The sequence below is a fragment of the Leptospiraceae bacterium genome, assembly GCA_024233835.1.
In the GTDB taxonomy this organism is placed as follows: domain Bacteria; phylum Spirochaetota; class Leptospiria; order Leptospirales; family Leptospiraceae; genus JACKPC01.
Genome location: JACKPC010000001.1, coordinates 1,557,130 through 2,018,502, shown reverse-complemented (window position 1 = coordinate 2,018,502; position 461,373 = coordinate 1,557,130). Strand labels below are relative to the sequence as shown.

Annotated in this window: 422 protein-coding genes, 2 tRNA genes, 1 rRNA gene, 2 pseudogenes and 1 riboswitch (2 of these 428 cut by a window edge); of the genes and pseudogenes, 209 read left to right on the top strand and 218 right to left on the bottom strand. The window is 36.5% G+C overall.

The genetic code is table 11. From position 1 onward, the window contains the following. A protein-coding gene (locus H7A25_09140; GenBank protein ID MCP5500054.1) for a hypothetical protein crosses the window boundary here: on the top strand, positions 1–451 show its final stretch. The gene continues 839 nt to the left of window position 1, outside the view; only the last 451 of its 1,290 coding nucleotides appear in the window; its start codon lies off the left edge, out of view; the stop codon is at positions 449–451. A gap of 75 nt (positions 452–526) precedes the next feature. Then, positions 527–1,435 carry an MBL fold metallo-hydrolase gene (locus H7A25_09135; protein ID MCP5500053.1) on the top strand — a complete coding sequence of 303 codons (909 nt, stop codon included), beginning with the start codon at positions 527–529 and terminating at the stop codon, positions 1,433–1,435. Positions 1,436–1,439: 4 nt separating this feature from the next. Here H7A25_09135 and H7A25_09130 read toward each other — a convergent pair whose 3' ends face one another. The 3 genes from H7A25_09130 to H7A25_09120 all read right to left on the bottom strand — a co-directional run bounded on the left by H7A25_09130 (position 1,440) and on the right by H7A25_09120 (position 4,829). Beyond that, the gene (locus H7A25_09130) at positions 1,440–2,549 is read right to left on the bottom strand and encodes a 5-(carboxyamino)imidazole ribonucleotide synthase (protein MCP5500052.1); all 1,110 of its coding nucleotides are present in this window, start codon (positions 2,547–2,549) and stop codon (positions 1,440–1,442) included. Beyond that, entirely contained in the window at positions 2,546–3,013 is a 468-nt protein-coding gene (gene purE, locus H7A25_09125) for a 5-(carboxyamino)imidazole ribonucleotide mutase (GenBank protein MCP5500051.1), read from the bottom strand. The genes H7A25_09130 and purE overlap by 4 nt, the downstream gene beginning before the upstream one ends. 82 nt (positions 3,014–3,095) lie before the next feature. After that, complete coding sequence (locus H7A25_09120) at positions 3,096–4,829, bottom strand: AAA family ATPase (GenBank protein MCP5500050.1); 1,734 nt, start codon at positions 4,827–4,829, stop codon at positions 3,096–3,098. A gap of 132 nt (positions 4,830–4,961) precedes the next feature. On the opposite strand from H7A25_09120, the gene H7A25_09115 reads away from it, so the two are divergent. Together H7A25_09115 and H7A25_09110 are read left to right on the top strand one after the other, a co-directional pair. Further along, positions 4,962–5,753 (top strand): hypothetical protein, encoded by a 792-nt coding sequence (locus H7A25_09115; protein MCP5500049.1) that lies wholly within the window; start codon positions 4,962–4,964, stop codon positions 5,751–5,753. Positions 5,754–6,033: 280 nt separating this feature from the next. After that, positions 6,034–6,106, top strand: a tRNA-Gly gene (locus tag H7A25_09110). A gap of 44 nt (positions 6,107–6,150) precedes the next feature. On the opposite strand, the gene H7A25_09105 is transcribed toward H7A25_09110, so the two are convergent. Further along, on the bottom strand, positions 6,151–6,852 hold the full coding sequence (locus H7A25_09105; protein MCP5500048.1) for a hypothetical protein: 702 nt from the start codon (positions 6,850–6,852) through the stop codon (positions 6,151–6,153). A gap of 87 nt (positions 6,853–6,939) precedes the next feature. Next, positions 6,940–7,029, top strand: a riboswitch (TPP riboswitch). Between the two features lie 43 nt (positions 7,030–7,072). Between H7A25_09105 and thiC the strand changes: the two genes are divergently transcribed. The 3 genes from thiC (at position 7,073) to H7A25_09090 (ending at position 11,575) form a co-directional block, all read left to right on the top strand. After that, the gene (thiC, locus tag H7A25_09100) at positions 7,073–8,707 is read left to right on the top strand and encodes a phosphomethylpyrimidine synthase ThiC (GenBank protein ID MCP5500047.1); all 1,635 of its coding nucleotides are present in this window, start codon (positions 7,073–7,075) and stop codon (positions 8,705–8,707) included. Positions 8,708–8,782: 75 nt separating this feature from the next. Next, positions 8,783–9,886 carry a 1-acyl-sn-glycerol-3-phosphate acyltransferase gene (locus H7A25_09095; GenBank protein MCP5500046.1) on the top strand — a complete coding sequence of 368 codons (1,104 nt, stop codon included), beginning with the start codon at positions 8,783–8,785 and terminating at the stop codon, positions 9,884–9,886. Between the two features lie 54 nt (positions 9,887–9,940). Next, the gene (locus H7A25_09090) at positions 9,941–11,575 is read left to right on the top strand and encodes a long-chain fatty acid--CoA ligase (GenBank protein ID MCP5500045.1); all 1,635 of its coding nucleotides are present in this window, start codon (positions 9,941–9,943) and stop codon (positions 11,573–11,575) included. Positions 11,576–11,610: 35 nt separating this feature from the next. Here the strand turns inward: H7A25_09090 and H7A25_09085 are convergent, their stop codons facing one another. The 8 genes from H7A25_09085 to H7A25_09050 form a co-directional block, all read right to left on the bottom strand. Then, positions 11,611–12,552, bottom strand: a complete 942-nt coding sequence (locus tag H7A25_09085) for a hypothetical protein (GenBank protein MCP5500044.1) — start codon at positions 12,550–12,552, stop codon at positions 11,611–11,613. A gap of 3 nt (positions 12,553–12,555) precedes the next feature. Continuing rightward, positions 12,556–13,803: an aspartate aminotransferase family protein gene (locus H7A25_09080; GenBank protein MCP5500043.1), complete on the bottom strand. Its 1,248-nt coding sequence runs from the start codon at positions 13,801–13,803 to the stop codon at positions 12,556–12,558. A gap of 10 nt (positions 13,804–13,813) precedes the next feature. Next, positions 13,814–14,431: an RNA methyltransferase gene (locus H7A25_09075; protein MCP5500042.1), complete on the bottom strand. Its 618-nt coding sequence runs from the start codon at positions 14,429–14,431 to the stop codon at positions 13,814–13,816. Between the two features lie 227 nt (positions 14,432–14,658). Further along, positions 14,659–15,696 (bottom strand): hypothetical protein, encoded by a 1,038-nt coding sequence (locus tag H7A25_09070; protein MCP5500041.1) that lies wholly within the window; start codon positions 15,694–15,696, stop codon positions 14,659–14,661. Beyond that, positions 15,693–16,490, bottom strand: coding sequence for a hypothetical protein (locus tag H7A25_09065; protein MCP5500040.1), 798 nt, complete (start codon positions 16,488–16,490; stop codon positions 15,693–15,695). Before H7A25_09065 ends, H7A25_09070 begins: the two co-directional genes overlap by 4 nt. Positions 16,491–16,498: 8 nt before the next feature. Further along, positions 16,499–17,743: a di-heme enzyme gene (locus H7A25_09060; protein ID MCP5500039.1), complete on the bottom strand. Its 1,245-nt coding sequence runs from the start codon at positions 17,741–17,743 to the stop codon at positions 16,499–16,501. A gap of 9 nt (positions 17,744–17,752) precedes the next feature. Continuing rightward, on the bottom strand, positions 17,753–18,751 hold the full coding sequence (locus tag H7A25_09055) for a metallo-mystery pair system four-Cys motif protein (GenBank protein MCP5500038.1): 999 nt from the start codon (positions 18,749–18,751) through the stop codon (positions 17,753–17,755). A gap of 87 nt (positions 18,752–18,838) precedes the next feature. Continuing rightward, the gene (locus tag H7A25_09050) at positions 18,839–19,276 is read right to left on the bottom strand and encodes a hypothetical protein (GenBank protein ID MCP5500037.1); all 438 of its coding nucleotides are present in this window, start codon (positions 19,274–19,276) and stop codon (positions 18,839–18,841) included. A 176-nt stretch (positions 19,277–19,452) separates the two neighbouring features. On the opposite strand from H7A25_09050, the gene H7A25_09045 reads away from it, so the two are divergent. Beyond that, on the top strand, positions 19,453–19,914 hold the full coding sequence (locus H7A25_09045; GenBank protein MCP5500036.1) for a CBS domain-containing protein: 462 nt from the start codon (positions 19,453–19,455) through the stop codon (positions 19,912–19,914). A 49-nt stretch (positions 19,915–19,963) separates the two neighbouring features. Here H7A25_09045 and H7A25_09040 read toward each other — a convergent pair whose 3' ends face one another. From H7A25_09040 to H7A25_09005, 8 genes are read right to left on the bottom strand one after another with little or no spacing between them, the layout of a single operon-like run. Then, positions 19,964–20,950 carry a sterol desaturase family protein gene (locus tag H7A25_09040; protein ID MCP5500035.1) on the bottom strand — a complete coding sequence of 329 codons (987 nt, stop codon included), beginning with the start codon at positions 20,948–20,950 and terminating at the stop codon, positions 19,964–19,966. Between the two features lie 34 nt (positions 20,951–20,984). After that, positions 20,985–22,979, bottom strand: a complete 1,995-nt coding sequence (locus H7A25_09035; GenBank protein ID MCP5500034.1) for a DUF2723 domain-containing protein — start codon at positions 22,977–22,979, stop codon at positions 20,985–20,987. Between the two features lie 2 nt (positions 22,980–22,981). After that, on the bottom strand, positions 22,982–23,944 hold the full coding sequence (locus H7A25_09030) for an RluA family pseudouridine synthase (GenBank protein ID MCP5500033.1): 963 nt from the start codon (positions 23,942–23,944) through the stop codon (positions 22,982–22,984). A gap of 8 nt (positions 23,945–23,952) precedes the next feature. Further along, a complete protein-coding gene (locus H7A25_09025; GenBank protein ID MCP5500032.1) occupies positions 23,953–25,044 on the bottom strand; it encodes a PilZ domain-containing protein in 1,092 nt (363 codons plus the stop codon). Beyond that, entirely contained in the window at positions 25,028–27,289 is a 2,262-nt protein-coding gene (locus H7A25_09020; GenBank protein ID MCP5500031.1) for an alpha-hydroxy-acid oxidizing protein, read from the bottom strand. Before H7A25_09020 ends, H7A25_09025 begins: the two co-directional genes overlap by 17 nt. A 2-nt stretch (positions 27,290–27,291) precedes the next feature. Further along, positions 27,292–28,431, bottom strand: coding sequence for a tRNA 2-thiouridine(34) synthase MnmA (mnmA, locus tag H7A25_09015; GenBank protein MCP5500030.1), 1,140 nt, complete (start codon positions 28,429–28,431; stop codon positions 27,292–27,294). Between the two features lies 1 nt (position 28,432). Next, entirely contained in the window at positions 28,433–29,371 is a 939-nt protein-coding gene (locus H7A25_09010; GenBank protein MCP5500029.1) for a hypothetical protein, read from the bottom strand. Positions 29,372–29,410: 39 nt separating this feature from the next. Then, positions 29,411–30,481, bottom strand: a complete 1,071-nt coding sequence (locus H7A25_09005) for a sensor domain-containing diguanylate cyclase (GenBank protein ID MCP5500028.1) — start codon at positions 30,479–30,481, stop codon at positions 29,411–29,413. A 145-nt stretch (positions 30,482–30,626) separates the two neighbouring features. Between H7A25_09005 and H7A25_09000 the strand changes: the two genes are divergently transcribed. The 5 genes from H7A25_09000 to H7A25_08980 all read left to right on the top strand — a co-directional run bounded on the left by H7A25_09000 (position 30,627) and on the right by H7A25_08980 (position 32,986). Further along, a tRNA-Met gene (locus H7A25_09000) sits at positions 30,627–30,702 on the top strand. Between the two features lie 84 nt (positions 30,703–30,786). Further along, the gene (locus tag H7A25_08995) at positions 30,787–31,437 is read left to right on the top strand and encodes a sulfite exporter TauE/SafE family protein (protein MCP5500027.1); all 651 of its coding nucleotides are present in this window, start codon (positions 30,787–30,789) and stop codon (positions 31,435–31,437) included. Then, positions 31,437–31,904 (top strand): hypothetical protein, encoded by a 468-nt coding sequence (locus H7A25_08990; protein ID MCP5500026.1) that lies wholly within the window; start codon positions 31,437–31,439, stop codon positions 31,902–31,904. Before H7A25_08995 ends, H7A25_08990 begins: the two co-directional genes overlap by 1 nt. After that, complete coding sequence (locus H7A25_08985) at positions 31,901–32,497, top strand: SCO family protein (protein MCP5500025.1); 597 nt, start codon at positions 31,901–31,903, stop codon at positions 32,495–32,497. The genes H7A25_08990 and H7A25_08985 overlap by 4 nt, the downstream gene beginning before the upstream one ends. A 27-nt stretch (positions 32,498–32,524) precedes the next feature. Beyond that, positions 32,525–32,986, top strand: coding sequence for a copper chaperone PCu(A)C (locus H7A25_08980; protein MCP5500024.1), 462 nt, complete (start codon positions 32,525–32,527; stop codon positions 32,984–32,986). A gap of 7 nt (positions 32,987–32,993) precedes the next feature. Here the strand turns inward: H7A25_08980 and H7A25_08975 are convergent, their stop codons facing one another. Beyond that, positions 32,994–33,965, bottom strand: a complete 972-nt coding sequence (locus H7A25_08975; GenBank protein ID MCP5500023.1) for an OmpA family protein — start codon at positions 33,963–33,965, stop codon at positions 32,994–32,996. A gap of 182 nt (positions 33,966–34,147) precedes the next feature. Here H7A25_08975 and H7A25_08970 point away from each other — a divergent pair, with 182 nt between their 5' ends. Next, the gene (locus H7A25_08970; GenBank protein ID MCP5500022.1) at positions 34,148–34,942 is read left to right on the top strand and encodes a hypothetical protein; all 795 of its coding nucleotides are present in this window, start codon (positions 34,148–34,150) and stop codon (positions 34,940–34,942) included. On the opposite strand, the gene uvrC is transcribed toward H7A25_08970, so the two are convergent. Genes uvrC through H7A25_08940 form a run of 6 tightly spaced genes read right to left on the bottom strand, consistent with a single transcriptional unit; the run spans position 34,932 to position 43,328 of the window. Continuing rightward, complete coding sequence (gene uvrC / locus H7A25_08965; GenBank protein ID MCP5500021.1) at positions 34,932–36,782, bottom strand: excinuclease ABC subunit UvrC; 1,851 nt, start codon at positions 36,780–36,782, stop codon at positions 34,932–34,934. The two genes, H7A25_08970 and uvrC, sit on opposite strands and share 11 nt — an antisense overlap. Further along, on the bottom strand, positions 36,779–39,877 hold the full coding sequence (locus H7A25_08960; GenBank protein ID MCP5500020.1) for an SMC family ATPase: 3,099 nt from the start codon (positions 39,875–39,877) through the stop codon (positions 36,779–36,781). The genes uvrC and H7A25_08960 overlap by 4 nt, the downstream gene beginning before the upstream one ends. Continuing rightward, on the bottom strand, positions 39,874–41,088 hold the full coding sequence (gene sbcD / locus H7A25_08955; GenBank protein ID MCP5500019.1) for an exonuclease subunit SbcD: 1,215 nt from the start codon (positions 41,086–41,088) through the stop codon (positions 39,874–39,876). Before sbcD ends, H7A25_08960 begins: the two co-directional genes overlap by 4 nt. 13 nt (positions 41,089–41,101) lie before the next feature. After that, positions 41,102–41,950, bottom strand: coding sequence for an aminotransferase class IV (locus tag H7A25_08950; GenBank protein ID MCP5500018.1), 849 nt, complete (start codon positions 41,948–41,950; stop codon positions 41,102–41,104). Continuing rightward, positions 41,947–42,186, bottom strand: coding sequence for a hypothetical protein (locus H7A25_08945; GenBank protein MCP5500017.1), 240 nt, complete (start codon positions 42,184–42,186; stop codon positions 41,947–41,949). The genes H7A25_08950 and H7A25_08945 overlap by 4 nt, the downstream gene beginning before the upstream one ends. Further along, positions 42,180–43,328, bottom strand: a complete 1,149-nt coding sequence (locus H7A25_08940) for a deoxyguanosinetriphosphate triphosphohydrolase (GenBank protein ID MCP5500016.1) — start codon at positions 43,326–43,328, stop codon at positions 42,180–42,182. Before H7A25_08940 ends, H7A25_08945 begins: the two co-directional genes overlap by 7 nt. A gap of 198 nt (positions 43,329–43,526) precedes the next feature. Between H7A25_08940 and H7A25_08935 the strand changes: the two genes are divergently transcribed. Both H7A25_08935 and H7A25_08930 read left to right on the top strand, forming a co-directional pair. Further along, the gene (locus tag H7A25_08935) at positions 43,527–45,548 is read left to right on the top strand and encodes a hypothetical protein (GenBank protein MCP5500015.1); all 2,022 of its coding nucleotides are present in this window, start codon (positions 43,527–43,529) and stop codon (positions 45,546–45,548) included. Positions 45,549–45,561: 13 nt separating this feature from the next. Continuing rightward, positions 45,562–45,795, top strand: coding sequence for a hypothetical protein (locus H7A25_08930; protein MCP5500014.1), 234 nt, complete (start codon positions 45,562–45,564; stop codon positions 45,793–45,795). Here H7A25_08930 and H7A25_08925 read toward each other — a convergent pair. Further along, positions 45,765–46,325: a hypothetical protein gene (locus H7A25_08925; GenBank protein ID MCP5500013.1), complete on the bottom strand. Its 561-nt coding sequence runs from the start codon at positions 46,323–46,325 to the stop codon at positions 45,765–45,767. The two genes, H7A25_08930 and H7A25_08925, sit on opposite strands and share 31 nt — an antisense overlap. 108 nt (positions 46,326–46,433) lie before the next feature. Here H7A25_08925 and H7A25_08920 point away from each other — a divergent pair, with 108 nt between their 5' ends. Then, positions 46,434–48,203 (top strand): 4-alpha-glucanotransferase, encoded by a 1,770-nt coding sequence (locus tag H7A25_08920; protein ID MCP5500012.1) that lies wholly within the window; start codon positions 46,434–46,436, stop codon positions 48,201–48,203. Here H7A25_08920 and H7A25_08915 read toward each other — a convergent pair. The 5 genes from H7A25_08915 to H7A25_08895 are packed head-to-tail and all read right to left on the bottom strand — an operon-like array spanning position 48,160 to position 53,200. Next, positions 48,160–48,858 (bottom strand): TIGR02646 family protein, encoded by a 699-nt coding sequence (locus tag H7A25_08915; GenBank protein MCP5500011.1) that lies wholly within the window; start codon positions 48,856–48,858, stop codon positions 48,160–48,162. The two genes, H7A25_08920 and H7A25_08915, sit on opposite strands and share 44 nt — an antisense overlap. Then, on the bottom strand, positions 48,855–50,078 hold the full coding sequence (locus H7A25_08910; GenBank protein MCP5500010.1) for an AAA family ATPase: 1,224 nt from the start codon (positions 50,076–50,078) through the stop codon (positions 48,855–48,857). Before H7A25_08910 ends, H7A25_08915 begins: the two co-directional genes overlap by 4 nt. Further along, positions 50,078–51,049 carry a TonB-dependent receptor gene (locus H7A25_08905; protein MCP5500009.1) on the bottom strand — a complete coding sequence of 324 codons (972 nt, stop codon included), beginning with the start codon at positions 51,047–51,049 and terminating at the stop codon, positions 50,078–50,080. Before H7A25_08905 ends, H7A25_08910 begins: the two co-directional genes overlap by 1 nt. Continuing rightward, the gene (ruvB, locus tag H7A25_08900) at positions 51,024–52,067 is read right to left on the bottom strand and encodes a Holliday junction branch migration DNA helicase RuvB (GenBank protein MCP5500008.1); all 1,044 of its coding nucleotides are present in this window, start codon (positions 52,065–52,067) and stop codon (positions 51,024–51,026) included. Before ruvB ends, H7A25_08905 begins: the two co-directional genes overlap by 26 nt. A gap of 5 nt (positions 52,068–52,072) precedes the next feature. Next, positions 52,073–53,200, bottom strand: coding sequence for a trypsin-like peptidase domain-containing protein (locus H7A25_08895; protein MCP5500007.1), 1,128 nt, complete (start codon positions 53,198–53,200; stop codon positions 52,073–52,075). A gap of 192 nt (positions 53,201–53,392) precedes the next feature. On the opposite strand from H7A25_08895, the gene H7A25_08890 reads away from it, so the two are divergent. From H7A25_08890 to H7A25_08850, 9 genes are all read left to right on the top strand, one after another. Continuing rightward, entirely contained in the window at positions 53,393–56,272 is a 2,880-nt protein-coding gene (locus tag H7A25_08890; GenBank protein ID MCP5500006.1) for a PAS domain S-box protein, read from the top strand. A gap of 65 nt (positions 56,273–56,337) precedes the next feature. Continuing rightward, complete coding sequence (locus tag H7A25_08885; protein MCP5500005.1) at positions 56,338–58,494, top strand: hypothetical protein; 2,157 nt, start codon at positions 56,338–56,340, stop codon at positions 58,492–58,494. A gap of 4 nt (positions 58,495–58,498) precedes the next feature. Continuing rightward, on the top strand, positions 58,499–59,419 hold the full coding sequence (locus H7A25_08880) for a nitronate monooxygenase (protein MCP5500004.1): 921 nt from the start codon (positions 58,499–58,501) through the stop codon (positions 59,417–59,419). 83 nt (positions 59,420–59,502) lie between these two features. Continuing rightward, on the top strand, positions 59,503–61,611 hold the full coding sequence (gene pta / locus H7A25_08875) for a phosphate acetyltransferase (protein ID MCP5500003.1): 2,109 nt from the start codon (positions 59,503–59,505) through the stop codon (positions 61,609–61,611). Then, on the top strand, positions 61,608–62,801 hold the full coding sequence (locus tag H7A25_08870; protein MCP5500002.1) for an acetate kinase: 1,194 nt from the start codon (positions 61,608–61,610) through the stop codon (positions 62,799–62,801). Before pta ends, H7A25_08870 begins: the two co-directional genes overlap by 4 nt. A 13-nt stretch (positions 62,802–62,814) precedes the next feature. Continuing rightward, entirely contained in the window at positions 62,815–63,792 is a 978-nt protein-coding gene (locus H7A25_08865) for an NAD(P)H-quinone oxidoreductase (GenBank protein MCP5500001.1), read from the top strand. 1 nt (position 63,793) lies between these two features. Further along, positions 63,794–64,198 carry a hypothetical protein gene (locus H7A25_08860; protein MCP5500000.1) on the top strand — a complete coding sequence of 135 codons (405 nt, stop codon included), beginning with the start codon at positions 63,794–63,796 and terminating at the stop codon, positions 64,196–64,198. A gap of 27 nt (positions 64,199–64,225) precedes the next feature. Next, on the top strand, positions 64,226–64,999 hold the full coding sequence (locus H7A25_08855) for a hypothetical protein (protein ID MCP5499999.1): 774 nt from the start codon (positions 64,226–64,228) through the stop codon (positions 64,997–64,999). A gap of 45 nt (positions 65,000–65,044) precedes the next feature. After that, on the top strand, positions 65,045–65,992 hold the full coding sequence (locus tag H7A25_08850; protein ID MCP5499998.1) for a TIGR01777 family protein: 948 nt from the start codon (positions 65,045–65,047) through the stop codon (positions 65,990–65,992). A gap of 2 nt (positions 65,993–65,994) precedes the next feature. Here H7A25_08850 and H7A25_08845 read toward each other — a convergent pair whose 3' ends face one another. Genes H7A25_08845 through H7A25_08830 form a run of 4 tightly spaced genes read right to left on the bottom strand, consistent with a single transcriptional unit; the run spans position 65,995 to position 70,576 of the window. Further along, entirely contained in the window at positions 65,995–66,438 is a 444-nt protein-coding gene (locus H7A25_08845) for a chemotaxis protein CheW (protein MCP5499997.1), read from the bottom strand. A gap of 5 nt (positions 66,439–66,443) precedes the next feature. Next, on the bottom strand, positions 66,444–68,798 hold the full coding sequence (locus tag H7A25_08840) for a chemotaxis protein CheA (protein MCP5499996.1): 2,355 nt from the start codon (positions 68,796–68,798) through the stop codon (positions 66,444–66,446). 1 nt (position 68,799) lies between these two features. Then, positions 68,800–69,120: a hypothetical protein gene (locus H7A25_08835; GenBank protein MCP5499995.1), complete on the bottom strand. Its 321-nt coding sequence runs from the start codon at positions 69,118–69,120 to the stop codon at positions 68,800–68,802. A gap of 1 nt (position 69,121) precedes the next feature. Beyond that, on the bottom strand, positions 69,122–70,576 hold the full coding sequence (locus H7A25_08830) for a hypothetical protein (GenBank protein ID MCP5499994.1): 1,455 nt from the start codon (positions 70,574–70,576) through the stop codon (positions 69,122–69,124). A gap of 187 nt (positions 70,577–70,763) precedes the next feature. On the opposite strand from H7A25_08830, the gene H7A25_08825 reads away from it, so the two are divergent. Next, positions 70,764–72,008: a 3-deoxy-D-manno-octulosonic acid transferase gene (locus H7A25_08825; protein MCP5499993.1), complete on the top strand. Its 1,245-nt coding sequence runs from the start codon at positions 70,764–70,766 to the stop codon at positions 72,006–72,008. A 55-nt stretch (positions 72,009–72,063) separates the two neighbouring features. Beyond that, positions 72,064–73,086: a hypothetical protein gene (locus tag H7A25_08820; protein ID MCP5499992.1), complete on the top strand. Its 1,023-nt coding sequence runs from the start codon at positions 72,064–72,066 to the stop codon at positions 73,084–73,086. Between the two features lie 8 nt (positions 73,087–73,094). Here H7A25_08820 and H7A25_08815 read toward each other — a convergent pair whose 3' ends face one another. From H7A25_08815 to H7A25_08795, 5 genes are all read right to left on the bottom strand, one after another. Beyond that, positions 73,095–74,114, bottom strand: a complete 1,020-nt coding sequence (locus H7A25_08815; protein ID MCP5499991.1) for a hypothetical protein — start codon at positions 74,112–74,114, stop codon at positions 73,095–73,097. 122 nt (positions 74,115–74,236) lie between these two features. Next, positions 74,237–74,869 carry a rhomboid family intramembrane serine protease gene (locus H7A25_08810; protein ID MCP5499990.1) on the bottom strand — a complete coding sequence of 211 codons (633 nt, stop codon included), beginning with the start codon at positions 74,867–74,869 and terminating at the stop codon, positions 74,237–74,239. Positions 74,870–74,881: 12 nt separating this feature from the next. Further along, the gene (locus tag H7A25_08805) at positions 74,882–75,202 is read right to left on the bottom strand and encodes an HIT family hydrolase (GenBank protein ID MCP5499989.1); all 321 of its coding nucleotides are present in this window, start codon (positions 75,200–75,202) and stop codon (positions 74,882–74,884) included. A 70-nt stretch (positions 75,203–75,272) separates the two neighbouring features. Beyond that, positions 75,273–76,406: a hybrid sensor histidine kinase/response regulator gene (locus H7A25_08800; protein MCP5499988.1), complete on the bottom strand. Its 1,134-nt coding sequence runs from the start codon at positions 76,404–76,406 to the stop codon at positions 75,273–75,275. A gap of 17 nt (positions 76,407–76,423) precedes the next feature. Further along, the gene (locus H7A25_08795) at positions 76,424–80,680 is read right to left on the bottom strand and encodes a PAS domain S-box protein (protein MCP5499987.1); all 4,257 of its coding nucleotides are present in this window, start codon (positions 80,678–80,680) and stop codon (positions 76,424–76,426) included. A gap of 132 nt (positions 80,681–80,812) precedes the next feature. Between H7A25_08795 and H7A25_08790 the strand changes: the two genes are divergently transcribed. Together H7A25_08790 and H7A25_08785 are read left to right on the top strand one after the other, a co-directional pair. Continuing rightward, positions 80,813–82,945, top strand: coding sequence for a hypothetical protein (locus H7A25_08790; protein ID MCP5499986.1), 2,133 nt, complete (start codon positions 80,813–80,815; stop codon positions 82,943–82,945). Between the two features lie 42 nt (positions 82,946–82,987). Next, positions 82,988–83,407: a CBS domain-containing protein gene (locus H7A25_08785; protein MCP5499985.1), complete on the top strand. Its 420-nt coding sequence runs from the start codon at positions 82,988–82,990 to the stop codon at positions 83,405–83,407. A gap of 28 nt (positions 83,408–83,435) precedes the next feature. On the opposite strand, the gene H7A25_08780 is transcribed toward H7A25_08785, so the two are convergent. Next, entirely contained in the window at positions 83,436–85,547 is a 2,112-nt protein-coding gene (locus H7A25_08780) for a hypothetical protein (GenBank protein ID MCP5499984.1), read from the bottom strand. A gap of 205 nt (positions 85,548–85,752) precedes the next feature. Between H7A25_08780 and H7A25_08775 the strand changes: the two genes are divergently transcribed. Further along, complete coding sequence (locus H7A25_08775) at positions 85,753–86,538, top strand: SH3 domain-containing protein (GenBank protein MCP5499983.1); 786 nt, start codon at positions 85,753–85,755, stop codon at positions 86,536–86,538. 3 nt (positions 86,539–86,541) lie between these two features. On the opposite strand, the gene H7A25_08770 is transcribed toward H7A25_08775, so the two are convergent. Then, entirely contained in the window at positions 86,542–87,171 is a 630-nt protein-coding gene (locus tag H7A25_08770) for a TetR/AcrR family transcriptional regulator (GenBank protein MCP5499982.1), read from the bottom strand. A 122-nt stretch (positions 87,172–87,293) separates the two neighbouring features. On the opposite strand from H7A25_08770, the gene H7A25_08765 reads away from it, so the two are divergent. Together H7A25_08765 and H7A25_08760 are read left to right on the top strand one after the other, a co-directional pair. Beyond that, a complete protein-coding gene (locus tag H7A25_08765; GenBank protein ID MCP5499981.1) occupies positions 87,294–88,895 on the top strand; it encodes an NAD(P)/FAD-dependent oxidoreductase in 1,602 nt (533 codons plus the stop codon). 18 nt (positions 88,896–88,913) lie between these two features. Beyond that, positions 88,914–90,644 carry an acyl-CoA dehydrogenase family protein gene (locus H7A25_08760; GenBank protein MCP5499980.1) on the top strand — a complete coding sequence of 577 codons (1,731 nt, stop codon included), beginning with the start codon at positions 88,914–88,916 and terminating at the stop codon, positions 90,642–90,644. Between the two features lie 14 nt (positions 90,645–90,658). On the opposite strand, the gene H7A25_08755 is transcribed toward H7A25_08760, so the two are convergent. The 10 genes from H7A25_08755 to H7A25_08710 form a co-directional block, all read right to left on the bottom strand. Next, positions 90,659–92,203 (bottom strand): hypothetical protein, encoded by a 1,545-nt coding sequence (locus H7A25_08755; GenBank protein ID MCP5499979.1) that lies wholly within the window; start codon positions 92,201–92,203, stop codon positions 90,659–90,661. A 178-nt stretch (positions 92,204–92,381) separates the two neighbouring features. Then, positions 92,382–93,206, bottom strand: a complete 825-nt coding sequence (locus H7A25_08750) for a prohibitin family protein (protein ID MCP5499978.1) — start codon at positions 93,204–93,206, stop codon at positions 92,382–92,384. Between the two features lies 1 nt (position 93,207). Continuing rightward, positions 93,208–94,263 (bottom strand): M23 family metallopeptidase, encoded by a 1,056-nt coding sequence (locus H7A25_08745; GenBank protein MCP5499977.1) that lies wholly within the window; start codon positions 94,261–94,263, stop codon positions 93,208–93,210. Between the two features lie 94 nt (positions 94,264–94,357). Next, on the bottom strand, positions 94,358–94,621 hold the full coding sequence (gene csrA / locus H7A25_08740) for a carbon storage regulator CsrA (GenBank protein MCP5499976.1): 264 nt from the start codon (positions 94,619–94,621) through the stop codon (positions 94,358–94,360). Position 94,622: 1 nt separating this feature from the next. Further along, positions 94,623–95,078: a flagellar assembly protein FliW gene (fliW, locus tag H7A25_08735; GenBank protein ID MCP5499975.1), complete on the bottom strand. Its 456-nt coding sequence runs from the start codon at positions 95,076–95,078 to the stop codon at positions 94,623–94,625. A 12-nt stretch (positions 95,079–95,090) separates the two neighbouring features. Continuing rightward, positions 95,091–96,356 (bottom strand): flagellar hook-associated protein 3, encoded by a 1,266-nt coding sequence (locus H7A25_08730; protein ID MCP5499974.1) that lies wholly within the window; start codon positions 96,354–96,356, stop codon positions 95,091–95,093. A gap of 3 nt (positions 96,357–96,359) precedes the next feature. Continuing rightward, on the bottom strand, positions 96,360–98,270 hold the full coding sequence (gene flgK, locus H7A25_08725; GenBank protein MCP5499973.1) for a flagellar hook-associated protein FlgK: 1,911 nt from the start codon (positions 98,268–98,270) through the stop codon (positions 96,360–96,362). An 8-nt stretch (positions 98,271–98,278) separates the two neighbouring features. After that, complete coding sequence (locus H7A25_08720; GenBank protein ID MCP5499972.1) at positions 98,279–98,803, bottom strand: flagellar protein FlgN; 525 nt, start codon at positions 98,801–98,803, stop codon at positions 98,279–98,281. Between the two features lie 172 nt (positions 98,804–98,975). Beyond that, positions 98,976–99,995 carry an Rpn family recombination-promoting nuclease/putative transposase gene (locus H7A25_08715; protein ID MCP5499971.1) on the bottom strand — a complete coding sequence of 340 codons (1,020 nt, stop codon included), beginning with the start codon at positions 99,993–99,995 and terminating at the stop codon, positions 98,976–98,978. 172 nt (positions 99,996–100,167) lie between these two features. Continuing rightward, positions 100,168–101,415, bottom strand: a complete 1,248-nt coding sequence (locus H7A25_08710; GenBank protein MCP5499970.1) for a hypothetical protein — start codon at positions 101,413–101,415, stop codon at positions 100,168–100,170. A gap of 443 nt (positions 101,416–101,858) precedes the next feature. Here H7A25_08710 and H7A25_08705 point away from each other — a divergent pair, with 443 nt between their 5' ends. Further along, a complete protein-coding gene (locus tag H7A25_08705; protein MCP5499969.1) occupies positions 101,859–103,271 on the top strand; it encodes a PAS domain-containing protein in 1,413 nt (470 codons plus the stop codon). 1 nt (position 103,272) lies between these two features. After that, positions 103,273–103,653 carry a response regulator gene (locus H7A25_08700; GenBank protein MCP5499968.1) on the top strand — a complete coding sequence of 127 codons (381 nt, stop codon included), beginning with the start codon at positions 103,273–103,275 and terminating at the stop codon, positions 103,651–103,653. A 93-nt stretch (positions 103,654–103,746) separates the two neighbouring features. Here H7A25_08700 and H7A25_08695 read toward each other — a convergent pair whose 3' ends face one another. Continuing rightward, positions 103,747–104,043 carry a transposase gene (locus H7A25_08695; protein MCP5499967.1) on the bottom strand — a complete coding sequence of 99 codons (297 nt, stop codon included), beginning with the start codon at positions 104,041–104,043 and terminating at the stop codon, positions 103,747–103,749. 428 nt (positions 104,044–104,471) lie between these two features. On the opposite strand from H7A25_08695, the gene H7A25_08690 reads away from it, so the two are divergent. Then, entirely contained in the window at positions 104,472–105,338 is an 867-nt protein-coding gene (locus H7A25_08690; protein ID MCP5499966.1) for an N-acyl homoserine lactonase family protein, read from the top strand. Positions 105,339–105,608: 270 nt separating this feature from the next. Next, complete coding sequence (locus tag H7A25_08685) at positions 105,609–110,687, top strand: AAA family ATPase (GenBank protein ID MCP5499965.1); 5,079 nt, start codon at positions 105,609–105,611, stop codon at positions 110,685–110,687. Between the two features lie 116 nt (positions 110,688–110,803). Here H7A25_08685 and H7A25_08680 read toward each other — a convergent pair whose 3' ends face one another. The 7 genes from H7A25_08680 to H7A25_08650 are packed head-to-tail and all read right to left on the bottom strand — an operon-like array spanning position 110,804 to position 122,474. Continuing rightward, positions 110,804–111,982, bottom strand: coding sequence for a hypothetical protein (locus tag H7A25_08680; GenBank protein MCP5499964.1), 1,179 nt, complete (start codon positions 111,980–111,982; stop codon positions 110,804–110,806). Then, entirely contained in the window at positions 111,960–114,965 is a 3,006-nt protein-coding gene (locus tag H7A25_08675; protein ID MCP5499963.1) for a type I restriction endonuclease subunit R, read from the bottom strand. Before H7A25_08675 ends, H7A25_08680 begins: the two co-directional genes overlap by 23 nt. After that, positions 114,965–115,666 (bottom strand): TIGR02646 family protein, encoded by a 702-nt coding sequence (locus H7A25_08670; GenBank protein MCP5499962.1) that lies wholly within the window; start codon positions 115,664–115,666, stop codon positions 114,965–114,967. The genes H7A25_08675 and H7A25_08670 overlap by 1 nt, the downstream gene beginning before the upstream one ends. Before the next feature lies 1 nt (position 115,667). Continuing rightward, positions 115,668–117,212, bottom strand: coding sequence for an AAA family ATPase (locus H7A25_08665; protein MCP5499961.1), 1,545 nt, complete (start codon positions 117,210–117,212; stop codon positions 115,668–115,670). Continuing rightward, on the bottom strand, positions 117,209–118,435 hold the full coding sequence (locus H7A25_08660; protein MCP5499960.1) for a restriction endonuclease subunit S: 1,227 nt from the start codon (positions 118,433–118,435) through the stop codon (positions 117,209–117,211). Before H7A25_08660 ends, H7A25_08665 begins: the two co-directional genes overlap by 4 nt. A 2-nt stretch (positions 118,436–118,437) precedes the next feature. Continuing rightward, a complete protein-coding gene (locus H7A25_08655; GenBank protein MCP5499959.1) occupies positions 118,438–120,462 on the bottom strand; it encodes an ATP-binding protein in 2,025 nt (674 codons plus the stop codon). Between the two features lie 5 nt (positions 120,463–120,467). Continuing rightward, complete coding sequence (locus H7A25_08650) at positions 120,468–122,474, bottom strand: SAM-dependent DNA methyltransferase (protein ID MCP5499958.1); 2,007 nt, start codon at positions 122,472–122,474, stop codon at positions 120,468–120,470. A 670-nt stretch (positions 122,475–123,144) separates the two neighbouring features. On the opposite strand from H7A25_08650, the gene H7A25_08645 reads away from it, so the two are divergent. The 6 genes from H7A25_08645 to H7A25_08620 all read left to right on the top strand — a co-directional run bounded on the left by H7A25_08645 (position 123,145) and on the right by H7A25_08620 (position 130,188). After that, positions 123,145–123,480 carry a hypothetical protein gene (locus H7A25_08645; GenBank protein MCP5499957.1) on the top strand — a complete coding sequence of 112 codons (336 nt, stop codon included), beginning with the start codon at positions 123,145–123,147 and terminating at the stop codon, positions 123,478–123,480. After that, complete coding sequence (locus tag H7A25_08640; GenBank protein MCP5499956.1) at positions 123,470–123,982, top strand: hypothetical protein; 513 nt, start codon at positions 123,470–123,472, stop codon at positions 123,980–123,982. The genes H7A25_08645 and H7A25_08640 overlap by 11 nt, the downstream gene beginning before the upstream one ends. A 99-nt stretch (positions 123,983–124,081) precedes the next feature. Beyond that, positions 124,082–124,471 carry a DUF393 domain-containing protein gene (locus tag H7A25_08635; protein MCP5499955.1) on the top strand — a complete coding sequence of 130 codons (390 nt, stop codon included), beginning with the start codon at positions 124,082–124,084 and terminating at the stop codon, positions 124,469–124,471. Between the two features lie 142 nt (positions 124,472–124,613). Continuing rightward, a complete protein-coding gene (locus tag H7A25_08630; GenBank protein ID MCP5499954.1) occupies positions 124,614–125,111 on the top strand; it encodes an NUDIX domain-containing protein in 498 nt (165 codons plus the stop codon). A gap of 57 nt (positions 125,112–125,168) precedes the next feature. Beyond that, positions 125,169–127,868 (top strand): HAMP domain-containing protein, encoded by a 2,700-nt coding sequence (locus H7A25_08625; protein MCP5499953.1) that lies wholly within the window; start codon positions 125,169–125,171, stop codon positions 127,866–127,868. Between the two features lie 130 nt (positions 127,869–127,998). Then, complete coding sequence (locus tag H7A25_08620; GenBank protein MCP5499952.1) at positions 127,999–130,188, top strand: HAMP domain-containing protein; 2,190 nt, start codon at positions 127,999–128,001, stop codon at positions 130,186–130,188. 55 nt (positions 130,189–130,243) lie between these two features. On the opposite strand, the gene H7A25_08615 is transcribed toward H7A25_08620, so the two are convergent. Both H7A25_08615 and H7A25_08610 read right to left on the bottom strand, forming a co-directional pair. Continuing rightward, positions 130,244–131,011, bottom strand: a complete 768-nt coding sequence (locus H7A25_08615) for an SDR family oxidoreductase (protein MCP5499951.1) — start codon at positions 131,009–131,011, stop codon at positions 130,244–130,246. Between the two features lie 31 nt (positions 131,012–131,042). Beyond that, entirely contained in the window at positions 131,043–132,044 is a 1,002-nt protein-coding gene (locus tag H7A25_08610; protein MCP5499950.1) for an alpha/beta fold hydrolase, read from the bottom strand. Between the two features lie 142 nt (positions 132,045–132,186). On the opposite strand from H7A25_08610, the gene H7A25_08605 reads away from it, so the two are divergent. Beyond that, positions 132,187–132,990 carry an ABC-2 family transporter protein gene (locus H7A25_08605; GenBank protein ID MCP5499949.1) on the top strand — a complete coding sequence of 268 codons (804 nt, stop codon included), beginning with the start codon at positions 132,187–132,189 and terminating at the stop codon, positions 132,988–132,990. Here the strand turns inward: H7A25_08605 and H7A25_08600 are convergent, their stop codons facing one another. Together H7A25_08600 and H7A25_08595 are read right to left on the bottom strand one after the other, a co-directional pair. Further along, positions 132,991–133,656: a response regulator transcription factor gene (locus H7A25_08600; GenBank protein ID MCP5499948.1), complete on the bottom strand. Its 666-nt coding sequence runs from the start codon at positions 133,654–133,656 to the stop codon at positions 132,991–132,993. 122 nt (positions 133,657–133,778) lie between these two features. After that, a complete protein-coding gene (locus H7A25_08595) occupies positions 133,779–136,256 on the bottom strand; it encodes a DUF1566 domain-containing protein (GenBank protein ID MCP5499947.1) in 2,478 nt (825 codons plus the stop codon). A 122-nt stretch (positions 136,257–136,378) separates the two neighbouring features. Between H7A25_08595 and H7A25_08590 the strand changes: the two genes are divergently transcribed. The 5 genes from H7A25_08590 (at position 136,379) to H7A25_08570 (ending at position 142,648) form a co-directional block, all read left to right on the top strand. Then, positions 136,379–137,551, top strand: a complete 1,173-nt coding sequence (locus tag H7A25_08590; GenBank protein MCP5499946.1) for a hypothetical protein — start codon at positions 136,379–136,381, stop codon at positions 137,549–137,551. Between the two features lie 65 nt (positions 137,552–137,616). Then, positions 137,617–138,753: a hypothetical protein gene (locus tag H7A25_08585; GenBank protein MCP5499945.1), complete on the top strand. Its 1,137-nt coding sequence runs from the start codon at positions 137,617–137,619 to the stop codon at positions 138,751–138,753. 40 nt (positions 138,754–138,793) lie between these two features. After that, complete coding sequence (locus H7A25_08580; GenBank protein ID MCP5499944.1) at positions 138,794–141,055, top strand: sensor histidine kinase; 2,262 nt, start codon at positions 138,794–138,796, stop codon at positions 141,053–141,055. A gap of 114 nt (positions 141,056–141,169) precedes the next feature. Continuing rightward, positions 141,170–141,913 (top strand): hypothetical protein, encoded by a 744-nt coding sequence (locus H7A25_08575; protein ID MCP5499943.1) that lies wholly within the window; start codon positions 141,170–141,172, stop codon positions 141,911–141,913. 6 nt (positions 141,914–141,919) lie between these two features. Then, positions 141,920–142,648, top strand: a complete 729-nt coding sequence (locus H7A25_08570; protein ID MCP5499942.1) for a UDP-galactose-lipid carrier transferase — start codon at positions 141,920–141,922, stop codon at positions 142,646–142,648. On the opposite strand, the gene H7A25_08565 is transcribed toward H7A25_08570, so the two are convergent. Further along, a complete protein-coding gene (locus tag H7A25_08565; GenBank protein ID MCP5499941.1) occupies positions 142,645–142,902 on the bottom strand; it encodes a metal-sensitive transcriptional regulator in 258 nt (85 codons plus the stop codon). The genes H7A25_08570 and H7A25_08565 overlap by 4 nt on opposite strands. 110 nt (positions 142,903–143,012) lie before the next feature. Between H7A25_08565 and H7A25_08560 the strand changes: the two genes are divergently transcribed. Further along, the gene (locus H7A25_08560) at positions 143,013–143,210 is read left to right on the top strand and encodes a hypothetical protein (protein ID MCP5499940.1); all 198 of its coding nucleotides are present in this window, start codon (positions 143,013–143,015) and stop codon (positions 143,208–143,210) included. Positions 143,211–143,234: 24 nt separating this feature from the next. Here the strand turns inward: H7A25_08560 and H7A25_08555 are convergent, their stop codons facing one another. The 3 genes from H7A25_08555 to H7A25_08545 form a co-directional block, all read right to left on the bottom strand. After that, complete coding sequence (locus tag H7A25_08555) at positions 143,235–144,164, bottom strand: hypothetical protein (GenBank protein ID MCP5499939.1); 930 nt, start codon at positions 144,162–144,164, stop codon at positions 143,235–143,237. Positions 144,165–144,276: 112 nt separating this feature from the next. Then, complete coding sequence (locus H7A25_08550; protein ID MCP5499938.1) at positions 144,277–144,660, bottom strand: aspartate 1-decarboxylase; 384 nt, start codon at positions 144,658–144,660, stop codon at positions 144,277–144,279. 128 nt (positions 144,661–144,788) lie between these two features. Beyond that, positions 144,789–145,310 (bottom strand): DUF4065 domain-containing protein, encoded by a 522-nt coding sequence (locus tag H7A25_08545; protein ID MCP5499937.1) that lies wholly within the window; start codon positions 145,308–145,310, stop codon positions 144,789–144,791. A 126-nt stretch (positions 145,311–145,436) separates the two neighbouring features. Here H7A25_08545 and lipB point away from each other — a divergent pair, with 126 nt between their 5' ends. After that, positions 145,437–146,060, top strand: coding sequence for a lipoyl(octanoyl) transferase LipB (gene lipB, locus H7A25_08540; protein ID MCP5499936.1), 624 nt, complete (start codon positions 145,437–145,439; stop codon positions 146,058–146,060). Between the two features lie 68 nt (positions 146,061–146,128). On the opposite strand, the gene H7A25_08535 is transcribed toward lipB, so the two are convergent. The 6 genes from H7A25_08535 to H7A25_08510 form a co-directional block, all read right to left on the bottom strand. Beyond that, the gene (locus H7A25_08535) at positions 146,129–147,373 is read right to left on the bottom strand and encodes a serine hydroxymethyltransferase (GenBank protein ID MCP5499935.1); all 1,245 of its coding nucleotides are present in this window, start codon (positions 147,371–147,373) and stop codon (positions 146,129–146,131) included. A 5-nt stretch (positions 147,374–147,378) separates the two neighbouring features. Continuing rightward, the gene (locus tag H7A25_08530; GenBank protein MCP5499934.1) at positions 147,379–148,221 is read right to left on the bottom strand and encodes a lipoate--protein ligase family protein; all 843 of its coding nucleotides are present in this window, start codon (positions 148,219–148,221) and stop codon (positions 147,379–147,381) included. An 89-nt stretch (positions 148,222–148,310) separates the two neighbouring features. Continuing rightward, positions 148,311–150,611, bottom strand: a complete 2,301-nt coding sequence (locus tag H7A25_08525) for a hypothetical protein (GenBank protein ID MCP5499933.1) — start codon at positions 150,609–150,611, stop codon at positions 148,311–148,313. 191 nt (positions 150,612–150,802) lie between these two features. Further along, positions 150,803–151,342, bottom strand: coding sequence for a hypothetical protein (locus H7A25_08520; GenBank protein MCP5499932.1), 540 nt, complete (start codon positions 151,340–151,342; stop codon positions 150,803–150,805). Further along, the gene (locus H7A25_08515; protein MCP5499931.1) at positions 151,332–151,907 is read right to left on the bottom strand and encodes a sigma-70 family RNA polymerase sigma factor; all 576 of its coding nucleotides are present in this window, start codon (positions 151,905–151,907) and stop codon (positions 151,332–151,334) included. The genes H7A25_08520 and H7A25_08515 overlap by 11 nt, the downstream gene beginning before the upstream one ends. Before the next feature lie 208 nt (positions 151,908–152,115). Beyond that, positions 152,116–152,283: a hypothetical protein gene (locus H7A25_08510; GenBank protein MCP5499930.1), complete on the bottom strand. Its 168-nt coding sequence runs from the start codon at positions 152,281–152,283 to the stop codon at positions 152,116–152,118. Here H7A25_08510 and H7A25_08505 point away from each other — a divergent pair. From H7A25_08505 to H7A25_08470, 8 genes are all read left to right on the top strand, one after another. Next, positions 152,272–153,636, top strand: a complete 1,365-nt coding sequence (locus tag H7A25_08505; GenBank protein ID MCP5499929.1) for a DUF2079 domain-containing protein — start codon at positions 152,272–152,274, stop codon at positions 153,634–153,636. The genes H7A25_08510 and H7A25_08505 overlap by 12 nt on opposite strands. 32 nt (positions 153,637–153,668) lie before the next feature. Further along, positions 153,669–155,279: a methyl-accepting chemotaxis protein gene (locus H7A25_08500; protein MCP5499928.1), complete on the top strand. Its 1,611-nt coding sequence runs from the start codon at positions 153,669–153,671 to the stop codon at positions 155,277–155,279. A gap of 13 nt (positions 155,280–155,292) precedes the next feature. After that, entirely contained in the window at positions 155,293–156,855 is a 1,563-nt protein-coding gene (locus H7A25_08495; GenBank protein ID MCP5499927.1) for a hypothetical protein, read from the top strand. An 11-nt stretch (positions 156,856–156,866) separates the two neighbouring features. After that, positions 156,867–157,844: an alpha/beta hydrolase gene (locus H7A25_08490; GenBank protein ID MCP5499926.1), complete on the top strand. Its 978-nt coding sequence runs from the start codon at positions 156,867–156,869 to the stop codon at positions 157,842–157,844. 141 nt (positions 157,845–157,985) lie between these two features. Further along, on the top strand, positions 157,986–161,495 hold the full coding sequence (dnaE, locus tag H7A25_08485; GenBank protein MCP5499925.1) for a DNA polymerase III subunit alpha: 3,510 nt from the start codon (positions 157,986–157,988) through the stop codon (positions 161,493–161,495). 10 nt (positions 161,496–161,505) lie between these two features. Continuing rightward, entirely contained in the window at positions 161,506–162,510 is a 1,005-nt protein-coding gene (locus tag H7A25_08480) for an NAD(P)-dependent glycerol-3-phosphate dehydrogenase (GenBank protein MCP5499924.1), read from the top strand. A gap of 3 nt (positions 162,511–162,513) precedes the next feature. Beyond that, on the top strand, positions 162,514–163,353 hold the full coding sequence (locus H7A25_08475) for a hypothetical protein (GenBank protein ID MCP5499923.1): 840 nt from the start codon (positions 162,514–162,516) through the stop codon (positions 163,351–163,353). A 91-nt stretch (positions 163,354–163,444) separates the two neighbouring features. Next, positions 163,445–163,744 carry a hypothetical protein gene (locus tag H7A25_08470; GenBank protein ID MCP5499922.1) on the top strand — a complete coding sequence of 100 codons (300 nt, stop codon included), beginning with the start codon at positions 163,445–163,447 and terminating at the stop codon, positions 163,742–163,744. Between the two features lie 65 nt (positions 163,745–163,809). Here H7A25_08470 and H7A25_08465 read toward each other — a convergent pair whose 3' ends face one another. The 4 genes from H7A25_08465 to H7A25_08450 form a co-directional block, all read right to left on the bottom strand. Then, positions 163,810–164,538: a hypothetical protein gene (locus tag H7A25_08465; GenBank protein ID MCP5499921.1), complete on the bottom strand. Its 729-nt coding sequence runs from the start codon at positions 164,536–164,538 to the stop codon at positions 163,810–163,812. Then, positions 164,535–166,343, bottom strand: coding sequence for a CHAT domain-containing protein (locus H7A25_08460; protein MCP5499920.1), 1,809 nt, complete (start codon positions 166,341–166,343; stop codon positions 164,535–164,537). Before H7A25_08460 ends, H7A25_08465 begins: the two co-directional genes overlap by 4 nt. Before the next feature lie 13 nt (positions 166,344–166,356). Then, positions 166,357–167,121, bottom strand: a complete 765-nt coding sequence (locus H7A25_08455) for a hypothetical protein (GenBank protein MCP5499919.1) — start codon at positions 167,119–167,121, stop codon at positions 166,357–166,359. A gap of 72 nt (positions 167,122–167,193) precedes the next feature. Then, positions 167,194–168,084: a sigma-70 family RNA polymerase sigma factor gene (locus tag H7A25_08450; protein ID MCP5499918.1), complete on the bottom strand. Its 891-nt coding sequence runs from the start codon at positions 168,082–168,084 to the stop codon at positions 167,194–167,196. 78 nt (positions 168,085–168,162) lie between these two features. Between H7A25_08450 and H7A25_08445 the strand changes: the two genes are divergently transcribed. Genes H7A25_08445 through H7A25_08435 form a run of 3 tightly spaced genes read left to right on the top strand, consistent with a single transcriptional unit; the run spans position 168,163 to position 170,379 of the window. Next, complete coding sequence (locus H7A25_08445; GenBank protein MCP5499917.1) at positions 168,163–169,080, top strand: M23 family metallopeptidase; 918 nt, start codon at positions 168,163–168,165, stop codon at positions 169,078–169,080. Next, positions 169,077–169,577: a hypothetical protein gene (locus H7A25_08440; protein MCP5499916.1), complete on the top strand. Its 501-nt coding sequence runs from the start codon at positions 169,077–169,079 to the stop codon at positions 169,575–169,577. The genes H7A25_08445 and H7A25_08440 overlap by 4 nt, the downstream gene beginning before the upstream one ends. Positions 169,578–169,626: 49 nt before the next feature. Beyond that, the gene (locus H7A25_08435) at positions 169,627–170,379 is read left to right on the top strand and encodes a response regulator (protein MCP5499915.1); all 753 of its coding nucleotides are present in this window, start codon (positions 169,627–169,629) and stop codon (positions 170,377–170,379) included. On the opposite strand, the gene galT is transcribed toward H7A25_08435, so the two are convergent. Next, complete coding sequence (gene galT, locus H7A25_08430; GenBank protein MCP5499914.1) at positions 170,372–171,382, bottom strand: galactose-1-phosphate uridylyltransferase; 1,011 nt, start codon at positions 171,380–171,382, stop codon at positions 170,372–170,374. The two genes, H7A25_08435 and galT, sit on opposite strands and share 8 nt — an antisense overlap. Positions 171,383–171,513: 131 nt before the next feature. On the opposite strand from galT, the gene H7A25_08425 reads away from it, so the two are divergent. The 3 genes from H7A25_08425 (at position 171,514) to H7A25_08415 (ending at position 173,219) form a co-directional block, all read left to right on the top strand. Next, positions 171,514–171,909, top strand: coding sequence for an acyl-CoA thioesterase (locus tag H7A25_08425; GenBank protein ID MCP5499913.1), 396 nt, complete (start codon positions 171,514–171,516; stop codon positions 171,907–171,909). A 62-nt stretch (positions 171,910–171,971) separates the two neighbouring features. Further along, complete coding sequence (locus tag H7A25_08420) at positions 171,972–173,009, top strand: NADP(H)-dependent aldo-keto reductase (protein MCP5499912.1); 1,038 nt, start codon at positions 171,972–171,974, stop codon at positions 173,007–173,009. A 9-nt stretch (positions 173,010–173,018) separates the two neighbouring features. Beyond that, positions 173,019–173,219 (top strand): hypothetical protein, encoded by a 201-nt coding sequence (locus tag H7A25_08415; GenBank protein MCP5499911.1) that lies wholly within the window; start codon positions 173,019–173,021, stop codon positions 173,217–173,219. Between the two features lie 50 nt (positions 173,220–173,269). Here the strand turns inward: H7A25_08415 and H7A25_08410 are convergent, their stop codons facing one another. Beyond that, a complete protein-coding gene (locus H7A25_08410; protein ID MCP5499910.1) occupies positions 173,270–174,214 on the bottom strand; it encodes a diguanylate cyclase in 945 nt (314 codons plus the stop codon). Positions 174,215–174,364: 150 nt separating this feature from the next. Here H7A25_08410 and H7A25_08405 point away from each other — a divergent pair, with 150 nt between their 5' ends. Together H7A25_08405 and H7A25_08400 are read left to right on the top strand one after the other, a co-directional pair. Then, positions 174,365–175,216, top strand: coding sequence for an inositol monophosphatase (locus tag H7A25_08405; protein ID MCP5499909.1), 852 nt, complete (start codon positions 174,365–174,367; stop codon positions 175,214–175,216). 187 nt (positions 175,217–175,403) lie between these two features. After that, on the top strand, positions 175,404–176,294 hold the full coding sequence (locus H7A25_08400) for a hypothetical protein (GenBank protein ID MCP5499908.1): 891 nt from the start codon (positions 175,404–175,406) through the stop codon (positions 176,292–176,294). A 142-nt stretch (positions 176,295–176,436) separates the two neighbouring features. On the opposite strand, the gene H7A25_08395 is transcribed toward H7A25_08400, so the two are convergent. Further along, a complete protein-coding gene (locus H7A25_08395; protein MCP5499907.1) occupies positions 176,437–178,110 on the bottom strand; it encodes a choice-of-anchor D domain-containing protein in 1,674 nt (557 codons plus the stop codon). A gap of 150 nt (positions 178,111–178,260) precedes the next feature. Between H7A25_08395 and H7A25_08390 the strand changes: the two genes are divergently transcribed. The 8 genes from H7A25_08390 to H7A25_08355 all read left to right on the top strand — a co-directional run bounded on the left by H7A25_08390 (position 178,261) and on the right by H7A25_08355 (position 191,072). After that, on the top strand, positions 178,261–179,043 hold the full coding sequence (locus tag H7A25_08390; GenBank protein ID MCP5499906.1) for a hypothetical protein: 783 nt from the start codon (positions 178,261–178,263) through the stop codon (positions 179,041–179,043). A gap of 270 nt (positions 179,044–179,313) precedes the next feature. Continuing rightward, entirely contained in the window at positions 179,314–179,946 is a 633-nt protein-coding gene (locus H7A25_08385; GenBank protein ID MCP5499905.1) for a response regulator transcription factor, read from the top strand. Positions 179,947–179,950: 4 nt separating this feature from the next. After that, a complete protein-coding gene (locus H7A25_08380) occupies positions 179,951–180,580 on the top strand; it encodes a response regulator transcription factor (protein MCP5499904.1) in 630 nt (209 codons plus the stop codon). Between the two features lie 183 nt (positions 180,581–180,763). After that, positions 180,764–184,189, top strand: coding sequence for a hypothetical protein (locus tag H7A25_08375; GenBank protein MCP5499903.1), 3,426 nt, complete (start codon positions 180,764–180,766; stop codon positions 184,187–184,189). A gap of 3 nt (positions 184,190–184,192) precedes the next feature. Beyond that, complete coding sequence (locus tag H7A25_08370; GenBank protein MCP5499902.1) at positions 184,193–185,755, top strand: caspase family protein; 1,563 nt, start codon at positions 184,193–184,195, stop codon at positions 185,753–185,755. Continuing rightward, positions 185,715–187,550: a hypothetical protein gene (locus tag H7A25_08365; GenBank protein ID MCP5499901.1), complete on the top strand. Its 1,836-nt coding sequence runs from the start codon at positions 185,715–185,717 to the stop codon at positions 187,548–187,550. Before H7A25_08370 ends, H7A25_08365 begins: the two co-directional genes overlap by 41 nt. After that, positions 187,547–189,244 carry a hypothetical protein gene (locus tag H7A25_08360; protein ID MCP5499900.1) on the top strand — a complete coding sequence of 566 codons (1,698 nt, stop codon included), beginning with the start codon at positions 187,547–187,549 and terminating at the stop codon, positions 189,242–189,244. The genes H7A25_08365 and H7A25_08360 overlap by 4 nt, the downstream gene beginning before the upstream one ends. Positions 189,245–189,251: 7 nt before the next feature. Then, entirely contained in the window at positions 189,252–191,072 is a 1,821-nt protein-coding gene (locus tag H7A25_08355) for a hypothetical protein (GenBank protein MCP5499899.1), read from the top strand. Between the two features lie 55 nt (positions 191,073–191,127). On the opposite strand, the gene H7A25_08350 is transcribed toward H7A25_08355, so the two are convergent. Then, entirely contained in the window at positions 191,128–193,098 is a 1,971-nt protein-coding gene (locus H7A25_08350; GenBank protein MCP5499898.1) for a sulfatase-like hydrolase/transferase, read from the bottom strand. A gap of 128 nt (positions 193,099–193,226) precedes the next feature. Here H7A25_08350 and H7A25_08345 point away from each other — a divergent pair, with 128 nt between their 5' ends. Genes H7A25_08345 through H7A25_08335 form a run of 3 tightly spaced genes read left to right on the top strand, consistent with a single transcriptional unit; the run spans position 193,227 to position 196,077 of the window. After that, positions 193,227–193,853 (top strand): hypothetical protein, encoded by a 627-nt coding sequence (locus tag H7A25_08345; GenBank protein MCP5499897.1) that lies wholly within the window; start codon positions 193,227–193,229, stop codon positions 193,851–193,853. Further along, a complete protein-coding gene (locus H7A25_08340; protein MCP5499896.1) occupies positions 193,850–194,602 on the top strand; it encodes an MBL fold metallo-hydrolase in 753 nt (250 codons plus the stop codon). The genes H7A25_08345 and H7A25_08340 overlap by 4 nt, the downstream gene beginning before the upstream one ends. Next, positions 194,599–196,077 carry a sodium:solute symporter gene (locus H7A25_08335; GenBank protein ID MCP5499895.1) on the top strand — a complete coding sequence of 493 codons (1,479 nt, stop codon included), beginning with the start codon at positions 194,599–194,601 and terminating at the stop codon, positions 196,075–196,077. Before H7A25_08340 ends, H7A25_08335 begins: the two co-directional genes overlap by 4 nt. On the opposite strand, the gene H7A25_08330 is transcribed toward H7A25_08335, so the two are convergent. The 7 genes from H7A25_08330 to H7A25_08300 all read right to left on the bottom strand — a co-directional run bounded on the left by H7A25_08330 (position 196,074) and on the right by H7A25_08300 (position 203,479). Further along, positions 196,074–197,768: a glutamine--tRNA ligase/YqeY domain fusion protein gene (locus H7A25_08330; GenBank protein MCP5499894.1), complete on the bottom strand. Its 1,695-nt coding sequence runs from the start codon at positions 197,766–197,768 to the stop codon at positions 196,074–196,076. The two genes, H7A25_08335 and H7A25_08330, sit on opposite strands and share 4 nt — an antisense overlap. A 121-nt stretch (positions 197,769–197,889) precedes the next feature. Continuing rightward, positions 197,890–198,255 (bottom strand): response regulator, encoded by a 366-nt coding sequence (locus H7A25_08325; protein MCP5499893.1) that lies wholly within the window; start codon positions 198,253–198,255, stop codon positions 197,890–197,892. A gap of 13 nt (positions 198,256–198,268) precedes the next feature. Next, positions 198,269–199,531, bottom strand: coding sequence for an ATP-binding protein (locus tag H7A25_08320; protein MCP5499892.1), 1,263 nt, complete (start codon positions 199,529–199,531; stop codon positions 198,269–198,271). Next, positions 199,521–200,588 carry a chemotaxis response regulator protein-glutamate methylesterase gene (locus H7A25_08315; GenBank protein ID MCP5499891.1) on the bottom strand — a complete coding sequence of 356 codons (1,068 nt, stop codon included), beginning with the start codon at positions 200,586–200,588 and terminating at the stop codon, positions 199,521–199,523. Before H7A25_08315 ends, H7A25_08320 begins: the two co-directional genes overlap by 11 nt. Beyond that, on the bottom strand, positions 200,581–202,374 hold the full coding sequence (locus H7A25_08310; protein MCP5499890.1) for a chemotaxis protein CheA: 1,794 nt from the start codon (positions 202,372–202,374) through the stop codon (positions 200,581–200,583). Before H7A25_08310 ends, H7A25_08315 begins: the two co-directional genes overlap by 8 nt. Before the next feature lie 9 nt (positions 202,375–202,383). Next, the gene (locus H7A25_08305; protein MCP5499889.1) at positions 202,384–202,863 is read right to left on the bottom strand and encodes a purine-binding chemotaxis protein CheW; all 480 of its coding nucleotides are present in this window, start codon (positions 202,861–202,863) and stop codon (positions 202,384–202,386) included. 127 nt (positions 202,864–202,990) lie between these two features. Continuing rightward, positions 202,991–203,479 (bottom strand): hemerythrin domain-containing protein, encoded by a 489-nt coding sequence (locus H7A25_08300; protein MCP5499888.1) that lies wholly within the window; start codon positions 203,477–203,479, stop codon positions 202,991–202,993. A gap of 180 nt (positions 203,480–203,659) precedes the next feature. Here H7A25_08300 and H7A25_08295 point away from each other — a divergent pair, with 180 nt between their 5' ends. From H7A25_08295 to H7A25_08280, 4 genes are all read left to right on the top strand, one after another. Continuing rightward, positions 203,660–204,427, top strand: coding sequence for a M15 family metallopeptidase (locus H7A25_08295; protein MCP5499887.1), 768 nt, complete (start codon positions 203,660–203,662; stop codon positions 204,425–204,427). A 214-nt stretch (positions 204,428–204,641) separates the two neighbouring features. Then, positions 204,642–205,259 carry a TetR/AcrR family transcriptional regulator gene (locus tag H7A25_08290; protein MCP5499886.1) on the top strand — a complete coding sequence of 206 codons (618 nt, stop codon included), beginning with the start codon at positions 204,642–204,644 and terminating at the stop codon, positions 205,257–205,259. Between the two features lie 59 nt (positions 205,260–205,318). Beyond that, positions 205,319–206,476 carry a ferritin-like domain-containing protein gene (locus tag H7A25_08285; GenBank protein ID MCP5499885.1) on the top strand — a complete coding sequence of 386 codons (1,158 nt, stop codon included), beginning with the start codon at positions 205,319–205,321 and terminating at the stop codon, positions 206,474–206,476. Positions 206,477–206,575: 99 nt separating this feature from the next. Next, positions 206,576–207,637 carry an alpha/beta hydrolase gene (locus H7A25_08280; GenBank protein ID MCP5499884.1) on the top strand — a complete coding sequence of 354 codons (1,062 nt, stop codon included), beginning with the start codon at positions 206,576–206,578 and terminating at the stop codon, positions 207,635–207,637. Here the strand turns inward: H7A25_08280 and H7A25_08275 are convergent, their stop codons facing one another. The 5 genes from H7A25_08275 to H7A25_08255 all read right to left on the bottom strand — a co-directional run bounded on the left by H7A25_08275 (position 207,638) and on the right by H7A25_08255 (position 212,211). After that, complete coding sequence (locus H7A25_08275) at positions 207,638–208,774, bottom strand: hybrid sensor histidine kinase/response regulator (protein ID MCP5499883.1); 1,137 nt, start codon at positions 208,772–208,774, stop codon at positions 207,638–207,640. It lies immediately after the preceding gene. 33 nt (positions 208,775–208,807) lie between these two features. After that, the gene (locus H7A25_08270; GenBank protein MCP5499882.1) at positions 208,808–209,266 is read right to left on the bottom strand and encodes a response regulator; all 459 of its coding nucleotides are present in this window, start codon (positions 209,264–209,266) and stop codon (positions 208,808–208,810) included. Positions 209,267–209,279: 13 nt separating this feature from the next. Further along, positions 209,280–210,782, bottom strand: a complete 1,503-nt coding sequence (locus H7A25_08265; protein ID MCP5499881.1) for a PAS domain S-box protein — start codon at positions 210,780–210,782, stop codon at positions 209,280–209,282. Between the two features lie 63 nt (positions 210,783–210,845). Next, positions 210,846–211,277 carry a hypothetical protein gene (locus tag H7A25_08260; protein ID MCP5499880.1) on the bottom strand — a complete coding sequence of 144 codons (432 nt, stop codon included), beginning with the start codon at positions 211,275–211,277 and terminating at the stop codon, positions 210,846–210,848. Position 211,278: 1 nt separating this feature from the next. Then, positions 211,279–212,211, bottom strand: coding sequence for a 4-hydroxythreonine-4-phosphate dehydrogenase PdxA (locus H7A25_08255; protein ID MCP5499879.1), 933 nt, complete (start codon positions 212,209–212,211; stop codon positions 211,279–211,281). Positions 212,212–212,294: 83 nt separating this feature from the next. On the opposite strand from H7A25_08255, the gene H7A25_08250 reads away from it, so the two are divergent. Genes H7A25_08250 through H7A25_08235 form a run of 4 tightly spaced genes read left to right on the top strand, consistent with a single transcriptional unit; the run spans position 212,295 to position 219,633 of the window. Beyond that, positions 212,295–213,701 (top strand): extracellular solute-binding protein, encoded by a 1,407-nt coding sequence (locus tag H7A25_08250; GenBank protein MCP5499878.1) that lies wholly within the window; start codon positions 212,295–212,297, stop codon positions 213,699–213,701. Next, positions 213,701–215,896, top strand: coding sequence for a response regulator (locus tag H7A25_08245; GenBank protein ID MCP5499877.1), 2,196 nt, complete (start codon positions 213,701–213,703; stop codon positions 215,894–215,896). Before H7A25_08250 ends, H7A25_08245 begins: the two co-directional genes overlap by 1 nt. Continuing rightward, entirely contained in the window at positions 215,893–217,020 is a 1,128-nt protein-coding gene (locus H7A25_08240; GenBank protein ID MCP5499876.1) for a hybrid sensor histidine kinase/response regulator, read from the top strand. Before H7A25_08245 ends, H7A25_08240 begins: the two co-directional genes overlap by 4 nt. A 30-nt stretch (positions 217,021–217,050) precedes the next feature. Then, positions 217,051–219,633, top strand: coding sequence for a SpoIIE family protein phosphatase (locus tag H7A25_08235; GenBank protein MCP5499875.1), 2,583 nt, complete (start codon positions 217,051–217,053; stop codon positions 219,631–219,633). Here H7A25_08235 and H7A25_08230 read toward each other — a convergent pair. From H7A25_08230 to H7A25_08210, 5 genes are all read right to left on the bottom strand, one after another. Then, the gene (locus H7A25_08230) at positions 219,630–220,778 is read right to left on the bottom strand and encodes a DUF3298 domain-containing protein (protein ID MCP5499874.1); all 1,149 of its coding nucleotides are present in this window, start codon (positions 220,776–220,778) and stop codon (positions 219,630–219,632) included. The two genes, H7A25_08235 and H7A25_08230, sit on opposite strands and share 4 nt — an antisense overlap. 99 nt (positions 220,779–220,877) lie before the next feature. Continuing rightward, the gene (locus H7A25_08225) at positions 220,878–221,321 is read right to left on the bottom strand and encodes a hypothetical protein (protein MCP5499873.1); all 444 of its coding nucleotides are present in this window, start codon (positions 221,319–221,321) and stop codon (positions 220,878–220,880) included. Between the two features lie 4 nt (positions 221,322–221,325). Continuing rightward, complete coding sequence (locus tag H7A25_08220; protein ID MCP5499872.1) at positions 221,326–221,805, bottom strand: hypothetical protein; 480 nt, start codon at positions 221,803–221,805, stop codon at positions 221,326–221,328. Between the two features lie 169 nt (positions 221,806–221,974). After that, positions 221,975–222,742, bottom strand: coding sequence for a hypothetical protein (locus tag H7A25_08215; GenBank protein MCP5499871.1), 768 nt, complete (start codon positions 222,740–222,742; stop codon positions 221,975–221,977). Positions 222,743–222,814: 72 nt separating this feature from the next. Further along, positions 222,815–223,555, bottom strand: a complete 741-nt coding sequence (locus H7A25_08210; GenBank protein ID MCP5499870.1) for a VanW family protein — start codon at positions 223,553–223,555, stop codon at positions 222,815–222,817. Positions 223,556–223,662: 107 nt separating this feature from the next. Here H7A25_08210 and H7A25_08205 point away from each other — a divergent pair, with 107 nt between their 5' ends. Further along, a complete protein-coding gene (locus tag H7A25_08205; GenBank protein ID MCP5499869.1) occupies positions 223,663–224,664 on the top strand; it encodes a hypothetical protein in 1,002 nt (333 codons plus the stop codon). 24 nt (positions 224,665–224,688) lie between these two features. Beyond that, the gene (locus tag H7A25_08200) at positions 224,689–225,258 is read left to right on the top strand and encodes a Uma2 family endonuclease (GenBank protein ID MCP5499868.1); all 570 of its coding nucleotides are present in this window, start codon (positions 224,689–224,691) and stop codon (positions 225,256–225,258) included. A 32-nt stretch (positions 225,259–225,290) separates the two neighbouring features. On the opposite strand, the gene H7A25_08195 is transcribed toward H7A25_08200, so the two are convergent. Beyond that, positions 225,291–227,345, bottom strand: a complete 2,055-nt coding sequence (locus H7A25_08195; protein ID MCP5499867.1) for a fatty acid desaturase — start codon at positions 227,343–227,345, stop codon at positions 225,291–225,293. A 49-nt stretch (positions 227,346–227,394) separates the two neighbouring features. Here H7A25_08195 and H7A25_08190 point away from each other — a divergent pair, with 49 nt between their 5' ends. Both H7A25_08190 and H7A25_08185 read left to right on the top strand, forming a co-directional pair. Beyond that, positions 227,395–228,177, top strand: coding sequence for a dienelactone hydrolase family protein (locus H7A25_08190; GenBank protein ID MCP5499866.1), 783 nt, complete (start codon positions 227,395–227,397; stop codon positions 228,175–228,177). Next, complete coding sequence (locus H7A25_08185; protein ID MCP5499865.1) at positions 228,174–228,683, top strand: hypothetical protein; 510 nt, start codon at positions 228,174–228,176, stop codon at positions 228,681–228,683. The genes H7A25_08190 and H7A25_08185 overlap by 4 nt, the downstream gene beginning before the upstream one ends. Here H7A25_08185 and H7A25_08180 read toward each other — a convergent pair. The 10 genes from H7A25_08180 to H7A25_08135 form a co-directional block, all read right to left on the bottom strand. After that, a complete protein-coding gene (locus tag H7A25_08180) occupies positions 228,678–230,087 on the bottom strand; it encodes an alcohol dehydrogenase catalytic domain-containing protein (GenBank protein ID MCP5499864.1) in 1,410 nt (469 codons plus the stop codon). The two genes, H7A25_08185 and H7A25_08180, sit on opposite strands and share 6 nt — an antisense overlap. A 137-nt stretch (positions 230,088–230,224) precedes the next feature. Continuing rightward, the gene (locus H7A25_08175; GenBank protein ID MCP5499863.1) at positions 230,225–231,460 is read right to left on the bottom strand and encodes a hypothetical protein; all 1,236 of its coding nucleotides are present in this window, start codon (positions 231,458–231,460) and stop codon (positions 230,225–230,227) included. A 179-nt stretch (positions 231,461–231,639) separates the two neighbouring features. Further along, complete coding sequence (locus tag H7A25_08170; protein ID MCP5499862.1) at positions 231,640–233,427, bottom strand: alginate export family protein; 1,788 nt, start codon at positions 233,425–233,427, stop codon at positions 231,640–231,642. Between the two features lie 51 nt (positions 233,428–233,478). Further along, a complete protein-coding gene (locus H7A25_08165) occupies positions 233,479–234,255 on the bottom strand; it encodes an ion transporter (GenBank protein MCP5499861.1) in 777 nt (258 codons plus the stop codon). A 136-nt stretch (positions 234,256–234,391) separates the two neighbouring features. Continuing rightward, positions 234,392–234,880 (bottom strand): nitrate reductase cytochrome c-type subunit, encoded by a 489-nt coding sequence (locus H7A25_08160; protein MCP5499860.1) that lies wholly within the window; start codon positions 234,878–234,880, stop codon positions 234,392–234,394. Positions 234,881–234,890: 10 nt separating this feature from the next. After that, entirely contained in the window at positions 234,891–237,245 is a 2,355-nt protein-coding gene (locus H7A25_08155) for a molybdopterin-dependent oxidoreductase (GenBank protein MCP5499859.1), read from the bottom strand. After that, on the bottom strand, positions 237,238–237,501 hold the full coding sequence (locus tag H7A25_08150; protein ID MCP5499858.1) for a chaperone NapD: 264 nt from the start codon (positions 237,499–237,501) through the stop codon (positions 237,238–237,240). The genes H7A25_08155 and H7A25_08150 overlap by 8 nt, the downstream gene beginning before the upstream one ends. Positions 237,502–237,504: 3 nt before the next feature. Next, on the bottom strand, positions 237,505–238,983 hold the full coding sequence (locus H7A25_08145; protein MCP5499857.1) for a hydroxylamine oxidoreductase: 1,479 nt from the start codon (positions 238,981–238,983) through the stop codon (positions 237,505–237,507). Between the two features lie 78 nt (positions 238,984–239,061). Further along, on the bottom strand, positions 239,062–240,117 hold the full coding sequence (locus H7A25_08140; GenBank protein MCP5499856.1) for a cytochrome bc complex cytochrome b subunit: 1,056 nt from the start codon (positions 240,115–240,117) through the stop codon (positions 239,062–239,064). Continuing rightward, on the bottom strand, positions 240,114–240,590 hold the full coding sequence (locus H7A25_08135) for a Rieske (2Fe-2S) protein (GenBank protein MCP5499855.1): 477 nt from the start codon (positions 240,588–240,590) through the stop codon (positions 240,114–240,116). Before H7A25_08135 ends, H7A25_08140 begins: the two co-directional genes overlap by 4 nt. A 17-nt stretch (positions 240,591–240,607) precedes the next feature. Between H7A25_08135 and H7A25_08130 the strand changes: the two genes are divergently transcribed. Continuing rightward, positions 240,608–241,921 carry a transposase gene (locus H7A25_08130; GenBank protein MCP5499854.1) on the top strand — a complete coding sequence of 438 codons (1,314 nt, stop codon included), beginning with the start codon at positions 240,608–240,610 and terminating at the stop codon, positions 241,919–241,921. Between the two features lie 178 nt (positions 241,922–242,099). Here the strand turns inward: H7A25_08130 and H7A25_08125 are convergent, their stop codons facing one another. The 12 genes from H7A25_08125 to H7A25_08070 form a co-directional block, all read right to left on the bottom strand. Then, a complete protein-coding gene (locus tag H7A25_08125; GenBank protein MCP5499853.1) occupies positions 242,100–242,243 on the bottom strand; it encodes a hypothetical protein in 144 nt (47 codons plus the stop codon). A 201-nt stretch (positions 242,244–242,444) separates the two neighbouring features. After that, positions 242,445–245,510: an efflux RND transporter permease subunit gene (locus H7A25_08120; GenBank protein ID MCP5499852.1), complete on the bottom strand. Its 3,066-nt coding sequence runs from the start codon at positions 245,508–245,510 to the stop codon at positions 242,445–242,447. A gap of 115 nt (positions 245,511–245,625) precedes the next feature. Then, positions 245,626–246,129, bottom strand: a complete 504-nt coding sequence (locus H7A25_08115) for a hypothetical protein (protein ID MCP5499851.1) — start codon at positions 246,127–246,129, stop codon at positions 245,626–245,628. Between the two features lie 502 nt (positions 246,130–246,631). Then, positions 246,632–247,231, bottom strand: coding sequence for a mobile mystery protein B (locus H7A25_08110; GenBank protein MCP5499850.1), 600 nt, complete (start codon positions 247,229–247,231; stop codon positions 246,632–246,634). After that, on the bottom strand, positions 247,222–247,686 hold the full coding sequence (locus tag H7A25_08105; protein ID MCP5499849.1) for a mobile mystery protein A: 465 nt from the start codon (positions 247,684–247,686) through the stop codon (positions 247,222–247,224). The genes H7A25_08110 and H7A25_08105 overlap by 10 nt, the downstream gene beginning before the upstream one ends. A 261-nt stretch (positions 247,687–247,947) precedes the next feature. Further along, entirely contained in the window at positions 247,948–248,523 is a 576-nt protein-coding gene (locus H7A25_08100; protein ID MCP5499848.1) for a transposase zinc-binding domain-containing protein, read from the bottom strand. 420 nt (positions 248,524–248,943) lie between these two features. Next, positions 248,944–250,431 carry a chitobiase/beta-hexosaminidase C-terminal domain-containing protein gene (locus H7A25_08095; protein ID MCP5499847.1) on the bottom strand — a complete coding sequence of 496 codons (1,488 nt, stop codon included), beginning with the start codon at positions 250,429–250,431 and terminating at the stop codon, positions 248,944–248,946. A gap of 449 nt (positions 250,432–250,880) precedes the next feature. Continuing rightward, complete coding sequence (locus tag H7A25_08090) at positions 250,881–251,102, bottom strand: hypothetical protein (GenBank protein ID MCP5499846.1); 222 nt, start codon at positions 251,100–251,102, stop codon at positions 250,881–250,883. A gap of 130 nt (positions 251,103–251,232) precedes the next feature. Then, positions 251,233–251,643 (bottom strand): HEPN domain-containing protein, encoded by a 411-nt coding sequence (locus tag H7A25_08085; GenBank protein ID MCP5499845.1) that lies wholly within the window; start codon positions 251,641–251,643, stop codon positions 251,233–251,235. Then, complete coding sequence (locus H7A25_08080; protein ID MCP5499844.1) at positions 251,630–252,049, bottom strand: nucleotidyltransferase domain-containing protein; 420 nt, start codon at positions 252,047–252,049, stop codon at positions 251,630–251,632. Before H7A25_08080 ends, H7A25_08085 begins: the two co-directional genes overlap by 14 nt. A gap of 623 nt (positions 252,050–252,672) precedes the next feature. After that, positions 252,673–255,993, bottom strand: coding sequence for a response regulator (locus tag H7A25_08075; protein MCP5499843.1), 3,321 nt, complete (start codon positions 255,991–255,993; stop codon positions 252,673–252,675). Between the two features lie 17 nt (positions 255,994–256,010). Beyond that, entirely contained in the window at positions 256,011–257,621 is a 1,611-nt protein-coding gene (locus tag H7A25_08070) for a hypothetical protein (GenBank protein ID MCP5499842.1), read from the bottom strand. A 146-nt stretch (positions 257,622–257,767) separates the two neighbouring features. On the opposite strand from H7A25_08070, the gene H7A25_08065 reads away from it, so the two are divergent. Further along, on the top strand, positions 257,768–259,330 hold the full coding sequence (locus H7A25_08065) for an insulinase family protein (protein MCP5499841.1): 1,563 nt from the start codon (positions 257,768–257,770) through the stop codon (positions 259,328–259,330). Then, positions 259,327–260,742 carry an insulinase family protein gene (locus tag H7A25_08060; protein MCP5499840.1) on the top strand — a complete coding sequence of 472 codons (1,416 nt, stop codon included), beginning with the start codon at positions 259,327–259,329 and terminating at the stop codon, positions 260,740–260,742. The genes H7A25_08065 and H7A25_08060 overlap by 4 nt, the downstream gene beginning before the upstream one ends. Positions 260,743–260,784: 42 nt before the next feature. On the opposite strand, the gene H7A25_08055 is transcribed toward H7A25_08060, so the two are convergent. Next, positions 260,785–262,482 carry an acyl-CoA dehydrogenase gene (locus H7A25_08055; GenBank protein MCP5499839.1) on the bottom strand — a complete coding sequence of 566 codons (1,698 nt, stop codon included), beginning with the start codon at positions 262,480–262,482 and terminating at the stop codon, positions 260,785–260,787. Between the two features lie 211 nt (positions 262,483–262,693). On the opposite strand from H7A25_08055, the gene H7A25_08050 reads away from it, so the two are divergent. Further along, positions 262,694–264,646 carry a PAS domain S-box protein gene (locus H7A25_08050; protein MCP5499838.1) on the top strand — a complete coding sequence of 651 codons (1,953 nt, stop codon included), beginning with the start codon at positions 262,694–262,696 and terminating at the stop codon, positions 264,644–264,646. Here H7A25_08050 and H7A25_08045 read toward each other — a convergent pair whose 3' ends face one another. From H7A25_08045 to fliS, 4 genes are all read right to left on the bottom strand, one after another. Beyond that, positions 264,647–265,069, bottom strand: coding sequence for a hypothetical protein (locus tag H7A25_08045; GenBank protein MCP5499837.1), 423 nt, complete (start codon positions 265,067–265,069; stop codon positions 264,647–264,649). Between the two features lie 95 nt (positions 265,070–265,164). After that, a complete protein-coding gene (locus H7A25_08040; GenBank protein MCP5499836.1) occupies positions 265,165–265,641 on the bottom strand; it encodes a DnaJ domain-containing protein in 477 nt (158 codons plus the stop codon). A 22-nt stretch (positions 265,642–265,663) separates the two neighbouring features. Continuing rightward, complete coding sequence (locus tag H7A25_08035; GenBank protein MCP5499835.1) at positions 265,664–266,044, bottom strand: hypothetical protein; 381 nt, start codon at positions 266,042–266,044, stop codon at positions 265,664–265,666. Positions 266,045–266,047: 3 nt separating this feature from the next. Beyond that, a complete protein-coding gene (gene fliS, locus H7A25_08030; GenBank protein MCP5499834.1) occupies positions 266,048–266,500 on the bottom strand; it encodes a flagellar export chaperone FliS in 453 nt (150 codons plus the stop codon). Positions 266,501–266,610: 110 nt separating this feature from the next. On the opposite strand from fliS, the gene H7A25_08025 reads away from it, so the two are divergent. Both H7A25_08025 and H7A25_08020 read left to right on the top strand, forming a co-directional pair. Further along, the gene (locus tag H7A25_08025; protein MCP5499833.1) at positions 266,611–267,225 is read left to right on the top strand and encodes a phosphoribosylglycinamide formyltransferase; all 615 of its coding nucleotides are present in this window, start codon (positions 266,611–266,613) and stop codon (positions 267,223–267,225) included. A gap of 52 nt (positions 267,226–267,277) precedes the next feature. Next, positions 267,278–267,763 (top strand): hypothetical protein, encoded by a 486-nt coding sequence (locus tag H7A25_08020; GenBank protein MCP5499832.1) that lies wholly within the window; start codon positions 267,278–267,280, stop codon positions 267,761–267,763. Positions 267,764–267,801: 38 nt separating this feature from the next. Here the strand turns inward: H7A25_08020 and H7A25_08015 are convergent, their stop codons facing one another. Next, a complete protein-coding gene (locus H7A25_08015; GenBank protein ID MCP5499831.1) occupies positions 267,802–268,356 on the bottom strand; it encodes a Uma2 family endonuclease in 555 nt (184 codons plus the stop codon). 184 nt (positions 268,357–268,540) lie between these two features. On the opposite strand from H7A25_08015, the gene purH reads away from it, so the two are divergent. The 10 genes from purH to H7A25_07965 all read left to right on the top strand — a co-directional run bounded on the left by purH (position 268,541) and on the right by H7A25_07965 (position 278,781). Then, positions 268,541–270,082, top strand: coding sequence for a bifunctional phosphoribosylaminoimidazolecarboxamide formyltransferase/IMP cyclohydrolase (gene purH, locus H7A25_08010; protein MCP5499830.1), 1,542 nt, complete (start codon positions 268,541–268,543; stop codon positions 270,080–270,082). Positions 270,083–270,084: 2 nt separating this feature from the next. After that, positions 270,085–270,738, top strand: a complete 654-nt coding sequence (locus H7A25_08005; protein MCP5499829.1) for a hypothetical protein — start codon at positions 270,085–270,087, stop codon at positions 270,736–270,738. A 5-nt stretch (positions 270,739–270,743) separates the two neighbouring features. Then, positions 270,744–271,340 (top strand): molybdenum cofactor guanylyltransferase, encoded by a 597-nt coding sequence (locus tag H7A25_08000; GenBank protein ID MCP5499828.1) that lies wholly within the window; start codon positions 270,744–270,746, stop codon positions 271,338–271,340. Positions 271,341–271,453: 113 nt separating this feature from the next. After that, positions 271,454–273,619: a molybdopterin-dependent oxidoreductase gene (locus H7A25_07995; GenBank protein ID MCP5499827.1), complete on the top strand. Its 2,166-nt coding sequence runs from the start codon at positions 271,454–271,456 to the stop codon at positions 273,617–273,619. A 136-nt stretch (positions 273,620–273,755) separates the two neighbouring features. Beyond that, positions 273,756–274,715: a radical SAM protein gene (locus H7A25_07990; GenBank protein ID MCP5499826.1), complete on the top strand. Its 960-nt coding sequence runs from the start codon at positions 273,756–273,758 to the stop codon at positions 274,713–274,715. Positions 274,716–274,718: 3 nt separating this feature from the next. Beyond that, the gene (locus tag H7A25_07985; GenBank protein ID MCP5499825.1) at positions 274,719–274,961 is read left to right on the top strand and encodes a MoaD/ThiS family protein; all 243 of its coding nucleotides are present in this window, start codon (positions 274,719–274,721) and stop codon (positions 274,959–274,961) included. After that, complete coding sequence (locus tag H7A25_07980; GenBank protein ID MCP5499824.1) at positions 274,962–275,381, top strand: molybdenum cofactor biosynthesis protein MoaE; 420 nt, start codon at positions 274,962–274,964, stop codon at positions 275,379–275,381. A 55-nt stretch (positions 275,382–275,436) separates the two neighbouring features. Further along, on the top strand, positions 275,437–276,381 hold the full coding sequence (locus tag H7A25_07975; protein ID MCP5499823.1) for a bifunctional molybdenum cofactor biosynthesis protein MoaC/MoaB: 945 nt from the start codon (positions 275,437–275,439) through the stop codon (positions 276,379–276,381). Next, positions 276,378–277,574 carry a molybdopterin molybdotransferase MoeA gene (locus tag H7A25_07970; GenBank protein MCP5499822.1) on the top strand — a complete coding sequence of 399 codons (1,197 nt, stop codon included), beginning with the start codon at positions 276,378–276,380 and terminating at the stop codon, positions 277,572–277,574. The genes H7A25_07975 and H7A25_07970 overlap by 4 nt, the downstream gene beginning before the upstream one ends. Before the next feature lie 4 nt (positions 277,575–277,578). After that, positions 277,579–278,781, top strand: coding sequence for a hypothetical protein (locus tag H7A25_07965; protein ID MCP5499821.1), 1,203 nt, complete (start codon positions 277,579–277,581; stop codon positions 278,779–278,781). Here H7A25_07965 and H7A25_07960 read toward each other — a convergent pair. The 4 genes from H7A25_07960 to H7A25_07945 are packed head-to-tail and all read right to left on the bottom strand — an operon-like array spanning position 278,778 to position 281,735. Continuing rightward, positions 278,778–279,035, bottom strand: a complete 258-nt coding sequence (locus tag H7A25_07960) for a hypothetical protein (protein ID MCP5499820.1) — start codon at positions 279,033–279,035, stop codon at positions 278,778–278,780. The two genes, H7A25_07965 and H7A25_07960, sit on opposite strands and share 4 nt — an antisense overlap. Before the next feature lie 37 nt (positions 279,036–279,072). Beyond that, positions 279,073–280,158 carry a DNA polymerase IV gene (dinB, locus tag H7A25_07955; protein ID MCP5499819.1) on the bottom strand — a complete coding sequence of 362 codons (1,086 nt, stop codon included), beginning with the start codon at positions 280,156–280,158 and terminating at the stop codon, positions 279,073–279,075. 7 nt (positions 280,159–280,165) lie between these two features. Beyond that, positions 280,166–281,140 (bottom strand): SMI1/KNR4 family protein, encoded by a 975-nt coding sequence (locus H7A25_07950; GenBank protein ID MCP5499818.1) that lies wholly within the window; start codon positions 281,138–281,140, stop codon positions 280,166–280,168. A 7-nt stretch (positions 281,141–281,147) separates the two neighbouring features. Then, a complete protein-coding gene (locus tag H7A25_07945) occupies positions 281,148–281,735 on the bottom strand; it encodes a TetR/AcrR family transcriptional regulator (GenBank protein MCP5499817.1) in 588 nt (195 codons plus the stop codon). Between the two features lie 183 nt (positions 281,736–281,918). Here H7A25_07945 and H7A25_07940 point away from each other — a divergent pair, with 183 nt between their 5' ends. Beyond that, positions 281,919–283,322 carry a fatty acid desaturase gene (locus tag H7A25_07940; GenBank protein MCP5499816.1) on the top strand — a complete coding sequence of 468 codons (1,404 nt, stop codon included), beginning with the start codon at positions 281,919–281,921 and terminating at the stop codon, positions 283,320–283,322. Between the two features lie 98 nt (positions 283,323–283,420). Here H7A25_07940 and H7A25_07935 read toward each other — a convergent pair whose 3' ends face one another. Then, complete coding sequence (locus H7A25_07935) at positions 283,421–283,867, bottom strand: nuclear transport factor 2 family protein (GenBank protein ID MCP5499815.1); 447 nt, start codon at positions 283,865–283,867, stop codon at positions 283,421–283,423. Between the two features lie 475 nt (positions 283,868–284,342). On the opposite strand from H7A25_07935, the gene H7A25_07930 reads away from it, so the two are divergent. From H7A25_07930 to H7A25_07920, 3 genes are all read left to right on the top strand, one after another. Next, positions 284,343–284,696, top strand: a complete 354-nt coding sequence (locus tag H7A25_07930) for a hypothetical protein (GenBank protein ID MCP5499814.1) — start codon at positions 284,343–284,345, stop codon at positions 284,694–284,696. Between the two features lie 149 nt (positions 284,697–284,845). Then, the gene (locus tag H7A25_07925; GenBank protein MCP5499813.1) at positions 284,846–285,037 is read left to right on the top strand and encodes a DUF1566 domain-containing protein; all 192 of its coding nucleotides are present in this window, start codon (positions 284,846–284,848) and stop codon (positions 285,035–285,037) included. A gap of 354 nt (positions 285,038–285,391) precedes the next feature. Further along, on the top strand, positions 285,392–286,096 hold the full coding sequence (locus H7A25_07920) for a DUF4143 domain-containing protein (GenBank protein ID MCP5499812.1): 705 nt from the start codon (positions 285,392–285,394) through the stop codon (positions 286,094–286,096). A gap of 68 nt (positions 286,097–286,164) precedes the next feature. Here the strand turns inward: H7A25_07920 and H7A25_07915 are convergent, their stop codons facing one another. After that, positions 286,165–287,688 carry an ATP-binding protein gene (locus tag H7A25_07915; GenBank protein MCP5499811.1) on the bottom strand — a complete coding sequence of 508 codons (1,524 nt, stop codon included), beginning with the start codon at positions 287,686–287,688 and terminating at the stop codon, positions 286,165–286,167. 97 nt (positions 287,689–287,785) lie between these two features. Between H7A25_07915 and H7A25_07910 the strand changes: the two genes are divergently transcribed. Next, positions 287,786–287,998 (top strand): hypothetical protein, encoded by a 213-nt coding sequence (locus tag H7A25_07910; GenBank protein ID MCP5499810.1) that lies wholly within the window; start codon positions 287,786–287,788, stop codon positions 287,996–287,998. Positions 287,999–288,071: 73 nt separating this feature from the next. Here the strand turns inward: H7A25_07910 and H7A25_07905 are convergent, their stop codons facing one another. Continuing rightward, positions 288,072–288,830, bottom strand: coding sequence for a Uma2 family endonuclease (locus H7A25_07905; GenBank protein MCP5499809.1), 759 nt, complete (start codon positions 288,828–288,830; stop codon positions 288,072–288,074). 152 nt (positions 288,831–288,982) lie between these two features. On the opposite strand from H7A25_07905, the gene H7A25_07900 reads away from it, so the two are divergent. The 3 genes from H7A25_07900 (at position 288,983) to H7A25_07890 (ending at position 292,698) form a co-directional block, all read left to right on the top strand. After that, positions 288,983–291,064, top strand: coding sequence for an Ig-like domain-containing protein (locus H7A25_07900; GenBank protein MCP5499808.1), 2,082 nt, complete (start codon positions 288,983–288,985; stop codon positions 291,062–291,064). Between the two features lie 121 nt (positions 291,065–291,185). Then, the gene (locus tag H7A25_07895) at positions 291,186–292,352 is read left to right on the top strand and encodes an ATP-binding protein (protein MCP5499807.1); all 1,167 of its coding nucleotides are present in this window, start codon (positions 291,186–291,188) and stop codon (positions 292,350–292,352) included. A 178-nt stretch (positions 292,353–292,530) separates the two neighbouring features. Further along, positions 292,531–292,698 (top strand): hypothetical protein, encoded by a 168-nt coding sequence (locus H7A25_07890; protein MCP5499806.1) that lies wholly within the window; start codon positions 292,531–292,533, stop codon positions 292,696–292,698. A gap of 78 nt (positions 292,699–292,776) precedes the next feature. Here H7A25_07890 and H7A25_07885 read toward each other — a convergent pair whose 3' ends face one another. Continuing rightward, positions 292,777–293,535: a Uma2 family endonuclease gene (locus H7A25_07885; protein MCP5499805.1), complete on the bottom strand. Its 759-nt coding sequence runs from the start codon at positions 293,533–293,535 to the stop codon at positions 292,777–292,779. Between the two features lie 98 nt (positions 293,536–293,633). Between H7A25_07885 and H7A25_07880 the strand changes: the two genes are divergently transcribed. From H7A25_07880 to H7A25_07870, 3 genes are all read left to right on the top strand, one after another. Beyond that, positions 293,634–293,885, top strand: coding sequence for a hypothetical protein (locus H7A25_07880; protein ID MCP5499804.1), 252 nt, complete (start codon positions 293,634–293,636; stop codon positions 293,883–293,885). 114 nt (positions 293,886–293,999) lie between these two features. Continuing rightward, the gene (locus H7A25_07875; protein ID MCP5499803.1) at positions 294,000–295,994 is read left to right on the top strand and encodes an Ig-like domain-containing protein; all 1,995 of its coding nucleotides are present in this window, start codon (positions 294,000–294,002) and stop codon (positions 295,992–295,994) included. Positions 295,995–296,030: 36 nt separating this feature from the next. After that, on the top strand, positions 296,031–297,263 hold the full coding sequence (locus tag H7A25_07870; protein ID MCP5499802.1) for a hypothetical protein: 1,233 nt from the start codon (positions 296,031–296,033) through the stop codon (positions 297,261–297,263). Between the two features lie 131 nt (positions 297,264–297,394). Here H7A25_07870 and H7A25_07865 read toward each other — a convergent pair whose 3' ends face one another. From H7A25_07865 to H7A25_07845, 5 genes are read right to left on the bottom strand one after another with little or no spacing between them, the layout of a single operon-like run. Next, positions 297,395–297,991 carry an exonuclease domain-containing protein gene (locus H7A25_07865; GenBank protein MCP5499801.1) on the bottom strand — a complete coding sequence of 199 codons (597 nt, stop codon included), beginning with the start codon at positions 297,989–297,991 and terminating at the stop codon, positions 297,395–297,397. Between the two features lie 37 nt (positions 297,992–298,028). Further along, positions 298,029–298,505 (bottom strand): hypothetical protein, encoded by a 477-nt coding sequence (locus H7A25_07860; GenBank protein MCP5499800.1) that lies wholly within the window; start codon positions 298,503–298,505, stop codon positions 298,029–298,031. A gap of 26 nt (positions 298,506–298,531) precedes the next feature. Continuing rightward, entirely contained in the window at positions 298,532–298,759 is a 228-nt protein-coding gene (locus tag H7A25_07855) for a hypothetical protein (protein ID MCP5499799.1), read from the bottom strand. After that, positions 298,759–298,956, bottom strand: a complete 198-nt coding sequence (locus H7A25_07850) for a hypothetical protein (protein MCP5499798.1) — start codon at positions 298,954–298,956, stop codon at positions 298,759–298,761. Before H7A25_07850 ends, H7A25_07855 begins: the two co-directional genes overlap by 1 nt. Continuing rightward, positions 298,953–299,093 (bottom strand): hypothetical protein, encoded by a 141-nt coding sequence (locus tag H7A25_07845; protein ID MCP5499797.1) that lies wholly within the window; start codon positions 299,091–299,093, stop codon positions 298,953–298,955. Before H7A25_07845 ends, H7A25_07850 begins: the two co-directional genes overlap by 4 nt. Positions 299,094–299,347: 254 nt before the next feature. On the opposite strand from H7A25_07845, the gene H7A25_07840 reads away from it, so the two are divergent. The 4 genes from H7A25_07840 (at position 299,348) to H7A25_07825 (ending at position 303,767) form a co-directional block, all read left to right on the top strand. Further along, the gene (locus tag H7A25_07840; protein MCP5499796.1) at positions 299,348–299,968 is read left to right on the top strand and encodes a DUF5071 domain-containing protein; all 621 of its coding nucleotides are present in this window, start codon (positions 299,348–299,350) and stop codon (positions 299,966–299,968) included. Positions 299,969–300,172: 204 nt separating this feature from the next. Then, entirely contained in the window at positions 300,173–300,784 is a 612-nt protein-coding gene (locus tag H7A25_07835) for a hypothetical protein (protein MCP5499795.1), read from the top strand. Between the two features lie 12 nt (positions 300,785–300,796). After that, entirely contained in the window at positions 300,797–301,792 is a 996-nt protein-coding gene (locus H7A25_07830; GenBank protein MCP5499794.1) for an alpha/beta hydrolase, read from the top strand. Between the two features lie 79 nt (positions 301,793–301,871). Further along, positions 301,872–303,767 (top strand): tetratricopeptide repeat protein, encoded by a 1,896-nt coding sequence (locus tag H7A25_07825; protein ID MCP5499793.1) that lies wholly within the window; start codon positions 301,872–301,874, stop codon positions 303,765–303,767. Here the strand turns inward: H7A25_07825 and cas6 are convergent. Beyond that, the gene (gene cas6 / locus H7A25_07820; GenBank protein MCP5499792.1) at positions 303,764–304,714 is read right to left on the bottom strand and encodes a CRISPR system precrRNA processing endoribonuclease RAMP protein Cas6; all 951 of its coding nucleotides are present in this window, start codon (positions 304,712–304,714) and stop codon (positions 303,764–303,766) included. The genes H7A25_07825 and cas6 overlap by 4 nt on opposite strands. Before the next feature lie 155 nt (positions 304,715–304,869). Here cas6 and H7A25_07815 point away from each other — a divergent pair, with 155 nt between their 5' ends. Genes H7A25_07815 through H7A25_07805 form a run of 3 tightly spaced genes read left to right on the top strand, consistent with a single transcriptional unit; the run spans position 304,870 to position 309,187 of the window. Further along, positions 304,870–305,427, top strand: a complete 558-nt coding sequence (locus tag H7A25_07815) for a DJ-1/PfpI family protein (GenBank protein MCP5499791.1) — start codon at positions 304,870–304,872, stop codon at positions 305,425–305,427. After that, a complete protein-coding gene (locus tag H7A25_07810; GenBank protein ID MCP5499790.1) occupies positions 305,420–307,333 on the top strand; it encodes a hypothetical protein in 1,914 nt (637 codons plus the stop codon). Before H7A25_07815 ends, H7A25_07810 begins: the two co-directional genes overlap by 8 nt. 3 nt (positions 307,334–307,336) lie before the next feature. Further along, positions 307,337–309,187, top strand: coding sequence for a motility associated factor glycosyltransferase family protein (locus H7A25_07805; protein MCP5499789.1), 1,851 nt, complete (start codon positions 307,337–307,339; stop codon positions 309,185–309,187). 21 nt (positions 309,188–309,208) lie between these two features. Here H7A25_07805 and H7A25_07800 read toward each other — a convergent pair whose 3' ends face one another. After that, entirely contained in the window at positions 309,209–309,403 is a 195-nt protein-coding gene (locus tag H7A25_07800; GenBank protein ID MCP5499788.1) for a hypothetical protein, read from the bottom strand. A gap of 73 nt (positions 309,404–309,476) precedes the next feature. Then, entirely contained in the window at positions 309,477–310,055 is a 579-nt protein-coding gene (locus tag H7A25_07795) for a hypothetical protein (GenBank protein ID MCP5499787.1), read from the bottom strand. A gap of 114 nt (positions 310,056–310,169) precedes the next feature. Between H7A25_07795 and H7A25_07790 the strand changes: the two genes are divergently transcribed. The 4 genes from H7A25_07790 (at position 310,170) to H7A25_07775 (ending at position 314,335) form a co-directional block, all read left to right on the top strand. Continuing rightward, positions 310,170–311,336 carry a M23 family metallopeptidase gene (locus H7A25_07790; protein MCP5499786.1) on the top strand — a complete coding sequence of 389 codons (1,167 nt, stop codon included), beginning with the start codon at positions 310,170–310,172 and terminating at the stop codon, positions 311,334–311,336. A gap of 177 nt (positions 311,337–311,513) precedes the next feature. Then, entirely contained in the window at positions 311,514–311,930 is a 417-nt protein-coding gene (locus H7A25_07785; protein MCP5499785.1) for a hypothetical protein, read from the top strand. Between the two features lie 2 nt (positions 311,931–311,932). Then, complete coding sequence (locus tag H7A25_07780) at positions 311,933–313,057, top strand: hypothetical protein (protein ID MCP5499784.1); 1,125 nt, start codon at positions 311,933–311,935, stop codon at positions 313,055–313,057. 6 nt (positions 313,058–313,063) lie between these two features. Then, positions 313,064–314,335, top strand: coding sequence for a hypothetical protein (locus tag H7A25_07775; GenBank protein MCP5499783.1), 1,272 nt, complete (start codon positions 313,064–313,066; stop codon positions 314,333–314,335). A gap of 1 nt (position 314,336) precedes the next feature. On the opposite strand, the gene H7A25_07770 is transcribed toward H7A25_07775, so the two are convergent. Continuing rightward, positions 314,337–315,209 carry an endonuclease gene (locus H7A25_07770; GenBank protein ID MCP5499782.1) on the bottom strand — a complete coding sequence of 291 codons (873 nt, stop codon included), beginning with the start codon at positions 315,207–315,209 and terminating at the stop codon, positions 314,337–314,339. Between the two features lie 198 nt (positions 315,210–315,407). On the opposite strand from H7A25_07770, the gene H7A25_07765 reads away from it, so the two are divergent. Beyond that, positions 315,408–315,803 (top strand): hypothetical protein, encoded by a 396-nt coding sequence (locus H7A25_07765; protein ID MCP5499781.1) that lies wholly within the window; start codon positions 315,408–315,410, stop codon positions 315,801–315,803. 32 nt (positions 315,804–315,835) lie between these two features. Here H7A25_07765 and H7A25_07760 read toward each other — a convergent pair whose 3' ends face one another. From H7A25_07760 to H7A25_07735, 6 genes are all read right to left on the bottom strand, one after another. Then, positions 315,836–316,909: a hypothetical protein gene (locus H7A25_07760; GenBank protein ID MCP5499780.1), complete on the bottom strand. Its 1,074-nt coding sequence runs from the start codon at positions 316,907–316,909 to the stop codon at positions 315,836–315,838. Continuing rightward, positions 316,906–318,153: a nicotinamide-nucleotide amidohydrolase family protein gene (locus H7A25_07755; GenBank protein ID MCP5499779.1), complete on the bottom strand. Its 1,248-nt coding sequence runs from the start codon at positions 318,151–318,153 to the stop codon at positions 316,906–316,908. Before H7A25_07755 ends, H7A25_07760 begins: the two co-directional genes overlap by 4 nt. Position 318,154: 1 nt before the next feature. Continuing rightward, positions 318,155–319,915, bottom strand: a complete 1,761-nt coding sequence (locus tag H7A25_07750) for an arginine--tRNA ligase (protein ID MCP5499778.1) — start codon at positions 319,913–319,915, stop codon at positions 318,155–318,157. Next, positions 319,902–320,129, bottom strand: a complete 228-nt coding sequence (locus tag H7A25_07745) for a hypothetical protein (protein MCP5499777.1) — start codon at positions 320,127–320,129, stop codon at positions 319,902–319,904. The genes H7A25_07750 and H7A25_07745 overlap by 14 nt, the downstream gene beginning before the upstream one ends. Before the next feature lie 52 nt (positions 320,130–320,181). Further along, positions 320,182–320,946 (bottom strand): DNA repair protein RecO, encoded by a 765-nt coding sequence (gene recO / locus H7A25_07740; protein MCP5499776.1) that lies wholly within the window; start codon positions 320,944–320,946, stop codon positions 320,182–320,184. Positions 320,947–321,020: 74 nt separating this feature from the next. Next, the gene (locus H7A25_07735; protein ID MCP5499775.1) at positions 321,021–322,139 is read right to left on the bottom strand and encodes an alanine--glyoxylate aminotransferase family protein; all 1,119 of its coding nucleotides are present in this window, start codon (positions 322,137–322,139) and stop codon (positions 321,021–321,023) included. A 156-nt stretch (positions 322,140–322,295) separates the two neighbouring features. Here H7A25_07735 and H7A25_07730 point away from each other — a divergent pair, with 156 nt between their 5' ends. Genes H7A25_07730 through H7A25_07720 form a run of 3 tightly spaced genes read left to right on the top strand, consistent with a single transcriptional unit; the run spans position 322,296 to position 323,498 of the window. Beyond that, positions 322,296–322,673 carry a hypothetical protein gene (locus tag H7A25_07730; GenBank protein ID MCP5499774.1) on the top strand — a complete coding sequence of 126 codons (378 nt, stop codon included), beginning with the start codon at positions 322,296–322,298 and terminating at the stop codon, positions 322,671–322,673. Beyond that, complete coding sequence (locus tag H7A25_07725; protein ID MCP5499773.1) at positions 322,673–323,125, top strand: hypothetical protein; 453 nt, start codon at positions 322,673–322,675, stop codon at positions 323,123–323,125. The genes H7A25_07730 and H7A25_07725 overlap by 1 nt, the downstream gene beginning before the upstream one ends. Beyond that, positions 323,106–323,498 (top strand): hypothetical protein, encoded by a 393-nt coding sequence (locus H7A25_07720; protein MCP5499772.1) that lies wholly within the window; start codon positions 323,106–323,108, stop codon positions 323,496–323,498. The genes H7A25_07725 and H7A25_07720 overlap by 20 nt, the downstream gene beginning before the upstream one ends. 54 nt (positions 323,499–323,552) lie before the next feature. On the opposite strand, the gene H7A25_07715 is transcribed toward H7A25_07720, so the two are convergent. The 20 genes and pseudogenes from H7A25_07715 to H7A25_07620 all read right to left on the bottom strand — a co-directional run bounded on the left by H7A25_07715 (position 323,553) and on the right by H7A25_07620 (position 340,734). Next, entirely contained in the window at positions 323,553–324,665 is a 1,113-nt protein-coding gene (locus tag H7A25_07715; protein MCP5499771.1) for an alpha/beta hydrolase, read from the bottom strand. 17 nt (positions 324,666–324,682) lie between these two features. Next, a complete protein-coding gene (locus H7A25_07710) occupies positions 324,683–325,774 on the bottom strand; it encodes a peptidoglycan DD-metalloendopeptidase family protein (protein MCP5499770.1) in 1,092 nt (363 codons plus the stop codon). Between the two features lie 122 nt (positions 325,775–325,896). Continuing rightward, positions 325,897–326,382 (bottom strand): DUF3421 domain-containing protein, encoded by a 486-nt coding sequence (locus tag H7A25_07705; protein MCP5499769.1) that lies wholly within the window; start codon positions 326,380–326,382, stop codon positions 325,897–325,899. Then, positions 326,379–327,293, bottom strand: coding sequence for an alpha/beta fold hydrolase (locus H7A25_07700; protein ID MCP5499768.1), 915 nt, complete (start codon positions 327,291–327,293; stop codon positions 326,379–326,381). The genes H7A25_07705 and H7A25_07700 overlap by 4 nt, the downstream gene beginning before the upstream one ends. Next, positions 327,283–327,867, bottom strand: coding sequence for a lipoprotein signal peptidase (locus tag H7A25_07695; protein MCP5499767.1), 585 nt, complete (start codon positions 327,865–327,867; stop codon positions 327,283–327,285). The genes H7A25_07700 and H7A25_07695 overlap by 11 nt, the downstream gene beginning before the upstream one ends. A 66-nt stretch (positions 327,868–327,933) precedes the next feature. Beyond that, positions 327,934–329,643, bottom strand: coding sequence for an AarF/ABC1/UbiB kinase family protein (locus tag H7A25_07690; protein MCP5499766.1), 1,710 nt, complete (start codon positions 329,641–329,643; stop codon positions 327,934–327,936). A gap of 44 nt (positions 329,644–329,687) precedes the next feature. Next, on the bottom strand, positions 329,688–330,296 hold the full coding sequence (gene yqeK, locus H7A25_07685; GenBank protein ID MCP5499765.1) for a bis(5'-nucleosyl)-tetraphosphatase (symmetrical) YqeK: 609 nt from the start codon (positions 330,294–330,296) through the stop codon (positions 329,688–329,690). Continuing rightward, the gene (nadD, locus tag H7A25_07680) at positions 330,293–330,871 is read right to left on the bottom strand and encodes a nicotinate (nicotinamide) nucleotide adenylyltransferase (GenBank protein ID MCP5499764.1); all 579 of its coding nucleotides are present in this window, start codon (positions 330,869–330,871) and stop codon (positions 330,293–330,295) included. The genes yqeK and nadD overlap by 4 nt, the downstream gene beginning before the upstream one ends. Further along, positions 330,872–332,131, bottom strand: coding sequence for a glutamate-5-semialdehyde dehydrogenase (locus tag H7A25_07675; GenBank protein MCP5499763.1), 1,260 nt, complete (start codon positions 332,129–332,131; stop codon positions 330,872–330,874). It abuts the gene before it with no gap. A gap of 8 nt (positions 332,132–332,139) precedes the next feature. Next, positions 332,140–333,003, bottom strand: coding sequence for a glutamate 5-kinase (proB, locus tag H7A25_07670; GenBank protein MCP5499762.1), 864 nt, complete (start codon positions 333,001–333,003; stop codon positions 332,140–332,142). A 29-nt stretch (positions 333,004–333,032) separates the two neighbouring features. Then, positions 333,033–334,040 (bottom strand): GTPase ObgE, encoded by a 1,008-nt coding sequence (obgE, locus tag H7A25_07665; protein MCP5499761.1) that lies wholly within the window; start codon positions 334,038–334,040, stop codon positions 333,033–333,035. 1 nt (position 334,041) lies between these two features. Next, positions 334,042–334,404, bottom strand: a complete 363-nt coding sequence (gene rsfS / locus H7A25_07660) for a ribosome silencing factor (GenBank protein ID MCP5499760.1) — start codon at positions 334,402–334,404, stop codon at positions 334,042–334,044. Between the two features lie 19 nt (positions 334,405–334,423). Beyond that, entirely contained in the window at positions 334,424–335,488 is a 1,065-nt protein-coding gene (locus tag H7A25_07655; GenBank protein ID MCP5499759.1) for a LytR C-terminal domain-containing protein, read from the bottom strand. Positions 335,489–335,572: 84 nt separating this feature from the next. Next, a complete protein-coding gene (locus H7A25_07650) occupies positions 335,573–336,181 on the bottom strand; it encodes a ferritin family protein (protein MCP5499758.1) in 609 nt (202 codons plus the stop codon). Between the two features lie 152 nt (positions 336,182–336,333). Then, complete coding sequence (locus H7A25_07645; GenBank protein MCP5499757.1) at positions 336,334–337,092, bottom strand: Uma2 family endonuclease; 759 nt, start codon at positions 337,090–337,092, stop codon at positions 336,334–336,336. A gap of 99 nt (positions 337,093–337,191) precedes the next feature. Next, positions 337,192–337,959, bottom strand: a complete 768-nt coding sequence (locus tag H7A25_07640) for a Uma2 family endonuclease (GenBank protein ID MCP5499756.1) — start codon at positions 337,957–337,959, stop codon at positions 337,192–337,194. 421 nt (positions 337,960–338,380) lie between these two features. Beyond that, positions 338,381–338,590: a hypothetical protein gene (locus tag H7A25_07635; protein MCP5499755.1), complete on the bottom strand. Its 210-nt coding sequence runs from the start codon at positions 338,588–338,590 to the stop codon at positions 338,381–338,383. Positions 338,591–338,602: 12 nt separating this feature from the next. Then, entirely contained in the window at positions 338,603–338,824 is a 222-nt protein-coding gene (locus tag H7A25_07630) for a hypothetical protein (protein ID MCP5499754.1), read from the bottom strand. Between the two features lie 374 nt (positions 338,825–339,198). Then, a pseudogene (locus tag H7A25_07625) lies at positions 339,199–340,318 on the bottom strand (transposase). A 104-nt stretch (positions 340,319–340,422) separates the two neighbouring features. Further along, on the bottom strand, positions 340,423–340,734 hold the full coding sequence (locus H7A25_07620) for a hypothetical protein (GenBank protein ID MCP5499753.1): 312 nt from the start codon (positions 340,732–340,734) through the stop codon (positions 340,423–340,425). A gap of 499 nt (positions 340,735–341,233) precedes the next feature. Between H7A25_07620 and H7A25_07615 the strand changes: the two genes are divergently transcribed. From H7A25_07615 to H7A25_07605, 3 genes are all read left to right on the top strand, one after another. Continuing rightward, positions 341,234–341,803 carry a dihydrofolate reductase family protein gene (locus H7A25_07615; protein MCP5499752.1) on the top strand — a complete coding sequence of 190 codons (570 nt, stop codon included), beginning with the start codon at positions 341,234–341,236 and terminating at the stop codon, positions 341,801–341,803. 202 nt (positions 341,804–342,005) lie between these two features. Then, on the top strand, positions 342,006–342,710 hold the full coding sequence (locus H7A25_07610) for a hypothetical protein (GenBank protein ID MCP5499751.1): 705 nt from the start codon (positions 342,006–342,008) through the stop codon (positions 342,708–342,710). Between the two features lie 73 nt (positions 342,711–342,783). Further along, a complete protein-coding gene (locus H7A25_07605; GenBank protein MCP5499750.1) occupies positions 342,784–343,641 on the top strand; it encodes a hypothetical protein in 858 nt (285 codons plus the stop codon). A gap of 49 nt (positions 343,642–343,690) precedes the next feature. On the opposite strand, the gene H7A25_07600 is transcribed toward H7A25_07605, so the two are convergent. Next, positions 343,691–344,842 (bottom strand): ATP-binding protein, encoded by a 1,152-nt coding sequence (locus H7A25_07600; GenBank protein ID MCP5499749.1) that lies wholly within the window; start codon positions 344,840–344,842, stop codon positions 343,691–343,693. Between the two features lie 212 nt (positions 344,843–345,054). Here H7A25_07600 and H7A25_07595 point away from each other — a divergent pair, with 212 nt between their 5' ends. The 8 genes from H7A25_07595 (at position 345,055) to H7A25_07560 (ending at position 352,791) form a co-directional block, all read left to right on the top strand. After that, positions 345,055–345,261: a hypothetical protein gene (locus H7A25_07595; protein MCP5499748.1), complete on the top strand. Its 207-nt coding sequence runs from the start codon at positions 345,055–345,057 to the stop codon at positions 345,259–345,261. Next, the gene (locus tag H7A25_07590; GenBank protein MCP5499747.1) at positions 345,258–345,632 is read left to right on the top strand and encodes a DUF4143 domain-containing protein; all 375 of its coding nucleotides are present in this window, start codon (positions 345,258–345,260) and stop codon (positions 345,630–345,632) included. Before H7A25_07595 ends, H7A25_07590 begins: the two co-directional genes overlap by 4 nt. 155 nt (positions 345,633–345,787) lie before the next feature. Further along, positions 345,788–346,480, top strand: a complete 693-nt coding sequence (locus tag H7A25_07585; protein ID MCP5499746.1) for a hypothetical protein — start codon at positions 345,788–345,790, stop codon at positions 346,478–346,480. A 313-nt stretch (positions 346,481–346,793) separates the two neighbouring features. Further along, positions 346,794–347,117 (top strand): helix-turn-helix transcriptional regulator, encoded by a 324-nt coding sequence (locus H7A25_07580; GenBank protein ID MCP5499745.1) that lies wholly within the window; start codon positions 346,794–346,796, stop codon positions 347,115–347,117. Further along, on the top strand, positions 347,104–348,381 hold the full coding sequence (locus tag H7A25_07575; protein MCP5499744.1) for a HipA domain-containing protein: 1,278 nt from the start codon (positions 347,104–347,106) through the stop codon (positions 348,379–348,381). The genes H7A25_07580 and H7A25_07575 overlap by 14 nt, the downstream gene beginning before the upstream one ends. Positions 348,382–349,184: 803 nt before the next feature. After that, positions 349,185–351,620: a hypothetical protein gene (locus H7A25_07570; GenBank protein MCP5499743.1), complete on the top strand. Its 2,436-nt coding sequence runs from the start codon at positions 349,185–349,187 to the stop codon at positions 351,618–351,620. 131 nt (positions 351,621–351,751) lie between these two features. Next, entirely contained in the window at positions 351,752–352,339 is a 588-nt protein-coding gene (locus tag H7A25_07565) for a hypothetical protein (protein MCP5499742.1), read from the top strand. An 80-nt stretch (positions 352,340–352,419) separates the two neighbouring features. After that, the gene (locus H7A25_07560; GenBank protein ID MCP5499741.1) at positions 352,420–352,791 is read left to right on the top strand and encodes a rhodanese-like domain-containing protein; all 372 of its coding nucleotides are present in this window, start codon (positions 352,420–352,422) and stop codon (positions 352,789–352,791) included. 58 nt (positions 352,792–352,849) lie between these two features. On the opposite strand, the gene H7A25_07555 is transcribed toward H7A25_07560, so the two are convergent. Continuing rightward, positions 352,850–353,242, bottom strand: coding sequence for a hypothetical protein (locus H7A25_07555; GenBank protein MCP5499740.1), 393 nt, complete (start codon positions 353,240–353,242; stop codon positions 352,850–352,852). A gap of 173 nt (positions 353,243–353,415) precedes the next feature. On the opposite strand from H7A25_07555, the gene H7A25_07550 reads away from it, so the two are divergent. The 5 genes from H7A25_07550 to bioA all read left to right on the top strand — a co-directional run bounded on the left by H7A25_07550 (position 353,416) and on the right by bioA (position 360,726). Beyond that, positions 353,416–354,768 (top strand): hypothetical protein, encoded by a 1,353-nt coding sequence (locus tag H7A25_07550; protein ID MCP5499739.1) that lies wholly within the window; start codon positions 353,416–353,418, stop codon positions 354,766–354,768. A 75-nt stretch (positions 354,769–354,843) separates the two neighbouring features. Next, positions 354,844–355,425: a hypothetical protein gene (locus tag H7A25_07545; protein MCP5499738.1), complete on the top strand. Its 582-nt coding sequence runs from the start codon at positions 354,844–354,846 to the stop codon at positions 355,423–355,425. A 49-nt stretch (positions 355,426–355,474) separates the two neighbouring features. Then, on the top strand, positions 355,475–358,432 hold the full coding sequence (locus tag H7A25_07540) for a TonB-dependent receptor (GenBank protein MCP5499737.1): 2,958 nt from the start codon (positions 355,475–355,477) through the stop codon (positions 358,430–358,432). Positions 358,433–358,516: 84 nt separating this feature from the next. Continuing rightward, positions 358,517–359,443, top strand: coding sequence for a hypothetical protein (locus H7A25_07535; GenBank protein ID MCP5499736.1), 927 nt, complete (start codon positions 358,517–358,519; stop codon positions 359,441–359,443). Then, a complete protein-coding gene (bioA, locus tag H7A25_07530; protein MCP5499735.1) occupies positions 359,443–360,726 on the top strand; it encodes an adenosylmethionine--8-amino-7-oxononanoate transaminase in 1,284 nt (427 codons plus the stop codon). Before H7A25_07535 ends, bioA begins: the two co-directional genes overlap by 1 nt. Here the strand turns inward: bioA and H7A25_07525 are convergent. The 4 genes from H7A25_07525 to rrf form a co-directional block, all read right to left on the bottom strand. Continuing rightward, a complete protein-coding gene (locus H7A25_07525) occupies positions 360,712–362,307 on the bottom strand; it encodes a potassium transporter Trk (GenBank protein MCP5499734.1) in 1,596 nt (531 codons plus the stop codon). The two genes, bioA and H7A25_07525, sit on opposite strands and share 15 nt — an antisense overlap. A 1-nt stretch (position 362,308) precedes the next feature. After that, positions 362,309–362,851, bottom strand: coding sequence for a YceI family protein (locus tag H7A25_07520; GenBank protein MCP5499733.1), 543 nt, complete (start codon positions 362,849–362,851; stop codon positions 362,309–362,311). A gap of 15 nt (positions 362,852–362,866) precedes the next feature. Continuing rightward, positions 362,867–363,682 carry a hypothetical protein gene (locus H7A25_07515; GenBank protein MCP5499732.1) on the bottom strand — a complete coding sequence of 272 codons (816 nt, stop codon included), beginning with the start codon at positions 363,680–363,682 and terminating at the stop codon, positions 362,867–362,869. A gap of 132 nt (positions 363,683–363,814) precedes the next feature. Next, positions 363,815–363,931, bottom strand: a 5S ribosomal RNA gene (gene rrf / locus H7A25_07510). 165 nt (positions 363,932–364,096) lie between these two features. Here rrf and H7A25_07505 point away from each other — a divergent pair. Further along, positions 364,097–366,214 (top strand): adenylate/guanylate cyclase domain-containing protein, encoded by a 2,118-nt coding sequence (locus H7A25_07505; GenBank protein MCP5499731.1) that lies wholly within the window; start codon positions 364,097–364,099, stop codon positions 366,212–366,214. Positions 366,215–366,449: 235 nt separating this feature from the next. Here H7A25_07505 and H7A25_07500 read toward each other — a convergent pair whose 3' ends face one another. Together H7A25_07500 and H7A25_07495 are read right to left on the bottom strand one after the other, a co-directional pair. Continuing rightward, complete coding sequence (locus H7A25_07500; protein ID MCP5499730.1) at positions 366,450–367,670, bottom strand: TMEM43 family protein; 1,221 nt, start codon at positions 367,668–367,670, stop codon at positions 366,450–366,452. Between the two features lie 192 nt (positions 367,671–367,862). Continuing rightward, a complete protein-coding gene (locus tag H7A25_07495) occupies positions 367,863–369,086 on the bottom strand; it encodes a hypothetical protein (GenBank protein MCP5499729.1) in 1,224 nt (407 codons plus the stop codon). Between the two features lie 271 nt (positions 369,087–369,357). On the opposite strand from H7A25_07495, the gene H7A25_07490 reads away from it, so the two are divergent. The 8 genes from H7A25_07490 to fliE all read left to right on the top strand — a co-directional run bounded on the left by H7A25_07490 (position 369,358) and on the right by fliE (position 374,505). Next, positions 369,358–370,650 carry a hypothetical protein gene (locus tag H7A25_07490; protein ID MCP5499728.1) on the top strand — a complete coding sequence of 431 codons (1,293 nt, stop codon included), beginning with the start codon at positions 369,358–369,360 and terminating at the stop codon, positions 370,648–370,650. 8 nt (positions 370,651–370,658) lie between these two features. After that, complete coding sequence (locus tag H7A25_07485; GenBank protein ID MCP5499727.1) at positions 370,659–371,822, top strand: S1 RNA-binding domain-containing protein; 1,164 nt, start codon at positions 370,659–370,661, stop codon at positions 371,820–371,822. Next, positions 371,819–372,280, top strand: coding sequence for a tRNA (cytidine(34)-2'-O)-methyltransferase (locus H7A25_07480; GenBank protein ID MCP5499726.1), 462 nt, complete (start codon positions 371,819–371,821; stop codon positions 372,278–372,280). The genes H7A25_07485 and H7A25_07480 overlap by 4 nt, the downstream gene beginning before the upstream one ends. A 325-nt stretch (positions 372,281–372,605) precedes the next feature. After that, positions 372,606–372,896 carry a hypothetical protein gene (locus tag H7A25_07475; GenBank protein ID MCP5499725.1) on the top strand — a complete coding sequence of 97 codons (291 nt, stop codon included), beginning with the start codon at positions 372,606–372,608 and terminating at the stop codon, positions 372,894–372,896. A 93-nt stretch (positions 372,897–372,989) separates the two neighbouring features. Next, entirely contained in the window at positions 372,990–373,187 is a 198-nt protein-coding gene (locus H7A25_07470; GenBank protein ID MCP5499724.1) for a hypothetical protein, read from the top strand. Between the two features lie 58 nt (positions 373,188–373,245). Beyond that, on the top strand, positions 373,246–373,677 hold the full coding sequence (flgB, locus tag H7A25_07465; GenBank protein MCP5499723.1) for a flagellar basal body rod protein FlgB: 432 nt from the start codon (positions 373,246–373,248) through the stop codon (positions 373,675–373,677). Between the two features lie 11 nt (positions 373,678–373,688). Further along, the gene (gene flgC, locus H7A25_07460; protein MCP5499722.1) at positions 373,689–374,150 is read left to right on the top strand and encodes a flagellar basal body rod protein FlgC; all 462 of its coding nucleotides are present in this window, start codon (positions 373,689–373,691) and stop codon (positions 374,148–374,150) included. A gap of 10 nt (positions 374,151–374,160) precedes the next feature. After that, positions 374,161–374,505, top strand: a complete 345-nt coding sequence (fliE, locus tag H7A25_07455) for a flagellar hook-basal body complex protein FliE (protein MCP5499721.1) — start codon at positions 374,161–374,163, stop codon at positions 374,503–374,505. Between the two features lie 14 nt (positions 374,506–374,519). Here the strand turns inward: fliE and H7A25_07450 are convergent, their stop codons facing one another. Together H7A25_07450 and H7A25_07445 are read right to left on the bottom strand one after the other, a co-directional pair. Next, positions 374,520–375,215 (bottom strand): hypothetical protein, encoded by a 696-nt coding sequence (locus tag H7A25_07450; protein MCP5499720.1) that lies wholly within the window; start codon positions 375,213–375,215, stop codon positions 374,520–374,522. 41 nt (positions 375,216–375,256) lie between these two features. After that, a complete protein-coding gene (locus tag H7A25_07445; protein ID MCP5499719.1) occupies positions 375,257–375,913 on the bottom strand; it encodes a DUF2461 domain-containing protein in 657 nt (218 codons plus the stop codon). Positions 375,914–376,077: 164 nt separating this feature from the next. On the opposite strand from H7A25_07445, the gene H7A25_07440 reads away from it, so the two are divergent. From H7A25_07440 to H7A25_07400, 9 genes are all read left to right on the top strand, one after another. Then, positions 376,078–376,755 (top strand): hypothetical protein, encoded by a 678-nt coding sequence (locus H7A25_07440; protein ID MCP5499718.1) that lies wholly within the window; start codon positions 376,078–376,080, stop codon positions 376,753–376,755. Positions 376,756–376,902: 147 nt separating this feature from the next. Further along, a complete protein-coding gene (locus H7A25_07435) occupies positions 376,903–378,177 on the top strand; it encodes a transcriptional regulator (GenBank protein ID MCP5499717.1) in 1,275 nt (424 codons plus the stop codon). A gap of 85 nt (positions 378,178–378,262) precedes the next feature. Next, on the top strand, positions 378,263–379,699 hold the full coding sequence (gene rho, locus H7A25_07430; GenBank protein ID MCP5499716.1) for a transcription termination factor Rho: 1,437 nt from the start codon (positions 378,263–378,265) through the stop codon (positions 379,697–379,699). Positions 379,700–379,711: 12 nt separating this feature from the next. Continuing rightward, positions 379,712–379,912: a 50S ribosomal protein L31 gene (rpmE, locus tag H7A25_07425; protein ID MCP5499715.1), complete on the top strand. Its 201-nt coding sequence runs from the start codon at positions 379,712–379,714 to the stop codon at positions 379,910–379,912. A 132-nt stretch (positions 379,913–380,044) separates the two neighbouring features. Then, entirely contained in the window at positions 380,045–380,824 is a 780-nt protein-coding gene (locus H7A25_07420; protein ID MCP5499714.1) for an iron-sulfur cluster assembly scaffold protein, read from the top strand. 2 nt (positions 380,825–380,826) lie between these two features. Beyond that, entirely contained in the window at positions 380,827–381,015 is a 189-nt protein-coding gene (locus tag H7A25_07415; protein ID MCP5499713.1) for a hypothetical protein, read from the top strand. Between the two features lie 7 nt (positions 381,016–381,022). Continuing rightward, entirely contained in the window at positions 381,023–381,376 is a 354-nt protein-coding gene (locus H7A25_07410; protein MCP5499712.1) for an STAS domain-containing protein, read from the top strand. Then, positions 381,376–382,170, top strand: a complete 795-nt coding sequence (locus H7A25_07405; GenBank protein ID MCP5499711.1) for a hypothetical protein — start codon at positions 381,376–381,378, stop codon at positions 382,168–382,170. Before H7A25_07410 ends, H7A25_07405 begins: the two co-directional genes overlap by 1 nt. A 25-nt stretch (positions 382,171–382,195) precedes the next feature. Then, entirely contained in the window at positions 382,196–383,266 is a 1,071-nt protein-coding gene (locus tag H7A25_07400) for an AraC family transcriptional regulator (protein MCP5499710.1), read from the top strand. A 6-nt stretch (positions 383,267–383,272) separates the two neighbouring features. Here H7A25_07400 and typA read toward each other — a convergent pair whose 3' ends face one another. Beyond that, positions 383,273–385,078 (bottom strand): translational GTPase TypA, encoded by a 1,806-nt coding sequence (typA, locus tag H7A25_07395; protein MCP5499709.1) that lies wholly within the window; start codon positions 385,076–385,078, stop codon positions 383,273–383,275. 116 nt (positions 385,079–385,194) lie between these two features. Here typA and rplU point away from each other — a divergent pair, with 116 nt between their 5' ends. The 3 genes from rplU to rpmA are packed head-to-tail and all read left to right on the top strand — an operon-like array spanning position 385,195 to position 386,098. Then, positions 385,195–385,503 (top strand): 50S ribosomal protein L21, encoded by a 309-nt coding sequence (gene rplU / locus H7A25_07390; GenBank protein ID MCP5499708.1) that lies wholly within the window; start codon positions 385,195–385,197, stop codon positions 385,501–385,503. Then, a complete protein-coding gene (locus tag H7A25_07385) occupies positions 385,500–385,820 on the top strand; it encodes a ribosomal-processing cysteine protease Prp (protein ID MCP5499707.1) in 321 nt (106 codons plus the stop codon). The genes rplU and H7A25_07385 overlap by 4 nt, the downstream gene beginning before the upstream one ends. Before the next feature lie 11 nt (positions 385,821–385,831). Next, positions 385,832–386,098, top strand: a complete 267-nt coding sequence (rpmA, locus tag H7A25_07380; protein MCP5499706.1) for a 50S ribosomal protein L27 — start codon at positions 385,832–385,834, stop codon at positions 386,096–386,098. Positions 386,099–386,146: 48 nt separating this feature from the next. Here rpmA and H7A25_07375 read toward each other — a convergent pair whose 3' ends face one another. Continuing rightward, on the bottom strand, positions 386,147–386,371 hold the full coding sequence (locus H7A25_07375; protein ID MCP5499705.1) for a hypothetical protein: 225 nt from the start codon (positions 386,369–386,371) through the stop codon (positions 386,147–386,149). Between the two features lie 130 nt (positions 386,372–386,501). On the opposite strand from H7A25_07375, the gene H7A25_07370 reads away from it, so the two are divergent. Continuing rightward, positions 386,502–387,959: an adenosine deaminase gene (locus H7A25_07370; GenBank protein MCP5499704.1), complete on the top strand. Its 1,458-nt coding sequence runs from the start codon at positions 386,502–386,504 to the stop codon at positions 387,957–387,959. 59 nt (positions 387,960–388,018) lie between these two features. Here the strand turns inward: H7A25_07370 and H7A25_07365 are convergent, their stop codons facing one another. Next, the gene (locus H7A25_07365) at positions 388,019–388,450 is read right to left on the bottom strand and encodes a hypothetical protein (protein MCP5499703.1); all 432 of its coding nucleotides are present in this window, start codon (positions 388,448–388,450) and stop codon (positions 388,019–388,021) included. 27 nt (positions 388,451–388,477) lie between these two features. Here H7A25_07365 and H7A25_07360 point away from each other — a divergent pair, with 27 nt between their 5' ends. Beyond that, complete coding sequence (locus tag H7A25_07360; GenBank protein MCP5499702.1) at positions 388,478–389,227, top strand: hypothetical protein; 750 nt, start codon at positions 388,478–388,480, stop codon at positions 389,225–389,227. A gap of 2 nt (positions 389,228–389,229) precedes the next feature. Here the strand turns inward: H7A25_07360 and msrA are convergent, their stop codons facing one another. Further along, positions 389,230–389,757, bottom strand: a complete 528-nt coding sequence (msrA, locus tag H7A25_07355) for a peptide-methionine (S)-S-oxide reductase MsrA (protein MCP5499701.1) — start codon at positions 389,755–389,757, stop codon at positions 389,230–389,232. A gap of 71 nt (positions 389,758–389,828) precedes the next feature. Next, positions 389,829–390,266, bottom strand: a complete 438-nt coding sequence (locus tag H7A25_07350; protein MCP5499700.1) for a DUF2452 domain-containing protein — start codon at positions 390,264–390,266, stop codon at positions 389,829–389,831. Positions 390,267–390,414: 148 nt separating this feature from the next. Between H7A25_07350 and H7A25_07345 the strand changes: the two genes are divergently transcribed. The 10 genes from H7A25_07345 (at position 390,415) to H7A25_07300 (ending at position 399,902) form a co-directional block, all read left to right on the top strand. Next, entirely contained in the window at positions 390,415–391,959 is a 1,545-nt protein-coding gene (locus tag H7A25_07345) for an adenylate/guanylate cyclase domain-containing protein (protein ID MCP5499699.1), read from the top strand. Between the two features lie 84 nt (positions 391,960–392,043). Then, entirely contained in the window at positions 392,044–393,345 is a 1,302-nt protein-coding gene (gene asnS, locus H7A25_07340; protein MCP5499698.1) for an asparagine--tRNA ligase, read from the top strand. Positions 393,346–393,518: 173 nt separating this feature from the next. Further along, positions 393,519–395,357, top strand: a complete 1,839-nt coding sequence (locus H7A25_07335; protein ID MCP5499697.1) for an alpha/beta fold hydrolase — start codon at positions 393,519–393,521, stop codon at positions 395,355–395,357. A gap of 39 nt (positions 395,358–395,396) precedes the next feature. Continuing rightward, complete coding sequence (locus H7A25_07330) at positions 395,397–395,633, top strand: type II toxin-antitoxin system VapB family antitoxin (protein ID MCP5499696.1); 237 nt, start codon at positions 395,397–395,399, stop codon at positions 395,631–395,633. Next, positions 395,633–396,025: a PIN domain-containing protein gene (locus tag H7A25_07325; protein MCP5499695.1), complete on the top strand. Its 393-nt coding sequence runs from the start codon at positions 395,633–395,635 to the stop codon at positions 396,023–396,025. The genes H7A25_07330 and H7A25_07325 overlap by 1 nt, the downstream gene beginning before the upstream one ends. A gap of 4 nt (positions 396,026–396,029) precedes the next feature. Further along, entirely contained in the window at positions 396,030–396,872 is an 843-nt protein-coding gene (locus tag H7A25_07320; GenBank protein ID MCP5499694.1) for an acyl-[acyl-carrier-protein] thioesterase, read from the top strand. A 242-nt stretch (positions 396,873–397,114) separates the two neighbouring features. After that, a complete protein-coding gene (locus H7A25_07315; protein MCP5499693.1) occupies positions 397,115–398,482 on the top strand; it encodes a FliI/YscN family ATPase in 1,368 nt (455 codons plus the stop codon). 8 nt (positions 398,483–398,490) lie between these two features. Next, a complete protein-coding gene (locus tag H7A25_07310) occupies positions 398,491–399,084 on the top strand; it encodes a hypothetical protein (protein ID MCP5499692.1) in 594 nt (197 codons plus the stop codon). Next, positions 399,035–399,268: a hypothetical protein gene (locus H7A25_07305; GenBank protein MCP5499691.1), complete on the top strand. Its 234-nt coding sequence runs from the start codon at positions 399,035–399,037 to the stop codon at positions 399,266–399,268. Before H7A25_07310 ends, H7A25_07305 begins: the two co-directional genes overlap by 50 nt. A 1-nt stretch (position 399,269) precedes the next feature. Continuing rightward, positions 399,270–399,902 (top strand): flagellar protein FlbB, encoded by a 633-nt coding sequence (locus tag H7A25_07300; protein ID MCP5499690.1) that lies wholly within the window; start codon positions 399,270–399,272, stop codon positions 399,900–399,902. A gap of 111 nt (positions 399,903–400,013) precedes the next feature. On the opposite strand, the gene H7A25_07295 is transcribed toward H7A25_07300, so the two are convergent. Next, positions 400,014–400,838 (bottom strand): hypothetical protein, encoded by an 825-nt coding sequence (locus H7A25_07295; protein MCP5499689.1) that lies wholly within the window; start codon positions 400,836–400,838, stop codon positions 400,014–400,016. A 233-nt stretch (positions 400,839–401,071) separates the two neighbouring features. Here H7A25_07295 and H7A25_07290 point away from each other — a divergent pair, with 233 nt between their 5' ends. Beyond that, positions 401,072–402,031, top strand: coding sequence for a cellulase family glycosylhydrolase (locus tag H7A25_07290; GenBank protein MCP5499688.1), 960 nt, complete (start codon positions 401,072–401,074; stop codon positions 402,029–402,031). Here the strand turns inward: H7A25_07290 and H7A25_07285 are convergent. Next, the gene (locus H7A25_07285; protein ID MCP5499687.1) at positions 402,023–402,490 is read right to left on the bottom strand and encodes a hypothetical protein; all 468 of its coding nucleotides are present in this window, start codon (positions 402,488–402,490) and stop codon (positions 402,023–402,025) included. The two genes, H7A25_07290 and H7A25_07285, sit on opposite strands and share 9 nt — an antisense overlap. 43 nt (positions 402,491–402,533) lie before the next feature. Here H7A25_07285 and H7A25_07280 point away from each other — a divergent pair, with 43 nt between their 5' ends. Further along, positions 402,534–403,208 (top strand): NifU N-terminal domain-containing protein, encoded by a 675-nt coding sequence (locus H7A25_07280; protein MCP5499686.1) that lies wholly within the window; start codon positions 402,534–402,536, stop codon positions 403,206–403,208. On the opposite strand, the gene H7A25_07275 is transcribed toward H7A25_07280, so the two are convergent. From H7A25_07275 to H7A25_07265, 3 genes are read right to left on the bottom strand one after another with little or no spacing between them, the layout of a single operon-like run. Beyond that, complete coding sequence (locus H7A25_07275; GenBank protein MCP5499685.1) at positions 403,205–403,654, bottom strand: hypothetical protein; 450 nt, start codon at positions 403,652–403,654, stop codon at positions 403,205–403,207. The two genes, H7A25_07280 and H7A25_07275, sit on opposite strands and share 4 nt — an antisense overlap. 2 nt (positions 403,655–403,656) lie before the next feature. Next, positions 403,657–405,297 (bottom strand): hypothetical protein, encoded by a 1,641-nt coding sequence (locus H7A25_07270; GenBank protein ID MCP5499684.1) that lies wholly within the window; start codon positions 405,295–405,297, stop codon positions 403,657–403,659. Between the two features lie 17 nt (positions 405,298–405,314). Next, positions 405,315–405,938 (bottom strand): YbhB/YbcL family Raf kinase inhibitor-like protein, encoded by a 624-nt coding sequence (locus H7A25_07265; GenBank protein ID MCP5499683.1) that lies wholly within the window; start codon positions 405,936–405,938, stop codon positions 405,315–405,317. 148 nt (positions 405,939–406,086) lie between these two features. Between H7A25_07265 and H7A25_07260 the strand changes: the two genes are divergently transcribed. Beyond that, on the top strand, positions 406,087–408,474 hold the full coding sequence (locus H7A25_07260; GenBank protein ID MCP5499682.1) for a hypothetical protein: 2,388 nt from the start codon (positions 406,087–406,089) through the stop codon (positions 408,472–408,474). An 88-nt stretch (positions 408,475–408,562) separates the two neighbouring features. On the opposite strand, the gene H7A25_07255 is transcribed toward H7A25_07260, so the two are convergent. The 7 genes from H7A25_07255 to H7A25_07225 form a co-directional block, all read right to left on the bottom strand. Continuing rightward, on the bottom strand, positions 408,563–409,342 hold the full coding sequence (locus tag H7A25_07255; protein ID MCP5499681.1) for a hypothetical protein: 780 nt from the start codon (positions 409,340–409,342) through the stop codon (positions 408,563–408,565). A gap of 21 nt (positions 409,343–409,363) precedes the next feature. Next, entirely contained in the window at positions 409,364–409,774 is a 411-nt protein-coding gene (locus H7A25_07250) for a hemerythrin family protein (GenBank protein ID MCP5499680.1), read from the bottom strand. 23 nt (positions 409,775–409,797) lie between these two features. Further along, the gene (locus H7A25_07245) at positions 409,798–410,859 is read right to left on the bottom strand and encodes a hypothetical protein (protein MCP5499679.1); all 1,062 of its coding nucleotides are present in this window, start codon (positions 410,857–410,859) and stop codon (positions 409,798–409,800) included. 1 nt (position 410,860) lies between these two features. Next, positions 410,861–412,234 carry an ankyrin repeat domain-containing protein gene (locus H7A25_07240; protein ID MCP5499678.1) on the bottom strand — a complete coding sequence of 458 codons (1,374 nt, stop codon included), beginning with the start codon at positions 412,232–412,234 and terminating at the stop codon, positions 410,861–410,863. A gap of 69 nt (positions 412,235–412,303) precedes the next feature. Beyond that, the gene (locus H7A25_07235; protein MCP5499677.1) at positions 412,304–412,900 is read right to left on the bottom strand and encodes a hypothetical protein; all 597 of its coding nucleotides are present in this window, start codon (positions 412,898–412,900) and stop codon (positions 412,304–412,306) included. A gap of 53 nt (positions 412,901–412,953) precedes the next feature. Then, entirely contained in the window at positions 412,954–413,568 is a 615-nt protein-coding gene (locus H7A25_07230; GenBank protein MCP5499676.1) for a hypothetical protein, read from the bottom strand. Positions 413,569–413,618: 50 nt separating this feature from the next. Then, positions 413,619–414,074, bottom strand: a complete 456-nt coding sequence (locus tag H7A25_07225) for an ankyrin repeat domain-containing protein (protein MCP5499675.1) — start codon at positions 414,072–414,074, stop codon at positions 413,619–413,621. A 142-nt stretch (positions 414,075–414,216) separates the two neighbouring features. Between H7A25_07225 and H7A25_07220 the strand changes: the two genes are divergently transcribed. Further along, the gene (locus H7A25_07220; protein ID MCP5499674.1) at positions 414,217–414,828 is read left to right on the top strand and encodes a response regulator transcription factor; all 612 of its coding nucleotides are present in this window, start codon (positions 414,217–414,219) and stop codon (positions 414,826–414,828) included. A gap of 164 nt (positions 414,829–414,992) precedes the next feature. On the opposite strand, the gene H7A25_07215 is transcribed toward H7A25_07220, so the two are convergent. The 5 genes from H7A25_07215 to H7A25_07195 are packed head-to-tail and all read right to left on the bottom strand — an operon-like array spanning position 414,993 to position 424,352. Next, complete coding sequence (locus H7A25_07215) at positions 414,993–415,619, bottom strand: hypothetical protein (protein ID MCP5499673.1); 627 nt, start codon at positions 415,617–415,619, stop codon at positions 414,993–414,995. Positions 415,620–415,645: 26 nt separating this feature from the next. After that, on the bottom strand, positions 415,646–416,275 hold the full coding sequence (locus H7A25_07210; GenBank protein MCP5499672.1) for a hypothetical protein: 630 nt from the start codon (positions 416,273–416,275) through the stop codon (positions 415,646–415,648). 11 nt (positions 416,276–416,286) lie between these two features. After that, entirely contained in the window at positions 416,287–423,168 is a 6,882-nt protein-coding gene (locus H7A25_07205; GenBank protein ID MCP5499671.1) for a hypothetical protein, read from the bottom strand. Next, positions 423,165–423,605, bottom strand: coding sequence for a hypothetical protein (locus H7A25_07200; GenBank protein ID MCP5499670.1), 441 nt, complete (start codon positions 423,603–423,605; stop codon positions 423,165–423,167). The genes H7A25_07205 and H7A25_07200 overlap by 4 nt, the downstream gene beginning before the upstream one ends. A 9-nt stretch (positions 423,606–423,614) precedes the next feature. Then, entirely contained in the window at positions 423,615–424,352 is a 738-nt protein-coding gene (locus tag H7A25_07195; GenBank protein ID MCP5499669.1) for a hypothetical protein, read from the bottom strand. 381 nt (positions 424,353–424,733) lie between these two features. Here H7A25_07195 and H7A25_07190 point away from each other — a divergent pair, with 381 nt between their 5' ends. Genes H7A25_07190 through H7A25_07145 form a run of 10 tightly spaced genes read left to right on the top strand, consistent with a single transcriptional unit; the run spans position 424,734 to position 434,972 of the window. Further along, the gene (locus H7A25_07190) at positions 424,734–426,212 is read left to right on the top strand and encodes an SAM-dependent DNA methyltransferase (protein MCP5499668.1); all 1,479 of its coding nucleotides are present in this window, start codon (positions 424,734–424,736) and stop codon (positions 426,210–426,212) included. A gap of 12 nt (positions 426,213–426,224) precedes the next feature. Continuing rightward, positions 426,225–426,767: a nucleotidyl transferase AbiEii/AbiGii toxin family protein gene (locus H7A25_07185; GenBank protein ID MCP5499667.1), complete on the top strand. Its 543-nt coding sequence runs from the start codon at positions 426,225–426,227 to the stop codon at positions 426,765–426,767. After that, complete coding sequence (locus tag H7A25_07180; GenBank protein MCP5499666.1) at positions 426,760–427,011, top strand: hypothetical protein; 252 nt, start codon at positions 426,760–426,762, stop codon at positions 427,009–427,011. The genes H7A25_07185 and H7A25_07180 overlap by 8 nt, the downstream gene beginning before the upstream one ends. Before the next feature lie 12 nt (positions 427,012–427,023). Beyond that, a complete protein-coding gene (locus H7A25_07175) occupies positions 427,024–427,209 on the top strand; it encodes a hypothetical protein (protein MCP5499665.1) in 186 nt (61 codons plus the stop codon). After that, a complete protein-coding gene (locus H7A25_07170) occupies positions 427,202–427,645 on the top strand; it encodes a hypothetical protein (GenBank protein ID MCP5499664.1) in 444 nt (147 codons plus the stop codon). The genes H7A25_07175 and H7A25_07170 overlap by 8 nt, the downstream gene beginning before the upstream one ends. A gap of 28 nt (positions 427,646–427,673) precedes the next feature. Beyond that, positions 427,674–428,375, top strand: coding sequence for a transposase (locus tag H7A25_07165; GenBank protein MCP5499663.1), 702 nt, complete (start codon positions 427,674–427,676; stop codon positions 428,373–428,375). Positions 428,376–428,384: 9 nt separating this feature from the next. Beyond that, positions 428,385–428,552: a hypothetical protein gene (locus H7A25_07160; GenBank protein ID MCP5499662.1), complete on the top strand. Its 168-nt coding sequence runs from the start codon at positions 428,385–428,387 to the stop codon at positions 428,550–428,552. Further along, a complete protein-coding gene (locus tag H7A25_07155; GenBank protein MCP5499661.1) occupies positions 428,549–429,706 on the top strand; it encodes a restriction endonuclease subunit S in 1,158 nt (385 codons plus the stop codon). Before H7A25_07160 ends, H7A25_07155 begins: the two co-directional genes overlap by 4 nt. A 1-nt stretch (position 429,707) precedes the next feature. Beyond that, positions 429,708–433,154: a DEAD/DEAH box helicase family protein gene (locus tag H7A25_07150; GenBank protein MCP5499660.1), complete on the top strand. Its 3,447-nt coding sequence runs from the start codon at positions 429,708–429,710 to the stop codon at positions 433,152–433,154. Between the two features lie 36 nt (positions 433,155–433,190). Beyond that, complete coding sequence (locus H7A25_07145; protein MCP5499659.1) at positions 433,191–434,972, top strand: M48 family metalloprotease; 1,782 nt, start codon at positions 433,191–433,193, stop codon at positions 434,970–434,972. Between the two features lie 54 nt (positions 434,973–435,026). On the opposite strand, the gene H7A25_07140 is transcribed toward H7A25_07145, so the two are convergent. The 7 genes from H7A25_07140 to thiS are packed head-to-tail and all read right to left on the bottom strand — an operon-like array spanning position 435,027 to position 441,860. Further along, entirely contained in the window at positions 435,027–435,821 is a 795-nt protein-coding gene (locus H7A25_07140; protein MCP5499658.1) for an ABC transporter permease, read from the bottom strand. Continuing rightward, complete coding sequence (locus tag H7A25_07135) at positions 435,818–436,438, bottom strand: ATP-binding cassette domain-containing protein (protein ID MCP5499657.1); 621 nt, start codon at positions 436,436–436,438, stop codon at positions 435,818–435,820. Before H7A25_07135 ends, H7A25_07140 begins: the two co-directional genes overlap by 4 nt. Positions 436,439–436,445: 7 nt before the next feature. After that, entirely contained in the window at positions 436,446–437,003 is a 558-nt protein-coding gene (locus H7A25_07130) for a hypothetical protein (protein ID MCP5499656.1), read from the bottom strand. 17 nt (positions 437,004–437,020) lie between these two features. Then, complete coding sequence (locus tag H7A25_07125) at positions 437,021–438,424, bottom strand: outer membrane protein transport protein (protein ID MCP5499655.1); 1,404 nt, start codon at positions 438,422–438,424, stop codon at positions 437,021–437,023. Continuing rightward, positions 438,424–440,964, bottom strand: coding sequence for a SpoIIE family protein phosphatase (locus tag H7A25_07120; GenBank protein MCP5499654.1), 2,541 nt, complete (start codon positions 440,962–440,964; stop codon positions 438,424–438,426). The genes H7A25_07125 and H7A25_07120 overlap by 1 nt, the downstream gene beginning before the upstream one ends. A 54-nt stretch (positions 440,965–441,018) precedes the next feature. After that, positions 441,019–441,660 carry a thiamine phosphate synthase gene (locus H7A25_07115; GenBank protein MCP5499653.1) on the bottom strand — a complete coding sequence of 214 codons (642 nt, stop codon included), beginning with the start codon at positions 441,658–441,660 and terminating at the stop codon, positions 441,019–441,021. Next, entirely contained in the window at positions 441,660–441,860 is a 201-nt protein-coding gene (gene thiS, locus H7A25_07110; GenBank protein MCP5499652.1) for a sulfur carrier protein ThiS, read from the bottom strand. The genes H7A25_07115 and thiS overlap by 1 nt, the downstream gene beginning before the upstream one ends. 56 nt (positions 441,861–441,916) lie before the next feature. On the opposite strand from thiS, the gene H7A25_07105 reads away from it, so the two are divergent. Further along, positions 441,917–442,198, top strand: coding sequence for a hypothetical protein (locus H7A25_07105; protein MCP5499651.1), 282 nt, complete (start codon positions 441,917–441,919; stop codon positions 442,196–442,198). Between the two features lie 60 nt (positions 442,199–442,258). On the opposite strand, the gene H7A25_07100 is transcribed toward H7A25_07105, so the two are convergent. Continuing rightward, positions 442,259–443,485 carry a Na+/H+ antiporter NhaA gene (locus H7A25_07100; protein ID MCP5499650.1) on the bottom strand — a complete coding sequence of 409 codons (1,227 nt, stop codon included), beginning with the start codon at positions 443,483–443,485 and terminating at the stop codon, positions 442,259–442,261. A gap of 268 nt (positions 443,486–443,753) precedes the next feature. On the opposite strand from H7A25_07100, the gene H7A25_07095 reads away from it, so the two are divergent. Both H7A25_07095 and H7A25_07090 read left to right on the top strand, forming a co-directional pair. Then, positions 443,754–444,755 (top strand): hypothetical protein, encoded by a 1,002-nt coding sequence (locus H7A25_07095; GenBank protein MCP5499649.1) that lies wholly within the window; start codon positions 443,754–443,756, stop codon positions 444,753–444,755. After that, complete coding sequence (locus H7A25_07090; GenBank protein MCP5499648.1) at positions 444,752–444,967, top strand: hypothetical protein; 216 nt, start codon at positions 444,752–444,754, stop codon at positions 444,965–444,967. The genes H7A25_07095 and H7A25_07090 overlap by 4 nt, the downstream gene beginning before the upstream one ends. 42 nt (positions 444,968–445,009) lie before the next feature. Here H7A25_07090 and H7A25_07085 read toward each other — a convergent pair whose 3' ends face one another. Next, positions 445,010–446,092 carry a glycosyltransferase family 4 protein gene (locus tag H7A25_07085; protein MCP5499647.1) on the bottom strand — a complete coding sequence of 361 codons (1,083 nt, stop codon included), beginning with the start codon at positions 446,090–446,092 and terminating at the stop codon, positions 445,010–445,012. 160 nt (positions 446,093–446,252) lie between these two features. Here H7A25_07085 and H7A25_07080 point away from each other — a divergent pair, with 160 nt between their 5' ends. Beyond that, entirely contained in the window at positions 446,253–446,726 is a 474-nt protein-coding gene (locus tag H7A25_07080; GenBank protein ID MCP5499646.1) for a hypothetical protein, read from the top strand. Between the two features lie 5 nt (positions 446,727–446,731). Here H7A25_07080 and H7A25_07075 read toward each other — a convergent pair whose 3' ends face one another. From H7A25_07075 to H7A25_07060, 4 genes are all read right to left on the bottom strand, one after another. Beyond that, a complete protein-coding gene (locus H7A25_07075) occupies positions 446,732–448,543 on the bottom strand; it encodes a hypothetical protein (protein ID MCP5499645.1) in 1,812 nt (603 codons plus the stop codon). Positions 448,544–448,660: 117 nt separating this feature from the next. Continuing rightward, a complete protein-coding gene (gene flgE / locus H7A25_07070) occupies positions 448,661–450,055 on the bottom strand; it encodes a flagellar hook protein FlgE (protein MCP5499644.1) in 1,395 nt (464 codons plus the stop codon). Positions 450,056–450,082: 27 nt separating this feature from the next. Beyond that, on the bottom strand, positions 450,083–450,775 hold the full coding sequence (locus tag H7A25_07065; GenBank protein ID MCP5499643.1) for an endoflagellar hook capping protein: 693 nt from the start codon (positions 450,773–450,775) through the stop codon (positions 450,083–450,085). 2 nt (positions 450,776–450,777) lie between these two features. Beyond that, a complete protein-coding gene (locus H7A25_07060; protein ID MCP5499642.1) occupies positions 450,778–452,439 on the bottom strand; it encodes a flagellar hook-length control protein FliK in 1,662 nt (553 codons plus the stop codon). A gap of 208 nt (positions 452,440–452,647) precedes the next feature. Between H7A25_07060 and H7A25_07055 the strand changes: the two genes are divergently transcribed. The 10 genes and pseudogenes from H7A25_07055 to H7A25_07010 form a co-directional block, all read left to right on the top strand. Next, positions 452,648–453,142 carry a hypothetical protein gene (locus tag H7A25_07055; protein ID MCP5499641.1) on the top strand — a complete coding sequence of 165 codons (495 nt, stop codon included), beginning with the start codon at positions 452,648–452,650 and terminating at the stop codon, positions 453,140–453,142. Positions 453,143–453,151: 9 nt separating this feature from the next. Beyond that, positions 453,152–454,309: an AI-2E family transporter gene (locus tag H7A25_07050; protein MCP5499640.1), complete on the top strand. Its 1,158-nt coding sequence runs from the start codon at positions 453,152–453,154 to the stop codon at positions 454,307–454,309. A 2-nt stretch (positions 454,310–454,311) separates the two neighbouring features. Then, complete coding sequence (locus H7A25_07045) at positions 454,312–455,586, top strand: exodeoxyribonuclease VII large subunit (GenBank protein ID MCP5499639.1); 1,275 nt, start codon at positions 454,312–454,314, stop codon at positions 455,584–455,586. After that, positions 455,579–455,857, top strand: a complete 279-nt coding sequence (locus H7A25_07040; protein MCP5499638.1) for an exodeoxyribonuclease VII small subunit — start codon at positions 455,579–455,581, stop codon at positions 455,855–455,857. Before H7A25_07045 ends, H7A25_07040 begins: the two co-directional genes overlap by 8 nt. Before the next feature lie 3 nt (positions 455,858–455,860). Beyond that, positions 455,861–457,066, top strand: a complete 1,206-nt coding sequence (locus tag H7A25_07035) for an MFS transporter (GenBank protein ID MCP5499637.1) — start codon at positions 455,861–455,863, stop codon at positions 457,064–457,066. A gap of 486 nt (positions 457,067–457,552) precedes the next feature. Continuing rightward, complete coding sequence (locus H7A25_07030; protein MCP5499636.1) at positions 457,553–458,014, top strand: DUF4240 domain-containing protein; 462 nt, start codon at positions 457,553–457,555, stop codon at positions 458,012–458,014. A 4-nt stretch (positions 458,015–458,018) separates the two neighbouring features. Then, entirely contained in the window at positions 458,019–458,273 is a 255-nt protein-coding gene (locus tag H7A25_07025) for a hypothetical protein (GenBank protein ID MCP5499635.1), read from the top strand. 12 nt (positions 458,274–458,285) lie between these two features. Then, positions 458,286–458,532: pseudogene (locus H7A25_07020) on the top strand (DUF4160 domain-containing protein). Between the two features lie 9 nt (positions 458,533–458,541). Continuing rightward, complete coding sequence (locus H7A25_07015; protein MCP5499634.1) at positions 458,542–458,844, top strand: DUF2442 domain-containing protein; 303 nt, start codon at positions 458,542–458,544, stop codon at positions 458,842–458,844. 310 nt (positions 458,845–459,154) lie between these two features. After that, positions 459,155–461,373 carry the 5' portion of a DEAD/DEAH box helicase family protein gene (locus tag H7A25_07010; GenBank protein ID MCP5499633.1) on the top strand. 1,168 nt of this gene lie beyond the right edge of the window, so only the first 2,219 of its 3,387 coding nucleotides appear in the window; it begins with the start codon at positions 459,155–459,157; the stop codon falls past the right edge of the window.

Sequence of the window (461,373 nt, the reverse complement as noted above, 5' to 3'; positions counted from 1 at the left end):
AGATAAAGGTCGCGTAGTTCTTGAAAAAATGGACAATGATACCATTCTTTGTTTTAAATCTGTAGTTCGCTTTCCACATAATGCTTCTATTTTTCCAAATTGTGGAAGCAGCACAAAATACTATTCTTTAGCCTACAGTCAATTTTTAACTACCGAAAAAAAAGAGGCTACCGCCAAATTAAGTTTAATGGATAGTGCTATTGATAATACCAATGCACAACTTTGCGGATTAATAAGCAGAAACTACGGACTCTTTGAGAATAGTGGTTTCATTAATGATGAGGTTATACCTGCCTCTGTTCCGGCTACCTATCCGCAGGTTTCAAGGGTAGATAAACTCTTTGGAACTATCGGAACTACAGGTGCCGGAGTATGGGATGACCTGAGTAAAACTAAATTGGATAGTATTAATATACAATTTCAAAATAGTTTAACTGCTCCTTCTCTGTAATTTACCGGTAAAAAAAGTTTTTCATTTGACGAATATCCTCTCCAACATTTTACTAAGGAGAAAAGGGAGAAAAATATGAGAGTTATAGCCCTCGGTGTAAATAGTGCCTTTGCCACAGGCACTTATGATGAGAATGGTTTTTACAAACCCAAATGGCAGTCTAACTTCTTAATTGAGTTTGATGCCAGGGGAAAAATTCGAGAAGACGTTTATCGCTTTGTGATTGATTTTGGTTCAGATATACGCCATGCCCTCGCTTACCGGGGACTAAAGATGGGAGACATCGATGCCTGGTATTGCAGTCACCCTCACGCTGACCACATCGGTGGTGTTGAAGGAATTGCCCTGTCCACTGTGTTCAACCCTTTTTGGAATAAAGACAAAGTTGCCTGGTTAAAGAACTCCGATGGAAGTATGGACTCGGTAGCTGACAGACTTTTTGATGCAGAACCCATTCCGGATAACTGCAAGCCTTCCCTCTGGGGGCACAAGACTGTTCTCGATGAAGTCTGGCAGGCAGCAGCACCCGGCTTAAAAACTTTACAGGGAGTCCAAATTGTAAGCCTGGAAACTTACTTTGACGTTCAGGTGATGAAGAGTAACTTTAACTATACTTTTGAAGACGGAAATAGAACCTGGGAAGTGGATACGGTAATGAGTACCCACGTTTTGGCCGGAACAACTCTTATGCCTTCTTACGGTCTTCGCTTCCGTAGCTCCGATGGTAAAAACATCTTATTTCCAACTGACACCCTCTGGATGATGCCCCCGAATATGTCCGGCTTCTATAAGCGTGCAGACGTCATTTACCAGGATTGTGAAACCGGTTTTAAATCAGGAGTACATTCTCATATTGACGACATTCGTCTTGCAGATACAACTGTAAAAAAGAAATGCTACCTCTATCATTATCTCGAAGAACCCGAAGTGGAAGAGGGAGAATTTAAAGGTGTTTTACGAATGGGAGATGTTCATACCTATTAATTTTCTAATACGGGAAGGCTTCTCTGTAATTGAGCTTTCCCGTATAATTCCAATGCCCCATTTTCCTTCCTTTTCTGGCTTCTTCTTTTCCGTATAAATGAAGTGAGTAACCTGTTGTTTGAAAGTAATTTTGCATCGCCTTCGGCAACGTTTCCATATCTTCACCCATAATATTTTTCATGATGCAGGGACGGGAAACCAGTTCTTCCGGCATAGGTAGATTACATAAGGCCCTGAGTTGCAGATCAAATTGGGAAAGATTACAGGCATCCTGAGTAAAATGTCCGGAGTTATGGGGTCTCGGAGCAAATTCATTACAAAGCACTTCTTCACCGGAAAGAAAGAATTCAAGTCCCAGCACACCTACATAATGCAGGGAGTGTATAAGTTTTGTAGAATATTCAACACATTGCCTTTGAATGGAATTAGAAATTTTTGCCGGATTAATCGTAAAATCAAGAATATGATTTTTATGAATATTCTCAGAGGGTAGATAATAGTAAATTTCTCCTCCCTCAAAACCTGCAATAATAATAGAGAGTTCTTTTTCGAATTCTACCACTTCTTCAATAATAAGAGAGCTTCCTTTCATGGAACGGATCCATTCCTCGGCTTCTTCTACATTATGAATTTTTTTCTGACCTTTTCCATCATAACCAAATTGATTCACTTTAATAATCACCGGATATTGAATCTTATCTATAATTTCATAAAAATCTTCGATTCCACGGATGGGATAAAAGGCCGTAGTCGGCATACCGTGTTCATTAAAAAAAGCTTTTTCCCGGCTTCTATCCTGGGCAATTTCTATAGCTTCTGGAGAAGGACAAACCCGAAGTCCTTTATCACGAAACTTTTTAATGAGATTTAATGCAGTTTTTGGAATATTTTCAAACTCAAATGTGAGAGCATCGATTTCGGATAAGAATATACTTAAAGATTTTTCATCTTCATAGGAAGCTACATATTCTCTGGCTCCCATTTTAGAAGCTGGAGAGTTGGTTTCGGGGGAATAACAGGCAACCCTATAACCGTTCTGTTCTGCTACCTGGGTGAACATGCGGCCTAATTGTCCGCTTCCCATGAGACCGAGTCTCGCAGCAGGTAAAATCATAGTACAAGTTCTCCTTCCCGACTCAAGGCTTCGTCACAAAGTTGCTTCGCATAGGAACTTAGTTTTTCTGAAAGTACTACATTACTATTTGATAATATACGAACAGCTAAAAGACCGGCATTTTTAGCCCCGGCTGCTCCTATAGCCAGGGTTCCAACCGGAATTCCCCCGGGCATTTGGACAATAGAATAGAGGCTATCCTGACCGGATAAATGTTTTGAGGGAACCGGGACTCCGAGAACAGGAAGGGTACAAAGTGAGGCTACCATTCCGGGAAGATGGGCTGCTCCTCCTGCCCCGGCAATTATCACCTTAATGCCCTTTTCTCTTGCCCCTTTCGCAAAACTGTACATTAAATCTGGAGACCTGTGTGCTGAAACAATCTTCTTAACAAAACTTACACCAAATTCTTTTAAGATAAGGCAGGCCTCTTTCATCACCGGCCAATCGGAAGCCGAACCCATGATTACTGCAACGTCTGTAGTTTTATTTTCCATAGCTTAAAGACCAATTTATTTTTTTAGGAAAAGCTGGCAAGAGCCTTTATTAAAATCCGGCGACTTCGATTATTTCTACTTCCCTGCTGTGAAAAACCAGCATGGCTATAGAGCGAAGCTCTCGACCAAAGAGCTTGAAGTTAGCTTTATAAATCTCGTAGTTTTCTTTCGCCTGTGAAATGACTTCCTTTCTCTTATCTTCTATTTCTTTCTTACTATCGGTTTTTCGAATATACTTAAATTCTATAATAAAGTTATACTTTACATACTCATAATAGGCAGGATGAGCTTCGTAGAGAAGGTCGATTCGTTTTCTTCCCGGAAGTTCTCTCTCCGAGATAATATTATATATTTTACTCAAGGTAAAATAAGATACAAATAAAAACTTCACATGCTTTTCTGAAAGTCCGCTGTAGTCATAGTTAGATAGTTTATTCGAGAAAAATTCTATAGCCAGTTCCTTCAACGCTTCTGTCTTACCGACTTCCGCCATCTCACGAAGAGCTTTATTCAAGGGACCGAGTTCAAATTCGATACTCTGACTTTCTTCCAGAAAACGTCGTAAATACTCCCAATACAGGGTTCGAATCACCTGGTTCGGAATTACAAATTGGTTAAATCCATCTCCAAAAGTCAGAAGCCCAAGATAAAATAAAAGAGATTTTAACTCGTTATCACTAAATCGTTGTTCAAAATTAAATCGTTTCACAAGGCTCAATTCCAGAGTATTTTTTAAATTAATCTCTTCAAGGATAGTCTGAAGTTTCTCTTTACCCGATGCTCCTATAATCAGTCCCCGTAATTTATTGTAATCGGTTTTTACATTTTCATCGAGTAAGTCCTGAGGGTAGCCGGTTGCTGAAAATCGTTCCAAAAAATAAAGCACCATATCCGAGTTAAAGAGTCTTTCCTTTACTCCTTCACTAAATTTATATCCATCGTATAATACGATCAGATCGTTTAAGACTTCCTCTTTGGATTTTTGTTTAAACTTATCTATCTCGACTTTATCCAGCAGTCCCCTTACTTCCTCTCTTGTAAAACCTATCATTTCATTAAATCTTGAATCTGTACTCATATCGCTCGTGATATTAAAGCCACTCGAAAGCTCATCTAACATGATGGGAGAAACTCCCGTGATAAAAAATCTCTCAACCACTCCTTCTCCGCTTGCGATCTTTAGCTGTTCGTAAAATTCTCTTACAAAGCCCGCTTCTGCCATGATCGTTCGAATAAAAGATTCCCGTCCTTCCGCGGCTAACTTATTCGCAAAATGGTCATATTCATCTATGAAAACATAGATCCTCTCTTTTACACGGATAGATTCACCCTTAAGAAAGTTTACTACGTTGGCTGCTGTAAAATTTTTATCTTCTGTTTCCAATCGTTTATAAGCATCACCGTATATATTCCTGTAAACATAAAGAAAATCTTCCGCAGTTCTTCTTACTCGATAATCGAAATCCAGTCTAAGAGATTCTTCTGTTTTTGTATTAATCCCGGAAAAATCCAGCTTAAAGACAAGGTAAGAGTTTTTCAGTTCGGTAGGATTTTTCTGTATATAAAGACCGGAAAATAGAATATCAAATTGTTCTTTTTTGGCCAGGTCATAATAGGCCTGCAAGACACTTATCCAGAGGCTTTTTCCCATCCTTCGAGGACGTATAAAAAAAAACTTTTTGTTTCTTTCCACTATAGGAATAAAATGGGTTTTATCTACATAGATAGATCCATCCCTTCTTAAATTGTCAAAACTGGCTTCTCCGTAGGCTATTTTAAGCATGGGTTCAATAAACTATAACTATTCGGAATTTGTAAAGCGAGTTTTTGTATTGGAAAGAAGTCTATTTCGAAACGATAAAAGACTTTATGAAAAATCGCTTGCTTAAATTTTATAGGAGCATAATTTCTTCGTATGGCAGATAAAAAACAGCCCTTACTTCATGAAGTACTGGCAGTAGAACAGGATTTAAAAGGTAATTCAGAAAGAGCAAGAAACCAGCTCGTAGAAATGTTCCGTACAAAACAAAGTCACTTTACCGGGATGAAGCGAACCTTTCGACCTTTCGCGGTAGATGAAGAAAAAGGTGAAAGTGCGGGTGAAAGACTCGAAGCCCAGACTCAACTGGTTACTACCGTGCATGAAGAGTTAGAAAAAACTTTTTCAGAAATCAGTCGGGCCATTGATCTGTCCTATCAAATAGATGAGGCCAATACACTGGCCCGCGCAGATCTGATTGTTAAAGATGAACTTATTGCCAAAGAGGTTCCCGCCACATTCCTTCTTCAGTTAGAGAAACGTTTAAAAGAAATTCGGGCGGTTTATAGGGAAATTCCCTGCTTTGACCCGGTTCGAATCTGGAGTATAGATCCAGGTGCAGACAAGAAAAATGTTCTGAGAGCCGAACCGGTGATAACCATCCGTAAGCAAAAAACTCGAAAATATAAAGTGATGGTAGAAGCAACCAAAGAACATCCGGCGCAGGTAGACATTGTAGAAGTGGATGAACCGGTTGGAGAAATTCGTTCTTACGATTGGACCGGTATGCTTTCTTTAGGACAAAAAGCAGAATTACTTGAGCAAATTGATATACTCATAGAAGCTGTAAAACAGGCACGCTCGAGGGCCAACGAAGTAGCTGTAAACAAAGAGAAAAAAATTGCAGAAGGGCTCGTACGTTTTTTACTAAAACCAATAAAAGCTTGATAAAAGATAGATAAGTGTAATCATGAATCTTAAGGGTAAGAGGTTTATCTTTATCCTTATCTTCAGGTTGATATACGGGAGGTTCTGACAATGCTTCCCTTCAGGTTATTACCCGAAGGTTTATCACAGGGTTTTGTTTTGAAATGGACTATCTTTTTTTGAAGCCGCACGGAACTGGGAGTTCGAATCTTCCCCTGCACATAACAGGTAGTTCAAAGGTCGAACGCCGTGATCATTCCGGCTTCACGGCTAATGTCTGTTTGAAAGCTAATGGACCCATGTGGAGATAGCTCAGTAGGTAGAGTACCGGCCTGCCTCGCCGGGTGTCACAGGTTCGATTCCTGTTTTCCACCGGGCACAGTCCATGATGAGGATTGTGCCCACTTTTAATGCATTTTTAATAATTCGCATCTTCCGGAGATAATATGATTTGTTCATCCACTGTAATGACAGGTAAAAAACTCGATTTGCTTTCTACATTTTTTCTTAATAGCTTAGCTCTTTTTATTTTTATATAACAATCATCAAGAAAAAGCTGGTGGCCGCAACCAAGCAAATGATAACCTTCGTGAACGAGAGTTGATTCGGGGCTTGTAAAAAGAAGTTGAAGAAGAGATGAATATTTGGCTTTAATATATCCCCGAGTCTGGGTATAGCCTTCTACAGCACCATAGGTTTCAAATTTTAAACCACTAATAGCAAAAATTCCCAGAGTAAATACTTCAAAAGCTAAATCTCCATAGGTCCGTCCAACAAGATATATGTAGCGATGGCAAGTTTCATCAACTTTTGTAAGACCGGGTAGTTTCCCAAGAACCCCTCCTCCCCAGAAACTTAACCTTTCAAATCTCCTTACCCCGGAGATTTTTAACTCAATATTATAAAGTTTTAATTCTTCCTGCCAGGCCTGCTGAAGATCCTTAATATCCTCATCTGTAATTCCTTCTTCGGTAAGAAAGCAGACTTGCAAAATTTCCGGTTTTCCAAAATTTATTTTCTCAAGAACTCCTTTTCTATGAAAACCTACAGTAGTAAAACAGGATTGTAGGAAGGCAGTCAGAAAGAGAATCAGGGAATAGTGGGATAATAAATATTTCATAGCAATTTAAGAACGTATTTAATTACAAGTAAAGATAGGTAAAGCTAAAATTGCTATTGACCTTTATTTAGCGTTTTGTATGCTGAATTATGCCGTTGGGGGTGGGATTGACCCTGAGAAAGACCCCGATAACCTGATCTGGATAATGCCAGCGTAGGAAAACGGAACACTCAAATGTTCTTTATTTTTAACTCCCGGGGCAAGATACAAAGGAAGTATTATGCAAGAATCAACCAATAATAATTCATTTCAAATTGAAGAAACCCTGGCAGTCAGGAATATTTTGCAAGATAAATTCAGTATTGATGGACATACCATTCCCACAAGAAAAGTAAACCTAAGCGATGGAAGTTCTATTGAATTGTATGATACAAGAGGTCCGCAGGGTTTTGACCCGAGAGAAGGAATTCCAAAACGTAGAAAAGACTGGTTAGCCAAACGTTTGCAGAGTGGAATTCAAAATCCGACTCAACTGTATTACGCCAAAAAAGGAGAGCTAACAGAAGAAATGCAGTTTGTGGCTCTTCGCGAAGGTTTAAAGCCGGAATTTGTTCTTTCTGAAGTAGCAAGAGGTAGAGCTATCATTCCGGCTAACATAAATCATACAGAATTAGAACCTATGATCATCGGAAGAAATTTTCTTGTTAAAATAAATGCTAATATAGGAAATTCTATTATGGCATCCTCCATTGAAGAAGAGGTAGAGAAGCTTAGACTGGCCATTCATTACGGAGCTGACACCATAATGGATTTATCGACTGGAAAAAATATACACGAAACTCGGGAGTGGATAATACGAAATTCACCGGTCCCGGTTGGAACGGTTCCGATTTACCAGGCCCTCGAAAAAGTTCATGGCAAGGCAGAAGAGCTTACTTTTGACTTATTCATGGAGACCCTCGAAGAGCAAGCAAAACAGGGAGTTGACTATTTTACCATTCACGCAGGTGTTTTACTTCGCTATATTCCACTAACTTCTAAAAGACTTACCGGGATCGTTTCAAGGGGTGGCTCAATTCTTGCAAGGTGGTGCTTAGCTCATCATAAAGAAAACTTTCTTTATACAAATTTTCGTGAGATCTGTAAGCTTATGAAAAAATATGATATTTCCTTTTCACTCGGAGATGGTCTGCGACCGGGTTCTATTGCAGATGCTAATGATGAAGCCCAATTTGCAGAATTAGAAACCTTAGGAGAATTATCTAAAATTGCCTACGAAGAAGATGTACAGGTGATGATAGAGGGACCGGGACATGTTCCGATGCATCTCATTAAAGAAAATATGGATAAGCAGTTAGAAATTTGTAAGGAAGCTCCTTTTTATACACTCGGACCTCTTGTAACCGACATTGCCCCCGGATATGACCACATTACATCTGCAATAGGTGCTGCCATGATAGGCTGGTTTGGAACCGCCATGCTCTGCTACGTAACCCCGAAAGAACATCTAGGTCTTCCCGGAAAGAACGACGTAAAAGACGGAATTGTTACTTACAAAATAGCTGCTCATGCAGCAGACCTTGCCAAAGGTCATCCCGGAGCCAAAGAAAGAGATGACCTCTTGAGTAAGGCCAGGTTTGAGTTTCGATGGGAAGACCAGTTTAATCTGTCCTTAGACCCTGAAACAGCAAGAGAATTTCATGATGAAACTTTACCCGGTGAAAGAATGAAAGAAGCACATTTTTGTTCCATGTGCGGTCCGCATTTTTGTTCCATGAAGATTACCGGAGAAATCAGGGAATATGCCAAAAAGAAAGGCCTGGAGCTTAATTCAGCCATTGAGGAAGGAATGGAAGAGAAGTCGAAAGAGTTTTCCCAAAAAGGTAGTGAGTTATACGTGAAAAAAACAGGATAATACAAATAAAAAAAGGTGGTAGTTATATTACCACCTTTTTGTGGTTTGATAAGAATATACTACACAGGAAGATATATGCAGCCAGAATTTAGCAATCAGGTAGTCGAAAAAATCGAAAGGAACTCATTTGTTTACCATTTTACGTTATACTTTATTTCCTATTTTCATAGATTTATATTCCACAAAGTTGACTGTATTCTTCCTGCTGAACATAAATTCATAGAAGTGCCTTACCCCAGTAGTTGTATTGCGAATCATGTAACAGCTCATGATGTGCTTTCTTTAACTGTTGCCTATCGGAAAATTCATACCGAAGCCAGATTTACTTTCCCGGCCAGGCAGGATATACTCGAAGAAAATTTCTTAGTAAAATATTATAAAAAGAAGAATTGGAAAACAAGTATATTACAGATGATAGACAAAACCCAGCTGATTCCTTCTCTATTTCGTTATCTGGGTGCTGTACCTATAAAGCGTCCTTTCAGAGACGATGCAAGAAAACTTTTAAAAGAAGGACTTCTTCGTGATACGGTCAAAGAAAACTGGGATACTCTGCTAAAGAATATGCAGGGAGGAAGAACCCTATTCGCTTTTCCGGAAGGAAGATTTTCTTTTAATGGTTGGTTAAATCGTATACAAAAAGGAATTTTTTCACTTTATCAATCCGGTTTCAGACGCTATTTGTTTATAAATTTCACTTATGATTTCCTAAGTCATAAAAAGCCAAATTTATATATCCATTTAAGAAAACTGGAAGAATTTCCGGAAGGACTTGCAGAAAGAGAATTCTTAGAGCTTGTAAAAGAACGACTTGGCTCTCTTTTTGTAATCAACCCCTCTAATCTTTTTTCCTACTTACTGTTTACCGAACAGGTAAGAAAGGGAGTTCAAGAATTAGAGTTTTATGAATTATATCTAAGATTTTCCAAACAATTGCAAAGAGAATTTGTGGTAAGGGGATTTCAAGAGAAGATGGATAAACTTTTTGAACATTTTAAAAGTTCTGCAATAAAAACTTCTTTTTTAGAATTAAAAGATGGAATTTTAAGAGGAAGAGAAAAGTTATACCAGGACATATCTTCTCAAAACCAGTATTTACGTAAGAAAAATATCTATTTATTTCATGCAAATCAACTTTTTTCTTATGAAAGTCGTCTACAATCATTCTTGAAAGAGTAAACTGAACTTGACAGAAAAAAGCACATAACAACAGGTTAGATTAAGGAGAACAAAATGAATGGCTTAATGATGAATTATTCTTTAACCCTCGATAAGATGTTAACCAGAGCGAATACGGTATTCCCTTCACAGGAAATTGTAAGCCGTCTGGCTGATGGAAGCATACACCGTTATACATATAAGGATTTTTATAAAAGGGTACTCAGATTAATGAATGCCCTGAGAACTCTTGGAGTAAAACCCGGAGATCGAGTAGCAACTTTTGCCTGGAATAACTACAGGCACATGGAAATCTATTTTGCAGTTCCTGCCCTGGGTGCTGTTCTTCATACATTGAATATTAAATTATTTCCGGAATCTTTGACCTACATCGTAAACCATGCAGAAGATAAGTTCATCTTCGTAGATAAGTCTTTAGTTAAACCCTTAGCTGCTTTACAGGATACCTTCAAAACAGTTGAAAACTACATCATCATGGATGATAAAGCAGCAGAACCGGATATACAGTTTAAAACTTCTCTTGATTATGAAAATCTAATAAATCAGGCCGATGAAACAGAGTCCTTCATAGAACTCGATGAAAATACTGCAGCAGGTCTTTGCTACACTTCCGGTACAACCGGGGAACCGAAAGGAGCTTTATACTCCCACCGTTCTATGTTTTTACACGCAGTAGGAATTTGTATGACAGATACCCTGGGCATAGGTGCAAGAGATGCCGTTTTGCCGGTAGTTCCGATGTTTCACGTGAATGCCTGGGGTATTCCCTTTGCCTGCTGCCTTTCCGGGGCCAAACCTGTATTCCCCGGTCCCGGCCTTCTGGGCAAACCCATTGCCGAACTAATCGAACAGGAAAAAGTTACTATAGCTGCCGGTGTTCCGACCATCTGGAATTTATTATACCACCACCTCAAGAAAGAGAAGCACGATGTGTCAAGCTTAAAAAGTATTGTAGTAGGAGGTTCTGCTGTTCCTGAGGCCTTAATCCGTGGCTTTCAAAAAGATTTCGGTCTATCTATTTTACACGCCTGGGGCATGACAGAAACCTCACCTGTAGGCACGGTATGCAATCTACTTCCACAAATTGCTGCTCTTCCGGAAGAAGAACGATTCAGTTACAAAGCAAAACAGGGACTTCCGGCACCCATGGTGGAATTGAGAATAGTCGATGATAAGGGAAATGATGTTGTGAGAGATGGTAAAGCCAGCGGAGAACTTTTAATTCGCGGCCCCTGGGTAGTCAGTTCTTATTTCAATAATGATTCGGAAAGTGCCAGGCAAGCTTTTACAGAAGATGGCTGGTTTCGCACGGGTGATGTAGCTTCTATTGATCCTATGGGTTACATGCAAATAACAGACCGGGTGAAAGATTTAATTAAGACCCGAGGCGAGTGGTTATCCAGTGTAGAGATGGAAAATTTAGCGATGTCTCATCCTTCAGTCTTAGAGGCAACCGTAGTCGGTAGAGCAGATGATGTAAGGGGAGAAGCACCTGTATTGTTTGTGGTTGTGCAGGAGACGGAAAAAGGAAAGCTAAGTGCAAAAGAAGTTTACGATCATCTAAGTCCTCATTTTGCTCACTGGCAATTACCTAAAATATCTGACATTCACTTCATTGAGTCTATACCCAAAACCAGTGTTGGTAAATTTGATAAGAAAGTCTTGAGAAAACAGTTACAGGAAGGCTAAGAATTGCTTAAGTCCATAGAGAAAACCTATGGACTTTAACGTTTTATTTTACCCGGAAGTATGAAGTTATATTGTTTTCTTAAAATTTTCGTACTGATAAAACGATCCACTTTTCTAAAAAACAATAAGAATCCCCAGATGAATTTATCTTCTTTATAGTAATCGTGAACTTCTTTTTTTACAAGTGGAAGAACCTGAAAATTTGAGGGTAAGGAAAGGAAAAAATCATTACTCAAAGACAAAAGATTTGGAATTTTTTCTTGCAAACCTTCCTTATATAAATTTCCTAAAATATCAATTATGACCATGCGAAGATCATAATATCTGTCTAAAACATCCTGTAAGAAAAAATATTTGGCAGCTAAAGCAATTAAAGAGGGCATACTTTTTAAAAAAACTTCAACATTCAACTGTTCCTTATTATTTTTTCTATAGAGAGGAGTGCTGATATCAAAATACAGGGGCATAGAATTATCTTCCGGAAAATACCAGTTTGAGATTTGTCCATCCAGACCTAATTGAATCTGCTCTTCATGTAAGGAATTATACACATAAAGAGACTGAAGATTCTTTAAAAGCTTTTCATATACCACTTTAAGTTCATCATCACGTAAATTATGAAATAATGTATTACCAATTAATTCCAGTTTCAGTAAAGGTTGAACAATATATACTATCCATTCAGCATCTTTATTTTGAAAACTAATTAACTTATAGGGAAGTACTTTTACCCCGGCATTTCTTAAATGCTCACAATACTCGTTTATGCAGTTACAGTATGCTTCAATATCTGTCGAAGAAGAAAAAGGTGGCATCCGTTTACAGGCATAATTATCAATTCCTTCGATTTTGAAAGTACTGGAAATTTCTCCATAACCTAAAATTTTTACAGGAATACTACTTTTTTCCGGGAATGCCGGGTTTAGCTGGTTTTCAAATCTTAAAAGGAAAGCTGGATCTATTTTAAATTCTTCCATGGTTTAAACCCGATTATGAGATAAAAAATTACCCAAAAATTGTAAAGCAGAATCAAGACGCAGAAGAATTTCAGAAGCAATTTGTTTATCTATAATTAAAGGAGGTAAAAATTGAACCACCGAAGGATCATTTCCAGAGTAAATGCAGAGAAGTCCGGCTTCATAACAGGCTTTACTCATAAAAGGTCCGAGTTCAGGGCTTACCATTTTTAAACCCATCATCATTCCTTTTGCATGATAAGAAGGCATAAGCTTTGAATATTTTTGTATTAGATTCCTTAGACCTTTATGAAGAAACTCTGAAATACTTCTTACATTTTCTAAAAACACCAAGTCAGAAGACAATTCTAAAACCTTTTCAGCAACGATACAACCAATATCTGCACCACCGAAAGTAGAAATGTGAAGAAAAGGGTCTTCCTGAAAAACCCATTGAAGTCCTTCTCTGAGAATTGTAGCAGTAATGGGATAGATGCCACCACTTAAACCTTTACCTGTAACCAAAATATCAGGAACAATGCTGTCATATTCTACACACCAGAACTTTCCGGTTCTTCCAAGACCGGTTTGGACTTCATCGGCAATAAAAAGACTGTGATTGGCTTCACAGATTTCTTTCACTCCCTTAAGGTAAGTTTCCTCCGGAATCAAAATTCCCGCAGTAGCCGGTATGGGTTCTAAGATTACAGCCGCTACATCTTTACTGAATGCAGAATTCATAGCAGACAGAGAATTAAAAGGAACTGCTATAAAATCCTCAGAATCGGATAAAAAGGGTTTACTGAACTTTGGAGCACCGGCGGCAAGAGCTAAGCCTGTGTGGCCATGATATCCACCTTCTATGCAAATAATCTTTTTTCGCCCTGTTGCTTTTCTGGATATTTTTATAGCCAGGTCTATAGCTTCACCACCACTAACACCGAATATAACGTGGTTTAAGTCACCGGGACAGAGAGTTGCCAACTTTTCTGCCAGATTAGCCTTCTGTTGACTGACAAAATGATGGTTTCCAATATCCAATGTTTTAAGGGCTTCCTCAAGAGCAGAAATAACCAGAGGATTTCTATGACCCAGATTAAAAACCCCACCATTGGAATGGCAGTTTATAAGTGTCTTATTATCTTCCATATCCCAGATAAAAGCTCCCTCTCGCTTTCCAAATACAAAATCCAGACCGGATTGAAGAAAAAAACCGGCTTTAGCGGGAGAAATGCAGTTTGCATATTTATTAAATACTTCAGACTTTTTCATTACTTACCTCTTATCTATTTGACCAATCCTGCATATACTTTTGAATGCGTTCTTCAGACAGTTGAGGTTTATCATATAAACCTGCATTTTTTCTCTGTCGATATGCTTCAAATAAACTAACCGCGCAGGCAACAGAAATGTTTAAGCTTTTTACCATACCCACCTGAGGGATAATAAAATTTCCATCGGACAGAGTGTAGGCACTTTCCGATACACCCGTATGTTCATTACCAAAAACAAGAGCTATAGGGCCTGTAAGATCCAAATCATACAGGGATTGAGATTCTTTGGACATGTGAGTAGTATAAATTTTCTTTCCTTCAGATCGCAGAACTTCATAGCATTCTTGAATGCTGGAGAATTTACGAATATCTATCCACTTCTTCGCACTGGCAGAGCTACCCAGACCCGGAGCCGGATATTTCTGTCCGCTGTGATAAACAAGATAAACTTGTAGAATCCCTACCGCATCACAGGAGCGAAGAACCGCAGAGAAATTATGCGGATCGTTAATGTTTTCCATGACTAACGTAAGGTCTGAGCTTCGTTTTTCTAAAACTTCTCGAATCCTATTTTTTCGTTCGTCTGTTAAGAAACGAAAGATACCTGGTTTATTTGATTCCGACATGATATGGCATCATATTCAGGAATCCAAAATATTTGTCAAGCCATCCTTAGACCTCTCAAAAAAGGATATTAAAACAGGTTTACTGATTGCCGACTAAAAACCGAGAGCAGGGCACGGTTTTTATTATTTATGTAAGTCTGGAATGAAAAATCTTCTGCTTTTTGTTTTCTATCCAGAAAAATTTAATAAGACACGTAAAACTTCCCTTTCCATAAGAAAAACCGAGATTAAAAACGATATAGAACCGCAAGGCCATACGCTATATCAAATAAGCGGTGAAGTTTTCTTCTTTCCAGGGGATAACGCGCAAAGATCTGAAAACCTGCATTCTCACTTATAGAATAATATATACCTCCAAACACTTCTCGATAAAGGGAAGGATCTTTTATCGTGTAATTATTCGGCTCTGAGTAATATAAGGAGTTTAAGGTATCTTTCTTTTTTACTTCAAGGTCCTTCATAAATTCAGTATATATAGAACTTAGAATATCCCCTGTATGATTCTTATAGGAAGCAAATAATATATCATCCGAATCTTTTTCTTTTAAAACCTCAGTCCCATTATACGGAGTCCGAAGCATCAGACCCGAATAGAAGAAGAGGCCGGAAAATAAAGTAAAAGACAATGACAAGCTGGCAAAACCCGCTTTTTTTAAAGAGTATTCAGACCTTTCAGGCTCGTATGACTTTTGTAGAAAATAGGGTAAATAAGATTCTTCATTTTTATATTCAACTGTCAAATCTTTTCTATCCGGAAAGATTCCCCCCAGATTAGCACTGATGCCCATAAATTCCCAGTTTTTCCCGGCAGTTAAGGAGGTTTCGAGAAGATAGTAATTTCCACCGGCAAAGCGCTCAACATTTTCCCCTGAAGGAAAACCAACTCGGTTTTCTATATAAAAAAAATATAAAGATGTTTTCCTATCACTAAAGAAAAACTTGGAACCTACATATACCTTTCCCATTCTCCCTGCATTTCCCTTATTTTTTTGATTATAGTAAAGATGAGGAACCTGCAAATTAAAGGAGATTCTTCCTGAATAAAAAAAACCTTCAAGAAAAAAACTCGAAGTCAGAACATCACGATTTCCCCGACTTCCCTTCTGCATTTCAGAATTCAAAAATAAATAAAAGTTTGAATCCAGAAGCACCGTTTTTCCGGCAGACTGTATATTAAAGTTTCTATCTGTTCCTGAATGTCCGCTATGATGAGCATAGATATATTTGGAGGTTAATAATAGGCTAATAAAAATCCATTTCTTCAATTGCATTTTCCTTTTGTAATAAACCCCGAATAGAGGTTTTGTAAAATAGCATAGTACAATGTAGTATTTAAGGTACTACTGATATTTAGCTCGAGAGAAGGATCTTCAAAAATTTTCTGCAGTATGGCTAAAGTAACAGTATCTTTCATCAGGTTTGCATATTTCAAATTATATTCTAAAATATAATCCTGTAAAGCTCTAAAATTATACGCACAAGTATCTGTGATTTCAATATCCGTCTTCGATATAGTCAAATTTACTTTCTTCTGCGCAGAAGCATTGCTTATATTCAAAGTAATAAACGAAGCTGAGAAGTGAAAACGCAGGGACTGTAAAAGCGCAGGACTTCTGAATTCTTTCTTTTCGGTTTTCTCTATGTGATACACAGCTTTTTCATCCGAAGCATTACTTTTAAAAAAATTTGGATATTGAACAGGCAAAGAAAAAGAATAACGCATAGACTGACTTGTAGCCCCTCCCCCTTCTTCGACATGTAAAAAAGGCTCTTTTTTGGAAAATAAGGCCTGGGAGCTTAAAAATAGTTCTACCTGCTCAAACGCTATATAACTTCCTTCTAATATTTTCAGGTTATATAAGTTTCCTCCACTATACAGGGAAAATTCATCTATATTTGCATCTGAACTGTCATCCTGAAAACGAAAGCTAAAACTCAGAGTATACGGCAGATTCCCGGTATACTCAAAAATTCTCTGAAATAACAGCACCTTTTCTTTTCTTGCATCTCCCACTTCTCCCATACAACTAAGCAAGAAGAAGCAGGAAAATAATATCACACTTTTTTTCATTGGTTTACAAAGGGATCACTAAAGGCCGGATTGCTGATGAAAGTTTCATCCGTTAAACTTTTTAAGAAATTAATCAAATCCGCTTTCTCTCCTGAACTCAGGCTAAATTTACGAATAAGGGTTTTATCTACAGTAGAAATGTTATTATCTGTTCTGCATGGAAAATTCGGATCAGTAGGCCTGCAAGTGGAATTGTTTCCACCATTCATATACTGATCGATTACCTTTCCGAGAGCATCCGTAGCACAATCATCCATAGTCTTTCCTGCTATTTTTTCCGGATTTTGGCTATCATCGCACATAATACTTCCGTCGTGCATATAAGGGTAAGTAAGAGCGATGTTTCTCAAAGTTGGTGCCTTAAACTTCCCCATATCTTCTGCAATTCCCGTGAGGTCAATAAGTCCTCTCTGCTCTGAAGGATAGGAACCATTAATATTATACAAACCATTACTATGATAAAGGTTTGTCTCAACAGATGTGGCTGTATGTGAAGAGGAGTCGGTAAAATTAAACCCACCATGGCAGTGAAAACATTCTGCAGCTTCTCCATTAAACACATCCATTCCCCTCAGGGCAGAAGCAGACAGTGCCAATTTGTTATTCTTATATGTATAACGATCATAGGGGGAATCAGAAGATATAAGTGTACGTTGAAACGCAGCTATCGCTTTTTTTACATTATCTAAAGTAATAGGCTCAGTTTCACCAGGAAAAGCAAGCTTGAACATAGACTCATAGGCTTCGTATTTCATTAGCCTCTTCTTAAGTTCCTCGTCACCCACATCCAGTCCAAGTTCTACCGGATTAACTCCCTGTAAAGGAACTCCCGCCTGTTCTTCAAGGGTTTTGATAAGAGAATTCGCCCAATTTTGCCTACCATTATAAGCCACATTTACAAGGGCTATCGAATTTTTCGTATTCTTTACACCGGTGATTCCCTGCGGAAGAGATTTACCATCCGAAAAGGCCAGCTTTTGTAAGTGACAACTTGCACAGGACATTGTTTCATTTCCGGAAAGTCGTTTATCATAAAACAAGAATCTCCCCAGTTTTACTTTCGCTTCTGTCATCAGGTTACTTTCCGGCACTTTTGGAAGTGGATAACCGGAAGGTAAATTCCAGTTATAAGAACTTACTGCCCCGGGAAGGAGCAGTAAGGACAGAGAATTTTTATCCTCTTCCTTTTTCTTACAAAATGATAAAGAACTTAGAAGAAGAATAGATAAGATAATTTTCATATTCTTCACCTATTGAATTTTAAATAGCTCTACACGAGTACTCGAGTCCACAGAACCCGCAGTATCAAGAGTATTCGCAGTAGCACCACTGGCATTTCCGGGAACCAGACCAAAATTTTTAATGAGAGGACTACATTCTGCTACAGTACCACTGGAACCGGTGGGTGTTCCGATTGGCATACAGGAAAGAGCTTTCGTTAAAGAAAAACTTGTTTGAGGTAGACTGTCTGTGGTGAAAAGTTTTTCCAGTTGTATAGAAACCTTTGTTTCTGAAAGATTAATAGTTTTACCCGCTTGAATCAAAAATTCAGAACGATAAGCATTCTTACAACTGATAGTCCCGGAAGAATCACTCGAACAGGAAGTACTACCGAGGTGCATGTTAAGAGCCATGTCGGAAGCCTGTAGTTCCAACTTTAAAAACTTGTAACCCAGAGTCCAGTTCCATTGCATTCCCGGATTTTTTCCATCCTGTAATAAAGTTGGTGTAGTTGTTTTGTCCTTATCAAGGTGGTTTAGTTTTTCTGGAACGCCTATTGTAAATTTAATTCCTGTATATACTCCCGCAGCCACCTTTCCGCTGAGAGTCCTATTGGTTGCAGCAGTGGTATTAAAAGAAGAACCCGTGCAGGAACCTGTATTATCCGCAAAATCCAGTAAAGCAAGCTGTCCTTCAGCACCGTTATACTGAAAATCCGTATTATCGAGCTGCAAGGGAACCTCTTTATCGTCAGAGCTAAGAAGGCTTATGGAACTGAGATACACCCGCATATCCCGCAATTTCACAGTCTGACCTGCGGGGAGGATATAAGAATCGGTACCGCAACTCATTTCTGTTTCGTTTAACTTCAGTTGAAAGGTAATATTCACATTTTGTTTTGCATTTGTATTTGCAGAAGTTAGGGCTAATAAAGCCATACCTGATTCTTTACCTGAATCATCCTTTTTTGTCTGAGTACAATTCCCTAATAAAAGGAATATAAGTAATAAAGTACATAAGTATTTCATATAATTCTCCAATATATAGTTTATATGGGACAGCTAATAAAAAAAGTAGCTGCCTAAAAGTTGTAAGTTTGAAATTGTAAAAAAGAATTATATGATAGTTCTGGGCGGCCTGAAGGTTTCTTTCTTGATTTCCTCAGAAACAAAATACTGTTTATGCTTATAGATATACAAAGTTTCCGATTGAATTACAAAAAAAGAAGTAAGCGTTTGAATAGGTGCAAACTGTTTAAGTAGAATAAGATATTCTCGCTTTTCCTTTTTGCAGGAACAGGTATGAACTTCTCCCTGCTTTGCAGTATGGCAATTCTTGAATTTCTTAGGTTCCGAAAAAGTTCCGGCTCGAATACCGCCGGGAATCTTTTGTACAGAATGCTTTTCCCCCGGAGAAGAATGGTTACAACGACATACAAGAGAACTTTCCAGGTGAAAAGCCATTAAGGAATCTATAGTAATAAAAGAATAAGCTAATAATATAAAAGACAGGAAAGCTGAAAGGATAAGTTTTGTTCTTTGTAAAAATACCATCAGATAATCCTGCTGCTACCAACTTTCTAAAAGCGCTTTTTTTGTCTATTAAGGTTTTTGAAAAAAAATTCTCTTTTGATTTATGATATAGAACAATTTTTTAGAATTCAAAAAGACCTTGAAAATTAAATTTAGGCTTTCAGATTGGGATATTGAACCATTTCAAGGAAGGAAAAATGTCAATAGTAAAACAAATCATGAAGACCGGTGTATTTTCCGAGCAGGCCTCAAATACTGTTTTTGCTGCCTGTAAGAAAATGACAGAGAATAAAACCGGCTCAATAATGGTGGAAGAGGCCGGAAAAATTGTAGGAATTTTTACTGAAAGAGATGTTCTAAACCGTGTAATTTCGGAAGGCAAGGACCCTTCAGCGACAAAATTATCCGATGTTATGACTAAAGATCCCATTTCTATTCAGGAAGGTGCTTCAGTAGGTGAGTGCGTAAATTTAATCAAAGAAAAAGGTTTCCGTCATGTTCTGGTAAAAGATTCTACCGGCAAAGCAAGCGGGATTCTCTCAACAAGAGACTTTCTTCAGTTCATTACTGACAGATTAGATCGCCTCGTGGATGATGCAATTTATAAGAAGTTTATGGAAGAAGGAATCGACCCTTACGATACCGGAAGTTACACATAATACTTTTTAAGCCTGTATACAATAACTTAAACCACGAGTCCATCGTGGTTTAATCCATATTTTTATTCCATTTTTTTTCTACTTTATAATAAATCTTCTGAAAAGGAGAGAATATAATCCTTAGTATATTAGATATGTCAGAAGGATTATACGGTTCAGATAATCCGTATTGGAGCGGTTCTTTTTCTTTTGGAATATATAAGGTTCCATTCAAATAGTCCCAGAAGGCAAACATACTCCCCATATTTTTATTATAATGCTTTTCCTCTTTGCTATGATGAATCTGATGTTGAGCAGGACTCAAGAGAATATAACTCAACCATTCCGGAAAGGGTAGCCAGGTCTGTGTATGCCGCAAATTACTGTACAGATGAAAAACAAATAATCCTACATTTGCATTCAAAAGTGTAAACATAGAAATAGAAGGAACTAAAAACAGGAAAACTCCACTTACAATTCCCGTTGTAATTCCGCTGAAAGAACTCAGAAGCATATTCTCGATAGGATGTACCCTATATACTGTAAACGGATTCAAAGACTCTGCTGAATGATGAAACACATGAAATTCCCAGAGCCATTCATATCGATGAAGCAGGCTGTGCATATAATACCTCGCAAAATCGTAGGCGAGAAGATAAATCACAGTATACAATATCTTAACTCCTAAAGTCTCCGGGTATTTACTATGAATGAAATGAGAAGCATCCAGAAGCTTATAGGTAAATACAGTCACGGCTAATCCGGAAATAATAAAGTTAGAAAAAATAATTTTATGTAAAATAGTAAGAATGTAATAGTACCAGTAATCTACTTTTGAGGAAGCAGAAAACCAGTGCTTAAAGTCCAGGCAATCAAAGAATAGATGAGATAAAGAAAACTTATCTTTCTTCAAGTGTAAATAAAGGGTATAGAATAAACCAATAAGTAGAGTGCTAATAAGATAAAAATAATTAAACCTACCATTCGTTTTAAAAAAATTAAGAAAGGGAATGGTTAGTACTTCCCATATCCATGTAAAAGATAAATTTTCAGTCACACAACAATTAACTCCTTCATTGTAATTAATTTTCTCAAAAATAAATGGCATCAATTCCCAGCTTATATCCGCCGGATTTAGGATTCTTGTCTTTTATGATTAGTTTTAAAATATTTCTACCTTTTCTAATATTTATATTATCAAATATTTCTAACTTTCTCTTGACCTCAGTCGAATACAAATCCATGTTTTCTAATATTCTGAGTTCATTCCAATACACATCGATCCTGGAAAAATCAGGAGCTGTACTGAAAGCTATACGAATGGATTCTTTTGCATCCTCCTTTCGCTCTATCAAAAATTCTATACTCGAACCCGGCTTACCGGAAGCAAAAATTTGATCTGAAAATTCCCAGGTATCTCCGAAAGACTGCATAAACTGACGGGTAAAGTAAAGGTCCTTGGAATTGCTAACATCCTTCAACTCCAGGTCCATCATCTTATCATTTTTCTCTGTTGCTGTTTGTTGATTTTTATATTTGACTTCATAGATCCAGCGAGTAGGAGAAAGTGAGAACTTTTCAAAATAAAAATGGTTATCTTTCGTAATTTCTTTAATAATCGGAAGATAAGGATTATTTAATACAGGTAAAAAGAATGCTTTCTTCCTTTTCACAGAGTTTTTGATTTCATTCACGACTGAGTCGGAGTTTAAGCCCCAGTTTTGAATCCCCCAGGAATTCATTAATAAGACTTGAATATCCCTACGTTTTTGATAATACTTCTGGTAATAATCTGCAAGCGGGTAATAGGTTCTCGAATCATCTTCAAGGATAACCGAGCCTTTCGGAAGCTTCTCAAAGACCAGTTTGCAATACTCTTCTACTTCAGTAAAATCTCTCTTGTAAGGAAGAATGATATACTTTGCCTGATCATACAAGTTTTTCGAATAATCATTATTATAACGAAAATGCCAGATTGTACCCGGTTTCTGAGAAGAAATATGCACCCATTTGTAAAAATAAAGACCGCTTAATAAGCTAAATAAGATAAGAGTATATATTCCAAATCGATATCGAATAAACTTTTCCTCAATGTATATTAACGCAAAGCTCGCATAAAAACACAGGAGGATATAAGACTGGAGTAAAAATGCAAATTTATCCCAGGTTCCATAAAAAGCAAAGAAAAAAGAATTTAAGAAAAAATGAATTAAACCCGCTGCATAAGCCATTCGGTAATCTTTCTTTTTGAAATACACAATAAGCCCAAATGGAACAAGAAATAAGAAAAGATTAGGAAATTGAAAGAGATACAAAAGAATAAATTCATATATAGCAACTGCAAGACTTTGACTAAAAAAGACCCCTCCGAAGGCTCCCATAAAAGCATTCTTCAACACAAGAAAAAATGCTTTCCGTTCGATTACATCTTTAAAAAATATCAAAAGATAGGGTAAAAGTCCTATCATAAAACCTAAGAGACAATTTAGAAAAAAACGAAACTTTTCCTTTTTTTGAAATAAGTAGTAAAGAAATATAAATCCAATTCCGGGCCCTATAAAAGCCATCTGTACATGATTCAAAATTCCGAGTCCAAAAAGAGAAAATAAAATATATAGATACCTATCTTTCCTGGTTTTTTCTAATAATACATAAAATAAAAGAGAAAGAGAAGTTATAAAAGAACTAATATTATAATTTTCTACTATAGTACTATGCCAGAAAAAAGAATAAGAGAAAGCAAGACTAAGAGTAGAAAGAAGCGAAATAAACAGCCTTCCATGCAAAAAATACAGAGAAAGAAAAAAAACCATAAGACTTAGAGAAGCAAAGAAGGTAGAAAGGAGATTTGCCCGATACGCCAGCTCTCCAAAAGGAAGCATTAAAAAAATCTTACCCATCAAAATAGTAAAAGGATGAGTATTGACTTCCGAATTAATTACCGTTCTTTGAATATTATCGATAAGAATCGCTGTATCCCCAAAACCGATTCCCGGACAAAGAAAATAGAGGTAGAATAAAAAAGAGGATAGACCGAGAATAAGACTGATTATTTTTACCTTTTCATGTTTCTGTATTACGTTCATATCTACGACCTATCTAATATACCTTTCATATCTTCCGGTTCCGGGGATTCCAATAATATGGCTCCTTTTGTAAACGGATGAACAAAAGAAAGCTTATGAGCATGTAATGCCTGACGTTTCCCCGGGCAAAGTTCAGATATCCAGTCTTCTTTAAAAATATCCTCTCCTTTCTGGATAAACTCCAAAAAAACTTGTTCACTCTTTCCATAAATTTTATCTCCATAAACAGGAAAACCGATAGAATGAAGACTAGCCCTTATCTGGTGTAAGCGTCCGGTTTTAGGAAAAGCTAAAACTTTTGAAATTCCTTTTCCATACCCTATTTTTTGAAAGAATGTTTCAGAAAAAACTCCCTCTTCGCTTATTTCAGAAAAGGTTTGTTTCTTCCGTATTTTCGATTGAGTATCCGTTTGCAAATAACCACGAGCTAAATACTCATCCGGGAAATCTCCATGAACATACACGATATAGGTTTTTTCCACCTTTCTATCGCCGAATAAGGAACTAAATTTATGTGTATATTCTTTTTGTTTGGCAAAGAGCACCAATCCCGAAGTTTCCCTATCTAAACGATTTATAATATACAGAGATTCCTTGCCCGCCTTTTTCAGTACCGTAAGCAGATTATGTTCCTGATATCTACCTGCCGGGTGTACGGGTAAGTTTCCGGACTTTTCAACCGCAAAGAAAAATTCATCTTCAAATAGAATATGAAAATTTTGATCAACTTCCGGTTCATAAAAGTCTTCAGTAAAAAAGGATAAAGAATCGCCTGCTTGAAGAAGATAAGAAGGATCTGCATATTCTCCGGATACAAGAATTCGATTTAAAGAGATTTTTTCTTCCCAGACTTCCTTTGTATAATAGGTAAATCTTCCGGCCAGATATTCATTAAGCTGTTTTCCGGCTTCTTCGGGTTTTATATGGGTTTTGAATACAGGAACCCCATTTATTGTTTCTTTCATTACTGAACTTACTCAGAATTTTTAGATTCCTGATTCATTGAGTCGATAGCCTGCTTATTTAAGAATATTTCTATATTCTTAAGATCTTCTCCTGTCTTCGGATGAAACTGACAACCTATACGAAACTCCTTTTCCATAGGAAGTAGGTTCCGAACTACCCCACGAAGTGTGTCTTTCTCAGCTTCGCTATAGACCAGATCAAAAACTATGGGCTCACCATTTTGAAATAGTTTATTGTATGACTTGGTGGGAGGATGCAAAAAACTTAAACCCTCTTTACTTAAGTCATACAAACTACAAATTTCCTTTGATTCGTGAACTACACCGGAATTTACAATCTCTCTTTTGATGCTATTCACAATTAGATTTACATGTGAGAAATCATCTTTTGTCATAACTTCAGAATGGTGAACTAAAACATAACCCACAGTACAGTAGTAACGGTAGATAAGAGGAATACAAATCTCTGATTGAATAGACTCTTCAAGTTTATTGGTTTTCAACATATCCCGGTAATCTTTATACGGAATAAAATCCTCACCCATTATCTGGGGATTACCTATATTCGGAATAAATATAGGCTTATCGTAATTCATTAATAGACGCAATCTTGAATCAGGGCGTTCCTGGATGATAATAGAAGCTCTTGTATAACGACTCTGTAGTGCCGGCATGTGAGAACGAATAATGCCTGTCATTTTCGTTGAGTTATCCGTAAGATAATGGCTCACATCATTTTGCTTTATAATATTCGTAACAAAGAGACCAAAGTTTTCATTGGCCACATATATCCGTTTAGATTTTCTCTGGGCTTTTTTGATATGCAGGTTTACGGGCTGTAGTATCTCGTATCCTTTATTTTCTCCGATCTTAAGAAATAAAAATAAATAAAGATTCCCTTCGTTCGTAATCGTAATAATCCGCTTATCACCTACCAATTCTACTGATTTTGGAGTTCGAACTACCAGACCCTTGTCAGTATTCATAACTACTTTAATATAAAGTGGCTTACCATCTACCACCAGATATACGGGAAAAACAAAGAATAGAGTATCTATGATTTTATTAATGCTTTCTATATCTTTAATTACCGTATCCATCGACTCTTCCCGTTTTGTTAAATAACATCTCTCTTCTAATTTCCGAAGGTCTTTTCGCCCCCGCCATGGTCATACTTTCTATAAATTCTCGCTTATACTGTTGGTATAATAAACGTACTCCGGCTTCACCTCCACCCACTGCATAGATGGCAACCGGACGACCCAATAAAACCTGGTTTGCACCTAAAGCCAGCATCTTAAAAACATCCATTCCACTTCGAACCCCACCATCCACCAGTATCGGAAAATGTTCTCCAAGAGCTTCCCGGATATAGGGTAAGACCCTCGCGGTTCCCGGCATATCATCCAGAACCCTGCCTCCATGGTTCGAAACTACGATAGCATCCGCTCCGGCCTCAAAGGCAAGCTTTGCATCTTCCGTTGACATAACTCCTTTTACAATAAAAGGAAGTTTTGTCAATTTTCTTATTTCGGAGAGCTCTTTTACCGTTCTCATGGTAGTGGCCTGGGCTTTTGCCTGCATAGTTTTAAATTTCACAGCGTCAATGTCCATACCCAGAGCCAGGGCCTGGACTTCCTCTGCCATTTGAAACCTTTCCTTTAAAAGGCCTGCATCCGAACGAGGTTTGCAAATAAGAACTCCCCTACCGGATACCTGTTTTAAAGCGTCTATCATGGTATAAACCTTATCCGGAGAAGCTCCATCTCCCAACCAGGCAAGGGTTCCGGAAGTTAGACTGGCTTTCAGAACGGTTAAAGAATACTCATACTCATCCATAGCGCCATTCATATTGGTTACTGCCCCGGTCATAGGAGCGGCCATTAAAGGAAAACTCAGTTTTTGAGATAAAAAGCTGCTTTCCGCTTCAGGTTCAATATTTTCTCGTATATACCTTGCCTGAATAGAATATTCCCGCAAAGCTTTTATATTATCCTGAAAACTGAGCATCTGTCCCAGAGCTCCCATTCCCGGCACTCCCGAAGCACAGTCTGTACCATCACAGATCTTACATACCCAGCAGGTTTCTTTCCCAAAACGTCTCCTGGCATTTTTCGCAATCAGCTTTTCATCAATAGAGAACAGGGGATCGGAAACAAACTCTATCGTTTCTCTAACCAGCTTTAGTGCCTTTTCAGCTTCTTCCAAAGTATCAGCGGTAATAATGACATGCCCGCTCTTCTCGATATTATTACTGGGAGCTTTAATGATATCTCCCGGCTGATTGTGAATGAAGATTTCATTGACAAGAGGGAGCTTTTTGGCTTCTTCCACTCCTCGAATCGAGAGGAGTTTTCCCGGCTCTGCGAACAGGGCTCTTTCAATAGAAACCTTATGATGCCCGGGCTTTAATTCTCCCGGATCTTCTCCGAGTGCAATTTGAATTACAGCACGGTTTAAATCAACTCCAGTGGATAGAGGATAGGTATAAGCCGACATGAAACCTCCCGACAGCCTTGCCGCAATTTCTCCAACCTTTACTCCATCCGGAGTAACTTTAATATCTCCCTTACCGGCTCCGAGAGTAATTCCCAGGGCTTTCATGCCTCTTTTCATTACATCTTCTACTTCAGCAAGGATTCCCGGAGAAAGGGCTGAGGGCATCGTATGTCCGATTTCAATAAAATAAGGTTCTTTTTCTATAATCCTATCGGCAACTCCGGTTATCTGAATCCGTCCATTATAAGAAATAGCATCCACCGAAAGTTCCGGTCCGGGCATATACTCTTCTAAAATCATTTCCCCGGATGGACTATATTGTTTGGCATGTTTAAAAGCAGCCTGTAATTCTTCTCTATCATTGACCTTAATCACTCCCCTCGCTCCCATGTTGTCAGCCGGCTTAATCACAAGCGGAAAGGCAAGATAAGAAAGAGCATCTCTCGCATCCTGAATACTCCAGACAGAAGCAAAACCGGGAATTGGTACTCCGAATTTCTTTAAGCGTTCCCGCATTTTTACTTTATTGGTGGCCGCCTCTGCATCCACATAGCGAATGCCGGGTAATCCTAATGCACTTGCTACAGCTGCCACTGTCATGCTCGCGTCGGTTCCGGCGGTGACCACTCCATGAACCGGGTGTTTCTCTGCAAAACGCTTACTTTCTCGCACCATACCCTCGATATCTTTGGTACTCATAATAATCGACCTGTGTGCCAGCTTCATTCCGGGTGCTTCTTCATTCATATCCGCTACAACCGTGAATAAATTCATAGATAAAGCTGTACGAATTATAGGAACCTGCAGGAGTCCTCCTCCTACTATTAAGATCGTTTTTTCTTTCATATTTATACGTTTAAAACTGTGTGGGACCTTTCTTTTTCTGAAATAGAGAGAATACTACCTTTTACAATTAAACCTCCGAATAAAAGATAATCCCCTTCTTCCGGATAAAAAACAGCAGACTGTCCGGGTGTTACACTGGCAACCGGTTCGGGTAAATCTACACTTATATTTCCATTTTCCTGCATCTCGACTTCACAAATAACCGGAGAATGTCTGTAGCGAACTTGAACCCGGCAACGAAGCTTTTCCCCCGGTTTTAGAAGAAGAGCCTGAAAGCTAAGGTTTTCCACCTGAAAAGAAGAACAAAATCGCTCGTCTTCGGCTCCAAGAATTACGGTACCATCATCTTCTATAGCTAAAACATAAAGGGGATATTTCCAGGAAATACCCAGTCCCTTTCTCTGTCCGATTGTAAACCTCTCCTTTCCCTTATGCTTTCCAATAATTTCCCCGGTAGGAAGCTTAAAAAAACCGGCTGTGAAAGAAACTCCTTTCTTTTCTAAAAAAGTCCGGTAATCATTTTCCGGAATAAAACAAATTTCCTGAGACTCCGGCTTATCAGCCACCGGCAAACCAAAACGTCTGGCCTGTTCTCTGACTTCGGCCTTATCCATTTCGCTGAGAGGAAAAAGAGTATTGGCGAGATTTTCCTGGCTGAGTCCATATAAATAATAAGCCTGATTTTTTTTCATGTACTTCGCGTTGGCAATCGCATAACGACCATTATCGAGCTGAACAATCTTAGCATAATGGCCGGTAGCAATTTTTTCTATCCCAAGGGCTTTTGCTTTTTCAAACAAGGCACCAAATTTCACAAAGGTATTACATTCCACACAGGGGTTGGGAGTCCTTCCGTCTTTATAATCATCAATAAAACGTTGAATGACTTTTTCTCCAAATATTTTTTCCATCCGGACTACATAAAATGGTATGTTAAAACTCAGGCCTACGTCCCTTGCATCTCGTATATCTTCGGGTGAACAACAGGACTTTTTACCTCCGGTATCGCAGGCAGGTGCTTCGTATTCCCAGGTTCGTAAATTGACTCCTATTACCTCATAGCCCTGCTCCAAAAGAAGGCCGCAGGCCACAGAACTATCGACACCTCCGCTCATTGCAACGATTATCTTTTCTTTTTCCATTCTAATCAAATAAAAACATAAAAGCTTTGTTCTTTCTTTTCAGGTATATCTTCCTTTCCCCGTAATCAATAACAATCCGGTGTTTTCTTATATAGTTATACCCGATAATACCATCCGCTTCCTGCCCTTCAAAAAAGTTTTTTAATAATTCATTCGATCCGCTTAAGACTTCAAGGTGGCTATCACAGTAAGTTCTCCCACCCAAACAAAAATTTCTAATTAAATAAGATTCCGTTTCTTTAATCTCTCCACTCAGATCAAAGTATTTATGTCGATTTAAAACTTCTCTCTTTTCTCCATTTAAAAATTTTTTATGAATATAAGTCAAACCTGCACCTGTATCAAATATTAATCGGAGTTTTTTCTCTTCTTTTTCCTTCCAAAAACAATCGAGAAGAATATGGTTTTCAACTTCACGATAAGAAAAGACCTTATATTCATTGGAAATTAGTTTTTTCTTTTTTCTGAGATATACCCTATCCGGAAAATCCAGAACTAACTGAAAAGCTGAAAGAACATCATTACCAATAACACCATCAAATAAACTCGTTTCCGGTAATTTGGTTAAAAAAGCATATCCACTATAAATGCTTTCGTTTTCCGGAGTTCGCAGGTTTATAAATATTTTTTCATAAGTCCCCTCCGATTCCTTTGTAAACGTCTTTACTTTGAGCTGAAAAGGAATCGTTTTTGCGTCCAGAAACTTGTGTTGATTGAGAATGGTTACATTAGAACCCGTATCCAGAATTAATCTCAGTCGATTTTTTTTCTTTTCTGCCGTTTCCACCTCGACTTCTACCAGAGCCTGTTCCTTATCGGATAGGATTTCCAGTTGAATCTCATTCTTATCCATTTCCTGCTTCTTAAAGAAAGATGCAGTACTGGAACAGGAATAAAAGAATAAGAAAAAGAAACTGAGGGTTCCTTTTAAAACTCCCATCGCAGTTCTATTTTTCTTCAGATTCCTTGAAGAAAAAGCTCAGCCATCTTTTTCTTCAAGGAGTTTCATTCGAGTCTGGTTCCGGCCTCCATGCTTGGCTTCATACAGGGCTTTATCGGCCCTCTCTATTAATTCCTTATTATTCTTATCATTCAAATGAAACTCTGTTACCCCCACACTGATAGTTACCTTCAGTTCCTCTCCTGTGTTCGGATTAATTACCCTGTGAGATTCAATAGACTTACGAATTTTCTCTCCCATTTCAAAACCTTCCTCCGCACCGGAACCCGGCATCACCACACAAAATTCTTCTCCACCATACCTGGCGGCAATATCCTGTTTGCGAGATGATTCCATCAGCTTTTTCGCCACCTCTATAAGAACCACATCACCGGCCTGGTGACCGTAAGTATCATTAAAAACTTTAAACTTATCTACATCAGTAAATAAAAGAGCTAATTTATTGTTCTTTTTTCTACAGCGATCCATTTCTTCTCTAAGTTTAGACTGAAAATAGTGATGAATTTTCAACTGGGTCATCATATCTACCGTTGCTAATTCATAAAGTCTGGAGTTTTCCACTGCCACACCGGCCAGTCCGGCAAGAATGGTTAGAAAATCTTTTTCATCTTCCAGGAAATCATTCAGGGTAATCTTTTCTCCGAGGAGCAGAAGACCGTTTACCTTTCCTTTGGCAGTTAAAGGGGTAACCAATTCTCCTCCCATAGACTTTAATACCTTTAATTCTGGACCGCGTAAGGCATCCACTTTTTCCAGATTTGTCAGAGTTACAGCCCTGGGCTTTTCTTCAAAGAACTGTATAAGGGGAGATTCCACAGATATCCTACTTTCCAGTTCCTTTTCCGAAATATCAAAACCCTTATAAGAACCATCTAACTTAAAATAGTTTGCGTCTACATCGGGAGGCAGAAAAATGGCAGAGTTTAAAGTTTGTAGCTGTGCCAGGCAAATATTTAAAATGGCATCTATCAGGTAGTTATAATCCAGTGTAGAGTTAAGTGCTTTACTAATCTCTAATAACTGCCTTTGATCATAAATTTTTTTTTCGTAGTGTTCGATTACCAGGGAAGCTTCGTCTTTACTTATCAATGTTTTATACCTGATTGAAATAAACTTTTTGTAGTATATAGAAGATAGCGAAATGCCTGCAATTAATATTTAATAAAAAAAGAAAATAAATAAATACATTTTTTAATTGACTAAAACACGTATCCATGAAGAATGGTAATCACGACGCGCGGTAGAGCAGTTGGTAGCTCGTTGGGCTCATAACCCAAAGGTCGCAGGTTCAAATCCTGTCCGCGCCACCACTCTTTTTCTAATCAGTAATCAAATCTTCCATCGAAATTCTTCTTTCTATTTTATTGGCTTAAAAAAGCCTGACTTCAAAGAACATGCAAAATATTGAAACCACAAACCAGTGGGTGCTGGCTGTGTCCATTTTCAGTTCGGCTTTCCTCGGCAGTACTCATTGTCTGGGTATGTGCGGGCCTATTACTTTAATCATGAATCGGAGTTATATCGAGCATTTTTTTTATCATACGGGAAGACTCATCTCCTATATTTTACTCGGCCTTATTGCCGGTTTCTTCGGCCAATTTCTTTTTATAGGATTCTCCAAATCATTAATTGCCACATTGACACCGATTAGTTTAGGACTGGTTTTTATTTACCTGGCCTACAATATTTTACAGCAGAAAAAATTTCATATAGATTTACCTTTTCTTAAAGGTCTTTTACAAAAACAAATGAAAGAAGAGAAATCTCATTATAATTCTTTTTTGATCGGCCTTCTCTCCTTTTCCCTACCCTGTGGCTGGTTATACGGATATGTTATAGGAGCGGCCACAACTAATAATCCGCTCTCAGGTGCTGTTTTTATGTTTATGTTCTGGCTGGGTACGGTTCCTATCCTCATTTTTAGCCCGGTTCTCATTCGAAAGATTATAGAACCTTTTCAAAAGAAATTTCCCTCTCTTGCCGGATGGATTTTATTACTTACCGGAATATTCTTAATTCTAAATAGTCTCTATAGGATTTCATGATGAAAGCTCTAATCACCATTTTTTCTGTTATAATTCTTTTTTTTGCCGGCTTCATTTTTTATAAAGCGAATCAATTCACAACAAGTTCAAAAGATTCTACGATGATCCTAATTCCAACAGATTCCTGTGCAATAGATAAGGGTACCTGTATATTCTCACATTCTGAAATAGGAAATTTAGAATTTTCAATTGAACCCCTTCCCATTAAAATTAATACAGAGTTCGAACTAAGTTTAAAAACTTCTCGTCCGGGAATAGATGAGGTTCGAGTGGATTTTCTGGGTGTAGATATGGACATGGGTTTTAACAGACCGGAACTTTTAAAAACCGCTGAGAATCTTTTCCGGGGGAAAGGTAGTCTTCCTGCCTGTACAGTTGACAGGATGAAATGGCAGGCCACGGTCCTCCTAAAAAAACAGGGAAAGACTTATGGAGCACAATTTTATTTTAGCACGGTAACAAAATGAAGAAAATAATCCTCTTTTTAATATTAAGTAATTTAATCGCAGTAGCGGGTATTTTTTATTACAATTCCAAAAGTAATCTTCCATCTCCACAAAAACTGCGCCTTTCAACTCTTCCTGTAGGAGGAGATTTTGGTATTCATAATGGCAATATGAATTTTGATCTAAAGACTTACAGGGGAAAGTTGGTTCTATTGTATTTTGGTTATACCTTCTGTCCCGATATTTGCCCGACAACCTTATCTATTTTTTCTAAGGCTTTACAAAAACTGAAACCGGAAGAACTACAACAGATTCAAACCGTTTTCATCAGTGTTGACCCAAAGCGAGATACCGAAGAAAAACTTCAAAAATATGTTTCCTTTTTTCATAAGAGCCTTATAGCCCTTACAGATAAGCCGGAAAAGATTGCCGATATAGCCAAACAATATGGTGTCAGTTATCAAAAACATTTTGTTAAAGAAGGAGAACCTTTTTATACTATCGATCACAGTACCCAATCCTTTCTAATAGGAAAAGATGGTAAGATCGCAAAATTTATTCCGCATGGAATTTTACCTGAAAAGTTAGCAGAAGAAATTCGTTCTAACTTTTAATCGAATTATAAATTTAAGGAAAATCTAATGAAAAAAATAATAATTCTTTTACTTTTTCTGAGTCTTATAAACTGCAAAGAAAATAAGGAAATAGAAAAAGTAGAACCGGAAATTCAAAACCCCTATGTTCGTCTCATGCCTCCGGGTTCAGCTAATACCGGTGCGTTTATGGAAATTTCAAATCCTTCCAAACAGGATTTAAAATTAATTGGAGTCAGCTCCGATGTAGCAAATATGGTAGAAATCCATAACCACATATCGGAAGATGGAATGATGAAAATGAGAAAAGTAGAGTTTGTTCCTATCCCGGCCGGCGGAAAGGCAGTTTTAAAACCCGGAAGTTTTCATGTTATGCTTATGGGCTTAAAAAATGACCTGCAAGAAAAACAGGTCATTCAAATCGGTCTTGAGTTTAGTAACGGTTTAAAGAAAACCATACAAGCTGAAGTTAAAAAAATTGATATGGAACACCAGCACTCTCATCCATAAAACTTACTCAGGGAAGAGTAACCACAAGCTCGACCCTGCGATTACTGGCCCGGTTTTCCGGGCTGGTATTGGGGACTATAGGTCGATGTTCTCCGTAGCCTGCCGCTGAAAACTTGGATGGATTCAAATTGTTATTCTTCAGGATATAACGTAAAACCGAAAGGGCCCTTTCTGTAGATAACTGCCAGTTATCACGAATTCTCGAAGTACGCATAGGAATATCATCCGTATGTCCTTCGATAAAAATCAGGTTATTCGGATATTTTGCCAGTATCGTTATGATTTTATCAAGAATAGGTTTTACATCATTTTTTAATACAACAGAACCGGGGGCAAAGGATATTCTATCATCCAGATTAATATAAAGCCGATTCATAGTTTTTCTAAGCCGAATGGTTTTTGCTTCAATTTCCTTTTTCAGCTCTTTTTCCAACTCTTTGAACTGGTTGGTTAACTTTTCCAGCTCTTCCTTTTGCATTCCGCTAAGCTTACGAAGTTCCTCCAGCTCGGCTTCAAGACTTTTTATCTTCTCTTTGCAAGTTTTATATTTGTCTACACATTTCTTTTTAAATGCCAGGGTCTTTTCTTTCAGGTTTGTATAGGCAAGCCTTGCTTTTTCAATTTCTTTCAAATAGGCTTCATTACTGGATTTGTCCTGTAACAATAAATTTCTTTCTGTTTTCCAGGTTTCTTTTTCTTCTTTAAAGCTTGATTCCAGTAGAGTATATTTGTCCTGAATCTCTTTTAGAAGTCTCTCATACTCCGTTTTTTCTTTTTCCCAATCTTCTTTTTCCAAGCGATGTGTTTCTTTTAAAGATTTAATCTCGCCTTGCTTATCACCTATATAATCCTTAAACGTGCCGGTAACCTGCTTTTTATTCTCCTCAACCGCCTGGTATTCTTTTTTCCAATAAAACCAGTCCGCAAACAAAGGCAAACTTGTAAATAACATACAAAATAAGCTTATCAGAAGCTTCATATTATACCCCTCACTCTTTTTTAAAAGGCATGAGCCTATAAAAACAATAGGTTTTAAGGAAGAGTACTGTCAGCAAAAAAATTGTATCATATTCAGGTTTTAAAAAAACTCTTTCAAACTCAAGGATATGTAGAAGAATAAAAGTATCGACAATATCTATGCGATAAAAATAATAATCCCGTATGTTCTCAAAACTTAAACAATTCTTTTATCGAAACCATATAGAAAACCTCACGATATACATTGTAATTGTAACAGCCTTTATCAGCGGCTATTGCTATATATACAGGCCTGATCTCGGCCTTCTTAACTCATCCATTCTTCAAACAGGTCAATGGCAGCACCTCTTCGTCTATCCATTTAGAATAGAGTCCAGTTTTTTGGGCAATCCCTGGCTCGGGCTTTTCTTCTATCTTTATATCTACGCTTTCTTAGGAAATATTATCGAAGGAGATCTGGGTGCAGGCAATTACAATTTGTTTATTATCATTGGCTTTTTAAGCTGTATTCTGGGTGCCTTTGCTTCTTTATTTGTTCCTCTGGGTATTACTTCTAACTACATTTATCTTTCTGTTTTTTTAGCTGTAGCTTACCGTTTTCCACAAATTGAAATCTATCTCTTTTTTCTAATACCTGTAAAGCTAAAATGGTTAGGAATTTTAAGTCTCGCTCTTCTTCTTTTAAATACGACTATGACTATGTATGCCTATCATAGTGCTTATCCACTACTGGGTGTCCTTTTAGGTTTATCGAATGTTTTAATTTTTTATGGCTATGACATCTGGAAAGATGTACAACTAATATATCACAGGCAAAAAAATGCGAGACCTTACATTAGCCCGAGCATACACCGCTGTACCGTATGCGGAAAAACGGAAAAAGACGATCCATTAATGGAATTTCGATACTGTGTAGATTGTTCCGATCATGAATACTGCCTGACTCATCTAAAAGACCATAAGCATATCAAAGATTAGGTTCTCCTTTTTTATTCAGGATAAACTCGTAAATTTTCTCAGCGAGTTTATCCCCTATTCCCGGAACTTTTTTTAAATCCTCAAGACTTGCATTCTCCAATCCCTCTTTCCCGGCAAAAAACTTTAATAAGGCTTTTCTCCTTTTTTCTCCTATATCAGGCAAAGTCTCAATCATAGAACTCATAGTAGATTTATCCCTTCGTTTTCTATGATAAGTAACTCCGAAACGGTGTGCTTCATCTCTTAACTGACGTAACAACCGCATCGATGCTGAGTTTATATCAAAAGAATACGGTTCTTTTATACCGGGAATATATATTTCTTCTCGCTTTTTCGCAAGACCGATCATCGGCAAATTATCCAGACCGAGAGCAATCGCAGCTTCACAGGCCCGATTTAGCTGTGTTAAACCTCCATCAATTACAATTAAATCAGGAAGACTTTCTTCTTCATTTAAAAGTTTTTGTAAGCGCCTCGCAATCACTTCATGTATCATGCCAGGATCGTTAATTTCCGTATAAGCTTTGATTTTATAATGCCTGTAACCGGGTTTGTAGGGTTTTCCATCTACAAACATAACTCCGCTTCCTACCGGTTCCGCTCCCTGAAAATGACTGATATCATAGCATTCGATAATGGAAGGAACTTTGAAGAGTTTAAGGTTTTCCTGTAATTCTTTCAAAGCTTTCGATTGGTCTTTTAATTTCGTGGCCAGGATTCTTTCTGTAAGATTCATCTCAGCATTTTTCTCAGCCAGTTTTAAGAGGCTTTTTTTATCACCGGCAGTCGGAAATAAAAGCCTTGGCTTTTTCCCCAATAACTTCCCTAAATAATTTAATAAAGGTTCTACATCATTCTTGATAAGTATCGGAAGAATGATTCTTTCCGGATAAGTCTGAGCCTGTAAATAGTACTGCTCCAAAAAGGAAACCAAAATCTCTCTTGCACTGGCATGGTTCAAACCGTTTAAAGCAAAGGTTTTCTTATCCTCAAAAATGCCACTTCGTATTTCAAATATAACAATCTGCCCTTCATCATCTTTTCTGGCATAGGCAACAATATCTTCATTTCCTCCACCCGGATTTATCACAGTTTGTTTTTGACGAATTCTTCGGATATTATCTAAACTATCCCGAATTAGAGCTGCCTTTTCAAACTCCATTTTCTCTGAGTAAAGCATCATTTGAACTTCCAACTCTTTTTCTAATACATCTTTTTTTCCTTCTAAAAAATGGACAACCTGTTCAACTACCTTAGAATATTCTTCTTGACTAATATTTTTTTGACAGGGACCGAGACAACGTTTTATATGAAAGTTCAAGCAAGGACGTAAGACTTTTTCCTGAGGCAGTTTAATGTTTGTTTTTCTAAGAGGGAAGGTTTTTTGAATCAACTTCAAAACATCCCGACTGGCTTTTCCATCACTAAAAGGACCAAAGTATCTTTTTCCGTCATGCTTAACTTTCCTGACTGTATAAACTCGCGGAAACATTTCATCTATAGATATACAAATATAGGGATAACGCTTATCATCTTTTAGTCTGACATTAAACCTGGGACTATATTTTTTAATAAGGGTTGCTTCTAAGATGAGGGCCTCTTCCTCGTTATTGGTAATAACCCAATCCAGATCGTATATTTCCTCCTGCAGGGCCTTGGTTTTTGCATCACTTTGCCTGGGGTTCAAATAGGAACGAACCCGTTCAGAAAGTTTTAGAGCTTTTCCAACATAGATAACTTCATTCTCCTTATTTTTCCAGAGATAACAACCCGGACTATGAGATAAGTTTTTTAACTTTTCTCGAATAAGTCTTATATGTTCGGCTTCTAAATTTATCATTCCCAGCTATTATAAATTACAGATCCTTCCTTTTCTTTTTTTACAACTCGAATAAAGGTATGAATATCATTTTGCATTTCTTCCACATGTGAGATAATCCCTACAATTTTGCCTTCTTTCCAAAGAGAACGTAGCGTTTCAAATACTACAGATAAAGATTGCTTATCCAGAGAACCAAATCCTTCGTCAATAAAAAAGAATCTACCACTGTCTCCATATAAACTTCTTAAATGCTCAGAGAGTGCCAGTGCCAGACACAGAGATGCCTGGAAAAACTGTCCGCCGGAAAGAGTTTTTACACTCCTGAGTTTTCCTCCATTTAAAAAATCACGAACTAAAAATTCATTATTTTCATTCAGTTCTAATTTTAAACATTGTCCGCTTAGACGGTAAAAGCGTGTATTTGCAATTTCACATATATTTCGCAAATACAGACCGGAAACATAATTCACAAAACCTTTTCCAATAAATAGGCTTCTTAATTCTAAAAGATCGATTTCTCTTACTTCCAACTTCTTCTTCAATAAAGTTAACTCTTCTATTTTAGATAGGTTTTCTTTTAGATTACGTTCTTCCTGTTTCATTCTACCCAGTTCAGTCCGCAGTTGATTCAAACTTTCTTTTAGTTCTATAAGTTTTGTCTCTTTTAGCAAATATAGTTCTCCGGAATAAGAAGAGAAATCATATTCATTCGTGATTTCCTGTATTCTATGTTCTAATTTAGATTTACTTTCTTTATACTTCTTTAGCTTTTCTTCTTCTGACTCAATAGAGATTATCGAAGACAGTATCTCTTTTACCCTCGTAATTATATAACTTGATTTTTCTAACTCTATCTGCAAAGTTTTATATGACTCGTTGATTAACTCCGCCTGTTCCAGCCTTTGAGACTCTTTTTGTTGAAAGATACCTTCTTTACGCAGCAAGGAAGAGTTAATAGAATGCAAAGCTTCAGTCGTAGCCTGGTAATCTTTCTCCAAATTATCTTTTTCATCTTCTAATTGTCTTTTTTTATAAACTAAATCTTCAATAGTTTTTTCAGCCACTCTATCCAGCTTCAAATATTGAAATGTCTTCTCCAACTCATTTATGTTAGAATAAATGCTACGCAATTCTGCTTTCAGAAGTATAACCTCTTCTTTTTTATCTCTAATTTCTTTTCGATCTTCTTCCAGGCTTTCTATCAAAGTTTCTAACTGCTTTTCTTCTGCTTCAATTTCATTTCTAAGATTTCTCTCTTTCTGAATGCTTCTATCAAACTGATCCTTACCGAAATCCTTAAATATTTCCCATTGAAAAAGTTTTTTATGTTCTTCTAATTTTTTAGAACTTAGCTTATACTCCCCTTCCTTTGCTTTTATTTCCTTCTCCAATTCTCTCTTTTCTTCCCAAAACGATAAAGCCTTAGTTTCTGCACTCTTAAGTAAATCTTGTTTTTCTTTTATACTGAATTGCTCTTCTTTTAATATTTCAAGTTTTTCTTCTATCTCCTTTTTTTCAAGGTTAATAGGGGAAGGATGATCTAAAGAACCACAAACCGGGCAGGCTTTTCCATCTTCGAGTGTATGAACCAGGTTTTTTAACTCTTTTTGAAGTTCCAATTCTGCTATTTCAGTTTCACAAGCTTGTAATTTATTTTTTAATAAATTCTCTTCTTTCGTTATATATTCCTGTAGAGTATTCAAAGCTATTGCTTTTTCTAATATATCAGGTTTACCTATAGAATATAAAACCTCTTGAAACTTTTGCTCCAACCTGTCTTTCTTAGATTTAAAGTTCTTCAAAGCTCCCTCTTCATTCTGGGAACTCATTTCTAACTGCACATTCTGTAAAAACCAATCTTTTGCTGTATATAAAACGTCTAAATCAGTAAGGCTTTCTTTTTTCTTGTTTATCAGCTCTATAAGATTTTTTTTACGTTCCTCTTCTTTAATAAGTTTTTCTTCTATTGTTTTATAAGATAAATCTAAATTAGAAAGTATACTTTCTCTCTTCTGGATTTCCTTTTGTTTCTCTCGAATACTAATATAGATATCGATTTCCTGGATTTTCAGAAAATATTCTTGCTTATGACTATATTTGTCTCGTAATTTCTGATATTTTTCTTCTACCTCAGTATGTTTACTTTGTTCAAGCTCTATTTCTTTTTGTAGATTTCCGATTTCCGAAGAAAGCTTCTTCTGGGAATTCTCTTTTTCAAATAAATTATCCAGATAAGGCTTAAATTTCTTTTCACATTCCACATATTGCTTTAAAGCATTCTCGCGTTCTTCCATTTCCTCGGCCTGAAAAAGAAGCTTCTGCAAGTCCTCCTGTAAAAGTTCTAACTTCTCTTTCTGTTCTTTAAGAATTTTCAAGTTCTGATATTCTATCTCTTTTTTCTTATATACTCCTTCCGAATGCTGTATACTTTCTTCTGTTTCTATTATTTCTTTTTCTAAAAGCTTCGGATCCTTAGAACTGTTCTCTTGCAGGGAATCTAGTTGCCCTTCAATTCGAACTTTTTCCTCTTTATTTTTTCCCAGGATAAGAGATAAATTATCCAAAAGGTCAAATCGCTGTAATCCAAATAGATCTCGTAGCATTTCGGTTCTGTCAGCGCTACCGAGTTGTAAAAATTCTTGAAATTTTCCCTGAGGAATAATAACCGTTCTTCTAAAATTTTGATATGAAATCTTTAAAACATCTTTAATGGAACCTTCTAAGGGTCGCCAATCTTTCTCGGAAGGATTTACCTTTTCACTAATATAATAAGATGTTTTTAAAGAGTTTACTCGAGCGGGATCTTTTTTAGAACGTTTTGTGTAAACATAAGCTCTGTAAAGTTTACCCTCATCTCCGGCTATAAATTGGAAATCAATTTCGAGTTCTTTCGAGTTTAAATTCATCAGATTAAAATTGCGATTATCTGCCTTATTTAAACGTTCGATTTCTCCAAAAAGTGCCAGGGTCATTGCTTCTAAAATACTGGATTTTCCACTTCCTACATCTCCGAATATTCCAAAAAGTGAATTTTCGCTTAACTTCGAAAAAGAAACTTTTGCCTCTTTTTCATAAGAATATAGTCCCTTAAACCTTAAAAATACAGGAATCATTCTTCTTTACCTGCTAAAATTTCATTAAACAAAACCAGCAATTCATCTGAAGGTGAATTTCCCTTTTTAAACTTATAATAATCTTTAAATAGTTCCTTTATATCTTTTTGAATATTCACCTCTTCTATAACTTCTTTTTCTTCCTGCAACAATTCCGGAATAATCGCTACAATTTTTTGGTGAGAACCATATAATCTCTGCAAACTTTCTCCGCTTAAATAGGTTTCAGAGATAATTTTTAATTCTACATAAACCTCCGGATGTCTTTGTAAGAATAAAACAGCTTCATCCACAGATTGAAATGTTTCTCTTCGAATCTCATGACCGGAATGAATCGCCCTTTTTTGAAGTTTTGCTTTTTTTGCCGGTTCAAGCTCTACTATCACAACATATTTTTTCTGCCCGGCTTCACTCAAACTATAGGCCAGAGGACTTCCGGAATATACTACCGGATAAGGTTTTGTTATGACATTTTGATATTTATGTAAATGACCTAAAGCCACATATTGAATCTTCGATGAAGGTAGATTTTTTGTATACAGATTATGAGCCCCTCCCACGCTGATAATAGGCTTTTCACTTTCTGTTTCTTCTAAAACTTTTCCTTTCTTTACAAGAAAAAGGTGAGCCATGAGAATGTTTACCCCTTCTTCATCTGCATGTGCATCTACATTTTCTTTCCACTTCTGTTCCATGAACTTCCTCAGTTCATCTTCCTTATTTGATACTCCGAGGAATTTACGTAACCTTTCCTCGTTCGCATAAGGGGTAGAAAAAATACGTAAAGGATACTTATACTCAGGTAATTTTAATTCTAAAAAACCGGCTGATGATCGTTTAAGGCTTAAACCACTTTCCAGTACAAAAGGTTCTATGGAACTATCAGGATATCCTAAAAGAATTATCCCACATTCTCTTGCTAAAGGTTCAGGGGCTTCAATTCGTTCCGGAGAATCATGATTACCGGCTATGGCAATAAGGGGGCAGCCTCCTTCCCGACTCAATTTCTTAGAATACTTATAGAACAATTCAAGAGCCTTAGAGGAAGGATTAAAAGTATCAAAAATATCCCCGGCCAAAAGAATTGCATCTACATTTTCTTTCTCACAAAGTTCACAGATTTCCTTTAGAAACTCTTCCTGCTCTTCAAGGCGACTGTAAGATTCCAAATTTTTACCAATATGCCAGTCTGATGTATGGAGGATTTTCAAGTTTTTATCTCTTTTAAAAATAAGTTAGGGAAGTTTCCTGTAGTTCTAAAAAACTTTTTTGTAAAGTCTCTACTGCAATATAGGCTTCTTCATAATCATATTGCTTTTCTTCAAGACAAACTGCCGGCATAAGGCCTCTGGTAGAGCTACTAATATAGATAAATTTAGCATCCAACAATTCATCCATACGATATTTACCTTCTTCTATTTGTATACCCAGAGTTTTTGCTGCCTGGATAATCATTTTTCGAGTTACTCCATCGAGGATAGCACAGTCCAGAGAGGGTGTTTTTAAGACTCCTTCCTTTGAGATAAAAAAAAGATTACAAAAAGAACCTTCCGATAAAAACTCATCTGAATTCACTAATAAGGCTTCGTCATAACCTCTCTCTTTTGCTTCCCGAAAACTCAGTACAGAAGGATAATTTGCTGTATATTTTACAAAAGGAGGCAGTACTGTCTTTGTCGGTTTTTTATATTTTGAGATACAGAGCCGAATTTGATTCGCTTCATTTAAAAGAGGATGAAGGGATAAAAGCTCAGTAGGTTTTACAACTTCTGTCCAGGGTAAAGTGGTACCGCTCGAAAAAGTGAAGCGAAGTCTCCCTTTTTGAAACTGGTTTTCATGTATAAGTCGTTTCATTCGATCTTTTAACAACTGCGAAAACCCTTCCTTAAGATTTATTTTTAAAAAATCGCAGGCCTGTAAAAATCGGGAAATATGCTCTTCGAAAAATGCAACCTTCCCATGAAGAACATAAAATGTTTCATATATAGCATATCCATAAAGAAAGCCGGAATCCATGACCGACAGAAAGGCTTCTTCGGAATCTATTAAGCTAGCATTTAAGTCAACTTTCATTTGGCTGATAATTTATAAAGAATTTTCCTTTGAAATCGATTCCAATCATAATTTTCTTCGAGATCCTCTAACTCTTCTTTAGCTCCAAATTCCATAAATTCTAATATATCAATTTTGCCCATTCCATTTATTTGCGAAATATCTTCTAAAGCCCGATTCATTTTTAGACAATCCTTATCTGTAAGGGAAAGTTTATCTTTTATTTTTAATTCAAATTCATTTAATTTAATCAACAATATATCTCCTTGTATTTTTGTTCCGCATACCTGTCTGTCATCCCGGCAATATAATCACAGACCACCCGATATTCACCATCCTCTTGAATTCGATTTAAATAGGACTCCGGAACCTTTTGTAAGTTTTTAAGAAAATACTGAAATAGTTTTTCAATGATTTCTTTTCCTCGGTTTGAATTCTCTTCTACTTTGGGATGATGATATAAGTTTTCATGCAGGAATTTCTTTAACTCCCTGGTTTTTTTATACATATCTTCCGAATAAGCAATAATCCTTTCATTTCGAAATTTACCTTCAGAAAGCTCTGAAAAATGTTTTAAGTTCAATCTTTCGATTTCAGAAGCGGTATGTTGAACCAGGTCAAGAATCATCTCATTCATGAGTCTTCGAATCACATGTCGCCGTAGTAATTTAGCATCTGCATTTCTATATAAGAATATACTATTTTCGTAATACTCTTGCCAGATAGATACTACAGATAAATCTTTAACACTGATGTAGCCCTTCTCCAAACCATCTTCTATATCATGACAGTTATAGGTAATTTCATCGGATACATCTGCCACTCTTGCTTCTAAAGAAGCCCCATAAGCTTTACGAAGTTCTCCGATTTGGGAAGGTCTATAATCGCCACCATGTTTCATAATTCCCATCAGGGTAATCAGACAGAGGTTTAAACCGGGGTGCTCGATATATCGATTTTCCAGTTCTCTCAGGACCCGCAAAGACTGCTTATTATGCTCAAAACCACCTTTTTCTTCCATTAGTTCAGAAAGCTTATCCTGACCGGCATGTCCGAAAGGAGAATGTCCGATATCATGACAAAGAGCAATAACTTCAGCTAAGAGAGAATTCAAACCGAGAGCAGTAGCCACTGTCCGGGAAACTCCGGCCACTTCGAGGGTATGTGTCAGTCTTGTGCGAAAGTGATCTCCTTCCGAATTAATAAACACCTGGGTTTTATACTCCAGACGCTTAAAGGCCTGAGAATGAAATAATCGATCCCGGTCTCTTTGCAAGGGAAGGCGAAAAGGATGCAAAGTCTCCGGGTATTCTCTTTCCGTGTGCTCAGAATTTTTAACCGCGTAAGAAAAAAGCTTACTATCCTCTTCTTTTAACAGCTCTTCGATACGTTTTATCATTGCTTTATTATACGAAAGAAGCATTTTTTGTTTAAAATGCAAAGCCAAGCTTTTTTTCCATTTTTTTAGAGGAATCCACTGCGAATTCGATTGAAATTAAATTAGCGAATAATGTTTCTTTTTTTTTAGAAAAAAGTCTAAAAATTATTGAAACTCAATTTAGGTCTGTTAGGATGCAATTAAAGTTTTAAACTCATTATGAAGAAAACCGCTACAGGCAAATCGTTTTCCCACAACCCGAGTTATCCCTTTCTTAACGTATACAAAGAGAAAGAAGCGGTCGTTATGGGTCTGGTACCTACAGGTAAATACCACCAGGTACTTTATAATCACATAAAAAAAAGCTCTACCAATCAGAATGCCTCTTCAGGTAACCTGGTCTCTTTGAAAGAAATGCAGCTCGATAAGAATAAGCTGAAAAGAAACGAAGTTTTAGAAATTCTAAATCAGCTTCTTACCGTTCGTTTAATTTCCCATGTAGTCGCCTTTGAATATGACCCTTACCAGAGAAAAATCCGTTGTAAGTCTCATTTTATCACCCATCCTCCTTCCGAAAAACCGGATTCCTTAATTTCAGTATTCGAGGAAATGATCGATGCCTCCGTCTCAGCCTTCGAAACCTGGATAGAGCTCAGGGATAGCATTAAAATCGAAGGGTTTAAAAAAATCCTCGAAAAACAACTTCATGGAGGTGAAGATTACTCGGAACAGATAGGAAGTCTGATTGATATTGATAAAGAAATTCGGACAAAAAATTACGAGCTACAGGCCTCTGATGAAATGATGGATTATGTCGCCCAGGAGGTGAGAAGTCGTCTTATAAAACGCAAAATTGCAATTCCCTTAAGTCCGAAATATATCCTGATGCTAAAAGAGTCAGAAACTCTTGAACATTTTGAAGCCGCCTCGAATATTCTCGAAACCCGGATTCTACCGAGTTTAAAAACAGATCCCGGTTTTAAACAAAAAGTCGATAAGATTGTCTTAGAAGAACTTACCTATAATGTAGAAAAATTTTCCGTAAAAACAGCCTCTTTCACCGCCAAAAAAGCCAAAGAAGCCAGGGTTTACCGCGGAGGTAATAGTGAAATAGACTATCCGGGCTCTCTTTCCATCGAAACCATTATCAACCTGGAAACCAGTGCGGAAAAACTTTATCAGACCACCTGGAAAGAGGAATGTACTAAAAGGATAAATGAGTTTAAACGTCCCTTACAGGCTCCTTCTTCCTGTTCAGATAGCCTGATTACCTTTATAAAACAGGAAGATATTGCAAATTTTCCCAAAGAAGTCTGGGCTGCCCTTGTAAATGACAATGAACTTTACTACAGTAAATGGCAAAGCCCAACCTCTACCGTTCATGTTTTTATCAGTAAAAATCCGAAAGTTTTTAAACTTTTAATTAATGAAATGCAAAGGCTCCCCATCGATCAACTCTGGAAATCTCTGGCTCTAAAAAACTTGATTGAAGAAAATGAACACGAACTAAAACCGCTCTTTCAGGATCGAATTTTCCTATTAAATTACGGGAGGCTTCTCAAACAGGTCTATATCCAGTTTATGCCCTGGTATTATAAATTTCTTTTCTTTTTAGTATCCTTCAGTTTTTTTCAGGATCATTTTTTCAAGAAAGCAAAAGAGCGGATCCGGATTTATCAAGAAATTCTTCAAAAAGAGAACGAGAGGAGATATAAAGAACAACTGGGAAAACAAGAAAATGAAAAGTTAGAAAAAGTAAATGGAATTATCCATGAGAAAATGAGTCATTCAATCTCCGAAATTCTCGACCGTATCTATTTTCAGGAAGATACCATTCCCGATCTAAAAATGATGAATAAATACTTTCCGGATATGGATGAAAACCAATTTCGTGAGTATTTGAAGAAATCTTCTTACCGTATTATTGAAATGAACTCCAAGAAACATGGTAAAATCGAACTGGTTCTCTATCCGACAACAGGAGACTGGCCCGGAAAAAAAGTTCGATTAATGAGAATTTTTGATAAACACTCGGAAGTCTTAAATAAAGAATTCTCTACCGATGAAGAAAGATTAAAGCTGGCGAAAGTAAACAAGCTGAAAAATCAAATGGATGTAAACCCCGAAAGGCAGGTACGTAAAAAAACAGCAGGGACAGACCCCTATATCCGACTCGATAGAAGAATTAAGAAAATGGATGAGATAGAGAAAATTAAAAAACAGGCCGGAGAAGGAGAATAGAAGTTTAGCAGCTATGAAAAAAATTTTATATCTGTTTTTCTTTCTCTTTTACCTGGTATTTCTAAACCACCTATTCTATTATTTTCATGAAGCTTTTACCCTGAAATTTTTTCCCTTCCTGAGAGAAGTTCCTCAGTTCAGTATTTTTCTACATATACTCGGAATTTCGTTTCTATCTTATGTTCTCTGCAATATGCTCCTCTACGGACGCTTTTTTTATGTAGCGAAAGTTGATATTCTCGAATAAGACATATATTCCTTTTTAAAAAATACCCAGAAATAAAAATAAGCGAAAATTAGGAGCGAAACATAAACCCAAATCCATAGAAAAAATTGCTCATTATAGTAAACGTAGGAGGGAAATAAGTCCAGGGATAGGTTATGAAATACCGGCATAAAACCCCAGACAACGAAAGTTCGAGGAAGGATATAAGCTGAAATATACAGAAGAGCCTTTCGGTTATAAGGCACATAAATAAAAACCTTATAAAAAGAACCTTTTTCATAATAAAAATAGTGGGAAATAAACTGGGTAAAAGTGTAGCCCCTGGCCTGAGGAGAAAAATCTTTTTTTCCGACATAATAAAACTTTCCAAGGTACAAAATTAAAATAACCACCAGAACATTCACAAAACCGAGCATTATCCAGCCCTGCTGAAAAAGGCTGACGAGAGGATTTGCCTCATAATTTAGGTCAGGAGTAAGTCTGTAGGTAACAAAAGCATCCAGACTTCGATTCAATAAGAGTAAAAAACTCAGAGTATAGTATTCTTTCATTTGTTTTTCTTCGAAAATTTTTCAGATTATGTACAGGAAAATTGTAGGAAAGATTTCCCCTTTTCAGTATACTGTATTCTTACTAATTAAACAGGATATTCCATATAAATGAGCGAAACAACCATTCATTCCCTCAGAGAAGAAATTCTTTCTAAAAAAAGAGCCGGCTGTGCTTTTCCTTTAATTTCACTCAGTACCAAACATGCTTTTGAATGTGGAGATTTTTATACCCTCCTTACTATGAAAGATTGGGCTTTACAAACAGGCCTGAGCATTATCCAGATTCTCCCATTAAACGATCTGGGCTGGGGACGGAGTCCTTATAGTTCCATTTCTGCATTTGCAATCGATCCGACATATATTTCCCTTCATATGTTAGGAATAAATATTTATTCCCGTTCCAAATATATCAAATCCTGTAAAATCAATATCCGCAGGGTGCGTGATCTAAAGCTCGGCTATTTACAAAAAGCTTTTTCTAAAGATTGGGGCGAAGAGATGCAAAAAAACATCGATGAGTTTCGAAAACAACAGACCTGGTTGGATACCTATGTAGCTTTTAAAATCCTGTATGAAGAAAACAACTCCTACCACTGGAAATTCTGGCCGGAATTTTCAAATTACGAAAAAGGAGTTGAATCTATCATTCAAGAAAGATTTAGAGAACGTTTTTATTTTTATGCCTGGGTGCAGCTCCTCGCTTTCCAGCAGTTGCAAAAGGTTAAAAAAGAATTTGAAACCGCCGGGATATTTTTAAAAGGAGACATGCCCATTCTAACTTCTCCCAACTCTGCTGATGTGTGGTCAAGAAGGCATCTCTTTTTTATGGATCTGGCCGCGGGTGCTCCCCCGGATTATTTCAACTCAGATGGACAGAACTGGGGCTTTCCGGTTATCAACTGGGAAGTCATGAAAAAAGATAATTATTCCTGGTGGAGAGAAAGACTTTCCTATATAGAGAATTTTTACCATATCTATCGCATCGATCATGTTCTGGGTATGTATAGAATCTGGGCCATTTCCGGAGAGGGTCTGCCTGGCAAGAAAGGTTTCTTTTATCCGCAACATGGGGTAAGTAAAGAAGATTTTGAAGAAGTGGAGCTGGACATAAAAGAATTTGAAGAAGCCGGCCTTATTTATGAATACGAAAAAGGAAAATATATCTTCTACTGGGATTTCCATTTGTATCCAGGTTACCAGGCTTTAACAGAAGAAATTAAAGCCAAATTTTATCCTCTATCTTATAAATACATCAAGGAGGATGAGACCTACTGGAAAGCCTCCGGTGAAGATGTGCTGGATTTCCTTTTTTCTCATTCCAATATGCTTCCCTGTGCGGAAGACCTCGGCGCTGTTCCCGGTTTTGTAAGGGATAGCATTCACGAAAGAAAAATTATCGGGATGGATGTTATACGCTGGACAAGATCCTTTGAAACAGGAGAATTTATCCCGGCAGAAAAGTACAGAGAAAATGCAGTATCTGCTCTTTCCGTTCACGACACCTCCATTGCTCTTGCCTGGTGGCATGAAATACAGGATTTTGATAGAAAGGCTTTTTTAAAACTTCTCGAACTAAAAGAAGAACCAAAAGCCGAAGAACTATTAGAAGAAATGCTTGCTTTTTCTCTTTCTACAAATAGTCAATTTTCAATTAACTTACTACACGATTTCATTTCCGAAAGAGGATTACAATACGATAAAGAAAATGAGGACGAATTAGATATACTGGTTCAACCGGAACTTCACCGAATTAATATTCCCGGTACACCAGAGAAGAAAAATTGGGGCTATCGGTATCCCTTTCACGCGGAAAATCTTTTAGAAAACAATAAACTTACAAAAAAGATTGCCCGTCTGGTGGCAAAGTATCGGTCTTAAACGGTTCTCCAAAAAATTGTTTTAGCATAGTGTAGAAACCGGGTAGGACAAATCTATCCGGTTTCAATATGGCCCTGACATTTACTCCGGCTAATTCCTCTTCAATAAAAATCGTATATTGTTCAGCTCTCATACTTTTTAGATTAGGATTTTGTAAATCTAATAATTCAATCATGTAACGTGCTTTCTCTATTTCTATTGCAGAGCGATTCCGATTTGGTTTGATATTCCCATCAATATCAAAGGTAAAATAATCTTCTATATCACGAACTTCAACCGGGTTTAAAAATAAATTCGAATTAAACATATCTTTCTTGGCATATTCACAGAACTCTCCTTTTTCATCTTCCGAAGCACAATTAAATCCATTGCAGGCCAGGGCCAGATTTCTATAAGAAAAAGCAAGATGTTTATATTTACTCTTGGGTTTGATATGTTCTATATGAGAAGGATGATGTCGGAGTGTATCATCTTTACGTCTTTTTTCGGGAATAGCCTGTTCACAATAGACACATAAACCTTTCTGCTCTTTCCAGAGATGCTGATGCAATTCGAATTTTATACTGGAATTAAACTGGCTCCATTTATTCGTACGCTTACGTTTCACATACGAATCAAAGGCCCGACAACGTTTTCTTTTGTGTATATATCTCATCGTTCCTTTTTAAAATTTAACATTCGGAGTCTGTGCTCCAATCGCATAATAAATGGATCTTTTAAACCCAGGTTTTGCTTCAAGGTTTCGACAAGTTCTCTAGTCTCATCCGATTCCAGATCTCCCTTTTCAATTTTTTCCATAAGAAGATCAATTTGTTCCTGGGTTTCTACATCTCGAAGAGGAGTTCCCATAATTTCCTGTAGAATTCGATTCGGTTCCAAACCCCTTGTTTGCTTTCGAGCCTTTTCCATATTCACAACTTCGATACGATTCTCCTGTTTATTATGAAATAACAAAAACAGATTCACAGGTTTTAAGGAAGATATGATATGCGGAGAATGAGTAGCGAATATCACCTGGTTTTTTGGACCCAATCTCCGATACAAATTCACGATTTTCTGTTGCCATTTCGGGTGCAGGGAGTTCTCCGGCTCATCGACCATTACAATACTATCCTTAATTCCGGAACTGTGCAGATAAAAAAATCGAAATAAAATTTGTTTTTCGCCGGAGGATAAATCTTCAATATCCACCGTCTCCTTATACATATTTTTAAATACCATATTTTCATCGATTTTTTCCGGATGGGATTGTATTCCAAAACTACTTTCTAATTCTTTAAGTTTTTTTAATATACGGGATTCCTTACTTTCTGATTCAGTAAGAATACTGGAGTAGAAACTGTAGATATTATGTTTTAAATCGGGTTCAGTGGAAAGAGAATTGAATTTATGGTCAACTTCCTTATTGGTATATAGAAGTTTAAGACCGTTCATATGGGAATAAGCAGAGGCTTTTTGCAGTAATACAAAAAGATTAAAGTCATTCTTTTCTACTTCGGTTTTTCCTTCTTTCTGGATTTCAGAATAAACCAATTCCACATTTTTTCTATTCTCAAAACGAGAAATAAATTCTGAAACACGAATTCCTGATTTCTCCAGAAGCTCGGTTCCTTCCAGACCTGTAAGACTGGAGATAATAAGTTCTTTCTGATCTTCAGTAAAAGAAATTACCATTCGCAATTCTTTACAGAAGGGAACAGGAAAGGGAATGGGAGATAGGGCCCGGTTTATTAAATTCAAAACCGTGGTCTTTCCGCAGCCATTATCACCGGCCAGGACAATGGTATCAAGAGTTCTTCCATTTAAATCGGTAAAATGGAGTTCTAAATTTTCTAATATTTTGTAATTCTTAATTATTATACTACGAACTTTCATCAGTATCGCATAACTCCGGGGAATATAAAATTAATTCCAAAAATCAAACCCTGTTCTTTTATATCATCCGGTACCGGACCAAAATCCTGTCCCTGAATTGCATCAATACAGGCGTTTTCCACAATACTCTGGCTGTGTGAACCTGTCTTTTTTACATCGATTACTTTTCCGTTTTCATCTAATAAAAACACAACCCCTACTTCACCGGGAATGATTCCCTGTCCGGCAACAATTCCCGCCATATCTCTATAGGCAAAATTTCCTCCACCCGGAGGAGCAAATTTATCTTCAATTTTTCTCAACATATTTTTAAAATACTTATAGGAATTTAACTTCTTGGTCGGAATTCTTGTAATACGGGCTCCATTCCAGCGAAAACGAAAGTCCTGCTTAAAACGATAATTAGTGGGGATTTTAGTTACAGGTCCTGTTTTTTCCGGTGTATTTTCTTTATTACCTTCGTTACCCCGATTGGCTTCTTTTACTTCTTTCTGCTTTTCTTTTTTTTTCTTTCCGGCGGTAATTCCATCCTTATCTTCCTGGAATTCTTTTTCAATTTCGACAACAAAAGATTCCTCTTCCTTTTGCACTTCCGGAGTTTCTTTTTTTTGACCGAAGATAGTTTCTCCACCAAAGATAAACTCTCGAAAAGGAGTTAGTGTATGAAATCCTTTCTCTTTTGTAATCCCTCCACTCCCGGTTGAATCTTCATCTGAAAGGGCTTTGATTTCTTTGTCTTTCTTTTTGTCTCTTTCAATCTGTTCTAATAATACGTGATATAATTTTTCATTTTCTTTATCTTTTACTGCTAATGAACTTGCTTTTTTATCCCGGAATACATCAAACAACAAATTTTTTGTATATAAATGAGCAGCAACGAGAGAAAAAATGAGAAAAGAAAATGCGGCAGAAAAAAAAATCCGTTTTTCGTCTTCCGAAAAATCCTTATCTATCGAAAAGAGTTCTATCATTTTCTTTTTTTTCTTTCTTCCCGTAAAATTTTATACCGAGGTGTTCATAGGCCTTATCACTTACAATTCGCCCGGATGGAGTTCTGTTAATCAAGCCTATGCGAACGAGGTAAGGTTCATAACTTTCTTCTATGGTTTTTTCTTCCTCCCCCACGATCACCGCGATAGATTTCAAACCCACCGGACCTCCATTATAACGTTCAATCATATTTCGTAATATATCCCTATCGAGATTATCCAGACCCAGATAATCGATGCCCAACTTCTCTAAAGAGGATTTACAAATAGGAAGAGTAATGTCTCCATTTACAGAAAGAATTTCCGCAAAATCTCGAATACGTTTCAGGAGATGGTTAGCGATCCTCGGAGTTTTTCGACTACGCTTTCCAATTTCGGCTGCACTATCTTTATCAATCTTAATTCCCAATATTTTCGCTGAACGCAGCACTATGGTTTGCATGTCCTCGTCTGAATAATAGTCCAGGCGAAGATGGATTCCAAATCGATTTTTCAAAGGTTCACTTATCATCCCGCTGCGGGTTGTTGCCCCGATAAGGGTAAAAGGTTTGAGTGGAATCTGCAAAGTCTGAGCCGTAAGCCCCTCACCTGTCACCACATCAATCTTATAATCTTCCATAGCAGGATAAAGAATTTCTTCCAGTCCACGATTTAGACTGTGGATTTCATCAATAAATAAAATATCTTTTTCTTCCAGTCTCGCTAAAAAACGGGCCAGGTCTTTGGGACTGCTTACCACCTTGGCCGAAGTAATGGTTACATCCGAACCCATTTCATTGGCAATAATAGAAGCCAGAGTAGTCTTTCCGAGACCGGGAGGTCCGCTAATCAAGACATGATCTAAAGGCCTTCCCCTCCTTCTGGCTGCTTCAATAAAAACCGCCAGGTTTTCAAGATTCTCTTTTTGACCGATAAAATCGGACAATTTCTCCGGTCTGAGACTGATTTCGTCGGGACTTTCCGTATCCGGGTCGAGTATCCGCTTATCCTGCAAATTCATATCCCTCAATCCGGCCTGGCCTCCGGTTTTATTAAAAGACGTATCTTCCGTTTTTTACGAATGAGTTCCAACTTCAAATGTTTACCTATCTTGCTTTTCCGCACTTCCTGTACCAGTTCCTGGGGAGATTCAATTTCTCTGTCTCCCGCTTTTACAATTACATCCATATTTTTAATACCGCTTTTTTCAGCCGGGGAGTTCGGCATTACCTGCCTCACAATAGCTCCCTTTTTAGACTGTAGACCCAATTCTTTTTCTTCGGTATCGCTTACAGAGTCAAGCCCGATGCCAATCCAGGCCCTTTTAATTTTTCCATTCTTTTTTAATTCGGTAAAAACTTCCCTTGCCTCATTGATAGGAATTGTAAAACCAATACCCACCGAACCTCCGCTCTGAGAGGCAATCATCCTGTTTATCCCGATTACTTCTCCGTGGATATTTAACAGTGGCCCGCCGCTATTCCCCTTATTGATGGCTGTGTCAGATTGAATATAACTTAAACCGGAAGAATCAATACCTCTCCTCGCTACGGCACTTATAATCCCCACTGTCAAAGACTGCTCAAAACCCAGAGGAGCCCCAATAGCTATCGCCCAGCTACCCACTTTTACAGCAGAAGAATCTCCCAGCTTTACAGGTGGTAAATTTTTAGTTTCGATTTTTAAAACAGCCAGATCCATTACGGTATCTGAACCAGCAACTTTTGCCGAATAGGTCTTGCCATTTTTTAACTTTACAGTCAGTTTATCCATTTTATGAATAACATGCTCATTTGTTAAAATATAACCATCTGAACTCAAAATAATACCTGAACCGAGGCCGGTTTGCTTTTCTTCGTGGGGTAATTGCCTGCCTTTATGAACCCGACCCTGACCAAAAAAATGTTCAAAAAATGGATCATTCATAAAGGGATGAGTCTGCACTTTTACCATTCTTTCCGTGGCTATAGACACAACACTGGGTGAAACATCTTCATATATTTTTTGAAATACATTTTCTAACTCAATCGCTGCATTTTTTGCATCCGACACGTTCCGATTCTGAGCACTGAGGTTTAAATTTAAAAGGCATAATAATAAAAAAAGCAGGAAAACCGGAGTTTTAGATAATTTTCGTTTCCAAAATAGAATCATTCATATTTCCTATTACTCAATTATATATACTTGAAGCTATTTCTTTCAGGAGTTCTGTCAAGTGGTAAATGAAACTTACTGTTCCCAAAATTTAAAACCTACAGTAAATCAGTTCAGTTTTTAAGGAAATAGCTTGCAAATTTTTAGAAATAATTTATCATACTTCATACTGCTATACAAATCCACAAATTAATGCAGGATCCTAAAACGAAGAAGAAAAACGAAAATATGCAAACTGAAACAAATGATGATTTTCATGACTTTCTTGAATTTTCGAGTGAAGCCTATCTCATTTTCTCAAAAGATCGTATTCTCTATACAAATCCGAGTTTTAAACGCTTACATAACCTATCTTCCCTGCAAACACTTTCAGACTACATAATCCACATTCATCCAGAAGATAGAAATGCTTTTTTAAAATTCCTTGAAACAAACATAACAAAAGAAATTACTAATTTAACATATCGATATATAATAGATAATTCAAATTCTATATACCTTAAAATCAAAATTTTTCCTCTTTCGGATGAAGACAAGAAAGCCTGCATAATAAACCAGATCTATTTAGATTTTAATGATATTAGCTCTCAAAAAGAAAAGGAAAAACAATTACAGCGGCTTTCTAAAGCTGTTATTGAAAGCCCGGCTATCGTTTCTATTACGAACGAGAAAGGAATTATTGAATTCGTAAACACCAAATTTACCGAGGTAACAGGTTATACTTACGAAGAAGCCATAGGCAAAACCCATAGCATCATCCGTTCCAGGTATTATTCACATGATTATTATCAAATGATGTGGAAAGCTATAGCAGCCGGGAATGACTGGCATGGGGAATTTTTAAACCAAAAAAAAGATGGTACACTGTACTGGGAAGAATCCCTGATCAAATCGGTCCAAAATGAAGATGGAAGTCTGAGTTTTCTAAAATTAGCTATCGATATTACATCAAGAAAAAAATTAGAAGAAGAAATTGAATCAAACATTCGTTCTTTAGCCCTACTTACAGAGTCAAGAAAAGCTATACTGCATAAAGATGATCCTAAAGAAATATTAGAAAAAATTTGTGAAGCCATTGTAAATTATACAGATTTCAAATTCGTCTGGGCCGGAATTCCTGTGTTGGAAAAAAAACGAGAAATAAAAATTATTGCTCACGCCGGAAACGATAATGGATATCTAAAATACCTGGATACCTCCTGGGGAACCAGCTTTCAAAACTCCAGTCTTGCCGGTAAAGTCCTGAAAGAAGGGACCAGTATTTATTCCAATGACTTAAATGAAGAAGAACGTAGCCAATGGTTAAAAAAAGCCATTGCCTGCGGTTTCCACTCTTCTCTTATTATCCCCCTTAAAGATAAAGAAGAATCTATAGGAATCTTAAAACTTTATTCACCCAAAAAAGAAGATTTAACTGCTGATGAAAGAGAATTATTGGAGAGATTAGCCGATGACTTGAGCTACGGTCTTATTTCAATACGAAATAGAAAGCAAAGAGACGAATTATTCTGGCAACACAATGTTATATTAGAGAATAGTGAAATTGGAATTACCTATGTAAAAGATAGGCATTTTTTATGGATTAACCACAAATTGGAGAGAATGTTCGGTTATGAGAAAGGAGAAATGATTGGAAAAAGTACCCGCATTCTCTTTCCAACAGTAGCCGAATATAACATTTTTGGAATAGATGCCTATGCTGAATTAAATAAAGGCCATTCTTACCAGATCGAAATTCCTCTTTCAAGAAAAGATGGAAGTCACATTTGGGTCAGTATAATCGGAAAAGCAGTAAATATAACAAATCCCGAAATGGGATATATCTGGATCATGGAAGATGTTTCTACCCGCAAGGAATTTGAAGAAAAACTAAAAAAAGCAAAGAGACAGGCTGAAAGTGCAAACCTGGCAAAAAGTATTTTCCTGGCAAATATGAGCCATGAAATCCGTACACCTATGAATGCAATCCTTGGCTTTACGGAATTATTAGAAGGTATATCCAAAGAAGAAAAACAAAAATACTATTTGAATATAGTAAAAACCAGTAGCAAAAGTCTTCTGGAACTAATTGATGATATACTGGATCTTTCCAAAATCGAAGCCGGAAAAATGGAGTTGTATTACGAAGAATTTAATCTGCGTGCATTAATCCAGGAAATAGAAAACATTTTCCTTCTAAAAATCCAACAAAAAGGATTAATTTTTCATATTGATATAGATGAAAGACTACCAAACAATATCATCCTTGATGAGTTGCGACTCAAGCAAATTCTCATTAACCTTGTTGGCAATGCTGTAAAATTTAGCGATCATGGAAAAGTTACTTTGATGATTGAGGTAGAAAACATCCGTGAACAGGATCTGGATATTCTCATTTCCGTAAAAGATACAGGTATCGGTATAGAAGAAAAAGAACAGAAACTCATATTTGAAGCCTTCAGACGTTCGGATGAAAGTGAAACAAAAAAATATGGTGGAACGGGACTTGGTTTAACAATAACTAAAAAGTTAGTCGAATTGATGAAAGGTGAGATAAAACTTTTTAGCGTACATGGTAAAGGAAGTTTATTTGAAATATTAATTTCTTCAGTAAAGTATACGGAAAATACAAATATAAAAAACCCTGAAGATCATTTAGAACCCTTATCCATTCATTTTACTCCGACCACCATCCTGGTTGTGGATGACCTGGAAATGAACCGTATGCTAATAAAAGATTTCTTAACTTACTCACAACTAACTATTTTGGAAGCCAGTTCCGGAGAAGACGCGATTAAAACTTTGCAAGAAAATCCTGAGCTACCCTCAGTAATCCTCATGGATTTGCGTATGCCCGGCATGGGGGGAAAAGCCTGTACCGAAATAATAAAACAACACGAATCCTGGATGCATATTCCGGTAATAGCCCAGACAGCCTCAGCCATGGTCGAAGAAGAAGAAAATATTAAAAAGTCCGGATTCAGTGCGTTCTTGCGCAAACCCATTCACCAAAAAAACCTGTATCGTACGTTAATGAATTTTTTGACTTATTCAGAACAAAGGGAGGAAGAAACAGGTATCCTTGAATCCTAGGCGAGCTATAAACTCCCTTGCTTTTCAGAAAATGGAGCTCTTAAAGAAATGCTAAGTGAGAATTCATGAAGATTCATGTATTTCCTTTTTCTTCCGAAAATGATACTATGTCCAGAGTAATATTCATCTATCTAATTCTTTTTATCTGCCTCCCTATTTATTCTCACGATGAAAGAAATGAGGTTCCCGGGGTTTATAAAAATCCAGACGAGGTAATAGAAGATACTGCCGGCAGGGAAGCAAGCGAAGACACTGATAAAGAAATCCAAAATCTAAAAAAGTCTCTTGATTCCTACTACTCTCAATTTGTGGAAGGAAAACGCACCTGGCATGAAAGAAATAGTCAGGAAATATTTAAGAATCAGTCAATCAATCAGACCCGACTTTTAATGAGGGACATAAACTCAGAATTTTCTGAAAGTGGAAGATTACGAGATTCTTTAATTTTATTTCAGATACATGCAAAACTTGGAGTTCTATATTCCAAAAAATATAGGGCTGATTCAGGTAAGGACCCCTACTCCAGACAAAAAGCCATAGAGCACTACCTGAATTCCTTTCGCTATAGGGACCTATCCTCATCGGAAAATAGTTTTCTATACGAGAAAAATTGGAGAGAAATCAGAGATGATTCGGCAGTTTCTGCAAGAAAACTACATACCTCAAATAAGCAAGCATACGAAACAGCTAAAAAAGATTTTATTCAAAAAAAACAGGAACTTTACAGAAACAAAGCCAAATTGGCCAGGGATTTTGCTTTTTCTGAAAATACTTACTCTTCCGCCAATCCGAGTATACAGATAAGAAATACAGCAGAGTCTATCGATAGAGAAATGGCTAATTTAGAAAAAGAGCTTGAAGAAAAAAAATTAGCCTACGAAGAATCCTATAAAAACAATTATCTTCCTTATAAAGAGTCAAAGGACAAAGAAAATGCAGATGTTCTTTTTAGACTGGCCGGTCTTGTCCGAGAATTGGAAGAAGAAAGCCTTCAAGTAAGAAAACAGAGAACCCAAATCCCGATTCCGAGAGACCCCCGCTTTATTTTTGATAGTACAAGGGAAAGAGACTTCCCTGCCTACCGGCAAATCCTCCACCTCGCACATAGATTCGAACCTTCAAATAAACAAATTTTATTTGCATTAGCCGATGAACACCGTATGGCAGGAAAGACCAAAGAAGCTGCCGATTATTTTGAATCATATATCTCCACTGTTTGTAAAGAGAATTTAAAAAAACAATGGGAAACTCTGGAAGAAAAAGATAAAAAAGATACAATGCAAAGAAATTTGATAGGGGTTCAATTCCAGAATAATACAAGTATAGAAGAAAACCTGGACAAACAGGAAAGTATAATTCTCTACCGGGCAGCCGAAGAATACTTAAAAAATCTGGATGATACAGGTAAGGAATATTTAAAAAAAGCTTTTCTGTATACAGCGATGCTTCGTTCCCAACTCAAGCAAAATGTAAAAGCAGCTTATTACTATGAGAGGTATTTGGAAAGAGAAACAGACGAAGAGAAAAAAACAGCCTGGGAATATTATCTCGGAAACTTCTACTTTGAAAAAATTGGAGACAGACATAAAAGTGTTGCTTATTTTCAGACCTGGCTTTCAAAAAAAGAAAACGAGCAGACAGATGATAAAAAAGATCTAAAAGCCTACCTGGATAGAAACATACAACTATTTCATGCGTATGCTGCCCTGGATACTTATTCAATCTATACCCACATCCCTCCCGAAGAGAGAAGTCATACCTTCTCTTCTCTAGAAAATATAAAACAAGAAGACATAAATAATTTATATCATATAGAAAAAGCTTATCGAATCATCATAAATTTAGAAGAACTCCTATATAAGGAAAAGCAGGAAGAATCCCAATTAAAATCTCAGTTCTTAGCCGAAAAGAAAAAACTTTTACCCAAAACAGATGATAATGCTTTATTAGAATATCATAAATACAAAACAAAACTTCAGGATTTGCAGGAAAGGATCAAAACGATTCAAACTACCTATAAATCTTTAAAACAAATAGAACTTCTATTTCGTTTTGCAGAACTGGAGGCCGATAAAAGAAATTTTCACCTCGCTTCGGAAATATACAGAGAAATCATTAACAAAGGAAACGAACTAGAAATTTCTCATGCCAGAGAAAATCTGGAAAGCATAGAAAAGACTTTACAGGATGGAAGGATCCGGGAACTTTCCCGATTATATTAGTTAAATGAGAATCAATACAGCTATTACCCAAATGCTCGGAATTGAATTACCTATTATCGGGGCCCCCATGTTTCTTGTATCCTATCCGGAACTGGTAGCTGCTGTTTCAAACGAAGGAGGCATCGGAACCTTTCCGGCTTTAAATTTTCGAGAACCGGAAGAACTTAAAAACGGAATTGATACGATACGCTCTCTGACCTCCAAACCCATAGGTGTAAACCTGATACTCCATAAAGAACATAATCCTGACTGGCAAAAACAACTGAAGACCTGTCTCGACAAAAATGTAGAACTTTACATCGCCAGTCTCGGAACTCCCAGGAGCCTCATCAAGGAAGTTCATTCCAGCGGAGCAAAAGTTTTCTGTGATATAACCACACTAAAACATGCCAAACTGGTCGCGAAAGCAGGTTGTGATGCAATTATTGCTGTGGGAAGCGGAGCGGGCGGACACTCCGGTAATATTTCTCTTTTCAGCCTGATTCCATACATCAAAGAGGAAACCAACCTGCCTGTTATTGCTGCTGGTTCTATCGGTACCGGTTTTCAAATATTGGCTGCACTAAGTCTCGGAGCCGATGCAGTTTCTATTGGAACCCGATTCATTGCCAGTATAGAAGCTCGTGTAAACGAAAATTATAAGACTATGCTAATAGACTCAAGTCCGGAGGAAATTATTTATACGGATAAAGTCACCGGGATTTTTTCAAACTGGATGAAGCAAAGCCTTGATAAACATCCTTATATCTTAAATGGAGAAAAACCTCCGCAATCTCTCGAAGGTGACAGCAAACGATGGAAAGACATCTGGTCAGCCGGTCAGGGAGTCGCTCAAATAAAAGAAGTCCTCAGTGTTCAGGAGATATTCCATAGAATCAAAAATGAGTACAGGAAAGCCCATAGAAGCATTCCTATTCCTACTTAATCACATGAAAAAGAAACATGGTTGCATAATTTTAACGCCTGTTTAAATTGCTACTATATTATCCAATCAACACGGGAAGTTTTATGTCCAAGAACTTATATATTACCACCACAGAAGCCAGGAGCGGGAAATCCGCAATAGCATTAGGTCTCATGGAAATGCTTATGAGAGACACCGACAATATAGTTTTTTTTAGACCCATTATAAATGTGGAAGAAAGCTGCAAAAAGTGCGATAATGATATTCAACTAATTTTAGATCAATTCAAACTCAATGTTGATTATGAAGACTCCTACGCCTATACAGTAGGTGAAGCCCGGGAACTCATTACGTCCGGGAAGCAGGACGAGCTTTTAGAAGGAATCCTTACGAAATATAAAGCCCTTGAAAGCCGTTTTGATTTCGTACTCTGCGAAGGAAGTGATTTTTCAAAAACCACATCAGCTTTTGAATTTGACATCAATGCAGATATTGCGAATAATATTGCTGCACCCATTTTATTAGTGACGAATGCTTTTGGGAAAACTGCAAAAGAGGCAATTTCTGCAACTGAAATGGCGATTGAATCATTTGAGGAAAAAGGTTGTAAAATTCTTGCTACTACCATCAACTGCATTGAAGCTCATAATTTTTCTGAAATACAAAATCTGATTAATGAAAATGAAGATTTTAAGAAACGCCTGATATATACCCTTCCGAATGAGCCTGCACTTGCCTTGCCGACCATGGAAGAAGTGAAAAACTGGTTAAATGCACAGGTTTTATATGGAGAAAATAATTTATACAAACTTAGCAGCCGTTTTGCAATCGCTGCCATGAGAGTAGAGAATTTTCTCAGCCGAATTGACAATGATACACTTGTAATTACACCGGGTGATAGATACGATATTTTACTGGGTTGTTTGTTATCATTAAATTCTCAAAATATGCCTAAAATTGCAGGAATTGTTCTAAGTGGAGGCATGAAACCGGAAGGAAAAATTAAAGAAATGTTGGATGGGATGAAAAATCTTCCCATCAGTATATTGAGTGTAGAAAAATCTACCTTCGAAACGGCTTCTAAAATGGACAGTATCCATGCTACCATCTCTAAAAACACTCCTCGTAAGATCATGATGGCACTCGGACTTTTCGATAAGCATATTAATAGCAAAGAATTAAAAAAACATATTAGCCTGAGTCGCTCTACACGTCTGACTCCAAAAATGTTTGAATATAATCTACTTCAAAAAGCCAAGTCAAATAAACAGCACATCGTTCTTCCGGAAGGTACAGAAGAAAGAATATTAAAAGCAGCCGAAATATTATTGAAACGTGAAATAGTAGATATAACCCTGCTTGGTGATGTAAACAAGGTAAAAGAAAAGATTGATAATCTCGGACTCCACATGAAACAAGCGAATATTATTAATCCGGTACAATCTGAATATTTCGATGAATATGTAAAGATTTACTGCGAATTAAGAAAGGATAAGGGAGCAACGGAAGATATAGTTCGTGACATTATTGCTGACGTGAATAGTTTCGGAACAATGATGATTTATATGGGTCATGCAGACGGGATGGTTTCAGGTGCCATCCATACAACAGCACAAACAATTCGCCCTGCCTTTCAGATAGTCAAAACCAAACCGGGAAGTTCAATTGTCTCCAGTGTATTCTTTATGTGTCTTGAAGATAGAGTCCTGGTATACGGAGATTGTGCGGTTAATCCCAATCCGAGTGCGGAAGAACTGGCAGAGATTGCTATCAGCTCAGCAGATACAGCAAAAGCTTTTGGAATCGAACCTAGAGTAGCGATGTTGTCCTACTCAACCGGTTCTTCCGGTTCAGGTTCCGAAGTGGAGAAGGTTCGGGAGGCTACCCGAATTGCTACTACAAAAAGACCCGATCTTTCAGTAGAAGGCCCTATGCAATATGATGCAGCAGTAGATTTAAGCGTAGCTAAAACAAAAATGCCTGATAGCAAAGTAGCAGGACGAGCCACCGTTTTCATATTCCCAGACCTCAACACAGGTAACAATACATATAAAGCAGTACAACGTTCCGCAAAAGCAGTTGCCATCGGTCCCGTATTGCAAGGATTAAATAAACCAGTTAACGATTTAAGTCGTGGCTGTCTCGTTCCGGATATAGTAAATACAGTAGCTATTACTGCCATTCAGGCACAGGCAGAAAAAGGAATATCATGAAAATACTAGTTATCAACACAGGAAGTTCATCATTAAAATATCAGCTTTTCTTAATGGATAAATCCGAGGTTCTTGCATCCGGTCTTGTTGAAAGAATCGGAGAAAAACTTGGCATAATTCATCATAAAACAAATGGCAGAGAGCACAAAGAAGAAAGAAAAATTCCAAATCATAGTCATGCAATACAAATTGTAATGGAATTATTAACGGATACGGAAAATGGAGTCATAACAGATAAGTCCGAAATAAGTGCTATCGGTCACAGGGTAGTTCATGGTGGAGAAAAATTTCACGAACCCTGTGTGATTACCGATGAAGTTCTTTCTGCTATTAAGGAACACATTCCTCTTGCTCCTCTCCATAACCCTGCAAACTTAACCGGGATTGAGGCCTGTAAGACTTTCTTTGAGGACATACAACAGGTTGCTGTCTTCGATACTGCTTTTCACCAATCCATTCCCGATTATGCCTATCATTACGCAATCGATCACAGTCTATATGATAATTATAAAATACGAAGATATGGTTTTCATGGTACTTCACACAAATACGTAGCTATGAAAGGAGCCAAATTTTTAAATAAGGATTTTTCAAGTTCTAACTTGATAACCATCCATCTTGGAAATGGTTCCAGTATTGCAGCCATTCGAAACGGAAAAAGTATAGATACTAGCATGGGAATGACTCCTTTAGAAGGCATTGTTATGGGTACTCGTTCGGGAGATATTGATCCGGGAATTATTTTTTACATGGGAAGAGAATTAAATCTACACCTAACAGAAATCGAAACCATACTCAATAAAAATAGTGGTTTAAAAGGTTTATGCGATACAAATGATATGAGAGATCTTTTGGATAAAAAAGAAAAAGGAGATAAAAAAGCCGAATTAGCATTCCGAATTTATGTATACAGGATAAAAAAATACATAGGAGCCTACACAGCAATACTGGGAAACTTGGATGCTATCATTTTTACAGGTGGAATAGGAGAAAATAGTTATGATATACGTGATGCTGTATGTTCTAATCTTTCTGTTTTTGGCATAGCTTTAGATGAGCTTAAAAATAAGACAAAGGATAAGCATGAGAGAGCCATTCATAAATCAGATTCATCAGTCCAAATTTTAGTCATTCCGACCAATGAAGAATTACAAATTGCTCTTGAAACTAAAGAGGTTTTAGAAAAGTAATTTAGGTGAAGTGATGAAAGCAATATTATTCGAAAGTCCCTGTGAAGCAGAAAAATTATATATCGGTGAAGCCCCTTTACCTGAACTCAAAGAAAAAGAAATCCTGGTTAAAGTTAAGGCTTTTGCAGTTAATCGGGCTGATACCCTTCAAAGAATCGGCAAGTACCCGGCACCAACAGGAGCCAGCCAAATTTTAGGTCTCGAATTTGCCGGGATAGTAGAAAATCCCGGACAAAGTAAACTTTGGAAAAAAGGGGATAAGGTTTTCGGACTTGTTTCCGGGGGCGCATACGCAGAATATGTGGCGATTCATGAGGAGATGGCAGTAGTCCTACCGAAAAACCTGTCTTTTGTGGAAGCGGCTGCTATTCCTGAAGTTTTTTTAACCGCCTGGCAGGCTCTTTGTTGGTTAGCCGTAGTCAGGGAAAATGAAACAGCTCTAATTCATACAGGAGGAAGTGGCGTTGGAACAGCAGCTATACAAATATGCAAAGAATTGAATGTTCTTCCGATTATTACCGCTTCAAAAGAAAAGCATGATACCTGTGAGTCCCTTGGAGCCAAATTATGTATTGATTACAAAACACAGTCCTTCTCGGAAGAAGTTAAGCGCTTTACTTCAGGAAAAGGAGTCAACACTATCATCGATTTTTTGGGAGCCAGTTACTTTGAAGATAATATTTCCAGCCTATCTATCGAGGGAAGACTAGTCATACTGGCGTTTATGGGAGGAGCAAAAGTAAACAATGTAAATCTCGCAAACTTATTATTTAAGCGAATTAGTATTCACGTATCCAGCCTGCGCTCCAGAAGTCTTGACTACCAGATAAAACTTAATAAGGACTTCTTTTCCTGGGGTTTATCCCGTTTTAAAAGTACTCAACTTTTACCGGTAGTATACGAAGTTCTGGATTGGAAAAACACAGGAAAGGCTCATAAAATTATGGAAGAAAATGCGAATACAGGTAAGATTGTTTTAGAGGTAAGCTAATTTGAATATCCATAATATAAAATCCATTGCCATAAAGTTCTTTGCTTATTTTGGCATACTATTTGGAATTTTAACCATAAGCTCAGGAGGCTTGATTCTTTTCAGTGAAGAGAAATATCGCCTTGCTGCCGGAAAGTATATACCGGAAATTTTATGGTTTAATTTCTTATCCGGTTTTCTCTATTTATATGTATCATCCCTTATCTTACAAAAAAATAAAAATACTGTTTATTCAATAAAGTTTTTATTATTTTTAATTTTTATGGCTGTTCTATACCTTGGAATACACATTATTTCTGGTGGTGAATACGAAAAGAGAACTTTAATTGCAATGTTTTTCCGTTTTGCTTTCTGGTCAGGGATGTTTTTTTTAGTTTCAAGTGAAAAAGAATATTTATATGTTTAAGATTTAATATACCAGTAGGATAAATTTATGAGATTTTTAAAATATTGTAGTATCTTTCTTTTTTTCCATCTTTCTTTCCAATCCTGCATTTCAAATATTTTTGATTGTCCTATGGATACCATTGCTCTAAAGACAGAATGTCAGGCAAAAAAAGATGAGGAAAAAAATAAACTATTATTATTAGCTCTCGCTCTTTCCGGGACAAAAAATGGTAGTAACACTGCTACTTTATCAGGCGATGAAGCACCTATCGGACAACTTTCCGGTAACACCCAGGCTATGATAAATCAGATAAATAATAATAGCAAGTGCAGTTCTTCTAAAATAGAAGAAAATTCGAATCTTACAAAAACAGCACAGAATCATAGTTATGATATGGTAACACGTAGCTTCTTTAGCCATGTAAATCCGGATGGAAATAATCCGGCCGTAAGATTAAAGAATTCTAATATAGGTGGTTTAACAAGTTTTAGTTCCGATCCGCTTACTGCCTGGAACAAAGCCGGTTATAATACATCCACCTACGAATCCAGTTCGGAACCTCCTTCTGGAAATGGATACGGAACCAGCAATGGAGTCCAAAAATGGGAAGGAGCTTTTGAATTAATTACCCGCAACGCCGATACAGCGGATGAAGCCTATAACGCTTTAAAAAAAGATTTAGCATATAGTTATATACTAACGAATTTCTGTAACTTAGGTTTAACTCACATTGGTATTGGTAAAAATAGTAATTCTGATAAAGATTCTAACAAAAATTTTTGGACAATCATTATGCTTAAATCTCCCTCGAGCAAATAGAAGAAAATGATTTAAAAAAAATAGTATCTGATTATTCATGACAATATGATGGAGAATGAGTTTCCTCAGAAAAAAATTGTTATACCGGGAGGTAGCGGCTATCTGGGTCAATACCTGGCAAACTATTTTTCTAAAAAAGGTTATGAAATTTTCATTCTATCACGAAATCCAAAAGTCCAAAAACCCGGGATTTATACTTTACTCTGGGATGGAAAAAGTCAGGGTGATTGGATGCAAATTTTTGAAAATGCAACAGCAGTTATTAACCTGAGCGGAAAAAGCGTAGATTGTCGTTATACAGATATAAACCGAAAAGAAATAATAACTTCGAGACTCCTATCCACTGAAGCGATTGGTTTAGCCTTTCAAAAATCAAACAATCCTCCTCCACTCTGGATAAACGCAAGTTCAGCAACCTATTACAAAGATACCCGTGGAAACGAAAAAGCAAACGATGAAAAAGAGGGAAAAGCCGGTACCGGTTTTTCCGTTAATGTATGCAAACAATGGGAACAATCCTTTTTTAAATTTAATATTCCTAATATTCGTAAAATAGCTCTCCGAATTTCTTTTGTTTTAGGAAATTCCGGTGGTGCTCTACCAAGTCTAATTCAGCTATCAAAATTAGGTCTTGGTGGAAAAATGGGTAGAGGTGAACAGTTCATCAGTTGGATTCACGAAGAAGATTTTGCAAGAATCATAGACTGGTTGATTACACAAAACAAAATTGAAGGTATCATTAACTGCACCTCACCACATCCGGAAAAAAACGTAGATTTCATGAAAGCTCTACGGACAATCTTCCACATACCCTTTTCCATTCCTTCTCCGGAATTTTTGATTCATATTGGTTCATTCTTTTTAAGGACCGAACCCGAACTTATTTTAAAAAGTCGAAAAGTTTTCCCTCTACGTCTTTTGGAATCCGGCTTTCAGTTTAAATACCCAAATTTAAGAGAAGCATTAGAAGAAATTGCATATAAAAGAAATTAAATTTACAATAACATTATTTTTTCTATATCTATAAGTTTTACAATACCGTATTCAGAATCATAAAGTTTATTAATAAATTCACATTCTTCAAAACTTAAATAAGAGCTTGCTTCCTGTAACTCCTCCTCCTGATAAGAAACTATTTCAACAACAGAATTTGCTAAAAAACTTATATTCTTATTGACATACTGTAGTTTTATGATAACTTCCGGTTTTCCTCCTGCCTCATCAAAATTTCCATAGTTAAGTAACATTAATAAATCGCAAACAACAGAGGTTTCCCCACGTAAATTTACCAGGCCTTTTATAAAGGGTCTGGCAGTCGGAATAGGATTTAAGGGGACTCCTTTTTGAACTTCTTTACAATGCTTAATATTAATCCCAAAAAGAGAATTGGAAATTTCCCAAATTAAGAGCAATTGTCTTTTCTCTGTCTTATTATTCATACCCTTTATATACTTATTTCCTCTTCTATAAATTTTTGAACTACTTTTTCAATATCAATATGTAAGGCTATAGAATCTTCAATTTTTGAATAGGCGCTAATATATTGATTATATATGTCCTGGCTCTTATATGTTTCAATTCCTTCAAGAATATCTAATATATCATGAGCTATAATTCCAATCGAATACTCTTCATTTTTTAATTCAATGCAATACATCTTTGGAATATCATTTTGCTTTCTAATATTTAAATACTTCTCTATACGTATAATAGTAATTATTTTCTCTTCAATATAAACCTTTTCCTTTCCTAAAACCTGCTTTATATTCGAAAGACCAATCTCCCTTACTCCTACTATATTCACAGCAGGAAGAAAGAAAATTTCATCGGAAATAATAAAAAATAAATAATTATGATCTCTTTTATTTTTACTCTCCTCTTTCTTTACAAGTCCCTCCTTCAATTCTACTTTCAAATTAAATTTTTTTAATATAGCATCAGGTTCAATGATCAAAATAATACTTCCATCCCCGGAATATGTATGACCACCAAATAAGTTTACATCCCTTACCTGCTCCGGAAGAGGTTTTAATACTATTTCTTCGATAGAAACAAGAGAGTTAAATGAAATAGCAAAGTATTTATTTTCCGATTGTAAAATAGCTATATTTTCATTTTTTTCATGAACCATGTAATTAGGAAAAAGTACATTGTTTAGTTCTATTAGAGGAATCTTTTGATTACGTAACTTATATATCTTTTTATCATCCAACTCTATAATATTTGCAGCATCATATTTCGTTAATTCTAATATATTTTTCTGCATTATAGCAAACTTTTTATCATTTACAAGGATGATAAATGCAGGCATCACACTTAAAGTTTGCGGGATTATACCGGTAATACAAACACCTTTCCCTTTTTCGCTTTCAACTCTGACTGAACCACCGTATTTTTTAAAATTATTTAGAACAATATCCATTCCAACTCCACGACCGGATATCGATGTGGCTTCTTTCCTCGTAGTAAAGCCCGGATGAAAAATCAATTCATAAATCTCGGAATCCTGCATAGCTTCCAATTGCTCAAAGGTATATAAATTCTCCCTTAAGGCTTTATCTTTAATTTTATCTAAATCGATACCCCTACCATCATCTCTCACTTGAATAAAAATATTTCCCCTTTGCAAATAAGTGTTTAAAATTATCTTTCCAAAGGCCGGTTTATTATTACGAATACGTTCCTCTTTATTTTCAATTCCATGATCAATAGAATTTCTCAGAATATGCATCAATGCTTCTGTAATTCCTTCCATCATAGCTTCATCAAACTCTATTTCATTTCCATAAAATTCTGCTTGAATCTCTTTATTCAACTCTTTCGAAACATCCCGAATGATTCTTTGTAGCCTTGGATATATAGAACCTATTTTTAACAAGCGTATCTTCATGAGCCTGTTATAAATTACATTAATATATTGACTTAAACGATTAATGCGAATTTCTTCTTCAGAATCTTCTTCATAGTTTAGTATTTCTAATAATTGATTCCTGGCAATAACTGCTTCACCAGCAACATTAAGAAGTTCATCGATATAAGATGTAGAGATTTTCAAAAAAGTATTCCGATACCCTTCTGTTGATTGTGCGTTTACTTGCGGTTTGGGTTTTGTATGTAAATATACAATTTTAGTATATTTTAATTTTATTGTATTTAAATATTTTTCAATATCATCATGCAGCACAACAAAACGATACGGAATATGGAATGCCTTTGATCCTTCAAACTCATTCAGTTCATCTTCCAATAACTCCCTTTCGAACAAATACATATTATTATGTTCAAGAAATTGTGTAAATCCTTTCAGATCCGTAAATTTTTGAGAGCATAAATCACATTCCACTAATGCTACACTTTTTCCATTCTCCTTAGCTAATTGAATATACTTCTCATAGCTTTCTTCTTGTGCGCTATTTTCAAAAAATTCTGAGCTTGAAATTTTTAAATGTTGCTCAATTATTTCTATATAAGGTTCAATTTGATGTGTAGATTCATTCGCTAAATCGTATATAATCTCTTTAAGTTTATCTATTGAATGAAAAATAATTTCTATCACTTCCCCGTTTATCTTTATATCCCCGGAACGCAGCCCGGAAAAAAGAGATTCAAGAGAATGAGACAAACTTTCAATTTTTTTTAAGTCCACCATACCGGACGTACCCTTAATAGTATGAACAGCCCTAAAAAGTGAATTTAAAAGTTCATCATCAGGTGATGTTTCTAAAAGTAAAATCTCTTCTTCTGCCCTTGTGATTAATTCTTTTAACTCTGCTTCTAATACCTGATAAAAATCTTCCATCTTATAAGCTTACCACTTCAATTGAGTCAATGAAGCTCTTCACCTGCAAATCCATAAAAGCTTCATAAAATTTCTTCTCACAGTATAAATGAATCATACATTGCTTTTTTTTCAGGTGTACAAAAATAGAAAGTAAAAAGGCCAGAGATTTTAGATTCATATTCATAATTTCCTGTAAATGAAAAGCTACTTCCATTCTTGCTTGTATAAGCTTTATTATATCCTTAAAAGATTCAACAATAGAATCAGTAACAGGTTCAATATCTGCATTTGTAATATAGATATTGAAAACATTTTTCTTTTTATTTAAAAACACATTCATATTAAGATAAAACCTTCATCGACCCTTTTAACATTTCAGACCTTTGCTTTAAAGATTCACCTGAAGCAGCCAGTTCTTCGGATGAAGCGGCATTTGACTGAGCCATCTGAGATAATTGACTGACCGCTTCATTCACATAATTTATATTTGTAGTCTGCTCTCTTACAGCTGCCGAAATTTCTGTAATTAAGTCCGATACCTTGATTACTTCTGGAATCATAGTATTTAAAAGATCATTTGCTTTTTCGGCCACATTTAAACTTTCCTTAGTCAAGACTTTTATCTCTCTCGCAGTCTTTTTGCTACTCTGGGCCAACTTCCTTACCTCGGCCGCGACAACTGCAAAACCCTGCCCGTATTCTTCCGAACGTGCAGATTCAATTGTGGCATTGACCGAAAGTAAGTTTGTTTGAGAAGCGATCTCTTCAACCAGGTCTATCTTTTCCGCCACATTCTTCATTGCTTGTAAAGTTCTCACAACAGCTTCTCCACCATCTTTAACCTTAGAAACCATTGAAGTTGTTAAGGAATTTGTAATAGAAGCATTTTCTGTATTCTGCTCAAGACTTGAAAGTATTTCTGTAAGCGAAGCTGAGGATTCTTCTACACTTGCAGCCTGTTCAGCAGCTACTTTAGAAAGAGTTAAACTTGATTGAGACAACTCTGTCGATATATCAAAAACCTGATCAGATAACTCGGTAATAAAATTCAGTTGACTCGAAATTTTTTTCTTAGAAATGAAAAAAGATGATATGGATACAATAACAATAAATATTATAAGCATTATAATTATAATCAAAACAGTAAGTTCCCGACTCTTATATTTCTCAACGGTTGCAAAAGTCCTGTTATCTAACATTTTGAAAAATTCATCTATAGGGTCCATAATGATTTTCTTATCTTGATGATACTTCTCATCAAACATAATCTCCCTTGCATAGGTTTTATCAGGAGCTTTTTTCACATTAAAGTTCCCCTTACCATCATTATATAAACCTTTTACTGCATTCATTGCAATCGTTTCAGTCATAACCAATGAATTTGAATTATCTTCAGCCTCCTTCAATTTCGTAAACTCTTCTTCAGAAAATCCAAGCTCTTTCATTATTTGTCGGAGTGGAATTTTTCTTCCATCCGGCCGTGTTTTTTTCCCATTTCTTACATCCAGAATATGCCAGTATTGTTTCTCATATTTATAGTCACCCGTTACGACATAAGTGCGCGCAAGCCGTGTCAGCTCATCAGAACTTTGCTTCAACTCAATAGCTGCCTGATAAGACTTATAACGAATATCACGATGGAAATTTAATACATTTTGATAATAAGCCATAAGAAAAGCTAATAAACCCAAAATAGTAAGTAAAATAGTTATAAAACTATTGGTTATAAATAATATATCTTTAATCGTAAAACTTTTTTTCTGCCCCTTAAACATGACACCCTCAACTGAACCCATACAAACCTCTATTTTTTAAAGAATGATCTTCAGTATCATAATTTTTTAGTAATATAGTAAAGCTTTTTTTAAAGGTTGCATCATTTTTCCTACTACTCATATTCCCGGTAGCTTCATTATAAATTGATTTATTTTATATTCTCTTTTTTAATTGACTTTTTTACGGACTTAGACCCATTCTGATTTTGTGTTGAATATTTATAAATTTTTAACTTATCTCCTTAAATTAAATCTTCCCATTTTACTTTTTATCCCAAAGATAAAATCTTTCATAAAAAAAAGAGAAAAAAGTCTTAATTCAATATTAGAATTAAGCTTTTCCACTAAAAAAGTCTATTGGCTACATGGCGCTTCTGTTGGAGAATTAGATCAATGCAAATCCTTAGCCCGTGTTATTCGTGAAAAAGAACCCGATGTATTTATTCTACAATCTGTTTTTTCTGAAAGTGTTTCTGAAAAAAATTTAGCCGATCCTTCTATTAATGCTTTTTTCTTTCTGCCTCTCGATTTCCCCAATTCATATGATAAAATTTTTCTAAAGTTTCAACCTTCTGCTTTATTTCTTGCTGCCTGGGACACCTGGCCTAACCTCCTGATTTCTGCTAATAAATTTAACTGCAAGTCCTATCTCTTTTGTGCAACTATGAATGAAAATTCAGGAAGAAATAAAGGTTTAGCCAGACTCTTATCACGAAAAACCTTTCCCCTACTTTCCGGAATTTCTCCTACTCACAAAATCTACGAAAAAGTATTTCTGGATTTATCTTCTAAAAAAGTTCCTATTCATACCTGCGGGGATTCTCGTTTCGATTCTGTAGTAGAGAAAATAAAAAGTAACCAAATTTTACCTGATTTTCAAAAAAAAATTCCCAATACACTACCTCAGCTCCTAATTCTCGGTTCAACTTATGAAGCCTGTGATTTAATCTGGTTTCCAATTCTTCAAGATTTACTTAATCAGGGAATCCATATCTGGATATTCCCCCATAAAATAGATGAAAAAAGAATAAGTTTTATAATCCAACAACTACAAAAACTGAATTTATCATATTCTCTTTATTCAGGTTCAGAGCAAATTTCAAATCTTTGCATATTTGATGCAATTGGACTTCTTGCTTATGCTTATCAGTATGCCAGTTTTGTATATGTAGGTGGTGCTTTACATAATCGTGTTCATAATGTGATAGAGCCTGCCTATTTCGGTATGCCTATTTTTACCGGACCTAAAATAGAAAACGCATCTGAAGCTATGACTCTCGAAAAATTAGGAGCTTTATTTCGCTTTACTAATATTTCAGATTTAAAGCAAAAGTTTATCCCCCTTATAGGCAATGAAGAAAAAAGGCTTGAGTTAGGAAAAATTGCTCGAAACTTTGTTACAGAAAATACAGGAGCATCCGAACGGTTTTATAATATCTTTTTAAAAAAATAGAAAGTTTTTGACAAATATAAATCTTTTTTTTCTACTCACTAAAAGAAGGAAGAATATGAAACTACATGCACAACTTATATTTCTCTTACTTATTTTTATTGCAAGCTGTAAACCTTTTGTAAGTTCCAAAATAGAAAAAAATCCCTATCGCAAAATAAACATTGAACATCCTTCTGTTAAGTACGAAAATTACAAGCTTCCGGAAGGCTGGGAGAACAGGGTTTATGTATTGGACGGTATACACCTGGACTATTCGATACAGATGAATCGTATTGATAATTTCAAAGAGGTTCCTGAAAAATTTGATAACATAGAAGAAATGAAGAAGAGAGTAAAGGCAATTTCTTTAAGTATGAACCCAATTCTTAAAAAACTTTTTAATAAGTATCTCTTCGGTATTTACTTTTGTAAAAACCTCGGAAGCACGGGGCTTGCAGGTGCTGTATACCAGGGAGACAAACCCCTTGGTGGTTTTGTTATATTAGACTATGACAAAATTAGTCACAAAGCAAATGACTGGATAACTAATAAAATTAATTCTGTTTTTTCCTCGACTGAGCTTAAACTTCGTATGCAGATTGAAAATGAAGAAAATGATAATGAAACGAATGCTCTTCGATATATTTTAATACACGAATTCGGCCATATTCTTTCCTATACCAACAATATGGCTCCCTTAAATCGTGAGGAATATAGGGATTTTAGAAAGTTTTCATTTTATGATAATGTATGGAAAGAGGAAACTATCAGTCTATATGATGATACTAAATTTCCATTGCGTTCAAAAGTCATATTCTATTCTTCTAAAAAATTGATCTTAGAAAATGTATGGAAAGATATTTTTCCGTATATAAACGAAAGTCCCTTTCCAACCCTTTATTCCGTAGTTTCAGCAGATGAATTCTTTGCTGAATATTTTGTTTCATATGTTCATTGCATACTCGAAAAAAGACCCTGGATACTATCCATCTATGATAGTAAAGGTACAAAAATCCATGAAAATAATAATGGAATTTTTTTAGAGTTAAACTCTACAAGGAAAAAATACTTTGATACTCTTTTTCACTTAAACCAATAATGCGATAATTACTCAAGGGATAAGAAATAAATTCCTTTTCGATTGAATAAATTTGATGAAGCCGCGTATAGGATTTTTCTCTTTTCGTCATATGCCATGGATCGAACTTCTACTCCTTTCAACCCCAAATACTCCCAGTCTTCTGTTTCAGGCGAAAATACGTAGACACCTTCTCCCCAGGTTCCTACCACCAATCGCTTTTTATCAATCGGAACGATAATTCGAATATCCCGAACAGGAGATTTTATTTTTTTTATTGTTTTTTTGAATTTCACTTCCCAGATTTCTGAAAATAATAAACCTCCATGATAAAAATAAAAACTATCCGATAAACTGATACATTCATAATGTATTGAACTTTTTCCAGAAGGTGTATGGTCTATCCATTGTGAAGAGTCATAAACTGATAGGTGAAACTTTTTTCCCGATACAGAAATTATTTGGTTTTTAGTATCAACACATGCAGAGCTTACATAATTATCGAGATAAACTTCTTTCCAATCTCCATATCCTTTCATTTGATATAAACGATTTCTAACAACTAAATATGTGGTGTCTCCAAGAAATGCAAGACTTCTAACATATCCTCCGGGACGAATCATTTGGTACCATTTTTTTTCATCTAATTTATAAAGATATAAGTGATTTCCCTTTTTTGGTCCAAACCATAATTGTCTATTTTTATCTTTTAATTCCCAGGAAAAAAGTCCCGGATAAGCAAGGTCATCAAATCCTTCCTGTTCATTGTATCTTTTTACAAATATTCGCCCCTTAACTGAACCGTGTATGAACAAGCCATCCTCTGTATGATATAAAATTGGATCGGAGTAACTATCTGAATTTGAAAGTAATTTCCATCCGCCATCTAATGGTTTTATTACCGAAAATAAAGATAGATTTAGAATTATAACATATTCTATTAATAAGAGATAAAAGCTAAACTTTCCAGAAATATCAGAATATTTATATAATGTAAAATAGCTAAATACCATTCCTAATAAAGACAGATTAATTGCAGAAAAATACATACCATTCCACAATGAAATAAGAGGGAAAACAATTAAAAAAATAAGCCATATTAAATATTTAATGTAGAAAAAAACAGTTTGGAAAGATAACAAATAATTAATAATCTTCTCCAACATGATAACTATTCTTCCCTATTTCCCCAAATCTCTTCTTCCCATTCTGGCTCCAATTCTTCTTTTTCGTCCTGAGGCTCTATTCTGGCTACATTTCTGTATAATATAGCCAGAATAGAGCCTATCACTGCTCCTGAAAGATGTCCTTCATAAGAAACTCCTTTTTCCAGAGGTAAAACTCCCCAAACCATTCCTCCATATAAAAATACGGCAAGTAAAGAAAGAGCTATCGCCCTCCTTTCTCGGCGTATTACACCGCTTAAAAAAATAAAAAAGAAGAAACCGTAAACAAGTCCGCTGGCACCTATATGATAAGAAGATCTGGCAAATAACCAGACTATAATATTACCAAACAAATATATTATCACAAATACACTTACTGAAACTTTTCTATACAAATATAATATACCAAAAAGTAGTACAAATGTGGGAGCAGTATTTGAAAGTAAATGATTAATATCTCCATGTATTAAAGGAGATAAGAAAATACCTTTTAAACCTCCAAGAGTTCTTGGAAAAATTCCATACTTTGAAAAATCATATCCATATTGATTTTCAATACTTTTTATCAACCATAATGTCACAACAAAAATAGCGGAATAGAGAAAACTTGTTTTTATTTGCCACTTATCATCATCCATAACTATAACATCCTATATCTTAAAGGGAAGTGGCACATCTATCTCCGGCAATTTAGCGGAAAGAGCAGTTGATAAATACTCTATACCGAGTATATCATCCTGGTATCTGGGAACAAGATGGAAATGTAAATGTTTAACAGCTTCCGAAATACTTACTGTATATAACTTTTTAGGACTATAGTGTTTATAAATCCACTCAACCGCAATTCCCATCACTTTTCCAAACTCTAGCCAGGCTTCGATTGATAATTCATTATAACTTTCAATATGCTCTATAGGTTCTATATACAAATAAGCCGGACAATTTTTACTTCTTTCAGAATGTCGTAGCACCCAGAAAGAAGTTTTCTCTATTAGAAAAGGTATATTAGTTTTATGTAAATCACAAATACTACAATTCATATTATTTCTTTTCTGAAGGTAAAGTAAAATGAAATTGAGAACCTTTTCCAAGTTCTGATTCTACCCAGATACTTCCCTTATTTTTATCTACCATATTCTTACACAATATCAAACCCAAACCGGTTCCGGTTTCTCCATTTGTTCCATTCATACTAACTTTTTTCTCTATTTTAAATAATCCCATTTTAATCTTTTCATGAATTCCCATACCGGAGTCTTTCACAACAACTTCCACAAAAGAAGATTTTAATTCTTTTACAAGAATTGCCACTCTTCCCCCTTCTTGCGTAAATTTAATAGCATTGCTTATTAAATTCCGAATAATAGTTAATACCATATTTTTATCGGCAAATACACTTAAATCAAGAGGACAATCATATTCTAAATTTATTCTTTTCTGTCCTGTTTGCATTTTAAACAAATCGTATACTTCCAAAATTATAGGCGACAACAAAAATATTTCAGGCTCAAAGGGAATGTTCCCCTTTTCTAACCTTGCCCAGTCTAAAAGATTTTCTAGAAGATTATAAAGATTTTCTGAAGTATTCACCAGAAGCTCTATTCTTCTCTTAACCCCGTCCGGATCCTGACAATCCAAGTTCCTTAGCATCATCTTACTAAATTCTCGAATCCCTCCCATAGGCCCGCGTAAGTCATGTGCAATGATTGAAAAGAAACGATCCTTTGTAGCCAGTAACTCCTGCAACCTTTTCTTTTGACTTCGAATCGTAAGGTGAGTAATTAAGCGCATCATGACTACATCGAGATTAATCGGTTTTGTAATATAATCCACAGCTCCTAATTTAAATCCTTTCACCTCGTTGATTGTTTCATTCATGGCTGTAAGAAAAATTACTGGAATTTCCCTTAATGTTTCAGACTTCTTCAAACGTTTACAAACTTCATAACCATCTATTCCCGGCATCATTATATCCAGAAGAATTAAATCCGGAGTAACTTCAGCTAAAATACTAAGAGCCTCTTCACCACTCTTTGCGATATAGATTTGAAAATTAAATTTTTTTAAATGAGCACTTAATAACTTTAAATTTTCAACTCTGTCATCTACAATCATTATAGAACAATTCAGCAAATCGAGAGACAAATGTGTTTTCAATTCATCATCTATTTCCATTTTTCAAAACTCCTTTTCTATTTACCTATTAGTTTTAAAATAGCATCAAAATCCAGGTTGGATGTAAGGCTTTCAATTTCTTCAATAAACGACTCCTGAGATTTTTCTGCTCTACGTTTTAATTCTTTTATAAAATCTTCTAAACCTGTGATGTTATGCTGTCTTACCATGTGTCGGATTACGGAGATATCTTCTTCCGGAGGTAAAGTAAATTTCTTTTTATCATCTGCCACATTATGATTCTTAGACTTACTTTCTTCTTTACCGGCATATACCCATTCAAGATCCATAATCTCTTTAATCATATCCAATAGATCCTGGATTTTAAACGGTTTACTAATAAAAGCATCACAACCTAAGGATAGACTTTCTTCTCTGGCTTGTTTTAATACATTAGCTGATATAGCGATTACCCTTACATCATCGTAGTCAGGTTTCGTTCTTAGCAATTTCATCATTTCAAAACCATCCATTTCCGGCATCATTAAATCTAAAAGAACAATATCGGGCTTTTCTTCATAAATAAGTTCCAATCCAATTTTTCCATTTTTAGCTTCTCTTATTTGAATTTCTACGTTACTCCAAATACTTTTTAAAAGATGGCGATTTACTTGACTATCATCCACAATTAATATTGATAAAGACTTCCTCCTCTCTAATAATTTCGGATTCCTCCAATTATAAGAAACAACAATTCCATTTGATAAGTTTTGGATTTTTTCAGTTTTTGCATGCTTAATATTTTTTAAATGAATCTCAAATCCAAATTTGCTTCCTTTTCCTTTTTGACTTTCAACAACGATCTTACTTCCCATCAATTTTACAAGATTTTGACTAATAGCCAGCCCCAAACCGGTCCCCTCTGTTTTCAAACGAAGATCCACCGCTTGATAAAAAGGTTTAAAAAGACCCTGCATTACTTCCGGGCTCATACCTATACCCGTATCACTAACTTCAAATAAAACTTTTTCATCCTTTTTTTTGATAATTAAATTAACTTCACCCAACCTGGTAAACTTAAATGCATTGCTCAGAAGATTTAAAAGAACCTGTCGTAATCGTAATTCATCACCATAAAACCATTCATTACCCTCGAAAGGATGAATACAGGAAAATTTAATATTTTTTTGATCTGCTTTTAAATTCCCATATTCGGCGATAGAAGACAAAAAATCATTAATACAAAAGCCTTCATGAATTATTTCTAATTTCCCGGCTTCTATTTTTGCCATATCCAATATATCATTTAATAAAAGAAGCAAGTATTCACCACTTTTTTGTATGATATGAGTATGCTCCTTTTCCTCTACAGATAAATTCGAAGATTGTTCAAGTAACTGCGCAAATCCTAATATACCATTTAAAGGAGTTCTCAGTTCGTGACTCATATTTGCCAAAAAAATACTTTTACTCTTATTGGCTTCCTCTGCATTATTTTTGGCTATTTCCAATTCCTCTTCATGCTGCCAGCGTTCCGTTATATCAATAAAATTCGCTATAGCTCCTTCCAAATTTCCATTTCTATCAAAAAGTGGTGCTGAATTAACTAATAGCCATCGAACATTATTGCTATCATCTACAATTCCATGTTCAATATTATTTGCTACTCGCTTTTCCATCAAAGAAATTGATATAGGAAGATTTTCAACGGGAAAGGGGTTCCCAAATTTATCAATCTGCCTCCATGTTTTTTCACTAAAGAAGCGTTTGGCAATTTCATCTTTTCTAATATTTAAAATTTTCTCAGCAGCGGCATTTGCATAATAAATCTGCCCATCAATGCCCACCTGAACAACTCCTGTCAGTAAGTTATTTAAAATATATTCCAAATTTTTCTGACTTTCTCTCAGTTCTTCCTCTACTCTTCTCCTATCCGTTATATCCCTTACTAAACTCAAAGTTTGATTGTTTCCGCAGGGTACCATTCTGGCTTCATAGAAACGTTTTCCAAGATTTTTTACATCCATTTCATATTCAAATGTTTGTATAGTTTTAGTATTTAATACCTTTTGAATATTTTTTTCTACTAATACTGCTAAATATATAGGTGTAATATCTCTTAATTTTTTTCCTATCAGAGTATCTTCCTGGTAATATAATTCTTCATTATTAGCTCTAAAATCAAGATAAACCCCATCCGAATTTAAGTGAAACATCATATCGGGTATTGCATCTAATAATGCCCTCGCTCTTGCTTCACTTTCCTTTAGAGCTTTTTCCATGCGGACCCTTTCAGAAACATCCTGTCGAATAGAAATAAAATGTGTTATTTTCCCATTTTCATCACGAACCGGGCTAATCGTCTGTTCATCATGATATAAGTCTCCATTTTTTTTCCTATTAATTGTAGTGCCTCGCCAGATCCCTCCGCTAAGAATAATATTCCACATTTTTTTATAATACTCTTCTTCATGAACGCCGGATTTTAAAATATTTGTAGATAAACCAATACATTCTTCAGATAAAAATCCCGTTTGGACCGTGAACGCCGGGTTAACCCATTGTATAATACCCTTTGTATTGGTTATCATCACACTATTAGCTGCCGTCTCAAGGGCTATTTGTAAAATTTTACTCTGCTCTTCAACCTGTTTTCGTTGCGTAATATTTAAGGATATTAAGATTAACTTATTTACTTGCTTTTCGTGGTCTATCGGTCCTATATAATTCTCATACCATTCATTGTTCCCGTATTCCCCCCAATATACAGAACTAAATATTTGATTTTTTTTTGTTTCAAGAGATTTATCGAATGCAAGTTTTAACTTTTGCGATTCTTCCGCGGTTAAAAAATCGTATATCAACTTTCCTGCACATTCTTCAGGACTATATCCTTTAATAGAACGATTTACAAAATCAATTTTTCCTTCTTTATCCAGCATCACAATTCTTACAGGAGCAGCCTGCACAAGGGAACGCCAATTTGCTTCACTTTCTTTTAATTTTTCTTCAGCCTCCTTTCTATCACTGATATCCCTTGAAATTATAATAAAACCACTATATTCTTTATCATGATTTCTTTTTCTTGTCAGTTTAGCACTGAACCAATAAGTTTTCCCATCCATTTTTAAATCGTAATCAAGTTGTCCTACATTATCATTCTTACGAACTTCGATAATCAACTCATCCAACTTTTTTGTAAGATCAGGAGGTAAAACTTCCGAATAATGTTTGCCTAAGAAAAACTCCGGAGAAGCAAATAATACTGATTTGGTTTTAGGTTGAAAATAATCAGTAAAATTTCCTTTTTCATCAATAACAAAAAGTAGATCATCGAGAGAATAAATAATAGAATTAAGATTTTCTTTATTCTCTTCTAAAGTTTTTTCGATTCGTTTTCGCCTGGAAATATCTATAATTCGAAAAATGAATCCGGTATTATTTTTATCTAAAGAGATTTCGCTTATATTCACAAGACTTGAAATTGTTTCTGAGTTCTTATGGCGAAAGTTCAATTCTAATTGAAAGGAATTTTCCTGCTTTAAATACAGAAAATAGTCATTAAATTGCTCTTTAAAAACATCTTTATTTTCTAGTAGTTCAATTATATCTGTTAAATATAGATCACTTTCTAAATACCCCAATATCTTCAAAACACCTTCATTTGCAGAAATAATTTTTCTTTCTGAATTAAGAATTAAAATTCCCATTTCAGCTGTATTGAAAATAACCTTGTAATAAAGTAGGGATCGGTTTAGTTTTTCAATCGTTTCTTTATATACTTTCAAAAGTTTTTCAATAGTCAGAGCAATTGCAGTAGAGAAGGTTAAAACAACCCAGATAGACATAAGCCATGAAATCGGACTTTGTGAGTAAGCAACTAAATCGATTTTGTTTAAATGTTTACCGCTTATATTCATATAAGCTATGAATACTAAATATAAAAATGTAAATAATAGTAATAAGAAAGAAAATCGAAAGCCTCCGAACAACATAGAAACGGATATGGCCAAAACCAAAAAAACACGGCTTTCAGCTAAAAGGCCAAGTTTCCAGTAACCCAGCACTCCCACAGAAAGGATAATTAATAAGAAAATGTAAAAAGCCCATTGATAAGAAAGTTTATCCCTAGAAATATAAATAGAGAATAGTATAAGAAAAAGGAATAGATGTGCAAAGGAAAGAATCCAACCAGTTTGCTCAGCCCTAAAAAAAGAAAAGAAAACCGCAGGAATACCAAAAAAGATAAAGAATAGTATATTTTTATACAGCAAGTCTTGCTGTATTTTTTCGTATTCAGGAATTTTAAAAAACTTACTTAACAACTCTTGCATAAACACCCACAGGCAGCTCTATAAAATTACAATTTCTTTCCATTGTTAATGAAGTCCCTTTAAAAAATTTATTCAAATTATGAATTGACAGATTCAAAGTATCGATTACTTTAGTTGGGCTAAAGATTCCTGATGAAACCCTTACAGTCAATTTGTTTTTCTTTCTTTGCTCTTTTTTTCTTTTTCTTTTTTTTCTCTCTCCATGCAAAGAATATTTTTCCTATTTACTTGCACACTTCTGAGTGGAGGCTGGTAGAGGGATTTGAGAAAACTTACCTTCAAAATGGAATACCGAAAGAAAAATCTGTTACTGTAAGAAAACTTCCTATACTACCTAATAATATTTTTAATACTCCGATTTCCTTTAAAGGAATCAAAGAATATAGCATGGAAACATTCTTCGTTTTGGAAGCACCTGATAGCAATCGGGATTTAGCTCTACATTTTGCCGGCATCGGAGAAAATTGGAGGATTTACCTCAACGGTCAACTGATTTCTTCCTATTTCTATGTAAAGGATGGAAAGCTACAAAAATATCGCTATCTTCGAAATCTGGATATATCTGTTTCAAGAGGAATCTTAAAAAAAGGAAAAAATCACCTATTCATACATCTCGCCGGATATCCCCCTTCTTCTTTTTTGAGCAAAAACTTTTTACTGGGTCTGACCTTCAAGGAAGGCTACACTCTCGATTACGAAAGAAAAATCCTTCAAGAACATGAAGAGCTGGGGAAGATACTGCTGGATCTTATCTATCTTTTTTTTGGTGCCTATCATTTATTTTTTTATTTTCGATGGAAAGAAAAAGTATATAATCTCTACTTTGCTCTTTTTTCATTTTTTCTTTCCATACATTTTCTTTCCTTTTCAAACCTTAGTAATTCATTATTTACCGAGAGTACAATCACCGTATTCTCAGCTTATTCAAGTCAACCTTTAGCCCTTTTACTTTTTCTTTTATTTTTACGTTCTTACCTTTTAGAAGGTATAGCCATCAATCGAGCTGTAATTTCTTTCATCATTTTAAATTCTCTTATATTACTGGGTTTTCTTTCCTTTGGCCCGAGAGCCTATCAAACCTTCTTAATCGCCTGGTATTTCGTTGCCCTTCCGCAGATTATCTATATTCTTTATTTTTTAATCTACAGTGTTTACAAAAAATTAAAAGATGCCAAATTGCTTTTATATGGAGTTTTTAGCCTTAGCTTATTTCTTGCCTGGGATATTCTGGATACCTTATTTATCCATACCAGTATTCGATTAATGCAGTATGGTTATTTTACTTTTATTTCTTCTATTGTATTAATACTTGCTAATAGATTTATAGAACTACATAAAGAATCGGAAACTTTAAACTACGAATTAAATGAGCATAAGAATGCAATACAACGCTTTGTTCCACATGAATTTATTGAGGTTTTAGGAAAAAAGGAAGCTAAAGATATTCAATTAGGAGATTCCGTTGATAAAGAAATGACTGTGCTTTTTTCGGATATTCGTTCCTTTACACACATATCCGAAACTATCAATTCAAGAGAGGTATTCTATTTTTTAAACCTGTATTTGAAACGAATGGAAAAAGCTATAGAGATTAACCGGGGCTTCGTAGACAAATACCTCGGAGATGGAATTCTCGCTTTATATTCAGATTCAGAAGATTCCAAATTTAACTCAGACGAAAGAGCTATCCTTTCCGCTATCGAAATGCAGGATAAATTAAAAAAGTTTAATAAACGGATTAAAAATAAGTTAAAATTTCCTGAAATAAAAATTGGTATAGGAATACACAGTGGAAATTTAATATTAGGAACCGTTGGAAGTAAAAGGCGAATCGATACAACCGTTATAGGAGATACAGTAAATCTTGCCTCTCGCTTAGAAGCTTTAACCAGAGACTATGAAACCAGTATAATTATTTCGGAAAACACCTATCAACAAATCAAAAACCCTGAATTATTTAAGATAAGAGAAGTTGATTATGTACGGGTCAAGGGTAGAGAAAGAAGTGTAAAAATTTTCGAAGTATACAATAACAACCCGAAAGAATTAATCACTCAAAAAGATAAACTACAGGATCTCTTTTCCTCTGCCATAGAAAACTATAGAATTCAAAATTTTGAGATGGCTCTATCCGATTTTTGTAAATATAAAGAAGCCCTGGGTACGGATGCAGTTTCTCAACTCTATATCAAGCGCTGTGAAATGTTTCTCCAATCTCCACCCCCTCCGGACTGGCAATTTTATACCGATATTGCTCATAAATAATTTTTTTGTTGCATTTTTCTCTAAATATATACAATACCGGGCATGAAACAGCGAGAAATAGAACTTAAAGACTACATTAATAAAGAACCGGTCTCTATCCATTGCGAGGAGACACTTGTAAAAGCCGAAAACCTGATGATGATGAAAAATTGTCGCCATCTTCCGGTTACAGAAAAGGGAAAAGTTATTGGTGTAATATCAGACAGAGACTTGAAAATTCTAAACTGTATGAATAATTTACCAAGAGAAGAAAAAAAACTAAAAGATATACTAAATCCCGAATTTTACACAGTTGAAATTGATACGAACATAGCTGATGTTGTAAAGAAAATGTACAATGAAAGAATAGATTATGCTCTTGTGATGAAAAATGGAAACTTCATAGGGATAATTACCCATATTGATATATTACAGGCTTTTTTAGATTGCATAGAACTTTTAAAGAAACAGACTAAAAACTAAACTTCGGGTATTATCATACAGTTTCCTTCTACTTTTCTATACTCAAAGAAATAAGCCCCATTCCGAGACGACGACCATCGGCTGAGATACCAAGCTCCGCAGGTGATTTTGGAGAATTATAGTTAAAACGCAATCTATTCGGAGATTTTTTTTTGACATACAGAAAAGATTTAGGAATCCTTATTTTTCTTATTCTTTCATTATCAGAAATAGTATATTCTAAAGTCTGCATAAATCGATTATTCATAAATACATCTACTCTTAAGACCGGATGAAGATGGTTTATAAATGCTTTACTTTCAAGAGATAGAATTACATTATCCCCTATTCCTTCTGGAAGATGAAAATTCAAGGTAGAAAAGTCGTTATTTGACCAGACTCCCCAGTGCTCCGGGTCTGACCAACCTATAAATCTGTATCGCTGACCACTTCCCTTTGAGTTAAACAAAACTTTTTCGTTCATAGATAAATTGTAATATTCCAGATCATTATATTCATATTCCTTTACACCCAATGCATCTTTTTTAGATTTTAAACCGGGAGCCAGTAAAAATATACCATCCTTCATCCCCGCTAAATCATTTTCAGATAAATGTAATATAGCTTCTTCCAGGAGGGCTTTCTCCTGAAATATATAAAGAGAATCTTTATGGTATCGACCCCTAATAATGGCTTCTAAAATCTCTTTTTGAGAACTTGCCATAGCCTCAGAGTTTACTCTGGCAAAATAGCCGGCATTGATTGACAGATTATTTCTGAGTGCATAGTCTGCCAGATTCATCCAATTTTCAGGATTTTTTTTAGGAAGTACAATTCTTAGTTTTTGATAGGGCTTTGCTAACTCTTTCCAGGATTTTGAATGGAATAATGAAGTATATTCCTTTTTTTCAGAATAGAGTTTTCCATAATGAGAAACAATCTTAGAACTATCTATAACCTGTAAAAACCAGACAAAACTGATAATAAGCGAAATTCTTCGAATTCTTTTCGTTCTGTAAAGAATAAAAAATATACTAAAATAAAGTAGATAAGATACAGGCCAAAAAAAACGACCGGAAACACGAAAAATTCCTGTAAGCCTTTTCAAAAAAGAAGGAATCGAATAATTGAAAATTACTTTTATACCAAACACTATTTGGTTGGATATAGAATAAATAAACAGGAAGCTACTGAGTAATAAGAGTATTTTTCCTTTTTTGGAAATTTTAAAGTTCCCATCTTTTATATACTTTATAAGCGCAAAAAAACCCAGGATAAGCATTCCGATACCGAGATAGTTAAATCCCTCAAAAAATTCAATACCTACCTTTTGTGCAGGAAGAAGATACGACCAGAGTAAGCCAGGATTAATAAGGGATAAGAGATTCATTTTATAAATACCAAATCCTCCCTCTTGCACTTCCGAAGGAAGGATGAAGTAACCGGCAAACCACATCACAAAGAGAGTCCCGGAAAAGCTCATACTACATGATTTTAAAATCTGCTTAATACTTAATTCTTGATGCCAGCCTCTCGAAAGAAGATCAAAGATATAAATACTTAAAACAAGAATAAGTAAATAAGCATGTATCAGGGCGGTAAGACAGAGAAGTATAAACCAGGACAGATCAGAAAACCTGTCTCTTAAAAAAAAATACAAAGCAAAAAGTATAGACCAGTGAGCCATTAAAGCAAAATGCCCCTCTAACCTATACAAAAAAAAAGGAGTGATAGCAAAAAAAAGTACAGCAGGAATCTGGTAAATTTTTTCTTTCGTTAGAAGAGATATAAGTTTAAATGCAGTATAAATCTGTAAAATAAAACAGAGTAGAATCCATATTCCAAAATATTGAAACTTAACAGGGATAATGGGGTTCAAGAGCTTAAATGAAAAAGCCATTAAAGGAATCGAATCAGTAAAAACAATAGAACTTCCAACTTCCATCCCATAGCTCCAGTTAGCACCAAATGGCCACTGGAATAGTGGTGCTTTTCGAAAAAATTCCCAACCAAGATAATGAGTAGAGAGATCACCACCTTTCATTATCCAATCTGTATACAGGGGATTCAGAATAGAAAAATCCAAAATCCTCCAAAAAGCCAATAAGGCAATAAGACCGGTAAGAATCCAGTACCGGAACTCCTCAGTTTCCCATTTCATTATTTATAATATCCCGGTTTAAGCAGAAAAACTGAACCTTTATTTACAAGATCTATAGTATTACTTATGGTACAAAATAGAAAGTGGGCTCGCCTGCAAAAAAAACAATCCCGAATTTTTTAAGGGATAAAATATTTTTTCGATTAACTCTCCCTTTCTTTAAAAAGGAAATGACCCTTTATTCCCCTTCAAAATGCTATATTTTATGAAACATTTAACCCTGATAATACTGATTTTCGGTCTTTTAAGTTCCACCTGCAAAAAGGAAAAGAAATTAGAAGAAATTATTGAAGACAGTCCTAAAACTGAAGAGAAAAATCCAGCAAAAACTGAAGACTCTAAGGATAAAAAAGGTCCTGGCGAAAATAGCTCGGATGATATACGTTCAGTCAACGCTTCTTCCCTTTATGTCAGACAGGAAGCCAATACAAGTTCAGCTAAAGTTTTGCTTTTACCCTATGGAACCAGTCTAAAAGTTGAAAAAACCAAAGAATCCGGAACCTATGGAGGGAAAACCGACTTCTGGTATTTCAGTAAAGATGCGGGAGGATACCTTTTCGGTGCTTATCTAAGTTCTGAAAGTCTCGAAGATAAAAAAATTGCTATGGATCTATATAGCGAGAATACCATCATGGAAGATTGTTCTTCTAAAACTGCCAGTTCCGGACAAATAAAAAAATTGGAACTCTATTACAATAAAGCAATATACCGCAGAAACTTTACAGAAAAACCCAAATTAAGCCTCAGGGGATCCTATACAGTAAAAGAATCCGGCTTCTATCTTGAATTTCCGGAAAATGCAGATGAGAACTTTCAGTTAAGTTATCTGAAAGAATATAACGGTTTTATAAGACAAGAATATCTTAAACTTCTAAAAGAAAAAGAATTCATTCTTGATAAAAAAGCCTGTGTTTTTATTCGTAACGAATGCAAAAACTCAAAAACCGGAAAAAACTATAGAATAGCCTATTTCTGTCCCCATGTAAAATAAAACTCAAGCCGGTTGAATGCCATTATATAAAAGGCTCAACTGGCGTTTTACCATTTTACGAAGATTTTCAATTTCCCAGGTTTCAAAAAAAAGTTGCTTCTCCACAATTAAGTTAGAAATTCCATGAACCAGTGACCAGGCAGAAAGAGCAATTTCCCTCGTATTACCTGCACGGAGGAGATTCTCAGTCTGGGCATTTTTTATAATCCCCTCAAAGGTAAAGTAAAGTTGCTCTCCGGCTTTTTTCAGACCCTCATGAGAAGAATGATTTTTTATCATGTTTCCATACATAATACGAAATAGCTCCGAATTATCCAGGGAAAATTCAACATAACTCAAACCGCACTCTCGAAACTGCCAGAGATAATTTCGGGGACGTTTTCTTATAATTTTTTCCATAATGTCGTTTAACTTATAAAATCCAACTTCTGCTACAGCCGAAATCAGGCTTTCACTATTTTTAAAATGTCTGTAAGGAGCACCGGGACTAACATCAGCCTTTTCGGCTACCTTGCGTAAAGAAAGGGATTCATAGCCTTCCTCGGCGATAATAACAAGAGCGGAATCAATAAGGGCATTCCGTAAGTCTCCATGATGATATGCTTTCAGATTTCGATTTGATTTAGAGGCCATAGTTATTTTAGAACCATAGGAAGAAATTCATAAAAAAAATCAAGGCAGTTTACAAAAAAAAGAGCTTGACTTTAAAAATAATGTATACGTTGTTTACATTAGAACACTGAGAGGTTTAATTTATGAATACATCCGAACAAATCCAGAATTATGATATTATCTTTATAGGCTCAGGAATCGGTAGTCTGACGGCAGCCAGCCTTTTAGCTCAATTTAAAGACAAGAAGATCTTGATTTTAGAAAAACATTTCCAACCCGGTGGTTTCACCCATGAGTTTCAGAGAAGGCAGAATAAATACTCCTGGGATGTAGGGATCCACTATATCGGTGATCTGGCGGAAGGAAGTTTCTTAAAAAGAATTTTTGATGTAATTACAGGTAATAAACTACAATGGCAAAAGATGTCGGAACCTTTCGAGAAATTTGTATACCCGGATAAAACCTTCAGTGTATATGGTGAACCTGAAAAATATATTTCTGATCTGATAAAAGAATTTCCGGAAGAAGAAGTCGCCATTCGACAATACTTTAAAGATGTACAAAAAGTATCGATTCACATCGGTAAATACACTATGCTTCGAAACTCAGCTCCTTCTCTTGATTCCATTTCAAAATTAGTATCTCCAGATGGAAGCATTCGTACATTAAAAGACTACTACGACACTCACTTTAAAAGCGATCGCTTAAAAGGAATCCTCACTTCTCAATGGGGAAATTATGGCCTACCTCCACATCTTGCATCGTTTGCGATTCATGCCCAGGTTGTTCAACACTATATGAATGGAGGATACTTTCCGGTAGGGGGCTCCGGCAATATTTTTAAATTTATAGAACCCATAATCGAAGAAAAAGGTGGTAAAGTCTTAAGCTCACACGAAGTCGAAGAAGTTCTAATAGAACAGAATAAAGCGATAGGAGTTAAAGTAAAACTACTTCGAGGTGAAAATAGAGGCTCTTATACAAATTTTTATGCACCTGTAATTGTTTCTGATACGGGAGCTTACTCGAGCTATTTAAAACTCATTCCCCAGTCTTATCCTATAGCCTTCCGGGAAGACTTAAGGAAATTTTTCAATGCCCAGACTTTTACAGTCAGCAGTGTTACAGCCTATATAGGACTTTCAGACGATCCGAGAAAACTTGGCTTTAATGGAGAAAACCACTGGATTTATAGCTCCTATGAACACGACAAAGTCGTTACAGAAAAGAAAAATTGGTATGAAGAAGGAGGGGAACCACCCGTAGCTTATCTCTCCTTCCCCAGTCTAAAAAATCCGGAAGCCAAATCACATACGGCAGACATTATTACCTTTATGGACTATGAAGTCTTTGCCAGATGGAAAGACTTACCCTGGAAGAAACGTGGGGAAGAATATGAATCCCTTAAGAAAATAATCGCTGATAAATTAATACAGGTTGTGGATACAAAGTATCCCGGTTTTAAAGACATGATAGAATATGTAGAACTGTCAACTCCTCTGAGTAATGAGCATTTCACCTCTCACGTAAAAGGAACCATCTACGGACTCCCCTGTGTTCCGGAACGTTACCAAAAAGAAAAAACACCCTGGTTTGAAGTAAAAACGCCTTTAGAAGGTTTTTATCTGACCGGAACCGACACATCTTCTCCCGGAGTGTCAGGTGCATTAATGGGTGGTTTGAGCACGGCCAATGTGCTTCTTGGCAAAGATAATATAGTAAAACTAATTTCTAAGAAAGCTTGAAGCTTTGAGGTATAGATAATGATTAAAAATAACTATTTCACAGATAATGCCGATCTACAACTGCAATTTCAGTATCTGATTAAGTTCCAGGAAGTTATCGATGAATACGAAAATGGCTTTGAAGATGCGAAAAAGTATTCTCAAACCGGTGAAGAACAGTATGCACTTGCACCACAGGATTATAACTCAGCCAAAGAATACTACTACCAGGTTTTAGAATCTTTTGGAGATATAACAGGCAACTACGTTTCTCAAGAAGCTGCTAAAATGGATAAGAAAGGCCTTACTTTAGAGGATGGTAAGGTCATCTTTTCAGAAGAAATGGTAAAGCTCTGGAATATGGTGAAAGATGCAGGACTACTCCCTTTCACTTTAAAACGCGAGTATAAAGGACTCGGTCTTCCTGTAACGGTTTTTTCTATCATAATGGAATTACTTTCAAGAGCAGATGTGGCTTTCGGAATGTCTATTTCCATGTTAAATTTAGCTGAAACTATTGAAAAATTTGCTTCCAAAGAAGTAAAAGATAAATGGATTCCCAAAATGGTAGCTTCCGAATATACCGGTGCAATGGCTCTATCGGAACCAAATTATGGCTCAGATTTAAGTAGCGTTATGACAAAGGCTATCAAACAGGAAGATGGAACCTATCTCTTAAATGGAACCAAACGTTTTATTACCCACGGATGTGGAATGTCAAATTTTCCGGCAGCCATATTAACCCTGGCAAGAACCGGGGAAGCCAAGAATGGAGCCAGAGGACTTTCCTTTTTCGTAGTGGATGGAAAAACAGTTCAGGTAGCAGGTATAGAGCATAAATTAGGAATCAAGTCTTCTCCGACCTGTGAAATTGTTTACGAAAACTCCATTGGAGAGATAATCGGAGAAGAAGGATACGGTTTAACCAAATACGCAATGGGAATGATGAACGCAGCCAGACTCGGAACCGGAATGTTCGGAGTCGGTGTAGCCACCGCCGCCTATGAAGAAGCAAAGAAGTATGCTTCAGAAAGAGAGCAATTTGGTAAACTAATACAGGATATACCCGCTGTAAAAAAAATGCTCGACCGCATGGAGAGAGAAATAGTTGCTATGCGTTGTTTGAATATGGAAGCTGCCTTTTCTATAGATATGTATCGTTGGAGACAGGATAGATTAGAAGAAAGAGGTGCTTCCGATAGAGAAATCAGAAAAGATGAAAAAATAAAATATTGGGAAAAATTAGCTTCTATATTTACACCTATCTGCAAATACTATTGCTCTGAAATGGGTAACCGTATTGCCTATGATTCTATGCAAGTTCATGGTGGTGTTGGTTTTACAGAAGAGTTTGATGTAGCCAAACTTTATCGGGATGTACGTATCCTGACTATCTATGAAGGAACTACACAACTACAGGTTATAGCATCCATCGGTGGAATCATTTCCGGTATGACGGAAAAAGGAATTCTTAGAGACTATTTAGTTAAACTTATGAAGCAAATAGAAGCTTCTGAACTCAGCAAAAATATATTCAGCATGTTAGAAAATTCTATAAATTTATATAAAGAGCTAAAAGAAAAGGAATACTATTCTTTTGAAGTCGTAGAAACCAATGCAAGATTATTAACCGGACTATTATTAGAACGCTCCATTGTAAACTTGAAAGAAAATGCCAATGAAAGAAGAAAACAAATGTCAAAGGATTTCAATATAGAAAGCCTGGCAATAGCAAAAGCTAATTTAGTCAAACTCGAAAATGCTGTTTAAGTAAAACAATATACTCAAAGTTCAGAAAGCATTTGCTTTCTGAACCCGTAGTAGTAAGCCTGAGAAGCTAAACTATATCGTATCCAATTTTCCTGTATGCTCTTCTCGGCGCACGGTTCTGTTTCGTTTAAATTTTTTAATTCAACTTTTTCGGAAAAAGAGTTCTCCGACTGAAAACTCGGATTAAATACAAAAAATTCCGATTCTCCCTGCACGATAACTGAATTACTTAGGCTATTTTTCGCTGTGCCTTTTATCCGATAAACCTCCGAAGCATACAGAGTAAAACTGCTTTTTTCCTGTGGCTTTAGACGAGAATATTTTTCAGCAAAGTCTTTTAGCTCTTTTGGATAATTATACTTTTCTAATAAGTTAGAGATCGAAGTTTCTCCTGAATCATTATAGTTCATAATTGAATTATGAGAAAAAGAAAAGGTGTGAGATAAAAAAGTTGCATATAATGAACGAAAAATTGATTCAGAATCATCACCTAAGAGTTGAGCATTATAACGGTTTGTGTATTTGTATAGCTCGAAAAATTTCTCGGATGTGTTTCCACGAAAACCATATTTTCTTCCTTCTATACTATCTTTTAAAAATTCATTTCTCTCCTCACTCGTTAGGCCCGCGTTTTCATATAAGAATTTCATAAATGTATATGCAAAGGAATAATCCAGAATTGTTGAAGACCACTTAAACAAGGATTTTCCAATAAATCCATTGCTACATCCACCTTCACTGCTTCCATAAAAACAATGCAAACGGGAAACTTGCGGACCATAGCCTGCCAGATCACTTGCCAGTTCACTCATACCTTCATTTATCCAGGTATCATCAAAACTCACAGTCCTGTTAAACTCTGTTTTTTCAGCTTCCGTTCTCGGAAGAGGAATTATTGCTCGAAGTTTATTTCTTCCAAATTGATGTTGAACTCGAATTAAATGTTGAAACTCATGTGCCAGAACAGATAAAATAGAATCGGCTTCTCCTTTTTGCAAAGTCTTTTCTCTTAACTGAGGCAAGAGAACACCATCTAAATATATGATTTCCTGCATATTAGATCTCATATCTTTTCCAACACCCGGATCTTCAATTATATTCACCGGATCCACATAGCCGGCTATAAAACTTCCAAGATTTCCTCCGGGATTAATATTCAAAATAAAAATAGTTATTTTATTATTTCTATCTACATCCGAGACCACACCAAATGTAGTTTCTAATTGTGGTTTTATCTTATTCTGAAATGCTTCCCCGATCTGTTGATAATTGATTGAAGGATAAAGTCCCTCTTCCTGCTTTTTTAGAAGCTCCTTTTCCATATAGATTTCGACTTCCGAGAAGTCGGCTATCTTCTTAGCCTCCACACAGCGGTATAGATTTGTCTGGAAATTGAGTGCCCATAAGCCAGGACATTTTGGTTTTTCCTCCTGAAATAAAAGGGGAATTAGAAGATTAGTTTGATCCTGCCTTATCCTTTTTTCCGAATGACAGGTTATTAAAAATACAGAAGTACATAATAAAATACACCTAATAAAATAGGATCTGAACCTTTTCATGACCATTCCTTCTCCTTTTTCTACTCCGGTCAATAATTTATTAACAAGCTAAGATAAGGATTTTCTCTATAGATCAAGAAATAATTAAGTTATTTTAAAAAATTATAGGATTCACATGCCGGACATACCGGTAGTTTCACTTTCGGGAAAGAATAGCTCTTTTAGAAAAGATACTTTCTTATTTTTTCTTCTGAATATTTACGAAGGGGACTACTCCCCCGGAACCCATATATTCAGGAAGCTTGCCATCCCATTTTTCGATTGCCCTGAGTTCTAAAAGCATGGGACTCAAAGACTGATTTTTCAGGCGAAGAGCTTCGGCTTCCGCCTTAGCAGTTGTCACCGTTTGTTTGGCTTCAGCTTCAACTCTCTGCAACTCTTTTTCAGCCTTTTTGGCTAACTGCTCGGCCTTCTGCTTGGCTTCGATGGCCTCCGCATAGTCCTTGGAAAATTGAAAGTCTTTGATAGAAAAATCATCTACTAAAATAAAATACTTATCCAGCCTTTTTGATAAAGTTTCTTTTATTAGATGACTTACCTCCGCTCTCATAGTAATCAGATGATTGGCTTCATACTGAGCTGTCACCTGCTTGACAACCTCCTGAACTGCCGGGTCTATAATATTTCTCTCATAAGCTTCCCCTACCTGCTGTAAAAGGAGATGAAGCTTTTCCGGATTCAAGTGATAGTTTAAAGCAATAACCGTATTTATCTTCTGAAGATCCTTAGAGGAAGCATTGGCTTCCGTTTCATTTTTTTTCACCCGTATATCGAGTTCCACAACACTCTGGACAATCGGAATTCTAAAATTAAGCCCCTCTCCTAAAATTATATCAGAGGGTTTTCCAAAATTCTTTACGACTCCTCGAAATCCCACATCAATGATGACAAATGGATTTAGCCAGAGGATAAGTAGTAATAAAACAACTGCAACAAATGAGAAGAATAATTTATTCCCTGAGAAGATTTCTTTTACCTGTCCATTTGAATAAGTCTTCGCCATATCAGTACTCCGTAAAAAATAGCTGTAAAAATTTTCTGGAATCCCTTCCCTGCATCCCTTTTCCTACGAATTCACCATTCACCCAGAGCTCAAAATGCAGGTGGATTTGACTTTTAGTCCCTTCGGCTTCACTTCGCAATCCGGAATTTCCAACCCTTCCCAAAATTTCCCCTTTTTTAACTTTCGTGCCTACCTGAATGTGTTTTGCTATGAAAGATAGGTGATTATAAGAACTCATAACCCCATTTCCATGATCCAACCAGATTTGCCTTCCTCCAAAATCTCTATCAACAAAAGTAACCCTGTGGGTTTGATTATAAGAAGTTATACCTGTATATTCCTCCATAGTTATAGGCAGATAATTCAAATCGGCACGAACAATGATGCCATCGTTTGTGGCAACAACAACATCTTCCTCGGTTAAAGGAGCTTTCTGCCCTTCTTCAATAGTTTTTTCTATAATGTCAACCCCTTTATGGATACCGTTTCTATATGCTCTTGGAGCCCCCGGTAAAGAGTAGTCTCCTTCCGGCACCAGTCCATTCGGAACAGGAAAAACATAGCCCGTAAGGTTTTTATTAATGCCTGTAAGATTGGAAGAATTCAGGAGAACTTTAATATTCGAGATAACTATTGAACTATCCTGTTTTTTCTTAAAGACAAAACGGAGTAAAGTTGCATCTATATTTCCAAGTTCTAAAGTAATTTGTTTTTTAAGTTTTTCTGTATAGACAATCGTTTTCCATTTTTCTTGGAGTTGAACCTGTACACCCAAACCAGAAATCAAATCTTCCTTCCCTGCCGGAAATTCCACATAGGCTTTGTTCATTAACCTTTTCGAACCAAAATCAACTATAAGCCACTCTCTTTCCGGTTTTTTTTCTGAAACCCAATAAGTTTTGCTATTGGAGTCAAATAGGTTTTGGACACACTTCCAACTATCCAGACAGGAGGAAACTGTATAAGAAAAATCAGCAGCACTTAAATAAGCAAAATGAATACTATCTGTAGGGTACGAAAAGGTATTTGTATAAGGTTTAAATTTTTTAGTAATAATGCTGGAAGAAGCACTAAGGCCGGGCCTGGCAAAAGTCTTACAAGAACTGAGAGCTATTACAATAAAAAGAACAAAAAAAATATAGCCTGAAAAATTAATGAGTTTCGGTTTTTTGAACACTTTCCTTCTTCTTGAATATGTTTCCTAACTTACCCAGGTCTTCCGGACGAATATTGCTCTGGGTAGCTTTACGGTTCTCTTCCTGGATTTCCTTATAGACTTCCGCCCTGTGAACCGAAACATTTCTCGGTGCCTTAATTCCGATTTTAACCTGGTCTCCCTTAATATCTATGATAGTCAATTCAATATCATTGCCTATCATAATCGATTGATTCAGTCTTCTGGAAAGAACAAGCACCTTAGACCTTCTCCATAGATTCCTGCTCCTGCAGAATCTTATATCGTACCTGGTGGCTTTCATCTCTGGAGATATACTGAGCAGCAAGGTGGTTTTGTGGATTAACAAGAATCGGTCCCTGCAAATTAGCCGTCATATCTTCGGGCTTATCCGAAGGAATCGTGATGATTAGAAGTAAAAAACCTTTATTCTCAGGACTCAAACCCAGGGCCTGTAAATCAGAGAAGGAAAGCTTTGGGTCATAATCAGTCAAAAACAATTCGGGTTGCACTACAATGAAAGCCAACTCTTCATCCATAAGAGACTGAAGCCATTTAAAGGGAGTTTCTTCGTTTTCTTCAATCAGAGCAAATTGTTTTTGCTCTTCAAAGCCCATAAGCCCTTCCGGAAAATGCAAAATCTGTTTTTCTGAAATCTGCATTTCCCCAAAAGGTTTCGTCTGAATTTTTATTGGCATCTTATAATTTACTTACCTCAAGAAATCCATTAGAGTCGGGCGAATCACCTTGGAACCCACACTCAGAGCGTATTCGTGCACAGTCTGTAACCATTTCATATTCATAATGGTTTCCGGAAAATCAATTCCTTCATTATTAGCTAAGAGCTCAGTCATGTAGCCCTTATCCACTTCAATACGTTTGGTATGCTCTTCGAGACGATTCATCTTAGCACCGGTTACGGAACGATGCCGTAAAATATTTTCCAGAGCGAGATCTATATTTTGCAAATCACGACCGGAAATTTTTTCCTGGTCTTTGCTTGTCAAATCAGATTTGAGTTGAATCAGGACATCAAAAATAGACTGACCGGTAACAGTAGCTGTATCTGCATAAGCTGTTGGAGAATTTGATTTAGACGGATCTAATAAACCTAAATCTTTCAAAACAGTTCCTTCTCCCACATCTTCCATCCAGATCTGGTGAGGCACAGTGGTAACCAGAGAAATGGTATCATCCCCTAACTTGGAAGCTTTTAATTCGAGGGGAGAATTATTTATCTTATCAATTACATCGTCGAGAGTATCACCCGCAGAAATCCGAACTTCTACTCCATCCAATTTTATAACACTATCAGCTGCTGCACGGTATTCGGCATTATTAACACCGCTGGTTACACTCATATTGGTAGCCCAGAATACCTTGTTACCGGGAGTCGTTACCGAAACATATTCTCCGCGTTCAATCTCACGAAGTTGTTCGCCAATATCTCCCCTGTATTCAACACCGATAATCTCTTCTTTAAGTTCCACACCCTTCAGACTTTTCTGCTTGGTATCTACTGCATCAAAAGGTCTCTGCTCGACTACATGCCCACCAAATACAAATTGACCTGTAGCATCCCTTGAATTTGCAATGTCTACAAGAGCCCGAAGGTGTTGGTCAATTTCCTTTCCAATAGCCACTTCCAGTTCAAAACCTTTATCTCCCTGGTAGATACCATTGGAAGCCTGAACGGTAAGAGTTCTTACTCTTTGAATAATATCAGTTACCCTATCCAGTTGGCCGTCAACCATTTGCAAACGGTTCTGTCCATCCACCACGTTTTTACCGAACTGGTCTAACTCGTGCAAACGACTCCTAAAATACATCTGGTTTACAGCAGCCGCCGGCTCGTCAGAAGGTCTGCGAATTTTCATGCCAGTAGCAAGCTGGTTTTCCACTTCATCCATATTTACCTGGTGACGATTCAGGTTGGACAAAAGGGTGTTATTGATCATCTGGTTCGTTATTCTCATCTCTTAGGCCCCCAGTCGGTTAATAATAGTATCTAACATTTCGGTATATACAGAAATAATCTTTGCAGACGCGTTGTAAGCCTGCTGGAACTGCACCATATTCGCCATTTCCTCATCCAAATTTACTCCCATAACGGATTGACGAAGATTTTCGTATTCGGTGAGTACTGCAACCTGTGTTTCGGTTTCCTGTTTGGCTTCCCTGGCTTCCGTTCCTAATTTAGAAATAATTCGGTTATAAAAATCACCTACCGTTTTATCATTTTCCACCATAACGGGTTTATCACGTAAAGCCCTTGCAATGAGAAGAGCATTTTCTCCGTCCTTGTGACCGTTCGGTGTATTATAGTCTCCGGTTCCTCCCACATCCTTTCCGCGTGAAGCTGCAATACTGGCTGTATTATTCTGGATTTCAGGAGAAAGTTTCATGAAAGAAGATGGATGATAATGTGGAGTAAAAGAAATATCCTCCATATTTGCCTGGAGTTTATTGATCTCTCCCAGTCTTTTGAAATCAAAAGCACTGGCCTGACCACTTCCGGCAAGAATTCCGCTCATTCCGCTTAAAAGATTACCGGAGTCTTCAAGGTGACGGATCATGAAGTTACGACTCGGATGATCCTCTGCTATTTTTGCCTTGATAGAAAGCTGGTTATCCTGGTTCATATAGGCCACTACACCGGCTTTGCTCTGGTTGATTCTCTGGATCACAGAATCCATGGTATCATCGGGACGATAGTTGATATATACAGGAGTAGACTTCTCATCGTTTTGCTGAAGGGTCAGAGTTCCGGAAATTCCAATAGGTTTTGTCGGATCAATCTTTGTTTTTCCGGTCACTTTAAATATGGCGGTAGAATCATTAACCCCGTCCATATCGTTGTCCACCTCCCCTCTTAAGTTGCGGGAGAGGTTCTTCACTTCGAAGAAGTCCAGATTGGTTTTGCCATTCAGGCCGAATCCATCCCGGTGAACTTCATTCGTTGCTTCTTTTACGTTTAAGGCGAGAGAATCGAGTTGGTCGATTTTTTCTCTCATAATAATATCACGAACTTCAAATAAGGCCTGGATACGACCCCTTTCAAAAAGCACCTGTTTTCCGTTGTCTTCCCAGTAGGTATCCAAAAAACCATTTTTCGCAGGATTGCCCTCAAGCTTTATTTTATGGCCTTTGGTTCCCTGGACGAGAATTTGCTGACCGATAAAGACCATGAACTCGTCTTTGTCGCTTCTGCCTACAGAAATATCCGAAAGACCGGAAAGCTCTTCTACGGCCTTGTCCCTTTTGTCATAAAGGTCATTGGGCATGTCTCCCATAGCTTCAGCCTTGGCAATTCGTCCGTTCAAGTTACGAATATTTTCAACGAGGTTATTCAGCATATTTACCCTCGATTCCAATTCCTTATTGGACTGGTCCCGAAGCATACTCAACTTGCGAAAAGTATCCTCTACCCTTGAACCGAGAGCCATAGCTTTTTCTCGAACAACAGCTCTATGAGCATTTTCTTCGGGGTAGTTGGCCAGTTCTTCCCAGGAAGACCAGAACTGGTCGAGTTGTTTTCGAATGGTAATGCCACCCGGCTCGGCAAAAATAGTTTCTACCTGTCGTAAATATTCAGATTTTGTATTCCAGTATTCTTTTTCTGTAGTGGTTTCCATTACCCGGTCATCCAGAAAGGAGTCTCTGACTCTCTCAATAGATTCCACTACAGAACCCTGACCGATTTGACCGGCCACATGAGCCCGGTTTAGAGAGGGTTCATATAAAGGATCTACAGTTCCTGAATTAATTCTCTGGCGAGCGTAATGTTTATCGTCCGCATTGGAGATGTTGTGGCCGGTAGTTTGAATGGCCTGTTGATGGACAGAAAGTCCTCTTTTACCAATTTCTATACCTGAAAACGTTGAACCCATAAGTACCTCTAAGCCCTGGTATTTAAAAGGACAGAAGCTGCCCTTGATTTTTGCCCCCTGGGAGAACCCGAATCATAGGAGGGCATTTCGACTTCGGTTGCCTGTTTTAAGACATCCATAGTCATTTCATACATATCATGACGGGATTTTAAAAGCCTTTCGTTAATTTCTAATTTTTCCTTTAGGTTTCGAACGACCTCTTTTAAGTCGTTAGCGAGACCTTTTAGCTTATAATTGGAATCCCTATCGATCTGGTCTAAAAACTCGCTCAAAACGGGGATTTCGGCCTTTTTTTCTATGCTTGCATCTTCATATACCTGCTGAATAGACTTCATCCGGTTCTCTTCGAGCCTTGCCGCTTTACTGATGAGTTCCCGGGTCTGATTGGTAAATTCCTGTAGCTTTTTACCTTCGGCTTTTAATATAGTATCTTTTTTCTTCAGTTCTATATCCAGAAGATCCCTATAAATCCGGATTTCTTCCTTAAAAATACCTACAAGGTCGTCGAGCCATTCAGCGGAAAGTTTTTTCATAATAATAAAATATCCCTAGGTTCTACATCGACGAAATACAGACGGTACTTAGTTTTTTTTCTACTTTTTTGGCTTCAAAACAGGCTCTGGTTTCAAAAACTGAGTATTATGGGGATTGATAGAGGTGGGGTATAATTCATTTTTTCCAGCCTGTGGGCGAAGGTTTCTCTAGTCAGTCGCTGATGATTCGACCAACTCGACGGAAAAAGCGTATCAGGTAAGCTTTTTCGAGTTCTGTAATTTCGACAATAAATGCGAGCTCGGAACCGGCTTCTTGCATCTTGAGTGCTGTTCTTAGCTTTTCTTTCCGCTCAGCCCTTTCGGCCCGTAATTCTGCCAGACGCTTGCCTTTAGAATAACCTATCTGCTCGCCTTTAGAATAGCCAATCTGCTCGCCTCTATTATAGCCTCTTTGTTCAAGTGCATCTGCTATGGTTGGCATTGTCTTTCGAACTCCTTCTAAGTCTAAACTTTCTATTAATTTTTCCAGCCTGTCAAGTGTTATTTGCTCCGGACCACGGATTAGATAATTCAGAATGATCGTAAGCCATCTATTTTGACGGTTCTCGTCTTCGATTCTCTCCAAAAGTTGCAGAATTGTTCCCAGGTTTTCTCCCAGATCCGGATGAAAACTATATTTGAACAGGTAAAAGGATGCCTGTAAAACCTCGTTCCCCATAATAGATTCATCAGCTACACGGGGAAGGTCATAAAACAGAAAGTCAAACCTGGGCACAAACCTTTCATATTTTTTCGGGGTTTCAATCATTGACTGAAAATCCAGGCCATGCTTCCATCTCTTTTGTCCGTGGTAAACTACTATGGGTAGTATCATAGGTAGTTTCTGGTGTCGCTGTTTCTTCTTCGCGGAATGATTGCGATAACGCTGCCAGATCTTTACCATATAACCCAGAAGTTGGAGACCGGTATACCTATCGGCTTTACTCTTATGGTCAAAAAGAATGTAAAGGTAAGCCTCTTCCCCGGATTTTAAACCCACACGATAGAGAGTATCCGAAAACCCCTCTTTCAGACTATCATCAATAAAGCTTCCTTTTTCCAAGTTTAGGGAATTTAAATCTAAATTTTCAAGTAGCTCTGCCGGAAGATAGCTCCGGAAAAAGTCCAGAGCATTTTCTCTGTCGGACATAGTGGCTTTGAAAAGCTTATCATGGATATTTTCTGAGGACATGATAATGTCAGAAAATTATGGAGGTAGAAAACTGTCCAGAAAATTTACTATACAAATATAGGCTACTACTAAACTATATTTAAACAAATCGATGAGATAATCAAGAATATTAACATTCAGTTTATTAGAAATCTTAAAAATAGCGTGTATGATGTTTTTAACAGGTGTTCTATCAGGGATTTGATTCAGGTTCCGGTCTTTTTGTATCATCCGGTATTTTTCGAATGAACTTTCCCGTTCTTAAATCCATCAACCACACTATATTTTCCTTTGTTATGGCAAAGAGTTTAAGTCCAACATGAAGAGCGGCAACTTCCCAGCTACTATTCAGCTCCTCAGAAGCAAATTCCCAGATAATGTTTCCAGTTGTATCATATAATTTACAGCCCCGGAAGGGGGAATCAAAACATCCGAGGATATGCTCATCATCCACAAAATACCGTTTTGATGAATAAGCCGCACCCGGCAACTCCTCTAAAAGTTTACCGTCCTCGGACCAGACATAGAGAGATTTACCTCCCCCGAGAGAGCGTATATTGGAATGAAGATCCATCCGTAAAACCTTAGGACCATAAGCATCCCAGGACTTAAGTAGCTTCCCATCCCTGTTCCAGATCATAAGCTTATCCCCTCCTGTTATAATTAAAGTTCCTTCCCGGTTAAAAATAGCCAGACGCGCCTGCAATACATCTAACTTGAGAAATACTTTTCCGGAAAGATCAATAAGCTTCACGGTTCCATTATTATAAGAAGTACAAAGAAGCTGTTTGCCATCCGGACTAAAGGTGATATATCTGGCTCGAGTTTCAGTTCCCAGGCGTTTCTCAAGTTTATTCTCCGGAACATTCCAAAGAGTAATTCCCTCATCTTCGGAAGCAGCAGCCAGAAGCTTCCCATCAGGACTAAAAGCGAGAGCACCTACATCTCCGGTTTTAAAACTTGCCAGAAGTCCGCCCTCTATACTCCAGATTTTTGTGAGATCATCTATAGAACCTGTAGCCAGGAGTTTCCCATCCGGGCTAAAAGCTAGAGCCTGTATTTGTAAACTATGCCCTCCGGCGTTTATAATCTTTCGCAACTGATACCCTGCTTCTTCCTTCCTACTCCGATAAGACGTACTTCTGATTTGCATTTCAATTAAAAACCAGGGAAGAACAATAGGAAGTAAAACTGTATCGGCTGCAAGACTTAAAGGCAGATCCAAAAAAAATCTACTTTCCCTTTTTACCAGAGCAGAATAGCCATCAAACATGACTCCTCCGTAAGGAACAGGAGATTTCCTCCTTTTAATTCCGTATTGCAGGTTCCTGTACGTTCCGCAGGAAGACAGGAAAAAAGATAGAAGAATACAAGTTAAATGTGTTCTTTTTATAAATCCATAAACTATATTGTAACAATTCAATTTATCACCTTTCAACATTTCGCAACTCCTTCTATCCTTTTTAAATGTGAGTGAATACTTATTTCACAGGACTTTTCTCATCTTATTATATCCGCTCAAAAAAAAGGAAGATAATCAAGAATTTTAACTTTTAGTTTATTAGCAGTCCCAAAAATACCGTGCATGATGTTTTAAATATTTTTTCCGGGTCGGGTATTTGTATGGTACCATGAACTTCCAAATCTCTACTTTCTCTTCGCCCATTTTTTTGATTGGATACGTCAGAAACAGATAAATCGAGAACCAATCCTGACTCAAAGAGCGCGAGATTGCCCTTGAAAGGTCTATAAATACAAACAGGATTAATCTTACCCATATTATTTAAAAAGCTCTCAACTTATTTGCACACACCTTTTCAACTTGACAATCAGGATAAATACTATTATTATTACAAGAGAAGCTTGATTTGGAAGTATAAAAAGGTGAAAGATACGAAATTCAAAGAAGATGATTTATACAGGATCTTAATAAATAATACTGACGATTTTATTTATAGCTTTAATTTGGATGGCCACTATACTGCTGTAAATCATAGTTTTTGTGAAGCATTCAAAAAAAATAAAAGTGAAATTATAGGCAAGCATTATTCGGATCTTATTTCTTCTGAAAAGATACTTGATGAATGGCAAAGAAATATAAACAAAGTATATTCAAACCAGAAAACTATCCAATTTGAATTATCTATGGATATGTCTGATGGCTTAGTTCATTATTATGATATCAAGCTTCTCCCTATAATGAATAAAAGTGGAAATATTATCGGAATTCATGGTACGAATAGGGATATTACAAAACGCTATCTTGCCCTGGAAGCCTTAATAAAAAACGAATTTACTCTGGAACATTTTCTTGAACATTCACAGGAATTTATGGGTATTGTAGAAGCCTTATATAATAAAAGTGATATGCGCTATATAAGAATTAATAAAGCTGCCAGTAAATATATAAAAATATCTCAAGATAATATTAAAGGAATGCTTTCAAGCGAAGCAGGAGTCTCAAAAGATATAAGGCAGTACTGGTTAGAAAAATGTAGAGAATCAGAATGTGTCGGTAAGCCGGTTAAATTTGAATACCAACGTGAACTACCGGATGGAATTCATATACTGGAAGCTACGATAACTCATTTGCATTTAAGTCATTTTACTTTTGTTATTTCTGATGTTACCGAACATAGAAAAGCAGAAAAACAAATTAAAGAAAGCCTTGAAGAAAAAACTATATTATTAAGAGAACTTTATCATCGTACTAAAAATAATATGCAGGTGATCGCTTCAATGTTAGCAATGGAAAGACTAACAACAGATAATATGGAATATGATCAGGCGATTCGAAAAATTGAAGATAAAATCCTGGCAATGTCTCTTGTACATAAAATGCTTTACCAGTCTTATAATCTTTCAAATATTAATTTAAAAGATTACTTCATCGAACTAACCAAATTATTAATGGAAAATTATAATATATCACAAAATATTTTTCTTGAGTTAGAGCTTGAAGATATATCAGTATTAATAGATGTAGCCATCCCCTGCGGAATGATTCTGAGTGAGTTGCTTTCCAATATTGTAATGCACGCATTCCCAACAGGAGCGAAAGGTCATATAAATCTTAGCCTTAACCAGGATGAAAAACGAATAATTCATTTTCATGTTTCAGATAATGGCATAGGTGTTTCGGATAGCTTTAATTTTCATTCTGATGGAAAACATGGCTTGAATAATATCTTTGCACTCGTAGAGCATCAGTTACAGGGAAATATAAACTTTGAAAATAAAAATGGAATAATTTGTAGGATTGAATTCAATAACGCTCTTTTTTTTGAAAGGATTTAATATGGAAAATACCTCAGATAACATATTAATTGTAGAAGATGAAATTATGATAGCATCTCATTACAAAATGTTTTTGGAGAAGAAAGGATATAAAGTAATAGGTATTGCAGCAACAGGAGAAAAAGCTATCTATTTAGCCATGCAAAACAAACCAGTCTGCATACTTATGGATATAAACCTTGTAGGCGAGATGGATGGGATTCAAGCTGCTGAAAAAATAAAAAAGGAGATTCAGACAAATATTATTTTTATAACAGGCTATGATGATCCTGAAACCAGAATGAGAGCTGAGGGTATTAACCCTGCTGCCTATTATGTCAAGCCAATTAACTTCACGAATCTTATTGAAGATATAACTAAAGTAATTTTCAAAAATATATAAATGTATTTTAAAAGTAAGATATCGCTTTGGCCGCATCAGATTTTGGAGTATATTTAGGATACACATTAGCTAAATATTCTTTCATTTCTTCCATTATTGGACGAATCTTTTCGTAGCGCTGAAATACGTTTCGTCTATTTGAAGAACTGTATTATTCAATATAGAACGCAATATTTCATTTACAACAGGCTCTATCCTTTCATATACTTTAAGCAGATTATCAGAAAGGGTTGATAGACTTAGACCAAAACCATATCGCTGTAGTATTCCACATATCCTATACAGAGGAAGTGAATCACAGAACTTTTGAACAATAATATAGGAAAGGCTTATATAGTTTAAAATACCCTTTGGAATGAGCTGGGGAATCGGTCTGATGTCGGTCAGAATTCATGGGAAGCTCCCATCTTCGACTTTCCCAAGCCGGATGATTTTTACACTGAGCCAGGCCGGATGGCTGGGAGAAAAAGGACTGTCATGTTTATCTTTTCTCTATGCTGGGCGATAAACGAAGTGATTCTCAGTATTTAAGTTTTACTTCTTTTACTCAGATTGTATCTGATGACTTTCTAAAATTGTTTGTCAGAAAAAATATAGCTTTCTCTGAATTTATTAAAGAAATTTACCGATTCCCCAAAGCCGGAATAGGATTGTTTACAGGCCGACCGCCGAAACAGTACTGGAATATTTTCTGCTTTTCTTTTCCCGCTAAGCTGATATAATTGACCATTATGCAGATCGCCAATCCTATATAAGAAAGGACAGGTGTTTTACATAGATCTTCCTTCGAAACTCATCAGGAAAATGGGTATAATAAAATGAATGATACAGTAGAAAAAGGAAATTCCTACACTTCCAGTTCCGGTAAAATCCGTATTTACCCTATTGAAACCGGTAAAGTTTCGATGAATCAAAGTTTAAAACACAAAAAAGGATTTGGTTTTTTTTCCAAAATAAATATTCTCTTAACAAGAAAATTTACCGATTACTATCCTATTTATTCCTGGTTAATCGAACACCCTGAGGGGATTTTCCTGGTTGACTGTGGTTCGGATAGTAGCCTTGTATCTCCAGACTATTTCAGCAAAGGCAATTTGTTTTTAAGATATGGAAATCAACAGTTTATGCGTTTTCTTATCAAGGATGATGAAAATATTGTTTATGGTATCAATCAATATAATATTCAAGTAGGAGATATTTCCTGTGTGATTCCGACCCATCTGCATTTTGATCATATAGAAGGATTAAAATTCTTTCCCAAAACAAAAGTTTTAGTCCATGAAAAAGAGTATAAAAAACCCTACCAGCAACTTCGTTCCCGTTTTCCTGAAATTTTTGAACCTGAATTATTTTCTCTTTTACCCCGTGAAAATTTTCCTTTTGGTTCTTATTATCCGATTACGAAAGACGGAGATATTTTTGCAGTACCAACTCCCGGCCATACTTACGGTCACATTGCAATTATAGTACATGTAGATGACATCTATTTTATGTTCGCGGGAGATCATACTTATGATGAGAAACAACTTTTAATCCACGAACTTCCCGGAATCCATGCTCATTTCAGGGAGGCCAGAAAAACATCCGCACAGATACTTGAGTTCGCTAAAAATAACCGGGTTGTTTATTTGCCTTCTCATGATCCGGAAGGAAAAAACAGATTAAAAAATTTAGCTTTTCTTTAAAACTATATATTATAAGCTCATTTGATTATGTTCAAAATATCCGGATTTGAAGTTCAGGAAGAAATTTTTCAAAGTTGGAGCACTCTTGTCTATAGAGCTGTAAGAGTATCAGACCAAAAACCTGTAATTATAAAAACTCATTTTTCTGATTTTCCCGGATTAACAGAAAAAGCCCGTTTTTGAAGGGAATATGAAATTGGAAAGAAATTAGATATCGATGGCGTAATTCGTCCTATCAGCCTCGAAGAAGAGAACAACCGGTTATTTCTTGTGTTGGAAGATTTTGGAGGCAATTCTCTCGACGCTGTAATTCGTTCCAATAATATTGATCCGATCCAATTTTTAAAGATTGCCATTCAAATCTCCCACACTCTCATCGAAATACATCGACGTAAAATAACACATAAGGACATTAAACCTTCCAACATAATCTATAATCAACAAAATGGAATCGTCAAAATAACAGACTTTGGTATCTCGTCTTTTCTGGATTTTGAGAACAGGGTTCTGGAGAATACAGATCACCTCGAAGGTTCCCTTCCCTATATTTCACCCGAGCAAACAGGACGTATGAATCGTTTCGTTGACTATCGAACAGATTTTTATTCCTTAGGAATTACTTTTTATGAACTCCTGACAGGAGTTAAACCTTTTCGCTCCAATGATGCAGCTGAATTGATACATTCCCATATAGCCGTTTTACCGCGACCGCCTCATGAAATTTTAAAAACGATAGAACCGGCCATTAGTGCTATCATCATGAAACTGATGGCTAAGAAAGTAGAGGATCGTTACCAGAGTGCTCAAGGGATTAAGAATGATTTGGAATTTTGTTTCAAAGCCCTGAAAGAAAAAATTCCTATAAAGGATTTTATACCGGGGCAGAGAGATGTGTCCGAACGATTTACGATTTCTCAAAAACTATTTGGTAGAGAAAAAGAGATTTCGCAACTCTTTAAATCTTTTGAACAGATATGCGAAGGACAGATGGAATTAATGACGGTTCGAGGTCTTCCCGGTATTGGGAAATCCATTCTTGTACAGGAATTGCACCAGCCGGTTACCGAAAAAAAAGGTTTTTTTATTTCCGGAAAATTTGAAGATCTGCAACGGAGTATTCCCTACGCTACTCTTTTAAAAGCCTTTCAAAGTCTGATACATCAAATTCTTGCCCAGACTGAGTCATCCATTGAAACATGGAAACATAAATTATTGAAAGCGATGGGAAGTAATGCTGCGGTAATGATAGACCATATACCCGAACTGGAACCTGTCATCGGACCTCAACCTGCAGTTCAGGAATTACCCTACAAGGAAGCACAAAATCGATTCCAAAAAGTTTTTACAGATTTTATCGGAGTCTTTGCTTCCAAAAATCATCCCCTGGTATTATTTTTGGACGATGTGCAATGGATTGACCCGGGTACTCTTTCCTTATTAAGACTTTTCTTAAATAATGATTCCTTAAAATATTTCTTAATCATTCTTGCATATAGGGACAATGAAACCGATACCTCTCATCCTTTGTCTCTAACTCTGGAAGATCTTAAAAAGAAGGGAGTGAAAATACGAAGTATTTCTCCGGGCACATTGGATAAAGATTCCATATCCGCTTTTATTTCCGAGTCTTTAAAAAGAAAACCTTCCGAAGTGAAAACTCTAAGCGAAATGATCTCTCTAAAAACCGAAGGGAATCCCTTTTTCATGAAGGAGTTTCTCTTAGGTCTGAACGAACAGGGTCTATTACAATTCAATGCTGATTCGGGTTGGGGATGGAATGAAGATAAAATTCGGACACAGGATTTTACCAATAATGTAATCGAACACATGATTAAAAAAATTAACCGATTTCAGAAAGAAGAACTTTCTATTTTAAAAATTGCTTCCTGTATCGGTTCCGTATTTGACTTATCCACCCTGGCCCGTCTTTCTATTTCTTCCAAAACAAATGTTGCCTGTAGACTAAAAGAAGCAATGCTTCAGGGACTGATTCATCCCTTAGATGATCATTATAAATATTTTTTAGAAGAAGTGACTGCCGAAGTGGAAGAAGAGGAGAATTCAATACTGAATTCAAATTTTCGCTTTGCTCATGACAGGGTTCGAGAGGCCGCCTATTCGTTGTTAGAAGAGAAAGAAAAAAAAATAACTCATTTAAAAATTGGCAGAAGACTTTTAGAGACAAACTCAAAAGAGAACCTGGAAGACTCCATCTTCAGTATTGTCAATCATTTCAATCTATCACTTGAATTTTTAGAAAAACAGGAGGAAAAAGATAAAATAGCTCATTTGAATTATAGAGCCGGCAGGAAGGCTCGTCTTTCTACCGCTATTGAAGCAGCCTCTCAATACTATCATCATTCCTTAAGTCTTCTCTCTGAAAGTTCCTGGCAGACGGACTATACTCTCTCTATCAACCTATATATGGAATTAACGGAATGTGTTCTGGCTCAGGATGAATTAAAAGAAGCCGATGAGCTAATCCAGGTAGTTATTAAAAATGCTCGCTCAAACCTAGAAAAAGCAAAAGTTTATTATTTGCAGATTCTTGCTTTATTTCGAAGAAACAAAAATTTGGAGGTAATTAATCTTTCGAGAAAAGCCTTATCTCTTCTTGGCATTCGCTTTCCGAAAAACAAAGTAATCGCTCTGGCTATGGTTATAGAACTTCTAAGAAATCAAATCAAGATGAAAAGGAAAGGTATTTCCAAACTTTATGAACTGCCGGAAACAGAAGACGAACAAATAATTCTTGCTCTCAAGATTTTACAAAGTATAACCATGGCAGGAATTCAATACAATGCTAATTTTGCAGTTGTTGCTACGCTTATTGCGGTCCGATTAATTTTAAAAAATGGAACCTGTTATATCTCACCTTTTAATTGGTCTTCTCTGGGAGGAGTTCTTCAGGTTGGTTTATCCGATTACAAAAGTGCTTATCATCTCGGACAATTAGCTTTGAAATTACAAGAACGTTATAAGGACATTTCCGAAAGACCGGCCACCTTTTTTAATACAGCGGCCTGGCTAAATCCTTTTACCCATCATATAAAAGAATCAGAGGAATTATTAATAAAAGGATATAAAGCCGGTATTCAATCGGGTAACTTTATCTGGTCAGGATATTGCATTAGTATCTACCTACCCTTTTTACTTATCCGTTCGGCTCCACTCGTCGAGCATATCCTGGAAGAAATTAAAAAATATGATAAGTTTATGCATGGCACTGTAGATATAGTTTCCTGCACACTCTATGATTGTGCCAGAAAGTTTGTTATGATGCTTGCGGGAAAAACAAAGCATCCCTTCTATCTAGGAGATACCGAAGAAGCAGACTTTTCTTATCAAAAAGAAATAGAACAGTTTAATAATACGGTTGTCCGATTTAATTACGGTATTCTAAAAATGATGACCTTGTGTCTATACGGTCATTATAGGGAAGCAAGAAAAATAGCAGCCTGGACTTCTGTGGCAGTTCCCGAACTTTTAAATAGGATAGAATACCCTACTTTCAAATATTACGAATCACTAATCTATTTGATGGATTACTCCAATCTTTCCACTCCTGAAAAAGCAAAAGCAAATTGGATGATTCTAAAAACAGTAAGACTTTTTAAAAAATGGCAGAAGCGTTGTCCGCAAAATTTCTCACACCGTTACCTGCATCTATTAGCAGAACTTAAAAATGCCCGTTATAGGAATTTTGCCAGTTTACAATTGTACACGCAAGCAGCAAGTAAAGCAAAAACAAACGGATTTTTACACGAAGAAGGTTTGATCTGTGAACGTTTATCCTTATTATATTCTAAACTAGAAATTAAAGAGCTGGAAGTTTTTTATAAAAGGCAGGCATACCGTGCCTATACCAACTGGGGGCTTATTCCCAAACTTCAAAAAATGGAAGAAACCTTATCATCACTCAAAATTTTGGGTCGAAGCGGCACGGAAACCATCTCAATATCAGATGCACCTACAAGCCTAGGACTGGAAACCCGTCAGGGCACGGTTAATTTGTCAGATATGATTGATCTGGATAGTATTATAAAATCAGCCCGGGTTATTTCCGGAGAAATGGAATTAAATCGTTTGCTTGAAAAATTAATGCACATCATTCTTGAAAATGCAGGTGCTCAAAGAGGATTAATCTTAAATCATTTTGATAATGGCTTGTATATACAGGTATCAGGAAATATATCAGGGGAGGGAATGCAGTTAGAGGTGAATCCAAAAGAAGCGAAGGAAAATGATTGTCCGTTAAGCATTGTGAGCTATGCGCTTCGCATTAAAAATAATATAGTTTTAGAAAATGCGGTGGAAGAAAAGATGTTTCAATCAGATCCTTATATTCTATCCAATCAACCCAAATCGGTTCTCTGTTCTCCTATCATAAACAAAGAAAAAGTTTCTGCTATCCTATATATAGAAAATAATTTAACCACAGCTGCCTTCACAATAGAGCGAATAGAGACATTAAAACTCCTGATGGCTCAAGCAGCCGTTTCAATGGAGAATGCTGCTTTGTTTACAGAAACCCGTGAATTAGCAGAAGCTTTTTCCAGTTTTGTTCCCAGACAGTTTCTTGAATTTTTAGGTAGAAAGAGTATCCGGGATGTAAAACTGGGCGATGCCGTTCAAAAGGATTTAACCATTTTGTTTACAGACATTCGATCCTTTTCCACTCTTTCAGAGCGTATGACACCTGAGGAAAATTTCCGATTTTTAAATGCTTTTCTGGGAAGAATGGGACCTATCATCCATGATCATAATGGGTTTATTGATAAATTCATCGGGGATGCTATTATGGCTCTCTTTCCTATCTCAGCAGATGATGCCATACAGGCCGCAATAGAAATGCAAAGAGAAGTTAAAATTTATAATAAAAATAGAGCGGCATCGGGATACAAACCAATAGCAATCGGTATTGGAATTCATTCCGGTAGTGCAATGCTCGGAACAGTTGGAGATACAAGAAGGATGGAAAGTACAGTTATTTCAGATGCAGTAAATTTAGCTTCTCGTTTAGAAAGCCTGACCAAAACATTTGGATCACCCATTATCACCAGTCATAAAACCATGAAAAAAGTTCGTAGAATGGACAAATACAAACAACGCTCTCTGGGAATTGTTCAGGTAAAAGGAAAGAGCGAAAATGTATCCATTGTTGAAATTATTGATGGAGATACAGACGAAGAGTCCGCAAATCTAAAAATAAAAACCACTCCCCTTTTTGAAGAGGCTTTAGAAAAAAATCAACTTGGTGAAAAAGCCATAGCCAGAGAACTCTTTCAAAAAATTCTTATATTGAATCCAAAAGATCTGGCAGCAAAAAAATATCTGGAGTCTTTATGAAAGTCAGTATATTTGATGAACTAAAAGCAGTAAAGATTTATGATAATAAACTTTGCAAGTAAGATGCTTCTCTTTCATTGTCCTATCTCTTTTCCAATTTATAATAATCCGAAACCCTATTCTTCAATACGGATATTTCCTCTCATAATGTAATAGGTATTTCTACCCTTTCCTTTTCTTTCAATTAAACCTTTTTCGAGGAGAGTATTAAAAAGACTTTTTAGTTTCGTTTCTCCATACTCAAATTTTTCTTTAGCTTTCTTACGGGTGATTTTAACTTCCTTTTGAATGAATAGAAGAAGCTCTTTTTCTTCTTCATTTAATCGGTCGTAATCGGTCGTAATCGGTCGCAATCGGTCGGATCCTGAATTCGTTTTTTTATTTTCTAAATTACGATAAAAAGTCACATCAATAAAATCACCTTTTTCTTCAATCGTTGGTGGTTTTATTCCAGCAGATAGACAGGCATTCTTCATACGTTTAATTCCAGTTCCCCATTCTTCAATTAAACCCAACTCTTTAAAAACCCTGGCTATGACTTTGTTTCTGCTCTCACTCCTGCCATTTTCCAGATCCTGAATAGTTATTGTATTGGGTAAACCTCCGGGAGAAACAATGTTTATAATATCATCAAATATACCGACTTTAATATCTCTACCCTGATTGATATAATCCCTATGTACAAATGCATTCGTTAAAGCTTCTCTTAAAGCCACAACAGGCACTTCATAAGATTCTTCTCTACGCATCCCATTAATATCACCCCGTAGATGAATATGGTTTAAAATGAAGTTAAGTGTATTTTCATATACAGAAAAGATGTCACCTGAATACTCTTTTTTATCGATAAAAGTATCCATATTCGTTCCTTTAAATCGAGCACATTTAACTTTACAGTGGGAGAAAGTTCCTGTTAATAGTAGGAGAGCATTCGTAGGATAAATCTTTTTTTGCTCTTTTTTGATTAACTTCAAATTTTGCAATTTCTCATTGCTTAGTTTTTTATTTACTGCTTGAAATTGTTCTTTCAAAAAAGTTAAATTTAGAGTTGAAAGTTCGGTCTCATAATTGATTTCTTCATCAAAACTTGTTGGTAAAAGAAAATGCAAGGAAGCTTTGATCCAGAGTAAATTGGGTTGTAAGTTTATACGGTTTAACCCAGTCGAACGACCCATAGGAAGAGAGACAGGGCGAGATAGTGGTAGCGTTTTCAAGCAAGCGAAGCCTGGGTTTAATATCGCTAATGTGCTTGGCGAAGTTATAGAGGGATTATTAATTTTTAGATAATTTCTCATGAACCTCTCTCGTAATAAAATCTTCTATTACCTTTTGAAATTTCTCTTCATTCATATATTTATCAAAGATTTCTTCATTCAATTCCATACGCTCAATAAATAATTCTTCTAATATTTCAGAGAAGATTAAAGAAAACTTTTCTAATGGATTTATTTTAGCTGCTTCTTGTAATCTTGTATTTTTCATAGCAGTTGAAACGATTTGATCAAAAAATAATTGGTCTGCATCTATAAAATCGGTTCCAAATCTTTCGTTAAGTATATCTATTAATCTCGATAATTCTATAGACTCATCATCTGAGATATTTTTTCCTGAATCTTTTGGACCGTCCTGTTTGATTCTTTTTCCATTAGAAAGTTGAATAGAACCTTCGCTAATTTTCTGGATGCGATAGTATTGTAACTGAACTTCAGAATCAAAATTATAAACAGAATTTTTATTTGTACGGGGTAGTTTATTTTTTAAAAATTTCAAAAAAGTATATAACTTTTCTAAATCGGAATCCTGGTATGGGATTACCTGGCTTAAAAAAGCATATAATTTTGAGAATGAAGATATTTTTTTGCGAAAGGTTTCTGCTTCTTCAGGATCGTTTTTTACAAGGTTAGTAAATTTTAGTACAGAATTTTCAAAACATAGATTCATTTCTTTATGTGCTTTCTCAGTATGCTCCTTTGTGGGTTTAAAAAAAATTTTAGAAAAATTATTTATATCCTGTTCAGAGAAAATTCCATAGGCTATGATTTCGAATTTTAGTTGATACAATCTCTCTGGTTCAGCCTCTTCACCTATTTCAGCTCCTTCATAAAATTGAAGAAATGCGATTTGTATATCTTCTCTTTCATTTCGAAAATCAAGTATAAAGGTATCTTCTTTCAGTGGGTGCGTTCTATTCAGTCTGGATAATGTTTGAACAGCTTGAATTCCTCCAAGCTTCTTATCTACGTACATTGTGTGCAGCAAAGGTTGATCAAAACCTGTTTGGTATTTTTCCGCGACAAGTAGAACCCTATAATCCTGAGATGCAAATTTTTCCGGTAATTCAGTTTCTTTAATACCATGATTCATATTCACTTCGGTATATTCTTTATCAGAAAAATCTTCATCTTTTACTTTTCCGGAAAATGCTACCAGAGTTTTAATATTATAATTTTTTTCTTTTATATACATATCAAAAGCCAATTTATAACGAACAGCTTCCAGACGTGAGCCTGTCACTACCATGGCTTTTGCTTTTCCACCAATTTTATGCTTTGTTACCTGGTTAAAATGTTCTATAATTATTTCTGTTTTTTGGGAGATATTATAAGGGTGGAGTTGAAAAAATCTGGCAAGAGCCTTTGCTGCATCTTTTCTTTTAACATTCTTATCATTTTTTGCACTCTGAAGTAACTTATAATAAACTTTATAGGTAATATAATTCTTGAGCACATCAATGATGAATCCTTCTTCAATTGCCTGTTTCATTGTATATTGGTGAAAAGACTCACCATTTCTTCCAAAATTTTTAAGGGTTTTATGTTTTGGTGTTGCCGTAAAAGCAAAGAAACTTAAATTTTCAATTTTTCCTCGCTTTACCATGTTTAAATAAAGTTTCTGATATTCCTCTTCACCTTCTTCTTTTGCAATGGATCTTGCTTTTAATACAAGATTTTTACCTCCCAAAACCTTTTTTACTTCTGTAGCAGATTCTCCTGATTGAGAACTGTGGGCTTCATCAATGATAATAGCACAATTTCTGGTGGGTAATGCATCTTCATTGATTAGATTTTCCTCAACCATTTTAGATAGTTGTTTTAGAACAAAGGGAAACTTTTGAAGTGTCGTAATGATGATAGGAACTTTATCCAATAGAGCTTCTGTTAACTGCTTTGAGTCTTCGTCAATTTTTTGAACTACACCAAACTTGTGTTCGAATTGATATATGGTATCCTGAAGTTGCTGATCTAAAACTAATCTATCGGTAATAACAACAACACTATCATAAATTCTTTCATTATTCTTATTGTGCAGGGATGCCAATCTATGTGCTAACCAGCCAATAGTATTGCTTTTCCCGCTCCCTGCCGAGTGCTCTATTAGATAACTATTTCCGGTTCCTTCTTCTTCGGTAACTTTTAGAAGTTTACGAACAACATCTAACTGATGATACCTGGGAAATATAAGGGTTTCTTTTTTATACTTTTTTCCATTATCATTGATTTTTTCCTCTACCTGCAAATGAATATATTTTGCCAGTAGATCTAAAAGTGATTCTTTATTTAAGACTTCTTCCCAGAGATAAGAAGTCTTATAGCCATTTTCATTGATTGGATTTCCAGCACCGTTATTCAATCCCTTATTGAATGGCAAAAAATATGTATTTTCCTTATCCAACTTTGTTGTCATATAGACTATTTCTGTGTCTACAGCGAAGTGAACCAATGTTCTTCTTTTGAATTCTAATAGCGATTCATTAGGGTTCCTATCTTTTTTATACTGTATAATAGCATCTTCAAAGGTTTGCCCGGTCAAAGGATTTTTCAGTTCGATGGTAATTAGTGGAACCCCATTTATGCTCAATACAATATCAATTGAATTTTGATTTTGTTTACTATAATATAATTGTCTTGTAATACTAGCTTGATTTTGTTTATAGTTTTCTTCGTATTCTGGATTTAAGGTATGTGCTGCTTTAAAATAGACCAAGCGAAAGTTCCTACCATAACATTTAAAACCATGTCTGAGCGTTATTAATGAACCATACGCATTCATCCAAACATTTAAATCAGTGATTAATTGCTTATCGGTTTTTTCTCCTAAAAGTTTTTTGAGTTTCGAGTATTCTCCTTCCTGTGTTGATTTAATAAATTCTAAGATAGCTTCAGGGAAAAGAGCAGTTTCTTTATCGTATTGGTTTGATGCAAGGGAAGAATAGCCATTCTGTAGAAAATAGTTTTCTATAGTAGATTCAAAGTCTTTTTCGGAAAAATGGGAACTCACTAAATTAAACCTCCCGGTCTTGGTGAAATAGAATCTCCTTTGCTATCAAAACAATCTGTTGCTGTTCCTTTGAATGCACTGATGATTTCATTTTTTACATCTGGATAATCTTGAAAGACTTTCATCCAAATACTAAAGAAGCCAAAACCTTTAGCTGTCTTTCCAATTTGATTAGCCATCTGTAATGTTTGATTTTCTCTATAATTATTCAAACTATCGTGGGCTACTTCAAATGTATTTAATCGTTGTCCCCATCTTTCTAAAGCTGATTGTATTAAAGAATCTTTGATCCAATTTCTATGAGGTATATAATTTTTATTTAATCCAAATAGCTCTATAGTATTTTCAACTTTTCTTTTTATTTCATTTTCTATATGATTATTAGCAATTACCTCACCATCAGAGTAATATGTAAATATTGGAAATGTGTTATCTCTATCTGGAAAAAAATAATCATTCAAATTTATATCTTCATCGCCTTTCGCACTATTGCAATTTACACATGACAATAATAAATTGTCCCACTCGCATTCTAAATGTGGATTTGAATCTTTTGGTTTTTTATGTTCTACAGCCAATAATGTAGGAATTCTTCGTTCACAGTAACTACAATAGTCTCCAATATTCTCAACTAAATGTTTTTTATAATTTTCATATTTAGTATAAGTTATAGGTAAATTCCCCTTATTAACCGGTCTCATTTTATAATCCTTTGGCCATCTTTTTTTGTTCTAAATAATCTATATACGCAGAATATGCGGGATTATTCATATAAGGGTTTGTAAGCTTTATCAATTTCTGCTTTAATTCTTCCTTTCTTTCTGAACTCACACTTTGAGCATTTTCTAATAATCTATAATACTCTTCTGCAACATCTTTCATTTCTTTATATCTTTGACTCATTTCAGGTGAATCTATGCCCATAATGAAACGAGCGATCTCTTCTAAACCTTGATTTGCATATTCGGTTTCGATCTCCTTATCCAGCAGGATTAGTTCGCCCGGTTCAATTGATTGAATAATAAAAGGAGAATGTGATGTTACTATAAACTGACAATTTTTAAAAATTTCTTTTAGTTTTTCCACAATCCGTCTTTGCCATTGTGGATGAAGGTGCAAGTCCAACTCATCAAGTAGCACAATGGATTTACCCTCTTCGATAGGATCATGAAGTTCTGGATTATTTATGGCAAGCCTTCGGGCTAAATCGGTAATCAAGGAAAGTATGTTCTTTTCTCCATCAGACAACTGCTCAATGCTTATAATAACACTATTTTTATTTAATAATAATCTGGAACCGGATTTTTGTTTAGGATCTAAATCTTCCAAAAAAACATCATCTATATTATCTAAAAATGATTGGATTGCATTCTTGACTACAAGGTTTGTTTTTGATGGAATACTTTTTTCTTTAGAAATTACTTCTTCTTTTTCCCAATACTCAGCAGTTTTTAAAATGTTAAAGTTTCTTAATATTAGAGAGTCATCATTTCTGATGGAAATAAATTTTGCTAAATGACTTCCACGATAAATCGAATAATAGATCGCAGAAATTTGATTTTTGCTGTTTTTTAACTGTTTTAAAAAGTCATTTTTCTTTTTATTATCATCCTTGATTGCTAATGTAAATTTTTCAGGATAATCTTGGGAAATAGTAATTTCATGATTGAATAATTTTACTATTCTGTGGATAATCTTTACCCGATCAAAATTGTCTTTATCGATTTCCCCGGCAATAGTATTTTCAAAAGCCAAACTTTCTTGTTCTCTTATTATTTTTCCATCGTAAAAAAGAATCAACCATTCTTTAGATGTCTTGATTGCTAATATACTTTTTTGGTATTGCTTATGTTGAGTTTTCTCTTTTGGAGAGAACTTTTGTTGAAAATTTCGTATTTCTTCTTGCGGGTCTATTGGATTTTTTATAATTTCTAATCCGATTTTTAATGACTTTGATAAACTCACTTCTAATTCATAAGTTTTTCCAATATGCTCAACTTCAGCCAGAAGCTTGATTTCTAAGAATTGTTCTCCAAAAAATAAATCAGAATCCTCCAACATTCGTTTTGATATTTTGAAGTTAGAAACTTGAGGAATGATTCGCGATAAGATAATACCCAACGCGTCTATAATCGTTGTTTTTCCGGAACCATTAATTCCCACTAAAACATTAAAATTATTATCAAAGTTAAATTCACCTTTTTTTATTCCACGAAAATTAACTAAAGAAAGCTTTCTTATTATCATAACTTTAATTTTCCTGTAACGGCTTCAGATATTATCGCTGTTCTTCTTTCTTTTAACAACTCGATAGATTCTTGAGTTTTAGAGATGATATTATTGGTTTGGGTTATAAATTTTTTTAGATATTCAACAATTTCTTTTTGCTCCTTTCTGGGTGGTAAAGGTAACAGCATATCTTTAAAATTTGAAAACCTTATTCTAGGAGCACGTTCTCTAACTGCAGGACAGGAAGCTTGGATAAAACCATTCAATGCCATTTTTCTAATTATAAAAGCATAATAATCATTTAAAATACTTTTCTTTATAGGATCACATATTATATATTCTGGAGAACATTTTCCATTTGAATCAGATACTCCTATAGCACCTGCGAATGCGTCCATTGAATGAAGGACTAATTGGCCTTTTTGAATACCCTGATAACCTAATTCTTTAATTGCATTTGTGAATCCTTCTTCTCTTACATTTTTTCTGAGAGTAACTCTACCGTTACGAAAGCATGTAACAATTTCATCGTTATCACTAACTTGTATATGAGATTGAGTAAATAACCATCTTGCTTTCTCTACCTCCCAATGTTTAGGAATTTTACCAATCCAGGGAATGCCGGAATCTTTCAGTTTCACTTTAGGATCCAAACCTCTTGTAACAACTTGAGAAATCATCGACTGCTTTTTTTCTTCCAATAAGCTGATAAGCTTCTCTTTGCTTTGAATTAATTTATCAATCCGGGCTGTTTCTTTGTCTAAAAAGTTAGCAATAGTTTTTTGAGTTTGTAGGGGTGGGAGAGGGATTGTGAGTGAAGATAGTTTATCAGTACTAAGTTCTATAAAAGTACTTCCTGAAGAAATTGAGTTTAATTCTTTGTTCATAGATAGAAGTTTATAATAAAAATAGTTTATAACAGCTTTATCTTTTAAAACTAAAGATTTACAACCTTGATTTGTACATAATGGTAAACCTGAAATTGCTATGTTTCCCACCGGAGCTCTGGTTGTTAATACTAAACTATCCTTCGGAATAATTGTTGTTCCACAATTTTTATAACCTTCTTCTGTAATTTTTTTCTTTGAATTAAATATATATTTTTCTTTAAGATTTATATCTTCTGGTGTCACCCAAACAATATTCCCATCCCAGTAATTTTCTATAAAACTTGATGGAGTTGAACCATTAATAATTGAGAAGATATACTTAACTTTTGAGCTTTTCCACTCTTTATTCATTCTCAACTTTCATCCTTATTCAATTTAGATGTAACATTTAAAAAATCAATATCACTATAATCTTCTTCTAAAATCTTAGTGATTTCTCTATCTTTTACTTTTAAAACGTTACTCATATACGAAAGTTTTTTTCTTAGAGAATCAATTAAATCTGACCATGTGTATATATAAGTAAAAATATTTCCGGCTTTATTTTTTTCTAATAAAAAAGGATTTTCTTTTCCTACCTTTGATTTTGTAAAACCATCTATATCACTTGATATTAAAATAATTTTGTATTTTAAGGATTGAGAAAACTTACTTAGGTTTTCAATTTGATAAGCATATTTTTCAACTTGGTTAATTTCTTTTTGTGTTATTCTGCATCGGGGCGATTTTAGTTCGACAATCAGTATTTCACTTTCCTGCTCTCCGATTCTTTTTTCATTAAAAAAGAACAAATCGGTAATACCCTCTAAATACTTATCCTGAATTTCTACTGTGTTTTTATCTTCTTCAGAAAGAGTAAATTTTAAATATTGATTTCGCAACTCTTCTAAATTATTTTTTAATTTTTTATCAGAGAATAGCTTTGGTGTTTGTTCGTATTCTTCGCCAAATAACCATAATTCTTTTTCTATAATTTTATGGAGTTGACTTCTTTCTTTAATATACTTTGCTGGTTCATTATAAACTATTTCATATAAAAAATCTAAAAATTGATTCTTTTTTGCAATTTTTTCTGAAAACTCTACAACCTCATCAAGATCAGATTTTTTTAATAAATCCTTAAACTTTGATATTTTTTCATCATCTAGTAATTGAATGCTTTTCAAAATATCTTCAATATCTCCGTTAGAAATTGCTTTATCTATCAAAGGATAAATAATTTTTCGACTGGGTTCATTTTTTTTCAACAACTGGTAGTCTTTTTCTATGTAGTATGCAAATTGATTAAATACTATTTGTTTTGTTTGTGAGCTTGTTGGTGTTTTTAAATAAGGATAAAAACTATCCTCATTCAAGTTTTTCTTGAAATCATAAAAATCTTTATACCAGTCTGTAAAAAACTCATCAATGTAAATTTTAATCGAATCTAATATTTTTTTTAACTCTGGTTGCATATCTGATAAAATTAAATTCCGATTAATATCCAAATGAGATTTATCAAAAAGCTTGGAGTCAATATTTATAAGCCAGCTATTTTCCTCCGGTATGTCCGAGTCATAAGTAAATTTAGCAGCTACTGTATAAATTTGATTATTTTTAACTCTTAGTAAAACTTTATTTTCTTTTTTCTTCGCCTGAAAATGAATAAAATTTAAAGTAACTACATGTTTTTTATTTTCTAAATCTATATACTCCCTTTCAATTTTTATGGGATTACCAATAATATAATTTTTAGGATCTATCAATTTATTATTAATATATATTTTAGCTTTTCCATTGATAAGTTCAAGTGGATATTGTTGAAATAAAGCTATTGGAAGATTTTCTGGTAATAAATTTTTATGTAATTTTCTTTTTTTATCCAGTTCGCACTCTTCTTTAGAGTAAAAATCAGTAATAAAAACTTGGAAATATGTTTTTTCATCTTTCAGGAGATCTTCATAACTATCTTGAAGTTTTAGTTTATCTAGATTTATTCGATTCTTCTCTATATCATTCCCTTTTAGTGGAAGTGTAGACCTTGTGGATTTTTTTATATTACTATCGTAGGCTACAGTTTCTATTTTAATATTTTTTCCTATTTGAAGAGAAGCAAATCGACCAATTCCTTTACCTTCAGGTTTTGAATCCGTACCAATTTCGAGGATTTTCTTCTTGAAATCGGATTTTGAGACTCCTTCTCCATTATCGAAAATAATAATTTCCTTTATGTGTTCATTAAATATTTCATTTTCTTGGTTTTCGGTTATAGTTATCTTTATTTCAGTGGCATTTGCTTGCAAAGAGTTATTTATAAGTTCACAAAATGCAGTAAACGTATTGGAATATTGAGCAAATAGCTCTAAAACAATTCTTGAATTTGTTGTAAAATTTCCCATTATTATTACTCCACAACCTCATTCAATAAAGCATATATCTCTTTCTCAACCTTTTGCAAGTCTTTATCAATCTCTTTTACCGGGCGTGGTGGAATGTATTCGTAGAAATATCGGTTGAAGTTAATTTCATATCCTATTTTAGTTTTTTCCGAATCTATCCACGCATCGGGAACATGGGGTAAAACTTCTGTTTGCATATAATGAGCGATGTCTTCTTTCAGTGGTATGTTTTCATTATCCCGAAGTTTTGTATCTACTTCGTATTGAACTTCTGTTTTTTTATCAATCGCATACCAACCATAGAGTTCTTCATTTTTTCCTGTATGTTTTCTTTTTTTTAAGATTACAGGTTTAGCATTTTCATCAGTCTCCGTAAATACATCCTGATAAAATTTCCATTCTTTGGAACTCCATCTGGACTCTCTTTCTTTTAAAACCTTTTCCGCTTCTTCTTTTACATAATTCCAATCAAGTACAGGTTCTTTGCCAACTTTCTTTTCAATCTCCTGAACATCGTGAAGAAGATGCGGTAGCACTTCTAAAAAATAATCCTTTCTATCTATAGTACTATGGAAACGCAAACGAAGAGGACGCTCTACCGTTACTCTTGTATAACCAAAATCAGAATTATCAAAAATTTTGGAGATTTTAGATTCTTCAAATTTTCCGTGTTCTAATATGATTTCTTTTATCTGTTCTTCGGATAATTCTCTTCTCTTTGCACCCAGACTTCGGCGTAGAGGTTCATATTTTTCCCTAGCATCAATTAATTGGATTTTTTTCTTTCTATGCTTTCCTTTTCTATTTGTAACAATCCAGATATAAGTTCCAATTCCGGTATTATAAAACATCTGTTCGGGAAGAGCGATGATTACTTCGAGCCAATCATTTTCAATAATCCATTTGCGAATTTCACTTTCTCCCTGTCCAGCGCCTCCTGTAAAAAGAGGAGAACCATTAAAAACAATAGCTAAACGTGAACCATATTTTAGTTTTTCCGGCTCTACGGGTTGGAATTTAGAAATCATGTGCTGAATAAATAAAAGAGCTCCATCATTTACACGAGGAAGTCCTGCCCTATAAGGACTTTTTGAACCAAGTTTTTTATTCAATTTTTCAATCTGGGGTTTTTGTTTTTTCCAATCTACACCAAAAGGAGGATTGGCAATTAAATAATCAAATGTTTGTTCAAAAAACTGATCATCAATTAAAGAATCTCCAAATTTTATTTCACTATTACCGAAATCTTTAATCAGTAAGTCTGAGGCAGCAACCGCATAAGAGCGTTTGTTATAATCCTGTCCATAGACAAAAAGCTCTGCATCAGGATTATGCTCTTGCATATAATTTTGTGCTTCAGCTAACATTCCTCCCGTTCCACATGCCGGGTCAAGAATTGTAGAAACAGCATTCGGTTTAAAGCTTTTATCATCAGGTGAAAAAAGAAGAGCCACCATTAAACGAATCACTTCTCTGGGTGTAAAATGGTCTCCGGCTGTTTCGTTTGCCTGTTCATTAAATCTGCGAATCAGGTTTTCAAAAATGGAACCCATTTTTGAATTATCAACTTTATTCGGATGTAGATCGATTTCTGAAAACTTGGAAACTACAAGGTAGAGAATATTGCTATCACTCATGGTTTCAATTTCTTTCGCAAAATCAAAATACTCAAAAATTTTTCTAATATTGGCTGAAAAGCCAGTAATATAAGCTCCTAAATGTTCAGCAATTTTGTCCGGATCTCCTTTCAAAGTTTCAAAATCAAACTCCGAGTGGTTATGGAATTTTTCTCCGGCAGCTTTATTTAGAAGGGAATCCAAAATTTTACCAGATTTATTCTGATGCTTTTCATACGCTTTTAGAACTTTTCCTTTCGTTGGACCTAAAACACAGTCCAAACGCCTCAACACTACCATAGGAAGCATTACCCTTTCATATTGAGGAGGTCTGTAAGGCCCCCTTAAAAGATCTGCTATTTGCCAGATAAAGTTCTCTAAATCATGATTTGTCATAAGTATATGTATATGAATTTTTATCTATTGACTTATGTCTATAAAATTACTCGAAAATAATTCAAATTAAGCCCTTTTTCCACTTGACTCTCCCCACCTACCCTTTCCTTCGACCTTACAGGCTCATATCTTTTTTCCAGGCTGGGCAATCAGCGAAGTGATTCCCAATATCTAAGTTGTTATTCTTTTAATCAGAAAGTATCTGATGATTTTCTAAAATTTCCTGTCAGGACGAATATAGCCTCCCATGCTTCCATTAAGGAAAACTATCAATTCCCCCAAGCCGGAATAGGCTTGTTTTCAGGCCAACCGCCTACTCTTTCCTTCGGACTTTCCCGAAGCCTAAGAGAAAGAACGTCCGACTAGAACGGGAGCATGTCAGCAGGAACGACAGGCAAAAAAGTAGTGACATAAAAAACAAAGCTCTATTGCGGGTGAACAATTAAAGAAGAGGATAAATAAAGGCGTATAGGCCCACTTCTATAAAATTTCCTTTCTTCATAAAAAACAGATTTTTCACTTGATATTTATCGCAATTTGTGAATTAAATAGTCTTTTACACCCTACATTTCTGGTATGGCTCCACTTCAGTCAGGTGAATCTTTTTAGGGTGGATTTTGCAAAGGAGAGACAGAGAATAGTTCTTTATTTGACTGACTCGGTAAACAAGATGAAAAAGGTCCCGAATCCTTATGGTAAGCTTGGAAGCCCCAAGCATCGTTTAAAAGTAGAAGAGGTGGAGACATCCATACAGAATAGAGGCTTTATGGCAATAAAAGAATATTTATTACGGTTATTTGGGAATAAATGTAGGTATATTGATGTAGTAGCAATGAAGGACGATGAGACTGAACCTGTGGAATACCATCAGGTAGGAAAAATAACAAAAAGTGGCTTACCTGTAAAAAGAGAACGAATAGTATTACAAGAAATTAAACAAGAAAAAGGAGTAGAACCACAATTCCATCCATATAATAATTATCCCGGTAAACAAGATGAAAAGTAAGCAAATAAATTTCTATTTAACTACAGAGGATTGTAAGGAAATTGATTCATTTTTAGAAGCAAATGATTATCTATTGATTGCTCAACCCCTTCTGAATAGCAAGCCCGAATATTTAAACTCTATACTGGATGAAAAGTATCAGGATAGGGAGATACAGAGAGTTAAATATATTATCAAAAAAGAAGATAATAGTAAGCTAAAATTCAAGTATATCCAAGAACAAAAACATTATCTTATAAATAACAGTATCTCTCCAGCCATTGAACTCTGGTTACCGAAGTCAAAAAATGGACTTATAATGAAGGGAAGGATTTATTATATAAAAGATTACTATAATGAAGAAGCCGGTGAAGAAATACAAAAAGATGAACAATTTATTAGAGCCGCAGATGAACTATTCAAGTGGTTTCGACAACATTTTAAAAATAAAAAATTTCCCGGCCTGGAACCTTATCTGGTTAGTAAAAGAGCTGCTCTGGAATTAGGAAAACAACCAGTATAAGTATTTCAATGAATACTGTCGGTTTCTATCCAAGCCAAAGAAAGCCAAATCGGAGAAAGACAGATTTGGTATTAATCAAAGAAGAGAGTTTTGGTGTTTATGCTAATTTTATTTGATGGAGTCTGTAACCTATGTAACGCTTCGGTTAATTTTATCATTGATAAGGACCCGAAGAAAACGTTTCAATTTGCCTCCCTGCAATCCCAGATAGGACAGGAGTTTTTAAAAAAATTTGAGTTCCCAACAGAAGGTTTTGATACCCTTATCCTGATTAAAAATAATGTCTGTTTGACAAAATCTACAGCTGCTCTTCATATTGCAAAAGAACTCAGCTTTCCCTACAAGCTTTTATATGCGTTTGTCATCCTTCCTCAATTTATTAGAGATCCTATATATTCCCTTGTAGCCAAATATCGATACGTTCTGTTCGGAAAAAGGGAGGTCTGTCGTATGCCGGAACCGGGGATTCGAGATCGATTTTTAAGCTAAACTTAAAAGGTCTGTGCTGCATAGATTCTCATTATTTTCGGGAAGCACACATCAAATTAATCTTCTTTTTCGAATGGAGAAAAAAACTGCTTGGAAAGTCTTATAATTAGTAGCAGGATGGATTTCATTCGGGAAGGAATATATGAGTCGAAATTCATTCTGTAGCTATTGTGGAACCAGGTTCAGGGAAGGAAGTTTCCCAAAAACCTGCTTAAATTGTTCAGAAACAACCTATATTAACCCTCTACCGGTAACGGTCATGTTTGTTCCGGTGGATAAGGGAGTGGTTCTCATTCGAAGGGGTATAGAACCGCACATAGGCAAGCTGGCTTTACCGGGCGGATTTGTGGATATGGGAGAAAGCTGGCAGGAAGCCGGTGCAAGAGAAGTGAAAGAAGAAACAGGAATCACTGTCGATCCGGAAAAAATTCGTCTATTGCATGTAGAAAGTACTCCGGAAAAAAGACATATTCTGATTTTTGGAGTTTCGGAACCGATTACAATCGGGCAAATTCCCCCTTTTGATAGTAAAGAAGAAATACAAGCTCGTCTAATCGTACAACGCCCGGAAGACTTAGCTTTTCCTTTACATACGAAAGCTTTAAAACTTTTTTTTGAAATGCAGGATAACCTTCTATAAGTTATAGAGTTATTATAAATCAATGAGTCATGAAAAATTAAATATTACGAGGTCTTTATGAAAATACAGGACATTTCCATCGGAACCAGACTTTATATAGGTTACTTCTTTTTAAGTATTCTGGCAATTTTCCTCGGTCTTTTTGCTTTAGTAAGATTTAATAGTCTGAATGCTGTAATTGAACTTACAGCAACAGATCGAATTCCGAAACTGAATAAAGTAGGTGATATTACAGATAATAATAATCAAGTCGCCATTTCTCTTCGAAATTTACTCATCATGGAAGAAGGAAAGGATTTAGAAGAAAATAAAAAACTTATATTAGAAATAAGGAAAAATATCTCGGAAGATACAAAGTTTTTGAGTGAAAGAATAAAAACCAGCCAGGGCATTGCTTATTTTCAGGATATGCTTAAAAAACGAGAACTTTTCGTAGCCGATCTGGACCTTTTTATCCAACTAATTCTTGAAAAAAAAGATATTAAAAAAGCAAAAAACCTTCTCTTTTCCAGCTTAAGACCTAAGCAGCTAGAATACATGGAAGCTTTAAAAGTTTTGAAAGATTATCAAACTAAATTAGTAGATATCAGTGCTACAGAATCTTCTAATATTGTTCAAAACTCACAGAATATTTTATTTATTCTTTTTGCTACCTTCATTATTCTTGCATTTGGAATTAGTTTTTTTACAACCAAATCTATTTTACTTCCATTAAATGAAGTTTTAAACATTATAACAAGAGTAGATAAGGAAGGAACGTTTAATATCAGATCTGATTCTGATTCCAAAAGTGAAATTGGAAAACTGGCTTCTGCTTTGAATAATTTATTAAATACTTTTCAGACCATGTTGAAAGATGTGGAAAATCTGACCGGAGCAGCAACCAGAGGGGATTTGGATTCAAAAGCTGAGGCCTCTAAATATGTAGGTGGCTTTAAAAGTATTGTTTCCGGCATCAATGATACAATTGAGTCCATTACAGGACCCATAAGGGAAGCCAGTAAAGTATTACAGGAGCTGGAAAAGGGGAATCTCCAGGCAAGGGTACAGGGAGACTATAAGGGAGATCATGCAATTATAAAAAATGCCTTAAACCAGAGTCTTCAGAAAATAGATTCTTATGTAAGAGATATTTCACAAAATTTAACAAACCTTTCTAATGGTGAACTTTCTATTGAACTGAAACAAAATTTTGAGGGAGATTTTATCAGTATTCAAAACTCTCTAAGTCGTATCCATACAAATCTAAATGGCTTCATCAGTGAGGTTAACCGGGTTTCTTCAGAACATGATAAGGGTGATATTGATGCAAAAATAGATTCTGCAAAATTTAAGGGCTCCTATAAAGAAATGGCAGAGGGTGTAAATAACATGGTTCTTGGCCATATTGCTGTTAAGAAGAAAGCCATGGCCTGCTTTTTGGAATTCGGAAAGGGTAATTTTGATGCAAAAATTGAACAATTTCCCGGCAAAAAAGCCTTTATCAATGATACCATTGAACAGGTCAGAGTAAATTTAAAAGAACTCAATAACGATGTGAATTATTTAATTTCAGAAGCTATAGACGGTAAACTTTCTGCAAGGGCTGATGCCAGTAAACACCAGGGAGATTTTGGAAAAATTGTGAATGGAGTAAACCGACTATTAGATGCTGTGATTGATCCAATGAACGAAGCTTCCGAAGTTCTGCAACAGCTTTCAAAAGGAAAACTGAATATACGTGTGAATGGAAATTATAAGGGAGAACATGCAACCATTAAGGATTCCTTAAATCAAAGTCTTGATACGATTGAAGAGTATATAAATGAGATTTCGAGAGTATTGATTTCTATGTCAGAAGGAAATCTGGATATACGGGTGGAACAAAAATTTAAAGGTGACTTCAGTGGAATCAAAGATTCTCTGGATTTAATTATAGATTCTTTTAATAATCTGATTGGGGAAATTATTAATGCTGCTGAACAAATTCTTCTTAGCTCCAAGCAGGTTGCGGATTCCAGCCAGTCTTTATCACAGGGTTCTACCGAGCAGGCATCGAGTGTGGATGAAGTTACATCGACTCTGAGTCAGATAGAAGAACAGGCCAGACAAAATGCAGATAGAGCTAAAAGTGCCAGCGAGAATGCCTTGAATGTTAAAAATCAGGCTATTCACGGAGACAAGGAAATGCACTCTATGCTCGAAGCCATGAAAGAAATCACAGAAACATCTGAAAACATAGCCAAGATTATCAAAGAAATTGATGCTATTGCTTTCCAGACCAATATACTCGCACTCAATGCAGCCGTTGAAGCTGCGAGGGCAGGTCAACACGGAAAAGGTTTTAACGTAGTAGCCGAAGAAGTTCGCAACCTTGCCTCAAGAAGTGCCAATGCAGCAAAAGAAACAGCTAACTTGATTGAAGGTTCCATTAGAAAAGTAAATGTGGGAACTGATATTGCCAATCGCACAGCCGATGCTTTAAAAAATGTAACTGATGGAGTATTACTGGTAACTACTGTGATTGAACAAATTTCCACCGCTTCCAATGAACAGTCTAAAAGTGTTGCCGAAACCACCCTCGCTATCAACCAGATTTCCCAGGTTGCCATGAATGCTGCTGCCACAGCCGAAGAGAGTTCAGCGGCCAGTGTCGAATTAGCAAGTCAGGCAGAATCCTTTCGAGATATGGTGAAGAAATTTAAAATTCGCGAACTGGCAAATCTAAAAATGAAAACTCCACAAAGAGAACAAAAAATAAAAATTGAACTTGAATAAATTTACTTACATTTTACAATAAATCGTATCCGAACATTAAAGTCTTTGACATAGTTTTCAATTTTACGCAAATATAGCGGGGTTTTATCCTCGCTTTTTTTTATGGAGCCAGAGAAGGAGCTAAATTTGTATGAAAAAGTTTATAGGTATTAATAAGCAGGTGATTCTCCTGCTTGGTATTATTAATATATTAGGCATAATTATCTTTGCTATATATAATACAGCAAAATCCAAAGAAAAACTATTTGTCGATCTAAAAGAAAGAGCGAAAGGACACATTTCCAGAACGGTTGAAATGATCATGTATTCCACGAAGCGTTTTCAAACAAGTTTTGAAAATGTGAAAACCGAAAAAGAAAGAAACCTGGTTCGTAAAGAATGGGAAAAAGTAGTTCGCGCTTTTGATAATGCTGTTGTGCATGATTTTGGTGCAGATAAAGACAGGATCCGCTTAATCGGAGATCTGAATATTACCGGTCTTGATCCAATGGGAAAAGACTTAACCCGGATTGAAAATGAATTTGAGAGAAAAGCTTTGCAGGCTTTTGTGGATAATAAGATAAATCATTTTGAAGAGATTAATGATGAATTTGTAAAAATTGCAATTCCTCTTTATAGTAGCACCCATCCGGGTTGTGCGAATTGTCACGGGATAAAAGTGGGAGAAAATAAATTGATGGGTTCTATTAATTCCTATATTCCCGTAAACAAAGCTCTACAAAAAGCGAAAGAAGAAAATTTGACGAATATATTGATTCTCATTTTTGGCTTTACGATTCTTCTAATCGTTATTGCTATATTTATTTCTCAAAAACTTGTAAAACCTATTCTTCAATTAGATAAGGCTGCCCGGAAGTTTGCAAATGGAAATATAGATGTAAAAGTCGAGATTCAATCTAAATCAGAAATCGGTAATTTAGCTAATAGTATGAAAGATGTAATTTCAACCTTACGTTCCCTTATCTCTGAAATGAATTACATGTCCAAAGAGCACGATGCAGGAGACATTGATGTATATATAAATGCAGCTCAATTTCAAGGAGCCTATCACACAGTAGCCGAAGGAATCAACAATATGATTCATTCTCATATTGAAATGAACAAAAAAGCCATGGCCTGTGTAAAAGAATTTGGAGACGGACATTTTCATGCACCTTTAGAAACCTTTCCCGGGAAAAAAATATTTATCAATCATACCATCGAACAGGTCAGGAATAATTTAATGGCACTTGTCACCGACGCCAATAGACTCTCGGAAGCAGCAATAAAGGGCATACTCAGCACACGTGCAGATCTAAATCGACATGAAGGAGATTTTCGTAAAATAATTGAAGGTGTCAATAACACACTCGATGCGGTTGTACAACCTATACAGGAAGCCTCTATAGTCCTGCAAGAACTTTCGCAGGGAAATCTGAGAGTGCAGGTTCTCGGCGACTACAGCGGGGATCATGCTATCATAAAAAATGCTCTCAATGAAACCATAAGTTCATTTAATAGCCTTATCGGGGAAATCACTAATGCTGCTGAGCAGATTCTAATAAGTTCAAAACAGGTTGCTGATTCCAGTCAGTCTTTATCTCAGGGTTCTACCGAGCAAGCATCGAGCGTGGATGAAATCACCTCGACTTTAGGTCTTATCGAAGAACAGGCTAAAAATAATGCCCTGAGTGCAAAAGATGCCAGTGAAAATGCAGTAAAAGTAAAAGAAGAAGCTCTTATAGGAAACAATGAAATGAAGTCAATGTTAGAAGCCATGAAAGAGATTTCTGAAACTTCTGAAAGCATTGCCCGTATCATAAAAGAAATTGATGCCATTGCCTTCCAAACCAATATACTCGCACTCAATGCAGCGGTAGAAGCTGCAAGGGCAGGTCAACACGGAAAAGGCTTTAACGTAGTAGCAGAAGAAGTTCGTAACCTTGCCTCAAGGAGTGCCAATGCAGCAAAAGAAACAGCTAACTTGATCGAAGGTTCTATCAGAAAGGTAAATGTAGGAACAGATATTGCCAATCGTACGGCAAATGTTCTTGATAATGTTACCAGAGGAGTTGTCCTGGTTACTGAGTTAATAAACAACATCAGCACTGCTTCTTTAGAACAATCCAGAAGTGTAGCTGAAACTGCTGAAGGAATAAACCAAATTTCTCAGGTTGCCATGAACGCAGCAGCCACTGCCGAAGAAAGTTCTGCTGCCAGTATAGAACTGGCAAGCCAGGCGGAATCATTCCGGGATATGGTGAAGAAATTTAAAATTACCGACTACGATAGAGATTTTGAATCAAATTCACATAGCGGAAAAAACAAAATCATTTTATAGAAGTGTTTAGAATATAAAAGCTCGGATTAGAATTTCGAGCTTTTACAGAAAATTCTTATTTACTTTTATTTAAAAGTCCTGCAATTTTTCGAACTAAAAACCTGGGAGAAAATCTAACTGATAGTACTCCCAGCTTGTTTATAAGTCCAGGTATGCTAATTACAGAATTACCCTTGAGAGCTTTATAACCTTTTAAAGCTACAACTTCGGCACTCATTAATGGAAGTTTTAAAGCCTGCATTCCTGCTGCATCAAAAAACTCTGTTTTTGTTGGCCCCGGACAAAGTGCAGAAATAGAAATATTATACTTTTTTAATTCTTCCGCTATAGCTTCTGTGAAATGAAGAACATAGGCTTTGCTAGCATAATAATTTGCCATATAAGGACCCGGTTGGAAAGCAGCCGTAGACGCCACATTAAGAATAGCACCTTTATTTTGTGCAATCATATCCTGAAGAAAAAGGTGGGATAACTCAATTAAGGAACTTATATTCACCTGAATTAGTGATAATTCTTTTCGTATATCAATTTGATGAAACTCTCCATTGGTTCCAAAACCTGCATTATTGATAAGATATTCCACAAAGATTCCCTGTTTTTTAACTTCTGCATAAATTTCAGAAGGAGAGGAGGGTCTTGAAAGATCTGAAGCAATAGTAAAAACCTGTATTCCATACTGCTTTATAAGTTTTTCTGCAAGTTCTTTCAGTTTATCTTCCCTTCTGGCCACAAGAATAAGGTCGTGCTTGTCCCTAGCAAAAAGTAGAGCCAGTTCATAACCAATCCCAACGGAGGCACCTGTAATTAAAGCTACACGATTCATTCTTACAAACAACTTCTTCTGAGTGGCTTTGTCAAACAAAAGCTTCTTTTCGTTTTAGATTTTCTATAATAGAACGAAAAACAGGAAGATACCAGGGTATTTTTCTTATCGTTTCAAAGAACCCATTATGTCCACCAAATTCTCTCATAATCAGATGAAGATGGGCATTTGGTTTTATATGATAAAAATCTTCCGCCGGTATAACCGGATCATCGAGAGATGCAATGATATAAACCGGAAGAGCAAGATTTTTAAAATATTCTCCTTCTATTGTATACTGTCCAAAATATTCATCGAGACTCTTATAAGATGTATATTCGAGAACAAGTCTCTCCGTTAAATCCATTACCGATTTGGCTTTGACTAAACTTTCTAATTTAAAGTAATCCGGAAAAAACAAAGATTTTCTTTGGAGAGAAAATAACCAATGTTTTAAAAAATATTTCCTGAGTAAAACATGGGAATCAATTTTAGCAGTGGCTTTTTTAGGATTTACAGATGGACTCACTGTAAATACTGCTTTTAGATTCGGAATCCAATCCAGAGAAGTCGAGAAACGTTTGGCTATTCGCAAACTAAAATTCCCACCCAGGGAAAAACCCAGTATATAGGCAGGGATATCGGGATTCAAATTACAGGCATAACTTACAGCCTCATAAGTCTCGGATAACAAAGTTCCATTAAATGGTTTTTGGTTTAGACCCTGGGTGTTCCCATGATCTCGTAGGTTTAGACGAAAAATTGAATAACCCGCTTTGTAAAAATAGGATGCCGAACGTAAAACATAAGCAGATTCACAACTTCCTTCCCAACCATGAATCAAAATGATAAGCCCTTCTCTCTTTACATTTTCACTGTAAAATCCGCTCAGAATACTTTCTTCTTTAGTATTCATAAGAATGAAGCGACCCCTATCAAATTCCTTACTCGACTCCCGAAAGGGTCTGCGACTGGATAAAAAAGATTGAATGAAAGGATTCCGTATATGCACAGCAGGAATAAAATCGGGTATCTGTTCGCGCTCACCATTCATAATGGGCATTAAAGAGGAAGGATTCTCACAGGGCAAATGATTTTTTTCTAAAAATCTATACTTTTATTAAGCTTTTATAGGGAAATTATCTGAGTTTATAAAAAAGCTTGAATTTAAAAGAGGGAATAAGCATAAATCTTCTATGAAAGAAGCTCTAAAGCCCTATTTTAAACTGGCTATTGCCTCTATAAAATCCCGCATGGAATATAGAGCAAGTTTTATTGCTTTTCTTATTTCTGCCACTCTTTTCTATTCAGCTCAAATTGCTACTATCGGCATTATTGTATATCGTTTTCGGGCTATCGGTGGATGGAATGCGGGCGAAATTGCTTTTCTTTACAGCCTTTTAATTTTATCTCAATCTATTGTTTCGTTTATTTTTTCCGGTTTATTGGAATTTTCTAATCTTGTTAGAGAAGGAGTCTATGACCGCTACCTTTTACGCCCCTTATCTTCTCTGGGACAGGTTATCATGGGTAGTTTTGAAATCGGAGGATTTGCTAACCTTTTAATGGGAATCCTTACATTTGTATTGGCTAACTCAATGGTTAGTATTCAATGGAATACTAATAATATATTTTTTTTCATACTTAGTATATTAGGAGGTTCTTTTATACTGGGTGGCATTCGCATTTTTATCAGCGCCATTGCATTTTACGCAATAAACAATCAATCCCTCATTCACCTTTTTGTCTTTTCTTCCAGGGAGTTTTTACTTTATCCGGTAAATATCTATAGCTATGGAGTCCGCTTTCTTTTAACTTTTATATTCCCTCTTGCATTTGTAAATTTTTATCCGGCCCAATATTTTTTAGTAAAAAATTCAGTAGAACTATATCATCCTTATTTTCGATACGCAACTTTTCCGGTTGGGATAATCGTTCTTATATCATCGCTAATTTTCTGGAAATATGGAGAAAAGGCTTATGAATCGGCAGGAGCCTAGTTAATCTAAACTATCTTCTCGACTCATTATATTTACTTCTTTGTAGTATTTGGTTTTTATTTCCTTTTTCAAATTCGATAAGCTTTCACAGTTTAATTTATTCTTCAATTTATTAATATAATACTCTATCGTTCTTTTGGATAACTGCATTTTAGTAGCTATCTCAGGTACCGAAAAGTCCAGTTTTAAGCATTGCATGATTTCATATTCTTTATCTGTAAATTCGATAGTATTTTTTCGCATATATTTTATAAGACTTAAAGAACAATAAAACTCATCCTCTAATAAAACTCGTCTCATTACCTCCGGGAAAATGGATATTTCATCCGTTTTTAATACATAAGCATCAGCACCAAGGCTAATGGCTTCCTTAAAAAATCCCTCAGCATCAAACATGGTAAAAATGATAATTTTTATATTTGGAAATTTACTTTTAACCTGTTTTAATAAAATCATTCCATTCTTACCGGGAATATCTAAATCCAATATGAGTAGGTCATAAATTTCTTTTTCAAGCATTGGTATTAATAAATTTCCATTGTCGATTTCTGAAATTTTATCAATCGGAAACATCGTATTTTTGAGTAAATTAATAAGCCCTAATCGAGTAATCGATTGATCTTCGATAATGATGATTTTATAAAATTTTTGATTCTTTTTATTCATTTTTTACTTCTCTAAAGAAATGGATCTTTGACTCAATACTGTAAAAATATATAGACTCATTATCGTCTCTGAAGAAAAGTAATATTTTCTTTCTCTGAATTACTGACCAATTATTAGACCAATCACAATCCTCGAACACAGCGAATGTTTATAGAAACAGTCTTAGTGGTATAGGTCACAAGAGCATCACTGAATTGGACATGCCATGTTCTGTTTATAACGTTAATGGCAGTGGATGATGACCAATAATTGCCAGCAACCGTACCTGGAAAAAAACTACTATTTATATAGGGAGCAGCACTGACCGAATAATCTATAATGGACTTTAGTTCATTTAAATTCGGTAATCTCCAGTCTGAATAACCTCCTAAAGTTAAGCTCTCGCAATAGCCCAAAGCATTTACCCAGGTGTCAGTAGACGCCGTTCCACCGCTGCAATCAAGGTTTGTTTGTCCCCTACTGCATTTCTGCCAGGTTAGACCGGTATTATTATGCTTAATGGTTCCATCTCCGTTATCCGTAAAAGATTGGCTAACAGGTAGACTTCCCGATACACAACGAACTTTATGAGTAGCGGTTGTTTGAGCGGCATTATTGGAAAAGCCACCACTGAAATTTTGAAACCAGGCATTTGTTGGCGTACCGACATGGGATGTAGAAGACCAGTTTTTAATAGCAGTAGTTGTATTCGGAAAGCCACCTGAATCAATGGAAGGATCTAAAATAGAATAATCCACCAGGGTTGCTAACTCCTGCATAGTGGGTAAATGCCAGTCGGTTCTTCCGGCATAACCCGCATTGCTATTGGCTATGTTTAAATTTGCACAGGCTGTGATGGCATTTGCATAATTATAACTCGTAGCTGTTCCTGTAGCACAGACTGGATCGCTTTTCCCCTCTTCACAGCTTTTCCAGACAAGTCCTGTTGTGTTGTCTGTTGTTATATAGTCGTTTGTATAGGTTCCATGCTGGGTTGGACCGGTATAACTCCGGGTATGTGGAATATTAGAATAATCTCCATCCTGACCCAGGTGACTGGAACCGCAAGTAATGCTAACTGAATCATCGTAACAGGTATTCAAACCTGTATCTACAATAGGATAGGCCTGTACTATTGTAGTATTAATAGTCGCTGAAGTATTTCCATAAGCGTTACTCGCTGTTATTGTATAGCTGGTCGCACTCTGTGTGGCAGTTGGTGTTCCGCTGATAGCACAGGTTGTTGTATTCAGAGCAAGTCCTGTAGGTAGACTTGGAGAAACCATGCAGGAAATCACGGTTCCGTTTACAGTAGGTACGATAGTAGCAATCGTAATGCCTTTTGCAAAAATATATGGGCCTCCACTATAGGTCAGAGCACTAGGTGGAGCTAAATTCACCGTGACGTTAATCGTCGCAATTGTGCTTCCATAGGTATTGCTTGCCGTGATGGTGTAGTTTGTCGATACTTGAGTCGCAGTTGGTGTGCCGCTGATGGCACAGGTGCCTGTGTCCAGAGAAAGACCTGTTGGTAGAGTCGGTGAAGAAGAGCAGGAAGTCACGGTTCCGTTTACAGTAGGAGTGATGGTTGCAATAGCAGAGTCTTTTGTAAAAACAAAAAAGCTCTTAGAGTAAGCAACAGAAGGAAGAGTCACTGTTGTTGTAGTTTGAGTCTCGGCTTCGGCTGTCTGAACAAGTGTTGTCGGATCTATATTTATAACTGGTTCAGAAGCTGTAGCTGTGCTTTCCGAAGAGCTACCATCTGTAGACGAATTATTTTCTGTTAACACTCCCGCAGGTGCCGGACTCGTCTGTAAAGTAGTCGATACCGTAATAGGAAGGTTAGTCGAATCCTCGTTCACCGCATTTAGTTCTTCTTCTGTTGTATAATCACTCAGGTCGATTTTAATTTCACCCTGATCTTCTGCTGGTGTTTTAACTTTGATACTATTCATTCTGCCTGCCTCGGCTTTTAGGGTATAATTCCCATTCGCATCTGTGATAGTTCCCGAAGCAGTGTCATCAATACTGTCTTCCGTTAGAAATTCACCATTACAGGAATAGACCGTATAACGACTCATGCCGCTTTCCAGTTTTTTATTATAATAATATTGAATATTCTGACCGGACTGAATATTCTTAACTTTTGCAACCTGTGTTGCCTTCGGATTAGTAGCCGTACCCAGATACATCATATAACATCCATCAGAAGATTGTTTGGAAAAATTGTCCGGTTTAATAATCTTCATACACTGAATCGAACCTAAAGCCAGACTGTAATCCGCACAGCGAATTTTTTCAGTGTCAGAGCCGGCTCGAATAGCAGCACTGGTACTAATACCGGTTGAATTCTGGCTCATAACAACATAAGCTATGGGTTTTCCTTTGGCGTCTTTAAGCTGGCCTTTAAGGGAAAGATAAAGCTTTGTTGATGAAGTGCCAGAACCAAGTTGAAAAAGCCGGATAAAGTTATCTTTCTCAGAAGTATTAGAACCCGTTGAAAAGCCGAGCTTCGAACAATGAGTCATTGTAGAGAGTAGAACGAATAATAAAAGGTTTCTTGATAAAAATAACCTCATTGCTTTTTGAAAAAATAATCTCCATTCTCGATTTATATACATCACTTATCACCACTTCCTATTTGATTCTGTATATTGACGGGAGATTTTTGGAAAGCTTACTAGTAAAACTACTAGTAGACACTAGTAAAAACTACTAGTGTTGAGAATTTTTTTGGCTATTTTTGAAAAAAAATCGTATTTTTAAGTTTAGTCTATACAGGCCCGCGAACACTACGGAAATAGAGTCCAAACAACTTTTCGCTGAAATTCTTGACTTTTTCTGTTTTATTTTAGATAATTGTCCTGCTATGGCTTCTGATAATGAATATTTTATTATTCCCAATCCGCTTTATGATGTAGTTTTCCGTTATTTAATGGAAGACATAGAGAGTGCAAGACTCATTCTCTCGACATTCATTAATCAAAAGATTAAGCATATCCAACCTGAGCCTACAGAAAAAGTGAAGAAAAAAGGAGAAGATACACAGGATAGAAATGCAAAAGCAAAAGACCTGCTCGATTTGTTTCGACTTGATTTTGTGGCTACAATAGAATTTCCGGATGGCAAGGAAGAAGTTGTCATGATTGAAGTCCAGAAAGCCTCCGAACCCGGAGATTATTTTCGCTTCAAACGCTATATCTGTAATAATTTTCAAAAGAAAAAACTGGTCTCCGAAATCCAAAACGAGAAAGAAGAACCGGTCAAAATCTATGAACCCATGCGCCTAATTCCCATTTTTATCTTAAATTTTACCATCGAGACAGAAGTAAAAGAACTCTTTATCAAAACCAGACAGGTTAAACAGGGTATCTTCAAAAACAAAATCATAGAGCAAAAAAGCGATTTTATAGAAAATTTGACCTATGAACTATGGATAGTCCAACTGCCCTATTTGAAAAAAGTAACAAAAGAAGACTATGAAGCTGACAGCTATAAAACAAAACTCTATACCCTGCTAAAACTTTTCGATCAGGGTTCCATATTGGGAGACAATAAACACCGCCTGAAACATTTAAAAACACTTTTTCCCGATGAATGGGATAGAGTCATCAACCGCTTAAAATCAGTCCTGACTGAGAATCCCGACATGGAAGAAGAAATGTATTTGGAAGATGAGTATTTAAAAGTTTTAGAAGGTAAGGACAACCAATTAGCAGCCAAAGATAAAGTAATAGAAGAGAATAAGAAAGTATTAGAAGAGAAAGATAAAGTAATAGAAGAGAAAGATAAAGTAATAGAAGAGAAAGAGAAAGTAATAAAAGATTTTGCCAGAATGCTCAAAAACACTGGTTTGCCCATTTCGGAAATATCCCAAAAAACGGGTCTGTCTATAGAAGAGATTGAAAATCTATAAGTCAGTATATATCAGGAAAATTTGGATTAAGTTATTTTCTAAGATAGATTCAATTACCCTCTAAAATGAAAGGGTCGGTCTTCATTCAGCACAAGCAAGCGGTAGTCAACAAGAGTTTAAGCGAATACAGGCCCGCGAACACTACGGAAATAGAGTCCAAACAACTTTTCGCTGAATTTCTTGACTTTTTCTGTTTTATTTTGAATCATTGTCCTGCTATGGCTTCTGATGATGAATATTTTATCATTCCCAATCCGCTTTATGATGTAGTGTTCCGTTATTTAATGGAAGACATAGAGAGTGCAAGACTCATTCTCTCTACATTCATCAACCAAAAAATTAAGCATATCCAACCTGAGCCTACAGAAAAAGTGAAGAAAAAAGGAGAAGATACACAGAATAGGAATTCAAAAGCAAAAGACCTGCTCGATTTATTTCGACTTGATTTTGTTGCTACTATTGAATTTCCGGATGGCAAGGAAGAAGTTGTCATGATTGAAGTCCAGAAAGCCTCCGAACCCGGAGATTATTTTCGCTTCAAACGCTATATCTGTAATAATTTTCAAAAGAAAAAACTGGTCTCTGAAATCCAAAACGAGAAAGAAGAACCGGTCAGAATCTATGAACCCATGCGACTGATTCCCATTTTTATCTTAAATTTTACCATCGAGACAGAAGTAAAAGAACTCTTTATCAAAACCAGACAGGTTAAACAGGGTATCTTCAAAAACAAAATCATAGAGCAAAAAAGCGATTTTATAGAAAATTTGACCTATGAACTATGGATAGTCCAACTGCCCTATTTGAAAAAAGTAACAAAAGAAGACTATGAAGCTGACAGCTATAAAACAAAACTCTATACCCTGCTAAAACTTTTCGATCAGGGTTCCATATTAGGAGACAATAAACACCGCCTGAAACACTTAAAAACACTTTTTCCCGATGAATGGGATAGAGTCATCAACCGCTTAAAATCAGTCCTGACTGAGAATCCCGACATGGAAGAAGAAATGTATTTGGAAGATGAGTATTTAAAAGTTTTAGAAGGAAAGGACAACCAATTAGCAGCTAAAGATAAAATAATAGAAGAGAAAGATAAGATAATAAAAGATTTTGCCAGAATGCTCAAAAACAGTGGTTTGACCATTCCGGAAATATCCCAAAAAACGGGCCTGTCTACAGAAGAGATTGAAAACCTGTAAGTCAGTATATATCAGGAAAATTTAATGATTCCATATAACTATGTTTAAAAGAATCATTTTTTTATTATTCATTCTTTTTTCTTTCCGGGTAAAATCAGCACCCATAGAAGAAGCAAATGGAGTTTTTGACCTGCGAAAAGTAGATTTTTCCCAAAATTACCAAATTACACTTGATAGCAAGTGGGAATTTCATTGGAAAACATTTTGCTTACCGGATAATGTTTCAACTGATAGTTCAGGAAATACTAACTTTATAAAATGTAATAAAAATAAGGATTTTGCTTATATAAGCTCTCAATTTTGGAATGGTTCTATAATCGATGGTGTTGAAATCGAAGGATTGGGATATGCGAGCTATCAGCTTAAACTCATCCTACCTCAGAATAAAAAAAATTTAGCGATTAAATTTCCTCCGATTAATTCTTCCTTTTGCGCCTATTTGGATAAGGAACAGATTCACTGCTCAGGGAAACCGGGCACAAGAAGTGAAACTACACGACCGGGAAACCGAAATCATCTTGCGATTATTCCCCTACCTGCCAGCTTTTATAAGAAAAAAGATACTTTCCTAACCATCCATATAGCTAATTTCCAAAATAGCCGCGGAGGCTTTAATCAGGAACTTATCCTGGGTGATTATGAGATTTTAAAAAACGAATACCATGAATACATGGTAGCTACATCATTCATTATAGGATGCCTACTTTTTATTACACTTTATCATATTGCTATGCTCTTTTTATTAAAAAAGATTTCTATACTATACCTTATCATTTTCTGCTTTCAAACAATAGCTTATGTCCTCTGTAGAAATGAAACTTTCTGGCATAAAATTTTTCCAAGCACGGAATATGAACTTGTAATAAGAGTAGAATATTTTTCGCAATACACTGTTATAGGAGTTTTCTTTCTATTTTTCCATTCCTTGTTTGAAAAGGAGTTTTCAAAATATATTTATTACTCTGTCCTCTACTCTGCATTTTTTTTAGGACTTCTGGTTCTCTTCACTCCGTCCTATATTTTTACAAATACACTGAATATCTTTTTTATCATAGTATATGTGGCAATTATTCAATCCCTTATTGTGGTTTTAAAAGCGATTAAAAATAAAAAGCAGGATTCGAAGACAACTTTATTAGGTTTTATTATCTTTTTTGCTTTTATTTTGAATGATATATTATTAACCTATAAAATTATTAAATCGGTGTTTTTAGTACATTACGGTGCACTAATACTTCTTTTTTTCCAATCTTATTTACTTATTTTGAGATTCTCTGAAGCATTTAAAAATGTAGAAAAACTATCAATAGAACTACAGGAACTAAACAAAAATCTTGAAATAAAGGTTGAACAAAGAACAAAAGAATTAAGCAAAGAAAAAGAAATCGCAGAAAATATCAATCAACTCAAAGATAAATTTATTTCTCTATTAGTTCACGATATACGTTCGCCTCTGGCAGGTTTACTATACCTTGTTAAAAGTTTTTCCAGTAAGGAGAAGAACTTACAGGACACCCAAAAAGTAAAAGAAATTTTTTCAGAGCAAAACCAGATCATCAATAACATTTTAAAGATGACTAAAGAAATATTAGAATATAATCGATTTCGTATGGGAACTATCTCTATAAATTATGATAGCATTTCTTTACTCGAAGTAACTAATACAGTTTTAGATAATTTAATACCTTTTCTAAAAAGTAAAAATATAAAAATTTCCCACTCTCTTACGGAAGAGTTGGTTGTGGTTACAGATAGAGTCCTATTACAAGAAGCGATTGTAAATGTGGTTTCCAATGCAATTCAATACTCTCCTCCAAATACTGAAATAAAAATCTTATATGAAATCCAAAACCAAACAGTTTTATTAAAAATATTAGATGAAGGTAATGGAATTCCACAGGATATTCAGGATAAGCTTTTCAATTTTCAATATCAAAAGCGAAAAGATGTTGAGGGGACTGGCCTCGGACTTCCCCTAACGGCAGAAATCATAAGCTTATTGGATGGTAATATTGAGATTAATTCTCGAGACCAAAAAGGAACTGTTGTCACCTTGAGTCTACCTTTTGAGGAAAAAATACTGGTATTTCTCGGAGACAAAAAAGAATTAAAGGATTCGGAATTTTATAACTATAGGATTTTATGCTTTCAAGATACAAAATCAATCTTATCCTTTTTAGAAAAAATATCTCCGGACCTAATAGTTATTAACAATAAAAATAAAGATTCTAAAACTCTATTAGCAGATATAAAAAGCCAATCTGAATTCACTTCTCTACCCATAAGATTTGTTTCTTTGTAAAGAGTTATAGAAAATCTTAGCTGAGAAATTTTTGGAACTTATCCGGAATGTCAAAAAAAAATACAAAATAGAATAAAGCCTTTTCAAAATTCTAACAGAGAACAGATTTATCCTATGGTTAAATTAGAAGACTATTTATTTACTCCGGACTACGGGAAATCCGAGTATGAGAAAGAGGAAGAAGAGTTACAGGAAAGGCTATATATCTTAAGTAATGAGGCCAACAAACGTTCTGTACCCATCATTATTATCCTCGAGGGCTGGGCAGGTTCCGGAAAAGGCGACCTATTAAAAACTGTAGTGAAACGCCTCGATCCCAGGAAAACTCACATTTTTTCTTTTCTACAGGAAATCTACACACCGGGCAATTTCCCTTTCATGTGGAAATACTGGCGAAAACTTCCTCCTAAAGGCGAGCTTACCGTTTTTGATGGTTCCTGGTATTCCGGCATCACGTTTAGAAGAAAAGAGAAACTAATAGATAAAAAGGAATATAAAAATTCCATCCGTACGATTACTAATTTTGAAACCATGTTGAAAGATGATAACTACCTGATTTTTAAGTTTTTTTTGAATATTCCCTATGAAGAGCAGAGAAAAACTCTACTAAGGGCTCATAAGAAAGGAAAAACCTGGGCTATTACCGAGAACGATTGGAAACAAAGCAAACATTATAAAACCTATAAAAAACTTTTTGAGACCTATATAGAAGAGACTGATCTGCCCGGAATCCCCTGGACCATTGTTCCGGCGGGTAAAAGTTCTTATACCAAAAAGTTCGTTATGGAAACAATTATTCACCGCCTCGAAAAAAACTTTGAAGTAGATTCCAAAAAAATATTAGATATGCTGGAGTAATGAAAAATGAAATTATCCGACGTTCAACACCATGCCTTAGATTATCATGATTATAAAAAGAAAATTAACGAACTGCAAAAAAAAGCGAGGGACTTAAGCTATCTCGCCTATGAAAGGCAAAGAGGAGCCATTCTCGTTTTTGAAGGTTGGGATGCAGCCGGAAAAGGAGGAGCCATTCGCCGCCTCACAACTTCTATTGATCCCAAATTATACCATGTAAAACCTATAGCAGCACCCAACTCCGTAGAAAAGAAACATCATTATCTCTGGAGATTCTGGGTTCAACTCCCATCGGACGGTCACATATGTATCTTTGATAGATCCTGGTATGGACGGGTACTGGTAGAAAGAGTAGAAGGCTTTGCCGGGGAGGAAGAATGGAGACGTTCCTATAACGAAATTGTAAATTTTGAGAAGGATCTCCTCGATTCAGGCAGGATAGTAATCAAATACTGGCTTCACATTACGAGTGAAGAGCAACTAAATCGCTTTAATGCCAGACAGGAAGACCCCCTGAAACGCTGGAAATTAACCGATGAAGATTGGAGAAATAGGGAAAAATGGAGCTTATATGAAAATGCAGCCGAAGAAATGTTTGAAAAAACCGATAGAAAAAAAGCCAAATGGAACATTATCGCTGCTAACGATAAATACTTCGCAAGGGTTGAAATTTTAAAAATCTTCTGTAAAACCCTATCTAAAGAATTGGGAGTTCCTTCCGACTTTTTTTCTTAAAGATTAAAAACGGAACTAATCACTTCTTTCATTTCCTGCTCAATTTTCCCGGAGGAGGAGCCGTTTCTCATGCACTCCTCCATGTGCTCCGTTACGTAAACTTCACTAAATTTTTTTAATGCGTTGTTCGCTGCTTTGACAAGGCGCATGATTTTTATGCAATCTCTCTCTTCTTCATTTTGAAGAGTTTTTTTAATTGCCTCAATCTGACCCTGTATCCGATTCAATCTATGTATCAGTGGAAGGTTTTCCATAGTAAACGTACAATACCCCCCAAGGTATAAGTCAATAAAAATAGTTTTTTATTTTCAAATCGGATTGATTTTATGATAGACGCTTTTCTAAAACTAAGAATAAATACCTTATGCAGAAAAAATTAGAACTATATCCAAGTTTTACTGAACATATCTTAAACGAAGAAGAGTTGCTGTCAATTCTGGGACAGGGTGAAAATGGCTATTTAAGCCGTTCGATTTACTATGATGGAAGGCTGGACTTTGCCTGTGGATGGATAAAGAAATTTTATGATTCAGGAGAGTGGCAGACTAGATTCACTTTCTAGCCCTGCCGTTTTCCCCTATAAATCTTATCTTCTTATTTTCAAATCACCAAGGTCATGAATACTTCTATAAACGAGTTTATTCTCGGTTCTAGCCGGATCAAAGATTAAAATCAATACTTTATTGAAATTATAATAATCAGGTCTGTATTCAGTATAATGGTGGGTCATAATCGTAGTCTTTTGTCTTGCCTGTAAAATTGTATATTTGTGTTCAGGAAAAGACTCATAAATATCCTTTTTGTTCTCATCATCCGTAATTCCCTTGAAGTTCGAAACTAATCTTTCTTCATGAGAAGGTCCTTTTGTTCCATAAAGGGTAAATTCTAAGGCATCTTTGGGATTAGAGCTCAAATAAAGAATATATTCTTCCAGAGAAGGTTCTCCAAGTTTTACTCTTTGACCCTGATTCTGTCTTTTTTCGACTTCCTGCTTTCTCTCGTCATAAGTTTTCTTTCCAAAAAGTCCGGTTCCTCTGGGTTGTAAACTATCCCATATAGATTTTCCCAACTCTTCTTGTTTAAAAGGTTTTGAACCGATTAATTCAGAAAAATTGATTCTTTTTTCAGATTTCTTCGGATCATTCGGCCTCCAGGCAGGATGAGGAACGAGCGCCCTGGATACAGGTTCTATCGCATTTGACTCATTTAAAGCCAAAACATAGATAGAATATTTGTTATTCTTTGCATCATGGCTTTGAAGATCGAGTTGTACATCCAGCACTTCTCCTCTTCCGTTATCAGCATACCTTTTAGAGAAAGAAACGTTCTTTACCTCCATTCTGTAATCATACACAGCAAGAGGGCTGAACTTGTTTAAAGAAGAACCGGAAGCGTCTCCAGCTGAAGCAGCGCTTGTATCAGCTGTTGCTCCGGTACTTGTATCATCCTGAGCACTTATATTCAGGGTAAAGAATACTGCACAGATAAAAAGTAAATAGGTTGCAAGCTTATTCATAGATCCATTCACTCGTATTGTTTATTTTTTTTATTATCGTAAAAACCGACTGTACAAATTAGGATATAGTCATCTTTTTATGCAAGTACAATCTTAAAAAACCCTTTAAAAACTATCTTATAAAAGAGTTTTCAACTAAAAGATCGTTTACGATCCGATTGTTCTCATCCACATGAACCACACAGGGCTCATAAGATAAAGGAATTTCTTCCTTATCGACCTGACCGTAAGTAATAATAATTATTTTATCGCCTACAGCCCCTAATCTGGCAGCCGCTCCATTCAGACAAATCTTACCCGAACCCCTCTCTCCTTCAATTAGATAGGTTTCAAAACGACTTCCGTTGTTTATGTTTACTACAGCTACCTGTTGATAAGGTATCATTCCTGCTGCATCTAACAAATCTTTGTCGACAGTGAGACTACCGACATAATTCAGATCTGCTTCAGTTACCGTTGCTCTGTGAATTTTGCTCTGACATATGGTTATAAACATCACTACTCTCTTTTGGAAATTTTCGGGAATACCGGAAATGTTGCCCGGTGGAGGTTTTATCAAATAGACTCAAATTACTTTATCCTAGTTTTAAAAAAACCTCTATATGCCTATCACTTTTTTCCAATTTACTGGTAATTTATCTTGAATATTTTTCCATATAGATTCAGAAGTCTTCTTTGCTTAAAGAAATGAATCTTTGTATTGATGGTTTCCGGGCTAAAAAAGATTTCGTTATATAAAGGCGTGATCACATAATTTTCATACAGGTTCGGGTAAACCATGCTTTCATCGTCTTTAGATTTCAAAAATGCCTGTACAACTTTTCGAATTTTTCGAACCTCAGCTTTCTCCAGGTCTAATTCAAGGTCTTTATTGGCAATTAATCGAAAACCGCTTAAAGAAGTCTCGAAGCAGAAATAAGGTTCAGCTTTTAAAACCTGTCCCGAAACCAGCTCGAGGATGCACTGGTTCATTCTAACAGGTTGGGGGCAATTTTCAAGGTGTATATATCTCTCTCCGGTTATCGTCTTTCCATTTCTCTGAAAATATACTCCATCGGTATAGTAAATTGCTTTTCCAAGATTGAGTCTATCAATTCCACCGGAGCAATTCACTATATAATAGATAACCTTGGATAGCTTATCCATATCTTCCACCCTTTGCTCATTAGACCATTTTTCTTCACAATTTTCTGACATTTTTCCTTATCAACTTATAAGTTTCTTGTTTTTTATTTTGCATAAATCTTTATAAAACTTATCGACCTCTAAGAAATGATTGTACCCGGAAAACTTCAAAATCTAGATTATTCGCGTTATCTACGCTTTCAGGAGAAACTAAGAAAAAAAAGGAAAGAACTACTTCTTTTTGTAGAGCACCCCGCCTGTATTACCGCCGGAACCACCTTTCAAAAAAATAATCTCTTATTTTCCGAAAGTCTACTGACCAGAAAGAAAATCGGATTCTATCAAATAAAAAGAGGAGGTGATGTAACCGCCCATGAACCCGGTCAATTAGTCATTTATCCCCATGTGGATCTAAAAAAAAGAAATATAGGAATCGCCGGCTTTTTAGATACTTTTTTAGAGGCGATTCGGAAATCCGTCTTAGAGGTCTGGAAGATAGAATTATGTTTAAAACCGGAGAGTCCGGGCCTCTACCTGAAAAAAAATCCGGAAAAAAAATTGGTCTCTATAGGAGTTCAGTTTAAACAATTCTTTACGAGTTTCGGAGCTGCTATCAATATTTCCAATTCTCTCGAGACATTTTCCTGTATAAATCCCTGCGGAGGAAAAGCAAGTGACATTGTTTCCATCCAAAGTCTAAACCAAAACCCCGGCAAGGAAGAAGAGTTCAGAGAAATTTTCCTGAAACTGTTTTTATATTCGTTGGGATAGATCCTACAGTCATCAGAGACTTAATAGCGAAGCGTATCGAAGTCTCGGATGACCGAAGGGCAGCTTTTTTATAATCGAAACTTATCCATAGGGAATTGCTTACAGATTTCAGCAACTTCCCCTTTTGCTTTTTGTAAAACCTTTTCCTCTTCAATATTTTCGAGAACATCACAGATGAGGCTTCCTACTTTTTTCATTTCTTCCGCTTTCAGCCCTCTTGTAGTCAAGGCCGGTGTTCCAATTCGGATTCCGGAAGTAATGGCCGGAGGCTTTTCATCAAACGGAATCCCGTTCTTATTGACTGTAATATTGGCTTCTTCCAGTCTATCAGCCGCTACAGCACCGGTGACACCCTTGACAGAAACATCGACAAGCATAAGATGATTATCTGTTCCTCCGCTGATAAGCCTGAATCCCCTCATTACAAAGACCTCAGCCAAAACCTTCGCATTTTCTATCACCTGAGTGGCATATTGTTTAAATTCAGGTTTCAAGGCCTCTCCAAAAGCAACTGCCTTGGCGGCAATTACATGCATTAAAGGTCCTCCCTGAACCCCGGGAAATACCCTTGAATTTAAAACCTTACCATTTTCCTCTGAAGAAAGAATCAAACCTCCCCTCGGCCCCCGTAATGTCTTATGGGTAGTAGTGGTAACATAGTCAGCGAGGCCTACCGGACTCGGATGAAGCCCGGTAGCTACGAGTCCTGCAATATGGGCAATGTCAGTCATGAGTTTTGCCCCTACCTCTTTTGCAATCTCCGCAAAAGCGACAAAATCAATGGTTCGAGGATAGGCCGAAGCACCGGCTACAATCAATTTAGGTTTATGCTCAAGAGCCAGCTTACGAAGTTCATCGTAATCGATACGGTGATTATCCTGTCTGACGCCATAAGGAACTACCTTGTAATTTCTGCCGCTAAAATTCACCGGAGAACCATGAGTCAGGTGTCCTCCATGGGCTAAATTCATCCCCATAAAAGTATCACCCGGTTGAAGACAGGCCAGAAACACAGCCATATTTGCCTGAGCACCACTATGCGGTTGCACATTGGCGTATTCTGCACCGAAAAGTCTCTTTGCTCTTTCTATCGCCAGTGCTTCGACTGTATCCGCATTTTCACATCCATTATAGTAACGCTTTCCCGGATACCCTTCTGCATACTTATTGGTTAGGGTAGAATGATAAGCTTCTAAAACCGCTCTGGATACAAAATTCTCTGAGGCTATCAATTCCAGGCTATTTTCCTGTCTTTTGTCCTCTTCCTCTAAGGCCTGAAAAACTTCTTTATCTAATTCCTGTAATATACTCATAACATTCACTCTATACTGAAAATAAAATCCGCATTTCCATATTTCTGAATAAGTAACTCTTCAGCCTGAACAATTACCTCTCTCCAGAAAGACCTGGAAAATGGGAGTATTTCCTCTCCTTTGATTCCTATATACGTAAAAAATAATTCCTTCAAATCCTGCTTAAATCTTTCTATCCGGAAATTAGAAGGTAAGGCCGAAATAAACTCGGAATGCTTCCTTTTTTGTCTGTATTCGGGTTCTTCCGGTGGATGAGAAAGATTTTCTTCTATCCGGGGTAAAAAGTCCCTGTTTAGAATCAAAGTTCCATGATGTACAATACAGTTCTTTTTTCGAAATTGTGCATTTCCGGATATTTTCTTTAAGCCACTCTCTTCTTTAAAAACCAGGTCGGATTTACCACCTGAAAAGGCAACAATTCCCTGACGGGAAAGGGCTTTAATAAGTAGAGAAAGTAAAATCTCATAAGAATCTTTTACGGGATATAATTCTTCTTTTTCTTTTAAGGAAACAAAAAATGAAAAATTCAAATTAGAATCCGAACTATGAAAAACAGTTCCTCCCCCGGAAGCTCTCCTGAGAATAAAAGGAACCCCATTTTCCTTCATAAGTTTGGGGAACTGAGTTTTTTCTAAAATCTGTTTTTTATATTTATGAATAAGTTCCGATTTGATGTTTTTAGAAACAGAATCGGAACGTCCGAGTACAATTGTATTTTCATTTTTCCAAAAACGAAGACCGGCTGAATAAATAGAAGAAGTTAATTTTAAAGCTATGGCTTCTTCAAGGGCAAGGTTGTAGTAAGGATTCCTGAGAGTTGTAGTATCCAGATAAAATAGCCCCGGCATCTGATTTCCATTTAGAAATGGAATACTCTCATGTCAAGGAGGATTCTACGAACCGCTGCAAAAGTTATATAATGAAAGTTTAAAGCAGCTTAAAATCTTTTCTTAGGAAGATATTTATGGTATTCCATTTCGAAAGTATTAACCAGAAAAGTATAGTATTTTACTAATTGCTTATCTACTTTATTTTTCTCCAATTCTGCTCGAAAAAACTCTGCCATCTGGTTACGTAATAAGGGAGTTTTAAAATCAGATTTGTTTATAATAATTGTTCCGGGCATTTTTCTCGGCACAAGATCTCTGGGAATATTAATTACAACCGAGTGACTTAAAAGCGCAAACTCAATCGAAGAAGCTACCTTGTTCATGTCTTCTTCTTTCATTAAAATAGGAATCTTCCTTTGAATTTCTTCAAGATTCGAATTAATTTTGGAACGCAGACTGGATGAATCATAAATCTTATCTTCTATCTTATTATAGGTAGAGGGAAAAACGTACATCTCTGCTATTTTAGATATTTCTAAAGTCTTTTCTTCTTTGCTCGATTTATTTTCTTCCGAGGCAAATATGGTAGATTTATCGTCCATTTGCTCAGAAGATGAATTTGAAGAAATTAAGTTTTTCTTAAGTTTCTCTATATCTATAATATTCTTTCTAACTCTAAAAAACCTGGCCGAAATGAATCCTATGATAAAACTTAGAGGTATGCCGGTTACTATAAAGAATACATTAGATTCAACAGAAGCTAAAAAGAAGGAACCAATTAAGCAAAAAATTGTCGCTGATAATCCGGCCGGAAGGTTATACTTTCTTCTAAAATTTTCTCTCTTTTGTCTTTCTAAGGCATCTCTTTCAAATCGATTAATATCTTCTACTAAACGGTTTACATGGTCTTCCCTTATCTTTCCATTAATTCGTGGATCATTTCGCAATTTCAAATCTTCAAATATTTTTTTAGCTATATTTAATTGTTCCGCCATTTCGGGATCGGTATTAGAGAGGGAACTTAACTTATGCAAAACACTCGCCATATACCCCTGATCCACGCAATACATCATCAGCCTTCCCTGCTCATTACTCATTTCATAAGTTCCCAGCTCAGCTTTTAAATGTGTTTTAAGACCATCTACAGCAGCATTAATGTCTCCTTCATCTTTTATCCCGGCACGAAATATTTCCTGCTTCACATCTAAACTGAGAAGAGTCAATTCCTTCCTGGTATGCTCGGAAACATAATTCACAATACCTTCATACAAGGAACTCTGAATAGCATCAAATTTTCTTTCAATGAGACTATCCATATCTTTTATCATAACATCCAAAATTTTTACTGACTGCGAACAGGTATATTCCACTTTTTTAGATAGCTCCGAGCTTATGCGACTAAAGGGAAACTCATTTACAAGATTAATCAACTCTTTAACCTTCCCCCTACTCTGCTTACGACCTTCTTCGGCATTTTCTAAAATATCTTTTCGATAATGGGTAAGCTTAGAACGATAATTTGTAGGATCCGAATTCTCTAAAAATTTAGGGAAGTAATGCAGGCAAAATTTCTCCAAACCATCTGCCTGAGCCCTGTAATGGACTACTGTTTCCGGCTGTCTTTTATAGGTTCCATCCGGGTTCATTTCAAGTTTATCAATGATCATGTGGTAATTATCAAGAACTCGTTTCAACTGATTTTTTTCCCGTCCGTATGCGATAAAGTCATCCACAAAATCTCTAACTGAAATATAGGAATAAGGTTTAAAGGCCCTTTTTAGGAGCATCGTTATTTCAGATTCCATAGAACAAAGATGTGGATACAACCAGGGTTCCCCACTTTTCGTTTTGTACATAAGAATCTTTCCCGGTTCTTCTTCTTCAATTTCTTTTACTTTTTTAGAACGATTACCCAGAATAATATCAATCATTCCCTTGGAATAATTAAAACAAATCTCTCGAAAATGACTGACATCCACTTCTATAGAAGTCTGAGGAGCAATAAGGGCAATCTTCGCTGCCACCTTATTATTGTTATTCACAAGAAAAGGATATAGATAAACAATCCGGTTCATCCCATCACCTTCCCAATCGCAAATTTGCTTGAGAGCCAGATCAATGGATTCTGTTGACTTGGATTGCGTACTCAGGTTACTATACTTTTGAAGGCTTTCCTGGAGCTTATCAAGAGTTAATAATTCTCCCGGATGAATATTATTCCCACCTCTCGATTTAACTCCCTTGTGACGTTCTCGCAGTTCATCCATGATGCACTTGGCAGTTGCACTTAAGTTCGTCATGCTCTGCGGGCTTTTTAGTTTTATAGGGGTCCCTGCACCTCTATAGGGCTTTTCGAGTTCGAGTTCTTCAATTTCAGAGCGGTTCTTTTTATTAGAAGCATTAGACATGGATATTACGTTCCCGGGTTCAATAAATTATAGACTACCCAAAATTAAAAAACAATATAATGCTGGTTGTTTTACGTAAATAACAATTTTTATTTTGATCTTTTTCAAGAATAGTATTTTTTAGAATTAGAATAATTATAAAAAATAAAACAAAAAAATGAGCGAATTCATCATTCAGCTCAATTTTTCATCTACCTAGAGATTTGCTCTATTTTGTAATGGATTTCACGGGCCATATGTATATTTCCGGACCCTCTATAGTATCCTTCCAATTTCTTCAAAACCTCCATAGCTCCGGGGTTCTGCCGTAAACTATTCAGTAGTATTTTTTCACTATCACTGTCAGAACTACTTCCAAAATTTGCAGCACTAATAGGAGTCATAGCTTTTGTAAAAGAAGGATTTAGAAGTTTATCGTTTTCAGGCTTATCACTAAAAATCAGGGTAAGTGAAATTGTGAGTATAGCTGCGGTTGCAAGAATCGCATAACCCGGTCGCCACACATTCTCTACTTGATTTTTCTGATTTTCAATGTTTTCTTTTTCTAACCTGGCCATTAGCCTATCATTAAAGTTTTCAGATAGCCTCACATCTGAAATTTCCTTTTTGCGATAATCAGATAAAGCTCGAATAAGACTACACTCGATCAACCTGTGATCATACTGTAAATCTTCATTAAAACTAGCTTTCTTCCTGCTAAACCAGATTTTTAGACTTGATTCATGAGCCAAAATGGAACTCTCCTTTCTTATCTTGTAGAATTAAATGCTTTAATAGCTCTTTCGCTTTGAAAAGTCTGCTTTTCACAGTCCCAACATTGCAATTAAGCACTTCTGCTATGTCAGAATAAGACATTTCTTCGAAATATCTGAGTTCGATCACCTGCTTATAAATAGAATCCAACTCATTTATCTTATTGATTAGATAATTTGACTCTTCTGTTAGTTCTAATTTTTTTTCGTAACTAATCCTTTCATCAACAAATTGGTTCTCATTTTCTTCAATAGGCTTTTCCGACTCTTTCTTCTTCTTCGTCAAAAGATCCTTTGACTTATTCACAACAATCCTGTAGAGCCAGGTATAGACACCGGATTCTGCCCTGAATTTATTAATCGATTTATATCCCGAAATTAAGGAGTCCTGAACAATGTCTTCAGCGTCGTCGTCATCTTTAACCATAGATTTAGCCTTACGGAATAACCTTTCTCGAAAAGGTGTTACCAATTCCACATAAGCAGCTTTATCTCCGGCTTTAATGCGCTTGAGGAGTAATTTTTCTCTTTCCCTGAGGGTCATTATCTATTAAACTTTTACAACCTTATAAATATACCGTCATTTAAAGACAATATTAATTTCAAATACTTACAGCTATTTTCCTTTTGCCTGTGAGATTTATCTTCCTTCTTTTTTCTTCCAATAATTCTGAGGGTTCCGAAAATACAAACAGGTGAATCCTAATAAATTCTTTTTATATGCCCTCTGGTTTTTATCAAACCTAATTTATCTACTTCCCTTTTTTGTTTATGGTATTCATTTCAGGCCTATTTTTATGATTTTTTTCATAATTAGTCTTTTGTGTACGGTCTTTGGATTTAAAAAAAATTCCGACTCCATCCGTTCTTCTGAACTCAATTTTTTTTACTTTTCCGGTTTTCTTTTTTTGAGTATCCATTTTTTTTTCCTGCAAAAAAATCATTTTGAAACTTTCTTTTTAGGTGATTTTGATTATGTCTCTCTTTCAGAAACCCTTCAATCGAGTTTAAAAGGCTATTTCTTCCGAAATCACTATCTCGGAAATATAGACAAAGCGAATTTTTTAGCCCACCATTTTTCTCCGGCTATGCTGGTTCTGGCTCCTTTTCTCTATTTATCCGAATTTCGACTTGGTTTCGGATATGGACTACTTTTCTTTCACCTTTTTAGTTTTGTTCTTTTTCGTAAAATTCTCGATTTTTTTCCCCTGAACCCCGGAGAAAAGGCTCTGTGGCTCTTTTTTTTCCTTTTGAATCTCTATGTTTACAGATTATTCACTTCCTATCACTACGAATCCCTATTTTTATTCTCAGCCCTGGGGCTTATCCTTTCTCATTTAAAAAATAATAACTTCTTATTCAGCTTTTTCTTCCTTTTTTCTCTACTTCTAAAGGAAGACATTTCCCTTTATCTCGCTCTTTTCTCTCTATATCTTTTATTCGAGAAAAAAAAATATACAGCTCTTCTTGTTTTATCCATTTCCTTTTTCTATTTTTTCTTCGTCCCTGCCTTTTTTCAGAAAAGACTGGATCCTTCCGCCTCGGTTAATTGGCTTTCATCCTGGTCAAAATGGGGCAAAACTTACCCGGAAATTCTTTTACATTTTATTTCTCAACCCGGGATTATCCTTAATTCTTTCCTGAACCATAAGAAAACAATTTTAGAACTCAGCCTTGGAGCCGGTTTTCTTTTCTGGTTCTACATCCCCTCCCTTCCCTTATTTATAGGAATTATGCTCATTCACTTTCTTTCGGATAGATACTGGTATAATACCTTTTATAACTACTACATATACAGCCTTCTACCTTTTTATCTGTTCTTCAGCCTGAAAGGTTACTTATCTCTACGAAAAAAAACAGGACAGACTATACTACTCCTGGCTATAAGTCTCTGTCTATATCGAAATAGCACTGACTCTCTCTTTCCTCATAAACTTTCTGAGCCGGATAGAACACGTTTGGATACTGTTAGGAATGCCTTTCAAGAAATTCCAAAATATTCCTGCCTGAGTGTACAATTTGATCTTTCCGGTTTTGCTCCCCGTTCTCTATCCATTTATCCGATCCGGGAAAGAAACCTAAAAGAATTTATCCTCCTTGATTTTTCAAAGAAAAGCTTTTCTCCCTATCTCAGTATAAAAAAATTAAAGGAATTAAAAAATCGGCTCGTCTCTTCAGGTAAATACCGGGTTATGTGGCAAAAAAATAATACTTACATTTTAGAATCATTCAAAAAAGGAAGTATTTCCTGTGATACCTACAATAATCATTGACTTTTTAGGATTACAGAATAGGCTTTTCACCCATGTTTAAATCCCTACTTTTCAAGGTGATTTTTTCGGTCGCGATATCTATTTTTATCATAGAACTTATCATTGGTTTATTTAGCGTAAGCAGTCGAAAAAAACAACTTATTCTGAGTAAAACTGAATCTTTTCAACTAACAACAGAAGCCCTTGAGGATGATATACTGGATTTTTACCCGAAAGAACAGGAAAAAATTCTGATCCGGCTTCAGCATTTATCACAAAATCTTGGACTTACCTGTATCCAACTCTATTCAGATACACAGAAAACCCTACTGAGCACCTGCCCTACAGTAGATACAAAGTTTTACCCCTCCGGATTTTCAGATAATATTATGATTTCAAAAGACGAAGATCTCATCCGCTACAAAATAAATCTTAAACAAAATAATTCACTTTCTCTAATATATGATTTTCCAAATGCTCAATTTATAAAAGAAACAAAAAAGTACGCTTTAAATATTGTCGCTCTTGTTGGTATCATAATTGCTTTCGTAACGCTCATTATGAGTTTTATACTCTATCTTATTATTCTAAAACCTATTATCTCAATCAAACAACAAATTGCCCATTCCCTCGATCAGGGACATATTGATTTAACAACCAAAATTCAGAATCACAGTAAGGATGAACTGGGAGAAATTACAAATTTTTTTAATCTATATATAGAAAAAGTTCATAGCTTCATTGTTCATGCTATTGAAACATACAGGGAATTAAAAGAGAGAATTCAGTCTCTGCATAAACTAACAAATAAAATCCATGAAGGTTCCGAGAAAGTATTAGAATCTACTAAAAAAATTACAGGGGATGCAGAATCACAAAATAAAGAATTAGGCTCGATCCAACAATCTATAAAAAATATGGAAAATGAAATTTCAAGTCTTTATGAGATCGCAGATGATTCGGGAGAACACGCAAAAAAAACATTACAGACTATCGCTATTGCCCAAAAACAGGGGCAAAACTCTTTACTAATTTCAGAGAAATTAGAGAAAAACCTAAATTCAATCAACGCAAAAATGCAAAACCTGGAAAAACAATCCAATGAAATCGGAAAAGTAGTAGACATTATTTCGAAAATTGCCAAGCAAATTAATTTATTAGCTCTTAACGCTGCTATTGAAGCAGAAAGAGCAGGAGAATCAGGAAAAGGATTTGGTGTAGTATCTTCCGAAATTAGTAAGTTAGCCGATACTTCTTCCAGCTCAACACAAAATATCAACACATTTATTAGAGATATACAATCCTCCATTCAGGAGGTTCTTTCCGCCATCAGCCTTATCTCAAAAGATAGCAAACTGCACAGAGACAATATCCAGCAATTATCTGAAAATTTTATGACTGTAGAACAGAGTGCCAGAGAAATGGAAGTCTATACAGGCTCCATTCATAATTATATCAAGCAACAAAAAGAATTAGCCGGAATTATCAATCTTTCGATTCAACACTTATACGCACTTTCCAAGAATTATTCAGATGAAACGAAAGAGGCATCCTTTGAAACCGCTATGCAGAAAAAAGATAGTGAAGAAATCACTAAAACCCTACATGAAATATTAAATTCTTCTAATAACTTAAAAAATCTAATAGAAAAATTTATTGTTTAACAAGGACTACATTATGTACACAAATCAAGATTTCATAATGGATAAATCAAAAATTAAAGCCTTGCTAATTATCAGTTCCGGTTGTACTGTTGCTGGTTTTTTCTGGGGTCTCATGTATTATTTCTTAGGCTTCAAACTGGCAACTATTTTACCTTTTGGATTTACCTTTTTTGTCGGCTCAGCCTTAATACTTTACCGTTACTTCAATAAATTAAAGCTTCTACTGTACACCCAGCTTTTTATGATCCTTATAATTCCAACCATCTTACAATGGACTCTCGGAGGGTTTCATTACGCAGGAATTGTTATCTTATGGGGAATCATGGCTCCTTTCGGTTCTTTGATTTTTCAACCCGCAAAGCACTCTGTTTTCTGGATAGTATTCTATCTTATGGCCATATTTCTGTCGCTATATTTTGATACAACATTCATCTCATGGGTAGAGATTATTCCTTCCGGAGCCATAATCCGGTTTTTCTACGGAATGAATATTATTGCGGTATCGATAGTTACCTTCATCGCTATATACTATTACAACTATACCCTATCCTTAGAAAAAGAAAAACGAGACAACTATCTTAACGAACTGAATAGCAATGTAGATATAATATTAGAAAATATAGAAGAACTTGCCAGAGGAAACCTAACAAGGCAAATAAATAAAATTCCAACCGATCCGATTATACAGCGCTTATTCAATGGATATAATAACTCAATAGAACTTTTGCGTAATATTATTTTAGAAATTACTACTAATGCTGAGAATGTTTCTATTTCTATACAGAAAATTTCTGAAACCTTAGAAGCTATAGAACAGGAAGTAAAAAAGCACAGTAAAGCTGCCAGTGATATAGAAAAATACTTCAATAAAATTCAAGATAGTATTCATATAATCCATGAAGAAATAAGAGAAAGTTATAAATTATCCAACAAAAACAAAACTCTTTCTTCCGATGGAGGAGAAGTCTTGAAAAATACAGCTGATAAAATGGAAAATTTAAACTCCTCCATCCAAACAACAACAAAACTTATAAAAAATCTTCACAAGAGCACAAAAGCTATAGATGATATTATTCTATCCATTAATGATATTGCAGATAGTACTAACTTATTGGCCCTGAATGCATCTATCGAAGCAGCAAGGGCCGGTAATGAGGGAAAAGGATTTTCTGTTGTAGCCAAAGAAATCGGAAACCTGACTTCCAACACGACACAGGCAACTAAAAAAATCACAGAAAAAATAAAAGAAATAAAAACCGGTATGGCACAGGCGAATGATAACTTCTCAATCACTTTAAAATTAGCCAGAGAAGGAAAAGAGTATGCAGGGGAAATTCGCACTGTTAATGAGGAAATTTTAGGTATCTCAAATAAGCTATCTCAAAAAATTTCAAAACTGGACAAAGAAAGTTACGAACAGCATAGCAACAGTGAAAATGTATCAAAACATACAATTGAAGTATTAGATAGTTTAAAAATCTTTATGGTAAACATACATAATCTATATGAATCATCCAGGGAGCTGGATTCTAATATGAAGAATCTTTTAGAGTCCACCAAGCAACTAAGGATATAAAAGGAGTTTAAATGCTGTTTATAACAAATCGTTTTCCCAGGCAGGGAATCAAAACAGAAATAGGAAGAAAATTTGATTTTGATCTGGAAATGAATGGGGCCAGTAACTCGATTTTTTTCTGCGAAAGCCATGGAGACTATAATACTGAAATCGGTGGGATAGCGTTCATGAACAATTTGAAGGAATCCAAATACCGCCAGGTTCTATTTTACATCCACGGTTTTGCCAATCTTCCCGATGAAATTCTAATGGCAGCCCGAGAATTTCAAGATCTATGTAATAAGAAAAAGCAAAATGAAATTCTCGTTATTCCCATTATCTGGCCCTGCGACAATGACTTCGGTATAGTCAAGGACTATTGGGATGATCAACAGGCCGCTGACCAGAGTAAATTTTCTTTCGTTCGACTTCTTGAAAAATTCAGGGAATGGAGATCATCCGATTCTCATAATCCCGATTCAGACCCCTGCATGAAGCGAATCAATATTCTGGCTCATTCTATGGGAAACCGGGTACTGCGAGAAACCATGAGTCACTGGAGTCATGAATTTTTACCCAAGGGTGTACCTATGCTATTTCGAAATATTTTCATGGTCGCAGCTGATGTGGTAAACGAGACACTGGAAGAAAAAAAACCTTATGGAAACCCCATCTGCGATGCCGCCAGAAATGTGGTAGTGTACTTTGCTTCCGATGACCTTGCCTTACGTGCCAGCAAGGCAGCCAACCTAAAAAACAAAGTTGCATCCAGAAGACTCGGCCATACCGGTCCCGAAAATTTAGATTTAACCCCCAAAAATGTCTATTCAGTAGATTGTGACGACATCAACCAGACCTATGACCCTCCCATCGGGCACTCCTATTTTCGCTCCGGAAGAGTAAAGGGAGAGCCGGGTCTGGTATTTGAACATATTTTTTCGGTTTTGGAAAGTGGAAGGGTTTATCCGGATGATGAGTATCGACGTAGCAGCATCCTGAAAGAAAAATAAAACAAAAGGAGAGTACAAGAAATTCTTGTACTTAAAAATTTATTGTTTGAAATTTAAAGAAAGGGACTAAAAATGGAAAACCACCCCCACGTTAGCATAATTTCAGGGTAGAATTCTGGAAAAAAAAGGATCTTATGTCACATGAAGGTTAACGATTTTGCCCATTTGCATCTCCATACTACTTATTCCATGCTGGATGGAGCCATTCGCATTTCAGAATTGATGAAATACGTGAAAGAACAGGGTATGACTTCGGTAGCCATAACTGATCATGGAAACATGTTCGGAGCCATCGAGTTTTACAAAGAAGCAAAAAACCAGGGGGTGCGTCCTATCATCGGCTGTGAGTTTTACGTAGCTCCCAATCGAAATACAGAAAAAGAACTCGATACCATTCCCGATGGAAACGCTTACCATCTCGTTCTACTGGCCAAAAACGAAACTGGATATAAAAATTTAATCAAGCTGGCCAGCCGTTCCTACACAGAAGGCTTTTATAAAAAACCCAGAATTGACTATGATATCCTTTCACAAAATGCAGAAGGAATCATCTGTTTGACAGCCTGTCTTGCCGGTGAAGTTCAGAGAAAAGCCCTTGAAGGAAAAGTTACAGAAGCAACAGCCCTGGCCGGCAAGCTAAATGAAATATTCCGAAAGGAAGACTTCTATCTTGAAATCCAGAACCACGGTATCAAAGAACAGAACATTGCCGCGAAAGTAAACTTTGAAATTTCCCAAAAAACCGGAATTCCTCTCATCCTGACAAACGACTCACACTTTTTAAAAAAGGAAGATCAGGCCGCTCAGGATATTCTGCTCCGCATCGGGATGCAGAAAAAGATAGACGATGAACTACAATTTGGTTTCAATGAGGAGTTTTATGTAAAGAATCCCTTTGAAATGTCCCAACTTTTTCCTGAACTTCCCTCTGCATTCACTAATACCCTCGAAGTGCGAGATAAATGTAATTTGGAACTTTCTTTCGGCATTCCTCTCCTTCCTGATTTTAAAGTCCCGGAAGGAGAAAATGCAGATTCTTTCTTGGCCAAATTGGTAGAAGAAGGAATTTTAAAAAGATACGGAGCTGTTACAAAAGAAATTCGAAACCGCGTTGATTTTGAAATGGATACCATTCGAAATATGCACTTTGCCGGATACTTTTTAATCGTTCAGGATTATATCAACTTCGCTCGAACTGCCGGTATTCCTGTCGGACCGGGGCGGGGTTCGGCTGCCGGCTCTATTGTTGCCTATGCTTTAGGAATTACAAATATAGACCCTCTCCGCTACCGCCTACTTTTTGAAAGATTTCTAAACCCCGACAGGAAAGACATGCCCGATGTGGATACAGATTTCTGTGTAGAAAGAAGGGAAGAAGTTATCAACTATATCCGGAACAAATACGGTGAAGAAAGAGTTGGTCAAATTGTTACCTTCGGTAGTCTTGCTGCCAAGGCTGCCCTTAAAGACGTGGCCAGAGTATTAAACATTAGTTTTGCAGAATCCAACGAAATTAGTAAAGCCTTTCCGAATAAACTCGGAATGAGTATAGAAGAAGCCTTAGATACCTCAAGTGACCTGAGGGAATATAAAGAAAGAAGTGATCTGAATAAAAAACTTTTCCACATTGCAAACCGTCTCGAAGGAAACTATCGACAACCCGGAAGACACGCCGCTGGTGTGGTAATTGCACCGGAAGCTCTGGAGAATATCGTACCGCTATCAACAGTTGCCGATAAAGCAAAAGGTCAGAGAGCTATTGTTACTCAGTATGATAAAAACCAACTGGAAAGCGTTGGACTTATCAAAATGGATATTCTCGGTTTAAAAAACTTAACCACTATCGACTGTGCCCTACACCTGATAAAAAAACATCGAGGAATTGATATTGATATTGACGCAATTTCTCTTGAAGACAAGACCACATATAGCTTATTAAGAAAAGCAAATACTCTCGGAGTGTTCCAGTTAGAATCCACCGGGATTACAGACCTTGTAGCTCGTTCCCAGGTTAATACCTTTGAGGAAATCGTGGCCCTGATTGCCCTGTATCGCCCCGGCCCTATGGAGTCCGGAATGTTACAGGACTATTTGGACAGAAAAAGTGGAAAACAAAAAATTGTATATCCACATGCCGATTGTGAGCCAATCCTAAAAGAGACCTACGGGGTCGCTGTATACCAGGAGCAGGTGATGAGTATTTCCAGAGTCATTGGTGGTTTTACCATGGGTGAATCAGATATGCTCAGAAAAGCTATGGCCAAGAAAAAATTAGATCTCATGACAGAACTCCGGCAAAAATTTGTAGAAGGGGCTCTAAAAAAAGGCCATGGTGAAAAATTTGCGGAAGATCTGTTTGACCTCCTTGAAAAATTTGGTGGTTATGGTTTCAATAAATCACACTCGGTTGCTTACGCCATGGTTACCTATCAGACCGCCTACTTAAAAGCAAATTATCCAACTGAGTATATGACAGCATTATTAATTTCCGATGAAGACGACACCAGCCGTATCGTGAAATACGTCAATAATGCGAGAGAAATGGGAATTCAGATACTAAATCCGGATGTAAATGAATCAGAAGCATCCTTCTCCATTCCCGTAAATAAACAAATACGATTTGGAATAGGCGCTTTAAAAGGAGTGGGTATAGCCCCCGCAGAAAAAATCTTCGAATCTCGAAAGAAAAGAAGTGAACCTTTCACCTCTCTGGGTGAGTTTTTAAGAGAAATAGACTATAAAAGTATTAATAAAAAAGTTTTGGAAGCTCTCATCCAATCCGGAGCTCTGGACAGCTTTGGTTTTACGAGAAAATGCTTATTAGAATATATTGATACACTGGTACACTACGCACAAAAAGAGCAACAGAGTAAAAAACAGGGACAGGTTTCCTTATTTGCCACTTCCTCCAATAGCAGTGATGATTATTCTCTTGTGCTTCCTAAAGATGCAGAAGAGTGGGAAATTGATGATAAACTTCGCAGAGAAAAGCTGGTTACAGGGCTCTACCTATCCGGCCATCCTCTCGATAAATACCGCGGTCGTCTTAAAACCTTATCCTATTCAACGATTGAAATGCTCGATGATGTTTCATCCGGAACCAAAGTTGAACTCTGCGGGATTATAACCACTCCCCAGGTAAAATATACCCGGAAGAATGATGAGTTTATAAACTTTAAGCTTGAAGACTATACAGGAGAAATCGATTGTACGGTATTCCCCAAAAGTTACCAGACATATAAAGAAATCATCAAAGAAGATCAGGCTGTTTTCATTAAAGGTGTATTAGATAAGATTGAAATTGGAGAAGCCGAGCTACGAGGACAGTTAATTGTCAATAGTATTGAAATATTAGATGATACAAATCTTGAAAAGCGCTTAGAGAAAGCTTTGCATTTAAAGATTAATATGGATGATTTTTCCGATCAATCTCTGATTACCCGCTTATATTCTGCCCTGACAGCTTACAGAGGAGATTCGGCTGTGTTTTTTCATCTATGCAGCAGTGCCAGAGAAAAAAGGGTAATTCGGGCACATCCACATTATTCCGTAGAACCCAATAAGGAACTATTTACAGAACTCGGTTCTATGCTGGGAAAAAATGCAATTTTTATGACCGTGGGTGAAGAGCTAAAAAAAATCGAAGTATAAAGGAGAGACTATGAAAGTTGGAGTAATCGGAGCCGGAAGTTTTGGAACTGCTCTCGGAGCTATTTTAGCAGATAAAGGATATGAAGTTGAACTCTGGGCACGAAGCCGGGAACAGGCAACTATCATCAATGTAGAAAATAAAAATATTAAACATTTTCCGGAGATAAAACTTCCTAAAACCTTAAGTGCTTGCATAGATCTGGAAAAAGTAATTACCGGAAAAGACCTGATTATCAGTGCTTGCCCTTCCCAGGCTCTTTCTTCTGTTTTAAAAGACATCCGGGATAAACTTCCCGATGCACCTATTGTGTCAGCTTCTAAAGGGATTGAGAATGGCTCCCTGCGCCTTGTTTCGGAAATATTCGAAGAGGAGCTTCCGAAACGACTGCATAAATACCTATCTTATCTTTCAGGACCAAGTTTTGCTATTGAAATTTTACAAAAATTACCTACTGTTGTTAGCATTGCCTCTAAAGAAGAGTCTATTGCCAAAAAGGTTCAAGAAGTATTCAGCCATTCTTATTTTCGTTCCTATTGGACCCATGATGTAACTGGAGTTGAGGTCAGTGGTGCCTTGAAAAATGTGATTGCCATTGCTGCCGGAGCAGCCGACGGTTTGGGATTTGGGCAAAATACACGTTCCGCTATCATAACCCGCGGTCTAACCGAAATTACCCGTGTAGGTGTGAAATTGGGTGCAGATCCTTTGACCTTCTTAGGTCTTGCCGGGATGGGTGATTTGGTATTGACCTGTACGGGAGCTGCATCCCGCAATAGAACGGTGGGTTACAAACTCGGTCAGGGGATGAAGTTAAGCGAAGTATTAGATGGAATGAATGAAGTGGCAGAAGGTGTAAAAACCTCCAGGAGTGTGCACGATCTCGCTCTAAAACTCGAAATTGAATTACCGATTATGGAAGAAGTTTATAAAACCTTGTATGAAGATAAACCTGCTGTAAAAGCAGTTAGTAACCTTATGAGCAGAGATTTGAAACGTGAAGGTGTTATCCATTAATTTATGCTATTTATTACTATGGCTTTGCCTGCTGAGGCAAGGCCTCTTATCGATGCCTATAAATTAAAAAAGAACACAGCTATTCGTTTATGTTCTCTGTATGAGGGAGAAGACATTTCCCTAATTGTTTCAGGTCCGGGGAAGCTAAAAATGGCTCTTGCAATGAGTCACATTTTTACTCAGTCCCCTCCTTCTGAAAATGATTTTTGCTTAAATTTTGGGATATGCGGAGCAACTTCAGAGAAGTATTCCATCTCCACAGCTTACCTTATTAACCGGGTTCAAGATTTCGGAAATAAAAAAGAATATTTTCCGGATATTCTTTATTCTCACACATTCTCTGAAGCTTCCCTCTTCACATTCGATACCCCTGTATATTCCCGGGTAGAAGGTGTATTTGGACTTATTGACATGGAAGGAAGCGGTTTTATGGAAGCAAGTCGAAACTGGTTTTCTCCGCATCAACTCAGCCTTTTAAAAATAGTTTCTGATTATCTCAAGCAGGAAAAAATGGAAGCAGATTTTGTTCAAAAACTCATTTCCTCAAATATTCAATTTATCGAAAATTATAAAGTTTTAATAAAACCTCAAAAGAAGGGCTTCAGAAGTAAACTACCATCCGAACTAATGGAAAAAATTGCATTAATAGAAAAATCTTTAAAACTCAGTCAGACATCCTGTCTTATCCTGAAAGAAAACATTGAAAACCGATTTGTTCGGGAAGAAAATGGTCTGCACGAAATCCTAAATCACTTCATAAACCAAAAATCAAAGGTAAAACAAGAAAGCAGCCATATTTTAAAGCAACTACTCAATGCTTTAAAAAACGATATTTCTTTTTAAACCCAAAATAGCTTATAAATCTAATTTGAGTTGACAAATAAGGGTGCTAAAAAAAGATTTACATAAACTAAGAAATTAGGGGTTTTTCAATATGGAAAAAGAAGTAAAAGATGCGTTAAACTTTTTTATTGGTGCGGCAACCACTTTCAAAACAGAAATCGACAATTTAAAAGAAAAAATTGAAACTGAGTTTAAAGGCCTTGCAGATAAAGGTTCTCAAGACACCAGTGAAACAGCCATGAACGTCCGTAAATATGCAGAAGAAACGATTCAAGAATTTGAGAAAGTTTCCTCCGACATGAAAGTTAAGTTTGAGGATGCTATGTCCAAAATAAAGCAACTTCTTCCGGCAGAAGGTAAGGCTGCTGAAGGGGAAAGCAAAGAAGCTTAATTATCCGCCTTATTTACATAACGCAAAGAGTGGATCGAAAAGAAGCTCTTTGCGTATCTTTCTTTTTAATCTTTTAAGCTTTCCTTATAATTGTAATAAGCGTATAATTTTTTAATAGTGTCCTCTTCTTTTATTTCGAATCGTTTTATCAAAGTTTCAACAGGGTTTCCTAATGTGTCTTCATAATAAACCTCAAAAGAACTCAGGTTTTGTAAATTAGAAGAGTTCATTTTATATCGTAGAAGTTCCTTGATAAATTCTTTTTTCTGCTCAAAGTTTTCATCAAAACTTTTTGAGTTTGTAAACAGAATCTTCATCAAAAGTTCAATGCTAATATGGTCTGAAGCCAATAATGAATACTCAACCGAATTTTCTGCGATCTCACAAAACATTTTCTTCCAGGCTTCGTATTCTTCTCTTTCATAATTCTTACACCTATAAGCCTGACAAATCGAAGCTCCATAAAAAGAGAAATTCTGACTGAGAGGATCTTTACTCGCAAAAGGATGAATCATACATCCAATACGTTTTTTTTCCTCATCTATATAAGATAAGTAAGGACAATTATAAGTAGTAGGATCCTGCTTTGGTAATTCCGCTTCCAGTTTCTGCCTTTCCTGTCTATACTGCACTACCGAGTGCCGAACAGAAAAGTCCACCAGATTTTTGAAGCTTTTGTATCTTTCCTTTAAAAGCTCTTCCTGTTGGATTCTATTCAAGAGAAGATTGAAAAACCCGCAACAAGCCCCGCAGGAAAACTTATTTTCATCACCGGAAGGCTGGCAAAGACTCATACAGCTTCTTTACTTTCAGTTAGATCCGGTAAGGCATTTTGAACATCAAAACGAAGTTCTTTTGATTTATCTATAGAAGTCACCTTAATTCCACTTAAAGGTAGTAAAGCTTTTTTTTCCTTGCTATACAGTACTATTCGACCGCGATATTTTTCCACCTGCTCCTCGAGATAAGTATCACCGGGTTGATGAACCGTAGAATAATCCGGCCAAATCCCACTGAAAAACAAGTGACTATTGGAATCTCTCGAAAGAAGAACAATTTTGTTAGCTTCAAATTCATCAGACTCGATCAAGAGGTTTTCAAAATAGTATTGATAGGTAATCATATACCCTTCTATATCTTCTTCCCGAATTCCTCCAATACGATATTTATTAATCCAATCGACCATCTTATTAATCACATCCCGATTCGAATATAAGATTTTCATAAAAGAGTCCATGAACATGGAAATTTCTAATTTCTTGAAATCCCAGATGCACTGATATATTTGCTCCCACCAGGTTTTAAGTTTGAATTCAAAAGGGTTATTGTTCCCCAGAGATTGAAAGCGATGATTGCTAAAGACAATAATCCCGATTAACCTTGAGTAGTCTTCAAAACAATTAATGACAGCCTCCATCGCTTTTTGATGGCCGCTTTCTTCCATCTCCAGATCTAAAAATTCTTTATAAGAACGGGCTACCGGTGTGGGATAAAAATTAATAATAGAATTTGGATTTATAATTTTTTGAATATTCTTTTCCGGTTTATTAATGATAATATAACTTGGAGGACCGTGAAGAGAATAATTGGCCCAGGTTAAATCCCAGGATTCATAATTCCGTCTGGCATATTCCTTTGCTGTAAATAGTGATTCCCCGATACTTCTATCGTTAAGTAGGGAAAGATAAAAACGAATGGTAAAATCCAGTGTTTTTTGATTATCTATGATTTCCCAATTAGTCCCTATAAAACATTTGATTCCGGACATAAGAAAAGAACCGGCGAAATAATTCATAATTCCGTGACTATTATTATAACGCACATTCTTACTGGAATCACAGGAATTACTAAAAACCAGGTCAGTAGAAAAACCACAGTTCTTTATTTCACGGGCCTTTAAAACCTTTCCATTCGATAAAAGCCAACCGTTTTCCAGAGGTTCATCAGAAAAATACAGGTGACCGGAATAGTGAATAATATGCTTATCTTTTATAAGGGATAAAAGCTTAAGTTTGGTAATCTGTTTTCCTCCAATGAAGGAAATATCCAGCTTAGAAGGAGAAATTTTGGATTTTAATGTTTTAAAGAGTTCTTCACCTTCTTTTTCTGCCCATTCCAGATCCTCAGTTGGATCGATAATAATAAGCATACGCAACTTATCTTTCTCTATAGGAGAATTACTTCTGTAAGCCCCTTTTACAGTCTTTCCTATATAAAACTTATCTGAAAGAAAACATTCTCCATTATGCAATAATTCCCAGGGAATATCACTCAAACCCTGATCAATATTGAAGTGGAGGTATTTCTGATTGGTCATTCGTAGCTTTTCAGCTACCTGGGCAGGAAAAAATTGCAAAAAAAATGTTTCTCCGAGAATTTTTAATTCTTTCAGGATATCAGGTCGAAAGCGAGTTGTATCGCCTATATTAGAGTGAAGGGCCTGTGAGACCTTGGATAAATTTTCTATTTCCTTGATATATTCGAATATCAGATCTTCATCCATTACGGACTGAAGATGGGATTCTGCATAGGTCTCCCCATCGAAAAGTATATTGAATACGTTTACATTTCCTACCCTATCTATGAGCAAGTCTATCATAGTAAGATAGACTTTATTCTACTATAATTCTCAGGTCAAATGATTTTGTGTTTCCGTTTCCTATAAATTCAATGTTGTACAAACCTTCTTTTAAACCCGGAAAGGTAAGAACCCCATCTTCATTAAAAGATTTGGAAAGAATTAAGCGCTGGTTCTTTTTTAAACTTACATGATCATAAACCGGCTTCTTATCTGAATGAAATTGAATACAAAGATAAGCTTCTTCTGAATTCTCTTTAAACAACTGGTATGTCAGGGCACTTTCTTTTTCCAATTTCTCAGAAATTTTTAAAGAACTACCTCTTTCCATTGTACTACTGTTAGAACGAACTGCCGGTGCAAGTTCATAAGCAAAAGAAACTTCAGAATGAAAGAAATTTGACTCCAGTAATTTCATACCGAATTTGTGGAGCTTCACAACGAGGGATTCTTTTTTTTCTTCTTTTTCTTTTAACTGCATACTCACAAAATTTAATAAATTTTGAGGAACCGAACGTAATTGGCTTTTGTCTGAAAGTGCTTTTTCAGCTTTTTGTAAATCCAGCTCTTCTCGGAAAGATGAATAAATACTGTTTGGATTATAATTTTCTAGATTAAATTCATTTTCTCTTCTCAAAATAAAATGAATAGCTTCTTCTGCCTGAAAATAATGTTTCATAATATCTTCTTCCATATCTTCTTCCATATCTTCAGATAGTACATGGTTTTCTAAACTGATAATTTCCAGGGCTCTATCTTCCATGTGTTTTCCGGGTGTTTTATTATCTGGCTTTTCCATGGCATCCTCTTTTTGTATTAATCGACGACCCAATAATGCTAAAAAATTCCTTCTTTTAGAAAAAAAGGGAATCTAACTTAATTTTTTTTTCACCTTCTCAATCACCCGTTGCAAGGCAATACTTACGCTACCTTCGGGAATTTGCAAGAGATTCGAAATAATTTTATACGGAGTCCTGGTTAAAAAATGACCTTTATCCCGCTTTTCAAGCAGCTTTCTTCTCTGCTCATATTTTTTCTTTAATGACAATTCTATCTTATCTTCAACCGGAAGGTTATCCTGAAAATGATAAACTTTTTCCTTTTTGTGAGCCTCTTTTAAATCGAGGATGTTCATGTATAAAGAGGTAATTTTATCCTCAGATTTAATTCTCTCTTCCTCTTTGTCACTTAGGTCCGAACGAATTTCTAAAATTTTTTCTTTCAGTTCTTCAACTTCCATTCCCGTTTTATCCAGAATAAACTGGATTTCATCATCATTCAGGTTTAAATAATAAATATAGGCAAGCTTAAATGTGACACGACTTTCAAGTTTTATATCAGAAAGAGCATAATAAAACTTCTCTGTAAAAGCACGGGCCGATTCCTTCAGATTGCTCAATTCATCCGGTTCATTCTCTATGGTAGAGTATTCCATTCCACTGGAGTTAAACTTCACACTATCGACCATACGAAGTTCTTTTTTAGTTCGTTTCCAGTCGATAAGCATGTTCCTTAATACTGTATAAAACCAGGTTCGAAAGCTTGATTTCCCCTGAAAAGAATGGAACCTTTTTCCGGATTTCAAACGCTCAAAGGCATACAGGAAAAAATCCGAAGCATCATCTTCAGTCATGTGGAACACTTTCAGGGGAAAATTATAAATATCCTGTGAATAGATTTCAAAGAAATCCCTCAAAGCGTCTTCTTCCCCTTTTGCGCAGGCTTTAACAAGATCGATTGTTTTTTCTTTTGCTAGATTCATGCCCTGAATATAAATTTCGTAATAATTATATAATTTAAGGTTAGACTTCAATTCATGCAATAAATAAATGAACTTACTATGAAAATAATTTGCAGATGGCTATATCTACAGGCTATTCTTTTTTCCTTTTTAATTCAACCTATTTTCTCAGATACACACCAGAGATCCTTCATCTGGCCTGTTAAAACTACAAATATTTCAGATAAACTTTCCTCTCTTTTTGGCGAGTCCAGAGGGGATCATTTTCATAATGGACTTGATATTTCCTCTATTAATGAGCCTGTGCTGGCCATGGAAGATGGTAAAATTTTATACTCAAGGTATAAATCCGATTCTCCCTTCGAGGAAACCCTCGGTCCCGGCAATGTTGTCTGGCTCAGCCACGGTCGCGGGTATTTGTCTGCCTATTATCACATGAAAGCGAAATCCAGAAAAAATGTTTTTGAGAATTTGGATTTAAAAAAGGGAGAAAAACTGGGTGTAACAGGGAACACAGGACACTCAAGCGGGGCACATCTTCACTTTGTAATTGCTTCTCATTACGGAAAAAAAATCATTAACCCCCTTGATGTTCTTCCGCCGGTTATCGACTCTCACCGCCCTATTTTAGGTGCCCTGATTTTAACCATAGGAGAAAACTATACTTACATTAATGATGGGGACAACATTAACCTCTCGCAGGGATATCCGATTTCCATTATAGCTATGGATAGAGGAGAAAAATCCGGCCAGAAAAGAGGTCTGCATGGAATTAAGTTTTCACTAAACGGGAAACCTGTAAAACAAAGCACATTTAATTATATAAGCCTATTTAAAGGTCGTTGGGTTAACGATTCGGGCATAAGTTTTGATGAGCTTTTTTTCAGAGGTAATTATTATCTCGGTTCTCCGGATCTTCCGGCAGGATATAATACAGTGACCGTAGAAGCCTGGGATTATTTCGAGCAAACCACCCGTAAAGAGTTCCGTTTTCACGTAAATCGAATCAATCGATGAATACCGAAATACAAAGAATAGGTAAACATTTAGAATTTTTTTTAAAACAAATAAACCGAGATGACTATTCTAAAAATCTTCCTCTTATTCTGAATGCTTCCATCGGAGAACACACAAGGCATATCCTGAATTTTATAGAAAATTTACTTAAAGGTCTACAAACAGGAGAAATTTGCTATGATAAAAGAAAGAGGGATACTGGTATTGAATCCGAGCCCGAGAGAGCCTTAGAATTATTGTTTCAAATTTTTTCCCTAATTCAAAAACAGGATTTAAACCAGAATATTGAATTGAAACTTGTTGTTAAGCGGGACAAAGATTTATTTATAAAAACAAATTTTTCAAGAGAATTGGTTTATGTATTAGAACACAGTATCCATCACATGGCAATTATTCAAATCGCAATAAAAACTCATTTTCCGGAAATTCAATTACCGAAAGAATTTGGTTTTGCTCCATCCACAATACAATATAAATACAAAAATATAAAGAAATAGTTGACCATCCAGTAAAAAGGATAATTTTATGTAAAATAAAAGGTCTGTTATGCGCAGGATTTACAAAATTTTACTGGTAGAAGATGAAGAAATCAATGGCAAAATACTTTCTCACACAATGGAGAAATATAACTTCTCGATTGACTTTGCACTCGATGCCAATGCTGCCTTTCGGCTTTTCAACCCCAAAACCTATGATTTGTTAATTGTCGATATTCGTCTTCCGGGCCTGGATGGTTTTGATGTTATCCAGAGGATTCGGGAGCAGGAACCGACCATACCTGTAATGATGATAACAGCCTCCGAAAGAAAAGAAAACGTAGAAAGGGCCATGCAATATAAAGTACAGGCTTTTCTTTTAAAACCTCTTATCCCCGAAAGGCTAAAGCGAAAAATCTTACAGACCCTAAGTATACAGGAAGACGAACTATTCAGTAAGCAACAAAATCCTTTTCAATGCTCTGTAAAACAGGTATCCAATATAGAATTAGAAGTCAATCTGAAAGGTTGTCCGCTTCGCAAATTAGATGTGGGTGATGTATTAAAAGAAACTCTTTCTTTTTTTGCGAAAAATAGAGAGATCTCCTACATCGACTTTGATGTGGATGAAGGACTTTTATATTATCCGGATAGTCTCATCATGCTCGACGAAATAGTGGCTCGCATCTTAAAAAGTACGCGCCTTCTTCCTGCTGAACTGTTCTTCAAAGGTTTATATTTTCAAAATGTGGAAAAAAAAGAACTCCAAAAACTTCCCCATTTATCACGTTGTAAATTTCAAACCCCGGTTCCTCTCAGATAAATTCCTTCGGAATTGTTACCTCTCTTAAATAGCTTGCACTTTCCTCCGGGATTGAAGAGTTAATAAACATACCACTTCCTAACTCAAAACCGGCTTGCTTGGTTACACGTGGAATAATGGATAAATACCAATGGTAATATCTCGTATTCATGTCAGCAAGTGGGGCTGAACGAATGGTATAATTATAATCAGGATTCCCCAGTCCATAATAAAGACGTAACAATACTTCTTTCAAAATTGCCGATAGATCTTTCAATTCGGATTCGCTTATCATATCATAAGAGGAAGCATGATAACGCGGAAATATCCAGGTATGAAAAGGAGATAGAGCCGCATAAGGAATAAAAGCTAAAAAGCTATCATTTTCAGCAATGATTCGGGATGCGGTAGCAATCTCATCTAACAAAGTTCTACAAAATATACAATTCCCTGTATCATCAAAATAACGTATAACTTCCTGGATCCGGGCTCGAAATTGATAGGGAACAACGGGAGTGGCTGCAATTTGGGAGTGAGGATGCTCTAAAGAACTCCCGGCAGCTTCTCCATGATTTTTAAAAATTACGACAGCTTCTAAGCGTCTATCATTCCGTATTTGCATATATCTTAATTTATAAGATAATAATATATTGTAAATATCAGACACCGGTAAAAAAGCAGTTGGAACATTGTGCTTGGGTGTATCAACCACAACCTCATGAATTCCTACTCCGCTTATATTATTATAAAGTCCATCATTCCAGCGATTCCTTTCTCCCTCCGGAGAAAGAGCCGGGTATTTATTTTCTATGATTCGAACCTTCCAATTTCCGATTTCCGGGATCCTTAAAATTTCTCTGGTTCCGAGTGATTCATTTCCGGCACAAAAAGGGCAGTTGTCTTTGTAAGGAGGAATTGTATTTATATCATCCTGTTGCTTTGCAAATTCATGAGGACGTTTGGCTCTTTCCTTTGCTATTATCACCCAATCTCGAGTTATGAGGTTTTGTCTTATCTCTGACATACACTCCTCCTTCTATTTAGACTTTTTATTACTATAAACAGAAGTAAACTACAAATTTTTCCTTGTTTTGCACGCACTATATACAGGAGTTTTTCTTGACTTAAGAGGTTCTTTTTTAGTTTAACCGAACTATGATAATAACTCCAATACAGATCCGTTTCAATGATTTAGATCCTATGAGGCGAGTCAATAATGCCAGTTATGCGGCTTATCTTGAATTGGCTCGCATGGACTTTTGTAATCGATATTTTCCTATCGATAGCCTTGAAGATACTCCCTTTGTGCTGGTAAGGGTAGAAATGGACATTCAAAACTCTCTCGGTCCCAATGAAAAAGCAGAAGTTAGAACTATCGTTTCTCGTATCGGTCACAGCTCCTGGGAATTTTATGCTGAAATTGTAAACCCTGAATCAAACAAAATATATGCCAGGGCGAAAACTACGCAGGTTTATTTTGATTACAGAGAAAATACCAAAAAAGTGATTCCTGAAAGTTTTAGAAAAATCTTAGAAACAGAGATGCAATAATTTTTCTTTTCTTATACTTTACAAAAGTTTAAAGTCTCTCAGATTGTTCAAAGGAACTTATTATGATTTATACAGAACTCGGAACAAGCGGACTCAGAGTCAGTAAAATTTGTCTTGGAACCATGACCTGGGGAGAGCAGAATACAGAAAAAGAAGCCCATGAACAATTGGACTATGCCAGCGAACAGGGTATCAACTTCATAGATACAGCTGAAATGTATCCGGTTCCACCGAAAAAAGAAACTTATTCACGCACAGAAAGTATTATAGGAAACTGGGATAGACTCCACAAAGAAAGAGATAAGTTCATCCTGGCTACAAAAGTAATCGGGCCTATGAGAACCGACTACATCCGAAGCGGCATAAACCGGCTGGATAGGGAAAATATCACACAGGCAATAGAAGCCAGCTTAAAAAGACTCAAAACAGATTATATCGATCTCTATCAATTACATTGGCCTGATAGACACACAAACTTCTTTGGAAAGTTGGGTTATGAGTATAAGGAAAATGAAGAAATTACTTCACCGGAAGAAACCCTACACGTTTTACAGGATTTAAAGAAACAGGGAAAGGTTCGCTTTTTCGGTTTATCCAACGAAACACCCTGGGGAGTTATGGAATTTTTAAAAATTTCAGAAACTAAATCTCTTCCGAGAATGATAAGTATACAAAATCCTTATAATCTATTAAATCGAAGCTTTGAAATAGGTCTTGCTGAAATTAGTCACAGAGAAAATGTTGGATTACTTGCATATTCTCCCCTTGCCTTTGGTGCATTAAGTGGAAAATATAGAAATGGTCAAAAACCGGAAAATTCCAGATTAACTTTATGGACACGTTTTCAACGCTATAAAAATGAAAGAGCCATTCGAGCTACTGACTTATATTGTGAACTGGCTGAAAAAGCCGGTTTACTTCCATCCCAAATGGCCTTAGCTTTTGTAAACTCCCGCTCGTTTCTTTGTTCTAACATCATTGGTGCAACAACAATGGAACAACTAAAAGAAAACATAGATAGCATCCAAATATCTCTCAATAAAGATGTATTAGAAGAGATAGATAAAATTCACCTTGAAATCCCTAACCCGGCACCCTGAGGAAATAATATGAGAATAGATGGAAAACCTGTCTACCCGGAAAATGAAGCTTCTGTTTTTTTACGAACTAAATATAACGGTGGCTGCTTTGGCTGTCTATACTGCAAAGAAGAATCCTGTATGTATGAAGAAGAATCCAATGTAAATTATGGAAGGAAAGTAAGCCAGGCTATGATCTGCCAGTTCTATAGAGAAAAACAAATAACTTAAAACTTGTAAGAGAATCTTCTTATATATACTACTCTTGTATATATGCAGCTTTATTTTTCATGAAAGGTGAACTGGTTCTTTCCCTTTAGCTTGGACTTATACATAGCGATATCTGCACAGGCGATGAGTTTTTCTAACTCGTTTGCATCTTCCGGGTAAAGGGCAATTCCCATACTGCAACTTACCCCTATTTTAATTGTTTCATTAATCTCTATCTTTTTGGAAACAAAAGTCAAGATCCGTTTGGCTACTTCTATAATAGCAACCTTTCCTGATACATCGTGTAAAAGAATGATAAACTCATCTCCTCCCAGTCTTGCAATAATGTCCGATTCCCTGAGATATGCCTTTACGGTTTTAGAGAAACTCACCAATAATTTATCACCAACATCATGCCCGTATGTATCATTAACTTCTTTAAAATCATCTAGATCAATAAAAAATAAAGCCAGATTTTTATTGGAACGATGTGCATACAACATAGCTGAATTTGCCAATTCATTAAAAAGATATCGATTTGCAAGACCGGTTAAGAAATCATATTTGGCCATACGTTCTATTGCTAGTTTAGAATTTTTTAAATCTGTTATATCCTTACTGATTCCAATCAGACCGATAACCTGTCCATCTTCTCCAAAAACCGGCCTTTTACTGGAACTTACCCAGCGTAATTCTTTATTCTTATCGTAATAAGGCTCTTCATGATTGATTAAAGATTGACCGTTTTCAATGACGGGTTTCTCAAATTTAAAGTATTCTTCGGCATGTTCCGGAGGAAATATATCAAAATCCGTTTTACCTATCAACTCACGCCAATCTTTATGACCCGTTAGCTCAGCAAAAGCCCTGCTGGTACTGGTAAAGCGATGCTGGCTATCTTTGATATAGATAAAATCCGGTGTATTTTCTAAAAGAAATAAGAAATCCCGTTTCAAAACTTCCAGTTCTTCAACTTTCTTCTTCAAATCCTGAATTTCTTTTTCTAATTCTTTCATTTCTTTCTCCATATACTATAAGAGATTACCTTGAAAAAATATGCAATACCAAATAATATAGATTCTTTACCAGAATAAATTATAGAGAAAATTGATTTTTTTTCTTTTTTTGTAGCTTATTTTTATATATACAGACCTATTGTATACAGAATGAGTTCAAACATACTTTCACCCGATGTATATTTTCCTTTTGAGGAACTTGAAGAAAGAGTACAGTTCATTAAAGATAAAGAATATGAAATTTATGATTATTACTCTACCCTGTATGGCACATACAGTCAAAAGGATAGACTTTCCGGAAAAGAGGAAAAAGTATTCATCGACCAGAGCGAAAGGGAAGCGGGAAAATATTTAAGTGAACTGATTCATTCTGAATTTCCGAATGATACAATTCGGGGAGAAGAACTTAAAAATATAACAGGAAATAATGACTTCTCTTGGATTCTGGATCCCATAGATGGAGGTTTGAATTTTCTACGGGGAATTCCTTATTATGCGATTTCCTTTGGAATCCTCTTTCGGGAATCCCGAGCAGCCGGTGTGGTTCTCATTCCGGAATTAGATGACTTATACGAAGCTATCAAATATAGGGAAGCCTTAAAAAATGACGAGCCTATAAATACCTCCAAAGTCAATGTTCTTTCCAACTCTATCCTGATACCGGCCTATCCTCAGGATAGAAAAAAAACCGTATCGTCCCTCATCGCTGAAATATCAGCTACTATTGTATCAGGGCATTCTTTACGCAGAACAGGTTCCTTCTGTTTGGACATGTGCTGGCTGGCAGAAGGAAGAGTAGAAGGCCTATGGGAAAAAAATCTAACGAAAGAAGATTTAGCTGCGGTTTCAATAATCTTAGAAGAAGCCGGAGGCATGATAACCGATGAACACGGTAAGCCCTTCTCTGATACTTACACCGGGATCATTGCCAGTAACGGACATATACACGAGAGTCTGGTAGAACTATTAGAAAAAAGCCATAAAAGCATTCACTTGAATTAGAAGTAAAGATAAACCAGTATACGGATATACCTGCGGTATATTGCACTTTCTGAGTGTGGATACGGGTCTCTCACTCAGCAACCAAAAAAAGTTCCGGGAATTATCCCAAAAGTCCAGTCTAACCTGCATTTTTTTTAAAATAATAGTCCAAACTGCATTTTTCAAACCCTTTATAATAGAGGGTCACATGAATAAACGAAAACTCAGAAGAACCTTTGATGAGGTTTTCAAAAAACGTGCTACTTCATTTTTTGAAAAATTTGCTAAAGTAGAAACAGAATACGAACTTCATCGCTTACCTAGAAAACTAGATGTTCTCGTGATTGAGAGCGATAAACCTATAGGAAAGCACCTTGACTTAATGAACTATTTTAAAGAATTCAATATTATAGAGTTTAAGTCGGAGAATGACAGGTTCGGAAGAAGCTACATATATAAATTGCTATATTATATATCTGCATTATACTTAAGAAAGAAAAAAGGCATTACTTTGAGCCTTATATCTATGTACAAACCTGAAACATTCATAAAGGAATTTAAATTTATCTCAGTTAAGAAGGGTCTGTATAAAATAACAATTCCCAATATGATAGAAATGCATCTTATTATCGTTTCCGAGTTAGAAGAAACTGCGGTAAAAGAGTTAGATTTTCTCTCCATATTTATGAACCGCAAAAACCGGAAAAAGATAATTCGAGATGTAATAAAAGAAGGAAGAAACGAGGATTTGAAAGATATTTTCCTGCTTTACAAAGAAGAGATACAGTCTATATTAGAGGAAATGGGAACGAATATGACAGCCATAGAAGAAAGAGTCTGGGAATTAGCCGAAGAATTTGGAATCAGGGAAAAAAGTATACAGGAAGGCAGAGAACAGGAACGTCTTCTGGCCAGGAAACAAATAGAGAAAACACAAAATCTTGTGAGTATTCGCGAAAAGCGAGCAGAACATAAAAGTAAACTCAGGACTGCAATAAAAATGAAGCGTGCAGGCTTCACTCTTGATTTCATATCAGAAATGACTGAAATCCAGGAAGTCTATCTGAAAAGATTTTTTAAAAAAAACTTACAACTGTAAGGGATAATTGCAATTACTACTTACTTGTGCGTCCCTTTGTCCGCTCCAGCCGGGATATGCTTTTCTGTTAAGCAAGCATGTTAAAGATGTCTTCTGAGTATATTAGAATAAAGCCATAAAAGCATTCACTTGAATTAGAAGATTACTGCTCAATGCAGAGCAAACTCTTTGTTACCCAATTACAAACTCCCAGTGCTGAAGAAGCTTCTATGGCATCGCTGTCGGACTTATTTGCAAAGCCAATAGTTCCATCACCTGAGGAACTATTAGTCCAATCATCGCAATTGATGCCGGAAAGTGCAAAGGTTGTGGTAAGACCGGTCCAATAATAAGCAGCAGAACCCGCCATAGAGGCCTGCCAGTTACCACCGGTAAAGTCATGAATTGAAGAAGAATTTGTTTTAAATATACAGGTTCCATCTGTTTTAAAATATCTAATATTGGCTTGTAAAGGCCAGTCTTTTGAAAGACTCCTAGCGGTACCACCCAATAATGCTTTAAACGTTTTTCCCTTCGGGGCATTGGCATCTGAATTACACTTTGAATCGGCAGCACTGACTCCTCCCAAATTTCCATTATATTTTGTAGCAGTCATAAAAATGATTTTATCAAGATTGGTACCGGTTTTTATAAGAGCGCAGCCTCCATCATTTAAACCGTAACCCCTCAAATTTATAACATACAGACTTTCATCACTATCATTATTCGCGATACTTAAAGTAGCCTGTCTCTGTCCGAGACCGGAAGGTGTAAATTGCAAGCTAAACGTAGTATTGGAAGAAGCTGCAACCGGGCTTGAAGCTTGCGAAATAATAGAAAAGTCGGAAGAATTAGCACCACTGAAACTCAAAACAGGACTTCCGCTTAAAACCAAATCTGTGTTTCCTGTATTTTGGATGGTAAAGGTAATTACTTCTGAAGAGGAAGCATTCCCCTGGTTTCCAAAATCATAATAGGAGGTTCCGGAAACTAAATTTGTGCTTCCCTGTACGAGATTTATTTCCGGCCCGAGCCCCGTTCCTGTAAGTTGAATCGTAAAGGTTCCTTCATCGCTATCATTACTTAAAATAGTAAGGGTTGCCGTATACGTCCCACCCACAATGGAACTGAATTTGATAGAAAAGCTTGTAAAACCCGATGCAGAAATATTAAAAGCTGGCTGAATTTCTACACTAAAGGAAGCTGCATTTGCTCCGCTGAGACTTACCCCGCTCAGGCTAAGTTCGGAGTCTCCCGTATTATTTATCGTGAATGTTCGAGTAGAATAATTGCCGGGATCTAGTGCACCAAAATCGTAACTTCCTCCCGAACTAATCGATGTTGAATTCTGACTAACTTCAATTTCCGGTCCTGTTGTGAGCCCTTTTATATTGATAATATAAGTACCCTCATCCGGATCGTTACTGGAAATTGTAAGTGTAGCATTAAAAGTTCCACTTGAAGAAGGCGTATAACTTACGACAAAACTACTACTGGATCCGGCGGAAATTGTTCTTACCGGCTCTGCAATTATCTGATAAGAAGAAGATGCTTCTCCACTCAGGGAGGGAGATGTCTCCTCAATATTTAAGTCTAAATTTCCCAGGTTAGATAGGGTAAACGTAACAAAGCTAGAATTCCCCGGACTGGAACTAATTTGATAGGCACTTCCACTGAGATATTCCTGCCCATCTACCGAAATGGATATATCAGGGGTCGAAGTATTACCAATTACTAAGAGATTTTTTAAATTTACAGAAGGTGTAGGTTCTAATACGCAGGAATGTAGATGAAACATCAGAAAAATTATAAACGTTAATCTCAATAAAAATTTCATTTCAATCAATCCCTGTTAAGACGATTATAACACTCCATCATAGAACGTGTCAAACAAATTTAGTGAATAAAACAATTTAAAAGAATAATCTTATTCCTGAATCCTGAAAAAGTGCCTTGTCAGTAAAAGGAAGTTCAAAATCTTGATTCTATGAGATCAAAATTTAAACTTTTAAGCCTATTCTTACTTTCTATTTACTTTATTTCCTGTAAAACAAGCCCCGAAATCGTAGAATCCAAACCGGACTACATTGAACTGGAGCAAAAAAAATTCTATGCTTTTAATGAAAAACTATCCCAACCCCTGATTCAAAAGATTCGCAAAATTCAAACTACCTCCACTTCCTTCAAAGGCAACTTTGTTATGAAAATTCGGAGCGGTAAAAATCTTTCTGAAAGTAATGTTTTAAAAGGAAATATTAACTTTCAAAAAGCTACGGGCAAAGTAAAGATCCAGCTTATGGAACCTTTCTTCGGCATGATAGTCTCGACCATTGAAGCAGATAAAAATAGCATCTTCATAAAATCGGCAGGGCAGGCCCCCCACAAACAAACAATGGGAGACATTCAGATGATAGACCCGGCCAGCGGAAAGACGATTACCATTCCCTTTCCGGTTATCTACTACTCCATTTCTTTAAACTTCCTGGATGAATTTAAACAGGGAACCAGTTTTTTTAGCCCGACAGAAAATAGGGTCCTCGTAAAAACTCCGGAAGAAGATATTTACCAGTATGTCTTTTCCGATACCGGCCTTGAAGCCCTCGAATATAAGGCAAACAAGAAAAACGTAAAGGCCATCTCAAGGGTTACCCAGAAAGACAAAGATAACCTGCACCCTCCGAAAGAAATCGGCACCCGTGTCACCGAGCTTGATAAGGGAGTCGATATAGGAATTATAGATATCAAATATACGAAAATTATAAGAGAGTAATATTTCGAGAATTGCAGATACCAAGTATCCGCTCAATTTTTCCGGGAAACAGGCGAACCATCAGTGTTCGCTTGCGTTTATAGACATTCTCCCGAGAGCGCGACCCATCGGTGGGTCGCTTGCATTTGCCCTGGATAAATGAGCGAATACCCTTTTTTTTAATAAGACCGCAAAAAAATGGCTTATCAAAAATATTTTTCCATTCAAATTTTGCTTATTCATTGACGACTTTTTATATCTAAATGAAATGTGTTTTTATAGATACCTTTCATGGAAAACTGTCTGATAACCCAAAAAGTAGGTTTATTATGCTACAATACGAATAATAACAATGAATTATGCACATTATTATACTCAATTTTTCAGAGAGAGAATTTTTACCACTTTTCCTCCTGGAAAGAGCTCAGGGAAGAGGAGAATTTAAATATCATTTTTATTTATGCGGAAAATCTTTACAACCTTGAATTAAATAACTCTACTCTTCATTCCCGAATAAAAACCAGAATTATTTGGATTTTGAACGATAAAAGTGAAAATAATATCATAGAATTATGTAAATTTGGTATTCACAGAATACTTTTTATACAGGATTTTAAGGATTGGAGTTCAGAGTTATTACGAATGCTTCAGGATACGAAAACAATTTCGCCCAAAATCATTTTTTCACTGTTTCACTATTTTCATAAGCATGAATTATCTTTTTTAAATCATTCTCACCTGACTCAGAGAGAAAATCAATTAATTCAGCTAATATCAGAAGGTATTAAAAACCAGGCTATTGCAGAAATCTTGCGTATTTCTCCCCTTACCGTTAAAAAACAGATTCATAATATCCATAAAAAGCTACAGGTAAGAAATCGAATCGCCTTGCTCCAAAAAGCAAAAGAACTTGGAATCATTTGAATTTATGTCCTATAACATCGGTGCAGTGTGCCAGGATGTATGTTATTTAGAAAAAATTTCTGCTACTATTCAGGAAATGAAGGAGTGTAAGAATTTTTTTTTCTGGACATCGGCTAAAGAGTTCTGGAGATCCGGCAAAACAAAGCGTTTAGATCTTCTTGTTATCGATTCGAATCTTTCTGATATATCGGGATATGAACTTACCCGAGTCATCAAAATCCGAAATCCCGAACAAAAAATCATCCTCATCGGTGATAAATTAGCAGATACTGAAATAGATAAAGTTCTCCGCTCCGGGGCTGTAGGCTACATTTTAAAATCAGATAGTTCCAATTTAAAACAAATGATGATAGACGTCATTAAGGGAGGAGGAACTCTGTCTCCCTCTCTTACCGAGCAAATTTTAAATTTCTTAAACAAACCAGCAATTCCAGCAAAAACGATTCCCGAACTCAGTAAAAGAGAAATGGAAATTGTCCTTGAGCTAATTAAAGGCCATAATTCGAAAGAGATTAGCCAGATTTTCGGAACCTCGGAACAAACCATTAGGAAACAATTCACTTCTATTTATAGAAAACTCAAAGTCAACAGTCAAGCAGAACTACTCAAAAAACTACGAGAACTAAATTTTTAACCCTGAATCGTAAAATAAATACTACTTTTGAGGTATAGACAAAAGACGAATTGTGTGAGATAATTGGGAATGTGGAGTTTGGTTGTACAGCTCCAGCTCCGTCATGGATTCACCCGGACATATCAGTGAAAAACGGTAAAACTTTTTTGCTAAAAAAGCTTATATGATATTTGGAGAAAAGACATGCTATCGCTCGGAAGAATCATTATATTTGTTATTTTTATTTTTTGGGGCTGCTCAAAAAAAGATAATACTTTAATACAACAGGTACTTCCATTGTTCCTGGCTAACAATCATTTTAACTCCAGCGATTCAAATCCTCCTCCTACAAATAATCCGACCTCTATACCAATCAGCATAAAATACAATTCTCAGTCCTACGTTTTTATTAAAGGAAAAAATATTATTGAAGTTCTTCCTACCGTAACGGGTACTATATTATCTTATTCAATAAATCCAAGCCTCCCCCAGGGATTAAGTTTTCAAACAGAAAATGGAAAAATATCCGGTGTAGCATCCATAGAATCTCCTGCGACTTCCTACACAATCACAGCTTTTGATAAAGATGGAATAACTACTTCTACGAGTATTATGATTCAAATTGCATTACCTGAATCTTATATAGAATTATCAAATACCTCATCTCCATCTACTTATTCGATTTCTATAGATGAAACTATCTGGCTATCATTTGATACTGTATCCGGAAAGAAATACTCGGTCCATTGGTTGGATTCTTATAACGGCTCCGGTAATGAAACAGCAGACATTGTCGTCTCCGCATATAAATCAAATAAAAAGGATAGTTATTTCTTGAAAGCAGACAGCGGTAATATACCCGGTGTAATTTTTTTAGCAGCAGAAACTGATAAAGTTTATCTAAAAGTGCAAGCCATAAACTCTAACTCTATTGGTTCTTTTAAACTATGGATAGAACAGGTGCCCGAGCAAATTGTATCTACACCTCTAATCGTAGACGAAGCTGCAAAAACATATAATCTAAAACAAAAAGAAAATGTATTATTCTCATTTTTTCCAACAAAAAATAAAGAATACAAAATTCGCTGGGATGATAGCTATGAAGGAAGCGGCATCGCAACAGCAGATATAAGTGTTTCCGCTTATATAGCAGATAATTCTATTAATTATTTTACCCGGGTGGACAGCGGATATAACGCAGGTAAAATTATTACCGGTTTTAAAGAAGGAAAGGTTTATCTTAAGGTAGAAGGATATTCTTCCGGTGATTATGGTTCTTTTAAGATTTGGATAGAATCTTACGAATCACCAAGCACCAAACTTACAGTAGATGCAGCGCCTCAAAGTTATTCAATCTCCGAAAACGGTATGGTAAAGTTTTATTTCTATGCAAGTTCTTATACAAACTATAGGGTAAAATGGGCAGATAAAACAGATGGTACAGGTAGCCAGTCAGCAGATGTAAAAGTTTCTGCTTACTATGAATATTCAGATGGTTCGGGGGTTGCTACACCTTTTACTTCTGTAGACAAAGGTTTATTTCCGGGGCAAATTGTGCAGTACCATGGTTCCGGTGGTGGCGGAAATATAAATCTACGGGTAGAAGGGATTACATCAACTACTTCAGGCTCATTCCAAATATGGGTAGAAAAAATTCAAACTTATAATCTACCTGCATTTACTACACTTACGGTAGATGCTTCGGCTAACACATACAATATAGCCGGTGATACAAAATACTTTTCTTTTGCAGCTACATCAGGAAATAGTTATAAAGTGTATTGGGCAGATAAAATGAATGGAACCGGTAGCCAAACAGCAGATATAAAGGTGTCTGCTTATACTTCTGCTGGAAGTTCTATTTTTTTTAGTTCTATTGATAACGGCTACAATGGTAGCTTAATAACAGCGTCTGCAACAGAAACTATACGTTTAAGGGTAGACGGTGTAAGCACAACAGAAACAGGCACATTCCAAGTTTGGATAGAATCAGAAAGTGGAACTCAGCTTACTGTGAATGCACCTGCCTCTACTTATACACTCAATGCAGGTTCTGAGATGCTTTTTTTCTTTAATGCTACTGTAGGTAGTTTTTATAAAGTAAAATGGGCAGATAAAATTCAAGGAACAGGCAGTGAAACCGCAGACATTTTGGTCTCAAGTGATACCTATTTTAGTTATACTGATAGTGGATATAGTGGTCAAATAGTACCTTCATCCATAACCGGTAAAATCTCAATAAATGTAAAAGGTATCAACACTACAGAAACCGGTTCTTTTAAGATATGGATAGAAACTTATGTTCCTCCTTCTATTACTGTAGATGCAGGTCCACAACAGTATACAATTCAAACCGGTGAAACTCTATGGTTTTCTTTCATTGCACAGGCAGATAAAAAGTATTATATTAAAGGGGAAGATTCCTTTGTTGAGTTTCCTATAGAAACAGCATCCGTTGTAAGTTCTGCTTATAAACCTGATACAACATCTTATTTTACAGAAGAATTTTTAGACAGCACTATCGGTAATAGTATTATTTCATCCACAAATCAAACCATATACATAAGGATTGATGAGTATGGTGAACCCGGTACCTTTAAACTATGGGTTGAAATGGATCCTAATTATCCACCGGTCATTACTCAATTAACTATAGATGCTTCTCCTTCAACTTATAACTTAATTGCAGACACAAAATCCTGGTTTTCATTTCAGGCAGAGCAAAACAAGAAATATATAATTAAATGGACTAAAATCGGTTCTGGAACAGAACTATACGATTATACTTATGTTTCAGCTTATCGTTCCGATAAAACAATTTCCTACTTTAGTTTTAATAGTGATGGTTTTCCGAATGGTCAGGTAGTAACAGCCCAAGAAACTGGAACTATTTACTTGAAAGCAGAAGCGTGGGGTAGTTATTTTTCCGGCACTTTTCAAATCTATGTGCAATCTTATGAATCTACGATTACTCCATTAATTGTAGACGCAAGTTCCGATACCTACACTTTAGAATCCAATGAAATACAAACATTCTATTTTAATTCTCAATTCGGAAAGCGTTATATAGTTAAATGGGCGGATAGTTTTCAAGGCACAGAAAACGAAACTGTAGATATACAGGTATCTGCGTTTAACAGCGATGGTTCTGTTTATTATTTTAACTCTATAGATAGTGGTTACAGTGTTGGTAGAAACGTAATTGCAGTGGCAACAGAAAATACGTATATCACTGTATCGGGTAAAGTTGCAGGTAACAATGGAACTTATAAAATATGGGTCGAGCTGGACCCAACGTACACAATACCCTCGTTGATGGTAAATGCAGCAGCACAAACTTATAATTTAGTAGCACAAACTCAGATGTGGTTTTCTTTTTCTACAGAATCTGGAAAACAATATAACATAAAATGGGATGATTCCTACGAGGGTAGCGGAACTAAAACTGCAGATATCAAAGTTTCTGCTTATACATCTGATGGTTCCAATTCCTATTTCACAGAAGCTGACAGCGGGTACAACACCGGTGTAACCATTACATCTACTGAAAATGGGAAAGTTTATTTAATAGTAGAAGGATATAGCTCATTAGATGAAGGAACTTATAGTATCAATGTAACAGGGTTATAAATTATGAAATTTTTATTTTTACTAATATTCTTATTCTATAATACTTTATATTCAGAATCTAAAGAAATTAAAGAATTGAAAAAAGAACTAAAAGAGTTAAAAAAAGAAGTGTCAGAGCTACGTAAAAATCGACAAAGTTCTAAAGACACGGATGATAAAAATAGAATAACTAATGATGTTCAACCTGTCCTTTCAGATGAAGAGTATAAAACTAAATCAATCTCATCAGTAAAAACTTATACAATAAAAGAGAAAGGTTTAAAAGTTAGTTCTTTAGAGGGAAATGAAGGAAAGCGTTATGCAATTTTAGTTGGTGTGAATCAATACAAAGATATTGCAATTAGCGCATTAGAAAAAGCCAGAAATGATGCAAAGATTATTGGAAAAATTCTTCAGGAGAAAGGAAGTTTTGACCAGGTCTTTATTATGACAGACGACATAGACATACGGACAGACACTGAAAACTTATATCCAAGTAAACTGAATATACAACAAAAAGTAGAAAGTCTTTTAAGGAATTCCAATGAAAACGATCTCATTGTATTTTTCTTTTCCGGTCATGGAATTTCCGATTATGAAGAAAACGCGTATTTAGTAACCGTAGATACAGTATATGATAGAAAATTTGATACAGCTCTTAAAGTAGAATGGTTGGTTGACGAGTTAAAAAAATACAGAATAAAAAAATCCTTACTCATCTTAGATGCTTGCAGGGAAAGACTATATTCCAGTAAAAGTTTGGGTAGAGATAGCTTAAAAGAGAAATACTACTCTGAAGCGGAATTAGGTGCAACATTCTATTCAACAAAATCCGGATATTACAGCTATGAAGACGACGAAACAGACTTCGGTGTATTCACTAAATATCTGGTGTATGGAATGGAAGGAAAAGCAGATGTTAATTCGGATGGAGTAGTTACTTTTACAGAAATAGAAATGTACGTTCAAACTGCTGTTAGAGAATGGTCGCTAAAAAAGAATAAATTCCAAAAACCCTATACCAAGATCAATGGAGAAAAGAATGGAGATCTGGCACTCACTATTTCCGACAAAGTTCCACAAGTAGGAGAAAGTCTGGCAGATAAAAGGGTAAAGACACCATCCAAGATAGGCTATGTATGGAGGTCTTCTTTATTCCCGGGTTGGGGACAAATATCCAGCGGTGCTACTTATAGAGGTATAGGATATTCTTTGTTTTTCTTGGGTTCGGCAGGTTTATATGCCAGTTCCAATTCAGCATTCAAAAGTGCGCAAAGTCAATACAACTCTACACCTGTCTTATTTTCAGGAGACTTATTCTTACCTTCTTATATGCTTCTCAGACAGAATAGAAGTTCTTTGCAAAAAGCAGAGTCAAGTACCCAGAGTGCTTATATGTTACTAATTGGTTTTTGGCTATGGAATATATTTGATTCTGCTTTTTTAACAGATGCTCCAGTAGAAACAAATATTTTCTCTACCTATAATTACCCTTTACCTAGCGATATGTATATGATGGATAAATATTCAAAATTGAATAGTATTTATGAGTTCAAAAATTCCATTATTTTTACGAAGAGATTTTAAACCCATGAAAGTGTTTATCCATTTGCTTATATTCCTAAACCTGTTTTGTTTTCCTAAAGCAAGGTTAGATCATTTTGCAGATGGCTCTAATGGATTTTTAATACAACTAATCAGTTCTATTGGTGATCAAATTAACTCCTCCGTAACACCTACAAAACCTGAAATTGTTTTATCGGATACTCCTTCTTTTTTGACAGAAGGAAATAGCCAGACTGTAAAAGTATCTTTTAATAAACCGATTTCTTCACCTACCTCTATTTTGATACAAAGCGACAATCCTGCTGTTACCATCAATGGTGCTTCTTCAATTAATCTAAACTTTACACCGGATAATTCTTTAGAGGAACAATTATTTGTAGTACAGGCTTTATTAGATAATAACATAGTTTCAGAAACTGCCCTTATCCAAGTTAGTGCAGAAGGATACACTGAACAAAGTTTCAATGTATCTGTCAAAGATATATCTGAAACTCCTCCGGAAATACATATAAAAATTGGAGACAAAGAATACTTCTCCGGTGATACTTTTTATTTTGATAAATATAGTTTTTGTAAAGAAAAATCTGTAACAATTACTATTGAAAACAAAGGAGAGGGTACTTTAAATTTTATAAACTATCCTTATATTGAAGTAAAAGATGAGGAGAATAAAAATCAGTTTAGTTTAACAAGCAATCCGGTTCAACAAATTTTAAGTGGGCAAAGTAGTACAGCTACCATAAAAAATTCACCAACTGACTGTAAGACCTTATCTAATGGCTCTGTTATTATTAATAGTAATGATAGTAAAGCACCTAAAATATCAATACAATTAAAAGAAACTATTTTTGGAAAAGAAAGAACTATTAGCAAAATGAATACTATGAGAACTAATTTTACCACTACTCTTTTAAACGATGAAAAAGTTTTGATTGTCGGTGGTAAGAATGGTAACACTATATTAAATAGTGCAGAAATTTTTGATCCCAATACAGAAACATTTTCCTATACAGGCTCTATGAATTTACCCCGATTTTCTCATTTTTCTTTTTTATTGAAAGATGGTACCGTTTTGATAGTATCCGGTACTAATGATAAAAGAGCAGAACTTTATAATCCACAAAATGGAACTTTTTCATTAGTGGGAGAAACTATAGACACAGGGCATTATACAGGCGTTGTATTACAATCGGGAAAAGTATTACTAATGTCCGGAACTTCTTACGATCCGGATATCGAAGAAACTGTCTACAATAATCTTGCAGAAATATATGATCCGGTCAGTCAAATTTTTTCCTCTGTTGCAAATATGCAAAAAAATAGAGGTGGTTTCTCAACCATAGTTTTATCCGATGGAAAGGTTCTTAATTTAGGGGGTTCTGGCTCCTGGGTAGGTTGGAATATTCATGATGATAGTTTAGAATTATTTAATCCGGTTAATAATACATTTACACTGCTTTCTAAAAAATTATTATATGAAAGAATTTCTCCTGCAGTGACATTGTTAGCAGATGGAAAAGTTTTTATTATAGGAGGTCAAAAATGGAACTCTCTTCAATTTGTCTCTGAAATATATGATCCAATTACAAATGCTTTGGAATGGATTCAGACACCTATGAATTTAAACTTAGTTTCTTGGATAGATAAGTTATCAAACGGAAAATATTTAATATGTGGAGAACAATTTATGCTATATGACTATATAGAGAATAATTTTAATATGTCAAATATTGCTTGTTCTGGACATTCGATATTTTTAAAAAATGATAAGGTATTACTTATCAAAGAGCATACTGTAGAGATATTTGAACCATGAAAAAATTAACGTTTCGATTTTTATTCTGTTCTATTCTATTTATAAGTTGCTATCCTAAAGCAAACCTAAACCACTATGCTGATGGAGACAACGGCTTACTGTTTCCATTATTATCAACCTTACAAGATAGTTTGAGTATAAAGCCTCAAGAAACGCAACCGGAATTATTAATACAAGGTATACCTTCTGTAATGAATGAAGGACAGGTACAACTCATTCAAATTGGTTTTACAAAATCTATCTCTAAAGATGCAGTTGTAATAATTTCTGCCGATAGTAGTTTAGTTTCTATGAATCAACAAACTAACCAAATAGAGCTAAACTTTACACCCGAAAACTCTACGAAACAACAAGCCATACCGATACAAATACAAACAGATACAAACGCAGTTTCGGAGACTGTGAACCTTTCTATTTCAGCAGAAGGATACACCGGAAAACAGTACAGCATTTCTATTGTAGATACAACCGTTCCAAAACCTAAATTAAAGGTAACGTATAACGGTGTTGAATACCTTTCTAACCAAACTTTTGATTTTGGCAGGCTAGCATTTGGCACAACTAAAACTATGAACTTTACCATAGAAAATTTAGGTGAAGGTACTTTAAAACTAACAAATCCTAGTTTACAGGATGATAAGAAAACAAACCAATTTTCTGTAACAGCTATATCGAACCAGATTTTACCCGGCAACAAACTAGAATTTTCCCTACAGTTTACAACAGGTCACTATGAAAGCGGAAGTGCTGTCTATAAGTTTCAATCCAATGATAGTAAACAGCCGATTTTTATATTGAATGCAAAAGGGGAAATGTACAACGGTTTTATTTTGGCAGATAGTACATCTGTTATCCAAGAAAATTATCCAGATGGAATACTATTGGAAGATGGAAATAAGTTAGTTGTTATAGAAGATAGTTATAATCAAGTATTGAAGTATGGAATTTATGTTCCCGCAATCGATCAGTTCTTTGATAAAGGAGGAATATGCACTATTTTTTATAACTGTTTTAGGGAAAGCTATACTCTTACTCTATTAAACAATGGAAATGTATTGTTAATAGGGTATAATAGTTCTTCCGGAACTATTTGGGGAGGAGATGATACTTTAAAAGGTGTACTGTATGATTCGATAGCGGGTGAGTTTATCCTAACTAACGGTAGTATGAGTACCAAACGAAAAAATCATACTGCTACCTTATTACAAGATGGAAAGGTGCTGATCTGTGGAGGAACCGACGGAACAACTGTTTATTCCAGTTGTGAATTGTATGACCCGGATACAGATAGCTTTAGCACAACAGATAGTATGAATCATGCCCGAGAAAGGCATAATGCAATCCTATTGTCCGATGGAAAGGTAGTCGTCATAGGTGGAATGAATTCTACTGCTCTATCTTCTATAGAAATCTATGACCCTGTTTCTGAAATATTTCAACAACAGGGAAATATGAATAATGGAAGAATCAAACCCGGCGTAGCACTATTAAATAATGGAAAATATTTGATAACAGGGGGATACACGACCACAAATGTGCTGAATACAGCAGAAATTTACGATCCAACTACAGATACATCTACAGTGGTAGGGAATTTATATGAATCTAAATCCGGGCATACTTCCACACTTCTAAGCAACGGTAAGGTTTTACTGCAAGGTGTCGGTAATACAGAAATATTTATACCGGAGTGATGCTTATATGAAATACATTATCTTGTTTGTTCTATCTATCCTATATTTGCATTGCTATCCTAAAGCAAAGTTGGATCATTTTGCAGATGAAAGCAGAGGTTTTATATTTCAATTGATAAGCACAATCAATACAGTTAAAACTACTAATATAGCCTCTATAGTGCCTAAAATAAAACTCAGCGGAAATTCACCTTCTTTACAGGAAGGTCAGTTTCAAATTGTCAGTATAAGCCTTACTGAACCGATACAACAAACTACCATTGTAAAAATAGAAAGTAACCATCCATCTTTAGTGATCAACGGAAACGCATCTACCGAACTAACTTTTATATCTGATAATTATAATATAGAACAAAAATTTACCATACAAGCTGTTGCAGATGAAAACACTACATCCGAAACTGTTACAATCGATTTAAGCGCTGATAAAGTGCAGCCGAATTCTTTTTCGGTATCTATATTGGATACAACAAAGCCGGAGCCAAAGTTGTATGTGTCTATTAATGATGTTCCTATTTATTCCGGAAATACCTATGATTTTTATGCTAAACCCTACAACTCTGTAAACCAAGCTACGATTACCCTGGAAAACAAAGGAGAAGGTATTTTAGAACTCATTTCTGATCCGCCTTTTTTAATGATAAATGGTGAAAACAAGGAGCAGTTTACCATTTCACAACCGAATTTGGTTTATCTAAAATACGGAGAAAAGACAAATGTAGGTGTTCAATTTGTACCGGGAATGTTTGCAAGCGGAAAATTTGATCTTCTCATTCCTAATAACGATCCTAGCAACAACGCTTATTCTATCACTATCCAGGGAAGCATGAATAACGGTTTTTATACAACTGATCAACTTAATTTTTCAAGAACCTACCATACTACATCTATTGTAAATGGAAGTAATCTGTTGGTAATAGGTGGGATCTCATCAAACAGTTTAACCTGTAGCAATAAAATGTTTCTTTACAACTCTCAAACTGCTTCTTTTTCGGAACTATCCACTAAACTATCCAAAGGAAGGTGCAATCATACATCTACAGTTTTAAACGATGGAAAGATCATCATTGCGGGCGGTAGTGAAGATTCAAATGGTTATAATGACGGTTTAGATAGTGTTGAAATTTTTGATTCTATTGCCGATACTATTTATACAGGTAGTAAACTCAATGAAGCCAGACACTCTCATAAAGCCATTTTATTAGATAATGGTAATCTAATTGTTTTTGGTGGTAAAAACGATTCTGAAATTTTAAGAAGTGTAGAAATTTATAATCAAGTATTAGAAGCATTTGATTCTCTTGGAGATATGAATTTCTCCAGATATAACCATACAGCCACTTTATTAAAAGATGGAAAAGTTTTGATTACAGGCGGAAATACAGAAACAGCCGAGCTATTTGATCTATCTAGTAATGTATTTACACTGACCGATTCTATGAGTACTAAACGGTGTAACCATACTGCCACCTTATTAAAAGACGGAAAAGTTTTAATTGCTGGTGGAGATGATTGTTCTTATAGTGCCATTAAGCTTAATACAGCAGAAATATACGATCCGCAAACCGGCTTATTTACACATGTTAGCGATATGAAAGTGGTCCGTTCAGATCATACAGCTAGCTTATTAAAAGATGGACGGGTACTGATTGTAGGAGGTACCCGCTACTATGACAATGAAAAAACTACTGAAATCTATGATCCACAAACCGGCACATTTACACCGGGACCTCCTACAATTAACAAACATGCAAATCATACAGCAGATATGTTGCCGGATGGAAAGGTAATTATTATAGGAAACGGAACGGAAATTTATATACCCTAAAAATCCCTCATCTGCAAAACAAACCATCCAATCACCCAACCAAACCAGCTCCTATTCAAGGAGCTACTATATTTTTCTTCAGAAGTTCTTCTGTTAAATTTAAAAAGGCTCGAGATTTATATTGATATTCTTTGCAGCGAAGTATTTCTTTAGAACAGAGATCCTTTGGCTCCCCGGACAGGGGAGTAAAGGGGAAGCTAATTCCCTTATCATTCTCCGATATATTTTGCGCAAAGAACAAATCTTTTTCGATCCATCCGAATAAATTACCGAAAGCAAAATAGGCTGAGGAAGCAGTATTCGGATACAGGAGATCTTTTCCGAGTGCAGAAAAAACGACTTCCAACCCGGCAAGGCCCAGTATGGTAGGAATTACATCCAATTGATTTCCTATCTTTGTTTCCAAGCCGGGTTCTAATACAGAAGGAGCATATATTAAAAAGGGAATATTTCTATCTTCAAAATAGTTTAAATACCGATGATGGGTATGGTCAGCGAGGAAAATAAAAATGGTATCGTTTAACCTCCCCATTTTTTCTGCCTTTCGTATAAAATCTCCTATAGCCCAATCTGCATAATGCAGCACATTTAAAAAATCATGATCCCTGACCTTAGAACCAAATATATCCAGTTTTTCATCGGGGGAACGAAAGGGGTAATGAGTAGAGATGGTTAAAACCGTACTAAATAGAGGCTTTGCCGAATTTCGTTTCTCAATCTTTTTTAGAACCAGGTCATACAGATCTGCATCGTGGTATCCCCAGATTCCCGCTTTGTACAGGTTTAATTTCTGAATATCCCTTTCATCCAGAACCTCCTGAAACCCCCAGCGTTTTACATGCACACCCAGATTCTCAAATCCTAAATTGCTTCCGGTTAAGAACATAGTTTCATAACCGGCTAATTGCATCACGGCACCCAGTCCCAAAAAGCGGGACATAGCTTTTTGCGTGTGCAGAGAACTTAAACCCGGACTGTCCGGAAGACCGGTAAGGGTAGCCATGAGTCCATTACTGGTTCTCCCTCCGGTTGCAAAAAAGTTTTTAAAATACCTGCCCTTCTTTATGATTTGATTAAATTCCGGACAAACCTCTTTCCCATCTATAAAACCGGAGCCTTCTTCAACCTGTATATATTTCGCAGGCCAGCTTTCCAGAAGAACAAGAATAATATTGGGTGACTTTTCAAATTTCTTCTGTACAATAGTTTTTCTTAAAATAGGATAGGCAGGAGAAATAAACTTTGCTCCTCCGTAATCGATTTCTTTTTTGACCCATTCATAAGACTCCAAAAGCTTCATCCTATGATAATTGGGAATACTCTCCGTACGAAAGTCATAAAACGTAGTAAAGATCCCGTTTAAACCAATATGGTTGATAAAGGTGTTATCTGAAACAATAGAAAAACTCGGTCGAATAAAGCTCGTTTGTGTCCCTCCCCGTATGCAGAGAACTGACAGAGGTATGACTATGAGTAAAAATATTCCGATTTCTTTTTTTGATTTCCGGTAATTCAAGGCTGTACTTAGTTTTTGAAAGATTTTTAATATACTAATAAAGTATATAATAGAAAACAATATAAACAAAAGAGAAATGAAAGGCTTACTCTCTGTTACCGAAAGAATCAATAACCAGATATCTTTTCCTAAAAAAATGAAAGCTTCATAGCCCAGATGCTTATTTGCATTTTCGTAATATTCAATATCAGCCAGGAGGTGTATAAAAGCTCCCCATAGAAGAAAGGCCGGAAAGGTAGACCATAAAAACCGATATAAAGAAAAACGATTTAAAAAAACTATCGAAGATAAAAGCATAAAAGGAAAAAGAACAATAAACGTGATGGAAAGATCAAACCTGAGACCCGCTCCGAAAGCTTTTAGTAAAGGAAAAAAATAATCCTCAGGCAAGCGATATCGATAGGTGTATACAAATAAAATCCTGTATGAAAATAAAAGAATCAAGAATACAATACTATAGATCAGGAATAGGCCAGGCCAGGGGAGAATTTTTGTTTTTTTACTTTCCATTTTCCTTTTTTTAAAAACCTTTGTTAATAGAATTGACTTGTCGGAAAAGTTTTCTATTGTAAAATAATCCGACTTTTCCTTAAAGACTAGTATATTCAGAGAAGGATTTTAGAAAAGTAAAAACAAGAATGCAGGTTCTCGAAGAAAACCAAACAAATGATGATTTTAGTATCAGCTATGAGAAAATTATTTTCGTCAATGAATCCATAAAAAAAATCCAGAGCCTTTCTTTTAAAATCAGGCTCAGGGCCTTAAATAGCCTCATTTCCGCCAGAAAAGGCTTTCACATGGGTAGTCAGGGCTTTTCGGCAGTTGCTTTCGAACTCATTGATTTCAGTAATTTATTGGAAGAGCAATCCCAAAAACTTAATATTTCGATGAATCAAATCCTTCTGGATTCCACGGAAGAGCGAAAACTGAAGCGCAGAGCCATGCTTCATCATAAAGCGATGATTCAGAGCCATTCCTTAAAAAGCCAGATAGAAGCCAATGGAAGGAATACCGAGAATAATTTACATTTCATATTCAATTGGAAAAAAAATATTTCAGCAGAAATAGAAATCCTGAATAAAATTTTAAGAGATACACTTAAAATTTGTAAAAAAGGACGCTTTATCATGATGTGTATTAAAATCGAATCCGCTTATATCCAGAACGATAAAGAAATTTACAGACAGCTTTCCTCCGATGTATCCAATGCTCTTGAAGACACAGAAAGAATATTAAAAGAAGTTATAGTGAGTTTATTCGTATGAAAAAATTTCATTATTTATATACCGGTAAAGAACATAGCTGGGGAGTTATAGCTAAAGACCCGGAAAGACAAAATCATCTTATTGATACAAATGAATACGTACTCAGCAATCATTCAGAATTACTTATCTGTGATCCGGGTGGTATCGAAATATATCCTTCTGTTTTTAGCTCTTTAAGTACTGAATTTGATCCACAAAAGATTTCCTACATTTTTTCTTCTCATCAGGACCCGGATGTCATATCTTCTTTGAGTTTATGGTTAGACCTAAACCCGAATTTACGTTGTATTACGTCAAAAGTTTGGTCAAGTTTTATTCCACACTTTGGAGGAACCAAAGAAACATTTATCAGTATCGAAGATAAAGGAGAAATTTTCAACTTTGGCGAAATTGAGCTTCAACTCGTACCGGCTCACTACCTCCACTCTTCCGGGAACTTTAATCTATATGACCCGATTGCAGGCATTTTTTATTCAGGAGACATCGGTGCCTCCCTACTTCCGGAATCAGAACTTGGAGAAAGTTTATTTGTAGAAAATTTTGACAACCATATTCGTTTTGCAAAAGCTTTTCATGAAAGATGGATGACATCAAATGAAGCAAAAATAAAATGGTGTGAAAGAGTAAGTAAATTGAAAATCGATTTGCTCTGCCCCCAGCATGGTTTAATCTATTCCGGTCAAGACGTGGAACGCTTCATTAACTGGTTTGCCGAATTGCGCGTCGGTATAGCTGTAGACAGTATATGAATTTAGGCTGGCTTGACTTTACAGCAATCCTTATTTATTTAATAATAGTTGTTGTTGTAGGTTTACGGGTAAAAACAGGAGATAAATCTCAAAAAGAATTTTTTTTGGGAGGAAAAAATCTTCCCTGGTATATAATCCTTTTTTCTATCATCGCAACCGAAACATCCAGTCTTACATTTTTAAGCGTTCCGGCTATTTCTTTCGGAAGCGATCTGTCCTTTTTACAATTGGCCCTTGGGTTTATAATCGGACGCTATTTGGTTGCGTATTTTCTACTTCCGGGTTATAGAAAAGGCGAATATTCTTCCGTCTATGAATGGATAGGTGAGGCACTCGGTCCCCAAACCCAAAAATCATTATCCACCATATTTATTATCACGAGACTATTAGCAGATGGAGTCAGACTTTTTGTAACTTCCATTCCTTTGTCCCTCATTCTTTATAGTTTTTTTAAAGACTCTCTTAGCTCGGTGCAAATTGGTATATTCAGTTTATTGATTATTAGCCTTTTTACAATACTCTATACTGTCTACGGAGGGTTTCGATCTGTTGTAATCACTGATTCTATTCAATTTTTTATCTATATAGGAGGCGGACTTTTCTCTTTTATTTATATTTTATCCGAGCTATCTTCACAATATACGATAGCTCAAATATTCGAAACATTAAAACTATCGGGTAAGTTTCAGTTTTATAGGGGAATGGGCGGGGATTTTTTCAAAACTCCTTATTACGGAATTAATGCAATTTTTGGAGGAATCTTAATTTCGCTCGGTTCACACGGTGTAGATCAACTGATAGCACAGAGAAGCCTTGCCTGCAAAACCGAAAAAGAAAGTAAGAGAGCACTAATTCTTTCAGGATACCTGGTGTTTTTACAATTTGTACTTTTTTTGGGAATCGGTCTTCTGCTTTTTTTGTATTATAAAGGAGAAAAAGGAATTATCGCGGGAGATGTGTTTTCAAAATATATTGTAGAAAGAATCCCGAGTCCATTTGCCGGAATCATTCTTGCTGCTATCCTGGCCAGTGCCATGTCTACCTTATCGAGCTCTATTAATTCTCTATCCCTGGCAGCTATAGTAGACTGGAAACCCACATTTGTCCAAAAATTTGAAGAAAGCCGTGTTCTTCGTTATGCAAGTATTTTTTGGGGATTGGTTCTGTTTGCAAGTTCCCTGATTCCTTATCTCCTTATAGAAAACGCCAGAAACGAATTAGTTCAGCTCGGACTTAAAATTGCTTCTTTTACCTTCGGGCCTATGATAGCCGTATTTATGTTAATACGAATCGAGGAGAAAAATCTGGTAAATATTTCTCCCCGCATTTTGCTCAGTTCCGTCTTTCTTTCTTTAAGCTCTGCAATTCTTTTAAACTTTGTTTTCCAGCCGGATCTCAGCTTTATCATTCCTGCCGGAATTCTTTCTTTCTTCCTCTTTTTCTATAGCGGAAAAAAAATATTTGGCTCTTACTAATTACCTTTCTTCTGAAGCTTGGCCCAGGTATCCTGTAAGCCTACAGCCTTGTTAAACACAGGTTTAGTTTCGCTGGAGTCTTTGTCTTTACAAAAATAACCAATACGTAAAAATTGAAAATTATCCCCAACTTTTGCTTCCTTTAGAGAAGGTTCCATCTTTGCATTGTCAATTACAACAAGAGAAGCAGGGTTGATGTAGTCTTTATAGTCCTTTCCTTCTTCCACATTATCCGGATTTTCCCTGGTAAAAAGAGTATCATATAAACGAATTTCTCCGTTGAGAGCATATCTGGCTGATACCCAGTGAGAAGTTCCTTTAACTTTTCTGCCATCTTCAGACCAGCCTCCTTTTGTCGCCGGGTCATAAGTACAGCGAACTTCCGTTACTTCACCCGTAATCGGATCTTTTGTAAAACCCACACAGGTTACATAAAACGCTTTCATAAGACGAACCTCTTTTCCGGGCGATAAACGAAAATAGTTTTTAGGTGGATTTTCCATAAAGTCACCTTTTTCTATATAAAGCTCTTTTGTAAAAGGAACTTTCCGAGTTCCGGCCTCAGGATCTTCCGGATTATTCTCCACATCCAACCATACAACATCATCTTCAGAGAAATTTTCAATTACAACTTTTAAAGGCTCGGTAACCACCATAGCCCGCATAGCCGTTTTATTTAAATCTTCTCTGAGAGCAAACTCTAACATAGCAATGTCTACAAGATTGTCTGCTTTTGCCACTCCAATCATGTTACAGAAATTTCGAATAGCTCTCGGAGTATATCCTCTCCTACGAAAACCTGCAATAGTTGGCATTCTGGGATCATCCCAGGAATTCACCAATTTAGTGTTTACCAGTTCGAGGAGCTTTCGCTTACTGAGAACTGTATAAGTTAAATTCAACCTGGCAAATTCAATTTGTCTCGGGTTACCGGGTAAGCCACTTACATTTTCCAAAAACCAGTTATATAGAGGTCTGTGATCTTCAAATTCCAGAGTACAAAGTGAATAGGTTATACCTTCAAGAGCATCAGAAATCACATGAGCGTAATCATACATAGGATAAATCTTCCAGACTTCTCCGGTTCGATGGTGCTCTGTGTGCATAATTCGATATATTACAGGATCCCGCATATTCAAATTTCCGGAGGCCATATCTATTTTAGCACGCAGAGTTTTGGTTCCTTCTGCATATTTTCCCTGTTTCATTTCCTCAAAAAGTTTTAAATTTTCTTCAATGCTTCGATTACGATAGGGACTTTCTTTTCCGGGTTGTGTAAGAGTTCCTCGATATTCTCGGATCTCTTCAGGGCTTAATTCACAAACAAAGGCCTTATTATCTTTAATGAGTCGTACTGCAATTTCGTATAACTTTTCAAAGTAATCAGAAGCAAAATATAGTCTATCATCCCAGTCATAACCCAGCCACTTCACATCTTCAATAATAGAATTCACGAATTCATCTTCTTCTTTAGAAGGATTTGTATCATCCATTCGCAAATTACATTTACCCTGGTAATCCAGAGCAAGACCAAAATTTAAAACAATAGACTTTGCATGACCGATGTGTAAATACCCATTGGGTTCCGGAGGAAAACGAGTATAGACGGGCTTTTCTGTATCCGGATTCTTCTTATCTTCTTCAATGATATTTCTTATGAAATTAACTGGACTTGCTTTCTCTTCTGACATTGAAAATCCTCATGGTTTTTTGATGGATGGTTCTTCCATTTTTTTAAGAGGAGATTTTTTTAAAAGCAGAAAATCCCCTTACTGTAAGTTAAAAAATGGAAATAGAGAACTGCCTTAGAACTTAATCCTCCAGCAGTTCTCCAAGCAGGTTTATCAGGTCATCGTTTTTAAATGGCTTAATAATCCAGGCACTTGCTCCCGCATCCCTGGCCTGTTTTTGCATTTCCTGACTTGATTCCGTGGTCAACATAACAATTTGCATGTCTTTCCCATTCGGTAAACTGAGAGCTTTAGGGATTAACTCAATACCGGTCATACCCGGCATATTTACATCAAATATTCCTACATCAAATTTCTGTTCTTTAATTCTATCTAAGGCTTCGTTACCATTCCCTGCTTTTGTTACTTCATAACCTTCCATACTCAAAGCCATATCCAGTATCTTTAAAACCATAGGTGCATCATCTACTATCAGAACTTTTTTCATACTAATCCCCTTATCAATTTTCTTTGTCCTCTAATATGGGAAAACGTAACCAGACGCATACATCTTTCTTATTCTCACTTTTTCGCATATGATCTTCAACAGTAAAAATAGAAATTCCCGCACCGTGTAAATCAATAATTTTTTTAACTATCGTAAGCCCGAGTCCGAACCGAAAGGTCTCCTGTAAATATCTATCATCTACAACACTTGATAAACGAAAAAAAGGTTCAAATACCTTATGAGCATTCTTATCATGAATTCCAATACTACCATCTTCATTTCTATAGGCAGGGTTTAAGATTCGAATCCCGAGAAAAGGTTTATCATATACAATCAATAAATAAATAATATCTTTTTCATGGGAATACTTCATGGCATTGATAAGTAATTCCTCAATCGCCAATTTCATCCTATGAGGATTCCAAATAATCGTTTTATTTTCAATGTGAGCCGGGAAAACTCCTGTCACAATTTCCTGACTCTTTATTTGCTTAAAAGATCCCATATCATAGGCCCATTGAATAATTTGGTTATATACTTCCTGAATTTTAACGACATTCCCGTACATTTCTTTTTCTGCAATGATAGACTGGGACTCAGAAAGACTTTCGGTAAGACTAAGAATTTCTGAATATTCATCTTTTAATAAATGAAAAAGCTTTGAAGGAATATAATAATGACCTTTCTCCTCATCTAACTTCGCTTTGGTAAAGAAAATACTTAAAGAACTAATCAAAGAACCAATACCACTACCATGTAAAAAACTAATATTAATCTGGTGAATCAACTCACTGGCAATAGAATCTACTTTTTTTGTATCAAGCTCTCTTCTCCAGTCAAAAATTTGGATAATAGACTCAAATAAGCGCTTCTCGCTTAAATTATAATTTTCAAATTTCGAAAGGACCTTATTGAAATGCATGGCTCTTTTGATATCTAACAAAAATCCAGATTCCGAAATTGGCTCCTGAATAATATCATAAATATTATAGGAGTTAACCAGTCTCATAACATCCACATTATTTCTCTTATCAAATAGCAAGACAATTAACTGGGTTGGAAACGAACTTGCTATTTCCTGTAAGTTTTGTTGTTCCGTCTTTTCATCTGTAAGTAAATCATATACCAGTAAATACTCTTCCTCATTATTCAGCTTTAACTTTAAACCTTCAAAGTCCCGACAGAATTCACACTTATATTCTGAATTTTTTAAGTATGATTCGATCCTCCTTTCAAGCTCGAGCGATGTAGTATAAATGAGAAGACTATCTGCCATATTCGGAATAATTAATATAATACTTCATCTTCGAAGCAATTTGGGTTAATGATATCTGTTCATCAACACCACCAATATCATTCGCTACCTTGGGCATACCATAAATTAAGGAGGAAACTTCATCCTGACCTATTGTTTTGGAACCCGCATTTCTAAGAGCTAACATCCCTTTGGCTCCATCTGCTCCCATTCCGGTTAAAATCACCGCCAGGGTCTCAGGGGCCAAATTATTTTCAGCAATAGAATGGAATAAAACATCTACCGATGGTCTATGACCGTTTACCTTATCCGTACTGAGTAAGTTAATCACACACTTTCCTTGCTTTCTTTTTAAAACAACGTGGTAATCACCGGGTGCTATATAAATTTTACCATCTTCTAATATGTCTTCATTCTTGGCTTCCTGTACATTTAAATCAAACTCCTTAGAAACACTTTTTGCGAAGTTATTCGTAAAACCCGCCGGCATGTGTTGAACAATAATAATACCCGGAAATCGCTTCGGTATATCAGAAAGAATCTGGCGAATAGCAGTTACCCCACCGGTAGATGCTCCCATCGCGATATACTTATAGGCATTTTTTTTCCCACTTGTTTTGTTCGGTAATGAATATTTCTTTTTCAGTTCTAATTGATAGAGAAATTTCTCGATGTCAATTTTAGCTGCAATCTTAAGCTTATGGATTAACTCATCCTGAATAGCTTCAAGTTTTAGAATCATCCCATCCGGTTTTGTAATAAAATCCACCGCACCATATTTCATGGCAGTAATCGCTTTTTCGGAACCTTCCTCGGTTGTGCTACTCAACATCAACACAGCTATGGGATATTGAGGCATAAGCTTTTTCAAAAACTCTACTCCATCCATTCTCGGCATCTCCACATCGAGAGTCAGCACATCCGGTTCAGCATCAGGTATTAGTTCACTGGCTTCATAGGGATTAGAAGCTTCTCCTACTACCACAAAGTCCGGATCAGAAGAAAGAATTTTTTTTATAATATTTCGAACTATCTTTTGATCGTCTATGATAAATACTTTTATTTTTTCATCATTCATAAACAAGTTCTGTTTTTTTATTTTCTTTATAATAATTATTTATTAAAAACTTAATATCTAAAATCATCCCGATTTTACCACTTCCGAGAATCGTACAGCCCGAAAACCCGGTCGTATCCTCAATTAAAGCAGGTAAAGGCTTAATTACGACTGACTGGTTTCCTACAATTTCATCAAAAATGATCCCGAGACAATGATCTCGATATTCAACTATAATCAAATATAAACTTTCTATAATATTTTCATTTTCAGATACTATATCTTTCTTTAAAAGTTTTTCCAGATTAATAACAGGAACCAACTGGTTTCTGTAACGGATCACCTGTTTCTCTTCATGAATTTCTTCTATCTTTAACTCTTTTAAGTTAAGAGTTTCTTTCACTTCAATCGTTGGAATGATATAAGAAATATCCCGGTATTTAACCACCATACCTTCAATAATTGCAATTGTTAAGGGCAACTTCAAGAAAAACGTAGTTCCGTTTCCGGATCTTGTTTTTACTTCAATATCTCCGTTTAGTTTTAAAATATTTCTATGAACAATATCCAGGCCAACTCCCCTACCTGAGATATCCGTTACTTTTTCACTGGTTGAAAAACCCGGCTGAAAAATGAAATTCCAGACTTCTTCCTCTTTCAAATTCTCAATTTCGGTTTCATCAATAAGACCCAGAGAAAGAGCTTTACTTAAGATCCTATCTCGATCCAGACCTCTACCATCATCACTGATAACAATCCAGACTTCATTTCCTGAATGAAAGGCTTTAATCTTAATAGACGCAATTTCTGATTTATTAGCTTTAAGACGCTCTTCTCGTGTTTCAATTCCATGATCAATAGAATTTCGTATGATGTGAACCATCGGATCATTTAAAAGCTCAAGTAGATTTTTATCAATTTCAGTTTCCCCTCCGGTAATGTTCAAATCGATCTTCTTTTCGGTCTTCAAAGAAAGGTCACGAACCAGACGGGACATTTTATGAAACAGACTTTCAAGAGTAACCATTCTTAGTTGTAAAGATACTTCTTGCAAATTTCGAACTACTTTATTTAAATAAGATGATTGTTGCATGAAATTCGGAAGTTCAAGACCTTTAATATCAGGATTTTGTGTGACGAGTGATTCGGCTATAACTAATTCACCTATCATATCAAGAAGATAATCCAACTTTCGAGTTTCGATTCGAATATCTTTCTTCTGTAAACTATTTGAAGAATCCTGAGCCTGTCCATTGACAGACTTTTCCGTTAGCTCAACTTTTTCAACGCGGGAAGCTAAAATTTCCTTTTTGAGCTCTTCTTTTGATTCCAGGACAATTTTCTTCTTCTTTTTAAATATACCGTACCTGGGTTTTTCTTCCTCGGAACCTTGTTTAACAGAGGAAAAACTCTCTTTTAGTTCTTTCAACTTCTGTATTAATTTTTCTGATTTTTCCCTGTAACTCTCATCTGTTTTATGCAGATTAAGGCCGGTGAAAATTTCGGATAACATATCTCTTGCAGATATAAAAAGAGATAGGATTTCAGCATTCAAAATAGAAATATCATTCCTGATAATATCCAGTAAAGATTCAGCTGAATGTGATAAGCTTACAATTACATTAAAATTAAAAAAGCCCGCATTTCCTTTCAAGGTATGGAAATGACGAAAGAGAGTATTAATTACATCTTTTCTTTCAGCTTCCGGAACCGCTCCATTTTCTAAATCAATAAGAGCTGTCTCAATTTTTTCCAGAATCTCTTCTGAATCTAAAATTAGCTCTGAAATTTCATTATCACCAAGCATATTTAATCCTTAGATAGCAGAAGCCACATCTTTTTCGCGAATAAATTTATCCAGGTTAATCAGAATTTTTAACTTATCCTCGGCTTTACCTATAGAGTCAATGAAACGTTCGACACTACTGCTTTCAAAACCCGGTGAAGGTTCAATATCATCCGCAGGAATACGTAAAACTTCTCTAACCCCATCTACAATAAGACCGGAGGTAATTTCATTATGATGAACAATTAAAATGCAGGTAAAATCATTATATTCTTTAGACGGCATCCCAAAACGCAGGCGTACATCAATAACCGGAATCACTTTTCCTCGCAAATTGATTACCCCCCGGATATATTCAGGCAAATTAGGAATTTGCGTAATAGCTTGAAATGCGATAATTTCAATCAGGAAACGTATTTCGATTCCAAATTCCTTATCGTCCAGATTAAAAATAATAAATAAATCCTGCATAGTATCTTCTTCATTGACAGATAATTCAGTTACACTCATTCAAACATTCCCCCTATCTAAACTTTATCTGATCCTTTTCTTTTTGTAAAAGCTGTTTTTTTATTAAATTTAAATTTTTTATTAAAAACTTTTTCACACTTTTTAGAAAACTGATAGAAATTCTGGTTTACAGTTCATTTTCCCTTTCAATAGATCTTGGAAAGAGGATTTCGTTTTCAATTTGCATATGTACTTCCAGATCTTTCTCCAATTCCTGCAACTTTGTATAAAGATACTGAATTTCTGAACCTGTATCGGCAGTCACCCTGAAATCCGCACAAAGTCGTCGAAACTCTTTCAAATCCTCTTCTGCCTTATTATGCTCCATAGACATCATTCGAATCGGATTTTGAATGGTTCCGAAAAATGGAACTTCGGGTTCTTTCTCTGTATCCAGTTTTTGAATATAGGGGAATAAAATATTTTCCTCCTTTTGTAAATGTTGAAACATTTCTTGCCCGAAATTGAAAAAAACCTGCTTTAAACTGGGGATTTCCAGGTTCTGTTTTTCCATATAAGACATAATTTCTTCAATTGAAGAACGAGTAAATACATGATGCGTTTCTACTAAATACTTGCAAATCTGACTTAAGCTAGAATTATTCAAATCTATCATACTTATCTATTCTCCCAAACAGCATACAAAAACAATTATAAAAAAGTATTAAGCAAAAAGACCTATCATGATGTTTGATAGTTAAGTAAATTTCAGCAGAAGCAGCGAAGAAAACAAAGAATTGATTTGACTTTGTAAGCTTACCGGCACAGGCTTTATAGAATTTTAACAAGAGGAACTATGCGCAACATTTTCTTATTTCTCCTATTTATAGCTTCCGTGCTTACCGCCAAAGATCTGGATCCCATTTACCTGGACATTCCTGCTTATAAATATCTTATCGGAGACTTCTCGTCTTCTAAATTGAAGTATTACAAAGATGCAGAGAATGGACGGGTTTTTCATATGAGAAACGATGTTTTTTCCCAATTTCAAAAGATGAAAAAAGCTTATGAAACCTATGCCAGAGAAAAAAAACTCAAAGTGAAAACTATTTCTCTGCGTTCTGCTTTCAGAAGCTTCAATGATCAAAAATATATCTGGGAAACAAAGTTTACCGGCCAGAAAAAAATGGGAAAAAGTGTAAAAGGCAAAACAGCAGAAGAAAGAGCAAAGCTGATTCTTGAGTATTCCAGTGCTCCGGGCACTTCGAGACACCATTGGGGAACTGACCTGGATCTAAATAGCCTGAGCAATACTTATTTTGGGAAAGGGGGGGCCGGGGAAGAACTTTACAAATGGCTCCTGCAAAACGCTCCTAAATACGGTTTCTGCCAGCCCTATAACGAACTCAAAAACCGGGGAAATAAAGGCTATTTCGAAGAACGCTGGCACTGGTCCTACGCCCCTGTTTCGAATAAACTCCTAAAAGATTGGAATGAGGCCTATAAAGAGCAAAAGCTAAACTTTAAAAAACATAAAGGCTCCGAAGTTTTAGAGAATAAAAGGAGTACCTACGTGAATTCTATCAATACCGACTGTGCAAAAACCCAGGAACCAAGCCTATAAATTTAAATTCCTGCTTTCCGGCAGGAATTTTTAAACTTTTTTTCTAACAATCGTTTTAAAAACGCTTTTTTCTATTGACTTCCTCAGCGAGAGTTGTTTTTATATCGAACAGTTGATATAAAATAATCATCTAAATTTACAAGGAAAGAAGCTTTACGAAGTAGAGAAATCCTGTAAAAAGGTTTTAAGGTGAGTAAAAAAGTAGGAAATTTAAATGCCTAAAATTGTGAACCATGATGAATACCGGGAAGAACTCCTGAGAAACTCCTTTGAGCTTTTCGCGAGAAAAGGGTATGATTCGGTAAGTATGAGAGAAATTGCCAGAGAGCTCAATATTTCTACCGGAACTCTATACCACTATTTTCCGAATAAAAGTTCCATCTTCAGGCAAATGATTGAACTTCACAGTCGTAACAGAATTTTGAAAATCATTTCCGAATTAAATTCTGAACTTCCTTTAAAAGAAAAATTTGTAGTGATGAGTAAAAACATTCTGGAAGTGGAGAAGTTTTTTCAGGATATGTTGTTTCTGTTGTTTGATTATTACAGAAAAAATGATTCTAAAGATCCGGAAAACTTCATTCAACCTATTTTTAATTATTACAAATTCACCATCGTTAAAACTCTTGAAATTCAGGACAGCGAGTTAGCTGATCTCGTCTTAAGCTTTCTTATCGGGATTATTGTTCAAAGAATGATTAATCCGGAAGTTGATGCAGCCAGTCAGCTTCTTTCTTTTGTAAGTTTAATGGAAGCAGGTAAGGACTTGCAGGAAATTAAAAGTAAACATCAAGTCTTTAACCTGAGGTCTATTCTGGATAGGATTTCTTAAATTTCTTATCCTAATATTTGAAAACGTTAAAATTATGAAAGATTAAGAGAGGATTCAAGATGGATAATATACTCAATGATGTAAGCCAGCTTTCACAGATGGCATTTCGTAACGCGAAAGTGGCCGCTGACCTTTTCCCTTCTGCTTTTTCCGGTTTCATCCTGAAAGAAAGTCAAAAAGATAGGATAGGAATTCATTCAGGTCATAAGGTCTGGTATGACTGGAAATATGATAATAAAGGTAGTGCTAAATTTTCCGAACTTTATAAAAAAGCCAAAAAAGGCCAGTGGGATTCTGACGACCTTCCCTGGAATACAAGCGTAGATCCCTTTAGCAACGAGATCCCTATCTTTCCGGAAAAACTCTTTCCTATCTATGGAAGTAAAGCCTATAATGTTCTGGATAAAAAAGAAAAAGCAAAACTCACTTACGAACTTATTTCCGTTCTTCTATCGCAGGGATTACATGGTGAACAGGGTGCTCTCTATGCTTCCGCGATCACAGTAGAAGCCACCCCCTGGATCGATGCCAAATATTACGGTGCAACACAGGTAATGGATGAAGGAAGACACGTAGAAGTTTTCTATCGTTATGTTGATGAAAAACTAAATAACCTCTATCACATTAATGATAACCTCTATGTGGTAATTCATGCTTTAACTGAAGCTTCCGACTGGGATTTAAAGTTTCTCGGAATGCAAATCATGATCGAAGGTCTTGCTCTCGGTGCCTTTTCTCTAATATACAAATATACTAAAGAACCACTACTTCGTGAGCTTCTGAAAAATGTCATTTCCGATGAAGCCAGACATGTTCACTACGGGGTAGAAGCTCTTCGTGACTATTACACTAAAGAAATTTCAGAAAGTAAACGCAGAGAGAGAGAAGATTGGGCCTATGAAGTAGCTCTTCTTCTTCGAAATCGCTTCCTATTTACTGAGTTTTATGATCAGTTCTTCGGACATGCGATGACCAAAGAACAGTGGAATAAATACGTCTTAGAATCCGAGGTAATGAGTGAATTCCGAAGAACTCTTTTCTCCAGACTAATTCCAAATCTTAAAGCTATAGGCCTTTTAAGCGATAGAATCCGTCCCCGCTACGAAGAATTGGGAGTTCTACGCTACGAAAATGAAAAAGCTGCCGACACCATTTCTCTTCACGAACTTCTTTTAGAAAAAGAAATGGGAAAAACTTCAATTATAGAAGCAGCTTAGTACAACACTTGACTCTTCCTTCAGGGGTAGTCTCTTAGAACTACCCTATTATTTTTCTCTTTACCCTATCTCTCATTCAACTAAAATGGCTTCTTACGTATGAAACTAAATTATTTAAAAATCTCGTATATTTTTCTTCTTGTTTTCGCTTTCTCGAATTGTTCTTTTTCAAGTTATAAACCGGGCATGGCTTCCGAAGAGGATAAGTTAGAATCTCCTCTACAGGTTCCCAAAGATGCACTGGGAAAAGAGAATATTCAAATTTCAAAAGATATTTCACTTTACTATGAAAAAGTGGGTGAAGGCCCTGAAATTCTATTTATCCACGGTGGACCCGGCATTCCGGCTAAAGCTGAAGAGGGACTCTTAAAAATAAAAGGATACTCCCTGTATTTATATCATTCCAGGGGCACCGGGAAATCCACAAAACCTGTAGATAAATTTGAGGAAGACTCCTGGATGAAAAATCCGCCCATCCTGGAAAAGAAACTGGGTATGTCTGCTCAAATTGCTGATATCGAAAGAATCAAAAGAGCAGTGGGTAAAAAGAAAATCCACATTATCGGTCTTTCTTACGGAGGTTTTATTGCTTCTCTTTTCGCCGCTGAATTTCCGGATTCAGTAGAAAAACTCATACTCATAAACCCGGCTCCGATTGTCTTTCAAGCAGAGGAAGATAAACATAATCTTTTTGCCCGAATAGGTAAGATGCAAGAAACCGATGAACAAAAAAAAGCTTATGCCGATTACATGAAACGTTTCACAAATATTTTTGGAAGCTTATGGACTCAGGATGAAAAATCATTAAACAAACTTCTTTCTGAAATGGGCCCCTTTTATTTTAATGCAGCCAAAAAACAGGGCATGAAGATTCCGAATTCAATTCCCGGTGAATGGATAGGAGGCTGGAATTCATTTGCTCTATTTTTATCTGTAGGAAGAAGCTATGACTACACAGGATTTATTCATGATAGAGTAAAAGCAAAAACCTTACTTCTTATCGGTGATAATGATCTAACACCACCCGAGGTATATGAGCCCTATAGAAAATCGCTTCATGGAATGAAAGAGTATGTAGTTAAAGGAGCCGGACATTTCCCGCATATAGATAAACCGGAAGAATTTGCATCTGCTGTTCTCCAGTTTTTAAAAGAAGAATAGCTATTCCTTATATAAAGGTAGGGTAAAGATAAATTTACTTCCTTTCCCTACCTTACTTTCTATCCAAATTTTTCCACCATGCTTTTCCACAAATTCCTTACAAAATAACAAACCCAATCCGGTTCCGGTTTCATCGCCGGTCCCCTTTGTAGTATAAGGCTCGGCAAAGTTCCAGAGTTTGGCTATATGCTCTTCATTCATCCCTACTCCATTATCCGAAATAGTGACTCTGGCAAAACCTGATTCTTTTAAAGCATAGATCTTTACGCTACCATTCACATTTGTAAACTTAAGTGCGTTGGATAAAAGATTTCTAATAATTGTATTCAACATATTCCTATCAGCTTTCAAATAAATAGGTTCAGACTCAAGATATTTTAAATCTATTCTTTTATTCATAGCTTTATCTTCACTATTCATAATTTGTATTTCACAAATATTACGCAATTGTAATTTTTCTGGTTCATAAGGTAGTTTCCCTGACTGTGCCCTGGACCAGAGTAATAATTCCTCCAGAAGATTAAAAGTATTTGTTGCTTCCTTATTTATAACCTTCATATACTCTTTTAGTTCTTCCATATCCAGGTCATATAAATCATTTAAGATTAGCTCAGAAAGGTTAATCAGTATATTAAAAGGATTTCTTAAGTCATGTGCTAATATTTGCATAAAACGATCTTTATCTGCATTCAAGCGTTTCAGTTCTTCATTTTGCTTCAAAATAATAGCTTCTGCTTTCTTTCTCTCAACTTTTGAATAATGAATTTTATATATTTTTTCAATTTTTCCGGGAAGTTCAGTTTTTAAATCACTTGACTTGGCAAGAAAATCCATCGCCCCCGCTTTCATAGCTTTCAAAACTGTATCAAAAGAATTATGAACACTTAAGAATATGGCACTATACGAATTTTCATGTTCATTTATTTTTTCCAGAATCTCAATACCATTCATCCCCGGTAACTCATAATCTAATAGTATTACATCAGGGTTTACTTCCGGATTTAATAAATATTCATACGCTTCAGTACCTGATTGGATAATTCGAATTTTATAACGTTCTTCGGAAAGAATTCTTTTAATAAAGTGAATAAAATCGATATTATCTTCAACTATAAGAATTTCAATTATGTCCACCATTGTATCGTACCTAAGTCTTCCATCCCGGCTTTATCATAAAGCACTTTTCGCATTACTCACAGTAACCCAATAACAACCTACTTTTGCCAACTTTTCGCTGAAATCAGGGAACTTAAATGGTTTTACAATAAAATCATTGGCCCCCAAAGACAAAGCCGTTTGAATATCTTCTGTTCTAGAACTGGTCGTCAACATAATGACCGGTATACATCTCAGGTTCACATCTCTTTTGATTTCCTTCAATACATCAAATCCATTCTTTAAGGGCATCTTAAGATCCAAAAGAATCAACATAGGCAGGCTTCTTTTTTCATCCCTAAATTTCCCTTCTTTTTTCAGAAAAGAAATAGCCTCCTCTCCATTCTTTAAATGAATAATTTCATTTAACAGATGACCGCTATCTTTTAAGGTTTTTATAATTAATCTTGCATGATCCGGATTATCCTCTACAACTAATATATACTCTACCAGCACATTCATTTCTTCTGTCATATAAATACCTGCATTATAAGTATTTTATTATAAAGCTTGAACCTTTATTTATGCCTTCAGATTCAGCCCGGATCTCCCAATTATGTTTTTCAATTACTTTTTTACAAAAAGCGAGCCCCATACCAATCCCCTCACTTTCATTCATCTGTAAGCGCTCCCCTGCTTTAAAGATATTATCCAGTTGATTCTGCGGTATTCCGATTCCATCATCTTTTACATAGATCATATTATCGAACCAGGTAATTTCAATATTCTTCCCGCCGTAATTCAAAGCATTACTTAGTAAGTTTCTAAATACAGTCTCAATCCGCTCCTTATCCGCATATAATTCTGGCATTTCTCGCATCTGAATAGTTGCCTTTTTCTTTTCAATGTGCAAAGACAAATCGATAAGTATCTTTTCTATAAGATTTTTTAAGTTAAACTGCTCATAAGCTTTCTTTTGAGTATTTAAACGGGAAATATCTAAAAGACTTATAACCAGTCTATGCATGTTCGACGCATTTGTTTTTAAACGAGTTAAGCAAAATACTCCATTCTCATCCAGAGATGTTTTATAATCCTCTAATAATTCAGAAGCATATCCTTCCATAGAAATTAAGGGTACCTGCAAATCGTGGGAAGCAATATAGAGCATTTCTTCCAAATTTTCATTCGTCTCTTTTAGTCGATTTTCCATTTCTTTTCGGGAAGTTAAATCAATAAAAGTTGCCAGAAAGTATTCATCAATAAATATTCCCGAAATCTGCATAGTGAGCTTTTTGCCGTTCTTAGTAGTTACCACATATTCTTCTGCTCGAACAGAGGTATTATCCCGTTTCGCTTCCCTTACTAATTCGCTCCATTTTTCAGCAACTTCATTTCTATAACTTTCTTCCGGATAAGCTTTTAAAAACCAATCTGTTAAAGTTGGAATATCCTTCAGTTTATACCCCAATAAGTTTTCAAATATTTTATTATACATCAGGATTTCGCCTGTAGTCATATTTGCGTAACAAAGAGGTATGGGAACTACTTCAAAGAGTTTTCGAAATTTTTCCTCACTTTCCCGAACCTGCTGAAATGCATTTTTTAAGTCTTTATCATAATGTTTTTTTTCTGTAAGATCTCGCACGACAGCAATTATTTCATCTGTTCCACTCTTTATCATCCGGGCTTCATAGTCTCGAAGACCTCTATTCGGTACATCCAATTGATATTCAAAAGTCTGCAATTCTCCGGTGGATAAGGCTTTTTCTATATACTCATCGACCATTTTAGAAAATTCAGGTGGAGTAATATCTCGATTATTTTTTCCAATAATATTTTCAACGGACTGGGCATACAAATCAGTGACATCAGCTTTGTAATCGAGATAAACCCCATTTTTGTCGAGTCGAAATACCATATCAGGAATGGCATTAATCATTAAGCTGGCCCGCTTCTCGTTTTCCCTTCCTTTGAGTAATTCTAATTCTTTCTTCAGTTCTTCAATCTGCTTCTGTAAAAAAATAATTTCTGTTTCTTTATCTTCCATCGAATACATCTCCATAAAAACAGACTATCAGCTGCATACATATCTTCGAATGTGTAAATAGCTTTAAAGTTTTAAGAACTCAATCAACTTATAACTAAAAAATCTATCCATCTGATTGTGAAAGACCAGCCAGATTCCATAACAAAACCAATAAAAAAGAGTCGAGTAAACCAGGACTCGAATAGAAAGATGGCTTAAATGTCCGGATGCTGAGTAAAAAATCCGAATAAGAGTTATCGGCCATAGAAATAGCAAAGCAAAGAAATATACCTTACCTATACCGGAAATATACCCGATCAATTCATGCGGATAACTATTTATAAGACGAAAATATCCTCTAAAAATATCTTCATAAAATAGAATAAAATAAAAGAAAAATATTAAAAGAAAAAAAGCCTTCCAGATAAAGTCCAAATCTCTCCTGAAAAACGCAAGAATTGCACCCAGGGCCCAGAGAATAAAAAGAGGAAAAATAATTTGTTCTAAAAAATTCATATTAGCAATACTGTAAACATTCTAAAAAGCTTTGAGGACTGGCAAGTCCTTTTCCGGCTATATCAAAAGCCGTTCCGTGATCCGGTGAAACCCGAATAAAATCTAAACCAAGAGTAATATTCACACCCTTCTTTCCCTCGAGGGCTTTAAATGGAATAAGCCCCTGATCGTGATAGCAGGCAAGAATAATTTCGTATTTTCCTATTTTTTCAGGAATAAATACTCCATCAGCAGAAAGTGGTCCTTCTACGGGCAAACCTGCAGCACGTAAAGTGTTAATCATAGGTTGCAAGATTTCCTCTTCTTCCTGTCCGATTTTTCCATTCTCACCAGCATGTGGGTTAAGTCCACAAAAAGCAATGTTTCCACCTCTATAAAGAGAAGTTTCTTTCAAGACTCTTGCAAGATTCCCTGTTGGAAATTTTTGAAGGACTGAAGGAACCTTTACAAAGGGAATATGCGTACTGAGCGGAATCACTTTAAAACGCGGTCCTGTCATCATCATAAAAGTTTGAGTCTGATAGGCATCCCGTAAAAATTCCGTATGTCCCGAAAAAGTAGTCTCTCCCGAACGAATTACCCATTCTTTACTTAAAGGCAGAGTAATCATGTTTCCACCAATTTGTTTCTGTATTTGAATGGCAGCCCGCAAACTCTCCAATGCTAAGTTCCCACTCAATTCAGAGGGCTCACCGGGGTTTATCTCTTTATTTCTTCTATTCACCGTAAGCGGATAGAAGAAAAGTCCATTTCCCGATTGAAAAGAAAAGGTCTGGCATACATCTCTTTCTACAGGTTCTTTATAACCTATATAAATGATCTGTCTTTTTTCCGAAAGAAGCTTTAGAGTAGAAATAGAGGCTTTAAATATTTCCCTTCCGACTCCGGCAGGGTCCCCCTCCGTAATAAGAAGAGGCTTAAGAAATTCTTGCATAAACAGTATTTCAGTAAATTATTTCATACTGTAAAGAAAAAAACTTGTTTACTTTAGATTTACGTTAGCACTAAATATAAAAAATGCTTCGCTTTTTTATCGTACTTTCCCTTTTTTTTCTTTCTTGTAAAAAAGAAACGGACAGGACTATATCCATCCCGAAAAACTCCAAATCTATTTTAAAAAAAATAAGTTCTCACGATCTCAGTCCCTGGCAAAAATCAAAAATTAACTGGAAACAGTTTCAGGGAACAACTCTTTCCATTCTTGCCGATGCCCAGCCGGCCTTTACCGCACTCAAACCTATATTACCCATTTTTGAAGAGTTAACTGGAATGCAAATTGGCTATCAAAATATGGAACAAATGCGAATGCGAAAAGTAATCCGTATAGATTTAACCGCCAGAGCGGGTATCTATGACATCCTTCCTGTAGGTGTTATTTTCTTAGGTGAAGCCGAACAACATGGATGGTTAGAAGATTTATATCCGTACATTCATAATCCTGAACTCACAGATTTCGATTGGTATGATTTTAAAGACATCAGCAAGCAAAGTTTAGTGCTATGTAAAAAAAACTCAAAACTACTCTCCATACCCTTTGACTTTTCGGCTCCTATCTTCTTTTATCGTAAAGATTTATTCAAGAAATATAATATATCCATTCCCAATACCTATGAAGATGTGATTTTGATGAAAAAGAAATTACAGGCTGCAATGGAAAAAGATGGAATCAAAGATGTATACGCTTTCGCAACCAGAGCAAGACCCGGACTCGGTGATAACACCTGGACCATCATTCCCACTATCAGGGCTTACGGAGGAGATATACTCAACAAAGAGTATTTGCCGATCTTTAACTCTAAGGAAGCTAATCAAGCATTAAAAGTTTATAAGGAAATGGTAACGGGCTATGGAAATCCACCCGATGCACGAACATTACATTTTTATGAAATTCGAGAACTATTCAAAATAGGTAAATTAGCTTCTACTATTTTAGCATCTCACTTTTTTTCAGAAATTGATAGCCCGGAGAAATCACCCATCTGGGATAAGTGGGATGCCCATATTACTCCCGGAGGCCCGGTATCGAGAGAAACAAACCCCTGGGCCTGGTCATTTGCAATCAATAGTTCTTCAAAAAATAAAGGAGCCACCTGGCTTTTTATACAATGGGCTACTTCTAAAGAAACAGCAAAGCTCTTAAAATCAGGAGGAGCACCGGCAAGAATGTCTATCTGGGAATCCAATGCCTATCAGCATTTAAACGCACCGGGATTAATTCGCTCCGTTCGCTGGATACTAAAAAAAGGTACTATTTCTTCGGTCGAACAGGGTATACCGGAGTTCAGTCAGGTGGGAGAAATTACTTCCAGGGCCTTTAGTGAAATTTTTTATGGTGCGGATATACAAACAACTCTTAATACAGCCAACAAGAAAGTTTATAAGATTATGATAAACGGTTCAAGTTACAAAAATAGGAATAAATAATGCTTTCATTCTCAATAAAACGTAAAATCGCTTTATCCATTAGTTTTTTTATAATATTGATTTTCGGAATCAGCATATACTTTCATATCTATAGTTTACAACATAATTTTTTAAATTCTGTTTCTGAAAAAGCAGCCTCTTTTTCTAAAGCAATAGAATTTGATATGCAAAATTTAAGAGAAAACAGTGAGAATATTAAATGGATTCAAAAAGTTCAATCGATTAAGTGCATAGAACTCTACGAAATTGGAAAGTCTATGGACATTCTGTATGTATCCCTGATTGACGAAAGTGGAACTATTGTAGCTCATAATAATATAGAATATTTTAATAAGCCAATAAAAGATAAAGACTTACTTCTTGAATTAAAAGATAGAATACGAAAAACAGTTTTTATAAAACCAATTTATCACGCTTTAATACCTGTTTATGATAAATCCAAAAACTATATGGGTACTATAGACATAGGTGTTGACAGTAAAGAGATTTCCAAACAGATCAGTACAAGTTTCCTACAAGCATCCATCTTAACTCTTATTCTTATTATTATTGGTATCTCCGGAACTTACTTTTTGTTAGAAAATATTCTAATCGCTCCCATTTCCAAATTACAAAAATCTGCCCTTTCCATTACAGCCGGAAATCTAAATTCACAAATAGAGATGAATAGCAAAGATGAAATCGGAAACCTGGCAAAAAGCATAGCCGAAATGCGCGATTCCATTAAAACCCAGTTACTAGAACTAAACGACTATAGTAAAGACCTGGAAAAAAAAGTTGATGAACGAACGAAAGAACTCAAGCAGGAAACCGAAAAAGCAGAGAAAGCCAATAGAGCCAAAAGTACATTTTTAGCCCACATGTCCCATGAACTCAGAACCCCTTTAAATGCGATTATAGGTTTCTCGGATATTTTAAAAAAGGACGATTTGAGTCCGGAACAAAAGCAAAAATTAACCATCATACTTCAAAGTTCGGAACATCTGTTATCTATGATTAATGATATATTAGATATGTCAAAGATAGATGCCGGAAAAATAGAACTCAATATCGAAGTATTAAATCTTATAGATCTTATAAATGAAATAAAAGACATGATAGAATTCCGAGCCAGGACAAAGAATCTACATTTCTCCTTTGAATATGAAGAGGATAAAAACCTATACATCTATTCCGATCCCAAAAAACTAAGCCAGATTTTCTTGAACCTCCTAAGTAATGCAGTTAAATTTACTGATGAAGGCGGAATTTCTCTTCGAATAAATTCAGAAATGCTAAATGATTCAGAAGTAAGAGTTCGCTTCGAAGTAGAAGACAGCGGAAGAGGCATATCAGAAGAAGAACTTCCCTTACTATTCCAACCCTTTCAGCAGGCTAAAAGTAGTGAAGGCATAGCTGAAGGCACCGGTCTCGGACTAAGTATAACCAAAAAATTTGCAGAACTTTTAAAGGGAAATTTAGAAGTAGAAAGTAAACTTGGAGTAGGCAGTCGTTTTATTTTTGAATTTTCCGCCCCGATAGCCAACGAAGATAAACTTCCGCATAAACAGGAAAATAGAGAAATTATAGGACTGAAAGATAAAACAGTAAATTATAAAATTCTAATTGTAGATGATAAATACGAAAATCGAATTCTTTTAAATAGTTTGCTTATTTCAATAGGACTATCTACAGAAATGGCTGTAAATGGAAAAGAAGCAGTTGACAAATTTAAAGAATTTAAACCGGACTTAATCTTTATGGATATCCGTATGCCGGTAATGGATGGGATTGAAGCCACAAAAATTATTAAGTCCTTACCTGTGAAAAGTATTATTATTGCCCTTACGGCCAGTGCTTTTGAAAGCGATAGGGAGGAAATTATTCAACACGGATGCGATGATTTTCTAAAAAAACCCTATCGAAATTCAGATATATACCGGCTATTACAGACTTATTTGGGGGTAGAATATATTTATAAAGATAATATAGAAGAAGATAATAAAAAAAACTATAAACTTACTCTTCTTTCAGATTCCTATAAATCAGATTTAATTCGGGCCTGTCAGAGTGGAAAAATTACAGAGATAAAAAAGTTATTGGAGGCGATCCAAAAAAGTCACTCCGAAGTATATAAACAATTACATACCTTCCTTTCTAACTTTGAATATGAAAAAATGATATCCTTCTTGCAACATGGAGTAGTCAAGATATGAAAAATAGTATTTTAGTCGTGGATGATAATCCAAACAACTTGCATATTCTGGTAGAATTATTAGAAAAACATGAATTTGAAGTAATAGCGATCCGTAATAGTTCTACCGTACTGGATATTTTAAAAAACCAGATTCCTGATTTAATTCTTCTGGATATTATAATGCCGGAAATAGATGGATTTGCACTCTGCCGTCAAATAAAAAGTATACCTGAATATTCGAATATTCCAATTATTTTTATTAGTGCTTTACATGACGTTGAGAACAAGATCAAAGCTTTTCATGAAGGGGGAGTCGATTTTATAACAAAACCTTTCCAACAGGAGGAGGTTTTAGCAAGAGTAAATACACATTTAGAACTATTTAAACTGACAAACAACTTACAAGAACAGGTAAATATTGAAATTCAAAAAAATGCGGCTAAGGAAAAGCTATTATTACAGCAAGAAAAGATGGCTCTTGTAGGGGAACTCATTAATGTGATTGCTCATCAATGGAAACAACCATTAAATACCATATATTTATTGAGTCAGCTTATTGATAATTACATTTCCGAGGAGGGCAAAGAATTCACAAAACAACTAAAAACTCAAATCGACTTTATGAATGATACCGTCAACGATTTTCGAGAATTCTTAAAACCTTCTAAAGAAAAAAAATTCTTTCTTGCCTGTGAAATCATTGTACAGGTAAGCAAAATGTTTAGTGATTTATTCATACAGAATAACATTCAAGTCCTTATCACCGAGCATACGCATTTTAACACATACGGCTTTGAAAATGAATTTAAGCATGTGATTTTAAACCTTTTTACAAACTCCGTAGCTGCTTTTCAACAAAATCAGATACCTATTACAAATAGAACAATAATTTGTTCTTTTCAAAACCATACATCTTATAACAGAATTTTTATCCGGGATAATGCCGGTGGAATAGACGCGAGCTTATTACCTGAAAAACTTTTCCAGGCCTATGTCAGTACCAAAGGAGAAAAGGGAACCGGAATCGGCTTACATATTGTAAAAAATATAGTTGAGAATCATATGAATGGAAAAATTTATGTCCAGAATGTTGATGATGGTGCAGAGTTCAGCATAGAACTTCCTGCAATAGATTTAGAATAAATATTTAAGAATTATAAAAATACGAATAACATGAAACCTATTTTAAAACTGTTAAAGCTTTTTTTTATTCTCTTGCTTTTAAATTTTCCCTTAAAAGCAAATGATGCTTCAAAATTTATCAGTCTGATTGAAGACTGCAAACTATCTACCTGCCAGCCCCATACCTGGTGGATAAAAGATGAATTTCAGGACTCGTTTCTAAATTATAGTAAAACAGAAGATTTTCATTCCTGGAAAAAAGTAGAATCTTTTCCTATCTGGATGAATAAGCATTATACTCATCGTACATCTCTGCACACATATAGTCTCTTCACATTTTTTAATATCCCGAATACCTTTGAAAAACATAAATCACTGGGGATCAGTTTTGCCGAAATAGGAGAAGTCTTTGAAATCTATATAAATGGAAACCTCATTGCCGGAGAAGGTCGCATAAAGAAAGATGCAGTTGACTTCCACAGAACTATAAGAGGAGTAACATATGAAATCCCCGAGAAGTTTTTATTGCCCGAAAAAAATCGCCTGCTTATAAAGTTAAGTGGAGATCCAAGATTTGACCATACCGGATTTTATCTGAGTAATAACTACTTTATTGGTATTTATGATGATTCAAAGTATTATTTCCGGGATATGAGTTCTTTAGTTCTGGCAGGAATCTACCTTATCTTTGGCTTATATCATTTATTTTTATTTTACAAACGAACCAGCGATAGGAGTAAATTATTTTTCGGTTTTTGGTCAAGTTCCATTGCCATCTATATTTGTACCCGAACCAACATTATCTTTGAGTTAAATTTCGACACAGAAATTATACAAAGAATTGAACTCATAATTCTTTACCCGATGGTAGCTTCTGTTGCTTTCTTTTTTGAAGAGCTCTTTTTTGCCAAACTTTCCAGACTGTCTTTCATCTATGCTTATTTTTGTATAGCTGCTTCCTTTTTTAGTCTTTTTACCAGCATGTTTATCTCTGAATATTTACTACATGCCTGGCAAATTATCACCCTCATCTACGGTTTTCCTATCATTATCTATGCTTTTATAAAGTCAATAAAAGCGAAATTACCAAACGCCAAACGACTCCTTGTCGGTTTTTTATTCATAATCTTTGCGGCAACTTTTGATATTTTAGATTCCTTAATCTGGAACACGGGAATTGGAATTTCTAAATACACTTTCTTCATATTTATAGTTTTTATTATATTTATTTTAGCTAATAAACTGATAGAACTCCAAATAAAAACTGAAGAATTAAATGCTAACTTAGAAAAAAAAGTTGAAGAAAGAACTCGGGCACTGGCAGAAAGCTTACAGAGAGTGCAGGAACTAAAAGTCCAACAGGATGGAGACTATTTTTTAACCAGCCTTCTTATTTCTCCGCTGGGTAAAAGTCAGATTGATAGTGAAACAATTAAAATAGATTCATTCCTCAAACAGAAGAAACAATTCGAGTTCAGAAAAAGAACCTACGAGATTGGGGGCGATCTGTGCATTGCACATCGCATTCGACTTCAGAATGAAAGTTACATCATCTTTGTAAATTCCGATGCCATGGGTAAATCCATCCAGGGAGCCGGGGGAGCTATTGTTCTTGGTTCTCTCTTTCAATCCATTATCGAAAGAACCCGTTCCTCTTCTCTATTACAAAACCAGGCACCGGAGATATGGTTAAAAAGTACCTTTATAGAACTCCATAAAATTTTTGAAAGTTTTGATGGTTCTATGCTCGTTTCTCTGGTAATCGGTCTGGTTGATGAGTCAAATGGTTTTGTCTATTACATGAATGCCGAACACCCCTGGCTTGTATTGTATAGAGATGGCAAGGCTTCTTATATGGAGAATGATCTGGATTTTCGTAAACTCGGATTCATATCCAGCACGAACTCCAATTTGTTTGTAAAAACATTTCAAATGCAAGTTGGAGATAAAATTATTACCGGCTCAGATGGTAGAGATGATATTTTAATCACCGATAATAACGGCAGAAAATACATGAATGAAAATCAAGACTTCTTTTTAAGGCATGTAGAGAAGAGTAATGGTGTTCTAAAAGGTATCTTCCAGTCGATCAAACAGAGTGGAGAAATCTATGATGACCTATCCCTTCTTAGCCTTGAATATCTGGGAAATGCTTCAGAACAACTCCCGAAAGCAAACAGCAAACAAATTGAAGATGCAATTCAACATTACCATAATAAGGACTATACCGGAGCCATTTCCATCCTATCGGAAGTCAAGAAAGAATTCGGTCTGAATCAGGAAGGGCTAAAAACACTGGTCTATTCCTATGAACAGTTGAGAAGCCATAACCTGGCAGCCATTACAACTTCTTTCTATTTAAAAAAATTTCCTGGAGATAATGAAATGCTTTTCTTCGCTTCCAGAGAATACTTTTTAGCTTCAGATATTTTGAGTGCCGCTCAATATGCAGAAAGGCTAAAACTACGAGAACCGGAAAATATCGAAAACCTGATACAGCTAATAGAAATTTATATCACATCCAAAAACTATTTGAGAAGTATGAAACTTATAGAGAAATTAGCTAAACTACAACCCGAACACTCAAAGATAAAGGCATTTCAAAAAGAGCTAAATGAACTTCTTCCTAATTAAAGATTCTCTAATAGACTGATGATTCTACCACCTTTTATCTCATCTTTTAAAGCCCGAATAGGAATCACAAAAGAAATATCTCCCATAGCATAGGGAGCAATTTCATAGGGGTTGTAATAGAATCCTATCGCATTTTTACTCACAAAAAAATTATCATTCAGGTTAAAAGTATTTTCTAATAAACCAGCTTCTTTATAGCTTTTCCCTGCTTCTAAACGAATAGCTCTTTTGAAATACTTTTCAGCAATCGGAAGTAAGCGCGTCTTGTCTTTTAACTCAATAAAAGTATCCAGATCAATAACTTCTCCTCGCCCAAGGTCAATCACGGTAAAGATGGTTTTCCGGCTCGGATGAGCACCACCCAGATAGTAATTAAACCTCGTTACAACAGTACAAATATCTTTTTCGTTGAAAAGTAAAGACTGGCTAAGATCATGAAAAACCTTTTCGGACGAAGCTGAAGGGTCTTCCTCATCAGGCAAATTTGCTTTAAAATCATTTATCAACTGAAAAGCTAAATCTTTTTTATCTTTTATTTTCCGTAGTATTTCTGGTTTAATATTTAGGCTATTAGCAGCTACCTCTTTAGCTTTATCAAATAAAATTGAATTTACCCTTCCGCGATTCGGAATATTAGAATCAAGTTTTAAATTTGTAATATTCACTTTTGCAGATATACTGGATTTGCCTGCCGGTATCTTAACTTCTTTGTAAAAATGTTCTATAGAAAAGGAACTGGTTTCAGAAGCATAGGTTTCGTAGAGACTCACCGGGAATTTCTTACTGCTTCCTTTCGGGTTCCACTCAGCTTCTATTTTATTAACATCCTGGAAACTTCCCAGAATTCTTCCGCCGGAATGTGTATTTCCATCAAAACGAAAACGATTCAAAATAAGTTTATCATCCTTCTCTAAAACACTTCCATCAAGATAAAAAGGTATACCGGACTTTTCGTAATAATAATAGCCCTTGAGCCTTTTTCCTTCCCTATTCAAGTATAAAACCACCGGGACAGTATAATTGACAAGACCCTCATATCGCTTGTAAAAATAAAAGGGTAGCTTTTCAGCCTGTAAAGAAGAGAGAAGGAGGAAGAAAGTAATCAGGGATAAAAACTTCTTATGAAATATGGAATGATACAGCATTACTTTCCTCCTAAGGACCTCTTTTACCAATTGCAAAATACATACCTATATTTTCAAGAAACTATTTACGCTTCTTTATATAAATCTTCTTTCTCTAATTCATGTTTCTTTAGAAAAAGAAAATTCGGTACTCTGTGCAAGATTTCCCTCCAGATATATATCATAGCGGTATAAACCGGATGGCCAGTCGGAAGAGTTTTGAAGCTGAGTCGTAATGCGATTCGAATCTTCTATCATTTCCTGGTTTTCCAGGCGAAAGATTTCTTTATCTATCCACTTTTCCGTATCCAATGCGACAAAGACTGTATGATATTTTATTTTTCCGGGAGGCTCGAGAAAGTCTGTAACGAAAAATAACTTTCGACTACGATTAGAAAAAGAAAAGGTTGGACTCTCCGTATCACCATGCTCATTCACCACCTCTCCCACTTCTGTCTTTTCTATCCCTTTTCCTGATGGATAAGTTTCCTGCTTATGTAAACGTCCGTTGGAGTCATGGGACTCCAGACTCGGATATGTATCTGTATGAAATTCAAAGTTCATTTTCTCATCTCGATATATAAGGACATGCATCTATTGCTTGATTAAATGCAGCTTGATTACTCGCTTCAATGGTAAAAATATATTTATCATTCACCCAACGGAAATGAATTCGACCGGATATTTCTTCACCACTCGCGTACCATTTACCCTTTCTCTTCGCCCGTTCCGGTGATTTCATTCCTTCTATATCTGAAATTAGATGAGAAGTAAAAAAACCATCTGCTTCTACCTTACTTCTGAGAACTATAAGTCTTATCAAAATTTCTTTATTTCCGTAAATCGAAAGATAAGATTTTTCTCCCCGAAAAGTTTCCTGCATCAAAGAGGAACGATCTTTATCCCCAATTCGAGAAGGAAAAATAGAATCCAACTTCGTTTTCTCATTGGGAGGTACAAAGTCTAAGTTATACTTCTTACAGGATACCAGCAGAAGCAAAACAAGGCAACTGATAATAAAAACTCTACTAAAAGGCCTCCTTAACATAAAACCCAGCCTATCAGAAATTTCTATTTTGTAAATAAATTATTTCATGTAAATATAAAGAAAAATCTCATAATTTCGATTTAAGGATTCCCCAAACCGGAGAATTTTTTCATTAAACTCTCTATTTTTTGGAAAAAAATCCGCTATCAAATAATTCCTTTTTCGATGTTCACAGCTTCAGGAAAATCGCAGCCAATAATAACCATGCAAACGGATAAATAAGGCAAAGATAAAGAATGAAACCACGTTTTTCTTTTTGTAAAGCTTTCTCATCCACAAACCATTCAAACATGGGAGCATTTTCTTTTTCCTGTAAATTGTATTTACCAAGTAGCTCACGAATTTTAAGTTTCCAGACATAATCTCTCTTGACCAGGACACCTGTATTTGCTTCAAGCTTATTCCAACTCGAAATTCCACTCAGGGTTCTACTGCAAACCCAGGCATCCAGAATATCACCACGTTTCCATTCGCTCGATACAAGTGGAGCCAGGAAGAACTTACTATCAACAGGTATAGTTGTATGGTTTTTGCTATCGCGGGAAGAAGTAAGATTTGAAGATGAAATTTTCATCCCATTCAACACCCTTGCATTCAAAAAAACGTAACGTCTTTTTCCGGGCTTAAGGACAAAATCCTGAAGGCGAACTCCTTTTTCCGCTTTCCCGGTAATCATCTCTAATTGCTCGGTCTGAAACCAACTGGTAACGGCAACTAAGAGAAAAATAATATAAATCCAGAGAATACCATCCCCAAGAACACGCTGAGCCGGTAAAGGAATTATAGCAAGTAGCAAGAGCATCGGAAAGAATCCTACAGGTCCCAGAAAATAAAAACAGGCCATTGCTGAAATGTTTCCGATTATAATCAACACAAATCCTGTTAATAAAGCAAGTCCTTTGGAAGGATTCAAGTTAGTTGGTTGGTTTTCATTCATTTTAATACCTCTATTCTTATTATCGGAGATGAATGGCTGTCATGTCCTTCCCCATTTCATCTAATATAGACCCTACTTCTTCTCTGTATACCTTCCTTCAATAAAATCATTGTATAAAAACTGACTTTTCAGGAGTCGGTTTTGTTTATCATAGGTATCTAAAAACACATTTACACTCCATCCATTCAGATATTCCTTTCCATCCTCTTCCAGACCACCATATAGATCCTCTTCTTCTACCAGCCTGGGCTCATAACGGTAAGAAAGTTTTTCTTCTCCTAAAAGTGCAACAAACAGGCTTCTTTCCGAAAGACTCACTTTCAATCGAAAGCTCTGCTTATGCTGGTTTTTCATTTTTAAATCTTTATTACCATAGCGAATTGTAGCATCTAAACCTAAAGGAGCATAGCTTATAGGTTTGGAATGTTTATGTCTCTCGATTATTTGAAACCCGGCTAAAAGAAAGGTATTGTATAAAGCTGTTGAAAGAATACAAAGCCCCCCACCCGGCTCATAAATCACTTCATCTCGATAATATACCCTGCCTGTTTTATAACCATTTTCGAGAGAACCCTTTCCGACAAGCTCATTAAAAGAAAATACAGAACCGGGACTAAGACTCAGGTTATTGATTTTTCCGAGAGCCTGACGGAGATTTTGCTTAACATTTTCATCCTGAGATTCCACAGAAATTCTTACGGAAGAGATTATTTCTAATTTTTGGGAATATAAGGGAATCAAGTGAAAATAAAATAAAGTAAGAGGAATCATCGAGAAAAACTTTTTCCAAAAATTTTTATTGATTTTTTTCATAATTGTTCAAAAATTTATTTCCATTCTTTTGTTTACAGAATCAGACTTTTTTTTGTCTACTAATTAGGGGAAACCATTTAAATTCTTATTTTAGGTTTAGAGATACCATGCCTATCACAAGTAAAAAACTGAGAATTTGTGATTTTGAAAAAGCCCTTGAGAGTTCCTGCAACTATGAATGCAGAACCATCTTAGAAAATAATCAATGGGCGAAAGATCTTTGCGAGAACTGCCTCGCTGCTGAAAAAATTCACAACTTCATCTTAGGAAAAACCTCTTTTCACGTAGCCCTGAGTGCTTTTCGCTCCTCCCCCATCCGTTTGCTGGAAAAATTTATGGACGATTACGGGTTCTATGATGTAATCAACTATTTTCTACAGGTCGACGAAATAGAATACTCCACCGAAGTAGCCGAACGCCTCTCAGAAAAATACCTGTATCAGATTTTCAAACAGGAATTTAGCAATTATTCCAACTACTATAAAAAAAATGGAAGCCCTACTTTTTTTGAAATCAAAGCCAATCGTTTCTGGACAAGCCTCTCCGCAGAAAAAGTTTTTAAAATTATCTATTATTTTATCTGCAAAGAAGAGGATCCCAGGTTAGCCGCACAGTTTTTAACCCTCATTCCGGCAGCAGAACTCATTGATTTAAAGGAAAAAGTCGGGATAAACTATGATGAAGAAATACGACTTTTCATAGCCCTTGACGACGACATCTGCCTTCTAGCCCGAAGTAACCCCTACCTCTTCGAATATCTACTGGAAGTATTCAAAGATGAAGTCGGATTTGTCGATATTTTTAAAGAGTTCGAAAAAGAAGCAAAATTTTCCAAACGGGTAGACAGGTATGTTGAAGGAATTCATGCCAGGGAAAAAAATTCTGATGGACATGTTTCCCTTCAATGGATATTTAATGAGTTAACGGGTTTACCGGAATATGAAACCAGTGCGATTCTCTCCACCCTGAAAAGAAGAGAAGTCGTTACCGAAAGCGAGGCTTCGTTTCTAATGGACATGCTCTTTCCTGAATCCTTCGAGGAAAAACGGAAACATGTCAGGTATGCAAAAGCAGCCTTTCAAAAAGAAATGGACCGAACAGTTTTATAATCTTATACAAAAAGGGCTTTTACAATGGACAAGAAGACAACAGGCTTGAGCGTCAAGGAATACAGAAGATTTGGAGACACAGGAATTTTACATGCTATCAATGAGGTAGAACTGATTGATGGCAAAATTGTAGATAAGTCTAAAGCCGGTTATGAACACCATTATGTTCTAAAAAGACTCCTTAGCATTTTTACCAAAAGCCTGGCAGGTAAGTCTATCATCAGCATTAAAGAGCCTATCCTTCTGAACTCAGTTAGTGAATCCTGTCCTGATATAAAAATCCTCAGACAAAAACAGGACTTCTACACCACAAGAGGCCCGAAAGGAAAAGATGTTCTTCTTCTCATTGAAATTATCGATGAAAATGTAAACCAGAACAAGAAAATCAAACTTCCTCTTTATGCAGCCATTGAAGTCCAGGAAGTCTGGTTCATCAGTTTAACAGACGAAAGAGTAGAAGTTTATCGGTCTCCTAAAGGGCAGAACTATACACAGCTTCTTCTTTATAACAGGGGAGATGTACTAAACCCATCCCACTTCCCCGAATTAGATGTGGATATAAATGCCATTCTACCGGAAAAGGAAACCGCCTGAAGTAAACCCGACCCGTTTTCTGTACCCCTCCCCTATATACCCTTATTCGGAGAGAATGTTGCATAGTAGAGTCGGGAAAGCGGAAATTTCTTATGTTCGAGGAAGTCTTTTGTTTTTTGTATAAAGGCTTCCGGTGCAGAAGCATAGATATAGCGTTCTAAATAATCCGGCACAGCCCTTTCAAGACCTTCCTCACTAATCCAACCCGAAGCAAATTTAATCTGAGTAGATACGTTTTTTGGAATATTCTCTTCTCCTGTCAAATAAAATGTAATATCGAAGGAAGTTCCTATCAGTAATTCAAGTAATTCTTTATAAAAGGCAATATTTGCCCTGTAACGATTAAAATACAGAATACTTACTTTGTGCTTCGGTGATTCTTTTTTGAGTTTATATAGCATAGACAAAATAGAGGTAATACCGATTCCCGCTGCGATAAATAGAAGCTTAGGAGGAATGAATCCGAGGGTAAATTTTCCTCTCGGTCTTCCGAGCAAATAGAGTTCATCCCCCTCTTTCAATTGCCTGAGCATATACCCTGAAACCTTCCCACCTTCGATTTCTTTTACAGCAATATGAAATTCTCGCGTTACAGAAGAAGGTCTTAATAGACTGTACTGCCTGGTATATACAGAATTTCCAATATTCATCTGCACGGAAATATAGGAACCTGCCTCCCAGGAAAGTCCCTTCCAATGAGAAGGCACTTTTAGTACAAAGCTTGCCACTTTTCCCGGAATTTCAATCTTCTTCTTTAGAACCTTACTTCTAAGAAAAAACTCATCCTGCTCATCCTCTTTCTGAAAAAATGAAACCAAATAAGATTTCGTCTTTTCTGCTATATCCCGTAAAAGCATCTCCGGTTTAGTCTGAAACAAAAGCTCAAGACCTGCCTGTCCCTTTTCTGGAATAGGAAAAGAGCAATAAAGAACATTTCGAAAAAAACTCAGAATCTGTTCAAGAAAAGGAGCTTTCCTGTAAGGTATATTATATTTTTCACAAATTCCTTTCACCTTCGGAGCTAATTTTTTTAAACGAAGGGGAGGAAGATCAGGAAAAAGATGGTGTTCCAAATGCGTATCCATACCTCCGCAAATAAGTTCCAGAAATTCCGGTATTTCAAAATTAACAGTCGAAAGAACCTGTCTCAGATAATACTCGGCTTCTGTCTCAAATTCTTTTTCAGGAAAAACGTAAGAGGCTTCACTTAAATGAGAAACTCCAAAGATAAACTGTAGATAATAATTTGAAATAAGTTTTGCAAGAGCATTACCGGTCATAACTTTCAAGGAATTAAAACCGGAAAAACCGGGAAAGAGAAGATAGTTTTTAAAAAAATGCTCTATTATCTTCTTTAAGGAAGGACTGTAAGTTTCAAAGCTGACAGGCTTCCTGTTTTCAGCAAAAGCCCTCGAAGAAGCTACATACCAGGGAAAAAAGAAAGTTGAAATAAGAGGTTGAGTCAGTAAAAGAGGAAACTGAAATAGATGATGTGGCTTCCATTCCTGTTTCTGATTCAAGCGATACATCAAATAACCAAAATCAGGATCCACACCTAACACATTAGTAAAAGGGTGATGAAGACTTTGATGTGCAAATTTCCAGTCCTCTTCATCCATCGTATTATCCCATTTCCAGGTTTCTGAACGAAAACGTGTATTTCCGGGTATGCTGTCGTATTGTTCGTGAAAAATATTATGCCCCTGTGAAAACTCAATCACGTAATGCAGACTGAGTAAGTAAGAACCTAAAAGCCAGCTCAGCGGTCCACCTGTAAATATAAGTCCCCTTCCCAGCACATCAAAGGTTTTAGAAACCGTATCAGAGGTTTCTAAAAATTGCAGTTCCTTCCGCCCTCCTTCAGCTTTCGCCTGTAAATAGAGCTCATGGATTTCAGCTCCAAATGCTTCGATTTCTTCCGGGCGTAAAAATAATGGGACTTCGGGCAAGTTTTGCATACGATTCTCCTCCTTTATATTTCTCAGGTATCTTTCCTCCTGTAAATCTTTTATTTTTCTTAGAACCAGGTGAAATCCGATGCATTTCCCGGGAAAAGGAATATCCATTTTTCCTTTTTTTCTAATCATAAAACTTAAAATACCTTGTATTCTTCTTTTTAATTTTCAAAATAGTGAAATGCAGGGATTTACTGAGTTTTTGCACAGCTACAAAGAGAGAGATTACAGGGTTTTTAAAAAAGGACAGGGTCCCGGAGTCCTTATCATGCACGAGCTTCCGGGAATGGTTCAGGAATGTGTTGATTTCGCCTCAAGGCTGTCCGAAGCGGGTTTTACGGTTTACCTCCCCCTCTTATTCGGAGAGCCTAATATTGAAAATAATACGGGGACAACCATTCAGTACTTTGGAAAGCTTTGCATTTCTAAAGAATTCACCCTATTCCAGGGAAACAAAACCAGTCCTGTTATAGAGTTTTTGAAAAGCCTGTGTCGCAGAATTCATAAAGAATGTGGTTATAATGGTCTCGGAGCAATCGGTATGTGTCTGACCGGTGGTTTCGTTATACCCTTACTTTTAGAACCCGCTCTTCTGGCCCCGGTTCTCAGTCAACCGAGCTTACCTATCAATCCTTTTGAAAGCGCTTCGCTGGCCTGTTCCGATGAAGACTATGAATTTGCCTGTAAACGCATCCTTAAAGAAAAAATTCCCGTTCTGGGTTTTAAATTCTCCCATGACGCTCTCTCTTCCAATGAGAAATTCAAAAGACTAAAAAACGATCTGGGAGACTTATTCATCGACAATACGATATACTCGGGGCCTAAAAACATGCAGGGCCTTCAAGTCACCGACCATGCCGTTTTCACCATCCACTTTCGGAACGAAGAGGGGCATCCTACCAGAGAAGCCTTCGATCTATTAATTGAATATTATAGAAAAAGGTTATATAAGGATAAGGCATGAAAGAGCTACAAGAATTCATTGAAAAGGAATTAAAGCTTCCTTTTGAAATCTTTCGCTTACCTCCATTGTTGTTCGAAATAGAAAAAGGCTATCCTCTTCTATTAGGAAATGCTTTTGCAGTAGATAGGGTTTACCTGGCCCAGGGAGAAATTGAAGAGTATTTGTTTGAAGCACCTGAGGGTTATCTTCTTGCAGGATACTGGGGTCATGGAGTTAATAGTACAGCTTTCTATTATTGCCGGGTCACAGATTGGAGTCGAATCTTTCTCAGGCTTCCCTACGGAGGAATTTATCAAACCGACGAAGATGTGGATTTTTTAAGAAGTTACCTGCTTGCCTTCTTCCAATTTATGAAAACATTAGAAAAACAGGATGTAATGTTTACCGCGGTAGAAGCTATGTATGAAGGAAAGTACATCCTCAAAAATGGAATTCGAGAGTTACAATTTGGAGATAGTCTTTTTTTAGAACCGAATTTTAACGGAATATTCTCCGAGCTATTATAAAAAGTGTTCAAGCACTACTTTTATAGCTTCCTTACTCCGGGCCTTCTTAAAAGCCTCGTTTAATTGATCAGCTCGGTATTTATCAGAAATCATATACCTCGATAAGCTTTCAACTGTTTCCGGGTTTTTCTTCAGCAAGTCCAGAGCCTTATGAAAATCCCCACAGCGAGAAGTTCTAAGCCTGCCCCCTGATTGCAGGAATTGTAAGAGAGGATTAGTTCCTGCTTCCCCCTTAAACAAAATAGCTCCTCTCGGACGGATAAGTGAATTCTCGTGTTTTTTAGATGGACGTATCAGTTTATCGATTTCTTCCAGGCTCGAGGCGATTCCGAGATCAAAACGCGGTAGACGATCTGCGAACTCCGTTTCATCCAGAATACTTTCAGCTCCGGAAATACTTGTTGAATATACTTTTTTTGCTTTTAATTCCAGAAAATTTTGCACTCCGGGAGCAAGATATATGCGTTCATTAACGCTTTCTTCCTCCCAATGAAAATTAAGCCCTGACTCGGAATAGGGCAATAAGGACATTTCATCCACAACCAATTCGGTCAAATGTTTTAGACCCAGCATTTCCTGTCCGTTTGTAGATTTAAGATGCACCTCATCCTTTGCCATTTTTACAGCCAGCTCAAAACCATCCGGGCTACCACTCGTATCATACACTATATTATATTTATCTTTTAAACTTTCGACATCAAGATGCAAAAGATTAATTCCTTCATCTGCACCTACATTTTTACTTAAATTTAAAAGGGCATCATGCCGAGAGAGAGCAACAATGTTATATTTACTTCCGGTAATATTTCGATACATATCTAAGGCTGCAATAACAAGTGTGCCGAGCCTTCTAGGCCCGAGTACAGCTAAGACCATATTATCCTTTGGTGGGTTCGCGTAAAGTGCCTGCAAGGCAGCAGCAAAAGGCTCCAAAAGCACAGCCGTATAAGGATTCAAGTCTCCGATTTCGACCATAGCATTTTTAGGCACCAGAACATAAGGCCCGAAGCCTCCGGGTAGACGATCTATACCCAGAACCATTCGCTCGGGGCTATGAGTAGCCAAACCTGATCGTATAAAACTATCATAGGGACCTTCTCCTCTCGCAAGACTGGTATCATTTATTTCAACTGCATATACTTTGCCATTCTTTGGATGAGTAGCCAGTAATTCATGACCGATGATTTGTGGAAGCGGAAAAGGTAAGAAACGCCGGGAGAGATCGGTTGCACAAATTCCGCAAATTTTCGTTTTTAAAAGTTCATAGCCTTTGCCGAGACGTAAATAAAGAGAACCATTACGAAAGATCTCCCACTGAGAATCGACAGAACCCTTAAAAAGGTACTGAGATGTAATAAATCTGTCATCAGAGGTATATTCCTGTGCTGAAAATTGAACTTCCATATTACCATCCCTGATATAAAATTAAAAAATAACAATCAGAATAAACAACACTTTGCAGTTTTTTTTAAAGTGTCAACCCTGACTATACATACCGAATGCACCGGGCAGACCACCGGCAGGTTCGCCTGAGATAGATACTATCGGGTAAGGCTATGCAAATATTTTTTTAAAGCAATCTGATTATCATAAGTTATTTCCTCAAACCAGTTCCTTAGATGCTTCGTTAAATAATCTCCGTATTTATTATTTTCTGTATAAATAAGGTCAGTAATCATATAAATTTCGTTAGTAAGTGGATCCAGGAGAAGCGAGCATATGCCTGCATATAATCCACAAACTACCTGATAAACTGTTGCATTCATATCATATTCCTTGATACAATTTTCATGGTCTTCCACTTCATATACAGCTATCTGTTTGTCATTATAAACGAAAAGATTACCCAAATAATCTTTCCCTTTGACTGTATGATCTGCATTATATATACGAAATCCCTTATTTTTAAAAATACTGAGTATTTTCTCATTATAGACATTACTGTTACTATCGATGAATTCAATATAGGTATCTTTAAAATTCTCTTCTAAAATTTTAAGACTGTGAGTGTTTATTTCATATATATAGGAACTCTCAACCTTATACTTTTCTGATAATTCGAGAGTTTCATCATGCGAGACAAGAGCTCCGCTAAAATTAAATTCCTCATTAATTTTTACGGGTATCAGATAATTAAATGAGTTTTTAGGAAGAACTACTATCTCACCCTTATCAAAATAGACATGGGAAACCAGGGTTTCATCCAGATATTTATATAAATTCCAGGTAAGATAAATTGTATTATCTTGAGGATTATTCTGAATTCCTGTATCTTTTTCAATTATATAAATACCGGTCAAATTGTGGTTGCCATATTTTTCAATTGTTGTTTTGGCTACCCACTGAACCCAGCCCGAATTTGCTCCGGCTCCAATGATACCTTTTATTTGCCATTTTGATTTCTGTTTTATAAAATCAAAACATCTCTTCGCCTTGGAATTATTATCTTCAATTGCCGTGTTTATATATTTTATATTTTTATTATCAATCAAAGGAAAAATTCTATCCCAATAAACATCAGAACAATCAATTATCAGGGAAGGGTTTATCTCTTTAAGTAAGGCTTCGAATGTGTTGCTATATATATCTACTTGATATTTCTTTATGTTTAAATGACTCCGCTCTTTATCGCAATCTTTTATATCGATACAGTGCAAAATACTGTTTTTTAATATGCTTGATAATACTTCGTGCTCATTAAGAATAATCTTATCAAGGAAACTAAGAAGACCCATGCCTATATTCCCGGCAAATCCTAAAACTACAATATTTTCCACTATATTGTCCTTTGTTATAAAACGACTTAATCTTAGTAATGTATGCTTTTAAATATATTGCATTTTATTTCAATTAAAATCTTTTAATCTACAAAAAATATCAATCCTACCGGGTGCTTAAATGAAATCCGAAACTAGCCCGCAACTTCAGCCTTGGGCTAGTGCTATTTAGAAACCTCTTAAAACTTATACCCCATCATGATGTAGAAGAAGGTAGCTCTCGGGTTAAAGGCCAGTGCAGTCAATACTGGAGGAGTTCCAGTTTTTTGCAAAGATTGTTGTATCTCAAGAGTATTATCACGAGTTCCTTTGGCTGCATCTCCTGCATATACAGCAGAACCACCTAAACTCCAATTGACCCCTTTATAGTCCACATCATATTGAATATCATATTCTTTAAACAGATGCTTACCAAGACTTCCTACCTGTCTACCTGTCACCACATCAGTTGTTACATAGCGAGAGTTGGACTTAGATTCGGTAGAGGCAGTTGTGGAAGACCCCCCGGCCACACCATACCAGGCATCCTGAGATTTATGCTTATCTACATGCCAGAATGCCAGCATAAGTTTCCCCCATTCGCCAAGCTTCACTTTTAGATTAATTGACTTGCCCACCATATTTTGCCAGCTCACCTGGTCAGCTATACCATAGTAAACGTGGTTTAAATGAAAAAGGTTCTGGAAGGTGCTTTTCTTTCCATCTGCACGATTTGGATCCCCGCTACCCACATCGTACTCTACACCTATACGAAATTTCTTTTGTATTGTGTAACCTGCATCAAAAGCAAAGGCAAAAGAATCGTAGCGAACTTTTTCCTTATAGAGCTTTCTATCTTTAGCAATAATACTGCTCGCGCCCGGATTCGTTGGATCATAGGGTGTATATACATTATAGATAGTTCCTTTCGAAGAACCCCAGGTTGTATCCCAGGCCGGTTGAATTTCCTCACCACTTTTACCGGTTTGAATCGCATACTCAAAGGTCCAGTCAAAAGGAATGGTAGCTACCATAGCACCCTGTTCATTCTTCTTGGTTCGGTTAGTAAGTCTTGCTCCAAAGGTCAAGAGATTGTCTCTCTGTTTGGTTCTATCCTGAACGGTAATCTGTGCATTAGGGATTGTATATGCTGGTGCATTAGCCTGAGTCCAGGTTTTATGAATTCCGAGGTAATACAGATCCATATTAAATTGTTCGTGCAATTTTAAAGTATTATACCATCCGGTAAAATAGGCATCTCCTGCTGTAGCCGTACTAACATTTCCTACTATATCCGAATCTTTTTCCGAGATAACCATTCCCCAGGCATGGGAGCTGAGATACTTACTCTCATGCTTAAAACGCAGGCCATCAAAACTTCTTCCCACATTCATCCAGTCAAGGTGAGCCACCAAACGCAAATCGCCGTATGCCATGATTTGCCTGCCTGCTTGAAGGTTTAAATCCATCGGAAGGTTTTTCACTTCAATCCAGGCTTCCCGGATATCTACCGATTCCGAAGTATTGGCGTTTGCAGTACCCAGACCGTTGATAGAACCTGTTTGACCTCCCCAGACTCTCGCATCCTGAAAAGTTATTTTCCCTTCAACATCTTTAGAAAAATTCGTGCTGATGGAAAACTGAACTTTCTGTCCGACAAATTCCACATTGTCCGCTTCCTTGTTCTGAATGTAGGTCACCTGTTTTCCTGTGCTATCAAGAATCGGTGTTGTACCATCGCTTGCAACAGCTTTTACCGTTGCAGTGTGCTTATTGCTATAGTCATAATTTCTCTTGAACTCAGGTCGAAAACGAATCAGCCCCCCAAATTTTAGATTGTTAATCCAATCCGGTACTTTCTTTTCTTCTGAAGCCTTAGGTTCAATCGTATTAACAGTTGGCGTTTCCTGGGCATTTATATAAGTAAAGCATACAAATAGGCTTAAAAACAAACCACTTCTTCTTATCCAAATAAATTTACTTTCCAAACATTACTCCTTTAATTTAACCTATATATTTTCATATATTTCAGTTTTAACTTACAGTTTTGCTCCACAGTGCTTACAGTATTTTGCGTCATCATCATGTCCTTCGAGAGAACATTGCATGCAGGCGACCGTATTTACCTGTTTCTGAGCATTTGCCAACTCAACAGAAACGATTCCCGTAGGAACAGCAAGGATAGCATAACCGAGAATCATCACAGCAGAGGCGATAAACTGACCCAGGGTAGTTTTGGGAGCTATGTCTCCATATCCTACTGTAGTCAGGGTGACAATCGCCCAGTATATACTTTTAGGAATATTCGTAAATCCATTTTCCGGGCCTTCAATCAGGTACATAAAAGTTCCCATAATTAATACCACACTCAAGACAGCTCCTAAAAATACAGTTATTTTATAACGACTTCGTTTTAAAGCTATCCATAATATTTCAGCTTCTCCTAAATAACGAGATAACTTAAGGATTCGGAAAACTCTCAGTAGACGAACGGAACGAACTACTAATAAATATTGAGCGGATATTGCAAAAAGACTCAAGTAAGTAGGGAGAGTAGATAGAAGATCAATTAAACCTAAAAAACTAAAGATATATTTTAAAGGACGTTTTACACAATAAATTCGAGCCATATATTCAATAGAAAAAAGAATGGTAAAAGACCATTCAACCATTTTAAAAATGTCTCCATATATTTTTTCCAGACCTTCTACACTCTCTAACATTACTGTTAGAACAGATAATACAATTGCCCACAAAAGAACTATATCGAAGGTTTTACCCCAAAAAGTATCCGCTTCAAAAATGATTTCGTGCATTTTGTAGCGAAGCGTACCCTGTTTAAATACTTCTTTATCTTCCATAACTGTATCCGATTTTATTATCGGATACTTACATGGTTTTTTACTCCGGATTATTTGATAGGTATCACAGGCCTTAAAAGGAAAAAATCCCTTATCGTTGAGGTACGTGGCATTGCAAACAATTCACCCTCAGTCCATGAGCAGGTTTTAGAATTTCCGGACTACTCTCACTTAAGTGACAGGCTATACAATTTTTCCTGTCCTGCAAACGATGGGGGATATAGGGTGGAGAAAGGGCCTGAACCTTATTTAAAACCCCTGTCAATCTATAACCCACAAAATCTGTCTTCTGAAACTGAGAGTTTGATACAGAAGGAACGTGACATTGTCTGCAACTTAATTGAAAAGCATGAGGTGTAACTTTTGCAAGTTTCCCTTCCCTGGCAGCTTTACCTTCTTCATGACAGGAAAGGCAATTCTCCCGCCCCCATTCTTCTACAGAATGAGGGATGGTTGGGGGAGCTCCTTCATAAGCTCGGTTCGTATATCGCTTTTCTCTAAAAGAGTCCAGTTTCGCCTCCTTTTCTGATTTACAGGCAAACAGCATTAAAAAGGAAAATAAAAGAGTAAGGATTTTCATAGTTCTCTCCTTAGCCTACTTTTTCAATACGAACCGCACATTTTTTATAATCGGGCTGCTTGGAAATGGGACAATGGGCATCAAGAGTTACCACATTTATTATCTTTGACTCATCAAAGAAAGGTACAAAAACAGATCCGGAAGGCGGATTTCCCCGACCGTTCACCCTTGCCGGAAGAATAATGCTTCCTCTTTTGCTAATTACTTTCACCTGATTGCCATCACTAATGCTCAAAGAGCGAGCGTCTTCCGAATTCAATTCGATATAAGAAGCCGGTACAGCTCTATGAAGTTGCGGAACCCTTCGGGTCATAGAACCTGTATGCCAGTGTTCCAATACTCTTCCCGTACAAAGCCAGAATGGATATTCTTTATCAGGTTCTTCCGGAGGAGCCTGATAGGGCCTTAACCAAATAATTGCTTTATTCTGATGAGCCTTATTTCCATAGAAAGAAATTCCTTCTCCTTTCTTTACATAAGGATCATAACCTTCCCTGTAGCGCCAGCGCGTTTCCTTTCCATCGACTACCGGCCAGCGTAGTCCTCTGACTTTTTGTAGTAATTCATAAGAACCCACATCTTTTCCGGTTCCGAGGGTTAAACTACGATATTCTTCAAAAAGACCTTTCCCCTGCTCTTCTTCTGTTTTCCAGGGAAAAAGCTTCTCAAAACCCATCCGCCTGGCTACTTCGATGAGCTGCCAGGAATCTGCTTTACTTTCTCCGACAGCGCTTACCAGCTTATTCCATTGCTGAGTCCTTCTTTCACTATTTCCAAAACAGGCTTCTCTCTCAACCCACATCGCTGATGGCAATATTACATCTGCAATTTCAGTAGTAGGTGTCGGATAAACATCGGAAACAACAATAAAGGGTTTATGTTCTCGAATTCCTTTCAAGAACTTATCTCTATCAGGAAGAGTTACCATAGGATTAGTGACCTGTATCCACATCACTTTTAAGGTTCCGGCTTTTAACTTACGGAACATAGCAATCGTATGATTAGAAGGTTTATCGGGTATGGTTCCGGCAGGCACTCCCCAGACTTTTTCTACTTCAGCCCTGTGAACCGGATTTTTAACTACTCTTCCTGCCGGTAAAGCATGAGTCAGAGTTCCTACTTCTCGAACCGTTCCGCAGGCACTCGGTTGACCGGTTAAAGAAAAAGGACCATTTCCCGGTTCACTGATTTTACCTGTTAGAAGGTGAATGTTGTATACAAGATTATTAATCCAAGTTCCTCTCGAATGCTGGTTCATACCCATACACCAGAGACTGACTACTTTCTTTTCCGGGTCTGCAAACCAGGAAGCCAGTTCCTGTATTTTACTCGCGGGAACTCCGCTTATCCTGGAAGCATATTCAGGAGTATAAGTTTCTAAAAACTTCTTATATTCATCAAAGCTAACCAGTTCCGCTGCTAAAGGATCTTTTGGATTTTTTTCTTCCTCGAGACCAAAGCCTATATCATTCTCGCCTTTCTTAAACAATACATGTTTTTTGATAAAATCTTCGTTTACTCTTCCGAGACGAACAATCTCATGGCAGATAGCATTGGCGATAGCCAGATCGGAATGGGGACGAAATTCCAAAAATAAATCAGAAGATTCAGTGGTTCTGGTATGCCTCGTTCCAATATCAACAATTTTGACCCAGGAAGCCGTTCTTTTACGTTCTAAAATGCGTGAGAATAAAACCGGGTGCATTTCCGCCATATTATTTCCCCACAGAACAAACACATCACCTTTCTCAAAATCATCGTAACAACCCATGGGCTCGTCTTTACCGAAGGTTGTAATAAAACCGGTAACAGCACTCGCCATACATAAACGGGCATTTGCTTCGATATTATTGGTTCCGATTCCACCTTTCATCCACTTAGAACCGGCATAGCCATCCTGAATTGTCCATTGTCCGGATCCGTACAATGCTACCGAATCTTTCCCGTGTTTTTCTACAGATTCTTTGAATTTAGCTGCGATAAGACTTAGAGCTTCTTCCCAGGTACTCTCTGTAAGTTTTCCATTTTTTCGAATCTGCGGTTTCTTAAGTCTATCCTTCCCGTAGAGAATTGCCGGCAAATGATAGCCTTTTACACAGAGTAAGCCTTTATTTACCGGATTTTGTTTGTCTCCGGCAACGGCAACGACCTTATCATTTTTCACCCCGACCATAACTCCGCAACCGGTTCCACAAAAACGACAGGGAGCTTTGCTCCATTTGATTTCTGCATCGTTTAGAAGTTTCTCGGAAGATTCTTTTTTACAATTCGTAAAAATACTACTTCCCGCAACAGAAGCTGCATAGGCAGCAGCAACTTTCTTAATAAATCCTTTTCGTGAAACCCTTTCAGAAGGACTATTCATAACTAAATTCTCCTGACTCATCTATAAAAGTATCTTCAATATTTGTAAATACAATATTCGTAAGTACTACATCTTTTACACTACTAATCTTTTCAGTAACTTCCGTGTCTTCTTCTAAGGTAGAAGTATCGGTGACTACAACCAAATGTGAGTTCTCGACATTTTCTACACTTACTCCTCGAATATGAAGAAGAGATTGAATCACCTCTTCTTCTTTACCCGGAACTACCTCTACTATTAAGGAAGAAACAGGCATAAGCTACTGCGCATAACGCTTCTTAAAAGCATCCGAAGCTTTCTTGCGGGCTTCTTTTTCAGCAGGACTCATTTTCCCTATGAACCACTGGTGCATAGGACTGTTTAAAATCTCATTCATCCGTTTTTCCACGGCAGAGGCCTGGGCTGCTTTACCCGAACGTTTTCCTTTTTCGATTACTTCTTTTAACTCAGGAATGAATTCGTGGTAGAACCTGTCAGCTACCTCATACATTCCGTGCCATTGTGTATAGTCCGGCCCCATCATGGCTGCTCCGTGTCTGGCTCTACGACCTTCATGGTGCCATAAGAAGAAATAGGTGAACTCTATCTTATCATCAAAAGTAACATCAGCAGAAATTAAGCCCCCGGAGCGAATCATATTATATAGTTCCGTAGCCGGTTTTCCAAATTTACCGTTATAAAGTTCTACGAGATTATCAAACTGCTTATACCAGTTTGCAATCCATTCATCACCGTGACAGCTCTTACAAACCTTTTCCATGTCTTTACGACGGTTCTCCCAGGTTTTTACTGTCTTTCCGGATTTTTTCGCGCCTTCATCTATCTTTTCTGAAACCGGAGGTCTGAGTGTCCAGGAAATACGCGCTCCCACATCGTGTGTGATAGGTAAATCTTTTGTAGCTCCCATATGACAACTCGAACAGGTAGGTCCCTGCTCATAATGAGTTCCGGGAAGCCATTCTCTTTCGTTCATTCCTTTTACAAATCGTTCCCGGTTAGCAGTAAAAGCAATTCCGTGTTTGGATTCATTATAAATTTCTAATTGAGGATGATCGGGACCCATATGACATCTACCGCAGTTTTCGGGCTGTCTGGATTGTGCCATGGAGAAATTATGCCTCATGTGACAGGCCGAACAGGCTCCTCTTGAACCATCCGGGTTCAAACGACCGATACCTGTATTGGGCCAGGTTGCCGGATCTAATTTACCATTGGCTAATACTTTAATTTCAGAACCGTGGCATTGTAAACAACCCGATACGGCAGCAGGAGACTCTTTCGTTTTCTCTCCCTTTTCGTTAAACTCTGTAAAGCCCTCTACAACTTCTGCTAAAACGTTATCAAGACTTCCCAATATTTTTCCTGCATCGGAATGGTGACTATCCTGAAATTCTTTATATTCTTTGGGGTGACAGTTAGAGCAATCCTTTGGAGATACGATAGTTGCAATCGTTTTTCCCTCGTGTTCAAAGGCATCCTTATCACCCTTATCGGCTTTATGACAATTATAACAACCCACACCACTTTGTGAGTGCTTACTTTCTTTCCACTGTCCGACGATACCCGGTGTTTTGGTTGTATGACAGGATACGCAATCTTTATTTTCTGACGTAACCACTGCATTGGGATGATCTAATACTCGATTTCTCCCTCCCTCTATCCAGGCAACGATAAGAAGAGAGAGCATAAAAAAAATAGAAAGGACAGCTACCACCACTTTCTTTGTATTTAAACTCATCTCCCCAGCTTCCGAATCCGTAGAAAATAATTTTTTTAAAAAATCCTTCATTCGATTCCTCTTATATTCTCTCTTCCATTAATGACTATAATGTAAAACAATGGCTTCCCATACTGTCATGACAACAAGCACAACAACCCCAACAATACCCAAAAAAATGCTTAGTTCGCGGTTTTTATTTTTTCTTCTAAAGAAGTTATCAATCAAAGGCCACATCATTAGCATAAACGCTCCGGCTCCGAGGCTTAAGACAGCAAAGGTTAGAGAGGTAAGCTTTAACCAGCGAAAAGTAAAATAGAAATACCATTCCGGCTTAATATGTGGCGGCGTTACCAGAGGATTGGCTTTCTCTTCAAGACCGATAGGGAATATCACAGACAAAATCGTGATAAAAAACATAAGGCTTACTCCCAGGGCTATTTCCGAAAGCAAATGATCGGGAAAGAAGGGAAAAGTTTTGGGTTTATTTTCTTCTTTTTCAAACTTAAACTCGGTTACTCCTAATAAGCGAATGAACATGATATGCACACCGAGAAGAATAAACATCACGGTTGGTAATACACCGATGTGAATCACAAACATTCGGGAAAGAGTTTCTTTTCCGATTTTTGAACCGGCACGCATAAAGTCAGCTATCATAGGCCCTATGGCCGGGACTGATTCGGTGATATTACCGGCCACTGTAAGCCCCCAGTAGGATAGCTGCTCATAAATAAGAGAATAACCGGAAAATCCAAATATTAGAGTAACGATTAATAGACTTACTCCTATCATCCAGTTGATTTCTCTCGGTTTACGATAGCCACCGGTAAAGAAAACTCTCATCATGTGCAAAATAACAGCTATCACCATGAAGTTAGATGCCCAGCGGTGAATGCTTCGGATATACCACCCGTAGGGAACTACTTCTGTAATATGCTTCACACTTTCATAGGAAGTTTCCTGCCCCGGGTTATAATAAAAAGACAACATAATCCCTGTGGCTACCTGAACCAGAAAGAGATAGGCAGGAGTTCCCCCCAGACACCACCACCAGTGTTTTAAATGCCCCGGCACAGGCTCCGAACCCAGCTCTTTCAGTGACTCCGGGTCAAGAGGAATTCGTTCTTGAAACCAATTTTTTAATGCTTTCATGTAGTTTCTATCAGAGCGTAAATCGCTCCCCCCTCGATTACAAGTTCCAGTGCCTTTAAACTTTGTTCGGCTTTTTTAGGAGGACCCTCGGTAGCTTTTCCGCTGGTATCAAAGGCACCTCCGTGACAGGGACAAAAATACCTGTTGTTTTTATCTTCCCAGTGCACCTTGCAACCGAGATGTGGACAGCGACTCGAAAAAGCTATATAAGGATTTATACCACTTCCTGTATTAGTAAGGAGGTATTTTTCCCCACCGGGAGCAACAAAAGTATAGCTTTCACCCTGCTTTACCTCATCCACTGAGGTGATATAAATTTTAGATTTTTTGCGTTTTTTCCTTCCCGGGAAAAGAAAGTTCAGCAGCAATTCCCGCTTTGCTTGTAACAGGCAGATAAGGCTAAGATTTTTGGGTTTACAGGGAAAGCTTTCGTAAACTTTTTCATCAAAAATCGCTTGTACCTGTGCAGGGATATAGTCTTTTTGACTATATGCCAGCCAAAAACGAGTTACACGCACGGGTAGATTTATCAGCAGATGGACTTTATCAAACAATTCGGGAAGAATTTTCTAAAATCCCGGACCACAGAGTCAATCCTTCGATTTCCCTAACAGATGCTTTGATGTCAGCCTTTGCTATCTTTTCTCAAAAGAACGCATCGCTTCTTGAGTTTGAAAGAGAAAAAGTGAAGAATAAAAATCTTCAAAGTATATACAAGATTCAAGAGATACCCTCTGACACTCAAATGAGAGAAATTGTTGATGAAGTTTCAACAGGAGCTTTCAGGAAAATATATAAAAACCTTTTTTCAAAACTTCAGCGTGGCAAGGTTCTCGAATCTTATCGTGTCCTTGATGATTATTATATTCTTTCCGGAGACGGAACCGGATTCTTCTCCTCAGAGAAAATTCATTGTAAATCCTGTCTTGTAAAGAATAAGAAAAGTGGAACTCTCTACCAGCATATGATGTATGGTGCCTGTATTGTGCATCCGGATAAGAAAGAAGTTATCCCTCTTATGTTTGAACCTATTACAAACGAAGATGGGAAAACAAAAAATGACTGTGAGTTAAACGCCTCTAAACGATTTATTGAAGATTTTAGAAGAGAGCATCCTCATTTAAAAACAATATTTGTAGAGGATTCTCTGTTTTCAAATGCTCCCCACATTGAATTACTGAAAGAGAAGAATCTATCCTTTATCATAGGTGCAAAAGAAAAAAATCACAAACACCTTTACAATCAACTTGATAAGCTACAGGAATTAAAAAAGACAGAGCAATTCTGTATAGAGAAAGATAGATTTTCTCATTACTTTTCTTTTACAAACCAAATTTCTTTAAATGAGACTTCAGAACTCAAAGTCAATGTTCTTGAGTATAAGCAGGTTGATAAAAAAGAGCATATGATTGCTTTTAGCTGGGTTACAGATATTGAAATTACAAAAGAAAATGCTTATGAATTGATGCGAATCGCGAGAGCACGATGGAAGATAGAAAATGAAACCTTCAATACTCTGAAAAATCAGGGTTATCACTTTGAACACAATTATGGACATGGCAGTAAGAATTTGTCTAATAACTTTGCAACTCTTATGATACTTGCTTTTCTTGTAGATCAGATCCAACAATCAAGCTGTGCATTATTTCGAAAAGCACTTGGAACTTTTCATGCAAAAAGATTGTTCTGGCAAAAGATAAGAAACTTGTTTGAAATATTTGAATTTTCATCTATGGAGCAACTATTCCAGGCTATTGCTTATGGATTTAAAGCAAATATTTCTATAGGAGAAAATTCATCATAGCGAGATTTTTAAAAACAGTGAAAAATTTTCTGAAGGAGCTATTCATTCATTTTTCCTTGTACTAATTTTACTATGATTTTAGCTCAATTTTTACTATACATAAGTATTTTGGGTTCTTTTCCTCGAAGGAAATCCGGAAGTTATGGATTAAAAAACAGGCTTAAAGAAGCCTTGTACTCTAAAGCGGGAATTGCTGAAAGTTCAGAGCAAATTTCCCTAAAGTTCCATAACTTACACCTAAAGCAACAAACATGACGAGCGTTTGAAAAAAACCTTTTCTGGAGGTTTCATCTTTTATTTGAGGATTATTCTCATTTTCCATCTAACTCAGAATCCTATAAGTAGTGTGCTATAAATTGATAGTATAAAGAAGATACAACTCCCCCATATCCCTTCCCTGTAGTTTAACAGGAATTTAGTGATTTGTAATTGATTTAAATCAAGAAAATCTTACTTTTTATATTTTTTTCTCGTAAGCGAGCCATCGATGACTCGCTATATTTTCCAAAAAAGTAGAGGCTTCCTACTTCTTGCTCATTAATTTGTAGGTTATAGGAACAATAAAGAGAGTGAGTAAGGTGGAAAATAGAATTCCCCCGATAATAGAAATGGCCATCGGGATACGCGTTTCTGCACCCGGTCCGAGGGCCAGGGCTGCCGGGATAGCTGCCGCCAGAGAACTTAAGGAAGTCATGAGAATGGGACGAAGCCTCTGGGGACAGGCGCATAACAGGGAGCGAAGGGTGCTTTTGCCTTCTTCTTCTTTTTGGCGGCTAAACTCTACCAGTAGGATGGAGTTTTTCTTTACAATCCCTAAAAGCAAAATGAAGCCTATGAAACTGTAAACGTTCAAAGAATATCCGCTATGATAAAGTGCTGCTATAGCACCCGTAAAACTAAAGGGCATAGATAAAAGAATGATAAAAGGATACTTAAAACTATTGAACTGGCTCGCAAGAATCATGTAAGAAATAAGCGTACCTAAAACCATAGCATAAATCAGACTTTTAAAAGCATCTTCGGTGCCCTTAGCATTTCCGGTTCTTTCGAGTATATAAGCTTTGGGTAAAATCTTCCTGGCCAGCTCTAAAGCCTGCTCAATAGATTCTTCCTGACTTTTTCCCTTACCCGGATTGGCAAAGAAGGTAATCGAGCGAGAACGATTCAGCCTGGTGATAACCTGTATTGCATCTTCTTTCTTTAAGGTTACCAGCTCTTTCAGGTTAACAATTTCTCCATAGTTATTTCTTAAACTTACAAGCTCTATATCCTTTCCGCTTAAACCTTTTGTACCGGTTTTCATGCCCACGCGAATATCATAGTTTTTACCGTTCTCTGTAAATTTACCGGCTTTTCGACTACCGATAAGGGCATTTAAAGTAGTGCCTATGTTGGCCATGCTCACACCAAATTCGGCTGCTTTTTTTCTATCCGGAATTATTTTTATCTCAGGTTGTCCTTCTTCATAGTCTGTATCTACATCCAAAAGCACCTGTTGCTTTATAAATTCCTTTTTTAGTATTTCAGAATATTCTGCAAGCTTTTCCCAGTCCGGTCCGCTTAAAGAAAGCTCTACCGGGAAACCTCTTCCGCTGGAAAATCCCCTGAGGGATAAATCCTGGATAAAAGCTTTCATAGAAGGATTTAAAGAATTTAACTCTTTTCTAAAAAGAGCGATTAGCTCTCCCTGAGTCCAGTTCTTCCGAGTATTCGGATTGATGGGTCTTTTGTCCTTGTCTTTTAAAGAGACAAAAAACATGGCCGTATTCACTTCTCCTCCATTAAAGCCCCCTACTGCCATAAAAACTTTATCGACCGCCTGATTCTTTGCCAGGTAAGCTTCAATTTTTTTCATTTCCTCATCTGTTTTTTCTATGGAAGTACCTACAGGTAAGCGTGCTCTAATAAAGAGTTTGCTAATATCTCTTGAGGGACTAAATTCTTTTTTTACATGCGGATAGTAATAAAAGGAAAGAAAGAAGACAGAGAAAGTAAGAATCAGGGTTAGAACCGGGTATTTCAGTGTGAAATACAGAGCCCTGCGGTATCGATTTTCTGAATAATTTAGGAAGCGAGACATGGTTCTATCGAAGGCATTGGATTCATCGGCTGTTTTTAAAAACTGAGAAGAACGCATGGGAGTAAAAGTCAGGGCTTCGAATAAGGAAAGAAGCACGGTAACCGAAACAGTAAGCCCGAATTCTAAGAAGTATTTTCCGATAACCCCCGGCATAAAAGCTACCGGCATAAATATGGCTGCAATGGAAAGTGTGGAAGCAAGGGCAGCGAGGCTCACCTGTTTGGCTCCATCGAGAGAAGCACTTACCTTGTCTTTTCCCGATTCCTTATGCCTTGTGATGTTTTCTAAAACCATAATGGAATCATCCACTACAATACCTGTAGCCAGAGTGAGGGCAAGAAAAGTAAATGTGTTGAGTGTAAATCCAGCTAAATATATAAAGAAAAGTCCACCGATAAGAGAAGTCGGAATGGAAAACAGAATATTTACCGTAGAAGAAAAATTACCTAAAAAGATCCGGCAAACAAAGGCAGTAAATAGCACGGCTAAAAAAATAGTAAATTGCAGTTCTCCGATAGCTTCTTCTACATAAGTTGAATTATCGCTGGCTATATCGATATGAAAACCGGGAGGAAGTTCTTTTTTTAGATCTTCTAACTTCTTCTTCACCGCTCTTGCCACTTCTACTGTATTGGCTCCCCGAATTTTTCTAACTCCGAGACTCATAGCGGTCTTACCGTTAAAACGGGAAATTCGCCTGACGTCTTCGAGTCCGTCTTCAATTTCTCCTACACTCGAAAGTCGGATGTTTCGGTAAACCGGAACTCCTCTTCTTGTGTTGATATAAATCTTTTGAATTTCCTCTACTGTCGGAACGTTACCGAGACTTCGAACCGAGATTTCTTTTTTCTTATTTTCTAACCTACCGGCAGGAATCTCTATATTCTGTTCGCTTAATGTATTTAAAACATCATCCGGGGTAATCTCGTATTGTTTTAGTTTTAGGGGATCCAACCAGATGCGAATATTTCTTTCGAGATAACCTCCGTAGATCATATCTCCAACTCCGGGCACAATTTGGATTCTATCCCGCAGGTAATCTTTGATAAACATAGAGAGATCTTTTAAACTTTTATCTGTAGTAACCGCAAGCCACATAATAGGATAGTCTTCCGGGTTACGCTTGGTGATAACCGGTGGATCCATTTCCGGTGGTAATTTATTCATCACAGCCGATAGCCGCGATTGGATTTCCTGTATAGCAACATCTACGTCACGCGATAATTCTAATTCGAGGGTAACATTGGCAAGCCCCCTCCTGGAACTGGAACGAATCTCGATGAGCCCTTCGATAGGTATTAAAGCTTCCTCCACATAATCCACAATATCGGATTCCATGATCTCCGGAGAAGCTCCTTCGAGGGTAAAAGCAAGGTTGATTACCGGGAAATCGATATCCGGGTTTTCGGAAATTCCCAGCCGCTTATAAGAAATAGCTCCCAAAAGAATTAAAGCCAGCATTAGCATCCAGGCAAAAACCGGGTTTTGAATTGATATACGGGATAACATAGCGATTTCGATGATAATTTTTAGCTCGGAGTTTTTACGAGTATAATTTCCTTTTTTCTTAACCCATGCCTTTTCTAACCCACGATTTTAATCGTGGATTAAGGAAAAGGAAATATCACCAGGTTATGGTAAGTTTGTATGTGGTATACTTTTGGCCCTTTACTTCCTCTATAACTACATTTTTTACATAGGAACCATACATAGATACATAGCCTCTCAGGTAACCTTCTATTAAGCTTATAGGTTGCGGCACAGTTGTGATACAAACAGCTTTTCCATTTTCATAGCTTTCGGTATCAAACCTTTGCCATTTCGGTGCATTACGTACTGCCCCCAGGAATAAAGTATTCAGATTTTTAAGAATCTTCTCTGTTGAGTCTAAGCCCTGGGAGGCAAAAAGTTCTTTGGCACCACTAACAACTTTTTTACCAAGAGTTACCATTACTTGCGGAGTAACTTTTTCACCAACCTCTCTTGTCATAGTACAAAACTTGTCCCAATCATACCACTCCTCATCTTTCATTCCATCTACCAGTTTCTTATACTCTGGAAACACGAGGGTGGCGGACAACATGCCACCGATGATGTTCTTATAAAATAAACCTTGCAACTCTGCCATTATAAACTTTCCTATAGTTTTTTATTCGCAATGTATATGATCTGCATTTAAGAGTAAGCTAAAACTTACAGTCTGTAATATTTTTCTTGAGTAAAAAAGTGTCAATCGTTTTTGAAAAAATAAATTAGATATATTAGATATATATAAATAATCAAAACTATTATTTTCTAAAAGATTCATACCATATCATTCTGAGCCAACTGAGCTTGAGAATGTGGGTTCATGATACGCTTACCTTTTAAGACTCCCATTGTAGAGTCCTCCTTGTATTGTGATACTTCAAGGAGAGTTATAGATTTGATTCTTGTGAAGGAGTTTTTGTATTAGATAGGGAGGGAAAAGTAGAGAAGAATCGATGCAATGATGTGGGCATATTCATACTGCACAAGCAGTTTTTTTCAAGGTCCCGAGAATCGTCCGACGTGACGGCGACTGCAATGGGTCATGTCGGACATTCTCTCGTTAGAGAGCTGTTTTTTGAATATTACAATAAAAGCACCTTTCAACTTCTGGCAAATTTTAATAAGAATGTATAATCTCCCTTATCTGCCATTTTCAAACTCTGTATATAATAAATTCTTAACTTTGATTCTTGAAATAAATCATATCTTCCCCAACTAAATACCTGTCGATCAAATACATTTTTAGCTATTATATCTGCCATGAGTCTGGAATGCCTTCCGTTTCCATTAGGAAAAGGGTGAATAGCAACTAAGCGATGTTTAAATCGTATAGCAATTTCATCTTCAGAAAATAATTTATTCTCTATCCAGTAATTACAATCATCAAGCAAGTTTTTGATTTTAATGCCAATTTGGAATTTATCTACTCCGATATTTTTATTTGAAAGACGATATTTACCAGCCCACTTCCAGACATCACCGAACATTTTTTTATGAAGTTCAAGAATAAATTTTTCAGAAAAAACTTGATTCCTTTTAAACTTTTTCACCAGCGACCATTCAACTGCTTTTTCAATATTCAGTTCTTCAAATTCATTCAATTCTTCTCTATTGGAAATTGTTTTTATTTTTAATTCGACTTTTTCTTCTGGACTCAGTGGAGTTTGACCAAATACATATTGTAAATCATCTAATCCCATAAATAACCTGGCATATCATCCATAATCTTTTTTTTTCTCTCATTTATTGCTTCTTCTAATCTTTCTTTGGAAATTTCTTGATCCTCCAATTTCATAGTAAGACTGGTTCTTTGAATAATTTCCGTTGCCAGCTCTAATGCTCTTTTTTCGATTAATTTTTCGAGAGATTTATCTCTGGGAATGAAACCATAAACAAATTCCATGTCCATAGCTTGAGCGAAATCTTTTAGAGTTTTGAGAGTAACTGTACCGACTTTTTCACGTTTTTCCATATTACTAACACTCTGGGGGGAAATACCCATCCGTCTGCCGAGCTGCTTTAGGGTCATTTTCAATGCCGTGCGGATGCTATATATCCAGCCTTCACCAGGGAGTTCAAAAGTATCAATTGAGGAAAAAATAGAAATTTTTTTATCTACCTGTTTCAGGATTAATTTTTGTTTTAGATCTTTCATCATCTTATAGGCTTAATATAATTCAATAATCTCAGCCTATAAGATGAATTACAAGCATATTTTTCATTCTAAAGATTGAATGTTGTGATTTTTTGAATTAAATGAACCAAGGCAGTGTATTCCTGTAAACGTTCGGTATTTTTATTATTCTTTTTTCGACAGCAGCAGGTTGCCAGACGGAAAGTCTTTCCAGTCCCATACACTCTTCTATAGTTGCATTTCTTCTATTGCTATTTTCAACAATTTCAAATACTTCCGAATTTAGAGCGTCCTGAGTAAATCGGGATGGTAGCCCTCATTTAGGGGAACTTTTACTATAGAACCTACGGTTCTGTGCTGTTTTACTTTCTTCTCTGCCAATTTCTCTTCTTTGAGGCTTCCATCATCAATACCGCTTGCTCTTTGTAGGTAGTTTTCGGCAGCTTTATCTTTTGGATCTTTTTCTAAGACCTGTCTGAACTGACCGATGGCTTCATAGAATTTCTGATCTTTATATAGTTCAATTCCTTTTTCAAAGTCAGGTCTGGTTTCTAGTTTCAGATCGATAATTCTTTTGCTATTACCATTCAGGATTTCTATCACTCCGACAGCTTTATTTTTTCCCTTTACCTTTACCGTGTCTACCTTTCTATAAGAATACTTATTTTTATTATGGTAATATGTAACAGGTAACACATCTTTCTTCCGAAGATAGAGCCATTTGATTTTCTTTTGAAATCCGCACTTCGGACAATTTCTGTTACGACAGGAATTGTAAGAAATATCAATAATACCGGGAGTTTTTGTATTGGATAGGGAGGGAAAAGTAGAGAAGAAGCGATACAATGATGTGGGCATATTCATACTGCGCAAGCAGTTTTGTTCAACGTTAACTTATACACAATAGCTCATCATACATCTGTTGTGCGAAAGATTCGACGATTTTCTAAACAACTTTATTTAATATTATTTATCTCGTTGGAATTATTTTTTAACGAAGAATTATTTGAGTCTGAAAGTTCAACCCCTTTCTTTTTTGCTCCTTATATTTTTGCTTGTCTATATCTTTATACACTTTCAAGATTATTTTTTTGCTTCTTCAGCTTTCTCATTTTCGGTGACTTCTCTTTTAAAAATTTCGCATGCAAGGGGGTTTATTCCCCTCCCCGTAAAAGATGCTAAAAAGATGCGTCTTTAAATAACCAAATGACTAAATTATCCATGCTTACGCAACGTTACTTGTAGTGAGTAGCCGACATCCAAGTTTGGCGTATCGAACTACTGTCCGGACAACACACAACGAACGTAGACGGTATTGGTCTTACTGTAGTAGGAGACATTGCCATTGATGAAACTGACGGCAAACGCGGTGAAAATACTGCTGGACGACGAAGACCAATAATAGTTGACAACGGTATTTGGAAATAAATGATTAATCGAAGGAAAAGTGTAGTTACCGCAGCTGCTTAAATCGTTCGGCATGGTTTTATTCGTACAATGAATTAACGTCTTTAACTCATTCTTGGTCGTTACACGCCAACTGCCAGCACCTTTTCCCGCAAAGCTTAATGTATTACAACTATCAAACAAAGCTCCGCTGGTTAAAACCGTTCCATTATCACACGTACTATCATTTGAAGAACAAAACTGTTTTTGAACTGCTCCATATTTAGTTCCAGAATCTCCTGTTCCGGTACAATCATTGGTTCCACTATTCCAAGTTTGACCTTGGGTGCATTTCATAAACGTTAATGTTTGGGCTGTATAGTCTTGACCTCCAAAATTCCCGGCTACCCCTACAAACTTTAATGTTCCATTGCATTGGTCTGTAAATGTTCCCCAGGCGTAGGTCTCTGTGCCTCCGGGTCTGCCTTCTAAGCAAGGAACTCCACAACTCACATCTATATTGCTTACAGTTGCATTTGCTGTGCCTGTTCCATTGCTTACTGTGCAAGTTTGACTGCTCGGCTGCGTTTTTACAGTTACTGTATAACTACTACCACTATTCACTGCCGCATCAAAGGTATAAGAACCACTTGCACTGATTGACTTATCTACACTACCATTGGTTAATACTACTGTTCCGGTCAGACCGCTCACCGTCCCACCAAGTGTGTATTGTATCGTATATAAAGCACTGGCTACACTCGAAGCGGTCATACCGGTTTTACAACCTACTGCTTTTAGTGTTGTAGTTGCAGTTACACTCACTGCTGCACTATACACTGTTCCGGTTGAACAAGTTGGCTCACTTCCATCTGTTGTATAACGTATCTCAGAACCGCTTGTAGTTGAACTAATGGTCACGCTTTGTGCAGATGTATATGTCCCTGCTGCAGGGCTGAAGGTAGGTGTGACTACTGTTAAGTTCAAGGTATACAATGCACTACCTATACTCGATGCAGTCGCTCCGGTTTTACAACCTATCGCTTTTAGTGTTGTAGTTGCAGTTACACTCACTGCTGCACTATACACTGTTCCGGTAGAACAAGTTGGCTCACTTCCATCTGTTGTATAACGTATTTCAGCACCACTTGTAGTTGAACTAATGGTCACGTTTTGTGCAGATGTATATGTCCCTGCAGTAGGGCTGAAGGTAGGTGTGGCTACTGTTTCCGATTTCTCGGTATTTGCCGATAGTGTTGTCGATTGACCGGCTATCAACGCTGCTCCTAACAATAAACCTTTATCATCTTCTTTTTCTTTCTTACAAGAAAAAAGAAAGGATAATGTTAGAATCATTACAAATATAATATGGTTATTCACAAATTTTCCTCTTCGTATATTTATCATGAACTTAATTAATCTATCAGATAAAAAAGATTTGTCAATTCCAGTATTCTGGAGTTTTTTCTATATTCAGGCTGTTGCTTTTTTTTAAAATACTGATAATAGCAATAGCATAAGTAACATGTGGTGATGATAATTGGAAAGAAATAACGGATTTATTAGATAAAGATGAAAGCAGAACCATTCAGGGTTAATCCTCCGATTTTGGAAACATGCAAACCACTTACTGAGCAAACCAAGTCCGGTTGCTGAGCGAGCCAATGCGAGCCGAGGCACCTGTTTTACAAAGAGCTTACAACTAAGGTATACCTTTCAGGTTCCGGGCAGTCGAGTATACCTACCGGATTAGCTGCCGGTATACTTACAAGAATGCTTTTTCGCCTATCGGTACGTATTCCGGATAGTATAGCGGAAGGTATACTGACCTATATAGCAAGCTGAAAGTTGTACCTTGGTTGTATGAGCCGGGGATTAGGGATTTGTAACAAATCAAGGCCCTTCTTACGCATAGAAATAGCGGTTTTTAGCCTGGCTTTATGCGTAGCTCTTTGTTTTTCTGCTTCAGCTCTTTCTTCAGCCCGTTTGACGAGCTCTAAAGCTCTATTGTAGCCTTTTTGCTCCAGCCTTTCTGCTAATGATGTTATCATTCATCTCTTTTACTCTCCCGCTTTTCTCAGTTTCAAGCATTTTTTCAATTTTGGGGGATTGAAGGGATAAGACATTTTCCAAATTATAATATTATTTATTTTCTTAGCTGAAGTTAAAGCATGAGAATATTTAATTGCCAATAAATAATTCATATTCCCTCTGAAAATAAGTCGTAATGTTAGAAACAAATTTTTCTGAGCTATCTAATAATTCTTTAGATAGCTTTTCATCTATTTTTGCTAACTCATGATAGTCGGTATAATTCCTGATATCAAAAGCCTTGTGAATCTGCTTTGACATCTCCTTTGAAAATTTTCCTGTTTTTACGAAATATTTATCGAAAACTTCTATCACACCGATATGCTTCCTCTTCTCTGAATCAGTAAGATATTGTAATGCTTGCACGGCATAAAACATTGCATAATAAGATCTGTTAATAGAGGAACGGTAATTTTTTTGTTCATGAAGTAATATAGCGGCACTTAAGGTTTCTTTGGCATGTGTTAATCTTGCAATAATTTGGTTTTTAAAGTTCTCCATTAATCTCAATTCCTTCTTTGAATATAGATTGTACATGTCTTGTTTTATAAACATCTTCAGAAAAAAAATTATCATAAGTGAAATATACTGTCTGAAAAAACATATCGTTCTCGAAGCCTTCTTCCCAAATAATTGTAAATAATTCTTCTTGATAATTTTTATTTAGCTCAGGAACAAGAACACATAAATCATAATCCGAGTCAACATTAGCATCACCTCTCGCTCTTGAGCCATACAATAGCAATATATTATCATTAAACTTCTCGGTAATTTTTTTTTTAATGCAATTCAAAACTCCAATTTCTTTGGTAGATAAATAAAACTCTCTCTTACAAGCTATTTCTCTAAAGGATTTTAAATCTTTATGAACTGCAATATTTCGTAAATCATCTGATATTATAAACACAATTCAATTCCCTCCGTAGTTGCAATCACGTAAGCTTTGTTTCTCAGCTTCAGCCCGTTTGACAAGTTCTAAAGCTCTATTATAGCCTTTTTGCTCCAGCCTTTCTGCTAATGATGTTATCGTCATGAATAATTCTTAATTCTCTTTTCTCGAATAAAACCTGAGATACTATAAAGATTTGTTGATTGATATAGGTTCTTTTCCCTATCACATAAGAACGAATTTAAACTGAAAATCTTTATTATTTTTAAATAGTCATCTACAAGAAAAATAGTAGAGAATGTTAATGTCCGAGGAACTTTATTTTCTTCTGCCAATTCAGTGATTTCTTTTCTCAGCCTGTCAGTAACCTTTTCAAACCCTCCTGAAGCCTTATCAAGCTCTTCTTTTTGTAAACCTCTCTCTTGCCTTCTTTTGTTCCTGTTTTTCTTTTTCCGTGTTAGTATAAAAACTCTCTTTTTAAAATAAATCCATACTCACAATCCTTAAACAAAAAATAAGTATTTAAATCATTTTGTAAAGTAATTTTTTCTATTTGCTACCAAAATCCAGCTCCATCCTTATTTTTTCAGGGAAGCAGGACAGTTGCTTTTGCATGCCAAACAAAGCTACTAAAGGATACTTTACAAATACTCTATACTGATTAATGACAGGTCATCTGTTAAAGTCGTCTCTTCTCTTAGATGCTTAATCATTTTATCAATATCGCCTTCACAATTTTTCACTACCGATAGTATATGCTCAGAGTTAAAATTCATATTGTCCTCCAATAAAATATCATCCTTTCCATCAGAACCAATAATCAGAATATCTCCTTTTTGCATCTTTTTCTTATATATGATTATATCTTTAGATTCTATTGTATCAAATCCTAATTTAGGCATACTGAGTCCCTTAAAGAAAAAGAAAACCTCCCGGTCCCTGTATAATATGGGAGAGGTATGTTCAGCATTTACCATATATAAAATATCTGTTTCTTCATCGAGCAGGCCCATAAATAAAGAAGTCAGCATATGATAATTAAAACATTGAAATAAATAATTAATCTCAGACATGGTTTGGCTTAACCAGCTCTTTGGTTCCAGCATTTGATATTCAGTCTGTGTTTTAGTTTTTTGAACAATAGTATTTAATGCTGTACCTAAAACAATAATCCCACCTGCTCCCTGTGTTGATTTTCCCATCGCATCGGCATTGGCAAAAAGAATGTAACTTTTATTATTTAAGCGAATATTTATAGAAAAATTCATATCTCCACCAATCTCATAGGTTTCATGCTTAAACATAAATTCTTTATACTGCTTTATCCCGGATTTAATTTTAAACTTCTGACTTTTTATTTGAAAAGTACTTAAGGGTTCAATCAAAACTTTCATTAGATAATAATCTATATCCTGCTGATTTTTCAAAAAAGTAACTCTATCCAAAGCTTCGTGTAACTGTCCGGTTCTCTCGATCACTTCATTTTCCAATTGTGTATTCAAGTTTTTCAACTCTATCTGCGTTTTTATCCTCGACAACAACTCTTCTTTAGAAAAAGGTTTTGTCAAATAATCGTTGGCTCCTGTACGAAAACCTTTCACCAGATCTAAAAGGCTATTTTTCGCTGTTAGAATAATAATAGGTAATACAGCCGATGAATATTTTTTTCGTATTTCTTCCGCTACCTCATAGCCGGACATTTTGGGCATCATCAAATCTAAAAGTACTATATCAGGTTTTTCTTCCTCAAGCAAATCCAAACCTCTTCTGCCATCCAATGCAACTCGTATATGATAAATACTAAGTTGGTTTTTCAAAACCTGTATATTGATAGCTTCATCATCTATAATTAATACTTTAGCTTTATCCTGTATTTCTTCTGTTTCCGGGTTTATATCAATCCAATCCTCTTCAAAAGAAATTAAACCATGACTGATATGTTCACTTTCATTTCTTGAAAAGGTATCATAATCCAGATCTTCAGGTTGTGGTAAATTAAAACTAAATTTACTTCCAAATCCTAACTCTGATTCAACTCGAATCTGCCCTCTATGTAATTCCACCAATTTTTTCGTAATAGCCAGACCCAGGCCCGTACCACCATATTCCCTTGCAATTGAACTATCTACCTGTTCAAAAGAATTAAAGATTAACTCTCTTTTATCTTCAGGGATTCCAATTCCGGTATCTGCAATATAAATCATGACTTCTTTTTTCTCTGAATCATAATTAGCCCCGAGACGAATATCTCCTTTTTCTGTAAACTTGATAGCATTTGATAATAGATTCATAATTATTTGCTCTAAACGATTTTCATCAGCCAGTATGAGTGGTATATTAGCCGGGATTTCTTTTATAATCCGAATCGATTTAGAACCTATCATTTGTGCACATAAAGTAATAATCAAATCAGTTAAGCTATTCAAATCAAGAATGCTCTTTTTCAAAACCAAATCTTTATTTTTTATTTTTGAATAATCTAATATATCATTTATTATATTATACAATCGTTTGCCGCTATGATGGATTATTTTCAAATTATTTTTTGCAGATAAGGAAAGCTCCCCCGAATTATTGTCCATTAATGATTCTGTAATTCCAATAATCCCATTTAAAGGAGTTCTGAGTTCATGAGAAGTATTCGCTAAAAATTCATCTTTTATTTTATCTATCGTGCGCAGCTTTTCATTCTGTTCTTCCAGTTCTCTTGTTTTATCAGATAAAGTATAAGACAATTCTTCCACCTGGTAAAAAGCTTTGGTAAACTTTTTTGCTAACATAACAGCCTGAGAGAAAATAAAACCAAGCATTCCGAGAGGAACCAGGGTTAAATCAGAATGTATTACATTTCCATTTCTTAATATATCATGCATAATGCTTACCACTAAAATAAAAGTTCCCAGTAAAAATGTTCCGGCTCCTGCAATACCTCCAAAAGCCGAGCGAATTAGAGTATAAAGTGCATAAAAACAAAAAATAATAAGAACACCCTCAAAATACGGAAAACTCAAAGAAGCATAACGGATAGGAAATATAAGTACATAGAGAATTACCAGAAGACTTAAACGGTTCAACCAGGTTATTACAAAATTAGAAAAATATCTATTATATAAAGCTGAAATAAAATTCGCAGAAAAACTTATAGAAAGATAAGTAGATATTAAATATAGTTTATATAAGACTGCATAAGGAATAAAAGTAAATCGATAAAGATAATTCTCACCGGTTAAAAGAGTTCGTAGACTAATAACAAAACAGAAGCAAGAAAATACAAGTATATAAGATTCCTTATGTCTGTATAAAAAAATGAATAAATGGTATAAACCCGTAATAAAAATACTTCCAAAAAGTAAAAAAGTAAGAATTATATTTTTTTCTCTTTCCCTATATATATCTTCAGTAACACCTAAAAATATAGGAAAAGATGGACCGCTGTCATAGTGAGAATAATTAGATATATGTAAAATTATCTCCAGGTCTTTTGTATCCGCAGGGAAAGAGACCAGGTAGCTATTGATATCAGGTTTTGCCTCATCCGGAGAAATTCCGGTTTTTCCCGCCGATAATACTTTTTTTGAATTAATGTATAAATCAAAAGAAGTTAAAATAATCCCTATTTTCATAGACAGGCTTCTATAAGTCTTATCCAATTTTACTTTTACTCTATAAGTTGCATATCCATCCCTCTCTAAGAATTCATTATCTATCCTATTGCGATTCCAGGCAGAAGGGATAGTTTGATATTCTGCCTGAATATTCTTTGATAGAAAATCTTCAGAAGAATAAAATTTTTTCCAATAGAATTCCCATTCTCCTGAAAGTTTTAGAATTCCTTTCTCTTCCAAATTCCAATTCTGTAAATTTACTAATCCCTTTTTAGCGAAAGGAGTGTTTTCCGGTTTTGAACATGCGAAAGTAAACAAAAGGCAAAAGATGATTTGCCTGATTCTAAAATTATACATCCTATTTTTCCTTCTCATCAGGAAACCATTTTCATAATCACATTGATTCCCTGAACTAAAAATATAACTAATATTAGAGATATAGGATATACTGAAGAATAAGCAATGACCGGTTTATCAGAAGAATCTACCTCACGAATAATATCAAGTCCGGCAGTAAAAGTCATCCCACCGCATATAACTCCAAAACATTCCACCAGGGATAATTTTAAAAATCTGTTTCCGTAATAAAAGCTTATCGTCATGGGAATTAAAGAAAGAGTTACTGCGAAAAGAATATAATATATTGTGTTATAATTGATTCCATTCACAATAGAGTGCCCGGTTCGAATCCCCACCTGCACAAAAAACATGGCCAGACCTAATTCTTTTAATGTACGAGTTGATTCCATAGGAAAACGACCGATAAAACGACCGATTCGACCGAAATGCCCGAAAGTTAAACCGGTAATGAGAGCCCCACCCGCAAGGCCGAGAGAAAAATCTCCCAAAAAAGGAATCGGGAAAAAAATTCCTCCTACCAAAAAACTAAAAAATAACATTACAGTAATGGATAATATATCCACCTTGGGTTGAACCGTATGATGTTTATGACCCAGGTATAATTCCAATTGATCCAGTTGATAAGGCGAACCCACAGCTTCTACTATATCATCATATTCTAATGTTAGATCCGATTTAGGATAAATTTCAAAACCCGAACGAATGACTTTGGTAATAGATGCGTTATATTTCATGCGAATCTGTAATTCTTTAAAAGACTTATTAATTACGGAAAGGTTTTCAACTACAATAGAACGGGTATCCAGATCTCCTCCTCCGGCTGTGAACATCTCTTCGATTCGTTTTCCAAAAATAGAGCCAACTTCATTCACCGCATCTTTCTTTCCTTCCAGACGAAGCAGATCTCCTAAAAGTAAAATTGTAGTAGAATTCACCGCCATTATATTATTATCCCGTTTAATGGCTGAGACAATAACCTCATTGTCGCTAAATAATGAAATATCCTTAATCTGTTTTTTATCGAATTCTGCATTTTCAATCTTGTGAATAGAGGTATAGATAATAGATTTTTTATCTCCCTCTTCAATCATTCGCTTTTGAAAAATCTTTAAAGAAGCATGAATAAAGATAATAGCGGTTAAAAGTCCGAAAGGATAGGCAATACCGTATCCCATAACCACATGGTTTTTGTTTGCAAATTGTGTTGCACTCACCAGAGCCGGTGTGGATGTAAATGCTCCTGCAAAAAGTCCCAATCCCAGATCTACCGGTATGCCCGTAATTAAAAGACCGGCGATCATCGTAATACCCGCTGTTAAAAGCAGAACAAATACCATCGATATGAAAATTTTTCCCTGCTTCTTAAAGGATCGAAAAAAACTGGGACCGGCTTCCGAACCAACCGCAAGTAAAAAAAGCACAATTCCAAGATGTTGAAGTTCCTGGGAAGAAGGAATATTATAGAGATAACCGGCTATCATGGCGATGATTAAAACACCTGAACTACCGAAACCTACATTCTTTACCTTTAACTTTCCGAATAATAGTCCGATGACAATCACAAGAAAAGTAATAAACAGATTTGAGATTTTAAAATTAATTGACAATTTAATAATTTCATCCATATAAACAAATTTTTTTGTAGATTGTAAGTTTGCAAAGAAAAAATATCTAAATCATTTCATCTAAATTTTACCATCCTCCTTTTTTTATGAAAGACAGCAAAGACGCGAGATCAAATACTGCAAAAAAACGACGGAGAATAATAGATTTGTATAAGAACGCATTGATTTTTCTTTTAGGACTTCTCCTTCCGATAGGTATTCTTTACCCTAAAGACCTATTTGAAGAGATAAGTGGACGCTTACAAAAAACCGTAAAAAAAGTAAGTCTACAAAATGGACTCACACTTATCATGATGAAAAGAACCGCTTCCCCTACTCTTGCCTTATATATCAAGTTCAAAGCCGGTTCTGTAGATGAAACCCCGGAAATGGCAGGCACCGCTCATCTACTCGAACACATGATGTTTAAAGGTACAAAAAATATCGGAACTCTTGATTATGAAAAAGAAGAGCGTTATCTGCAACTCATCCAACAATACGGTCAGAAGCTCGATATACTAAGATTAAAAGCCCGTGAATATACTCAAATCGGAGAAGAAGTTCCCGATGAAATTGAAAAAGAAATTCAAAATCATGAGAAAAGTCTAAAAGTTTACCAGATGATTCAAAATAAGTATATTATAAAGTCAGAAGATAACCTGATCTATACTCAAAACGGTCAGGTTCATTTCAATGCCTATACTACTCACGATGTAACTAATTACCAAATCGAGCTACCGGCTAATCGTCTCGAACTCTGGGCAAGAATCGAATCGGACAGACTGCGTAACCCTATTTTGCGTGAGTATTATACCGAAAGAGATGTGATTATGGAAGAGAGAAGGATGCGCGTGGAAAACCAGGGATTTGGGGTTTTACGTGAAAAATATTTGAGTGTAGCTTTTGATAGACATCCTTATAGAATGCCGGTAATTGGCTATCCATCTAACATCCCATTTCTGGATATAGCAGAGACGGAAAACTTTTTCAAGGAACATTATTCGCCCGATAATATGGTTATCTCTATTGTAGGAGATCTGAATTTTGAAGAGACAGAGAGAATTGTTCGAAAGTATTTTTCTTCCCTACAACCTTCCGGTAAAACAACACAAATGCGCATTAAAGAAATCGAAAGTATGGGAGAAAAACGTTTTACAGTCAAATTCCCCAGTAGTCCGATTATGCTCATGGGCTGGCATAAACCCGCTTTTCCCCATCCGGACAATAATGCATTTGATATTTTAAATATGATCCTGACCGGAGGAACCGACAGCCGACTCTTCAAACGAATTATTTTGAATGACAAATCAGCTCTGAGTGTCAATGCCTGGAATGGAGATCCGGGGGAAAGATATTCCAATCTATTTACTATCATGATAAGACCCAACACAGACACAGACACAGAGACCCTGGAAAAATCCATCTGGGAAGAAATCGAAAAAATCCAAAAAGGGGAAGTAAGCGATGAAGAAATCGAAAAAGTCAAAAATAAGCTCATAGCTGATTTCTTCAGGGGAATCGACAATAATGGAACCCTTGCCGATGTACTCAGCTATTATGAAATCATCACCGGAGATTGGGCGAACTTATTTAAATCTTACAGCATTTTAAACAAGGTAAAAAAAGAAGACTTACAGAGAGTAAGCCGAAAATATTTAACCCGTGATAATGTGACGGTAGGAAAGCTTATAGATTCCCGTAAAGATAAAGAAGAAAAGGAGAAAAAATGAAACGTATTCTATTCACACTAATAATCACATTATTACCTAATTTACTTTTTGCTAAATCAGATCTCATCTCCGATTTAAAGTTTAAAGAACTACAGTTTAATATACCGGAAGCTCATAAGGAAAAGTTAGATGATAAGATTACTTATTACTCTCTCTTATCAGAAGACTTTCCGATTGCCTATGTCAGTATTTCTATTTATGGTGGCATGAAATCAAGTCCACTTATTGAAATACCTTCCCTGCTGGCCAGTACACTAAAATTTGGTGGTTCTGAATCCTTGCCGGGTGAAAAGCTCCTTTCCCGTCTGGAAGCCCTGGGAGCACAACTCGGTATTTCTGCCGGCTATGATACCATTACCCTTCGTCTATCCTTTCTCACGAAAGACCAGGAGGAAGTTCTAACTTTAATTGATGAACTGATTAATAAGCCCGCCCTGACAGACACAGCCTTTGCAAAAGCTAAACGAGATATGATTGAATCCATTCGCCGTAGAAATGATAGAACAGAAAACCTTATATTTAGAAAAGCTGATGAAGTACTCTTTAAAGGTTTATCTCTCGGAAAATCGGAAAACCTGGAAACAGTTAATAAAATAAAAAAAGAGGATTTGTTAAACTATTGGAACGCAATAAAAACTCACAAAAATAAAATCATCAAAGTAACCGGCCTCTTAGATGAATCTAAATTAAAAGAAAAAATTAAAACTATATTTTCTCCGGGCAAGAAACTCGGAGCAGAGCCGATTGATGAAAAATTAGAATATTCTAAAATTTTAGGTAACTTCCAGAATGATCCCATTCAAGCCTATGTGATAAATAAAGATGTAAATCAATCTATGGTTTTAATGACCGGGATTTTACCACAGCATAACCATCCGGATTTCTTCCCCATTCAACTCTTGAATTACATCCTCGGTGGAAGTGGTTTCAACTCTTATATGATGCAACAGATAAGGGTTGATAGGGGTCTGGCCTATTCGGCCAGTAGCTACCCTTCATTCAAAGCCGAATATGGAGTTTTTTATGCTTATGTAATGACCAAGAATTCCAGTCTTTTAGAAGTAATCGATTTGATGAAAAAAATCTTAAGTTCCGAAACTATAGAGAATATAAAAGAAGCTGAATTAGAAAAAGCAAAAACTGCGATTATCAACCAGTTCGTTTTTTTATTTGCAAATAACAACCGAATTGTGAATAACCAGGTGCGATTTGATGAAGACAAAATGCCGGAAAATTATTTAAAAACTTATAGAGAAAGCATTCGAGCAGTAAAACTGGAAGACTTAAAAAGAGTTGGAAAACTTTACTTAGAACCATCCAAACTCAAAACCATCATCGTCTGTCCGGAAGAAGCAATCAAAGATAAACTTAAAACAAAAATTCGCATCTTAAAGCCCGAAGAAGAAATTTAGAACCCCAGTAGGCGACCCTCCGAAGGGTCGCCTGCATTGTTTTTATGGTTTCATTTCATAAACGCCGGCAAGAGTAAAGACGTGTTCCTGCCAGACCTTATTGTATCTATTTTCGTCTGTAATGGGCTTCTTAATCATTTTCATAAGATTTTCAAGCTGCTTTCCGGTTGCAGAAGGTTTAGAATAAACCTGTAAAGCATACTTAGAGAAATCCCTGACCATGAAATCGAAAATCTGATCCAGAATCTCATCGGGCAGATTGGTATGAATCGCATTTTCAATGACTAATTGACCGTAAGGAATCAGAGTAAAAATCTCACCGAAAGGCAACATGAAATCAATATCTCTTGTTTGTGCTTTTTCGAGCGGACTATCTTTCAGGAAATATTTTAATGTATCAATTTGTTCTTTGAAAACTCGAATATTCGGAAGATCTTTTTTAGCATAAGCCAGATTATAATCATGAAATAGAATATTCTTCAGGCCTTTCGTAGTAGCACCCTGATTGAATAAAAACTCATCATTCGATTTTTCCTGGAATGGAACTTCCGGGTATTCTTTGGACTCAAAAAGGAAACTCTGGATAAAGTTATTAATAAGAATCATGTTTACATGTGCGGTACCTTCTAATTTCGGCAAGGCCCGAATATCTCTTGCGGCCATTTCGAAGAACATGTCTTTTTCAAAACCCTTAGCAGCAATCACATCCCAGATTAAATTGACTACTTCTTCTCCCTGCATAGTGACTTTCATTTTCACCATAGGGTTATACAGAAGGTAACGTCTATCCTCTGCTGAAGCCGATTTCATATAGTCACTGGCGCGAGCAGTAAATAATCTCATGGCGACAAGCCGGGAATATGCATCTACAAAAAGCTGCTTCACATGAGGAAAATCTGTTACGTACATATTGTATAACTTTCTTTTAGAAGCATGATTTAGAGCCTCATAAAGAGCATGGGTAGACATCCCGACAGAAGCCCAGCCAAGGTTATATTTACAATATGCAATAGTAGAAAGAGAAGAATCCCAGGCATCTCTTCCCATATCCAGGATTTCATTAGAAGCTACAGGATAATTTTCCAGCAAAAATTCAGCTACATAGTTTTGAGAATTGGTTGTATTTTTAATCAGTTTATAATCCGGTCTTCTTGCATCGGCTACAAAGAAAACGTATTGACCGCTATCTTTCATTTTGCCGAAAACGGAAACCATAGCTGCTTTATTCGCATTACCAATGTAGTATTTATCACCATCTGCTATATAAGTTCCGTCTGCTTTTTTTTCCAGCATCATATCGGTTCCGATTAAATCAGCACCGTGCTCTTTTTCCGAAAGACCGAAAGCAAAAATTTCTCCTTCCTGTAAATACTGGGCTGCTCTCTTTCTCATATCCTCGTTTTTACTGTTCCAGATAGGTCCGAGACCCAACATGGAAACCTGCCAGGTATACCAGTACGCCAGACCATAAAAACCCAGTATCTCGCTAAAATTACAGTTCCGGCTACTATCCCAACGGGAATCGGATGCTCCATAGCCGGAGGGTGTCATAAGAGTCGCAAAAGCCTGGGCCTGCTTCTGGAATTCTAAAAAATCTGCATACCAGACCCTCTCATGATCATCATGTTTGAGCTTTACCTTACCCTTCTTTTCAAAAAATTCTATAGTTTTTACCATCAACTCCTTAGATTTCTCATCAAGATGAGAGAAATCAGGTTGATTGGGATGAAATAAAATCATCAGTACTCTCCTATCTGCAAAATTTCTTTTACATTGTTCGGGCGCTACATTTCCTGATAAAGCTGGATTTGCAAGGATTTTCTAAAAATTAATAAATACCGTTAAATAAGCTCAAGTTTTCCAGATTAAATCAACTTTTTATTGACATCTTTTAAATACAGGATAGGGTAACTCGAAAGTAAAGAAGGGGCACAGTCCCATTAATAAATCTATGACTTCCTGGATCAAAATGTCAAACAAACAGAGAACCATTATTATCATGCGTCCAGAAGATAACAAGGCCAACTCTCTTATACACAAACTAAAAAAAAATCCTCATAAATTATTACTCGAAACCATAGGAGAGACGATTCCTGAAAGAATTCACAAGCTAAATATAGATTTACTTATTCTTTTTCACATAGAGAATTTCCCCCAGATCTGCAAAGAAATAAAAGACAGTCCTTTTTTAAGGGATGTTCCGGTTCTTATTTTTGATAATAAACCTTCTGAAAAAAGACAGTTAATGGCTTATAAATCCGGGGCTTCAGATTATATCTTTGAACCCATATTAGAAGAAACGATTACTTTAAAAGTACAAAACTTCTTAAATACTTCTCAATCGATAAGACAATTAGAAAGTGAACTTTCCTTATCAAAATTTGATAAAGCTTTAAATAAATTATTAGAACAGGAATTATTACTCTTTAGCCAAATTGTAGAACAGAGTGCCAACTCAATCATGGTAACAGACCTTGAAGGAAAAATAAAATTTATCAATACTTCTTTTACAGATGTGACCGGCTATACTTTCAATGAAATCATAGGGAAAAATAGTCGGATCTTAAAGTCAGGAAAAACTCCTCCCGGCATTTATGTTGATCTCTGGGATACCATCAAATCCGGTAAAATCTGGAGTGGAGAACTTCTAAATCGAAAAAAAAATGGAGAACTCATCTGGGAATCGGTAAACATAACTCCCTTAAAAGACCAGAATGGTATAACTAACAACTATCTGGCTATAAATATGGATATTACCGAAAAAAAAAAATATGAAGAACAAATAAGGGAAAGCGAAGAAAGTTTTCGAGCACTTTCCGAATCTCAATTTGAAGGAATTATTGTTCATAAGAATAACATCATCCTCGAAATCAATTTTGCTATTACGAGTCTATTCGGATACGAACGAGATGAATTATTCGGAAGCAATCTATCCACACTTTTTACAAAAGAATCTTACCGAAAACTTTTAAAAGAAAAAGCCGAGGAAAGCTATGAATTAGAAGGTATTCGAAAAGACGGAAGTATTTTTCCTTTAGAAATTCGAGCAAAAGATATTCCGTATATGGGAAGTATAGTACGTATCGCCGCCATTCGAGATATTACAAAATTAAAGACGGCTATGAAAGAAATCCAGGAACAAAAAAATAAACTCGTAGAAAGTTACCTCGAAGCAGAGAGCCTTCTTTTAAATATCCTGCCGGAAAAAGTGGTTACTGAATTAAGAAACCATAATGTTTACGATCCGGTGTATTATCCCTCAGTAAGTGTAATGTTTTCTGATTTTCAAAATTTCACATCCCTTTCAGAAAAAATGAGTCCTATGGAACTATTAGTACTTTTGAATATGTATTTTACAGAGTTCGATGATATCGCAGAAGCTAAAGGTCTGGAAAAATTAAAAACCATAGGAGATTCCTTTATGTGCGCAGGTGGTATACCCGAAGAAAATCAAACTCATGCAATTGATTGCGTTCTGGCAGGTCTTGAGTTTATGCAGCATACCGAATATATGAAAGAAATACGACAGGAACAGGGACATCCTTTCTGGGAAATGCGACTCGGAATCCACACGGGTCCTCTTGTAGCCGGCCTTGTAGGTTCTAAAAAATTTGCCTATGATGTCTGGGGAGATACAGTCAATACAGCCAGCCGGATGGAAAATTCCGGAGAAATCGGAAAAGTAAATATCTCAGGAACCACATACGATCTGGTGAAAGATTTTTTTGTCTGTGAATACAGGGGAAAAATCGAAGTAAAAAACAAGAAAGATGGAATTGAAATGTATTTCGTGAAAGGAATAAAACCGGAATTATCATTTAAGGGAAAAATGCAAAGACCCAACAAGGAATTTAAAGAACTATACGATAAACTAAAAAATACTCAAAAAGCTGAGGAAGAGTAACTAATTCCTCAACTCGCCGAGAGTAACCGTGATATAAGGTTCTTCATTCACGACAAATACCTGCCGCAAATCATTATCCGACTCTTCGGTAAAGACCTTCACGCTACTCCCCTCCGGTAAAACAGAAAGGGCATCCGAAATTGTTCGATTAATATCATCCTTGGAGTTCTGAAAGTATTCCTTTTCAGTATACTCTTTATAGAAGAGAACAGCGGTTTTTTTTCTGACCATGTAGTAGAATTGCTTCACCCTATCATCGGTAGAAAGGATATTCCAGCTTTTTAGATAAAAAGTAACAGAATCTACCAGTTGTAGCAGGCGAAAAGGATGAATCGAATAATAGATAATAAAAAACAGGAAGATACCAAGAAGAATGTACTCCATATTATCGAGGATTAGCTGAAAAATAGGAAAGGAAAACATGAAAGGCTCCAATTACAGATTTTTTTTTATTTCTTATATTTTGCAACAAGAATGTTAAGGATTCTATATTTTATGTATATAAATCTGACGTCTTTTTAACGCAGCCAGATTGCAATTTTTTCAAGAGAATCTCTTGCATCCTGACACCAGATAGAAGAAGGAAATTCTTTGAAAAGGCGTTTATATAGCTCTACAGCAGGTGTTAGCTCTTTTTGCAGCTCTCGCAAATGAGGATTTTTCTCCTTCTCCAGATTTACGGGCTCTCCGTCCCTCTTTTTAAAATAGCGGTAAATCGCATCATTTTCGATTCGCTTTGCTTCCCTGTACAAACTAAAATCGCTCTCCGGCTTTTTTTTCTCTGCTAGAGGTTCTTCCGGCTGATTCTCGGACTCTTCTTCCTGTAAATATAAATCGAGGATATTCTTATAACGGATCAGCTCTAAAAATAATACATCCGAGGTATATTCTCCCCTATCCGGGTGATATTTCTTGGCCAAAAGACGGTACTTTTTTTTTAGCTCGTTTTCACTGAAACCCTTACCGAGACCAAAAAAACTCAGGGCTTCTTCCAAAAAAGGTTCTTGAGATTTAATCTTATTTCTCCCGGGATAAATACTGTTTCAGTTGTCGTTTAACACTAAATTGGTTAAGTTCCTCCCGAAACATTTCCTTTACTACTAACATTTTTTTTAAAACCCGGGGCTCTAAGTCAAGGCATTCTAATAAAACCGTTTTGATACTTTCAAGGGTTTCGGGTTTTGGAGAAATTCCCTGGTTCTCCATTCCCTCTATTTGTAAGTCGAGCTTCTGAAGTTCTTTGGTTAGATTTTCATTCTCAAGGGTAAGTTGCACGGAATTATCTCCATCATAATAGGAGAGAATTTCATCCTGCTTTTTTAAATTATCTCGTAGTTGAGACAGGAGAACCTGCTTCCTGGAATACAGGGTGTCCAGGTTATCTTCCCCTGTTGTCATGAACTATCCCTGGATAGAGAAACCAGTCTTTCCGGGAGTAACCGGGGTTTTAGAGCTGAGACTCCCTTCCTTCCTTAAAATTTCCTCCCAGGCGGTCTTCAACTCGCCAAGAATGTGAATTACTTCAGAAATGATTTCTCTATCTTTATTCACATTGGCTTCAATAATTCTTTTATTAATATAGATGTAAAGACTCAAAAGGTTCTGAGCTACTTCCCCTCCTTCCTCTACATTCAAAGAAGAAATCAGTTCATCGACAATGTCATGCGCCCTGTTAATATTATTATTTACTACATCAAAATTCTTATAGTTCATGTTATCTGAAGCTGTCTTTAAGAAACGAATGGCTCCATCGTATAACATAACGATAAGTTTAGCAGGGCTCTGGGTAGAAACCTCATTGGATTTATAAGTGTCGTAACCTGATTTATAACCTGTATTCCGATAAAGTGACATATTGAAGAATTTTGCTCCTAGTGGATCATCGACGATTTTAGGGTCCTACTTAAACAGGAAAGTAGTTAATAAATAGTTTATTTATAGCGAAATTATTACCAGCAGAAAATATGTTCTTTATGAGAAAAAAAATCGTTTTTCTTTCTTCCACGCGGGGTACCAACCTGCGGGCGGTGCTAAATGCCCTGAAAACCGATAAGATACCGGCAAAAGCGCTAGCCCTGATTACCGATAACCCGGAAGCCGGAGCCATTAACATCGCTCGAGAAAATGGACTGGAAGTATCCATTTTAGCCTACAAGCAGTTTCCGAATAAGCTTTTGTTTAACGAAAGTCTTTTAACAGAACTGAAGAAATGGAAACCCGACCTGATAGTAGCAGCAGGTTATCTCAGAATCTTGCCGGATTTCATCGTAAAAGAATTTCCGAATCGTATCATTAATATTCATCCTTCTCTTTTACCTGCCTTCCCCGGTCTGAATGCTGTAGAACAGGCTCTGGAGTATGGAGCGAGGTATGTGGGCTGCACCACCCATTTTATCGACAGCGGAGTCGACACAGGTCCGATAATCCTGCAATCGGCGGTAAAAGTAGCCGATTACTCAGATTTAGTCTCCCTTCAAATGGCAGTACAAAAAGAGGAGCATAAGATTCTTCCTAAATCAGTGAAACTTTTCTGCGAAGGTAAAATTAAAATCGAAGGAAGAAAAACAGTTCTACTCTAGTTGGGGTTTATATAGTCTGTTTTTTATATACCCTTATCCAGGAAATTTATAAATGCAAACCAGTGAAAAGATCATCGATCCGGAAATTTCGGGATATTTAATTTTTTGTTTCAGAAAACTCAGAGAAGTTGCCATGATTGAACTCCGTCAGGGTTTTAGTCAGGAATATGATAATGTTTTAAATTTTTATCTGGAGCAAATGGACTCTTCTATTTATTCCAGGAATATAAACTTAAAACAATACGAAGAAATCCGAAAGCTCAGCAAGCAATATGTTGAATATGAAATTCATTATTCTTTTTCAGATTTTCCGGAAATTAAAAACGAATTAAAGGAGTATTTCGATTATATTTTAATCTCCAAAGTTCCCAATGTTCTAAAAGATTACAACCTCTGCAAATTTGATTTTTATGAAAGGAATAAAACAGGAAATTTCATCCGAATCGAAGAAATTACAGACTTACTGGAAATCTATCTGAAAAATTTTAAAGACTACGAATTCGGCTCTCTTCAAGACCTGCAAAAAACGAATTTTTAAGTTACTTTTCTCGCGTTGCCTCAGTGAGCTAATTATATTCACATCAATTCGCTCAGTCTGATTTCTTTCTTTGTATGAGGAATCTGAATCGGAACGGAAGGTTCATAAATCGTATGAATATTATATTTTCCGTTTTCCGGATCCTGAAAAACATGAGTCTTTTTATTTTGAATATCCAGAATCCAGTATACCGGTATCAAGCCGCTGGCATATATATCAGCCTTGATCAGGTCATCTTCTAAAGAGCTATAGGCAACCTCTATGACCAGAGCGGCTGTGTCAGGATGTTTATCACCAAAATCATCATAAGTTCCCTGCACAATCGAAATATCAGGCTCAGGTTCTGAATTTTGTATGGAAATCGGCTTTTCTTGTCTGACAACAAATCCTTCTAAAAAGAGCTGATTGAGAATATGGCCGAGCTTTGTAACTATCCTGGAATGAGCCGGTGAAATAGTCATTTTATAAACCACAACTCCATATATTAATTCTGTATTTTTAGGAATAAAGCCACTTTCGCCCAGCCTGTGGTAGGTATCCAGATCATAACGCAGAACCCTTTCAGCCATAGATTGATTTAGAAGAGCTTCCATGATAAAAAGGTAAAACTCTCCGACTGCTCTGTCAAGCCTGAATTATTCTGTCCCAAACCGCCAGTGCCGCATAGAGAATAAGCTTAGCGCTTTCTCACCTACAAAAAGAATTTTACACTTGAACTTATCTGAGGATGTATTTTCGTTATTATACAAAATATAGAAAACGGGACTAAAGTATAAGATGATAAAAATCAAAAGAGCACTATTATCAGTCAGTGATAAATCAGGACTCCTCGAGCTGGGAAAATTTCTGGAGTCTCGGGGAGTAGAAATCCTTTCAACCGGGGGAACTTTAAAAGCCCTGCAGGAGGGAGGAGTTCAGGCCATAGCAGTTGAAGACTATACCGGTTCACCCGAAATCCTGCACGGCAGGGTAAAAACTCTTCACCCTAAAATACACGGAGGTCTTTTAGGAGACACCGATCTGGAGGAACACCGTAAACAGCTCGAAGAAAACGGGATAGGCTCTATTGACCTTCTTATCGTTAACCTTTATCCCTTTGTCGAAACCGTAAAAAAACCGGGAGTAAGCCTCGAAGAAGCTATCGAAAATATCGATATAGGTGGCCCTTCCATGCTTCGCAGTGGTGCCAAAAACTTCAAACATACAGTCGTTGTAACCGACACAAACGATTATGAGACTCTCAAAAAAGAAATGAAGGATAACGATGGTTCCGTAACTAGGGAACTTTCTTTCAAATTGGCCTGTAAGGTTTTTTCTAAAACCTCTCTCTATGATGTAGCTATATCGCAATATTTAAATAAACTAAATAAAGATGAATTTCCGGAAACCGTTACCTTTGGTTTCTACAAAAAACAAAACCTGCGTTACGGTGAAAACCCACATCAGAAAGCAGCCTTCTATGTTCCCATCTTTGAAAGAAGCGACTTCAGCCCGCTTCAGGGGAAAGAACTTTCCTTCAACAATATGCTGGACTTTGATGCAGCCTTCCACATTTCAGCCCAGTTACCGGAAAATGCTGTTACGATTATCAAGCACTTAAATCCCTGCGGGATTGCCTCCGCTGCGAGTCCCCTCGAATCATTCCTGCTTGCCAGGAGAACCGATCCGATTTCAGCTTTCGGCGGAATTATCGGTGTAAACGGAACGGTGAATCTCGAACTGGCCAAAGAAATCACCAAAAACTTTGTAGAAGGGGTCATTGCGAAAAACTTTACCGATGAAGCGAGAGGAGTTTTTTCAGGCAAACCCAATGTGCGCTTAATCGAAATAGAAAAACCCAAGGAAGCCCTGAGTCTCTTAGATTTCAAAACCATTCATCATGGAATGCTAATACAGGATATGGACTTCGCATCTGTAAAAGAGGAGGATCTTAAAGTAGTATCCAGGCGTAAACCTACAGAAGAAGACTGGGCAGGTTTGAAGTTTGCCTGGAAAGTGGTAAAGTATATTAAGTCTAATGCGATTGTTTATACGGATGTAAATTCTACTATCGGAATCGGGGCAGGACAGATGTCAAGAGTTGACTCGGTCGAACTCGGAGCTGCTAAAGCCCAAAAAGTAGGTTTGTCGGTAGTCGGAACGTATGTGGGTAGCGATGCTTTCTTCCCGTTTCGTGATGGAATCGATGCTATCGCTAAAGTTGGAGCCAAAGCTATCATCCAACCCGGAGGTTCTATTCGGGATGAAGAGGTGATTCAAGCTGCGGATGAGCATAACCTGATAATGGTATTTACAGGAATGAGGCACTTCAGGCACTGATTATGTTGGTATATTTACTCTTTTTACTTTTCTTTATCCTGGTTCTTATCTTTCTCTCGCTCGGGTCCTACTATTTTCGCATTTTCCGCGACCCGGAAAAAGATAACTTCACAAGAAATGAACTGATCGATGTTCGTTCAATTTTTGTTTCCGAGTTTATTTCTACTCTCGAACACAATGGAAATTTGCAGTATGGAATTATTGCTTTTCTAGTATCTGCTGTTCTCGGGCATTTATGGACATTCTTAGGTGGCATTATCGGACGACCCTTTTACGCAAACGAGTTTGGAAACTACTTCTTTCTTTCCTTTCTTTTGCCGGTAGGACTAATGGCGGCCTATCCCTACATCTTTGATGCTTTTTTCGGAGAAAAGAGAGAATCGAATCCTTTCAGTCCTCTTGTACAATTTTTCTCGCAGGAGATTCCTATTGTGAGTGGTGTTTCCTTATCCGTGGTAGCAGCCAACCTCACCGTTTATGGTTACTACCATGAAATCTACTTCCTCTTCGTTCTCATCAATGTGCTCATCATATTATCCCTGTTAGTTTATAAAATAACAGCCGATACCTTCTTTGGAATTGCACCGGTAAGAAGACAGATGAACGAGTCATTCAACAATGTGGATGAGTTTGATGACGAGGAACTCGAAATATAAGTAAGATGCAACTCTCAGGCCTTGTCCTTTCCGGAGGTTACTCCAGCCGTGCCGGCTTCGACAAAGGCCTTTTTTTCTCCGAAGGCCTTATCCGTATAAAAGAGGCCCGCGATCTCCTTCTCCGTATCTGCGATAAAGCTTATATTTCTATCAGGAAAGAACAAAAGGAACTTTACCTTTCCCACATTCCGGCTGAAAACCTGGTCTTTGATGAACCCTTCGGAGAAGGACCTTTAAAGGGAATCCTGAGTACACATCATCAACATCCGGACTCTGATTTTCTCGTACTGGCAGTAGATCTATTAGATATAAATGAGGAGATTCTAACAAATTTAGTGGATATCTATTCAACTAAACCGAACTATACCTGCTATGTTTATCAAAACACAAACCAGAAAATAGAACCTCTCTGCACGATTTATAGAAAAGAATTTCTTCAAGACTTATTCAGCAAAATTCAAACTCTTGAGAACTATAGCTTATACTCCTTCATTCAGAAAAGCCATACTTACTATTTAAAACTAAGTTCCGAAAACAAAAGCTATTTTCAAAATTATAATACCTCAGAGGATTTCCAGCATTTCAAGAGAGGCTCAGGTTAAACCTTTAAACCCTCTTCGGTTTAGTTCGGATAATTTCTTTTGCAAGAGAAAAAATGAATTGACCAGACAGACCGTTCTGTTTTATAATGATTTCATTACGAAGTGAGGCTCATATGAAAACCTACAAATCGTCCTGTATACTTTGCGATTCTAATTGTGGCCTGGAATTAGAAGTGGATGGCAGGGAAATAAAGAAAATAAAACCCGATAAGTCTCATCCGGCCAGCAAAGGCTATCTATGCCAGAAATCCGGTAGATTGAATTATTACCAGAATCATAATCAGCGGCTGACACATCCCTTAAAAAGAAAGCCGGATGGTAGTTTTGAAAAAATAGATTGGGACAGAGCTTTAGGTGAAATCGCAGAAAAGTTGATTCGCATTCGGGATACTTCCGGTGGACACAGTTTTGCTTTCTATGGTGGAGGAGGACAGGGAAATCACCTGCAAAGCATAAACAGTTCTGCTTTAAGAAAAATGATGGGTTCAAGATATATCTATAGTTCTTTAGCTCAAGAAAAAACAGGAGATTTTTGGGTCGCAGGAGAAATGTTCGGTCGTCAGGATTGTCACCTGACAGCAGATGGTCTGGAACATGCAGATCTGGCTATTTTCTGGGGAACAAACCCCTACATGGCTCACGGGTTTCCGAGAGCAAGAAACATACTAAATGAAATTTCCAAAAGCAGTACCCGCAGAATGGTAGTAATTGATCCGAAACGAAGCAAAACAGCTGAAATGGCAGATTTGCATATTGCTATCAAACCGGGAACAGATGCATTTTTGTTGACAGCCATTCTTTCTTTACTAATTCAAAATGGAGGAATCGACTCCAAATTTATCGAGAAATGGACAGTCAGCTGGGATAAAGTTCAAGAATATTTAGATAAAGTTAATATAGAAGCTTACTGCCAGAAGGCAGAAGTCAAATTAGAAGAGGCAAAAACATTAGCTTCCTGGATAAAAGAAACCGAGAAAATAACCTTTCGCCACGATCTGGGCCTGGAACAAAGTCCGCATAGCACTCTTAATTCCTATCTGGAAAAGCTAATGATTCTGGTGACCGGGAGTTTTGGAAAAGAAGGATGTAATACCTTTCATACCAGCCTGATTCCCCTTTTAACCCATTCAGAACCCGAAAGTGATGGCAAGTATAAATACGAAACCAAAGTCACCGGAATGTTTCCAATTTCCGGTATGTATCCTCCTAATATTTTAGCCTCAGAAATCGATACAGAACATCCAGAACGTCTGAGAGCTCTCTGGGTAGATAGCTCCAATCCCATATCTTCAGCGGCAGATACAGCTGCCCTTATAAAAGCATTCTCTAAATTAGAACTTTTAGTTACTGTTGATGTGGCGATGACAGAAACAGCGAGACTTTCGCACTATGTTTTGCCGGCAGCCTCTCAATTTGAAAAATGGGAAGCCTCCAGTTTTAATTTTTCCTTTCCGGAAAACTATTTTTACCTGCGTAAACCTATTTTTGAACCTTTAGAAGAAAGTCTAAGCGAGAGTGAAATATATGAACGCCTGTTACTAAAAATGGGAGAAAAACCCTTACCCGTTTTATCCCAGGAAAAATTTCCTCACTTAGAAAGAAAAGTTCGATTAGCTTTATACCCTTTATATATGTTAGTAAGAAGGTTTGCTTCTGCCAATAAAGATGTAGTTTTAGCTGCCGGACATAAACAGGGAGATTATGAAACCCTCGGAGATGCACTATTTGTAGCTATTTTAGAAGGTCCAACTGCGTTTAGCTTGAATAAGTATGAAGATAACTTTAGTAAACGCTGGCTAAAGCATGAAGATGGAAAATTTCACCTGTACAATAAACTCATGTTAGAGGAATTAAACAAACTAAATGATGAATTAGAAGTAAATACAGATAAACCGGAAATGTTATTAATGGCAGGTGAAAGACGTTCTTACACAGCTAATGTGATTTTTCGTGATCCGAATTGGAGGCGTAGTGATCTGGAAGGAAGTTTACACATCCATCCGGAAGATGCAGTGAAATTCGGCCTTTTAGATAAAGGGAAAGCCATTTGTTCTACCCGGGCAGGAGAAATCGAAGTTTTTGTGGAATTTAATGAAAACTGTAGAAAAGGAGCCTGTTCTTTACCCAATGGATACGGTGCCATTTATCCGGTGGATGGAAATGGTGAGGAAATACAACAGGGTCCTTATTTAAACTTTCTGACTTCAGCTAAGCATTGTGATGAATTTTCCAAAACACCTCTGCATAAACATGTACCTGTAAACTTAAGACCGATTTAATTCCAGAAAAAGTCATTTGGGTTTCAAAACGTATTTTTTGCCTCCTGATTTATATCTTGAAAATTGAATCAAGGGTGATGAGAATATAAATTGATTTATTTTGCCTAAAGAAAAGGCTTGGATCAGGGTATAAAATATGCCTTTCGAAGAAATTACAGACCGTTCAAAGAGAACCTTTAAGAAATTGAGGCTAAGCCTTGGGAATGCCTGTAATTTCTCCTGTATTTATTGTGTTAGCCCGGACTCGAAATCACAAATGATGCAGTCCGGATTAAGCGTAAAAGAGTATATCCAAATTGTAAAGTCTCTCCATTCCATTTTACAATTAGAAGAAGTTCGCTTAACCGGAGGAGAACCCTGTTTATATCCTGAGCTTGGGGAATTACTCTGTGGTTTACGAGATCTGGGAATTCCGAAACTCACTCTTACCAGCAATGGTTCTCTCATAGAAAAGTTTATCCCTTCTTTCTTAAATTGCAAACTCTCTTCAGTAAATATTTCTTTAGATGGCACAGACCCTGTTATATTTCAGCGTATGAGTCAAAGAAACAGTGCAAAGAAAACTCTTTCTGCTATAGATAGTCTTATTCAGGCCGGTATTCCAACCCGTTTGAATGCTACCCTGGTGAAAGGTTTCAATCATGAAGAAACCATTCCCCTACTCGAGTTTGCAGGAAAACGTAATATAGTAATTCGTTATATAGAATTAATGAATATGGGACACTTGAAAGAAAAGGGCGGAAAATTCATTTTCTCAGAAAAAGAGATACTCGAAACGATTCAGAGTAAATACAGTATTATAGAACTTCCGAGAAACCCTTCTTCTACTGCCAGATACTGGCAAACAACAGACACAGACTATATATTTGGAATTATCGCAAATGAATCTTCTCCATTCTGTGCAGATTGTAATCGCTTGCGACTGGATAGCCGAGGAAACCTATTTGGTTGTCTAAGTTCTCCTGTAAGTTTTTCGATTATGGACAAGTTAGATAAGCCGGATGAACTAAAACGTATACTCATTGCTGCTCTGGGTTTAAAACAAACAGAAAGATTTTCAGGAAGCAGCACAATTATGAAAGAAATTGGTGGTTAAGAGATGTTGATTACAATTAAAACATTTGCCGGGTTAAAAAACTATTTCCCGGCTGAATTTAAACTGGAAATAAAAAAAGAAAATACAATAAAAGATATATTAGAAATTTTAAAACAACAAAAGCCGGAAGGCTCTTCTTTACTGGAACTTTGTTTTGCTTCAAATGAGGAGGAACTCATAGCTGGTGACTATATACCGTTTGAAGGAGAAGCCATTCATATAATGCCACCGGTGAGTGGAGGTTAAATGTATTTATCAACAGAAAAACTGAACTTATCACACGAATTATCCAAAATGCACTCAGAACGTGCGGGTGCAATTGTTCTCTTTAGCGGTGAAGTTCGAAATCAAAATAAGGGAAAAGAAGTAGTTTACCTTGAATACGAGGCCAACATCGCCCTTGCAGATAAAATGCTGGCAAAAATACAAAAAGAAGCTATCGAAAAATTTGCGTTGATCGATTGTATTGTAACCCACAGACTCGGAAAAGTAGAGCTTTTGGACTCTGCCGTTGTAATTATCACCTCTTCGCCTCATCGTAAAGAAGCTTATGAATCCAATCGATGGATAATTGACCGCATTAAGCACGAAGTTCCTATCTGGAAGAAAGAGGTCTATGCAGACGGAACCTTTGACTGGGTTTTACAATGCGAACATCACTCTTAAAAGAGTTAGCCTATCTTATTTTTTTAAATTAGAATATAACATTGGAGTAATATATATGAAAGATATCACATCGAAAAGAATCTCTCTGCGTACGGCAAAAGCCTGTGCCTATCTTTTCTTTGACAGGAAAATTTTAGATACAATAAAAAATAATGAAGTGCCGAAGGGAAACATATTTGAAATCGCAAAAACAGCCGGAATGCTGGCTGCCAAGAAAACACCTGAGCTGATACCCCACTGTCATACGATTTCTATAGACTCACTTGATATTCAATTTCAAACTTTAGAAAAAGAAAATGTGGAAAATTTTTTATCTACAACTTATGATTCCGGGATTTATATTGAAGTGCAGGCAAAATCTATAGGGCGAACAGGTTTGGAGATGGAAGCCTTGACCTGTGCTTCTACTACGGCTCTTGTTTTATACGATCTACTCAAGCCTGTAACAAAGGATATGGAAATAGGTTTTATCCGTCTTTTAGAAAAAACAGGAGGAAAAACTGATCCAAAATACCAGGCAAAACCCGATATGAACGCCTGTATCCTTGTTTGCTCGGATTCTACCTTTGCCGGAAAGCGGGAGGATAACTCAGGAAAAGTAATCCAGAGTTTTCTGGAAAAACATAATATATCTGTACATGAATATTGCATTGTTCCTGATGATATAGATAAAATTCAGGAGAAAGTAAAAGATTGGGCTTCAAAAAAAGTAACTTTTATTTTTACTACCGGCGGAACGGGTTTAAGTCCCAAGGATTTGACTATCGAAGCGGTTCAACCTTTATTAGAAAGGGAAATTCCGGGACCTGTTGAAGCGATGAGAAGCTATGGTCTGGACAGGACTCCCTGGGCCATGCTTTCTCGATCGGTTGCGGGTCATATAGGTAAGACTTTAGTGGTGACCCTACCGGGAAGTAGCAATGGGGCTAAAGAAAGTATGGAAGCTTTAATTCCCGGAATTTTTCACGCAAGAAAAATGTTAGGAGGGGGTGGGCATTGATAAGTGTAGAGGAAGCTTTACAACAAATACTTTCTGTTTGTCCGAGGGAAGTTAGAACGGAAATAGTTCCAGTACAGGAAGCTTTAAATCGAAGCCTCGGGGAAGACATTTTTTCTGATAGGGACTATCCTCCCTTTTTTCGTTCAGCCATGGATGGCTACGCTCTTCCTTCGGAGTCTTATCAAAAAAATAAAATCTATACAATAGCGGGAACTTTATACGCCGGGGATAGCTGGGAAAAAGGCCTTATTTCTTCTGACAGCTGTATAAAAATCATGACCGGAGCACCGGTTCCCGAGTTTTTAGATCTTTTAATTCGAGTTGAAGATTCTTTACAGGAAGGCGAAAACAAAGTGTCTTTTCAACTTGAAGGTATATCGGAATATATGAATATAGCTAAAAAGGGAGAGGATATAAAAAGCGGAGAACTGATTTTAAAAAAGGGAGATTTTTTGGGGATTGAAGCTCTCTCGGTTCTCGCGACTTTAGGCAAAACAGATGTTGCAGTTTTTCAAAGACCCTCTGTGCAGGTGTATTCTACCGGTAACGAAGTAATTCCGATTACAGCTACTCCCGGTGCTTCTCAAATACGGGACACAAACTCTTTTTTTATTCGCCAAATATTGAATAAATATAATATAGAAGTCTCGAAATATTCTATTCTTCCGGATAATCCAAAGATTTTAAGAGAAACTTTAGAAGCTGAACTGGATAAGGATATTCTTATCTTTTCAGGTGGAGTCTCTGCGGGAGATCTGGATCTATTACCCGGTATATTAAAAGAAATGGGTATAGATATTTTATTTCATAAAATAAAAATAAAACCCGGTAAACCTATATTAGTCGCGAAAGCAAAAAATTCTTGTACAATTTTTGCCCTTCCCGGGAATCCCTATTCGGTGCAGGTCTGTACCAAAATATTCGTAGAACCTTATATTCGAAAATTCATGAGACTCCCCGAAAAAAAGCCTTTATTTTTACCCCTTGCAGAAACAAAGCGAAAACGACACGGATTCCGGGATTATTTTCCGGTGCGTATGCAAAACCTTGAAAACAAAACCTATTTGGAAACCGTTTCGTTTAACGGGAGTGGAGATATCAGGGCTTCTCTTTTTTCTCAGGGTCTTGCTTTTTTAGATGAAAAAGTGAATGAAGCTCAAAAAGGCGAAAGTTTGCCTTTTTATTTCTGGTAGAAATATGTATCAAGCTAACAAAATAGTTCGTGCCTTAAAAGAAGAATTATATAACTCTTTGCAAAAAGAATATGAAGATATTCTAAAAAGTTTTAAAATTCCTAAAGAAGAAGCTTCTGTATTTACAGCCTATTCTTCCTCTACTTCCCTGGCCGGGATGGAAACCTGGTTGAACGCTTTTCATGAGAGAATTTACTTTCAGGATATTTTATCTGAACTTCTTTCTATAGCAGAAGAAGACCAGCAGGAATTCTATCAGGATGTAATGGAAACCTTACTGTCGGATTTTGGAAGAGAAGACTTCCGATTTATACACTGGGAAAGAACGAAGGTTGACAGAGAATCCTTGCAAGCGGTTCTTCAAGAATTTATACAGAACTGTAAGGAAAAGCTAATCCACTTAAATGCAGATTTACACCTATCTTCCGAAACGAGACTTCCTTCTACCTATAGAAAATCTAAAAAAGGTGCCAAGAAAAGCGGTCTGGATGTAAGTCTTACCGAAAAAAGCTTAAGCCAAAAAAAGATAGAACAACTCAAACAGGCAGAAAATATTTTAGAAAATTCTTATAAAGAAGGTTATGAATTATACCGGATCTTAAGCGATAAGCTTATAGCTGTGCAGTCTGAGGAACTCGTAAGTTATAGCCATTTTGATGAACCCGGGATCTCTTATCTCAACCTCCCGGACAGGGATTTGATCGAAACAATAGATGACCTGATGCATGAAAATGGACATCACCACCTGAACCTTATTTTGAAAAAGAAAAAGCTTTTTAAAAAAGAAACAAAGAATGAGCAAATCTTTTACTCTCCCTGGAGACGGGAACTCAGAAGTCTTTACGGAATTTATCATGCAGCTTTTACTTTTTCTTATGCTTCCGAACTCTTTAAACATCTGAGCCTGTATGCACTTGAACATGCAGAGAGCGAACTCGAATTAGAAAGATGTGTGTATAGATTTGCAGAAGAAAGAAAAATGATAGCCTATTCTCTGGAAGATATTTTATCTGAGAAAGGCAAAACCTATTTGACAAAAGAAGGAATAAAACTGGCAGAAAAAATACGGGAAATTTATACGGCACAGGAAGAAAGTTTTGAAAAACTAAAAAAGTATCTTCGCAAAACTCAATACGAAAAAGAGCTTAAAGAACTGGATGCAGTATTAAAGCAAATGCGAAAGGAATACAGACTGAATCAGGCTTAGCCGAAGAGTCCATTCCAGAGTTCAGACCAAAAACTTTGTTTTTGCTTTTCAGCATTGGCAATAGAATTGAGAAATATAAGGTTTTTGGTATTCAAAGGCAGATTTAATTCGGTTAAGAATGCAAGAAACATCCGGTCTTTCGGGCCTTCCATTTTTTCTATGGCTTTTTCCACTTCGGACTCTTCCCGTTTAAAAGTACTTGCGATTACACCTGAATTACTTTTGAAGTTTTCTTTGATTAGTTTCGAATCCATATATAAGAAGTTTTACTAATTATAAAATTTGTAAAGTCTAAAAAGGAAGTTCTAATTGAGCGGCTTCTTTTTCTTCCTCCTCTATGTCCAGGTGGGAGATAGAGAGCCCTAAAAGCCGAACCGGTTCCTCTTCGGCTTCACTATTTTCTAAAAGTATCAGGGCTTCTTTTTTTAATTCTTCCCTATTTTTTAAGTAGGAACTAAACGATTGACTCTTGCTATGAGTTCGAAAGTCGTGAAACTTAACTTTCAAAGTCAGAGTTTTTCCATAAGCCTTTGCTTTTTGGATTCGATTCCAGAGTGTTTCCTCGATTTTACTGAGCTCTTTCATTAGGTTTTCCTTGCCACTAATATCCTTCGCAAAGGTGTTTTCAGCTCCTATAGATTTTCTCGTGCGATATGGCTTTACTTCTCTTTCGTCAATTCCAAAAGCAATTTTATGAAGGAAAACACCGAACTTACCAAAGAGTTTGACAAGTTCTGCTTCAGAAAACTTTTGCAAGTCTTTTCCTCTTTCAATTCCGAGACGTTTCATGCGAGTAGCACCAACTCTGCCGATACCCGGAAAATTCTCTATATTCAATTCTTCTAAAAAACTGAGAACCTTATCGGGAGCAATGAGTGTAAGACCATCGGGCTTATTCATACCCGAAGCCACTTTCGCTATAAATTTACAATTGGATACACCGGCACTGGCACTGAGTTTTGTTGTTTGGAAAATTTTTGTTTTGATTTCTCTTGCGACTCTCATTGCTTTCTCAGCACCCACCTTATTTTCCGTGACATCGAGATAGGCCTCATCGAGAGATAAGGGTTCTACAAGGTCGGTGTATTCATGAAATATCCGGTGAATTTCTTTAGAAACCTGCCTGTACACTTCAAATCTGGGTGGAATAAAAATACCGGAAGGACAGAGCCGAAAAGCCTTAGAGCATGGCATGGCCGAACGAACACCAAATTTCCTCGCTTCGTAACTCGCCGTACAAACCACTCCACGACTATTGGGCGAACCTCCCACAATTACGGGTTTATTTCTATATTCCGGCCTGTCGCGTTGTTCTACACTGGCATAAAAAGCATCCATATCAATATGGATAATTTTTCTTTGTTTTTCAATTTGCATGATATTTCTAATTTAGAGATTTATTATAATTCTGTATACTCTGTAAGACTAATTTTTGATATTCTACACTAAATTGAAGTTTGCCCGAATCCTCCTCGATAATACTCCCATCTTTCAGTCTTTTATCAAACCAGTTCTCCACAAAACCGGGAGCATAACCACCTGTACTAATTTCTCCATCTCCAAATGCCAGCATATTCGGATAAGCTTTTAGAAACGTTTTCCTTGAACTTATCTTGCGATACTTACTATATAAATAAAATTGAATATCATAGACCAGATAGGATAAGTCATCCTCGTGCAGGGCAAAATAGCCTTTCTTTTGGCTGAGCTCGGTTAATAGGTTTCTTAGAATGTTCTCGAAGTTCTGCGCTTTTTCTTTTTTGAAAAAAGTCTTTAATAGCTTGGAGAACTTACCGCTTTTCAAAGTTTCGAGAGTTTTTTGAAAATATTCTTCGGACTTATCAAACTCCGAATAGGGTAAGAGTCCCCTGATAAATTCTTCAAAGTTTTTCGCAAGAAAGGTTTTACGGTAATCGTCTTCTTGATCCACATGAACAACTTCGGGTTCTCCCTCTTTGCCACATTTTGAGTAATCCAACATCACCATATCATGCCCGGCAGAAGGACAGTCACAGATATATACACCGGTGTCGGGATACTCCCATTCTTCTATCATAAATGTGGAGCCAAGTTGACCGCAAAGAGAATAGGTTTTTTCCCGACCGATTCCGAAGATACCGGTAATTTCAATGTAATCTCCTTTGTCATTCAGAGGGAAACAGGTATTTTTGGGCATTCCTCCGTTGTGCTGTTTCATGAGCTCTATGTAGGATTTAGGAAGCTTGTAGCCCCCAAGCTCGGTTTCTATGGATAGAATCAGCTTATCCTCCGGAAATTCAGATAAATATTTTTTAATAGCATATTCGTCATCATCCCAAAAGTCAGAAAAATCGAAGTCTGTAAAAAAAACTTGTTTCATATAATTTCTAAACCTGCATTTTTATTTTCGGATATAGATTCAATAAAGAAAGTCCTGATTGGATTAAAAACTCTAAAGATTCCATCAGATTTTGCAGATTGTATCCGGGTGGAAAAGCTATCTGTAACCTCTTATCCAGCACAAGGCTGATTAAGCCGTGCAAGAAAGCCCAAGAATAGAACGTTAAAAGATTTGCATCAATGAGGGAGGGAATAAAACCCTTATCGATTAAAGAACTGATAGCCCTTTTAAAAGTATTATAACTTCTTTGACTGGCAGCTTCTAAGTCCGGATAATCCGCTGTAGAGTTAATGATTCCGCTAAACATCAGTCGATAGTACTCGGAGTATTCGATTCCAAAACGTATATACATCCTGGCTATAGCTTCCATGGAACTTACATTCCCCGGAGGGCATTTTTCTAAAGTCTTGTTCAACTCCGATGTTAACAACTCAAAGCCCTGGGTAGAAAGCTCGGCAAATAAAGCTTCTTTGTTCTGGAAATGTTTGTAGATGGCGCCGTGTGAGACTCCTAATTGCTTGGCAATATCTCTCATGCTGAAATCATAAAAACCCCTCTCCTTAATTATCTTCATACCTTCTTCTAAAAAAGCGGCTTTCAGATTTCCATGATGATATTGAGCCTTAGGTTTTCTGGGCATATTACCAGAATAAAGAAAAAGTAGACAGTGTCAACTTTTTTACTTGACAGAATCTTTCTCAAAGTAGACAGTGGTTACATTGGGAATAAATTTCATCATCATGAAAGGATCAAGAATATGAGCAGTGTCAGCTTAAAAAAAACACAGGAAAATCATCTAAGTGAGCGAACTCCGGTAGAGCAATTTGGAGAAGATATTCGAAATATCTATAAAAGCCTAATGTCCCAACTGGGAGAAAAAGATCTAAAGCACATGCAAAAAATGAAAAAACTATCCTGGAGATTGCATAATATAGGTCGTCATAAAATTGCGGAAGCAAAGAATATTAGTACCTGGTTAAGCGGGATTAAAATGCTCAGCGGTCATTTTTGTATGGAGTTTGCAAACGGACACATGATCTTACACGGATGCTATGATAATCTACCCGGAAGTGATATTCGCTCTTCAGAGCACAGGTGGAATAGTAGTATGCTGGAAGAGGATTGGATAGTTGCACATAACGTCTATCATCATTCAGAAACGAATATTATCGGTAAAGATCATGATTTTGGATTTCTTCTTTTTCGAATCAATGAAAGACAGGAATGGTTTGTTCACCACCTGTTTCAGGTTCCATTGATCTTAATAGGACTCCCCTTAAACCTGACGGCTTTCATGAGCTGGTATATTAGTACTGCAAGAAAAGAAAGTGAAAAGCAGAAAGAAAGAAAGCCTTTTCCCAATCTAAAATGGCTTGAGAAGGTATTTCAGATGTATAAAGAAAACTATCTGGATTATCCCTTAAAGTCGGGATTAAATTTTTTTTCAACCTTAGTGGGGAATTATTTAGCTAAACTTTCAGCCGATACAATTTTTGTCTTTATGATAGCAGTTGAGCATTTAAACGATAATCTGGCCAGTTTTACTGAAGCTCCGGGTACAACGGAAGGAGAATTCTATCTGCAACAAATATTAAGTACTCTCAACTATTATGTGGATGAAAGATTTGAAGATATTTTTTTGGGTGGAATTAACATTCACATGGAACACCACTTATTTCCGGATTTACCACCAAATCGTTTAAGGGAATCTTCTTATCTGGTTCGGGAAGTATGTGAGAAATACGGAGTGCCTTACAAGTCAGAAACCTGGCTCAATTCTATTATAGAACTTATTGGTACAGGAGCCAAATATTCCTTTCCATTTTTTAAATATAAGGATCATAAGCAAAAAGAAATATGGAAAAAAATGACAGAGAGAACATCTACCTCAGGATTAAGATTAATAAAAAATAATCTAACTGAATATAAGTTAGAACTAAGGAACTCAGGTAAGACAGTTAAAGCTAATGGAAGCAATACGATACTAGAAAGTTTGGAAAAAACAGGAATGAATCCTGCTTACGGTTGCCGTAAAGGTGTTTGTAGAAAATGCAGTGTAAAAAAACTTTCCGGTAAAACAAGTCTTGAAGGAGATGCAGTTCAAACCCATGTGAAAATTTGCGTAGCCAAACCCGAATCAGATTTACAATTGGTTTTATAAATACCCCTGTCGGGTAATAAAAAACTCTATTAGAATGTTCATTTGCAGGTGAAATGCTTTTTCGCCTGCATTTCATACCACAGACTTTCAGATTAATTTCAAAACATTTTTTGTTTTAACATATTCAAAAGAAAACCTGGTATCAATAATAATTTCTGAGGGATGAACTTCGGAATATCCGATTGGGAAAACGTACGTTTTTCCTTAATAAGCCCATTTTCGATTAAAAAAATATCTAAACCTTCCCACTTTAAAATTTTTCCTTTCAATTCCATGGTACACCACCAATTGAAAAGAGCTTTTCCTTCTTCCGCATCATAGAAAAAATCTTTATGATGAAATAACATTTTTCCGTAGTATCCATTAAATTGGGGTTCAAATGCTTTGCGGATGTCTGCTTTTCCCCGGTTTTCCTTCCCGTTCAATTCAACATAGATGGCATCTTCCGCAAAAAATTCCATCACCATATCCAGGTTATTTGCATTAAAACCCTCGGTAAAGCGCTCTATTATATCTCGAATCTCTACCTTATTTTTGTTCTCCATACTATCCTTCTAATACACAATATACTAACAGTTAATCAAGATTAACCAAATAGTTCTTTATTGAAAACTTATTCTATTTATATTCTTATTTTTTCAAAGTAAAAGTCAAGCAGTAAAAAATATTTCAGCGATTGATGGTAGTGAACTTGTTATAAAAAAATACTTGGACAGGTCTTTTTGTAACTCCGGAATGTATCATCTGCTCTTCCTTTGATATATATGATTATCAGTATTTTATTATTATTTAATATTTTTATATAGCTTAAAACTGTAAATTAAGAACTCTGAAGCGAATACGCTGCATACGGTAAAGCTGCAAAACAGGGTGGATGCTGCATGGGTGATAATCATTGACCCAAAATCCAACGGTAGCTGGCCGGAAGATTTTTAGTGGAGACCAGATTAGGCCGAAATTTTTATTACTCTGCAATTCTAAAATTTTTTCCGAACATTAAATTATAAAGGAGATTTTATTATGCCAATCAGTTGGTTAGACCACAAAGGAAAAAAAATACTGTTTATTGACATGAAAGGGGCTACGGATGATGAGTTGATTGCGATTGTAGAAGAGCAAAAGAAAATCATTGATGAAGTATCAAAACCTGTATTATTGTTGAATGATTTTACTGATACATATGTATCCAAAGAGTATATGGATAAAGCAAAAGAATACGGTAAGAAACAGAAGCCTAAAATAAAAAAAACAGCTTTAATTGGAATAGTTGGTATGAAGAAAATATTAGTGTGGGCCTATATTAAATTTTCCAGCAATGATAATACTCAGATGTTTGATAATATTGAAGAAGCTAAAGAGTATTTGGTAAAATAAGATTCTAAAGAATACTACTTCTGAAATAATAAGCTTTACTACACTATCCGAAGGGCGGAAGAGGTAAAAATTTAAGGCATTGAGTCTTTTTTCGTTGTTTAAGAGTCTGGATATCGGGAGAGGAGAGGTAGTGAAAAAGAAGGTATTGCTTGATACATCCCACTTCATCTCCTGCCATCAACGGAACTTATTTTCCAAATACTTCCTCTAGCCATTATTGGAGTTCTACTACGAGGTCGAGTATTACTTCCTACGCGTGGTACGTCAATTTCGTTAATGGCTATGTTAGCAGCTACGGTAAGGCCAATAACTACTATGTCCGTTGTGTCTCCGGGCCGTAGTGGGTGATTTGGTTATTTGATTCTTCCCCCATTAGGCGGATCGATTTTTTTTCGAGGAATGTTTGTTTGTGTATGAATCAATTTATTGCATTAAGAGAAAAGGGAGAGTTCGTGTTGCCGATATTCTTTGAATAATAGCGATTGCCGGAACAGTTTCCGACACGAATGATACAATTGATTTTCACCCTTCTTAGGATCTGCCTTTTAATACGACTTACGCTGTGAAAGTTTCTACGGATGTCAAAGCTTTAGTTACGGAAATTCGGTACTATTTGATAATTCAATTGACAAATAGTACCGATTATTTATTGCTTTCCTGATGTATCCCCGAAAAATTGCAAGCAGTATCCAATTTTGACCATAACCGGCCCCAGGCAGTCCGGTAAAACGACATTATGCAAAATCCTTTTTCCTCACAAAAAATATGTAAGTCTGGAAAACCCGGATGTTTGCCAATTTGAACTGATGCAGAATGTAAGCCAATCTCTTGCCGGAAGGACAGGCCAATTACTCAATATGAATGAGATAGGCACATCCTGTGGTGTAAATCATAACACAATTAAATCATGGATTCATGTTCTGGAAGCCAGCTTTCTTATCAAGCTAATTCGCCCTTATTTTAAAAATATAAATAAGAGGTTAATAAAAGCACCAAAATTATTTTTTTTAGATACCGGCCTTGTCTGTTATCTTCTGGGTATTAAAAGTTTTGAACAAATTTTTTCTCATCCTTTAAAAGGAGCTATTTTTGAAACTCTTGTTTTTTCTGAAATCTTAAAAACCCAATACAACAGGGGTAATAAAGAAGATGTATATTTCCTACGAGATAAAAAAGGTCATGAAATAGACTTCCTTATCGATAAAGGGATTTTCGTAGATTTATGTGAAGTAAAATCAGCTTCAACGATAACTTCTGATTTCTTTAAAAACTTAAAGTATTATTCTAAAACAGAATTACAGATAACAAACAAATTTCTTATCTATGGAGGGGATGAAGAAAAAATACAAAATGAAGTAAATATCATGCCCTGGCAAAATGTAGAAAAATTGTTTGAGTGAATATACCCTGTCTACACAGTGTTATGGTTCAAGAAAAATCATTATAAAACTCTTTATTGGATACTCCCTCAAAAGTCTTTCTCTTCATCATACCAGATAAGATAAGAGTATATAGTAATACTCTCAATAACTTCCGGTTCTTCCGAAACGAACTCCGGTTTTGTCCGGTTGTCTACATAAATGATATAATGACCTTCCGTTAATCCTGCTCGTTTGCAGTAGTAGGCGAGTTGTTTTTTACCTTTTTTAAAATAGGAGGGGCTGTAGTATTTTTTTAATTCCAACAGATACTCATGGCCTTCAACATTGATAATCATATCGGTGTTGCCGAGAGATACAAATCCTTCACGATAAATTTTACCATCGAGTTCACGGATGAAGATACTGATAAAGGTTTCAAAGCTATAGATCATCGCAGCTTCCGGAATGGAAACAAATTTTCCCTCTTCATCTTTTTCCCGGAAAGGCCGAAAGCTACGAAGAGAGATGTGTTCTTTATAGCTATCGATTAATTTCTTAAAGTTAATTTTTCCATCTTCGTTAAGATAAGCTGTTGAGAGCATGTTCCGGGCAATACGTTCACTTTCCCCATTCGAATAGGGAAAAAAAGCATTTAACAACCTGTTTTTATAAAGAGGAACCCAGAACTCAATATTGCCGGTATCGTCTTTTTTAATAATTCCGTTTATATATAATTCTAATATTGCAGGTCTATCGATTTTGAAGGGGATTTTAGTTTCGGTAAACAAAAGCTCTTCAACAAACTTTCTATATTTTTTAGATTTATTGATTATATTACTCACATTCTTATCAATCGCTTCTGTAAGATACCATTCTTCAATTGTAAAATAGTCGTCTAAAGTGATTTCTTTTTTGCCCGGACAAAGCTCAACCAGTTTATAGGCAAAGCCATTCACAAGACCCGGCTGGTTGGCTGTCATACCGATTATTTTTTGTTTTACTTCATCGGAGAAAATTTGACCGGTTTCTGTTTCATGTTGCTCTAAAAGTTCAACGGTTTCTTCATTAGAAAAATATGATAAACTCAAATCATCAGCAATGTTAAAAGGACTGGCATTGTCCTGTATGATTCCTGTGATATTCGAAACTCCGACAAGGATTACGGATTTTAAGGAATGGTTATTACGAGAATGATAAGCATTACGAATGGAATGTAAAAATTCATTAAAAAATTCAGAATTAATTCCTTCGACTTCATCAATAATCAGAACAAGTTTTTTATCTGCAATCCCCTTTAACTGTTGGATTATATCTGAAATCTCCGTTAAAGATATATTTGTTCCCCAATTTTGGTTTATTTCCTGAACAAATGTTTTTAAAAAAGACTCCAGACTGGCATTCATATAGTTCTCAAAATTAATATGACAGACTTTATAATCATCTTTTTCCAGCTCCTTTGCCAGAAGACGAAAATAGGTGCTTTTTCCGGTTTGTCTTGGTGCCCAGATGGTGAAATAACGGCTTCTCTCAACCATATCACGACCTTTTGCCATTAAAGCAGGACGGAACAGGGTATAATGCTCCTCCGGAATATTCGGACCGGAGGTATTGAAATAACGAGGTCGTGCCATGTAAGAATCAGTGTAAGCAATCCTCTATTGCTGTAAACTATATTTTATTCTTGCTTTATTACATAAAAAAGCATATCATAAATATCGGATTCTCATCATGAAACGACTGGTATTTCTACTTCTCATTTTTCTTTCTTCCTGCATTGGAAGCGTAAATTACAATAACCTCTTCGAGCCCATGCCCGGTCTTTTTTTGCATTACCTGTGGTTGCAAAGGGACAAAACCCCACCAGATGTAAATTTTACCAGTCCTTATAATTACGAAACCAACTATTCCCGGAAACGCTTACAGCGGATAAGCTTATCTTAAAACAGGGATAAAGGATCTGGCGGGGAATGCTCTGGCGACGTTGGTGTACAGGTGATTTTGGTTATTTTTAGAACTACTTTATCTTTTTTGCATATTCACTGAAGTTTTCTTTGTAGCCGGGGAGGTCGGGATGGGTGAAATCCTCGAATATACTCTGTTCGGTATAGGATTCTTTAGATATTTCAAATATATAGATTTTCTTACTAAAGGGACAGATAACAAACCCGAGTTCAGTGCCGTTTGCCATCCAGATATCTTTCATTTTTTTCAGTGCCGGTTTTAAACCTCTTTTAGCAGAGACAATTTCAACCGCAAGACTCGGAGCTATGGGAATGCGGGAATACCAGCTAGCCTGTTCTTCCTGTGAAGCTTTACTGTAGGCTATATAAGAAATATCCGCCATTCTATGAAGATGTTTTCCGTCCGGGCTTTCGAGCATATAGCCTCCGTCTTCTGTGTATACCCTGCCGCTCTTTCTGGACTTTGCCCAGATAAAAAGGGAAGTTAAAACAGCACCTGTTAATAAACTTATTAATGCAAAAGTAGACATTTTAACAATGACCTCCTCTTTATCATCAAATTCAAAATGTGTTTCATCGTTCAGTTCTTCGAGTTGAAAGAATAGTTCTTCAGTAAAACCCGGAAGGCGTAAAAGAAAATTTTCATAGTCTCGAAAGGCGTAGGGGGGAGCTTCCCGGATAATCAATGTATTTTCTTGATACGATAAACTTAGTTCGGTATTGAGCCTCGAAAGTTCCTGAATGCGAGGAGGCAGCGGGTATTGTTCGGGGAAAATTAGGTGATAGGTCTCTTTTTCTTCCGGCGGTTTCATCTCAGTTCCCATTTAATTTTTCCATTTTACGTAATTGTTGAGAGTCTGTCAAGAGAAAGTATATTTAAAAAGAAAGAGTTTTTCTTCATAAAGATTAATTTTCTCTTGCCTTATTTATTAAAAAAGTATATTATAAATATCGGGCTCTCATCATGAAACGGTTGGTATACCTACTTCTAATTTTCTTTACCTCCTGCGCTCCGGGGATAAACTTTAATAATCCTTTTGAACCCTCACCCGGTTTGTTTTTGCATTATCTCTGGTTACAAAAGGATAAAACTCCACCCGAGGTAAACTATACAACACCTTATAATTACGAAACTAACTATTCCCGGAATCGTTCTATATTAATAGTATATGATGAACCCATTCTTTCTGAGTCTGTGAAGGAAAACACTTTACAGGTTTTTCATGCTACGACTCAGGTTCCGGGCAAATTAGAAGTAAATAGGAATACTCTAAAATTCATACCGACGGAATACTATGCAGCGAATAGCTTACATACGGTAAAGCTGCAAAAGAGCGTGAAAGATTTAGCGGGGAATGTGCAGCCTGTGTTCAAGGAAGATGTTTTTTACTTTACCACGGGTAATGATATAGACACAGAGCCTCCTATTTTAAAAACCAGCACTCCTCTGAATGCGAGTACGGATACTTTTATACTGAAACAGGGAGACACTGTCATTGAGACAGAGATTTCCTCTTATGGCTCTGTGGTACAGATACAACTTCCTAAGCCCGGTGTTGGGTTTCAACCTGTTGTTGGGTTTCAACCCAACACTACATATGCATTATTGATTACCACCGGGATAAAGGATCTGTCCGGCAATGCTCTGGCGTCTGAACAAACAATCAGTTTTACCACAACAGATACCTCGGACAGAACTCCCCCGGTAATAGAAACGGTGATTCCGGCGGATGGTTCAACGAATGTGTCGAATAATACTCTTATAACGGTAAATTTTTCCGAGGCTATAGATGTGAATACTTTGAATACCTCTTCTTTTTATATAGAAGAAATATTTGAAGATGGAAGTATCAAAAAAGTACCGGGTGCTGTAAGTGGAGAAGGCAGGAGTCTTATCTTTCGTGTGAATGAAAGTTTTCGAACGAGTACCAAACACCAAATCACCCTTATGGGTACGATAAAAGACCTGTCCGGCAATGCCATGGGGACCAATAAAACTTATAATTTTACCACAGGCAGACTTGTCACCTATACGGTTGGTGGAACTGTCAGCGGATTGAGTGGAACTCTAATATTACAAAATAACGGTGGAGATGAATTGACTCTTACATCCGATGGAAGTCTTACATTTACCACCGGTGTATCAAGTTATTATAGTGTGACTGCAAAAACACAACCCACGGGACAGACATGTACAGTTAGCAATGGCAATGGTACAGCCTCTGCAAATGTGAGCAATATAAGCGTGAGTTGTGTTACATCGGCTTTTCCTATCAGCGGGAATCTTTCAGGAATGGGGAGTGGAAAAAATATTGTTTTACAACTGAATAGTGGTAGTGATTTAACTTTAAATTCCAATGGAAGTTTTACTTTTGGAACAAACATCAATTATAATAATTCATATGCAGTAACTGTAAAAACAAACCCTTCCACTCAAACATGTACCATTCTCAATGCAACAGGAACAGCAACTGCTAACGTCTCTAATATTACGGTGTCATGTAATCCCTATATGGAATCCAAGACCTGGTATGTGGATAATAAAGATGGAACAATCTATGATAAAAGTACGGGACTAATCTGGCTAAAGTGTAGCCAGGGACAGACATGGAATGAAAACACAAATAGTTGTGATGGAACTGCAGTAAAATATCGATATTGTGACGTTAATAATAATAGTTGTAACTCTGATGCATCGGGAAATCCTCCCTATACTTTAAATGGAACCGGGACAAGCGAAGCTTACACACAATGCAATAATTTGAATTCTAATCCCCCTGCTGGATTTGCCGGAAGAACCAATTGGAGAGTTCCTTCTGTTACTGAGTTGGAGACTCTATTGGATCTATCAGGACAAAATTATTCTTCAACAGGGGCTTTGAACAATGGAAATTTATTTCCAAATACCATTGCTGGCTTTTATTGGAGTTCTACTACCTATGCGCCTAATACTACGAGCGCGTTGCTCGTCGGTTTCGTTACTGGCTATGTCCACAGCGTCTCTAAGACCTTTGACGGCTATGTACGTTGTGTATCCGGACCGTAGTGTAAATGGAAATTAATTTTTGAATTATGGAGTAAGAATAAAGTAGATAAAATGCTTACCTATACGATTGAAACATATATTATTGTAGACAAATATACGATATGATAGTATGGTTGTTCAAATGGAAGAATCGCTTTATTCTTATAATCCGTGGTGGGAAAATGATTTTAAGATAGAATTGTGGAATAGGAAAAGCCTTAAGGAAAAGTTCCCATTCTGGTTGAATGAAAATAGAATCCTTTTTCTTACAGGTCTCAGGCGGGTGGGAAAAACAAGTCTCATGAAATTGATGATCCACCATCTTTTAAAAAAAGGAATTAAACCTAAAAATATTTTTTATATCAGTATGGATGATTATTTATTTAAGAATAACTCAATCCACGAGATTCTCACTTTATATAGAAAAATATGCAAAATTAAATCTGAAGAAAAGTCTTATCTTTTTTTTGATGAAATCACATATAAAAATGAATATGAAATTCAGCTTAAAAACTTATTTGATAAAGAAAATTTAAAAATCATTGCTACGTCTTCTTCAAGTTCTCTTCTTAAAGATAAAAGAGCAAATTTAACAGGTAGAACTACAGTATTTGAAGTACAACCCCTGGACTTTTTTGAATTCCTGGATTTTAAAGGAATCTCAGTCAAAAAAAGAGATGCTTCTCTTTTAGATTCCTATTTCAAAGATTACATTAAAATAGGAGGAATGCCAGAAAATATTAATTATCCCGAAAGACAATATTTGATGGGACTTGTAGAAGATATTATTCAAAAAGACATAACGGCTTTTTACGGTTTAAAAAATAGTGACGTTATGCGTGACTACTTTTCTTTGTTGATGGAAAGAAGTGGAAAACAGATCAGTATAAATAAAATAGCAAAAATATTAAAAATTTCTCCTGATACTTCGAGACGCTATCTGTCTTATTTTGAAGCAACATACCTTATTCATCTTGTATCAAGATGGGGAAAAACAAATGAAAAAATATTGAGTCCAAAGAAGGTTTATGCAAGTGATCTCGGTATAAAGTTTTTATTCCATGGAGAAAGAGACTTAGGAAGTTATTTTGAAAATTATATTTATCTTCTAATAAGAAATAAAAGTAAAATATATTATTTACAGGAAGAAGTAGAACTGGATTTTCTTACTGAAGATAGAATATTAATAGAAGCAAAATATGGTACCGAGTTGAATGAAAAACAGAAAGTTCTTTTTGAAAAATTCCAAGCAAAAAAGAAGATAATTATTGATTCAATTATTAAAACAAAAGAATTAGAAACTATTTGATTTTCCTCCAACTTTGGAATTATCCAAATTAAAAAACGAAACAAACTGCAACTACGTTCGTTGTGTTCGCTCCGAACTGTAGTGCGTGAAAGGTAATATATACTGATGGATATCTTACTAAAAAAGATGAAAAAGAAAAAAACACTTGAGATGTTCGAAAAACTTATGTATATTCAATATGGAATTATGTGAAATTGTGTATAATTATATGAAAAAGTTCTTGTCTATAGTAACTCTTTTACTCTTCTCCTGCCTTGGAGAAATAAACTACAATAATGTCTTTGAACCCTCACCCGGTCTTCTCTTACACTACCTCTGGTTGCAGACTGACAAAACACCACCGTAGGTAAACTTTAGCACGCCTTATAATTATGAAACTAACTATTCCCGGATTCTATATTTCAAGCGGTTTTAGGTTTTAGAGCTATTTTATCTTTTCTACATATTCGCTGAAGTTTTCTTTGTAGCCGGGGAGGTCGGGATGGGTGAAATCCTCGAATATACTCTGTTCGGTATAGGATTCTTTAGATATTTCAAATATATAGATTTTCTTACTGAAAGGACAGATAACAAGCCCGAGTTCAGTGCCGTTTGCCATCCAGATATCTTTCATTTTTTTCAGTGCCGGTTTTAAACCTCTTTTAGCCGATACAACTTCAACCGCAAGACTCGGAGCTATGGGAATGCGGGAATACCAGCTAGCCTGTTCTTCCGGGGAAGCTTTACTGTAGGCTATATAAGAAATATCCGCCATTCTATGAAGATGTTTTCCGTTCGGGCTTTCGAGCATATAGCCTCCGTCTTCTGTGTACACCCTGCCGCTCTTTCTGGACTTTGCCCAGATAAAAAGGGAAGTTAAAACAGCACCTGTTAATAAACTTATTAATGCAAAAGTAGACATTTTAACAATGACCTCCTCGTTATCATCAAATTCAAAATGTGTTTCATCGTTCAGTTCTTCGAGTTGAAAGAATAGTTCTTCAGTAAAACCCGGAAGGCGTAAAAGAAAGTTTTCATAGTCTCGAAAGGCGTAGGGGGGAGCTTCCCGGATAATCAATGTATTTTCTTGATACGATAAACTTAGTTCGGTATTGAGCCTCGAAAGTTCCTGAATGCGAGGAGGTAGCGGGTATTGTTCGGGGAAAATTAGGTGATAGGTCTCTTTTTCTTCCGGCGGTTTCATCTTAGTAGTAGCCTAAACTGTTCATAATTGCTGTAAACTATATTTTTATTCTTGCTTTATTAAATGAAAAAGCATATCATAGATATCGGACTCTCATCATGAAATGGTTGGTAATTCTACTTCTTATTTTTCTTTCTTCCTGTACTCCGGGGATAAACTTCAATAATCCTTTTGAACCCTCACCCGGTTTGTTTTTGCATTATCTCTGGTTACAAAAGGATAAAACTCCACCCGAGGTAAACTATACCACACCTTATAATTACGAGACCGACATAGCCCGCAATCGCTCCTTTTTAATTGTGTATGATGAAAACCTTATTTCCACTTCTGCCAATGAAACTACCCTCTAGGTCTATGATGCAGGTGGTAAAGAAATTCAAGGAACTGTTAGCATTTCTAAAAATACCCTGAAGTTTACACCTTCCGAATACTATACGGCAAACACAAAACACACAGTCAAATTTATGAACAATGTCCGGGATTTAGAGGGTAATACACAGGAAAATCCGGTCGAAGAACTCATATATTTCACCACCAATAATAATATAGATAACGAATCTCCTTCTATAAAAACCAGCTATCCGGCAAATTCTTCCTCTGAGATAGTTAGAAATACATCTATCCAATTGGTATTCAATGAGGCTTTAGATCCGGATACGGTGAGTAATGAAACTATTATCTTAAAACAGGGAGACACTATATTAGAAAAAGAATTAGAGTTTATCGGCAGTGTCGTGCAGCTTAAACCATCCGCCATCTTTTCCTCCTGGACAAATTATACAATTTTCATTCAAACAGGAATCAAAGACCTTGCCGGTAATTCTCTTGCGACAGCAACAAACATAAGTTTTACTACCAACGATATTTTAGACAACTCTCCACCTGTTGTGGAAACTGTGATTCCGACAGATGGCTCAACGAATGTGTCGAATAATACTCTTATAACTTTAATTTTCTCAGAAGCAATTGATATAACTACTTTGAATACTCAATCCTTATCTATAGTAGAGATTGATAAAAATGAAAATAGTAAAAATGTTCCGGGAACTGTCAGCGGAGAAGAAAAGACTCTAATCTTTCGAGTGAATGAAAGCTTTCGCACCAGTACGAAGCACCGCATCACTATTCTTGGCACAATAAAGGATCTGGCAGGAAACTCTCTGGGCGAAAATAAAACCTACAGTTTTACCACAGGCAGACTTGTTACCTATACTGTGGCAGGAACAGTAAGCGGATTGAGCGGTACTCTTGTATTACAAAAGAATGGTGGAGATGATATAACTATCACTTCTAATGGTAGTTTTAAATTTTCCACAGATGTTGCGGGTGATTATAGTGTAACAGTGAAAACCCAGCCCACCGGGCAGACATGTACAGTTAGCAATGCTAGTGGAACTGCTATTACTAATGTTACAAATGTAAGCGTGAGTTGCCAGAGTTTTACCATCGGAGGCACAGTAACAGGACTCAGTGGAATGTTGGTACTACAGAACAACGGAGGAGATGAGCTAAGCATAAATGCCGATGGCAACTTTACCTTTTCTAAATCAGTAGCGTATTTGTATAACGTAACCATCAAAACCCAGCCTGCCGGTCAGACCTGTACACTTTCCAATGGAATCGGAACAGCTACAGCCAATGTCTCCAATGTCAGCGTAAGTTGTGTAACCACAAATTATACTATAGGAGGGGAATTATCGGGTATGGGAAGTTCTAAAAGCATTGTATTGCAACTGAACAGTGGAAACGAATTGACTTTAAATTCCAATGGTAACTTTACCTTTGCAACTAATATCAATTACAATACTTTCTATGCAGTAACAGTAAAAACAAACCCTACCGATCAGACCTGTACTGTTCTTAATGCAAGCGGAACTATAACTTCTAATGTATCCAATATTGTAATATCCTGTGATCCTTATATGGAAGCAAAGACCTGGTATGTTGATAATGGCGATGGCACAATCTATGACAAAAGCACAGGACTGATATGGAAGAAGTGTAGTCAGGGACAGACATGGAATAATAATACAAATGCTTGTGATGGAAACGCAGGAACATATTATTATTGCAATGAGATGGATAATGACTGCAATGGAGGAAACAATACGGGAATTCTGGGTACATTTCTGAACGATGGTTCCAGTACAGCATATAACTCCTGTAATGATTTGAATACAAATCCAACAGGTGGTTTTGCCGGGAAAACAGGTTGGCGGGTACCTACAATTGAAGAATTAAAGACATTGATAGATTTATCCGGAGAGAACGAAGATACAGGAGCAAAAATTAATGGAATTTTCTTTCCTAATACAATTTTGTCCGGCTATTGGTCGGCGAGTGGCCTCATTTCTTCTGACCTCTCCGCATGGTACGTCTACTTCCTCAATGGCTCTGTCGACAACTACACTAAGACCTATTATCTCAACAATGTCCGTTGTGTTCGCTACGGACCTTGAGTTGAGGATTTTTAAAGTTTAATAAATGGAGTTTTTATGAAAAGCTATATTAGTATATTATTATGCTCCCTATTATCGTCTGCTCTTCTATCCGATACACTTACTCTAAAAAACGGAAAGGTAATTGAGGATGTCAGGGCCAAACTTACAGAAACTCATGTCCATATTACCTATTCGAGCGGTAGAACGAACGAATTTAAGAAGGTTGTAGTAAAATCGCTAAAACTAAAACCGGTGCATTGGGCATTGGCTCAGGCCCTCGGACAACATCGCAAGGAGCTCTATGAAAAAGAGAGAGTCAGGGTGGCCGATGCTTTTATGAGCAATACAGATTGGGTTATCCCGGAAGACGAAAAGCCAAGGCTCGTGTTCATTAAGTTCCAAATAGGCACAGGTATACCAAAAGAAAAAGCAGAAATGTATAGTAATCTCTTAAAAACGAAAATCACTAAAACAAATTTGTTTTCTGTAATCGACAGCAGGAGTATAGAAAAAGCCCTGGCCGGAAAGAAATGTATAGGCTCCGACTGTGCTGCCCTGATTCCGGTAGAACTAAGAGCCAATAAGATTCTTACCGGAACTATTTCCAGAGCCGGAACCCATATTTTTATAAACGCTGATGTTATAGACATTAAGAAGCAAAAGGTGGATTTTTCGGAAAGTCTTTTAATAGAAGAACTTTCAGAAGAAGGAGCAGAAGAATCTGTGGAGTTTTTAGCGAAAAAGATTACCGGTGGAACCATGGAGTATTTGGAACAACAATCCCTAAAAAACCCTTATGAGGGTAAATCTGTAAAATGGCCGATGATATGGCGTTCCACACTGGTGCCGGGCTGGGGTCAAAGAAGAGATGGTTCTAACCTGAAAGCGATAAGTTTCTTTTCAGCAACAGTGATAAGTGCATTGGTCTATGCAGTTTCTTATAGAAATTTAAAGAAGCGGGAAAAGGAATACCGGGATTTCAATGGCTGGCCCTATGGTACTAATCCAGATTTTCTTTCCTCCTACTATGGTAATAGTTTCTGGTTAAGCTATATGTTGAATGATAAAAACCATACTCGCTTAAAGCAGGCCGAACAAAAAGCAAATACCTATGCAAAAATTGTAGGTGGTATCTGGATGATAAATATAATCGATGTAATCCTATTTGCAGAAGGGGAAATGCCTCCTAAAAAGAAAGTCGATGTCAAATTATCTTCCGATAGAATGATAGGAGCGGATGGAAATTCCGGATTCTATATTTCAAGTGGTTTCAGTTATAGGTTTTAGAATTATTTTATTTTTTCGTAACTACACAGCGGAAAAAAGGCCTGTACAAGAAAAACAAAGAAAGAAAAGGACAGCCACAATAGCAGTAAACCCTCATCAACCGATGGTTCAAAGAATAAATTTGGTGTATTTTATCCTGAAACAGAACTTATCTCTGGACTAATGCCTTTCTCCATAAGCTTTAAAAAAATCCTGGCTATGTTTCTACAATCATCAATTCCCCTGTGATGCCACCCGACTAAGGGCAGTTCCAGGGCTTTTAGCATTCCTCTCATACCCGGAGCTTTTTCTACTCCCTGAGCGTCACAGAAAGAATGTTTCACATTATGCCATTGTTGATATATAGGTGGAACCACTTCTATTACAGGTTCGGAATGTGAACATTGTGCCGGAAACCCGGACTTAAGATCCCAATCACCGCAGGTAACAATAAATGCATTATTCTCCGTCAAATCATGGCTCTTTAACCAGGCAAGGTGCTTTTGGAATACATCAGGAAATAATTCGGCTTTATCCACATCTTCCTGTTGTATAGAAGTAAGCTTTTTGCAAAAATCGGTTAATCGGGGATGATGAATCGGTCGAACAAAAGACTGAAACTCATCGATTACTTCCCTGCGCTCAAGAGACACCAAAACTGATGGAAATTCTATAATTTCCTGAGGACTTATCCGAGGTCCATCCTGGCAGGTGGCTTCAAAATCTAAAATGATTGCATGTGTATACATAAAAAATTTAGCTCCTTTTAGCTTATTCTATCAAAACCTATATTCTCTCAATAAAAACTTCGTCTTCCACTCCCGAACCATACCAGATGTTTCTTCTGGGAAATTCTGTATGTGTCAGGTTGGTTCCTTTATATTCTTCATATTGAACTTTTTTATAGGCAACTCTGGCTCTGTGAAAAATTTCCACAAAGTCCCTGTATTCATAAAGAATCCAATCCCCTTTGATTTTTAAGTATTCCCCGGGTTTTGTTGTTTTTTCAAGATGATGCCAAACCGGTCCTGTATAGGAAAAAACTTTTGGCTTTTGGACAATCATCAAGTAGTAGTTTTCTTTGTTGCAATTATCCTGCTTTTTTTCCTTTTTTAGACTGACCTGTTTATCCTTCATACAGGTACTACAGTAACAGGGTTTTCTCCAGTAATCGAGATAAAAAACCTTTTGATTTTTTTTATTTAACAATTTTCTCAACTCTTTATTAGGTTGATATTCCTTATCCGGAATAGTTTCTGTCATATAGTATTTAGAATTTTCGGCAGAAATTAACTTGCCATTCTCGTCTTTTGCCCAGATGCATTTCCCTCCAATATGCGAAGGGTAACAGGTGCTAGAAATATACCAGCTTCCGGAAATGCATACATTCCCCATTTTGCAGGTGGGTGGTGGTTGTTCATGTCTTTTTCATTTGCTGTGTATCTATGCTGCTTATAGCTACCTATATTACCAAAACGAACAAAGCGCAGATCTTTGATTTTCATAGTTTTAGCCATTATTTATTCTCCAGTTCTACAAGTTTATCATCATCTGATCTAATTTGATCCCAACATTTTGAGCGTTCTTCATAATTTTTTGAATAACTTACTTTCTCACGATAGCATTTCATTCTTGTCTTATAAGAAATCTCTTTATCCGGAAACTGTTTCACCATTTCATTTGTACGTTTTTTGTCCCGATATGTTTTACTCATTGTAGAACTCCCTTCTGATAAAGGCATTCCCAGACATCTACTAAAATAGAGATGCTATCAGCCTTGCGCTGAATAAATGAGTATAAACTTATAGAGACCAGGTAAACGGAATCAAAAAAAGAAACAGTTTTGTCCATTACTAACTCCTTAAATAGTAGTTAGTAGCTGGTGCTGCCTCCGATGATAATGTGGGTGTTCATAACTTCCTCCGTGAAATTGAACAGGGTGAAAAGCAATCCTTTGCTTCTATGTATATTTTGACGAAGTAAATGAAAAAAAGTTTTGCTTTTTTTCTCTAATTTAGATTATATTTTCTCCAGTAGTATATTCCTATAATAATAGGAGTCTTATTTTGAATCTACAAAGAAAAAAGTGAATATAGTCGGCATCTATGAATACTTATATACTTTATGAATCCTCAGAAGATAACTCATTGCTGTTTATTTCAACTACAAACAGCTTAAGCATCCCGGTCGATGCAAAAGAGATATGGCGAGTTACTGCCAAATCCTGGGAGATAGCCTGTCTCAAACGTAATGAGTATCTTAATTGGGAACCTTATAAACCCCTCATTAGCTCCGAGAAAGACCTGCAAGACCTTATTCCTGAAGACAAACATGACACTGACAACGCAAGGTTACTGATAAATCTCGGTTATCCTGCTATTTCACCTGTTTTATTGGATATTTTTGCCTGCATTCAGGATTTTAATTGGCCGATTGCCAGAGAACTTACACCGTTTTTGATTTCCCTGGGACGAAAGAGCCTGGATACAGTTAAGAAAATTTTCCTCACGAATGATGCTGTCTGGAAGTACTGGGTAATACAGGAAGTCATTGCCAAAATGCAAGCTTCGGAATTGGAACAGTTTATTCCCCTATTGCAAAACCTGAATGAAAATCTTTCTGCTGAAGACATAAAAGAAGAAGTACACCTGGCAATTGACGAAGTTTTTACTGCTATAAAAACTCAGAATGACTCATTTTTCAAATCCTCTTTTCCCCCATGCTGAAGCATGGGGCTAAGAAGAATTTTTCTATATTATTAGAATTATCTAATAAGCTTTAGCCTTCCCCTGATATCTTTATTATTGGTATAAATCATATTTTAAATTCACTTCGCTTGCACTAGCGGAAAAGAGGTTCAATTTTTTTTAAAGGACACTTGACTTTTCTCACCTTACAACTTAATTTATGAAATGAAAGGATTTTATATATTGAAAGAGTATAAATTTCAACTATTTCCCCTTCGGTTTTTAAGCGGAACGTTTGACCGTTCCGAATTAGAAGCCCTATTTCAGACTCATTGGAAAAATGGTTTTCGTTTTGTGAAAAGGGAATTTTCTCTCGAACCAAAAAAGGTATTTGTTTTTTTTCAGAAATTAGCTTTCGGCATTCTATTCGAAAAGAATCCTGAAATCCCGGAAAAAAATAAGGATGTTCTACTTCTGGATTATAAAACCCGTTTTTTCACCTCTACAATAGATATGCAAAGGTTAAGCAGAACCTTAAATGAACCCGCTGCTATGGGTTATGATCTGGTATTTGGCTTTAAATATCCGGCCCGCTTTTTCTTTATCTTTCCAAGGGAATGCTATTTTTTTATCTTCACGAAACCTGCATCAGAATCGAGTTCTCCCAAAAAGATCCATCTTCTTGAACACCATTACAGGCTGTGGACCCAGACTATAGATGAAAAGGCCTATGAAGCCGATTTAAACCATTTTTTAAAAGACAAGGAATTGAAGTTTTCCTTGAGAGATGAAAAACGAAAATTTGGCGGTTTACTTCTATTAAGAACAGCAGTAGTAATCGCTCAATCAGGTTAAAAGGAATTTCTAATGAAGAATATTATAAAAAAACTCCGGTCTTTCTTTTTTTTCTTTTTGTTTCTATATGCCATCTACCATGCTTCTTTAGCGTATCAATATTATTCCATGAAAGAAAAAGCCGAGAATTTTGAAAAAAATCGTTCCTATTCCTCCATCTTTCAATATAATCAAAAAGGAGGAGAACCGCTCTTTTTAGTGAATCCGGAAAATAAACGGACTATCTTTTTCATGGAAGGATTCCGTGCACAGGCACCTGCCGGTTTTTATAGAGATTGGTTTGAAGAATTATATCAAACCGGAACCAATATTATTGTTCCGGTATACGGATTACAGAGTTCTCCTTTTGAATTGCGTAATCGAGACTGGAGGTTTCAGGAAGACCTGAGACTGGCAAATCAGGTATATGAGGCCTATGCTTCTGCAAAATCCGAGGAACATGAAATTCTTCTTGTAGCTCACTCATTTGGTACCTTACCCGCACTCTCGATTGCAGTCACAGCAAAACGAAGACCGGATGGAATTATCCTGCTTTCTCCTCTCAACACGGGTATGGAGTTTAAAGCCGCCGGAAAACTTGTATACTGGTTTTCTAAACAGACTTCCTGGTTACAATACCTGCTTTTATTTACAGAAGCCGGTAAAGCACCCAGTAGAGAATCTATCTGGGATATTGTAAATCCCCAAAAAAATAGGAAAGCAGCCTCGAAACTCGATGCGAACTTCGAAGACAGTTCTCGTTATGGATACCGGGTAGAAAAAGCTGCTATATGGATGGAAGAAGAGTTAGTTCCGAGGGTCAAAGATTATCGAATTTTTTTAGCCTATGGAAATTCCGATCTTTTCTTTTCCTCCCAGGGTTTTGAGAATTTAGGCAAAAGGCTGGAAGTCTCCGGAAATCGAGTTGATATTTACCCCATTCAAAACTCAGGTCACATGGTTTTAATGGATAATGGAGAAAAGGCCCTGAAAGAAAAAATTTTATTGTTTTTAAGAGCTAAAAAATAAAATTAAAACTTTTTTTCTTTCATTATCTTCCTTATCTGGTAAATGAGACTTAGCGTTTGCTGGAGGGCTGTACTAACGGATGGATATTCTCAAAGAAATATCAACAGAAGAACTGAGGAGAATCAGAAAAGAGCTTTATTCTTCGGATAAGAAGCAAATCTTAGATGCGGCTCATAGAATTGAAACCTATGCAGAAGCCAGCTATGATTTAAAACCGCTTTTTAAAGAAATGCAAAACCTGCTCTTTCATACCGATGAAGTGGTCCGAAAATGTCTGGTTCGTTCCCTATCCTTGATTGTCAGCACTACCGATATTCATATATTCATTCCCTGGTTAACCAAGTCTCTTTCCGATCCATATGAATATGTAAGACTCTATTCGATCTATACCTTCACAAACCTTTTCCGTCGGGGCTATGATATTCTGGATGCTATTCCGGAAATTATATGGTTACTGGGGGATAGCAATCCGGATGTGGCCTATGAAGCTGCAAATCTCGTAACTGCCTATCAATGTGATATTGGGAATTTTGAGTTTGTCGCTCGAAAGCTTCTATCCAATGAAAATTTACATGTTCTAAAAGGATCTCTCTGGGCTCTGCGCAGCATTCGACTAAAAGAAGAATTTATCGAACTTCTCTTCCAGTATATGATAAAAATACTGGAATCAAACGAAGAGGAACTAATTCGCAGGGTCTGTGAAACACTTTCCTACTATTCAAATCGTGTTTTGCTTCCTTCCGAGCTGGTAAATCGTCTGGAAGATTTACTCCAAAATCAAGAAGCTGTTTCCTGGTCAGTTGCTGAGTCCTTAACCGGTCATTATCTTTTATCTAAAGAAACCAAAAAGCTGGAGGACTTCCTTTTAAAATCTCCCCACATCGTAAGAAGTGGAACCCTCGCTTATCTCGAAAGAATATTTGAAAAGAAACATATTCTTTATAAAGAGTTAATAGGTATATTAAATACCTGTTTATTAGATAAAGACTACGAAATTCGCAAGTATGCAAGCAGGACTCTCGCTCACTACTACCTAAATGATAGAGATTGGGATTCTTTTTTAAAAATGCTGGAAATGGAACCTCTCTGGGTAATCGGAAAAAATGCCCTTCTGGTTTTACTCTATAAGGTTAAACACCAGAATCTGGATATTCATCCTATATTAAAGTCCCTGATTAAGAAAATAGAAATAGTAGATTTTGAACAATATCCCCTGGAAGTAATAGAAGAATACTGCCTGAAAGGTAAAAGAAATGCCGAAAAAGTAGAAACCAGTCTGCGTATAGCCAGACCTCCTATAGGAGAAAAAACAGAAACCATCCGTACCTATTGCCGGAGAGCCAAATTAAACCCACCTTATAGCGAGTTAGAATGGTATCGAATCGGAGATAACTTTCGTAGAGAAAAACGTTACCGGGAAGCTGTTGATTCCTATCGTAATGCTATTTATATAAATCCTAAAAATGCAGGAGCCTGGAATAATCTGGGTATTTGTTATACAGAACTGGAAGAAATAGAGAAAGCTTTAGATGCCTTTTTAACTTCTTTAAAAATCAATCCGGAACAACACCAGAGCTGGGCAAATTACGGAAACCTCTTCAAAAGAGAGAAAAAATATGAGGAAGCCCTGCGGGCCTATAAAAAATCCGTAGAGTTAAAACCTACTTATGCCCAGGGCTGGGCAAATCTGGCAACGGGTTATAAGGCTGTAAAAGATCTGGAAAGAGCCATTGAATGCTCAGAAAGAGCCTTATCCTTGCTTTCAGAGGGTAAGGAACAGGATATTCCCTCTTTAGTACAAACCGAATACAACCTTGCCTGCTACTACTGCCTAAGTGGAGCGAAAGAAAATTCTCTCAGGCATTTACAAAGAGCTCTCAGCTTTCATCCTGAATTAAGGGAGAAAGCCAAAGAAGATGAAGATTTTATAAGTATTCGAGAAGAAGAAGAATTTAAAAACCTGGTGGCTAATTAGGAATTCTTACAGTCATCCATTCGAATTTCAATTTTTCCAAGACCGAAACTTGTATTCTTTCCAATATGCAGAATCTCCATTGCTTTTAATATTTGGAAAGTGCGAGGACTGATATTTTTCAGGGTGTAAGTACCCAGAATACCACTTTGTTGAACTTTTCTTTCCTGTCGGTTAGAATACCGGTTCCATTTTTTATAGGAACAATCATTCACAGTTATCTGAACCTCTTCCTCACCGGAGATATCTTTTCTATCAAATTCTCCATAAAAAGAGTGCATGGTAGAATATCGCCTATTGATACTATCAAACAGGAGCTTTCCGTTTATACTTTTTAACACTTTTCCATTCTCAGCAAAACGTCCGGGTGTTAAAAAAACCATGTCAAAATCTCCGGTTCCTGTATTTGAGCCTCTAAAAATCCTATCAAACTCTTTTCGGGCATATTCCTGTATGGAAAGGGTTTTAATCTCAGCCATCTTATCTTTTTCTGAATAAAGCTCTTTTCCACTTATATCATCTCGAATAGAGCTTAAAGAAAAAGTATTTCTATCTTTTCCAAAACCTACTTTTCCCATCTCCTCAAAAGTTTTGGAAAGGTAGGGAAAGAAACGAATGAAATCTCCAAAAAAAGTCATTTTGAATTGCAGCTTATCACCCACCTTATAATAGCTCTTATGGCAGGGTGTAATGATATAGGGATGCGGTTTATAATGATAGCCCATCTTTCGAAAATTGTCATCCTGACTCTCAAAAATCTGAAAGTAACCACAATCCGAAGAGGAACTGCACTCAGAACACTTATCCGAATACTGTTCACAAAAGACTTTCTTAAGGGCATGACCGAAAGAACCCCTGAGAAGAGAGCCTGTAAATTCGGGAAGCCTGCATTCATACATAGAAATAAGCTCAACAGTAATTCTGGAAAAGTTTAACCTGGAGTTCAACATAGTTATTTATTCAGTATGACTTTTTTTATAGTGAATTTAGAAATAAGAATTCAAGAAAAAAAAGAAGATCTTTCTAAAAAAAAATAAAACAAGATTTTCTTGCCAGCTCTGCATGATTCTTTGATAATGATCCTGAATAAAGAAGAGGGGTTTATATGTCAGAAGTCCTGGTACCCTTGGCTGAGGGTTTTGAAGAGATCGAAGCGGTAAGCATTATTGACGTTTTAAGAAGAGCTGATATTGAAGTAGTTACCGCAGGAGTGAATTCACAAACAGTTTGTGGTTCTCATGGAATCTGTTTTTATACCGATGTACTTTTCTCCGATTTATCCTGTCCTGAGGATGAATTTAGTATGATTGTTTTTCCGGGCGGCTTACCCGGAGCCCATCACCTGCGGGATGATGAAAGAATCATAGAGCTGACAAGAAAAATGTTTCATAAGGGGAAAATCACTGCTGCTATCTGTGCAGCTCCAATAATCCTGGAAAAAGCCGGAATTTTGGAAGGAAGGAATGCAACTTCTTATCCGGGCCAGCTTGAATCTACAGAGAATACTTCCATCTCTATAAAAGCAGAAAGAGTTGTTCGTGATGGAAATATTTTCACATCCAGAGGACCGGCAACTGCCCTGGAATTTGCCCTGGAACTGGTAGAGGCATTAAGAGGAAAAGAAGTGAAAGAGAACTTACAAAAGAAGATGTTACTTGTTTGAATATAAAAAAATATTTTTACTTCCTTTACTTTGCCTGGACCTATTTATTTCCTGTGCATCTCTACCGGAAGTTGATTTCTTTCCGAAACCCGAAGGAATTAATTTTTCATTAGAAAAAGGAAATACAATCACGCTAAGTACGCAGGAAGAAACAGGAGAAATTCATAAGTCTTTTATTGGTTTTGATGAGTCTTCCTCTTTGTTTTGGGCCTGTGGCGAATGTAAGAATTTTATTATATATCACACAAAAAATACTCTTCCCTACCAAAAGTATTATATCCCTCGCAGTGCAGAAAAAAAAGAAGGTAAGATCTATGCAGTAGCCCTTTCTCCGGATAAAAGAAAATTAGCTATAGGAGGTTGGACCGGTTATAGCTGGCAGGGTTCTTTCAGCCTTTACATTTTTTCTATTCAAAATGCAGAATTACTATTCCAATTTTCAGACCTACCTGCTCCTATCAAAGCTGTAAATTATTCTTTTGATGGTAATTTTATCCTTGTTGGACTCGGAGGAGGATATGGCATTCGAGTTTTTTCACTCAAAGAAAATAAGGTTTATATGGCGGATAAAAATTATACCACAGGCATAAAAGAAATTAAAAAAGGTCATGATGGTAATTATTATGTTTTATCCGAAGATGCTTCTTACAAGGTCTATAGCCCGGACTTTAGAATCAAATTTGCTCGAAAAGAAGTAAGCAAAAATTGTCGGTATTCTTTTTCAAATAAAGCAGAGTATCTTTTCAGTCATTGTGAGAATGATAAGCAATTTAGCTATGAGTATATCCCCAAAAACAATTTATTATCCTGGAATACGATTCATTCCGGAAAATTTATTTCCCCGAGTGCATCTTATACACCTGTTTTGTTTCCGGTAAAACTTAGTTCTGGAGGATTCTACCTTATCTATAAAAATTTAGATTTCGGATATGAGTTATTTTATTATCCAACACCAAATGCTTATCATAAAGTAATTTACAAGTTTCCATCAAAACCCCTGAACATAGCATCTTCAGAAAAGGATAATCTTCTTATATACGATGAAAAAGCCGAATTCAAATTATTTTACAAAAACGGAATACAATTTTCCAAAACACAGAGAACTGAAAAAACTTTTACCGGAAAAGAAGAAAGAATCCTACTTTCTTATGATGCTTCCCGAATTGTATTTGATTTTGGAATAGAGAGAAAACATATGGCTGCTTTTTCTCTTTTAGATAGGAAACTTCTTTTAAAACCTCCGGAAGTTTCAGACCTGTATCTCAACAAAGTGGAATCCGAAGACTTATATATTCGTAATTGGAAGAATAGTCGTGATCCTATTTTTTATGATAGAGAGATCCTGGAGTCGGCCAAGGAAGTCTCGAAAGTCCTGGCTATTTCCCGATTGGATACTTTTTTTTTACTGGGTACGGATGTATATTTAAGAAAATTCGACACAAATGCAAAACCTATATGGGTAACAAGTTTACCTTCTATCCCTTCTGCGATTAATATTTCCGGAAATGAGAAATTAGCCGTACTCAGTTTTCAGGATGGTTCTCTACGCTGGTATCGCATACAGGATGGTCGGGAATTATTTGCCCTGTTTCCCTTTGCAAGCCCTTCCTGGCTTTTAGTAAGCCCCGGTGGACTCTACGATACTTTAAATGGGAAGATACATTCATACGGATGGATGGTAAGCGAAGGAAATAAAAAAGAAGCAGTATTTTTACCTTTAGGATATTTAAAAAAATATTTATATAAACCAGAACTATTCAAGAAGATAATCAAATCCCTAAAGACAGAAGAAGAAATTTATAAAAATAAAATCCATAGATTCAGAAAATCTATGGGAAAAAAAATCATGCGTCTTGCAAAAAGAAAAAGATATTATTTGAGAACTAAAATGCAGGTGAAGGAATAAAACTTGGAAAAAGCAATGTATCTGAAAGAAAATCTCTCTGCCCTATCAGGAACAATTCGTGAAAAAATTGCAAACTCAAAAACTATTTTCTCTTTTGAAGTTTTTGAGACAAAAGTAAAAGCCTTTACAATAAAGGTTGAAGATACTTTTTTACATTCAAGACATGACCCGATAAAAGAATCCTCCCGCTATATTGATAGTCTACAGGAAGATGATTCAGAAAGATTATACATATTTTTAGGAGCAGGTCTGGGTTATGCAGTACAGGAAGTTTTACAAAGAAAAAAAGGAAAGTTAGTCTGGATAGAACCCTTCCCATTCATTTTAAAGGAAGCGCTTTCTATATATGATTATTCTAAATATCTAACAGATAAAAAACTTTATATATTAACCTCCCCCTTTTCCGAAGAGGAATTTTTTGATACATTTCGCGGAACTGCTAATTTTTCTACGAGCTTTATCCCGCACAGGCAAAGTTTTCAATGGAAGCAAGAAGAATATATGGATATAAAACTTCGTTGTGAACGTTTTTTTCACAAGAAAGATGTAAATATAGCTACTCTTTCTCGCTTTGAAAAATCCTGGACTCGCAACATGCTACAAAATGTAGAACGGCTAAGAAACTTTGTTCCCATCTCTCGACTCTTTGATTCTGCTAATGATTTACCCGTTCTGGTCTGCGGGGCGGGTCCGGGTTTATTCGACAGTCTTGAGGAAATTCGTGAATTTCGTGAAGAGTTTATTCTCATCTGTGTGGACACTGCCTTTCATGTGCTACAACAAAAAGGGATAGAGCCTGATTTGATATATACAGTAGATCCTCAGGCTATTAATAGTGCATACCTTCAATCTTATAAAAACGAAGGCCGCATTATTTTTGATCCAACTTCAAGCTATCATAGTTTACAGCTCCCCGCTCTAAATAGAGGCTATATAACCAGTTCTCCGTTTCCCTTGTTGCAATTTTTCACCTCTTGCTTTAAAATCGATGTGGGGGATGTTCCATTCGGAGGCTCGGTTTCTACTAATTCCATTAGCCTCGCTTCTATGATTTCATCGGGACCTGTTTTTCTTGCCGGTCAGGATCTGGCCTTTACAGAAGGACTTGCACACTGTAAAGGAGCTGTTTTAGAAGAGCGTTTAAATTACAAAGAAAGCCGCTATTTCAGAAGAGAATTGCATAACTACAGACAGTTAACTGCTCTTCCTTCCAAAGAAGTAAAAAGTTATACAGGAAAAATATTAAAAACAAATGAAAAATTATTAATATTCAAAAAATGGTTTGAAGATAATAGAAGAGATAAAATATGGTTAAATATTTCAAATAAAGGTGCTAACCTGGAAGGAATTCCGTATTGTAGTTTGAAAGATTTCATTAAGCAAAGCCGAAAAGAAGAAGTAAGAAAAGTCCGAGAACTCATAGCCAATCTTCCTCTAAAAGAAGAAGGATTTTTTTTAGATTTAGAAGCCTTACAGGTATCTACAAGAAATCTTATACAGAAATTGAAAAGTTTTGAAGGTCTTTTAGAAAAAGGACTTCAACTAAGTCATGAGATATATAAACTTGTAGAGAAGAAGAACTTACAGTCTCCTGAGTTTAAAAATAAACTATCTCAAATCTCAAAAATCGATGAAGAAGTAGCTTCCAAAAAAGGTTTAAATGAAGTCCTGGCCTCAGGAATGCAGAGGGTAATTTTAACTATCACGGAAGGATATGAAGAACAATTAGACTTAAAAGAAAGACTGGACGAAAAACTGTCTATTGCAAAGAAAAGTATTCTTTTATATAAGGGTTTATTAGAAGCTTCTCAAATAATGATAAAGCTTCTGATAAAAACAACTTACCGCTTTTGAAAAGAGAAATCGCAATTTTTCTTAGAAATTCTGCACAACACCCGGAGTTTTATCCTGAAGGCCGCGGCTTCCTCCGGTTTCGTTAGAAGTCCATTCTTTTCTACTGAAATCATTAATGATGTATTTATAACGATCTTCTTTAGTAGGTGCACCTACACAATCCATAGCTCCAATAACAAACAAAGAAAGTAAGATAGTAATTTGTAAGGTTTTCATTTTCTCCCCCTTTAAACTTAAATCTATTATAAAGGGGGGCAGGGACAAATTAGAAGGAGAAGGAGATTATTTTTTAATTTTTTGGAAAATCACTATGTTCCATTGCCTTTTTTATTTTTTCTAAAAAGAAATGACTCGAGTACACGGTATGAAGATCAATGCCGGCAGGTATGGAAAATATCCCTAAAACAGAAAAAAAACGCTTCTTTTTACAATCTCCAATTTCGAGTTTGCTGAGGTATTTTTCTGCATTTTCCAGGGCTTTTTTCCAGGACTCAAACATAGCCCTCATTTCCTTGCTAAAGCCATCGAGAAGCAATTGAGAGGCTTTCTCCACCTCGATAGTCCCCAGATTTCCAGGTAAAAGAGGTCCGGGATACAAATTATAGAGCCTCTCCATATCTAATTCAATATCTCCTTCATCCAGTTCTTTTAGAGGCAAAATAGAACTCACCGAGACAGACAGGGGAAAGGAAAATTGCATCAAACTATCAATAAAACGCAGGTACTCCAAATCCTGACGAATACTCCAGTATCCTCCCGGCGGAATAAATTCCAGTTGCTTTTCACTCAACTGCCCGGTCAGGTTAAAAATATACTGGGTTAATTTTATTTTTTCCACCCAGAGTAGATGGTTGAGTTTTTTATCCATGATTCTACCCGGTTTCTTTATTATTAGACGAAAAAAAGTTGTTTTACGTCATGATCTGAGGGTGAAAGCTTCCTGTCTAATAGATTAATTACTTTCTGTCGAGGACTAAAAACCATGAATTATAAACTCATTTTTTTTCTTATCCAGTTTTTTTTATGGATTACAGCTTCCTTATTTGCCGAAAGTCCCATCAAGATCTATCAGAAACCTGCTACCCGGAAGGGAGAATTTAATTATTATGCTTCCAATTCAGCACCGCTTGACTACTGGCTCATCTTTAAGGTAATAAATGCTCAAAATACTCAGGCCAGTCCCTCTATGGAATTAAAAACCATAATTCCTGTTGGTGCTAAAGATTTTCCAATTATCAACATCCGGGCAGAGAACCCTAAGAAAGCCTTTCAATTTCAAATCAGTTATAAGTACAGTCCGGGCAATCCCCTAACCGCCATTCATAATGATAATTATATATATCATTTCCCATTCGCACACGGAACCAAAAGAAAACTCAGTCAGGGTTATAAAGGACTCTATACGCATCAGGGCTGGCAGGAGTTTGCTCTTGATTTTGAAATGCCGGAAGGAACTGAAGTTTATGCGGCAAGAGGGGGAAAAGTAATACAGGTAATTGATCATTTCAATGAAGGAGGAGCTTCTGCGAGCTATGCCGAAAAAGCCAATAAAGTTGTTCTTTTACACGATGATGGTACCTATGCGTCTTATGTACATCTGAAACTTAAGGGATCTCTAGTAAAAGAAGGAGAAGAGATAAAAGCCGGAGACCTTATCGGATACAGTGGAAATACAGGAATGAGCCAGGGTCCCCATCTGCATTTTGATGTAATTCTACCTGACTTTGAAGGTGCAAAGACGGTTCCAACGAAATTTTTAAGCCATGATAATCAAGTAATCGAACCGGAAACCGGAAAATACTACTATGGTTTTTGGGAGAATAAAGAAACTTTTGAAACAAGATTTGGATCTGAATTAAAACCTGAAGATTATGCAGATTATTCTAAAAAATTAGAAAAGACTGATAAATTCGAAGTTCGAAAGGAAGTTATAGATGATACGATTGTTCTTTTTGCCTCCAATTATTTTGATAGAGATGTGAAATTGGACTGCTTTTTCCAACTCCAAAATAAACAGAAAGTTGTTGAAATTCCTGCCGACTTGAATATTCCGGCTCTTTCTGAAATCTTCTTAACCATTTTAAAACCTGTAAACCCGGCAAAACCCGGAGGATATAGACTTCGTTATACTTATCGTTTAGAAAAGTAAGGGAATTATACTTGCTATTTTTCTTTGAAGAAGAATTATTTACGAACCTAAGAAAACCCAATGAAGGAGTTATCAATGAAACAAGTGGTTTTATTGTTCACAGTTGTTCTTTTGGTGTTTGGAGCGATACTGGCTCAACCCAATTTTGATCCCGGGAAGGAAGATAATGTTCCGGTACTGGACCCGGATGGTAAAGAAGACCCCAAAAAAGATGTCCCCGACTACTGGTTGCCTGAAAATTTTACGGTTTATGTCAGAGGAAACATTGTAGTAAATACACCTTACGAAGGATTTTCCGCAAAAGTTTTACCTACGAAAAATCTTTTTAAGGGTGGTACCGGCTGCTATGTGGCCTGCTATTCTCACAATAAAGATGCAGCTATTTATGGTGTCGGAGGAAACATCTATGTCATGGGTCAAATGCGAGTTGAGGGTGAATACATCGGTAGAATCTGTCATCCAAAAGGCTTCCGTAATAAAGACATCAGTGCTGCTCAAAAATTCAAATTTTTGTGCTCAAGATCCCTATCCGAGAGTTGTAGAGGGGGTTGCTGGGCAGGTGGAGATACCGGCGGCTGGTTTGGAATCCAATAAGAATGCAACTTTATAAATTTCTTTTTAATGTTTTTCTAATTTCTACTCTCTTCTTATGCAAGGGAGTAGAAAAAAAGAAAGAAGTTCAAGTTGAAAAAGTAGATCCCTATTATAACGAACTTGCACTTTTTATTAGTGGTTCAACAAAAGAGAATGGAATGTTTGCAGACTTAAGTAAAACTAAAGAATATGTTTCTTATGCAAAACAGACAGAGCTCTACTGGAAGGCAATCGAAAAAGAAAATTCAAGGATCCGTATCTGGTCAAAGGAGAAAGTTCCTGCTTATAATAAAGACAATACGGTTTTATACCTACTCAGCGGAGCTGATATTATTAATGCCTATAATTTTTATCCGGATGCCAGACGCTATGTTTTTATAGGTTTGGAACCTACAGGTAAAATTTTAAATCCATTGACACTCGACAAAAAACAATGGAAGAAAGGTTTAAACTCTATGCAAGATTTATTGTATGAGTTTTCTCTAAATAACTATTTCACCTATAGACGGATGCGGCGAGAACTGGCAAATCCTTATTTCCAGGGAGTTACACCCCTCATGGTTATATTTCTTTCCAGGCTCGGAATGCAAATTGAGAAATGGGAAACACTGGAAATTCAAGATGATGGCAAACTCAGTCTGAGTACTGAAGACAAAAAAGAAGGAATGTACGGAAGTCGAATTATTTTTCGAGACTCCAAAGGAGAGAAAAGAGAACTCAGCTTTTTTCGAATCATGATCAATGAAAACTCTTTTTCTATGGATCAGAAAGAAGGAAAATTTTTCAATTCTCTCGGTCGTTTAAATCTTATTTTCAAATCAGCAGAATACCTCTTACAGGAAAAACGCTTTGAAAGGTTTATAAAAGGTCTTTTAGAGAAAAGCGACATGGTAGTACAGGATGATTCAGCTATCGCGTATACTGCATTTAACCAAACAGAATGGGATGTACATCTTTTTGGAAAGTATACTTCAAGAGTTTACTTAAGAGGAACCCCCCCGGTTGGCTCACAAAAAGAGCTCATCGAATTGTATAAGTCAAAGTCCGAAGTATTACCGTTTAACTATGGATATGGTGTAATTAAAGGTAGAACCAAATCCAGTCTGATGGTGTTTAAAAGGAAGTAGCTTTCATTGAAATATATTTTGTTGGGAATATTTCTTTTCTCAAACATATTCGTTTTTTCTAAAACTTTAAGAAAAGAGCAAATATACTTTTCCCTTGCAAAAAAAAGAAATCGTTTTTTTTACGAGTTAGAGCAAAAGAAAAGTATAGCTCTTCTTCTAAATCGTAATATAAAAAGTCTGAAAGAATCAGAAATAGAAGCAGGACTTTTGGGCATGCAACTTTTTGCATATTCCTTATCTCAAAAAGAGGAAAAAAAATTAACCGAAAAACTATTTTTAACATACTACAAATATCCTCAAAAGCTACGCTTTCGAATTATAGAAACCTGCATTTCCCTATCCCTGCTTTCCTGTGAAAAGATAGCAATGGAGGCTCTTTTAAATGATGGCAATTCTAAAAACTTTGCCATTGCGGCAGATTACTTTCAAAAAAACTTTAAATTAAAATACTCAAAGAAGTTTATTCAAAAAATACTGTATAAGAATTTTCCTAATTATTCGGATATCCCTGAATTATTCCTACTGAATAATTATCTCAAAAAGAAATATTCGGAAAAGCTGGAAAAGTCAGCCCTGCTGGATTTTTTTTCTTATATTCCAGAAAAAAATCTATGGTATTTTTATAGTTTGCAAAATGAAAACCGTGATTTTCCCGGTGTTTTACTTACCCGCAAACCTGATGGTAAATTTTTGCGAGATAAAAAAGGAAACATCTATCTTCAAGCCCAACTGGCTCGTTCCATTACTAATGTAGTTCCTTACCTGAAAAGCGGAAATACTCCAAGAGGAGTTTTTTCTATCCAGGGATTACATATAGCGAAAAGTCCCCTGATTGGTACAACTCCGGCTTTTAAATTATTCATGCCGAATGAAGTAAGTCCTTCTCAATATTTTCATTCCGAACCATACTCAAGAGAATGGAGTATCGGAGATTATCTAAAGTTAATTCCTTACAAATATAGAAATAATCTAATATTACAGGAAACTTTTTATGCCGGAAAGGCAGGTCGAGACTTCATCTATTCTCACGGAACAGGAATTCGTTCAGCTTATTACAAAGGAAAACCCTACTATCCATTAACACCAAGTCGGGGTTGCCTGGTGATGGAAGAATTCTGGAATGAAAAAACAGGTTACTTAAAAAAAAGTAAACAACTCGAATTATTAAATCTTATTGAGAACTCAGATAAGATAAAAGGCTATTTCTATGTCCTCGAATTTAAAAAAATTCCGGACATAGAAACAATCCAATTATATGCCGAACAATCAGAAGACTAAATTATAGACCAGCTTTTTTGCAGGCTTCTTCCACAATTGAATTTTCATTGCCCTGTATTTCTTTTATAAGTCTTGCTCTCTCGCACTCCCATTTATCAACCGGATCCATGCGGTTCCAGGCTTCAAAAAGCTTTCGATTGCTTCCCGATATAATCCCCCTGCGAGGATAAGCTTTATCCATATACATAAAAGTTCTCGCGATATTTCCATAAATAGAAGGCATGGGTTCAGCAATCTTTCCTTTTACTTCAAAATCACACTTCCCAAATTCTCTTTCTTCTCCCGGAATCATATTGTACATATAATTTGAACGATACTGGTTTAGTTCACCTATAGCGGGATGAAGATTATGCATATCGGCTTCCATACGGCGGAATTCTTCACTTACTTTAGAAGCACAACGTCTGCCCTTATAAGGTTTTTCTTTTGATACACAATTTGGATGTCCTTCCCTCCACTCTTTAAAACTTCGGCCAAAGTTTTCAGCTGCGACCACATGTTCCCACTCAATATTCCTGGAACGCTTATTCGAACTTTTCTTGGGTACATATCCACATTCCTCCGGATCTACTCTTTTATCTTCATAGAATTTACATCCACAATAGAAAGTAATTCTATGCTTCTCATAAATTTTCATGAGAAGGTTTTTAGATCGATTAAAACTATAGATCTTTGTATTACCCGAAAGCTTAGAGTTTGAAGAATAATTTGATGACTCAGTCTTTTTTTCGATTTCAATGCCTGTATCACTTTCTTCTTCATTAGATTCTTCTTCTGCCTGTGTGATATCTTTATCCGAAGCATTGTTTTCCTTACAAATTACAAGCCCGAAAGCAAGTAAAAAAAGAAAAGGAAATAGTAAGTTTCTTATCATATAATCCATCCTTGATGTTCTGAGAATCTATATCGATTTTTCTTGTTTTGCAAGATTATTTTTCTATTTTTGCAGAAAGAATTTTTATAAAAATGGGATCTATACAACTTTTCAAACCGAAGGAGAAAATTTTTCTTTACTTTTAATCCCTGAATTGCCTAAAATTTACTTATTTATTTTGATTCAGGAAGGTAGCTTATGTTTAGAACTGCTCTTTTTCTTATGCTTTTTCTCCCGGCCATACTCTTCAGCCAGGAAAAAAACACTTTGCCGATAAATTCGGGCACTAAAAACACTCATGAAGGAGATTCTTTTGAAGGCAGATGGAATTGCGGTGTTTACGGGTATTTAACTCTCTGGAAATTAGAAGCCGGTTCTTACTACGGTTCCTATACATATAAGCAGGGGACCATTTCGGCTTCCGGTAATAATTTTCTCATGAATGGAACCTGGGAACAATTCGATGGAGGTGGAAATGTTCATTTTAGACTTTCCGAAGATAAAATGGAGTTAATCGGTCGCTGGAACTATCACGGAGAAAAATACTGGCAAAAAGTCCCCTGGAATTGCAAACGAGAAACAGAAGAACTATAGTTACACAGCAAAAAACCTCTTTCTATAAGGAATCATTCAATCAATTGAAATGTGAATAGGTAACTACGGGATTCTAAAAACACTACATCTTCCTTCCCACTCGGTAATGCCCGAAATGGAGTATCGAAGATATAGTGTTTATTAAGAAGCTTTCCGGTTTTATCATAAAATCCTAATTCTCCGGAAGCATTCGCTACAAACATTTTCCCTGTATAGAAAGCTGTTTGAAAAACTGTAGGGGTCTTACTCTGTTTCTTTATATCCTGTATAACCTTTCCTTCACTTGATACAAATATAATCCTTTCCGGTAAATTTATAAGAGAATAGCCTTCATCACTTACTGCCATAAAAATTTTATGGGGATACACTCTCGGAAATTTCACATCATATACTTTTTCTCCTTTATTGTTCATCAAACGAAAATAATCGCTATCTTTATAAAGGAAATGAACGGCAGAAAAATTCATGTTCGGGGATAGAGCCGCACTCTTAAAAAAATATAACTCCTTATCATTACCTGCAAATAGTTGAAATAGAGGTTCTGCCTTAGAGTTAATAAGAAAAAGTTCTCCCCCTGCGAACACAATAAAAGCACCTTCTGTATTATTAGAAAAAGCATAATCACTTAAAAAGCGACCATCCATCTTTTCTATTCCGATTTTAGCTCCATTTTTATCAACAGTAATAACCTGGTTATTATCTCCTGATATTAAAAGGCTAAGGTTTCCCTGCCGACTTGTCCTGGGATAACTTTTAAAAGGCATCTTCCAAAGTTTTTCTCCATAAGAAGAATAAAACTCTACATTTTCTCCGATTTTCTCATAAAGCAGGTATCCAGATCCAGTGCTGGGAGTTTCTACTTTTTCTTTTGGTTTTAGTGGAATTTTTTTTCCCGTGCGAAAGGAAAACCATTCAGCAGCTGTCCTGTAACCATTAAATGATTTCTTGGGAGAAAAGGAAAAGCGTTTATCTTCCGGCAAACCCTTAAAACTCTCTTTTTTCCACATCCAATTTGGCTGGACAAAAGAAACGTGAAGTTCTTTTACATTAAAAAAATAAAAAAATAAAAAGAAGAATAAGACTATATTACTAATGAAATATATCAAGTATTTGTTTCCTCCAATTTTTTGTATAAAAGATATAAAGCAATATTCGCTACATACTCCCTGAATAATTCCCGCCGTAAAGGAAGATTAAATTTATGAATTTCAGCTTCTTCTCCCCTATGTTTAATTCCAATAAAAACAAGGCCGACCGGTTTTTGTCGACTTCCTCCACCCGGACCGGCTATACCGGTAACAGAAATAGAATAATCGGAATGATAAAGCTTTTCGAGACCTTCGACCATCTCTCTTGCACATTCTTCCGAAACCGCACCATAATTTATAAGGGTATCTTCACTTACTGAAAGAACATCCCGCTTAATATTATTATGATAAGATACAACGCTACCTAAAAAGTATTGGGAAGAACCAGGAAGATCCGTAATCAATTTGGAGATAAGTCCACCCGTACAACTTTCAGCTGTAGCCAACATTTTTTTCTTATCAGTTAATATTCGGTGAATAGTGGGAAGAGCCTCTTCTTCACTTATCATTTCAACACGAGTATCTAAATTTTCTAATATATCTTTCAGACTTTTCTCTTCATGGGTGTGAAAGGAGAGTTTTACATAACCCGGCCTAGCTGTTATTCCCCATTCGACTCCCTCTTTTTCAATTAAAGGATTATTCTCTATATATTTTCTCTGAAAAACAGTTTCTCCTATTGTCCAGACAAAACGATGAGCAGAATATATCTCTTCCGGAATATACTTTTCTTTTAATATAGGAAGGAACCTATTAGAAAACATGGACATCATTTCACCCGGAACGCCAGGAAAAGCAGCAAGCGAGCAAAATTCATTTAAGTTCACAAAAAAACCTGGTGCAAGACCCACTTCATTTTCTAAAGGCTCAGCACCAGAAGGAATGCAAACCTGTCGCTTAGTCATATCCAGAATATCCGAATAATCCTTCCCTCTCAAACGACTAAAAGCAATGAGTTTTTTTTCGGCTGAAGGAAGGGGAATATAATTAACCTTTAATATATTACATAGTACGGATAAAGTATAATCATCCTGTGTAGAACCAAGCCCTCCGCTCATAAGAATAAGCGATACTTTACTTTTATCCATAACTCTTCTGATTTCTTCTTCGATATACTCCGGCTTATCCGGTAATACAATAATTCGATTCACAATAAAACCAAGTCCGCTTAATTCATTGGCCATCCAGATAGAATTTGTGTCCGTATTCTTTCCGTAAGTAATTTCGGAACCGGTAGAAAAAATATAAATATCGGGCTTCATATTATCCTTCTACCTTTTCAAGTTTCTCGGGTGAAGATATCCCTAAAAGTTTCAAGCCTTCCGAAAGGCAAATTCGACTAAGCTCACAGAGATAAGCCAGACCCTTTCGTTCTTGTTCGCCAGCATCTTTTAGCCGGTTATTCTTTGCCATATAAAACTGTGTAAAAGCCTTACTTAAATTCTGGAGATAATTGCATAGACGATGTGGCTCCATGCTGAGTCCGGCATCATAAGTTTCTTCTAAAAAACGTCCCAGCCAGAAAATAAGTCTCGAACGTTCTTCTGTTAATTCAAGTTTTTTTGCTTCCTCGTAACCACAGGCTTTTCCAACTTCTCGAAAAATGGAACAAATTCTGGCATGTGCATATTGCAAATAAAAGACCGGATTTTTATCTGAATCATCTTTGGCTAGTTCCAGATCAAAATCAAGCGGAGCATCCAGAGTTCTCATGACAAAAAAATAACGACCCACATCTTTTGCATGTTCACCGAGATATTCCAGTAAGTCGGTCATGGTCTGAAACTGACCGAGACGCTTACTCATTTTTAATTTTTCGCCTTTTTCTATAAGGTTTACCTGTTGGGCAATTAATACGCGAAAGGCATTTTCAGGATATGACAGAGATAACATGGCTCCCTTTAGTCTGGCTATATAGCCGTGGTGATCCGGTCCCCAGATATTAATCATTTTATGGAAACCTCTATCCATTTTATTTTTATGATAAGCTATATCAGCAAGAAGATAAGTTGGCCTTCCATCTTTCCGAAGGATCACCCTGTCTTTGTCATCACCATATTTACTTGAAACAAAAAGCTTTTTACCTTCCTCTTCTTTTACATCCCCTGCACGCTCAAGGTTATCTAAAACAGCCAGTACCTTATTAGATTCATGAAGACCGGATTCTAAAAAAAACTCATCAAATTCAACACCAAATTGCTTAAGAGCTTCTTTTTGAGAAGCTAAATTTTCTTCAACTGTCCAGCGAGAAAATTTATCAGCAAGATTCTTATAATCTTTTTTTTCGAGATAATTATCAATTTCCGGTTGATGATTTTTATAAACATTTTTTGCAACGTTGATTAAATATTCTCCCCTATAACCTTCTGAAGGAATATAATTTCCTTTTAAAAGTTCTTCTTCATTTAAGACTTCTTCATCTCCCTGAATTTGTATTGGTTCACCTTTGGACTCCCGGAGCCTTGCAAGACAAGAAAAACCCAGGAGACGAACCTGATTTCCATAATCATTAACATAAAATTCTCGATGCACATCATGACCGATGTGGGAAAGTAAATTGCAAATGGAATCCCCCATGGCAGCAGCTCTTGCGGATACAATGTTCAATGGCCCGGTAGGATTCGCGCTTACAAATTCAAAGTTAATTTTCTGCGAATGCGTAACACTTGCACGCTGAGGTCCATCCGAATAAAGAAATTGGTGTATATAATTTAGTAAGTAGAGAGGTTCAATTCGAAAATTAATAAAACCCGGTTTTGTAAATTCAACAAAAGAAAACATTTCATTCGGCACAAGATACTGTATAACTTTTTCGGCTATATCTTCCGGTTTGCCAGGAAGATGTTTCTTATTTTCCAGAATAAAGGCAGAGGAGTAATCTCCAAATTTTTCATTTCTTGAATATTCCAGACGTATATGCAAATCCTCTAATTTCTTTTCCGGTAAATTATCATTCAGATATTTTTCTACAGCCTGTTGTAAGGTTTCCAGTACGCGATACTTCAATAATTCATTTTCTTTCATTTTGTAATCTCTTTATACGTTCTTCTAATTTTTTTAAAAATCCCTGATAAGAATCCTCAAAATTCAAATTAACCTGCTGCCATTCATCTTCGATGTTTACAAAGACAGAAGATTTGTATTCGTTTATAATACTAAGAATAGGTTTTGGTTTTCCCATTCCGGCATGGCTTACAGGCAAAGTCCTGCTTTTTTCCTTAATTTTCTTTCGATTCATAAAGATCAGACTAAAAAAAATAAAAACGACCGTTAACAAAATAATAAAAGTCTTAACTACGGAATTCATCTTTTCCTCTCAAGTGTGTATATAATACTTGTTCGCTTTTAATATCTCGGTGAATATATGCTCGAATATAAAGATTTAAAAGGTGATCAGCTTCAATCAATAAAGAAGAATGAATATTCATATCTTTTAAAATAGCATATTTCCCATGTATGGCAAGATCTATAAAATTAACGACCTGGGTATTTTCCTGTATATAATTATTACAGGAACGACAGATAATTTCAAGAGTATAAGGATTTAAATGAACCCCGGAGGTTTCTCTATATTCTCTTCCACATTCGTGACAGACGAGTTCATAAGAAATAAGGCCGAGTTCCATGAGAAGTTTCACTTTAAAATAAGGTAAAAGTATAGGATGATACTCTTTTCGATTTAATATATTAAAGCAGGCATACGCAATTTTAAAACCTCTTTCATGGATTTCTCCTTCTGTTAAAAAAATATTCAAAAGCTCACAGAAATAATTTATCAAGAGATATTCGAGATAACTTGATTTGGCATAATCAAAACGCTCAATAAGATTTATCTCTTTCACATTATAGAAATCCCTTTCCCCGTGAAAGTAGTAGTCAAGCGAAATCAAAGAACCTATTTCGCAACTTGCAATAGGTCTTTTTTTACTTTTTTTTATCCCCTTGACTATAAATTTCAGTTTCGGAGACCTGTCCCCCAAAACTGTAATCATGGCATCCGCATCATTCAGGATTTTGGAATAAAGCACCAGACCGTTTTCCTTTCGCAAGGCCATGAAAAACAGTAAAAAAAAGGGCACATCTTTTTACAAGAATCTTATCTTATAAACCTCATTCTAAGCGTATGTGTTTATACAAGAACCTCCGAAAGTGCAGAGAGCAGGCGTAAAACATTTTTTTCTCTGGCACTGTTACCCATTAAACCGATTCTCCAGATCTTTCCGGCAAAGGCTCCGAGTCCCGCCCCGATTTCGATTCCATATTCAAGAAGAAGTTTTTTTCGAATACCGGCCTCATCGATACCTTTCGGAATTTTCACTGCATTTAGAGGGTAAAGACAATATTCTTCTTCCACAGCATATTCGATTCCCAGTTTTTGTAGACCTTTTTTTAGTTGCAGATAAGCCTTTTCATGTCTTTGAAACACTGCCTGCAAACCTTCTTCTAAAACCATTACTAAAGATTCATGTAAACCATAAAGTGCATTAACAGGAGCCGTGTGGTGATAGGTACGTCCTGAACTTCCATCCCAATAAGAAAGAAGCTGTTGTAGATCTAAAAACCAGTTTTGAACTTTTCTCTTTCTTTGCTTTACGATACTGACCGCATCTTCACTGAAAGTAACAGGTGAAATTCCGGGGGTACAGGAAAGGCATTTCTGGGTTCCTGAATAGGCCGCATCGATTTGCCATTCATCAACTTTTACCGGAATACCGGCAAGAGATGTCACCACATCCACAACTGTAAGCATTCCGGCCTCTTTTGCAATACGACAAATAGCTTCTGCATCTGTTCTGGCGCCGGTGGAAGTTTCTGCATGAACAAAAGCAACAAGTTTTGCTTCAGGATTCTGTCGTATAGCTTCTTTTACTTTTTCGGGATCTACAGGTTTTGTCCATTCATCATTAACCGGAATCACATTCCCACCACATCTCTCTACATTTTCCGACATGCGTAACCCGAAGACACCGTTTCGACAAACGATGGCTTTATCACCGGATTCGAGGAGATTTACAAAGCAAAACTCCATACCAAGACTTCCCGGGCCGGAGAGGGGAAATGTGACTTTATTTCTTGTCTGAAATAATTCACGAAGCATTTCTTTCAAACTTTCCATCATCTGGCTGAATTCCGGATCAAGATGCCCCACAGTCGGTCTTGCCATTGCATGTAATACCCTGTGATGAACATCCGAAGGTCCAGGACCCATAAGCATTCTATCCGGTGGAGAAAATGAGGAAATTTTCATAAACTAAAAGCTCCTTTTTATCTACAAGCTTCTAATCAGGCAGAATTCTTTCAAGGGGAAATACGAAGAATATCTTTTCTTGTTTATTTCCCCAAGCAAAAACATATCAGAATAAAAAAGTCTTTTCAAATTTCTTTTAAACTTTATATGTATCCTGTGAAGCAAGGATTTCTAATACTCTTATTACTGCTCATCCATTCCTGTGCGGTGCTGGATCAAAAGAACCGGGTTATTCTACAGGGACTTGATGCAGGTTTTACTCCCAAAACGACCACTGCAAAGATAGCTCTTTCTCCTATCAGTATTCCAATTGGCTTTACTGCTTTTATGATCGACGGACTGGTTCTACACCCTTTTTTCAGTCTGCCCTGTGCAATAGATGACTCTCTCTGGGCTTTTAAAGAAGTTCCGAATACTTATATTTTAGAACTTATTGTATTTCCGATGAGAATCGTTACCATGCTGGCTACCTTTGCAGGTTCTGAAGTTTTTAGAACCTCCATTCCCATCCCTTATTCCTGTGGTACAATCTAATGCGTAAACTAATAATAAGTCTTCTATTTCTTTTTCAATCCTGCGCACTTACTAATGTAAACCATTTATCCAGTACCAACTGGTTGGACAGAAAAATCACTCCCAATCATCGTACCGGACAGTGGCTTATGACCCCGGTTTATATCCCGGCCTGTGTGCTTACTTTAAGCATAGATAACTTCCTCATCGCTCCGGCTGTTCATTTACCTAAAACATATAGACGTTCCGAAGATTACCTGTTTCACGACTTTGGTTATTATACCAACATGGGTACACTGCCAATTCGAATTGCTCTTCTCCCTGTTTTCTCTGTTAGCTATTGGATGCTGAGTACAGTCTTCGTGGGAGATAGCGAATACTGGCCGGAATGGGGAAAACAATGGGAAAGAGATATGAACGGAAAACTCTTAGGCCCGATAAAGGAAAAGACCGATGAAGACATTCAAAATTAGTTTACTTATCTTCTTCTGTTCAATTCTAAGCCAATGTGGCTACTGGCATAATCCGAGATTTACAAAAGCCTATGCCGAAAATGCAATACCGGATTCATTAACTGTAAACCTTGTCATCTGGCCAATTCATCTGGGTGCTTTTGCCGTTTGCGGAGTCATTGATCAGAGCATTCACAGTATAGAAATTATTCCCGATGCCGGAATCGATGCAGCGGATTATTTTTTTCTTCGAGGAAATGGAAGAAATATTATGTTAGAAAGAACAATTGCCGTTCCAAAAACTTTAGCCACTCCTCTGATTTTTGTTCTATCTTATACTACTCGCTGGATTTACCCTATGTCCTCAGATACAAGACCCTTTGAACAAAAATAGTCTATACTGATATTAATGAACAGCAGGCAAAAAGCCCGCTGTATAGGAAATATTCTATTTTCTTAATATATAATCTTCTTTGGATGAAGGAGAATTACGAATAAAGAGCCTTCTCTGTGCATCTACTCCGAGTAAAAGTTGATACAGATCAGTCAAAATCTGGCGAGAAGAATAATAACCATGATTTAAGCCTATCAAAGAATCATCTACCTCGTTCACATTAATCATATCTACACCGGAAATTTTTTCACAGGAACCAATTCTTTCATTCTCATTCACCTGCCTGGAAGCTACAAGGGCCTTATCGCCGGGTGAACAATAAACCGTAATTCGCTTGGACGCTTTCTTCAGGTTTCCTTTGATAGAATGAAATTCAGTTGTAGGAAAATCAGGAGCATTCAATATTAATTCTTCTATAAAAGAATCGGGCTTCTCTTTAGATAATTCCGAAATAGCAGGAAGGACAATCTGGTGTCCCATAGAATGCACGATCACATGCACTTTCTTTCCTGTAGAACTAATATCTCTAAGAATTTGTTTTACCATCGGAATAGTACCCTTTGCATTTTGTTGATTCGCTTTGTAGGTTCCATTAATATTCAACTTCTCAAAGATACCTCCCGTAGGTCCCGCAGGCCAGGTATACAGGACGATTTCTCCGGGAAACTTCAGGTCATATTTCATCTGAGCAGCTCTTAAAACAGCTTCCTCAAATAAAACATTAAATCCATGAACAAATAATATGACTTCGTCATGTTTACTGTTTTTTACTTTTTCTATCCACTGAGTGGAGGTGATGGGAGTAAAATCAGTAAACTTAAAATACTGGTTAGAATCTCCATCCTGATTGGAATCAAGGGTTCCAATTTCATGTTTCATAGGAACGCTGATATCACAAACCCCGTAGCTCGTACCTTCATTAAAATTGGGGGAAAAGTAACTATTGGAACACTTTGGAACCGAGGTTCCGGATACAATACGCCGATTCGTTGCAAAAACAACCGGAAGGGTCTGGGTTCTATCAAAAGGTTGGTTTATTCTTTCATTCAGATATTCTTTAACTGCGTTTGCATCTGCCTTTTTCGGAATTATATTTGTATTCGTCGTACAACAGCTCTGCACGATAAGTGTCGTTACAAAAAAGGACACAGATAGGATTTTTTTCATACACACTCCAAAAGATCTTATTTATATCTAAGACCTTTCAAGTATTTCTTGGGGTCAACGGTTTTCCCGTTTTTTATGACCTCAAAGTGTAAGTGGGCTCCAAAACAATAACCGGTACAGCCGGAACGAGAAATTACTCTTCCCCCCTGTATTTTGTCTCCCCGCTTCACATAAAGCTTAGAATTATGGGCATATAGAGTTTTAAAATTATCGGTATGCTGTATAATAATTACATTTCCGTAACCACCCATCCAGCCACTATAAATAATTTTACCGGAACGGGCTGCTTTCACAGATTCATAATTGGCCTTTAAATCTAAAGCATCATGAAAGTGAGAACGAGGATAGGTTCTGTAAGCATAATCGGAAGTTATCACCCTTGAAGATACCGGTAAATACCAGGTAGGTTCCGGTACAGGAGCAACTGCTCCCGGAAGAAACACTTTATCCCCCGGTTCAAAAATATCTGCACTTCCCAGCTTATTCTCAATAAGAACATCTCTTACCGAAAGACCGTACTGATCTATCAGTCGTGCCAGACTTTCTCCCTTTTTCATGGTATGAATAAGTCCGTTTCTTCCCGGTAAAAGCACAACGTCACCGGGTTTTAAATTATATTTTCTTCCTTTTTTTACTTCCAGCTCTTCTGCTTTCAGGTTAAATTTCTTCAGGACACTGTTAAGGTTTTCCCCTGTTTTAATGGTATAATGGGTCTTTTTCATGAACTCATTGTCATCTTCAGAGGCATTCAAAATAGCACGCTTTTGCTCTTCTGTTTCCCGCAGGTAGATATCATCCGCATTTTTTGCTTCCATATCCCGTATATCATTTTCTACGGCTTCCGTATTAGAAAGAATCGGATCCGGCTTTAAACCGGCTGAAGTATGAATGGGTCCAAAGCCCAAAAAAGCAGTAATAGAAAAAGCTGATAAGAAAAGAGGAATCAATTGGAAACGCCGCTTTTTAAAATCCAGAGAACCAAAAAAAAGACGGCTTTTTAACTTATAGGAAAAATGAAAGCTGGCAGAACCCAAATAAATAAGGGTAGCATTAGAGGTTCGAAGAATCTCATGACCATGAGTCAATTTTCTGGGTTTTAAAAAAATCATTCGCTTTCAATTATAAAATTAAGATAGTAGAACAGGTTCATAGTAAAAGAAAGTTAATTTATTTCAAGAATAAATTTCAGATAATCTCCCTATAAAAAATGCTTTATCTCATCTGAGAAATTTTACTTTTTAACAAGCACATAAAACTTTTCCTTGAAAGAAAGCTCGGTTCCACCATAACCGATTTTACATTCATTTTCGTATAACTTACCGGGTAACCAGCTTCCATTGTGTTTCAAGACACAAAGAAAAAAGAGATTTCCGATACTTCCTCCGGCAGTTATAGCATTTTTTGGTGTATTCCCTTTAAAAGCTTTTAAACTCACTTCACTACCATGAAAAAAAAGTTCAAATTCGGAAAAGAGGATCTCCTTTCCATCTACCGAAATAATACACTTTCCGTCTCTCATCCTTCCGGGATGAAGAATATCTTTGTACTCGGCCCGACAGATATAAACTTCTTTTTTACTACCATCCGGAAACCTTTCTTCCAGACCCACCCATTTAGCCCGATGCGGAACTTTTCCGGTATATTTTACCCAGCCAATAAAACCTGCCTCAAGAGATAGAGTGAGGAGAAAAAACAAAAATACTAAACTTCTTTTCATGTATTTTTACGTAGAGCAATCCTCTTTAAGAAAATAGAAATTAACTTATTAACATCTGCAGATTTCTCCCTGTGAATCCAGTGGTTAGCATCAATATAACGAATATCTACCTGCCTGGCAATTTTATCTATATTTTCATAGGCTAATTTAGTAATCGCTAAATCCTTTTCTGCCCCTATCACGGTTATCGGTACAGCAATAGGTTCTTCGGGTAAGGGTGGAAGCCCTCCCTGTATTAATTCACGGTACAGGTTTATCGGCCCTACAGAAGTAGAAAGGATTTCTTCCCGGCTGAAATGACGAATATCATCTGATTCGGGAAGACCGCTTTGAGAAAACAGGATATTCCACATCATCTCCGGAGAAGAATAAAGAAGAAATTCGGGAATCCGGGGAATTTGTAAAAAAGCAACATACCAGGACTTGGCTAATTGATCAATAGTAGCAAATAAATTAAAGGGATCAAAGCTCTTTATATTATCATAAAGATTTTTTAGAGCCAGGGTAGGATGCGGTCCACAAATAGCGGTGAAAGAAGCCACACGTTTAGCATAAGAAGGAATAGAAATATAAGACCAAAAGATAATAGCTCCCCAGTCATGACCCACTAAATGCACTTTCTCATCTTTTTCTAAGAAAACATTCAACACATTATCCACATCCTGCATAAGGTGGTCGATATGGTATCCTTTACGACTGGGAGGAGGAGTTGAACCTCCGCAACCCCGAATATCAAAAACAATGATCCGGTAATTGTCTTTAAAGGATTCAATTTGATGAGACCAGGTTTTGTGATTATCCGGGTAACCGTGCAAAAAAAGGAGGGTTTCCGGCTTCTCTTCCAAATTCTCCGGTACACTGGTTTTCACCAGAAGTTTTACATCATTGGAATTTATATAATTAATTTTCATGTATTCCTTCCTTAGCCTTTCTTCTTTCTTCAAGATGCATAGAAATAATTAAAATAACCAATCCTACGGAAATACAGGAGTCCGCAAAATTAAAGGCCGGCCATCTTTCAAAATATAAAAAATCGGGCCAATCAAAATCTAAAAAGTCCACGACTCCGGCATATTCTCCCTTGGCCAGATTCGTAGTAATGCCAAATTTAATTCCTCTTCCCGGTGGCATTTTCACGAAAAACTTATCAATAAAATTACCGAATGCCCCTACCAGCACGAGGTTCCATCCCCAGGCATTTCCCTGATCGTGGAATGCCAGTCTGTATATAAACAGGATTATAATGGCAATACCTGTAGTAATAATCGAGGGAAGGAGATTATCCTGAAATAGACCAAAAACATAACCGGTGTTAAATGTCAGAGTTATACGAAAAACTCCACCGAAGACATCCAGACCATCGTGAAGTTTAAAGTTTTGAACGATTAAATATTTGCTTAAAAGGTCGATAAAAACCCCAATCGCAATAAAGATCAGGTAGGAAGGACGGAAGACCTCCCAAAAACTCTTTTTAAAAACTGGCATTAGATCCTCTTTTTACAGTTTATATCATTTCGTCTATCTTTTACTTCTATCGATAATCGAAAAATGTCATTTTCGGTTTTTAAATAGGGAGAGTATAAGTTTCAAACCAAAGAAACCGGAAATAAAATAAAAAATATAAGAACTAAAGAATTCTTTTTTCTCAAAGAAAAAGTTTCCAAAGTGCAGAAGTCCTAAAAATAGGGCCGTATAGATAAGCTGATGAACCAGAATTTCTATCACCCTGGTCTGCTTTTCAATATCAGAATTTCGGAAGGTAATCCTTCCCCGATTCAACTTCACTAAAGCATGGTGTAAATCGGAAGGTAAAGAAAGGGCATCTGCCGCTATATCCATCCCCTCTTCTCTTGCAATCTCTGCCAGACGGGACTCATCTCCACCCACCAGAGAGAAAAAAGGTTGTTTTGCGTAATCAAAAACCGTTCTATATGGATCCAGCCAGGCTGCATGACCGACCAGCATGGCAAATACTCTTTCTAAAAGAATATAGTTCGGTGGAATACGGGCAATTTTCAAAAGCTGTCCGAGACTTGTATTGATTCCTTTTAAAAACTCCCTCATCTCTCCCGGCTTCATCTGCTCAAGAGAAATATTCCGAAAATACTCGGTGTCTGTAGTAAACTTGTTTAAGCTCTCAATAGCATATTTGGCAATTTGCTCCAGTTGCTCTTTATTGGCTTCTGTAGAAAAAAAGCCCATGTCTTCCATGGAGTCTATTACCCCGTAATAATCCTGCCGAACAGCCGATACAAGAAGCTTACGCAGTCCCTGTTGCATGGACTCAGGTATTTGCCCGACCGAGCCAAAATCAATAAAACAGAGCTTCCCCTCCGGAGTATAAATCAGGTTTCCGGGGTGTGGATCTGCATGAAAAAAACGGTGCTTGAATATCATTAAAATATAAGCCCGTAATAAAAGTGCGAGGGGTTTGGAACGCTTAGAATTCTTGTAACGGGCACTCAGGGTATCGGAAATTTTCACTCCTTCAACAAAACGAGTTACAAGCACTCCCTTACTGATATACTTATGATAAACTTCCGGAAAAATAATATCCTTTTCGTTCTGAAAAAGACGGGTCATCTTTAAAATGGCCTCTGCTTCCAGAGAAAGATCCATTTCCCTGGAAATAGATTCCTCGACTTCCCGATGAAGACGCCTGTAATCAAAATGAAAAATGAGGCGGTTTAATCGCTTCATAATGAAGAGAATGGTTTTTAAATCCTTCTCCACCACTTTTTCAATGTCCGGATACAGGATTTTAACCGCGACCTTTTGTTCATTAATCCAGGCTATATGAACCTGAGCCATAGAGGCAGAAGCTAGAGGTATTTTTTCAATCTGAGGAAAAGCCGTTTCAATAGAAACCTGGAACTCTTTCTTAAAACGTTCTTCGATTTCTTCAAAAGAATGGGCGGGTAGTCTGTCCTGCAAATCCTGTAAGCGGGAGGTAAAAACTTCGGGAAGAATATGAATCAGGTTCGACAAAAACTGTCCCAGCTTGATATAAACTCCCCCGAGTTTTATAAATAAATCTTTTAGTCTCTCCCCCAGAAGGGTATACAGTTTTTCTTCTCGTAAAGAATACACTTCCTTACTATAAATTCGACGGGCAACTTTAAAATGCCAGATAAGCAAGAAAATATGTTTGATATAAAAGAAATAGACAAGCAAGAAGCGGGAGAAAAAGTTCTTATCCCGATAAGAAAAAGCTCGAGCCTCGTTACTTTTTCTTTTGTGATTTGATTGAGTGCCTGTCACGATGTTTATGTAAGTTCTGGGAAATCAAATAAAATAGCAAGTAATTATTTGTGGGTGTCCAAATCCGTCTTTAAATACTTCAAGGACAGGTTGTATACTTCAAGAGTGTGTGGGTGTATACACTGTCTTTTTTCGATCAATTCTTCCATTACATGCATGGCTTTCAAGTAGGTTCCGTAGTTTAAATCTCGACAGGTTTCATTGACCCAATCTTCGTACCGAGGGTGCGACATGGCAAAATGGGAACCCAAAAAATCAGAGACATATACAATCTTTTCCAGAAGACCCATCTTTCTATCTCCGAGGGTATGGCTTTTTACAGCTGAAAGAATCTCTCTATCATCCAATCCATACTTTTCACGCAAATAAAGAGCTCCACTAAAAGCATGAAAAGCCGGTAGTGGAATTTCTTCTGAACGATAGTTCAGATTATTTCTTTCAAATAGCTCTATGTGAAAATCACGAGACTTCTGCTTGGTAATATCGTGTACGATTCCGCAAAGATAAGCTTTTTCCGCATGGGGATAAGCATGAGAAAGAGCCAGTTTTTCAGCCAGGCTGGCTACCTTCAGGCAGTGCTCATAACGCGAATGACTTACTTCTTTCTGAATTTCGTTCTTAAAAAATTCTGTATTATAAACGGCTTTTTTCATATATAAAGTTCTCTTTGTTTGATATAAGAATAGACCCCTTCACTTAAACCTTCCGGCCTTCCTCCACTTCCAAGCTCTTTCCGTATGGCAGAAGAACTATAAGGCAAAGGCTCATTACGCAAAAACAAAACCTTTTTTTCGTCCATACCATCCGGAATCCCGGCAGAAAAACCCGGTCTTTGAAATACCAGAAGCCCGGCTAAACGAAGAATTTCATCCGAGTCTTTCCAGTCCATAAAACGTTCGAGACTATCCGAACCCAGAAGAAATTGAAGTTCTTCTCCGGGAAGCTCCTTTTCAAACCTTTTTAGGGTATCGATGGTGTAACTTTTTTCGGTTTCTCTTTCTAACTCAAGATTGGAAATTCGGATATCTTCCTGTTCTTCTTTCACCAGTATTTCCAGCATACGAAGAAGGTCTTTTTTTTCTACATTTTTCTTTTCTTTAAACGGGGAAAGACGGTTCGGTACCAGGTATAAAGTTTTGGCTTCCGGGAACTGCTTCCAGAAACTCCGAATGATACCCAGATGACCGAGGTGCGGAGGGTCGAAACTCCCTCCGAACAGACCTATCATCTACCGAACCTGCCCTCTTCCCTTCAGTACGGTCTTGGTCGTTGTCAGATGCATAAGCCCCATAGGCCCGCGAACATGAAGCTTTCCGGTAGAAATACCCACCTCTGCTCCGAGTCCAAACTCACCTCCATCGTGAAAACGAGTAGAACAGTTTACGAAAACCGCCGCCGAGTCTATAGAAGAAGTAAATTCCTCTATATTCTCATAACTCTCTGATAAAATCGCTTCTGTATGACCGGAAGAATAGGTTTCAATAAAATCAATGGCTTCCATTAGAGAAGAAACCGTTTTTACCGACAGCTTAAGGTCAAGGTACTCGGTTTTATATGCTTCCTCATCGGCTTCTTTCAAACCCGGTAAAAGATTTCTCAGGGGCTCATCCACATATAATTCTACTCCTTTTGCCTGTAAAGCCGAAAGAAGCTCCTTTGTACGGGGATAATCTTTATGAATAATCAGGTTTTCGAGGGCATTACAGACACCGGGTCTTTGAACTTTTGAATTTATAACGACTTCTATCGTTCGTTCGGGAATTGCCGAGCTATCGACAAAGAGATTACAAACACCTTTATCATGTTTTACTACCGGAATTTCCGAGTTCTGGCTCACAAAACGAATCAGGCCCTCTCCACCTCTCGGCACAACCAGATCTATAAACTGAACCTGCTTTAAAAGGGGAATCACCAGGGAACGGTCAGTTCTCTCGATTAGAATAAGAGAATCTTTTTCCAGGCCTAAGTCGTCGAGGCTTTTCCGAAAAATTTCAGCTAAGGCCCGATTGGAATGGATGGCCTCGCTTCCACCTCTCAGGATTCCCACATTGCCGGATTTAAAGCAGAGAGCTCCTACATCAATTGTCACATTGGGTCTGGATTCATAAATTACCAGAACAACTCCTATCGGAACCTGTTTTGTGATAAGCTCCAGACCGTTAGGAAGCTGGGTCCCCCGCACAACTTCTCCCACCGGATCGGGCAGATTTGCAATATCCTCGACAGATTTCGCCAGGGCTTCTATACGACTTTCATTCAATAAAAGCCTATCTAAAAGACTGGATGATAGAGCTTTCTTTTTCCCATCTTCCAGATCCTTCTGGTTTTCCTGAATTAGAAAGCTTTGATTTTCCCTGATAGACCGGGCGAGACTTCTTAAAAAACGGTTTTTATCCCCGGTTTTCAGACTTCTTAAAAAGCGAGAAGCTTTTTTCGCCCTTTTGCTGATGTCTTCGATATAAAGTAAATCTTCCGAGTTTATTTCCATCGTATTTCCTACTTCTTCTTAAATTCCCTGCGTAAAAACTGAATTGTATCTTCTCCCTGAGGGTTTGCCTTTTCCGTCTTCGGAACAATCAAAGTACCCAGACGGTTTTCGGTCATGAGTCTGTAGACTGCGTTTTTTTCTTTTCCATTAATAATGGCCGTTGGAATCCCGTATTTTGCCAGTATTCCTCCTGCTTTTAGCTTTGTGTGCATTCCTCCGGTTCCCGGCCCCTCCGGCCCGTGAGCAAAAGAAAGCTCCTTTTCCTCCACCCCTTCCAAAAAAGAAATGAGTTCTCCTTCCTTTAAAAAACCATCCACTCCTGTTAGAATAATCAGAAGATCGGCAGATATGACAAGACTGACCATGGCTGATAACAGGTCGTTATCTCCAACTTTTATTTCGTCGGTAGCAATGGAGTCATTTTCATTTACAATGGGCAATATATTCCAGCTTAAAAGCTGCTCAAAAGTATTGTGTAAATTCTCTAAACTATGGGGCTCTAAGACCTGGGGTTCTCCGAACAGGATCTGGGCGATGTTGATATTCACCTTGGAGAAAAAGCTTTCGTATAATTTCATCAAACGACTCTGACCGATAGCCGCAAGAGCCTGCTTTTCCTTTAGACCGGGTTCTTTCAGGCTCATAAGATCAGGATTTTCGTATTTTTCCAATACCCGTTTCCCCTGCGCAATCGCACCGCTTGACACCAGGGTAATCTGCTTTCCCTGATCCCGAAGTTGTCTCACATCGCTGCATAAACTAAACAAGAAATCGTTTGTTTCTTCAAGACTCGCAGCTATTCGAGCCGAACCTATTTTAATTACAATTCGTCTGGCTTTTTGTATAAGCCCGGAAAAGTGTTCTCTATTCATAATAAAGATTTATCAACTCAGCTTGGGTTTTATTCTTCCTCTAAGGAAAAGATTTTGCTGTCAATCTTATCCAGCAGAAGATCAAGATTAATTTCCTTTAATGCGGAAATGGGAATGATATTCTCGCTGATAGAAGCATACTTTCTCATCAGTTCTTCTGTATAGTCCTCATCATCCCAGACATCGATTTTATTAAAGACCACGAGAGAAGGCAGTTCTAAAAGTATGGGATTATAGGCTTCCAACTCATGTTTGAGAATTTCAAAATCTGCAGCAATATCAACCGAACTGGCGTCAAAAACATAAAGAATTCCCCGAACTCGTTCAATATGACGCAGAAAGGAAAGCCCGAGACCGTGTCCCTGACTGGCTCCTTCGATAATCCCGGGAATATCCGCTACTGTATAACGAAAGCTGTCACCGTGCCTCCTAACCACCCCTAAATTGGGAATCAGGGTTGTAAAGGCATAACCTGCAATCTTGGGGTGAGCATCCGTAATTTTACTGAGAAGGGTAGATTTACCGGAATTTGGAAGGCCTACAATTCCCAGATCAGCCAATAGTTTTAAAGAGAGAAGGATTTCCTTTTCTTCTCCTTCTTCTCCGGGCTGTGAAAAACGGGGAACCTGATGGGTAGAGCTTTTAAAAAAAGCATTCCCTTTACCTCCCCGACCACCTCTGGCTACGGTAAAGGTCTGTGCATGTTCTAAAAAATCAAAAAGAAGTTCTCCGGTTTCCGCATCGAAAACCTGGGTTCCTACCGGAACTTTTAAAGTAAGGTCGTCTCCTCCTGAACCACTCTGGTTACGGCCATGGCCCTGAATCCCGTCTCCGGCAGAATAGGCTTTTAAGGGCAAGTATTTATCCAGAGTCTGAAGGGCCTGTTCGGAAATGAAGTGCACATCTCCACCCTTTCCTCCGTCTCCTCCATCCGGGCCACCGAATTCTACATACTTCTCTTTCCGAAAAGATACAGAACCGGGGCCTCCATGACCGGAACGAACAATAATTCTAACTTCGTCAACAAACTTGGGCATTCTAATTAACAGGTAAGGGGATATGTTTTGCATCACCCCATAACTTGTCAAGATTATAGTATTCCCTGATTTCTTTGGTCATAATATGCACAAAGACTTCCCCGAAATCTATCAAGATCCAGCCGGAATCACCGGTATTATCCGTCTTCCCCGCTGTTCCCCTTGTTAGTTTATATTTCTTCAGGGAACGAAGAAGGTCCTTGGATACAGCTTTTCCTTGAGTTCCGGTTTTCACCGTACAAATCACAAATAGAGATAAATAAGAATTCACCGACTCCAGATCCAGAATGGAAATATCTTCACATTTTTTATTGTTTAGAATATCTACGATATCCTTTAATACCAGGTTTATATCGGCCTGAATTTTATTGCCGGAATTTTCCTTACTTAACTTTTCCAGTTTTGCTTTCAATATCTTCTCCTAAGAGTATGGTAACATCCAGACCGGACTCTTTTCTAATGAGATGTTTAATTTTTTTGATCCCGAGTATTTCTGCAAGTCTTCTTGAATAACCCGCTTTTCCCGAACGATCTAAAATAATAGACCGTTTTATCCCGGATTTCCATGCATTTTCAGTTGATAAAACTTTAATTGAGTGGGCATTCAATAAATCTTTTGTCTTCTTTGCCAGTCCGTTCACTTCTGTTCCATTTAGTATTTCTACCCTTGCATTTTCTCCGAGACTTTCCTCATCTTTAAAGAGTAAGGACTCCATTTCATGAAAACCCACTCTCGATTGATCGGTCATTAAAGAGAGATAAGTTCTTCCATTTTGTGAAGTTTTTAACTCTCCGGAAGCTTCAAAGACCGTATAAAAAACTTTTCCTCCGGAAATTTTTTTAATAAACCATTCAAACTTTTCACGAGGAAGATTCGTTTCGGCCAGAAAATACAGGTATTGAATTAGCTCCTGGTGTAATTCTCCTCCTAAAAAAGAAAGCTTATCCAGAAGACTTAGAAGGATACTCTGCTGTAAATTTAGTCTCTGTATATAGTTGATAGGTTCAGGTTTCGCCGGCAAGAAAAATAGGTCGACCGCTTCTTCTCCGAATAGTAAAAAATCTCCTTCTTTTCTGGCATACTTCCCCGGTATACGGTGAACATTTGGATCCAGATAAAAGGGTAAACCTCCCAAAAGATCAATAAGCTTAATCAGGTTTTCCGAAGAAAGATTGATATAATATGAAATTTTATGTGAAGTAATCTTTTCTAACTCGCTGGCTGAATAAGCAAAGATTTCCTTTCCGGAAGTATTTTCCAGGATTTCTGTTTTACCCGGAAAGGCTGTAATCGGATTTACAAAATACAGAATAGATTTATTTTTTTTGGGATAAAAAACTACCAAAAAGCTGTATTCCAGCTTCTTACCATCATATCCATTCCAGAGAAGAGTAAAGGCCTCTTCTTCTGTTGGATTTTCTGCAAACTTCTTTCCCTTATCTTTCAATAAATAGAAAGTAATGAGGCTTAGAAGCAGTAAACCGATTACAATTGAAACAGCGTATAATAATTTTCCTGTCTTAATGGGTTTTTAACTCCTTTTCTTTTTGGCTACTTTTTTCTTGGCAGTTTTTTTGAAAACCTGTTTTCCTTTGGATGCTTCCTTCATCAGGGAATCATCTTCCCAGTAATATTCTTCAGAACCCTTACCTTCCTTCAGAAATGTATAATGAGATTCAATCAGGGTTCGGTTTTCATCAGAAAAATTGGCCAATTTTTGAAAGAGAAGTTTTAAGTTCGGATCTTTAAACTTTGCCTTTGTCTTGGTATAAAAAACTCTTCCATCGTCTTCCGCTTTAAGCGTTTTTTCAACCAGCTCTAATTCGTCGCTACTAATATCAGAAGCGGTTATCTTATCCAGACGCTTCATTACTTTTGCGATAGTGGATGTATGAAATTTGTGAATCGGGTTTAATTCCTTAAGATTTGGAAACTCACCAATTCCCTGGATTTTCTTATAAAAATCCTGAATCACTTTTATATGCTCTTCTACATCCTCAGCCAGTTCTGTGAAGAATTTCTTGAGTGCGGAGTCTGTCGTTTTTTCAACGGCCCTGAGATAGAAATCAAACTTATCTTTCTCATACTGAATAGAAGCAGCAATAGCATCGAGCAATTTCGTATTTTTTAAATCTGTCATAAAGCCCCCTGAACGAACAGCTTATCTAATATAAGTTTTCTATACAAGATATTTTCATAAGTTTTCAGGAAAGAAAAGAACTCAAAACAGGACATTGCCAACAATTCTCGGTGAAAACTAAAGAGCTTTCAAATTTCTCCGGGACAGAAGTCTCAGGATTCACTTATTTCATCTACATATTCGCTGAAATCACCTTCATAGTCGGGAAGGAGGGTATGGGTAAACTTGTGATAAATGCTTTGTTCTATATGGTTCGATTTACCTTTCTCAAAAATGTACAGCTTTTTCGAAAAGGGACAGACTACAACTCCAATATCAGTTCCGAACTGCATCCATACATATTGCATTTTCCAGAGAGCGGGCTTCAGGCCATATTTGGAAGAAACTATTTCAATGCTGAGTGTAGGAGCGATGGGACAATTTTTCCCCCATTTTTTTTGCTCCGACTCGGAAGCTTTCCCATAACTGATATAGGAAATATCTGCCATCCTGATTTCGGTTTTACCGGTTTTAGAATCGCTCAACTGATAGGTAGAATTTTCGGGTAAAACTCTACCGGTTTTATTTTTTTTGGCCCACATGTACAGGGAGGCTCCGATTGCCATAGTAATTAAACCAATTGTATAAATCGTTCCCATTTTTATAAAAATCGTCTCCCCTTTTTGTTCAAAGTACAGCTTATCTCTGTTACTTGTAAGCTCCTCAAAGTTTTCGGCAGGAATGAATCCTTCGGGAAATCTTAGCTCAATATATTTTTGTTCGGATAAATCATCTGTAACCCGGATCCCGATACCGTTTTCTTTTCTCAGGTCAATAATGAGGTCATGGTTTAATCGTTGAATTGCCTGCAAGACATCATCGCTCACTCTGCATGTAAGGGGAAGATAAAGCTCCAAACAATCACTGTTCATAGGTGGATAGTTTGATACTATGCGAATTTATAGTCAAGCTTTTTCATCTTTCAAAACCGGCTTTAACCTGAGCACATCCTAATCCCTAAGATACAAGTCTCAGGATTCACTTATTTCATCTACATATTCGCTGAAATCACCTTCATAGTCGGGAAGGAGGGTATGGGTAAACTTGTGATAAATGCTTTGTTCTATATGGTTCGATTTACCTTTCTCAAAAATGTACAGCTTTTTCGAAAAGGGACAGACTACAACTCCAATATCAGTTCCGAACTGCATCCATACATGTTGCATTTTCCAGAGAGCGGGCTTCAGGCCATATTTGGAAGAAACTATTTCAATACTCAGAGTAGGTGCAACTTTAATCTTTCCTGTGCCCCATGATTTTTGTTCCTTTTCATTTACCTTTTCAAAACTAATATAAGAAACATCGGGAATTCTTTTTTCAAGGCTTTCTGTTTCTTCATTATAAAACTCAAATTCGGATTGATCTGAACGCACTCTTCCTGACTTTGTCTTTTTTGCCCAGATGTAAAGGGAGCTAACAATCGCTGCTGTGATTAAACCAATTATACTTCCAAAACCCATTTTTATTCGTATCGTCTCCCCTACCCGTTCAAACCGAAACCGGTGCTCATTGGCTTCATAAAGTTCATCGAAGTTTTCCGGATGAAAAAAGTCCTCAGGAAACTTCAGATCGATGTATTTCTGGCCTGCAAATTCCGGGGTTTTTGGCTTTATAATCACACCATTTTCTTTTACAAAATCTATGATTAAGTCATGGTTTAGAATTTGCAGGATTTTGATTACTTCATCTGTAAGCCTATACTGCCGGGGAATTTGCAGTTCAACACACTCTGTTTCCATAACAGAACAAATTTTGATACTATGCGGATTTTAAGTCAAGCTTTTTCATCTTTCAAAACCGGACTTTTTTAGTCCCGAAATAAGGTGGGTAAAAATTTAAACAAGTAATAGTATTTTCGCATAAAGTCGCAGTGCAAATTTACAAAACTGCACTTTCTTAAAACTCCCATTACGGGATTTGAGTAAGACAAGACCCTTTCTTTTTAGGGCTTGTCTGAAAAAATTGCTTTCTCTTCTCTTTACCCAACTTTAGCTTCTCTCTTCTTTCAGAAAGTATTCTCTCTCGTTTACAGTTTATCACGTCGTAAGGGGCAACATAATCGATAGCAGAATGTAAGCGTTTCATATTTTAGAATTCTACCCACTACCCAAGAGCTTGTTTGGAAGTGGAATCACAAGCTCTTAGCAATACCAGTGCTTTTTACTTTATTTTTTTTGAATCATTCAATCTTTGCCTGTCCAAAAAATAGTTTACACATGAAAGAAGTATAAAATCTTTCTCTTTCTGTGTCTGTGCATTCAAAAAATTAGCTGAACAAAAATACTTCAGAGTATCATCAACTTGCTTACCATTATAACACTGCATCAGAAGCAAAAGTATGAAAGGAATTGTATATTTTAATATCTTCATATAGTAATCCTATCATAAACCTGCACAGTGTGTTATCAAATAAATAACATTATATAACCAACTCCATATATCACCTCTATTTTCAGAAAGAACACAAGCTGTTGTCGCTAAAGTATTTATCTGCTTTAAGCTCATTGTCGAAGCAATTTTCAAGGCACTGAGGTCATCTTTTGTTAATTCAAATAGCTGAACAATGTCGTTAGTATTTACAGAAATATCATTTAATTGGTTCATATCCACCATAATATTAGTTAGATTATTAATGTCTGTATCGGTTAAGGTGATATTTTGTTCTCTGTATAGTTTGTTAGAAGTAAGTCGATCCTGACTTTTCTTGATAACTAACTTTAGTTCTTCAGAAGCAGATAAAGGGGCTTGTTTCCGGAACTCAGTGTTATCTCTGTGTTGGCATCAGCAATTCCCGCTTTAGAGTACAAGGCTTCTTTAAGCCTGTTTTTTAACCCATAACTTCCGGATTTCCTTCGAGGAAAAAAACCCAAAATACTTATGTATAGTAAAAGTTGAGATAAAATCATAGTGAAATTAGTACAAGGAAAAATGAATGAATAGCTCCTTCAGAAAATCTTTCACTGTTTTTAAAAGTCTCGCTATGATGAATTTTGTCCTATAGAAATATTTGCTTTAAATCCATAAGCAATGGCCTGGAATAGCTCTTCCATAGATGAAAATTCAAATATTTCAAATAAGCTTCTTATCTTTTGCCAGAACAATCTTTTTGCATGAAAAGTCCCAAGTGCTTTTCGGAATAATGCACAGCTTGATTGTTGGATCTGATCTACAAGAAAAGCAAGTATCATAAGAGTTGCAAAGTTATTAGACAAATCCTTACTGCCATGTCCATAATTATGTTCAAAGTGATAACCCTGATTTTTTAGAGTATTGAAGGTTTCATTTTCTATCTTCCATCGTGCTCTCGCGATTCGCATCAATTCATAAGCATTTTCTTTTGTAATTTCAATATCTGTAACCCAGCTAAAAGCAATCATATGCTCTTTCTTATCAACTTGCTTATACTCTCAGTAATTCAATGTGGGGAGCATTTGAAAACAGAGAATCCTCTACAAATATTGTTTTTAAATGAGGATGCTCTCTTCTAAAATCTTCAATAAATCGTTTAGAAGCGTTTAACTCACAATCATTTTTTGTTTTCCCATCTTCGTTTGTAATAGGTTCAAACATAAGAGGGATAACTTCTTTCTTATCCGGATGCACAATACAGGCACCATACATCATATGCTGGTAAAGAGTTCCACTTTTATTATTCTTTATAAGACAGCATTCACAATGAATTTTCTCTGAAGAGAAGAATCCGGTTCCGTCTCCGGAAAGAATATAATAATCATCAAGGACACGATAAGATTCGAGAACCTTGCCACGCTGAAGTTTTGAAAAAAGGTTTTTATATATTTTCCTGAAAGCTCCTGTTGAAACTTCATCAACAATTTCTCTCATTTGAGTGTCAGAAGGTATCTCTTGAATCTTGTATATACTTTGAAGATTTTTATTCTTCACTTTTTCTCTTTCAAACTCAAGAAGTGATGCGTTCTTTTGAAAAAAGATAGCAAAGGCTGACATCAAAGCATCTGTTAGAGAAATCGAAGGATTGACCCTGTGGTCTGGAATTTTAGAAAATTCCTCCCGAATTGCTTGATAAAGTCCATCTGCTGATAAATCTACCCGTGCGTGTAACTCGTTTTTGCCTGACATATAGTCAAAAAGACTATATCCCTGTACAGGTACAAGCGATTTTTGATGAAAAAGTTTACGAAAGCATTCCCTGCAAACCCAAAAATCTTAGCCTTATCTGCCTGTTACAAGCAAAGCGGGAATTGCTGTAAATTGTTCCCATTTTTATAAAAATCGTCTCCCCCTTTTTGTTCAAAATGCAGCCTGTCTCTGTTACTTGTAAGCTCCTCAAAGCTTTCGGCAGGTAGGAATCCTTCGGGAAATCTTAGCTCAATATATTTTTGTTCGGATAAGTCCTCTGTAACCCGGATCCCGATACCGTTTTCTTTTCTCAGGTCAATAATGAGGTCATGGTTTAATCGCTGAATTGCCTGCAAGACATCATCGCTCACTCTGTATGTAAGGGGAAGATAAAGCTCCAAACAATCACTGTTCATAGGTGGATAGTTTGATACTATGCGGATTTTAAGTCAAGTAAATCTTCCTTTTTCTCCAGGCTAAAAATCGGTATCTAACAATCACCCTCACTCTGTCTTTTTTGTGTGATATATTCTTTTAAAATCATGAATTCCTGAGAGGGCGGTAGATAGGAGTTTTGCATAGTGTTTAGTAAAGTAATTTTTCACTTTCGCTTTTCCTTTTTTTGTTGTCTTTTTAAAATAAGTGTTGGTAAGATATAAAAATGTGGTAAAACTCCGATACACCCAAGCGTACATGACGTAGTGCTGAGTGCGGTCTTTTAGCAACATACGAGTATTTACTACATAAATATTTACATGAAATATAAAATTTTTTTTGAAGTAAAGTGAAGATAGACACTTTAAAATTTGGATACATATGATTTTTTCTTTTATTATAGAGGGTATAAGATTGTGTTTCCTTCACTTCGTTCCGAAAACGAACCATTGATAAACTTTAATTAATTAAGGAATAATTATGAAAAAACTTAAACTACAAATGCAAGTTTCCTTAGATGGATTTAATTCAACAGGACCCAATGATGAACAAAAATGGGTAACCTGGGCATATGAAGAAATCAAACATTATGTTCTTGATTTGGCAGCTTCAGCAGATACAGAGCTATTAGGTAGAAAATTAGCGATTGATTATATACCCTATTGGCTTGATACTTGTAAAAAACCAGAAGACCCAATGTATGAAGCTGCCCTAATTAAAGCCAAACAAAAGAAAATTGTTTTTACAAAGACACTAGACAAATCTCCATGGGATAATGTAGAACTCGCAAAAGGAAATCTAAAAGAGGAAGTCAACAAACTTAAAAATCAGGAAGGTAAAGATATCATAGTCTATGGTGGTAGTTCCTTTGTTTCCTCTCTGGTTAAGGGAGGTTTAATTGACGAGTTTCATTTTTTTGTTAATCCTATTGCTATTGGGAAGGGTATTTCCGCTTTTCAAGAATTTACCAATTGGCAAAAATTAGAGCTAAAAAATGCAAATACCTATAGTAGTGGGATAGTGTTATTGCACTACGAGATAAAGAAATGAGATATGTATTCTAATTTATCTGAAAAAATCAAATATATAATATAATTAATGAGGAAAGCCTATCTGAATTCTAAGAACGAAATTTTTTTTTGAACTCACTCCACGCTGTGCTCTCCTCCTTTCAGTCGTCGGTGCAGCAGGACAATGAATAAGAAATAGGTACTATAGAAAAATAATAAAATACTCAAATAAGGACAAGGACATGAAACGCAGATTTAAACTTTTGTTTATAAAAAGCTTCGCCATTAGTGTAAGACTTTTTTTAAAAAGCTTCGCAATCAGTGCAGGACTTACAGCAGGATTCTTAAGTGTATCCCTTCTGGCAATCGCTGTAAATAACGTCACAGTAAAAACCGACTGGACTTCCGGTTCCAGCCTGACAGCCACCGAGATGAATAACATCGGTAACGGTATCAATACTATAAAAACCTTGCTGGAAAGTATCCCGAATTGGACAAAGGGAACTACTACAACAGATGCAGTTTTTAACGGTGGCAATGTGGGTATTGGGACAAGTAGTCCAGCACAAAAGTTGGATGTGAACGGCAATATATCATGGAATGTACCCTGGACAGATGTAACAACCTTCGGAACTGGTTACAGCAATTTCAGCACTATAGATAGCGGCTGGCAACGCTGTCAGTATCGAAAAATTGGAGACATTGTTTACCTCAGGGGTTTAGCAACGAAATCCACTGCCCTGGCTAATAATGAAATGATCATTAACCTGCCTTCCGAATATTTACCTCCTAAAGCAATATCTTTTTCCGTTCCGGCACATGGAACTACTGATGGTTTTTCTCATAAACTGAATGTTTATAGTAATGGGGTGTATCTTGATTTAAAAGCTAATACTACTGCTACTCATATTAATCTGGATGGTATATCGTTCAGTGTTACTCCTTAAATAGAAAAACATGTAAGGAATTAAAAACAGGTAATATATAGTAATACTCAAATAGACAAACAAGGACAAGGACATGAAACGCAGATTTAAACTTCTATTTATAAAAAGCTTCGCTATTAGTTCAGGAATTACCGCAGGATTTTTAAGTGTATCCCTTCTGGCAATCGCTGTAAATAATGTCAGTGTAAAAACCGACTGGACTTCCGGTTCCAGCCTGACATCCACCGAGTTGAATAACATCGGTAGCGGTATCCAGGCTATCAAAACAGCACTTGAGGGCATTCCGAACTGGACAAAGGGAACTACCACAACAGACGCAGTTTTTAACGATGGCAATGTGGGCATCGGGACAGCAAGTCCCGGGTACAAATTAGTTATTGATGCTAATGTTAAGGGTCATGGTGGGATACAAATTGAAAACAGCAACACTGAAATAGAGTCACAATCATCTTTGAATTTTGCTACCCGGCCGACAGGCGGTGTGCCAATTTCAGAAAATGGTAAATACGGCTGGCATTTTTCAGCCCGAGGATTCAACTCTCAATTCACTACCGAGAAAGAAGATTTCATTTTTGCATTTCATGCTGACACAACTTGGACTAATGTTTTATTTATGGAGCATGATACCGGCAATGTCGGTATTGGAACAACTACTCCAACAGCTAAGCTTGAAGTGAACGGATCTTTAAAGTTGGCATATTCTGGTAGTGCTGTTATAACAATTGCTCCTGATTCATTTAATACTATAACCCATAATAGAAATATCAATTGTCCTTTACTACAAATGATCTTTGCAACAAATGGCCATCCTTCAGCAAATCCGTTTAACATTGTTGGTTCAGAAAGTATTGATACCAACAGTTTTAAAACTAATATATCAGGTGGAACTTCTGGTACAGGTCGAATCAATTGGTTTATTTTATGTTTTTGAGTTAATTTAAAGGAAATAAAAAAGCGATCAATTAAGAAAGAATCGCTTGTTACACATTTGAAACAAACCATAACTCTTTATTAACTTCATGGAAGGGTAGAACAATGATTTTTTCTGCCAATAAATAGCTTTTATTTCCCGGGTAGATAACATACAGTTTTTCCAGATTTAAGTCTTTTAGTGCAGAGTGCATGGACTTGGTGGTTTTGGGAGCATCGAGGTATTTGATTTCTACTCCATAGTTTTTACCTTTGTATTGCCAGAACAAATCCAGTTCTGAACCTGCATGGGTTCTCCAATAGTAGAAATTTCTCTCCGGTATTCCAGAAATGCGAATGATGTTTTCCACCACATAACCCTCGTAAGAAGCACCAAGGCGGGGTGAAGAAATAACGTCATTCCAATCCTGTAGAGATGAAAAGTAATGGTAGATTCCTGAATCGGTGAAATAAAGTTTTGGTTTCTTTGTTAACCTTTTGCCTATGTTCTCATACCAGGGTTGTAGAACCCTGACCATAAATGTTCCTTCGAGTATTTCTAAATAATTGCGAACGGTCTTGTCGGAAACTCCAAAGGAACGGGAAAACTCTGAATAGTTTAAAATTTGGGAATGGTAATGAGAAAGCATTGTCCAGAACCTACGTATCGTATTTGCCGGAATTTGAATGCCAAGTTGAGGTATGTCTCTCTCTAAAAAGGTTCGAATATAGTTTTCCCTCCATAAAAAAGAGCTATCATCACTATCAGCTAAAAAAGCTCTTGGAAAACCGCCTCGAACCCACAATTGTTTTAAATCTTCTTGTGCTAAATCTTTTGGGTTAAAACCTCCTAAGGAGTGATACCCAATTCTTCCTGCTAGAGAATCTGAAGTTTGTTTGATAAGTAGAGGTGACGCACTTCCTAACAGTAAATATTTTTGTTTGGGCTTTGTATCTATCAGGTGTCTTAGAATGGGAAATAAATCTGGCTTTCTCTGGATTTCGTCAATCGCAATGGTTCCTTCCAAAATGCCAAGATTTAGTTCAGGGTTTTCCATGATTTGCCAATCAGTAGGATTTTCCAGATCAAAGAAGTGATCGGCACCAAAATCTCTGGCAAGAGTCGTTTTTCCGCATTGTCTCGGACCCAATATACTAACGGCTGGAAATATCTTAAATAGCTTTTCAATATTTTGCTTTTCATGAATCCGTTCAATTTTCATAATACTTGAATTATAGGAACATGGCATCCGAAATTTCAAGGATAATATTAATTTTTACTATAAATTTTGCTAAAAAATGGTTATGCTGCGAGTCAGTATTGTCATAGAAATAAAAAACCAAAAAGTTCTTGTTTTCCTATTTCCCTCTGAAAAGACAGTTTCGCTCTTTTACCTTGCAAAATGGCTATTATAACTGCCATAATGCAAGATAAATGTATGCTAATCGCTTGATTGAAACCAAATTACAGAAACTTTTTAAGTATTTTCCGGTGGTTTGCTTGCAGGGAGCCAGACAGGTATGCAAATCTACTCTGATAGAAACAGTTTTTAGGGGCAATTTACAGACGGTTACCTTTGATCCTGTTCAGGATATTTCCGGTGCAAGAAAAGAAAAGGATATTTTACAGATACAGGTATAATATGTGAACTTCAAAAAATAGGCTCACCCGAAAGCATTATGAATCATCCCATGAAGGGAAAACTATTTGAAACGTATGTTGTTATGGAAATATTAAAGAACCTAAAAACTATGTCCTTATTTCTGGGACTGTATCATTATAGAACGCAGGCAGGAGCTGAAGTAGACTTAATTTTAGAGTTTAGAGGCAAACTTTACCCAATTGAAGTTAAGCTAACTTCTTATCCTTCTAAAAACGATGCACGTGGAATTCATTCTTTTTATTCATCTATTCCAGAACAAGAAAAAGGAAAAGGACTGATAGTTTGTACCTGCGAAAAACCATATTTAATCACCGAGGAAATTCTCGCTTTACCCTGGTGGATGATATAGTTCCCTATTAAAAATATCCTTGCAGTAAAAAACAGAAAAGCACAATCATTGTAACAACAGGTCTGAGACTTATCCCATAGAGTGGATGTGGAGGACAATGAATAAGAAACAGGTACTATATAAAAATAATAAAATAGTCAAACAAGGACAAGGACATGAAACGCAGATTCAAACTTCTATTTATAAAAAACTTCGCCATTAGTATAAGACTTTTTTTTAAAAGCCTGGTAATTGGTGCAGGACTTACAGCAGGTTTCCTTAGTGTCTCCCTTCTGGCAATCGCTGTAAATAATGTCAGTGTAAAAACCGACTGGACTTCCGGTTCAACCCTGACATCTACCGATTTGAATAATATCGGTAACGGTATCAATGTTATCAAAACTGCCATTGAAGGTATCCCGAATTGGATGAAGGGAACTACCACAACAGATGCGGTTTATACCGATGGTAATGTGGGTATTGGGACGAGTAGTCCAGCGGAAAAGTTGGATGTGAATGGTAATATATCATGGAATGTACCCTGGATAGATGTAACATCCTTAGGTTCTGGGGTATCTTGTGCTAACATCGGCTGGATCAAATGCCAATATCGAAAAATTGGGGATATAGTCTATATGAGAGGCCTTGCCATTAAAACAGGCAGCAATTTTGCTACCGATGATATTATTTTGACCTTACCTGCCGGTTATAGGCCATATGGAGTAGTATCTTATCCGGTGATTGCCCATACCGGCAATGCCGTCCACCGGGTGGATATTATTGGGACTGATGGTACTGTAAAAATCGGGGCTAGCGCGAACTCAATCTACGCTGAATTAGATGTAATTCAGTTCAGTACCTCGCCTTGATATGAAGTGAGAGGATATCCATAAGCATCAATGTTGATTGCGATAAGGAATAAGAAACAGGTAATATATTGGAATACTCAAATAGACAAACAAGCCACCATTCCTAGATAAAGCCTTTTTGAAACCTTTTATCATCGGCATGTCCTTTTGTCTTGGTGTGATGAGTGTCTCTCTTGTCAAGCTTCGATGAGTAAGCCCTGCTACTGCAATGGCACAAATTGGGTTACATTTGATAATGGAGCTACCTGTAATTAAAAATATGCTTGATATTTTGGACATAACCCTATAATATGACTGATATATAGGTCACATTATGAAAAACTTATCTCCTTTAGCAAATGAAGCTCTTACTCTTTTTTCACAAATTTTAGAAAAAGAAAGACGAAAACAAAAGATTTCACAAAAGGAACTCGCAGAAAGACTGGGTGTTGCTCGTTCTACTTTACAGGGTATACTGAAAGGAGAGCCTTCCATTGCTATAGGAAAGTATTTTGAAACAGCAGTTATTTTACAGGTTTCTCTTTTTACTGAGTCCAGAACAGAATTTCTAAGGTTATTGGAACAGAACAAAGAAACTCTTTCTCTTTTACCTTCTAAAGTTCATTCAAAGGATGTGAACCTTGATGACAACTTCTAAGGATAAAGCCTTCGTCTGGATTTTCTTACCACAAGAAGCAAGTCCTACTGTTGCAGGTGTTGTTCAAAATGTAAATGAAAAATATTATTTTACCTACGGTCAATCTTACCTTTCCAACCCAAAGGCTATTGCAATATTTCCCGAAGAGCTACCATTGATAAAAGGAACCTTTTCTCCCAAACATAACATAGCCTCTTGTCTTCGAGATGCAAGCCCTGATGCCTGGGGAAGGAGAGTCATTCTGCATGCACTTTATAACTCAGGTATGATTTCAGATAAATATGATGAACTGGATGAAATTACTTTTTTTCTAAAGTCCGGCTCAGATAGAATCGGTGCATTGGACTTTCAAGAAAGTTCGGAACATTATATCGCAAGATTACAGAATGATATAAAACTAAAAGATTTATTAGAAGCGGTTAGTTATATTGAAGAGGGTAAAAAACTTAATTATGATTTAACATTGGCTTTGCTACATGGAACAAGTATAGGTGGAGCCAGACCTAAAGTTTTTATAAATAGTTCTAATCAAAAATTCATCGCTAAATTTTCGAGTAGTGATGATTATTATGATATAATTCGAGCTGAATATATTGTAATGAAGCTGGCTAAAAAATGTGGTATTGATGTGGCTGATGTTCAATTAGAAAGTTCGTTAAATAAAGATGTGCTTTTAGTTAAAAGATTTGATAGAAAGAGGGTTGGGGAATCATGGACGAGAAAATTAATGTTATCCGCCCTGACTCTTTTAAATTTACATGAAATGGAAGCACGTTATGCAAGCTACGAAGATTTTGCTTTATTGATTCGCCATAAGTTTTCTTCACCTAAAAATACTCTAAAAGAATTATTTAAACGATTAGTTTTTAATATTCTTGTAGGGAATACGGATGATCATGCCAGAAATCATGCTGCTTTTTGGGATGGAGAAAAATATAAGCTTACACCTGCTTATGATATTTGTCCTCAACCCAGAAGTGGAAGTATGGCAGGACAGGCAATGAAAATCATCGGACAGGATAATAGAAGTCTATTAATTAATTGTTTATCTTCATCTAAAAACTATTTGCTATCAGAAGAGGAAAGTATAGAGATAATCAGAGCAATGATTCAGACAATAGAAAGTGAATGGGAAAGTATATGCATAAACTCTGGAATAAAAAAAATTGATAAAATACTTTTGGAAACAAATCAGATTTTCAATCCATATATCTTTGAAGAAATAAGCAAGCATACCCAAATAATTAAAAACCCGAATGGATAAAAATAATCTTTACAAAAATACAAAAATCATAGTATACTAGTACCGGCAGGTTTCAACCTCTGCTAATGAGCCTGAGTAAAAGCTTCCTCCATGGTTTTTCTCATAAACTGAATGTTTATAGTTTGGGGGTGTATCTTGATTTAAAAGCTACTACTACTGCTACTCATATTAATCTGGATGGTATCTCATTCAGCGTTACTCCTTAAAGAGAAAAAAGGGCAAAGAATAAGAAACAGGTAATATATAGTAATACTCAAATAATCAAACAAGGACAGGAAAATGAAACGCAGATTCAAACTTCTATTTTTAAAAAGCTTCGCCATTAGTGCAGGACTTACAGCAGGTTTCCTTAGTGTATCCCTTTTTGGTAGTAGAACCAGTATTTGCCCTGGCAGATCAAAAACTGAAACGACGAAGACTCCTGAGGAAAGTGCGAGCCAAATAGTTCTGTGCTAATAATTTTCCAATCCTATTCATATTTTTTAAAATAAAAGTCAAGTAGCAAAATCTATTAAAACTATTGCTTTATAATTGATGATAGACCCTCTTTATATTATAGTAGTTTCTTATAAAAAAATTTTTTCATTTCTATATATTCAATATTTATTATTTTCCTATATACCTTAACTTCTATAAATCGTCTTTCACTGAGTTTTTACTTTTTATTTAAATTGATTAAAAAAAATATTTTTTTCTTCCCAAAAAATATTAACATCGCTTTTGTTGGTCAAATTACTTGATGCGACAACATTACCTAAAAAGTGAAGCTAAAAAGATTTTATCTTATTCCTATGGAGATTTTTATGATGCCTAAAAATGTTAGGTATATTGTTTCGGCTCTTTCCCTTCTAACAATTTTTTCATTTGCTAATTGTAAAAAAGAAAAGAAGAATGATGATCAGAATATGGCAATTGCCCTTATGGCAATGAATCGTCCTGCCGCTTCCGGAGCAAACGCACTGAATTCAAATGGTGCTACCTCCTATGTATTACCTACCCGGCTTTCTATTGTAAGTAATACCAGTAGTATAACCACCAGTAATTCTGTGCTTAACCAGGCAATCCGCTCTTTGCAAAATACTGATATTTCCAGTATCGCAAAAAGTATACTTCTTGCTACCCAGGCAGAAACGGATGGTGTTTCCACGAAAGGGGACTTCGCCAAGGATGAGCCTGAAGTGTTTTCTATGGATCCCATTACTTACCAGTTAAAACAGATTGATCAATTTTTTCAAATGATGAATCTCAGTGGTTATAAATATCTGGTAGATAAAGGACCAAGAAAAGTCAAATTTACTATGCCTATGGATCAATCCTCATCAGGTGGTTCCAGTGGCGGAGCCCAGGGACAGGCTCAGAAAGCAAACTGGACAGTTCAGGCCTCTACTACCGATGGCCCTCCACTACTTGTAAAGATGTGGGGCTCCTTGAACTTTGGTGTTGTCAAACCCAAATTAACCTTAGCTTTCAAGGTATTAAGTCCTCCAACAAATAAAGAAGTTACTATCGATGGAGTAAAGTCAACCGTGCAAACCGGGGGAGCTTTTGAAATGGCTCTTTCTTTATCTCTGGATGATGCAGCAAGCGGATCTAAAATGTCCGGGATCTTTATTTTGAAGAAATCAACTGATTCTGCAACAAATAAAGAAGAACTTAAAATTTGGGATACTGCCAGTGTAACCATGAATATGAATGGAAATACCATTACAACGGCATCAACTGAATCCATCGTAATAGAAACCTCAAATGGTGGAGAATCCGGAAAAGTAACCCAGAGATTATCTTATAATGCTGGCCAGGGAGATATGAACTTTCCGGTATCTACATCCAGTTGGAACAAAGATTATGTTTATACACAACTTCCTGATATGAATACAGGAAAATCGGTGGAATCGATTATCAGTCGTAATAACCCTGAAAAAATTGTATATAGTTATGGCTTATACAATGCAGAAGGAAATCGTGTAGTACTAAATACCGGGTTCCCTGTAAAAAGTGGAACGAAGGAAGGCTGGGCAAGTCGCTGGGGTGTAAGTTTTTATGACCAGGCAACCGGCTTGATGAGTAATGCTGTTGATAATGAAAAAGTAACTGAAGTAAAATTTGATGGAACTGTAGGCGGAGAATATACCGTATCCGTTATACCGGGTCGTGTATCACGTCAAATCCGTGAGACTATTGCTCTTGCCGATTTAAAAGATGTTCCATTAACATATTATGATCCGACTACCTACGCAGAGTTTGTGGTTAAATATGATGGAACAAACTGGGTGAAAAGTAAATCCTGCACTAACGATCCAAATACGTATAAGAAAACCTGTACAGATACCAGCGGGAATTTGACTATTAACGCCGGTCAATTTTATTTCTTTTACTTAGCAGGAGAGAGTTCCAGTGGAAAATCCTTAAACTTTATCGGTGGACAAACAAATGTAATAGCCGAAATTTTCGAAGAAGTTGATGAAAATGCTACTGCAAAAACTCTGTACAAATATGATGCAAATGCCTGCTATACTGCCGGTGGAGTCGGTTACACAGGTACTCAATATACTTTAGGAACAGATTTAACTCTAAAAAGCGGCTCTACAATCGTTACCCAACCTGTTTATGGTATGCACGGAACAGCTCTTTCTTTTGCCAATGTGAATGAATGCCAAAAGATTTTTGATCCGGCTACAGCAACTGTAACCTACTCCTGGAATTACGGAACTAACGAATGGGAGAAAAAGGCTATCTTAAAAAATGCTGATGGAACTCCGGTTAAGTTTGATAAACCCATTCCTTTTACAATAAAAACAGCGAAAGGAATGTTTACGGCTAACTACATGGGTTTTGGACAATTTGATATTCCCTGGGTTCAGGATCCGAATGCAGATCCGAATGACTTCATGAGTTACAAACCGGTAGCTGTAATTCCGGATGGTTCCAAACTAAGTACTAAAACTTTAGATTCGACAACAGGTACTGCAAGTGAAGTTTCTTACTATGTGAAACATCTTTCAGTTGCAATAAAATACAATCCGGCTGCTGCAGGAACCGATGTAAGTGCTCTGAAAACAGAGGCTGCTACAGCTCTTGCCGACTTTACTCCAAGTGATGAAGATAAAAAGTTTGCAGACATCGGGGCTGATCCAACAAAAGACTCCAGCAGTACAGCTGTTTGTATCGTAGATGGAAACCCTGTAAATTCAGAAGGAAAACAGGTCGCCAGTTTTGCAGATTCAGTATGTGCTAAATAAGAAGTAAAATAGTTAGAACAATCTAATATACTAAAGCAAGTGGACTTACGGTTCACTTGCTTTTTTTATGCTTGAGAACTTAAACAGATTTACGATTCTTGATTTTTAAATACATAATAAGGGTTTCACAAATGAATTTACCAGAACCCAAACAGATACTATTTATTTCTCAGCGATTGGCATTTTTAGACGCAATCATTTCTCCTGAATGGGAGTATCGTTACTATTCTTTTAACCATTCCTGGGACTTAAACCAACAAATGGCTTCTATGAGAGACGGAAGTGGAAATGAATACTTCATTCTATTTGAGAACAATAATTGTGGCATCAAGGTTTACAATAAGCAACAGAATGAAGAGTGCCAAAAGTTCATTACAGAACAAAGAGAAACCGATAATCATTTTATTAGAAATTTCCTGAATGAACCGGCATTTTCAATTCCATATTCAACTTTTTTGTCCTTTTGGGAATCCGGACAAAAGAGATGGAAAAGTTATGGGAATGAAAAGAATATGCTATTACATATATTTTCAGATCCTCAGAAGAAATATTTCGATTTTTCCAAAGAATACTATGAAAAAGAAATCCCGATGAAATTAATAAATAAAATTTTCTCATCCGAATCGATGAAGAGCGATGTTATTTTAAAAATTAATAGGGAAATTGATTTAGACGAATTTACTGTTGAAGCTCAGGAAATAGGTTTAAACCTTATATGAGTTAATATTTAGCTTTCTTAAAATTCTCAAGTTGCTTTCTTTGTATTTGACAGTTACAGGTTTTTTTTCATTTTATACCTATGAAAAGAATTTTATTAGCAGTAAACCTTGTTTTTCTAATTATTGCCTGTTCCCCCCCGGCTAAAACGCTAGAAAACAGCAAAAATTTTACCTGGGTAGATAAAGCCTCCTGGCAAAAGATTCAGGCTGAGAATCCCAAAACCCTGATGGTAGATGTAAGAACCGAGGCAGAATGGAAGGAAGGACATCTCGAAGGGGCTTTATTTATCCCGATGAGTGAGCTACAGGCCCGTATTTCCGAAATTCCTAAAGACATACCCGTTTTAATCTATTGCAGAAGCGGAAACCGAAGCACGGTCGCGGCCAACTTCCTTGCTTCTCAGGGATATAAGAATTTGTATAATTTGAGGGGTGGGATCGTCGTCTGGTAAAAGCAGTAATCGGAGGAATTCTTTCCTCCGTTTTTTTAGTAGTTTAGATTTAGTTAATCTACCATAAAGCAAGCCAGACTAAAGCCCAGGCACCAAAAATGTAGGCTGAGTATTTATCTGCTTCTGGGTCATCTGCTTCTTTCTTCTCCGTCTTTGCTTCTTCATCTTTCTTCCAGTTAGTTTCTTTTTTTTCTACCGTAACCGATTCCGGGACAAAAGCTTTTTGTGTGCCGTCTTCAAAATCTACCACCTGAACTTTTGTTCTCTTCCCTTTCTTATCTTCCACTTCTCCTTCACTGACTTTTACGTTCTCAAAAGTCTCACCTGTTTTTATAACAGTAATAGTATCGCCTAATATACTATTTGCGAATATACTTATGCCTATCATTATTGATAGAGTCCATCTTTTATCCATATTCATTACCATTCTTGAATAATATAATGGATCCATATATCCATGAACTTATTACAGAAATATTACAAAAATATGAATAGAGTCTTACATGGGAATCGAAAATTCTTTATGATTATGTAATAATTTCGTAACTAAAGACCGGTAGCCTCGGATGCAGATTGAAGGGGATTCTTATAAATCCCGTGGAAAAATCAGGAGAACAAGATTATATGAAACTAAAAAATATTCTTCAAATTGCAAGTATCACCGCAATTTCCTTTTCACTTATACATTGTCCGGCTGATAGTAAAAAAGACAACTCAGCAGCTTTAGCAGCCCTTGCGCTATCTTCCCCATCAGCAACTACAACTGTTTCCGCTGACATTACCGGAAATACAACCTGGAAAGGAACTGTAGTTTTAGACGGAAAAACTATCAATGTAACAAATAATTCAACCTTAACGATTGAAGCCGGAACAAAAATCTACGGACGTGCAGGTTCTGCTCTTTTCATTCACAAAGGTTCCAAGATAAATGCAGTTGGAACTGCTACAAATCCTATCGTATTCACATCTTCTAAAACTGTAGGGCAGCGTGCTCCCGGTGACTGGGGTGGTGTGGTGATTATCGGTGGCGGAACCAACACCCGTACCGGTGGACAAACAGAAGGTGCAAACAAAACCAATTACGGTGGCTCCGGTGACAATACAGATAGCTCCGGTTCTCTCAAGTATGTCCGCGTTGAATTTGCCGGTAACGAAGTTTCTGCGGGTGATGAGTTAAACGGAATCAGTTCGTATACTGTGGGTTCGGGAACCAGCTACGAATATGTCCAGGTTCACCGCGGTCTGGATGATGGTTTTGAATTCTGGGGTGGTGCAGTTACCGTCAAATACGCCCTGGTAACCGGTGGTATGGACGATGACTTCGACATGGACGAAGGATTCCTCGGAAAAATGCAATTCTTAATCGGACACAAGTATCCTACTTCCTGCGGTGGAACAGCTTCTTCTGACCCACACGGTATGGAAATGGATGGTTCTCATAACAACGGAGAAGCCTCTACTACAGTTACAGGTTTAACTTCCAAACCTTCTGTAGCCAACTTTACTTTGATTGGAGCCGGTGTTACAGGTGGAGCCGGTATGAGATTTAGAGAAGGTATGCAGGGCTATTTTACCAGCGGTCTGATTTATGGCTTCTCCAAAGGAAACTATATGTGTAATGCAAATGCAGGAACCGGTCAGCCAACCAGTCCTACTGTAACGAATGTTCTTTCTGAAACTGCACAGACTGCTTCTAATACCATTACCTGTACCAGTGCGAGTCTTGCAACGGCTATTAGCAGCGGTTCAACTTTAGCAGCTCTGCCCATTACCAGTGCAGGCTCCGGAACAACTGATAACTGTGTGTTTACAACAAAACCGGATTATTCAACAGCAGCTTCTGTTGGAACTCCTTCGGCTAGTTTAAAGTCAGATACAAATTTTAATGATGCTTTCTTTACCGACACCCAGTACTACGGTGGAGCTTCTTCTACTAATAAATGGTATGAGGGCTGGACAGAATACGTAGCTAAGTAAGGCATACATAACACAATCCCTTTTTACTATACCGGTAAGTAAATCACTTACCGGTTTTTCTTTATAGGAGTATATATGAAATACATAATACTATTGATACTTTGTAGCTTAAGTATATTCAATTCATGTAAAAAATCAGATAAACCCGAGCTAAGCCCGGAAGCTAAATTAGAAAATGAACAAATTCGAAAAGACCAGGAAGAACTTCGTTCAAGGATAAAAGAAGATTATAAGCTGCAAAACGCTTCTTCGTCCAGAGATGAAGCTATTAAGCAATTCCTAAAAGAGTTTTCCCAAAAAGGTGTTCAGGATGATTATAAGACTCTATTTTCTCTTAAAGAATTTGAAGACATCATCCTTCCGAATAGCCTTGGAACCAATGCTCTTGTCGCCCATACTACTATCAAAAAAGCTATGGATATGGTTTCTCTCAGGAGAAAAACAGGTCTTGCAAGACTCTATCAGAAAATAGGGAATCATTCTTTTGTAATTCAATCCATAGAATGGAGGAAGGATGTAAGAAAGCTAAATACAGTAAACGGACACATCATTGAATCGATTTATCTGTTGATAGATGAGAAGCAGGTAAAACTCGATGAGCTAAAACTTGTAATTGAAAATAAAGGCAAATTCAAACTGAGTACCTTGGGTACCTGATATATAGATGAGTGTAAGGAAAGACAAAATGTTGCAATATAAAACAAGGATAATACAGAAACTCTCTTTCTTGTTTTTGTTTATGAGCCTATTACCTACGGTAATTTTCGCTCAGGATGGAACACTGAAAGGAAAGATAATCGACGCATCCAATGCTGAACCTGTATTTGGAGTTACAGTAGTTGTTCGAGCCTTAAAAAAGGGTGCAAGAACAGACTTTGACGGTAAATACAGCCTCGACTTACCGGCGGGTTCTCACAGCGTAGAATATATTATGATGGGCTTTGATACCCAGGTAAAAAATATCACGATAAATGCAGGACAAACTACAACTCAAAATATTACTTTCGGAGCCAAGGCTCTGGATGTAGTAGAGGTAAAAGGAAGAGCTGTAAATAACACAGAAGCCTCCCTTCTTCAAGCTCAGAGAAAATCCGGTTCTGTATCCGATGGAATCAGTGCAGAGTCTATCAAGAAAAGTCCTGACTCTTCAGCAGGTGAAGTCATCAAACGTGTAACCGGTGTAACCCTTATTGGAGGAAAATATGTCTTCGTTCGCGGACTCGGGGAACGATACTCCAATACCCTCTTAGATGATATGAGCATTCCTTCTACCGAACCGGATAAAAGAGTCATTCCCCTTGACTTATTTCCTGCCGGAGCCATTAAAAATTTACGAATTGTAAAAACCTTTGTTCCCGAAGACCCGGCTGAATTTTCCGGAGGAATAGTCAAGATAGAAACCAAAGAATACCCCGACGAATTCATGATGAGTCTGGGGCTTGGCCTGGGACGAAACTATAATACGACCGGTAATGAATTTTTAACCTTCAAAGGTGGTGGACAAAAAAATGCTTTCGGTATGGTTGGAGATAAACAGAAGTTACCTGACATGGTAAAAAGTTTCCCGGACTTCATGCCCTTTCGACCCGGAGACGCATTTGGTGGAATTCCTCCTCAACTCATAAACATGACCACATCATCTTTTGATAGCCAGTGGACTCCTGATAAAATGGACGCTCCCTTTGACAGGAATTTTAACTTTTCAGTAGGGAATACTATCAAAACAGAAAAATACGGTCGTTTTGGATTCATGGCAGGAACCTCCTATAATCGAAACTTTCGTTTTCGCAGAGAAAAGTTAAAGCGATATGTGGGAAGACAAATCATTCCTTTTGTAAAAGAGACAACTTATCTGGATACTCTTCAAACTCAGGATATCAACCAGTATAACGAAGAAGTTCTCTGGGGAAATAATTTAAACCTTTCTTATGAACCTGTAGATGGACAACAGTTTTTTAGCAAAACATTATATACTATTCAGTCCGATAAGTTTGTAAGGGATGCGGATGGTTATAATGGTATCGATAACTTCCTATTCAAAAACCAGACTCTCGGTTTTACGAGTAGAACCTTAATGAGTAATACCTTCGGTGGAAAAAATGCTATCAATATAGGAGAGATGGGAAGACCTCATATTCTTGATTGGGCTTTCAATTATTCCGATGCGAATCGGGATGAGCCGGACCTACGAAACCAGCTCTGGCAAAGAACCGAAACGGCCTACGATAGACCCTATACCAAATCGGGAAACAGGCCTGATGGAACCCGCTTTTTCTCTGAGAGCGATGATATTATGAAATCTCTCAGCTTAAAGTATGAAATTCCTTTCAAGCAATGGGACGGTCTCTATTCAAAAGCGAAAGTAGGTTATTTGAGTTCGAGTCGTTATAAAAACTTTCGATTCCGGGAATTTATCCAGAGACGATTTGTTGGTTCGGATAATGATGTTCCTTTTCCGGTTCCGGGAGAACTTCTTTATAACCCTCTTGTATTCTTAAATGGAGATAGGACCTTCACGGAACGGGCGGAAGAATCTAATGCTTATGATGCCATCCACAAGATAAATGCGTATTTCGCACAGGTCGACATGCCTCTGGTTCCAAATGTTCGCTTTGTCGGTGGTGCAAGATACGAGGATAGTTATCAAAAAGTAAAAACATTTGCTCTAAAAGATACGCTGAATGGAACCAATCTTGATTATGGCTGTAAGTATTCGAATGATTATGAAAGAAGTGCTTTAATACAAACAGGTATTTGCAGACCTGACAATAACGGTGTGGGAGAACTACGCACACAGGATACTTTACCTTCTCTAAATTTTGTCTGGGAATTCAAAAAAGACCAGAACCTGAGATGGGCCTATACGGAAACCTTAACCCGACCCGACCTGAGAGAATTATCTCCTTTCGGATTTAGTCCCTATTTTGGTGCAAACCTTGTATACGGTAACTCTTCCTTACAAAGATCCTATATTCATAACTATGATTTTCGTTATGAATGGTATATAAAGGGAGCGGACTTCGTAGGTGCCGGTCTTTTCTTAAAACAACTTTCCAATCCTATAGAAATAGTCGGACAACCCTTAGCCGGTTCACCGGGTTTTGTTTATACCTATACCAATGCCAGGGAAGCCTATATTAGAGGTCTGGAATTAGATGGAAGAAAAGATTTCTTTGATAAGTTTAGAATTGAAACCAACTTTTTCTTCATAAAATCCCGCGTAGAAGTAATGGATGATTCCCAGTATACAGCTGTAAAACTCGGTCTTGTCGGAACTTCATCCAAACTGTTTTCCTATGACCCTACAAACCGTGTAAGACCATTACAGGGACAATCTGACTTTGTATATAACGTAAAATTCTTATACTTTATCGATACAAAGAAAAATACCTCTATCGGTCTTTATTACAATTACTTCGGTGACAGAATTTCTGTTGTAGGAGCTTCCAATGCACCGGATGCCTATGAAAAAGGGGTAGGTGTTACAGATATCGTTTTTCAACATAAACAGGGAAAGCATCTAGATATCAAACTCGCCGCCAAGAATATCATGGATACAAGGTTTAGAACATACCAGAGAAATGAATTAATGGGAACGAATGATTTGTTTGGTTCTTACCGTGAAGGGGTAACCTTTACAGCATCCGCTACCTACAAGTTTTAAACTTTCCTTACCTACTTGAGGCCTGCTAATAGCAGGCCATTTTTTTTAACTTGCAATTTACAGGGACTTTTAAAGTCTCGAAGAATGCTTTTAAGACTTCTTATATTCTCACTTCTCTTATTTTCCCATTGCAAGAATCCGCTTACAAAACAGAAAACAGAGGAATTGAATTCTGCAATTTATGAAGTTAAATTTTCAGAAATAGCCGATGATAAACTTTCTAAGTATGAAGCCAGCGGCCTTGTTTATACCTCGGAACGTATCTACGTAGTTTTTGATAATACAGAGCGTATAGCTTCCTTTACATTCAAAAATAAAAAAGTAGAAAACATTTCTTTTTTTGGTAGTAACAAAGACGACTCTCAATTTGAAGCGATTAGTTTTGGTTTTACCGATAAACCTTACCTCTTCATTGCGGAAGAATCCAGAAAAGAAAAAGGAGAATACATACCCTATATTCATATCTACGATACCTCCGGTAACAAATTAGACGAATTTTCCTCGAAGGTTCCATTAAAGAAAGAAAACAAGGGATTCGAAGGTCTCGCCTTTACAAGGCGTCTGTCTCACCCTCAACTTGTAGCTCTCTGCGAAGGAGAAGGTTGCGGAAAAGCTTATAAAAATAAAAAGGGAATTCTCTATGTATTTGGCTTACAAAAAAATAAATGGAAAAAAGAAGCAGTAATAGAACTCCCCTATTTACAGGGATTCAGTGACTATTCGGATATAGCTCTATTAGAAGACAAAGTTGCAATCACTTCACAGGAAGGTTCTTACGTTTGGATAGGAGAATTTATGAAAGGTTCCTGGAAATTAAAAAACAAGGGCCTTATCTACGCTTTCCCGCGAGGAAAACAAAAAGAACTTCTATATTGTAATATAGAAGGTGTAAGCTGGATAGACGAAACAACCCTTGCTTTCGTATCCGATAAAGCAAAAAAGTCCTACCCCAAATCCTGTAAAACCAAATCAGAAATGTTTCACGTATTTATCCTGAAGGTAAAACCCTGATGATCTGGCATCCATATTCTATTCAAAAAACAAAATATAGTAACTTAAAAATTGCAAAAGCAAAAGAAGAATTTCTTTATGATGAGGCCGGTAAAGCCTATATAGATGCAGTCGCGTCCTGGTGGGTTTCTATTCATGGTCATAATCATCCCAAAATATTAGAATCCATTTATAAACAACTTCATAACCTAGACCATGTAATTCTTGCCGGCTTCAGCCATGAAGCTGCAGAAAACCTGGCAAAAAAGACCTTAGAAATTACAAAAAACACCTTCCGAAAAGTTTTTTACTCCGATAATGGCTCCTGTGCCAATGAAATCGCAGTAAAGATAGCTTACCAATACCACATCAACTCCGGTGATACAAAGCGCAAAAAATTTATCCGTTTTTCGGCTTCCTACCACGGGGACACAATTGGAACCATGTCGCTGAGCGGAAGTGAAAGCTTCCACGGAGTTTTTAAAGATATGCTACTTCCGGTAAAAGAATTTATCTCGGCAGACTGTTACTCCTGTCCCCTGCAAAAAAGTAGAGAGAACTGTGAATTAGACTGTTTACAGAATCTAAAAACTTATCTCGAAACAGATGGAAATACGGTAGCTGCCATTATTATCGAACCAATTGTACAGGCTGCCTGTGGTTTCAAATTTTATAAAAAAGAGATATTACAAGAAATAGATAAGCTTTGCAGGCAATACGGAATCGTTTTTATACTCGATGAAGTCTTTACCGGTTTCGGAAGACTCGGAGAAAATTTTGCTTACGAGTATGCGAATGTTTCACCGGATATTCTCACTTTAGCCAAAGCTTTTAGTGGAGGAGTTTTACCTATCGCAGCTACCCTGGTGAATGAAAAAATCTACGAAGCCTTTTATTCTGAAGAACCTGAAAAAGCCTTTTATCACGGCCACACCATGACAGGGAATCCACCTTCTGCCGCTGCTGCTCTTAGCTCTTTAGAACTATACGAAAAAGAAAACAGGTTACTCGAAGTAAGAAATCTGGAAAAGGTATTTGCAAAAAAACTAAAACTCTTACAGGAAAAATTTCCAGATAGAATCGAAAAACTTCGCGTTCTCGGTGCTATCGCCTGTTTTAATTTGAAAACGGAAGATTCCTATACCAATCCTATCGGAAAGGAATTCGCGAAAACCTGTTTAGAAAAAGGAGTGATTCTTCGACCCTTAGGAAATGTGGTCTACATCACCCCGCCGTATATCATAAAAGAAGAATCGATTGAGCAGATATTTGAAGCCATAGAATATTCCCTAACCAATCTGTAGCTTCACATCATCATCGATTTCTCCGAGCTGCGTCGTTCCCTCAAAACCGGTAATAGCCACCAAAGTAGTAAGAATACCAATTCGGCCAAAGTACATAAGCCCGGAATAAACCAGTTTTTCGAGCTGGTTTATTTCTTCAGTAAAATTCAAACTAAAACCTACCGTGCAGAAGGCCGAAATCATTTCAAAGAAAATATAGTGCATTTCCTTATTTTCATGAAACACGGTTAAAATAAATCCCATACTGGCAAGAAAGGTAGTGGCTAAGAAATAAAGCCGGATACTCATGGCTACCGAACGCTTGGAAATAGTCTCTCCAAAAATGTGAACGGACTGGCTCGTACTAATTACATTTTTCAAATATTGTAAAAGAATTGCAAAGGTCGTAATCTTGATTCCACCCGCAGTTCCCTGTGGGCCTCCTCCTACAAACATCAAAAGACAAATCAAAACAATGGAGCTGTGCTTGAGTGTCGCCAAATCAAAGGTACTAAAACCTGCCGTCCGGGAAGAAACGGAAAGGAAAAAAGCATTCATAAACTTATCCAGATTTGTAAGACCCTGAAGAGCCGAGTCATATTCTAAGAAGAGAACAAATAGAGTTCCGAATACAATTAAGCCGAACGTTCCGTAGAGGATGATTTTTGATTGAACGAGGTTTGATTCACCACGTATCCCTTGATTATAAAGCATAAATCTCTCTTCAAAATAATACGATAAGCGGATAACCCAGACATGAAAAAACTTTGGATCCTTACCGGAGAGGGCTCTACGCATCATACTATTTTCAAAATAGGCTTCCAGTTTATACATCAAATTTTTCATGGTTTCCAAAAAAATCTTTTCGATAAGAATCACAACCGGAAAGCCTATTCCTCCGAGAATAATCAAAACAGAGACCACGAATAGAGGAAATGATTCTGAACGTAAAAAATTCAGATTATCAGTCAGAGAAAAACCTGCATTATTGAAAGCGGAAATCGAGGTGAATAAACTTAAAAAAAATCGGTTGTATTTTTCTATGTCCTGCGAGTCGGGTAAAGAAAAATATAAAAATAAAGCCCCTATAAGTTCAATAATAATCGAAACCTGAAAAATGGAGATAATGGCCCTGAACACCCCGGAACCCCCGTATTTCGAAACCTCCGGACTTTTCGTATTCTTATTATCATCTAAAAACTCTGTGAGAAAAGAGTTCAACTTTGTATTTCTTGAAATTCCCTTAATTAGAAGCATACCGGCAAGCACGGTGAATATTATAATTCCGAGTCCACCCAGCTTGATAAAAAGCAAGATACAAATTTGGCCGCTTAGTGTAAAGGAACTTAAAGGAACAACGGCCAGCCCTGTTACACAAAAAGCGGAAGTAGACATATACAGAGCATCGGTATAGGAAAGAGGTTTAGTTGGATTATGAAGCTCTACCAGGTATAAAAGAATAGAACCAAAAAATATAGCAAAAAGAAAACTTAAAGCTATTATCCTGGCGACAGAAAGAGAAGAAATCCCCTTTGTAAGAAACCTATAAATTAATTGAATTAGGATTTTTAAATATACAAAGAGGAATTGTAAACGCTTCAAATTATTCTTTATCTATAGAAAGAGAGAATATTACAGTAACTTTATCTTCAATAGGGTTGATAAGTGAATCATAGACCATTCCAAATTCTTTCCGCGACAATTCCAACTTACCCTTATATTCCAGCTTCTTATCCGATTCAAGCTTTGTGGCGGAAAAAGTAAGAGGTTTATCTTTTCCTTTCAAGTGGAGAAGTCCCTTTGCCTGAACCCGGGTCGGAGAAGATTCATCAAGGCTATTCAGAGTAAAACTTGCTTTCGGGTATTTACCTGTATCGAAGAAATCTTCAGCTCGCAGGTGTTTATCCCGCATTCCGAGTCCGGTATCTACAGAAGATGTGTCTATACTCAGGCTCAGTTCTTTTTTAAGAACATTTAACTTTACCACCGAAACCTTTTGAAACTTTCCTTTTACCGCTCCAAACCTTGTTCCGCTTTGAAATTCGATAGATACCGAATTTAGCTTATAAACCCCTTCTTTCGGCTTTTCTTCCGAAAGAAGGGGGAAAGAAAAAATTAGAAAACTAAGTACTAATAAAGTTTTCATCCAAACTCCTGTATATTAGATTATTATAAAATATCTTTCTTTTTCCAGTATTTGTCTGACTGTTTCGTGATAGGTTTCGTTGAATAACTCGGCCTGCAAATAGGAAGAACGGGTATAAAGCATTTCTCCGTATTTCCACTGATAAGTGTCACCGCTTTCTCCGTATTTTACACGATTGGAATGAATCAGGTTACTTAAATCCCTGAGGTTATAGTCTTTTAAGCGGGTCATTAAATAGCGAAAGGTACCCTCTTTTACAGGGTCAACAAAATGAGAATTCTTATGAAATAAAACCGCATCATGAAAGTATTCCGGAACATTAAAAATACCATGAGCTCCCATTTGAACCATTAAATGTACAATAAATTCGGTTAGCTCTTTAAAAATATTCAAACCCGGATACTCCTGACCCTGGAAAAGTCTTTTCTTTTCCTTTAACTTTCCCATTTTTACATTCTGGGATAATAGCCAGTCGATATAAACCATTTTATACGTTTCAGCCAATTTTTTCAGGGTAAAGTCGTTTAACTTTAAACGCATGTGGATAAGAATTTCTTTATCTTTTGTTTTTATATAGATTCGATTATCCAGTTCCGAAATAGGATTAATCTCCAAACGACAGTCAAAATATCCGCGATTTTCGAGGCAGCGAAAAATTCCGGCTTCTTTCATCATGGCTCGTATATCTTCCCGGCTAAAACGTCCGAACACCTGCTCCTCCATGTGTAAGGAAGAGTTAAACTCATGGTTCATATCGATAAGGTCGAGTTCGGAATCGATGAGCACATCGAAGGGGTCTCCGAGTTTATCACTGTCTGAAAATATTCCCATGACTTTCATCCTCGCTTTTCATGAAATTACTTGAGAGGAATTTTGATATTAGACTAATAGGTAGATAAAAAAAAGCAATTAAATTCCGGTATGGGGTTTGTATGATTTAAACAAGGGAACAAAATAAAGGGTGCCTGGCGGCGTCCTACTCTCCCATGCAGCGAACCGCATAGTACCATTGGCGATGAAGGGCTTGACTTCTGTGTTCGGGATGGGAACAGGTATTTCCCCTTCTCCATAACTACCAGGCAAAGACAGCATGTTATTATTAGCTGTTTTCGTCAAGCTTAATTTATGAAAATCTTCCCTTTTCTATTATATTTTTATATAACCGGTTCATATCCGATTTTTCGCTTGCCAGAGTATAAAAAGAAACCCATTCTACATTCATTCCTTCTCCGCAGGAAATAGCGTTTGAAATATAGATTTATTTATTTACTTTTAATACTATGCTTACCGGTAAACTTCCTTACTGCTGCATCAAAGGCTACAAAAGGGCTTTTTGTTTTAAGCGAACCGGATTTACAAAACTCTAAAACCATTCAACTTTACGGTGAATGGGAGTTCTATTACGGTGAATTTATAAGTCCTGAAACCTTCTTAAAAAATCCACCGGAACCCAAACACTATATCCAGGTTCCGGCCCTCTGGAACGAATATATTTATGAGGGGAAAGAATTACCGGGCTCCGGCTACGCCACCTATCATCTAAAAGTCAAGCTTGTGTCTGATGGAGAAGTTTTCGGAATTCGAATTGGAGATATGTATTCAGCTTACTCTCTCTGGATAAATGGAAAGCTAATAGCCAAAAATGGCGAAATAGGCAAGACCAAAGAAAACATGAAGGCACAGTGGTTACCCCAAACACGTCTTTTTCACCACCAGGGAGAAGAGTTAGATATAGTTATCCATATTTCCAATTTTCACCATCGTAAAGCGGGAACCTGGTCAGATCTTCTTTTAGGAAAAGCAGAAGATATTTTACAGGTCAGGGAACGAGCCATCTTATTTGAACTTTTTTTATTCGGAAGTCTTCTTATTATGACTTTTTATCATGTAGGTCTTTTTGTTTTAAGAAAGAAAGAACCTTCTACCCTGTATTTTGCCCTGTTTTGCTTTGCAGCTATTTTACGTTTACTCATCACAGGAGAACGTTATATCATACAGCTTTTTCCAAATGCTCCTTTTGAAGTTCAGCTTAAACTGGAATACATTTCTTTTTATATTAGTCTACCCTTCTTCGTTTATTTTGTATATCTCGCTTTCGCCGGTTACATTTCAAAAAAAGCTTTAAACCTTTCAAAAATTTTAGCCGGACTTTTAATCCTGTTTTGTTTAATCAGTACCGGAGTGTATTACAGTCACACAGCAGTTCCTTACCAGATCGTTATATTCCTTTATGCTTTTTATATCATGTTTGTAATGTTCTCCCTGATCGTTAAAAAAGTAGAGGGTTCATTAACCGCTTTTTTAGGTTTTTTAGCTTTCGGAGCAACTGTCGTTATAGATACACTTTATAATAATGAGTTAATTTCCTTCGGAAATATTGTACCGCTCGGAGTTTTTATCTTTATCTTTTCTCAATCTTTTTTACTTTCCCAGAAATTTTCCAATGCTTTTAGAAAAGTGGAGAGTCTTTCAGAAGACTTAAATCGAACGAATAAGGCCTACAGCTATTTTGTACCTACAGAGTTCTTAAAAATTTTAAACATCAGTCATATTACCAATATTCGCCTTGGTGATCAGGTAGAAGGAGAGATGACTATCCTGTTTTTAGATATCCGTTCTTTTACACAAATATCAGAAAACTTAAGCCCAAAAGAGACCTTCGATTATATAAACCGCTATTTAAAAATCGTGGCTCCGATTATTCGAAACATGGGGGGGTTTGTAGATAAATATATAGGAGATGCTGTAATGGCAATCTTTCCAACAGAACCAGATAATGCACTAAAAGCCGGAATCAAAATCCTCAAACGCTTAAATCGCTTCAATCAAAAAGGAATCAAATATCCCCGATATATTCCTATCCAAATTGGAATGGGAATCCATACAGGAAGACTCATGCTCGGCACTATTGGAGAAAAAGAAAGAATGGAAGGAACGGTTATATCCGATGCGGTAAATCTCGCGTCTCGTATAGAAGGACTCACCCGCTATTACTATTCATCCCTTATTATAACGAAAGAAACCCTGGACAAAGTAGAAAAAACGCAAAATTTTCAATACAGATATTTAGGAAAGGTAAGAGTAAAAGGAAAAAAAGAAAGAGTTCATATTTTTGATGTATTCAATGGAGATAGTGAAGAAGTAATCCACATAAAGCTTCAAACCAGAGGATCGTTTGAAAAAGCTGTTTTATTATATTTTGATAAAAATTTTGCAGAATCCGAAAAGCTATTTGAAGAAGTTCTCAAACAAAATCCGGAAGATATCCTGGCCGTGAAATACTTAAAACACTGTAAGAAATATAAAAATCATTCTCCGGAATTAAAGAATGAACTCTCGGAAGAGTTCCATTTTCATCCATAAAGGCAAACCAGACCCTTTTTTTCAGCTAACAGAGCCGGTTACTGCCCTTCGGCTACGCTCACAGGCTACTGCGTAAGGTGAGTTATCAATTTATTTCATTTGGTCTATAACTGCATTATATTAAATAGAATTTATTGCTTAAATTACTTTCCACACAGTCTGTCAGAAGCCACAAGCGTAACGCGTCCATTAGTAAAAGGGGTGAGAGAACCCCACCCCGAAAAAAGAAAGTTTATCAGGCAGGCGCTGCCTGCTTTTCTTTGGCTTTTTGCTCCTTAAGGTAATACGCACCTCCGATAGCCGCACCGGCCAGAATAAGAAGTCCGATTCCCAGAAGCGGTCTGTAGAATATCCAGGCAATCGCAATCGTAAGGAAAGATAATCCGAATGCGAATAAACCGGCAAATAGACCGATTCCAATATCGAGAAAACTCCCGATAAACGGAACCACATCGGCAAGAGTAACCAGAGGATCGAAAACCATTTTAAGACCAAAAAACATCATCAAGAAACCAACCAGTCTCATAATCCAGGTTCTCATGGCGTTGCCTTCCTGGGCAGCCTGGAACATATCCTTGGCTGCTTTTTTGCCTTCGCTCAGCATGAGAATACTGGTTCCGGTTTTAGTTTTATAAGCCTCAAAACTTTTTCCTTTCTGTTGGGCCACAATCGATACTTCTTTTGGTTCTACGTATTCAAAAGAAATTTTTGTATCTCCCACCTGAGGATTGGCCGGATCCGAACCTATATAAATCGCTCCCTGATGGATTTTCGCTCTACCTTTAATAGAGAAAGGCAGGTTTTTCAGCTCAGCTTCTGTCAGGGTGATTTTTTTGCTTCCACCAATTTTAGAAATCAGGTCCGGACTCAGAACATAGGCACCGAGTTTGACTTCTTTCGCGGCATAAGTCTCGCCTGTATAGGGCATAGAAGCCGGGTTTGTGTGGTAAACACCTGTCTTTGTATCTTTTTTTACCCGGAAGCTTTTAGAATCTTTCAGAGTAGAAGACCATTCTTTTTTGTACGTATAGGTAGTGACGGTTTTTTTCTTTCCACCTAATTGTTTTTCTGATTTAGAAGATTTCTCTTCCACCCATTGATACATTTCTACGGAACGCACCAGTTTAATGGCACTTTTGGAAATTCCGAATGTAACATCTTTTAACATTTCGGAAGTTTCTGCTTTACCGCTCATGTGCACCAGTTTCCCTTCATTCGCTGACTCAAATTTACTTGAATCTACCGCTACTACGTTTCCGGCACCTTCCGAAAGTCCTCTGGCTATTTTTACCGCACAGCCTTCGTTCATCCATAATACAGGAAAGGAAACTATAAATAAGAGTGCTCCTGTTCCCACACTCTTAATCGATCCCATGAGTCTTTCACCCCAGGACTCGGTAGTAGTTTCCGTATAGGAACCACCTTCTTCACCTACTTCGTAATCATCTTCGGACATATATATCCCCCTTTTTTATATTCTGGCAACTTCTTTCTGCCTTGATCTATAACAAAAAAGTTGCAGCTTTTTTTTATGATTAATCTCATTTCCTGCCAAAGAACTGGCAAGAAATTTTTTTCCGAAGATGGTTTCTGTTTAAGATGTTCGAGTCCCACACCCTCCGAAAATCCTTTGGTTTGTAAGATTTTCTTAAATTCGGATTTTATTACTCTGTAAGTTCAAACACATTTCTACCTTGAAAAACATTTCTGTATCGATTTGAAAGGTTCCATTTAATTGGGTTTTGCAAATATTATGGATAGTAGTTAAACCTAGACCGAACTGTAAAGTATTGCCGGAATTTTTAAAGGTCATATTATTTAGTTCTTCATAGGTAAGTAGTATTTGATCATTACCTAAAAATTTAAAAATGATATTTACGTCACCACAATTGCTTTGACCGTATCCGTGCTGATAAGTGTTAGCGATTAATTCACTGAGGATAATACCGATGGGAATGGCAGCGTCAATGCTGATAGAAATATTAGGAATTTCTTTATGAAAGCTTATTTGCCCATCAGGATAACTGAGATCTATTTTTTCAACGAGAGTATTTACATAGGTTATCAAGTTGATTCTCGAAAAATTTTGGGAACTATAGAGCATCTGGTGAACTATAGCCATGGAATAAATTTTATTCACGATTTTTTTCAGTTCATTCTGCAATTCACTTTCTTCAAACTGCAAACTCTTCAAAGAAAGCCAGGAAATGATAATCTGCATATTATTCTTGGTTCGATGATATAATTCTTTAATCAGCAGATCTTTTTCCTTCAGGGAATTTTCTATGATCTTTTCATAACCTATAGTTTGTATCTGGTAACTAAGGGAATAGAAGAGAAGCACCGTAGATAGAGGATAAATACTGATAACCGGAATGGTTAGAGTTTTTACAATAACAATAGCTATTTCTTTGGGAAAAGTAATGTAAAATTCAAAGAGCATAACAAGATTTACAAAATAAGCAAAAATAATCAGGCTAAATAGATTTCTGGTTTTTTCTTTCTTTTGGAATAATAGTACAAGTAAAATTCCTAAAACCGTTGCCGTAACAGAAACAACCATCCCTGTAAAGGCTCCGGTTCCGCCGAGGTAATATCTATATCCTACTGTAATGCCAAGACTTAGAAGAGAACCCTGAATCCCACTAAAAAGTGGAGCGAGGCTAAGAATAATGGTTCTACCGTCAAAAATCACTCCATTCGAAAATTGATAGGAATTATGCATTCCAATACAGGTAATAATTCCGAATAAAATACCGGATAATATTTTAAAAATATGACTTTGCTCCTGGTAACGCTTATAGATAAGGGTATGAATAAGAACCAGGGAAATTAACAGGGTTATATTATTTAATAATTTTAAAAATGCCACATCTAACTACACAGTTTTTTTATTAGGATTCAAGCAAATCCCTGATGATTTACCTGCGATAAAAAACACTCCCGGCTTTAATAATATATTTTGATGCAATAAATGAATGTAAAAATAATCAACTAAAATTAAAATAAATACAAACCCTCCTTTTTTTCCGGGAAGCAAGCCATTCACCGATTGCTCGACTGAAATAAAAAACAATCCCGGTTTTTATATTAATAAATTGATTTTTATAAGCAAAAAGAAATCCTTAATCCGTAATTTCGGTATGAGAATAATAGTATTTTTTACATTTTTTTTATTCACGGCAGCTCTGTATCCGAGAGATCTTTCTATTCGGGATGTCTATATTCCGGATTCGAATTTCCGGTATTCAGAACCACAGGATATATTCATCCGTTCAGGAAAGATTCATTCTTTTCAGGATATCCCCGAAAAGCGAAAAAACAGGAAGAATTACAAAGCTCAGTACCTGTTTCCCTCATTCTGTGACGCTTATGTAAACCTCGGCTCAGACGGACTCGGAGGACAAAACGGGAGAAGAGAGGTCTATGCGGCCCTTCGTTCCTTTTTAGAGCATGGTTTTACCCATATCCTTTCTGTAGCTGATGGCCCCTGGATTCGAGAAATCCAGGGGCTTGCGGAAAAAGGCAAAATTCTTTCTCCGGAAATTCAAATTGCTCCCCGTCCTATTGTTCCCCATAATTCAGAAACGAAATCTCTTCCTTTAGAATTATACTTCAGAGCCGAAACAAAAAAGGCATTTTACTCAGAGTTAAAAAAACAAATCCATTCCGATAGCGGGGGAGTTCATCTATTTCAGAGATTTTCTTCTCCTTCTCATTTCCAGGCCGGGGGAATTGAGCTCTATAGGGCACAAAAAATGAGTTCAAGAGCCGGGAAGATTCTTTCCGTCTATGCTTTTGGAGATAGGATTGCCATTCTGAATGCGCTTCGCTCCGGTATATCCTATATACACGGACCCATCCCCTTAAGTATTCTCAATAGGACTTCAAAGTTTAAGCTGCAAAATATTCATAATGCACCTAATTTCTATTCTTACTATATCCTCGCTAACCGGGGAAATAAAGACGCTTTAGATTACCTGCTTTCCTATATGCAGAAAAAAAGTCCCTTCTTCAAGAAAAACTACTACCCTTCTCTCTCCTCTATCACACCTTATCTTCAGCAGAATCCGGAAGAAGAACAAAAGGCCAAAGAAGAATATACCTCTTACAGGAATTTTTTTGAGGAAAATTTATCCTTACAAAAAAACATGATATTATCCAGCGGTTCTGGAGGTTTTTTTGCTTTTCCCGGCATTGCAGGGCTCATGGAATTAAAAAACATAGCCAGTCTTACGGGTTATAGCAGGGATTTTTGGAGAATTCCCACTAAAAACACCTGTTCCTATCTGAAAACGGAGTATAAAGGCAGGATACAGATTAGAGAAGAAGCCAGTTTCCTTCTTCTTGATGCAAATCCTTTAGAAGATCCGGATAGTATTTTTCGGGTAAAACAGGTTATAAGAAAAGGGAAAATTTTAATCCGTCATCGTTGAGGCCATATATGGAAGATAAAAGAAAGCAGTATTTTGAGAAATTACTGGATGAAAGTTTCAAAAAGCGTAAAGCTATTGAACCGGGTGCACCTTACACTGCGAAAGTCAGTTCAATTAAAGATGAATATATTTTTATTAATATCGAAGGAGAAAATCTCGCAGGAATTGTTAGTTCTCTTGAGTTTATTCATGATTCAAAAAGACCCGAACTCGGAGACAGTCTGAATGTCTTTTTTTTACGGGAATCTCACGGAGATTACTACTTCACTTCCTGCATTGCAGAAGAAGAAGTGAACTGGGATTTATTAGAATTGGCCGCAGAAAATGAAATCCCGGTATGGGCCCAGTTTAAAGCTGAAATCAATGGGGGTTTTGAGGTGAAAATCGGAGAATTTACCGGATTCTGTCCTCATTCCCAGGTTTCACAGGAACTGAAAGGGGCTGAGCTTCTGTCTTCTTATCATAAATTCATAGTGAATGAAATTCAGAAAAAAAATAACCGCCTGATTTTCTCACAAAAACGTATCTCTGACCGAGCCAAAGAACTAAAAAGAGAAATGTTACGAGAAGAACTTGAGGTGGGGCATTTCGTTAGCTGTCGAGTAAAGTCTATCCATAAATTCGGTCTCATAGTAGACATGAATGGTCTGGATGCCCTGGTCCCTACAAGTGAAGCCAGCTTTAAACCCAAAGTAGATTTAGAAAAGGAATTCCAGGTAGGACAAAACCTGAGAGGTAAAATTTTATCTTTGGATTGGGAGACAAACAAGATTTCCTTAAGCATTAAGGACTCCTTGAAAGACCCCTGGGCCAGCTCGGTTCCCTTTAAAGAAGGAGATATTGTAAAGGCAAGGGTAGAATCCATAAAACCTTTTGGAATTTTTATCCGTCTGAATGAAAACTTTCATGCCCTGGTACCCAATAAGGAAAGTGGGTTTGATTCCAGAACTCCGCTCGCCGCTCACTTCAATAAAGGAGATGAGCTGGATGTTTTTATCATGGAAGTAAACCCGGAAAAACGGCAAATTTCGGCCTCTATTCATAGGGCAAAAGAAGCTAAAGAAAAAATGGAATACCAGGATTATCTAAATAAGCAAGAAAGCTCCGGCTCAATGAGCAGTTTCGGACTCCTCCTGCAAAAGTCTCTCGATAAGTCCAAACCAAAAAAATGAAACTACATATTGCCCTTTACCGGCCTGAGATTCCTCCGAATACAGGGAATATTGCCAGGCTCTGTGTGGGGGCAAATCTCCCCCTGCATATTGTAGGTAAACCGGCTTTTGATCTTTCCGAGAAAGCCGTTCGAAGGGCGGGGCTGGATTACTGGAAACACCTAAAACTTTTTACCCACGAAAGTTTTGAAGAGTTTCGGAATAGCTTGCCGAAAGCTTCCGTGCTATATTTGGTTTCCAAATTTGGAAAGACGCTTTATACAAAGCCCGAATATAAGGAAGGGGACATACTCTTCTTTGGAAATGAAACCTCCGGAGTTCCGAAAGAAATACACGAGGCAATTGATGAAACAAATAAGATTTATCTTCCTATGCCCGGAGAAGTAAGAAGTTTAAACCTGAGTAATGCCGTAGCTATCGTAGCTTTTGAGGCTCTGCGGCAAATCGAATACTGGTGAAAAGATACTCCTCGATAAAGGCATTAGTAATCTAACTTACAATTACAGGTCTATTATTTCAAAAATAATCTTCATCATACCAGATAAAGTATGAGTATATAGTAATACCCTCAATAACTTCCGGCTCTTCAAATATAAATTTACCTTCTTTATTTTTTTCGAAAAGATTAAAAATGTAGCAACAGAAGAAATACTCAGCGAACCTCCAAATCATTCTCCTGTATAAAAAACTCTATGAAACCTTATTAAAAAAATTATACTTGCTCTTTTCTTTGACCGGACATAAAATACCTGTTATAGTATAAGTCTAACTTTTACATGATAAATGAAAAAAATTTTTGATACAAAAGTTCAAAGAATTTTGGCACTCGGCGGCTTATTCTTCTTTATTATAAAATTTTTAAGTTCCCAAAGTGGAGAGAATAGAATCGTCTCTGAACAAAAGGCAGAAAATTTTACTGCGTTTATCCTGATTTCCACAGCCATTTTAGCTTTTCTGACCCTTATCTACAATTTTCTTTCTGTAAGAAGAGAAAAGAGAAACCCGGACAAAACAGAATTTAAAGAAATCAAAAAACGAGACAGAATACGTGATATTTTAGGAGAGGATAAATGAATGTAAACCGGAATTAAAAAAAATCTGCCGTTATGCGAATTTGTAAATAAAATATTGACTAATTCAAAAAAAGTTGTAGTCTCATCTGCTATTATGAGACAAAAAAGCGTAGCTAAAACACTGATCCATTTTATCCTCGCAACCGCAAGCCTCGTCTGTCTTTTTCTGGCAGCCGGCTCGGAATGGTTAACCTACCTCTGGTGGGGCATTTTTTCCGCCTGGTTATTGGTTATGGTTTATTTTTTTCGAGAACTTAAAAAACCGGTCGGTGGCTCTTTAAAAAATCCTTGAAGGAAAAAAAACTTTTGATTTTTATAAAATCGCCGATATAACGGTATAGGGAAAAGCTATGTTTGAAGATACATATTTTATGAAAACACAGGATCTTCTTCAAAGAGGCATGAACAATGCCATGGTAAGAAGAAAAGTTATTTCGGACAATATTGCCAATGCAGACGTTCCTCATTTCAAAAGAAGTGATGTGTCCTTTGAAGCCAATCTCCAGAGGGCCCTTGATTCTGAGAAAGTGGAAGCCGAAAAAGCCGTTCCAACCAAAATAACTAACGAAAAGCATATGGATTTCTTCAAACCCCTGAACTATAAGGATGTAAAACCCAAAGTTCAGATCGATTATTTAACCACTATGAGAGCCGATGGTAACAATGTTGACATCGAGAAAGAAGTGGTTACCGCAGCAGAAAATCAAATGGCTTATAGCATGATGGCCGAAAGAGTCAATCAGAATTACAGACTTTTAAACATTGTAATGCGCCTCGCCTAAGGAGTTAAAGAGTGGGTTTATTTTCATCTATTAACGTTTCAGCAACCGGTCTTTCCGCACAAAGACTTCGGATGGATGTTATTTCCAATAATATATCCAATGCCACAACCACCCGCAATACGAATGGCGATGGTCCCTATCGTCGTCAAAGAGTTATCATGTCTCCTATTAACCTGAAAACACGCTGGAACAGTCCTGTTTTTCCTTTTGGTCTAAACCCTGGCGACGGAGAGGGTGTGAAAGTCATGAAAATTGAGAAAGACATGAGTCCTCTCAGGCTGGTTTATGACCCAAGTCATCCCGATGCCATTCAAATCGGACAGAAAAAAGGCTATGTCGAACTTCCCAATGTAAACATCGTTACCGAAATGACCGACATGATTTCAGCATCCCGTTCCTATGAAGCGAATATACAAATGATAAACGGTTCCAGGGCCATGTTCAATAAAGCTATGGAAATCGGAAGAGCCTGAGGAGTAAAGAATGAGTCCCATTTCAAACCAAAATCCCTTTCCTTTGTCCCCTAAAGGTGACAGCATTTCTGTTAATCAAACGAATTCCTTACATTACAAAGATACGAAACAGGCCGAATCTCCGGATAATATTTCGGAAAGCTTTGCAACTACTCTTTTTAAAGCTTTAGAAAAAGTGAACGATCAACAGGTAGAAGCTGATAAGCTAACTCAGCAATTAGTAACAAATCCTAACAGTGTGGATGCCCATGAAGTTATGATCGCTTCCGAAAAAGCCAGAATTGCCCTCACCTTTACTAAAACCCTGGCAGATGGCGTAGTCCGAGCCTATAGAGAACTTACCTCCCTCAGATAGTGAAACTGCGCTTTCTACTGAAAGCGCTTTAAAGAGTCATTTCTTCTCTGTTCTAAAATCCTTAGCTGTTCGTTGGTTCCATCTAAAACTTTTTTAAACTTCCCGTCTTTATCCTCTTCTCCTCCTTCTTCCTGCAATTCGATCAGGTATTTGACAATCTGAAGTCTATCCTGAAAAGTCTTAGCCTGGGAATCGTAGAATTGATTCACTTCTTCCCTGGAAGCGGTTGCATTATTAACTTTTGCTGTGATTTCTCTGAGCCTGGCTGCTTCCTGTGCTTTGGCTTCTTTTTGTTCCGGAGTCACTCTTCTGGGTATCAGTTCATTTCCGAGCATTTTTTTGGCCAGTTCTTCAAATTGCTTCATCGCAGATTCACTGTATGGCTGCCCGGTCTGTGGGTTAATAGGTATTTCCCCCTGTGCCATATAATGTTCTTCTTTGCCCTCATCTTCAAACTTCAGGTTTCCGGATTTATAGAAATCAGACTCAAAAACAGATTCACCGGAGTTTTTTACAATTCCGTTTTCATCCACTTCTCTTTTGCTGCCTCCGGAGTTTAAAAGAGAAACCAGGTCGGAGCCAGATTCTGTTTTTGACTTTTTCGAATCATTGGTTAGTTTTGTTTCACTGCTGAATAAAAAATAAAAAACCACGATAAAACTGAGAATAATCCCGGAATATATCATTTTTTTCTTACTGTTTTCTTGCATATATACCTCTTTTTTTAGACTTCCTTTCTATCTATCTGTTTTTAAACCAGTATACGGTTAAAATAGAAATTAAAATCTTTTGCAATTTCATAACTTTTCAATAGATTTACTGAAGCATTTTTTACCTTAAGTTCATCACTTGAGATTTCTTTCATCAGGATATAACTTTTAAATCTGAGAAGCTCAATAGCAGGATGTTCTTTAGAAAAGCCTTTCGGAGCCGTTTTTACCCTTTCTCCTTCAAGTTCTCCAAATTCCGTTTTGAGCTTTTTCTCCAGAAGAATTTTTTGGAGAATTTCCGGCTTTTCTGCAATAGCCGTTCGAATCTTCCATAACTCAGGTGCAGGTGGTTGATAAACTCCTGCAGCTATAAAAGATTTTTCCGGTTCGAGATGCAAGTAATAGCCGGCTGAACTTGTTTTTTTGCCTCCCCCTTTCATAAAAGCTCCAAAATTAGTTTTATACGGGGTTTTGTCTTTTGAAAATCTTGTATCCTTATAAATTCTAAAAATACAGTCCTTAGCTCTAACACCTTTCAATGTCGGATCAAAATTCTCAATTCCGGCGATTAACACCTCTGTAAATTCAGAAAAGTCCTGATAGGATTTCCGAAACTCTTCTTTATTTTCCTCAAACCAGGTTTTATGATTATTCTTCTTAAGCTCAGTTAAAAAATTTAAAATTCTATCTGTTTGCATACAGACTTTAGTTCCATAAATACTCTATTGTCTTGCAAGAAAAAACTCCGGTACTGAAAGGATTTTTTCATAGTCAGTTTAAAAAGGGAAAAAAATTCTTGATAATTTTATTTTAGTAAATAAATTATTTATCTTATTAATCGATGATAGCCGGAATAATGCAGATGAGTCGAAGAGAAAAAAGAAAAGAGCCTGAAAAGCAGGAGTACTTCGCGGTTAAATTCTACGGTCCCAACACTGAAGATATTCCGGAAGATTATCCCTGGAAAGTCTATAAGTTAAAAGATGGAGCCTTACCCTACGAGGGTTATGAAGAAATTGATAGGGATGAGCTAATACAGTTAATGACCCTTCATTCTTCTTTTCGAGAACGGCTAATACAAAAAAAGAAGTTAATTGATACCAAGAAAAAGAAATTAATGGATCTAAAAAGTTTTGTAAATCAGCTCGGGGAAACAGTAGGTCTGGACTCCTATCCGGAAAGCATCCAAAAATCCTTTACCGCCAAGGTAATTGAGGCTGAAGAATACCTCAGCTTAAAGCGGGATAAAACCGATTGTTATATCCTTTTCGAGGAAGCAAAAGAAGCCTATAATGTAGTTAATCCCAGTGATCTACAGATGGTACAACTCTGTGAAAAAGTGATTTCCAAATCCAATGGAGATACTACCCGTGCCGGTTTTAAAAAATTGATCGGTAGAATCTCGGGTCGATATTCCAGGCTGGTAAATCGAATCGAAGAAATGGAAGATATTGACGAAGTAAAACGTTTCCCTATTAAATCCAGTTTCAAGGATATTATCGAAATGATTGAAGAAGACGGAGGAAAAACTTCTCTATAAATTGGACAATCCTACAAAAAAATCGGAAGTATTTCTTTTTTGGCGGCTGAGCCATCCCTGACTTGCTTTCTATCCATTTTTATTAAATGCCGATTATTGCTTGCATTTCCAAAAGAAACTTTAGATTCTGCAAATAGCTTCCCTTACATGAAAATAGAAACAATATATAAGCATTTTCTCTTAAGTCCGGTGAGTCATCTCCCGCTTGTTGATGAAGATGGCAAGTTTATAGGCCTTATTTCAAAAGAAAAAGTCATGATGGACATGGCGGATCTATCTCTACAGGGTCTGGAGTTTGAAAAAGTTCCGGAGCATTTTATAGATTTCAGTTTCAATGAAAGTCTTATTTACTACTTCCAAAATAACAGAACTATCCCGGTTTTAAATGTTTTCTCGGAAAAGGTAGGCTCCTGGGAAAAACCCCGTTTTTTAGCAGAAATATCATCCCTGAGTAAGGAACTTCCGGAAGAAGTAGAAGAAAAAGAACCGGAAGAAGAGACAAAACCGGAAGAAAAGGTAATTCCGGATTCCCGACAAACGATTTATAAATATATAGAGATTATCCTCGAAAATTTTCCGGATCCCCTCTTTTCCACCGATAAAGAGGGCAAAACAACCTTCTTTAATGAAAATTTTGAAAAAAAAATCTTATCTATCTCCTTTTTCAAAGATTCTATTTCCATGGCAGAAAGATATTTTAAAGAACTGAACCGGGATATGATTTCTCACTTTCTAAAAGAAAGAGATGCCGACGAGAAAATTGGCATGCAGCTTCCTCCTATCCAGGCAATGGTAAAAAATCTTGGAAAAATCGTACGGATTATTACTTTAAAATCTGAAAAAAAAGTAATAGGCTTTCTGTATCATTTCATCGAACCCCAAAACCAGTTTATTCGTTCGGGAAACTATACCTCCATACCTTCTGCCGAGCAGGCCTTTGCGATGAAGACACCTTTAGAGAAAATTCTTCAGGAAATAGAATGCAGCTACATCTATAATACCTTAAAACAAAATAAAATGAATATTTCCCATACAGCTTCCCAGCTCGGAATTCCTCGTTCTACCTTACAAAATAAAATCAAGCAACTGGAAATCCTCGAAAAATATGATATTAAAATGGAAGAACCCATCCCCAGAAAGCGCTCCAACAGGAGGGAGGAAGATTTTGAGGATTTTTTTGAAAAAAATATTGACAACGACGAATATATATTAGATGAAGAATTTAATAGCCTGCCTTACTCTTTTTATGATAAGGAGGACGGTGAGCCACAAGTTGAAGATTTCCTGGAGAAACCTTCCAATTCTGATGAATTTCAAAATCCTGAACCGGTAAGAAATATTAATAAAACAGGAAACCAGAAGTCACAAGCTGGAAAAGGCCAATCCATGGGTTCCAAAGCAAAAAAGAATAAGAAAAAATGAAGTGATAGAGTGTTTACTCTTAAAATTAATCTCGCTTCTTAAAACCCAAATCTAATAGAATAAATCAAAATAAAGCAGTAATAATATGGCAACATATAGAAGAAAAGAGGATACTTCTGCTCAGGAAGCAAATCCAGAATTAGATTCTTCACCTGAACAAGAAAACTCAGGTGGTAGTTCAAACTATAGTAATAACGGCCCCTCTAATAATAACGGAAGAACCGGAAACCGGAAACGGAAAAAAAATTATGATGGACCGACCCCGCCTCCGATCGATTTGACGGTTCTTAAACGAAAATCCATAGCAGAACTTTCAGAGTTAGCTACTTCTTTAAACGTAGAAAATGTCAACGGCTTAAAGAAACAGAATCTCATTTTTGCAATTTTACAAAATCAGACTGAGAGGGATGGACAGGTACATGCTTCCGGTGTAATGGAAAAACTACCGGATGGGTACGGTTTTTTACGTTCCCCCGATTACAATTACGTTCCGGGACCCGATGATATTTATGTTTCTCCCTCCCAAATCAAGCTTTTTGGCCTGAGAACCGGGGATACAGTAGAAGGGCAGATTCGTCCTCCGAAAGATTCGGAAAGATTTTTTGCAATGCTAAGGGTTGAGTCGGTAAATGGTTTCGGACCTGAAGTAGCTAATAAACGTTCTTTATTTGATAACCTTACTCCACTCTATCCCAATGAGAAATTAGCTTTGGAATATCATCCGACTCATATTGATACCCGGATTCTGGATCTGATGACTCCAATTGGAAAAGGTCAGAGAGGTCTTATTGTTGCCCCTCCAAGAACCGGAAAAACAGTTTTAATGCAGAGTATAGCCAATGCTATCACCTGTAATCACCCGGAAATCTATCTGATCGTGCTTTTAATCGATGAACGACCGGAAGAAGTAACGGATATGGCAAGAAACGTAAAAGGGGAAGTGGTAAGTTCAACATTTGATGAACCTGCCCAGAGACACGTACAGGTAGCCGAAATGGTTCTGGAAAAGGCCAAACGTCTTGTGGAACACGGAAGAGACGTAGTGATACTTTTAGACTCTATAACAAGGCTTGCAAGAGCTTATAACCAGGTGATTCCTACTTCCGGTAAAATTCTTTCAGGTGGAGTTGACTCCAACGCTCTGCATAAACCCAAGCGTTTCTTTGGAGCTGCCAGAAATATCGAAGAAGGTGGTTCTCTTACCATCCTGGCTACTGCCCTTATTGATACCGGTTCCAAAATGGATGAGGTTATTTTTGAAGAATTTAAGGGAACGGGTAATATGGAAGTTCACCTTGATAGAAAACTATCAGATAAGCGGATCTTTCCATCCATTGATATTAATAAGTCAGGAACTCGTAAGGAAGAACTTCTTTTGCCTACAGATGTTATTCAAAAAGTATTTGTGCTTAGAAAAGTACTTGCCCCAATGAGTATCACGGAAAGCATGGAACTTCTACTCGATAAAATCAGGGCAACAAAAACTAACGAAGCATTCCTGGCGAGCATGAATTCTAATTGAGGTGAACAATAAATGAAACAGGGAATACATCCAGATTATAAACTAGCAAAAATAAAATGCTCCTGCGGTGCTGTTTTCGAAACAAGATCTACCAGAGGAGACCATAACATTGAAATTTGCTCCAACTGCCACCCTTTCTTTACCGGCAAGGCAAAAGTTGTAGATACAGCAGGAAGGGTTGAGAAGTTCAAACGTAAGTATAAAATGAAATAATAATTGTTTTGTTTATGCTTGCAGAATAAGAACCGACAGAGCTTCAGAGCGACTGTCGGTTTTTTTTTAAAATCATTCTAAAAAATTTTATACTATCCACAATAGCTTTCATGATAATAGGTCTAAAAACAGATGGACTTCGAAAAATATAAAGAAATAAATGATAAACGACTAAACTATAGGGAAATGGAAGACGCTACCGTAGTTTCCAATTACAGGAATACAGGCTGTGGAGATGGTTATCGAATTTATCTAAAAATTGATAAAGAAACAGGCCTTATAACAGATGCCAGTTACACAACTACCGGTTGCGGTTTTGGAATCACAGCCCTGGCCATGACAACAGAAATTGCCCGAAATAAGACAATCGAAGAAGCTAAAAGGCTAACCGAGGCCGATGTAGAGAAACTTTTCGAATTTCCTGAAAGGCGAAAGAACTACCCTCAGTCAGCGATAGCAGCATTAAAGAAAGCGATTGAAGACTATGAAAATCAAACAGGACTCCCACCGGAAAAAAGGGTGACAAGAAAAAAAGCCCTCGAAATCCTTAAAGAAAAAGGTAGTTTAGCCGGAGAAGAATTAGCGAGTATAATCCTAGAAAAAGAAAACATGGATAAGGTTGATTTTTCCAATGCAAATCTGCATAATGCTTTTTTACAGAATGCCAGTTTTGTTGGAGCGAATTTCTCCGGAGCGAATCTCAGGGGTGCTTTTTTAAATGATGCCGATCTCCAGAATGCAAATTTTAGGGGAGCGGATCTCAGATGGGCCAAATTAAGTGGTGCAAAGATTGATGGAGCCGATTTTTCCGGAGCCATTTATGATATAGGCACAAGACTTGACAGTAAACAGGTTCATATATATAAGGAGATGGTAAAAGCAGGAAAAGAATTGTACATGAAAAAGGAGTAGTTTTGAAAACGGGAGAACAGGTAAGACTTGTAAAAAAAACCTTCATGCAGGCGGGAGTATTTATACTTACAAATTCTATCGTTGAAATAGCAGAAGTACATGAGGGTATCTATGATGTCATTTACTATGATAAAGAAGGTCATTCACATCTTGTAAAAAACCTACGAGAAAGTGATCTCCAGCCGATATAGATTTCAAATGCTATTTATTCCTGAAAAAAAAGAATCTCATTTAATCCTAAAAATTCAAAAGGATATCATGATGGATAATTCTAAAAATTTCCTGGTCGAATTTGAAAGAATTTTAAATAATAATCCGGGAATAAAAGTTCTAAGTTTTGATTTCGGAAATGTACAATTTATGGATTCATCCGGAATTGGATCTCTCATCCGGGCGGCTTCCATCGCCAAGTCTAACTGCCACGAGATTGTGGTTTTCAATCTAAACAAATCCCTTTATTCTGTTTTTAAATTATCGGGAATTCATAATATGATGTCTTTACTTACCAAAAGTGAATTTAATGATAAATATCCTAATATAAGTGATGCCTAATGATGAAATTTATTTCTAACCTACTCATTTTTTTATTGTTCCTTTTTTTTATAAATTGTCAGCCCGGGTTTCATAACAGGGAACGAATTTATCGTGATCAAAATGTAGCTATCTACACTCTTACTATCGAAGATATTGAACATAATAGTTTTTTACCTTCTGCATTTCAGCATCCTATAAAATTAGAACATACGAAACTGGAAAATTTGCTTAAAAAAATAAGAATTTTAAGTCGCTCCAGTATTATAGATATACAAAATAATTTATTCCATCCCAGAAATTTAAAATTTATTGGAGAAAAAATTTCAATCAGTCTTGGCAATTTAAAACCGGACGAAGTTCTCCTTGTTGTAAGTCAGTACGATGACATTCATTCTGTCCTCTCGAATCCAACACGAAATACTTTTTTTATCTGGAAAGATAAAGATGGTTATAATTTTGTTTTTGGTGATGTAAAGCATGAAATAGATAGAGACCTTGTGGAAGATGCAAGAGAATGGACCCGAATCGATCCCATTTCTTTGACTACCATGAACCATAAAGATTTAATTCTTAAAGAGGAGTTTTTTGAGTTCAAAAAAATTAACGGGTATAAAAATAGAAGATGGATTATTGTGAAAGAATCCTATGTAAATGAATTACCCGGAGATGATGAAAGTGATGAAGGTTTAATCGAGCAAAAAAGTGATTCGGAAACAACAGGAATTACTTCCGAAAAAAAGGACTCTCCTGCGAAAGAAAAACAACCGGACTCGAAAACTGAAGAAAAACCGAGTTCAGATCAGGAAGAATAATACGATTATTTTATAAATAATTTTAATGGAGTTTTTTGAAAAACTGAGTTACTCTTATACAGAACTCGGTATTTCCCTCTCAATCCTTTTAATCATTCATGAGCTTATCAACTACTCCCAAAAAAGAGAAGTTGGAGTACATTTCTATATTGCAATATTCGCCCTTATTGTACAAATAAGAATTTATTCAAGTTTACTTTTTGAATCAAGTATCCTGTCTCTATTTTCCGGTTTCAGCCTCTTTATGATAGTAGGAGTCGGACCGATGCAATACCTCTTAAGTCTAAAAATGTTCGGACTTTACAAAAATAAAGACCTGCTAATCCACTCTCAAATTATAATACTCTACTTTATTTTTGAATTGTTCTTATTCGTATTCATCGGGACCGAGTTTTACACATCCGAAAATTATCTTACTTATCGTATTATGATTATAATTGTAAATTGTATCATTTACTCCAATTATTACATCCGAAATCGCCAACTTCACAGAGAACTTAAAGAAAAGTATGAAATTAATTATAGCAATATTGTTTATTTATTCAATTTAAACTTTCCGATTTCTTTCCTTTTGGGTAATCTCTGTTTATTTAGAAATTCAAAGCTTTCGCTTCTTGTATTAAGTTTCTATTTAACATCCGGAGGATTGTCAGTCATTCTATATCTTTTACGGTACCCGGATTTTTTTAATGCACTTTCTTACGAGGTTTTACAGAAGAAATATGAAAAAACAAAACTACCTGATGAAAACCTGCAGGAGATTAAAAAGCTTTTAGAAGAACTGATGCAGAATAAGAAACTTTATAAGGATGAGGATTTACGAATAGATGATATTGCTAATAAACTCATGATAAATAGAAATCAGCTTTCCCGTGTTTTGAATGAGCATTATAATAAAAACTTTTTTCAATTTCTAAATCACTATCGTATACAGGAAGCCAAACACTTATTGGTATATTCACCTCAAATGTCTATTTTGGATATTGTTTTCGAGGTAGGCTTTAAGAGTAAATCTTCCTTTTATAAGAATTTTCAAGAAGCCACCGGAAAATCCCCAAAAGCCTATAGAGAAAATCCGATGGGTAAGGAAATGTAAAAAAGTCTAGGATATTTTCGCTCTCTTTCTCATAACCGGATCCAGTATTTTTTTACGCAAGCGTAAGGATTTAGGAGTAACTTCTAAAAGCTCATCTGAATCCAAAAACTCAATTGCCTGCTCCAGGGAAAGACGACGGGGGGGAATTAAACGAATAGCTTCATCGGCACCGGAAGAACGGACGTTTGTAAGTTTTTTCTCACGAACAGGGTTCACTTCCATATCATTTTCTCTTGAATTTTCTCCAATGATCATTCCCGGATAAACCGCCTGAACCGGATCAATGAATAAAGTCCCTCTTTCCTGGATTTTCCAGAGAGCATAGGCTGTTGAATCACCTGAGTCCATAGAAATAAGAGCCCCGTTTTTTCTACCCGGAACTTCTCCCCGATATGGCCCGTACTCATGAAAGCGACTTGTCATTACTCCTTCGCCCCTGGTTTCGGTGATAAAGAATCCTCTAAAGCCAATCAAACCTCTGGTGGGAATATAATATTCTACACGGGTCATTCCGGAAGGATTCGCGTGCATGGCATGAAGATCGCCTTTCCGGCGATTTAACTCGGCAATTATAGAACCGGTAAATTGATCGGGCATGTCCATTACAAGGACTTCAATGGGTTCCAATTTTTCTCCATTAGGCCCCTGCCTAACAATTACCTCAGGACGGGAAACCTGTAATTCATAACCTTCCCGACGCATAGTTTCAATTAATATGGAAAGATGAAGCTCTCCTCTTCCCATGACCTTAAAGCGGTCTTTATCTTCGGTCTCGGTCATTCTCATGGCCACATTGGTCTGAAGTTCTCGCTCCAGTCTTTCTTTCAGATTTCTTGTGGTTACGAATTTACCTTCTTTGCCGGCAAAGGGAGAATTATTCACCAGGAAGAACATAGACACAGTTGGTTCATCTACACTGATAGCTGGTAAAGGAAGAGGTTTACCCAGGTCACAGACCGTATCTCCGATAAATAGCTCAGGAATACCGGCGATAGCCACAATATCACCCGCTTCGGCTGATTCCACTTCCTCTCGCTTTAAACCTTCGAAATTATACAATCTAGAGATTCTATGGTTAGAAACCTGGCCTTTGGTTTTGACCAGAGTCACATCTTTACTTCGGGTTAATTTCCCCTGGTAAATTTTACCTACAGCAATTCGACCCACATAATCGTTATAGTCGAGAGTAGTGACCTGAAATTGTAGAGGACCATCCACATTTCCTTTTGAAACAGGTACATGTTGAAGTATCAGGTCAAGAAGGGGTTGCATATTCTGTCCGGGAGCATCTTCTGCATGCTTTACAGCCCAACCTAATTTGGCAGAAGTAAAGATAATCGGAAAATCCATCTGCTCATCATTCGCTTCGAGATCATGAAAGAGATCGAAAACCTTATTTACTACCTCATTCGGATGACTACCTTCCCTGTCGACTTTATTCACAACGAGGATGGGTCTGTGGCCTAATTGAAGAGATTTATCCAGTACAAAACGTGTCTGGGGCATAGGACCATCAAAAGCATCAACCAGTAATAAACAGGAGTCAGCCATCTTCAAAACCCGCTCTACTTCGCCTCCAAAGTCAGCGTGCCCGGGAGTATCGATAATGTTTACTTTCGTATTCTTATGATAAACAGCAGTATTCTTAGCGACTATGGTGATTCCCCTTTCTTGTTCGAGGTCATTCGAATCCATAATCCGTTCTTTGGACTCCTTGCTGGTAACTGCACCGGTCTCTTTCAGGATACAATCTAACAGGGTAGTCTTTCCGTGGTCAACGTGAGCGATAATACAAATGTTGCGTATTTCCATTCTAATAAAAATCCAATATGACCAGTAATTTTTAAACAAGTTTCTTGTCTATTTATTCATTGACTTTAAAGGGTAAAAAAAAAATGCTGTATTCTACTCTAATAGCAGGGAAAGACATGTACGCAATAATCAAGGTAGGAAATCAACAGTTTAGAGTTGAACAGGATTTAGAATTTGTAAGCCAGAGAACCGGTAGAGAAGTAGGTTCCGAGTTTGAAACTCCGGCTCTTCTTTTTGCTGAAGGTAATAAGATCAATGTTGGAACTCCTGAACTGAAAGATGTAAAAGTAAAACTTCAGGTTCTTGAGGATTTCAGAGGAACCAAGATAAAAGGTTTCAAATACAAAAAAAGAAAAAATTATCATAAATCCTGGGGACATAGACAGGAACTTCAAAAACTTAAAGTAGTTTCTATCTCTAATTGATTGAGATCCAGGTAGAATTTAGAGACCTAAATTATAGCAGTTTTCAAGTAAGTGGCCATGCCCCCGGGCAAAAAGGAAATAATGTCCTCTGTTCGGCGGTCTCTGCCTTAAGCCAGTCTCTCTTCTTTTTTCTTGAGTTAAAGGGAAGGGTAAAAGAAAAGAAGATACAGGAAGGTTTTTTGTATTTCTCTGTTTTTGTAGAGGAAGTCGAACTGGTGAAAAACGCATTTGAACAGGCTCTTTGCGGTCTTCAAAACCTGGAGAAACAATTTCCCGAAGAGATACAGATATATATTAAAAGTTATAATACAAATTAAAGGAGAAAAAAATGGCTCACAAGAAAGGTGGCGGTTCATCTAAAAACGGTAGAGATTCAGAGTCGAAGCGACTCGGGTTAAAAAGATCCGGTGGACAAACGGTTAAAGCCGGCAATATCCTCGTTCGTCAAAGAGGAACTAAGTTCAAAGCCGGAAATAATGTAGGTATGGGAAAGGATCACACTCTTTTTGCCCTTGTTGATGGAGTTATGACTTTCGAATTCATCAATAAAATAAAAAAGAAAATTTCTGTTTATCCTCAGACAAAAGAATCTTAAACCTTTATAAATCTTCTTCAGGAGGGCGCGACACCGCCCTCTCCATTATTAAACATCTTCTTTTAACGAAAAATCTTTTTCCAGTTCCCTTTCCAGTTCATCTTCCATAACTTTTTTTAAAGTTTGATGAAGAAATGGTGGAATGGATAATTCCTGTATATCTTCTGAATCGTCTATGGTAAGCTCGTCTTCCAGGTCTTTATAGCTGTCGATGTTGTAAACCTGAGTTATTTTTTGAAATATATTACGAATATCACTTGATTCGATTTTCATCTGCCTTCGTCCTTTTTGAAGCATCTCTCATTTCTTTATATATAGACTGCTTTAGTTTTTAATTTACGAAATTTCTTTTTAGAAATGCAAAAGTACTTTCTTTTTTTTTAAATAAAAATAGAATTAAATCATGATTAGTAAAAAACTTATTTCCATATTCCATTTAGCTATTCTATTTCTATTTATTACTACATCCACGTTTGCCGGGACCCAGAATGAAAACAAGGTTTCAGGTTTTTTTGAGAAAATTAAATCTGATCCAAATTCCCTTCGGCTTTTCTTTGCTAAAATGCCCAAAGGAGGTGATTTGCACCATCACCTCAGTGGTTCCGTTTATGCGGAGACTTATCTGGATCTGGCTTATCGCAAAAACCTATACGTGGATATAGATGAATTTATCCTGCAAAAGAGTATCGCTGAAGACGAGCTGGGCAAAAAAAGAACCCTTCTGGTTAAGGATGCTCTTAAGCTTTTTGGAATGCGGGATAAACTAATTGATTCCTGGTCCATTCGAAACTTTCATCCGGGTAAAGATTCTTCTCATAAGCATTTTTTCAGTACTTTTTTTCGCTTTTCAGCCGGTTACATGGGGAATGAAGCTGAAATTCTTGCTATTTTAGATAACAGGGCCACCCAGGAAAATGTTCAGTATCTGGAAACCATGATTAACCTGCCGAGAGAGCAGTCCGAAACGGAACGTATTTCAGAATCCTTCAAATGGGAAAACCCGGAAGAACCCCAGGCTGATTTTGAAAAACTCTATAAACTTTTTCATTCATCCGGTTTAAGTTCTATTGTCAGCAAGGCAAATGAAAGAGTTGAACGTTTTGATAAGAATCGTATAAAAGTTTGCCAGAAGCGTAATTTTAAGTGTAATACCCTGATTCGTTATAAGACTTTCGGCCTGCGTTTTTTAGATAAAACCAAAGTTTTTGCTCAATTAGTTCTGGCGTATGAAATTGCAAAAACCAACCCTCTGGTAGTAGGAGTGAATTTTGTGGCTCCGGAAGACAATTATCATGCCTTAAGAGATTATGAACTACACATGCAGATGTTTCAATTTCTAAATAAGAAGTATCCGGAAATAAACCTTTCTCTTCATGCCGGAGAATTAAATCTTGAGCTGGTAAAACCGGAGGAATTACTCTGTCATATTGAAAAAGCTGTTAAAATGGCCGGGGCAAAAAGAATCGGCCACGGAGTTTCAATTATTTACGAACCAAATTACCAGAAAACAATTGAATACATGAGTGATAAGAAAGTAGCCGTCGAGGTTCCCCTGACTTCGAATGAATTTATTCTGGGAGTAAAAGGTAGAGCTCACCCTTTCATGATCTACTATCAGAATGATGTGCCTATTGTACTTTCCACTGACGATGCCGGTGTATTCAGAACTGATTTGACCCAGCAATTTGTAATTGCCGCTCACCGATACAGGAGAGTGAACTATGAAGGTATTAAGAAATTCGTATATAATAGTATAGAGTATAGTTTTCTGGATAAGCAGGATAAAAAGAACCTGAGAGATCTACTGGATAAAAAATTCAGGGAATTTGAAGCGAATACGGTGACAGAAAATAAACTATAAAAACCTGAGACCCGCCTTCCTCCTTTTTGCACCCACGACCTAAGTCGTGGGCCTATAAGCTAACCTGGAAGTTCCAAGCTTCCTGAATACAAATGTAAATCAACGATATCCTTCTTTCCCTCCCCTACCTGCTTCCAGGATTGTATTAGCTTTTTGCAATTTTCAATTTGAATACTGTAATATTCGATGAGTTCCGATTTGGTTTTATGTAATTTCCATTGTTCCTTTAAATGTTTCAGCTTACCATTCAAATAACTTAAATTAAACTTTATCCATTTAAAGAAATCAGACTTGCGGTTCCTCTTCATTTCCTGAAGTCCTTCCAGGTAAGACTCAAGCATTTCCTGAATTTTCACATTATGTCTCTTTAAACGACCGCTGGAATATACAAAATGTTCCGGCTTTAAGCTCTTTTTTTCTTCTTGATTTTTTTGAATTGTATCCTTTATATCACGTAAAATGATTTGAAGGGTCTTATCAATTTGGTACATAACAACAAACCTCCGGAGAGTAATTTTATGAGATTTTTTTTCTATGTATTTCTATTACTAAAAATCACTATGATTCTAAATCCTGTCAAGATTTTTGCCTACGATTTCTCTGAAAAAGAAATAAAAGTGAAGAATTCAGATATACTTATTTCCTGGATAGTAGACAAAAATAGCTTTCCCGAATACTGGCAAAACCGGGAAATTAATCCGCAGGCAGAAAGTCTGAAAAAAAAGTATTTTAAAAATACCCTGTCGGTAATTGAAAAAGCTATTTCTAAATATCCGGCTTCGTTTCTTAATAAAAATTTGAAAAAAGTATATGTATTTCATAGTTTAAAATTCTACGGCATAAGTTATGGAGGAAGTAATAGCCGAGCCAGAGTGTATCTCACCAGTGCCGGAAGAAGTAGTGGCTATACCGATGAGTATATAGAAATGAGCTTTCATCACGAACTTTCCAGCATCTTACTTCGTAATCACAAAACTCAATTCTCAGAAGATAAATGGAAAGCCTGCAACGAACCTTCTTTCCAATACGGAAAAGGTGGAGTAAATGCCATTAAAGAAAATAAAGCTTCCCTATCCGGTGCCGAGAAATACTATCAAAAAGGTTTTTTGAATCAATACGGGAAGTCTGCCCTCGAAGAAGACTTTAATACCTACGCAGGTGAATATTTTGTAAATCAGGATTCTTTAGAAGAATTAGCAAAGTCTTATCCTACAATTCAATGCAAATTAAGCATTTTAAAAAATTTTTATAAGGATATTATTAAATAACTTTATTCTAAATTACTTTTGTATCTCTGTCTGAATTTTTCTAACTTGGGCTGAATGACATAAGCACAATAGCCCTGTCCGGGGTGTGTATTATAATAATCCTGGTGATACCCTTCTGCTTCATAAAAAGTCTCAAAGGATTTTATTTCCGTAACAAGAGGCCTGGAAAATTCACCGGATTTATCTAACTGTTCTTTTACACTTCTTGCTTTTACATTTTGTTCTTCTGTAAGAGTGATGATAATAGAACGATACTGAGTCCCCACATCATTCCCCTGGCGATTCAAAGAACAGGGATCGTGGACATGAAAAAATATATCCAGAAGCTTTTCGTAAGAAATAAGATTTGGTTCAAAATGAATTTCACAAACTTCTACATGTCCCGTTGTCCCGGTACAAACTTCTTCGTAGGAAGGATTTTTAAGCTGTCCGCCACTATAACCCGAAATTACTTTTTTTACTCCCTTGAGTTCTAAAAAGATTGCTTCAATACACCAAAAGCAACCTCCTCCTAAAATAGCTTTTTCCAGTTTCTACCTCCGATTATTTCTTAGACCTGAATAAGTTCTATAAAGAAAATTTTTTTAGCTTTTCGCGGATTTTAAGTCCCGCCTATTTTTTTAAAGCTTCTATCGGCATTTAACATATAGGTTCCAAGATAAATGTGAGGAGGTTTTCCCCATTCTTCTTTTGAAAGTAAGGAAAAGTATTTATCTCCATTGTCTTTTACATACAGGTGAATGGCCTGACCCACTTTCTTTTCAAAATTGCATTTTACTCGATGAAGTTCTAAGTCCAATTCTGCCTGTTCTAAGATTTGCTTAGCTTCGTCCTGTAGATTTCGAATTTGTTTTGCTATTAATTCCAGTCTTGAATTTACACTGGTCTGAATCACCATATCTGCACTCTCAATTTCTCTGGCTCTGTCTACAAGCCGTATAGGTGGATCGAGGGTGCGAGTAGGATAAGGAAGGCTGTGCTTGTTTTCTACTACGGGTTCTTTTTTGTTGTGGCGATTTGTATTTTCGTTTTCCTTCATAATTTCAAAAAATAATCTTTTCGCTCTGGCTTCAAGTAAAAGACTTTTTCAATTCTTTTTTAGATTGAGAAAATTATTGGAGTTTACAAATCAAGTTTATACAATTTACTTGAAGACCAGTATTTTTTTAAGAAAAGGAAGATAAATTATGGAATTGCAGGGTAATAAGAAACTGGCATACAAACTTTCTTTTTTAATTATTTTCATAACCTTAGGCTCCAATATATTTGTTGTCTCGTTTTTAAATTCATTCTATGTACCTATATTAAATGATCCTTTTTACAATGCAGTTAAGGAACACATGAAACAGGATACCCGGCACTTATACTTTTCAGGTTTATTATCGATTCTCAGTTTTAGTGTTCCCAGTTTACTGGTTACACTTTATTCGATTCCTGTAATAAAAGGAATCAAACAGCCGAATGAAAGACTTCTTTTTGAAAAAGCGAAAACTCGAACTGCCAATATCCCTTTCATGCTGAGCTTATTAATCACTACAGGCTGGGGAATCGGTTTTATTCAAGCTTTTCTGGATCACTATATTTCAGGAATACAATTTACTTCCTGGCTTGTTCTTCGATACGTTCTCTTTGTTGGTATTTTTACAAGCCTTTGTTTCTCGATTAGTTATTATCAACTTGATTTTATCAGTCGAAAATATCTTTTTCCGTTCTATTTTCCTGATAATAAAATAAGCGGACAGAAAGGTGTTATTCATCTTTCCATATATAGTAAATTTATAATACTTGTATCTTCCGTTTGCCTTCTTCCTATTTTTATGTTTTTTAATATTTTAGTCAGCAAGGTATCAGAATCTATACTTTCCGAAATCATAGGTTCTATCAGCATTATTATTCTCTTTATCTGCGTTTTAGCCTATTCCATAGGTTTTTTGGTTGCCTATTCTTTTAAAACTCCGCTTACTATAATGAAAGAAGCTGCTTTTCGGATTAAACAGGGAGATTTTGAAGTGCAAATCCCGGTTCGTTCCGTGGATGAAACGGGTATATTAGCTGAATCTATGAATGAAATGGTAGAAGGTTTAAAAGAAAAAGAATATATAAAAGATGTATTTGGAAAAGCTGTAGATTATCGGGTTCGGGATTATCTTTTAAAAGGTAATTTAAACCTCGGAGGACAGATAAGAGAAGCAGCCATCTTATTTACGGATATTCGAGGTTTTACCTCCTTCTCAGAGAAAAGGCAGCCCGAAGAAGTCGTTATGCTTTTAAATCGTTTTTTTGAAAAAATGGATGTCTGTATTACTAAAAATAATGGCATGATAAACAAATTCATAGGAGATGCTATTCTTGCAATATTCAATATTCCTATGGAAATAAATAATTATACCGATGCAGCCTTTACTACAGCAAAAGACATGTTAAAAGAATTGGAGTTTCTGAATACTCAGTTAGAAATAGAAGGTTTGGAATCTATCCAAATCGGTATTGGCATTCACACCGGTGAAGTCTTAGCAGGTAATATAGGTTCCAAAAATAGGATGGAGTATACGGTAATAGGTGATGCCGTAAATTTGGCTTCTCGCCTGGAGGGTATGTCAAAAACATTAGAATCACCTCTCATTATTTCAGAAACTGCTTACGGACAATTACTAAAAAAAGATGGGCTAAAGCATCTGGGTGAAATTACAGTAAAAGGTAGAAAAGAAAGTTTAAATGTATACGGGATATAAAAAGTATCTCTTCAATATTTAAATTTTCTGCTTGATGTTTTTCTCCATAAACCAGATAGAGATTGTACGGGGTTAAATGAAGTAATGGACTATACAAAGATAGGTTTATACAATCTCAAAGAAGTTTCGGGAAAAGAAGTTGAATTAGAAGGCTGGCTACAGGGTAAAAGAGGAAGTAATCATGTACAATTTCTTCAGGTCAGGAATTCAGGGAAAATCATCCAGGTAGTAGTCGAAAAGGAATCCGGAGAGGACTTGTTTGTAAAGTGTAAAAACTTAAAACAGGAAACATCGATTCGTATCCGGGGTAAATTACAGGAATCAGCTAAATCTCCAATCGGTTTTGAGATTTTATTATCTGAGCTTGAAATCATCGGAGAATCAGATAATTATCCCATAACCCCCAAAGAACACGGGGTTGATTTTTTACATACCAACCGTCACCTCTGGCTTCGTTCTAAACGACAACTTGCCATCCTTCAAGTTCGAAATGAACTTTCTTTTGCCATTCGAAAATTTTTTTATGACAATCATTTTGTTCTAATCGATACACCTATCTTAACCGGTTCTATAGGGGAAAGCGCCGGCACTCTTTTTGAGACAAAATACTTTGATTTAGGAAATGCCTATCTTGCTCAGACGGGACAATTATATTTGGAAACTGCAATATTCGCACACAATAATGTATACTGCTTCGGTCCAACTTTTCGAGCAGAAAAAAGTAAAACCAGAAGACATCTCACCGAATTCTGGATGTTAGAAGCAGAAATGGCTTTTACCGGTAACGAAGAAAGTATTGCATTTCAGGACCAATTTGTTCGTACTGTTATTCGTGATACCCTTGAACGTTCAGGACACAATTTACAGGTATTGGAAACTAATATTGATAAACTATTAAGTTATATAGAAAAACCTTTTAAACAAATTTCATACCGTGAAGCCATTGAACTCCTTCAGTCCAAAGGAGAACAAATTTCGTTTGGTGAAGATATAAATGCCGAACGAGAAGCGATTATAACCTCACACTATCAAACAGCTGTTTTTATTAAAAATTATCCGAGAAGCATTAAAGCTTTTTACATGAAACAAAACCCGGATGACTCGGAAACCGTTTTATGTGCAGATTTAATCGCTCCGGACGGAGTAGGTGAAATTATAGGCGGCTCTGAACGGGAAGAAAGTTATGATAAAATTATAGAAAAATTAAAGGATGAAAAATTACCTATAGATTCTTATGACTGGTATTTGGATCTAAGAAAATATGGCTCTGTCCCTCATGCAGGCTTCGGACTGGGACTGGAAAGACTTCTTGCCTGGATCTGCGGATTGCCGCACGTTCGTGAATGTATACCCTACCCAAGAATGATGGAGCGTTTAAATCCTTAGTTCTGGCTAAAAATGATATAAAACAGGCGAGCAAGCGTTTTCTCGCCTACAAAAAAACTTTTCAATCAAACTCTTTCTGTATGAGTAAAACTATAAAAAGCAATCAAAAACCCTGTTGACATTTTAAGAGCCGAAAGAATACTTTTACTGTCTGGCAAAGTGAGGAGATTGTAATGGATAAAAAAAACTTACTTCTTTCGGAAACAAAATTCCTTCCCGAAGAGGAGGAAATATACCTCAATTCTCCCCGACAAGATACTATCAACTTTATAAAAGCTCTCTGGCATGCTTTTACCAATTTATTAGCCAGGGTGCAATCTGTTGATGGAAAATACTATTATACTTATACACTTTTTGAATTATTTTCCGGACGGAATCTCCAAATTGTATCTCTTGTAAACAGGCGGGCCATGCTTAGAATGGCAAAGGGAAATACACCCGGCTATTTAAAACAAGTATTAGATACTGCTCAGAAAGCCTCTGTTGATGAAAAAGGGAATATTTCTGCTCATATTCTGCATACGGCCAGTCTTGCTTTATTAAATGATGATGATTCAACTATAATTGAATTTGTAGATCTGGAAAATAGAGAAGGTCTTCCCGCACACCTTTTACCTTTCATACGTCCTTTTATGAAAACAGCTACCGGACTTGCCATCACCACCGGTAAGCAGGTTCTCGGCATTCTTTGGGGAGTTTCCGCATTTCGCCTGAATCGCGAAGAAAGAAAAGAATTAACCGAAAGATTAAGTTCTGTCCATAAAGCTATTTCAACTATTCTCGAAGTAGAAAACAGTGCAGGCTCCGAACCCCGTGATATAGCCAGAACCATTGAAAACATTGATATTTATTCCCGATACGAAAAAGTATTTTCTATTGATATACCCTATTCCACCTGTCCACCAAGAACCGTTGTTGGATACTCGTATCGCTACGCCTGTAAGTTTCGTACGGATACAAATTTTGTAATACCCACGCGAAAAGGTTTCGCTGTTAGCCTCAAGCGCTATTTGCCGGAAAAGCCTGCGAATAAAAACACCATCCTTTTAATGATACCGGGTTTTTTCTGTAACCGGGGCTTAATGAGCATTCTTGCCCGTGAGATGGCTTTTCGATATCGTTACACTACATTTACTATGGATTTAAGAGGCCGCTCTAAATGCACTATGCCGGAGTCATCACGGGAGGACTGGAATGTCGATGACTATATAATGGAAGACTTTCCGATTACCCTGGACTGGCTTAAAACCCAGTATCCCAATGCTCGTTTTGTAATTATCGGACATAGCATGGGAGGGATGATTCCTCGATTCTATACAGGTTCCTATAAAAAAATATTAGAGCAACAACTTCCGGGACCTTTCCCGGATCCTTTTCAACTAATTAAAGGCGTTATTACCATTACCTCTCCAACCTATGTAAATGTGGAGTCAAGGCTACCGGGTTTTAATTTACTAAAAGGTTTAATTCGCACTCTGGGCAAAAACTTTGTAGCAGAAGCTATCATCAGAACCACCTCGGCTGCACTCTCTACGGCTGTACCTACTATCAGTTTAAATCAACTATTTCAATTTTTACATAGCCTTACCGGGGTGAAAGGTTTAACTTTTACACTCGGAAAAAAACTTCTAACCTTAAGAGACTTCGTAGGCTACAGGCAAATAACTTCTCCGGAATGGTATCTTACCCTCGAAGATATATTTTGTAAAGAATCCTTGATGAGTATAACTCAATTCTTAAAAGCCCAAATTGAAGGTGTGGGATTTTATTCTTTCGATAAAAAAATTAATTATACCGAAGACCAGATTAACTTCTCCTTACCTCTATTTACTATAGTAGGTGAAGAAGATACGATTGCACCTCCTGACACAGTAATAGCCGGGAACGACCTGGTTGTATCTGAAAATAGAAAAATACGAAGCTATCCTCAGGGACATTTAGGAATCATTATTCACCCACCTACTGTTCAGCAAATCGCTACTGATGCTTTAGATTGGATAAAAACCTTATAATTATTGTCAAACAGGAGTTTTTTACCGATATTATATAATATGAAACGAAAAAATCTGGTATTAGATGAAGAACTTTTAGAAAAAGCTTTACAACTATCTTCTCATAAAACTTATTCAGCAACAGTGAATGAAGCACTGGAAGAATTTATTCGAGTTCACTCTCTGGATGGAATTATAGAATTTCAGGGTAGTGGCATCTGGGAAGGAAACCTGTCTTCTATGAGAAAAGATTCCAAGAAAAAAATAGGGAAAGATAAAGGAAAGAAAAAGAAATAATGGTTATACTTGATACTTCTATCTGGATCGAATTTTTTCGTTTTGACACAAGGCTCGATCTTAAGACGATAGTCAACCTTGAAGATATCCACATCTGTCCTCCTATCTATATGGAAGTTTTACAGGGTATACGGGATGAAAAAGCTTTCCAAAAAGTGAAGACCTACTTCAAACAATTTAAAATGGTTGAGTCACCTTTGAGTGAGGAACTTATAGAGGAAGCAATCCACATTTTTAGACTATGTAAAAGAAGCGGTTTACCGGTAAGAAACTCTGTTGATTGTATCATTTCTGCCTGTGCCAAAAAACATAACCTGAGTATTTTACATATAGATAGAGATTATAAGTATATATCACAAATTTTTCCAATAAAAGAGAAGTCAATCAAGTAAAACCATGAGACTACAAAAACAAATCGATCTGCAAACCAGGATTTTTGAATTGGATTGGAATAGGCATATCACAAGCCGAACCTATGAAAATTTTAGTTTAGAGAGTCGATATAAAATTTTAGCAGACCTTGCTTATCCGGTGGAGAAATGTATTGAAGAAAACATACAATTAATTCCCTTATTCACCGAAGTTCGTTTTTTGGACCAGCAGTTTTCAGAAGTTACTTTAAAAGTAAATACAGATGCAGAGTTTTATTCCGGTGGTAAAATTTTCTGGAATCACGAAATAATCGGAAACAGCGATAAACTCTGCTGTACCTTAAAGCATAAGGACAAGCTCGTCAATAGTTCGGGGAATCCAATTTCTTTAGAAAAGTCTAATTTAGAAGATAATGAACAACAATTTGAAAACAAGATCCATCTTTTTTCCGGTACTTCTTCGCGTTTAGAACATACCTTCCATTTAAAGTTCAGTGATATGAATTTCTTCTGGACTTACCCTCCTTCAGCTATCTGGAAAGTTTTTGAAGAAGGACGTTTTTTATTTTTTAATGAAGTAATAGGCATATCGAATATTCAATCTCTCGGAACTACTACCTTTTTCATGGGAGGACAAATTCAGTATTTTAAAATACCTGAACCCGGTTCTCTGATTAAACTTTTTTCCTGGATTGAACTCGTCGATAAAATTCGATTCTATTTTCGTCAAGATGTTGAAGATACGGAAGGTAATCTCCTTTTATCTATGAGAGATGAACAATTATTTGTTTCCTTATCCCGATCCCGACCGGTTCGTGCTCCGGAAAAATTTCTTGAATTAATTGATACTTATATAGAAAACAAGTAAATATTAAAATCAGGGGCTATCTATGGCTCACAGAGAGTTTAAATTTTTGAAAAATATAGTTTCGAGAAAAAAAAGCTTGTACAATTCCTGATTGCAAATACATTTATCCAAAGAAGTAAGCGAACCACCGATGGCTCGCCTACTATAAGACATAATATAAAAAATCTTTTTCTAATTTTATTGCAAAAAATAGCTTAGATATTGACATTATTAGAAAGGGGTTTTATACTAAACTCGTATCCATGATAGAAAAAAAGTTTAACGAAAAAGTAGATATTATTTCCAAATATCTCATGATTCTCAATAAAACAGAAACCATCCGGAAAAGCGGACAGGTGGTGGAAGTTGTGGGAAACGTCATTTATTCAGAAGGACCACCGGATTCAAGGGTAGGTGAAATCATGGATGTAGAGAAATCCGAAGGTAGAGGCTATTTGCAGTGTCAGGTAGTAGGCTTCAAGGCCCATCGCTATGCCTTAATGCCCTTAGGTGACCTCGATGGAATTTTTCCGAGTGCCTTCGTTTTTTCTTCCGGCAGGAAGTTACTTCTCCCTGTAGGAAACCAGCTTTTAGGAAGAGTTCTGGATGGAAATGGCAAACCTATCGATGGTAAGGGTTTAATTCTCAGTGAAACGGAAGTTCTTCCAGATAATGAACCCCCTAACCCCCTGGATAGACCGGTTATCAAGGAAAAGGTTATCACGGGAGTACGAGCCATTGATGGACTCTTAACAGTAGGTAGGGGACAAAGACTCGGTATTTTTTCCGGTTCCGGTGTGGGTAAGTCAACTCTCCTGGGTATGATTGCCCGTTACACAAACGCAGATGTTAACGTGATAGCCCTCGTTGGAGAAAGGGGTCGGGAAGTAAACGAATTCCTGGAGAACGAGCTGGGGCTTGAGTCCATGGTAAAAACCGTTGTTTTTGTGGCCACTTCCGATTCCTCTAAAATGCAACAGATAAACTGTGCCATGCTTGCCACCAGTGCAGCTGAGTATTTTCGAGAAAAAGGTCTGCATGTAAACCTTATGATGGACTCACTCACCCGTTTTGCACAGGCAGCCAGGGAAATAGCAGTTTCTTTTGGTGAACCGGCCATCACCAGAGGTTATTCAGCCAGTGTCTTCACCAAGCTTTCCCGTTTAATTGAACGTTCCGGAACCTCTAAAAACGGAGGGAGCATTACCGGGTTTTATACAGTGCTGACCGAACCGGATGAAATGAATGACCCGATAGCCGATGCGGTCAGAGGGTTTATTGATGGACATATCGTTCTTTCCAGGGTTCTGGCAGAAAAAAACCATTATCCGGCTGTCGATGTTCCGGGTTCTATTTCGAGGGTAATGCCTAAAATCGTCTCGGAAGAACAGAATATGTATGCAGGCTTTATTCGAGAATTAATTTCTACCTACAAGTCCGCCGAGGATCTCATTCGACTCAATGCCTATGTCAAAGGCTCTGATTCCAAAGTGGATATGGCAATCGATAAAAAAGAATTGATTGATAATTTTCTAAAACAACATCTTGATGAGAAATCTTCTTTTGGAAAAACCCTGGCCAGTTTAAAAGATATTTTCCAGAGCAATATTGAAACCGAAGAGTACTATTAATACTGTATATGAAGAAATTTAAATTTCACCTGGAATCAGTCCTAAAACTACGAGAAACCCGTGTAGAGAAAGAATTATCAGAACTCGCACAGGTAGTCGGGAAAATTAATAAACTCCAGAATGAAATTGATTCGAATAATAATAACATTAATCGTGAAATTCGAACCTATGAATCAAAAGTAGTGACCGGAGAAAATCTCAGATATTTTCGAATGTTTGGAAACTATATCAAGGGCCTGTATTTAAAAAATGACGAATTAAAACGATATATAGAAGAAGAGCAGGATCATCTACAGGAAGCCAGATCAAGGGTAGTAGAAGCCAAAAAAGATAAAGAAGTCATCGAAACTATCAAAAAGAAAAGAGAAGAAGAATTTCTCGACAGACTTCGAAAGCTCGAACGATATGAAGAAGAAGAAATTAATGGATTTATTCAAAAGTCACATGTTAAGGAAATTGAAGATGGTAAAGAAAAGCGCACTGGTTCAATCGATTCTTTCCTCGAAGAGGAAGATGAGGTGGAACTTCTCTCAGAAAACAAAAAAACCAACTATGACATCCTCCAGGACTTCATCAAATCAAGTCAACGAAAACGCAGGTAAGCCGGAAGACTATTCCATTCTACCGGCCTGGGGAGAAAAAGAGATATCAGAACTCAAATTGAACCATTGCTTAATTAATTTAAGCCATAAGGTGAACGATTTACAGGAAATTATTTATAGGTTAAACAAAACGATTCAAAACCCTCCTTTTGAGAAAAGAGTGAGAGTAAAGGAAGCCGGTTGATATGACAGAAAAGTCCAGAATATTTTATTTGGTTCTCCTCATCTTCTTCTTACTTGTGATTGGTTTTTTCTTATTTGATTATTACCAGTTTATTGAAGCTGATGAGATTTTCCCCATCCTGGCAAAAAAGCCTGCCGTGGTTCAGTGGGATAAAGAATCTCCAACTGAAATGGAAAAAATCGAATTCCAGAAGAAGGAAGAAAAGCTCAAAGAGGAGAGAGAAGAACTCGAACTTATTCGTAAAGAACTGGATCAGGAAAAAGGTAAACTAAAAGCCCAGAGAGAAGAGCTGGAACAGTTAAAAAATAATATTCGAGTAAAAGAAAAACGACTGAAAGAGCAGGAAAAAGAATCCGAAACCCGTGAAGAACAGATTAGAATTATCGCTCAAAAAGTTTCCAGTATGCCTCCCGCAAAAGCTGTAGAAATGCTGGTAAACTGGCCGGATACCGATATTATTGAAGTTTTTAAACAGATGGATAAAAACGCTGAAGAAGAAGGAAGGCAAACCATTACGACCTACCTTCTCACTTTGTTTGAACCGGCAAGGCGTTCTGTTTTAGCCAATAAGTGGCTGGATAGTGATGCGAATAAGGTCCCCATTATTATCCCGGATAATTATAACTCTGAATAAGCCGCCACCGACAGTAAGCAGCAAATTACAGTCTTTCTGGAAAGCAAGCGAACCACCAACACCAATGGTTCGCTTACAAACTTCATCTTTTTACTGGCTTCAATTTATATTTTAATAGCTTAAGCTTGTCTTCATGAAATTTCCGTGCTTCTTAGCAGAATCATTTCCATATTGTTCGTTATAGAAATATATTTTACTGAAAAGCCTCTCGAAATATCTCAGGTGTTTTAAGTAAGCATCTCTTTTGAATTTATTACGGGTAGGACTGGTCTGGCTATTTTCAATGCTGGAAACTTTATACTGTCCAAGACCTTTATTTTGAGGAGTTTCTACAGTTCCGTGTGGAGGGTTATCGTCGTTTTGTAGAAAAACCGTAATCTGGTCATCATGATTAGGACCTGAAACAGGTGCATTGTCTACAATTTCTACAAGTTTTTTATCTAATTTTTCAAAATTGTCTACCTTGATCTTACTTTTTATTTTAGTCACAGTTCTGGGTTGCTCTGCTTTAGGATCATCTCCCCCTGCACTTCCATCATAAAAAATAGAAATTGCTTTACTGCGAATTCCTTTAGCAGGACCAAATTCAACATCCACGAAATCAAAATATTCTAAGACCACACAGTTGTTGGATTTATCTTCCTGGTTTTCTTCATTTTTCTTGCAGGAATCACCTTCGGCCTTACCTTTATAGATCATAACATTGCGGGGTAATACACGCAATTTCATAACCATAACTTTTGAGTGTTGTTGAAAGCTCTTATTTATGTCCAGGAGCAGCTCGTTCAGGATTTTTTCAGATTCTATCACATTTGCATTCTTTCCAGCAGAAGCCGTGGCCCCACCGGTATTGGTTTGCACCTCTCCCGGACCTTCCGACTCAGCCCAAAGAAAACCTGTGAATAAGAGTAAGCATATCAAAAGAATCTTTTTCATAGTCAATCTTCCATTTGAAATTAGTTTTGTTATTTAAATGATCGTAATCTGGAAAGTATAAGTCTACTCTTTAAAAGAGAAAAATGAAGTTCAGGGCTTTTTTTTTAATACAAAACAAATATTTAGCCGATTCTTAGTTCTTCACATCTGCATTCCCCACAACACAAATAAAAAGAACTGGATAGTTTTTGCTGTTTTATAAATTTTGCAGTAGAACGTTTTGGAGGGAGTCTATGCAGAATAATAAATTGAAAGGTCTGGGAATTAATCTCGTTTTAAAACACAAAAACAAAGAAAGCGTGGATACCTATATTCATTCCCTTCTAAATTTGAGAATGGAATGGGTTCGGCTCGAATTTAATTTTTTCGAGGAAGAAGAGCAGGAACTCATAGATTATCTCATAGAAAGCCTTCAGAAAAATGAAATCAAAATACTCGGACTCCTGACAGGACTCGTTCCCGGAAACTTTGTGAATAGTATAGCACCCTCTCTTAATTTCCCGGATCCTATAACAAAATTAGAAGAATTTAAGATTTTTTGCAAAAAAAACGTGCAGCGCTATAAACGATTTATCTCACACTGGGAAGTCTGGAACGAACAAAACACGATTCGATTCTGGATACGAAAACCCGAACCCGAAGAATACATGCAACTTCTCAAAACTGCTGTTGTAGAAATTAAAAGAGAACAACCCGAAGCCTTTATTGTAATGGGAGCTATTATGGGAGATGACATAAATCGCTTTGCGCCCTTTCAATACATGGGTTTTTTAGAAAAATGTAGAGAATTGAATATTGATACCTATGTGGATGCCTATAATTTCCATCCCTACATCCCTTCCTGTTATGTTTCACGGAAATCCTACAGAGAATATTTCCCCGAAATTAAAGAAGCGATTGAAAGATTTTTACAAAAATATGAAACGAACAAACCGGTCTGGATTACTGAATTTGGTATTTGTCCCCGCTGGGTTCTGGTGAAAGAATCTGAAATTGCCGGGATTTATCGCAAGCTGTATGAATACTGTCGCAATCGGGATATTCCCTTTTTTCTCTGGGTTCTTAATGATTTTCCCAAAACGAAAGATTACTCCAGTGTCAACCCGGAACTCTATTTCGGTCTTTTAGATGTGGAGCTAAAACCCAAAGAATTATTTAAAAGTTTCGTAGTAGAATGCCAGAATTTACACTGAGCCGCAGGAGAGAATTCTGTATTTGACTCCTAAAAATCGGGCTGTCGCTTCATGCCTGGCCAGGAATTGTTTTTTTAACTTTGGAGTGATGATAAAAGAAGAAAAAGGAAGTCCGAAACGATAGATTACCCTATCTAATAAAATCGTATTTCCTTTAAACTCTCGAAAATGGTGTTCATGCCGAAAAAAACGAAAAGGTCCCTGTTCCTGTTCATCAACAAACAACTGGTTTTTCTTATAGACCGTATGTCGGGCTATCCATTTTACTTTAATTCCAAAAAATAGCTCTACATTTAATACCGCATAACTTCCTTCTAAGATAGAACTGGGCTTCTGCATAACTTCTACATCCGGATCCAGACCTACCAGTGTATCAAAACCGACCGGATTTTCATGAAACCCAAATAGCTTCTCAACTCCGCACTCAAAAATAGATTTACACTCAAATACCTTATACATATATGATTCTATAGTTTTTAAAACTATACACCGGATTTTATTTATGATGCAAAGTATAAAAAAAGTTTTCAGAAGAGAAAAAATACTCCCGGCAACAGAAGCCCTAAAGTGCAGTCCCAAAGCCATCGAGAAAATCACCGAACAGGTGAAATCCAGGCCTTCAGGTATCTCTTCCACTTTTCAAATTAAGATTAACTATAAACCCACAGAAGTCAGTTTTGAAGTAGGTTTTGTAGAACAGGAAAAAGAGCTTCAAACCAGGCATACTTATCCGGTTCCCATACAAATGAATGAAAAAGATGAGACTTATCTTCTCGGTTCTAAGCTGGAATATAAGGAAGAAGAAAATAACTTCTACATTTATCCGGATATAGAAATTTTTGCAGAGCCTACGCCTAAAAAAGAAATCATGCGTTATAGTATTAATAGATCAGTAGTATCAAATTTATCTTCTCTTCCTGAGTTTTCTATTGATAGAGAAAGTTTTAAGAAAGAAAAAGAGGCCTATCCTTACCTCCTCCGCTTATTATTTAAAGAATCGGATCTAAACTCTATCTATATATTAAAAAACTGGATACAGGTTGAGTCCATGAATTTCTATCATAAATATAAAGAAACGGAAGAAAAATATGCTGATATTATTCTTGCATACTTTTCTTCCTGTGCCTACCCTCTTATTATACATCCTGATTCCGTTCAAACCGAATATTACCCTTAAGATAGATTCGGTCTTCCGATTAAAACGGTAGCTCTTCCCTTCATCGGAAGGGAAGCTTCTTCTAAACCCATCCCTAAATCAAGGGTATGTTGTTTTAAGAATTTTATCCAGGTCTTATAAGACATGCCATTATCAGAACAACAGGGAACAATGGCAAAAGGAATGTTGTGCATGGCAGCGTAGTCAATAATAAGCTTTGTAGCCCCGTCAGGGTGCATACCGACAACTAAATCTGCCCTGCATTCTTCTTCAAGCGTAAACTCCTTCACCTCAAACTTAACCGGAAGATGTTTATGCCGTTTATCAAAGGTCAGGACATCACAACCCAATTTACTCAGTTCTTCGTTTAACTTTCCCATTCCACCTGCCACATCATAAATGCGACAGGTTCCAAATTTTTTATGGATGAATCCGGCAAAGTATTCAAATCTACGAAGATCCGCCATATTTATTGCCGCTTACAATTCCAGGGAGAAGTTCTCCATTTTTTATCTTTTCTATACTTCCACCTGCCTTTTATCTCCGCATCCCGTGATTGCAACTTAAAGTAGAAGGTTCCAGATGAATCGGATTGGCTCCAGTTTCCATTCAAAATTCCGTTTCTTTCAAACCCGTTAATCTTTCCATCTTTATAGGAATAAGAACCCGTGTATGTATTCTGACTTAATTTTTGAATATTCATAACTCCATATGAACCACAATCCCAGGTTCCCATAAAACCGGAAGCTTCTTTACCTCCATTATCAGGTGAAGGAGGTTCGGGTGGACCGGGAGTTACATCCGGCACATTCGGTGGTTCCGGTACATCCGGAATATTTTCCGAACCACCCCCGGCTTTTACACGAAAGATTTCAAAACTACTTTCATCCGGTGAAAGTGCAAAGCCTGCATCTCCATTCGGAAAGCGGAACATTCTTCCCATAGCTGCTGAATCTACACTGATATCCAGTTTTGTCTGTCCGGAAATTTTCCCGGAGGAATCTGTATAAGCAAGATAAATTGGACTTTCCTTATCGTATTCGGATTCGTAAAAGCCAATAAGCCCACCCCCTTGAAACGGAACAATACCAAATCCTTCCAGCCTCTTCGATCCATCTTTGTATACCCAATTCTGAAACTGAACCTGTCCATTTTTATCAGAACCTACAAGAAGGATATCTTTATTAGAATCGTATTTATTTGGAAGAGTCGGCATAGTGCTTATCAGGGTAAATACTCTCCCTCCAATTTCAGCCATTCCTTCCGGTGTCCCGGCACCGGTTGATAAATTATTTTTAGATGTAACTTCTTTCGTTCTCTGGTTCTCCGGAGGCCAGATAATAGGATTATCATAAGCCCTTTGTTTTGACCGATTGATAAACTGGATCCCAAAAGGATAGGAATCACCGGAAGTTACGGTAAGGAACTCTCCGGAAGATGTGGCTAACATACTATGTGCACTACTATGACTTGCATCCCAGCTCCAATCTACACTCTTATCTACCTGACCGTTTGGATTTAAAAGCATATAACGATCACCGCAGTGAATCCCGGTGCTTCCTCCAAACTGTTTACAGATTTCCAAAAACAATGCAATTTTAGAACCATTGAATGCTATAGGATGATAAAAGGGATAAGTTTTATAAAGTCCCTCATCATTTTTCTTTTGGAAGTTATTTCCTCCTAAAAGGAAAGTTTTAAAAACTTGCTTTCCATCTTTTCTAAACTTAATCAGGTAAGCCGGGTTAGAATAGCTATAGTAGTTCATTTTCTCATGATCAGGAATCACGAGAGCGAGAACCGTATAATCCGGTAAAGCTAAGATACCCTGTAAAATATAAGACTTCAGGATAATATCTATTCCGGAACGTTTTAAAGTATTATCCAAAAAACTTATATGTACTGTATTATCTTCCATCCAGCCCATACTCAGGCTACCATCCGGAAAAGGAGAAATCAAAGGAAAACGCACCCCGATACTTCCTTTTAAAGAAATTCGATGTGGAGATACGGAAATTGTTTCTGATTCAAGTTTATATTCCCCTGCTCTTAGAGGAATATAAGTAATCATGATAATTCCCAATATAAGAAAAAACCATTTTTTGTACATAATCTTATCCTAATCTATTAACTTACAGAAGGATTCATGGAATAGGTTCCTATCCATTCTGCCTTATCGAGGATATGACCCTCCATTGCCTTCCTTGCATCTTCTCCACTAAAAACTCCGGACAAACCAAGTCTTTCTACATCCAGAGCATATATGGTGAAATGATAATGATAGAGAATCGAATCATTCCAGGGAGGACAGGGCCCGTCATAGCCACAGTAGTCTCCACCCATAGAAGTATCGCCTGCAAACCATTCTGTATAACTATTTTTACCGCGAACACCATAAGGAGTTTTTCCTGCCGGCTTACCTTTTGCTGTTACTTCTTTTGAATCGGCCCCCTCCGGTATGGATGTGACCGAAACAGGAATGTCAATCAGCACCCAGTGAAAAAAATCTACTCTCGGAAGCTCAGCCGGAACCAGCTTCCCTTCCTGGTTCACATCGTCTCCCCTGGAAGGTACATCCGGATCATGACAGATAAGTGCAAAAGATTTTGTTCCGGTGGGGAAGTCTTTCCAACTAAGTTCCGGATTCAGGTTATTACTCAGTTTGGCATGTTCCTTTGCATCGGGTATAGCGAAAGCATACTTTCCCGGTATTTTAGTTCCATTTTTAAAAGCTGATGTTTCTATTTTCATAAATCCTCCATCTTAAAAAAATGCAGTTAGATTAAATTGTAAAGAAAGTTTTTTATAAAAAGTTTTATTCGAGATCTGACAAAATTCTCTTGCTAAAAAAAATCATACTGATAGACTTCTTTTGAGATCCTATTCATTGAGAAGCATAATGTTAATTTTTATAAAATTGAATTTTTTACTCTTATACAGTTTACTATTTCTTCTTTTCTCCTGCAATCCTTCCAAGCAACTTATTGCCGATAAAGCTGTCCTGAACCTTTCGAATTGGAACTATCAAAAAAATACACACACTCTCAATGGCGAATGGGGCTTTGCCTGGAAGCAATTGATTCAACCCGAAAATCCCTTACCTCTAAATATTACAACTTATATTAAAATGCCTTCCTATTGGACTAAACTACATTTTAATAAAGAAACTTTACCTTCCCATGGCTATGCCAGTCTGTATTTGAAAATTATTCTTCCTAAAGAATTAAAACAGGTTGCCTTCTCTATTCCGGAAGCCTATTCAGCAGTAAAAATTTTTATCAACGGAAATTTATTATCTGAATCAGGAAAAGTGTCACATCAAGCAGATAAACATAAACCCTCCTTTAAAAGATCTCTCTTTGTTTATAGTCCTGATTCTCCTGAGTTAAATTTGGTTTTTCACATATCTAATTACTCTCATATTTATGCAGGATTTCGGTTACCTATCCACATAGGAACATTTGAGAATATCAATCAAAGAGAAGTCAGGCTCTTTAGTTTTAGCTATTTTCTTTTAGGGGCACTTATCATCATGATTATCTATTACTTTCGCCTGTATCTACTAAGAAAGAAGGAAGCTTCTTTTTTATACTTTGTTTTTTTCTGTATATCTTCCGGCATGTTATCTTTTATCCTGATGGAACCCAGAATAGCTTTTACTATTCTAAGTGATGCTTACTGGCCTTTTTTAATGAAGTTATTCTTCCTGCTTCAACCCTTATGTGCAATAAGCGGCTTACTATTTGCGTATTCGATTTTCCCGGATTGTTATCATAGGGGAATATTAAAGATTTTTTATATTTTCAATACTATCAATCTGACTTTTTTCTTACTAAGTCCATTAAATTATTTGATGGATTTTTTTCTATTGATTTACATTATTATTTTTTCATCTCTTGGCTATGCGATATTTGGATTCTTTCAGGCCGTTTATAAGAAACGGGAAGGTGCCTTTTTATTCTTCATCGGCTTGCTCATTTTTTTTGTAACGATTGTTCATGATCTCCTCTTCACCAAAAATCTGATTTATAGTGAATTTTCGCTACCCGGAGTAGGTTTATTAATCATTGTGTTTTTTCAATCCGTCCTTCTATCTAACCGGTTTTCAAAAGCCCTAAAGAATGAAGAACAACTCGCCCTTGAACTCTTAGATTACCAGAGAAAACTGGAAGAAAAAGTAAGCATGAGAACAAAAGACCTCGAAGAAGCGAATCTTCTAAAGGACAAATTTTTATCTATAGTTTCTCATGACCTGCGCTCCCCCTTAGTCAGTTTACAAAATACTTTACAGGTTCTTAATGGAGCAAACCCTCAAAAAAAAGAAAAGTTACTGGATTTGGCTCAAAAAACACTTAGCAGTTCTTTAAATATGATAAAACAACTTTTAGATCTGAGTAGACTTAGAACCGGTTCTGTTAAACTTTATTATACAGACGTAAAACTCCAAAACTTAGTAACTCGACTCATACAGGAAAACTACACTCTTCTTCGCAAAAAAAATCTAACAACCCATAGTACTATCTCAGAAGATACCATTCTATCTGTTGATGAACAACTTTTTTATGAAGTATTACATAATGGATTTATAAATGCGATAAAGTTCTCTTTTCAAAATCAAATCATTTACTTTGAATATCAAGAAATACAAGCTTATCATTGTATTATTATTGAAGATAGCGGAATGGGAATTTCTCCGGAAATAATACAAAAACTATTCAATTCATCGGAACCGGTTTCCTTGCCGGGAACCGACGGAGAAAAGGGAAATGGACTGGGTCTTTCTCTTTGTAAGGATATTCTTAAATCTCATCATGGTGACCTGGAATTACAAAGCGAAGAAATGAAAGGAAGCAAATTGATTATCAAGCTACCCTCTAACGAAGAAATCTTTTATATCGTAAGCAATAATCGTAATTTTCGCTGTGAACTAATTTCTGAAATTATGAATTTACAACCTTATGTTTGCATAGGAATGAACAATGCCTGTGAAGTTTTAGAAAACCTGGAACGGATTCATCCTACAGTACTTATCATAGATTCTGATTTACCCGAAATGAATGGAATAAAATTAATTCAAAAAATTTTAGAAAATCCGGATTTGCAGGATTTGCAATTCTTTCTATTAGAATACCCAAATACTCTATCTAACCCATCAACAGGTTCAAAACTCTATCACTCCCTTTCTAAAGAAAACGAGCCGAAGGACCTGGCAGGAGAAATCTTTCAAGTTTATTTTAAATCAGAAAAGGAAGCTCATAATCACCAGGATAATTCAGAAAAAATGTAATTAAACGAAGCATGAGCTCCGCTTAATTACAAAGAAGTAATCTTTTAAGAAACATGAATACGATAAGATTTTTATAACTTTTTATGAGTTATTCTTTACCCTCCCTGAATGATAACTGACTTAATCTGAATAAGATTGCACAGGAAAAAAAATAGAAGATCAAAGGATGTCCCGTTTCAAAGCGGAGAGAATTACGTAAACCATATTGTATCTCTTCCTCTGTTTTATATTCTTTGACTATAGTTCCGTGATTCATAGAAACAAATCGTCCATCCTTCAGTTTTTGAATCGAACCATAATCCGCATTCTTTATGAAGTTAGCCGCTACATAAAAACCAATAGCCTGAATCAGGACAATAAATACTACCAGTGTGCTTTTTTTAATTTCTAAACTATCTGCCATAGAGGAAAAACCATTTTCATTAATCTTTCCTGTAATCACCTGTCTGTGAATAAATCCTAAAAGAGCAATGAAAAACACTGGAAATATTCCTAACATTGTTATTGTTGCCAGCCCAATAAGGCTTTCAGTATTGCCATGACTAGAAAAGCTAAGTATATGCAAAGTTAAAGCAAAGAAAAATAAAAACAGGCTTACCACGAATATTAGTATATACAGAATTTTCAAAAAAAACTTCATACTCCCTGCATAGGATAATGCCCGTCCTTCAGAGAATTGTCTGTTGATAAATCCCCAAACAATAACTATCAGCAGGGGAAACATTCCCATCAATGGGATCTGTTCTTTAAAACTTTGCACATTTTCAAAATTTAGAAAACCAAGTACGTGCACAGTTAGGGTAAATAAGAACATAAATAAACTTGTTACAAACGACATTACGAATAGAGTTTTTGATATAAATCTCATATTATCCCCGTGTAATAAACCTTACTGAATTTTTTTTCCTTTAAAGAATTCCTTATACTTCATATCACAGCCAAGGATATGATTCAATAACCAGTTATATAAAAACTTTAAAACTTCTATGGAAAAGGATATTTGTCCGGATTTATATCTCTCGTAAAACTCATTCACCCGTGCTGTGAGTTCCTCATGTTCTCTCTTATGAGATTCATAATCCGGATAACTATACTTCTTCATGTATTTTTCCTCATGACCGAAATGAATCCGAGTGTATTTAATCAAGTGAGTTAAAACCAGTTCCAGAGTCTGTTTGGCTGCACCGGTTTTCACTGCTTGATCTAACTCATTCAAATGCTTAATCAATTCATAATGTTCTTCATCAAACTCATCAATTCCAACACTTAAAAGTTTACTATCCCAAATAATCGTTTCCATATTAATCTCCGCTATTTTATTATTTATTCATATACTATATTCCATTTCATTTCGCTCTTAAAAAAACTATCTATATCTTTTTTACTCTGATTCGCTTTTTTCACTGCCCTGATAAAATTTCTGGCTCTAAGTTTATAATCATTTCGGGAGGGAGTATTTTTTTGTTTATACATTTCCTTGTAAAACTTCTTTAAAAAAATCTTACCACCAAAATTATCATACATATAGACAAATAAACCAGAAATCAAATCATCGAGACTTTTAGTTCGACCCTTCTCCTTTTCCCAGGGCAGTGCGTATTTCAGCCAGGTATTTTGAAAATTCCATTTTTTGTTATTCATGTATTCCCGTAAATGCACTAGTTTAGATTCTTTAAAGGTAGGAATATCTTGTCCGTGGAACTGCATATTTACTCCAATAATTTCCGGAAAAATAACACCAAATAAGCCATTGATACCTACTGTCCAAAAACCATATTTACTCGGATCATTTTCCAAATTCCAATCCAGATTATTATCAAATTTTATGTCGTACAAATTTCTGCTCAATTCATAAAAATATATAAAAGGAACAACCGGTGTTTCCTTATAAATCGTGTTATAGAACTCATAGAAAAATGATTTGGGTATAGCTACCCAGGCCTGCCCGTTATAGCCGGCACCTCCATAACCGGGACAAAGTTCACGGGGGGTTTCAATCATCCAGTGTCTTGTCTTTCCATCTTTCCCCTTAATAGTAGACCAGGAAATCTTCTTCGGTGTATAGGCTGTTATCTCCATTGCAGAATCAATATAAACTTGCAAAACATTTAGCATGGCTAATACACGGGATTTTTTCAAAGGTTTTTCTTCATATTTTCCTTCAGGATTTTCCCATAGAAAACAAAGTTTATCATGACAATACATGGTAACATCCTGTTCTACAGTTCGACATTTTCCGTCTATCTGGGTAAAAAGAGGCCTTCTTATTTTTTCAATATGTATCTTACCATATCTTGTATGATAAAACTTATTCGCTTTTGCTTCTAAACTAAAAAAACTGAATACAAGGAAACTTATAATCATCCAATATCTACTTCTCTTCATCTTACTTTCCCTCTAAAAGTTTTTTAATTCTGAGTAGATGTTCTTTTTCATATTTTTTCAATTCCACTCTCCTCTCATATCGATAAACTCCATTCTTTAAAATATCAGCGATTATTTCTCCCGGACTGAGATTATCTCCATAAATCGTATTAGCTTTTAAGTCAGGATTTGCTCCCTGTTGAATGAGATATTGAACAATTTCATAATCAGCCATGCGCATAACAGCAAAATGCAAAGGAGTTTCTCCTGTCCTGTCGTCGTAGGAGCGTTCATTTACCGAAACACCGGCTTTCACAAGCGTTTTAATAATAGAAATATCTGGGGAATTATCGATAGCATACGATACCAAATTAGTGCTGGAATCCAGAGAATTATTTAGTTTAAGGCTCGCACCATACTCTATTAATTTAGGCAAGAGATACATTTGCTTAAAATCAATAATAGTTCTTAAAATATAATGACTATGAAGTTTATATTTATGGATCAGATACCGCGCGGCTTCTGCATGACCTGCTTTAAAAGCTACATAAACCGTGTTCGGGGAAAAAGGGAAATCATTCCGTTCTGTCAACTTCTTTAATTCAGATAAATTGCCACTTTTGGCAGCAGTTTTGAGATCCGAGTACCATTTGTTTTGAGCTTTCACAGAAAGATGTTCTCCGCCTATTTCGGCTCCGACAGATTTTAAATAGAGAATTAGCTTTTCGTAATCTTCTTTCGGAATTTTAATTTCCTCCCGAAAACTTCGATTGTCCTTTGTAGACAAAGCCAGATCCAGGGGACGAGAACCTTCTACATTTGTAATATTAACATCCATCCCTTTTTGAATTAACCATTTACTTATATCCAGTGCTGCCATTTGAGCTGCTATATGCAGAAGACTATTGGAACCATAAGACTTTTCCTCCAACCTTCCGCCCTGCTCGTAGATATATTTCAGCATTTCGAGATTTCTTACATGAATCGCTTCTACCATTAAACCGCCGGATCCATCAAAATACTTTTTTATGCTTCCGCCGTGCTGTACCATCAATTTCAAAATAGGAAACTGATTATGAACAACTGCGTAAAACAGGGCATTTCGATTCGAGCCCCTGTGATTTACATCTGCTCCTTTTTCAATCAACCACTTAGCTATATCAAATTTCTTTCTGCCCATCGCAACTACCAATAGCCTATCACTCGTATAAGGTGAACTCTCATTTACACTCAGACCATTTTGTACCAGTTTTTCCAACTGCGATAGGTTGTTTTTCATGATTGCATCATAAGCCTTTTTCCTCAAATCTCTATTATCCTGGGCCGGCAATTCTAATAAAAATGTAGTTAGAATAAATATGATTCCTATATAAATAATTTGTTTCACTCTCTGCATTTGCTTTCCTCTTCCTTCTTAAAAAAGTAGTTCAATATTTTAGTATTAAACTACTTCTGTTCTTATATCTTAGTATCCGGGTGCGGGTGGTGGCGGTGGAATATCATCCGGATTCTCTTCTTTAGTTCCATCCAAAATTTTTACAATTCCTATATTCGCATTCTCAGTAGGTCCATTCGGCAAGTCCACTTTCCACCAGCCTAAAGCTCCACCCGGACAACCATAAGCCTGAGCATATCTGGCACGGATATAATAAGTTCCGGCCTTATTTGGAAGAATCAGGCTAAATTTTTTCTTTTCCCAAACTGCCGGCTTTCTGTTCAAACTACAACCCGAATATACCTTCCCCTTATCTGTTCTGCAAAAAGCCGGTATTCCGCTGCTATAATTCATCCCGTCCCAAACACAGGCCTGGGCCTTACTTTCACCGGCAAGACCTACAATCACCTGGTTTAAAGCGCCACCACAGCGGGGACAATTATGATACACTTCGAGACTCACCTGTATGCTTCCACCTTTTGCAAGGCTTATCTGGTCTGATTGTCCGTTAATTATAACGTTTCGTATTTTGAAACGGATAGAGTCTTTTCCATAAGGTACGGTCATATCAATAGACCATATACTTGTTGAAATGCCTAAGAGCATAATAGATAAAATTTTAAACATATTATTTCTTCCTTCTATTTATTGTTATGTACATTTTCTTTTGTAACTATGTCTTAATACATAGTCCAATTATATAGAACGCTCTTTCCTTCCACTGAAATTAGACCTTCGACTCTTCCGTTATAACAATAACCATACCATTTTTCTTTGCCGGTAATTAATTTTAATTCAAGTGTGGATTCAGTAGAATAAATATTCCCTTTAACTTCTTGCCCCTTACGCTTATCATTGATTTGCACAATATTGAAGTAACTTGTTTTTACTCCAGAAATACTATTATAAGTGGCAGGGGTAAGCCTCAATGTACCATACCCAATTGTTTTTCCGGAACTTGCACGTTTTGTTTCCCAGCGCATGGAGGTTTTACTTTTTAATTGCTCAAAACAACTTTTATGATTTTGAATTCCTGTATTTAAAACAACTAAACGTGATCTTAGCCATGGTTCTCTCCAGGATCGACTGGCGAATACATTTTCAGGTGAAATTTTAAGCGTTTCTGTTAAATACTTATATCTCTTTGAGCCTCTAATTGTTTGTTCTTTCACTTCAGCCAATTCATTAATCACGTATGAATTCACGGTTAAACCCTTATCATCTTTCAATTTCAGATTAGGATTATAATGTAGCACTTCCATGAAGACTTCATATTTACCTGTAGCAGCTGCCATAAGAATACTATTTCCATCTTTTGTTTGATGATTTACATTCGCACCATTTTTTAATAATAATTTAGCAATGTCCAGGGGCCTTTTTGTGCAGTTAAATATAAGGGAGTCCAACCATAGTCATCTTGCTTATTTACATCTGCTCCTTTAGAAACCAGATAAGAAGCTATTTCGTATTTATATTGATTAGTAGCCTCCCAGAGTGGGGTTGCCCCTTTAAAACAACGACCGCTTCTTCGACCGTAATTCACATTGGCTCCTCTGCCAACCAGACTTTTCACTTTATTTAAGTCTCCCTCACTCACCGCTCGAATTAGTTCCTCACCAAGCGGATCTTCTTTTTCCAGACTGCGACTTTTTACCTCCGGAACTGAAGGTTCATTCATATTAAAAATTGCCTTTTTACCATTTTTAGCTCCGGCAAGGGTTCTTTTCACGTACCCATCCAAACTCTCTGCACTTAAAAGCCCGAAGCTACATAAAAAACTCAGGAATAAAATAGACTTCATTATACCTCTCCTCGATTTTACAGTACGAGTATCAAATCAAATAAGAAAGTTACAGAGTTTTTTTTAATGAAACTAGTAAATTTACTAGTCTTTTTAATTTTTTTTATTTATTGAATGCAAGGATTTACAATAAGTTCAAAAAATGAAGAATATAATTTTAGTCGATGACCATGAGATTGTATTAGAAGGTATTGAAATCCTGAGCCAAAAAGCAAACTTTCAAATCATAGAAAAATTCACCAGGGCAAGACAGGCCTTACAGTATCTTAAAAAAAGCAAATCCCATATCTTCGCTATCATCAGCGATATTGATATTCCGGGAATGAATGGAATTGAATTTCTCAAAGAAGTAAAAAAACAATATCCTGAAATAAAAAGAGTTATATTTTCTCTGCATAGTGAATTAATCTTTATTAATCAGGCTAAAAAAATCGGTGTCGATGGCTATATTTTGAAATCAGAAGGACTGCTAACTATCCTCAAAGCACTTTATAACATCTCTCTCGGAGAAACTTATTATAGTCAGGAAATTAAGCATCTATTATATTCTAATATTCTATCAGATGAAGAAGGGCAAATCAGACAGCAGATTCTAAAGCAACTCAGTCTCGGAAAATCAGCAAAAGAAATCGGAAAAGAACTGGGGAAATCTCAAAGAACCATAGAATATCATGCAGCACATTTACGTAAGAAATTTGGTGTTAAAAATAATATAGAACTCATACAACAATTCATAAATCAAAATCCGGGTTAAACAACATCTACTAACATTCCCTTGACTACCGGTTTAAACCGGTAGTCAGTAAGAATTTCCGGGTTAAACAGCTATTATTTTCTTGATAAAAAAAGCCTACGGAAAAAGAGTTTTCCGCAGGATAATTTAGGAACTGTGTATTTTCTGTTTATCTAAAATACCGTTTAAAGCTGTGGTTCTGCGGTAAAACTCTCCGTTCTGAGTTCTCTGAACCTTTCATCCGGATCTTTTTCTACCTGAAAGTATATGGTTCGGTTTACCCTTTTTACGACTATAGATTCCCCAAACTCATTCGTAAGCCTCCATTGCATGTAGCCAATCCGAGTATAATTTGAAAAGAAATACTGTTTTCCCAAATATATCACAGCTCGAAGGTCATCCTTATGCACCATAACTCCAAATGAAGCTCCGCCGTAATTTTCTCCCTGATCCAATTCCTTATTAAATTGTCTGGCCAGCTTTATCTTATTCAGGTTGGCTTCAATAAAGCCATTATCCCTATGGCAATAACTTCCTTCAGATAAAACCCAGCCTTCTTTTCCGGAGCATACCACATTTAGCCAGGTATTATATTTTTTTCCCTGTTCTATAGATTCCGAATCATACTCTTCAAAAGGTTTCTCTTTTTTGCAGCTTCCCAACTGTTTCGACTTATCTACTTTGGGCTCAGCATAAAGAGCCATATCCGAAAAATGCACACAGTATTCAAGAGGAATACGCTTTTCTTTGCAAGCTGTCATCAGGACAGATAAAAATATAAGACTTAAAATTTTTTCCATTATTCTATTCATTAGTTTTTCCTCATTTTCTTCCTATTTCATTTACCCTGAAGTTCTCTGCCATTTAAAAAGCTTAACTTGTTATTCGGGTCTTTCTCTACTGTAAAACTGATAATTCCTCCGGGCTTATACTGCAAGAGCAAAGATTCGGTTTTATTTTGCACCCTCCAGGTATCTTTCTGGATAATTTGATATTCCCTGAAAGAAATATCAAATTTGGACATACTCAGGGAAAATACATGCTCCCGTATATTCAGATTAATCATCAGGATTTTGCCATCGAAATCATATCCCCTCGGTCTCTGATATCTTTCATCAAATAACTTTCCCAGCTTCCAGCTTTCTTCTAAATAGGCCCTGTCCTTAGAACAAAATAAATCATTCGTTTCTATCCAACCCTCAAACCTTCCGCAACTCGCATACTTCCAGCTTGCTTTTTTCTCTATTCTGTTAGGATCCGAGTATTCCTGAAAGGTTTCCATTATTTCTCCCTGCATACAACCCATCTTTTTGTATTTTCCCTTATTCCCCGGTTCGGTATAAAACACGGGGTTTCCGAAAGCACCAAAACAATACTCCTTGAAACTGCCCTTTTTTCCTTTACAATTCAAGATCGCTATCAATATAAAAGCAATCCAGAATATACTCTTTGTACCTGTTTTCTTCATTTGTTTTTCCTTTAATTTGTTTTTTGATAATAAACCCTTTCTATCATGGTGACTTTTCTCTTCTCCCATTTTTCATCAAAGTCCGGAACCGTTGTATACTGCATAGTATCCACTCTGCGTAATTCATTTCCCGACTTATAAATACCGGTAGAATGTCCTGCCCCGGTAAAAGAGTCTCCGTAGGTAGTGCGAACATGAAAGTAGGAATTATCGGGAGAGTTTTTTACAAACTCCTCAAAATCCTTCTGTTCCCTGACAATGTTAGTCTCATAGCCACTCGGTGCCAGTACTTCATAAGCTTTATCGTATAAAACAGATGTCATTTTATTCGCTTCAATACCTCCTTTAGTTAATAACAACTTATAGGCATCTTTCATAGATAAGGTTTCTTGCCCCATATCTCTTCTGGCCTTATTACTGGCAAATATTATTTGATTCGCCCAACATAAAGTATTCGCAATATTATCTTTAGCTGCATTATCTTTAATTTTCTTATCCAGTTCCTTGTTTCCGGTTGTAAATACACCTTCTTTAATTTCTTTCGCGATATCTTTTACAACTTCATGTTCGCCACCACCTTTTTTCTGGTTTGCATCGGTTTCTGCAATCAACTTCATGCCTTCATAAGAATCATACATCCTATTCTGCTTGAGTTTTTGACTGCCGGAACTCTCTCTAAATATCTGCATGAGTTCTTCTTCCGAGAATATATCTGTAAGTCCTGTTTCCCTCGCCTGTCTCATTTTTTCAGCAACCGCCATTTCCGTTTCATAATCCGAGCCCATTAGTTTTAAAAGGGGCTCTACTGTTTCTTTATATTTTCTTTCTGCCTCTCTTTTTTTCTCCCTTGCAGCCTCTGCTGTTTTGTCTGAGAGTTCGGAGTATTCCCGATTACTCTTCCTGCCTTCTGCCGTAACAAGAGATGAATATAAATGCTCAATTTCCTCATCTCCCATTCCCATTTCATAGAGTTTCTGCGGATCCAGGTTTTTAGTGGCTTCTAACATCTCAGTTCTCTTATCTTTGTCCGACCAACTTTTCTGTGCTGTTTTTAATGAGTTCTTTAGATCAGCTATTTCTTCAGCCGTATACTTCCCGCTCTTTTCCAGATCCTGAATATAATCTTCCGCTTCTTCTGTAGTAGTTTTTATATACACAATAGACAGAGTACGCTTTTCTTCTTCCAGTTTATCTTCTTCTGTATCGGTTTCATCTTCATCTTTCTCTTCAACAATCCCCAGGGAATTCAAGAAATTACGTCTGGACTCTTTCCTGCGTTCTTCTTCCTGCCTTCTTTCTTCCTCTTCTTTTATTTCTCTTTCCACTTCCATCTGTTCAAGAGTACGTTTCTTAAAATAAGCGTTACCAAATTCCTGGGCAAAATTTGTATTTCCGATTACAGTACCATTTTCATATCGAAATGCGTTGGTACCGGCAAGATCTAAATTAGCACTTATATTTCTACCATCATAGTGAATACCGAATTCTCCGTTAGATAATATGTCAGAGTATTCCCCTCGCTTTCTCTGTTCCTTATATTCAATAGACGCATCAACACCCCATTTTCCCTTAGTATTCCAGCTTATACCCGCATTTGTAGTTAATAAAGGGTTCAGCTTCAAGCTTCCATCCAGAGAAAAATCAGTGCCACCATATTCGCTGTGATCTATACCTATCTTGACGTTTTCATTCCCAAGACTCAATCCCAGTCCATTTCCATTCGTAGCTGACCAATTATAGCCCAGATTCATTTTTACATCACTAACTCTTGTTCCATAAGATAAAGAGGCGGACTGGATTTGCTGTCCATCCATATTTAGACCCAGATTCAGTCCTCCGTATTCAGCTCCCAATCTATAGGAAGCTTTCCTTCCCTCTCCAAATCGAACTCCGGCACTAAGGAAGCTTCCGGTTCCCGGAAGACTGAGTCCTAAACCTCCCGCAAAACCTCCGTCATAAGTATAGGAAACATCATAAGTAACACCAACAACCTGGCTAACAGTAGCACCGGCTGTAAGTACACCGGCCAGAGCTCCCTTTGTTCCACCAAATACAGCTCCACGAGCAGCCTTATAGGCCGCGTAACCTGAACTTACTGCCATCCCCAGACTTACTCCTCCGGCGGCAATCCCTGCTCCCACACCCGTCCAGGCAAAAGCCGTCCCCACGGCTGCGGTTCCATAGGCCATAGCAGTAGTTACGTGAGCCCCTACTGTTACAGTTGTATCAATTATTTGATCGTTCTTATATAAGAAATCACTTACATCATTTCTTACTGTTCTATCCATAAAATTTGAATAGGAATTTACGCCCTTAGTTAAGGGGTTATTTTTCCCTAAGCTTTTCGAAGCAGTACTATTTAAAACCTCTACTGCAAGGGGAAGTAAAGCGGCAGAAGGCCCCAATACAAGACCGGCAGCACCGCTTACAAGTAAAGCACTACCGGCATTTGTATATTGACGCAGTGGATCTTTTTTCTTAACCACACCGTTCTTTTCCAGGTAGCTCATCATCAATTCCGGTGGAAGATTCAAAGCTTTTGCCAGTTCAGTTTTAGCCTTCGATTCAACATAAGACCTGGCTGCTTCCTGAGGTTTCTTTCCTCCCATTAAAGCTGAGACAAATTCGGTGGGAAGTCCGGAATCTTTTGCTATCTGAGCCGATACTCTCGACTGAACTTCATTCTTCAAGGAAGTTTGAATCGCCTTTTTCACACTCCCGGAACTTCCGGCAGCTCCGCTCAGCACATCAAAAAGAAAACCTTTTTCTTCTTTGTCTCTTTCATTCGCTTCATAAACTTTCTGTAAAGCGTTTATCTTTTCTCTAAGGTATTTTGAAAAATCGTCATTGGATTCCTGAATCGTGTTCGCTACATACGAACTCCCCTGACCGCTTAACTCATAAGAACGTTTTAAATCAGCTAATGTAAAATCAGAAGGTAATTCCAGAGTCTGCTCTCCGTAAACTATATCCATAGGCAAGACCCCGATAGGAGTTGGCACATTCGCTTTCCCCTTCAATACACGTTTTCCCTGTTTTCCGGAAAAAGTATATTCCATGCTCTCCATGCTCTTCTTGAAGTCAGAGATACTTGCGTCATAGGATGTGCGATAAGCTGGTTCAAGACCCTGATAGTTCTCTACATAGCTATCTTTTAATGAAATGTAGTTATCTTCAAGAGTTTGTATATTCAATTCCTCAGCTTTATAGGCGTCTTCAATTTCTTTAGCCTTATCAAAGAAAAGAGCGATTTCGGATTCCACTGAATTATAATATTCTTGAATACTTTCTAAGCTCCCCTGCAATTCAAGAGCTTTAAATTCTTCCCGAAATATAGAATCTGCATTCCCAAGAGAAAAAGCCGGGACTCTGTATTCGGTCTGAATCGTAAACTGTAAATAGGTATACTGCGGTCCATAGGTATTTTCTTCCATGGCATAACCATAGGCATTGAGCTCCCCATTTTTTATGTTTTTCCCTATCCGAATTATATCTGAGGATACTTTTTGAAACTCGTATCCTTTATCCCGCAAATATTTATACTTTACATCCGAGTTTAGCTCCTTAATCAGTTTATCCTGCAAACCGGAACCAAGATTCTTAGCTTTGCTAATTAACTTTTCCATAATTGAGTTTGTGTAGTTTCGAATCGACTCATTACCGGCACTATTTAAGCTTTCACTCATACCTGCAAACAGGCTATTAATGGACTGCACTTCTTCTTCTGTTAGAAAGGAATGCTTTTCCAGTTCATTATAGTGTAAGATACCCTTCCGATATTCCGCTTCCAGGTAAGAAAGATTGGAAACATCCAATCGTTTGGGATTCAGATTCATAGGACCTTTATAGCTTAGCTGTAAAGCTTCTTCTTTCCAGTTCATGATTTCAGGAATACTCGAAGTCGAAAGCCTTTTAGCAAGCTCCAATAAGGCTCCGAGATCCTGTAAATTCTCTTGTTGCCTTGTTCTGTTTATGCGGCTTTTCGATAGAATGTCTTTAATTTCTGAGTTTAAATCAGATTCCTGTTTGAAAGCATCTTCTTTTACTTGAGCGATTAATATAGCATAATCATATTCTAATAAAGATTTTTTTCTTTTGAGATAATTCTCCATAGCACTATAGGAATATATCAATTTACTTTCATTAAATGATGTTTCTGCATCTTTAAGATTTTCTTTATATTCCTTATAAAAACTCTCCCTGGCTTCTTCCCGGGTTCGAATACTTAAATGATAATAATACTCAGCATTTTCCAGCTCAGCGTTTGCTTTTTCACTTTCGTAGGAGCTATAATAGGATTCAGCCTTTTTATATTTCTCATTCAGGGCAAGAAAAGATTTCTTTTCTTTTTCAATCATCTGAGCCTGTAAGTTCTCCGCTTTTTGTAAATCCAGAGAGTTCTGCTTTAGCACAGGTAATTCCAGTTCTGCTAATCGAATACGCTTTTTATAAGCAAAACCTCCATCCGCTCCTTCTATTTCATTTTTCCAATAAACTTGTTCGGTTTGAAACCTCTCAATATCCGGCTCTACAACAGAAGCTTCTTCTCCAAATTCGGATTTAATCAATGAAGCAAGAACCAAAGAATCCTTCTCTGCAAGAAGATAGTTTTCTGCCCTTATACTTGAATTTAGAGCCTCTTCGGATAAGTGCATGGCTTTTTGATTACTTATAAGTTCCTGTTCTTTTAAAAGTTCAGCTTCTTCAATTAGCTCCTTTGCACTTTTAAAGTAAAAAGAATCCCTCTGTGTTTCAGCATACTGCTTTAGATCTTCCACTCTTTCTTCAGATTCCAGAATATCTTCTTTCATGCTTTTTGTAGAAGTTTCAATTTTACTTAAAAGACTTGTTTCACTCTCATTCGGCCCGTAGACTTTCTTATCCAATTCTTTTGCAGCTTCTTCCAACCATGTCAATTCTCTTCTTCTATAGGCTCGGAAGGCATCCTCCCATTCTTTTTGCCCCAGTCTGTATTCAGAATTTACATTTTCTCCGACTGAATTTGTAAAATCATCAAGTGTATAGCCATATACTTCTTCAATCCAAATATCTCTTTCCTTCACCTGAGCGGCAATCTCTTTGTTCATGCTCTCTGCAATTTCAGCTTTATAGTTTGTAAGACTTTCCAGACTGGAATCATAAATATTCAAGAAATCACTAACTTTCTTTTCTATACCGCTTAAAGCTATAGAAAGGTTGCGAAAGTTCTCAGCATAGGAAGAATACTTTTGCGACAAATTATTCCAGAATGTTTCATTCGCCTCTGCATTCCTATCTGTATAAGAATAATTGGTTTCTATAATTAGATCATTTCGGACATTTGCAGTCGAAACAGGAATCTGCCAGTCCATAGTTATCTTTTCTCCATAATACTTGAATTCGGAAGAATGAGTTCCTGCTTCGGTAAAATATCTCCACTCTCCACTGCCCGGATCCTTAGCTTTTAGTTGGCTGGACTGTGAGTCTATCCTGATATTTCCATTCAGAAAACGACTGAGATCCTGAGTTCCCGTTTTTCTTATAATACCTAATATTCTAATATTTTCCTGATACTTTATCATATCAAACCCGGTATTATCAAACCTGACATCATATACAGGCCCGTGAATCTCTTCCGAGAAACCATTATTAACTTCTGTATAATACCCGTATATAGGTATTTTATAAGAGTCTGTATTGTAATAATATCTCGTTCCTAAATACAGTTCTTTTGTGGAAGCATCCATATGCCAGCCAAGCATGGTTCCATCTTCTGTCATGCTCATAGCCTTATATGTGGGAGAATCAACTGTTCCGAAAGGACAGGCATCTTCAAATCCTTCTCTTCGAAGCGTTTCGCAATAGATTTTACTATAACCCAAATCTGTATTAAAATTTACCGTTTCTTCATGTATCTTTCCGGTGATGCTTTTCTCAGCCTTCCAGTATTCAGCTTTATTCGAAGCTTCTAATTTCTTTGTATCGTAATATTTTGATATTTGCAAAGATAGCTCTTCCAGAGAAGCACCGGAAGCTAAGGCTGTATTCAGACTTTCCTGTAATTGCAAATAATTTCCGATAGACTGCTTAAAGGCTTCCTTGTCTACTATAGCCTCATTTGTATCAACGGTAGATAACATCTGATTCATCTCACTTCTTGTATTTACCAGATAGGCCTGTAAGTCTTCTCGATTCTTCTTAAGTAAGAGTTCCAAATTTAGTTTATAATTCTTCCAATAATTAATCCTTTCTTCGATTCCGGTTTCCTGTTTTTCTTTTTCAGTTTCCAAATCCCCTATCAGTCGATTCCACTCCTCCATACCTTTTTGTATGGTTTGTAAAGATTCGTCTTCCCATTTCTTTCTTCTTTCCAGAAGTTCTGCTGCATTTTTTTCCCAGTAATCTTTTCCTAGATAATATTCTTCCGTAACTGTATCCGGCTGCATTTCTTTTGCTATAGAATCATCAATCGATAGAACTTCCTGGTCATAGGATTCTCCCTTTTCTTCTTCCCCTCCGGTGTGAAGATTTAAAAAGTTAGAAAATTCCCCGAGTATATACTGTTCCATTTCTGAGTTCCATTGCTTCAATAAAGCTTCTTTTTGAATTTTTAAAAAGTTAAGTATTTCCGAAGTATAAATTTCTGTTTCCATCCCGGTTTCGGTTGAAGGAATAGAGGAAAGTATCTGTTGAATTTCCCCTTCCAGGTCCTGATTCCAGTTTTCAAATAGTTTTGTTTTTGCTGTCTCCATACTTTCTTTCCAGGCTACTTCATTCTCTTCCAGATTCGCTCTTTCGATATGAGGCTTTACTTCATTTATAATATCCGGTTTGGTATATCTAAGTCCGGGTAAGTCATAAGCGAACATTCCAATATTCCAGAATAAATATATAATATAAACTAAATACTTCATACAGATTCTCCTTTATTACGAATCTGAAGATAAATATGCCGTATTTCTCTTACTTGAAAATAAAGAGGCTGCTTAAAAAGCAAAAGATTTCCAGTGCTTCTAACTATTTCAAAGGAATCCATATTCTCTTTGGAAAGAAGCTTATATTTTTGTTTTGAAGAAGAATTTAAACCGAATATAAATAAACCTTTCAAATGGAATTCACTCTTCTTTTGAATCTTATCCCGACCAATAGATAAAATTCGGAAAGTATCTATTTCCATGAGAAACTTCAATCCGATTTCTTCCATCTCAAGAGAGTTTTCCTGCATGGAATAAGCTGCAAAAGTATCAAGTCCCAAAGCCGGAATTGTCAGCTTATGTTCTCCGGCTAAAATTTCTGTTCCGATTAGGAACAGACCAAACGTGATGAGTATTTTACAAAGTATTCGTTTCATTTTTAATCCTTATTGAAAAATATTAATTCCGCTACTCTGCTTATCACAGTGAAGACTTGCAGCTTCTCGATTATACAAAGTATTATAATATACCCATGTACGAAGACCGGATTCTGCAAAGTAAGTACAGGAACCTACCCGTCCCGATTCAGGGCAATTATGATAATAGCTGTATTGATTCTTATTATTATCAGAGACACATTCTCCGCGGTTATACTCATTTGAGGTTTCTTTAGAAAAACTCATACAGCTTCCTGTTTCTGCATCCATACAGATTCCTCCACCCTGAGCGGCTTTCGAAACAAGAAGAAGTTTCCACAAAGACGAGGGGTCTTCCGAAGACTTAAGACCGAGCTGGTATGTCCCTGTCTGATTCGCGGTAAAAGAAAAAGCCTTCCGGGAGTATAGATTTTCATAGGAACTCAACTTCTCTCTTCCGAAATAAATATGAAGTTTATAGGGTAATTTAGAATCTGTTAATACTTCAAAGAGATATTTTTTTCCTCCTATCAGCTCAAAGGAATACAACAGAGAATTGTCTTCCAATTTTTCTATGTCTATATCCGTATCACTTTCAACAGGAACCCTTTGGTTTTTATTAAAACTCCCCGCATTTTCCTCCGACTGAGATTGAATACTCAGGAGTATTTCCAAAAGACTGTGATTCTCCTTTTTTAATTTACTACAGTTCAGGAAAAGAATGAGTAAGACTGAAAAAGACAGATAGCTTAGCAATTTTCGTTTCATAGTTCTTCCTTTGATTTTTTTTAAGGCTCTATATATAAAGGTTTGAAAAATGCAAAATGGAACAGGGTCTTCTAAAAAAAGTTTAAAAAAGTAGGGAAAATATCCACTTTCCATCCAAACTGGAGATTAAAGTATCCGGCTCAGGGAGAATGTCTTCAGAAAGCGACCATCGGTGGGTCGCTTGCATTTGCCCGGAAAAAATGAGGAGATACGTTGTAATAGTGTTTATTATTTTCGATTCTGTTCTCATTTATTTGTTGCAATCCAAACTTATTTAGTTTTAGTTATTTTTATGGCAAATAAAAAATGAAATCCGCAGGCACCGAAGAAAATGAAGGCTTACGGCCACCGGAAGTTTGAAGATTTTTTAAGGATATATTCATGATTACAGGGGAATTAAAATCACAAGTTGATAGAATCTGGGAGGCTTTTGCCTGGGGAGGTATCACCAATGCTTTAACTGTCATTGAGCAGTTTACCTACCTCCTTTTTCTACGCAGAATTGATGAAATCCAATTAGCCGATGAAGAAAATTCTGTTCTCTTAGGCATTCCACGGGAAGTAAAAATATTCTCCAGCAAGCAAAAAAATCTTCGCTGGCATTCATTTAAAAATAAAGACCCGGAAGCCATGTTTGAACTTTTCACAAAATCCTCTGTAGATAATCTTTCCGTTTTTGAGCACATGAAACAGGTGGGTAAATCCGGTGGAGCATTTGCCGAATTTATGGGACGGGCAACCTTTGTCATTTCAACTCCGAGACTTCTGGATCAGGTCGTGCAACTCATCGATAAAATCGACATGAAAGACCGGGATACCAAGGGTGATTTGTATGAGTATATGCTTTCCAAAATTGCTTCTGCCGGAAGAAACGGACAGTTCCGCACTCCACGCCATATTATCCGTCTGATGGTAGATATCGTAGAACCAAAAAGAGAGGACATCATTTGTGACCCGGCAGCCGGTACCTCCGGATTCTTAGTAAATGCCGGTGAATATTTTCGGGACAATCATAAAGATTGGTTTCATGATAAAAAGTTTAGAAAGCATTTTAGTGATACCATGTTTCATGGCCTTGAGTTTGATGATACCATGATTCGCATTGGTGCGATGAATATGGTCCTGCACGGAATAGAAAATCCCGATCTAAAAAAAATGGACTCACTCAGTGAAAATGCAAAACAGTATAGAGACAAATTTACTTTGATTCTGGCCAATCCTCCTTTCAAGGGCAGTGTGGACTATGATGGAATTGAAGGCTCCATTTTAACGATTGTTAAATCTAAAAAAACTGAGTTATTATTCTTAGGATTGATTTTACGTATGTTAAAAGTGGGTGGAAGAGCTTCTGTGATAGTACCGGATGGTGTTCTTTTCGGAAGTTCCACAGCACATAAGCAAATCCGTAAAGAGCTTGTGGAAAATCAAAAACTCGATGCGGTGATTTCTATGCCGAGTGGCGTGTTTAAACCCTATGCCGGTGTAAGTACAGCTATTCTCTATTTTACCAAAACCGGGACCGGAGGTACAGAAAATATCTGGTTTTATGATATGCAGGCGGATGGTTACAGTTTGGACGATAAGCGTAATCCTATTAAAGATAATGACATTCCGGATATTATACAACGTTTTTCTAATTTACCTAAGGAGAAGAAACGTAAACGGACAGATAAGAGTTTCTTAGTTCCCAAAAAAGAAATAAACGAGGCCAATGGCTGGGACCTATCAATTAATCGCTACAGAGAAGTTGAATACGAGGAAGAAAGCTATGCTCCACCATCCGAAATCATTGCTGAAATCGAAGCCTTTGATAAAGAACGAAATGAGACATTGAAGGTCTTGAAAAAGCTTTTGAAGTGAGGAACTTAGAGAATGAGTGATGATATTAAAATATTAAAAGATGTTTCTAACAAACTTATAGAGAATCAAATTCCATTTATGGTTACAGGCTCTATGGCAATGAACTTTTATATTGAACCGAGAATGACCAGAGATATTGATATAGTAGTTTATTTACAGCAGGAAGATATTACTATACTTGAGAAAATTTTTTCTGAAGTATATTATATTGATCCTGATGCTATCAAATTGGCTATTGAGAATAATAAAATGTTCAATATCATTCACAATGAAAGTATTATCAAAATAGACTTCATCCTGCGTAAAAAAACAGCTTATAGACGATTAGAGTTTGAAAGAAGGGTTAAAGTAGTAATAGAAGATTTTGAAACGTTTATGGTTAGTAAGGAAGACTTAATACTTTCCAAATTAGATTGGATGAAAAAATCTCAATCCGAAATGCAAAAACGGGACTTAATAAACCTTCTCTCTTCTAATTTTGATAAAGCCTATGTGAATGAATATAGTAAAGAACTCGGAGTTTATGAACTTTTACAGGAGTTAGAAAATGGATGATACCTCACCCGAAATACGTCAGATGCTAAGAGAACGTTATGCGAAACTTACCGGTGAAGAAAGGATGAAGCTGGGGTTTGCCAGTTGCACAGCAGCAAGAAAAATTGTATTGGCTTCTTTTCCACCGGGGCTCAGCAAAACAGAAATCAAAATCCGTCTTTTTCTGAGGTATTACGGTAATGATTTTTCTGAAGAAGAAAAAGAGAAGTTCATCCAGCATCTTCGGAACTTAGAGAAAAAGTGAGATGGAAAACTTATGAAAATCATCGGCAATAAGAAAGAAAGAACAGCCCTGGAGAATCTCGAAGTTCAGGAAAAATTGATTGCTGAATTAAAAAAGAATTCTCCCATTCAAAAGAAGAAAGGAAAGATTTTTAAATTTCGTACCTGGGAGGAACATTACCTATTCTCTCTCAAAAGGTATGTGGAACATTATGAATGAGATCCAAAGAGTTTGTTTTTTGCTAAAGAAGCATGATGTTAAGTTTGTAATTGTGGGTGCAAGAGCCTGTTCTTTTCATGGGTATGTACGCGCCACAGAAGATATTGACGTGTTAATTCAAAACGACAGAAAGAACATTCAAAATGTGATTTCCTGTATCGAGGAATTATATCCTCATTTAGAAAAAGTTACAGTTGAAGACTTTTTAGAGAATATTGTGATTAAAATATATGATGAACCCGAGTTAGACATTTTGCTCAGTGCCTGGTCTTTAACTTACGATGATGCAATGAAAGATGTATGTATTTTAGAATTAGATAAATTAGAAATTCCATATTTGGGTCTGGATTCTTTAATTAAAAGTAAGCAAACAGAAAGAGAGCAGGACAAATGGGACCTTAAAATTCTAATGGAATTGAAAAAGAAAAAGGGCTAAACTGATATAGGAATTATAGGTAAATCAAATGACCTTATACAATAATAAATACCGCGTCGAATCAGCAAGGTTAAAAAATTGGGATTATTCCCATCCGGGGTATTATTTTATCACCATTTGCACGAAGAACCGCGAACCCTATTTGGGTAATATTTTTAATCATCAAATGATATTATCCACCATCGGACAAATCATCCACGAGGAATGGTACAGAACCATTATCATGCGACCCAATGTATATCTGGACGAATTTATCATCATGCCGGATCATATCCACGGCATCATCCAAATTGATTATCCCCGCCCCCGTCGTGGGGATTCATTGCCCCGTGGGGATTCATTGCCCCGTGGGGATTCATTGCCCCGTGGGGATTCATTGCCCCGTAGGGATTCATTGCCCCGTGGGGATTCATTGCCCCGTGGGGATTCATTGCCCCGTGGGGATTCATTGCCCCGTAGGGACGCATTGTCCCGTAGGGACGCATTGCAATGCGTCCCTACGGGGATTGATACCATCCATCATTATTCATATATGTACATTCAAAATATATCCAATATCATCCGGGGGTTTAAATCCAAATCCACGCGACGGATTCATGAAACCATAAACCCAAATTTCCAATGGCAATCCCGGTTTTATGACCGCATTATCCGCAGCCAACGGGAACTGGAAAATGTGCGTCGGTATATCCGGGATAATCCTGCAAACACAAACAAAAAGGAATTATAGGAAGATAATATGCAAATAAACAACCACAATCGGTTCAACCCGGTAGATACGCATTGCAATGCGTATCTACCGGGTTGCAATGCGTATCTACCGGAAAAACCAACCATTCAAATACCACAATTCCACCCACGATGGAAATCCAAAAATCCTGTTCAAACAACGGGAGGTATGAAATGAAAGATTTTAGTTTGGTACAGAATTTAAGTACATTACGTAAACTACCAAAAACATGGGTTATTAAAAATTTTGAAGAAGTTTTAGAAGATAATTCTGCTGGCAATTTTAAAATACCTAAATCAAAGTTTGAAAGTTCTGGAAAGATTCCTATTATTGATCAAGGTAAAAATAAGATTGCAGGTTACCTTTCTGATGAAAAAAAAATAGTAAAATCAGAACCTCCTTATATAATTTTTGGAGACCATACAAGAATTTTCAAATATATAGATTTTAAATTTGTTATGGGTGCTGATGGTGTTAAGGTATTACAAGATAAAGAAAGAAACAATTACACAAAATATATTTATTATTTTTTATCTCAATTAAATATTCCAGATACTGGATACAATCGACATTTTAAATATTTGAAAGATATCAAAATCCCCCTGCCGCCCCTCGATGAACAAAAGAAAATCGCGGCGATACTGGATGCGGCGGATGAGTTCCGGCAGAAGACCAAAGCACTTCTCACCAAATACGACGAGCTGGCCCAGAGCCTATTCTTAGACATGTTCGGCGACCCGGTTGTGAACCCCAAAGGCTGGGAGGTTGTAAAGTTTTCAGAAGTGGGGAAACTGGATAGAGGAAAATCAAAGCATAGACCAAGAAATGCCCCTGAACTACTTGGAGGATCCCATCCCTTAATTCAGACAGGAGATATAGCAAATAGTGGAATATTTGTAAAAACTTATGATTCGACTTATTCAGATATAGGATTAGCACAAAGTAAAAAATGGCCTTCAGGAACTTTATGTATTACTATTGCAGCTAATATTGCTAAAACTGGAATATTAACTTTTAATGCATGTTTTCCTGATAGTGTTGTTGGATTTATTCCAAATGAAAATACTAATAATATTTACGCTCATTTTTGGATGTCATTTTTACAAAAAATTCTCGAAGAAACTGCACCTGAATCTGCACAAAAAAATATTAACTTAGCAATTTTAAGAGACTTGGACTACCCTCTCCCACCCATCGAGCTTCAAAACCAATTTGCGGAACGGATTCAAGAAATTGAATCCCAGAAAGCAAATGCGGAGGCTTCCCTTCAAAAAGCCGATGATCTATTTAACTGTCTCTTGCAAAAAGCCTTCAAAGGAGAACTTACCTGATATGTCGAACTTTGTTTTTCTCCAATCCGCCTGGCCCACAATTTTTGCTGAGGCAAAAGAAGCCGAAAGACTTGCGCTCCTTTCGCCCAAAGCCAGTGCCATTCTTGCCCGTAGTGCCCTGGAGCTGGCTGTCAACTGGATGTATGACCATGACAAGAAACTCACCAGGCCCTATTCCGACAATCTTTCCGCTCTTATTTTCGATGCCAATTTTCAAGAAATCATCCGCCCGGCCAGGCTCTCCCGGGAAATTGAACTTATCCGCCGTTATGGAAATTCCGCGGCCCACGGCAGTAGCATCACCGAAGAACATTCCATTGTCTCTGTCAAAAACCTATTTCGATTCTTAGGTGCTTTTCATTTTTGCTACTCTCTGCAAAAAACCAGGCCACCCGCGTTTTCTCTCTCCCACATTCCCGATGGCAAGAAGGAACAGGAAACTCTCAAAAAGCTCAAAGCTTTAGAACAGGAAAAAGAACAACTTCAGGCAAAAGAAGCCGAAGAGCGCAAAAAACAACAGGAGCAGGCAAGGGAAAATGAGTCTTTACGCAGGGAATTAGAAAGACTAAAACAAGAAATCGCAGACAGAAGAGAAGAAAGAAACAAAGAAACCGACCCGATGCAGGTGGTTCCCGTTCTTGTAACCGAAAAAGAAACACGCGAGCGTTTTATCGACCTCCTCCTTCGGGATGCAGGCTGGGAGCATTTGCAAAAGGGAAAGGATCTGGAATATAAAGTAACGGGCTTGCCTAAAAGCGTAAACCCTTCCGGCACGGGCTATGCGGACTATGTTCTCTGGGGAAAGGACGGCAAACCTCTTGCTGTCATCGAAGCCAAACGAACCATGCTACATGCAGAATCCGGCAGACATCAGGCTGAACTCTATGCCGACTGTCTGGAAAAGATGCACGGACAGAGACCGATTATCTTCTATACCAATGGTTTTGAAACCTATCTCTATGATGATACTTTCTATAGCGAAAGACAAACCCAGGGCTTTTATACACAGGATGAACTACAACTTCTCATAGACAGACGTCTGGATAAAAAAGACCTGCGAAACTTTTCAGTAAATCATAATATTATCAATAGACCCTATCAGTTAGAAGCCCTGCGAAGAGTTGCCGAAGCCTATGTGATAAGCGACAGGAAGGGAAATCTCAAAGGCTTTAAAAGAGAAGCCCTGCTGGTAATGGCGACCGGAAGCGGCAAAACCCGGACGGCAGCCGCCATTGTAGATATGTTATTCAAATGCAATTGGGTGAAAAGAGTCTTATTCTTAGCTGACAGAAACGCCCTTGTCACCCAGGCGAAAAAAGCGTTTAATAATCATTTACCCGAATTGTCTTCCATTGATCTAACCAGGGATAAGGTCAATTTGGAAGCAAGACTTGTTTTTTCTACTTATCCAACGATGATGAATCAAATCGACCACACGAGAATAGACAATAAGCGTTATTTCGGAGTAGGACATTTTGATCTCATCATTATTGATGAAACCCACAGGTCGGTCTATCAGAAGTATAAAGCCATCTTTGAATATTTTGATTCTTTACTATTAGGACTTACTGCTACACCCAAAAAAGACTTTGATAAAAATACCTATTCCCTCTTCCAAATCGAAGATGACAACCCTACCTTCGCCTACGAATTAGACGCAGCCGTCAAAGACAAATATTTGGTGCCAGCCAAAGCCTACAGTGTTCCCTTGAAATTCCAGAGAGAAGGCATTAAATACCACGAGCTATCCGAAAAAGAAAAACAGGAATATGAAGAGAAGTTCGGCGACCCATCAAACGAAGAAGCACCGGACAGCATTAGCAGCGAAGCATTAAATAACTGGTTATTCAATCAGGATACGGTAGACAAAGTTCTTGAACATCTGATGAAAGACGGGATAAAGGTCGAGGGTGGAGATAAAATCGGGAAGACGATTATCTTTGCTAAAAACCATAACCATGCCGAGTTCATCAAGAAACGATTTGAAAAGAACTATCCGGAATACAGCAACAAGTTTTTACAGGTAATTGACAACTACATAGAGAAAGCAGAAGATCTCGTAGAAAAATTTAGTGATGAACACAGTGAAAAAGATCCACAAATCGCCGTATCCGTAGATATGATGGATACCGGTGTAGATGCACCGCGAGTGGTAAATCTGGTCTTTTTCAAACTGGTACGCAGCGTCACCAAGTTCTGGCAGATGATAGGCAGGGGCACAAGGCTCTGTCCTGATTTATTTGCTCCGGGTGTTCATAAGAAAGAATTTCTTATTTTCGATTATTGTGAAAACTTTGAATTTTTTGAAGCAAAGCCGGAAGGCTATATCAGCAAAAATGTAAAATCGTTACAGCAACAAATATTTGAGGCCAAAGCCAGAGTCCTGGTAATTATCAACCAGAAGACAGAAACCACGGAAGAAGAGAAGCAAATCAAGGAACTTTATGCAAAGGAACTACAGCACATCATATCGACTCTGGACGAGGATCGCTTTATCGTGCAAAAGCAATGGAGATATGTGAAAGAATACAGCTATAAAGAAAAATGGTTAAACCTAAACAAATTAGACCTGTCAATCATCAGTGAACATCTTTCCCATTTAGAACCTCCGCAAAAAGGCGATGATGATAAAGCCAGAAGATTTGATGTATTGGTACATAGCAGTATGCTTTACTTACTGGAAACAAATAGTCTCAGCCAATACACAAATAAAATCGCAGGACTGGCAAAAGAGCTGGAAAAAAAAGCCAATATACCCCAGATAGCAAAGCAAATAGAACTTATTCAATCCGTCCAAACCGATGCTTACTGGCAAAAGGCTCATGTGCACAGTCTGGAAGAACTTAGAAAATCCATCCGAAGTTTGATAAAATATTTGGACCCGGAAAAGCAGGAACCAATCTATACAAACTTTAAAGACAAATTAGATACAACAAGAATAGATGAAAAATATCCCTTAGATATTTATACCAGCCTGCAATCCTATAAAGACAGGGTAGAAAGCTATATTCGAAATAACAAAGACCACATCACAATCTATAAACTCCGGCATAATGAATCTATCACAGAGCACGACATAAATGCTCTGGAAAGAATACTTTTTACAGATGATGTAGCAGGAAGTAAAGAGCAATTTGTTCAGGAATACGGTGAAAGGCCTTTAGGAGTTTTCATTCGCAGTATCACCGGTTTGGAAACAGAAGCCCTGAATCAGGCCTTTGCCGAATTTTTACAGGCCGGAAACCTGAGAGGTGATCAGATGACTTTTGTGAAAACGATTATCAACTATCTGGCAAAAAATGGTACATTAGAAAAAAGAGTACTAAACGAGTCTCCCTTCATCGACATAAATGATGGAGGTCTATCCGGAGTTTTTCCCAATAGGGAAGATGCTATAAAAGTCGTGAAAATAATCGATGCGATAAATGGAAATGCTGATGTGGCTTAATTATATTGATTTTATAATCTAAAAAAGGAGTTCTATATGTTTTTAAAAAAGTTATTCAAATACATTTTTATTGCGGTTTCTGTTGTTATAGCAATCTTTAGCTTCCTCCTCTTCAGTGTTGCTATTGATGAAATACAAAAAGGCAAACAGGCTTCCGGTTTCACTCTATTGTTTTTGACTCTCCTTATCCTTTCCGGTATTGGCTATTCCATGCTGCGCTTATATACCCGGGTAATGGGAAGTGACCCGGATTCTGCGATGCTTAAAGGTAAAGAGTTTGCTTATAAAAAATTCAGAGAACTTTTTCCCTATCGATTTGAAAAAATTACTCCACAAGAAAATCCCAAACAGTACACGAGAGAAGAGCTTTCTTCGGGAAGAGAAAGTTCTCCGGGTGACATAGCTACATCCGCGGCCATAAAAACAGAAGAGAAATTGAATGTTGAAATAAAAATCAGTTCTCCTCTGAATATAAAACCCCCTAAAGTTAAAAACTTTTCCCGTACTGACTGTAGTAAAAAACTTCAGGAGCTAAAACTTATAGAAGAGGACAAACTAAAAACAGAGTTGGAAAAACTTCCACTGGCAGATAAATTGAAACAAAACTCTCAGAGTAAATACGGAGAGAGTGGCTATACTTCAGCCCTAAAACATTTCTTGAAAACCTCGGTAGAGTTAAATGCAAAAAACCATGAAAAACTTTTTTCGATTATCGAAGAAGTAAAAAATCTATTTGAAATAGAAGCCAATATAAAAGTTTTTAAAACCAAAGAAGGCATGGGAGAAAATGCCTTTATTATCTCAGATAAGAAAGAGATTATTTTAGGCTTTGCCGATAATATTTTAAACCTGGTAGATGATGAAGATGAAATCAAGACTATTATCGGTCATGAGTTCGGACACTATGTATTCAATCATAATCAGAGTTTCTTACACAATTACATTTTACGCATGTTTAATCCTCAATATGAAAGTGAACGCAGCGAAGACGAAATACGAATTATTCAATCAGAAGAAGGCTTTGAACTTTTAAAGTTTTCAATGTTAATCAGCCAGATCCAGGAGCTAAATGCGGATAGACTGGGGTTATTTGCCAGTAAAAACTTTCAGGCCAGTGTACAGGCCATTATGAAACTATCAGCCGGAAATGTAGATAAATTTGGTTCTTATGTAATTGATGACTATTTGAACCAGGCAAACAACTTATTGGAAACCGGCTCCTATTTTGAAATTTCAGATGTTTTGAGAACTCATCCCTTAGAAGTATTTCGTGCCAAAGCCCTGGAATATTTTTATAACACGCGGATGTTTTTTACGGATACAAATATAAAAGCAAAATATAAAAAAAATACCATAAACCAGAATCTTTCAAAGTTAATTCCCTTAGACGCTTTAAACAAAGAGAGACTTCTCAATTCTAAAGGAAATGAAAAGGAAGAAGGAGAATACTACCTTGTGATGGTAATCGGTGCTTTATTTGTTTCTTTTGCGGATGATGATTTTTCTAAAGAAGAGAGTGAATTCTTAAATTCCTCCTGCAGAAAGTTCGGGCACAATAAATACTTCCTGGATAGAATATCCGATCTATTAGAAAAAAATGATACAGAACTATTTTTAAGGGAAATGGAAGGTTTATTGGAAAAATTCAAAACGGCACCTTCTGCAAAAAAAACATCGATTATCAAACACCTGATCGAAGCCATGAAAATTGATGGAAAAATCGAAGAAGTCGAATTTAAAACCATTCGTACCATTTCAGAAGATATGAATGCTTTAGAAGAATATGAAAAAGAAATCAAACTCGTTTTTGGAGTATAAGATATGTTTAATATTCTATTAATTAATCTTGAAAAGCTAAATCCAGCCTTCCGTTTATTCCTCTTTAAAAAATTCTTTTCTTGGCATAAAATACGGATCAAATGCAAAGGTAATAAACAAAAAAAGAGAAAAAAGGGTCGAATATAAAATCGTACAGAAAATAGCAAGAACTATCATCACCTGGTATTTAATAGCAATCAGAGGACTTGAACCTCCCAATATTTGACCTGTCATCATTCCGGGTAGAGACACAAGACCCATACTGGCCATACTTCCCGTGATAGGAGCAATGGCTGTGGATATGCTTTCTCTAAATGTATCATGCAGAGCCTGATTCTTACTGGCTCCCAGGGATAATTTGTATTGGTACAGAGGCATATTCTTTTCTAAAAGCTGAAAAAAAGTACGTAAAGCAACAATGCTGGCATTCAGACTATTTCCTAAGAGCATTCCTCCGAGGGGAATAAAATACCTTGCTTCCCAAATTTTTGTAAGCTCCAGAACAAAAAAATGCATAAAGCTAATCATGATTACCTGGGGAATAAGATTGGCAAGATAAACCAGGGGAAAACTCTTTAGGAATCGTAGATTTGCATTAGAACTAATAGAATGAGAAGATACTAATACCATAAAAAGAAAATATAACAGATTCAGAATGTAATTATCATATTGAAATAAAACTGTCAGATAGAATCCGGCAAAGCTAAGTTGAATAGCCATACGAACAATAGCCAAAAGGGATGCTTTCCACTTTTTAATTCGCAAAGTATACAACAAGATAAAGAGCGGAATAAGAAAAATAAAAAAATACAGAAAATTTAGAACAGGAAAATCGAAAGCTGTTTTCACCAGCTTAGTTCCTTCCAATTCATGGTTTTAGGAGATTTATCATGACTTGAAAACAAAATACAACCTTCATATTGATTTAGTAGATCTTCCACTACTTCTCTGACCTTTTTATCCAAACCGGCACTTAATTCATCTAAAAAGAGAATTTCTCTTTTTAACAAAAAAGCCAGTATCAAAACAACACGTTTTCGTTCTCCTACAGAAAGTTTGGAGAGATTCTCAGAAAAGATATTTCGTTCTCCAAATAGTTTCATAGCCATGCTCTTTTTCAGATTTTCATCACAAGAAATCAGCTTATTAGCTTTATAATTAAATACTTCTTCATAAAACTCATTGACCGTCTTATCTATAAGTGGGGGTTCCTGAGGAATAAATGAAATCAGGCTTCGAATTTGCATTATATTAGATTCCTTTAATTCTATTCCCTGAATATACACAGTACCGGAGGAAGCTTTTTCAAAACCCAATAATATTTTAAACAGGCTCGATTTTCCACCACCAGATTTGGCTGTTAAAAGTATTTTTTCACTTTTATAAACTTCAAAACTTAAATTATGAAAAATTTCTCTTTTTTGAAAATGTAAAGATAACTCCCGAATGGATATTTCTGCTTCCATAAGACTTTTAAAACATTCTATATATATACCATTTTCCATCTACTCTTATAAAATAGGGATTGTTTAATTCATAAGCCAGTGTTTTATTATCCTTAAATTCCAACTTCAGTTCACAGGCTTCGTCTCCATCAAAATAGTAATGAATGATAAGTCCACCGGAATATAAAAGAAGCTCTCTAACCGTCCGTACATCCTCAGTCTGTTTGACTGCTACTAATTTTTCACGATTAAAAAAATAGGTTTCAAAGTAGGAATCTTTAGAACTCAATTCGGTTTCAAGACGTTTCCTATCCCAATGAGCTTTTAAATCTACATAGATTCCTTTCTTCGGATGGCTGAGTTCCAAGAGTATATTTAGATTTTTATTGAATACCCCCTGAAGCACTTTGTTTAAAAGTTCATCAATTTCTTTTTTATGCTTGGAAGATTCTTCTTTTTTTAAGCTTCTTCCCGTTATAAAAACTTTATCTGCTTGTAAACTTATCTCTTCCGGTTTATATACTTTTAGGTCCTTTCCGGTACAGGAAAAAAGCACAAAAAAAGAAACAAATATTAAATAATACATATATACTCCTTTTATAATTAATAACTACTCGTAGCGGTTAAATAAAACGAATTATAATTAACAACTACTATCTGGGGAAGCTTTCCCACAGGAATGGCTGAAATGCCCCTACCGACTTCTCTTACATAACTGATAGATATTGAGTTTCCTCCCGTATAAAAACCAAGACCGAAAGTATACCCTTTTAAATTTACATATTCATCCCTTAAACCAGGCCCTTTAATAAAAATATTACTATCTACATGCATTCCATCGAGACCGGCTGTATCTTCATAGATCATCTTCAAGGCCCCCTGTATCCAGCTAAATTTGGTATTATTTGAATTATTCGTATAAAAGCCGGCTCTAAAAGCAATAAATTCAGATAAGAAAATTTCAGTACCCAAAGCATAGTTCAAAGTGCTTTCTCGATAAAGTTCATTTTTATTTGTATTAGAAATACTGTAGAAACCGGCAGAATAATCATATCTGAATATATTTTTCTTAAAAGAACTTGTATAAATCAAATCAAAAGACAAAAGAAACCTCGTACTAAAGAAATAAGCAAGTCCCGAACGAATAGTAGTTAAATTTGGAAGTTCATAAATTTCCGGAGAAGATAAAATCACAAATTGATTTATTGCACTTGTAGTAAAGTTTTTATTCCCTTCAGATATTATCAGTATATTATCCATACCTATAGAAGTATTAACACTATTACGACTACTATAATTACCGGTAGTATACTTTTGATGCCTCAAAGATAAACCTAGAGACAACTTGTCTATTAGCATATATTGAAAACCTACTATAGGAGTAAATGCATAGGCTTTTTTCTTCTCCTGTTGAGTAACGTGCGAAATGCTTCCCGTTTCATATTCCTGCTGTATATGCAGAAAGTTTGAAGAACTTGAATATAAATAGTGAAAACTGAATCCCAGAGAAAATCTATTCGAGAATTTATAGGATAAGCTCGGACCTCCAAAAATTTCAAAATTCTCTTCCCGCAAAGTTGCATTGATTCTTGTTATTTCCCTCTCGAATAAAGGAAGGTTTATCTGGTCAGCTTGATCAAAATTCTCGGAAACAGAATTAATAACAGAAAAACCGAAGTTCCAATTCCCGTAAGCTTTTACAATTCCAATAAAATTTGGTAAATAATTTTTAGAAGCCCTATCATAGTCCTGTTGAGGACCGAACATATCTTTAAGATAGACATTTTGCATCTTATAACTACTGGCATTTATAGAAATATAGTTTTTATCACTGAAAGAAAGGCCGGCAGGATTATAGTACATGCCTGACACATCATCAGAAATAGCGGTAAAAGCACCGCCCATACCCGGAGCTTTCTCACCAAATAGACCTTTAATGTTATAATAATCCTGTGCCGAAGCGGAAGTATAAAGAAAAAGTATAATTGCAAAAAGAAAAACTCTCATTATTTAATATCTGCTTTTAATAACTGGGCTTTTTTATCATTCGGGTAGTAATGTAGAATTTTATCAAGTGTTTTAATAGACTTATCTTTTTCTTTTAATTCCAGGTAAATACTCAAAAGATGGTAAAGAACTTCTTTATCATCGGGTTTTCGGAGTTTAAGTTTATTCGCATAAAATAATGCTTTCGGATAATCTTTTATAATCAAATAGTTTTTCGAAAGTTCCAGAATGGCTTTTTCATCCCAGGGATAAAAATTAATATATTCTTCTAATTTTATCGCAGCATCCTTGTAGCGATTATTATCCTCAAGATAGCTTACAATAGCTCTACTGGCCTGTGTCAGTAAAGGAAGCAACATTTCAATACTATTTAATATATTTAATCCCTCTTCTTTTCCTTTTTGTAATAGTTCAATTCCCTGTTCAAGAAGTTTCCTATCTTTTTCATTCACAACCTGCTCACTCCTTCCATAATAGGAGATCTTCAATAAGCTTAGATCATCAGTTATTTCCCCAACCTCCAGCAAGGCTTTGTAAATTAACTCCAATTTTCCCTGCCCTTTTTCTATCATAGAAAGAAATAAAGTTTCATCTTCATTCATTACCAGAACATCACCCATTTCAATCTTGAGATCATCCCTTCCATCTGAACCCATTATTATTACATCATCCTTATTTAAGGTAAAAGTGGAAACCTGTATAGGATTATATAATCCCGGAATTCCAACTTTACTCAAAGACAATTCCGTATCTAAAAAAGAAGCCTTATCATCCCTATATAAACAGATAAATGGATGTTCTGCATTGATATAATACATCATTCCTGTCTCAACATCGACAAGTCCCATTACAATAGAAATCAGCATGGAACAATCGAAGGACTCAAAAACATTCTGTAATTCAATAAAAGCTAATTTTAACCATTCCTCCGGACTGACTTTTTGCATTTCTTTAAGAAGTCTGGTTCGGGAAAGGATAGATTTAAAAACAACACCCAAAACAATAGCTCCTCCTGCTCCCTGTATGGACTTGCCCATTGCATCTCCATTTATAAACACTGCATATTCTTTTTCTTCCAGATAAATACTATCTGATATACAAATATCTCCTCCGATTTCATGTTCTTTTCCTTTAAATTGAAATTGTTTTTTTTGTTTCAGTAAAAACTCGATTTTTAAATTTGCTTTTTTATTTACATTAGACATAAGAGGTTTAAAAAGCAAAGTGGTTAAGAAATAATCTCCATCCTGTTTTTCTTTTAAATTTTTTATTTCTTCAAACGAATGCTGCAATTCCCTTGTTCTCTTCTCCACTTTACGTTCCAGGTTCTCGTTCAAATCCTCAACTGTTTCATACAGGTTTAAAAACCGATTAGCCAGAACCACGGCAATTCCTACGATAAACGAAAAGAACGCATATTTGGCTAAGTATATAGAATAATTTAAAAACATAGAATTGGCTATATCATAAATAACTACAATAATGTACATACTCAAGCCAATCAGGAGAGCCATCGCATTTTTATTTTTTAACTTTATATGTCGAATAAGAACGCTAAAACCATAAGGAACACTGAGCAAAGCACTAATCTGCCAGGCAAGTAATAGATATTCCGTAAAATAAGCAGGAGCAAATAGTACAGCCATAGAAAGAATTAAAGAAATAAAAAGACAGAACTTGCTAAATAAACTTATTCTTCTTTCAAATAACTGATCAATAAAGATGTATATAAGGGTATTGGCATAGAAGAGAAAGAAATACTCCATTCGCTCTATGTACATAGAGTCAAGCCCCCGGTAATCAAGAGGAATTCCAATACGACAGATAAAGTAAATAAATATATCAATAGAAAGCAAAGCATATGTTAGGTTATATACTTCCTGCCTGCGTTTAATAAATAAGAAAAGGTGATAAAAACCGAAGGCAAGATATAAAAACGTTAAGATAGTTCCGGCCCAATCTCGACTTTCATACTCAGCCACAGCATGTTCGGTAATATGATACCCATCCTTATAATAAAAACCGGTGCCTGAATACCTTGGATCACCGGAGATTCGTATCAGGAGGAAATTTTTTCCTTCAATAAATAACAACTTGTCTATAGGCCAGTTATGATGCCGCAAAGCTCTGTAAAATGTCATTTGCCCATCTTTAAACTCCCCTTCCTTTGCAATAAGCTTTCCATTCATATAAATCGAAAAAGCAGAGCCAATGTAGCTTAAATGTATAGTGGGGTGAGAAACTTTTTGTAAAAACTCTTTCGTAACATTTATTTCTGTAAAAAAAGCATAATCAATAAAAGTTTCGTTTCCTTTATGCAGGCTTCTCACTGTAATCGGAAACTTTACCGGCTTCCAATTCGAATCCGGAAGCTTCATCCGAAGAAAATTATCAGAAAAAACAGGGTTATAATACCAGGTTCTCGGCTTACAGGTATAGGTATCTGTTTCACAGTCCTGTATTAAATTAATAGAGGGAACAGCCCTTAGAGTAAAAAACGAAGACAAGAATAAAAATAAAAGTATGAATAAAGATTTCATAGCCATCTTCCCATTTGTATTATATATTAATTAAGAAGACTGCAAGAAATTTATTTATCTTTTCTGAAAAGTTTTAAAAACCTTAATTAGCTGATAAAAACTTTCTTCTTTACAGGCAGCTTCTATACAGGTAATCATAGAAGGAGATGAATACTGAAATATCTCCTGAAGATTCATTTCATTAATTCCTCCGATACAGGTAATAGGAATCGGACTAATCTTTATAGCTTCTTTTATTATTTGAGTACCCAGTACCGGATATGAAGTCTTTTTAGACGAGGTTGGAAAAATAGGTCCGAAGCCGGTATAATGCCAGAGGGAAGTATCTAATTCTTCTAAATCCTTTAGAGAATGAGAAGAGGTTCCCCGAAGGCAGGTATTTTCCTTCAGAGAATCTTTCTCTTTTGGGCTCAAAGCTTCGTATTCTTCTTTTCCAAGATGAAAGCCAAAAGCCTTTAAGCGAATGGCCAGCTCATAAAAATCATTGATAATAATTGGAAACGCAGTGCTTTCTTTAATTTTAAGATAAGTCTTTTCATAATCTGTCTCGCTTAAGTCTTTCGCTCTAAGCTGAATAAAAGGAATTACCTCTTTATAAGCTTCCCAGGTTTTTAAAACATCTTCCCATTTGAGTCCCTCTCTGTTTAAGAAGGAGAAATCAAGAATAGGATATAATCCGGGAATTTCAGAAAACATCAGCCTCCTCCAACAAACTTGATCAATTCTAATTCATCGTCTGCCATTAACTCGGTTTTTTCCCAATCTTCTCTGGGTATAATATCTCCATTCTTCTCAATTGCAATGGTAGATGGATTAATTTCCAAAGAATTCAGAAGAGACAGTAAGTTTTTTTCTTTGAGGGTTTCGAGAGAATACAACTTTCCGTTCAGTAACACCTTCTCCTCCAATTAGAGTAATTGACGTATGAATTGTTTCCTAAAATGCTGTAAGAATGAAATCACTTTTTCATATTTTTATTCTAATTTTTTCTCTTTTTCTGTTCTCATCCTGCTCTTCTCGGAAGGATGATAGTCTGGAAAAGTCAATTTTTACATTTTTGATAAGCTGCACAGGAGGGAGTAAGGAAGCCTGTAAGAATAGTTGTGCCGGACAGTGTGGTTTAAGTGCCGACGCGGTTACGAACACTCTTTACCCCTGCGTTCAATCCTGCCATTCCAATTGTGACACGGTCTGTGATTTTTCGATGAACTTGATGCTCTATCTGAATAAATAAGACTGGCTTGAAAGCGAACCACCGATGGTTCGCCTTCGGGGAAAATGAGATCTTATATTCTCACTCTACTTTTTTGATTTTTAACACTTTTCCGAGCACTAAAGCTGTAAAGCCGGAAAGGAAACTGAGTAAAGCACCCATTTTCATTTCTTTTTCATAAGCAATAAGGATTCCTTTAAATTCCTCTCCTTTCAGGGCTGCCGGTGGTTCTCCAAAAGCTACAGTCGTTACAAAAATAGCCACAGTGAAGCCTATAGCCGCCACTACCCCCAGGACAAAGAGTTCCTTATAACCTGTATGATCAGGGAAAGCCATTTTAAATACCTTGTTTCCAATCATGGAAAACAGGAAAATACCAAAAGTTTTTCCAAAAAAGATAGAAGAAATGGTAATTGCTGTTCCAAGACCCGCTGCTTCTGCCGGAACTCCTGCATTCGCCAGACCGAAAAAGAAAAGACCTATGTCTACGGGAGATTTAAAGAAGTGTTCAAAGGCATTAAGAGTATCATGCTCTTCTTCCATTTCTTCCGAATCAAAAAATTTATCCTCTCCATCAATGGCTGCCGGCATAAAGGGTACTATAAACACCAGGGCCAAACTGGAATGAACCCCGGTATATAAAAGACCGAACCAGGCCGGAATTCCCCCTAAAAGTACATAGGGCCAGAAGTTTTTTACATTCATCTTACGAAGACCGAAAGCCATTGCCATTCCCAGGGCCAGAAGACCGAGATACATCACTTTAATATCAGAGGAGTAAAAAATGGCAATAATTCCCATCCCGATAAGGTCGTCTAAAACAGCCAGAACCAGAAGGAAAGTAACAGCCGGGTGACTGGCTCCAAAGACAATCTTAGCAAAAAGCCAGGAATAGGCTATATCAGTAGCTGTAGGAATCGCCCAACCATGAAGCATGGCTGTTTGTGCATGTCCCTGTTTAAAAAGTAAAGCCAGAACCACAAACAGAGTGGCAGGACCTACAACCCCTCCGATAGTTCCGATAACCGGAAGGGCTGCCTTGTCAAAAGAGGAAAGCGAACCTCCCGGCAAGAAAGCTTCGGTAACTTCCTTCATCGCGATTCCGAAGAAGAACACCATAAAAATATCGTTTACCACAAAATGTATACTGCTATGTTTGAGGTTTGAGATAAGATCATGATGAACAAAACCGTGGTATGAATCGTAATTGATGTTCGCCCAAAAAAGAGCAAGCAGGGATCCCACAATTAAAAAGGCAGAGTATTCAAATAAAATACCTATCGGCCTGGGTAAATTTTTAGCACTCATTTATACCTCCTTGTATTGGTATGAAATTATTTGTTTCAATCAATTTATTTTCCAAGATTGAATTGAACAACTGCTTTTACTATACTAAAAAAATTATTTTTCTCCTATCTTTTTTTAGGATAAGGATATTTCTACTTTCGGTAAGAGTAAAATAATCAAAAATAATTTAGAGTTTTAGAATGTACTTATTTAATTTAAACTGAAAAAGCTATAGTATCTAAAAACTTTTTCGTTTGACAGCTTTTGTATAATAAATTCAGTTTAGCTTATGCCGGTATCGAAACAGCAATCTACAAGTTCCCACACAGCCGAAAGAGTAGCCGCTTTTATCTTTGGTGTAGTGTTTGTCCTTATCCTCTTGTTTGTAGTAATATTTTTAAAAGAACCTACAGAGTTCCAAAAAAATATCATTACAATTGTTCTCGCACTGGCCGGAGCGGGAATCGGTGCTATGCTTCCGGGTTCCTTGAATGTAAATGCGAGCGGAATTGTCAAGGCAGGTGGAGCTATAGCCGTTTTTGTAATTATCTATTTTTTTTCCCCGGCAAGCCTCGTTATCCCACAAAAAACAGATACAAGAGAAAACGTGCCAACAATTAAGGAAACAGGTAAACCTCAAATCGAAGAAAAAACAAATGAGCCCATATCGAAAGAAAGATATAACGAACTTGTAACCGAATTTTATAAGCTTACCAGTAAGTTCAATGAAATTGATACAAGCCCTGCCCTAAGCCTTGATGTAAAAAATAAATCCAAAGCCCTGCTTGAAGAAATTCAAAAACTTGATACGGAAAAAGAAGGTTACGGAATCCGAATTGAAAAATCGTATATAATTACCAGCTTATATTATATGTTGGCTTCCCTACAGGAAGAATCTAAAGAAAGAAAAATTTTAGCTTCTCAATGTATACAGTATTCCAAAGATAATCTCTTGCAAATTCAAAAACTTCAGGATCTGGCGAAAAACGGAGATGAAAACTCTAAAAAAGTATACCAGTGGTTACTTGAAGAAAATATAAAAGAGAGAAGTATTTACTTTTACGCTCTGAGCCTTGCTATTCAAAAACTGGCAGGTGAAAATATTGAAATCAAAGACATTCAAAAGCAAATGGAAAAAATTCCATCCGAGAACCGGGACCTCTATAATTTGGACAGCCATCCTTTACTTGTAGCTGCCCTACAAACAAAAGAAAAAGTTCCGCCCTTACCGGAAGTTCCGGAAGAAACTAAAACCAATACAAAAGAACCAGGCGAGGAGCAAAAACAATGAAACAATTCGTAATATTGACTATGGTCTGTTTATTTCTTAGCGTACCAGCATACTCCGCTATTCAGGAAATCAAAGATAATGCAGGGGACTTTATTGAAGTAACAAAGAAAAAAAAGAAGCCTGCTCCCAAAAAAAAGAAGAAAAACAGCAATACTCCCAAAGCAAAGCAAAGAAGTTTTATGTTTTCACCACATAAACGTCCTCCCAAATAATCGATCCTAAGAATTTTAGGGATTATGAATATACTAAGCTTTTTAAACTAAGAAACTTTTGTAAAGTTTCGAAAACTCTGCCGCAGAACGTTCCCAACTAAAACGTTCTATATTCTTCAGTCCCTTTTCTACAAACATCAACCTATTTTCTTCCGAGGAAAGAATATGAAGTAAGCCTTTTTGTAACTCTTCCTTATCTCTCGGGTTAAAATAATAAGCACTATCTTTTAAAATTTCAGGTAATACGCTAGCGTTTGATGAATACACAGGACAGGCTACCGCCTGGGCTTCTAAAACAGGAAAACCGAAACCTTCATAAAGAGAAGGATATATAAGAAGTTCAGCATTTCTATAAAGTTCCGGAAGTTCTTCATAAGGTAAATGCGGGCAGGCCCATATAAATTCTGCAACTTCTTCCCGGTAAGGCTTTAAATAATCCGGAATCTTTCCTCCCGAACCGGCCAATACGAGAGGAAGTTTCAAGCTTTCATTTTTCCAGAGGGGGAGAAGAGCATCCAGCAAAAAAGCCAAATTTTTATGTTCTTTCCCAATTCCGACCGAGAGAAGATACCGTTCGGGTAAGTTATATTTTGACTTAAAACTTTTTAGTTTTTCACCGGGAACAAAAAGCCGGGTATTTACCGCATTATAAATGGTCTGCATACGCTCCTGCGGATAGGAAAAGGCCAGCTCCAGATCTTTTGCCGTAAAATCAGAAACCGTTACGATTTTTTTTGCATAAGTCCTGATAGCATACAGGCTAAAAAATAGATAGAGGCGTTTTTTTATACCGGTATGAAGTTCATTCATTCTGTAAGGGATAATATCATGAATAGTAACGATACATTTCTTTATGTAAGGAAAGGGAACATTAAAATGAGGGATATGTAATAAATCCATTTCAGACATGCGGGGGTGCCCCCTCATTTCAGAAAGAGAATAAACTCCGGCCCGGTATTCAATATGCTGATAAAAGTCAGGAAGTTTTACCTTATCAAGGATCTCTCCGGGGGCAAAAAGATAATATGTAAAACCCTCTTCTTTTTGCAGGTGTTTCAAAATATTTTCCAGGTGAACCCCGATCCCTGAATGAAGTATCATCCTACAATCAATGCCTATTTTCATTGTAACCTTTCTTTGCTAATTTATCGCTTTTTAAATCTAAAATTTGTTTACAGAATCTCAGGATATAGTAAACTTTCTTAGAGTTTTTTCCTTTAGTCTGCAAGAAAATGAAAAAAAAACCGTTCCAATTGTTATTAGAGGTAATAAAAGGTAATAGAGAATGTTAAACTTTCTTCTCAACTCTCCCATTGAATCCCTATTCTTACTTCTTGTACTCCTGAGTATCTTTGTTATTTATCTTATCAGGGGACAGAAGGGGTCAACAGGAAATTCAAAGCGAGATAAACTATTGCAAATTCCTGATATGAGGTATAGGGATTTAAATGAATCTGACTCTCTTGTCACTGAGATTTTTGACTACCTAGGTACCAAAATTCTTCATGATAAAGGAAAATACATTGTAAACCATAAAGGAAAAGTAGACACCTATCCAAACTGGCAATCCCTACCGAAACAATTCCAGAATATGGTTCGGGAACTGGACAAATTATCCCAGCAAAAGAAAAGTTCGGATAACTACTTTATGGAAATAATTAATGGTTCCTATTATGTGACCACACCTAACGGCAAGAAAAAGCGCTATGACCGTTACGATGATATCCCGGTTCATATGCGAGAACTTATGAGGAAATAGCTTACCTAATTTGCGGGTAAGCTAAAATGAATATCTATCCTTTCGTTCTTTTCCTGGTAAAAGCTTTTTTCACTTAAAAACAGGGGTTCCACTTCTCCATATCCGCGAAAATCAAAGCGATCAAACTTCTCTTTCTTGCCGTAGAGCTTGAAAAAGAAGTCTTCCGCCCTTTTTTCTGTTTTCTGGAGGTTAGTTCTATCATCTCCCGGCTGTTTTGAGTGAGACTGAATTTCAAATAAATAACCGGGATAAAGCTTAAGAGTATCTTTTAGATGATTTAATACCTCTTCTTCCCTGCCTTCTATCGCATACTCAGGAATTGAAATTTTATAACCACCTTTCACCTGTCTTACACTAATCCCGGATTGAAATTTCTTTACCTGGAAATATTTTTTTTCCTCTAAATCATTGGTGAAATAGAAGTATAATTCTAAACGGGCAAGAGAACTTAAAGCCACACCTTCATTGCTAATTCCATCCCAGACGAGTCGTTTTGCAATTTTTTCATGTCCCTTCCAGCGCTTTAAAACACGTATGCGACTTTTCTTATGCAATATATATCTTTCAACTAAAACAACTTCCCAATTCTGCATATTTAAATTTTCTAATTCCGGATAAATCTCCAGAATGTCTCTTTCTCCATCATTATCCGGAGTAAAATTTTCGTGATTGATACCGAAGTAAATATGCATTTGTTCTGTATGAATAACAAGTTCTTTGGGAAGAGAAGAATAAAGTTTGTCACCCTTCTTCAAATCCAATCTATATAGATACTTTCCTTCCAAGACTTTATTTCCGGCATTTTTCCCATCCCAGTTGATAAAGGAAGGCAGTATATTTTCTCCACTAAATTCTCTTTCAGCACCTTTCTTTTCACTTCCGGCTTTATAAATTTTTAAGGAATAAGAATCTATCTCTAAGCTATCCGGTTTTTGGGGAAAGAAAACAAGAATATCTCTATATTTATCTCCGTTCGGAGAAAATTCATTTTGATTTACATTAACATCGATATTAACTGAATCTTTCCGCAAAGATAAGGGACCAAGTTTATACTCCCGAATATTACCCGAAAAATCTTCTCCCGAAAGTCGATAATAGTACAAGCCGGTTTCCTGCATAATCCCCCTGTCATCCTTGCCGTCCCAGTGAATCGTTTCGGGTAAATTTTGAGTTTCCCAGACAAAAGAACGAAGTTCCTTTCCTTTTTCATCGAGAAAGCTTCCTCTCCATCGATCTTTTTTATCAGCTTTAAGTTTATGCTGAATTTCTAATGTATCGTATATGCCATCTTTGTCCGGACTAAAAAATCTTCTATTACACTGCAAATCAGCATAAGGGGCTTTTGAATCAAGATAAAAATAAGTCGGTCGGGTAAAACGCAAAGCCCCCGCATTGTCTTTGTACTGCAATACCGCATAATAGATACCATCTTTCGGAACTAAGCCTGACAAATCAGTCCCGCTCCATTCCAGTTTTTCCGGAAGTCGTATCTTATTTTCTTCTAACTGGCTATCTTTAGAAAAAAGGTAATATACTGAACTATTTCTTCTCTTGTGCCTTTTATCTGCGTGAAAACTTTTCACCAGGGTTCCACTTTCTACATGGATATCCAGACGCCAGTCGGTTACTTCAAATTCTTCACTCAGTTTTTCAATCTGAAAAGTAATTGTATCCTTCTCCCCATCATTATTAGGAGAAAAATAGATACTTCCCGCTTTAAGACGAATAAAGACCGGGCTCTCAGCGAATAATAGAGAAGTAAACTTCAGGATAATAAATAAATAAGACAGGAAGATAAAAATTCTTTTAGAAAACATAAAATTCAAACTCTGGAAGTATTTATATAGAACTATATTTTATAAATGCGAATAGAGAAAACAAAAAAAGCCGGTCAGAGACCGGCTTTAGAGAGATTGAGATTAAGTTTGAGTTAATTACCGTTTAAGTCCTAAAACTTCCTGGATCATCTGGTCAGAAGTAACAATGGTTCTCGAGTTAGCCTGAAAACCTCTCTGGGTTACTATCATATCAGTGAACTGATCCGAAAGATCTACATTCGACATTTCTAAAAGTCCTGCATTGATCTTTCCTCTTCCCGCGATACCGGATACTCCGATATTGGCTTCACCTGAGTTGATAGAATACGTGTAATTTGTATCACCAGCTTTATTCAAACCGGCAGGGTTGGTAAAAATCGCCATCGCCATTTTAGCCAGGGGTTGCTGTACACCATTGGAGAAAACCCCAATAATCGTTCCTGAATTATCGATAGAAAAGGCTTCCATATAACCCATGGGATAACCATCCTGCTTGATTGCCTTGGTTGTAAAATCAGCAGAAAATTGTGTAACCCCATTGATTTTGTTGGCTTCTCCGAGGTTCAAAGAAAAATTCTGAGGACTTGGATTTCCGGGCACTCTGTAAGTTACGTTTACTTTGAGGTCTCCCCTGGTTTGAGAATCTACCCCATCGGAAACAGCAGTAAGTCTTCCATCGGGAGTAAAACTCAGTTCAAATTCGGTATTCTCCGGTTGCTTTGTATTTGCACCACCGGCACTTTCCACGTCAACCGAAACCTGAGTCGCATCAGAAAGACTGGTACGGGCTCTCCAGGTATTCTCCTTGGTTTTGTAGAGTTCAAGTCTGAGTTCCCTTTCAATACCCTGATCATCGAAAACTTTAATTGTAGTTACATGGCCTCTGCGTTTATTCGGATCGGGTTCGTTGATGTATTTATCAATTTCTTCCGGAGTTGCATCCTGAGGAACAGCTAATGCAGCCGAATTGAGATTCGATTGATAAGTTACTTCCGAAGTAGCTTTTGCCGGTTCTTTAGAATATATGGGAATTGTAATATCTTCTATAGTAGCAGATGAGTTGATGTATTTATTCCCGTTTTCATCCACTCTTGCATTCCAACCCTGAACTTTCATGCCATTAGCCGGGTTTACATAAGAACCATTCTTGTCTACATTAAAGGCTCCAGCACGGGTGTAGAACTGCTTATCACCTTCTTTCAATACGAAGAAACCTTCGCCTACGATAGACACATCTGTATTCTTACCGGTAGATTGTAAAGAACCCTGGTTCATAATCTTATCAATACTTGCAATAAGGGCTCCCAGTCCTACCTGCTTGGGGTTAATCCCCCCAATATTTTCTTTGGGTTCGGATGCAGCAGAAAGCTCCTGTGAGATCATGTCCTGAAAGGTTACCCTTTCTGCTTTAAAACCGTGAGTATTAACATTGGAGATGTTATTTCCGATCACGTCCATCCTGACCTGGTGATTTTTCAAGCCGGATACACCGGAGTATAGTGAACGCATCATATGGCAATTACCTCAATATTCATCTATTTATTTTGTATATGATTCCTGATTTTTACCGCGAACACCGGGATACTTCCATTCATTTTCCCTTTGCTCTTTAGTAGTATCGTTCGATTTCGCTTCTTCCGTAAGGGAATTTACATTTTTTTCTTCCTGTTTTTTGAAAGTTTGGGGAGATTCAAACTGGGGAGCTTTATTTTCCATAGCTTTAGCTGCTTCTTCAGCCTGTTTCATAATCGCCGGGTCTGAAATAAACTGAATTTTATCGGTTTCCATGGTTCTTCCATTTACCCGCACAAAAGCCTTGCCCTCTCCATCATAAAAAACCGCATGAGCTACTCCGGAAAGCGGTTCTCCGCTCACATAGTCCGGTCCGGAAACAAATTTTCCGACAAGGTTATAAGCCTGCTTGGCTTCCAACTTCTGGATTCCAGCTGAAATATTTTTCATCTGCTCAAGACTGGAAAACTGGGCCATCTGGGCAATGAAGTCCTGGTCTTTTACCGGATTTGTAGGATCCTGCTTGGAAAGTTGAGTAATCAAAAGTTTTAAAAAATCATCCTTTCCGAGCTGCTTGGGACTTATGTGAACATCAATTCCCTTTAAGCCGGATTTTTCTTCTTTTTCCATCTGATTCAGATGGTCTTTGATATTGACCTTTTTATCTGAGTTCAGATAACGCTCTTTAATTGCCTTTGATGATTCTATAGGAGCCGGCATATTTACACCTTTATATCCAGTACGCGCTTAGACTCAGGCTCATAGCCCGCATCCTCAACCTCATCGATAAAATCCTCTTCTTTTGTTGCCTTACCGGAAGATTGTGATTTTTCTCCCTCATCACTTCTCTCGCGGTTTTCGGCGTATTCAGATAGAAAATCTCCTTCCTGACGAACATCGATCTGGATGTTTTCCAAATTTAAACCCGCCAGTTTCAAATCGGTTTTCAAACCATTGATTTCGGATAATAAAATATTTTTAATAGCTTCTGATTCAACTAAAACCCTTCCTTCTACCTTATCCTGTAAAACACTGATATTCAGGGTCATTTTACCCAGTTCACGGGGATAGAGAGAAATCTGGGCAGAATTTCTGCCATTTTCTACAATATTCACCCTCGCTTTTTGCACCAGTTCAGAAAGAGAGTTTTTAAAAGCTTCTCTGCTCACAAATTTTTCGGTCTGAACCTCAGGATTCGCCGAATCTTTCGTAATTCGGTTAAAGGTTTGATTCAGATTCGTTAGAAAATCCTCCGAGCGGGACTGATTTCCATTTTCAGAACCGGTTCCGGTTTGTGAAGAACTCGCTTTCTGAAGAAAAGCATCCGAAAGTTTAGTAGTCTCGGTAGCGGAGGCGTTTCTTTGCTGTTGCAGCTTACCTTCCTGTTTTTGATTCGTTTCCGGCTGCCTGCCGGTTTCAAAACTAAAAGTAAAACGATTATTTTCTATTTTTTCGGAATGACCTTTCCCTTTTTCGGAAACTTCATTCTTTTCGGAGAGTCTGGAAACTTTTTCTTCTCCCTGCCCCTTATTTTCTTCTATAATGGCTTTCAGGCTGAGCTTATCCAGCTTTACTTCCTGCTTTTTCTCGGTTTTCAGGTTTTCGGAATCGAGATTTTCTAATTTCTCTGCTTTTTTCAGCTCTTCCGAAACTTTTCCTTCTTTAACCTTCATGCCGGACTTAAGGTCCGAAGTTTCCAGTTTTTTAGATTCTTTATTGGACTTTTTTTCCTGGGGTTCTATAAATGCAAATACGGATTCATTTGAAGGTTTAGAATCTTCAGCCTTTGCTTTCTTTTCCGGAGCTTTACCCTTCGCGGTATTCTTTTCATACTCGTTTACCGCTTTTTTCGTGTCCGTCCGAACTTCCTTTTCGGAAACCCTATTTTCAACTTTTTCTTCCGAAACCGTGTTTTCCGACTTTTCAAGCCCTTCCTTACGGACAGGTTCTGTTTCTTTTGAAACTACCTTTCTTTCGATTTCCTTTTCGGAATTCGTATTTTTCTCGGAAACGGTGTCCGGCTTTCTCTCTAGTTTCAGGGGTTTGTCTTCTCTCTGTAAAGCCCGGAAGGAAGATGTTTCTTCTTTTATTGGTTTATTTTCTACAGGTTGAAAGGCTTTAGAACTCGACTCGGGACTTTCTTCCCTTTGTACAGGAGCAAAACGGTTGTCGATAGTTTCTAAAAGTCCGAAACTCTTTGGTTCGGAAACTTTTTCAGCCTCAGGTGCAGGAGAAGGAAAGGGCTCCACTTCTTCTTTACCCTTTTGTTTTAAAAGTTCAATGAAATTTACCGAGCCTGTATCATCAGGAAGCTTTCTTTCCACTGGTTTGGAACCAAAAAAGCTCATAATACCGGATTGGGATTGCTCATCAGAAATAATCATACGTACCCCTACAGGACAATCATCGAAGGATGGGAAAAAATCTTTAGTTTTTAAGAAAAATAATCAGTAGTTTAGTATATGCTTAAAAAACCTATAGCCGGCTTATACTCTGACTTCACTAAGAACAAGCCCTTCAGCTCAGTGTTTGGATTTACCTGAATTACGCTTTACATCTTTATGCCTATTGCAATGCTAACCTAATATGTTTATGCGTTATAATTGGATTTTTATTCTATTTTTCGGTCTTGCCGGGCTTTTAGCAGTTCCCGGTAATAAAACCAGTATTCCCTCTGCAAAACTTCCCGAAGAATTGAGTGATACGCCCGTTCCAAACCAGGAGGAGGAAATCCTTCTTTTTGATAGACTGACTATTTTTAAGAATCCCAGTCGAATTCCCGATTTTTTTGCCAGGGGTTACATACCCCGTTCTGCGGAATACGTCTATTCCACACGTTACCGGGGAAGTTTTTATCCGGATGCAGAAATTAGTTTTGCTTACAGGACATCTCTGGGGATAGATGATTTACTGCTTTTTTATGAAACCCTTTCTAAAGAAAAAGAACTTCGAGTTTTACAAAAAGAGAAGAAAGAAAATTCCCATATCATTCTTCTGGAGACCTTAAGTCGTCGAATCATTACTATCCAGATTTCAGAGCAACAAAATTCTCGATTTGTTTTTCTATTTTACAAGAACCAGTTCTAAGCCGGGTATATGAGCGAAATAGAAACACCTATAGAACAAAAAAAAGAAGACTACCTTCTGGGTTTTATTCTCTTAGGCCTTTTTATTCTTACATCAATCCTGGTGTTTTTTGTATATCGCTCGTTCTTCTGGACTTCCTTTATTGCCTTAATTTTTTATATGGCTTCAAGAGACTATTACATGCGCCTAAAACGCAGGTTAGGTCTTCGTTTTAAACCCTTAGCACCCTGGCTTATGATAATACTGGTTTTAGTAATTATCGTAGTCCCCTCCTTTTTTATTCTGAGAACCCTGGTCAGTGAGTTTTTAGGTTTCCTGTTCATTTTGAAAGTCAATCTGAGCGAAGATAAGATACTCCTTCGCCTTTTAAATACTCCTTTTTTTACAGACCTTGTTACCGATACGGAATTTTTCTGGATACAATTCCCGGCCATCTATAGAGATATTGTAGGTTCTTATGGAGATATTCTCAATATTGACAGTATCTATGGAATCGTAAGTAATGCCGCTACCCTGATTTTAGGTGGAATTCGTTTACCGGTAGGGATTCTCATCAACTTTTTCTTTGGTTTTCTGCTTATTTTCTTCTTTTATAAGGATGGGTATAAACTGGAAAGCTTTCTTCTCTCCATCCTTCCTTTTTCGGAAGAAATCAAAGATAAAATTGGAATTCGAATCGCCGATGCTTTAAAAACCATTGTGAAAGGTAATCTCTTTATTTCCTTCTTGCAGGGTCTCGCAGTAGGTCTAATTCTCTTCTTTTTAGGAATTCCTTCTCCCGTTCTTTACGGGAGTATAGCTGCCATATTCTCTTTAATCCCGATTGTCGGAACCATGGTTGTCTGGCTTCCTGCCGGGCTTTATCTGGGTATTTTTGAGAACAACTGGGTTTCGGCTCTAATCCTGATGAGTCTATCTTTTAGTTTCTATCTTATATTTGAAAACCTCTTAAAACCCAGTATACTTGACAAGAAACTCAAGATACACCCATTCCTTCTGTTTTTAGCCTTACTGGGTGGTTTAAAAGAATTCGGGATTTTAGGTGTTATACTCGGCCCTGCTGCTGTGACCCTGATTGTCATTCTCTGGGATTTCTGGTTGAGTTATAAAATTACTCATTCCACAAGAGAAATTTTGCGACTTATTGGTTTTAAAAAGGAAGCTTAAACTTGGATAAGAAAATTTATACCGTTTCGGAAATCAATCGCAATGTCAAAGATACCCTGAATGCAAACCCGGAGTTCAAAAATATCTGGGTGCGGGGAGAAATTTCCAATTACTCCAGTTCCGGTACCGGTCATAAGTATTTTTCTTTGAAGGATAGCTCCAGTATTATTCGTTGCACTTTTTTTTCTTATGCCTTTCGTTCCTACAAGGGAAGGCCTCTAAAAGATGGAATGGAAGTACAGGTATATGGAAATCTTTCCGTTTATGAAGCCGGTGGTAGTTATAATATCAATGTCAACCAATTAGAAGAAATAGGCCGGGGAGAAATTCTTCTTAAAATTGAAAAACTTAAAAAGGAATTAGAGCAAAAAGGAATTTTTAACCCCGAAAGAAAACGACCCGTACCGAGGCTTCCCCGCACTCTCGGAATTGCTACTTCGGGCTATGGAGCAGCTTTAGAAGACATCCTCCGGATTGCCAAAGAACGTTACCCGAATATTAATATTCTCATTGCACCCTGTCAGGTACAGGGACCACAGGCTCCCGATTCGATTATCCGGGCTATTGAAGCTTTGAACCAGCCTGAATTCGAGGTAGATGTAATCATCGCCGGTAGGGGCGGAGGAAGTTTTGAAGACCTCATGGCTTTTAACGAAGAAAAGGTAGTGATGGCTTTTTATCATTCGAGGGTTCCGATTATCTCCGCAGTAGGTCACCAGGTTGACTCTCTACTAAGCGACTTTGCTGCCGATAACTACGCTCCAACACCTACAGCAGCAGCCAAACTGGCCGTGCCGGAAATGGAAGAATACGAAGACTATTTTTCAGAAATAGAGGAGAAACTCTCACGATCTTTAAATACAAGGCTTCAATATGGAAAAGAAAAATTACAATCTTTGTCCAGACGCAGGTTTTTTGAAGAACCCAAAACTCTATTACACGAGAAGATGCAAAAACTCGACGAAATGATGGAGCGTCTCGGTTATATAGGAAAAAACTATCTTTCCTTGAAAAAAAATGCCCTGCAAAATTATGACCGACTTCCTCTCTATATGAAAGCAAAACTCGAAAAAGCAGGAAAGTCTTTTGCCGTAATCGAGGGCAGGCTGGAAAGCTTTTCTCCCCTTTCCACACTCAAACGGGGATATTCCGTTTTACGAAATCATAATAAACAGGTAATTAAAGATATTCGGGAAGTAAAAAGTGGAGAAAGTCTCGAAATCATTCTTTCAAAAGGAAGACTCGAAGTCGAAGTAAAGGAGATACGTAATGACTAAGAAAACAGAAAAAATATCCTTTGAGGATGCCATAAAAGAACTGGAAGATATTACGGAAAAATTAGAAAGAGGACAGTTGAGTCTGGAAGATTCCATAAAAGCTTATGAAAGAGGAATGGAATTAAAACATACCTGCACAGAACTTTTAAAGGAAGCCGAAGGAAAAATTGAGATGCTCTCGAAAAGTCCGGAAGGAAAGTTAAAAAAAGAGCCGGCCCGTAAAGAAAAACCAAAAAAAGGCCTGGCAGATGACGAGGATATTCTCTTTTAGTTTATGAAACCAAAATTAAAAATCAAAGAATGGCAGCTTTTAGCTCTACTGGCCTGTATACAGTTTACCCATATTCTGGATTTCGTAATCATCATGCCCTTAGGGCCCCAGTTGATGAAGTTTTTCTCTATTAATCCCAGACAGTTCGGCCTGATAGTTTCTTCCTATACCTTTAGTGCAGGTTTTGCAGGTCTTGTAAGTGCTCTCTTTATTGATAAATTTGATAGAAAAGCCAGTTTGAACACTTCTTACCTCGGTTTTATTATCGGAACTCTATCCTGCGGCTTCGCTCCTTCCTATGAAACTCTTCTCTTAGCCAGAACCCTGGCAGGAGCTTTCGGCGGAGTTTTAGGAGCGACGATTTTCTCCATAGTAGGAGATTTGATTCCTTATGAAAGAAGAGGAAAAGCCACCGGTACCATTATGTCTGCCTTTTCTGTAGCTTCTGTAGCCGGGGTACCCATAGGACTTTACCTCGCTACCCTCTTTACCTGGAGAATGCCTTTCTATTCTCTTGCTGCTATAAGCACAATTATTATTCTTTTCTCCCATTTTTTACACCCTCCGGTTCGAGAACACCTCACAAGAAAACCTAAAAATCCACATAATCCCTTTAAGGCTCTTCTGGCGATTTTTCGTAATCCTAACCACCTATGGTCTTTTAGCCTGATTATGACCCTTATGTTTGCCGGTTTTTCGGTAATACCTTTTATTGCACCCTATCTCGTTTCCAATGTAGGACTGAGTGAAAAACAGCTTGCCTATGTTTATCTTTTCGGTGGAGGAGCTACCTTTTTTACTGCCCGTATAATAGGCTCTCTCGCTGATAAATTTGGCAAGCAACCGGTGTTCATGACAATAGCAGGCCTTTCTATGGTTCCGATTATAATTGTTACGAACCTGCCGAAGCTCGAAATTCTTTATGTTCTGCTGGCTACTACCCTTTTCTTTATCCTTGTTTCCGGCCGTTTCATTCCGGCTATGGCCATGATAACCTCATCCGTCCACCCGGAAAATAGGGGTGGTTTTATGAGCGTAAATTCGTCTATTCAACAGGTTTCAGCCGGCCTTGCCTCTTTAATTTCCGGTATGATTCTTGTTGAATCCAGTAATAAGGAGCTTTTGAATTATCCGAAAGTCGGAATCATGGCCTGTTGCGCTACAGTGATTTGCATATTCATTTCCCGAAAACTCAAAGTAGCTTCTTGATGCAGTTTGGCATAATCATCTGCTGTAAATCGCTCATTCGTATAGAATGAGCTTTCTTAACAAGCGCTTTTTGGGTAACATCAGTAAACTCACTCGTATTAACACTTTCTCTTAACTTCCGGTGCTCGTGATGAGAAAAATCGAAGTATAAACTGAGCTGCTTACTACAGAATATCACTGAAATAGGGACGTATTATTACTATGATACAGACCGTTTCATTACTATAATACGAACCGTTTCATTACTATAATACGAACTGTTCTATTACTATGATACGGACTGTTTCATTACTATGATATGGACTGTATATCGCTTATATAGGGGTTGTATATCAGTGAAATGCGGAACGAAAACTGTGGATGTTTATCCGAAATATGTATAAAGTCCCTATTTCATAATTTTTTCACATTTATGACTGTAAAACTCTTGTCTTTTTAAAATCCTAAACTAAATTTGTAGATTATTCTGAAAAAAGGAGTAAGGAAGTGGAAGAAAACCAATTCTGGGAAATACTACAGGAAGCTGAAGAAAATAATGCACTCAATATCGATGTTCTGGTAGATAATCTTTCCAAAAGAACTATATCCGAAATTTACTCATTTGAGGAAATTCTTACAGACTTACTCTTTAAACTCGATGGCCCGGAATATGCAAAAGCTGTAGGCTATTCAGAAGAAGATTCATTCTCGGTTGATAGTTTCTTATATTCCCGCGTCTCAACTGTAGAAAAAGGAAAAAAGTTTTATTACAGTGTCATCGAAAACCCGGAACAAATGCCCGCTGATACATCCGAAGACCTTTTATATGTAGCAAAAGACGCATATACCCAAAAAACCGGAAAGGAAGACTGGGAGTATTCTCCCAAACGATTGTATGAAACCTATTTCAACAGGGAAGCCTGGGGTAAAGGAAAAGAACTCAGCATCAAAGAGTTTATAGAAAGGTAAGAAGATGGCAAAAAAAGTTCATGGTAATTCACATGATAGTGAAGAAGAACATCATCTTTATCAAATTATAGATAATGAAAAGAAAGACATCTATAAGTACGGAATTTGCGGGAAGCCACTAAAAGCAGATGGTTCTTCAACACGAGCCAATCATCAAGTCGATCTTTTAAACCGCGCGGTTGGGTGGTGCAGATATATTGCTGAAGTAATTCTAACAAAGATAAAAGGAAGACTGGAAGTCTTTAGTTTTTATATATAGAAAGGATAGAATATGCCACTTGTTTCGGAATTTTTTGGTATTAAAATATACATGTATTGGAATGATCACATGCCACCCCATTTCCATGCAGAATATGGAGACTTACAGGCTATCGTTGATATAAATAACTCTGTAATTATAAAGGGTGCTCTTCCTTCCAGGCAATTAAAGTTAGTTTTAGCCTGGTCAGAATGAGTTATTAGAAAACTGGGAATCAGCCATGCAGCATGGAGAAATAAAAAAAATTGACCCGATTTGATACTGGAGAATTTTAATGATACCTAAAATAGTTCAAGTTTTCCCAACTGAAAATCATAAAGTATACCTATATTTTGATGATGGTAAGATTAAACTCTATGACATCAGTCATCTTATAGATAAGGGAGTTTTTTGTAAATTACAGGATGAGTCGTTTTTTTTTGAAAAATGTACAGTAATGAATAATACTCTGGCCTGGGATGTAAGCGGTACTTTTGATCCTTATAACTGCATCGACTTAGATCCTGCTGTATTATATGAAGAAAGTATTGAAGTAGAAGAAGATCCATTACAGAAACTCTTGTCTTTTTAAATTCCTAAACTAAATTTGTAGATTATTCTGAAAAAAGGAAAAGAACTCAGTATCAAAGAATTTATAGAAGTATAAAAACCAGTTAAAAGCTTTCCTTTCTCTCGATAACACTGAAATACAAACCGAAAACTGTGGATGTTTGTGGGAAGTTTGCATTAAAACCCAATTTCATGACTTTTTCCCATTTATGACTGTAAAATTCTTGTCTTTCTTAATTCATAAACTAAAATTGTAGATTATTCTGAAAAATTAGAGGGGGAAGGATTTTTACTTTAATTCCTATCGACTTTCGGTATAAGGTGAACGAACCATGCAATTTCCAGCTTTCATAGATAACCGAGATGAAAATAGGCAGTTTGATAGGGTAATTAATCACATAATTTTCCCTTATATCAGGGAAATGAGAATTGCCGTAGGATATTTCTATCTGAGTGGATTTGAACTGGTTATGGATAGTCTGGAAAATAATGAGTTTTTCCAAAAAAACGATGTTCAGATTAAGTTCCTGATAAGCCCAAGAACGGATTATACAACTGCAAAGGTTTTGGAAACAGCATTTAAAATTCCAAAAACTGATTCAGAATTAAAAAGAGAAATTATTCAAAATATTGAGACTGAGGTTTCCGGTTTAGAAAAGGAAAAGCTACTCAAAATTATTGAACTGCTGGAAAATGATAAAATCCATATTCGGTTGATGTTAAATCGATTTTTTCATGCAAAGCTTTATCTTGCTCGAACAGTATTACCGGGAAATATAGAACAAGTAAGAACAATTGTTGGTTCTTCTAATTTTTCGAAAAGTGGACTTACTGAAAACAGTGAGCTAAATCTAACTTCTTCAGATATACCGGTATATAACGAATTAAAAATATGGTTTGATGAGCTATGGGAATCTGAAGGAATAGATTTTCGTCCGGAATTACTCCAGATTGTAAAAGGAATCCTGAGAGAAAAACAGCATACTCAAAAAAGGGAAGATATATTCCTTACTCCTTTTCAGATGCTTGTGTATATGGTTTATTACTTTATTGGAAAGATGGAGGAAGAAGAACTTCAAGGAACTGATCAATTAGCTGAGTTTCAACGAATTGGTGCTGAGAATATTTTAAACAAAATAGAACGATTTGGAGGAGCCATTGTTTCTGACTCTGTAGGACTCGGAAAAACATTTACAGCTTCCGAAGTCATTTATAGATACTATAAAAGAGGAAAAAAAGTTTTAATACTAACCCCTCCTACTGTTCTTCATCAGTGGAAAGAAACTCTTTCAAAATATTTTTCTATAGATGCTTCATCCGATTTAGTTTTTCTTTCACAGGGGAAGTTAAGCCAAATGCTTCCTTCTGCCATAGAAAGTAAATTACGAAAAAAGAAATTTGACCTAATTGTAGTAGATGAAGCTCACAGAGCCAGAAATAAAGATACAAGGCTATATCAGCATATCAGTCTACTGCATCCTTATTCTTCTCGATCAGATGTTTTGTTATTAACAGCAACTCCTTTCAATAACTCTGTAAGCGACTTATTAAACCTGGTAAAACTTTCAACAGTAGAAGCTTCTCTTACAAATGCAGGTCTATACCCATCCAGTTTTCAAGTTTTTTCAGAACTAATTAAAAATCTTCGTAAAGGAATCAGTATTCGTGAGTTAGAAAATAATCCAGATTATGAGCGAGCTAAAAAAAGAATTATTGATATTTTAAACTCTGTGATGCTTCTTCGGATGAGGTCTTCCATAAAAGAAAAATATAAGAATGTAAAAGTAGGAGGTAAACCTTTAGAGTTTCAGGAACCAACTGTTTATAAAATAGAATACGAATTTACAGGAGGCTTTGAAGCAATATTTGAAAATATAAACTCATTCCTCGATAGTTTATTTTTACCCCATATACGCCTTTCCGGTAATTCCAATGGGGAAACACTTTCTTATTTGTATAAGCTTCTTTTGTTCAAAAGAATCGAATCCAGTGTTTACTCTTTCTACTGTTCCCTTGAAAACATCAAAGCAAAAATTACAACTCTTCGCTCCGAAATAGATTCTGAGGACTGGAATGAAGTTATTGAAAAATATAATCAGAAAAAATTAGAGGAAGAACCGGAATTAGAGGATTATTCAGAAGATATAAAAGATGGAAAAGAGGATTTAATTGATAAAGAAACCGTTATAAAATGGTGTGAAACTGATATAAAAACAATAAATGATTTTATAGAATCTTACATTATACCTTTACGAGAAAAACCTGATGAACCACTAAGCCTTAAAGAGCCCAAGATAGAAATTTTCTTAGATAGATTAAACCGTTCTCATTTTATTAAGGCTCTTTGCTTTTGTTCCTATAAGGATACTTTAGAATATATTAAATATCATATTCAACAAGCCTGTGAAGATAATAAAATCGATTTATTATTTGATACTGTAAGTGGTGATGATAGAACTTCGGGTAGAATATCTAAAGTTTTAGATAAGTTTGCACCCAGAGCCAGAAAAGTAGAAAATATAACAGAAAGTGAAGAATTAAATCTCTTAAT

Bases quoted from the DNA above. Each gene is read 5' to 3' on its own strand.
- H7A25_08335 (MCP5499895.1), top strand. From the start codon at position 194,599: ATGAATTTAGGCTGGCTTGACTTTACAGCAATCCTTATTTATTTAATA.
- H7A25_07170 (MCP5499664.1), top strand. From the start codon at position 427,202: ATGAATGAGATCCAAAGAGTTTGTTTTTTGCTAAAGAAGCATGATGTT.
- H7A25_08835 (MCP5499995.1), bottom strand. From the start codon at position 69,120: ATGAATGTGTTTTTAAATAAAAAGAAAAATGTTTTCAATATCTATATT.
- H7A25_07350 (MCP5499700.1), bottom strand. From the start codon at position 390,266: ATGAAGGAAAACGAAAATACAAATCGCCACAACAAAAAAGAACCCGTA.
- asnS (MCP5499698.1), top strand. From the start codon at position 392,044: ATGGACTATACAAAGATAGGTTTATACAATCTCAAAGAAGTTTCGGGA.
- H7A25_07195 (MCP5499669.1), bottom strand. From the start codon at position 424,352: ATGAAACGAAAATTGCTAAGCTATCTGTCTTTTTCAGTCTTACTCATT.
- H7A25_08410 (MCP5499910.1), bottom strand. From the start codon at position 174,214: ATGAAAGAATTAGAAAAAGAAATTCAGGATTTGAAGAAGAAAGTTGAA.
- H7A25_08975 (MCP5500023.1), bottom strand. From the start codon at position 33,965: ATGAAGCTTCTGATAAGCTTATTTTGTATGTTATTTACAAGTTTGCCT.
- H7A25_09010 (MCP5500029.1), bottom strand. From the start codon at position 29,371: ATGGGAGTTTTAAAAGGAACCCTCAGTTTCTTTTTCTTATTCTTTTAT.
- H7A25_09060 (MCP5500039.1), bottom strand. From the start codon at position 17,743: ATGAAAATTATCTTATCTATTCTTCTTCTAAGTTCTTTATCATTTTGT.
- H7A25_07130 (MCP5499656.1), bottom strand. From the start codon at position 437,003: ATGTATTATTTAATATTTGTTTCTTTTTTTGTGCTTTTTTCCTGTACC.
- H7A25_07475 (MCP5499725.1), top strand. From the start codon at position 372,606: ATGAAAAAAATTTTTGATACAAAAGTTCAAAGAATTTTGGCACTCGGC.
- H7A25_08630 (MCP5499954.1), top strand. From the start codon at position 124,614: ATGAGTCGAAATTCATTCTGTAGCTATTGTGGAACCAGGTTCAGGGAA.
- H7A25_07890 (MCP5499806.1), top strand. From the start codon at position 292,531: ATGGAATTATGTGAAATTGTGTATAATTATATGAAAAAGTTCTTGTCT.
- H7A25_08390 (MCP5499906.1), top strand. From the start codon at position 178,261: ATGAGATCAAAATTTAAACTTTTAAGCCTATTCTTACTTTCTATTTAC.
- H7A25_08120 (MCP5499852.1), bottom strand. From the start codon at position 245,510: ATGTTATCCCGTATATCAATTCAAAACCCGGTTTTTGCCTGGATGCTA.
- H7A25_07715 (MCP5499771.1), bottom strand. From the start codon at position 324,665: ATGAAAAAAATCCTATCTGTGTCCTTTTTTGTAACGACACTTATCGTG.
- fliW (MCP5499975.1), bottom strand. From the start codon at position 95,078: ATGCCAATAAAAATTCAGACGAAACCTTTTGGGGAAATGCAGATTTCA.
- H7A25_07405 (MCP5499711.1), top strand. From the start codon at position 381,376: ATGATGAAATTTATTTCTAACCTACTCATTTTTTTATTGTTCCTTTTT.
- H7A25_07615 (MCP5499752.1), top strand. From the start codon at position 341,234: ATGAAAAAACTTAAACTACAAATGCAAGTTTCCTTAGATGGATTTAAT.
- H7A25_08560 (MCP5499940.1), top strand. From the start codon at position 143,013: ATGCAGAAAAAATTAGAACTATATCCAAGTTTTACTGAACATATCTTA.
- H7A25_08155 (MCP5499859.1), bottom strand. From the start codon at position 237,245: ATGAATAGTCCTTCTGAAAGGGTTTCACGAAAAGGATTTATTAAGAAA.
- proB (MCP5499762.1), bottom strand. From the start codon at position 333,003: ATGAATAGAGAACACTTTTCCGGGCTTATACAAAAAGCCAGACGAATT.
- H7A25_08200 (MCP5499868.1), top strand. From the start codon at position 224,689: ATGGACAAGAAGACAACAGGCTTGAGCGTCAAGGAATACAGAAGATTT.
- H7A25_07265 (MCP5499683.1), bottom strand. From the start codon at position 405,938: ATGAAAATAGAAACATCAGCTTTTAAAAATGGAACTAAAATACCGGGA.
- H7A25_08455 (MCP5499919.1), bottom strand. From the start codon at position 167,121: ATGGAAAAGCCAGATAATAAAACACCCGGAAAACACATGGAAGATAGA.
- H7A25_08810 (MCP5499990.1), bottom strand. From the start codon at position 74,869: ATGGATGATGATAAGTGGCAAATAAAAACAAGTTTTCTCTATTCCGCT.
- H7A25_08545 (MCP5499937.1), bottom strand. From the start codon at position 145,310: ATGGATAAGCTATCCAAGGTTATCTATTATATAGTGAATTGCTCCGGT.
- H7A25_09045 (MCP5500036.1), top strand. From the start codon at position 19,453: ATGTCAATAGTAAAACAAATCATGAAGACCGGTGTATTTTCCGAGCAG.
- H7A25_08490 (MCP5499926.1), top strand. From the start codon at position 156,867: ATGCTGTTTATAACAAATCGTTTTCCCAGGCAGGGAATCAAAACAGAA.
- H7A25_08110 (MCP5499850.1), bottom strand. From the start codon at position 247,231: ATGGGATTAGATGATTTACAATATGTATTTGGTCAAACTCCACTGAGT.
- H7A25_08795 (MCP5499987.1), bottom strand. From the start codon at position 80,680: ATGCAAGAGTTGTTAAGTAAGTTTTTTAAAATTCCTGAATACGAAAAA.
- H7A25_08435 (MCP5499915.1), top strand. From the start codon at position 169,627: ATGCGCAGGATTTACAAAATTTTACTGGTAGAAGATGAAGAAATCAAT.
- H7A25_07875 (MCP5499803.1), top strand. From the start codon at position 294,000: ATGAACAATGTCCGGGATTTAGAGGGTAATACACAGGAAAATCCGGTC.
- H7A25_08595 (MCP5499947.1), bottom strand. From the start codon at position 136,256: ATGTATATAAATCGAGAATGGAGATTATTTTTTCAAAAAGCAATGAGG.
- H7A25_07095 (MCP5499649.1), top strand. From the start codon at position 443,754: ATGCCGGTATCGAAACAGCAATCTACAAGTTCCCACACAGCCGAAAGA.
- H7A25_07515 (MCP5499732.1), bottom strand. From the start codon at position 363,682: ATGGGAATATTTTCAGACAGTGATAAACTCGGAGACCCCTTCGATGTG.
- H7A25_08930 (MCP5500014.1), top strand. From the start codon at position 45,562: ATGAAAAAAATTTTATATCTGTTTTTCTTTCTCTTTTACCTGGTATTT.
- H7A25_07930 (MCP5499814.1), top strand. From the start codon at position 284,343: ATGCCAATCAGTTGGTTAGACCACAAAGGAAAAAAAATACTGTTTATT.
- H7A25_07410 (MCP5499712.1), top strand. From the start codon at position 381,023: ATGCTATTTATTCCTGAAAAAAAAGAATCTCATTTAATCCTAAAAATT.
- H7A25_07250 (MCP5499680.1), bottom strand. From the start codon at position 409,774: ATGGAAACGATTATTTGGGATAGTAAACTTTTAAGTGTTGGAATTGAT.
- H7A25_08210 (MCP5499870.1), bottom strand. From the start codon at position 223,555: ATGAAAAAAATCAATAAAAATTTTTGGAAAAAGTTTTTCTCGATGATT.
- H7A25_08075 (MCP5499843.1), bottom strand. From the start codon at position 255,993: ATGTATAATTTTAGAATCAGGCAAATCATCTTTTGCCTTTTGTTTACT.
- H7A25_09095 (MCP5500046.1), top strand. From the start codon at position 8,783: ATGCAGCCAGAATTTAGCAATCAGGTAGTCGAAAAAATCGAAAGGAAC.
- H7A25_07575 (MCP5499744.1), top strand. From the start codon at position 347,104: ATGACAACTTCTAAGGATAAAGCCTTCGTCTGGATTTTCTTACCACAA.
- H7A25_08405 (MCP5499909.1), top strand. From the start codon at position 174,365: ATGAGTTCAAACATACTTTCACCCGATGTATATTTTCCTTTTGAGGAA.
- H7A25_08345 (MCP5499897.1), top strand. From the start codon at position 193,227: ATGCAGGTTCTCGAAGAAAACCAAACAAATGATGATTTTAGTATCAGC.
- H7A25_07650 (MCP5499758.1), bottom strand. From the start codon at position 336,181: ATGACAGATTTAAAAAATACGAAATTGCTCGATGCTATTGCTGCTTCT.
- H7A25_08220 (MCP5499872.1), bottom strand. From the start codon at position 221,805: ATGTTAAGGAGGCCTTTTAGTAGAGTTTTTATTATCAGTTGCCTTGTT.
- H7A25_08420 (MCP5499912.1), top strand. From the start codon at position 171,972: ATGATTTATACAGAACTCGGAACAAGCGGACTCAGAGTCAGTAAAATT.
- H7A25_08285 (MCP5499885.1), top strand. From the start codon at position 205,319: ATGGATAATATACTCAATGATGTAAGCCAGCTTTCACAGATGGCATTT.
- H7A25_08425 (MCP5499913.1), top strand. From the start codon at position 171,514: ATGATAATAACTCCAATACAGATCCGTTTCAATGATTTAGATCCTATG.
- H7A25_08480 (MCP5499924.1), top strand. From the start codon at position 161,506: ATGAAAGTTGGAGTAATCGGAGCCGGAAGTTTTGGAACTGCTCTCGGA.
- H7A25_09105 (MCP5500048.1), bottom strand. From the start codon at position 6,852: ATGAAATATTTATTATCCCACTATTCCCTGATTCTCTTTCTGACTGCC.
- H7A25_09025 (MCP5500032.1), bottom strand. From the start codon at position 25,044: ATGGATACGGTAATTAAAGATATAGAAAGCATTAATAAAATCATAGAT.
- H7A25_07750 (MCP5499778.1), bottom strand. From the start codon at position 319,915: ATGAAAGAAAATGAATTATTGAAGTATCGCGTACTGGAAACCTTACAA.
- H7A25_07420 (MCP5499714.1), top strand. From the start codon at position 380,045: ATGGACTTCGAAAAATATAAAGAAATAAATGATAAACGACTAAACTAT.
- H7A25_07815 (MCP5499791.1), top strand. From the start codon at position 304,870: ATGTCAGAAGTCCTGGTACCCTTGGCTGAGGGTTTTGAAGAGATCGAA.
- H7A25_07210 (MCP5499672.1), bottom strand. From the start codon at position 416,275: ATGAAGAAAACAGGTACAAAGAGTATATTCTGGATTGCTTTTATATTG.
- H7A25_09120 (MCP5500050.1), bottom strand. From the start codon at position 4,829: ATGCTTAAAATAGCCTACGGAGAAGCCAGTTTTGACAATTTAAGAAGG.
- H7A25_07945 (MCP5499817.1), bottom strand. From the start codon at position 281,735: ATGAAGATAATTAAGGAGAGGGGTTTTTATGATTTCAGCATGAGAGAT.
- H7A25_08515 (MCP5499931.1), bottom strand. From the start codon at position 151,907: ATGACCCTCAGGGAAAGAGAAAAATTACTCCTCAAGCGCATTAAAGCC.
- H7A25_07700 (MCP5499768.1), bottom strand. From the start codon at position 327,293: ATGAAAATTAATTATATAAATTCCAATGATGTAAAACTTCTGGTGAAA.
- H7A25_07800 (MCP5499788.1), bottom strand. From the start codon at position 309,403: ATGAAAACCTTACAAATTACTATCTTACTTTCTTTGTTTGTTATTGGA.
- H7A25_08500 (MCP5499928.1), top strand. From the start codon at position 153,669: ATGTTTAAATCCCTACTTTTCAAGGTGATTTTTTCGGTCGCGATATCT.
- H7A25_07060 (MCP5499642.1), bottom strand. From the start codon at position 452,439: ATGATTATTTCTGATGAGCAATCCCAATCCGGTATTATGAGCTTTTTT.
- H7A25_07790 (MCP5499786.1), top strand. From the start codon at position 310,170: ATGAATTATAAACTCATTTTTTTTCTTATCCAGTTTTTTTTATGGATT.
- H7A25_07605 (MCP5499750.1), top strand. From the start codon at position 342,784: ATGAAACGCAGATTTAAACTTCTATTTATAAAAAGCTTCGCTATTAGT.
- H7A25_08225 (MCP5499873.1), bottom strand. From the start codon at position 221,321: ATGAACTTTGAATTTCATACAGATACATATCCGAGTCTGGAGTCCCAT.
- H7A25_07035 (MCP5499637.1), top strand. From the start codon at position 455,861: ATGAAACCAAAATTAAAAATCAAAGAATGGCAGCTTTTAGCTCTACTG.
- bioA (MCP5499735.1), top strand. From the start codon at position 359,443: ATGATCTGGCATCCATATTCTATTCAAAAAACAAAATATAGTAACTTA.
- H7A25_08585 (MCP5499945.1), top strand. From the start codon at position 137,617: ATGAAAGGGTCGGTCTTCATTCAGCACAAGCAAGCGGTAGTCAACAAG.
- obgE (MCP5499761.1), bottom strand. From the start codon at position 334,040: ATGCCCAAGTTTGTTGACGAAGTTAGAATTATTGTTCGTTCCGGTCAT.
- H7A25_08580 (MCP5499944.1), top strand. From the start codon at position 138,794: ATGTTTAAAAGAATCATTTTTTTATTATTCATTCTTTTTTCTTTCCGG.
- H7A25_08130 (MCP5499854.1), top strand. From the start codon at position 240,608: ATGCCAGCCAAAAACGAGTTACACGCACGGGTAGATTTATCAGCAGAT.
- H7A25_07560 (MCP5499741.1), top strand. From the start codon at position 352,420: ATGAAAAGAATTTTATTAGCAGTAAACCTTGTTTTTCTAATTATTGCC.
- H7A25_07310 (MCP5499692.1), top strand. From the start codon at position 398,491: ATGAAGAAATTTAAATTTCACCTGGAATCAGTCCTAAAACTACGAGAA.
- H7A25_07830 (MCP5499794.1), top strand. From the start codon at position 300,797: ATGAAGAATATTATAAAAAAACTCCGGTCTTTCTTTTTTTTCTTTTTG.
- H7A25_07855 (MCP5499799.1), bottom strand. From the start codon at position 298,759: ATGGCTAAAACTATGAAAATCAAAGATCTGCGCTTTGTTCGTTTTGGT.
- H7A25_08880 (MCP5500004.1), top strand. From the start codon at position 58,499: ATGAGAATCAATACAGCTATTACCCAAATGCTCGGAATTGAATTACCT.
- H7A25_07915 (MCP5499811.1), bottom strand. From the start codon at position 287,688: ATGGCACGACCTCGTTATTTCAATACCTCCGGTCCGAATATTCCGGAG.
- H7A25_07275 (MCP5499685.1), bottom strand. From the start codon at position 403,654: ATGGCGGATCTTCGTAGATTTGAATACTTTGCCGGATTCATCCATAAA.
- typA (MCP5499709.1), bottom strand. From the start codon at position 385,078: ATGGAAATACGCAACATTTGTATTATCGCTCACGTTGACCACGGAAAG.
- H7A25_08045 (MCP5499837.1), bottom strand. From the start codon at position 265,069: ATGTTTTCCTTTCCTATTTTTCAGCTAATCCTCGATAATATGGAGTAC.
- H7A25_07910 (MCP5499810.1), top strand. From the start codon at position 287,786: ATGAAACGACTGGTATTTCTACTTCTCATTTTTCTTTCTTCCTGCATT.
- H7A25_08495 (MCP5499927.1), top strand. From the start codon at position 155,293: ATGTACACAAATCAAGATTTCATAATGGATAAATCAAAAATTAAAGCC.
- H7A25_07180 (MCP5499666.1), top strand. From the start codon at position 426,760: ATGGATGATACCTCACCCGAAATACGTCAGATGCTAAGAGAACGTTAT.
- H7A25_08990 (MCP5500026.1), top strand. From the start codon at position 31,437: ATGAAAGCTCTAATCACCATTTTTTCTGTTATAATTCTTTTTTTTGCC.
- H7A25_07205 (MCP5499671.1), bottom strand. From the start codon at position 423,168: ATGAAGTATTTAGTTTATATTATATATTTATTCTGGAATATTGGAATG.
- H7A25_08375 (MCP5499903.1), top strand. From the start codon at position 180,764: ATGCTATCGCTCGGAAGAATCATTATATTTGTTATTTTTATTTTTTGG.
- H7A25_07220 (MCP5499674.1), top strand. From the start codon at position 414,217: ATGAAGAATATAATTTTAGTCGATGACCATGAGATTGTATTAGAAGGT.
- H7A25_08460 (MCP5499920.1), bottom strand. From the start codon at position 166,343: ATGATAGACTTGCTCATAGATAGGGTAGGAAATGTAAACGTATTCAAT.
- H7A25_07705 (MCP5499769.1), bottom strand. From the start codon at position 326,382: ATGAAAAGAAGTTTAGTATTTTTGTTTTTTCTCCTCACTCTATCTCTT.
- H7A25_08730 (MCP5499974.1), bottom strand. From the start codon at position 96,356: ATGAGAATAACGAACCAGATGATCAATAACACCCTTTTGTCCAACCTG.
- H7A25_08765 (MCP5499981.1), top strand. From the start codon at position 87,294: ATGAATACATCCGAACAAATCCAGAATTATGATATTATCTTTATAGGC.
- H7A25_08535 (MCP5499935.1), bottom strand. From the start codon at position 147,373: ATGAGTATATTACAGGAATTAGATAAAGAAGTTTTTCAGGCCTTAGAG.
- H7A25_07640 (MCP5499756.1), bottom strand. From the start codon at position 337,959: ATGGAAACAGAGTGTGTTGAACTGCAAATTCCCCGGCAGTATAGGCTT.
- H7A25_07635 (MCP5499755.1), bottom strand. From the start codon at position 338,590: ATGAAGATATTAAAATATACAATTCCTTTCATACTTTTGCTTCTGATG.
- H7A25_07990 (MCP5499826.1), top strand. From the start codon at position 273,756: ATGCCTTTCGAAGAAATTACAGACCGTTCAAAGAGAACCTTTAAGAAA.
- recO (MCP5499776.1), bottom strand. From the start codon at position 320,946: ATGGCCTTGCGAAAGGAAAACGGTCTGGTGCTTTATTCCAAAATCCTG.
- H7A25_08475 (MCP5499923.1), top strand. From the start codon at position 162,514: ATGCTATTTATTACTATGGCTTTGCCTGCTGAGGCAAGGCCTCTTATC.
- H7A25_07580 (MCP5499745.1), top strand. From the start codon at position 346,794: ATGAAAAACTTATCTCCTTTAGCAAATGAAGCTCTTACTCTTTTTTCA.
- H7A25_08295 (MCP5499887.1), top strand. From the start codon at position 203,660: ATGCGCAACATTTTCTTATTTCTCCTATTTATAGCTTCCGTGCTTACC.
- H7A25_07645 (MCP5499757.1), bottom strand. From the start codon at position 337,092: ATGAACAGTGATTGTTTGGAGCTTTATCTTCCCCTTACATGCAGAGTG.
- H7A25_07190 (MCP5499668.1), top strand. From the start codon at position 424,734: ATGATTACAGGGGAATTAAAATCACAAGTTGATAGAATCTGGGAGGCT.
- H7A25_07085 (MCP5499647.1), bottom strand. From the start codon at position 446,092: ATGAAAATAGGCATTGATTGTAGGATGATACTTCATTCAGGGATCGGG.
- H7A25_08920 (MCP5500012.1), top strand. From the start codon at position 46,434: ATGAGCGAAACAACCATTCATTCCCTCAGAGAAGAAATTCTTTCTAAA.
- H7A25_07320 (MCP5499694.1), top strand. From the start codon at position 396,030: ATGAGACTACAAAAACAAATCGATCTGCAAACCAGGATTTTTGAATTG.
- H7A25_08655 (MCP5499959.1), bottom strand. From the start codon at position 120,462: ATGGGAAATTTTACAACAAATTCAAGAATTGTTTTAGAGCTATTTGCT.
- H7A25_07965 (MCP5499821.1), top strand. From the start codon at position 277,579: ATGTATCAAGCTAACAAAATAGTTCGTGCCTTAAAAGAAGAATTATAT.
- H7A25_07885 (MCP5499805.1), bottom strand. From the start codon at position 293,535: ATGAAACCGCCGGAAGAAAAAGAGACCTATCACCTAATTTTCCCCGAA.
- yqeK (MCP5499765.1), bottom strand. From the start codon at position 330,296: ATGAAAAAAGCCGTTTATAATACAGAATTTTTTAAGAACGAAATTCAG.
- H7A25_07620 (MCP5499753.1), bottom strand. From the start codon at position 340,734: ATGAACAGTGATTGTTTGGAGCTTTATCTTCCCCTTACATACAGAGTG.
- H7A25_07105 (MCP5499651.1), top strand. From the start codon at position 441,917: ATGAAATCACTTTTTCATATTTTTATTCTAATTTTTTCTCTTTTTCTG.
- H7A25_07155 (MCP5499661.1), top strand. From the start codon at position 428,549: ATGAAAGATTTTAGTTTGGTACAGAATTTAAGTACATTACGTAAACTA.
- H7A25_07145 (MCP5499659.1), top strand. From the start codon at position 433,191: ATGTTTTTAAAAAAGTTATTCAAATACATTTTTATTGCGGTTTCTGTT.
- rpmA (MCP5499706.1), top strand. From the start codon at position 385,832: ATGGCTCACAAGAAAGGTGGCGGTTCATCTAAAAACGGTAGAGATTCA.
- H7A25_07115 (MCP5499653.1), bottom strand. From the start codon at position 441,660: ATGTTTTCTGAAATTCCCGGATTATATCCTATTCTTGATTTCTCCTTC.
- H7A25_08905 (MCP5500009.1), bottom strand. From the start codon at position 51,049: ATGATAGAACTCTTTTCGATAGATAAGGATTTTTCGGAAGACGAAAAA.
- H7A25_07235 (MCP5499677.1), bottom strand. From the start codon at position 412,900: ATGTTTAAAATTTTATCTATTATGCTCTTAGGCATTTCAACAAGTATA.
- H7A25_07090 (MCP5499648.1), top strand. From the start codon at position 444,752: ATGAAACAATTCGTAATATTGACTATGGTCTGTTTATTTCTTAGCGTA.
- H7A25_08280 (MCP5499884.1), top strand. From the start codon at position 206,576: ATGAAACTAAATTATTTAAAAATCTCGTATATTTTTCTTCTTGTTTTC.
- H7A25_08230 (MCP5499874.1), bottom strand. From the start codon at position 220,778: ATGCTGTATCATTCCATATTTCATAAGAAGTTTTTATCCCTGATTACT.
- purH (MCP5499830.1), top strand. From the start codon at position 268,541: ATGATAAAAATCAAAAGAGCACTATTATCAGTCAGTGATAAATCAGGA.
- H7A25_08830 (MCP5499994.1), bottom strand. From the start codon at position 70,576: ATGGGTTCAGTTGAGGGTGTCATGTTTAAGGGGCAGAAAAAAAGTTTT.
- H7A25_07770 (MCP5499782.1), bottom strand. From the start codon at position 315,209: ATGATAAGAAACTTACTATTTCCTTTTCTTTTTTTACTTGCTTTCGGG.
- H7A25_07325 (MCP5499695.1), top strand. From the start codon at position 395,633: ATGGTTATACTTGATACTTCTATCTGGATCGAATTTTTTCGTTTTGAC.
- H7A25_07215 (MCP5499673.1), bottom strand. From the start codon at position 415,619: ATGAATAGAATAATGGAAAAAATTTTAAGTCTTATATTTTTATCTGTC.
- H7A25_08310 (MCP5499890.1), bottom strand. From the start codon at position 202,374: ATGCTTGGTGATAATGAAATTTCAGAGCTAATTTTAGATTCAGAAGAG.
- H7A25_07470 (MCP5499724.1), top strand. From the start codon at position 372,990: ATGAGACAAAAAAGCGTAGCTAAAACACTGATCCATTTTATCCTCGCA.
- H7A25_07255 (MCP5499681.1), bottom strand. From the start codon at position 409,342: ATGAGATTTATATCAAAAACTCTATTCGTAATGTCGTTTGTAACAAGT.
- H7A25_08050 (MCP5499838.1), top strand. From the start codon at position 262,694: ATGACTTCCTGGATCAAAATGTCAAACAAACAGAGAACCATTATTATC.
- purE (MCP5500051.1), bottom strand. From the start codon at position 3,013: ATGGGTTCGGCTTCCGATTGGCCGGTGATGAAAGAGGCCTGCCTTATC.
- H7A25_07545 (MCP5499738.1), top strand. From the start codon at position 354,844: ATGAAATACATAATACTATTGATACTTTGTAGCTTAAGTATATTCAAT.
- H7A25_08290 (MCP5499886.1), top strand. From the start codon at position 204,642: ATGCCTAAAATTGTGAACCATGATGAATACCGGGAAGAACTCCTGAGA.
- H7A25_08710 (MCP5499970.1), bottom strand. From the start codon at position 101,415: ATGTTGAAAGGTGATAAATTGAATTGTTACAATATAGTTTATGGATTT.
- H7A25_07710 (MCP5499770.1), bottom strand. From the start codon at position 325,774: ATGATTTTTTTAAAACCCAGAAAATTGACTCATGGTCATGAGATTCTT.
- H7A25_09035 (MCP5500034.1), bottom strand. From the start codon at position 22,979: ATGAACGTAATACAGAAACATGAAAAGGTAAAAATAATCAGTCTTATT.
- H7A25_07185 (MCP5499667.1), top strand. From the start codon at position 426,225: ATGAGTGATGATATTAAAATATTAAAAGATGTTTCTAACAAACTTATA.
- H7A25_08415 (MCP5499911.1), top strand. From the start codon at position 173,019: ATGAGAATAGATGGAAAACCTGTCTACCCGGAAAATGAAGCTTCTGTT.
- H7A25_08250 (MCP5499878.1), top strand. From the start codon at position 212,295: ATGCTTCGCTTTTTTATCGTACTTTCCCTTTTTTTTCTTTCTTGTAAA.
- H7A25_07780 (MCP5499784.1), top strand. From the start codon at position 311,933: ATGCAACTTTATAAATTTCTTTTTAATGTTTTTCTAATTTCTACTCTC.
- H7A25_08915 (MCP5500011.1), bottom strand. From the start codon at position 48,858: ATGAGATATATACACAAAAGAAAACGTTGTCGGGCCTTTGATTCGTAT.
- H7A25_08380 (MCP5499904.1), top strand. From the start codon at position 179,951: ATGTCCTATAACATCGGTGCAGTGTGCCAGGATGTATGTTATTTAGAA.
- H7A25_08395 (MCP5499907.1), bottom strand. From the start codon at position 178,110: ATGAAATTTTTATTGAGATTAACGTTTATAATTTTTCTGATGTTTCAT.
- fliS (MCP5499834.1), bottom strand. From the start codon at position 266,500: ATGTCACTTTATCGGAATACAGGTTATAAATCAGGTTACGACACTTAT.
- H7A25_08995 (MCP5500027.1), top strand. From the start codon at position 30,787: ATGCAAAATATTGAAACCACAAACCAGTGGGTGCTGGCTGTGTCCATT.
- H7A25_09115 (MCP5500049.1), top strand. From the start codon at position 4,962: ATGGCAGATAAAAAACAGCCCTTACTTCATGAAGTACTGGCAGTAGAA.
- H7A25_07975 (MCP5499823.1), top strand. From the start codon at position 275,437: ATGAAAGATATCACATCGAAAAGAATCTCTCTGCGTACGGCAAAAGCC.
- H7A25_08815 (MCP5499991.1), bottom strand. From the start codon at position 74,114: ATGTATTTTTCTGCAATTAATCTGTCTTTATTAGGAATGGTATTTAGC.
- H7A25_07135 (MCP5499657.1), bottom strand. From the start codon at position 436,438: ATGGAAGCAGAAATATCCATTCGGGAGTTATCTTTACATTTTCAAAAA.
- H7A25_08205 (MCP5499869.1), top strand. From the start codon at position 223,663: ATGCCTATCACAAGTAAAAAACTGAGAATTTGTGATTTTGAAAAAGCC.
- H7A25_08980 (MCP5500024.1), top strand. From the start codon at position 32,525: ATGAAAAAAATAATAATTCTTTTACTTTTTCTGAGTCTTATAAACTGC.
- H7A25_08145 (MCP5499857.1), bottom strand. From the start codon at position 238,983: ATGAGTTTAAATACAAAGAAAGTGGTGGTAGCTGTCCTTTCTATTTTT.
- H7A25_08640 (MCP5499956.1), top strand. From the start codon at position 123,470: ATGAAAAGTAAGCAAATAAATTTCTATTTAACTACAGAGGATTGTAAG.
- H7A25_07895 (MCP5499807.1), top strand. From the start codon at position 291,186: ATGGAAGAATCGCTTTATTCTTATAATCCGTGGTGGGAAAATGATTTT.
- H7A25_08700 (MCP5499968.1), top strand. From the start codon at position 103,273: ATGGAAAATACCTCAGATAACATATTAATTGTAGAAGATGAAATTATG.
- H7A25_07500 (MCP5499730.1), bottom strand. From the start codon at position 367,670: ATGTCCGAAGATGATTACGAAGTAGGTGAAGAAGGTGGTTCCTATACG.
- H7A25_07535 (MCP5499736.1), top strand. From the start codon at position 358,517: ATGCTTTTAAGACTTCTTATATTCTCACTTCTCTTATTTTCCCATTGC.
- H7A25_07490 (MCP5499728.1), top strand. From the start codon at position 369,358: ATGAGAATAATAGTATTTTTTACATTTTTTTTATTCACGGCAGCTCTG.
- H7A25_08935 (MCP5500015.1), top strand. From the start codon at position 43,527: ATGAAGAAAACCGCTACAGGCAAATCGTTTTCCCACAACCCGAGTTAT.
- H7A25_07865 (MCP5499801.1), bottom strand. From the start codon at position 297,991: ATGTATACACATGCAATCATTTTAGATTTTGAAGCCACCTGCCAGGAT.
- rho (MCP5499716.1), top strand. From the start codon at position 378,263: ATGGCAACATATAGAAGAAAAGAGGATACTTCTGCTCAGGAAGCAAAT.
- H7A25_08105 (MCP5499849.1), bottom strand. From the start codon at position 247,686: ATGAAAGATCTAAAACAAAAATTAATCCTGAAACAGGTAGATAAAAAA.
- galT (MCP5499914.1), bottom strand. From the start codon at position 171,382: ATGTCAGAGATAAGACAAAACCTCATAACTCGAGATTGGGTGATAATA.
- H7A25_08090 (MCP5499846.1), bottom strand. From the start codon at position 251,102: ATGATAACATCATTAGCAGAAAGGCTGGAGCAAAAAGGCTACAATAGA.
- H7A25_07905 (MCP5499809.1), bottom strand. From the start codon at position 288,830: ATGAAACCGCCGGAAGAAAAAGAGACCTATCACCTAATTTTCCCCGAA.
- H7A25_08060 (MCP5499840.1), top strand. From the start codon at position 259,327: ATGAAACGTATTCTATTCACACTAATAATCACATTATTACCTAATTTA.
- H7A25_07365 (MCP5499703.1), bottom strand. From the start codon at position 388,450: ATGTACCAAATTGATAAGACCCTTCAAATCATTTTACGTGATATAAAG.
- lipB (MCP5499936.1), top strand. From the start codon at position 145,437: ATGATTGTACCCGGAAAACTTCAAAATCTAGATTATTCGCGTTATCTA.
- H7A25_08320 (MCP5499892.1), bottom strand. From the start codon at position 199,531: ATGGCAGATAGTCTTCTCATTTATACTACATCGCTCGAGCTTGAAAGG.
- H7A25_08260 (MCP5499880.1), bottom strand. From the start codon at position 211,277: ATGAATTTTTTAGAACAAATTATTTTTCCTCTTTTTATTCTCTGGGCC.
- H7A25_07055 (MCP5499641.1), top strand. From the start codon at position 452,648: ATGCGTTATAATTGGATTTTTATTCTATTTTTCGGTCTTGCCGGGCTT.
- H7A25_08070 (MCP5499842.1), bottom strand. From the start codon at position 257,621: ATGGATGAAATTATTAAATTGTCAATTAATTTTAAAATCTCAAATCTG.
- H7A25_08385 (MCP5499905.1), top strand. From the start codon at position 179,314: ATGGAAAACTGTCTGATAACCCAAAAAGTAGGTTTATTATGCTACAAT.
- H7A25_08000 (MCP5499828.1), top strand. From the start codon at position 270,744: ATGCAACTCTCAGGCCTTGTCCTTTCCGGAGGTTACTCCAGCCGTGCC.
- H7A25_07120 (MCP5499654.1), bottom strand. From the start codon at position 440,964: ATGAAATCTTTATTCATACTTTTATTTTTATTCTTGTCTTCGTTTTTT.
- H7A25_08690 (MCP5499966.1), top strand. From the start codon at position 104,472: ATGAATGATACAGTAGAAAAAGGAAATTCCTACACTTCCAGTTCCGGT.
- H7A25_08605 (MCP5499949.1), top strand. From the start codon at position 132,187: ATGAAAGAAGCTCTAAAGCCCTATTTTAAACTGGCTATTGCCTCTATA.
- H7A25_08600 (MCP5499948.1), bottom strand. From the start codon at position 133,656: ATGAATAAAAAGAATCAAAAATTTTATAAAATCATCATTATCGAAGAT.
- H7A25_08360 (MCP5499900.1), top strand. From the start codon at position 187,547: ATGAAAAAATTAACGTTTCGATTTTTATTCTGTTCTATTCTATTTATA.
- H7A25_08300 (MCP5499888.1), bottom strand. From the start codon at position 203,479: ATGATAGATTTGAATAATTCTAGCTTAAGTCAGATTTGCAAGTATTTA.
- H7A25_07725 (MCP5499773.1), top strand. From the start codon at position 322,673: ATGCGTAAACTAATAATAAGTCTTCTATTTCTTTTTCAATCCTGCGCA.
- H7A25_07850 (MCP5499798.1), bottom strand. From the start codon at position 298,956: ATGAGTAAAACATATCGGGACAAAAAACGTACAAATGAAATGGTGAAA.
- H7A25_09135 (MCP5500053.1), top strand. From the start codon at position 527: ATGAGAGTTATAGCCCTCGGTGTAAATAGTGCCTTTGCCACAGGCACT.
- H7A25_08680 (MCP5499964.1), bottom strand. From the start codon at position 111,982: ATGAGAAATTATCTAAAAATTAATAATCCCTCTATAACTTCGCCAAGC.
- dinB (MCP5499819.1), bottom strand. From the start codon at position 280,158: ATGCAAATTGAAAAACAAAGAAAAATTATCCATATTGATATGGATGCT.
- H7A25_08525 (MCP5499933.1), bottom strand. From the start codon at position 150,611: ATGTCTAATGCTTCTAATAAAAAGAACCGCTCTGAAATTGAAGAACTC.
- H7A25_07225 (MCP5499675.1), bottom strand. From the start codon at position 414,074: ATGAAGTCTATTTTATTCCTGAGTTTTTTATGTAGCTTCGGGCTTTTA.
- H7A25_07570 (MCP5499743.1), top strand. From the start codon at position 349,185: ATGATGCCTAAAAATGTTAGGTATATTGTTTCGGCTCTTTCCCTTCTA.
- H7A25_08185 (MCP5499865.1), top strand. From the start codon at position 228,174: ATGAAAGAGCTACAAGAATTCATTGAAAAGGAATTAAAGCTTCCTTTT.
- H7A25_09075 (MCP5500042.1), bottom strand. From the start codon at position 14,431: ATGTCGGAATCAAATAAACCAGGTATCTTTCGTTTCTTAACAGACGAA.
- H7A25_07240 (MCP5499678.1), bottom strand. From the start codon at position 412,234: ATGCAGAGAGTGAAACAAATTATTTATATAGGAATCATATTTATTCTA.
- H7A25_07125 (MCP5499655.1), bottom strand. From the start codon at position 438,424: ATGAGAGTTTTTCTTTTTGCAATTATACTTTTTCTTTATACTTCCGCT.
- H7A25_07630 (MCP5499754.1), bottom strand. From the start codon at position 338,824: ATGAACCAATTAAATGATATTTCTGTAAATACTAACGACATTGTTCAG.
- H7A25_07900 (MCP5499808.1), top strand. From the start codon at position 288,983: ATGAAACGGTTGGTATACCTACTTCTAATTTTCTTTACCTCCTGCGCT.
- H7A25_07600 (MCP5499749.1), bottom strand. From the start codon at position 344,842: ATGAAAATTGAACGGATTCATGAAAAGCAAAATATTGAAAAGCTATTT.
- H7A25_07595 (MCP5499748.1), top strand. From the start codon at position 345,055: ATGTATGCTAATCGCTTGATTGAAACCAAATTACAGAAACTTTTTAAG.
- H7A25_08365 (MCP5499901.1), top strand. From the start codon at position 185,715: ATGAGTTCAAAAATTCCATTATTTTTACGAAGAGATTTTAAACCCATG.
- H7A25_08650 (MCP5499958.1), bottom strand. From the start codon at position 122,474: ATGACAAATCATGATTTAGAGAACTTTATCTGGCAAATAGCAGATCTT.
- H7A25_07315 (MCP5499693.1), top strand. From the start codon at position 397,115: ATGATAGAAAAAAAGTTTAACGAAAAAGTAGATATTATTTCCAAATAT.
- H7A25_08950 (MCP5500018.1), bottom strand. From the start codon at position 41,950: ATGAAAGTTGACTTAAATGCTAGCTTAATAGATTCCGAAGAAGCCTTT.
- H7A25_07370 (MCP5499704.1), top strand. From the start codon at position 386,502: ATGATTAGTAAAAAACTTATTTCCATATTCCATTTAGCTATTCTATTT.
- H7A25_07435 (MCP5499717.1), top strand. From the start codon at position 376,903: ATGAAAATAGAAACAATATATAAGCATTTTCTCTTAAGTCCGGTGAGT.
- H7A25_08865 (MCP5500001.1), top strand. From the start codon at position 62,815: ATGAAAGCAATATTATTCGAAAGTCCCTGTGAAGCAGAAAAATTATAT.
- H7A25_07285 (MCP5499687.1), bottom strand. From the start codon at position 402,490: ATGTATAAGGTATTTGAGTGTAAATCTATTTTTGAGTGCGGAGTTGAG.
- H7A25_07075 (MCP5499645.1), bottom strand. From the start codon at position 448,543: ATGTTTTCTAAAAGAATTTTTATCTTCCTGTCTTATTTATTTATTATC.
- H7A25_08245 (MCP5499877.1), top strand. From the start codon at position 213,701: ATGCTTTCATTCTCAATAAAACGTAAAATCGCTTTATCCATTAGTTTT.
- H7A25_07745 (MCP5499777.1), bottom strand. From the start codon at position 320,129: ATGAATCGAAAGAAAATTAAGGAAAAAAGCAGGACTTTGCCTGTAAGC.
- H7A25_07165 (MCP5499663.1), top strand. From the start codon at position 427,674: ATGACCTTATACAATAATAAATACCGCGTCGAATCAGCAAGGTTAAAA.
- H7A25_08305 (MCP5499889.1), bottom strand. From the start codon at position 202,863: ATGAGTGTAACTGAATTATCTGTCAATGAAGAAGATACTATGCAGGAT.
- H7A25_07305 (MCP5499691.1), top strand. From the start codon at position 399,035: ATGACATCCTCCAGGACTTCATCAAATCAAGTCAACGAAAACGCAGGT.
- H7A25_08660 (MCP5499960.1), bottom strand. From the start codon at position 118,435: ATGAATAAAGAGTGGAAAAGCTCAAAAGTTAAGTATATCTTCTCAATT.
- H7A25_08140 (MCP5499856.1), bottom strand. From the start codon at position 240,117: ATGAAAGCATTAAAAAATTGGTTTCAAGAACGAATTCCTCTTGACCCG.
- H7A25_08025 (MCP5499833.1), top strand. From the start codon at position 266,611: ATGTTCTTTATGAGAAAAAAAATCGTTTTTCTTTCTTCCACGCGGGGT.
- H7A25_09050 (MCP5500037.1), bottom strand. From the start codon at position 19,276: ATGGTATTTTTACAAAGAACAAAACTTATCCTTTCAGCTTTCCTGTCT.
- H7A25_08665 (MCP5499961.1), bottom strand. From the start codon at position 117,212: ATGATAATAAGAAAGCTTTCTTTAGTTAATTTTCGTGGAATAAAAAAA.
- pta (MCP5500003.1), top strand. From the start codon at position 59,503: ATGTCCAAGAACTTATATATTACCACCACAGAAGCCAGGAGCGGGAAA.
- H7A25_07400 (MCP5499710.1), top strand. From the start codon at position 382,196: ATGGAGTTTTTTGAAAAACTGAGTTACTCTTATACAGAACTCGGTATT.
- H7A25_07450 (MCP5499720.1), bottom strand. From the start codon at position 375,215: ATGCAAGAAAACAGTAAGAAAAAAATGATATATTCCGGGATTATTCTC.
- H7A25_08750 (MCP5499978.1), bottom strand. From the start codon at position 93,206: ATGGCGAAGACTTATTCAAATGGACAGGTAAAAGAAATCTTCTCAGGG.
- H7A25_07950 (MCP5499818.1), bottom strand. From the start codon at position 281,140: ATGAAACAAGTTTTTTTTACAGACTTCGATTTTTCTGACTTTTGGGAT.
- flgE (MCP5499644.1), bottom strand. From the start codon at position 450,055: ATGATGCGTTCACTATACTCCGGTGTATCCGGCTTGAAAAATCACCAG.
- H7A25_07280 (MCP5499686.1), top strand. From the start codon at position 402,534: ATGATGCAAAGTATAAAAAAAGTTTTCAGAAGAGAAAAAATACTCCCG.
- H7A25_07335 (MCP5499697.1), top strand. From the start codon at position 393,519: ATGGATAAAAAAAACTTACTTCTTTCGGAAACAAAATTCCTTCCCGAA.
- H7A25_08265 (MCP5499881.1), bottom strand. From the start codon at position 210,782: ATGGAAGATAAAGAAACAGAAATTATTTTTTTACAGAAGCAGATTGAA.
- H7A25_08715 (MCP5499971.1), bottom strand. From the start codon at position 99,995: ATGTCCTCAGAAAATATCCATGATAAGCTTTTCAAAGCCACTATGTCC.
- H7A25_08330 (MCP5499894.1), bottom strand. From the start codon at position 197,768: ATGTCAGAAGAGAAAGCAAGTCCAGTTAATTTCATAAGAAATATCATT.
- H7A25_08615 (MCP5499951.1), bottom strand. From the start codon at position 131,011: ATGAATCGTGTAGCTTTAATTACAGGTGCCTCCGTTGGGATTGGTTAT.
- H7A25_07345 (MCP5499699.1), top strand. From the start codon at position 390,415: ATGGAATTGCAGGGTAATAAGAAACTGGCATACAAACTTTCTTTTTTA.
- H7A25_08315 (MCP5499891.1), bottom strand. From the start codon at position 200,588: ATGAATGATGAAAAAATAAAAGTATTTATCATAGACGATCAAAAGATA.
- H7A25_08150 (MCP5499858.1), bottom strand. From the start codon at position 237,501: ATGCCTGTTTCTTCCTTAATAGTAGAGGTAGTTCCGGGTAAAGAAGAA.
- H7A25_08510 (MCP5499930.1), bottom strand. From the start codon at position 152,283: ATGGATACTCAAAAAAAGAAAACCGGAAAAGTAAAAAAAATTGAGTTC.
- H7A25_08125 (MCP5499853.1), bottom strand. From the start codon at position 242,243: ATGGAAAATGAGAATAATCCTCAAATAAAAGATGAAACCTCCAGAAAA.
- H7A25_07765 (MCP5499781.1), top strand. From the start codon at position 315,408: ATGTTTAGAACTGCTCTTTTTCTTATGCTTTTTCTCCCGGCCATACTC.
- H7A25_08925 (MCP5500013.1), bottom strand. From the start codon at position 46,325: ATGAAAGAATACTATACTCTGAGTTTTTTACTCTTATTGAATCGAAGT.
- H7A25_07270 (MCP5499684.1), bottom strand. From the start codon at position 405,297: ATGTACAAAAAATGGTTTTTTCTTATATTGGGAATTATCATGATTACT.
- H7A25_08550 (MCP5499938.1), bottom strand. From the start codon at position 144,660: ATGTTTATAACCATATGTCAGAGCAAAATTCACAGAGCAACGGTAACT.
- H7A25_07610 (MCP5499751.1), top strand. From the start codon at position 342,006: ATGAAACGCAGATTTAAACTTTTGTTTATAAAAAGCTTCGCCATTAGT.
- H7A25_08755 (MCP5499979.1), bottom strand. From the start codon at position 92,203: ATGAAAAGGTTCAGATCCTATTTTATTAGGTGTATTTTATTATGTACT.
- H7A25_07245 (MCP5499679.1), bottom strand. From the start codon at position 410,859: ATGAAGAGAAGTAGATATTGGATGATTATAAGTTTCCTTGTATTCAGT.
- H7A25_08960 (MCP5500020.1), bottom strand. From the start codon at position 39,877: ATGATTCCTGTATTTTTAAGGTTTAAGGGACTATATTCTTATGAAAAA.
- H7A25_08340 (MCP5499896.1), top strand. From the start codon at position 193,850: ATGAAAAAATTTCATTATTTATATACCGGTAAAGAACATAGCTGGGGA.
- H7A25_08625 (MCP5499953.1), top strand. From the start codon at position 125,169: ATGAAAATACAGGACATTTCCATCGGAACCAGACTTTATATAGGTTAC.
- H7A25_07995 (MCP5499827.1), top strand. From the start codon at position 271,454: ATGAAAACCTACAAATCGTCCTGTATACTTTGCGATTCTAATTGTGGC.
- H7A25_08190 (MCP5499866.1), top strand. From the start codon at position 227,395: ATGCAGGGATTTACTGAGTTTTTGCACAGCTACAAAGAGAGAGATTAC.
- H7A25_08985 (MCP5500025.1), top strand. From the start codon at position 31,901: ATGAAGAAAATAATCCTCTTTTTAATATTAAGTAATTTAATCGCAGTA.
- H7A25_08005 (MCP5499829.1), top strand. From the start codon at position 270,085: ATGTTGGTATATTTACTCTTTTTACTTTTCTTTATCCTGGTTCTTATC.
- H7A25_07160 (MCP5499662.1), top strand. From the start codon at position 428,385: ATGCAAATAAACAACCACAATCGGTTCAACCCGGTAGATACGCATTGC.
- H7A25_08255 (MCP5499879.1), bottom strand. From the start codon at position 212,211: ATGCAAGAATTTCTTAAGCCTCTTCTTATTACGGAGGGGGACCCTGCC.
- mnmA (MCP5500030.1), bottom strand. From the start codon at position 28,431: ATGGAAAAAGAAAAGATAATCGTTGCAATGAGCGGAGGTGTCGATAGT.
- H7A25_08240 (MCP5499876.1), top strand. From the start codon at position 215,893: ATGAAAAATAGTATTTTAGTCGTGGATGATAATCCAAACAACTTGCAT.
- H7A25_07735 (MCP5499775.1), bottom strand. From the start codon at position 322,139: ATGAAAATTTCCTCATTTTCTCCACCGGATAGAATGCTTATGGGTCCT.
- dnaE (MCP5499925.1), top strand. From the start codon at position 157,986: ATGAAGGTTAACGATTTTGCCCATTTGCATCTCCATACTACTTATTCC.
- H7A25_08215 (MCP5499871.1), bottom strand. From the start codon at position 222,742: ATGAATGAAAACCAACCAACTAACTTGAATCCTTCCAAAGGACTTGCT.
- H7A25_08890 (MCP5500006.1), top strand. From the start codon at position 53,393: ATGCAGGATCCTAAAACGAAGAAGAAAAACGAAAATATGCAAACTGAA.
- H7A25_08760 (MCP5499980.1), top strand. From the start codon at position 88,914: ATGATTAAAAATAACTATTTCACAGATAATGCCGATCTACAACTGCAA.
- H7A25_07480 (MCP5499726.1), top strand. From the start codon at position 371,819: ATGAAACTACATATTGCCCTTTACCGGCCTGAGATTCCTCCGAATACA.
- H7A25_08530 (MCP5499934.1), bottom strand. From the start codon at position 148,221: ATGCCGGGGCTATTTTATCTGGATACTACAACTCTCAGGAATCCTTAC.
- H7A25_08470 (MCP5499922.1), top strand. From the start codon at position 163,445: ATGGAAAAAGAAGTAAAAGATGCGTTAAACTTTTTTATTGGTGCGGCA.
- H7A25_07230 (MCP5499676.1), bottom strand. From the start codon at position 413,568: ATGGCAGCTGCTACAGGTAAATATGAAGTCTTCATGGAAGTGCTACAT.
- H7A25_09055 (MCP5500038.1), bottom strand. From the start codon at position 18,751: ATGAAATACTTATGTACTTTATTACTTATATTCCTTTTATTAGGGAAT.
- H7A25_07695 (MCP5499767.1), bottom strand. From the start codon at position 327,867: ATGCCAGTTTTTAAAAAGAGTTTTTGGGAGGTCTTCCGTCCTTCCTAC.
- H7A25_08855 (MCP5499999.1), top strand. From the start codon at position 64,226: ATGAGATTTTTAAAATATTGTAGTATCTTTCTTTTTTTCCATCTTTCT.
- uvrC (MCP5500021.1), bottom strand. From the start codon at position 36,782: ATGATAAATTTAGAAGCCGAACATATAAGACTTATTCGAGAAAAGTTA.
- H7A25_07360 (MCP5499702.1), top strand. From the start codon at position 388,478: ATGAGATTTTTTTTCTATGTATTTCTATTACTAAAAATCACTATGATT.
- H7A25_07755 (MCP5499779.1), bottom strand. From the start codon at position 318,153: ATGAAGCCCGATATTTATATTTTTTCTACCGGTTCCGAAATTACTTAC.
- H7A25_07720 (MCP5499772.1), top strand. From the start codon at position 323,106: ATGAAGACATTCAAAATTAGTTTACTTATCTTCTTCTGTTCAATTCTA.
- H7A25_07550 (MCP5499739.1), top strand. From the start codon at position 353,416: ATGAAACTAAAAAATATTCTTCAAATTGCAAGTATCACCGCAATTTCC.
- H7A25_07065 (MCP5499643.1), bottom strand. From the start codon at position 450,775: ATGCCGGCTCCTATAGAATCATCAAAGGCAATTAAAGAGCGTTATCTG.
- H7A25_07260 (MCP5499682.1), top strand. From the start codon at position 406,087: ATGTTAATTTTTATAAAATTGAATTTTTTACTCTTATACAGTTTACTA.
- H7A25_08035 (MCP5499835.1), bottom strand. From the start codon at position 266,044: ATGACAACAGGGGAAGATAACCTGGACACCCTGTATTCCAGGAAGCAG.
- H7A25_08160 (MCP5499860.1), bottom strand. From the start codon at position 234,880: ATGAAAATCCTTACTCTTTTATTTTCCTTTTTAATGCTGTTTGCCTGT.
- H7A25_07520 (MCP5499733.1), bottom strand. From the start codon at position 362,851: ATGAAAACTTTATTAGTACTTAGTTTTCTAATTTTTTCTTTCCCCCTT.
- H7A25_09030 (MCP5500033.1), bottom strand. From the start codon at position 23,944: ATGAAAGAAACAATAAATGGGGTTCCTGTATTCAAAACCCATATAAAA.
- nadD (MCP5499764.1), bottom strand. From the start codon at position 330,871: ATGATAGGTCTGTTCGGAGGGAGTTTCGACCCTCCGCACCTCGGTCAT.
- H7A25_09080 (MCP5500043.1), bottom strand. From the start codon at position 13,803: ATGAAAAAGTCTGAAGTATTTAATAAATATGCAAACTGCATTTCTCCC.
- H7A25_07585 (MCP5499746.1), top strand. From the start codon at position 345,788: ATGAAACGCAGATTCAAACTTCTATTTATAAAAAACTTCGCCATTAGT.
- H7A25_08085 (MCP5499845.1), bottom strand. From the start codon at position 251,643: ATGGAGAACTTTAAAAACCAAATTATTGCAAGATTAACACATGCCAAA.
- H7A25_07445 (MCP5499719.1), bottom strand. From the start codon at position 375,913: ATGCAAACAGATAGAATTTTAAATTTTTTAACTGAGCTTAAGAAGAAT.
- H7A25_07880 (MCP5499804.1), top strand. From the start codon at position 293,634: ATGAAATGGTTGGTAATTCTACTTCTTATTTTTCTTTCTTCCTGTACT.
- H7A25_08020 (MCP5499832.1), top strand. From the start codon at position 267,278: ATGCAAACCAGTGAAAAGATCATCGATCCGGAAATTTCGGGATATTTA.
- flgB (MCP5499723.1), top strand. From the start codon at position 373,246: ATGTTTGAAGATACATATTTTATGAAAACACAGGATCTTCTTCAAAGA.
- H7A25_07860 (MCP5499800.1), bottom strand. From the start codon at position 298,505: ATGACAGAAACTATTCCGGATAAGGAATATCAACCTAATAAAGAGTTG.
- H7A25_08465 (MCP5499921.1), bottom strand. From the start codon at position 164,538: ATGAGTCTTTGCCAGCCTTCCGGTGATGAAAATAAGTTTTCCTGCGGG.
- H7A25_07840 (MCP5499796.1), top strand. From the start codon at position 299,348: ATGAATACTTATATACTTTATGAATCCTCAGAAGATAACTCATTGCTG.
- H7A25_07200 (MCP5499670.1), bottom strand. From the start codon at position 423,605: ATGAAACGAATACTTTGTAAAATACTCATCACGTTTGGTCTGTTCCTA.
- H7A25_08800 (MCP5499988.1), bottom strand. From the start codon at position 76,406: ATGGAAATAGATGATGAATTGAAAACACATTTGTCTCTCGATTTGCTG.
- H7A25_07565 (MCP5499742.1), top strand. From the start codon at position 351,752: ATGAATTTACCAGAACCCAAACAGATACTATTTATTTCTCAGCGATTG.
- H7A25_08720 (MCP5499972.1), bottom strand. From the start codon at position 98,803: ATGAAAAAACTTTCCGCTGAATGGCTCGACGACCTTGTAGGTATTTTT.
- H7A25_08775 (MCP5499983.1), top strand. From the start codon at position 85,753: ATGAAACATTTAACCCTGATAATACTGATTTTCGGTCTTTTAAGTTCC.
- rpmE (MCP5499715.1), top strand. From the start codon at position 379,712: ATGAAACAGGGAATACATCCAGATTATAAACTAGCAAAAATAAAATGC.
- H7A25_08445 (MCP5499917.1), top strand. From the start codon at position 168,163: ATGAAAATAATTTGCAGATGGCTATATCTACAGGCTATTCTTTTTTCC.
- H7A25_07985 (MCP5499825.1), top strand. From the start codon at position 274,719: ATGTTGATTACAATTAAAACATTTGCCGGGTTAAAAAACTATTTCCCG.
- H7A25_08870 (MCP5500002.1), top strand. From the start codon at position 61,608: ATGAAAATACTAGTTATCAACACAGGAAGTTCATCATTAAAATATCAG.
- H7A25_08115 (MCP5499851.1), bottom strand. From the start codon at position 246,129: ATGGCAGAGTTGCAAGGTTTATTTTATAAGAACATCATCGGTGGCATG.
- fliE (MCP5499721.1), top strand. From the start codon at position 374,161: ATGAGTCCCATTTCAAACCAAAATCCCTTTCCTTTGTCCCCTAAAGGT.
- H7A25_08610 (MCP5499950.1), bottom strand. From the start codon at position 132,044: ATGAATGGTGAGCGCGAACAGATACCCGATTTTATTCCTGCTGTGCAT.
- H7A25_08055 (MCP5499839.1), bottom strand. From the start codon at position 262,482: ATGATTTTATTTCATCCCAATCAACCTGATTTCTCTCATCTTGATGAG.
- H7A25_09020 (MCP5500031.1), bottom strand. From the start codon at position 27,289: ATGAAAGAAAAAACGATCTTAATAGTAGGAGGAGGACTCCTGCAGGTT.
- H7A25_08820 (MCP5499992.1), top strand. From the start codon at position 72,064: ATGAAACTACATGCACAACTTATATTTCTCTTACTTATTTTTATTGCA.
- H7A25_08450 (MCP5499918.1), bottom strand. From the start codon at position 168,084: ATGAATCTAGCAAAAGAAAAAACAATCGATCTTGTTAAAGCCTGCGCA.
- H7A25_07960 (MCP5499820.1), bottom strand. From the start codon at position 279,035: ATGGATTCGAAACTAATCAAAGAAAACTTCAAAAGTAATTCAGGTGTA.
- H7A25_08565 (MCP5499941.1), bottom strand. From the start codon at position 142,902: ATGGAAAACCTTCCACTGATACATAGATTGAATCGGATACAGGGTCAG.
- H7A25_07300 (MCP5499690.1), top strand. From the start codon at position 399,270: ATGACAGAAAAGTCCAGAATATTTTATTTGGTTCTCCTCATCTTCTTC.
- H7A25_08780 (MCP5499984.1), bottom strand. From the start codon at position 85,547: ATGAAATGGGAAACTGAGGAGTTCCGGTACTGGATTCTTACCGGTCTT.
- H7A25_08180 (MCP5499864.1), bottom strand. From the start codon at position 230,087: ATGGAAGTTCAATTTTCAGCACAGGAATATACCTCTGATGACAGATTT.
- H7A25_08235 (MCP5499875.1), top strand. From the start codon at position 217,051: ATGAAACCTATTTTAAAACTGTTAAAGCTTTTTTTTATTCTCTTGCTT.
- H7A25_08885 (MCP5500005.1), top strand. From the start codon at position 56,338: ATGAAGATTCATGTATTTCCTTTTTCTTCCGAAAATGATACTATGTCC.
- H7A25_08195 (MCP5499867.1), bottom strand. From the start codon at position 227,345: ATGATTAGAAAAAAAGGAAAAATGGATATTCCTTTTCCCGGGAAATGC.
- thiC (MCP5500047.1), top strand. From the start codon at position 7,073: ATGCAAGAATCAACCAATAATAATTCATTTCAAATTGAAGAAACCCTG.
- H7A25_08355 (MCP5499899.1), top strand. From the start codon at position 189,252: ATGAAATACATTATCTTGTTTGTTCTATCTATCCTATATTTGCATTGC.
- H7A25_08850 (MCP5499998.1), top strand. From the start codon at position 65,045: ATGATGGAGAATGAGTTTCCTCAGAAAAAAATTGTTATACCGGGAGGT.
- H7A25_08910 (MCP5500010.1), bottom strand. From the start codon at position 50,078: ATGAAAGTTCGTAGTATAATAATTAAGAATTACAAAATATTAGAAAAT.
- H7A25_07440 (MCP5499718.1), top strand. From the start codon at position 376,078: ATGAGTCGAAGAGAAAAAAGAAAAGAGCCTGAAAAGCAGGAGTACTTC.
- H7A25_09090 (MCP5500045.1), top strand. From the start codon at position 9,941: ATGAATGGCTTAATGATGAATTATTCTTTAACCCTCGATAAGATGTTA.
- H7A25_07175 (MCP5499665.1), top strand. From the start codon at position 427,024: ATGAAAATCATCGGCAATAAGAAAGAAAGAACAGCCCTGGAGAATCTC.
- H7A25_08840 (MCP5499996.1), bottom strand. From the start codon at position 68,798: ATGGAAGATTTTTATCAGGTATTAGAAGCAGAGTTAAAAGAATTAATC.
- H7A25_08895 (MCP5500007.1), bottom strand. From the start codon at position 53,200: ATGATTCTATTTTGGAAACGAAAATTATCTAAAACTCCGGTTTTCCTG.
- H7A25_08555 (MCP5499939.1), bottom strand. From the start codon at position 144,164: ATGAATAAGCTTGCAACCTATTTACTTTTTATCTGTGCAGTATTCTTT.
- H7A25_07295 (MCP5499689.1), bottom strand. From the start codon at position 400,838: ATGAAAAAGATTCTTTTGATATGCTTACTCTTATTCACAGGTTTTCTT.
- H7A25_08270 (MCP5499882.1), bottom strand. From the start codon at position 209,266: ATGACAGAAGAAATGAATGTGCTGGTAGAGTATATATTAGTTGTAGAG.
- H7A25_08620 (MCP5499952.1), top strand. From the start codon at position 127,999: ATGAAAAAGTTTATAGGTATTAATAAGCAGGTGATTCTCCTGCTTGGT.
- H7A25_07025 (MCP5499635.1), top strand. From the start codon at position 458,019: ATGGCAAAAAAAGTTCATGGTAATTCACATGATAGTGAAGAAGAACAT.
- H7A25_08370 (MCP5499902.1), top strand. From the start codon at position 184,193: ATGAAATTTTTATTTTTACTAATATTCTTATTCTATAATACTTTATAT.
- rplU (MCP5499708.1), top strand. From the start codon at position 385,195: ATGTACGCAATAATCAAGGTAGGAAATCAACAGTTTAGAGTTGAACAG.
- H7A25_08770 (MCP5499982.1), bottom strand. From the start codon at position 87,171: ATGGCCTCTAAATCAAATCGAAATCTGAAAGCATATCATCATGGAGAC.
- H7A25_08325 (MCP5499893.1), bottom strand. From the start codon at position 198,255: ATGAAAAAAGTTCTGATAGTAGATGATGCACCTATGGTTTTAAAGATA.
- H7A25_07940 (MCP5499816.1), top strand. From the start codon at position 281,919: ATGAGCAGTGTCAGCTTAAAAAAAACACAGGAAAATCATCTAAGTGAG.
- H7A25_08100 (MCP5499848.1), bottom strand. From the start codon at position 248,523: ATGCCCACATCATTGTATCGCTTCTTCTCTACTTTTCCCTCCCTATCC.
- H7A25_08575 (MCP5499943.1), top strand. From the start codon at position 141,170: ATGGTTAAATTAGAAGACTATTTATTTACTCCGGACTACGGGAAATCC.
- H7A25_08790 (MCP5499986.1), top strand. From the start codon at position 80,813: ATGAAACCCTTACAGTCAATTTGTTTTTCTTTCTTTGCTCTTTTTTTC.
- cas6 (MCP5499792.1), bottom strand. From the start codon at position 304,714: ATGTTGAACTCCAGGTTAAACTTTTCCAGAATTACTGTTGAGCTTATT.
- H7A25_08275 (MCP5499883.1), bottom strand. From the start codon at position 208,774: ATGGTGGACATAATTGAAATTCTTATAGTTGAAGATAATATCGATTTT.
- H7A25_07100 (MCP5499650.1), bottom strand. From the start codon at position 443,485: ATGAGTGCTAAAAATTTACCCAGGCCGATAGGTATTTTATTTGAATAC.
- H7A25_08400 (MCP5499908.1), top strand. From the start codon at position 175,404: ATGAATAAACGAAAACTCAGAAGAACCTTTGATGAGGTTTTCAAAAAA.
- H7A25_07080 (MCP5499646.1), top strand. From the start codon at position 446,253: ATGTTAAACTTTCTTCTCAACTCTCCCATTGAATCCCTATTCTTACTT.
- H7A25_08785 (MCP5499985.1), top strand. From the start codon at position 82,988: ATGAAACAGCGAGAAATAGAACTTAAAGACTACATTAATAAAGAACCG.
- H7A25_07935 (MCP5499815.1), bottom strand. From the start codon at position 283,867: ATGGAGAACAAAAATAAGGTAGAGATTCGAGATATAATAGAGCGCTTT.
- H7A25_07825 (MCP5499793.1), top strand. From the start codon at position 301,872: ATGGATATTCTCAAAGAAATATCAACAGAAGAACTGAGGAGAATCAGA.
- H7A25_08165 (MCP5499861.1), bottom strand. From the start codon at position 234,255: ATGCACGAAATCATTTTTGAAGCGGATACTTTTTGGGGTAAAACCTTC.
- H7A25_09085 (MCP5500044.1), bottom strand. From the start codon at position 12,552: ATGGAAGAATTTAAAATAGATCCAGCTTTCCTTTTAAGATTTGAAAAC.
- H7A25_07675 (MCP5499763.1), bottom strand. From the start codon at position 332,131: ATGGAAATAAACTCGGAAGATTTACTTTATATCGAAGACATCAGCAAA.
- H7A25_07555 (MCP5499740.1), bottom strand. From the start codon at position 353,242: ATGGATCCATTATATTATTCAAGAATGGTAATGAATATGGATAAAAGA.
- H7A25_09130 (MCP5500052.1), bottom strand. From the start codon at position 2,549: ATGATTTTACCTGCTGCGAGACTCGGTCTCATGGGAAGCGGACAATTA.
- H7A25_08970 (MCP5500022.1), top strand. From the start codon at position 34,148: ATGTTCTCAAAACTTAAACAATTCTTTTATCGAAACCATATAGAAAAC.
- H7A25_08350 (MCP5499898.1), bottom strand. From the start codon at position 193,098: ATGGAAAGTAAAAAAACAAAAATTCTCCCCTGGCCTGGCCTATTCCTG.
- H7A25_07485 (MCP5499727.1), top strand. From the start codon at position 370,659: ATGGAAGATAAAAGAAAGCAGTATTTTGAGAAATTACTGGATGAAAGT.
- H7A25_08015 (MCP5499831.1), bottom strand. From the start codon at position 268,356: ATGGAAGCTCTTCTAAATCAATCTATGGCTGAAAGGGTTCTGCGTTAT.
- H7A25_07375 (MCP5499705.1), bottom strand. From the start codon at position 386,371: ATGAAAATCGAATCAAGTGATATTCGTAATATATTTCAAAAAATAACT.
- H7A25_08845 (MCP5499997.1), bottom strand. From the start codon at position 66,438: ATGAATAATAAGACAGAGAAAAGACAATTGCTCTTAATTTGGGAAATT.
- H7A25_08670 (MCP5499962.1), bottom strand. From the start codon at position 115,666: ATGAGACCGGTTAATAAGGGGAATTTACCTATAACTTATACTAAATAT.
- H7A25_07845 (MCP5499797.1), bottom strand. From the start codon at position 299,093: ATGGACAAAACTGTTTCTTTTTTTGATTCCGTTTACCTGGTCTCTATA.
- H7A25_08645 (MCP5499957.1), top strand. From the start codon at position 123,145: ATGAAAAAGGTCCCGAATCCTTATGGTAAGCTTGGAAGCCCCAAGCAT.
- H7A25_07050 (MCP5499640.1), top strand. From the start codon at position 453,152: ATGAGCGAAATAGAAACACCTATAGAACAAAAAAAAGAAGACTACCTT.
- H7A25_08635 (MCP5499955.1), top strand. From the start codon at position 124,082: ATGCTAATTTTATTTGATGGAGTCTGTAACCTATGTAACGCTTCGGTT.
- H7A25_08940 (MCP5500016.1), bottom strand. From the start codon at position 43,328: ATGATAAAACGTATCGAAGAGCTGTTAAAAGAAGAGGATAGTAAGCTT.
- H7A25_07040 (MCP5499638.1), top strand. From the start codon at position 455,579: ATGACTAAGAAAACAGAAAAAATATCCTTTGAGGATGCCATAAAAGAA.
- H7A25_07870 (MCP5499802.1), top strand. From the start codon at position 296,031: ATGAAAAGCTATATTAGTATATTATTATGCTCCCTATTATCGTCTGCT.
- H7A25_07795 (MCP5499787.1), bottom strand. From the start codon at position 310,055: ATGGATAAAAAACTCAACCATCTACTCTGGGTGGAAAAAATAAAATTA.
- H7A25_07150 (MCP5499660.1), top strand. From the start codon at position 429,708: ATGTCGAACTTTGTTTTTCTCCAATCCGCCTGGCCCACAATTTTTGCT.
- H7A25_07290 (MCP5499688.1), top strand. From the start codon at position 401,072: ATGCAGAATAATAAATTGAAAGGTCTGGGAATTAATCTCGTTTTAAAA.
- H7A25_08570 (MCP5499942.1), top strand. From the start codon at position 141,920: ATGAAATTATCCGACGTTCAACACCATGCCTTAGATTATCATGATTAT.
- H7A25_07330 (MCP5499696.1), top strand. From the start codon at position 395,397: ATGAAACGAAAAAATCTGGTATTAGATGAAGAACTTTTAGAAAAAGCT.
- H7A25_07980 (MCP5499824.1), top strand. From the start codon at position 274,962: ATGTATTTATCAACAGAAAAACTGAACTTATCACACGAATTATCCAAA.
- flgK (MCP5499973.1), bottom strand. From the start codon at position 98,270: ATGGGTTCAACGTTTTCAGGTATAGAAATTGGTAAAAGAGGACTTTCT.
- H7A25_08440 (MCP5499916.1), top strand. From the start codon at position 169,077: ATGAATACCGAAATACAAAGAATAGGTAAACATTTAGAATTTTTTTTA.
- ruvB (MCP5500008.1), bottom strand. From the start codon at position 52,067: ATGAATTTGCAGGATAAGCGGATACTCGACCCGGATACGGAAAGTCCC.